Origin of the sequence: Flavobacterium sp. 11, assembly GCF_002754315.1 — a bacterium.
Lineage (GTDB): Bacteria > Bacteroidota > Bacteroidia > Flavobacteriales > Flavobacteriaceae > Flavobacterium > Flavobacterium algoritolerans.
In genome coordinates this window covers 749730-1211102 of record NZ_PEFE01000001.1, presented here as the reverse complement: position 1 = coordinate 1211102, position 461373 = coordinate 749730, and the positions used below count along the sequence as shown (strand labels likewise).

The 461373-nt window shown below is 34.7% G+C and carries 393 protein-coding genes, 3 tRNA genes and 2 pseudogenes (2 of these 398 running past the window's edge); 179 read left to right on the top strand and 219 right to left on the bottom strand.

What is annotated here, in order from left to right; translation table 11 throughout:
- Window positions 1–1715: the 5' portion of an exodeoxyribonuclease V subunit beta gene (locus CLV00_RS05270; protein WP_099714150.1), read on the bottom strand. Its footprint begins 1477 nt before the window's first position; only the first 1715 of its 3192 coding nucleotides appear in the window; its start codon is at window positions 1713–1715; its stop codon lies off the left edge, out of view.
- 241 nt (window positions 1716–1956) lie between these two features.
- On the opposite strand from CLV00_RS05270, the gene rbfA reads away from it, so the two are divergent.
- From rbfA to CLV00_RS05255, 3 genes are all read left to right on the top strand, one after another.
- Window positions 1957–2349, top strand: coding sequence for a 30S ribosome-binding factor RbfA (gene rbfA, locus CLV00_RS05265; protein ID WP_099714149.1), 393 nt, complete (start codon window positions 1957–1959; stop codon window positions 2347–2349).
- 3 nt (window positions 2350–2352) lie between these two features.
- Window positions 2353–3552 (top strand): ABC transporter permease, encoded by a 1200-nt coding sequence (locus tag CLV00_RS05260; RefSeq protein ID WP_099714148.1) that lies wholly within the window; start codon window positions 2353–2355, stop codon window positions 3550–3552.
- A gap of 165 nt (window positions 3553–3717) precedes the next feature.
- Window positions 3718–5145, top strand: a complete 1428-nt coding sequence (locus tag CLV00_RS05255) for an MATE family efflux transporter (RefSeq protein WP_099714147.1) — start codon at window positions 3718–3720, stop codon at window positions 5143–5145.
- A 38-nt stretch (window positions 5146–5183) separates the two neighbouring features.
- Here the strand turns inward: CLV00_RS05255 and dusB are convergent, their stop codons facing one another.
- Window positions 5184–6176 (bottom strand): tRNA dihydrouridine synthase DusB, encoded by a 993-nt coding sequence (gene dusB / locus CLV00_RS05250; protein WP_099714146.1) that lies wholly within the window; start codon window positions 6174–6176, stop codon window positions 5184–5186.
- Window positions 6177–6471: 295 nt separating this feature from the next.
- On the opposite strand from dusB, the gene lepA reads away from it, so the two are divergent.
- On the top strand, window positions 6472–8268 hold the full coding sequence (gene lepA, locus CLV00_RS05245) for a translation elongation factor 4 (protein ID WP_099714145.1): 1797 nt from the start codon (window positions 6472–6474) through the stop codon (window positions 8266–8268).
- A 71-nt stretch (window positions 8269–8339) separates the two neighbouring features.
- Here lepA and CLV00_RS05240 read toward each other — a convergent pair whose 3' ends face one another.
- Window positions 8340–9272, bottom strand: a complete 933-nt coding sequence (locus CLV00_RS05240) for a 1-phosphofructokinase family hexose kinase (RefSeq protein WP_099714144.1) — start codon at window positions 9270–9272, stop codon at window positions 8340–8342.
- 108 nt (window positions 9273–9380) lie between these two features.
- Between CLV00_RS05240 and thiL the strand changes: the two genes are divergently transcribed.
- Window positions 9381–10427: a thiamine-phosphate kinase gene (thiL, locus tag CLV00_RS05235; protein WP_099714143.1), complete on the top strand. Its 1047-nt coding sequence runs from the start codon at window positions 9381–9383 to the stop codon at window positions 10425–10427.
- Window positions 10428–10487: 60 nt separating this feature from the next.
- Here thiL and CLV00_RS05230 read toward each other — a convergent pair whose 3' ends face one another.
- From CLV00_RS05230 to CLV00_RS05210, 5 genes are all read right to left on the bottom strand, one after another.
- Entirely contained in the window at window positions 10488–11174 is a 687-nt protein-coding gene (locus tag CLV00_RS05230; protein WP_099714142.1) for a response regulator, read from the bottom strand.
- Window positions 11175–11195: 21 nt separating this feature from the next.
- Window positions 11196–13274, bottom strand: a complete 2079-nt coding sequence (locus CLV00_RS05225) for a tetratricopeptide repeat-containing sensor histidine kinase (protein WP_099714141.1) — start codon at window positions 13272–13274, stop codon at window positions 11196–11198.
- A 37-nt stretch (window positions 13275–13311) separates the two neighbouring features.
- Complete coding sequence (locus CLV00_RS05220) at window positions 13312–13596, bottom strand: 3-oxoacyl-ACP reductase (RefSeq protein ID WP_099714140.1); 285 nt, start codon at window positions 13594–13596, stop codon at window positions 13312–13314.
- A 177-nt stretch (window positions 13597–13773) separates the two neighbouring features.
- Window positions 13774–14586: a LytTR family DNA-binding domain-containing protein gene (locus tag CLV00_RS05215; RefSeq protein WP_099714139.1), complete on the bottom strand. Its 813-nt coding sequence runs from the start codon at window positions 14584–14586 to the stop codon at window positions 13774–13776.
- A gap of 361 nt (window positions 14587–14947) precedes the next feature.
- The gene (locus CLV00_RS05210; RefSeq protein ID WP_099714138.1) at window positions 14948–16489 is read right to left on the bottom strand and encodes a glycine--tRNA ligase; all 1542 of its coding nucleotides are present in this window, start codon (window positions 16487–16489) and stop codon (window positions 14948–14950) included.
- Window positions 16490–16586: 97 nt separating this feature from the next.
- Here CLV00_RS05210 and CLV00_RS05205 point away from each other — a divergent pair, with 97 nt between their 5' ends.
- Both CLV00_RS05205 and CLV00_RS05200 read left to right on the top strand, forming a co-directional pair.
- Complete coding sequence (locus tag CLV00_RS05205) at window positions 16587–17270, top strand: ComF family protein (protein ID WP_099714137.1); 684 nt, start codon at window positions 16587–16589, stop codon at window positions 17268–17270.
- 284 nt (window positions 17271–17554) lie between these two features.
- Window positions 17555–18163, top strand: coding sequence for a superoxide dismutase (locus tag CLV00_RS05200; protein ID WP_099714136.1), 609 nt, complete (start codon window positions 17555–17557; stop codon window positions 18161–18163).
- A 302-nt stretch (window positions 18164–18465) separates the two neighbouring features.
- Here CLV00_RS05200 and CLV00_RS05195 read toward each other — a convergent pair whose 3' ends face one another.
- The 4 genes from CLV00_RS05195 to CLV00_RS05180 form a co-directional block, all read right to left on the bottom strand.
- The gene (locus tag CLV00_RS05195) at window positions 18466–20364 is read right to left on the bottom strand and encodes an amidophosphoribosyltransferase (protein WP_099714135.1); all 1899 of its coding nucleotides are present in this window, start codon (window positions 20362–20364) and stop codon (window positions 18466–18468) included.
- A gap of 130 nt (window positions 20365–20494) precedes the next feature.
- Window positions 20495–21418 carry a PfkB family carbohydrate kinase gene (locus tag CLV00_RS05190; protein ID WP_099714134.1) on the bottom strand — a complete coding sequence of 308 codons (924 nt, stop codon included), beginning with the start codon at window positions 21416–21418 and terminating at the stop codon, window positions 20495–20497.
- Between the two features lie 105 nt (window positions 21419–21523).
- Window positions 21524–22003, bottom strand: a complete 480-nt coding sequence (rnhA, locus tag CLV00_RS05185) for a ribonuclease HI (RefSeq protein ID WP_099714133.1) — start codon at window positions 22001–22003, stop codon at window positions 21524–21526.
- A gap of 120 nt (window positions 22004–22123) precedes the next feature.
- Window positions 22124–22696 (bottom strand): phosphoribosylglycinamide formyltransferase, encoded by a 573-nt coding sequence (locus tag CLV00_RS05180; protein WP_099714132.1) that lies wholly within the window; start codon window positions 22694–22696, stop codon window positions 22124–22126.
- A gap of 176 nt (window positions 22697–22872) precedes the next feature.
- Here CLV00_RS05180 and CLV00_RS05175 point away from each other — a divergent pair, with 176 nt between their 5' ends.
- The 6 genes from CLV00_RS05175 to CLV00_RS05150 all read left to right on the top strand — a co-directional run bounded on the left by CLV00_RS05175 (window position 22873) and on the right by CLV00_RS05150 (window position 28282).
- On the top strand, window positions 22873–23109 hold the full coding sequence (locus CLV00_RS05175) for an acyl carrier protein (RefSeq protein ID WP_007137004.1): 237 nt from the start codon (window positions 22873–22875) through the stop codon (window positions 23107–23109).
- Between the two features lie 182 nt (window positions 23110–23291).
- The gene (gene fabF, locus CLV00_RS05170; protein ID WP_099714131.1) at window positions 23292–24545 is read left to right on the top strand and encodes a beta-ketoacyl-ACP synthase II; all 1254 of its coding nucleotides are present in this window, start codon (window positions 23292–23294) and stop codon (window positions 24543–24545) included.
- Window positions 24546–24554: 9 nt separating this feature from the next.
- Window positions 24555–25295 carry a ribonuclease III family protein gene (locus tag CLV00_RS05165; protein ID WP_099714130.1) on the top strand — a complete coding sequence of 247 codons (741 nt, stop codon included), beginning with the start codon at window positions 24555–24557 and terminating at the stop codon, window positions 25293–25295.
- Window positions 25296–25409: 114 nt separating this feature from the next.
- On the top strand, window positions 25410–25898 hold the full coding sequence (locus tag CLV00_RS05160; RefSeq protein WP_099714129.1) for an IPExxxVDY family protein: 489 nt from the start codon (window positions 25410–25412) through the stop codon (window positions 25896–25898).
- 5 nt (window positions 25899–25903) lie between these two features.
- Window positions 25904–27334, top strand: a complete 1431-nt coding sequence (pyk, locus tag CLV00_RS05155) for a pyruvate kinase (RefSeq protein WP_099714128.1) — start codon at window positions 25904–25906, stop codon at window positions 27332–27334.
- 177 nt (window positions 27335–27511) lie between these two features.
- Window positions 27512–28282 (top strand): Bax inhibitor-1/YccA family protein, encoded by a 771-nt coding sequence (locus CLV00_RS05150; protein ID WP_099714127.1) that lies wholly within the window; start codon window positions 27512–27514, stop codon window positions 28280–28282.
- A 56-nt stretch (window positions 28283–28338) separates the two neighbouring features.
- Here the strand turns inward: CLV00_RS05150 and CLV00_RS05145 are convergent, their stop codons facing one another.
- From CLV00_RS05145 to CLV00_RS05135, 3 genes are all read right to left on the bottom strand, one after another.
- Window positions 28339–28854, bottom strand: coding sequence for a PAS domain-containing protein (locus CLV00_RS05145; protein WP_099714126.1), 516 nt, complete (start codon window positions 28852–28854; stop codon window positions 28339–28341).
- A gap of 95 nt (window positions 28855–28949) precedes the next feature.
- Window positions 28950–30032 carry a DNA polymerase IV gene (dinB, locus tag CLV00_RS05140; RefSeq protein ID WP_099714125.1) on the bottom strand — a complete coding sequence of 361 codons (1083 nt, stop codon included), beginning with the start codon at window positions 30030–30032 and terminating at the stop codon, window positions 28950–28952.
- A 54-nt stretch (window positions 30033–30086) separates the two neighbouring features.
- The gene (locus CLV00_RS05135) at window positions 30087–32177 is read right to left on the bottom strand and encodes a site-specific recombinase (protein WP_233206858.1); all 2091 of its coding nucleotides are present in this window, start codon (window positions 32175–32177) and stop codon (window positions 30087–30089) included.
- Window positions 32178–32567: 390 nt separating this feature from the next.
- Here CLV00_RS05135 and CLV00_RS05130 point away from each other — a divergent pair, with 390 nt between their 5' ends.
- Complete coding sequence (locus CLV00_RS05130) at window positions 32568–33035, top strand: CYTH domain-containing protein (RefSeq protein WP_099714123.1); 468 nt, start codon at window positions 32568–32570, stop codon at window positions 33033–33035.
- 1 nt (window position 33036) lies between these two features.
- Here the strand turns inward: CLV00_RS05130 and CLV00_RS05125 are convergent, their stop codons facing one another.
- From CLV00_RS05125 to uvrC, 11 genes are all read right to left on the bottom strand, one after another.
- The gene (locus CLV00_RS05125; protein ID WP_099714122.1) at window positions 33037–33519 is read right to left on the bottom strand and encodes a septal ring lytic transglycosylase RlpA family protein; all 483 of its coding nucleotides are present in this window, start codon (window positions 33517–33519) and stop codon (window positions 33037–33039) included.
- 81 nt (window positions 33520–33600) lie between these two features.
- On the bottom strand, window positions 33601–34035 hold the full coding sequence (locus tag CLV00_RS05120; RefSeq protein WP_099714121.1) for a hypothetical protein: 435 nt from the start codon (window positions 34033–34035) through the stop codon (window positions 33601–33603).
- A gap of 94 nt (window positions 34036–34129) precedes the next feature.
- The gene (locus CLV00_RS05115; RefSeq protein ID WP_099714120.1) at window positions 34130–37426 is read right to left on the bottom strand and encodes a TonB-dependent receptor; all 3297 of its coding nucleotides are present in this window, start codon (window positions 37424–37426) and stop codon (window positions 34130–34132) included.
- Window positions 37427–37809: 383 nt separating this feature from the next.
- Window positions 37810–39453, bottom strand: a complete 1644-nt coding sequence (pgi, locus tag CLV00_RS05110; RefSeq protein ID WP_099714119.1) for a glucose-6-phosphate isomerase — start codon at window positions 39451–39453, stop codon at window positions 37810–37812.
- Between the two features lie 187 nt (window positions 39454–39640).
- Window positions 39641–40861: a peptidoglycan DD-metalloendopeptidase family protein gene (locus tag CLV00_RS05105; RefSeq protein WP_099714118.1), complete on the bottom strand. Its 1221-nt coding sequence runs from the start codon at window positions 40859–40861 to the stop codon at window positions 39641–39643.
- Window positions 40862–40881: 20 nt separating this feature from the next.
- The gene (locus CLV00_RS05100) at window positions 40882–41817 is read right to left on the bottom strand and encodes a tryptophan 2,3-dioxygenase family protein (protein WP_099714117.1); all 936 of its coding nucleotides are present in this window, start codon (window positions 41815–41817) and stop codon (window positions 40882–40884) included.
- Entirely contained in the window at window positions 41817–42587 is a 771-nt protein-coding gene (locus CLV00_RS05095) for a DUF3108 domain-containing protein (protein ID WP_099716243.1), read from the bottom strand. The genes CLV00_RS05100 and CLV00_RS05095 overlap by 1 nt, the downstream gene beginning before the upstream one ends.
- A 295-nt stretch (window positions 42588–42882) precedes the next feature.
- Window positions 42883–44043 (bottom strand): 4-hydroxyphenylpyruvate dioxygenase, encoded by a 1161-nt coding sequence (gene hppD / locus CLV00_RS05090; RefSeq protein ID WP_099714116.1) that lies wholly within the window; start codon window positions 44041–44043, stop codon window positions 42883–42885.
- A 203-nt stretch (window positions 44044–44246) separates the two neighbouring features.
- Window positions 44247–45404, bottom strand: a complete 1158-nt coding sequence (locus CLV00_RS05085; RefSeq protein WP_099714115.1) for a homogentisate 1,2-dioxygenase — start codon at window positions 45402–45404, stop codon at window positions 44247–44249.
- A gap of 188 nt (window positions 45405–45592) precedes the next feature.
- Window positions 45593–47791 carry a patatin-like phospholipase family protein gene (locus CLV00_RS05080; RefSeq protein WP_099714114.1) on the bottom strand — a complete coding sequence of 733 codons (2199 nt, stop codon included), beginning with the start codon at window positions 47789–47791 and terminating at the stop codon, window positions 45593–45595.
- Window positions 47792–47865: 74 nt separating this feature from the next.
- The gene (gene uvrC / locus CLV00_RS05075; protein WP_099714113.1) at window positions 47866–49665 is read right to left on the bottom strand and encodes an excinuclease ABC subunit UvrC; all 1800 of its coding nucleotides are present in this window, start codon (window positions 49663–49665) and stop codon (window positions 47866–47868) included.
- Between the two features lie 127 nt (window positions 49666–49792).
- Here uvrC and CLV00_RS05070 point away from each other — a divergent pair, with 127 nt between their 5' ends.
- Genes CLV00_RS05070 through CLV00_RS05060 form a run of 3 tightly spaced genes read left to right on the top strand, consistent with a single transcriptional unit; the run spans window position 49793 to window position 51570 of the window.
- Window positions 49793–50776, top strand: a complete 984-nt coding sequence (locus CLV00_RS05070) for a succinylglutamate desuccinylase/aspartoacylase family protein (RefSeq protein WP_099714112.1) — start codon at window positions 49793–49795, stop codon at window positions 50774–50776.
- Window positions 50766–51332: a 5-formyltetrahydrofolate cyclo-ligase gene (locus CLV00_RS05065; protein WP_099714111.1), complete on the top strand. Its 567-nt coding sequence runs from the start codon at window positions 50766–50768 to the stop codon at window positions 51330–51332. The genes CLV00_RS05070 and CLV00_RS05065 overlap by 11 nt, the downstream gene beginning before the upstream one ends.
- Before the next feature lie 43 nt (window positions 51333–51375).
- Window positions 51376–51570: a hypothetical protein gene (locus tag CLV00_RS05060; protein WP_099714110.1), complete on the top strand. Its 195-nt coding sequence runs from the start codon at window positions 51376–51378 to the stop codon at window positions 51568–51570.
- A gap of 71 nt (window positions 51571–51641) precedes the next feature.
- Here the strand turns inward: CLV00_RS05060 and CLV00_RS05055 are convergent, their stop codons facing one another.
- The 6 genes from CLV00_RS05055 to gdhA all read right to left on the bottom strand — a co-directional run bounded on the left by CLV00_RS05055 (window position 51642) and on the right by gdhA (window position 60998).
- Window positions 51642–52238: a lipoprotein signal peptidase gene (locus tag CLV00_RS05055; protein ID WP_099714109.1), complete on the bottom strand. Its 597-nt coding sequence runs from the start codon at window positions 52236–52238 to the stop codon at window positions 51642–51644.
- An 85-nt stretch (window positions 52239–52323) separates the two neighbouring features.
- A complete protein-coding gene (locus tag CLV00_RS05050) occupies window positions 52324–52704 on the bottom strand; it encodes a TraR/DksA C4-type zinc finger protein (protein WP_099714108.1) in 381 nt (126 codons plus the stop codon).
- Between the two features lie 7 nt (window positions 52705–52711).
- Window positions 52712–56170 carry an isoleucine--tRNA ligase gene (gene ileS, locus CLV00_RS05045; RefSeq protein WP_099714107.1) on the bottom strand — a complete coding sequence of 1153 codons (3459 nt, stop codon included), beginning with the start codon at window positions 56168–56170 and terminating at the stop codon, window positions 52712–52714.
- A 129-nt stretch (window positions 56171–56299) separates the two neighbouring features.
- Window positions 56300–57013, bottom strand: a complete 714-nt coding sequence (recO, locus tag CLV00_RS05040; RefSeq protein WP_099714106.1) for a DNA repair protein RecO — start codon at window positions 57011–57013, stop codon at window positions 56300–56302.
- Window positions 57014–57070: 57 nt separating this feature from the next.
- Window positions 57071–59359 carry a T9SS type A sorting domain-containing protein gene (locus CLV00_RS05035; RefSeq protein ID WP_099714105.1) on the bottom strand — a complete coding sequence of 763 codons (2289 nt, stop codon included), beginning with the start codon at window positions 59357–59359 and terminating at the stop codon, window positions 57071–57073.
- A 295-nt stretch (window positions 59360–59654) separates the two neighbouring features.
- The gene (gene gdhA / locus CLV00_RS05030; protein WP_099714104.1) at window positions 59655–60998 is read right to left on the bottom strand and encodes an NADP-specific glutamate dehydrogenase; all 1344 of its coding nucleotides are present in this window, start codon (window positions 60996–60998) and stop codon (window positions 59655–59657) included.
- A gap of 276 nt (window positions 60999–61274) precedes the next feature.
- Here gdhA and CLV00_RS05025 point away from each other — a divergent pair, with 276 nt between their 5' ends.
- Window positions 61275–62078 (top strand): glutamate dehydrogenase, encoded by an 804-nt coding sequence (locus CLV00_RS05025; RefSeq protein WP_099714103.1) that lies wholly within the window; start codon window positions 61275–61277, stop codon window positions 62076–62078.
- An 89-nt stretch (window positions 62079–62167) separates the two neighbouring features.
- Here CLV00_RS05025 and CLV00_RS05020 read toward each other — a convergent pair whose 3' ends face one another.
- Window positions 62168–63313, bottom strand: coding sequence for a cystathionine gamma-synthase (locus tag CLV00_RS05020; RefSeq protein ID WP_099714102.1), 1146 nt, complete (start codon window positions 63311–63313; stop codon window positions 62168–62170).
- 103 nt (window positions 63314–63416) lie between these two features.
- Here CLV00_RS05020 and CLV00_RS05015 point away from each other — a divergent pair, with 103 nt between their 5' ends.
- Window positions 63417–64160 (top strand): DUF3298 and DUF4163 domain-containing protein, encoded by a 744-nt coding sequence (locus tag CLV00_RS05015; RefSeq protein ID WP_099714101.1) that lies wholly within the window; start codon window positions 63417–63419, stop codon window positions 64158–64160.
- Window positions 64161–64210: 50 nt separating this feature from the next.
- Here CLV00_RS05015 and CLV00_RS05010 read toward each other — a convergent pair whose 3' ends face one another.
- Window positions 64211–64753 (bottom strand): hypothetical protein, encoded by a 543-nt coding sequence (locus tag CLV00_RS05010; RefSeq protein ID WP_099714100.1) that lies wholly within the window; start codon window positions 64751–64753, stop codon window positions 64211–64213.
- Between the two features lie 112 nt (window positions 64754–64865).
- Entirely contained in the window at window positions 64866–65321 is a 456-nt protein-coding gene (locus CLV00_RS05005) for a DinB family protein (protein WP_233206857.1), read from the bottom strand.
- Between the two features lie 77 nt (window positions 65322–65398).
- Here CLV00_RS05005 and CLV00_RS05000 point away from each other — a divergent pair, with 77 nt between their 5' ends.
- The 6 genes from CLV00_RS05000 to nadD all read left to right on the top strand — a co-directional run bounded on the left by CLV00_RS05000 (window position 65399) and on the right by nadD (window position 69406).
- Window positions 65399–65755 carry an arsenate reductase family protein gene (locus CLV00_RS05000; protein ID WP_099714098.1) on the top strand — a complete coding sequence of 119 codons (357 nt, stop codon included), beginning with the start codon at window positions 65399–65401 and terminating at the stop codon, window positions 65753–65755.
- Entirely contained in the window at window positions 65748–66635 is an 888-nt protein-coding gene (locus CLV00_RS04995; protein ID WP_099714097.1) for a DMT family transporter, read from the top strand. The genes CLV00_RS05000 and CLV00_RS04995 overlap by 8 nt, the downstream gene beginning before the upstream one ends.
- Before the next feature lie 175 nt (window positions 66636–66810).
- Window positions 66811–67671 (top strand): YicC/YloC family endoribonuclease, encoded by an 861-nt coding sequence (locus tag CLV00_RS04990; RefSeq protein ID WP_099714096.1) that lies wholly within the window; start codon window positions 66811–66813, stop codon window positions 67669–67671.
- Between the two features lie 114 nt (window positions 67672–67785).
- A complete protein-coding gene (gmk, locus tag CLV00_RS04985; RefSeq protein WP_099714095.1) occupies window positions 67786–68361 on the top strand; it encodes a guanylate kinase in 576 nt (191 codons plus the stop codon).
- A 35-nt stretch (window positions 68362–68396) separates the two neighbouring features.
- The gene (locus tag CLV00_RS04980) at window positions 68397–68762 is read left to right on the top strand and encodes a four helix bundle protein (RefSeq protein WP_099714094.1); all 366 of its coding nucleotides are present in this window, start codon (window positions 68397–68399) and stop codon (window positions 68760–68762) included.
- Between the two features lie 32 nt (window positions 68763–68794).
- A complete protein-coding gene (nadD, locus tag CLV00_RS04975) occupies window positions 68795–69406 on the top strand; it encodes a nicotinate (nicotinamide) nucleotide adenylyltransferase (RefSeq protein ID WP_099714093.1) in 612 nt (203 codons plus the stop codon).
- Here nadD and CLV00_RS04970 read toward each other — a convergent pair whose 3' ends face one another.
- On the bottom strand, window positions 69407–70303 hold the full coding sequence (locus tag CLV00_RS04970; protein ID WP_099714092.1) for a LysR family transcriptional regulator: 897 nt from the start codon (window positions 70301–70303) through the stop codon (window positions 69407–69409). It abuts the gene before it with no gap.
- 86 nt (window positions 70304–70389) lie between these two features.
- Between CLV00_RS04970 and CLV00_RS04965 the strand changes: the two genes are divergently transcribed.
- From CLV00_RS04965 to CLV00_RS16380, 5 genes are all read left to right on the top strand, one after another.
- Complete coding sequence (locus CLV00_RS04965; protein ID WP_199074760.1) at window positions 70390–71154, top strand: type 1 glutamine amidotransferase domain-containing protein; 765 nt, start codon at window positions 70390–70392, stop codon at window positions 71152–71154.
- Between the two features lie 4 nt (window positions 71155–71158).
- A complete protein-coding gene (locus CLV00_RS04960) occupies window positions 71159–72322 on the top strand; it encodes an iron-containing alcohol dehydrogenase (protein ID WP_099714091.1) in 1164 nt (387 codons plus the stop codon).
- Window positions 72323–72635: 313 nt separating this feature from the next.
- Complete coding sequence (locus tag CLV00_RS04955) at window positions 72636–73631, top strand: NAD(P)H-dependent glycerol-3-phosphate dehydrogenase (protein ID WP_099716241.1); 996 nt, start codon at window positions 72636–72638, stop codon at window positions 73629–73631.
- 36 nt (window positions 73632–73667) lie between these two features.
- On the top strand, window positions 73668–73886 hold the full coding sequence (locus tag CLV00_RS04950; protein WP_099714090.1) for a hypothetical protein: 219 nt from the start codon (window positions 73668–73670) through the stop codon (window positions 73884–73886).
- Between the two features lie 4 nt (window positions 73887–73890).
- Window positions 73891–74139: a hypothetical protein gene (locus CLV00_RS16380; protein WP_099714089.1), complete on the top strand. Its 249-nt coding sequence runs from the start codon at window positions 73891–73893 to the stop codon at window positions 74137–74139.
- Here CLV00_RS16380 and CLV00_RS04940 read toward each other — a convergent pair.
- From CLV00_RS04940 to CLV00_RS04930, 3 genes are all read right to left on the bottom strand, one after another.
- Complete coding sequence (locus tag CLV00_RS04940) at window positions 74110–74517, bottom strand: hypothetical protein (RefSeq protein WP_099714088.1); 408 nt, start codon at window positions 74515–74517, stop codon at window positions 74110–74112. The genes CLV00_RS16380 and CLV00_RS04940 overlap by 30 nt on opposite strands.
- Before the next feature lie 109 nt (window positions 74518–74626).
- Window positions 74627–75646 (bottom strand): phenylalanine--tRNA ligase subunit alpha, encoded by a 1020-nt coding sequence (gene pheS, locus CLV00_RS04935; RefSeq protein WP_099716240.1) that lies wholly within the window; start codon window positions 75644–75646, stop codon window positions 74627–74629.
- 160 nt (window positions 75647–75806) lie between these two features.
- On the bottom strand, window positions 75807–76163 hold the full coding sequence (locus CLV00_RS04930; protein WP_099714087.1) for a hypothetical protein: 357 nt from the start codon (window positions 76161–76163) through the stop codon (window positions 75807–75809).
- A gap of 143 nt (window positions 76164–76306) precedes the next feature.
- On the opposite strand from CLV00_RS04930, the gene CLV00_RS04925 reads away from it, so the two are divergent.
- Window positions 76307–76810 (top strand): CvpA family protein, encoded by a 504-nt coding sequence (locus tag CLV00_RS04925; RefSeq protein WP_099714086.1) that lies wholly within the window; start codon window positions 76307–76309, stop codon window positions 76808–76810.
- 21 nt (window positions 76811–76831) lie between these two features.
- On the opposite strand, the gene CLV00_RS04920 is transcribed toward CLV00_RS04925, so the two are convergent.
- The 9 genes from CLV00_RS04920 to CLV00_RS04880 form a co-directional block, all read right to left on the bottom strand.
- Window positions 76832–77575: a tetratricopeptide repeat protein gene (locus tag CLV00_RS04920; protein WP_099714085.1), complete on the bottom strand. Its 744-nt coding sequence runs from the start codon at window positions 77573–77575 to the stop codon at window positions 76832–76834.
- 79 nt (window positions 77576–77654) lie between these two features.
- Window positions 77655–79412: a BatD family protein gene (locus tag CLV00_RS04915; protein ID WP_099714084.1), complete on the bottom strand. Its 1758-nt coding sequence runs from the start codon at window positions 79410–79412 to the stop codon at window positions 77655–77657.
- Between the two features lie 20 nt (window positions 79413–79432).
- Window positions 79433–80173: a tetratricopeptide repeat protein gene (locus CLV00_RS04910; protein WP_099714083.1), complete on the bottom strand. Its 741-nt coding sequence runs from the start codon at window positions 80171–80173 to the stop codon at window positions 79433–79435.
- Between the two features lie 71 nt (window positions 80174–80244).
- Window positions 80245–81282 carry a VWA domain-containing protein gene (locus CLV00_RS04905; protein ID WP_099714082.1) on the bottom strand — a complete coding sequence of 346 codons (1038 nt, stop codon included), beginning with the start codon at window positions 81280–81282 and terminating at the stop codon, window positions 80245–80247.
- 99 nt (window positions 81283–81381) lie between these two features.
- Window positions 81382–82383 (bottom strand): VWA domain-containing protein, encoded by a 1002-nt coding sequence (locus CLV00_RS04900; protein WP_099714081.1) that lies wholly within the window; start codon window positions 82381–82383, stop codon window positions 81382–81384.
- The gene (locus CLV00_RS04895) at window positions 82383–84014 is read right to left on the bottom strand and encodes a hypothetical protein (RefSeq protein ID WP_099714080.1); all 1632 of its coding nucleotides are present in this window, start codon (window positions 84012–84014) and stop codon (window positions 82383–82385) included. The genes CLV00_RS04900 and CLV00_RS04895 overlap by 1 nt, the downstream gene beginning before the upstream one ends.
- Before the next feature lie 103 nt (window positions 84015–84117).
- The gene (locus CLV00_RS04890; protein WP_099714079.1) at window positions 84118–84477 is read right to left on the bottom strand and encodes a four helix bundle protein; all 360 of its coding nucleotides are present in this window, start codon (window positions 84475–84477) and stop codon (window positions 84118–84120) included.
- A 96-nt stretch (window positions 84478–84573) separates the two neighbouring features.
- Window positions 84574–85437 carry a DUF58 domain-containing protein gene (locus CLV00_RS04885; RefSeq protein WP_099714078.1) on the bottom strand — a complete coding sequence of 288 codons (864 nt, stop codon included), beginning with the start codon at window positions 85435–85437 and terminating at the stop codon, window positions 84574–84576.
- A gap of 80 nt (window positions 85438–85517) precedes the next feature.
- Window positions 85518–86522 carry a MoxR family ATPase gene (locus tag CLV00_RS04880; protein ID WP_099714077.1) on the bottom strand — a complete coding sequence of 335 codons (1005 nt, stop codon included), beginning with the start codon at window positions 86520–86522 and terminating at the stop codon, window positions 85518–85520.
- 212 nt (window positions 86523–86734) lie between these two features.
- On the opposite strand from CLV00_RS04880, the gene CLV00_RS04875 reads away from it, so the two are divergent.
- The 3 genes from CLV00_RS04875 (at window position 86735) to CLV00_RS04865 (ending at window position 89636) form a co-directional block, all read left to right on the top strand.
- Window positions 86735–87607 carry an aldo/keto reductase family oxidoreductase gene (locus CLV00_RS04875; protein ID WP_099714076.1) on the top strand — a complete coding sequence of 291 codons (873 nt, stop codon included), beginning with the start codon at window positions 86735–86737 and terminating at the stop codon, window positions 87605–87607.
- A 49-nt stretch (window positions 87608–87656) separates the two neighbouring features.
- Entirely contained in the window at window positions 87657–88412 is a 756-nt protein-coding gene (locus tag CLV00_RS04870; protein WP_099714075.1) for an SDR family NAD(P)-dependent oxidoreductase, read from the top strand.
- 84 nt (window positions 88413–88496) lie between these two features.
- Window positions 88497–89636: an ATP-binding protein gene (locus tag CLV00_RS04865; protein ID WP_099714074.1), complete on the top strand. Its 1140-nt coding sequence runs from the start codon at window positions 88497–88499 to the stop codon at window positions 89634–89636.
- A 20-nt stretch (window positions 89637–89656) separates the two neighbouring features.
- Here the strand turns inward: CLV00_RS04865 and CLV00_RS04860 are convergent, their stop codons facing one another.
- A complete protein-coding gene (locus CLV00_RS04860) occupies window positions 89657–90433 on the bottom strand; it encodes an alpha/beta hydrolase (RefSeq protein WP_099714073.1) in 777 nt (258 codons plus the stop codon).
- A gap of 418 nt (window positions 90434–90851) precedes the next feature.
- Between CLV00_RS04860 and CLV00_RS04855 the strand changes: the two genes are divergently transcribed.
- Complete coding sequence (locus CLV00_RS04855; protein WP_099716239.1) at window positions 90852–91577, top strand: metallophosphoesterase family protein; 726 nt, start codon at window positions 90852–90854, stop codon at window positions 91575–91577.
- 43 nt (window positions 91578–91620) lie between these two features.
- Window positions 91621–92118, top strand: coding sequence for a DUF6646 family protein (locus CLV00_RS04850; protein WP_099714072.1), 498 nt, complete (start codon window positions 91621–91623; stop codon window positions 92116–92118).
- A 93-nt stretch (window positions 92119–92211) separates the two neighbouring features.
- Here CLV00_RS04850 and CLV00_RS04845 read toward each other — a convergent pair whose 3' ends face one another.
- From CLV00_RS04845 to CLV00_RS04835, 3 genes are all read right to left on the bottom strand, one after another.
- Window positions 92212–93759 carry an aldehyde dehydrogenase family protein gene (locus CLV00_RS04845; RefSeq protein WP_099714071.1) on the bottom strand — a complete coding sequence of 516 codons (1548 nt, stop codon included), beginning with the start codon at window positions 93757–93759 and terminating at the stop codon, window positions 92212–92214.
- A gap of 231 nt (window positions 93760–93990) precedes the next feature.
- Complete coding sequence (locus tag CLV00_RS04840; protein ID WP_099714070.1) at window positions 93991–94530, bottom strand: 3-hydroxyanthranilate 3,4-dioxygenase; 540 nt, start codon at window positions 94528–94530, stop codon at window positions 93991–93993.
- 40 nt (window positions 94531–94570) lie between these two features.
- A complete protein-coding gene (locus CLV00_RS04835; protein ID WP_099716238.1) occupies window positions 94571–95677 on the bottom strand; it encodes an endonuclease in 1107 nt (368 codons plus the stop codon).
- Between the two features lie 267 nt (window positions 95678–95944).
- On the opposite strand from CLV00_RS04835, the gene CLV00_RS04830 reads away from it, so the two are divergent.
- From CLV00_RS04830 to CLV00_RS04820, 3 genes are all read left to right on the top strand, one after another.
- The gene (locus tag CLV00_RS04830; protein WP_199074826.1) at window positions 95945–96841 is read left to right on the top strand and encodes an LD-carboxypeptidase; all 897 of its coding nucleotides are present in this window, start codon (window positions 95945–95947) and stop codon (window positions 96839–96841) included.
- Window positions 96842–96910: 69 nt separating this feature from the next.
- Window positions 96911–97270, top strand: coding sequence for a YraN family protein (locus tag CLV00_RS04825; RefSeq protein ID WP_099714068.1), 360 nt, complete (start codon window positions 96911–96913; stop codon window positions 97268–97270).
- 116 nt (window positions 97271–97386) lie between these two features.
- Window positions 97387–98043 carry an aspartate kinase gene (locus tag CLV00_RS04820; RefSeq protein WP_099714067.1) on the top strand — a complete coding sequence of 219 codons (657 nt, stop codon included), beginning with the start codon at window positions 97387–97389 and terminating at the stop codon, window positions 98041–98043.
- 102 nt (window positions 98044–98145) lie between these two features.
- Here the strand turns inward: CLV00_RS04820 and CLV00_RS04815 are convergent, their stop codons facing one another.
- The 5 genes from CLV00_RS04815 to CLV00_RS04795 all read right to left on the bottom strand — a co-directional run bounded on the left by CLV00_RS04815 (window position 98146) and on the right by CLV00_RS04795 (window position 104444).
- On the bottom strand, window positions 98146–98913 hold the full coding sequence (locus CLV00_RS04815; protein ID WP_099714066.1) for an SDR family NAD(P)-dependent oxidoreductase: 768 nt from the start codon (window positions 98911–98913) through the stop codon (window positions 98146–98148).
- Window positions 98914–99014: 101 nt separating this feature from the next.
- On the bottom strand, window positions 99015–99944 hold the full coding sequence (locus tag CLV00_RS04810) for an AraC family transcriptional regulator (RefSeq protein ID WP_099714065.1): 930 nt from the start codon (window positions 99942–99944) through the stop codon (window positions 99015–99017).
- Window positions 99945–100030: 86 nt separating this feature from the next.
- Complete coding sequence (locus CLV00_RS04805) at window positions 100031–100390, bottom strand: VOC family protein (protein ID WP_099716237.1); 360 nt, start codon at window positions 100388–100390, stop codon at window positions 100031–100033.
- Between the two features lie 90 nt (window positions 100391–100480).
- Window positions 100481–103846, bottom strand: coding sequence for a transcription-repair coupling factor (gene mfd / locus CLV00_RS04800; protein WP_099714064.1), 3366 nt, complete (start codon window positions 103844–103846; stop codon window positions 100481–100483).
- On the bottom strand, window positions 103839–104444 hold the full coding sequence (locus CLV00_RS04795; RefSeq protein WP_099714063.1) for a hypothetical protein: 606 nt from the start codon (window positions 104442–104444) through the stop codon (window positions 103839–103841). The genes mfd and CLV00_RS04795 overlap by 8 nt, the downstream gene beginning before the upstream one ends.
- A 313-nt stretch (window positions 104445–104757) precedes the next feature.
- On the opposite strand from CLV00_RS04795, the gene CLV00_RS04790 reads away from it, so the two are divergent.
- Window positions 104758–105696, top strand: a complete 939-nt coding sequence (locus CLV00_RS04790; protein ID WP_099714062.1) for an L-threonine 3-dehydrogenase — start codon at window positions 104758–104760, stop codon at window positions 105694–105696.
- A 72-nt stretch (window positions 105697–105768) separates the two neighbouring features.
- Here CLV00_RS04790 and CLV00_RS04785 read toward each other — a convergent pair whose 3' ends face one another.
- The 3 genes from CLV00_RS04785 to CLV00_RS04775 form a co-directional block, all read right to left on the bottom strand.
- Window positions 105769–107643: a M1 family metallopeptidase gene (locus tag CLV00_RS04785; protein WP_099714061.1), complete on the bottom strand. Its 1875-nt coding sequence runs from the start codon at window positions 107641–107643 to the stop codon at window positions 105769–105771.
- A gap of 62 nt (window positions 107644–107705) precedes the next feature.
- Window positions 107706–109334, bottom strand: a complete 1629-nt coding sequence (locus CLV00_RS04780; protein ID WP_099714060.1) for a S8 family peptidase — start codon at window positions 109332–109334, stop codon at window positions 107706–107708.
- A 75-nt stretch (window positions 109335–109409) separates the two neighbouring features.
- A complete protein-coding gene (locus CLV00_RS04775) occupies window positions 109410–110270 on the bottom strand; it encodes an MBL fold metallo-hydrolase (protein ID WP_099714059.1) in 861 nt (286 codons plus the stop codon).
- A 168-nt stretch (window positions 110271–110438) separates the two neighbouring features.
- Here CLV00_RS04775 and CLV00_RS04770 point away from each other — a divergent pair, with 168 nt between their 5' ends.
- From CLV00_RS04770 to sufD, 5 genes are all read left to right on the top strand, one after another.
- Entirely contained in the window at window positions 110439–110768 is a 330-nt protein-coding gene (locus CLV00_RS04770; protein ID WP_099714058.1) for an iron-sulfur cluster assembly accessory protein, read from the top strand.
- 89 nt (window positions 110769–110857) lie between these two features.
- Window positions 110858–112306: a Fe-S cluster assembly protein SufB gene (gene sufB / locus CLV00_RS04765; protein WP_099716236.1), complete on the top strand. Its 1449-nt coding sequence runs from the start codon at window positions 110858–110860 to the stop codon at window positions 112304–112306.
- Window positions 112307–112376: 70 nt separating this feature from the next.
- A complete protein-coding gene (locus CLV00_RS04760; protein WP_099714057.1) occupies window positions 112377–112766 on the top strand; it encodes a four helix bundle protein in 390 nt (129 codons plus the stop codon).
- A gap of 40 nt (window positions 112767–112806) precedes the next feature.
- Window positions 112807–113559, top strand: coding sequence for a Fe-S cluster assembly ATPase SufC (sufC, locus tag CLV00_RS04755; protein WP_099714056.1), 753 nt, complete (start codon window positions 112807–112809; stop codon window positions 113557–113559).
- An 81-nt stretch (window positions 113560–113640) separates the two neighbouring features.
- Window positions 113641–114957 (top strand): Fe-S cluster assembly protein SufD, encoded by a 1317-nt coding sequence (gene sufD / locus CLV00_RS04750; RefSeq protein ID WP_099714055.1) that lies wholly within the window; start codon window positions 113641–113643, stop codon window positions 114955–114957.
- 92 nt (window positions 114958–115049) lie between these two features.
- Here the strand turns inward: sufD and CLV00_RS04745 are convergent, their stop codons facing one another.
- Window positions 115050–116396 carry a serine hydrolase gene (locus CLV00_RS04745; RefSeq protein ID WP_099714054.1) on the bottom strand — a complete coding sequence of 449 codons (1347 nt, stop codon included), beginning with the start codon at window positions 116394–116396 and terminating at the stop codon, window positions 115050–115052.
- A gap of 232 nt (window positions 116397–116628) precedes the next feature.
- Here CLV00_RS04745 and CLV00_RS04740 point away from each other — a divergent pair, with 232 nt between their 5' ends.
- The 8 genes from CLV00_RS04740 (at window position 116629) to CLV00_RS04705 (ending at window position 121863) form a co-directional block, all read left to right on the top strand.
- Window positions 116629–117843 carry an aminotransferase class V-fold PLP-dependent enzyme gene (locus tag CLV00_RS04740; RefSeq protein WP_099714053.1) on the top strand — a complete coding sequence of 405 codons (1215 nt, stop codon included), beginning with the start codon at window positions 116629–116631 and terminating at the stop codon, window positions 117841–117843.
- A gap of 96 nt (window positions 117844–117939) precedes the next feature.
- Window positions 117940–118374 carry a hypothetical protein gene (locus CLV00_RS04735; protein WP_099714052.1) on the top strand — a complete coding sequence of 145 codons (435 nt, stop codon included), beginning with the start codon at window positions 117940–117942 and terminating at the stop codon, window positions 118372–118374.
- On the top strand, window positions 118375–118794 hold the full coding sequence (locus CLV00_RS04730; protein ID WP_099714051.1) for a SufE family protein: 420 nt from the start codon (window positions 118375–118377) through the stop codon (window positions 118792–118794).
- 70 nt (window positions 118795–118864) lie between these two features.
- Window positions 118865–119272: a GxxExxY protein gene (locus CLV00_RS04725; RefSeq protein ID WP_099714050.1), complete on the top strand. Its 408-nt coding sequence runs from the start codon at window positions 118865–118867 to the stop codon at window positions 119270–119272.
- Between the two features lie 70 nt (window positions 119273–119342).
- The gene (locus CLV00_RS04720; RefSeq protein WP_099714049.1) at window positions 119343–119666 is read left to right on the top strand and encodes an SUF system Fe-S cluster assembly protein; all 324 of its coding nucleotides are present in this window, start codon (window positions 119343–119345) and stop codon (window positions 119664–119666) included.
- 67 nt (window positions 119667–119733) lie between these two features.
- On the top strand, window positions 119734–120246 hold the full coding sequence (locus CLV00_RS04715) for a DUF2480 family protein (RefSeq protein WP_099714048.1): 513 nt from the start codon (window positions 119734–119736) through the stop codon (window positions 120244–120246).
- 50 nt (window positions 120247–120296) lie between these two features.
- The gene (locus CLV00_RS04710; protein ID WP_099714047.1) at window positions 120297–121145 is read left to right on the top strand and encodes a DUF3078 domain-containing protein; all 849 of its coding nucleotides are present in this window, start codon (window positions 120297–120299) and stop codon (window positions 121143–121145) included.
- A gap of 172 nt (window positions 121146–121317) precedes the next feature.
- Window positions 121318–121863 carry a nuclear transport factor 2 family protein gene (locus CLV00_RS04705; protein ID WP_099714046.1) on the top strand — a complete coding sequence of 182 codons (546 nt, stop codon included), beginning with the start codon at window positions 121318–121320 and terminating at the stop codon, window positions 121861–121863.
- A gap of 150 nt (window positions 121864–122013) precedes the next feature.
- On the opposite strand, the gene CLV00_RS04700 is transcribed toward CLV00_RS04705, so the two are convergent.
- The 3 genes from CLV00_RS04700 to CLV00_RS04690 all read right to left on the bottom strand — a co-directional run bounded on the left by CLV00_RS04700 (window position 122014) and on the right by CLV00_RS04690 (window position 124967).
- On the bottom strand, window positions 122014–123033 hold the full coding sequence (locus tag CLV00_RS04700; RefSeq protein WP_099714045.1) for a hypothetical protein: 1020 nt from the start codon (window positions 123031–123033) through the stop codon (window positions 122014–122016).
- An 88-nt stretch (window positions 123034–123121) separates the two neighbouring features.
- Entirely contained in the window at window positions 123122–123745 is a 624-nt protein-coding gene (locus tag CLV00_RS04695) for a hypothetical protein (protein WP_099714044.1), read from the bottom strand.
- A 322-nt stretch (window positions 123746–124067) separates the two neighbouring features.
- On the bottom strand, window positions 124068–124967 hold the full coding sequence (locus CLV00_RS04690) for a S9 family peptidase (protein ID WP_099716235.1): 900 nt from the start codon (window positions 124965–124967) through the stop codon (window positions 124068–124070).
- Window positions 124968–125298: 331 nt separating this feature from the next.
- On the opposite strand from CLV00_RS04690, the gene CLV00_RS04685 reads away from it, so the two are divergent.
- Complete coding sequence (locus CLV00_RS04685) at window positions 125299–126300, top strand: transposase (protein ID WP_099714043.1); 1002 nt, start codon at window positions 125299–125301, stop codon at window positions 126298–126300.
- Between the two features lie 136 nt (window positions 126301–126436).
- On the opposite strand, the gene CLV00_RS04680 is transcribed toward CLV00_RS04685, so the two are convergent.
- The 3 genes from CLV00_RS04680 to hflX form a co-directional block, all read right to left on the bottom strand.
- The gene (locus tag CLV00_RS04680) at window positions 126437–127279 is read right to left on the bottom strand and encodes a macro domain-containing protein (protein WP_099714042.1); all 843 of its coding nucleotides are present in this window, start codon (window positions 127277–127279) and stop codon (window positions 126437–126439) included.
- A gap of 6 nt (window positions 127280–127285) precedes the next feature.
- Window positions 127286–127849 (bottom strand): TIR domain-containing protein, encoded by a 564-nt coding sequence (locus CLV00_RS04675; protein ID WP_099714041.1) that lies wholly within the window; start codon window positions 127847–127849, stop codon window positions 127286–127288.
- A 365-nt stretch (window positions 127850–128214) separates the two neighbouring features.
- Complete coding sequence (gene hflX / locus CLV00_RS04670; RefSeq protein WP_099714040.1) at window positions 128215–129465, bottom strand: GTPase HflX; 1251 nt, start codon at window positions 129463–129465, stop codon at window positions 128215–128217.
- 326 nt (window positions 129466–129791) lie between these two features.
- On the opposite strand from hflX, the gene CLV00_RS04665 reads away from it, so the two are divergent.
- Both CLV00_RS04665 and CLV00_RS04660 read left to right on the top strand, forming a co-directional pair.
- Window positions 129792–131426, top strand: coding sequence for a DUF6377 domain-containing protein (locus tag CLV00_RS04665; RefSeq protein ID WP_143394879.1), 1635 nt, complete (start codon window positions 129792–129794; stop codon window positions 131424–131426).
- Window positions 131427–131740: 314 nt separating this feature from the next.
- Window positions 131741–133858, top strand: a complete 2118-nt coding sequence (locus tag CLV00_RS04660) for a glycoside hydrolase family 97 protein (RefSeq protein ID WP_099714038.1) — start codon at window positions 131741–131743, stop codon at window positions 133856–133858.
- 59 nt (window positions 133859–133917) lie between these two features.
- Here the strand turns inward: CLV00_RS04660 and CLV00_RS04655 are convergent, their stop codons facing one another.
- The 6 genes from CLV00_RS04655 to CLV00_RS04630 form a co-directional block, all read right to left on the bottom strand.
- On the bottom strand, window positions 133918–134379 hold the full coding sequence (locus CLV00_RS04655) for an FKBP-type peptidyl-prolyl cis-trans isomerase (RefSeq protein ID WP_099714037.1): 462 nt from the start codon (window positions 134377–134379) through the stop codon (window positions 133918–133920).
- A 60-nt stretch (window positions 134380–134439) separates the two neighbouring features.
- Entirely contained in the window at window positions 134440–135789 is a 1350-nt protein-coding gene (locus tag CLV00_RS04650) for a DUF5689 domain-containing protein (RefSeq protein ID WP_099714036.1), read from the bottom strand.
- Between the two features lie 10 nt (window positions 135790–135799).
- On the bottom strand, window positions 135800–138637 hold the full coding sequence (locus CLV00_RS04645; RefSeq protein ID WP_099714035.1) for a carboxypeptidase-like regulatory domain-containing protein: 2838 nt from the start codon (window positions 138635–138637) through the stop codon (window positions 135800–135802).
- 484 nt (window positions 138638–139121) lie between these two features.
- On the bottom strand, window positions 139122–140333 hold the full coding sequence (locus CLV00_RS04640; RefSeq protein WP_099714034.1) for an MFS transporter: 1212 nt from the start codon (window positions 140331–140333) through the stop codon (window positions 139122–139124).
- Between the two features lie 181 nt (window positions 140334–140514).
- Entirely contained in the window at window positions 140515–141555 is a 1041-nt protein-coding gene (locus CLV00_RS04635; protein WP_099714033.1) for a Gfo/Idh/MocA family oxidoreductase, read from the bottom strand.
- A gap of 103 nt (window positions 141556–141658) precedes the next feature.
- Entirely contained in the window at window positions 141659–142729 is a 1071-nt protein-coding gene (locus CLV00_RS04630; protein ID WP_099714032.1) for an NADH:flavin oxidoreductase/NADH oxidase, read from the bottom strand.
- Between the two features lie 198 nt (window positions 142730–142927).
- On the opposite strand from CLV00_RS04630, the gene rseP reads away from it, so the two are divergent.
- From rseP to CLV00_RS04615, 3 genes are all read left to right on the top strand, one after another.
- Entirely contained in the window at window positions 142928–144271 is a 1344-nt protein-coding gene (rseP, locus tag CLV00_RS04625) for an RIP metalloprotease RseP (RefSeq protein WP_099714031.1), read from the top strand.
- A 139-nt stretch (window positions 144272–144410) separates the two neighbouring features.
- A tRNA-Asn gene (locus CLV00_RS04620) sits at window positions 144411–144484 on the top strand.
- Window positions 144485–144708: 224 nt separating this feature from the next.
- Window positions 144709–145914 (top strand): site-specific integrase, encoded by a 1206-nt coding sequence (locus CLV00_RS04615; RefSeq protein WP_099714030.1) that lies wholly within the window; start codon window positions 144709–144711, stop codon window positions 145912–145914.
- Between the two features lie 62 nt (window positions 145915–145976).
- Here CLV00_RS04615 and CLV00_RS04610 read toward each other — a convergent pair whose 3' ends face one another.
- Entirely contained in the window at window positions 145977–146186 is a 210-nt protein-coding gene (locus tag CLV00_RS04610; protein WP_099714029.1) for a helix-turn-helix domain-containing protein, read from the bottom strand.
- Window positions 146187–146516: 330 nt separating this feature from the next.
- Between CLV00_RS04610 and CLV00_RS04605 the strand changes: the two genes are divergently transcribed.
- The 7 genes from CLV00_RS04605 (at window position 146517) to CLV00_RS04575 (ending at window position 150905) form a co-directional block, all read left to right on the top strand.
- Window positions 146517–146972, top strand: coding sequence for a hypothetical protein (locus tag CLV00_RS04605; RefSeq protein WP_099714028.1), 456 nt, complete (start codon window positions 146517–146519; stop codon window positions 146970–146972).
- A 4-nt stretch (window positions 146973–146976) separates the two neighbouring features.
- Entirely contained in the window at window positions 146977–147606 is a 630-nt protein-coding gene (locus CLV00_RS04600; protein WP_099714027.1) for a hypothetical protein, read from the top strand.
- Window positions 147607–147663: 57 nt separating this feature from the next.
- Window positions 147664–147981, top strand: a complete 318-nt coding sequence (locus CLV00_RS04595) for a hypothetical protein (protein WP_099714026.1) — start codon at window positions 147664–147666, stop codon at window positions 147979–147981.
- Between the two features lie 268 nt (window positions 147982–148249).
- Complete coding sequence (locus tag CLV00_RS04590) at window positions 148250–148594, top strand: hypothetical protein (RefSeq protein WP_099714025.1); 345 nt, start codon at window positions 148250–148252, stop codon at window positions 148592–148594.
- A 106-nt stretch (window positions 148595–148700) separates the two neighbouring features.
- Window positions 148701–149594, top strand: a complete 894-nt coding sequence (locus CLV00_RS04585; RefSeq protein ID WP_099714024.1) for an AAA family ATPase — start codon at window positions 148701–148703, stop codon at window positions 149592–149594.
- Entirely contained in the window at window positions 149575–150552 is a 978-nt protein-coding gene (locus CLV00_RS04580; RefSeq protein ID WP_099714023.1) for a DUF3871 family protein, read from the top strand. Before CLV00_RS04585 ends, CLV00_RS04580 begins: the two co-directional genes overlap by 20 nt.
- A gap of 71 nt (window positions 150553–150623) precedes the next feature.
- On the top strand, window positions 150624–150905 hold the full coding sequence (locus CLV00_RS04575; protein ID WP_099714022.1) for a hypothetical protein: 282 nt from the start codon (window positions 150624–150626) through the stop codon (window positions 150903–150905).
- 122 nt (window positions 150906–151027) lie between these two features.
- Here CLV00_RS04575 and istB read toward each other — a convergent pair whose 3' ends face one another.
- From istB to CLV00_RS04555, 4 genes are all read right to left on the bottom strand, one after another.
- Entirely contained in the window at window positions 151028–151765 is a 738-nt protein-coding gene (istB, locus tag CLV00_RS04570) for an IS21-like element helper ATPase IstB (RefSeq protein WP_099713507.1), read from the bottom strand.
- 17 nt (window positions 151766–151782) lie between these two features.
- A complete protein-coding gene (gene istA / locus CLV00_RS04565; protein WP_099713508.1) occupies window positions 151783–153330 on the bottom strand; it encodes an IS21 family transposase in 1548 nt (515 codons plus the stop codon).
- A gap of 160 nt (window positions 153331–153490) precedes the next feature.
- Window positions 153491–155596, bottom strand: a complete 2106-nt coding sequence (locus CLV00_RS04560) for a DEAD/DEAH box helicase family protein (RefSeq protein ID WP_099714021.1) — start codon at window positions 155594–155596, stop codon at window positions 153491–153493.
- Window positions 155597–155775: 179 nt separating this feature from the next.
- On the bottom strand, window positions 155776–156879 hold the full coding sequence (locus CLV00_RS04555) for an AAA family ATPase (protein WP_099714020.1): 1104 nt from the start codon (window positions 156877–156879) through the stop codon (window positions 155776–155778).
- Between the two features lie 452 nt (window positions 156880–157331).
- Between CLV00_RS04555 and CLV00_RS04550 the strand changes: the two genes are divergently transcribed.
- The gene (locus tag CLV00_RS04550; protein ID WP_099714019.1) at window positions 157332–158285 is read left to right on the top strand and encodes a sugar phosphate isomerase/epimerase; all 954 of its coding nucleotides are present in this window, start codon (window positions 157332–157334) and stop codon (window positions 158283–158285) included.
- A gap of 147 nt (window positions 158286–158432) precedes the next feature.
- Here CLV00_RS04550 and CLV00_RS04545 read toward each other — a convergent pair whose 3' ends face one another.
- On the bottom strand, window positions 158433–158777 hold the full coding sequence (locus CLV00_RS04545; RefSeq protein WP_099714018.1) for a helix-turn-helix domain-containing protein: 345 nt from the start codon (window positions 158775–158777) through the stop codon (window positions 158433–158435).
- A 99-nt stretch (window positions 158778–158876) separates the two neighbouring features.
- Here CLV00_RS04545 and CLV00_RS04540 point away from each other — a divergent pair, with 99 nt between their 5' ends.
- The 7 genes from CLV00_RS04540 (at window position 158877) to CLV00_RS04510 (ending at window position 166226) form a co-directional block, all read left to right on the top strand.
- Complete coding sequence (locus tag CLV00_RS04540; RefSeq protein ID WP_099714017.1) at window positions 158877–159398, top strand: DinB family protein; 522 nt, start codon at window positions 158877–158879, stop codon at window positions 159396–159398.
- A 12-nt stretch (window positions 159399–159410) separates the two neighbouring features.
- Window positions 159411–160274 carry an alpha/beta fold hydrolase gene (locus CLV00_RS04535; RefSeq protein ID WP_099714016.1) on the top strand — a complete coding sequence of 288 codons (864 nt, stop codon included), beginning with the start codon at window positions 159411–159413 and terminating at the stop codon, window positions 160272–160274.
- Window positions 160275–160285: 11 nt separating this feature from the next.
- Window positions 160286–160981, top strand: coding sequence for a hypothetical protein (locus tag CLV00_RS04530; RefSeq protein WP_099714015.1), 696 nt, complete (start codon window positions 160286–160288; stop codon window positions 160979–160981).
- Between the two features lie 261 nt (window positions 160982–161242).
- Window positions 161243–162301, top strand: a complete 1059-nt coding sequence (locus tag CLV00_RS04525) for a sensor histidine kinase (protein WP_099714014.1) — start codon at window positions 161243–161245, stop codon at window positions 162299–162301.
- Entirely contained in the window at window positions 162298–163050 is a 753-nt protein-coding gene (locus CLV00_RS04520; protein WP_099714013.1) for a LytTR family DNA-binding domain-containing protein, read from the top strand. Before CLV00_RS04525 ends, CLV00_RS04520 begins: the two co-directional genes overlap by 4 nt.
- A 149-nt stretch (window positions 163051–163199) precedes the next feature.
- Entirely contained in the window at window positions 163200–165686 is a 2487-nt protein-coding gene (locus CLV00_RS04515; protein ID WP_099714012.1) for a TonB-dependent receptor domain-containing protein, read from the top strand.
- Window positions 165687–165833: 147 nt separating this feature from the next.
- Window positions 165834–166226, top strand: a complete 393-nt coding sequence (locus tag CLV00_RS04510) for a Dabb family protein (RefSeq protein WP_199074759.1) — start codon at window positions 165834–165836, stop codon at window positions 166224–166226.
- Between the two features lie 108 nt (window positions 166227–166334).
- On the opposite strand, the gene CLV00_RS04505 is transcribed toward CLV00_RS04510, so the two are convergent.
- Together CLV00_RS04505 and CLV00_RS04500 are read right to left on the bottom strand one after the other, a co-directional pair.
- Entirely contained in the window at window positions 166335–167402 is a 1068-nt protein-coding gene (locus tag CLV00_RS04505; protein ID WP_099714011.1) for an SDR family oxidoreductase, read from the bottom strand.
- 95 nt (window positions 167403–167497) lie between these two features.
- A complete protein-coding gene (locus tag CLV00_RS04500; protein WP_099714010.1) occupies window positions 167498–168061 on the bottom strand; it encodes a Crp/Fnr family transcriptional regulator in 564 nt (187 codons plus the stop codon).
- Between the two features lie 293 nt (window positions 168062–168354).
- Between CLV00_RS04500 and CLV00_RS04495 the strand changes: the two genes are divergently transcribed.
- The 4 genes from CLV00_RS04495 (at window position 168355) to CLV00_RS04480 (ending at window position 173529) form a co-directional block, all read left to right on the top strand.
- Entirely contained in the window at window positions 168355–169095 is a 741-nt protein-coding gene (locus tag CLV00_RS04495) for a DUF1080 domain-containing protein (RefSeq protein WP_099714009.1), read from the top strand.
- Window positions 169096–169419: 324 nt separating this feature from the next.
- Complete coding sequence (locus CLV00_RS04490) at window positions 169420–171750, top strand: glycoside hydrolase family 3 N-terminal domain-containing protein (RefSeq protein WP_099714008.1); 2331 nt, start codon at window positions 169420–169422, stop codon at window positions 171748–171750.
- Window positions 171751–171957: 207 nt separating this feature from the next.
- A complete protein-coding gene (locus CLV00_RS04485; RefSeq protein WP_099714007.1) occupies window positions 171958–173082 on the top strand; it encodes a PQQ-dependent sugar dehydrogenase in 1125 nt (374 codons plus the stop codon).
- Between the two features lie 3 nt (window positions 173083–173085).
- Window positions 173086–173529, top strand: coding sequence for a cytochrome c (locus CLV00_RS04480; RefSeq protein WP_099714006.1), 444 nt, complete (start codon window positions 173086–173088; stop codon window positions 173527–173529).
- Between the two features lie 22 nt (window positions 173530–173551).
- Here the strand turns inward: CLV00_RS04480 and CLV00_RS04475 are convergent, their stop codons facing one another.
- Window positions 173552–175630: a TonB-dependent receptor domain-containing protein gene (locus tag CLV00_RS04475; RefSeq protein WP_099716233.1), complete on the bottom strand. Its 2079-nt coding sequence runs from the start codon at window positions 175628–175630 to the stop codon at window positions 173552–173554.
- A 307-nt stretch (window positions 175631–175937) separates the two neighbouring features.
- Between CLV00_RS04475 and CLV00_RS04470 the strand changes: the two genes are divergently transcribed.
- The 5 genes from CLV00_RS04470 (at window position 175938) to CLV00_RS04450 (ending at window position 181640) form a co-directional block, all read left to right on the top strand.
- The gene (locus CLV00_RS04470) at window positions 175938–176963 is read left to right on the top strand and encodes a hypothetical protein (RefSeq protein WP_099714005.1); all 1026 of its coding nucleotides are present in this window, start codon (window positions 175938–175940) and stop codon (window positions 176961–176963) included.
- A 14-nt stretch (window positions 176964–176977) separates the two neighbouring features.
- Window positions 176978–177826: a polysaccharide deacetylase family protein gene (locus CLV00_RS04465; RefSeq protein ID WP_099714004.1), complete on the top strand. Its 849-nt coding sequence runs from the start codon at window positions 176978–176980 to the stop codon at window positions 177824–177826.
- 404 nt (window positions 177827–178230) lie between these two features.
- The gene (locus CLV00_RS04460; RefSeq protein ID WP_099714003.1) at window positions 178231–179667 is read left to right on the top strand and encodes a circularly permuted type 2 ATP-grasp protein; all 1437 of its coding nucleotides are present in this window, start codon (window positions 178231–178233) and stop codon (window positions 179665–179667) included.
- Window positions 179668–179709: 42 nt separating this feature from the next.
- Window positions 179710–180663, top strand: coding sequence for an alpha-E domain-containing protein (locus CLV00_RS04455; protein WP_099714002.1), 954 nt, complete (start codon window positions 179710–179712; stop codon window positions 180661–180663).
- Window positions 180664–180668: 5 nt separating this feature from the next.
- The gene (locus CLV00_RS04450; protein WP_099714001.1) at window positions 180669–181640 is read left to right on the top strand and encodes a transglutaminase family protein; all 972 of its coding nucleotides are present in this window, start codon (window positions 180669–180671) and stop codon (window positions 181638–181640) included.
- A gap of 98 nt (window positions 181641–181738) precedes the next feature.
- Here CLV00_RS04450 and CLV00_RS04445 read toward each other — a convergent pair whose 3' ends face one another.
- From CLV00_RS04445 to CLV00_RS04350, 20 genes are all read right to left on the bottom strand, one after another.
- Window positions 181739–182956, bottom strand: a complete 1218-nt coding sequence (locus CLV00_RS04445; protein ID WP_233206856.1) for a murein hydrolase activator EnvC — start codon at window positions 182954–182956, stop codon at window positions 181739–181741.
- 59 nt (window positions 182957–183015) lie between these two features.
- Window positions 183016–183804 (bottom strand): DUF4292 domain-containing protein, encoded by a 789-nt coding sequence (locus CLV00_RS04440; protein ID WP_099713999.1) that lies wholly within the window; start codon window positions 183802–183804, stop codon window positions 183016–183018.
- The gene (locus tag CLV00_RS04435; RefSeq protein ID WP_099716232.1) at window positions 183804–185153 is read right to left on the bottom strand and encodes a tetratricopeptide repeat protein; all 1350 of its coding nucleotides are present in this window, start codon (window positions 185151–185153) and stop codon (window positions 183804–183806) included. Before CLV00_RS04435 ends, CLV00_RS04440 begins: the two co-directional genes overlap by 1 nt.
- A gap of 52 nt (window positions 185154–185205) precedes the next feature.
- Window positions 185206–186216: a sugar phosphate nucleotidyltransferase gene (locus tag CLV00_RS04430; RefSeq protein ID WP_099713998.1), complete on the bottom strand. Its 1011-nt coding sequence runs from the start codon at window positions 186214–186216 to the stop codon at window positions 185206–185208.
- A 182-nt stretch (window positions 186217–186398) separates the two neighbouring features.
- Window positions 186399–186833, bottom strand: coding sequence for a dUTP diphosphatase (dut, locus tag CLV00_RS04425; protein WP_099713997.1), 435 nt, complete (start codon window positions 186831–186833; stop codon window positions 186399–186401).
- 182 nt (window positions 186834–187015) lie between these two features.
- Window positions 187016–188482: a lipopolysaccharide biosynthesis protein gene (locus CLV00_RS04420; RefSeq protein WP_099713996.1), complete on the bottom strand. Its 1467-nt coding sequence runs from the start codon at window positions 188480–188482 to the stop codon at window positions 187016–187018.
- Window positions 188483–188605: 123 nt separating this feature from the next.
- Window positions 188606–189067 (bottom strand): hypothetical protein, encoded by a 462-nt coding sequence (locus CLV00_RS04415; RefSeq protein WP_099713995.1) that lies wholly within the window; start codon window positions 189065–189067, stop codon window positions 188606–188608.
- 10 nt (window positions 189068–189077) lie between these two features.
- Window positions 189078–189521 carry a GNAT family N-acetyltransferase gene (locus CLV00_RS04410; protein WP_099713994.1) on the bottom strand — a complete coding sequence of 148 codons (444 nt, stop codon included), beginning with the start codon at window positions 189519–189521 and terminating at the stop codon, window positions 189078–189080.
- An 89-nt stretch (window positions 189522–189610) separates the two neighbouring features.
- Complete coding sequence (atpG, locus tag CLV00_RS04405; RefSeq protein WP_099713993.1) at window positions 189611–190471, bottom strand: ATP synthase F1 subunit gamma; 861 nt, start codon at window positions 190469–190471, stop codon at window positions 189611–189613.
- A gap of 72 nt (window positions 190472–190543) precedes the next feature.
- Window positions 190544–192121 carry a F0F1 ATP synthase subunit alpha gene (gene atpA, locus CLV00_RS04400; protein ID WP_099713992.1) on the bottom strand — a complete coding sequence of 526 codons (1578 nt, stop codon included), beginning with the start codon at window positions 192119–192121 and terminating at the stop codon, window positions 190544–190546.
- Window positions 192122–192159: 38 nt separating this feature from the next.
- Window positions 192160–192693 carry an ATP synthase F1 subunit delta gene (atpH, locus tag CLV00_RS04395; protein ID WP_099713991.1) on the bottom strand — a complete coding sequence of 178 codons (534 nt, stop codon included), beginning with the start codon at window positions 192691–192693 and terminating at the stop codon, window positions 192160–192162.
- Window positions 192694–192698: 5 nt separating this feature from the next.
- Window positions 192699–193199 (bottom strand): F0F1 ATP synthase subunit B, encoded by a 501-nt coding sequence (locus CLV00_RS04390; protein ID WP_099713990.1) that lies wholly within the window; start codon window positions 193197–193199, stop codon window positions 192699–192701.
- 117 nt (window positions 193200–193316) lie between these two features.
- On the bottom strand, window positions 193317–193508 hold the full coding sequence (atpE, locus tag CLV00_RS04385; protein WP_073353856.1) for an ATP synthase F0 subunit C: 192 nt from the start codon (window positions 193506–193508) through the stop codon (window positions 193317–193319).
- A gap of 102 nt (window positions 193509–193610) precedes the next feature.
- On the bottom strand, window positions 193611–194744 hold the full coding sequence (gene atpB, locus CLV00_RS04380) for a F0F1 ATP synthase subunit A (RefSeq protein WP_099713989.1): 1134 nt from the start codon (window positions 194742–194744) through the stop codon (window positions 193611–193613).
- 120 nt (window positions 194745–194864) lie between these two features.
- Complete coding sequence (locus CLV00_RS04375) at window positions 194865–195257, bottom strand: hypothetical protein (protein WP_099713988.1); 393 nt, start codon at window positions 195255–195257, stop codon at window positions 194865–194867.
- A gap of 106 nt (window positions 195258–195363) precedes the next feature.
- Entirely contained in the window at window positions 195364–195588 is a 225-nt protein-coding gene (locus CLV00_RS04370) for an AtpZ/AtpI family protein (protein WP_099713987.1), read from the bottom strand.
- Window positions 195557–195964, bottom strand: a complete 408-nt coding sequence (locus tag CLV00_RS04365) for a polymer-forming cytoskeletal protein (protein WP_099713986.1) — start codon at window positions 195962–195964, stop codon at window positions 195557–195559. Before CLV00_RS04365 ends, CLV00_RS04370 begins: the two co-directional genes overlap by 32 nt.
- Window positions 195965–195966: 2 nt before the next feature.
- Window positions 195967–198594 (bottom strand): tetratricopeptide repeat protein, encoded by a 2628-nt coding sequence (locus tag CLV00_RS04360; protein WP_369800906.1) that lies wholly within the window; start codon window positions 198592–198594, stop codon window positions 195967–195969.
- Between the two features lie 286 nt (window positions 198595–198880).
- Entirely contained in the window at window positions 198881–199576 is a 696-nt protein-coding gene (locus tag CLV00_RS04355) for an ABC transporter ATP-binding protein (protein WP_099713984.1), read from the bottom strand.
- 48 nt (window positions 199577–199624) lie between these two features.
- Complete coding sequence (locus tag CLV00_RS04350; protein ID WP_099713983.1) at window positions 199625–201094, bottom strand: DUF5687 family protein; 1470 nt, start codon at window positions 201092–201094, stop codon at window positions 199625–199627.
- Between the two features lie 134 nt (window positions 201095–201228).
- Here CLV00_RS04350 and CLV00_RS04345 point away from each other — a divergent pair, with 134 nt between their 5' ends.
- On the top strand, window positions 201229–202281 hold the full coding sequence (locus CLV00_RS04345) for a ferredoxin--NADP reductase (protein ID WP_099713982.1): 1053 nt from the start codon (window positions 201229–201231) through the stop codon (window positions 202279–202281).
- A 246-nt stretch (window positions 202282–202527) separates the two neighbouring features.
- Here the strand turns inward: CLV00_RS04345 and CLV00_RS04340 are convergent, their stop codons facing one another.
- From CLV00_RS04340 to CLV00_RS04320, 5 genes are all read right to left on the bottom strand, one after another.
- A complete protein-coding gene (locus CLV00_RS04340) occupies window positions 202528–203289 on the bottom strand; it encodes a GLPGLI family protein (protein ID WP_099713981.1) in 762 nt (253 codons plus the stop codon).
- Between the two features lie 79 nt (window positions 203290–203368).
- Window positions 203369–203854 (bottom strand): hypothetical protein, encoded by a 486-nt coding sequence (locus tag CLV00_RS16630; protein WP_304529105.1) that lies wholly within the window; start codon window positions 203852–203854, stop codon window positions 203369–203371.
- Window positions 203855–204027: 173 nt separating this feature from the next.
- Window positions 204028–206148 carry an outer membrane beta-barrel protein gene (locus CLV00_RS16625; RefSeq protein ID WP_099713979.1) on the bottom strand — a complete coding sequence of 707 codons (2121 nt, stop codon included), beginning with the start codon at window positions 206146–206148 and terminating at the stop codon, window positions 204028–204030.
- A 247-nt stretch (window positions 206149–206395) separates the two neighbouring features.
- Window positions 206396–207406: a glycosyltransferase family 9 protein gene (locus CLV00_RS04325; RefSeq protein ID WP_099716231.1), complete on the bottom strand. Its 1011-nt coding sequence runs from the start codon at window positions 207404–207406 to the stop codon at window positions 206396–206398.
- Between the two features lie 48 nt (window positions 207407–207454).
- Window positions 207455–208060 carry a DUF4254 domain-containing protein gene (locus tag CLV00_RS04320; protein WP_099713978.1) on the bottom strand — a complete coding sequence of 202 codons (606 nt, stop codon included), beginning with the start codon at window positions 208058–208060 and terminating at the stop codon, window positions 207455–207457.
- 87 nt (window positions 208061–208147) lie between these two features.
- Here CLV00_RS04320 and upp point away from each other — a divergent pair, with 87 nt between their 5' ends.
- Window positions 208148–208801: a uracil phosphoribosyltransferase gene (upp, locus tag CLV00_RS04315; protein WP_099713977.1), complete on the top strand. Its 654-nt coding sequence runs from the start codon at window positions 208148–208150 to the stop codon at window positions 208799–208801.
- On the opposite strand, the gene CLV00_RS04310 is transcribed toward upp, so the two are convergent.
- Window positions 208796–209725, bottom strand: a complete 930-nt coding sequence (locus CLV00_RS04310; RefSeq protein ID WP_099713976.1) for a DUF6427 family protein — start codon at window positions 209723–209725, stop codon at window positions 208796–208798. The genes upp and CLV00_RS04310 overlap by 6 nt on opposite strands.
- A 142-nt stretch (window positions 209726–209867) precedes the next feature.
- On the opposite strand from CLV00_RS04310, the gene CLV00_RS04305 reads away from it, so the two are divergent.
- On the top strand, window positions 209868–210098 hold the full coding sequence (locus tag CLV00_RS04305; RefSeq protein ID WP_099713975.1) for a uracil phosphoribosyltransferase: 231 nt from the start codon (window positions 209868–209870) through the stop codon (window positions 210096–210098).
- Between the two features lie 31 nt (window positions 210099–210129).
- Here the strand turns inward: CLV00_RS04305 and purD are convergent, their stop codons facing one another.
- On the bottom strand, window positions 210130–211404 hold the full coding sequence (gene purD / locus CLV00_RS04300) for a phosphoribosylamine--glycine ligase (RefSeq protein ID WP_099713974.1): 1275 nt from the start codon (window positions 211402–211404) through the stop codon (window positions 210130–210132).
- A gap of 132 nt (window positions 211405–211536) precedes the next feature.
- On the opposite strand from purD, the gene CLV00_RS04295 reads away from it, so the two are divergent.
- The 3 genes from CLV00_RS04295 to CLV00_RS04285 are packed head-to-tail and all read left to right on the top strand — an operon-like array spanning window position 211537 to window position 215127.
- Window positions 211537–212850, top strand: coding sequence for a phenylacetate--CoA ligase family protein (locus CLV00_RS04295; RefSeq protein WP_099713973.1), 1314 nt, complete (start codon window positions 211537–211539; stop codon window positions 212848–212850).
- A gap of 4 nt (window positions 212851–212854) precedes the next feature.
- Window positions 212855–213946 (top strand): non-hydrolyzing UDP-N-acetylglucosamine 2-epimerase, encoded by a 1092-nt coding sequence (wecB, locus tag CLV00_RS04290; RefSeq protein WP_099713972.1) that lies wholly within the window; start codon window positions 212855–212857, stop codon window positions 213944–213946.
- Complete coding sequence (locus CLV00_RS04285) at window positions 213943–215127, top strand: glycosyltransferase family 4 protein (RefSeq protein WP_099713971.1); 1185 nt, start codon at window positions 213943–213945, stop codon at window positions 215125–215127. Before wecB ends, CLV00_RS04285 begins: the two co-directional genes overlap by 4 nt.
- Here CLV00_RS04285 and CLV00_RS04280 read toward each other — a convergent pair.
- From CLV00_RS04280 to CLV00_RS04265, 4 genes are all read right to left on the bottom strand, one after another.
- Window positions 215124–216491 (bottom strand): undecaprenyl-phosphate glucose phosphotransferase, encoded by a 1368-nt coding sequence (locus CLV00_RS04280; protein WP_099713970.1) that lies wholly within the window; start codon window positions 216489–216491, stop codon window positions 215124–215126. The genes CLV00_RS04285 and CLV00_RS04280 overlap by 4 nt on opposite strands.
- 51 nt (window positions 216492–216542) lie before the next feature.
- Window positions 216543–217526 (bottom strand): UDP-glucuronic acid decarboxylase family protein, encoded by a 984-nt coding sequence (locus CLV00_RS04275; RefSeq protein WP_099713969.1) that lies wholly within the window; start codon window positions 217524–217526, stop codon window positions 216543–216545.
- A 148-nt stretch (window positions 217527–217674) separates the two neighbouring features.
- Entirely contained in the window at window positions 217675–218403 is a 729-nt protein-coding gene (locus tag CLV00_RS04270; protein WP_099716230.1) for a class I SAM-dependent methyltransferase, read from the bottom strand.
- A 35-nt stretch (window positions 218404–218438) separates the two neighbouring features.
- Window positions 218439–219554, bottom strand: coding sequence for a glycosyltransferase (locus tag CLV00_RS04265; RefSeq protein ID WP_099713968.1), 1116 nt, complete (start codon window positions 219552–219554; stop codon window positions 218439–218441).
- 229 nt (window positions 219555–219783) lie between these two features.
- On the opposite strand from CLV00_RS04265, the gene CLV00_RS04260 reads away from it, so the two are divergent.
- A complete protein-coding gene (locus CLV00_RS04260) occupies window positions 219784–220170 on the top strand; it encodes a hypothetical protein (protein ID WP_099713967.1) in 387 nt (128 codons plus the stop codon).
- Between the two features lie 29 nt (window positions 220171–220199).
- Here the strand turns inward: CLV00_RS04260 and CLV00_RS04255 are convergent, their stop codons facing one another.
- From CLV00_RS04255 to CLV00_RS04220, 8 genes are all read right to left on the bottom strand, one after another.
- Window positions 220200–221324 (bottom strand): O-antigen ligase, encoded by a 1125-nt coding sequence (locus CLV00_RS04255; protein WP_233206855.1) that lies wholly within the window; start codon window positions 221322–221324, stop codon window positions 220200–220202.
- Between the two features lie 130 nt (window positions 221325–221454).
- Entirely contained in the window at window positions 221455–222525 is a 1071-nt protein-coding gene (locus CLV00_RS04250; protein ID WP_099713965.1) for a hypothetical protein, read from the bottom strand.
- A gap of 28 nt (window positions 222526–222553) precedes the next feature.
- Complete coding sequence (locus tag CLV00_RS04245) at window positions 222554–223567, bottom strand: glycosyltransferase family 2 protein (protein ID WP_099713964.1); 1014 nt, start codon at window positions 223565–223567, stop codon at window positions 222554–222556.
- Entirely contained in the window at window positions 223568–224818 is a 1251-nt protein-coding gene (locus CLV00_RS04240; protein WP_233206854.1) for an MATE family efflux transporter, read from the bottom strand.
- 147 nt (window positions 224819–224965) lie between these two features.
- The gene (locus CLV00_RS04235) at window positions 224966–225952 is read right to left on the bottom strand and encodes a hypothetical protein (RefSeq protein WP_099713962.1); all 987 of its coding nucleotides are present in this window, start codon (window positions 225950–225952) and stop codon (window positions 224966–224968) included.
- A gap of 9 nt (window positions 225953–225961) precedes the next feature.
- Window positions 225962–227641 carry a hypothetical protein gene (locus CLV00_RS04230; RefSeq protein WP_099713961.1) on the bottom strand — a complete coding sequence of 560 codons (1680 nt, stop codon included), beginning with the start codon at window positions 227639–227641 and terminating at the stop codon, window positions 225962–225964.
- A gap of 36 nt (window positions 227642–227677) precedes the next feature.
- Window positions 227678–229165 carry a GH3 auxin-responsive promoter family protein gene (locus tag CLV00_RS04225; protein WP_099713960.1) on the bottom strand — a complete coding sequence of 496 codons (1488 nt, stop codon included), beginning with the start codon at window positions 229163–229165 and terminating at the stop codon, window positions 227678–227680.
- A 38-nt stretch (window positions 229166–229203) separates the two neighbouring features.
- Window positions 229204–229701 carry a peptidase gene (locus tag CLV00_RS04220; protein WP_099713959.1) on the bottom strand — a complete coding sequence of 166 codons (498 nt, stop codon included), beginning with the start codon at window positions 229699–229701 and terminating at the stop codon, window positions 229204–229206.
- A 212-nt stretch (window positions 229702–229913) separates the two neighbouring features.
- On the opposite strand from CLV00_RS04220, the gene tatA reads away from it, so the two are divergent.
- The gene (gene tatA / locus CLV00_RS04215) at window positions 229914–230090 is read left to right on the top strand and encodes a twin-arginine translocase TatA/TatE family subunit (protein WP_099713958.1); all 177 of its coding nucleotides are present in this window, start codon (window positions 229914–229916) and stop codon (window positions 230088–230090) included.
- A gap of 37 nt (window positions 230091–230127) precedes the next feature.
- Here the strand turns inward: tatA and CLV00_RS04210 are convergent, their stop codons facing one another.
- Window positions 230128–232251 (bottom strand): Tex family protein, encoded by a 2124-nt coding sequence (locus CLV00_RS04210; protein ID WP_099713957.1) that lies wholly within the window; start codon window positions 232249–232251, stop codon window positions 230128–230130.
- A gap of 64 nt (window positions 232252–232315) precedes the next feature.
- Between CLV00_RS04210 and CLV00_RS04205 the strand changes: the two genes are divergently transcribed.
- Window positions 232316–232585, top strand: a complete 270-nt coding sequence (locus CLV00_RS04205; protein WP_099713956.1) for a DUF1294 domain-containing protein — start codon at window positions 232316–232318, stop codon at window positions 232583–232585.
- Here CLV00_RS04205 and CLV00_RS04200 read toward each other — a convergent pair.
- The 3 genes from CLV00_RS04200 to CLV00_RS04190 all read right to left on the bottom strand — a co-directional run bounded on the left by CLV00_RS04200 (window position 232564) and on the right by CLV00_RS04190 (window position 235254).
- Window positions 232564–233706 (bottom strand): ATP-binding protein, encoded by a 1143-nt coding sequence (locus CLV00_RS04200; RefSeq protein WP_099713955.1) that lies wholly within the window; start codon window positions 233704–233706, stop codon window positions 232564–232566. The two genes, CLV00_RS04205 and CLV00_RS04200, sit on opposite strands and share 22 nt — an antisense overlap.
- A 129-nt stretch (window positions 233707–233835) precedes the next feature.
- The gene (gene rpiB / locus CLV00_RS04195; RefSeq protein WP_099713954.1) at window positions 233836–234264 is read right to left on the bottom strand and encodes a ribose 5-phosphate isomerase B; all 429 of its coding nucleotides are present in this window, start codon (window positions 234262–234264) and stop codon (window positions 233836–233838) included.
- A 756-nt stretch (window positions 234265–235020) separates the two neighbouring features.
- Complete coding sequence (locus CLV00_RS04190) at window positions 235021–235254, bottom strand: hypothetical protein (RefSeq protein ID WP_099713953.1); 234 nt, start codon at window positions 235252–235254, stop codon at window positions 235021–235023.
- Between the two features lie 118 nt (window positions 235255–235372).
- On the opposite strand from CLV00_RS04190, the gene rnr reads away from it, so the two are divergent.
- From rnr to CLV00_RS04175, 3 genes are read left to right on the top strand one after another with little or no spacing between them, the layout of a single operon-like run.
- A complete protein-coding gene (gene rnr, locus CLV00_RS04185; protein WP_099713952.1) occupies window positions 235373–237565 on the top strand; it encodes a ribonuclease R in 2193 nt (730 codons plus the stop codon).
- 5 nt (window positions 237566–237570) lie between these two features.
- Complete coding sequence (locus CLV00_RS04180; protein WP_233206853.1) at window positions 237571–238287, top strand: head GIN domain-containing protein; 717 nt, start codon at window positions 237571–237573, stop codon at window positions 238285–238287.
- A gap of 41 nt (window positions 238288–238328) precedes the next feature.
- Window positions 238329–239006, top strand: coding sequence for a LysE family translocator (locus CLV00_RS04175; RefSeq protein WP_099713951.1), 678 nt, complete (start codon window positions 238329–238331; stop codon window positions 239004–239006).
- A 576-nt stretch (window positions 239007–239582) separates the two neighbouring features.
- Here the strand turns inward: CLV00_RS04175 and CLV00_RS16375 are convergent.
- Window positions 239583–239653: transfer RNA gene (locus CLV00_RS16375), tRNA-Cys, on the bottom strand.
- A 104-nt stretch (window positions 239654–239757) separates the two neighbouring features.
- On the bottom strand, window positions 239758–240117 hold the full coding sequence (gene folB, locus CLV00_RS04170; RefSeq protein ID WP_099713950.1) for a dihydroneopterin aldolase: 360 nt from the start codon (window positions 240115–240117) through the stop codon (window positions 239758–239760).
- Window positions 240118–240241: 124 nt separating this feature from the next.
- Here folB and CLV00_RS04165 point away from each other — a divergent pair, with 124 nt between their 5' ends.
- From CLV00_RS04165 to CLV00_RS04150, 4 genes are all read left to right on the top strand, one after another.
- Entirely contained in the window at window positions 240242–242344 is a 2103-nt protein-coding gene (locus CLV00_RS04165; protein ID WP_099713949.1) for a glutamine--tRNA ligase/YqeY domain fusion protein, read from the top strand.
- Between the two features lie 302 nt (window positions 242345–242646).
- Complete coding sequence (locus CLV00_RS04160; RefSeq protein WP_099713948.1) at window positions 242647–242976, top strand: YtxH domain-containing protein; 330 nt, start codon at window positions 242647–242649, stop codon at window positions 242974–242976.
- Between the two features lie 40 nt (window positions 242977–243016).
- Window positions 243017–243367 carry a phage holin family protein gene (locus CLV00_RS04155; RefSeq protein WP_099713947.1) on the top strand — a complete coding sequence of 117 codons (351 nt, stop codon included), beginning with the start codon at window positions 243017–243019 and terminating at the stop codon, window positions 243365–243367.
- 3 nt (window positions 243368–243370) lie between these two features.
- On the top strand, window positions 243371–243625 hold the full coding sequence (locus CLV00_RS04150) for a DUF6327 family protein (protein ID WP_099713946.1): 255 nt from the start codon (window positions 243371–243373) through the stop codon (window positions 243623–243625).
- Window positions 243626–243652: 27 nt separating this feature from the next.
- Here CLV00_RS04150 and CLV00_RS04145 read toward each other — a convergent pair whose 3' ends face one another.
- The gene (locus tag CLV00_RS04145) at window positions 243653–244642 is read right to left on the bottom strand and encodes an SPFH domain-containing protein (RefSeq protein ID WP_099713945.1); all 990 of its coding nucleotides are present in this window, start codon (window positions 244640–244642) and stop codon (window positions 243653–243655) included.
- Between the two features lie 79 nt (window positions 244643–244721).
- Between CLV00_RS04145 and CLV00_RS04140 the strand changes: the two genes are divergently transcribed.
- Window positions 244722–245363, top strand: coding sequence for an outer membrane beta-barrel protein (locus tag CLV00_RS04140; RefSeq protein WP_099713944.1), 642 nt, complete (start codon window positions 244722–244724; stop codon window positions 245361–245363).
- 94 nt (window positions 245364–245457) lie between these two features.
- Here CLV00_RS04140 and gltX read toward each other — a convergent pair whose 3' ends face one another.
- Complete coding sequence (gene gltX / locus CLV00_RS04135) at window positions 245458–246963, bottom strand: glutamate--tRNA ligase (protein ID WP_099713943.1); 1506 nt, start codon at window positions 246961–246963, stop codon at window positions 245458–245460.
- Window positions 246964–247117: 154 nt separating this feature from the next.
- On the opposite strand from gltX, the gene CLV00_RS04130 reads away from it, so the two are divergent.
- The 6 genes from CLV00_RS04130 (at window position 247118) to CLV00_RS04105 (ending at window position 257207) form a co-directional block, all read left to right on the top strand.
- Window positions 247118–250420 (top strand): hypothetical protein, encoded by a 3303-nt coding sequence (locus tag CLV00_RS04130; protein ID WP_099713942.1) that lies wholly within the window; start codon window positions 247118–247120, stop codon window positions 250418–250420.
- Window positions 250417–250836 carry an rRNA maturation RNase YbeY gene (ybeY, locus tag CLV00_RS04125; protein ID WP_099713941.1) on the top strand — a complete coding sequence of 140 codons (420 nt, stop codon included), beginning with the start codon at window positions 250417–250419 and terminating at the stop codon, window positions 250834–250836. Before CLV00_RS04130 ends, ybeY begins: the two co-directional genes overlap by 4 nt.
- A 140-nt stretch (window positions 250837–250976) precedes the next feature.
- Window positions 250977–252848 (top strand): tRNA uridine-5-carboxymethylaminomethyl(34) synthesis enzyme MnmG, encoded by a 1872-nt coding sequence (mnmG, locus tag CLV00_RS04120; RefSeq protein WP_099713940.1) that lies wholly within the window; start codon window positions 250977–250979, stop codon window positions 252846–252848.
- 218 nt (window positions 252849–253066) lie between these two features.
- Window positions 253067–253915, top strand: a complete 849-nt coding sequence (locus CLV00_RS04115) for a class I SAM-dependent methyltransferase (protein ID WP_099713939.1) — start codon at window positions 253067–253069, stop codon at window positions 253913–253915.
- A 244-nt stretch (window positions 253916–254159) separates the two neighbouring features.
- Window positions 254160–254771, top strand: a complete 612-nt coding sequence (locus tag CLV00_RS04110; protein ID WP_233206852.1) for an OmpH family outer membrane protein — start codon at window positions 254160–254162, stop codon at window positions 254769–254771.
- A 168-nt stretch (window positions 254772–254939) separates the two neighbouring features.
- Window positions 254940–257207, top strand: a complete 2268-nt coding sequence (locus CLV00_RS04105; RefSeq protein ID WP_099713938.1) for a helix-turn-helix domain-containing protein — start codon at window positions 254940–254942, stop codon at window positions 257205–257207.
- A 56-nt stretch (window positions 257208–257263) separates the two neighbouring features.
- Here CLV00_RS04105 and CLV00_RS04100 read toward each other — a convergent pair whose 3' ends face one another.
- Window positions 257264–258211, bottom strand: a complete 948-nt coding sequence (locus CLV00_RS04100) for an SPOR domain-containing protein (protein ID WP_099713937.1) — start codon at window positions 258209–258211, stop codon at window positions 257264–257266.
- 200 nt (window positions 258212–258411) lie between these two features.
- Here CLV00_RS04100 and dprA point away from each other — a divergent pair, with 200 nt between their 5' ends.
- On the top strand, window positions 258412–259512 hold the full coding sequence (dprA, locus tag CLV00_RS04095) for a DNA-processing protein DprA (protein ID WP_099713936.1): 1101 nt from the start codon (window positions 258412–258414) through the stop codon (window positions 259510–259512).
- A gap of 42 nt (window positions 259513–259554) precedes the next feature.
- On the opposite strand, the gene CLV00_RS04090 is transcribed toward dprA, so the two are convergent.
- Both CLV00_RS04090 and trpS read right to left on the bottom strand, forming a co-directional pair.
- On the bottom strand, window positions 259555–259977 hold the full coding sequence (locus tag CLV00_RS04090) for a hypothetical protein (RefSeq protein ID WP_099713935.1): 423 nt from the start codon (window positions 259975–259977) through the stop codon (window positions 259555–259557).
- A 15-nt stretch (window positions 259978–259992) separates the two neighbouring features.
- Entirely contained in the window at window positions 259993–260964 is a 972-nt protein-coding gene (trpS, locus tag CLV00_RS04085) for a tryptophan--tRNA ligase (RefSeq protein WP_099713934.1), read from the bottom strand.
- Window positions 260965–261101: 137 nt separating this feature from the next.
- On the opposite strand from trpS, the gene CLV00_RS04080 reads away from it, so the two are divergent.
- Window positions 261102–261863 carry a 1-acyl-sn-glycerol-3-phosphate acyltransferase gene (locus CLV00_RS04080; RefSeq protein WP_099713933.1) on the top strand — a complete coding sequence of 254 codons (762 nt, stop codon included), beginning with the start codon at window positions 261102–261104 and terminating at the stop codon, window positions 261861–261863.
- Here CLV00_RS04080 and CLV00_RS04075 read toward each other — a convergent pair.
- The 7 genes from CLV00_RS04075 to CLV00_RS04045 all read right to left on the bottom strand — a co-directional run bounded on the left by CLV00_RS04075 (window position 261847) and on the right by CLV00_RS04045 (window position 267696).
- Window positions 261847–263292 carry a hypothetical protein gene (locus CLV00_RS04075; RefSeq protein ID WP_099713932.1) on the bottom strand — a complete coding sequence of 482 codons (1446 nt, stop codon included), beginning with the start codon at window positions 263290–263292 and terminating at the stop codon, window positions 261847–261849. The two genes, CLV00_RS04080 and CLV00_RS04075, sit on opposite strands and share 17 nt — an antisense overlap.
- Window positions 263289–263831, bottom strand: coding sequence for an RNA polymerase sigma factor (locus CLV00_RS04070; RefSeq protein ID WP_099716227.1), 543 nt, complete (start codon window positions 263829–263831; stop codon window positions 263289–263291). The genes CLV00_RS04075 and CLV00_RS04070 overlap by 4 nt, the downstream gene beginning before the upstream one ends.
- Window positions 263832–263849: 18 nt before the next feature.
- Window positions 263850–264260, bottom strand: a complete 411-nt coding sequence (locus CLV00_RS04065; protein ID WP_099713931.1) for a lipoprotein — start codon at window positions 264258–264260, stop codon at window positions 263850–263852.
- Between the two features lie 134 nt (window positions 264261–264394).
- Window positions 264395–265402, bottom strand: coding sequence for a recombinase RecA (gene recA, locus CLV00_RS04060; protein ID WP_099716226.1), 1008 nt, complete (start codon window positions 265400–265402; stop codon window positions 264395–264397).
- Between the two features lie 199 nt (window positions 265403–265601).
- On the bottom strand, window positions 265602–266111 hold the full coding sequence (locus tag CLV00_RS04055; RefSeq protein ID WP_099713930.1) for an acyl-CoA thioesterase: 510 nt from the start codon (window positions 266109–266111) through the stop codon (window positions 265602–265604).
- Between the two features lie 48 nt (window positions 266112–266159).
- Window positions 266160–266543: a DoxX family membrane protein gene (locus tag CLV00_RS04050; protein WP_099713929.1), complete on the bottom strand. Its 384-nt coding sequence runs from the start codon at window positions 266541–266543 to the stop codon at window positions 266160–266162.
- A gap of 4 nt (window positions 266544–266547) precedes the next feature.
- The gene (locus tag CLV00_RS04045; RefSeq protein WP_099713928.1) at window positions 266548–267696 is read right to left on the bottom strand and encodes a DNA polymerase III subunit delta'; all 1149 of its coding nucleotides are present in this window, start codon (window positions 267694–267696) and stop codon (window positions 266548–266550) included.
- Window positions 267697–268163: 467 nt separating this feature from the next.
- Here CLV00_RS04045 and CLV00_RS04040 point away from each other — a divergent pair, with 467 nt between their 5' ends.
- The 10 genes from CLV00_RS04040 (at window position 268164) to CLV00_RS03995 (ending at window position 295089) form a co-directional block, all read left to right on the top strand.
- The gene (locus CLV00_RS04040; RefSeq protein ID WP_099713927.1) at window positions 268164–268607 is read left to right on the top strand and encodes a hypothetical protein; all 444 of its coding nucleotides are present in this window, start codon (window positions 268164–268166) and stop codon (window positions 268605–268607) included.
- A gap of 198 nt (window positions 268608–268805) precedes the next feature.
- Window positions 268806–270095 (top strand): hypothetical protein, encoded by a 1290-nt coding sequence (locus CLV00_RS04035; RefSeq protein ID WP_099713926.1) that lies wholly within the window; start codon window positions 268806–268808, stop codon window positions 270093–270095.
- Window positions 270096–270199: 104 nt separating this feature from the next.
- The gene (locus CLV00_RS04030) at window positions 270200–271651 is read left to right on the top strand and encodes a gliding motility-associated C-terminal domain-containing protein (protein WP_099713925.1); all 1452 of its coding nucleotides are present in this window, start codon (window positions 270200–270202) and stop codon (window positions 271649–271651) included.
- Between the two features lies 1 nt (window position 271652).
- Entirely contained in the window at window positions 271653–274670 is a 3018-nt protein-coding gene (locus tag CLV00_RS04025) for a PorP/SprF family type IX secretion system membrane protein (protein ID WP_099713924.1), read from the top strand.
- A 155-nt stretch (window positions 274671–274825) separates the two neighbouring features.
- Window positions 274826–288844: a T9SS type B sorting domain-containing protein gene (locus tag CLV00_RS04020; protein ID WP_099713923.1), complete on the top strand. Its 14019-nt coding sequence runs from the start codon at window positions 274826–274828 to the stop codon at window positions 288842–288844.
- A 46-nt stretch (window positions 288845–288890) separates the two neighbouring features.
- On the top strand, window positions 288891–289862 hold the full coding sequence (locus CLV00_RS04015) for a type IX secretion system membrane protein PorP/SprF (protein ID WP_099716225.1): 972 nt from the start codon (window positions 288891–288893) through the stop codon (window positions 289860–289862).
- 170 nt (window positions 289863–290032) lie between these two features.
- Window positions 290033–291220: a phosphoglycerate kinase gene (gene pgk, locus CLV00_RS04010; protein ID WP_099713922.1), complete on the top strand. Its 1188-nt coding sequence runs from the start codon at window positions 290033–290035 to the stop codon at window positions 291218–291220.
- A 289-nt stretch (window positions 291221–291509) separates the two neighbouring features.
- The gene (locus tag CLV00_RS04005) at window positions 291510–293570 is read left to right on the top strand and encodes a LysM peptidoglycan-binding domain-containing protein (RefSeq protein ID WP_099713921.1); all 2061 of its coding nucleotides are present in this window, start codon (window positions 291510–291512) and stop codon (window positions 293568–293570) included.
- Window positions 293571–293618: 48 nt separating this feature from the next.
- On the top strand, window positions 293619–294596 hold the full coding sequence (locus CLV00_RS04000) for a DUF4837 family protein (protein WP_099713920.1): 978 nt from the start codon (window positions 293619–293621) through the stop codon (window positions 294594–294596).
- Between the two features lie 49 nt (window positions 294597–294645).
- Window positions 294646–295089 (top strand): GNAT family N-acetyltransferase, encoded by a 444-nt coding sequence (locus tag CLV00_RS03995; RefSeq protein ID WP_099713919.1) that lies wholly within the window; start codon window positions 294646–294648, stop codon window positions 295087–295089.
- On the opposite strand, the gene CLV00_RS03990 is transcribed toward CLV00_RS03995, so the two are convergent.
- The 3 genes from CLV00_RS03990 to CLV00_RS03980 form a co-directional block, all read right to left on the bottom strand.
- Window positions 295090–295896: an OmpA family protein gene (locus tag CLV00_RS03990; protein ID WP_099713918.1), complete on the bottom strand. Its 807-nt coding sequence runs from the start codon at window positions 295894–295896 to the stop codon at window positions 295090–295092. It abuts the gene before it with no gap.
- A complete protein-coding gene (locus tag CLV00_RS03985; RefSeq protein WP_099713917.1) occupies window positions 295896–297530 on the bottom strand; it encodes a S41 family peptidase in 1635 nt (544 codons plus the stop codon). The genes CLV00_RS03990 and CLV00_RS03985 overlap by 1 nt, the downstream gene beginning before the upstream one ends.
- Window positions 297531–297638: 108 nt before the next feature.
- Window positions 297639–298061, bottom strand: coding sequence for a ribonuclease P protein component (locus tag CLV00_RS03980; RefSeq protein ID WP_099713916.1), 423 nt, complete (start codon window positions 298059–298061; stop codon window positions 297639–297641).
- A gap of 125 nt (window positions 298062–298186) precedes the next feature.
- Between CLV00_RS03980 and CLV00_RS03975 the strand changes: the two genes are divergently transcribed.
- The 3 genes from CLV00_RS03975 to CLV00_RS03965 all read left to right on the top strand — a co-directional run bounded on the left by CLV00_RS03975 (window position 298187) and on the right by CLV00_RS03965 (window position 300665).
- Window positions 298187–298921 (top strand): 1-acyl-sn-glycerol-3-phosphate acyltransferase, encoded by a 735-nt coding sequence (locus CLV00_RS03975; RefSeq protein ID WP_099713915.1) that lies wholly within the window; start codon window positions 298187–298189, stop codon window positions 298919–298921.
- Between the two features lie 10 nt (window positions 298922–298931).
- On the top strand, window positions 298932–299921 hold the full coding sequence (locus CLV00_RS03970; protein ID WP_099713914.1) for an acyl-ACP desaturase: 990 nt from the start codon (window positions 298932–298934) through the stop codon (window positions 299919–299921).
- 90 nt (window positions 299922–300011) lie between these two features.
- A complete protein-coding gene (locus CLV00_RS03965) occupies window positions 300012–300665 on the top strand; it encodes an HD domain-containing protein (RefSeq protein WP_099713913.1) in 654 nt (217 codons plus the stop codon).
- Window positions 300666–300792: 127 nt separating this feature from the next.
- Here the strand turns inward: CLV00_RS03965 and CLV00_RS03960 are convergent, their stop codons facing one another.
- The 7 genes from CLV00_RS03960 to CLV00_RS03930 form a co-directional block, all read right to left on the bottom strand.
- Entirely contained in the window at window positions 300793–301191 is a 399-nt protein-coding gene (locus CLV00_RS03960) for a hypothetical protein (RefSeq protein ID WP_099713912.1), read from the bottom strand.
- A gap of 147 nt (window positions 301192–301338) precedes the next feature.
- Window positions 301339–302121 carry an enoyl-CoA hydratase/isomerase family protein gene (locus tag CLV00_RS03955; protein ID WP_099713911.1) on the bottom strand — a complete coding sequence of 261 codons (783 nt, stop codon included), beginning with the start codon at window positions 302119–302121 and terminating at the stop codon, window positions 301339–301341.
- 10 nt (window positions 302122–302131) lie between these two features.
- Window positions 302132–303604 (bottom strand): PAS domain-containing sensor histidine kinase, encoded by a 1473-nt coding sequence (locus CLV00_RS03950; protein WP_369800903.1) that lies wholly within the window; start codon window positions 303602–303604, stop codon window positions 302132–302134.
- 1 nt (window position 303605) lies between these two features.
- Window positions 303606–304160: a CopD family protein gene (locus CLV00_RS03945; RefSeq protein WP_099713909.1), complete on the bottom strand. Its 555-nt coding sequence runs from the start codon at window positions 304158–304160 to the stop codon at window positions 303606–303608.
- Complete coding sequence (locus CLV00_RS03940) at window positions 304147–305502, bottom strand: MATE family efflux transporter (RefSeq protein WP_099713908.1); 1356 nt, start codon at window positions 305500–305502, stop codon at window positions 304147–304149. Before CLV00_RS03940 ends, CLV00_RS03945 begins: the two co-directional genes overlap by 14 nt.
- The gene (gene hemH / locus CLV00_RS03935; RefSeq protein ID WP_099713907.1) at window positions 305503–306558 is read right to left on the bottom strand and encodes a ferrochelatase; all 1056 of its coding nucleotides are present in this window, start codon (window positions 306556–306558) and stop codon (window positions 305503–305505) included.
- Window positions 306559–306657: 99 nt separating this feature from the next.
- Window positions 306658–307533 (bottom strand): AraC family transcriptional regulator, encoded by an 876-nt coding sequence (locus CLV00_RS03930; protein WP_099713906.1) that lies wholly within the window; start codon window positions 307531–307533, stop codon window positions 306658–306660.
- A 228-nt stretch (window positions 307534–307761) separates the two neighbouring features.
- Between CLV00_RS03930 and hemA the strand changes: the two genes are divergently transcribed.
- The 11 genes from hemA to CLV00_RS03875 all read left to right on the top strand — a co-directional run bounded on the left by hemA (window position 307762) and on the right by CLV00_RS03875 (window position 317752).
- Window positions 307762–309018, top strand: coding sequence for a glutamyl-tRNA reductase (hemA, locus tag CLV00_RS03925; RefSeq protein WP_099713905.1), 1257 nt, complete (start codon window positions 307762–307764; stop codon window positions 309016–309018).
- On the top strand, window positions 309018–309935 hold the full coding sequence (hemC, locus tag CLV00_RS03920; protein WP_369800902.1) for a hydroxymethylbilane synthase: 918 nt from the start codon (window positions 309018–309020) through the stop codon (window positions 309933–309935). Before hemA ends, hemC begins: the two co-directional genes overlap by 1 nt.
- On the top strand, window positions 309935–310618 hold the full coding sequence (locus CLV00_RS03915; protein WP_099713903.1) for a uroporphyrinogen-III synthase: 684 nt from the start codon (window positions 309935–309937) through the stop codon (window positions 310616–310618). The genes hemC and CLV00_RS03915 overlap by 1 nt, the downstream gene beginning before the upstream one ends.
- 22 nt (window positions 310619–310640) lie before the next feature.
- Window positions 310641–311666, top strand: coding sequence for a uroporphyrinogen decarboxylase (hemE, locus tag CLV00_RS03910; protein ID WP_099713902.1), 1026 nt, complete (start codon window positions 310641–310643; stop codon window positions 311664–311666).
- 68 nt (window positions 311667–311734) lie between these two features.
- Entirely contained in the window at window positions 311735–312649 is a 915-nt protein-coding gene (gene hemF, locus CLV00_RS03905) for an oxygen-dependent coproporphyrinogen oxidase (protein ID WP_099713901.1), read from the top strand.
- 80 nt (window positions 312650–312729) lie between these two features.
- Window positions 312730–313722 (top strand): porphobilinogen synthase, encoded by a 993-nt coding sequence (gene hemB / locus CLV00_RS03900; RefSeq protein WP_099713900.1) that lies wholly within the window; start codon window positions 312730–312732, stop codon window positions 313720–313722.
- A gap of 2 nt (window positions 313723–313724) precedes the next feature.
- Window positions 313725–314234, top strand: a complete 510-nt coding sequence (locus CLV00_RS03895) for a DinB family protein (RefSeq protein ID WP_099713899.1) — start codon at window positions 313725–313727, stop codon at window positions 314232–314234.
- A gap of 37 nt (window positions 314235–314271) precedes the next feature.
- A complete protein-coding gene (locus tag CLV00_RS03890) occupies window positions 314272–314658 on the top strand; it encodes a c-type cytochrome (RefSeq protein ID WP_099713898.1) in 387 nt (128 codons plus the stop codon).
- A gap of 250 nt (window positions 314659–314908) precedes the next feature.
- The gene (locus CLV00_RS03885) at window positions 314909–315379 is read left to right on the top strand and encodes a methylated-DNA--[protein]-cysteine S-methyltransferase (protein WP_099713897.1); all 471 of its coding nucleotides are present in this window, start codon (window positions 314909–314911) and stop codon (window positions 315377–315379) included.
- Between the two features lie 164 nt (window positions 315380–315543).
- A complete protein-coding gene (locus tag CLV00_RS03880) occupies window positions 315544–316257 on the top strand; it encodes a 3'-5' exonuclease (RefSeq protein WP_099713896.1) in 714 nt (237 codons plus the stop codon).
- Between the two features lie 55 nt (window positions 316258–316312).
- Window positions 316313–317752, top strand: a complete 1440-nt coding sequence (locus tag CLV00_RS03875; protein WP_099713895.1) for a nucleoside recognition domain-containing protein — start codon at window positions 316313–316315, stop codon at window positions 317750–317752.
- A gap of 76 nt (window positions 317753–317828) precedes the next feature.
- Here the strand turns inward: CLV00_RS03875 and CLV00_RS03870 are convergent, their stop codons facing one another.
- The 11 genes from CLV00_RS03870 to CLV00_RS03820 form a co-directional block, all read right to left on the bottom strand.
- Window positions 317829–319871 carry a M4 family metallopeptidase gene (locus CLV00_RS03870; RefSeq protein ID WP_158234585.1) on the bottom strand — a complete coding sequence of 681 codons (2043 nt, stop codon included), beginning with the start codon at window positions 319869–319871 and terminating at the stop codon, window positions 317829–317831.
- Window positions 319872–320094: 223 nt separating this feature from the next.
- Entirely contained in the window at window positions 320095–320754 is a 660-nt protein-coding gene (locus CLV00_RS03865; RefSeq protein WP_099713894.1) for a CoA transferase subunit B, read from the bottom strand.
- A gap of 2 nt (window positions 320755–320756) precedes the next feature.
- Entirely contained in the window at window positions 320757–321458 is a 702-nt protein-coding gene (locus CLV00_RS03860) for a CoA transferase subunit A (RefSeq protein WP_099713893.1), read from the bottom strand.
- Window positions 321459–321649: 191 nt separating this feature from the next.
- Window positions 321650–323959, bottom strand: coding sequence for a penicillin-binding protein 1A (locus CLV00_RS03855; RefSeq protein ID WP_099713892.1), 2310 nt, complete (start codon window positions 323957–323959; stop codon window positions 321650–321652).
- Between the two features lie 9 nt (window positions 323960–323968).
- Entirely contained in the window at window positions 323969–324448 is a 480-nt protein-coding gene (locus tag CLV00_RS03850; protein WP_099713891.1) for a gliding motility lipoprotein GldH, read from the bottom strand.
- On the bottom strand, window positions 324432–325697 hold the full coding sequence (locus CLV00_RS03845) for a regulatory iron-sulfur-containing complex subunit RicT (protein WP_099713890.1): 1266 nt from the start codon (window positions 325695–325697) through the stop codon (window positions 324432–324434). Before CLV00_RS03845 ends, CLV00_RS03850 begins: the two co-directional genes overlap by 17 nt.
- A gap of 186 nt (window positions 325698–325883) precedes the next feature.
- Entirely contained in the window at window positions 325884–327251 is a 1368-nt protein-coding gene (locus CLV00_RS03840) for a rhodanese-related sulfurtransferase (RefSeq protein ID WP_099713889.1), read from the bottom strand.
- A 141-nt stretch (window positions 327252–327392) separates the two neighbouring features.
- Complete coding sequence (locus CLV00_RS03835) at window positions 327393–327803, bottom strand: BrxA/BrxB family bacilliredoxin (RefSeq protein WP_091172289.1); 411 nt, start codon at window positions 327801–327803, stop codon at window positions 327393–327395.
- 102 nt (window positions 327804–327905) lie between these two features.
- Window positions 327906–329072, bottom strand: a complete 1167-nt coding sequence (locus tag CLV00_RS03830) for a lycopene cyclase family protein (RefSeq protein ID WP_233206851.1) — start codon at window positions 329070–329072, stop codon at window positions 327906–327908.
- 21 nt (window positions 329073–329093) lie between these two features.
- Window positions 329094–329561 carry a thioredoxin family protein gene (locus CLV00_RS03825; protein ID WP_099713888.1) on the bottom strand — a complete coding sequence of 156 codons (468 nt, stop codon included), beginning with the start codon at window positions 329559–329561 and terminating at the stop codon, window positions 329094–329096.
- Window positions 329561–331804: a TonB-dependent receptor gene (locus tag CLV00_RS03820; protein WP_099713887.1), complete on the bottom strand. Its 2244-nt coding sequence runs from the start codon at window positions 331802–331804 to the stop codon at window positions 329561–329563. The genes CLV00_RS03825 and CLV00_RS03820 overlap by 1 nt, the downstream gene beginning before the upstream one ends.
- 120 nt (window positions 331805–331924) lie before the next feature.
- Here CLV00_RS03820 and CLV00_RS03815 point away from each other — a divergent pair, with 120 nt between their 5' ends.
- The 3 genes from CLV00_RS03815 (at window position 331925) to CLV00_RS03805 (ending at window position 335065) form a co-directional block, all read left to right on the top strand.
- Window positions 331925–333796, top strand: a complete 1872-nt coding sequence (locus CLV00_RS03815; protein ID WP_099713886.1) for an Nramp family divalent metal transporter — start codon at window positions 331925–331927, stop codon at window positions 333794–333796.
- Window positions 333797–333951: 155 nt separating this feature from the next.
- The gene (locus CLV00_RS03810; protein ID WP_099713885.1) at window positions 333952–334605 is read left to right on the top strand and encodes a metal-dependent transcriptional regulator; all 654 of its coding nucleotides are present in this window, start codon (window positions 333952–333954) and stop codon (window positions 334603–334605) included.
- 43 nt (window positions 334606–334648) lie between these two features.
- Entirely contained in the window at window positions 334649–335065 is a 417-nt protein-coding gene (locus CLV00_RS03805) for a hypothetical protein (RefSeq protein ID WP_099713884.1), read from the top strand.
- Window positions 335066–335091: 26 nt separating this feature from the next.
- On the opposite strand, the gene CLV00_RS03800 is transcribed toward CLV00_RS03805, so the two are convergent.
- The 7 genes and pseudogenes from CLV00_RS03800 to CLV00_RS03770 form a co-directional block, all read right to left on the bottom strand.
- The gene (locus CLV00_RS03800) at window positions 335092–337551 is read right to left on the bottom strand and encodes a PAS domain S-box protein (RefSeq protein WP_099713883.1); all 2460 of its coding nucleotides are present in this window, start codon (window positions 337549–337551) and stop codon (window positions 335092–335094) included.
- 99 nt (window positions 337552–337650) lie between these two features.
- The gene (locus CLV00_RS03795; protein ID WP_158234584.1) at window positions 337651–338124 is read right to left on the bottom strand and encodes a YfiR family protein; all 474 of its coding nucleotides are present in this window, start codon (window positions 338122–338124) and stop codon (window positions 337651–337653) included.
- Between the two features lie 93 nt (window positions 338125–338217).
- Window positions 338218–340902 (bottom strand): TonB-dependent receptor domain-containing protein, encoded by a 2685-nt coding sequence (locus CLV00_RS03790; RefSeq protein ID WP_099716223.1) that lies wholly within the window; start codon window positions 340900–340902, stop codon window positions 338218–338220.
- 573 nt (window positions 340903–341475) lie between these two features.
- Window positions 341476–341606: pseudogene (locus CLV00_RS16535) on the bottom strand (FeoB-associated Cys-rich membrane protein).
- Window positions 341607–341612: 6 nt separating this feature from the next.
- Window positions 341613–343712, bottom strand: coding sequence for a ferrous iron transport protein B (gene feoB, locus CLV00_RS03780; protein ID WP_099713881.1), 2100 nt, complete (start codon window positions 343710–343712; stop codon window positions 341613–341615).
- A complete protein-coding gene (locus CLV00_RS03775) occupies window positions 343712–343951 on the bottom strand; it encodes a FeoA family protein (protein WP_099713880.1) in 240 nt (79 codons plus the stop codon). Before CLV00_RS03775 ends, feoB begins: the two co-directional genes overlap by 1 nt.
- Window positions 343952–344119: 168 nt before the next feature.
- Entirely contained in the window at window positions 344120–344785 is a 666-nt protein-coding gene (locus CLV00_RS03770) for an SCO family protein (protein WP_099713879.1), read from the bottom strand.
- A gap of 224 nt (window positions 344786–345009) precedes the next feature.
- On the opposite strand from CLV00_RS03770, the gene CLV00_RS03765 reads away from it, so the two are divergent.
- Window positions 345010–347073: a M13 family metallopeptidase gene (locus CLV00_RS03765; RefSeq protein ID WP_099713878.1), complete on the top strand. Its 2064-nt coding sequence runs from the start codon at window positions 345010–345012 to the stop codon at window positions 347071–347073.
- 69 nt (window positions 347074–347142) lie between these two features.
- Here CLV00_RS03765 and CLV00_RS03760 read toward each other — a convergent pair whose 3' ends face one another.
- From CLV00_RS03760 to CLV00_RS03740, 5 genes are all read right to left on the bottom strand, one after another.
- Complete coding sequence (locus CLV00_RS03760; protein ID WP_099713877.1) at window positions 347143–348066, bottom strand: DMT family transporter; 924 nt, start codon at window positions 348064–348066, stop codon at window positions 347143–347145.
- A gap of 1 nt (window position 348067) precedes the next feature.
- A complete protein-coding gene (locus tag CLV00_RS03755) occupies window positions 348068–348871 on the bottom strand; it encodes an NAD(P)-dependent oxidoreductase (RefSeq protein ID WP_099713876.1) in 804 nt (267 codons plus the stop codon).
- A gap of 12 nt (window positions 348872–348883) precedes the next feature.
- Window positions 348884–351202, bottom strand: coding sequence for a M28 family peptidase (locus tag CLV00_RS03750; RefSeq protein ID WP_099716222.1), 2319 nt, complete (start codon window positions 351200–351202; stop codon window positions 348884–348886).
- Window positions 351203–351305: 103 nt separating this feature from the next.
- A complete protein-coding gene (locus CLV00_RS03745) occupies window positions 351306–351653 on the bottom strand; it encodes a hypothetical protein (RefSeq protein WP_099713875.1) in 348 nt (115 codons plus the stop codon).
- The gene (locus tag CLV00_RS03740; RefSeq protein ID WP_099713874.1) at window positions 351650–353179 is read right to left on the bottom strand and encodes a bifunctional GNAT family N-acetyltransferase/carbon-nitrogen hydrolase family protein; all 1530 of its coding nucleotides are present in this window, start codon (window positions 353177–353179) and stop codon (window positions 351650–351652) included. Before CLV00_RS03740 ends, CLV00_RS03745 begins: the two co-directional genes overlap by 4 nt.
- 180 nt (window positions 353180–353359) lie before the next feature.
- Between CLV00_RS03740 and CLV00_RS03735 the strand changes: the two genes are divergently transcribed.
- Window positions 353360–353692, top strand: coding sequence for a single-stranded DNA-binding protein (locus CLV00_RS03735; protein WP_099713873.1), 333 nt, complete (start codon window positions 353360–353362; stop codon window positions 353690–353692).
- Between the two features lie 335 nt (window positions 353693–354027).
- Here CLV00_RS03735 and CLV00_RS03730 read toward each other — a convergent pair whose 3' ends face one another.
- From CLV00_RS03730 to metG, 6 genes are all read right to left on the bottom strand, one after another.
- On the bottom strand, window positions 354028–354534 hold the full coding sequence (locus tag CLV00_RS03730; protein ID WP_099713872.1) for a ferritin: 507 nt from the start codon (window positions 354532–354534) through the stop codon (window positions 354028–354030).
- Between the two features lie 38 nt (window positions 354535–354572).
- Window positions 354573–355202 carry a chloramphenicol acetyltransferase gene (locus CLV00_RS03725; RefSeq protein ID WP_099713871.1) on the bottom strand — a complete coding sequence of 210 codons (630 nt, stop codon included), beginning with the start codon at window positions 355200–355202 and terminating at the stop codon, window positions 354573–354575.
- 212 nt (window positions 355203–355414) lie between these two features.
- A complete protein-coding gene (locus CLV00_RS03720) occupies window positions 355415–356677 on the bottom strand; it encodes an OmpA family protein (protein WP_099713870.1) in 1263 nt (420 codons plus the stop codon).
- Between the two features lie 235 nt (window positions 356678–356912).
- Complete coding sequence (locus CLV00_RS03715; RefSeq protein ID WP_099713869.1) at window positions 356913–357599, bottom strand: HAD family hydrolase; 687 nt, start codon at window positions 357597–357599, stop codon at window positions 356913–356915.
- 52 nt (window positions 357600–357651) lie between these two features.
- On the bottom strand, window positions 357652–359085 hold the full coding sequence (locus CLV00_RS03710) for a hypothetical protein (protein ID WP_099713868.1): 1434 nt from the start codon (window positions 359083–359085) through the stop codon (window positions 357652–357654).
- Window positions 359086–359227: 142 nt separating this feature from the next.
- Window positions 359228–361288: a methionine--tRNA ligase gene (metG, locus tag CLV00_RS03705; RefSeq protein ID WP_099713867.1), complete on the bottom strand. Its 2061-nt coding sequence runs from the start codon at window positions 361286–361288 to the stop codon at window positions 359228–359230.
- A gap of 236 nt (window positions 361289–361524) precedes the next feature.
- Between metG and CLV00_RS16450 the strand changes: the two genes are divergently transcribed.
- From CLV00_RS16450 to CLV00_RS03660, 10 genes are all read left to right on the top strand, one after another.
- Window positions 361525–361695 (top strand): hypothetical protein, encoded by a 171-nt coding sequence (locus CLV00_RS16450; RefSeq protein WP_199074758.1) that lies wholly within the window; start codon window positions 361525–361527, stop codon window positions 361693–361695.
- 111 nt (window positions 361696–361806) lie between these two features.
- Entirely contained in the window at window positions 361807–362346 is a 540-nt protein-coding gene (locus CLV00_RS03700) for a DUF4375 domain-containing protein (RefSeq protein ID WP_099713866.1), read from the top strand.
- Between the two features lie 225 nt (window positions 362347–362571).
- On the top strand, window positions 362572–363843 hold the full coding sequence (serS, locus tag CLV00_RS03695) for a serine--tRNA ligase (protein WP_099713865.1): 1272 nt from the start codon (window positions 362572–362574) through the stop codon (window positions 363841–363843).
- Window positions 363844–363936: 93 nt separating this feature from the next.
- A complete protein-coding gene (locus CLV00_RS03690; protein WP_099713864.1) occupies window positions 363937–365712 on the top strand; it encodes a tetratricopeptide repeat protein in 1776 nt (591 codons plus the stop codon).
- 67 nt (window positions 365713–365779) lie between these two features.
- Window positions 365780–366091 (top strand): DUF4286 family protein, encoded by a 312-nt coding sequence (locus CLV00_RS03685; RefSeq protein WP_099713863.1) that lies wholly within the window; start codon window positions 365780–365782, stop codon window positions 366089–366091.
- A gap of 164 nt (window positions 366092–366255) precedes the next feature.
- The gene (gene rsmA, locus CLV00_RS03680) at window positions 366256–367035 is read left to right on the top strand and encodes a 16S rRNA (adenine(1518)-N(6)/adenine(1519)-N(6))-dimethyltransferase RsmA (RefSeq protein WP_099713862.1); all 780 of its coding nucleotides are present in this window, start codon (window positions 366256–366258) and stop codon (window positions 367033–367035) included.
- Complete coding sequence (gene mgtE / locus CLV00_RS03675; RefSeq protein WP_099713861.1) at window positions 367025–368377, top strand: magnesium transporter; 1353 nt, start codon at window positions 367025–367027, stop codon at window positions 368375–368377. The genes rsmA and mgtE overlap by 11 nt, the downstream gene beginning before the upstream one ends.
- A gap of 145 nt (window positions 368378–368522) precedes the next feature.
- Window positions 368523–369299 (top strand): pyrroline-5-carboxylate reductase, encoded by a 777-nt coding sequence (gene proC / locus CLV00_RS03670; protein ID WP_099713860.1) that lies wholly within the window; start codon window positions 368523–368525, stop codon window positions 369297–369299.
- A gap of 349 nt (window positions 369300–369648) precedes the next feature.
- A complete protein-coding gene (locus CLV00_RS03665; protein ID WP_099713859.1) occupies window positions 369649–370506 on the top strand; it encodes an amidohydrolase family protein in 858 nt (285 codons plus the stop codon).
- 139 nt (window positions 370507–370645) lie between these two features.
- On the top strand, window positions 370646–371026 hold the full coding sequence (locus CLV00_RS03660) for a Dabb family protein (RefSeq protein ID WP_099713858.1): 381 nt from the start codon (window positions 370646–370648) through the stop codon (window positions 371024–371026).
- Window positions 371027–371162: 136 nt separating this feature from the next.
- Here the strand turns inward: CLV00_RS03660 and nhaA are convergent, their stop codons facing one another.
- Window positions 371163–372326, bottom strand: coding sequence for a Na+/H+ antiporter NhaA (gene nhaA / locus CLV00_RS03655; protein WP_099716221.1), 1164 nt, complete (start codon window positions 372324–372326; stop codon window positions 371163–371165).
- Window positions 372327–372470: 144 nt separating this feature from the next.
- On the opposite strand from nhaA, the pseudogene CLV00_RS03650 reads away from it, so the two are divergent.
- From CLV00_RS03650 to CLV00_RS03640, 4 genes and pseudogenes are all read left to right on the top strand, one after another.
- Window positions 372471–373409: pseudogene (locus CLV00_RS03650) on the top strand (2-hydroxyacid dehydrogenase); the annotation flags it as partial.
- Window positions 373383–373820, top strand: coding sequence for a VOC family protein (locus CLV00_RS16655; protein ID WP_369800964.1), 438 nt, complete (start codon window positions 373383–373385; stop codon window positions 373818–373820). The pseudogene CLV00_RS03650 and the gene CLV00_RS16655, both read left to right, overlap by 27 nt.
- Before the next feature lie 51 nt (window positions 373821–373871).
- The gene (locus CLV00_RS03645) at window positions 373872–374255 is read left to right on the top strand and encodes a DUF4234 domain-containing protein (protein ID WP_099713857.1); all 384 of its coding nucleotides are present in this window, start codon (window positions 373872–373874) and stop codon (window positions 374253–374255) included.
- A complete protein-coding gene (locus CLV00_RS03640; protein WP_099713856.1) occupies window positions 374230–374694 on the top strand; it encodes a DUF2752 domain-containing protein in 465 nt (154 codons plus the stop codon). Before CLV00_RS03645 ends, CLV00_RS03640 begins: the two co-directional genes overlap by 26 nt.
- 67 nt (window positions 374695–374761) lie before the next feature.
- Here the strand turns inward: CLV00_RS03640 and CLV00_RS03635 are convergent, their stop codons facing one another.
- Window positions 374762–376564 (bottom strand): lysophospholipid acyltransferase family protein, encoded by a 1803-nt coding sequence (locus CLV00_RS03635; protein WP_099713855.1) that lies wholly within the window; start codon window positions 376562–376564, stop codon window positions 374762–374764.
- 204 nt (window positions 376565–376768) lie between these two features.
- Between CLV00_RS03635 and CLV00_RS03625 the strand changes: the two genes are divergently transcribed.
- From CLV00_RS03625 to CLV00_RS03615, 3 genes are all read left to right on the top strand, one after another.
- The gene (locus CLV00_RS03625; protein ID WP_099713853.1) at window positions 376769–377530 is read left to right on the top strand and encodes an exodeoxyribonuclease III; all 762 of its coding nucleotides are present in this window, start codon (window positions 376769–376771) and stop codon (window positions 377528–377530) included.
- 203 nt (window positions 377531–377733) lie between these two features.
- Complete coding sequence (locus tag CLV00_RS03620) at window positions 377734–378675, top strand: OmpA family protein (RefSeq protein ID WP_099713852.1); 942 nt, start codon at window positions 377734–377736, stop codon at window positions 378673–378675.
- 365 nt (window positions 378676–379040) lie between these two features.
- Window positions 379041–380078 (top strand): aldo/keto reductase, encoded by a 1038-nt coding sequence (locus CLV00_RS03615; RefSeq protein WP_099713851.1) that lies wholly within the window; start codon window positions 379041–379043, stop codon window positions 380076–380078.
- Between the two features lie 48 nt (window positions 380079–380126).
- Here CLV00_RS03615 and CLV00_RS03610 read toward each other — a convergent pair whose 3' ends face one another.
- The 8 genes from CLV00_RS03610 to panC form a co-directional block, all read right to left on the bottom strand.
- The gene (locus CLV00_RS03610) at window positions 380127–382094 is read right to left on the bottom strand and encodes a transglycosylase domain-containing protein (RefSeq protein ID WP_099713850.1); all 1968 of its coding nucleotides are present in this window, start codon (window positions 382092–382094) and stop codon (window positions 380127–380129) included.
- A 199-nt stretch (window positions 382095–382293) separates the two neighbouring features.
- Window positions 382294–382728 carry a hypothetical protein gene (locus tag CLV00_RS03605; RefSeq protein ID WP_091172364.1) on the bottom strand — a complete coding sequence of 145 codons (435 nt, stop codon included), beginning with the start codon at window positions 382726–382728 and terminating at the stop codon, window positions 382294–382296.
- Window positions 382729–382771: 43 nt separating this feature from the next.
- Window positions 382772–383176, bottom strand: a complete 405-nt coding sequence (locus CLV00_RS03600; protein ID WP_233206849.1) for a hypothetical protein — start codon at window positions 383174–383176, stop codon at window positions 382772–382774.
- Between the two features lie 185 nt (window positions 383177–383361).
- On the bottom strand, window positions 383362–385005 hold the full coding sequence (locus tag CLV00_RS03595) for a carboxylesterase/lipase family protein (RefSeq protein WP_099713849.1): 1644 nt from the start codon (window positions 385003–385005) through the stop codon (window positions 383362–383364).
- 35 nt (window positions 385006–385040) lie between these two features.
- Window positions 385041–386402, bottom strand: coding sequence for a DNA repair protein RadA (gene radA / locus CLV00_RS03590; protein ID WP_099713848.1), 1362 nt, complete (start codon window positions 386400–386402; stop codon window positions 385041–385043).
- Window positions 386402–387550: an alpha/beta hydrolase gene (locus CLV00_RS03585; RefSeq protein WP_233206848.1), complete on the bottom strand. Its 1149-nt coding sequence runs from the start codon at window positions 387548–387550 to the stop codon at window positions 386402–386404. Before CLV00_RS03585 ends, radA begins: the two co-directional genes overlap by 1 nt.
- A gap of 302 nt (window positions 387551–387852) precedes the next feature.
- Complete coding sequence (gene panD, locus CLV00_RS03580) at window positions 387853–388203, bottom strand: aspartate 1-decarboxylase (protein WP_099713846.1); 351 nt, start codon at window positions 388201–388203, stop codon at window positions 387853–387855.
- A gap of 14 nt (window positions 388204–388217) precedes the next feature.
- Complete coding sequence (gene panC / locus CLV00_RS03575; protein WP_099713845.1) at window positions 388218–389066, bottom strand: pantoate--beta-alanine ligase; 849 nt, start codon at window positions 389064–389066, stop codon at window positions 388218–388220.
- A 108-nt stretch (window positions 389067–389174) separates the two neighbouring features.
- On the opposite strand from panC, the gene CLV00_RS03570 reads away from it, so the two are divergent.
- From CLV00_RS03570 to CLV00_RS03540, 7 genes are all read left to right on the top strand, one after another.
- Window positions 389175–389981: a glycogen/starch synthase gene (locus CLV00_RS03570; protein ID WP_099713844.1), complete on the top strand. Its 807-nt coding sequence runs from the start codon at window positions 389175–389177 to the stop codon at window positions 389979–389981.
- A gap of 20 nt (window positions 389982–390001) precedes the next feature.
- Window positions 390002–391603: a DUF4270 domain-containing protein gene (locus CLV00_RS03565; protein ID WP_099713843.1), complete on the top strand. Its 1602-nt coding sequence runs from the start codon at window positions 390002–390004 to the stop codon at window positions 391601–391603.
- Window positions 391604–391612: 9 nt separating this feature from the next.
- A complete protein-coding gene (gene glmS, locus CLV00_RS03560) occupies window positions 391613–393460 on the top strand; it encodes a glutamine--fructose-6-phosphate transaminase (isomerizing) (RefSeq protein WP_099713842.1) in 1848 nt (615 codons plus the stop codon).
- A gap of 389 nt (window positions 393461–393849) precedes the next feature.
- Window positions 393850–396675, top strand: a complete 2826-nt coding sequence (locus CLV00_RS03555) for a carboxypeptidase-like regulatory domain-containing protein (RefSeq protein WP_099713841.1) — start codon at window positions 393850–393852, stop codon at window positions 396673–396675.
- Between the two features lie 33 nt (window positions 396676–396708).
- Window positions 396709–398202 (top strand): G-D-S-L family lipolytic protein, encoded by a 1494-nt coding sequence (locus tag CLV00_RS03550; protein WP_099713840.1) that lies wholly within the window; start codon window positions 396709–396711, stop codon window positions 398200–398202.
- A 255-nt stretch (window positions 398203–398457) separates the two neighbouring features.
- Complete coding sequence (gene atpD, locus CLV00_RS03545) at window positions 398458–399969, top strand: F0F1 ATP synthase subunit beta (protein WP_035668832.1); 1512 nt, start codon at window positions 398458–398460, stop codon at window positions 399967–399969.
- 79 nt (window positions 399970–400048) lie between these two features.
- Complete coding sequence (locus CLV00_RS03540; protein WP_099713839.1) at window positions 400049–400330, top strand: F0F1 ATP synthase subunit epsilon; 282 nt, start codon at window positions 400049–400051, stop codon at window positions 400328–400330.
- A 52-nt stretch (window positions 400331–400382) separates the two neighbouring features.
- Here the strand turns inward: CLV00_RS03540 and CLV00_RS03535 are convergent, their stop codons facing one another.
- The 6 genes from CLV00_RS03535 to CLV00_RS03510 all read right to left on the bottom strand — a co-directional run bounded on the left by CLV00_RS03535 (window position 400383) and on the right by CLV00_RS03510 (window position 406423).
- Window positions 400383–400925, bottom strand: coding sequence for a GNAT family N-acetyltransferase (locus CLV00_RS03535; protein WP_099713838.1), 543 nt, complete (start codon window positions 400923–400925; stop codon window positions 400383–400385).
- A gap of 92 nt (window positions 400926–401017) precedes the next feature.
- Entirely contained in the window at window positions 401018–401485 is a 468-nt protein-coding gene (locus tag CLV00_RS03530; RefSeq protein WP_099713837.1) for a hypothetical protein, read from the bottom strand.
- A 180-nt stretch (window positions 401486–401665) separates the two neighbouring features.
- Window positions 401666–403222 carry a vanadium-dependent haloperoxidase gene (locus tag CLV00_RS03525; protein WP_099713836.1) on the bottom strand — a complete coding sequence of 519 codons (1557 nt, stop codon included), beginning with the start codon at window positions 403220–403222 and terminating at the stop codon, window positions 401666–401668.
- Entirely contained in the window at window positions 403212–404135 is a 924-nt protein-coding gene (locus tag CLV00_RS03520; RefSeq protein ID WP_099713835.1) for a hypothetical protein, read from the bottom strand. Before CLV00_RS03520 ends, CLV00_RS03525 begins: the two co-directional genes overlap by 11 nt.
- A 131-nt stretch (window positions 404136–404266) precedes the next feature.
- Complete coding sequence (locus CLV00_RS03515; RefSeq protein ID WP_099713834.1) at window positions 404267–405394, bottom strand: hypothetical protein; 1128 nt, start codon at window positions 405392–405394, stop codon at window positions 404267–404269.
- 489 nt (window positions 405395–405883) lie between these two features.
- The gene (locus CLV00_RS03510; protein WP_143394877.1) at window positions 405884–406423 is read right to left on the bottom strand and encodes a hypothetical protein; all 540 of its coding nucleotides are present in this window, start codon (window positions 406421–406423) and stop codon (window positions 405884–405886) included.
- Between the two features lie 295 nt (window positions 406424–406718).
- Between CLV00_RS03510 and CLV00_RS03505 the strand changes: the two genes are divergently transcribed.
- The 5 genes from CLV00_RS03505 (at window position 406719) to CLV00_RS03485 (ending at window position 411588) form a co-directional block, all read left to right on the top strand.
- Window positions 406719–407858 (top strand): pyridoxal phosphate-dependent aminotransferase family protein, encoded by a 1140-nt coding sequence (locus CLV00_RS03505; RefSeq protein ID WP_099713832.1) that lies wholly within the window; start codon window positions 406719–406721, stop codon window positions 407856–407858.
- Window positions 407859–407865: 7 nt separating this feature from the next.
- Window positions 407866–408276 (top strand): putative signal transducing protein, encoded by a 411-nt coding sequence (locus CLV00_RS03500; protein WP_099713831.1) that lies wholly within the window; start codon window positions 407866–407868, stop codon window positions 408274–408276.
- A 55-nt stretch (window positions 408277–408331) separates the two neighbouring features.
- On the top strand, window positions 408332–408949 hold the full coding sequence (gene bioD, locus CLV00_RS03495) for a dethiobiotin synthase (protein ID WP_099716219.1): 618 nt from the start codon (window positions 408332–408334) through the stop codon (window positions 408947–408949).
- A gap of 84 nt (window positions 408950–409033) precedes the next feature.
- Window positions 409034–410305: an adenosylmethionine--8-amino-7-oxononanoate transaminase gene (gene bioA / locus CLV00_RS03490; protein WP_099713830.1), complete on the top strand. Its 1272-nt coding sequence runs from the start codon at window positions 409034–409036 to the stop codon at window positions 410303–410305.
- A gap of 125 nt (window positions 410306–410430) precedes the next feature.
- Window positions 410431–411588 (top strand): beta-ketoacyl synthase N-terminal-like domain-containing protein, encoded by a 1158-nt coding sequence (locus CLV00_RS03485; protein WP_099713829.1) that lies wholly within the window; start codon window positions 410431–410433, stop codon window positions 411586–411588.
- A gap of 55 nt (window positions 411589–411643) precedes the next feature.
- Here CLV00_RS03485 and CLV00_RS03480 read toward each other — a convergent pair whose 3' ends face one another.
- The gene (locus CLV00_RS03480; protein ID WP_099713828.1) at window positions 411644–414931 is read right to left on the bottom strand and encodes a T9SS sorting signal type C domain-containing protein; all 3288 of its coding nucleotides are present in this window, start codon (window positions 414929–414931) and stop codon (window positions 411644–411646) included.
- A 210-nt stretch (window positions 414932–415141) separates the two neighbouring features.
- Window positions 415142–415612 carry a regulatory protein RecX gene (locus tag CLV00_RS03475; RefSeq protein ID WP_099713827.1) on the bottom strand — a complete coding sequence of 157 codons (471 nt, stop codon included), beginning with the start codon at window positions 415610–415612 and terminating at the stop codon, window positions 415142–415144.
- 344 nt (window positions 415613–415956) lie between these two features.
- Here CLV00_RS03475 and CLV00_RS03470 point away from each other — a divergent pair, with 344 nt between their 5' ends.
- The 3 genes from CLV00_RS03470 (at window position 415957) to CLV00_RS03460 (ending at window position 426656) form a co-directional block, all read left to right on the top strand.
- Window positions 415957–419841, top strand: coding sequence for a T9SS sorting signal type C domain-containing protein (locus CLV00_RS03470; protein ID WP_099713826.1), 3885 nt, complete (start codon window positions 415957–415959; stop codon window positions 419839–419841).
- Window positions 419842–420048: 207 nt separating this feature from the next.
- Entirely contained in the window at window positions 420049–422568 is a 2520-nt protein-coding gene (locus tag CLV00_RS03465; protein ID WP_143394876.1) for a T9SS sorting signal type C domain-containing protein, read from the top strand.
- A gap of 230 nt (window positions 422569–422798) precedes the next feature.
- Entirely contained in the window at window positions 422799–426656 is a 3858-nt protein-coding gene (locus CLV00_RS03460) for a T9SS sorting signal type C domain-containing protein (protein WP_233206847.1), read from the top strand.
- Window positions 426657–426719: 63 nt separating this feature from the next.
- Here CLV00_RS03460 and bioB read toward each other — a convergent pair whose 3' ends face one another.
- From bioB to CLV00_RS03420, 8 genes are all read right to left on the bottom strand, one after another.
- The gene (bioB, locus tag CLV00_RS03455; protein ID WP_099713823.1) at window positions 426720–427805 is read right to left on the bottom strand and encodes a biotin synthase BioB; all 1086 of its coding nucleotides are present in this window, start codon (window positions 427803–427805) and stop codon (window positions 426720–426722) included.
- A gap of 65 nt (window positions 427806–427870) precedes the next feature.
- On the bottom strand, window positions 427871–428308 hold the full coding sequence (locus CLV00_RS03450) for a hypothetical protein (RefSeq protein ID WP_099713822.1): 438 nt from the start codon (window positions 428306–428308) through the stop codon (window positions 427871–427873).
- 227 nt (window positions 428309–428535) lie between these two features.
- On the bottom strand, window positions 428536–428985 hold the full coding sequence (locus CLV00_RS03445; RefSeq protein ID WP_099713821.1) for a hypothetical protein: 450 nt from the start codon (window positions 428983–428985) through the stop codon (window positions 428536–428538).
- A gap of 114 nt (window positions 428986–429099) precedes the next feature.
- The gene (locus CLV00_RS03440; protein ID WP_099716218.1) at window positions 429100–430029 is read right to left on the bottom strand and encodes a bifunctional riboflavin kinase/FAD synthetase; all 930 of its coding nucleotides are present in this window, start codon (window positions 430027–430029) and stop codon (window positions 429100–429102) included.
- A gap of 98 nt (window positions 430030–430127) precedes the next feature.
- Window positions 430128–432170, bottom strand: coding sequence for a M43 family zinc metalloprotease (locus tag CLV00_RS16370; protein ID WP_158234583.1), 2043 nt, complete (start codon window positions 432168–432170; stop codon window positions 430128–430130).
- A gap of 153 nt (window positions 432171–432323) precedes the next feature.
- Complete coding sequence (gene pth, locus CLV00_RS03430; RefSeq protein ID WP_099713820.1) at window positions 432324–432998, bottom strand: aminoacyl-tRNA hydrolase; 675 nt, start codon at window positions 432996–432998, stop codon at window positions 432324–432326.
- Window positions 432999–433293: 295 nt separating this feature from the next.
- Window positions 433294–433905, bottom strand: a complete 612-nt coding sequence (locus CLV00_RS03425; RefSeq protein WP_099713819.1) for a 50S ribosomal protein L25/general stress protein Ctc — start codon at window positions 433903–433905, stop codon at window positions 433294–433296.
- Between the two features lie 90 nt (window positions 433906–433995).
- A complete protein-coding gene (locus CLV00_RS03420) occupies window positions 433996–434937 on the bottom strand; it encodes a ribose-phosphate pyrophosphokinase (protein ID WP_099713818.1) in 942 nt (313 codons plus the stop codon).
- Between the two features lie 219 nt (window positions 434938–435156).
- On the opposite strand from CLV00_RS03420, the gene CLV00_RS03415 reads away from it, so the two are divergent.
- The 6 genes from CLV00_RS03415 to CLV00_RS03390 all read left to right on the top strand — a co-directional run bounded on the left by CLV00_RS03415 (window position 435157) and on the right by CLV00_RS03390 (window position 438440).
- Window positions 435157–435236: transfer RNA gene (locus CLV00_RS03415), tRNA-Leu, on the top strand.
- 293 nt (window positions 435237–435529) lie between these two features.
- Window positions 435530–436135 carry a DUF3800 domain-containing protein gene (locus CLV00_RS03410; RefSeq protein WP_199074756.1) on the top strand — a complete coding sequence of 202 codons (606 nt, stop codon included), beginning with the start codon at window positions 435530–435532 and terminating at the stop codon, window positions 436133–436135.
- Window positions 436135–436569, top strand: coding sequence for a hypothetical protein (locus CLV00_RS03405; RefSeq protein WP_143394875.1), 435 nt, complete (start codon window positions 436135–436137; stop codon window positions 436567–436569). Before CLV00_RS03410 ends, CLV00_RS03405 begins: the two co-directional genes overlap by 1 nt.
- Before the next feature lie 521 nt (window positions 436570–437090).
- Window positions 437091–437333 (top strand): hypothetical protein, encoded by a 243-nt coding sequence (locus CLV00_RS03400; RefSeq protein WP_143394874.1) that lies wholly within the window; start codon window positions 437091–437093, stop codon window positions 437331–437333.
- Window positions 437334–437397: 64 nt separating this feature from the next.
- Complete coding sequence (locus tag CLV00_RS03395) at window positions 437398–438117, top strand: CPBP family intramembrane glutamic endopeptidase (RefSeq protein WP_099713815.1); 720 nt, start codon at window positions 437398–437400, stop codon at window positions 438115–438117.
- An 8-nt stretch (window positions 438118–438125) separates the two neighbouring features.
- Entirely contained in the window at window positions 438126–438440 is a 315-nt protein-coding gene (locus CLV00_RS03390) for a hypothetical protein (protein WP_099713814.1), read from the top strand.
- A gap of 29 nt (window positions 438441–438469) precedes the next feature.
- Here CLV00_RS03390 and CLV00_RS03385 read toward each other — a convergent pair whose 3' ends face one another.
- The 6 genes from CLV00_RS03385 to CLV00_RS03360 form a co-directional block, all read right to left on the bottom strand.
- A complete protein-coding gene (locus CLV00_RS03385; protein WP_099713813.1) occupies window positions 438470–439825 on the bottom strand; it encodes a hypothetical protein in 1356 nt (451 codons plus the stop codon).
- A 96-nt stretch (window positions 439826–439921) separates the two neighbouring features.
- Entirely contained in the window at window positions 439922–440326 is a 405-nt protein-coding gene (locus CLV00_RS03380; RefSeq protein ID WP_099713812.1) for a hypothetical protein, read from the bottom strand.
- A gap of 4 nt (window positions 440327–440330) precedes the next feature.
- Complete coding sequence (locus tag CLV00_RS03375) at window positions 440331–440606, bottom strand: helix-turn-helix domain-containing protein (RefSeq protein ID WP_099713811.1); 276 nt, start codon at window positions 440604–440606, stop codon at window positions 440331–440333.
- An 86-nt stretch (window positions 440607–440692) separates the two neighbouring features.
- Window positions 440693–441388, bottom strand: coding sequence for an RteC domain-containing protein (locus tag CLV00_RS03370; protein WP_099713810.1), 696 nt, complete (start codon window positions 441386–441388; stop codon window positions 440693–440695).
- Between the two features lie 94 nt (window positions 441389–441482).
- The gene (locus tag CLV00_RS03365; RefSeq protein ID WP_099713809.1) at window positions 441483–441716 is read right to left on the bottom strand and encodes a hypothetical protein; all 234 of its coding nucleotides are present in this window, start codon (window positions 441714–441716) and stop codon (window positions 441483–441485) included.
- 410 nt (window positions 441717–442126) lie between these two features.
- The gene (locus CLV00_RS03360; RefSeq protein WP_099716217.1) at window positions 442127–443506 is read right to left on the bottom strand and encodes a site-specific integrase; all 1380 of its coding nucleotides are present in this window, start codon (window positions 443504–443506) and stop codon (window positions 442127–442129) included.
- A gap of 479 nt (window positions 443507–443985) precedes the next feature.
- On the opposite strand from CLV00_RS03360, the gene CLV00_RS03355 reads away from it, so the two are divergent.
- The 4 genes from CLV00_RS03355 (at window position 443986) to CLV00_RS03345 (ending at window position 447819) form a co-directional block, all read left to right on the top strand.
- Window positions 443986–445905 carry a glycoside hydrolase family 97 protein gene (locus CLV00_RS03355; RefSeq protein WP_099713808.1) on the top strand — a complete coding sequence of 640 codons (1920 nt, stop codon included), beginning with the start codon at window positions 443986–443988 and terminating at the stop codon, window positions 445903–445905.
- 349 nt (window positions 445906–446254) lie between these two features.
- A complete protein-coding gene (locus tag CLV00_RS03350; protein ID WP_143394872.1) occupies window positions 446255–446740 on the top strand; it encodes a hypothetical protein in 486 nt (161 codons plus the stop codon).
- Between the two features lie 155 nt (window positions 446741–446895).
- Window positions 446896–447042, top strand: a complete 147-nt coding sequence (locus CLV00_RS16365) for a hypothetical protein (protein WP_158234582.1) — start codon at window positions 446896–446898, stop codon at window positions 447040–447042.
- 153 nt (window positions 447043–447195) lie between these two features.
- Window positions 447196–447819 (top strand): hypothetical protein, encoded by a 624-nt coding sequence (locus CLV00_RS03345; protein WP_099713806.1) that lies wholly within the window; start codon window positions 447196–447198, stop codon window positions 447817–447819.
- A 343-nt stretch (window positions 447820–448162) separates the two neighbouring features.
- Here the strand turns inward: CLV00_RS03345 and CLV00_RS03340 are convergent, their stop codons facing one another.
- From CLV00_RS03340 to CLV00_RS03300, 9 genes are all read right to left on the bottom strand, one after another.
- Window positions 448163–449344 (bottom strand): aldose epimerase family protein, encoded by a 1182-nt coding sequence (locus tag CLV00_RS03340; RefSeq protein ID WP_099713805.1) that lies wholly within the window; start codon window positions 449342–449344, stop codon window positions 448163–448165.
- Window positions 449345–449453: 109 nt separating this feature from the next.
- Window positions 449454–450962: an L-arabinose isomerase gene (gene araA, locus CLV00_RS03335; protein ID WP_099713804.1), complete on the bottom strand. Its 1509-nt coding sequence runs from the start codon at window positions 450960–450962 to the stop codon at window positions 449454–449456.
- Between the two features lie 176 nt (window positions 450963–451138).
- The gene (locus tag CLV00_RS03330; protein ID WP_099713803.1) at window positions 451139–451840 is read right to left on the bottom strand and encodes an L-ribulose-5-phosphate 4-epimerase; all 702 of its coding nucleotides are present in this window, start codon (window positions 451838–451840) and stop codon (window positions 451139–451141) included.
- Window positions 451824–453515, bottom strand: a complete 1692-nt coding sequence (locus CLV00_RS03325) for a ribulokinase (protein WP_099713802.1) — start codon at window positions 453513–453515, stop codon at window positions 451824–451826. Before CLV00_RS03325 ends, CLV00_RS03330 begins: the two co-directional genes overlap by 17 nt.
- A 165-nt stretch (window positions 453516–453680) precedes the next feature.
- Complete coding sequence (locus tag CLV00_RS03320; protein ID WP_099713801.1) at window positions 453681–455666, bottom strand: alpha-L-arabinofuranosidase C-terminal domain-containing protein; 1986 nt, start codon at window positions 455664–455666, stop codon at window positions 453681–453683.
- Between the two features lie 85 nt (window positions 455667–455751).
- On the bottom strand, window positions 455752–457719 hold the full coding sequence (locus CLV00_RS03315) for a glycoside hydrolase family 127 protein (protein WP_099713800.1): 1968 nt from the start codon (window positions 457717–457719) through the stop codon (window positions 455752–455754).
- A 21-nt stretch (window positions 457720–457740) separates the two neighbouring features.
- The gene (locus tag CLV00_RS03310; RefSeq protein WP_099713799.1) at window positions 457741–458727 is read right to left on the bottom strand and encodes an arabinan endo-1,5-alpha-L-arabinosidase; all 987 of its coding nucleotides are present in this window, start codon (window positions 458725–458727) and stop codon (window positions 457741–457743) included.
- Window positions 458728–458913: 186 nt separating this feature from the next.
- A complete protein-coding gene (locus tag CLV00_RS03305; protein ID WP_099713798.1) occupies window positions 458914–459909 on the bottom strand; it encodes a glycoside hydrolase family 43 protein in 996 nt (331 codons plus the stop codon).
- A gap of 91 nt (window positions 459910–460000) precedes the next feature.
- On the bottom strand, window positions 460001–461373 hold the 3' portion of the coding sequence (locus tag CLV00_RS03300) for an arabinan endo-1,5-alpha-L-arabinosidase (RefSeq protein WP_099713797.1). Its footprint extends 247 nt past the window's final position; only the last 1373 of its 1620 coding nucleotides appear in the window; its start codon lies beyond the right edge, outside the window; the stop codon is at window positions 460001–460003.

Sequence of the window (461373 nt, the reverse complement as noted above, 5' to 3'; positions counted from 1 at the left end):
TTCCGAGTAAGAATCACAATATCTTTGTATTGAAAGCCTTGTTGCAGTACTTTTTGAATCGTATTTAATGTCGCTAAAACATACAAATCGGTTTTGTCCAACGTTTCTTCATCTTCCGAAGTTTCTACTTTTGGAATGAAAGAAATATTTACGTATCCACCGGTTTTGTCATTCGTTTTTTGATGACTGTGATTTTCATACAAATCTTTATAATCCAAATGTTCGAATTCGTTCGAAATCAATTTGAAAAAATCATTGTTAAATTCGATTATTTGTGAATAAGAGCGGTAATTTTTATCTAAATGTTCGAGTCTTTTGTCTGGGTTATTGAACGGATTTTGGTCTTTACTCAACTCGATAAATTGTTCTGCTTTCCCGCCACGCCATCTGTAAATAGATTGTTTTGGATCGCCAACAATCATCAAAGTTCCTTTTACTCCAAAATCATCCTGACCCGAAAGCGCATTATCAATCAGCGGAATCAGGTTTTGCCATTGCATTTCGGAAGTATCCTGAAATTCATCAATAAAAAAATGACGGTAGCGCTCGCCCAATCGTTCATATATAAAAGGTGCCGGCTGATTTTGAATTTCGCGATGGATAATCGCATTAAATTCTGAAATAGAAAGTACATTTTGCTCTTCCTGAATTTTGGTTAATTCATTACTTACGGTATTTAGTAATGATAATGGCGTAATGTTTTTCAGGAACGCTTTATAGAAATTTATCTTTTCGAAAGCTGTGTAAACTTTAGTAAGAATTAACAAAAATTCAGGAATAAGATTTTCAATAATCGCTCGATCTTTTGCCGTTTTATTGATTGCAATATCATCAAACTCATGAAAAGTTTTATTCTTGGGATTGAATTTCCCTTGTTGAATACTAGTAATATGATTTGGAAAAGTCCCTCTGGAAAAAGATTTTACATCAATTCCGTTTTTATCAATTACCGTTAGCGCTTCTTCTGCAAAAATAATAGTTTGCTTTTCTAAGTGTTTGCAGGCTTCGGAAAGTTTGTTTTTTATTTCGACAAATTCAGTGATGGATTTATCTTGAAAATGGGTGATTTCGTTTCTGTTATTTTCGTTTAAAACCAATCGACCCGTTTCGAGAATTTCCCGAGAAATATCCCAAGATTTATCATCATCGGTTTTTTCCATCGTGAAATCAATTAACAATTTTGTTAATGTTTCATCTTCTCCAGCTTGAGCAATAATAGCATCGACGGCTTCTATCAATAAATTTTCGGTATCCAAAGTGACTTCAAAAGTCATGGGCAAATTCAAATCATGCGCAAAAGCCCGAATCACTTTATGCGTAAATTTATCAATGGTCGAAATATCAAAAGCGGCATAATTATGAATAATGTGCTTAATGATTTGTTGGGATTTCGTTTTGATTTCAATAATCGAAAGTCCTATTGGTTCTTCGCTCCATTCTTCAGGATTATTTTCTTTTCGTTTTCCATTCACCAAATCCTGCATTAAATTCTGCGCTTTCTCGCTGGGTTCGTCTTTAGCAAATTCGGATAAACTGCCTACGATTCGGCTTTTCATTTCGTGAACCGCTTTGTTGGTAAACGTAATGGCGAGAATGTTTCGGTAGGCATCATTTTTTGGCGCGACAAGGATAATTTTTAGGTATTCTTTGACAAGCGCATAGGTTTTTCCGGAGCCTGCCGATGCGTCGTATATGGAGAATGAAGGTCTTTGCATTAAGATTTTAGATTTCTGATTAACGATTTTAGATTTCTGATTTAGAATTAGCGTCCTAATTTCTCATATCTCCTAGCCCTGATGGAAACGGCATCCTTTTTATAAGGTGATTTTTCTTCACTTTATAAAAAGATATAGTGAACAGCAGGAAATAGCTTCTAAAAATACACGTATTAATAGGTTACTTTTAAAATTTGCCCCGAAACTTCGGGATAAAACTTAAAAGTAGTATTTTTGCAGCATGGAAACAAATAGACAGAAAAAAATAGGTGGGGTTATCCAAAAAGATTTGGTTGATATTCTGCAAGGTGAAGTGAGAAAAAACGGATTGGCTAATTTAATCATTTCGGTATCCAAGGTTACTGTGACTACAGATTTATCAGTAGCGACAGTGCATTTAAGCGTTTTCCCTCAGGACAAAGCAAAAGAGATTTTAGAGGCGGTGAAGTCCAATGCTAAAAACATTAAGCATGATTTATCACAACGTGTTCGCTTACAATTAAGAAAAGTTCCAAATTTGGTTTTCTTTATTGACGACTCTTTGGATTACATTGAAAAAATTGACAACGCCTTAGCCAACAGAGATAATCCTATCGAAAACAGAGATCTTTTGGACAAACGCAGATTTCAATAAAATTTGAATTTCCCCCTTTACATAGCCAAACGCTACATTCGTAGCAATAGTAAAAATAATGCTATCAATATTATCAATCGCATTGCCAGCATGGGAATTATTGTTGGCGCAATGGCTTTGTTTGTGGTTTTATCTGTTTTTAGCGGGTTGAAAGTTTTTAGTCTTTCGTTTACGAATGAGATTGACCCCGACCTAAAAATAAGCAGTACTCTGGGAAAATCCTTTTTGATTTCTCCAAATCAAGAAAGCCAAATCAAGAAAATTGACGGTTTGGTTTCGTATACTAAAATTATTGAAGAGCGTGTTTTATTCACTTTTGACGGAAAACAGGAAGTTACCTACTTGAAAGGTGTTGATTCTAATTTCAGTAAAGTAAATGCCATAGAAACAAAACTTTTCAATGGACAATGGTTGAAACCAAATACGTATCAAGTGGTTGTGGGCTACGGAATTTCCCAAAAATTCTCCATGGGATTACTGGATTTTAATCGTCAATTAGAAGTTTTAGTTCCAAAGCCAGGAAAAGGCGCTATCGAAAATCCAGAAGAAGCTTTTAACAAAACGGATCTAATTCCTGTTGGGATTTATGCCATTAGCGAAGATTTAGATTCGAAATATGTTTTTGCTGATTTAGGTTTAGCGCAGGAATTATTGGAATACAAAACCAATCAGGTTTCCGGGATTGAAATCAAGACAAAAACCGATGCTGACGAAAGTGTAATTACAGAACAACTTCAAACTATTTTCAACAATAAAATCACCGTAAAAAACAGGGCGCAACTCAACGAATCGCTCTATAAAATGTTGAATACCGAAAATATTGCCGTGTATTTAATCTTTACTTTGGTGATAGTTGTGGCACTTTTTAACTTGATTGGCGCGTTAATTATGATGATTTTAGACAAAAAAGGAAACCTAAAAACCCTTTTTAATCTTGGAACCGAAATCAAGGATTTACGAAAAATATTCCTGCTTCAAGGCACTTTATTGAGTGTTTTCGGCGGAATTATTGGCTTGGTTTTAGGAATTATTATTGTGTTATTACAAGAATATTTTCAGTTGGTCATGATTACTCCTACACTGGCGTATCCAGTAATTTTTTCTCTCGAAAACGTACTAATCGTCATGGGAACTATCGTTGCACTAGGCTTTATTGCTTCCTTAATTGCAAGTAGTCGCGTGAGCAAGAAGTTGTTGGATTAATTTTTTTAATTAAAAAGAATATTTACATTTACCTTTCTTAAAATCTAAACGCTATGATAGTTTCTGTCTAGTCCTTCTTTATTTCTAAATAATTAGGGCCACTTTATTTACTTTTAGGTCCAGCTAATACGTCTGGACTTTTCATCTTATTAATCCTAATTTATCATGACAGAAACAACAATAGAAAAAAACTTATTTTCTCGAATTTTTGCAACATTAAAACAAGCTATCAAAGGAGATGAATCTTTTGATTACACGTCTGGAAGCATCAAAAAAGGAGTAATTCTTCTAGCCATTCCGATGGTATTGGAAATGCTTATGGAATCCGTTTTTGCTTTAGTCGATTTATATTTTGTTGGTCATTTAGAGCAAAGCAGTTATGCTATTCAAGCGGTTGGTTTAACCGAATCGGTAATCACGATTGTTTATTCTATTGCTATCGGAATTAGTATGGCTGCTACTGCGGTTGTTGCTCGTAGAATTGGCGAAAAAGATCCTGTTGCTGCTGCAAAATCCGGAATGCAAGCCATTATTATTGCATTTGTTATCAACACAATAATCAGCATTTTTGGTTTTATTTATGCCAAAGATATTTTGTTATTTATGGGAGCCTCTATTGAAGCTGCTGAATATGGGCTAAACTTCACTCGAATTATGATGGGCGGAAGTTTATGCATCATGCTTTTATTTCTTATTAACGGAATATTCCGTGGTGCAGGAAATGCTGCCATTGCCATGAAAAGTCTTTGGTTGGCTAATATTTGCAACATTATTTTATGTCCCATATTAATTAATGGATTTGGACCTATTCCTGCTTTTGGATTAATGGGTGCAGCAATGGCAACAACTATAGGCAGAAGTATTGGTGTTTTGTACCAATTGTATCATTTATTTAATGGCAGGGGAATATTGAAAATTATACCTTCTTATTTCATTCCAGATTTGGAACAAATAAAAGCATTGGTAAAAATCGCTGCTCCTGGAGTATTACAATTTGTAATTGCTTCCTGCAGTTGGATATTTTTGGCTCAATTAGTCGCCACAACGGGTGGAGATCATGGTTCGGCGGGATATCAAACGGCATTGCGCATCATGATGTTTTTTATTCTTCCTGCTTGGGGATTAAGTAATGCTGCTGCAACTTTGGTGGGTCAAAATTTAGGTGCCAAAAAAATTGAACGTGCCGAAAAATCCGTTTTTACGACCGCAAAATACAATGTAATTTTTATGGCAATTATTACAGTTATCACATTGTTTTTTGCCAGTTCCCTGATTTCATTTTTTACAAATGATCTTATTATTCAAAAGATTGCCGTTGAAGCATTACAAACCATGTGTTTGGGATATGTTTTTTATGGAATAGGAATGGTGTTAATTAATACATTCAATGGAGCCGGTGATACCTGGACTCCAACAATGATTAATTTTTTCGGATTCTGGTTGTTCCAAATTCCATTGGCTTATTTATTATCCAAATATTATAAAATGGGACCAACAGGTGTTTTTATAGCGATTCCTATAGCCGAAACCGCAATTACTTTAGCAAGTATCGTTCTTTACAAAAGGGGGAAGTGGAAACGTATAGAAGTATAACAAAAAGGGCTTAACAAATTGTTAAGCCCTTTTTTATTTTAAACAACCTCGTATCCTGCATATGCCTCTTCAATCTCATTCAAAGCAGCAAATAATTCTTCAGGACGATCCAGCGTTACTAATTTTTGTTTGTAGGGTTTAAAAGAATGAATTCCTTTAAAATAATTGGTGTAATGAGGACGCGTTTCAACAATTCCTAGTCTTTCTCCTTTCCATTCCATTGCCCAAGTGAGGTGGTTGCGCACCGCTTCAACTCTATCGACAACGGTGGGTTTTGGCAAATGTTCTCCAGTTTTGAAGTAATGTTTGATTTCATTAAAAATCCAAGGGTAACCAATAGCTGCACGACCAATCATGATTCCGTCAATGCCATATTCATTTTTGTATTGTAATGCTTTTTCCGGAGAATCGATATCGCCGTTTCCAAAAATTGGCATTGTGATTCTAGGATTGTTTTTTACTCGGGCAATGTGCGACCAGTCGGAATGACCTTTATACATTTGGGCACGGGTTCTGGCGTGGATGCTTAAAGCGGCTACGCCAATGTCTTGCAAACGCTCAGCAACCTCATCAATATTAATGGAATTATCGTCCCAACCTAAACGCGTTTTTACCGTAACCGGCAAATGGGTACTATCTATAACAGCCTGAGTCAAACGAATCATTAAATCTACATCTTTCAAAACACCGGCACCAGCGCCTTTGCAAACGACTTTCTTAACGGGACAACCAAAATTAATATCTATTAAATCTGGGTTTACTGCGGAAACAATTTTGGAGGACATGGCCATTGCTTCTTCGTCACCACCAAAAATTTGGATTCCTACAGGGCGTTCGTAATCGAAGATGTCTAATTTCATTCGGCTTTTGATGGCGTCACGAATTAATCCTTCGGAAGAAATAAATTCCGAATACATCAAATCGGCACCATGAGCTTTACACAATCTGCGGAAAGGCGGATCGCTCACATCTTCCATAGGCGCGAGAAGTAAAGGGAATTCGGGTAATATTATGTTGCCAATCTTGACCATCTTCATTTATTTTGGTGCAAAATTACGTTTTTTAGATGAAAGGATAAAAGAAGAAAGAAGAAAGACTTAGTATTAAACCGATTAGTTTGCGAATTCGGGACTTTGAAACTGTTGAATTTAGCTTATATTTGCAGATTAATTGTCGCTGTTTGGCGATTGCGTGAGGGATAGCAGTGAAAATCCTTTTCCTTTTTTCTTTAAAAAGGAAAAGATTGTAGCGAAAAGCCCGACCCTTGTGGTCACGCCCTGAAATAAATTCAGGGTAAACCCAAATAAATTTGATATTATTTAGAACATGAAACATATTAGGAATTTTTGCATTATTGCACATATTGATCACGGAAAAAGTACGCTTGCTGACCGATTACTTGGCGCAACACAAACTGTTACCGCTCGTGAAGAAAAGGCGCAATTGCTTGACAACATGGACTTGGAACGTGAACGTGGGATTACGATTAAGAGTCACGCGATTCAGATGGAATACACATATAAAGGACAAGAATACATCCTGAATTTGATTGATACTCCGGGACACGTGGATTTTTCGTATGAAGTTTCTCGTTCGATTGCAGCTTGTGAAGGCGCGCTTTTGATTGTAGATGCAGCGCAAAGTATCCAGGCACAAACGATTTCGAATTTATATTTGGCTCTTGAAAATGACTTGGAAATTATTCCTGTTTTGAATAAAGTAGATTTACCAAGTGCCAATCCTGAAGAAGTAAGCGATGATATAGTGGACTTATTGGGATGCAAATTAGAGGAAATTATTCATGCATCAGGTAAAACTGGTTTGGGTGTAGAAAATATTTTGGCAGCCATTATTGAAAGAATTCCTCCTCCATCAGGAAATGTTGACGAGCCTTTACAAGCGTTGATTTTTGACTCGCACTACAATCCGTTTCGAGGAATCGAAGTTATTTTTCGTGTGAAAAATGGACAGATTAAAAAAGGTCAGAAGATAAAATTCATGGCTACCGGAAACGAATATTTTGCAGACGAAATTGGTACCTTGAAACTAAATCAAGTTCCGAAACAAGTAATTTCAGCTGGTGATGTTGGGTATTTAATTTCTGGAATTAAAGAAGCGAAAGAAGTAAAAGTAGGTGATACGCTAACAGATGCGAAAAACCCGACTACAAATATAATTACTGGTTTTGAAGATGTGAAACCAATGGTTTTTGCGGGAATTTATCCTGTGGATACTGAAGATTACGAAGAGTTGAGAAACTCTATGGAAAAACTGCAGTTGAATGATGCATCATTAGTGTTTTTACCGGAAAGTTCAGCAGCTTTGGGATTTGGTTTCCGTTGCGGATTTTTAGGAATGTTACACATGGAAATCATTCAAGAACGTTTGGAGAGAGAATTCAACATGACTGTAATCACTACAGTTCCAAACGTTTCGTATTTGGCTTACACCAAAAAAGATCCTACAACACCGCTTATCGTAAACAATCCTTCGGACTTGCCGGAGCCTTCTCGTTTAGACCATGTTGAAGAACCTTTTATCAAAGCAACAATCATTACTAAATCTGATTATGTTGGAAATGTAATGAGTTTGTGTATCGAAAAACGTGGATTGATTACCAATCAAACATATTTGACTACAGAACGTGTAGAGTTGACTTTTGACATGCCGTTGGCCGAGATTGTATTTGATTTTTACGACCGTTTGAAAACAGTTTCTAAAGGATATGCTTCCTTTGATTATACGCCTATTGGAATGCGAACTTCTAATTTGGTTAAAGTGGATATCTTATTGAACGCGACGATTGTTGATGCTTTGTCATCCTTAATGCATGCCGACAATGCGTATTCTATTGGAAAAAAAATGTGTGAGAAGTTGAAAGAATTAATACCACGTCAGCAATTTGATATTCCTGTACAAGCAGCAATTGGGGTAAAAGTAATCTCTCGTGAAACGATAAAAGCTTTGCGTAAAGACGTTACCGCAAAATGTTACGGTGGAGATATTTCGCGTAAACGTAAATTATTGGAAAAACAGAAAAAGGGTAAAAAACGTATGAGACTAGTTGGAAATGTTGAGATTCCACAAGAAGCGTTTATGGCTGTTTTGAAGTTGAATGATTAATTTTTTTAGAGAATAGAAGAAAGAATAAAGAGAAAACCTGACGATGTAAAAATTGTCAGGTTTTTTTGTTTTTATTTATTCTTCAACCATTCGAACAATCGTTCTGCATCTTCGGACTTAAACAATTGGGTTCCTTCATTCATTGTTGCTGCCGATCCACAGGCAACGCCCCAACGAATAACTTCTTTCAGGCTTTTATTTTGCGAAAGCGCCCAAACCATTCCGCCTACCATACTGTCACCGGCACCTACTGTGCTTTTTTTGGCAACGTTGGGAGCTGGTACAAAATCATAGGAGTCTTTGGTAACCAAAACTGCGCCTTGCGGACCAAGTGAAACAACTACGATTTCGGCTCCGCCTTTTGCAATGATTTGTTTTGCGGCTTCGTTTACCTCCTCCAGTTCCAATCGTTCCACACCTATTAATTTTGCCAATTCTCCAACATTGGGTTTGATCATATAAACACCAATTTCTAATGCTTTTTTTAATGATTCACCAGAGGTATCCACAATTAACTTAGCATTTGATTTTTTGGCTATTTCAGCAATTTTTTGATAAAAATCTATTGACAAACCGTCATTCAAACTTCCACTGGCTACTAGAAATTTTAGATCAAAATTAGCTATGGTTTCTAATATTCTTTTGCTTTCTTCTTCTGAAATTTTTCCGCCTGTAAATCCAAATCGGTATTGTGAATTGGTATTATCATCCACAGCGACAAAACTTTCTCTTGTCCAAGTTTTGACTTCGATTGCTTTAAATTCAACAGATTCTTTACTAACCAATTCCTCAAGCATTTTACCCATTGGTCCACCTGAAGTAAATACCGCTAAAGATGACCCTCCTAGACGGGAGATTGCCTTAGAAACATTGATTCCTCCTCCTCCCGCATCATAACGTGGTTCATCACATCGTATTTTTTGTTCCGGGACTAAGCCTTTAAAATGCGTGCTTTTATCTAAAGCAGGATTAACTGTAAGCGTAACTATATCAAATGATTTCATCTTTCACAAATTTTACTACTCTAAAGGTCGGATAAAATTCATAAAAATTGGTACAAATCAAGGCGAATATTTCTTCGTATATTTGCAACCTCAAAAACAATTAAAATAATGATTGAAGATAAAAACCCACAACGAACAAGTATTGCTCAATTAGGAGAATTTGGATTGATAGACCATTTGACAAAAAACTTTGAAATCAACCAACCTTCGACTTTAAAAGGAATTGGGGACGATGCTGCCGTTTTGGATTTCAAAGATAAAAAAGTAGTTGTTTCTACAGATTTGTTGATTGAAGGCGTACATTTTGATTTGGCTTACATGCCCTTAAAACATTTAGGCTATAAAGCAGTCGTAGTCAATGTTTCTGACATTTGTGCCATGAATGCCAAACCAACGCAAATCACGGTTTCTGTTGCTGTATCAAATCGTTTTCCTTTGGAAGCATTAGATGAATTATTTGCAGGAATTACGCATGCAGCGCGTGAATATAATGTAGATGTTATAGGTGGCGACACTACCTCATCACAAAAAGGATTAATCATCAGTATAACTGCTATTGGAGAAGCTGATGAAGAGGAAATCGTGTATAGAAATGGCGCTAAACAAACTGATTTATTAGTGGTTACTGGCGATATTGGAGCTGCTTATATGGGATTGCAAGTTTTAGAAAGAGAAAAGCAAGTTTTTCAGGTGAACCCAAATTCACAACCAGATTTAGACGCGTATACCTATTTAATTGAACGTCAATTGAAGCCGGAAGCACGCAAAGATGTCCGCACTTTATTACACGCTTTAGAAATAAAACCAACTTCAATGATTGATATTTCAGATGGATTGTCATCGGAAATTATGCATTTATGCAAGCAGTCTAAAGTGGGTTGTAATTTATATGAGGACAAATTACCAATCGATCCAACATTTATTAATGTTTGTGAAGAATTTAATATTGACAGTACAACGGTTGCCATAAATGGCGGAGAAGATTACGAGTTACTCTTCACTATTGCCATGGAAGATTTTGAAAAAATCAAAGCAAATCCAAATTTCACTATTATTGGTCACATGACACAAGAAAGTGAAGGCATTCATTTAGTAACTCGAGCTAACACAAAAATTGCTTTAAAAGCCCGTGGCTGGGATGCTTTGACACAATAAAATTTCTTTAAATAAAACAAAAAACGACACCAATTAAGTGTCGTTTTTTTGTTTAAGAAATTAAAAAAGTAATCCTTTGCTTTTAGCTTCTCGGACTAAGTCGATATCACTACCTTCTTCTATTTTTAATAATTCTTTTAATTTTATTTTTCGCCTCTCAATTGCTCCTAATGAAATTGGAATATATTGCGGGATATCACTCAGTTTCGTTCCCTTTGAAATATGAAATAAAATTTCTTTGTCAAATTGATCAATTTCTATACTATCTTCTTCCGATTGAGATAACATTTTTAGAACAGACTGACTATAATATTTTTCATTTTTTATAACTTTATCAAAAGCGAAAAGTAATTCATCAAATGTTAAATCATTTTTTATGACCAATCCATTAGGATTTATAGTTTTGATGATGGTTTTTATTTTTAATAATTCTGTATACATTGTAAGCAAAATTATTTTACAGTTTGGCATAAATTCCGATATTAATCTTGCCAAATCCTCCCCTGAATAAATATTTTTTTCTTCATAAGGAGGCATACTAATATCTAAAAAGGCAATGTCAAACAACAAAGCATCAGGATTTGTAATAATACCATAAGCCGATTCACAGTCTTTAGCTTGTGTTATGAAAAACTCAAACTCATCAGGATTATATCTAGTAATTGCATTTTTGTATCCTTCTATAATAAAAGGGTGGTCATCAACGATTAATATATTATTTTTTTTTGTTGATTGGTCAATTATCATTTCTGTATAAGTTTTTTATATTTATTCTATTGGGACTGTAATTGTTATAATTGTGCCTTCTCCTTTTTTTGATTTTATATCAACAACTCCGTCACATTCATTAGTTCGAAAAAGTATATTTTGCAAGCCAATTCCTTTTTTAGCTGTCTTAACATTGAAACCGACTCCATCATCACTCATCATTAAAATCAGATGATCTTCTTCTTTTTTAAGTTCAATTTTAATATTATCTGCTATAGCATATTTATTGACATTTTGAAGTACTTCCTGAAGAATTCGATATAAATTAATTTTGACTGAATTACTTACTAATTCCCATTTAATACCTGAATCAATAATTGAAACTAATTTTGATTTAAATGTCTTTTTTTGATCCTCAAACAAATTGTCAACAATAGCAACGAAGTTATTAATTAATTCTGATTTTTCTCTATTTAAATCATGAGAAATTTCACGAATATCCTGCTCAATACTTTTCAACTCTGTTAAGTAGTTATTTCTTTTTTCAACAGCAGTTCCATCATCAATTTTATTTAAGCTGTCTAAGTTAATTCGAACACCAAACATCCTTCCTAAAACTCCATCGTGTAATTCACGAGCGACTCTTTTTTTCTCCTTAATTCTAATCCCTTCAATAGTATTCTGTTGTGAAATCATTAAATTATAGATTTCCTCATTTGCTTTTTGCTGCTGTTGTTTGAATAACAACTCTCTATTTTTTGCTTTTTGAGTTTTGATTACAAAAGTAAACAACCCTAACATTGCTAATCCACTGAAGATAAAAACTAAATTCCTATTTTGGGTTGTTAAACTTGTATTCTCACTCTTTATTTCATCTGTTTCATATTCAATGCGGGTGAATTTATCCCTAATTTTTCGCTCTACCTTTTGGAGACTATCATTTATATGAATATACTCCTTCGTATAAGATGATGCTTTTTTGGGTTCTATAGCTGCTAATTGCTTTAGAGCTCCTAAAACATTTCTATAATTTTTAGTTTTACGAGATAGCATTAATGCTTCATCTGAATAACGGATTGCCTGTACGGTATCTTTTTTGGAAGCAAAATATTCCGATAAATGAATTTTATTCAAAATTACACCTGCGGTCAACTGTAAACTATCTCTTATTTTAAGTGATTTATAAAACAACTCAGGAAGTCCCTCAGATTCTTTCAATTTAAATTTTGAATATGCCAAATTATCTAACAATATAGCATATAAAGAAGGTTTGTCGGTAATTAAGTCCTTTTGTTCTAAGCCTTGAATAAAATATGCTTTTGCTTCTTTATGTTTATTCAAATTCTGATAAACAAACCCTATATTATTTAATGACGTAGCTTTTGACTGAAACACTAATGGGATAACTTTATTATCTATACTAGCCAATGCCTTATTTTGATAACCAATTGCTTTATCATAATCACCCTGCTCATTATATATTAATCCTAAAAGATTATAAGATTCATATATTAAATCATTAGCTTTTTCACCCTTTATAGCGCTTAAAGCTTTAAAAACTTCTATTTCTGTCCCTAAAAAATCACTTTCATTATACTTCAGTAATGCCTTATTCAAGCGAGTTCTAGCTAGATTATAATTATCTTGTCGATTTAAATAAATCTTTTCAGCTTTAAAATAATACATAAAAGCGGTATCTGATTCTCCTTGCGCCCCATAATAATCACCTAAATAGATGAAAGATTTTAAAATATTTACTGTGTCGTTTATAGTTTTTGATCTTTCTAAAACTACTTTCACTGTTTTTTTGTAATCTTCCCAATTATCCATATTATAATAGCGATTAGCTATTTTGAAAAGATTAGCTCTATTTATTGAATCGTTGGGTTTATCACTAATAATTAAAAATGCCTTTTGGTTATACTTTTGCCTTTCCATTTTAGGCAAATTAAAATCATTAGCTAAAGTTAGATAAATAGAAAGACTATCTTCAGATGAATTATCAGCTGGATTTAAACCATCTCTGTTAGTACAACTAAAAAAGGGAAACAGTATTAATAAAAATATGTTACGAAAAAATTTCAATAGTTCATTTTTACCAAAAATACTAAAACTATTGACATAAAAAAAGGCTGTCATAAAATGACAACCTTTTTTTTTATTTTAAAATATTTTATTAGTCAACTTTCTTGTTACCCCCTGCTGATCCTCCACCAACTAGGTCTACTTTTTTATTTCCTCCTGCTGATCCTCCACCAACTAAATCAACTTTTTTATTTCCTCCTGCTGATCCTCCACCAACTAGGTCTACTTTTTTATTTCCTCCTGCTGATCCTCCACCAACTAAATCAACTGTTGCGTTATTCTCTGCTTTGGACACATTAGTAGTCTCTGGTGTTGTAAAAGATGTTAATATCATTACTAAAGAGAATAATCCGATTGTTAAGATTGCTTTTTTCATAATTTGGGGTTTTTATGTTGTTGTTTTGTTTTGTCTTATCTTGGAACCACATTTACATTGGATTCTTTTGTAAAACTACAGAGACAACTTCAAAAATTCCTACAAAAAAAGGCGTTTATGGTAGAATGTAGCCGTTTGATAGTGAATGACTGTCAAATTAAAGTGAATGACTATTTTTTAAATTTCCAGATAATTTCCATTGGAAAAATCAGAAATAATTAGGTCGATATTTACTTTATATGATTTGGAGAAAGGAAGTTTCACAGCACTGTTCTTAATATAACACACTGAATTCCCACTATGAATCCTAGAAATATAATTACGATTGACTATATAACTGTTATGAATTCTAATAAAAGGAAACGATAAGACGCCTTCAAAATGCTTCAATGTTTTGAAAGCAGTTATCATCTCACCATTATTTAGATATATATCCGTAGAATTATTATCGGCTTGGAAATAACAAATATCTTTAGCATCAATATATCTGTAATCACCATAGGATTTGACACACAGGATTAGAGATTGATCTTGATTTGGTGTTTCTTGTCTGGGAAAAACTTCCGGTTCTCTATCAGCAACTGATGACTGCTCTAAAAAAATTTCTTTCGGAACAATTGATTTATTTAATTTTAAAACTGATTTTACAACATCGATTCGTGTCAGTGGTTTTATTAAATAATCGAAAACCTCATATTTTATAGCATCAAAAGCTAAATCTTTCCTAGCCGTTGTGATGATAATTTTAGGAATCACGTTCAAATACCTGTATAACTCATTAATTAGAGTCAACGACAAATTACTAGCCGGATTAACTGGGTCAATTTCCAGAAAAACTATTTGTGGAGTATGTTCTAATATTAGATTCAAACCCTCTTCATAATTATTAGCCGATGCTACAAAATCAAGTTCTGAAAAACTATCAGCTATGGCTTTAGTTTTCAAAACACTTTCTTGATCGTCGTCAATAATAATGTACGAATAATTCATCAATGGTTTTTTGTGGAATTGTTAGGCATTACATTATACGTCCAAAGTAAAACATACTTCAAATTATTAAGTAACAATGGTAGTTTTGGGAAACTAATTAAACAAAAAATGCTTATTTAACATTCTAAAAATAAGCATTTAACCTTTTTTCCATATATGTTGTTAATATGTTCTTAACAAATGTTGACATGTTAAGATGAAGTGCAAATAAATCCGATAAAGAGCGCAAATCTATAGCGCAAAAGAAACTAATAACTCCGTTTATTCTAATTAATTGCGTATCAAAAAAATCATTTGATACTATCCTAAAAACAAAAAGCCTTCCTATTCGGAAAGCTTTTCTTATATAAAAAATTTTTAATTACATTTTCATCAACCAATTTTTCATCGAAACTTCATTCTCTATTATTGATTTCAAATCACTAATATTTACACGATCTTGTTTCATCGTATCTCTATGACGAATTGTTACCGTTTGATCTTCTATTGTTTGATGATCGACTGTAATACAAAACGGAGTTCCTAGTGCATCTTGCCTTCTATAACGTCTTCCTACCGCATCTTTTTCATCATACGAAACATTGAAATCCCAACGCAAATCATCAATGATTTTATGTGCTATTTCTGGCAATCCATCTTTTTTTACCAATGGTAAAATTGCTGCTTTTGTTGGCGCTAAAACTGCTGGTAATTTCAGTACTGTTCTTGTAGATCCATCTTCTAAAGTTTCTTCTTTTAATGAAGTAGCAAAAACAGCCAAAAACATTCTATCCAATCCTACTGAAGTTTCCACTACATAAGGAACGTAATTCTGATTCAATTCGGCATCAAAATATTGTAATTTTCTACCTGAAAATTGTTCATGTGCTTTCAAATCAAAATCAGTTCTTGAGTGAATTCCTTCCAATTCTTTGAACCCAAAAGGGAAATTAAACTCAATATCAGCAGCTGCATTCGCATAATGTGCTAATTTTTCGTGATCGTGAAAACGGTAATTTTCTTTTCCTAAACCAAGTGACAAGTGCCAATTAAGTCTAGCTGTTTTCCAATGTTCGTACCATCTCATTTCATCGCCTGGACGTACAAAAAATTGCATTTCCATTTGTTCAAACTCACGCATTCGGAAAATAAATTGTCTCGCAACAATCTCATTTCTGAAGGCTTTTCCAGTTTGTGCAATTCCAAAAGGAACTTTCATTCTTCCTGATTTTTGAACATTCAAGAAGTTAACAAAAATACCTTGAGCTGTTTCCGGACGCAAATATAAATCCATTGCAGAATCCGCTGAAGCTCCAAGTTTTGTTCCAAACATCAAGTTGAATTGACGTACTTCGGTCCAGTTTCTTGAACCTGATTCCGGGCAAGCAATTTCTAATTCTTCGATTAATGCTTTTACATCTTCTAAATCTTCGTTACCAAGGGAGCGAGCCATTCTTTCGAGAATTTCTCTTTCTTTGGCTTTGTACTCCATCACACGGGCATTTGTTGTTACAAATTCCTGTTCGTTGAATGCATCTCCAAAACGAGCTTTGGCTTTTTCGATTTCTTTGATTGCTTTCTGATTTAGCTTTTCGGCATAATCTTCAATCAAAACATCGGCTCTATATCTTCTTTTTGAATCTTTGTTATCAATCAATGGATCATTGAAGGCATCTACGTGACCCGATGCTTTCCAAGTCGTTGGATGCATCAATATTGCCGCGTCAAGACCAACAATGTTATCGTTCATTTGAACCATTGCTTTCCACCAATATTCGCGTATGTTCTTTTTTAATTCTACTCCGTTTTGTGCATAATCATAGACTGCACTTAAACCATCGTATATTTCGCTTGACGGAAAAATAAATCCGTATTCTTTTGCGTGCGAAACTACATTCTTAAATAAATCTTCTTGTTTTGCCATAATGATGCAAAAATATAAAAAGTGAACTTAAAAAAAAGAAAATTGTTAAAGATTGAAGCATTGATTTGTCTATTTTTATAAATAAATCCCTGATTACATGTTTGAAAGCATTATTAATCTATTTTTTCCAAAAGTCTGTTCCGGTTGCAGCTCGTTTTTATTGTCTAATGAAAATGTGATTTGTACGGTTTGCAGACACGAAATTCCATTGACGAACCACCACTTGAATCCAGAAAATGATGCTTTCAAAAAGTTTTATGGACGAATTCCTGTAATCCATACTTCAGCATTATTTTATTTTCATAAAAAGGGAATTGTTCAAGAACTCATCCATAATTTAAAATACAAAGGGCATGAAGAAATAGGTGCAATTCTTGGTGAATGGTACGCAGAAGATTTAAAAACCATCGAATTATTACAATCTGCAGATGAAATTATTCCGGTTCCATTGCATCGAAGAAAACTAAAAGAAAGAGGATACAATCAAGTTACTGCTTTTGGAACAGCACTTTCATCGAGTTTAAATATCGATTATAATGATTCGCTTTTGATTCGGAATGTGTATTCAAAAACGCAATCCAAGAAAAACTTATTAGGAAGAACAGAAGGAATTGAAAGCACTTTTGATGTTTCCTTTACTGAAAAAGACCACAATAAACATTTCCTTTTAATTGACGACGTTATTACAACAGGATCAACATTGGAAGCTTGTTCCAGAGCTTTACTAAAAATTCCCGGTTCAAAAATTAGTATTGTTTGTATGGCAATGGCGCAATCATAATTTGGATATTTCGGCTACAAAACTGGTAATTAAAACAGAATGGTAATTTAAAGCACAGCCGTTTTTAGCCCTGATTAAAGTGGAAATCCTTTTTATGCGCCTTTTCGGCGGATAAAAAGATTATAACGGAAAGCAGGAAACAGCTCCTGAAAATAAGTCTGTTACAATCCCAAAGAGCGCACTATCAATTAATTTAATGAAATTATAACGAAATAGAATTTCCGTTTCCAAAGTTTAATGTTTAAATTTGAATAAATATTTATAAATCATTAAACAATCATATTATGGCTTTTGAATTACCACAATTACCTTATGCGTACGACGCATTAGAACCTTATATTGATGCGCGCACGATGGAAATTCATCACACGAAACATCACAACGCTTACATTACCAACGTTAATGCTGCTATTGCAGGGACGGATATGGAAGGTAAGACGATTGAAAATATTTTGATTAATCTTGATATGAAAAACATGCCAGTTCGTAACAACGGTGGTGGTTTTTACAATCACAACTTGTACTGGACTGTAATGACACCAAACGGTGGCGGACTTCCAACTGGAGATTTATTGGCTGCGATTGAAGCTGCTTTTGGAACTTTTGAAGAGTTTAAAGCTAGTTTCAGCAAAGCTGGAGCAACACAATTTGGTTCTGGATGGGCTTGGCTTTGTGTTCATAAAGGTGGAAAAGTAGATGTTTGCGGTACTCCAAACCAAGACAATCCATTAATGCCAGGTGTAGGTTGTGGCGGAACTCCAATTTTAGGAATGGATGTTTGGGAACATGCTTATTATTTAAATTATCAAAACAGAAGACCAGATTATATTGAAGCTTTTTTCAATGTAATTAACTGGACTGAAGTGGCAAGAAGATACGCTTTAGAGAAATAAAAAGAGAGTCAGATGAAAGAATAAAGACTTCAAGAATTACTGTTGTCTTTATTCTTATTTCTTTTATCTTAAAACAAAAAGCGTCGATTTCTACATTTAGAAATCGACGCTTTTTTTATGTCATTTTTTCACTTTATTCCAATAAAAAAGGTGGAATCTCTTCCACCCTTTTTGCCCCAAATCTACCATAAACTTAACCTACTAATGTTATGGTGATTCAAATTTATGTTAGTTCTTCGTTGCCACCAAATAAATTAGATGAACAACTTAGAAAACCGATTAAAAACCCATAGGCTCAATTATTAGTATGCCCTAGCATCTTTTCCTTCATAGAAATTCATAAATGCTCGGTTGACTACTCGGTTACCTCCAGGTGTTGGATAGTCTCCGGTAAAATACCAATCTCCTAGATTTTTAGGACAAGCAATATGCAAATCTTCTACCGTTTGAAAAATAATTTTCACTTCGGCTTTTATCTCCGGAGAACTCAACATTTGTGCTATTTTATCTGAAATCTCTTGTGGTTGAAAAGGTGCATATATTGCCGTTACGTAATTTACAACTTCGATGTCCTTGAAGTTTTCCTGTGCTTTACATTTAAGATATACTTCGTCAACAATATGATATAAATTTCTTTCTTTGAGCAATTCTAATGCCGCTTTAAAAGCCACTAAACCTTCCAGTTTAGCCATGTCAATTCCGTAACAATCCGGGTAGCGTATTTGTGGTGCCGATGAAACAATAACTATTCGCTTTGGATTCAAACGATCCATCATTTTGATAATACTCATTTTCAAGGTAGTACCTCGAACAATACTATCATCTATAATTACCAAATTATCCGTTGGCTTTATAACACCATACGTCACATCGTATACGTGAGCCACTAAATCATCACGGCTACTATCTTCTGTAATAAAGGTTCTTAATTTAGCATCTTTGATAGCTACTTTTTCGGTACGTATTTTCACCGAAAGCAATTCTTGCAATGATTCCTTTGTTAAGGTATTTCTATTCTGAAGAATGTAATTATTCTTTCTTTGATTCAAGAAATCTTGTGCCGCTTCTACCAATCCGTAAAATGAAGTTTCAGCTGTATTTGGAATATAAGAGAAAACCGTATTGTCAGTATCTTCGTCTATTGACTCTAAAACGGCAGGCAAAATAAGTTTTCCTAAATTTTTTCTTTCTTGATATATTTCGGCATCACTTCCTCTGGAGAAATAAATTCGTTCAAAAGAACATGCTTTTTTAACCGTTGGCGGAAGAATTTCCTGCATAGAAACCGTTCCGTTTTTCTTGATGATTAATGCATTTCCAGGTTCAATTTCTTGAACTTTTTCGAAAGGAACATTAAAAACAGTTTGGATTACCGGTCTTTCTGAAGCCACTACCACTATTTCATCATCTTGATAAAAATAAGCGGGACGAATTCCTGCCGGATCTCTAAATACAAATGAATCACCATGACCTAGAAGTCCTGCCATAGCATAACCTCCATCTAAATTTTTAGACGCACGAGTCAAAATCTTAGCAACATCTAGCTTTTCAGCAATTACTGGCGAAGCTTCTCTTTTTGTCAACCCATTAATTTTACATTCTTGGTACAAATCAGTTACTGCACCATCCAGAAAATGACCAATTTTTTCCATTACGGTAACTGTATCCGCCATTTCTTTTGGATGCTGACCTAGTTCCACTAAACTTTGAAAAAGTTCTTTAACATTCGTCATGTTAAAGTTTCCTGCCAAAATCAAGTTTCTGTGCATCCAGTTATTTTGACGTAAAAAAGGATGAACACTTTCAATGCTGTTTTTACCAAAAGTTCCATAACGAACGTGTCCCAAAAACAATTCTCCTAAATAAGGAATCTTCTGTTTTTGTAAAGCAACATTGTCAGCATATTCTGGATGAGAAGCCATTTCCTCATTTATTCTGTCGTTTATTTGGGCAAAAACATCTTGAATAGGTTGTGCATGATTCGAACGTACTCTACTGATGTAACGTTCTCCTGGCTCTACATCTAATTTTATGCTTGCAAAACCTGCTCCGTCCTGCCCGCGATTGTGCTGCTTTTCCATAAGAAGATACATTTTTTGTATTCCGTAGAAAGCAGTTCCGTATTTCTCTTTATAAAATTCAAGCGGTTTGAGTAGTCTAATTAAGGCTATACCACACTCGTGTTTTAAAGCATCGCTCATTGTAAGGTTGTTTGTGTTGTTGTGTTATTCTAAAAATAAATTGAACTGATTTAAAAAAATCGATAAATCAGATGTAATTCCCTGCTAATTTTATTTAACAAAAAAACCTCGTTTCCGAGGTTTCAGTGCATTATAATTCTATGTCGAATTGTGTCAGTGATTTGAATTGTTGTAATCTGGACACAACTTCCTCTTTATCTAAATTAACCATCCTTTCTGTTCCAAATTTTTCCACACTAAATGAAGCTAAATTAGAACCGTATATAACGGCATTTTTCATATTCTCAAAAGAGATGTTTTCACTCTGCGTTATAAATCCGGCAAATCCGCCTGCAAAAGTATCTCCAGCTCCTGTTGGATCAAAAACTTCTTCTAATGGTAATGCTGGCGCAAAAAACACTTCTTTTTTATGAAACAAAAGTGCACCGTGCTCTCCTTTTTTTATCACTACATATTCTGGTCCCATTTCATGAATTTTAGCAGCTGCTTTTACTAAAGAATACTCTCCAGAAAGCTGTCTTGCTTCTTCATCATTAATCGTGATTACATCAATACGTTTCATTACATCAAGTAATTCCGGTAAAGCGCAATCCATCCAAAAATTCATAGTGTCTAAAACTACTAATTTTGGTTTGCTTTCCATTTGATCCAAAACACTGCTTTGTACCAATGGATGCAAGTTTCCTAACATCACTACATCAGCATTTTTAAAATTTTGAGGAACTTTTGGTTGAAAATCACCCAAAACATTAAGTTCTGTAGCCAATGTATCTCTTGAATTCAAATCATTATGGTAAAGACCGCTCCAGAAAAACGTTTTCCCACCTTTAACAACTTCAAGTCCTGAAATGTCTATATTTCTTGCTGTTAATAAATCTAAATATTCTTGTGGAAAATCATCGCCAACTACAGAAACTATGGCAGATTGTAAATTAAAAAAAGAAGCCGAAAGTCCTATATAAGGTGCAGCTCCACCTAAAATTTTATCAGTTTTGCCAAAAGGCGTTTCTATGGCATCAAAAGCAACGCTTCCAACAATCAATAATTTATTCATTTTCTGAGTTTCGAATTAAGGCGCAAAGATAGTTTATAACTTGTAAAGTTGCAAAGGGTCTTTATTGTAAAGTTTTGCCAATTTATTTCACTGAATTACATCGTTTTACAACAATTTTTCTTCTTCCTTTTCGTAAAAAGCATCAACTGAAAGTTGCTTTTGCATCGAAGCCATAACGGCTAATTCATCACATCTTTCATTTTGGACATGATTGTTATGTCCTTTTATCCATTTAAAATTAACTTTATGTTTTCTATACACCACTAAAAAACGTTTCCACAAGTCGGAATTTTTCCTATCAACAAATCCTTTTTTCTCCCAACCTAAAACCCATTTTTTCTCTACTGAATCTACCACATATTTAGAATCAGAAACAACCAGAACTCTAGTGTTTGGATTTTTTAATTTTTCGAGACCTACAATAACCGCCAACAGTTCCATTCTATTATTAGTCGTACGACGAAACCCCTCATAGAATTCTTTCTTATACGGTTTTCCTACCCATTCCATAACAACGCCATAACCACCGTTCCCAGGATTCCCCTTAGCAGCACCATCAGTATATATATGTACGTCGTGTTCCATTTTAGATATCTTAGATTTTTGGATATTTTAGACTGGTTAGAGAGATAAACTATAATTGATTTAGGCTTTTCTAAAATTTTAAGTATTGAACATATTTTATTTTATGTACAACAGAAAAATCTAACTCATCTTACCTTCTAATAATCTCTCAATTACTTCCGGGAAATATTTTTGTTCTAATTCATGTATTTTACCGGCCACTTCTTCTGGAGTTTCATCACCCGATAAGGCTACCTTTTTTTGAAAAATAATATTCCCTTCATCATAATTTTCATTAACGAAATGAATGGTAATTCCAGTTTCTACTTCTTTATTCCCAACAATTGCTCTATGAATATACATACCATACATTCCTTTTCCACCGTATTTTGGCAATAATGCCGGATGAATATTTATGATCTTATGAGGGTAGACTGCAATGATATTTTCAGGAAATTTTAATAAAAATCCTGCCAAAACAATCATATCAGGTTGGATTTCATTTATTTTTTGTAATACAATTCCCTCAATTAATTCTTCTTTTGAGAAAATAACCGATGGAACTCCATAGTTTTTTGCTCTTTCAATCACTTGAGCACTTTGGTTATTTGTAAACACCGCTTCGACAGTTCCGATTTCTGTTTTTGCAAAATACTTTATGATATTTTCAGCATTAGTCCCCGATCCAGAAGCAAAAACCACAATTTTTTTCATAACCTATCCTATTTTAATTGCACAAAAAAAGGCATAAAAATTGAAAATAAATAACATTGCGACAGCTTTGTTAAAATAAATTTCATAAATTAGATGTCACATTTATTAACTTATTCGTTGTTTTAAAATAAAGTTTTTTATTTTTGCCAACAAATTAAATTCTAAAATTAAAGATTATGTCAGACATTGCATCAAGAGTAAAAGCGATTATCGTAGACAAATTAGGTGTTGACGAAAACGAAGTTGTAACAGAAGCAAGCTTCACTAATGATTTAGGAGCTGACTCATTAGACACTGTTGAGCTTATTATGGAATTCGAAAAAGAATTTGACATTCAAATTCCAGACGATCAAGCAGAAAACATCGCTACTGTAGGTCAAGCAATCTCTTACATCGAGGAAGCTAAAAAATAATAAATTACACACCCGTTTGCAATCTTGCTCACGGGTGTTATTATTTTTTTTTAAAATTAAATTCGAGATTGAATTTCAATCAAAACTATATTTATTGTAATACCCATGGCTCTTTCGTAATAGTAATACAGTAAAGAAAGCATGGGTTTTATTTGTTTAAAGATAACAAAAATAAAGAATTTATGGTATTAAGACGAGTTGTTGTAACAGGTTTAGGCGCTCTTACACCCATTGGAAATAACATTGAAGAGTATTGGAACGGACTTATTAACGGCGTTAGTGGAGCTGCTCCAATCACTTATTTTGACGCTTCAAAATTTAAAACTCAATTTGCATGCGAATTGAAAAATTTTAATGCTGAAGATTTCTTAGACAGAAAAGAGGCTAGAAAAATGGACCGCTATGCACAATACGCAATGGTATCATCAGACGAAGCTGTAAATGATGCCGGTTTCAATTTTGAAAAACTAGATAAAGACAGAGTTGGTGTAATATGGGGATCTGGAATTGGAGGATTAGAAACTTTTCAAATAGAGGTTCTTAATTTTGCTGCTGGTGACGGTACCCCAAAATTTAATCCTTTCTTCATTCCTAAAATGATTGCCGATATAGCTGGTGGTCATATTTCAATAAAATATGGCTTTAGAGGTCCAAATTTTACAACTGTTTCAGCTTGTGCTTCTTCTACAAATGCTATTATTGATGCTTTCAATTACATTCGATTAGGTCATGCAGATGCTATGGTAACCGGAGGTTCTGAAGCCGCTGTAACTATAGCAGGTATGGGTGGATTTAATGCCATGCATGCTTTATCAACAAGAAATGACGACCCAAAAACAGCTTCCAGACCTATGGACAAAGACCGTGATGGATTTGTTTTAGGAGAAGGTGCTGGTGCTCTTGTTCTTGAAGAATACGAACATGCAATTGCTCGTGGCGCAAAAATATATTGCGAAATTGGCGGTGGTGGTATGTCAGCAGATGCTCATCATATAACCGCTCCACATCCTGATGGATTGGGTGCTAAAAACGTAATGTTGAACTGTTTAAGAGACGCTGGTTTAAAACCTACTGATGTAGACGGAGTAAATATGCACGGAACGTCAACACCACTTGGTGATATGGCAGAATCTAAAGCTATACTTCATGTTTTTGGCGAACATGCTTATACAATGAATCTAAATTCAACTAAATCAATGACGGGTCATTTACTTGGCGCAGCAGGTGCTGTTGAAACAATTTCTTCTATTCTTTCCATGAAACATGGAATTGTACCTCCTACAATAAATCATTTTACAAATGATGAAAGCATTGATGCAAAATTAAATTTTACTTTCAACAAAGCTCAAAAAAGAGAAATGAATGTTGTTATGAGTAATACTTTTGGTTTTGGCGGTCACAATGCTTGTGTATTGGTAAAAAAATTAGAAATCTAATACTTATATATGCGTATAATCAGAAAAATATTTTCAAAATCCCGTTCTCCAGAAGACGGGATTTTTTTTGATTCTATTCAGAAAATATTGGGTTTCAACCCAATAAACTTAGATTATTACAAGAAAGCCTTTACGCATCGCTCCTCAAATCGCTTGGATGTTTTAGGAAATCCAATTAATTACGAACGATTAGAGTTTTTAGGTGACGCCATGTTAAGCTCCGTAATTGCAGCACATTTATTTAGCAAAGCACCTGCTGGAGATGAAGGTTACCTAACCAAAATGCGTTCAAAAATTGTAAGTAGAGAACATTTGAACGAATTAGGGAAAGACCTAAATTTAGTACAATATATTGAAAGCAAAGTGCCCATACAGCATTTTGGAGAAAACATACATGGCAATATCTTTGAATCACTCGTAGGAGCAATTTACCTGGATAGAGGCTATATCTATTGTGAAAAATTCATTCAAAAAAGAGTTATTGTTCCTTACGTAGATATCGCAAGACTCGAAGGAAAGGTAATAAGTTATAAAAGTTTGGTAATAGAATGGTGCCAAAAAGAAAAGAAAATATTTCATTATGATATTTTCGAAGACAACGCAATTGACGGGCAACGTTTGTTTGGCGTAAAACTAAGTATTGATGACAAAGTGATTGCAAGAGCAAGAGCAACCTCAAAGAAGAAGGCGGAAGAAAAAGCGTCCCAACGCGCTTATTTTGCATTTCAAGAAAAAATGGACCGAAAATAATATCAATTTTCATAAAACTATAACGTTTTCGTTCATAAATTAACAAAAACATCTTATTTTGAGAGGTCTACGCTTCAATAGAAATACTATATTTACATCTTATTTTTTCATGAAATGGCAATTCATAAATTGGATCTTGGCGAATTTGACGAAATAGATTACTATCTCATCGCAATTCATACTTCATTAGAAGACTATAGATTGGCTTATTTTATTAATCAAAGGCTGCCTATAAATTTGAGTAAAAGCAAAAATGAAATTCAAATTAATATAAAAGAAGGAGAAACAAATTTTTCGAGATTCTATTATAATGACGCCGAAAAAGAGGTCTCTTGGAATTTGATTCAAAATAAAAATGAAGTAATTCAATATAAAAAAGGAAGTACTCAAAATTTATTTTCAAATGTAACAATGGAAGTTTCAACAAAAGTTTTTTTGCTTCCAGAATTTAAAAAAGTAGATTACTTTTTAAAAATAGAAAATAATGAGGATACTATGAATGTATCAAAAATACAGATACTATTAAATACCATAGATAACGTATCAACAGTTTATACCGTAGATACAAATCAAATAAAATCAAAAAACAATTTAATTTTTTAATACAAATGCTTACAAACAAAAAAACAAAAATTGTAGCCACACTTGGGCCCGCATGTAGTACAAGAGAAATCATAAAAGACATGATTGATGCTGGTGTAAATGTATTTAGAGTGAATTTTTCACATGCTGACTACAATGATGTAAAAGAAAAAATTAATATCATACGAGGTCTTAATGAAGAATTTGGCTATACAACTGCAATCCTAGGTGATTTACAAGGACCTAAACTTCGCGTAGGAGTTATGGAAGAAGGTGTAGTAGTACATGATGGTGATTTAATTACATTTACGACTGCCGAAGACATTCTTGGGACAGCAAAGAAAGTATTCATGAAATACCAAAACTTTCCAAATGATGTAAATCCTGGAGAAAGAATTTTGCTTGATGATGGAAAACTTATCTTTGAAATCGTTGAAACTGATAAAAAATCAGAAGTTATAGCAAGAGTAATTCAAGGTGGTGAATTGAAATCTAAAAAAGGAGTAAATCTGCCTAACACAAAAATTTCTCTTCCTGCAATGACTGAGAAAGATATAGCAGATGCAATTTTTGCCATTGGACAAAACGTTGATTGGATTGCGTTATCTTTTGTAAAAACACCAAGAGACTTACAAGATTTACAGGAATTAATTGCACAACATTCTGAATATAAAATTCCAATTGTTGCCAAAATAGAAATGCCGGAAGCATTAGAAAATATTGACAAAATTGTTGCGTATTGTGATGCGTTAATGGTTGCCCGTGGAGATTTAGGAGTTGAACTTCCTGCACACGAAGTACCTTTAGTTCAAAAAGAATTGATTCGTAGAGCTAAAACAGCTCGTATTCCTGTTATCGTTGCTACGCAAATGATGGAAACAATGATCACAAGCTTGACGCCAACTCGTGCAGAAGTAAATGATGTTGCGAACTCAGTTATGGATGGTGCAGATGCTGTAATGCTTTCTGGAGAAACTGCTACTGGAAATTATCCTGTTCAAGTTATCCAAAAAATGACTCAAATCATTGAAGCAGTAGAAGATTCTCCGCTAATTCAAGTACCACAAAACACACCACAAATTAAAACAAAACGTTTTATCACTAAAACAATTTGTCACCATGCTGCAACTATGGCTAACGTTATCAAAGCAAAAGCTATCTGTACATTGACAAATAGTGGTTATACTGCTTTCCAAATTTCGGCTTGGAGACCTAATGCACATATTTTAGTTTTTACCTCTAATAAAAGAATCCTTACACAGCTTAATTTATTATGGGGTGTAAAATCTTTCATGTACACTAAAGATGTAAGCACAGATGATACTGTAACTGACATAAACGAAATTGTAAAACAAAAAGGTTTTGTACAAAAAGGAGATTTCCTTATCAATTTAGCAGCAATGCCAATTAAAGATAAAGGAATGGTTAACACCTTGAGAGTATCCGAAATAGAATAGTTTAAAACTACCTAAAATACTTATCCGTCTTGTCTCGTTTTTAAAACGAAATAAGACGGATTTTTTTATGCATCAATCAATGGTAATAGGATTTTCCTTTGAAAAAATTTTAAGACTATTTAAACAATCTTCTGCAAAATAAAATTTATATTTGAACAACAAATAACCCTACAAATTATGAGTTTCAATTCTAAAAATCCATTTTTAAACAACAAAACTTTTTCAACTGCAGTTTCAAAAAATGACGAAGTACATCAAGCTACTATCATTGACTATAACGATGAGATGACTTTGTCTGGCACCATCAATAAAAGTTTAATCTTGTTTTTACTCCTTACCGCTTCTGCAACAGTAATCTGGTGGTTGGCTTTCAACGGAATGAATCCGATGGTTCCTGCAATTGGCGGTGCTATTGTTGGATTAGTTTTAGTGCTTATTTCTGCTTTCAAACCACAATACTCTCCATATTTAGCTCCTGGATATGCTTTGTTCGAAGGACTATTTATCGGTGGAATTTCAGCAATATTTGAAGCAATGTATCCTGGAATCGTGATTCAGGCAGTAGGTGCAACTTTTGTTACTTTTATGGTTTGCTTGGGATTGTATAAATATAAAATTGTAAAAGTAACAGAGCAATTCAAATCGGTTATTGTGGCAGCGACACTTGCTATAGCAACGTATTATCTTATATCTTGGGTGTTTTCTATGTTTACAAGCTTTGTTCCCGTGCATTATGGAAACTCAATGATGAGCATTGGAATCAGTATTTTTGTTATTGTAGTTGCCGCTTTAAATTTATTTTTAGATTTTGACCGAATAGAAAAAGGAGCCGAACAGAAAATGCCAAAATACATGGAATGGTATGGCGCAATGGGATTAATGATTACACTGGTTTGGTTGTATATCGAGTTTTTAAGATTGCTGTCTAAATTAAACAGTAAAAATTAAAACCATCTAAGTTTTATAAAAGAGAAAACCTTTCCAAATTGGAAAGGTTTTCTCTTTTATGCAGCTTTCTCAAAAGCTATGTAGTGGCTTAATTGCCCTTTTGTATTGAAGACTGGAAATCCTTTTATCAAACAGGCATAAACATCTCCATTTTTTTTATAATTCATTACCGTTTTTTCAAAAGGTTGTTGAAGCGATATAGCAGTACGTATTTCGCTCGAAACTGTTAAATCGGTTGCATCACCTTGAAAAATTTTTGGGTTTCTACCTAAAACTTCTGCTTCGACATAACCATTCATCTTTATCATATTATGCGATGCAAAAACAATATTCAATTTAGTGTCTGTCAAAATTATTACCTCTTCCCTCAATCGAGTTTTTAAATCCCAATTATTTTGAATCCATTTATTTTGAGAAGATAACGCATGCAACTTGCTTAAATCCACAAAGATATTCTTCATCAATCCTAAAAAATCATTATGGAAATTCCAAGATGAAACGGGAACTGTCTTTACGCTTAAACCGTTGTGATACTTGGTAATAGCCTCTTCATATTGTCTAAAATTATTCATGCCCTTTTGTATTTAAAACCAAATATAATTTTATTTCTAAAAAGAAAACAACATATTCTAGACTTTAACCATTGTTGAACGAGTGAATTAGCCCATCAAAAATCAAATTTTAACTGCACAACAACAAACTTTTTCTCTTCAGTGTTTAAATTACTGAGTGAAATTCCAAGCAATCGCACAGAATCCTTCATGCGTTCTTGATACAACAACTCCTTTACAATTTCTACAATCAAACCTTTATCTGAAATAAAATAAGGTAACGTCTTACTTCGAGTTTGTTGTGTAAAATCACTGTATTTTATTTTTAAAGTAATTGTTTTACCGGCTACATTGTATCTTTTTAATCTTTTTTCCAATGCAGCGGCAATAACCTCTAATTTCTCAATCATGAAAATTTCTGAAGACAGATTGACGTCAAAAGTATGTTCGGCAGCAACTGATTTTGTAATTCGGTTTGATTTCACTTCGCTGTTATGAATTCCTCTTACAACATTGTAATAAAAGTTTCCCGATTTCCCGAAATGTTTCTCCAGGAATTCCAATGTTTTGCTTTTCAATTCCACTCCCGTAAAAATCCCCAGTTGGTACATTTTTTCGGTGGTTACTTTTCCAACACCATGAAATTTCCGAATAGGCAATTCTTCCAAGAACGAAATAACTTCATCCGGATTCACGGTTTTCTGACCATTGGGTTTGTTGTAATCACTGGCAATTTTAGCGACAAACTTATTCACTGATATTCCTGCTGAGGCCGTCAAGCCCACTTCGTCAAAAATACGCTGTCTTATTTCCTGTGCCAATAACGTAGCACTGGGATTCCCTTTTTTATTATTGGTTACGTCTAAATACGCTTCATCAAGGGACAATGGCTCAACTAAATCCGTATATTCATAAAAAATCTTTTGAATTTTACTCGAAATTTCCTTGTATCTGTCAAAACGTGGTCGTACAAAAATAAGTTCCGGACAATTTTTTTTGGCCATAACGCCACTAATAGCGCTTCGAACTCCAAATTTTCTGGCTTCATAACTTGCCGCAGCAACAACACCTCGGTTTTCTGAGCCACCTACAGCAATAGGCTTCCCACGCAATAATGGATTATCCATTTGCTCTACTGAAGCATAGAAAGCGTCCATGTCTACATGTATGATTTTTCTATTTGGAATTAATTCCTGCATCTAAACTGGTTGAATATGCACTGTTTTTTTCGAATGATTTAGTAACGCTAAAAATTATTTTTGATCTTCCACATGTAAATAGTTTTCTACAACTTCCGATTTATTTTTCTTTTCTGTTGGAAAAAAGAAACTAATGGGCCTCGACTTGAAATGATTCCAAATGGAAACTGTGACAAATCGCAATTCGAATAATGAGATAGCTCTAGAACGGAATGCAAGCCCTAGTGAAAGACTAAAACTTACTATAAAGTTAACCAATCCTATAATACCAATCCCAAAAACACCCCAGAATAACATCGAGTCACTTACCGCATAATTAGCACCGTATAAAGCCAAAGCCAAGTTTCCGCTACCAAAAGTGATGTGTCGAATATCAAGATTCAATCCTAGGAACAAACCAATAGATGCTGTACTTCCCATGAATATTCCAAACCAGAAATTTGAAATAATTCCAGCCCATCTTTTTCTATATAATTTGGCTAATTTAACCGTTCTTTCTTTTCCAAAACTCCTTTTCAGCAAAGGATGTTCTGTAATTCGGAAATACACTTGATTGTGTTTGTCCCTGTTTGCAATACTTCCGGAGATGATTCCTGATAAAAATAAAAACACTCCGGCAATAGCTGCATGAAGTATGGCTAACGAATGAATAGGACTCAAATCAATAAGCAACCCTTCCCATTTAGTTGCAGCAATATTGTATTGTAATGTGTAATCAATAGCCCAGATTCCAAGTAGCGAAACCGGAAAAGCCATGATTACATTCCCCACAAAAGCGATAAACTGAGAACGAAATACACGTGCAAAAAGAATAGCAAAAGCTTTATACTTTTCAGCATCTTTCCCTTTTTTTATAACACCTTCCTCCAGTGCTTTTATTAAAGCCGAGGCTGTCATGGCCGGTTGTTTTGTCGCCAGCGTAAAACCTAAAAGATAAATAGCAATGAATCCAAAAGCATAATTCATACTGTAAAGAAAAGCATGCCCAAAAAAACTGGTGTCAGCTTTAGAAAGCAAAACTTTAATAATGCATAAAATCCCCACTATAAATCCTCCTCCTAAAGCAGTTCTAAACATTTTGAAATACTCCTTACGGCTTTCAGTAATATAATGTTCACCGGTTTTAGCGGTATGTTGCGTTATTTCATAGGAAATAAGCTGAGTGCTTTCGCCAATGAATTTCCTGACATTATTTTTATAGCAATTGTACTTAATTAAGTGGAGAGCCAATGCAATTCCATTGTTTTTTTTATCAGTCCCTTTTTCTATAATCAATAATGAAATTAAAAACTTAAGCCGAACTAATTGCTGTCTAATTTTTAATAAATTCTGATTTACACGAAGCGAAATGCCATATTTTGAACTGTTATGAAATGCTTTCTCCACAAAGTCTTCACATTGCTTATGCAAAACCAATACCTGAGCATAGGACAAATCATCAGACTTAATAAAATGGTTTTCGGAATTTCTGATTCTGTCTTCAATTAGGAATAATTCCTTTTCAAAAGCCGTAAAAGGACTTTCATAATCATCAAATTCTGGCACCATTTTGATAACATCCGTTTCCAAGGCCCGACCACTAATGCGTTGCGTGATTAAATCCATTGCAACTAATACTTCCGACAAAACAGAATTAGGTTCAACACTTTCATAAATTGATTTAAATTTTAAAAGTCCATATAATTCTTCCAATTGACTTGATGGAATTTTGTTAATCCAAATGGTATCATTGGCTAAATGGAAAACCTGATTCAGTATGTATTCTAAAGTATCTTTTTGGGGCTGGTAGGGTAAAAATTTAGCGAATATTCTTTTTTTTACTTCAAAAATAAAGTCCACATCCTGCAGAATAGCTGCGTCAGAAAGTATTTTATTGAATTTTTTGTCTTTTACTATTTCTTTCAGATAGATTGAAAATTGTTCTCTGCAAGAATCATTTTCATTAAAAAAGGAAATGATTTCCTGTAAATCAACCGTTTCCAGATTTTTAATTTTCAAAGGTCTAATCAGCCTGATTAATTCGATTAAAGGTTCTAAGTTATCCTCTGTTTCACGCCAGGATTGGCTTTCTCCGAAAAACTTAATCAGTAGTGTTGCAGGTGTTGGCTTAGATTTTACTTTGAAAATTGGCATATTAAAATTCATTCGGTTTTTGTAAAAATACAAATCGACGCAATAACATCCATTAACTTATTCATAAAATAACTGTTAAACTAAATGCAAACTATCCTTTACACTCAATTAATGTTCTAAAATGTATTCGCTCAAGAACTAATTCATGGTATAATTAAGACTATTGTTTTTGATTATACAATCTTAACGGAAGATATTAAAGCATGAGAAATAGAAATATTTGATACCTTTGAGTTTCTGGATTAGCCCAGATAGAAGTGAAAATCTTCGATTGAAAAAAACTATTTTTTCTTTTTAAAAAAGAGCGACCCAAGAAGCTCCTTTTTTAAAAATAGAAAAAAAGTTTTATGATTGAGAAATTGAAACGAATAGCTGGATAAAGCTCCAAAATATTTATAAAAAATGATTGAAATAGAAAGAAAATTTTTGGTTTTAAACGATTCATTCAAAGCTGAAGCTTTCGCACAAAATCATATTGCGCAAGGGTATTTGAGTTCTGCACCAGAACGCACGGTGCGTATACGCATAAAAGGCGACAAGGGGTATTTGACCATAAAAGGAATTTCGAATGATTCCGGCATGTCCCGTTTTGAGTGGGAAAAAGAAATTCCTGTTGCTGAAGCAAAGGAATTACTATTGTTATGCGAGAAAGGTGTTATTGATAAAACCCGTTTTGAGATAAAACGAGGCGAACATATTTTTGAGGTTGATGAATTTTATGGCGAAAATGATGGCTTGATTGTCGCTGAAATTGAGCTTGATTCTGAAACAGAAACTTTTGAGAAACCAAGTTGGCTAGGTGAAGAAGTGACAAATATCAATCGCTATTATAATGCTTATTTAAGCACCAATCCATACAAAAATTGGTGATTTAATTACTTAATACCGCTATTGTCACTTGCATTCCTCCACTACTTTTATTAGAGGCTATATCCATAAATGCTCGTTTTGAAAGATCAATTTCTCTAGATTTTACAAATGGTCCTCTATCAGTAATTTCCACAATTACGGATTTTCCATTCTTTTCATTGGTCACTTTTACTTTTGTGCCAAAAGGAAGTTTTTTGTGTGCTGCAGTATATTTGTTATTATCAAATTTCCTCCCGCTAGTAGTCCGCCTTCCATTAAATTTATCTGCATAATAGGATGCATGTGCTTCTTTTTTATAGATTTTAAATTTTCCTAATGAAGTTATTAAAGAATCTATTTTGTTTTCTTCCAATTCAATAGTTGCTTTACCTTTCTTGAGCGTATCTTTTTGGGTTGCTGCTTTTTGTTTTTCTAAGATTGAACTTTGGCTGCTGACTAAGCTAATAATTGCAAGTAAAAAAAATAATGTTATTGATTTTTTCATATATATCGTATTAGTTAAATCTATTTTACAAAAACCATACCTAGATAAAAAAAGCCCTATTTCTAGAGCTTTAATTGGTTTTTAAAACCAAATTTTCCATGGAATCCTACTTAAAATAAGTACTAATCCTAAACCATAAAAAATAGAGAAAGTTTTGAATTTTGATTCACTAGCTATTAATTTTTTATGTTTTGACCAACCTATAGTGATTAAAAAAATTGCAATAATATTTATTAAAGGGTGCTCTAAAGCCAGTAACCTGCTCTCAGTTGTCAATCCACCCATGCCTACTGCTTTTATCATATCTAATCCGTTAGGAGAGACGAAATATAAAATAAAACCAACTAGTAATTGAGTGTGTATGGCTATTAAAGCAAACAATGCAATTTTCCTGTCTTTTGAAGTAAAATCTTTTTTAGAAGACATTCCAATAAAGGAATTAACCACTGCAATCACTAATACTAAAAGTGCTAAATAAGCCCAACCTGAATGGAATTTTTGAATAAAATTGTACATAAATAATGTTTTTGTTTTAACAAATATAAGAAAAAAAAGGCATAAAAAAACCACGCTTAAAAGCGTGGTTTTTCATTTTTTTTATTTTTTTAGACTATTTACCAAAAATATATCTAAGTGTAAATTGTGCTTGCCAAACATCAAAAGTTGACGCATTTTTCTGGAAAGTATCTTTAATTAAAACTCTGCTTCCATTAGGCTCTACTTGAGTTGCCAATTGATAAAAAGGAACATTTGCAGTAGTAGTTCTATAATTTAAAACGTTTGCATTAGTAACTCTTTGAGAAATACCCCAATCTTTATTAATAAAATTAGTAAAGTTTAAGATGTCAGCTCTGAACTGGAAATTGTTCTTTTTACCAGCAATAGTAATATAAAAATCTTGAGTTGCTGATAAATCTAGTCTATGCAACATAGGTAATACTCCTCCGTTTCTCTGAGCATATTGTCCTCTTCTTGTAGAAAGGTACTTGTCTTGATTAATGTAAGCATCGAAAGCAGCTTGTTGTTGAGCTTCAGTGTATGTAGTCACAACAGTTCCATTAGTAACAGAAAGTGACTGAAAACGAATTTCACTTGCTCTATTAGGAACATATATCAAATCATTATTATTTACTCTGTCTCCATTCATATCACCTCCATAAGAGTAAGAAAATGGTCCAGCTTGCTCACCAATATATCCTAAGTTGATTGAAGTTGCAGCTCCTACATTTTTACCGTATTCGATTTTGTAGCCTAAAATACCAACTAATCTGTGTGGCGTATTATTGTTAGACAATGCTAGCGGTAAGTCATTATTTCCATTTATAGATCTAGCACCGGTCCAAGAACCAGATGCAATAGAGCCTGGAGATAATAAATCATTAGCGCTAGAGTGTGTGTATGCAAAAGATCCCCAAAGACCTTTTTTGTAAGGATACTCTAATTTAAAAGTTGTAGAATAAAAAGTTCCTTTATCAGTATTAGTTAAAACAACTGCACTAGAAACATTATCATTTACACGAACACCTGCATCTGTACGAGCATATCTTGGTCTGTTATCTGGACCACTGAAAGTCCCTACTGGAGCATCAAAATTAGCATTATAATAATCGATAGCGTTTATGTTTCTTTGAAAAATACCTTCAACAGTTGCTACAAAACCAAAAGGAAGTTTTTGATCAACTGCAATGTTAGTTTTCCACACTTGCGGGAACTTAAATTTTTTGTCTGAGAAAGCCAATTCAAAAGTAGTAGGAAGAGTTGGAGTATCAGGAATAAAATAATCATTAGGATTAGGAGTAAATCCATATCCTCCATTAGCTAAAGCCGTACCACTAACATCAACAAAGCCAGTAAGAACTCCATTGTTTCCAATAGCATTAGACAAGTAAACAGATGGTGCTCTTCCTGTAAATACACCACTACCTCCACGAAGAAGCGTAGATGAATCTCCATTTAAGTCTAAGTTAAAACCAACTCTAGGCTCAAATAAATATTGTGTATCAGGCATATCCCCTGTATTGAATTTTTCTCCTTGAGCAAACGTTAATGCAGTAACTGCCGGGTTTTCAAGAGCGGTATCAGCAAACCATACTGATGTTGCTCGAAGACCTACAGTCAATTTAAATCTATCACTCAATTTCATTTCATCTTGCACATATAAATCAAGTTTATTAGACTTGAATATTTGCAAAGGTTCTTGAGCACCCGGTAAAGCTGAATATCTAAATTGTAATCTTGCCGGGAGTGCCGTTGTAGAAGGAATTCCTCCTGTGTTAGCTGATTGATTAGCAGCAGCGTAAAAATCATTCAATGAATTAAAAGTATAAACGCCATTAGATCCAGAGAAAAACAAATTACTTGATTTAAAATACTCAAAATTAGCTCCAAACAATAAAGAGTGTTTTCCTATTGTTTTTGTTAAATTATTTGTAAAGTGCAATGTAGAATAAGAAAGTTTATTCCCTTGTGTAAATGGATCTAAACCAGCTGATATAGCTGTTGTAGCCCCATCTAATATATCAATAGTTGGGAACAACCCACCACCTTGTAAAGCTCTGTCCTCTATTTGTTTATCATAACCTGCGATGAAGTTATTATACCAAGAATTACTTAATTTACTATTTAATTCTAAAACAGCGGATCTAGTGTTGTCTAGTATCACATAACCACTATTCTTGAAAGACATTGCTAATGGACTAGTTCTTCTGTTACCAAAACCTAAAGAATTAGAATTAGAAGTCAATTCATCAGAATTAGAATCATGATGTACATAACGAACTGTTAATTGATGATTATCATTAATATTCCAGTCAACTCTTCCTAAGAATTTTTTAGAAATCCTTTCAGCATCAAAATTCTCCCAAGGTCCAGTTGTATAATTAAACTTGTCTTGTAAAAAATTAGAAAGGGTTTGCATCTGTTCAAAAGTAGGTCTAGAAACCTGAGCACTAGGCTGTGGCGACCCTGTAGAAGTCCAAGTGGTTGCTGGGCTTATGTTCTCTAAAGTTTCAAAATTTCCAAAGAAAAACAATTTGTCTTTAATGATTGGCGCTCCTATTCTAGCTCCCCAAATTTTTTCTTCAAATTTCCCAGGAACGATTACATTATCTCCAGCTTTAGTTCCAATAAAATCTTTTTTATTACTACGGAATGAATTATAAACCGATCCCTCAACTTCATTTGTTCCACTTTTAGTAACTGCATTTATTCCAGATCCTAAAAACCCTGACTGACGTACATCATAAGGAGCAATACTTACTTGCAATTGTTCGATAGCATCTAAAGAAATAGCTGTTGAGCCTGTTCTACCTCCTGCTTGTGAATCACTTCCTAAACCAAAACCATTATTGAAAACAGATCCATCAATAGTAAAATTGTTTAATCTTGAATCCTGACCTCCAAAAGTACCATTACTACCCGCATTGGCATTGTACTTTGTAATAGCATTTATTGAACGTGCTCCAGTTACAGGAACAGCTGTGATTTCTCTGTTAGAAAACTGTTGAGAAGCTCCAGTTCTTCCTTTATTGAATGCTCCATTAGATTTTGTTGAAACTACAACAACTTCTTTAAGTAGATTAGATTCTTCTTCAACAACAACATTTACTGTTAAGCTGTTTCCAAGAGGCGCATTTATTTCTGTAATTTCTGTAGTTTTATAGCCAACATAAGTTACTTTAACTGTATAAGGACCACCTGGTCTAATTCCTTGAACTGCATATCCTCCATTACCATCTGTAGTAGAAAAATATTTAGTCCCAGTTGGATTGTGTCTAACCTCCACTGAAGCACCTGGAAGGGTCTCTCCAGAATTTGATTTAACAGTACCAGACATAGCAGAACTAGTAACCTGCGAATGTCCTAGAGCTGATAAAAAAATAATCAAAATAAAAATAATTCTTTTCATTTTTGTTTTTTGTTTAGTTTAAAAATATTTGGCAAAAATATAACATTTTTACTTTAAAAAGTTAACACAACGTTAAGAAAAGTAACTTTTCAAGTAGGATTTTTATCTTAAATTTTTTTTGGGTATTTTTTTAATAAAAAATGTAATTATCATTTATTTTATTAGTTTTTTGTCAATATTTTAACAAAAAAAGCAGGAATAAATTTGAGCAAAAAATAAGGCTATTTTTTAAAAAATTACTAAAACAGAGTAACTTATAAACAAAAAGCCCTGATTTAGATAAAATCAGGGCTTTTGACTTCTTTTAAATATTAAAAAAAGCAATAAAATTTCAAATTATAAAAAATATTATAAAATCGTAAAAACAAACAACATAAATCACCTTATTTATTCATCAGAAAATGATTCAATAAAAAGGTTGTAGAACTGTCATGATTTTCGACTGTTTTGGTATTAATTTCATCCAAAATAGAATTAGCCAATTGTTTTCCTAATTCTACTCCCCATTGATCAAAACTAAAAATATTCCAGATAATTCCTTGTACAAAAATCTTATGTTCATACAAAGCAATCAAAGAACCCAACGTTTTTGGAGATAGCTTCTGGATTAAAATGGTATTTGTAGGCTTATTGCCTGTAAAAACTTTAAACGGCAAAAGAAATTTAGCTTTCTCCTCTGAAATTCCTTGTTTATCAAACTCAGCCTGAACTTGTTCTCCAGATTTTCCATGCATTAACGCTTCCGTTTGTGCAAAAAAGTTAGACATTAGCTTATCATGATGATCATTATCTCCATATAAAGGAGTTATAAATCCAATAAAATCTGCAGGAATTAATTTTGTTCCTTGGTGAATTAACTGAAAAAAGGCGTGTTGCGCATTAGTTCCTGGCTCACCCCAAATAATAGTTCCCGTTTGATAATTTACAGGTTTTCCATCACGACCTACACTTTTACCATTGCTTTCCATAGTCCCTTGCTGTAAATAAGGAGCTAATTTTTGTAAATATTGTGTGTAAGGAATTAAAGCTTCACTTTCGGCACCAAAAAAGTTATTATACCAAACACTCAATAAAGCCAATGTTACCGGCATATTTTTGTCGAAATCAGCTGTTTTGAAATGTTCGTCCATTTCATTTGCCCCTTGCAACAATTCATCAAAATTATCGTATCCAACAGCTAAACTTATTGTAAGTCCAACAGCACTCCACAAAGAGAATCTTCCGCCAACCCAATCCCACATAGGAAATACATTGTTGGGGTTTATCCCAAACTCTGTTACTTTTTGGATATTGGTAGAAACCGCAACAAAATGTTTAGCAATATCTTCTTGGGTAGCTGATTCTAAAAACCATTTTCTGATAGTTTCAGAATTAGTCAATGTTTCTTGTGTGGTAAACGTTTTAGAAACAATTACAAAGAGAGTCGTTTCTGGATTTAGTTTTTTTATAATCTCATTTACATGATCGCCATCCACATTCGAAACAAAATGAACGTTTAGATGGTTTTTATAAAATTGTAATGCTTCAACTGCCATCGCAGGACCTAAATCAGAACCTCCAATACCTATATTAACAACATCTGTGAACGGTTTTCCCGTGTAACCAGTTCTTTCACCCGAAGTAACTTCATTAGTAAATGCTTTTATTTTACTTTTTACTTCATAAACTTCAGAAACCACATTATCTCCATCAACATTAATAACTGCTGATTCTTTGGCTCGCAATGCGGTATGAAGCACCGCTCTATTTTCGGTTTGATTGATTATTGCACCATCAAAATAATCAGCAATAGCACTTTTTAGTCCCACCTCATCCGCTAATTCTAATAATAACTGAAGCGTTTCTTGAGTGATAATATTTTTTGAATAGTCAATTAAAAAATCATTCCATTTCAAATTGAATTTTTCAGTTCTGGTTGCGTCCAATTGAAATAATTCTTGCATTGAAGCTTTTTGCATTTCGTTGTAATGCATTTCAAGTTTCTTCCAAGCGCTCGTTTCTGTTGGGTTTATTGTATTTAAAGCCATTTATTAGGTAGTTTGTAGTATTATTTGAATTTGGCAAAAATACTGAAATTAGTTTTAATGCTAAATGAGTTTACGATTATATAACAATTTAGCAGGAAAAACACTAAATAGTGACCATCCCACAATCACCTAAGTGTTACTATTTTGCTGTCAAATAAGTCTTTTCAACTTATTTATAGTTGCAGAATTATAAATTAGCAACACTATCCAATTGAAATTTTAACGGAGTTATCGTTTTAATGTATCGCTCTTTATTTCTTCCGCTCATGGGTTCGCCGGTAGGCAATTTTAATCGCAAAGCATCAACCTGAACACCATTTTTCCAAAATCGATAACATACATGCGGGCCAGATGCCAAACCTGTGCTTCCCACTAAACCGATAACCTGTCCTTGACTTACACGTTGCCCGCGCCTCACTAATATTTTAGACATGTGCAAGTATTGTGTCGAATAGGTTCCGTTGTGTTTCACTTTTACAAAATTCCCGTTTCCGGCAGTAAAACCACTTTGCTCTACAACTCCGCCAGCCGTTGCAGAAATTGGCGTACCGCGTGGCGCTGCATAATCCGTTCCTTTATGCGCTTTCCATCTGTGTTGAACAGGATGAAATCTACTGGTTGAAAATCGAGAGGATATTCTGCTGAATTTTATTGGAGACTTAAGAAAGAAATTTTTCAACGTTTTCCCATCTTCATCGTAATACTCTATTTTATCTGAGTCTGGATTTTGGGCAAAAGGAAATGCATAAATAATTTTCCCCTTGTATTCAAAAAAGGAAGCTTCCAGTTCTTCCACACCGTCATAAACAGTGTCATTTATGAATCGCTCTGTAAAAGTTATCGCAAAACGATCTCCTTTTTTGAGTTTCATAAAATCGATGGAATAGGCGTAAATTTTAGAAATTTTACTTGCCAAAGCTCCTTCAATCTTAGCATTACCTAAGGTTTCTGACAATGATTCTTTCAAAACTCCACCAATGGTGCGTCGTTTAATCGTAATGGGTTTTGTTTTTTTATAAGCAACAACAGCCGTGTCGCGTAAATCAACTACATAATAGTTTAACGCATCCGGCTGATAGATAAACACCTGTAAATCATTCTTCTTATTTTTTGACCGAAGCATTGTAAAAGGCTTATCTATTCTGATGGTTCTCACATCAAAAGTATCTTTTACTTTAGCGATAATATCATATACTTCTCGCTCTCCAATATTTTGTCCTTCTAGTAAAGTCCCAAAAGTGTCTCCCTTTTTTATAGTATCCTGAACAACATTAAAATCAGAATATTTAAACCCAAACTCTATCTTTTTAACTGCTGGTTTAATAATTTCTTTTTCTAGAATCTCATCAGATTTATTACAAGAAATCAAAGAAAATAATACTATAATTGCTAATAATACTTGTTTCAAACTATGTTTTTTTATTCAAATTATTTTTCTTCTCCCCAATGCGCCAGTTCTTCTGCCGACCATAATTCCGGAAAAAATATCCTGCGTTGGTATTTTGGATGCATGTACTTTTTCCAGTCACTTCCTCCTGTCGCTTCTCCATCACCTTTACCGCTCTGATCTATATATTTCTTTGCAGTATTCAAATGTTGCATTACCCAAGTAATATTTACCGTATGGTCATAATGACGCATCGCTAAAATTAACTCTGGATTTTTTTGATCTAAATCTGGAAGTTGTTTGAATTTTTGCCAAATGTTTATGGTATTATATTCTTCCATATGATTCAGGAACATCTTCTTATATTTTCTTTCGAATTCCTCCAGTAGAAAAGACTTTTTACCCGTATGATAATCTTTTCCGGCTGCTTGCCAATACAAATGCTCTAAGGCAAATTCATAAGGCGTATTCCTGTCTATTGACTCTCTATAACGGTGATCGATAAGATTTATTAGGTCTGTAGAAGAAAATTCTATTAAACGGTATTGCGCACTTTGAAAACCACTGGCAGGAGTTAGCGTATTTCTAAATTTCATATATTGATCTACTTCCATTCCGTCTCCCATAATGCTGAAAGAAGTCGTTAGCATATCAAAATATCGGCTAATTCTCATTAATCTTTCAGTGAAAAAATCAGTTTGAATATTTTCACAGTAGGAAATTTGGCGCATTTCCCAAAGTATCATCTTAAATATCAATTCATTCACCTGATGGTACATAATAAAAACCATTTCATCAGGAAGCGTTGTTCTTTGAACTTGAAGATTTAACAATGCATCTGTTTGTATATAATCCCAATACGTAATTGGTTTTGACCATAATAATCCTTCCAGTTGCGTCTCTGTTTTTTGATTTATTGCTTGGTATTTTATTTCAATTTCCTTTAAAATCGCTTCTGAACTATCAATATTATTCATTATTTATTTGTTTTAAAAGGATACTTCAATCCTCTATATGCATCTATATCTGCTTTTATAGAACCTACTGCCAAGCTGGCTTTTATTCTGATTGGTAATTTATTATCGTCATCTGAAATCCAGACCGTAAGACTTTCTTGTTCTTTAAAAACGCGTCCCGATTGTACCAAAGGTCTAAAAACCATCGTTGACACTACCCCAAATTTAGTGGTAATATTTTCACGGCCCATAAACTTTAGCTTGAATTTAGTAGTTTCATCATCAAAAAACATATCAATCGCAACTGACTCTCCTATTTTTAACTTATCAATTCCAGGATAATTCCTTAGATAATAGAAAGTAGACAAAATGTCTTGTGTGTTTTTAGGAACGTAAAGTGTTTTCTCTGTTTTATGCTTGTAATCTTTGACAAGGACTTTATTTGTAGACTGATTAAAAAAGCCTTCTTGGTTTTTAGTATACCCGCCTTCATTAATTTTTCGGACAAACTGGTATGGATTTCTGGTATCCTTATCAATATAGCTTTCGTATAAGTCATCTACTTTAAAGAAAAATCGAGACATTCCGGTAGTATATCCTCTACCTACGACATGAAAAGTCTTTCTGTTATTTACTGTAGCGTCTTTTACTTCCAATGTGGCGTAGCCGGCATTTACTATTCCATAATGAATTCGAAATTTAAACCACTCCCCCACATCATAAGCATCCTCTTTTGGAGAATCAAAACTTACGGTCAATATCACTACAAAGAATAGTATTATTTTTTTCATCATTACTTTATTCGTCAATTTATTGACTCTAATAGCAAATTTTGTTCCAAATATATTAAAACAAAAAAACTCAGTCAAATAATGACTGAGTTTTTATGCTATTAACTAACCAAAAAACTATAAACTATGAAATTTATATGAAATCAGGAAGGAAACCACCCCTTCCCTTTTTGCGAGTGCAAAGGTAGCTAACAAATTCAGTTATTTTAGTGAAAAATAAAGTTTAACACAACATTTACAAAAAAACACGCTGTTCATCGGTTATTTTTTCACAATATGTAAAAATAATGCTTTTTTACAACGTTCCTCGTAATTGCTGTTCTCTCTCGATTGATTCAAATAGCGCTTTAAAGTTACCTGCACCAAATCCTTTGGCTCCCATTCTTTGTATAATTTCAAAAAACAAGGTTGGTCTGTCTTGTACCGGTTTTGTAAATATTTGCAGTAAATATCCTTCTTCATCGGCATCAACCATAATGGCCAGTTTTTCGATTTCGTTCAAATCCTCTTTCATCATTTTCATGTGGTCTCCCAATCGTTCCGGAATTGCTTCGTAATAGGTATGCGGAGGAGCAGATAAAAATTCGATTCCTCTTGCTTTCAATTGCGATACGGTTTTGATAATATCATCCGTTGCAATAGCGATATGCTGAATTCCAGGTCCGCCATAAAAGTCCAAATATTCCTCTATTTGTGATTTTTTCTTTCCTTCGGCAGGTTCATTGATTGGAAATTTGATTCTTCCGTTTCCATTAGACATCACTTTACTCATCAACGCTGAATATTCGGTATTGATTTGTTTGTCATCAAAAGAAAGGAAATTCACAAATCCCATGACGTCTTCATAGAACTTAACCCAAGTATTCATTTCGTTCCAACCCACATTTCCTACCATGTGGTCTATGTATTTTAAGCCAGTTGGTTCTGGATTGTAATCAGATTTCCACTCCTTATAACCAGGCAAGAAAACACCAGTATAGTTTTTGCGCTCTACAAAAATGTGAACTGTTTCGCCGTAAGTATAAATCCCCGAACGTATCACTTCTCCAAATTCATCTTTCTCCACTGTAGGTTCCATGAAAGAACGGGCGCCACGTTTCATTGTTTCTTCGTACGCACTTGTGGCATCTTCTACCCAAAGTGCCGCTACTTTTACTCCATCACCATGTTTTCTCAAATGATCGTGTATAGGAGAATCTTGTGTTAATGGCGTGGTTAATACAATGCGGATCTTATCTTGTTTTAGCACATAAGATGTTCTGTCTTTTACTCCTGTTTCTAATCCGGCATACGCCAATGACTGGTAACCAAAAGCAGTTTTATAATAATGTGCCGATTGTTTTGCGTTTCCTACGTAGAATTCTACATAATCGGTTCCTAATAACGGAAGGAAATCTTGTGCTCCTTCAAATATTTTTTCTAGTCCGTATTCTACTGATTTTACTTCTTTTGACATGGTATTTATTTTTTGATTCGGTAACTCTAATTCTGTAACGCCGTTGATGGTACTACATTAGATTTACGCGGATTTATTAATTTTAAAAAATGTTGTTATTTACTCTAAAGTCCTAGCCCTGATGGAAGCGGCATCCTTTTTCTGGTCTCGTTTTTTAACGAGACCAGAAAAAGATAAAGCGTACAGCAGGAAATAGCTCCTAATTACTCTACCCAAGATTTGTAATACTGACCATCGTCTAATCCCATAGCTTCTTCGGTTACCATTAATGGGCGAAATGTATCCACCATTACGGCTAATTCATGTGTTATGGTTTGACCAATACTACGCTCCATTGCTCCTGGCGCGGGTCCGTGCGGAATCCCTTTTGGATGCAATGTAATGTGTCCTTGCTCGATATTGTTGCGGCTCATAAAATCGCCATCTACGTAATACAAAACCTCATCACTATCAATATTACTGTGATTGTAAGGCGCCGGAATTGCTTTTGGGTGGTAATCGTATAATCGTGGACAGAACGAACAAACTACAAATGTTGACGTTTCAAATGTTTGATGAACCGGCGGCGGCTGGTGCACGCGGCCTGTTATAGGCTCAAAATTGTGAATGCTGAATCCATAAGGAAAATTATATCCGTCCCAACCTACTACATCAAAGGGATGCGTGGCGTAAACAAATTCATGAATCATTCCTTCTTTTTTGATTTTGATTAGAAAATCTCCTTTTTCATCGTGGGTTTCTAATTCTGTTGGCAAAATAAAGTCGCGCTCGCAAAATGGTGAATGCTCTAAATGCTGACCTGATTCATTCTTATAACGTTTTGGCGTATAAAATGGCGCAAATGATTCTACATAGAAAAGTCTATTTTCGGCTGTTTCAAAATCAATTTGATAAATCATTCCGCGAGGAATAATCAAGTAATCACCATATTCGAAAGGAATATTTCCCATCATGGTGCGCAATTTTCCTTTTCCTTTGTGAATGAAAATCATTTCATCGGCATCGGCATTTTTATAGAAATAGTTGCGCAACGATTGTCTTGGCGCAGCCAATCCTATCGTACAATCTTTATTGACTAACATCGGTTTGCGACTGTCCAGAAAATCATCTTCAGGTTTTAACTCAAATCCTTTTAATAACAATGATTTTATGTTTTTTCCAATAGCAATTTTCGGCTCAACCGAATAGGATTTTAGAATTTCCTTTACCTGTGTTGGTCTGTGAACATGATATAATAATGAGGAATGGCCGTGAAAACCTTCTGTTCCAAAAAGCTGTTCGTAGTATAAACCGCCATTTGGTTTTTCAAATTGTGTGTGTCTTTTTTGGGGGAAATTCCCCAATTTATGGTATAAAGGCATGATTTTTTTGCTTAAAAGTTAAAGTTTAAAAGTTTAAAGTTGTATTGAACTAAACTTATTTAATTAAATCAAAAAAATGCAATTTATTCAGGATTCCTCTTGATGAGAAATTGCAGATATCCTAATAAACCGCTCCAAGTTGTTTTCATGATAACAAATATCGGAATTATTATTGAATTAAATTACAATTAAAACATAAACCCGATACTAAACCAAGTATATCCTTTTGCATTTTCCGGAGACCAGGAATGTTTTACTTCTATAGGTCCAATTACCGTTTCCAGACCATAACCTACTGCATAACCTGAATATTTTGGGATTGAAATCCAATCTACCGTTTCGAAAATCCTGTCTCCAACATTAGCAAAGTTTGCCGAAAAATTGAAATGATTGTTCTTATAAAATTCATAATCAATAGTTCCTGTTGATTTTATGTAGCTGTTCGCCGCAATGCTCAAATAATCATACCCATAAAAATATTTGAAATTATTTATAGGATTGTATCCGTAACCTCCCAAAATAAAATTGAAAAAAGAAACGCTTTCATTCCCAAAGGAGAAACCAGCATCTGTATTCAATTTTACCGTAGCATTTTTAAAAAGTGTCGCAGCTACTCCAAAATCAGCTTTTGCAATAGAAAAAGGTTGAAAATCTCCTGTGTAATTTGAAGACACCAAATACGATTGTATATCTCCTGAGAAATACCATCCTTTTTTGGGAAAATATTTATTATCAAAAGAGTCAAATTTCATATAACCAAAAAGACTTAAGTAATTACTGTTGTCAATTACCGGATCCGTATTGGCCAATGTCTCGGACTTTATTTTCAGATATTTCAATTCAATTCCTCCACCAATTAAAAATTTCTGAACAAACAGCGATTGAAAATAAGCCTGATTTGTCAAGTCGTGAAAATCTACATTAATCGCATTTATACCCAAAGCGCCTAAATCTAAACTGCTAATTTCTTTGGCAACATTTCTATTAAATTGATTGAACTGTGATTTGAAACCAAAACTCAAATTAAATCCATTCTCTATATAATAATCTAAATTATACCTGATATTATCTCCCAAAACGATATCCAGCGAAGTTCTGTCATTCTTAAAAAACGTTTTTTTATGGGTTAGATTAATCAAAACGGCACTCTTGAATAAATTGTCATAATGCAATCCAAATTTCAAATATGTCTTTGAAGGGTTTTCTTTTAACGTTAAATTTAAATCATCCCCATTTTTATTTTCATCTAATGAATAAGATATAGCACTGAAGTTTTGAGTTGCGTTTATATTATTTATTCCCTTCAGCAAATCATCGTAACAGGTTTTTACTCCTGGCTTAAACCTTAATTTACCAATCACATATTCTTTGGTATAATTATCTAATTCATTGCTATTGATATCCACAATTTGCAAGCTGTCTGATGCTAATTTTAGATTCGGTTTCCTGTACGGATTGGAATCATCAACCAATAATTTAATTTTTTCATAAACAGAGAACGTAGCTTCTTCTCCTTTCCTGATGATTTCCTTTCCTTTATCAAAAGATACTACGCCATAATTTTTAATATCCGGTTTTATATAGACATCGGTTTGTTTTACATTTTTCTTCATCCTTTCAATGGATTGAAGATTTGTAATTTGAACCAAAATTCTCGTTGCATCTTTAAGCTGGTTTCTGTCTAATAAATCATCCTGAACATCAACTCCTATGATAATTTCTGCGCCTAATTTACGAACCTCCTCAATTGGATAATTATTAATGACACCTCCATCTACAAGCAATTTCCCGTCAATTTCTACAGGAGAAAACAAAGATGGAAATGCAGAACTCGCAATCATAGCCTGCGCCAGATTTCCTTTATTCAGTAAAACCTGTTCTCCAGTTTCTATATTAGTTCCAATGCATAAAAACGGAATTGGAAGTTTATTAAAATCCCTTATGTGCCTGACATTTCTGGTAATTCTACTCAATAAATTATAATTATACATCCCTTTTGACAATGCTTCCGGAATACCTATTTTGAGTTTGTTAAACGGCAAAACGAGCGCGTATAATTCGTCATTTCTTTTTTCGTAAAAATTTTTAGAAGATCTAGGAATGAAATCGTTTAGTAATTCATTAAAATTTGTGGCTTGAAAAATAGAATCAATTTGGCTGGCATTATAACCTGATGCGTAAAGACCGCCAATAACTGCTCCCATACTTGTTCCACCAATGTAATCGATCTTGACACCCGCTTCTTCCAATACTTTCAAAACGCCAATATGAGCAAATCCTTTTGCTCCGCCGCCACTTAAAACTAAACCAATTTTTGGTTTCTTTTGCTCTTGCGAAAACACAGTCAAACTAGCAAAAACAATCAGTAACAGCATGATTTTCTTCATAAATAGCAATTTGGTGGTAATAGAATTTAGCAAGATCAAATATCATTTGCCCAAATATCAATAATCTAAATTAATCATTCATTTGTAGCCTTGTAAAATTCGGTAATTTTTTTGGCTTTAGACATACCTATAACGTCCGAAATTTCTTTTTCTGACGCTAATTTCAATCTTTTAACACTTTTAAAATGCTGAATTAAAGTCAGCATCGTTTTTTCTCCAATGCCAGGAATGCTTTCTATCGAAGAATTCAGTGCTGCTTTACTCCTTTTATCTCTGTGATGTGTAATCCCAAAACGGTGTGCTTCGTTTCGCAATTGCTGGATTACTTTCAAGGTTTCTGATTTTTTGTCTAAATACAACGGAATAGAATCCCCTGGATAAAACAGCTCCTCCAGTCTTTTGGCAATTCCAATTATAGCAATCTTTCCTCGTAATCCCAATTCATCAATACTTTTCAACGCCGATGACAATTGCCCTTTCCCACCGTCAATAATTATCAAATTGGGCAAAGGTTCGTTTTCATCCAGCAATCGTTTGTATCTTCTGTAAACTACTTCGGTCATCGAAGCGAAATCATCCGGTCCTTCGACCGTTTTTATATTAAAATGGCGGTAATCTTTTTTGCTTGGTTTTCCATCTTTAAAAACTACGCAGGCCGCAACAGGATTTGTTCCTTGAATATTTGAGTTATCAAAACATTCTATGTGTCTAGGCTCCACCGGCAATCGCAAATCTTTTTGCATTTGCGCCATAATCCTTTTCGTATGTCGATCCGGATCTACAATTTGCAGTTGTTTCAACTGTTCGATTCGGTAAAATTTAGCATTTCGAATGGACAAATCCAAAATTTGCTTTTTATCTCCCAATTGTGGAACGGTAATTTTTATGTTTTCACCCAAGTCAACGTGAAACGGAACAATCACTTCTCGTGACAACAATTGAAAACGTTCTCTCAATTCGACAATAGCCAATTCTAATAATTCTTCGTCGGTTTCGTCGAGTTTCTTTTTGATTTCCATCGTGTGCGAACGAATAATCGAACCGTGAGAAATTTGCAGGAAATTCACATACGCCGCACTTTCATCCGAAACTATCGAAAAGACATCAATATTGGTGATTTTTGGATTTACTATTGTAGAACGCGATTGGTAGTTTTCAAGAACTTCTATTTTCTCTTTTATTTTTTGGGCTTCCTCAAAATGCATATCGGCGGCCAGATTGGTCATGACGCGCTTGAAATCCTTCATGCTTTCTTTGAAATTTCCTTTCAAAATTTCGCGAATCGCATCAACTTGCTTTTGGTAATTTTCTAAGGTTTCGTGACCTTCACAAGGCCCCATGCAATTCCCAATATGGTATTCGAGACAAACCTTGAATTTTCCGCTTTCGATATTGCTTTTACTCAAATCATAGTTACAAGTTCGCAGCGGATACAATTCTTTTATCAGCTCCAAAATAGTGCTTACCGTTTTGAAACTGGTATACGGTCCAAAATATTCCGACCCGTCTTTGACCATTCTTCGGGTTGCGAAAATGCGCGAAAAAGGTTCTTTCTTGATACACAACCACGGGTAGCTTTTATCATCTCGCAACAAAACGTTATAACGCGGCTGCAAGGTTTTTATCAAGTTGTTTTCCAATAAAAGGGCATCGGTCTCCGTAGGAACCACAATGTGTTTTATGGTGACAATTTTCTTTACGAGCACATTGGTTTTGGCCGTATCATGAATTTTATTAAAATACGAAGCAACTCTTTTTTTTATGTTTTTGGCTTTGCCCACATACAAAATCTTCCCTTCCTTATCGTAATATTGATATACGCCGGGACCGTCCGGCAAGGTTTGGATTTGTAAGGCTAAAGTTGTTGGATTCATGTAACAAAGTTAATCTCTAAAATCCCGAAATACAAATCAATATTCTTGAAATCTTTCTTGCTAAATTTTTATCAGAATTTTAGTTTCTAATTCGTTATTATCGTTATTTTTATCTTTTCAAGAATCTATGATAAAAACCAATACCACACCAATCGTAATTTTCGGCGAAAGCATTATTCCCGGAGAGAGCAAAACTATCAATGTCGAAATTGCCAGACTACACACCACAACAAAACTGAACATCCCCGTTATTGTTAGACGGTCTAAAATTGATGGTCCCGTGGTACTTTTCTCAGCAGGAATTCATGGAGATGAAATTAACGGCGTCGAGATCGTAAGACAACTCATTCACAAAAAAATAAACCGACCAAAAAAAGGTACAATCATTTGTATTCCAATAATCAACGTGTACGGATTTGTCAACAAATCGAGAGAATTTCCAGACGGAAGGGATTTAAACCGAGTTTTTCCAGGAAGTAAAACCGGTTCATTGGCCAGTCGATTTGCGTTCCATATTTTAGCCGAAATCATGCCAATTGTGGAATATGCCGTTGACTTTCACGCCGGTGGCGCAAGCCGTTTCAACGCACCACAAATTAGAATAGCTCATAGCAATGCCGAATTAAAAATACTGGCAGATGTATTTAATGCTCCATTTACCTTATATTCCAGAAATATAATCGGGTCATTTAGAAGTTCAAGCGAAAGAATGGATGTCAAAATGTTACTTTTTGAAGGCGGAAAATCACTTGACATTAATAATTCCGTTGCCGATGAAGGAGTTAATGGCGCAAAACGCCTATTGTCACACCTTGGTATGTTAGATCCAAAACATACTGTAATCAAACCAAAATCGCCTTCCATCTATATTGAAAAATCAGGCTGGATCAGAGCCAAATGTTCCGGATTGTTGCACGATTATAACACTATTGGTAATTTTGTAAAAAAGGGAACAATTCTAGCCACCATAACTGATCCGTACGGAAAGTTTGAGCGAAAAGTTAAAGCACCAAATGATGGTTACGTAATCAACGCCAATCATTCCCCTATTGTTTACGAAGGCGATGCTATTTACCACATGTCAAACACTAATGAAGAGGATGAAGAATAAAAAAGAATTGCGACTCAAATCCAAAACCTTACGAAATGCACTTTCCGAAAATGAAATTGAGGAAATGAGTTTGGCTGTAGCCAATAAAATACTGACACTACCTATTTGGGAGAAAACTTATTTTCATATTTTCTTACCTATTACAGAACAAAAAGAAGTCAATACCGAATTCATTCTTCACTTATTATCCGGAAAAGACAAAGAGATTATTGTTTCCAAAGCTGATTTTGAAACCCGAAACATGACTCATTTTCTATTGACTGACAACACCCGAATCAAGAAAAATGCATACAATATCCCAGAACCCGTAGATGGCATTGAAGTTCCTTCTCATAAAATTGATGTGGTTTTTGTACCGCTTTTGGCTTTCGACAAAAAAGGACATCGCGTGGGGTACGGCAAAGGATTTTACGATAAATTTTTATCAGAATGCAAACCGGATGTAATCAAAATTGGCCTTTCCTTTTTTGACCCCGAAGAACTGATTACCGATGTTTTTGAAGGTGATGTAAAACTGGATTATTGTGTGACCCCGAATGAAGTTCACTCATTTTAATTTTTAATCCGTACTTTAGCAACAGATAAAATCTAATCAAGTTATGAGAACATTTAAAAATTCAAGATTTGCCGTAAGCGTTATGGTTATTCTATTTGCAGTTTCATTTTCAAACTGTAGCATTCACACCGGAACCAGCAGATCTACTTATAAAGCTAAAAAACTTCCTCCGGGTCAAGCTAAAAAAATATACGGCGGAAAAAGCGCTAAACGTTATGCTCCTGGGCAAAACAAATAAATCCAATAAAAGAAAAAGACCTGTTCAAATTATGAACAGGTCTTTTTTTTATATTGTGAATAATTTTGAATCTAATTGTGATGAAATGCTTTTTTGTTGAAAAAAATTAAGATTCCAACTCCTGTAGAAATTGCCATATCGGCAACATTGAAGATAGCGTTGAAGAAAGTAAATTCTTTTCCGCCCCAAATAGGCAACCAACTTGGTAAAGTTCCATGCCAAAAAGGGAAATAAAGCATATCAACTACTTTTCCGTGAAACCAAGTCCCATAAGGTTGATCCGAAAACAAAGTAGCTAATTGTTGTTGACTGTCATCAAAAATAACTCCGTAAAAAACAGAATCGATGATGTTCCCGAAAGCTCCTACGAGAATTAAAGAAATAGCAACAATTAAATAATCTGAACTCTTCTTTTTCACTGAATCCCACAACCAATATCCAATTCCACCAACAGCGGCGATTCTAAATAGAGTTAAAAACAACTTTCCATAAGCTCCCGGGATTTGAACCCCCCAAGCCATTCCCTCATTTTCAATGAACAGAATTTTGAACCATTTGAATACTTCAACTTCTTCTCCTAAAATAAAGTTAGTTTTAATGTAAATTTTAGAAACTTGATCAACAAGCAATAAGATAAAAATAAGGAGATAGGCTTTTCGTAATGACATTTTATAAATTTTAATGGCGCAAAAATAACAATTTAATCAAAAAAAACGCTCCCAATGGAGCGTTAAATCTTGTTTAACAAGAGGTTTATCGTTGCAAGTTCTTTGCTTCGATACTCATTGTTGCATGAGGAACGATTTTTAATCTTTCTTTCCCAATTAATTTGCCTGTAACTTTACAAACTCCGTAAGTTTTATTTTCTACACGGAAGAGTGCATTTTTCAAATCACGGATAAACTTCTCCTGACGAATCGCCAGTTGTGAGTTTGCTTCTTTAGACATTGTTTCGCTTCCTTCTTCAAAAGCTTTGAATGTTGGCGAAGTATCGTCAGTTCCGTTATTTAAATCATTCATATACGCACTTTTTATCAAATCTAAATCTAATTGTGCTTTTTGAATTTTGTTAAGGATTATCTCTTTGAACTCTGCTAAATCAGCTTCAGAGTATTTTGTAGCTTCATCTACCATCTTTGTATTATTTTGAAATTAATATCATTGTTTTTATATCGTCAAACTCAATTTCTGTACCGTTTTCTATTTCATCTACAAAAACCAAATCGCTGGTTAATGTTTCTGATTTTATATACGCTTCATTTTTAAGAATCGCCTCTTCTAGAATTCCATTTCTTTTCAATTGAACTTTAATTTTATCAGTAACTTCAAATCCGGAATCTTTACGGATATTCTGAATTCTGTTTACTAATTCTCTGGAAATTCCTTCTTGTTTTAATTCTTCAGAAATTGTAATGTCAAGCGCAACCGTTATTCCGTTTGAATTGGCTACTAACCAACCTTCAATATCCTGTGATGTTATTTCTACATCTTCTAAAGTTAAAATTACGTTATTTCCTGCAATAACAATATTCAGACTTCCTTCCTTATCCAACTGACTGATTTGCTCTTTCGAAAACCCTTGTATTTCCTTAGAAATCAAGCCCATATCCTTTCCAAAACGGGGTCCTAGTGTCTTAAAATTAGGCTTAATCTGTTTCACCAAAACACCCGAAGCATCGTCCAAAAGTACGATTTCTTTCACGTTTACCTCTGCTTTTATAAGTTCAGAAATAGCCTCAATTTCAGCTCTTTGATTGTCGTCAAGTACTGGAATCATTACCTTTTGCAACGGTTGGCGTACCTTTATCATTTCCTTTTTTCGGAGTGATAAAACCAATGATGAAATGGTTTGTGCTTTCTGCATTTTGCTCTCTAACATTTTATTAACATAGTTTTCAACCGAAATTGGAAACTCCGCCAAATGTACACTGTCGTATTTTTCCGACTGTGTTGCTAAAGTTAAGTCTCTGTAAAGTTTGTCCATAAAGAACGGAGCGATTGGCGCACCTAGTTTACTTATGGTTAACAAACAGGTATATAAAGTTTGATATGCCGCGATTTTGTCTTGTGCATATTCCCCTTTCCAGAAGCGTCTTCGGCACAAACGAACGTACCAGTTACTCAAGTTTTCCTGTACAAATTCAGAGATTGCACGAGCCGCTTTTGTTGGTTCGTAATCCGCGTAATAACTGTCAACGTCTTTTATCAAAGTGTTCAGTTCTGACATGATCCATTGATCAATTTCTGGTCTTTCATTTAAAGGAATCTCCGCTTCTTCAAATTTGAAACCATCAATATTAGCATACAAACTAAAGAACGAATACGTGTTGTATAAGGTTCCAAAGAATTTCCTGCGTACCTCAGCGATACCTTCTAAGTCAAATTTCAAGTTGTCCCAAGGATTCGCATTGGAAATCATATACCAGCGCGTCGCATCTGGACCGTATTCTTTTAATGTTTCGAATGGATCTGCGGCATTCCCTAAACGTTTGGACATTTTTTGTCCGTTTTTGTCCAAAACCAGTCCATTAGAAACTACATTTTTATAGGCTACTTTATCAAAAACTAATGTTCCAATAGCGTGCAAGGTATAAAACCAACCACGTGTTTGATCTACTCCTTCTGCGATGAAATCAGCAGGGAAATCTTTATTTTGGTCAATTTTATCTTTGTTTTCAAAAGGATAATGCCATTGTGCATACGGCATGGAACCTGAATCAAACCAAACGTCAATCAAGTCCGCTTCACGTGTCATTGGCTTTCCAGAAGCCGAAACCAAGGTGATTTCATCAACTACATTTTTATGTAAATCAACTAAATCATAATTGGATTCTGCCATATTTCCAATTTCAAAACCTTTAAAAGGATTTTCTTTTTGGAAACCTGCAGCGATTGATTTTTCAATTTCGTTGTATAATTCTTCTACTGAACCAATCAGAATCTCTTCAGTTCCTTCTTCGGTTCTCCAAATTGGCAATGGAATTCCCCAATATCTTGAACGCGATAAATTCCAGTCATTGGCATTTTTCAACCAATTCCCAAAACGTCCTTCTCCAGTCGCTTTTGGCTTCCAGTTGATGGTTTCGTTCAAGTCGAACATTCTATCTTTAACTTCTGAGATTTTTATAAACCACGAATCTAAAGGATAGTATAAAATAGGTTTGTCTGTTCTCCAGCAATGCGGATAACTGTGGACATATTTCTCTACTTTAAATGCTCTATTTTCTTCTTTTAATCGAATGGCGATTTCAACATCTACAGAACGCTCGGGTGCTTCACCTTCGTTATAATATTCGTTTTTTACATATTTACCGGCATATTCCCCTACATGCGAAGTGAATTTTCCTTGCAAATCTACTAACGGAACCGGAGTTCCATTTTCATCAAGAACTAACATTGGCGGGACTTCTGGTGTAGCTTCTTTAGCTACTTTTGCATCATCAGCACCAAAAGTAGGTGAAGTATGCACGATTCCAGTTCCATCTTCCGTAGTTACAAAATCTCCTGAAATTACTCTAAAAGCATTTTCAGCATTTTGATAGGGAAGCACTAAAGGCATTAATTGTTCGTAACGAATGTCAACCAAATCAGCTCCTTTACATTCAGCCAAAACCTGAAACGGTATTTTTTTATCGCCTTCTTTGAAATTTTCAAAATCAGCAGGTTCTGTACTTTCAAAGAATCCTTTCCCGAATTGTTTTCCAACTAAATTCTTAGCTAAAATCAATGTTGCCGGACGAAATGTATATTGATTGAATGTTCTTACTAAAGCATATTCGATTTTTGGACCTACTGTCAAAGCCGTATTACTTGGCAATGTCCAAGGTGTTGTTGTCCAAGCCAAGATAAAAACTTCGTCTAAATCTAAAGCTTCTAACTTATAATGCAGTAAATTATTAGAACTGATGTAATCATAAAACTTTGAGAACAACAATTCTTTGTGCGCATCAATCACTTTAAATTGTGCCACAACCGTCGTGTCCGTTACATCTCTATAACTTCCCGGTTGGTTTACTTCATGGGACGATAATCCTGTTCCTGCTTTTGGAGAATACGGCTGAATCGTGTAGCCTTTGTACATCAAATCCTTGTTGTAGATTTGTTTCAAAATCCACCAAACCGTTTCCATATATTTGGATTTGTAAGTCACATACGGATCTTCCATATCTACCCAATACCCCATTTTTTCGGTCAAATCATTCCATACGTCAGTATAACGCATTACGGTTTTTTTACACGCTTCGTTATATTCTTCGATAGAAATTGATTTTCCAATATCTTCTTTGGTAATTCCTAATTCTTTCTCGGTACCTAATTCCACAGGCAAACCATGAGTGTCCCAGCCCGCTTTACGCTTTACTTGAAACCCTTTTTGAGTTTTATATCTGCAAAAAATATCTTTAATCGCACGCGCCATTACGTGGTGAATTCCAGGCAATCCATTTGCCGAAGGCGGACCTTCAAAAAACACGAATGGTTGGTTTCCTTCGCGAGTGGTTACGCTTTTCTCAAATATATTTTCTTTCTTCCAAAAATCAAGTACTTCTGACGCTACAGTTGGTAAGTCAAGTCCTTTGTATTCAGTAAATTTTGTGCTCATTTTATCCTTTTCTAAATCGAGGTGCGAAAGTAAGGAATTTTGAATAAAAGAAAGAAAAGAAGAGAAAAAATAGACGAAATTGGGCAGATAATTCGATAAAACGGAATCAAAATATCCTTTTATTGCTTTCTAAGAGAAAACTTCTTTCAAAACGTCTAATGATTTTGGTTTTTTAAAGCCGTCCAAGTGAAAACTATAGTAATCAATCAGTATTCTTAAAACAATTTGTCTTTCAATGACATAGAATATTTTTTGATTGTTATCGAATTTCAAATCGATCAGTTTTTTGAATAAATTACTTTCATGTTCCGTTAGTGAACTGATGGCATGAAAGGGTGTAAAAATACCTTCAGTCATTTCAAAAAAAGGCATATCCATATCAGAAATATCAGGATAAAAACCCAAATATTTTGTGGTTTCCAATAATAAAATCAAATGAAAATTAGCAATTTCATCGTGATTGTCCAACCAATGCAAAGCGGTTTCCAGAAAGGTAAAAAGCGGTTCGTTTTCTTCCTCTTCATGGATGGAATGGTGCAACATTTCTGAAATGAACATCACAATTGTACTTTTATAAATATCCGAATGTATCGAATGAAAAGCCGAGGCAATTTTTATTTCCTTGAAATTTTCTAAAGTACCTTTGTTTTTGTGAACCGCTTCAATTTCGAGAATGGTCAACGGCTGAAAATAGGCGATTTTTTGATTGGCTTTTCGGCTCGAAAAAGCATCGCGAACAAAATACGATTTCAAACCATGAGAAAGCGTAAAGCATTTCACAATCAAGCTTTTTTCCTGAAATTTTAAGGATGAAAGGACAATGGCTTTTGTTTTTACTAACAAGTTTAGATTTTTAGATTTTTAGACTTCTTAGATAATTAGACTTCAGAGAACTGACCACTATCTGATTATCATTACTTTTTTAACTTTGGTTTCCACTCCGTCTTGTGCCGAAATAAAAATCATATACACGCCCGAAGCGACTTTATATTTCCCAAAAGCGGTGGTATCCCATTCTATTGTTCCTCCTTCGGAAATGGTTTCATATACCAGATTTCCTTCGATATCGGTAATTTTAATATTGGCTTTATCCAGTAATCCGGCAATTTTAACCGTTCCTTGGTATTCCGGCCGCACTGGATTTGGATATACATACGCGTTACTTAAATCATCATTTGGCGCAGTCGCAGTTCCTTTGAAAGAAACCAAACCTTTGGCCGTAGCTATAAAAACTTCGCCCGTAGCGCTATTAATACCAATATCATTTATAACATTGCTGGGCAACGGCGAATTATTTATCGTAAAATGATATTTGGTTTCCTGACCGTTTGGCGAGACCAAAAACAAACCTGAATCGGCAGTACCAATCCATTTATTGTTTGCTCCATCAACAGCAATATCAGTAATAAATTGTTCGTACAAGAGCTCTTGCGCCAGATTATCCTCTAAAATAATGATGGGATTCGTTGTCATTTGGTCTTCTGTTTGAAAACTGCCTACATTCGGCAAAACACGCAATCCTTTTGTGGTTCCTATCCAAAGCTGGTTTCTATTATCCACCGCAACTACTTTTACATTTGAAACAGGCAAATTCCCGGCATCAGAACCAGTTGTTATTTTCTTGAATACATTGGTACTTTCATTAAAACCAACAACCCCATCTTCACTTGTAGAAAGCCATTTCGTTCCATTTTTATCAATGGCAATTGTTCCAAAATTATTATCAATAGCCGAATCCAGTATATTTTCCATAGCATAACTTTGCCATTGACCATTGGATTTAAACACTTTCAGTCCATTTTTTATTCGGCTGGTGGTAACCCAAAGATTTCCTGATTTATCAAATGCCGTTCCGTTAACCCTTATGTCTATATAAGTAGGACCCACAAAGGTCAAAGACTCTAAGCCACTATTGGTCTGATTGTATAAAATTGTAGGGATGTCATTTTCAATTTTTAGTAAACCCGAAAAAAAAGAACTCGCATATACTTCGTTTTCATTGCTTGGATTTACCGTAATTCTGGTCATCGATTGTGCTCCTAAAACTTCTTCATACGGAATATTCAGCCATCCTGTTTCACTAAATTTACTGATACCATAATTGTCTAACGGATATGGATTATAATCTGCTGTATAATCCCCATAAACTGTCCAAAGTACACTTGTCGTGGCTTGAAGCGCAAATATATTGTTGCGCGAAGGACCAATAGGCGTTATGTTTTCGAAAGTTACTGTCGAAGAAAGCGAAGCAGTAATCAATCCATTTTCTTTTGTTCCAATAAAAATTGCATCCCCTATTATTGTGGCACACGTAAAACTTGGGTTACTGTCCGGGATTTGATTTGTATTTATTTGGCGCACCAATGCCATTTGATTGTTGTAAATATAAATGCTGCTTGAAGTCGTTACAATTACATAATCCGCTGTTGCCCTCATATCCAATGAAGGCTGAGAAAGCTGGATAAATCCTGTAAAGGAATTAGACCCAGAATTAAATTTATGAATGTATCCCGCAGCATTAATGGCATACAAATCTGTACCAAAAGTCACTACACTTGACCAGTTTCCCGTAGCAATTGTTCCCCATTGATTGTAATCGATTAGGTTTTTATTAGAAATATCGGCTCTTCTTATCCCGTTATTTGTAGCGGCATAAATAAATCCGTTAAAAAGTGCTGTTTGGTTCACTCTGATTTCGGCTCCATTGTCCCCAATAAAATAAGTGTCCCCAAATTGCATGGTAGCCAGATTAAATTGAACAATCCCAAAATCACAGGAGACATAGGCAATACCTTCAAACTCCATGAAGTCATTGACTTTTTTTATATTAGGAGGAAGTTGTTTATTAATAATATCGACTACATTCAAGATGCTTCCATCGGCTTCGTTAATCACGATTATCAGTCCGTTTTCGTATCCTACAATTGTTTTATTGAATGTTGTACTATAGTATAGCGCCGAAATTGTTTGTCCGGAAAGCCCGTCAATAGTATTCGTTGTTTTAATTACGTTTGTCGCTAAATTTTTTGAAAACAATGCATTTTCGGAAGCGGCAAAAACAGCCGTTCCAGATTCTGATACATCTTTAATTTCATTGTAAGAGAAATAACCTTGCCACGACAAGTTGCTTTGGGCAAAACCCATTTGGATAAAAAGTAAAAGCAAAAAATATAAAACGCTCTTTTTCATTATTTGCATTAATATTGGTTTACAAATATAGAACAAACGAAAGTCTTAGCATTTTGTTACGCAAAAAAAAGCCTTTCATCCAATCCCGAACTTCGGAATGGTGAAAGGCTTTTAAGTAAGAGATTTTTGAGTGATGATTAACGATTTTTGATTTCAGATTTATTTTAAAATTAACGACCCATTTTATTATAAAAATTAAATTTTTAAATAATTTCATCTTTTTGCAAATCTGAAATCAAAAATCGTTAATCAAAAATCTTAAATAAAGTATCAAAATTCCTTAATCAAAACAATATTATACCACTCCTTGAGCAAGCATAGCATCAGCTACTTTTACAAATCCGGCAATGTTTGCACCTTTTACATAGTTCACATAACCTTCTTCGTCAGTACCGTATCTTTTACATTGATTGTGTATTCCAACCATGATTTCTTTTAATCTGGAATCCACTTCTTCACTGGTCCAGTTTAAACGAATAGAGTTTTGTGTCATTTCTAATCCTGAAGCTGCAACACCACCTGCATTTGCTGCTTTACCAGGAGCAAAAAGTACTTTCGCTTTCAAGAATAATTTGATTGCTTCTAAAGTACATGGCATATTTGCCGCCTCAGTTACACAAATAACACCATTAGCAATTAAATGTTTAGCATCTTCCTCGTTTAACTCATTTTGAGTAGCACAAGGTATTGCAACATCAACTTTTACTTCCCATACGCTTTTCCCTTTGTGGAAAACTGCGTTTGGATATTTTTCTAAATAAGCTTCGGCTCTATTATCTCCTCTTGCTCTTAATTCAAGCATAAAGTCAATTTTATCTCCTGAGATTCCTTCTTCATCATAAATATAACCATCAGGACCAGAAATAGTAACTACTTTCCCTCCAAGATCATTTACTTTCAAGGCTACACCCCAAGCAACGTTTCCAAAACCAGAAATAGATACTCTTTTTCCTTTGATGTTTTGACCAATAGTATTCAGCATTTGTTCTGCAAAATAAACTACTCCGTAACCTGTTGCTTCCGGTCTGATTAAAGAACCACCATAAGCCAATCCTTTTCCAGTTAAAACTCCGGTAAATTCATTTCTTATTCTCTTGTATTGACCAAATAAATATCCAATTTCTCTGGCTCCAACTCCAATATCTCCAGCAGGAACGTCTAATTGTGGACCGATGTGTCTGCACAATTCAGTCATGAAAGACTGGCAAAAACGCATCACTTCCCCATCAGATTTTCCTTGTGGATCAAAATCAGATCCTCCTTTTCCTCCACCCATTGGCAAAGTAGTCAAACTGTTTTTGAATACTTGTTCAAAGGCTAAAAATTTAAGTACTGATAAGTTTACAGTATGATGAAAACGAATTCCACCTTTGTAAGGTCCAATTGCTGAATTCATCTGAATTCTGAAACCTCTATTTACCTGAATTTCCCCTTTATCATCTACCCAAGGAACACGAAAAATAATAGAACGCTCCGGCTCGGCTATTCTAAGAAGCAAATTTTTTCCGTCGTATTTTTTTTGCTCTGCAATAAATGGAATTACAGTCTCTGCAAATTCCCTAACAGCTTGAATAAATTCAGGTTCATTTGGATTCTTGGCCTCAACTTGAGCCATAAAATCATTTATTTTTAGTAACATAGATTATAAATAATTAATTAAGAAAACGATTTCGTTATAATTTACAAAGATACATTTTATAAAAATATTCGGACTCTGTTTTTTCTAATTTCTAAATAGAATTATCTTTTTATTAAGCATTTTTAGACAATAGTGTTTATGATATCCTCATTTAAACCAAATGGCTACCACTTTCGTAAGTAAATAAGAATTTGTCTGATTATTTTTAATTTTCATTTTATTTTTATATGTGTATGATGTTTTTATATATTTGTCAAGATTAGAAAAACAACCCTAATGGTCAAACAAACAATCCTCTTTTTATTAATCTGTTTTGGATTTTCACCTGATTCTAATGCGCAATTCGGTGGGTTTTCGCATGAAATAGGGGTAATAGCGGGACCTGTTGCTTTTCAATCTGATTATGGGGAACGTCATGATCTTTCTACAAACTCAGGGAATACGGGAATTGGAATTGGAATTATTCATTATCTCAACTTTTCTTACAAAGCAGAATGTAACTGTTACACCCCTGAAACTTATTTTAACGACCATTTTAAATTAAGATCGGAACTCTCTTATAATAAAACCGAATTAGAACATTTTGGACAATGGACTGAAGGCAAACCTTCGCTAGGAAAAGAGCAATTGAAAGCAATGACGGGGAGTACAGCCGTAACTAATATCGGGATGCAACTTGAATTTTTCCCTTGGAGTATTCGTGATTTCACTGCAAGAACAGGAAGTCTTGGGCCCTTTGTCAGTCTAGGCGGACAGTTCAGTTATTACAATGCCGAAGCTTCATCAACACTAGGTCCATTAGGAACTCCTTTGACTACCTTCCCGAAATATTTAACTCCTACGGACGGGCGTCCTTATGGTTTTTCTACCGAAAGCGGAACCGTTTGGTCTGTAATAACCAGTGTGGGAACTCGCTATAAATTAAGTCCATTACGCGATTTAATGGTTGATTTAAGATTTCAATACTTTTTCTCCAATTGGGTAGATGGTTTAAATCCTAATCCGGAACTTTACAAAGAAAACAAAGCAAACGATTGGTTGGTTTGGTTCAATGTGGGTTATATTTATTACTTGCAATAGCATTTAAACAACCGTTATGAAAATAAAAAAACCCCAATTCTAATCCCGACACTTCGGGATAGAATTGGGGATTTTATTTTTATATTAATTTATGCTAATGCTTGTTTCAAATCTTCAATCAAATCATCAGCATCTTCTATACCTACGCTTAATCGAACCAAATCATCAGTGATTCCAACTTCTTTTCGTTTGTCTTCCGGAATAGATGCATGTGTCATCAAAGCCGGATGATTCGCTAATGACTCCACTCCGCCTAAAGATTCAGCCAAAGTGAAAACTTTTAGTTTTTCCAGAAAATCAATTGCATCTTCTTTTTTGCCCGAAACAAAAGTAAAGGAAACCATTCCTCCAAAACCGCTCATTTGCTTTTTGGCAATTTCATGATACGGATGGCTTGGTAATCCCGGATAATATACTGTTTTAACTTTTGGGTGGTTATTCAAAAACTCCACCACTTTTCCTCCATTCTCACAATGTCTTTCCACGCGAAGATGCAAGGTTTTAATCCCTCTTAACACCAAGAAACTGTCCATTGGTCCCAATGTTGCTCCTGTCGCAAATTGTTGAAAATGCAATTGCTCTCCCAGCGCTTCATCTTTTACAATCAAAGCACCGGCAATAACATCAGAATGACCTCCCAAATATTTCGTCGCCGAATGCATCACAATATCAGCTCCTAAGTCTAATGGTTTTTGTAAATAAGGCGTTGCAAAAGTATTATCAACTGCAAAAAGGATTTTATTTTCCTTTGTAATTTTGGCAATTTCTTGAATATCTGCCAATTTCATCAAAGGATTCGTTGGTGTTTCTACCCAAACCAGTTTCGTGTTTTCATTAATTAATGACCTGAATTTCTCGATGTCATTCATATCCACAAAATGGAATTTTATTCCTGAATTTTTATAAATACGGGTAAACATTCGATACGTTCCACCATACAAATCATCCATAGCAATGATCTCGTCACCCGCTTTAAAAGAACGCAAAACACAATCTGTAGCTGCTAATCCTGATGAAAAAGCCAATCCTCGCGTTCCATTTTCAATACTTGCTAATGCATTTTCAAGCGCGCTTCTGGTAGGATTTGCAGCTCTACTGTACTCATAATCTGGATTTATAGGTTGTCCCGGGCTGGTTTGTACAAATGTTGACGTTTGATATACTGGTGGCATAACTGCTCCCGTACTTGGGTCATGATGCTGACCTCCGTGAATAACCTTCGTATTGAATTTCATATCTTTTTAATTTTAAATGCTAAATAACTTCACAAATTTACCCTTTAATTTATTTTAACCAAGCCACAAGTTGATACCTTTGTATATAATTAACAATTTTGAGATGAAACACTTTATAATTTTTGCAGCATTCCTTTTTTTAATAACGGGTTGTTCAAACGAATTGGCTTTTAAAGACCAATCTTTTCAGAAAAAAACAACGTTACCCTGCAAAGAAAATTGTCCTGAAATAACCGTAAAAATTCCTGTTGCAAAAAACGATCCTATTGTAGCGGACAGCATCAATAAAAAAGTGTTTTCAGTATTGAAAGAGATTATTTATTTTGGCGAAAAACCATATACATCAACAGATTATAATGGATTATTAACCTCTTTTATTGATTCCTACGAGAAACTCCAAAAAGAATTTCCGAATGACACCTTTGGCTGGGAAGCGAAAATCAAAGGAAGCATAAAATACCAGTCCGAAAGTGTTTTGAATATAGAAATCAACCATTACACCTATACCGGTGGCGCTCACGGATACCAAGGATTGCGTTCACTACTTTTTGACCCAACTACCGGAAAATCTATTCCGAATACCGAATTATTCAATGATAAAGAAGCTTTCAAGGCTTTCGCCGAAAAAAAATTCAGAGCCAAATATAAAATCCCTGCAAACAAATCGATCAATGCAACCGGATTAATGTTTGAAGATGAGAAATTCAATCTGCCTCAAAATATTTTCTATACCGATAAAGGATTACTGCTTTATTACAATTCCTATGAAGCCGCATCGTATGCTGACGGACCTAAAGAATTGTTATTGCCTTATACTGAAGTGAACGAATATTTGGCGGTTAAATAAATTAATTTAGATGAATAAAGATTGTAAAAACCTCTTTTGTTAGAACATGATTAGTTGTGAGGCATTTTTAATATTTCTGCTTTTGACTTCCTATAAATTGTATCTAAAGAACTGCTTTTTAAATTAATTTTATAAATTTTAGTGAAAATTGTGTCAGTTTTAGCATCTGGTTCCATTGCATATTCACTAAATTTTTTTTCTGTAATTGTCAAAATATCAAATTTTTTACTCAGATTACTTGAAATTTCATAGTTAAATCCATCATAATCTTGATAATAAATCATTTTAGTATCAATTATTTTACAATTATCTACAACATGTAGTAAAAGATAATTTATTGGATGGTCACATTCAAACGAAGTATTGTAGCTTATAATACCAACTCGATTATTTGATATTTTAAATTGCCCAACTAAATAACAAGTATCTATTTCTGACATTTCTCGTTCAAAAAATAACTTAAATGCATTTTTATCTAAAGCTATTGATTGACTTGTTTCGAAACCAAATTTAACCTCTGAATTGTAATTATGTCCAACTGATTTGTTTACATACTTTAAAATCTCACAAACATCTAAATTTTGAGTTTTCATTGAACATAAAATTATCAATGTCGTTAGTGCTATTATATTCAAAGTCATGTTTTTCATATAATTCCCTAACTTTATAATTTGAGATTTACTTAAGATTGAATGTAATGAGATTCTAAATAAATTTTCGGATACTCATCATCATTCCGGCGTGAAGCGCTTCGTGATAGACATTAAAAGCCATCGCATCTTCTGCAGTTTTTATTGTAAAACCAGTCATGGTGGTAAATTCCTGGAAATCTTTGAATACTTTTTTCTCTAAATCCGCTTTGGTTTGATTGATGGTTTCAAAAAGAAAGGATTGAATTTCATCTACATCAGCTTGCGTTGCGTCTTGTTCCGGCTTGGTCCCTCTTTTATATTTTTCGACCATCTCATCTGAAATCATCATAGGCAAACCTGACAATTTGTAAACCAACATTTGCTGAACAACAACAATATGTCCAATATTCCAAATCAAATTATTGCTAAATCCTTCCGGAATCGTGTTGAGTTGGTCAAGATTGTATCCCGATAGAAATTTTGAAACCATATTTCTGCTTGTAGTGCTAACGTCGAATAATTGATTCATTTTTTTATTTTTTTTGATAAAAATAATCATTTTCCGTATCAAATGGATTTTCTTTGCACAAAGAAATTGCTATTTACATGGACAAAATATACTATCTCGCTTCTTGCGATACCTGCAGAAAAATCATAAAATCATTACCAAAAGATCATAACTTGAAGTTTCACGACATCAAACAAGATCCAATTACAGTAGAAGAACTGGAACAAATGCGTGAACTTTCCGGAAGTTACGAAGCGCTTTTCAGCAAAAAAGCACAGTTGTATAAATCGATGGATTTAAAGAATAAATCGTTAACCGAAGACGATTACAAAAAATACATTTTGGAACATTACACGTTCTTAAGTCGTCCCGTTTTTATTATTAAAGGCAAAATTTACATTGGCAACACACAACAAAACATGCATCAGGTAATGCTTGCTTTTGCAAATGTCTAGAAGGAATCTCGCACTTATTGCCGCCACAATTGTCTCCATAATTTACGGAGTTACGTTTACCATTGCCAAAGATGTCATGCCATTGTACATTGACGCCTATGGCTTTATCTTGTTGCGCGCCGGCGGTTCGATGATTTTGTTTTGGTTGGTTTGGTTGTTTACACCGAAAGAAAAAATTGCGCTGAATGATTTCCCCCGAATTGTTGCCGCAGCTTTCTTTGGTGTGGCGTTTAATATGCTTACGTTTTTCAAAGGATTAAGCCTTACTTCTCCCATTAGCGCTGCGGTAATCATGGTTTCAACACCAATGATTGTTTTGACACTTTCGGCATTAATCATGAAGGAACGCATGCAAAAACGAATGGTTTTTGGGATTATCCTTGGATTAATCGGGACTGCTTTTCTCATTCTGTATGGAAAATCCATTGGCAGCGCCACAAACGCCGGATTAGGAAATTTTCTGGTTTTGGTCAACGCCATTTCCTATGGATTTTACCTGATTATCGTCAAGAAATTAATGGACAAATACAATGCGTTTACGTTTGTAAAATGGATTTATTTGTTCGGTTTTATTATGGTTTTACCTTTTGGCTGGAGCCAATTTCAAGCTGTTGAATGGGCTTTGGTTCCCATCGATATTTGCTGGAAAATAGGATTTGTGGTCGTTTTTTCGACCTTTCTGACGTATTTGCTGAATTTGCTTTCGATGAAAGAATTAAAACCAACCACGGTTGCCGTTTTTATTTATTTACAACCGCTATTCGCCACTATTTTTGCGATAAGCTTAGGAAAAGACGAATTGAGTTTGGTGAAAATTGGTTCGGCAGTTTTGATATTTGTCGGCGTTTATTTGGTGACACAGAAGAAGAGTGTTCGGTAATCAACTAGTAGTGTTCAGCGCACAAATCGTAGCTTATAGTATTCATTAAACTTATTATTAGGAATGCAAAAATTAAAATCTGATTACTAAACATTTACTTATACCGAGTCACTGAATACTAAAAACGGACCACTGACCACTTTTTTATTATCTTTGACCTCTTTTAGAAAATTATATGATACAATCAATGACAGGTTTTGGTAAAGCGACTTTGCAATTACCAACCAAAAAAATCACGGTAGAAGTAAAATCTTTAAACAGTAAAGGTTTAGATTTAAATGTGAGAATGCCTTCGCTGTACCGCGAAATGGAATTGGGTTTACGCAACCAAATTGCACTGAAACTGGAAAGAGGAAAAGTAGATTTTTCTATTTTTATCGAAAGTACTGCCGAACAAACTTCTACGAAAGTGAATGTGCCGATTGTGAAAGCGTATATGAATCAACTTAAAGAAATTTGTAACGAAGGATACGAAACCGAATTAATGAAAATGGCAATTAGAATGCCAGACGCATTAAAAATAGAACGAGAAGAAATCGATGAAAACGACTGGGTACAAATCCAAACTATTATCGAGGAAGCGTTGCAAAACATCCTGAACTTCAGAAAAGATGAAGGAATGTCTCTTGAAAAAGAATTTCAATTGCGAATTGGTAATATTCGTCAATACATGACCGAAGCTTTGGCACTTGATCCAGAACGCGTTCAAGCGATAAAAGACCGTTTGCAAACTGCAATTTCAGAATTGAAAGTGAATGTAGATGAAAATCGTTTTGAGCAGGAATTGATTTATTATTTAGAAAAATTAGACATCACCGAAGAAAAAGTACGTTTAACCAATCACTTGGATTATTTCTTGGAAACCATCAACGGAACCGAAGCTAACGGTAGAAAATTAGGTTTTATTACCCAAGAAATGGGACGTGAAATCAACACGATGGGTTCTAAATCCAATCACGCACAAATGCAAAAATTAGTCGTTCAAATGAAAGACGAATTGGAAAAAATCAAGGAACAAGTATTAAACGTATTGTAATTATCAACCTGCACTGTTTTTAACTTTGCAGGTTTATTAATTTTACAATATACCTAAAGGTTTATGAACCTTGCAGGAAAACATAAACAGATACTGAAATAAATTCAGCATAAAATGAGCACAGGAGGAAAATTAATCGTTTTTTCGGCACCATCAGGATCAGGGAAAACTACTATCGTTAGACATTTATTAAGCAAAGAAGATTTGAATCTTGAATTCTCAATTTCAGCAGCTTCCCGCGCACCAAGAGGCGAGGAAGTAAACGGAAAAGACTATTATTTCATGTCTACCGAAGAATTCAAAAAACACATTAAGAACGAAGACTTTTTGGAATGGGAAGAAGTATACCGCGACAATTTTTACGGAACTCTGAAAAGTGAAGTGGAACGTATTTGGGCCAAAGGCAAAAATGTGATTTTTGATATTGATGTATCTGGCGGATTGCGTATCAAACATAAATTTCCTGAAGAAACTTTAGCCGTTTTCGTGAAACCACCAAGCGTGGATGAACTAAAAAGAAGATTAAAGGAACGCTCTACCGAAAGTGATGACAAAATCAATATGCGTATTGCAAAAGCTTCTGTAGAACTGGCAACAGCACCACAATTTGATGTGATTATAAAAAACTACGATTTAGATATTGCCTTGGAAGAAGCGTATCAATTGGTAAAGAATTATGTGAAAAAATAGTAATTAGTAAAAAGTTACTAGTAATTAGCTTAAAAATGGGTGAGATAAAATCATACAAAGATTTATTGATTTGGCAAAAAGGGATTAAAATAGTCTGTTTAGTTTATCAATTAGTAAAATCATTTCCTCAAGAAGAATTATATGCTCTATCAAGTCAGTTAAAAAGAGCTTCAGTATCTATTCCTTCGAATATTGCTGAAGGCTATGGAAGAAATACGGATAAATCATTCAGTCATTTTTTAGATATTTCAAGAGGCTCATTATTCGAAATTGAAACTCAGTTATTAATTGCTAATGAACTTGGCTTTATAACAAGCAAGACTTTGTATACAGAAATTTTAAGTCAAATTGAGGAAGAATCCAAAATGATTAATGCTTTCTCTAAAACCCTCAAAAACTAATTACTTTTTACTAATCACTAGTCACTAAGTCAATGAAAATAGGTCTGTATTTCGGAACGTTTAATCCCATACATGTTGGGCATCTCATCATTGCCAATCATATGGCGGAGCATGCCGATTTAGACCAAGTTTGGATGGTGGTCACGCCTCACAATCCTTTAAAGAAAAAAAGCACGTTGCTCGATGATTACCATCGCTTGCAAATGGTACATCTTGCCTCAGAAGATTTTCCAAAAATCAAACCTTCGGATATTGAGTTTAAATTGTCGCAGCCCAATTACACCGTGAATACTTTAGTTCACTTACAGGAAAAATATCCAAATTACGAATTCTCCTTAATCATGGGCGAAGACAATCTCAGGTCGTTGCACAAATGGAAAAACTACGAAGCTATTCTGGCGCATCATGAAATTTATGTCTATCCACGACTCGAGACCAAAGGCCGAACAGGTGAAGCAACTGCTTTGGAAACAGAAAATACAACTTTCAATAATCACCCAAAAATCCATATGATTGACGCTCCAGTTGTAGAAATATCGTCGACATTTATTCGGGACAATATAAAAAAAGGAAAAAATGTGCAACCGTTATTGCCTGCAAAAGTTTGGGAATACATTGATCACAATAACTTTTATAAGAAGTAATTACGCCAAAATTCTTTTCAATTCTACTTCAATATTCTCAAAAATAGTATTCAAATTATCGTTTTTACCAGATAATAAAAACACTTCGGTACTTGGCATTTGCTTGCTATTCCACAACAACTGAATTTTATTTTCTGCTATTAAACTTTTCGCATTGCAATCCCAAACGACAGCGATTCCGGTGTTTTTCGAAATTATTTCGAGCATTTCATATTCAGATGGAATGATATAATTCGGAATCATCGAAGGTCGTTTTTTATTAAAAACATGCAGCCAGAACAATTTAATATGCGGAATTTGCGCATTGTGGCTGAACCATTTTTGGTCGTTCAACCAATGCTCAATTGCTGGGAAATCTTTTATTTTGATATTGGATTTTAATTCAGAAGCATCAATAGTGTTTGAACCAACAATCACTTGTTTAATTTCTCCTACCTTTTTCTGAATGGTGTCAAACGTATCATATTGCTTGGTGACAACTGCAAAATCTAATTTTTTAGAATCCACCAATTCAAAAAGTGTGTCATTTTCATGAAAACTAAAATCGATAAATTCAAATTTTGAAACTAGGGCACTTCCCAAACTGCTCATCAAATGTTTGGAGATTCCAATTGAAATTAATCGATTGGCATTGAACGCCTTGGCACGAAAACCATTCTCCACATTTTCCAATCGGTCTAAAGCCTCAATGATTAAATTATTGAGTAACTTAGCGTATTCCGTTGGCTCCACGCCTTTTGACTTTCGATTGAAAAGCTTATACCCTACATGCGCTTCCAACATGGATATTTGCTGACTAACAGCAGGTTGACTGATAAATAATTCTTTGGCAGCCAAAGAAAAATTACCATTTTTATAAACGGATTTAAACGTTCGGTACCATTCGAGATTGACCATGATATAAATATATTTATCACAAACATAATTTAAATTATTTTTACTAATAGCATATTCGCCCTAAATTTGTACAAACAAAATTAGAAATGAAAAAAACAGCACTATTTGCCATTATAGCATTAACCGCAAGTTGCATTACTGCAACTGCACAAAATAAAAAAAACATGAAAAAGGTATTATTTGTTGTTACCAGTCACGATAAATTAGGTAACACGGGAGAAAAAACAGGATTTTGGACAGAAGAATTTGCTGCACCTTATTACGAATTATTAGATAAAGGAGTAACTATTGACGTTGCTACTCCGCTAGGTGGACAACCGCCTATTGACCCAAAAAGTGAAGATCCATCAGCTGCAACGGAGGATACTAAAAGATTTGATGCCGATACTGAGTTATTGGCAAAACTGAAAAACACAAAAAAATTAGTGGATGTAAAAGAGTCTGATTATGACGCGGTTTTTTATCCTGGAGGTCACGGTCCGTTATGGGATTTGACCACTGATGCAACTTCAATTGCTTTAATCGAAGCATTTTATACAAACAAAAAACCCGTTGCTTTTGTTTGTCATGCGCCTGCCGTTCTTAAAAGTGTGAAAGCAAATGGAGAATTTCTAGTGAAAGGTAAAAAAGTAACTGGTTTTTCTAATACCGAAGAAGCCGCTGTAGGTTTAACTGATGTCGTTCCATTTTTATTGGAAGATGCTTTACAGGCAAATGGCGCAACCTATTCAAAAGGTGCAGACTGGCAGCCGTACGCAGTGGAGGATGGTTTATTGATTACAGGGCAAAACCCGGCTTCGTCCAAATTAGTTGCCGAAAAATTATTAAACCAATTGAATTCAAAAAAATAAAAACATGTTAAATTTCGAATTATACAATCCTACCAATTTAGTTTTTGGAAAAGGACAAATTGAAAAACTTTCCACACTGGTTCCACAAGGAGCAAAAATTCTTCTCGCGTATGGTGGTGGAAGTATTTTTAAAAATGGAATTCACGAACAAGTAATCAATAATTTAAAAGGTTTTGAAATCGTGGAATTTAGTGGAATTGAACCAAATCCACATTTTGAAACATTGATGAAAGCAGTTGCGGTTATCAAAGAACAAAAAATAGATTTTATCCTTGCCGTAGGTGGTGGTTCCGTAATTGATGGGGTAAAATTCATTTCGGCTGCCGTACATTTTGACGGAAACCCAATTGACATTCTTCAAAAAAGAGTATTGACCAAAGATGTCTCTAAAATTATTCCTTTTGGAACTGTTCTGACATTACCGGCAACTGGGAGTGAAATGAATTCCGGTGGAGTTGTTACTATTGAATCTACGCAAGAAAAATTATCATTTGGCGGTAGCGCTTTGTTTCCAAAATTTTCTATTTGTGATCCAACCGTAATTGAATCTTTGCCAAAAAGACAATTGCAAAACGGAGTTGTAGATGCCTACACCCACGTTTTAGAACAATATTTAACGTATCCGCACGAAGGATATCTTCAAGATAGAATTGCCGAAAGTATTCTACAAACCTTGATTCAAGTAGGTCCTGATGTTGTTGAAAAACCTACTGATTATGCTTTGGCGTCTAACTTTATGTGGAGTTGTACCATGGCTTTGAATGGATTAATCCAAAAAGGAGTTCCTTCGGATTGGGCAACGCACATGATTGGTCACGAATTAACGGCTTTGTACGGAATTGATCATGCCAGAACTTTAGCAGTTGTGGGTCCAAATTTATACCGAGTGATGTTTGAAACTAAAAAGGGAAAATTGGCACAATACGGAAAACGTATTTTCAATTTAACTGGAACTGAGGACGAAATTGCAAATGAAGCTATCAACAAAACGGTAGAATTTTTCCATACGATGGGGATGGAAACCAAATTATCCGATTACACTAAAGAGTTTGACAAAACGGCTGATTTCATTGTAAATCGTTTTGAAGAAAGAGGTTGGTTAGGATTGGGAGAAAAACAAAATATTACTTTAGAAAAGGTGAAATCTATTGTTGAAATGAGTTATTAATTCAAATCACCCGATAACTGATAGAGTCAGTATAAAATAAAAGGCGTTCTCATTTTATTGGGAACGCCTTTTAAAATTCTAAATTATAACTAACTAACTCAATTCGCATTATTTTGTTAAATTATTAAACAATAAGTAACAAGAACGAAATAGCGATACTTATATTGTGTTAAAAAACAAAAATAATTAAAATTATTTTTTACTTGTTAGAATTGTAATATTTCCAACACGTTTAAAAATCGACCTTCTTGTTCTAATTTTATTTGTATAATCAGTACTTTTTTAAGTACTTTTGATTAAATTCAATAAAAAAATGGCTGAAAATATAAAATTCGCAGTAATAGGTGGTGGAAGTTGGGCGACAGCGATAGCAAAAATGTTATGCGTAAATCTTACCGAAATTTCATGGTATATGCGCAATGAAGCTGCTATAGAACACATTAAAGCATACAAACACAATCCAAACTATTTGAGTTCTGTAGAATTCGACATCAATAAACTGAAACTGACCAGCGATATCAATGAAGCTGTAGCATATGCAGATTACATCATTTTTGCAATTCCATCTGCTTTTTTGGATGGTGAGTTAGAAAAATTAACGGTTTCATTAAAAGATAAAATCATTTTTTCAGCGATTAAAGGAATTGTTCCGGAAACGAGTTTAATTGTAGGAGAACATTTTCATGTAAAATATGATATTCCTTATTACAACATCGGTGTAATCACTGGTCCTTGTCACGCAGAAGAAGTAGCTATGGAGCGTCTTTCTTACCTTACCATTGCGTGTGGCGATCCCGATAAAGCAAAAACTGTAGCTAAAAATTTATCCGGAAATTATATCAAGACTAAAATTACAGATGATATTATAGGAACGGAATATGCAGCCATGCTTAAAAACATTTACGCTATTGCAGCGGGAATTGCCCATGGTTTAGGCTATGGTGATAATTTCCAGTCGGTATTGATGAGTAATGGGATTCGAGAAATGAAAAAATTCATCAAGAAAGTTCATAGAATGAAACGCAACATCAATGATTCTGCTTATTTAGGCGATTTATTGGTTACGGGTTATTCTATATTCTCCAGAAATAGAATGTTTGGAAATATGATTGGTAAAGGCTACACCGTTAAATCAGCAATGATGGAAATGAGTATGGTTGCCGAAGGATATTATGCTGCAAAAAGCGCATATAAACTCAACCAGGCTTATGGTGCCAAAACACCAATTATAGATGCCGTTTACAGTATTTTATACGAAGGACAGGATGCCAAGTCCGTGTTTAAGAAACTTACTGATAAACTGGATTAATTATCTACAGATTTAATAACCAAACACAATCACTTCATGAGCGAAAGATGGAAATACCAGATTAAAACTGGTGGGATTTGGGGTCTATTTATGACGGTCTTCAATGTATTATTCGACATTAAAGAAATTCCTTTTTCAGAACAGGTTGCTACACCTAATTTTTATATTCGCGCAGCTGCTTATATCCTTGTAGGGATATTTGTTTTAGGGTATTTTACCTGGAAATCCAGAGTTAAACAACAAGCCGCTAAATAATTTTATGAGTGAAAGATGGAAATTCCAACTTAAAAATGGGCTGATTTGGGGATTTATCGTTTCTTTTATCATGGCCGCATTTGACCTATCTGAACTGTCTTTCAAAGATGCTTTTTTGTCCAAAGAAAATCTATTCCGAACACTTTATTTTGTTTTGGCGGGAATATTTATTGTTGGATATTCGAATTGGAAGAAAAAAATAAAAAGAGAAAATAGTGTTGAATTATCTCACGATAACCCCGTCAACAAATAGGATAGGCACTTCTTCAACAAAATCCTCATGGATGGAATGTGCTTTAAAAATGAACTTTTTATCGTATAATTTGTCTCCAATAAAAAACGTTAGCATGAACTCATTGTTAAGTGCCAAAACACTTTTTTCAATCATTTCAATTTTCACCACTGAAACCGCTGGCACTTCTACAAAAGCGTGACGCAAAAGCGATGTTTTCTTCATTTCGCCGTCAATAGTTCCAAAAGCTTTGGAAACCACCATAACACTTTCGATTAAGTAATCGCTATCATTTACTAAATAAGCATACCACACTTTTTCCATGAAATCGTCACTCCATTCTTGAACTACAGCAAGAAATACGTTTTCTACTTCGGGGATGATGATGTCGGCTTTCATTTATTTGATTATTGATTGATGATTAACGATTTTTGATTGCAGATTTAAACTTCTAAAATGCTTCGCCAGTTCGCTTTCGCTTGGGTCAAAAATCGCTAATCTTAATTTTTTATATGCTTGATTTGAATTGCTCTAAGAAACGAACGTCATTTTCGTAGAACATACGGATATCGCCGATTTGATACAACAACATGGCAATTCTTTCGATTCCCATCCCGAATGCAAAACCGTTGTATTCGTCAGGATTAATGCCACAGTTTTTCAAAACATTAGGATCTACCATTCCGCAACCCATAATTTCTAACCAACCAGTTCCTTTGGTAATTCTATAATCGGTTTCTGTTTTCAGACCCCAATAAATATCAACCTCAGCACTTGGCTCAGTAAATGGGAAATAGGACGGACGCAAACGGATTTTTGATTTTCCGAACATCTCTTTGGTGAAATATAAAAGCGTTTGTTTTAAGTCGGCAAAAGAAACGTCTTTGTCAATATACAAACCTTCCACTTGGTGAAAAATACAGTGTGAACGTGACGAAACAGCCTCGTTACGGAATACTCTTCCCGGAGAAATGGTACGAATAGGCGGTTTGTTGTTTTCCATGTAACGTACTTGCACTGATGATGTGTGCGTACGCAACAAAATATCAGGATTTGTTTGAATGAAAAACGTGTCTTGCATGTCACGTGCCGGATGGTATTCCGGTAAGTTTAATGCGGTGAAATTATGCCAGTCATCTTCGATTTCCGGACCTTCAGAAACGTTGAAACCAATGTTTGAAAAGATGTCAATAATTTGGTTTTTTACCAATGAAATAGGGTGACGAGAGCCAATAGTTATTGGTTCAGCCGAACGCGTCAAATCACCATAAAAACCTTTAATTTCTTCTTTACTTTCTAAAGCTTCCTGTATGGTTTTTACTTTGTCTTCGGCAGAAGTTTTAAGCAAATTGATTACTTGTCCAAATTCCTTTTTTTGGTCGTTAGGAACGTTTTTAAATTCAGCGAAAAGGTCTTTTAAAAGTCCTTTGCTTCCCAGAAATTTAATTCGGAATGTTTCTAATTCTGCTGCATTTTGCGTTGAGAAAGCTTGTGCTTCACCAATATATTCTTTTATCTTATCTATCATTTTCATCCAATAATTGAGAGTGCAAATTTAGGAAATTTGTTCCAAGTATACTCTTTAAAGTTTAAAGTTTCCATTCTAAATTGTTAGATTCCTTTTTACTGCTGTTATGCTTCTTTTTAAATCCTAAAAGTTCGTTTAAGCCGAGTATTTTTACTGAACACTATTCAATAAGTTCTCTTTCGAGGAAATAATTCACAATGGCTTCTTTCATTAAAACCGACTGTTCTCCAGCTTTTAAAGGTGGTAATTCCTCTTTTACTTTGTAATGTGGCCAGCCTTCTTCGTCAAAAAACTCAAATTCATAGAAACCATAAGGTTCTAATAACCTGCAAATCGCAATGTGCATCAGGTTTAATTTTTCGTCTTTTTTGTATTCACTGTGTACTTTTCCAAGTTCTTGTACGCCAATTAGATAAATAATAGCGTCAAGATCTAAATCCTCACCTTGAGAAAATTGATTGGAAAGTATATTTACAAGCTGTTCCCAGCGTTCTTTAAGTTGTGTGTCTCTTGACATTTCTTTAATTATGAGTGACAAATTATGAACTATGAGTCCATAATCTATGAAATTATTTTGAGCAAAGATAAGAACTTGAAAATTGGCAATGGTAAAGAACAATTCTTTTATATTTGCACTTTTATTTTTCTTAATTAAGTATCATGGGATTTTTGGATATTGTTTTGGGCGTATTACTTGCTTTTGCTTTATATAAAGGCATTAGAAATGGTCTTTTTGTGGAATTAGCTTCTTTGGTTTCGCTATTGGCAGGAATTTATTTTGCCATAAAATTTTCGTCATTTATCAAAGAAATCTTAGCCGGATTTGTCAAATGGAATCCCAATACAATCCAAGTAATTGCTTTTATACTCACGTTTATACTGGTAGTAATTGGAATATCCCTTTTGGGTAAATTCCTCACCGGAATTGCTGATTTTGCCTTTTTAGGATGGTTGAATAAGATTGGTGGCGGATTCTTCCGGGTGCTAAAAACAATTTTGATAATAGGAATTGTTTTCAAGGTTTTCGAAAAAATAAACTACCATAATTTTTTAGCCAAAAAAGAAACCTTAGACAAGTCTCTTTTTTATAATCCAATCCAAAAAACAGCAGGATTCATGTATCCTTCGATAGAAAATTGGTATGATGATTTGAAGAAGAAGTAATCAGTGGTCAATTGAACACTATTATTTCACTTCTTTAATTGCACTGCTTTCAATCCAGCCTTCGGTTCCATCCGTTAGTTGTACTTTTTTCCATTTTCCAATGGTTTCCCCCACATAGACTTTTGTTCCTTCGTGCAACACAAATATTGGCTGACCGCCATTTCGGGGTTCGCTCTTTACATTGGCCATTTCGGCAAAAACAATAGCTGGTTTTTCAGTATCAAAGTGACTTTTCTCAAAAATGGTAGACGAAACACTGATTAGAATTAGAAAAAAAAGCACAAACATTCCAAAAAAGAAAATCCTTTTAGAAAGTGTAATTTGTGAAAAATAATACCCAATAAAAAACAACAGGAACGCCGTTGCCAGTCCAACAGAAATCCATGCCCACGTATTGTAATGATAGATTCCCGTAAAATCACGAATCAGCTTTGCAAAACCTACTTTTGGGATTACTTTAATTTCATCGATAGTTCGTTTTTGAGCGAATTTCAAGTTGTTAATCGCATCGGTATTATTTGGATTTAAAACCAATGCTTTTTCATAATTATAAATAGAAGGTGCTACTTTATTCAATTTATAATACGCATTCCCTAAATTAAAATACAATTCAGAAGAGTGTTTGCTCTCTGTCAAAACACTTTCATAAGCCGCAACCGCTTCATTATATTTCCCTTTTTGATAATACTCGTTTCCTTTTTCAAAGCCACTTTGGGCAAAGAAAACTTGGGTTGTCAATAATAATATATAAAGTATGTTTTTCATTTTAATGTTATAAGTTGTCGATTAACCATTCTTGCAAATCTACATGAGATTGCTTCGTTCCTCGCAATGACATCGTTGGTTAAGCAATTTGTTTTTCTAAATCTGAAATAATCACTACCGCTTTATCAAAATCCTTTTGTATCGTAACACTTGATGATGGTGCATATCGAGCGATTTCACAGTTTTCCGTAAGTGCAATAAAATCAGTCACCGCTTCAGGATTAGCATTTCTTGACAATAACAATTCTTGAATATTATCTTTACTCATTTCTGAAGTTTCAATATGCAACTTGGCTTTCAAGAAATTATGCATCGCTTTCTCCAACGCAATGTAAAACAGTTCTTTGTTATTGATTTGTTTCTTGGCTTCCGATAAATATTTCTTTGCCAATCTATTATTCATTCGGATTCTGTTTCCTGTAATATCACCATCAATAGCTTCTTTTTTCTTTTTGAATAATACAATTAAAGGCAACATTAAAAATGGAAAAAAGAACAATCCGTAAAATAAATTAGACCCAAAGAAGTCTTTCTTATTCATTGTCAAAAGATTGCTTTTTAACTTTATGAATTTGAATTGCTCTACTTTGTCTATTTTATTCTTATTTGTATCCGTGCCAGAAGCTACTGTTGCATCAGTAGGCGAAGGACCGTCAAGAACATTAATCATGATCTCTTGAGAACTTAGCGTTTTATAGGTTTTGGAACCCAAATCAAAATACGTAAATTTTAATGGTTTTATCGGATAATTCCCTTTGTATTGCGGAACGATGGTGTAGCTGTCCGAAATTTTTCCGGTCATTCCTGAAAGTGGCGTGTTTACTTGTTCGCTATGAACAGCTTCATACATTTCCAGCGCATTGGGAGCTATCGGTTTTGGTAAACTGAATAATTTCAGATTTCCTTTTCCGGTTACACTTACTACTAAGTCCAGGCTTTCTCCGTTTTTTAAATTGGTTTTGGTTGGTGTTACTTTGAAATCAAAATTCCCAACAGCACCCGAGAAATCTTCCGGTTTCCCAGCTTCGGGAAGAGCTTTTACATTTATGGTTTTAGCTCCTGCAGAAACTCTCTTGCTGCCCTCGGTGACAACCATTCGACCAAACATATCCCTGCGATTCGACGGCAATTGAACATCAATATCTAATGACAATGGTTCAATGACCAACTTTCCTGATTTTTGAGGGTACAAAACTATTTTTTTAAGCACAATAAAACGGTATTTCTCCCCTTTAAACATACCTTCTTCAACAACAAATCGTTTTATATCAATGTTCTGACTCCAGAAATCATTGTATTTTGGCTTACTAACTTCGTTAGAATTTGTGACTCCAATATTATAACTGAAATACATTTTATAAACTACCGTAATGGGTTCGTTTACATATGGATTTGTTTTAGAAATATCAGCAACAAGATAAATATTATCATCTGCCGAAACACTGGTATCATTTGGATCTCTGGGCTGTTCCGTTGCAGCGGTAACATTTATTTTTATAGGAGCTGTTTTATAGATTTGCCCGTTGTATTCTATAGCGGCTTGCTTGATAACCAACGTCCCTTTTTGATTTGGCAAAAGAAAATAAGAATATATTTTCTCAAAAGAACTTCTTCCGTTCACCCAAGATTGACTCACTTGCTGGCTTGGTCCGGCAATAATTCTAAATCCTTCAAAAGACGGTTGGACAAAATTATCTCCGTCTACATTCATCATAAAATCGATACGAAGTCTCTCGTTTATACCTAGCGTAGCTTTACTCACTCTAGCCTCAAATTGTACTTGAGCACTAAGTAAATTGCACACCATTAAAACTAGTACTGCTATAAATTTTTTCATTTTCAAATTATCTAATTCAACTACCAATCTTTCTCCGTCTTAACTGGTTTTCCTTGTACTTTTTTGGCGTTTACTTTATCCTGTACCTTCTTTTCTTCTTTATTCACTGCATTCAACAGGTTTTCCAGACGTTCTTTAGAAATTCCTCCGGGAGCTGGTTTTGGCTCTCCATTTTCATTTGGCTTAGGATCTTTATTTTGCTTGTCTTTATCTCCCTTATCGTCTTTCTTTTCTTTATCCTTATTGTCTTTTTTATCTTTTTCTCCGTCTTTCTTATCGTCCTTCTTGTCTTTATCGCTCTTTTTGTCGTCTTTTTTATTGTCATCCTTTGGAGGATTTTCTTTCAGCATTTTTTTTGCCAAAGCATAATTATAACGCGTTTCCTCATCTGTTGGATCGTTCCTTAAGGCATTTTTATAGGCTTCAACTGCTTGCGTATAATCCTTTTCATTCATGAAAACATTTCCTAGATTATGAAAGGCTCTATGTTTTTGTGGTCTTGTTTTTGAATTTTTTAAAGATTTAGCGTATGCAAATTTTGCTTCCGAAGATTGTTTTTGTTTATAAATAGTATTTCCAAGATTGAAAGGTGCAGTTGCTTTATTAGGAAATTTTGAATCCGAAATTCTATAATTAGCTTCGGCATCTACAAATTTATTTTCGGCATATTCCTCGTTTGCTTTAGGCAATATTCTATCTTTCTGTTGTGCGTTTGCAACAAAAGAAAAAAGCAATAACAGATATAAAATTATGTTTTTCATTGTGTTTTTAAATGTAATTGTCAAAGTATACTTAGTGTTTTTGTTCCAATAATGGAGCGCAACTTTATACTTTAAACTTTTTTATTCTCGTTAAATAAATTCAATTTGTTTACCCAACTTGTTTTTCGTTCCAAAAGGAAAATATCCAGAAATAAGAAAACAAAAGCAAAACCTAAAAACCATTGAAATTGCGATTGAAAATCAGCCATTTCTGTCGCTTCAAATTCTGTTTTTTGAATATTATTCAATGCATTCTTAATATATTCAAGGACTTCTTTAGTGTTGTTTCCGTTTACATAACCGCCTTTTGTCGCTTTAGCAATCGCCGTCAGGCTTTCTGGAACTCGTTTCGTTATAACAACCTCATTGTTATTATCTCTTTTGAAACCTTCGACAATTCCATTTCTTTTCAATGGAATCGTGCCTCCTTTTTCAGTTCCTACACCAATTGTAATGATTTTAATTCCTAGTTTATTGGCCTCTTCCGCTGCTTCTTCTGCACCTTCATTATGGTCTTCACCATCAGAAATCATAATCAAGAGCTTGCTCGTTTTTTTATCATCAAAATACGTTGATGATAATTTGATGGCCTCGTTGAATGACGTTCCTACCGAAGAAACCATATCCGTATTCATGCTTTGCAAAAACATTTTTGCAACACTATAATCCGTAGTAATTGGCAATACCGGGAAAGCGCTTCCGGCATACGCCACAATTCCTATTCTGTCGCTTCCCAATTGATTGATAATTTGCGAAACAATTTGCTTGCTTTTATCCAAACGGTTTGGCGCTACATCTTCGGCCAGCATACTTTTGGACACATCCACTGCAAAAACAATGTCGATTCCTTCCCTTTTTACGGTTTCCATTTTGGTACCAATTTTTGGATTTACCAATCCAAAAATTAATCCGGTCAATGCCAAAAGCAATACTCCTAATTTCAAAACCGGTTTAAAAACAGAACTTTCCGGGCTCAGTCTTTTCACCATTTCTAAATCCCCAAATTCGCGCTGTTTTTTTCTTTTCCAATATAAATTGGCCAAAAAAACCAACACCAAAAGTGGCAGTATAAAAAGGAGGTATAAATATTTTTTTTCGTCTAATTCCATAATTTTTTTTAACCGCTAAGTTCACAAAGAAGGCGCAAAGTTTACTAACTATCTAAACTCATTCCCTTAAAGACTTCTAGTCTTTTGTGTTTTTAAATATTATATAAAGCTTTTAAAAACTGTATTTCGCAATCCTAATTCAAACAATAATAAAAAACCGGCTAACCATACAAATGGCCTGAATTTTTCATCATAATCATAAAATTTCAATTCTTCGATTTCAGTGGTTTCTAACTTGTTTATTGTTGCATAAATTTCGGCTAATTTGCTGTTGCTCGTTGCTCTAAAATATTTTCCACCAGTATTATTAGCAATTTTTCTCATCATTTGCTCATCAATCTCCACTTTCATCATTTGGAAAAGAAATTTTCCATTTGGCGCAATAGCATAAGGAAACATCGCCATTCCGTTTGTCCCAATTCCTATTGTATATACTTTTATTCCGTATTGTTTTGCAATGTCAGAAGCTGTATCCGGTTCAATAAATCCGGCATTATTTACCCCGTCAGTCATCAAAATAACCACTTTACTCTTTGCTTTACTGTCTTTTAATCGGTTTACGGCAGTGGCCAATCCCATTCCTATTCCCGTTCCGTCCACTAAAACATTATCGTATTTTATACTTCTGATAGCATCCAGAATAACCGCTTTATCGCTGGTTACCGGTGTTTTTGTATACGCTTCCGAAGCATACACCACAAGCCCAATTCTATCGTTTGGTCTTTCTTCAACAAAGTCTGACGCCAGTTTTTTAAGTGCTTGCATTCGATCCGGTTTCAAATCTTTGGCAAGCATACTTCCAGAAACGTCAATTGCCATAACAATATCAATTCCTTTGGTCGTTTTTGTTTTATTACTTACATCAACTGTTCTTGGTCTCGCCATAGCAATAATTAAAGAGCACAAAGCCAGAATTCTAAGTACATTCAACATCGGCTTTAGCTTTGTTAAATACGACTTGGAACCTTTAAATCCTTGTAACGAACTTATCTTTAATGTGGCTGATTGATGGTTCTTTTTCCGTAACAACCATACAATTGCTACTGGAATCAGAAGAAACAACCAAAAAAACTCTGGGTTTAAAAAAGTTACTTTAGTCATTATTTACTTGCTTGTTTTAATTCGACAGAGTTCAAAACTCGTTCTGATATTTCATTTGCATAGGTATCTCCTTCTTCATGAAAAAGTAAAATCTGTTGTAATCCACCTTCCTGACTAAACAGTAATGCTTCATAATACATTTTTGCACTTGACTTATCATCTCCATTAATTTGCGAAAAAGTACCATAGGCTTTAATTCCTTTAACCCCTTCTTTGGTTTCAAATTCCTCTTGCTTCACAATCATATTTTGTGCGCCTTGAGCTTCCATTGATTGCAATATTCCATCCATAGATTTAGCCAAATCTATTTGTGTCTCCTGTTTAAATTTTAAAGTAGAAACCATCAGATAAAAAGGATCCAAAGCACTTCCATACGCAAAAGACTGCATTTCTTTGATCAAAGCCATTCCATCTTTAGGAAGTGTTTTTGTCAAATCTACTCTCTTAAGCACTTTTGGTGTTTCTATAATAACTCCTGGATTTCCATAATCACTTTTTACCCACTCTCCTTCCAATAATTCTTTGGTAGGATGACCAATGATATTGTCTTTTACATAACTAAATCCTTTGGTTACAATGAAAAAAGTTGTGGTCGCTGCCAATAAAAATACAACAGATGCTACGGCAGTAACAATACGTTTATTTCTTTGTTTACGCAATTGAATTTGTATCTGCTTTTGTCTTTGCGCTTCATTCAACAACACATCTTCTTCAACTGGTACTTCCACAGGAATTGAATTGTCTAATGTCAGAATTGCTTTTTGAATCTTATTTCGATCCTCGGTAATTTCAAAATCCAGTGGTTTTGACTTGGCAAATTTTACTAAATCGGCTTGTTTCAAAACACGCTCCAGATTTTCGATGATTTCCTGTGAAAGCGTCATTTTCTTTTTGACAGAAGCCGCTCTAAGTCCTTGAATCAATTCTGAAGTCGTACTTTCCATTGCTGGAATTTCTATCGCTTCTTCGATATAATTTCTGGCTATATCCGTCAATTCACTATAATATGCTTTGACTTCCCCTTTTTGCCAAAGTTCTTTTTTCTCTAAAGTATCCAGCAAACTAGTCGCTTTCTCGATTGGCGTTTTATAGATTTCTTCCTGTAGTTTCTTTTCTTGGCGTTTTTTAATGAACCAATAAATAAACGCTCCAATACCAATAATCAAAGCAAAAATTAACAGGTATTTCCACCAGTCGCCTATTGGATTATCTGCTGGTGCAATGTCCTTAATGTCGAACATTTTTTGTTTCAAAGTATCCACTTGAACATTTGCCACTTCAACCAAAAGCGAATCCGTCATAAACGGTTTGCTGTCGATAAAAATCTTTATACTTGGAACAACATATCTACCGGAATCAAATTGGGTTAAACCGTATTTTTTGATTAATTCATAACGGCCATCCATTTTCACAGTATCAATAGGATATGACTGAATCACCTCTAAAGCACCAAAGTTTTTTAGTTTTGGAAAAATCACTTTTGAAGCGGTATCTACCGTTGTTTTTATAGACAGTTTAAACTCGGCACCAATTTTATTTTTAGTTGTATCAATGCTCGTAACTACTTGTTTTTGTTGTGCAAAAACAGCTGTAGAAAGCAGTAATAGTAGTAGGTATAATTGTTTTTTCATCTTTTATTATTGAACCTCTTTCGATTTTTGACTGAGGATTAACGATTTTTGATTTCAGATTTGATCCCGAAACTTCGATTCGCTTTTCATCAAAAATCTAAATTTATTTCAGATTTGTTTTAGCTGTTTTAATACTTGATACGAAAATAGAAATTAGCTCATTAGCCTCAGTTTTTGCAATAGTTAGATTTGTTAAATCGGACGTTAAATTTGATTTTTCAATAATTTTTAAACAAACAAAGCTTTCTTTTAATTCTTTTAAACAAATGCCCATTTTATGAATAAAATCTTTACTGCTTTCTGCACTTTGTGCCTCTCCATAATTTAAAGCAGGAGAAGTTCCAGATCTAATTATTTGCCCAGCAAGATGATTCCCAGCATAGTTTTTTTCAAATTTGCTTGCAACGATTATTATTGTTGCTGCAAAATCTATCAATCTATTTTCTAATTCTTGCTTATTCACTTATTAAGTTTATATTTTTATTTTACCCGTTTAAAATCTATTTCCCACTTCTACAAAATCTGAAATCAAAAATCGTTAATCAAAAATCTGAAATCATCATCTCGATTTAAAGTAACTCAGCAATTTCGTCACATAACTTTCGTCAACTCTAGTATTTACAACACCTGAACCTGATTTGCTGAATGTTTCTTTAAAATAGTTAACTTTATCGTGGTACTGTTTTTCATAATTCATTCGCACTGCTTTCGAACCGGTATTTATCAATTCGATTGCTCCGGTTTCGGCGTCAAGCATAGAAACCATTCCTAAATCCGGCATTTTTTCTTCTCGAATGTCGTATACGCGAATCCCTGTTATATCATGTTTTTTAGAGGCTATTTTTAATGTTTGCTCGTAATCTTCCGACATGAAATCAGAAATTACAAACACAATCGCTTTCTTTTTTTGAGTTCCCGATAAAAATTTCAAGGCTTGGGCAATATCTGTCTTACGACTTTTAGGCTGAAATTCTATCAATTCTCGAATGATTCGAAGTACGTGTGATCTTCCTTTTTTTGGCGGAATGTATAATTCGATTTCATCCGAAAACAAAATCAAACCTATTTTATCATTGTTTTGAGTTGCCGAAAAAGCCATCGTTGCAGCAATCTCCGTAACAATATCTTTCTTGAATTGATTTTTTGAACCAAAACTTTCTGAACCTGAAATATCAACCATTAACATCATGGTCAATTCACGTTCTTCCTCAAAAACTTTTACGTGCGCTTCGTTGTAACGTGCGGTTACATTCCAATCAATCGCACGAATATCATCTCCGTACTGGTATTGACGCACTTCACTGAACGTCATTCCACGTCCTTTGAAAGACGTATGATACTCTCCCGAAAAGATGTGATCGCTCAATCTTCGGGTTTTGATTTCTATTTTCCGTACTTTTTTTAAGAGGTCTTTTGTATCCATTTCTTTAGTAATTAGTAATTAGTGAATAGTGAATAGTAACCAACCAAGGCTAATTACTATTCACTTATTACTATTCACTTTTAGGGTACTTCTACTTCGTTTACGATTTTGTTTATGATGTCTACTGAAGTAATATTTTCGGCTTCGGCTTCGTAGGTAACTCCAATTCTGTGACGCAACACATCATGAACTACAGCACGAACATCTTCTGGAATTACATAGCCACGACGTTTGATAAAAGCGTAGCATTTTGCGGCATTCGCCAAATTGATACTTCCACGTGGCGACGCTCCAAAACTGATTAATGGTTTCAAATCAGCCAATTTATATTTCTCTGGGTAACGTGTGGCGAAAATGATATCAAGTATGTATTTTTCTATTTTTTCATCCATATAAACCTCACGAACCGCTTCTTGAGCACGTAAAATTTGTTCTACTGAAACCACAGGATTTACTTTTTCGTAACTCCCTTTTAGGTTTTGACGAATCACTAAACGCTCGTCTTCCATTTTTGGATAATCAATAACTGTTTTCAACATGAAACGATCGACTTGAGCTTCAGGCAGTTGGTATGTTCCTTCTTGTTCAATTGGATTTTGAGTCGCCAAAACCAAGAATGGTCGGTCTAATTTGAAAGTAGTATCACCAATAGTCACTTGCTTTTCCTGCATGGCTTCCAGTAATGCCGATTGTACTTTGGCAGGCGCACGGTTAATCTCATCGGCAAGGACGAAATTAGCGAAAATTGGTCCTTTTTTTATCGAAAATTCATTGGCTTTAATATTATAAATCATAGTCCCCACAACATCGGCTGGCAATAAATCCGGGGTAAACTGTATTCTGCTGAAAGATCCTTGTACCGCTTGTGAAAGAGTGTTTATCGCTAATGTTTTTGCTAATCCGGGAACTCCTTCCAGCAAAATGTGCCCCTGACCCAAAAGTCCAATTAACAAACGCTCCACCATATGCTTTTGACCCACGATAACCTTGTTCATTTCCATTGTGAGAAGGTCTATAAAAGCACTCTCTCTTTCTATTTTTTCATTGATTGCTCTGATGTCTAAAGTCGCTGTATTTTCTTCCATTTTATTATTTTTAAAACCTTGAATTTAATGCCCTCGTTTTGATGGTGCAAATTGAATTTTTTTTTAGAAGTAAGATGTTAAAAAATGGTTAAAACTTCGACAAAAGCCCTAATTTTAAGGACGAATTATGATACAATTTTTATATTTTTAAGAACTTTGAAAAATATACCTTGAAATAGCAGATTAATGAATTTCAATAAAAAATAAAAACCATGAATAAAACAAAATTATCACCTATTGTAGCGGGTGTCATGAATTGGGGAATATGGGATAAAAATCTCAATACCAAAGAAATGGAAAACATGATTAATGTATGTTTGGAAAACAAAATTACTACTTTCGATCATGCCGATATATATGGTGATTATACCACCGAATCTGATTTTGGAAAAGCCTTTGCATCTAGTAAAATTGCCAGAGAAAAAATACAATTAATCTCCAAATGTGGTATTCAAATGGTGACGGAAAACCGCATCAACACTATAAAACATTATGAATATTCCAAAGATTATATTATCTGGTCCGTTGAAAATTCATTAAAAAATCTACACACTGATTATCTGGATGTTCTTTTACTCCATAGACCCAGCCCGTTAATGCAAGCGGATGAAATTGCCGAAGCAGTTTTGAAACTAAAATCAGATGGTAAAATCATTGATTTTGGTCTTTCTAATTTCACGGCTTCACAAACCGAATTGATCCGTCAAAAAACAGAAATTTTGTACAATCAAGTGCAGTTTTCGGCCACTAATTTTGAGCCTATGGTGGATGGAAGTTTTGATTATATGCAAGCAAACAACATTCGCCCGATGTCTTGGAATCCGCTTGGATCCGTTTTTAGAGAAGACATTCCACAAACCAGACGTTTGAAAAAATTACTGGCGACCTTAGTTTCAAAATACCATTTTGGCTCCGATACTATTTTGCTTTCCTGGATTTTAAAACACCCTGCTAATGTGATTCCTATTGCCGGAACAGTAAATGTGGCCCGAATTCAATCGCTGATGAAAGCGGTCGAATTAGAACTAGACAAAGAAGATTGGTTTGCTATTTGGGCAGCAAGCATGGGAAATGATGTAGCCTAGAATTAGTGTTCATTTCAGCAACTTTAGAATCTAAAATAGAAAAAAACTCATGACTAAAACAGCCTTAGTGACTGGAGCAACCAGCGGAATTGGTAAAGCAACAGCACAAATATTAGCTAAAAATAATTATAAAATTATTCTTTGCGGACGCCGTGAAGATCGTTTAATTACTCTTGAAAAAGAACTTTCAGCATTTACTGAAGTACATACTTTGACCTTTGATGTTCGGGATAAAAAAGCGGTTTTTGAGAGTATCAATTCCATTCCGGAAGCTTTTTCTAAAATTGATGTTTTAATTAATAATGCCGGAAATGCCCATGGTTTAGATCCTATTCAAAACGGAGATTTAGACGATTGGGACGCCATGATTGACATCAATGTAAAAGGGCTTTTATATGTTTCAAAAGCTATAATTCCACAAATGATTGAACGAAAATCAGGTCATATTATCAACATTGGTTCCATCGCCGGAAAAGAAGTATACCCAAACGGAAACGTTTATTGCGCCTCCAAACATGCTGTTGATGCCTTGAACCAAGCCATGCGCATGGACTTAAATCCTTATGGAATTCGGGTGGGAGCAATTCATCCTGGCGCAGTAGAAACCGAATTTAGCGAAGTGCGTTTCAAAGGCGATACAGACAGAGCGGCCAATGTTTATAAAGGTTTTGAGCCATTACATCCAGAAGATATCGCTGATATTATTCATTTTGTAGTTTCCAGACCGTATCATGTAAATATTGCCGATTTGATGGTCTTGCCAACAGCACAAGCCGCTGCTACAATTTTAAAAAGAGATATTTAAAATTGATTTTTAGATTGTTGGATTTTTAGATTATTTAGAGAGTCTAAGAATCCAACGGTCTAAGAAATCTAAAAATCTAATTGTATGATCAACAAACGCATTCTTATTAAAAACCTGCTCGCTCACAATGATGAGAGTAGTTTTTATGATAAAAAGCGCCAGTTGAATTTGCATACACGGGAAGGAAAAGCAAAGTTTTTAAAACACATTTGCGCGCTGTCCAATTCAAATCCCACGAACAATTCCTATATCGTTGTGGGTGTTGAAGATCAAGACAACACTATCGTGGGCGATGACTTTTTTGACGATAGTAGGATTCAGAATTTAGTGAATGCCTACCTGGAAAATCCTCCGAAAATTCAGTACGAAAACGTGCCTTTCCCAAACTTGCCGAAAGATAAAGTTATTGGGTTGGTAACGGTCAAGCCAAAAAGCAAAACTTCCCATTTCAAAAAAGGAATTCACACGATTCCTGCCAACAGTATTTTCATACGGCGAGGCAGTAACACGATGCCTATTGAAGGCGAAATTGAAAAGAATTACCAGAATACGGAAACCGTAATTGGCATCGAAAACAACTCTCGAAACAGCATCGAATACACACTAGATGGCGTGATTGATTTTATGAATTTTCGCCACAAGGATATGGCGCCAAAGTATAAAGTATTCAAAGAATTATTTGTGATTTGCTGGGCAGGAATTGCAAAAAAATCGCGGGAAAAAACCTATTTATCACGTGTGGATATCGAACTGATCAATGAACAAATCAAGCTGTTTTATTCGGCTCAGGATGTGGTCGAAATTGTTTATAATGAAGATACTTTCACTATTATTGAATATGTTCCTTTGGGTTTGAATGACAAAACAAGCTATTATCCTTTAGAAAAACAAACGATTCATTTTCATGATAATGGCTATTATAAAATAGAAAGAGAGATGCTTTTTCAGCCGCCGGAATTCAACAAAAAAATGTTATTTCATATTTACAATGCCAATATTACTTTGCTGAACAAACTCCAAAAAGGACTTTCATTATCTGAGCGGGAACACAAAGATTTAGAAAACTTGCCCTCAACATTTATGATTTGTTACCTCAACGGTTTTGAAGAAGCCAAACAAAAACTGATAGATGCAAAAACACTGATAAAACCTTTCAACCAAGTGTATTTATCGTTTAAAGAAGCATTACGGATTTTGAGAAAGATGAAATATGATGTACAGTAACTACACTTATTTTATAGGTTCTACACGGCAAGAAAATCCAATATATAAGCATTAATTTCTTTTTTCTGCCTTTTATTTCCTCTGTCATTCATGTCATTATGAATGGTATTGGAGAGTTTAATAATTTTAATTCCGAACTTTTTCTGCTCTTCAACAGTAGGTAAAACTCCCTCGTCAGCAGGCTGGTCGCTGGAACGAAGCGAGTAGATTTTAGGCTGAAAAGTTCTGGGTAATTCCATTCTGCGGTTATCTAATGAAATTATTTTATTGGCCAAATTCGGGTATTTATGAGCAAATAAAACCGTCATATCACCTCCATTGGAATGTCCAACTAGGTTTACATGATTGAAATCTAATTCTGGTTTTATTCTTTTCAGTTCATTAAGAACAAACAGGATATTCTCTGCTCCTCTTTCCCAATTTGATCGTCGTACCACTTGAGGAATTCCTGTCAAAGGCAACAAATCATCGGTTGGTAATTCATGCTGGATACTCACTACAAAATAGCCTTTGGACGCTAACTTCTTCGTCAGATAGGAATACGATTTATTTGCGCCCGGTTTATTTTCTCCATAACCGTGACTCACAATTACCAATTGTTGATTTGAAATTTTATCCTCTACAATTGGGGAATAAAACGCAACCGGAATCAACCTGTTTCTGGAACTGTCCAACCAACTGGCACTATCTGATTTGACCTCAAATGCTTGGTTATTGACTTTAGCATTGGTTGTGTTTTTATGGGATGTACAACTTAACAAAAAGAAACAAAACAGTATTTGCAGGTATATTTTCATATGAATTTGGAGCATTTATCTGATTGAAAATGGTTTTTAAAATGACAGTATTGATTTATTATTCTAAATCAAAGCCAATAATTCTTTTAAAACCTGACAGATCATTTTAGCCAAAAGTAACGATAACGCAAGAAGTGCACTCATTTTATAGTGGTTTATTTTTTGTAAAGTTAATCTTAAAAAATAAAAAAAACATCACCTAAAACAGTGATATTTTGTTCCCTGATTAAAACAGCATTCTGAAGAAATTCCTATTCTGTTTTTCATAAAAATTACAATCTTTAAAATACCGTTCCTTTTAATTTATTTAAAAAAATAAGTTAAAGTAGCATACTTCATCACTCTTTTACTTAATTTTATGACTTGGAAACAGCGTTATTTTTTGGCTGTTTTTACACTAATAAAGAACATTCAGTACATGAGAACACTTGTTATAGGCGATATCCACGGTGGTTTACGAGCATTGCACCAAATTATGGAAAGAGCCAACGTTACTAAAAATGACACTCTGATTTTTCTGGGAGATTATGTTGATGGCTGGAGCCAATCCCCTCAGGTACTCGATTTTATAATTGATTTAAAAACCAAACAAAACTGCGTTTGCATTAGAGGGAATCATGATGATTTATTGCTGGAATGGCTTGACGAAAGTAAAGACAATCTGTTGTGGTACAAACATGGTGGTGAAGCGACTGTTTTGGCCTACGAATCCGTTAGCGCAGAAACAAAGCAAAAACATATTGAATTCTTGAAATCATTAGAAAATTTTTATCTGGACGAGCAACGCCGTTTGTTTGTTCATGCTGGTTTTACCAATATGAACGGTGTCGATTTTGAATATTTTCCCGGGCTTTTTTATTGGGACAGAACCTTATGGGAAACAGCTTTGGCATTAGACAAAACCCTGAAAACGAATGACATTTTCTACCCAAAACGTCTTACGCTATACAACGAAATTTATATTGGTCACACGCCCGTTACGCGAATAGGCGAAACAACCCCAATTCAAAAGGCAAATATTTGGAATGTGGATACTGGCGCTGCCTTCAAAGGTCCATTAACCATTATGGATGTTGACACTAAGGAATTTTGGCAAAGCGAACCCTTGAATCAATTGTATTTTGACGAAAAAGGAAGAAATTAGGTTTTATTGCGCTACTTTTGCACCCACTTAAAAAATTAAAAGTATGAAAAAGATTACCACATTAGTATTGCTATTGACAGTTGGTTTGATCAATGCACAGGCTTTCAAAGGAAAAGGAGATGTTAAATTTGATGTTGGAGGTAACTTTCAAAACGGAGGATCTGGAATTCGTGTTTCTTCTGATTTTGGAGTTGGAGAAAACATGTCATTCGGATTCGTTACTTCTTATTTGTTATCCGTTTCTAATGATGATTTAGGAAACAAACCTGATTTTGGAGACAGAGTAGATATTAAAGGACGATTCAATGCAAACTTGGGGAATGTTTTTCAATTTGATCCAAAGATGGATATTTACCCGGGATTGGATTTAGGGCTACGAAATTTTGGTGCGCATTTAGGATTCCGTTATTTCTTTACCGAAGGTTTTGGTATTTTCTCCGAAGCTGGAATTCCAATCGCAACTTATAAAACGGATGCCGTAGGTTTTGATAAATTAAACAACCAGTTTACGTTTAATATTGGCGCTTCTTTCAATCTGTAAAAAGATTATTTGCAACGTTTACGAAGCAATTTGAATAAAAAAAGGCAATTTGAACTATTCAAATTGCCTTTTTTAGTTTGTTTTATTTTGTTTCTACAAATCAAATTTGATTCCTTGTGCCAATGGCAATTGGGTTCCGTAATTGATCGTATTAGTTTGTCTTCTCATGTAGGCTTTCCAAGCATCAGAACCAGATTCGCGTCCGCCACCGGTTTCTTTTTCACCACCAAAAGCACCACCAATTTCTGCTCCTGAAGTACCAATATTTACATTGGCAATTCCACAATCAGAACCCGATTGAGAAAGGAATAATTCCATTTCTCTCATGCTGTTTGTAAAAATAGAAGAAGAAAGTCCTTGTGGAACTCCGTTTTGCAATGCAATCGCTTCTTCAATTGTGCTGTATTTCATTACATATAAAATAGGGGCAAAAGTTTCTGTTTGAACGATGTCAAAGTGATTCTCAGCTTCAATGATACATGGTCTTACATAACAACCACTTTCATATCCTTCGCCTTCAACCAATCCGCCTTCAACGATGATTTTTCCGCCTTCTTTTTTGGCACTTTCAATCGCATCCAAATAATCCTTAACAGCTCCTTTATCGATAAGTGGCCCAACGTGATTATTCTCATCTAATGGATTTCCTATTTGCAATTGACCGTACGCGTTTTTCAATACGCTGATGGTTTTGTCATACACACTTTCGTGAATGATTAAACGTCTGGTCGATGTACAACGTTGTCCTGCTGTTCCTACCGCTCCAAAAACGGCTCCAACCAATACCATACTGATATCCGCATGTTCCGAAACAATAATCGCATTGTTTCCTCCTAATTCAAGGATGGTATTTCCAAAACGTTCTGCAACGGTTTTTGATACGTGACGTCCTATTCTGGTTGATCCTGTAAAAGAAACCAACGAAATTCTTTTGTCATTATTGATTAAATCTCCTGATTCGTTACCTGTTACTAAACAACTAACACCTTCGGGAACGTTATTTCTTTTTAAAACTGTTTTGATAATATTTTGACAAGCCACTCCACATAAAGGTACTTTTGAACTTGGTTTCCAAATCGCAACATCACCACAAACCCAAGCAATCATTGCGTTCCAACTCCAAACTGCTACCGGAAAGTTAAACGCCGAAATAATTCCAACCGTTCCTATTGGATGGTATTGCTCATACATTCTGTGCAAAGGTCTTTCAGAATGCATGGTTAATCCGTACAATTGACGGGATAATCCCACCGCAAAATCACAGATATCAATCATTTCTTGTACTTCACCATATCCTTCCTGAAGACTTTTTCCCATTTCATAAGAAACCAGTTTCCCAAGAGGCTCTTTGAATTTTCTTAATTCATCTCCCATCTGACGAACGATATCACCTCTTTTAGGAGCTGGAACCATACGCCATTCTAAAAACGCTTCCGAAGCTTTTTGCATTGCTTTTTCATAATCTTCTTTAGAAGACGTTTTTACTTTTCCAATTAAAGTCCCATCTGCTGGCGAATAACTTTCGATGATTTTTCCGTTGGCAAAATTAGCTGCTCCAGTTGATGTTCCTTCATTTATCTCCTCAATCCCTAATTGCTTAAGGGCTTCTTTGATTCCGAATTGATCTGCTATTGTTATCATTGTAACTTTTTTATTAAAAATTGTTATATTTTTTACAAATATATTGATTTAAGGTGAAAAACTAAACATTGCTACTTTTATTTTACGCTTTTTAGTCCCGATAAAAGTTGCGTCCTTTTGTAGTCTCATTTTTTTTACAAGACCACAAAAGATAGAACGAATAGCGGGGCACGAGCGAAGCGAACTAACGAAGTAAATAGCTCCTAAAACTGAAATAAATTCAGCATTAAATTATTTCTTGGCAACAAATCTTGGATCTGTTTCCATTACACTGCCACATTTTTCGCAGGTTCTCAACTTTTCTGAATTGTAAAAATGTTCAAAATGAGGCAAGAAATCATTCTCGATATTATGCAATTCAAAATAAACCTCATGTAGCTTGTGATTGCAGGTATCACAAAACCACAATAAACCATCCGTATATCCTTTTCCAGCTCTTTTTCGTTCGATGACAAGTCCTATAGAACCTTCGGAACGTACCGGAGAATGCGGAATTTTAGCAGGATTAAGGTACATATCACCGGCACGCAATTCCATTTCTTTGCGCACACCATCTTCTTGAATAATCACTTTGATGGTGCCTTCAAGTTGGTAAAATAGTTCTTCGGTTTCGTTGTAATGGTAGTCTTTTCGGGCGTTTGGACCCGCAACAATCATAACGATATAATCACCGGATTCCCTGTACAAGTTTCTATTACCAACGGGTGGTTTTAGGAGATGACGGTTTTCGTTAATCCATTTATTGAGGTTGAAAGGTTTTGCAATTGCCATGATTTTTATTTTAAATGTAAAGTTATGAAATAATAAATCGTTATTTTTTTTCCTTAATCAAATAAATATACACCGGAAAATGGTCGCTAAACCCTATTTCGGTGTTAGAATGTCGCAACGGATACCCTTTATATTGTCCGCTGGTTTGTATCAAAAATGACTTATTATAAATTCCGGCTTTCCAATATCGAAAGCTCGAATAATCTGATTGCAGTAAGGTTTCGGAAACCATTATTTGGTCAAAAACATCCCATGCATCCCGAAATGCGATAGTTCCAAATCCTTTTTTGGCCATTTCTTCGAATGGATTATAAATCCCAAAAGGAAGTACTTCTGCCTTTTTTGCTTTGGCGCCAAGCCCAATTTTGACACTTTTATTATACGGACCGTCATTTAAATCGCCCAAAGTAATCACTTTTGCATTTGGATTTATCCGTTGCAACGAATCGATTATTTTTCGGTTTAATGCTCCGGCGGCTTCCCGAAACGGACTTGATTTTTTCTCTCCGCCAGAACGGGACGGCCAGTGATTGACAATAATATTGATTTCCTCGCCGTCCAGGAATCCGGTTACCAACAATTGATCTCGTGTATAAACCCGATAATTTTTGGTGCTTATTTGCAATTCATCATCTGTTTTTTCTTCAAAACTGGCTTTACTTTCACTTGTATTTCCGCTTTCTTTATAAATATACAACGGAATATTGCTGTAGCTCGTGGGCTGAAATTTCTTTTTTTGAAACAACAGCGCCACATCAATTCCTCTTTTGTCGGGCGAATCAAAATGGATGATGCCGTAGTCTTTCTCTATTAATTTGGGTTGCTTGACTAAATCTTCCAAAACGCTTCTGTTTTCTATTTCGCACCCGCCAATAAAAGTGGGCGAATCAGTATTTTCAGCAGAACCTATTTCAGATAAAACGCGGGCTAAATTCCCCAGTTTCTTTTCGTATTTATCAAATGTCCAACGTTGCAAACCGGTTGGCGTCCATTCTTCATCAAAAGTGGCAGGGTCATTTATAGTGTCAAAAAGGTTCTCGAAATTATAAAATGCAACGGTATGAATGACGTATTTTTTCTGTTGTGCAGTAGATTTTACTATTGGAAAAAATAAAAAAAGAACAGGAATCCAGTACGTAATTCTCATAGGCATCATTTATTTCCAGTCGTTGATTAGATTCCTTTTTGAATCTGTTTATTGTAAAAATAGTCATTTGGTCGTGAACTTAAAATTATTTTCTAATTGTCTATCTTTGTTTTTGTCTTTTAAGACTCCATGATTCCAAATATTTTAGAAAAACAATAAAACATGAATGCAAACCGATTTACTTTTACACTACACCATTCTGTTTTATATAAATTTCTATTCCTTATTTTTGTTTTACAATCTTTCAACAGTCAAGCCCAATACAAAATGATTACACCACCAAGTTTACAAAAAGGAGATACCGTAGCAATTTTGGCAACAGCCAGAAAAAATATAGATGACAACCTGAAACCCGCTATCGATTTGTTGCACAGTTGGGGACTGGAAGTTGTTATTGGCAGCACCATAGGTTTAGACAACGATCAATTAGCCGGAACTGACGAACAACGCGCTGCCGATTTTCAGCAACAACTGGACAACCCAAATATCAAAGCCATTTGGTGTGTAAAAGGCGGATATGGAACTGTACGAATGATTGATTTATTGGATTTTACTGCGTTCAAAAAAAATCCAAAATGGATTGTTGGATTTAGCGATGTCACTGTTTTACACAATCATTTGAATACTATGGGTTACAAATCCATTCACGGAATCATGCCAATAACCGCTCCTAGAGCCACTCCTCAAGCCATAGAAACCTTACGAATTGCGTTATTTGGTGAAAAATTGTCGTATGAAATAGATCCTTTCCTGATGAACAGACCCGGAAAAGCTACCGGAGAATTAGTAGGCGGAAACTTATCGATTCTATACAGTTTGTTTGGCTCACCATCAGCGATTGACTGCGCTGATAAAATCTTGTTTATAGAAGATTTAGACGAATATTTGTATCACATTGACCGCATGATGATGAATTTAAAACGAAACGGTTGTCTCGAAAGCATCAAAGGAATTGTTGTGGGTTCCATGACAAAAATGAAGGATAATGATATTCCATGGGGGAAAAATGCCATTGAAATTATCGAGGATGTTACCAAAAAATACAATATTCCTATCTTGTATAATTTTCCAGCCGGTCATATTCAAGACAATAGAGCTTTAATTTTAGGGAATAATGTCACTATTAATGTCAATGAAAAATGCAGTACGCTGGTTTTTGAATAATGGCAATTTGATTTTTGATTGCAGAAGTTTATAAACTGAATACTGCAACTGAACACTGAAAACTTTTTTATGGCGGAACACAACGAGCTCGGAAAACTTGGAGAAGAAATGGCAGTTGAATTTCTTAGGAAAGACGGCTATACTATTTTAGAAACCAATTGGACCTTTCAAAAAGCCGAAATAGACATTCTCGCCCAAAAAGAAAATACACTCGCCGTTGTCGAAGTCAAAACGCGTTCCTCTTTGGAATTTGGTTTGCCTCAGGATTTTGTAAAACCAAAAAAAATTCAGCTACTTGTAAAGGCCGTAGACGCTTTTGTAAACGAAAGAAATTTAGATGTTGAAGTCCGTTTTGACATAATTGCCATCCATAAAGAAGGTAAATCTTTTGTAATTGAGCACCTTATAGATGCTTTTTTTCATTTTTAAGTAATTTTTTGAATGTTATATTTGTAACAAATTGTTTTTTTATTTACATTTGCCATGTTTTTAACACACAACTAACTAAACTTACAAATCTAACTAACTAAAAAAACTTAGAAATTATGAAAACTGTTTCTTCTATTGTAGAAAATTACATCAAAACAAAGCCTTTCTTGTTGAATGCGTTATCACTTGGAATTATCAATTTAACGTCATTATCCCGAAATATAATGACCGAATTAGAAAGTGAATTTGGCAAAGAAGTAAAACAAGGCGCTGTTGTAATGGCTTTAAAAAGATTAACGGAAGAATTAGACTTCAGGTTAAACCATAAAATTAACAAAGTCATCAAGAATATTGGGGAAATCACCGTTCGTTCTGCTTTGACTGATTATACTTATGCTGCATCAGAAACCGTTTTGAACAAGCAAGCCGACTTAATTACTGACATCAATGCTTTTCCGGATATTTTTTACACTTCCTCCAGAGGTGTGAATGAAACTAATATCGTGGTAAGCAATAGCATCAATCACTTAGTTGACAAGCATTTTGCCAATGAAAAATTGATTCAAAAACTAGACAATCTGGCTTCGATTACGGTAAAATTACCTAAAGAAAATATTGTCGTTCCAGGGATTTACTATTTTATTTTTCAACGTTTGGCTTGGGAAGGAATCATCATCAATGAAGTAATTTCGACTTCTAATGAGTTCACCATTTTAGTGAGCGAAGAACAAGTGGATGTAGCTTTCAAAGTTATTAAGGATTTGAAGAATTAGAAATCTCATATTCTATAATTTTAAAGCTTCCATCCTACTAGGACTGGAAGCTTTTTTATAAAATAATATTCTGTTATTGTATTTCTAAACAGCAGTTTAAAATTACAAATTCGTTCCTCCCGAAACTTCTAAGCGTTGTCCATTCACCCATTTAGCATCGTCTGTACACAAAAATGCTACAACGCTTCCAATGTCATCCGGCAAACCTACACGTCCTAAAGCTGTTAATGAAGCTATCAATTGGTTTAATTGTTCGTTATCACGAACGGCTCCTCCACCAAAATCAGTTTCTATTGCACCCGGAGCCACAATATTGACTCTGATTTTTCTTTCGCCCAATTCCTTCGCTTGGTATTTGGTCAATGTTTCCATTGCTCCTTTCATACTCGCATAAGTTGAATATCCCGGAAATGAAAAACGGGTCAATCCTGACGAAATATTTACAATTCCACCACCATCATTCAGTACTTCCAAAGCTTTTTGAGTCAGAAAAAAGGGTCCTTTGAATTGAATATTAACCATATCATCAAATTGAGCTGTACTTGTTGTCGCAAAACTTTCGTGAAGTCCAACACCTGCATTGTTGATTAAAAAATCAATTTTTTCGGCACCAAAAGTGCTTTTCAAAGCGCTCGCTACATTTTGAAAAAACAAATCAAAACTACTCACATCAGCAACATTCAATTGAATGGCTGCTGCTTTTTGCCCCAGTTTTTCGATTTCAGCAACAACATCATCCGCTTCGGTTTTTTTGCTGTTGTACGTTAGGATTACATCAAGCCCTTTTTTGGCAAGATTCAAAGCCATATCTTTTCCTAATCCACGGCTTCCTCCGGTAACTAATGCTATTTTATTGTTCTTGATTTCCATGTTTATTATTGTTTTAAATTAATACCACAAAATTAATTCAGATGTAAAGCTTACCAATTGTAAATATCAATCCAGAGTTTGCGAAATTCAAATCAATCTCTTTATACTCGAAAAGCGATAGGTGTCAACGTTGTTTGTTTTTTGAAAAAATTAGAAAAATGTGCCAACTCTTCAAAACCGAGTGAATACGCAATTTCCGAAATATTCCAATCGGTTTCTTTTAAAAGAATCTTGGCTTCATGTATTAATCGGTCACTGATTAATTCAGTAGTCGTTTTACCTGTGTTCTCTTTTAAAACTTTATTCAAATGGTTGACATGAATGGACAATCGAGTGGCAAAATCTTTGGCAGATTTCAATTCAAACCGTTGTCGAGGCGACTCTATCGGGAATTGTCTTTCGAGTAGTTCCACAAATAAGGAAGAGACTCTGGCTGCCGAATTGTGTTTTGAATATAAAGCAGTTACCGGTTGTAGTTTCTGTCCAAAGTGTATTAACTCCGCTACATAATTCCGAATCAAATCGTATTTATAAACATAATCAGAATTGATTTCTTTATGTATCTTTTTGAATATCAAATCAATTTCTATTGCCTCTTCATCAGAAAGCTCAAAAACAGGATAGCCGTCTGATTTAAAAATAGGAAGTTCGTCAAGTACAATTCCGCTTTTATCTTTTGTTAAAAACTCGCTCGTAAAAACACAAAAATTTCCCGATTGCTGCGTGTCTTGCGGTACATAATGATACGGAATTTTTGGCGTAGCAAATAAAAGAGCATTCTTTTCAATGTCAATTACTTTATCTGCGTATTCCGCTCTGTTTTTCCCTCGTATCAAGCTTATTTTATAATACGCTCTCCGGTCATAAGGCATAAAAGACTTGTCCTTTAGCCTTTCATAAAGTTCTTTGATATTAAAAACATTGAAATGACCAATCTCTTTTTGGATGCCTTTAGGTAATAATGTATTTGGTTCTGTACCCGAGTCTCCAGAGATTTCCTGGTAAAACTCGTCTATTGATTTTAATTTCATTGAGAATGAATTTGTAAAAATCAAATATACAAATTAAAACCAAAGCCTTCATCCTTTAAAAGGTTAAACGCTTTCGCCAAAATAATTTAGTATATACTCTGCCCAAAAGTCAGCAGATTATTGTCTGGATCAAGTAATGAAAATTCTTTTTGTCCCCAAGGTTTAATCTCTAAAGGTCCATTTGGGTGGATGCTTGTTTTTTTGTCCAATAATGATTGGTACAATTTGTCAATATCGTCCGTTCTGATATAAACTTGTCCGTAATTTTCTTTTGGATCAAGTTCTTTAAATTCAAAAAAATGAATTTGAATACTGTCTTTTTGCACCATAAGGTAGCCGTCAAAATCAGCACTCCCATATTCCTCAAAACCCAATTCGTTCAAATAGTAGTCTCGCGTAATCGCTTTATTACGCATCGGCAGTTTGGGATTAATATCTGTAAGCATATCATTTGGATTTAATTTGTTCAATGCAAGTCAAATTTAAAAATAACTCTTCTTTTAATTTCAGTCACTGTCAAATTGAATATTTATCCTCTATTTTCCCAATAACTCCATCAATTCCAAAGCAGTTCTGGTATTCTTTACATTGTCAAAAGTCAATAGCAATCGTAACCCTGCTGGCGTTTGTTTTTCTTTCATTTTACAAATAGAACTGTGTTTTTGCACAAATTGTAGCACCTGATAAAAACGATTGGACTGGTAATAATCTGATTGTTGATCAGATACAAAATAACCAATCATCTTGCCTTGTTTCATCACTAATTTCTCGATTCCAATGCGAGTCGCAATCCATTTGATACGAATGCTATTCATCAAAGCATTGGCTCGTGGTGGCATTGGACCAAAGCGGTCAATCAATTTATTTTGGAAAATGATGAGTTCTTCTTCATTTTTTACAGCACCTAATTCATTGTACAAACTCAATCGTTCCGAAACGTTATTGATGTATTCATCCGAAAACAACAACTCAAAATCGGTATCAATTTGCAGGTCTTTTACGTATTCTTTGGTTTCCAAATTATTTTCTTCCGGATATAAATCCTTGAATTCATTTTCTTTCAATTCGTCGATGGCTTCGTTCATGATTTTTTGGTACGTATCAAAACCAATTTCGTTGATGAAACCACTTTGTTCGCCTCCCAATAAATCTCCGGCACCACGAATCTCCAAATCTTTCATCGCAATATTGAATCCACTTCCCAGTTCACTAAACTGTTCCAAAGCCTGAATTCTTTTTCTGGCATCATCGGTCATGGCAGAATACGGCGGACAAATAAAATAGCAAAACGCTTTCTTGTTGCTACGCCCTACTCGACCCCGCATTTGATGTAAATCAGACAATCCAAAATTATTCGCATTGTTGATAAAAATCGTATTTGCATTAGGAACGTCTAAACCGCTTTCGATAATTGTGGTTGCCACCAAAACATCAAATTCTCCGTTCATGAAAGCCAACATTAATTCTTCGAGCTTTTTTCCGTCCATTTGACCGTGACCAATTCCAACTCTGGCATTTGGGACCAAACGCTGAATCATTCCAGCAACTTCCTTGATATTTTCAATTCGATTATTAATAAAGAAAACCTGTCCGTTACGCTGAATTTCATACGAAATCGCATCCCGAATCAACTCTTCACTAAAACCTACTACATTCGTTTCAATAGGATATCTGTTAGGCGGAGGCGTTGTAATTACTGATAAATCGCGCGCTGCCATCAACGAAAACTGCAACGTTCTCGGAATTGGAGTTGCTGTCAATGTCAAAGTATCGACATTCGCCGCAATGGTTTTGAGTTTGTCTTTTACGTTGACACCAAATTTTTGTTCCTCATCCACAATCAGCAATCCAAGGTCTTTGAAAACTACATTTTTGTTGACTAATTGATGTGTTCCAATCACAATATCTAGTTTTCCTTCGGCTAATTGTTTTAGCGTTTCTGCTTTTTGTTTGGCCGTTCTGAAACGGTTTAAATACCCAATAGAAACTGGCATATCTTTCAATCGTTCCGTGAAAGTGCGGTAATGTTGGTACGCCAAAATCGTCGTAGGAACCAAAATTGCCACTTGCTTACTGTTGTCTACCGCCTTGAAAGCGGCGCGAATGGCAACTTCCGTTTTACCGAAACCTACATCACCACAAACCAAACGATCCATCGGGCGGTCGCTTTCCATATCGGCTTTTACTTCTGCAGTTGATTTGGTTTGGTCCGGCGTATCTTCATAAATAAACGAGCTTTCTAGTTCGTTTTGCAAATAACTATCAGGTGCAAACTGAAATCCTTTCTCCAGTCTTCTTTTGGCATACAGTTGAATCAAATTGAATGCAATATGTTTGACACGCGCCTTGGTTTTTTGTTTTAAAATCTTCCAAGCATTCGAACCCAATTTGTAAATTTTGGGCGGCGTTCCGTCTTTTCCGTTGTATTTTGAAATTTTGTGCAGCGAATGAATACTCACATACACAATATCATTATCGGCATAGACCAACTTAATTGCTTCCTGTGTTTTGCCTTCGACTTGTATTTTTTGTAATCCTCCAAAACGTCCAATTCCGTGATCGATGTGTGTCACATAATCACCAACAGACAAAGTTGTGAGTTCTTTTAAAGTGATATTCTGTTTTTTCGAATAGCCATTTTTGATGCTGAATTTATGGTAGCGTTCAAAAATTTGATGGTCGGTGTAACAGGTTATTTGGTTTTCCTCGTCGATAAATCCTTGGTACAAAGGCAAAACAACGGTATGATATTGTTTTCTGATATTCTCCGAATTGGCCTCATCCAAGGTTTCGAAAATATCATGAAATCGTTTGGCTTGTGCATCATTGGAACAAAACAAATAATTTTTGTAGCCGTTGAAATGATTTTCATTCAGATTATTCAACAACAAATCAAATTGTTTGTTGAACGACGGTTGCGGCTGAATGTGAAATTCGAATTTTTTGTTAGTTCTAAAAATAGGTTTCGAACTCAATTCCACAATGGAAAAATCCAACGCTCTTTTTATAAATTCGGTTTGATTCAAGAACAATTTTTCTGGAGATGACCGTTTTATTTCCTGCGACAATTTTGCGAAAGCTTCTTCGGCTTTGCCAAATTGTTTGTCTAATTGTGCTAAAAAATCTTCGGTGTTCTGAATAAAAATTACCGTTTTCTCCGAAATATAATCTAAGAAACTTTCGCGGTTTTCCTGAAAAACTTTATTCTCCACATTGGGAATTATAGTAATCTTTTTTTGCGTTTCAATGGACAATTGTGTGGCTACATCGAAGGTACGAATGCTCTCCACCTCGTCTCCAAAAAACTCAATTCGGTACGGATTATCATTCGAAAAAGAAAACACATCGACAATTCCTCCACGAACCGAAAATTCTCCGGGTTCTGTAATGAAATCAACTCTTTTAAATTCATATTCGAACAAAACTTCGTTGATAAAATCGATGGAAATCTTGTCACCAACAGCAACTTTCAACGTGTTTTTATCCAATTCTTTTCGGGTAACCACTTTCTCGAATAAGGCTTCGGGATAGGTGACAATAACGGCTGGTTTTTTACGGGAATTGATTCGGTTTAACACTTCGGCGCGAAGCAAAACATTAGCATTATCAGTTTCTTCAATTTCGTAAGGGCGACGAAATGAACCGGGATAAAAAAGTACATCTTGCTCCCCAATCATTTGTTCCAAATCATTCAAATAATACGCCGCTTCTTCTTTATTGTTTAAAACAATCAAAAAAGGAAGTTCGGCTTTCTTGAAAACAGATCGAATTACAAACGAAAGTGCAGAACCCAAAAGTCCCGACAGTTGCATTTTGACTTGGTTGTTTTCCAATAAACGAGCAACAATTTGCTGGGTTTTTGGCGAATTATCGTAGGTATTGTATAAGGCTGTTTTACTCAACGCGTGGCAGATTTGGGTCGATAACTGGTGTATTAGGAATGGCTCTTGTGGTGTCCATCATTTTCAATAAATCAGATTCCCCTTCTTCAAGCGGAATTCTACTTTTCTCCACAATTTTGTCCATTTGTCTTTGTAACGAAACCAATTCCAAGTTGATTTCTGATACTAATAATGTCACTTTTTTATCCGGAATATTATCCAAATGAATGAATAAATCCAACAAACGTACTTTAGTAATTAAAGTCGAAATCCTACTTTTTATTTGAGGTTTATTGTATTCATACGGAATATTAGTGTTCAAAGCCATTACTTTTTTAGAAAGTGCTTTCGATTTTTGCTGAAAAGCGCCAATGGTTTTTTTAGGTTTCAAGGCTAGTTCAGCCAAAAAAATGCGCCATTCATTCCAAGATGCGATGCTTTTTTCAGAAGCTTCCGTTACAGGTGTGTCATAAAAAACCCAACCTTTCTCTATGTTTTTGAAAATGACTTCTCTTTTTTGCATCTCTTTTTTATTTTCGGCAATGCGTTTTTGATTGTCATTTTTACAGGACAACAAAAGAAAAACCAGAGAAAAGAAAACTGCTATTTTATATTTCATGTGTGGCTATTTATCGTTTTTTTAATGGCTGAATGTAATTCACATACGCTCTTAATTTTATAAATTAGAACGAGTTATGCTCCTTTAAAAATTTCCATTAATTAAGCTACAAAGTTACAAAGTAAATTTACAATTACGAATTACCGCATAGGAATAACAATCTAATATTCTTGAAGCAGTTTTTGTGTTTAAAAAGTCATAAATTAAGAAATAAAACTCCTTTTTAAATACTATTTTAAGAAATTCACATTGTTTTTAATCAAAATTATGTTATTTGCGAAAACGTTATCTTTGTTTTTCAAAACAGACAAAAATGAGTACTAAAATATTGATTATTGGAGCTTGCGGACAAATTGGAACGGAGCTTACCCAAAAGCTGCGGCAACTACACGGAACAGAAAACGTAATTGCTTCGGATATCCGAAAGTTAAATATTGATGTTGTCAATTCTGGTCCATTTGAAGTGGTGAATGCTTTAGATTTCAATCAAATTGAACATTTGGTAGAATTGCACCAAATTGATGAAGTGTATTTGATGGCGGCATTATTATCGGCTACAGCCGAGAAAAACCCGGCATTTGCTTGGGACTTAAATATGAATTCGTTGTTTCATGTTTTGAATTTGGCGAAAGCCGGAAAAATAAAAAAAATATTCTGGCCTTCGAGTATTGCGGTTTTTGGACCAACAACTCCTAAAGAAAATACGCCACAATATACCATTATGGAACCTTCAACGGTGTACGGAATCAGCAAACAAGCAGGCGAAAGATGGTGCGAATACTACCATAATATCTTTGGTGTAGATGTAAGAAGCATCCGTTATCCGGGTTTAATCAGCTGGTCATCGCCTCCTGGTGGCGGAACTACGGATTATGCGGTAGATATTTTTCACAAAGCACTTTCGGATAAAACATACGAATGCTTTTTATCTTCAGAAACTAAAATGCCGATGATGTATATGGACGATGCCATTGCTGCGACCATTCAAATTATGCAAGCGCCGGTCGACCAAATAAAAATTCATTCTTCGTATAATCTAGCTGCAATGAGCTTTACGCCAACGGAGATTGCTGCCGAAATCAAGAAACACATTCCTGAATTTACCGTTACTTACAAACCGGATTTCCGTCAAAAAATAGCCGACAGCTGGCCAGCGAGTATTGATGACGCTGAAGCCAGAAAAGACTGGGGATGGAAACATGAATTTGATTTGGAAAGCATGACGATTGATATGCTGGAGCATTTGAAATAGTTTCCTTAAAAATAAAACCAAAAAAAAGTCTAGTTAAAGAACTAGACTTTTTTTATGGAGTTTAGATAAATTTTACTTTATCTCATAAGTGTTATTTTCCATTTTTAAATCGGCCATTAACCCACTTGGATCAATCGTTATTTTCTTGATGGAAGCTTTTGATTTCGTAATGTTGAATTCAAAAGTTGGATACGCCCAAGCCCAATCATTCAAAACCGTTCTTTTTACTGCAGGATTTGGGTTTTCTTTTTCAAAACTCATCATGCGCAACGGGATGTAGAAACTTTCTGTTGTTCCGTCTGTATATTCCACTGTCAAATCTATCGGCATTGGCATTCTTCCAATTCTTTCTAGAGTAACGGTTGTTTTATCCGCATTTTCCTTTACTTCTTTGATACCATAATCAATAGTATTGGTGGTTTCAGTCCAATCCACTAAATACCAATCCAGATTTGCTCCAGAAACTCTTTCGGCAGATCTTTTAATATCATTTGGCGTAGGATGTTTGAATTTGAAATCGCTGTAATATTTTTTCAACGTTTTAAATAGATTTTCTTTACCTATTAAATATATCAATTGTGCTAAGAAAATTTCACCTTTACTGTAGGAAGTAACGCTGTAGACTCTGTTTTCATCAAAACGATCCGCATGAGTTCCCTGTGGCAATTCTTTTCCTGAATTTACCATTGCAAAATACCCTTTATAAGCTGCTGCAAATGGGTTTTCTACTTTTTTATCGGCAATTTCATTAAGTCCAAAATCTTCCAGGAATGAGGTAAATCCTTCATCCATCCATCCGTGTTTTGATTCATTGGAAGCCAAAATATGCTGGAACCAAGAATGTGCCATTTCATGTGCGGTTACTCCTAGCAACCCATCAAACGTACCTTGACCTAAAATCAACGTACACATGGCATATTCCATTCCACCATCGCCACCTTGAATCACAGAATATTGTTTGTACGGATAATCTCCAACCGTTTTGTTGTAAATTTCCATTAACTGAACCGTTTTTGGTTGCAGGTTTTTCCAGTTTTGAATGTATTTTGGATTGTTTTTATACAAGAAATGCAAGTCAACACCATTAGGTGCTTTTACTACATCATGAATGTAATTCTTATCAGCAGCCCAAGTAAAATCATGAACCATTGGCGCATTAAAATGCCAAGTCAATGTTTTTGTTTTCTTTGGAACAGACACAACAACACCTTGGTCTTGATAACCGTGACCAATTTCGTTTTTATTTTGCAAATAACCGGTACCTCCTAAAACATAATCTTTATCAATAGTAATGTTTACGTCAAAATTTCCCCAAACGCCATGAAACTCTCTGGCGATATAAGGATCAGCATGCCAACCTTCAAAATCAAATTCAGCCAGTTTTGGATACCACTGAGCCATTGATAATTCTACGCCTTCGGCATTATTTCTTCCGGAACGACGAATCTGAATGGGAACCTGACCATCAAAATCTAATGTAAACGTAGTTTTTGAATTTGGTAGAATTGGCTTAGCCAAAGTCACTTCAAGGATAGTTCCAATCTCTTTTGCACTAGCAACTGCTCCGTCTTGCTTGAAATTAGAAATTCGCAAGTAACCAATTTCATTTGGTTTCAAATTTTTAATGCGGCTTTCTTTGACTTCTTTATCACCAACTTTTACTTTGGTGACCATTCTGCCGTCTGGATCTTTGATGCTTTGGATTCTGGCATCCATTTCGCTTCCAGGCTGAAAGGCATTATTAAATAGGTGATAATATACTTTTCTCAAAGTATCAGGAGAATTGTTGGTGTAAACCAATTCCTGTTTTCCTTTGTATTGGTATGTTTTTACATCCATGGACACATCCATTTTGTAATCGACATGCTGCTGCCAATACGTACCGTTTTGAGCCAAAAGACTTCCAAAACTTAAGGATAAAATAGAAACTAAAAGTAATTTTTTCATGTAGGTTAAAATAAAAATGGAAGGGCAAATTGCCCTTCCAAAAGTAATGAATTCTTAAAATATTATTTAGACATTTTTTCTGCCATCAGTAAAGCGTTGTATGCATTTACTATTTTTCCTGATTTAGACAGAGCACTAAAAGAACGTGTGTCATTTGCTTTTCCTCCTACAATAACATCCGTTGTAATCGCAACTCCTGAATCCATCAAAATATGCTTCACTTGTTGAGCAGATAATTTTGGATAATACGAACGAATTAAAGCGGCAACTCCGGCAGCATTTGGCGCAGCCATTGATGTTCCTTGTAAATATTTATAAGTATTATTTGGAGTTGTAGCGTAGATTTTTACTCCAGGAGCAAAAACGTCAACATTAATTTTTCCAATGTTAGAAAAACGAGCCACCACTTTATTTCCGTATTCAAAATTCAACGCACCAATTGTGATTAAATTATCCGCAAACTCTGTTACTTTATCTTCAGAATCGTTAGGGAAATTTTCTGCATAATCAATGTCTTTTGCATCATTCCCTGCTGCATGAACAATCAATACATCTTTTTTCTCAGCATATTTTATCGCATCATAAACCCATTGCCTGTGTGGAGAAAAGCTTTTTCCAAAACTTCCGTTGATTACTTTGGCACCATTATCTACTGCATAACGAATTCCAAGTGCAATATCTTTATCATACTCGTCACCGTCTGGCACTGCACGAACGGTAAGAATCTGAACATTATTAGCAACACCATCACCACCTAATACGTTGTTTCTAGTTTGAGCAACAATTCCGGCAACGTGCGTTCCATGAAGAATTTCGTTCTTGTCTGGTCCCATCACATTATTGTTTCCGTATTTTGTATCAGTGATATCATTTGGATTATCTCCTACTACTTTACGGTAATCTGTTTTCAGATTGTCTCCGTTTATAAGTGCAACCTGATCCTCTAGTTGTTTTTGAACAGCAACTTTTAGTTCCGCTATTGGCAATCCATAAGAAAGCATTTGCTGCATAGCTGCTTTGCTCTTTTGTGTTGCCGGTTCTTGCGAAACAATCGCATTTACCTCCTCAATTGTGTAAACTGGTTTACCAAAATGTTTTGCCAAAACAGCATCACTTGCAGCAATAGTCTCTAACATTTGCTCTGAGCGTGTTTTTCCTGTAACTGCATCAGCAATTTTTTTATCATTCAATGCTTTAGCCTCTTGAAACGTAGCACCATCAACTAAGGTTTTATCTTTAATGATTCTTTCATATTCCAGATTCTCTTTGGTACTATCTCCAAGAAAATTCCATCCATGAATATCATCGATATATCCGTTTTTGTCATCGTCAATTCCGTTTCCGGCGATTTCTTTTGTATTGGTCCAAAGTACCGATTTCAAATCTTCGTGTTCGATATCTACACCAGAATCTACAATTCCAACAATAACTGGAACGCCTTTTTTGCCTTTCAATAATTCAGCATAAGCCTTGTCAACACTCATTCCAGGAATAGTATCAGTTACGATATCCAGATGACTCCAACGTTTCAAGTCATTTTCAGCAATTGGTGCCTTTTTTTTAATGTTTAAAGGTGCGCTTATGGCAACTAGTCCAGAATTAGTGGTATTTGAAACTTGTTTTGAAGCGCCACATCCTACTAATGCTAAAAGAGCAAAAGCAGAAATGTAAATAGGTTTAATGGTATTCATCGAAAATGTTTTTGTTAATTTTGAAATATTTGTCTAAAATAATTTTTTTTGTTACAAAAGGAGTTATGATTAACACTATGTTAAGATTTGTTCGCAAGTAAAAACTTCTGCCAACCGAACGCCTTTTTCTGTTTTTTGTACGGTTATTATTTCATTATGCGCGTCGTGCTCCAAGAACAAATAATAATTATTATCAGCCGCCGTATTCATGAATTTTTCTTTTTCTGGCATGGTCAATAAAGGTCGTGTGTCATATCCCATCACATACGGAATTGGAATATGTCCGGCTGTTGCCAATAAATCAGCGCAAAAAACGATGGTCTTATCCTTATATTGAATGTGCGGAATCATTTGCTTCTCGGTATGTCCATCTGCAAAGAAGATGCCAAAACCAAGTTCTGATGTTGCCAAAAAATCTCCTTCCGGTTTTTGGATAAAATGCAGCTGCCCACTTTCCTGCATCGGCAAAATATTTTCGGATAGAAAAGATGCTTTTTCTCTGACATTGGGTTTTGTTGCCCATTCCCAGTGATTTTCATTAGACCAGAATTTAGCATTTTTAAACGCCGGTTCATAACCGGTTTTATCAGCGTTCCATTGAACACTTCCGCCGCAATGGTCAAAATGCAAATGCGTCATAAAAACATCGGTGATATCATCACGGTGAAAACCATATTTAGCCAACGATTTATCCATCGAATGTGTTCCCCAAAGCGAATAATAACCAAAAAACTTCTCTGATTGTTTGTTTCCCATTCCGGTATCAATCAAAATCAATCGGTTGCCATCTTCAATCAATAAACAGCGTGCCGCAATATCAATCAGGTTATTTTCATCGGCTGGATTGGTTTTATTCCAAATAGTCTTTGGCACTACGCCAAACATTGCGCCACCATCAAGTTTAAAATTTCCGGTTTCTATAGGGTATAGTTTCATTTTTTTTATTTTTTTCGAGAGGAACCAAAGTTAAGAAATTCAAACGCTTTTACTGGTCGCAAATAGCTTTTTTCTATTTTTGCATTAGTTATAATAATGTTATCAATTATGGAAAAAGCTTTTTATACACTATCTTTGTGCTTAATTTAGACAAAATCAATATAAGCTATGATAAAAGTTTCTGACACAGCAAGAAAAAAAATCATCGATTTAATGAAAGATGATGGTTTTGACGCTGCAATTGACTACGTAAGAGTGGGTGTAAAAAGCGGCGGATGTTCTGGATTGTCTTATGATTTAAAATTTGATAAAACAAAAAGCGACGACGATAAAATTTTTGTAGACAACGATATCACTATCGCTGTTGAGAAAAAATCATTCCTTTATTTAGCCGGGACAATTTTAGAATTTTCAGGAGGAATAAACGGAAAAGGATTTGTTTTCAATAACCCAAACGCAAACAGAACTTGTGGTTGCGGAGAGAGTTTCTCTTTATAACCAAATAAAAAAGATTTAAACCATTAAGAAATTAAGGTAATTAAGCCTTAATAAACCTTAATTTCTTAATGGTTTTAAAAAATAAAATTATGTCAAAATACACAGAAGACGACTTAAAAATCGAACTCGAAAATAAAGAATACGAATACGGATTTTACACCGAATTAGAATCAGAAACGTTTCCTATTGGTTTAAATGAAGATATCGTTCGCGCTATTTCGCACAAAAAAGGAGAACCTCAATGGATGACTGATTGGCGTCTGGAGGCTTTTCGTGCTTGGGAGCAAATGACAGAGCCAGAATGGGCAAATGTGCATTACACCAAACCTGATTTTCAGGCTATTTCCTATTATTCTGCTCCAAAAGCGGTAGATCCTAATAAAACATTGGACGATGTAGATCCTGAACTTTTAGAAATGTATAAAAAGTTAGGTATCTCTGTCGATGAGCAAAAGATGATGAATAATGTGGCTATGGACATCGTTGTTGATTCGGTTTCAGTAGCGACTACTTTCAAGAAAACATTAGGAGAAAAAGGAATTATCTTCATGAGTATTTCTGAAGCCATCAAAGAGCATCCAGAATTAGTTCGTAAATATTTAGGAACGGTTGTACCACAAAAAGATAATTTTTATGCTGCTCTGAATTCGGCAGTTTTCTCTGATGGTTCTTTCTGTTATATTCCAAAAGGTGTTCGTTGCCCAATGGAACTTTCGACATATTTTAGAATCAATCAGGCAGGAACAGGGCAATTCGAAAGAACATTATTAGTTGCTGACGAAGGTAGTTATGTTTCTTACCTTGAAGGTTGTACTGCTCCAAGTCGTGATGAAAATCAATTGCACGCTGCTGTAGTGGAACTAATCGCTTTGGACGATGCCGAAATCAAATATTCAACCGTACAAAACTGGTATCCTGGAAACAAAGAAGGAAAAGGTGGGGTTTATAATTTTGTGACCAAAAGAGGAATCTGCGAGAAAAACGCAAAAATTTCTTGGACACAAGTTGAAACCGGTTCAGCGATAACTTGGAAATATCCTTCTGTTATTTTAAAAGGAGATAATTCAACAGGAGAATTTTATTCAATTGCTGTTACCAATAATTTCCAACAAGCCGATACAGGAACCAAAATGATCCATTTAGGTAAAAACACTAAATCGACTATTATTTCTAAAGGAATTTCGGCCGGAAGATCACAAAACAGTTATAGAGGTTTGGTACGAATTTCACCAAATGCAGATAACGCCAGAAACTTTTCACAATGTGACTCGTTGTTAATGGGGAACAATTGTGGAGCACATACTTTCCCTTATATCGAAAGTAAAAATCCATCGGCAAAAATAGAACATGAGGCTACGACAAGTAAAATTGGCGAAGACCAAGTTTTCTATTGCAATCAACGTGGAATTCCAACCGAAAAAGCTATTGCTTTAATCGTAAACGGTTTCAGTAAAGATGTATTGAATAAGTTACCAATGGAATTCGCCGTAGAAGCACAAAAATTATTAGAAATTTCGTTAGAAGGTTCAGTAGGATAAAAATTTGTTTAAAGTTTAAGGTTTAAAGTTGAGCAACTTATGATTAACTTTAAACCTTAAACAAAAATGAATGGCGACAATAACTAGGTTTGAAGATTTAGAAATTTGGAAAGAGGCTAGACGACTGGCTAAAGAAATTCATATTATTTCTGTAGAATCAGATTTAAAAAATGATTTCAGATTTAAAGATCAAATAAAAGCATCATCAGGCTCAGTAATGGATAATATTGCTGAAGGTTTTGAGAGAAACGGAAATTTAGAGTTTAGACAGTTTTTGTCTATCGCAAAAGGATCCGCTGGAGAAACCAGGTCGCAATTATACCGAGTTTTGGATTATAAATACATCAATGAAGAAAAGTTTGAAATTTTAAAAACTGACTTCGAAAATTTAAGTGGAAAAATAAACAATTTTATATCATATTTAAACAAGAAAGATTTTAAAGGCACCAAGTTTCAGTAACTACGAGAACTTTAAACTTTAAACTTTAAACAAAGAAAACATGTTAAGTATAAAAAATTTACACGCCTCAATTGGGGATAAAGAAATATTAAAAGGGATTAACCTTGAAGTAAAAGCGGGAGAAATTCACGCAATAATGGGACCAAACGGTGCCGGAAAAAGTACCCTTGCGTCAATCATTGCAGGAAACGAAAACTACGAAGTAACCGAAGGTGAAATCTCTTTAGACGGAGAAGACCTTTCTGAATTGGCACCAGAAGAAAGAGCACATAAAGGTGTTTTTCTTTCGTTCCAATATCCCGTGGAGATTCCGGGAGTTTCAGTTACTAACTTCATGAGAACCGCTATCAACGAAACACGTAAAGCAAACGGTCAGGAAGAAATGCCTGCAAACGAAATGCTAAAAGTGATTCGTGAGAAATCAGAATTATTAGAAATTGACCGTAAATTTCTTTCTCGTTCTCTAAACGAAGGTTTTTCTGGTGGAGAGAAAAAACGTAACGAAATTTTCCAAATGGCAATGCTAGAACCAAAATTGGCTATTCTTGACGAAACCGATTCTGGATTGGATATTGATGCGTTACGAATTGTTGCAAATGGTGTTAACAAACTAAAAAGCGACAAAAATGCCATCGTAGTTATCACGCACTACCAAAGATTATTAGATTATATCGTTCCTGATTTTGTTCACGTACTCTACAACGGAAAAATTGTAAAATCCGGTGGAAAAGAACTAGCGCACGAACTGGAAGAAAAAGGATACGACTGGATTAAACAAGAACAAGAAGCTTAAAAATTTGTTTGAAGTTTAAAGTTTAAAGTTGCCTCGAGATAACTTTAAACATTTAAACCTTAAACTTTAAACAATCAAAAAATGGAATTGAAAGAAAAATTACTATCGTCTTTTATGGCTTTCGAAGAGCGTATTGATGTTCACTCCGAACTTCATGATGTGAGAACTGCCGCCATAAAAAACTTTGAAGATAAAGGTTTCCCAACCAAAAAAGACGAAGCTTGGAAATACACTTCGCTAAACGCCATCTTAAAAAATGACTTTACCGTTTTTCCAAAGCAAGAAAATGCAGTTGAATTCAACCACGTAAAAAAATACTTTTTACACGAAATAGATACCTATAAAGTGGTGTTTATTGATGGTGTTTTCAGTTCGCATTTGTCGTCAACAACACATGAGGGTATTGATGTTTGCTTGATGTCATCGGCATTGACCAAACCAAAATACAAAATGATCATTGATACGTATTTTAATCAAATTGCCAGCAAAGACGAAAGTTTAACTTCATTGAATACGGCTTTCGCCAATGAAGGAGCCTATATCAACATTCCAAAAAGTAAAGTGGCTGACAAGCCTATTGAGATTATGTATTTCTCAACAGGAAATGAAGCGGCGCTTTTGGTTCAACCAAGAAACTTGGTGATTGTGGGTGAAAATTCACATGTTCAAATTATTGAGCGTCATCAAAGTTTAAACGAAAATCCAGTGCTAACGAATTCCGTTACAGAGATTTTTGCTCAAAAACGTGCTATCGTTGATTATTACAAAATTCAAAACGATACCCTTGAAGCGAATTTAATTGACAATACGTACGTTTCGCAACAAAAAGAAAGTCACGTTTCCGTTCATACCTTCTCTTTTGGAGGAAACTTAACGAGAAACAACTTGAATTTTTATCACTTTGGGGAACGATTGACAAGTACCTTAAACGGAATCACGATTATTGGCGAAAAGCAACACGTAGATCATTATACTTTGGTGAAACATTCGACTCCAAATTGCGAAAGTTTCCAAGATTATAAAGGAATCTATGCTGATCGTTCTACAGGCGTTTTCAACGGAAAAGTATATGTGGAAAAAGATGCTCAAAAAACGAATGCATTCCAAAAAAGCAATAACATTTTATTGAGCGACAAAGCGACTATAAATGCTAAACCGCAATTGGAAATTTTTGCCGATGACGTAAAATGTTCTCACGGTTGTACTGTTGGACAATTAGACGAAACGGCAATGTTCTACATGCAACAACGCGGAATCCCTAAAAAAGAAGCCAAAGCATTATTGATGTATGCATTCTCGAATGCCGTTATCGAAAACATCAAAATACCGGAACTTAAAAAACGAATTACCACCATCATCGCCACAAAATTAGGTGTGAAATTGGGATTTGATTTATAATTTTTAAACACAAGGTTCACTAAGATTTACACAAAGGGCGCAAGGTTTTTACTAAACTTTCCGCCCTTGGTTTTTTTTATTTGAGCTTAAATTTATTTTTTTATTGATGATATTATCCCTTTCAACATTCCGTTAAAATCAAAATTAGATTCTTCCTTTAAACCCATTCTTACAATCACTAAATCAAGAGACGGAATAATCGCTACCATTTGCCCCTGAAAACCGCTGCAGTAGTACATATCTCTTGGAACATCTGGGAAATGTCCGCCAGCATTGAGCCAAAAGTGTCCGCCATATCTTCCATTGGAAGTATTTGTTGGAGTTGCAGTGTATTTCGCCCAGCTTTCGTTGAAAATTTGCTCCCCGTTCCAATTGCCTTTGTGCAAATACAACAAACCAAATTTTGACCAATCGCGTGTTGTAGCCCAACCGTACGATGACCCAACGTAATTCCCCGCCATATCCGTTTCGATCACCATAGAATTCATTCCTATTTTATCAATCAAAGCCGAATACCAAAAATCTAAATATTCCTGATGCGTTTTGAACTGCTTCCGCAAAATTCCGGAAAGTAAATTTGTCGTTCCAGATGAATAATTCCATCGCGTGTTCGGTCTATGCTCTGCAGGTTTTTCTAATTGCGCGCTGGTCATATCTTCGGCCTGAAAAAGCATTTTGGTAGCATCAGAAATAGTCGCGTAATCCTCTACCCATTGTAAACCGGAATTCATGTGCAGCAAATCGCTTGTGGTAATCAACTTTCGGTTGTCATTCGCCCATTCTGGAATTGGCGCAGGATCATCAATGTCAAATTTTCTTTGTTTCTCCAAAATTCCAAACATAGCACTAGTGATGCTTTTGGTCATAGACCAACCCAGAATTTTGCTGTTTTTATCGAAACCAGTATCATATTTTTCAGCAATGATTTTGTCTTTATAAATTACCAAAAGGGAGCGCGTTCTTTTATCAATAATGCCTTTTTTATCAAAAGCATTGGCAACAGCCGCATTCAATTTAGTATAATCAACATTTGTAAAAACCGTGTCTTTTGGTTCATTAATTCCATAAGGAAAAGGTAAATCATTCTTTAACTTTGTTCTTTTTGGAACCAAATACGGTTTAGTCACATCAAAATCATCGTTGATTAAAGTCGCTCCCAAACCTTCGCGGTAAATTGCTTTTCGTTCTTTCAAACCATAAACTGACGCAACAGCAAACTTTCCGGCATCTTCAATTTTGTTTTTGGCCAAATCAATCATGTCGATGTCATTGTCACCTTTCTCAATCATTTCCTGCGAACGATTATCAATAAAATGTCCCGAAGCAATACTTTTGGCTGAAAAGCCAGAAATTAAATCCAGTTTTGGATAAGTGGTGAAACCAAAATAAGAAACACCAATGAAAGAAACGAAACCAAATAATCTGAAAACTTTTTTCATAGAGAATTAATTTGAAGCAATTTAATAAAAAAGAAGCATACATTTTTTGAACTGTTACCACATTGATTATTATTAACAAGTGTTTGCCGAAAATTAATTTCAATTTCATTACTTTTGTATTTAGAAAAATTCTAAATAATGAAGCCCAAACAACAAATTGGGTTATCTAAAAAATGTTACTTATTGGCGTTCTATCTAACCAATAAAAAAACAATAAAAACAGGCAGATTACATGTTAGATATCAATAAAATTAGAGCCGACTTCCCTATTCTTTCCCAGAAAGTAAACGGAAAACCATTGGTTTATTTCGACAACGGAGCTACTTCGCAAAAACCACAAGTGGTGATTGATGCGATTTCAAAATATTATCAGGAAATCAACGCTAATATTCATCGTGGCGTTCACACGTTGAGTCAACTGGCAACTGATGCGTATGAAATTTCACGCGGTAAACTTCAAAATCACATCAATGCAAAATTTGCCCACGAAGTACTTTTCACTTCGGGAACAACGCATGGAATTAATTTAGTTGCCAATGGATTTGCTTCGATTTTGAAACCAGGCGATGAAGTTTTAGTTTCGGCATTGGAACACCACAGCAATATTGTGCCTTGGCAAATGTTATGCGAGAAAACGGGAGCGACTTTGCGCGTAATTCCTATGAATGAAGATGGTGAATTGATCATGTCAGAATATGACAAATTGCTTTCGGATAAAACGAAGATTGTAACCGTAAATCATATTTCGAATGCTCTTGGAACTGTCAATCCAATTAAATACATGATTGACAAAGCGCATGAAGTTGGCGCGGCGATTTTGATTGACGGAGCGCAAGCCGTACCGCATTTGAAACCAGATGTTCAAGAGCTAGATTGTGATTTTTATGTTTTTTCAGGACATAAAATGTGTGGTCCTACAGGAACTGGGATTTTATACGGAAAAGAAGTGTGGTTGAATAAATTACCGCCGTATCAAGGTGGAGGCGAAATGATTAAGGAAGTGACTTTCGAGAAAACTACTTATGCGGAATTGCCTCATAAATTTGAAGCTGGAACACCAAATATTGCCGGAGGAATTGTTCTGGGAACTGCGGTTGATTATATGAATGAAGTTGGGTTTGAAAACATTCAACAACAGGAAAAAGAATTATTAGAGCACGCAACTTCACGTTTATTAGAAATTGAGGGTTTGAAAATTTTTGGTACAGCCAAGGAAAAAACTTCTGTAGTTTCGTTTAATATTGAAGGCATTCATCCGTACGATATTGGTACGATAATTGACAAATTAGGAATAGCCGTAAGAACCGGTCACCATTGCACCCAGCCTATCATGACTTTCTTTTGTATTCCGGGAACAATACGAGCATCGTTTGCTTTTTATAATACCAAAGAAGAAATTGATATTATGGTTGAAGCCATTAAAAAAGCGCAACTCATGTTGTCGTAAAAATTTAAAATTATGACATCGCCATGATTCAAAATCGTAAATGGTACTATCGAATGGCGATACCATGTTCCTATAAAAAACAAATATTATCTACACATGAAAATACTATCTTTATTGTTTCTGACCATTTTTCTTGGAAAAGGGTGTAACAGTGCTCAAGCGCAAGAAATCAGCAATGCTGTAATTGAATATGAAGCCAACACCAGAGGTTTTTATCAAAAAATAACGGTGAAGAATCAGATGGTTACTATTTCTAAGGATAGGGATGGAAATGACAAACCGACACCAACAAAAATATCGGATGCCGACTGGAAAGAACTCGTAGACTGTTTTGAAACGATGGAATTGGATAGTTTGCCCAAATTAAAAGCACCTACCGAAAAACGTTTTCATGACGGTGCGGCTATTGCCAATTTGAAAATCACCTTCAAAGACAAAACCTATGAAACGACTAGTTTTGATCATGGTTTTCCACCAAAAGAGATTAAGAAATTCGTAAATAAAATAAATTCATTTGCTAAAAAAGAATAAATGAAAATTAAGGATATACAAGAAGAAATTGTTGATGAGTTTTCTATGTTTGACGACTGGATGGAACGTTATGAATACATCATCGAATTAGGAAAAAAGCTTCCTATGATTAAAGAAGAATTCAAAACAGAAAACAATCTGATCAAAGGCTGCCAATCAAAAGTGTGGTTGCAGGGAGAAAAAAAAGACGATACAATTGTTTTCACTGCCGATAGTGATGCCATTTTAACCAAAGGAATTATTGCGATATTAATTCGTACTTTTTCCAATCAAAGTGCCAAAGATATTTTGGATGCCGATATGGATTTTATTGATAAAATTGGTCTGAAAGAACATTTATCACCAACGCGTGCCAACGGATTAGTATCGATGATAAAAAATATAAAAATGTATGCTTTGGCATTCAACACACAGAATTAATTTATAAACCGAGTTTTTTTAACCATATAAGGCATTTAAGGTCATATAAGCCAGAATAAAACGAAAATTTATGACAAAAACATATCTAAAAGATTTAATTTATCAAGTTAATGGTTGTGCAATAGAAGTACATAAGCATCTTGGTCCTGGTCTTTTAGAAAGTGTTTATCATACTTGTTTGAAAAAAGAATTAACAATTAGAGGTTTTGAATTCCAGACTGAACTTAAAATACCTGTTAATTATAAAGGTTTAGAACTTGAAACAGGATTAAGATGTGACTTATTGGTCGAAGAAAGTTTAGTTGTTGAACTGAAAGCAATAGAAAAAGTTCTCCCCATTCACGAAGCTCAAATTTTAACCTATATGAAACTATTGGAAGTTCCGATAGGGTTAATGCTAAATTTTAATGTAACTCATATTTTTAAAGAGGGACAAAAAACCTATGTCAATGAAAGATATAGATATCTAGAAGATTAAACGAATAACTTAAATGACCTTATATTCCTTATATGGTTCAAAAAAATAATAAAAAATAAATTGTTAAAAAATGACACAAGAAATAGACACCACTGAATTAGGAGAATCAATCGTAAAAATATTAAAGACTATTTACGATCCGGAGATTCCTGTAGATATTTACGAATTAGGATTGATTTATGACGTAATGGTCAATACCGATTATGAAGTAAAAATCCTGATGACACTTACTTCTCCAAACTGTCCCGTTGCAGAAAGCCTGCCAAGAGAAGTGGAAGAAAAAGTAAAATCGATTACTAATGTAAAAGATGCTGAAGTAGAAATTACTTTTGATCCACCTTGGAGCAAAGATTTAATGAGCGAAGAAGCAAAATTAGAATTGGGAATGTTATAAAATTTGTTTCAGATTTAAAGTTTAAGGTTAAGCAACTTTAAACTTTAAATCTTTTAAACTTGTTCAAATGGAAGAAATAATAAATAAAGTTGCGAATAGTGTTTTGGAAGTTTTCGATCTCGAAGATTATTATCCAAAAGGAATTCGTACGCAAATCGATATTTCGCAATGGCTTTTGGAAGGTTTTTTATTGAAAGAAAAAGACTTTAGAGAAGAGCTGAAAAATCAGGATTGGTCACAATACCAAGATCAGTATGTTGCTATTCATTGCAGTACAGATGCTATTGTTCCGGCTTGGGCTTCTATTCTGGTTGCGATTCAATTAGCGCCATTTGCAAAGAAAATCATCAATGGAACATTAGAAGATTTAGACGCTTCGCTTTACGAAGAATTATTGCCTAAAATTGATTATTCCGTTTATAAAAATAAGCCCATTATCATAAAAGGGTGCTCCAGAAAACCGGTTCCGATGCGGGCCTATGTATTAGCTGCGCATTACTTGCAACCTTTTGCACGAAGTATTATGTATGGCGAAGCATGCTCTGCCGTTCCATTGTACAAAGCGCCTAAAAAGGAGTAATATATTGCATTTATTTTATACTTTAATGGTGGAATTTAAAATATAAAGTCATGAAAAAAATAGCTTTTTCTATCGTATTACTTTTTGCGATAATCTCTATACATGCGCAAGAAACTTCAAAAGACACTACAAAACTTTGGACCAAAAAAGGAAATATCTCCTTGCTTTTTAGTCAATCTGCTTACAATAAACAATGGCTGGGCGGAGGGACTTCAAACGTTGCCGGGAATTTTAGCCTTAATTATGATTTCAATTATAAAAAAGGAGATGTGGTCTGGGATAACAAATTCATTCTAGGCTACGGTTTAAGCAAAATAAAAGGAGACGAAAAAACGGCAAAGACGGATGACCGTTTAGAATTGAATTCCCTTTGGGGTAAAAAAGCCAAAGGCGATTGGTACTATTCTGTTTTTTTTAATTTAAAAACACAAATGGATTCTGGTTTTGACAAAAATGGAGTCAGAATTTCTCATTTCTTTTCACCTTCCTATTTTCAATTTGGACCCGGAATGTTATGGAAAAAAAGCAACAACCTAAGTGTTAACTTTTCTCCAGCTACAGCAAAATTAATTTTGGTTGACGATCATTTTACTGAATTTGGCCCTTCTTTTGGAGTCTTGCAAGGCGATACTTCCAGATTTGAATTTGGTGCCAGTATTCAGGGATATTACAAATTAAATATCATGACAAATGTATCTGTAGAAAACCGATTGAATTTATATTCTAATTATTTAGATAATCCGCAAAATATAGATGTCGATTATCAAATGAATGTCATCATGAAAATCAATAAATACTTGTCGGCAAATGTAGCGGTACAAGCCATTTATGATGACAATTCCGTAAAAGCCGTTCAGGTGAGAGAAGTATTTGGTTTAGGCGTTACTTACGGTTTCTAGAAAATACATTTTTAATCATTTTGTATTGACAATCAGATACTTGTAAAAAATATTTATCAGCAAAAATCATAAACGCACTATCTTTTTTAGTACATTTATTCTCCTATTTAACCTACTAAGACATAATGGTAAGCATTTTAAACTAACACTAATTGTTTTAAAACTTCACCTTATGAAAAAATTACTTTTATTCGTCCTGTGTGCGACCCTTTTTGTAGCATGCAAAAAAGAAGCTACACCAAAAGCAGTATCAACTTCTGAAACACCTGATACACCAACATCTCCAACAGAATTTGCCGATAGCAAATATTCCGATATCGGGAAAAAAATGTTAGCAGATTTATCGAAAAACGACATGGATTCCTGGACAGACAGCTTTGCCGAGGATGCCAAGTATTACTGGAATAGCGGAGACAGTCTGGTAGGAAAACCAGCCATAGAAAAATACTGGAGAGACCGAAGAGGTAACGTTATTGAAACCATCACTTTTGAAAAAGAAATTTGGTTGCCAGTCAAAGTAAACGAGAAAGGCAACATTCCGATGGATGGCATCTGGCTTCTTAGTTGGTACAAAACCACCGCAAAATACAAAGGAGGCAAGAGCATGACACAATGGATTCATTCCACGTATCATTTTAATTCGGAGGATAAAATTGATATGGTCAACCAATATCTGGATCGAGTGCCTATCATGGAAGCAATGCCACCGAAGAAATAAATTTTTAAGTCCCAGTTTGCAGAACTCCGAATGTATCTCATAAAAAAACGGCACTCATTTAGGGGTGCCGTTTTTTATGGTTTTTATTTAAGTAGATATTTGTCGCAGACTAACGCCCGAAAACGTGGACAAATGAGAGCTAGTTTCAATTTATTTTAATGTCCATTTAATAAATTCGTTCATTACTTCTTTCCAATGTTCTTTTTCATAGTTTGCCCTTCCATTTTCTTTTACTTCAAAAAAATTATGTTCTAAATTTAAATATCTTTTATAAGTCAAATTTGTTTTTGAATTTTGAATATAAAATAATGGAACTAAATCACATAAATCTGAAGCAATATCATTTGTTCCGTAAGCTAAGTAAGTTGGAATTTTGATTTTCAGCCAATCATTTATTAATGGTCTTGAAAATGATTTCCATGCTAATAAATTTGGATTCTCAATTAATACTCTTTCATCGTAAGAATCTTTAAACATTTTATATGTTTGCTCTATACGTTCATCAGCTTCTTCCCAAGTTATTTGTTTACTTTCTGCACTTTTTCTATAATCACGAATATTTTGGTCAATTCTACCGAACGGATTTGCACCAAATAATCCCAAATTTGTGACTTGTTTATTATTTAAAGCTATTAAAGTTGCAACTTTTGAACCTTGTGAATGTCCTGCAACTATTAATTTGGAATTATCTACCCAATTTTGTTTTCGCAAGAATTTTAAAACTATTTCCGCCCTATTTTCATAATTTTCTAAATAATCCGACTTCACATAATCCTTATCAAATTCATTCGGTTCTTTTGGATTTGGAATATAGCAATAGGATTTATTTAAGTTTTTTTCATTTACAATAACAGGTGTTTTTGGCATTGAAATTACAATTAAATGATAATTTTTTTTAATCTCTTTAAGATCAAAATTTGTAATTCCACCGCCAATCATCCACATTTTTTCTTTTTCTGGTTTTACAAATAGTGGCAATGGTAAAGAACCTTGACAAAATAAAAAAATCGGTTTTATTTCATCTAATTTTGTGTCAATTAATATAAAATCAATTGTATCTTTTTTTTGCTTTAGACTAAATTGAATTGCTTGATTATTTATTATGTTTAGACTCTGTCCAAAACTTATTTGAACTAAAAATAATAAAACTATAGTACTCGTATTTTTCATATAATGCTTTAAGTTGTATCCACATAGCAAACGCTATAATTTGTATCTTAATTTAAGTAGGAATTCGTCGCAGACGGGCACCTGTGTGTTAATCTCCTATTATCATTAAATATATAATTGGAATATAAATCAAAATACAAATAACAGAAGGAATTAGTATAGACTTTTTTTGGTAACTAATTTCTCTTCCAATATAGCTCTCCCAAAACAGATAGTGAAGAATTGCTGCTCCAATACCAGAAAAGATCAATGTTAGATTTTTAATTTCAAAATTTATTTCATCAAGATAATTTATTGCAAAAACTTGAAAAATTGTATAAAAAACACCAAAGACAATAACTATTATTGAGAGTTTGTTTTTATTTAATTTTTTGAAATTCAATGCTAATAATACACTCCCGAAAATTACTCCGAAAACAATGCTAAAACACCAAATATTTAATTGTGAAAATAATTCGAGTGCATTGCTGTCTTCTACTGAGTTTTTATCCCAAATGTTTTCTTGAATTATTTCTTGGCTCTCTTTTAATTTTTTATCCTCAATCAACTTTAATACACGATTGGTTTCTTCATCAGAAAAAATTTCTCCTCTTTCTTTTAAAATATCAAATGAATATTTTACAGCCTGAGCTACAAATCTACTCTCTGGTTGAATATAAAAATATAATTCATTATTATTTTTTTCTTCTAAAATACTTTTCTTTACAGACATTTTATACGATAAGTTTTTAAAAAATAGCAGTTAACTTGTTTATAGATTTGACAGAATCTTACAATATTTATTTTCAAATATATTCAATTTTTCTTACAAAATTACAATGAATAACATAAAAGGAAATAGTACCACCAGAGCCAGAGAGTTCAATAGAATTCCTGATTTTGAACCTAGCACTAATGTTTGATAAAAGTACCAAACCCGCCATATTACCAGCCGAGCGATAGCGAATAGGCTAAGCAAATCATCCCAAATACAAAACCACCTTTCCATTAAGCCAATTGCCCAAATCCGTTGTGGTGCTATTCTAGGCAGTGCTTTATTTTGATGCTTTAGACTTCTTAATGTTCAAAGCTTTCTGTTTTATCCATTGAATTGAAATATCAACAGGTGCTGTAATATTGTCAGAAACAGTATTGTGTCCTAATGTTGAAAACATGGCATATTCGAAAGGTTTGCCTTGAGCTTTCAATGTATTTAATTGCTCCATGCACAACTTTACTGGAATCTGTATATCTTTCTCACCAAAAAGCCAAATTCCTGGAATTGAAAGAGTACTCAAGAAAATTTTTGGGTCAGTAGCTGTAAATTGATACCTGTCAGAATCATTTTTGATATGTTCACGAGCTTCTGATTCTGTATGATTTTCCCAAAAATTATTGTTTCCATTAGTATAAAACTGAAATCGAAGTTGTTCTAGGGTTGTAATTGTAGGGCAACTAAATAAAACCATAAATTCAATTTGTGGATTTTTACTTGCAGCAATTGGGATTATCCATCCTGCTTGACTGAAGCCAACTAATCCTACAGGTGTTTTTTTATCTTTCAAATAGGTTCGAAATGTATTTACTGCTGCACTTGCATCATGAGATAATAAATTAAGATTAGTAGTGTCAATATTATTGGTGCCAACAGATGGCCCTACATATACACCACCAGATTCTCCAACTCCACGTTTATCATATGTCAATACAGCAATACCTTCTTTGGCAAGACGTTTAGCGAAATCCATTTCTCTTTTTACAGGATCAGACCCATGAACAATTACAACTGCTGCCAATGTTTTTTTAGGTGTTAAAATTGAGCCTGCAAGAGTGATGCCCTGACTTTCAAACTTTACCTCTTGAATGGTAAAGTCGGTTGATTGAGAAAATACTATTTCTGGTAAAATTATTAATAATAACCAAAGAAGTGAATTAGAAAAAAAGTTAATATTCATATTAGTATAATATAAAAATTTGTTTTGAATGGTCATCGTTAGCATTGTCTACAACGTCCTGGTACTACAGCGGGTTTGGGGCTAAATTAATCCTTATTTTCGGATTTGCCACCCGAGCCTTTACTTTGTGTTAGAGTAAAAAACATTAAATTTATTCAAAGGAAAGCAGAGGTGAACTTTCACCCGAGCTAAGCTTAAGACTTAACTATCGCATTAGTCCTCTGCCTTCTCCTTGAACCCGTTGAATTGCTTCAAATAGAATGATAGACATCAAGGTCTAATAAAGGCTCTAAAGAAGTTCAACATTTTTGTTTATCCTAAATCCAAAGTTATGAAAAACTATTTATTTTATGTGGGTATTGATATTTCAAAACTAAAATTAGATATCACTATTCTTGATGTTTCTTCTTTGAAATCGGAACATTTTGTTGTTGAAAACAACATAAAAAGCATTAGTCTGTTTGTCAAAAATCTAAGCAAGAAGATTGACATAAATCAAACTCTTTTTTGTTGTGAAAACACAGGGGTTTATACCAATCATCTTTCGTCTGCTTCAATGGATTTAAAGTTAGATTTATGGATTGTCCCAGCCGTTGAAATAAAAAGATCAAAGGGGATTTCAAGAGGAAAAACCGATAAATCAGACGCTAAAGATATTGCCTATTACAGCTATAGAAATATTGACAAACTCAAACTTTTTACTTTGACAGCTATAGACATTCAAAAACTAAAAATTCTGTATACCGAAAGAGAAAAAATGCTTAAATCATTATTGCTTTTAGAAACAACTAAGGAAAATAAGGGTTTTGCAAGTAAAGAAGTTTTCAAGGAAGTATCATCAATCAATCAAAGTTTAACCAAAACCATTAGAAATGCTATCCGCAAAATAGAAACCAAGATGAAAGAAATCATCAAAGCAAATGCTCAGTTGAACAAACAGACTCAACTCATCAGAACCATTCCTGGAATAGGGGAACAAACCAGCATATATTTAATCATTGCCACAAAAGGATTTACGGCTTTTAAAAATTGGAGACAATTTGCCTGTTATTCTGGAGTTGCCCCATTTGAATGCAGCTCCGGCTCTAGTATAAAAGGCAGGACTAAAGTAAATCATATGGCTGATAAAAAAATAAAATCCTTGCTGCAAATGTGCGCTATGACCACATTGAAGTATGATCCTCAATTAAAAGAATATTACAATAAGAAAAAGGCTGAAGGAAAAAATTCTATGCTTGTTTTAAACAATATTAGATGCAAACTTATAAGCAGGGTTTTTGCTGTCATTAACAGAGAAACTTCATATATAAACACGTATAAATTTGCATCGTAGTTTTAACAATTTTTACTTGTTTTTCATCATAGAATGCGATAGCGAACAGGCGAAGCAAATTATCCCAAATACAAAACCAATTTCAAATTAAGCCTAATACCCAAATTGCTTGTAGCGTGTGTTATAGGCAGTGGTTTTACATTCCTAATTCTATTGATTTAATATCGAATAAGTTAATTTGACCAATTTTATCTTTATGAATAACAATTGTTAATTTAGCAGGATGTTTAAATTTCATTTCACTTAATTTAAATGTCCATAACATTATCTTTAGTAAATCTTCATCGCTTATATTTTTGTGTTCTTTTATTCGTGTGATACCAGAACCGAAAACAGGAACGGAAACAGTTTTTTGAGCGTAAACACGGTTGACTCTGTCCCAAAAATTAATCAAAAATTCTATGTATTCAGGCATTGTCAGAGTTGCTTTATTATGCTCATCAAATTTAGAAAATGCAGTTAGTATAAATTCGTCATAAACAAAAATTGTACTTAATTTAAATTGTACTGTTTTACCCCCCAATCTTCTATTAACTTGATTATTAATCACGTCTAATTCATCTGATTTTTCTACTATAAAATTATCAAGTTCCTGTATCTTCCCGCTAAAATATTTATTAATAAAAATACCATTAAGTGATTTATTAGATATTATTTTATCATCAACTATAGTGTCAAAATACTCATTAAATGCAATTGTTTTAAGACCGTCTTCGGAAAATAAATCACCACATTTTATATTTACATTACTACCATCAATATCAATATCTATATTAGTAAGCTTATTAGCTCTACGCCAAATAATTAAATATATAATTATCAAAATAAAAAAAGATGCATAACCAAAATATTTTAAAAATTCTTTATACTCTTCGGGTACAATATTAAAAAGTAGTATGAATGATAAAACACCAGATATTGCTGAAAAATAAACCCAGAATTTGTTTCTAACACCTTTGTCAAAAAAGTTAACTTTCATAATTAGTTATTTATAAAAATAATCACTCGGATTTTTTCCGGAATCTATTCTAAAATCTGAATTATTTAAAGCCATTTTTATAGTGTCTTTACTCATAGGAACGTGTAATACAGGTACTTTTGATTTGGAATCTTTGAACGCTGGTAATTTATTCCATAAATTTTTTACAACATTGTTTAAGTTATTTTTATCAGAAGTAAGTAAATCATCCTTTGTTTTTAAATCAGGATATATTACAATAACAGGTAGGCCAAGACTATTTACTCCATACTCAATTTCTTCTCTTACTGCTCTTGAATTTAAAGTGTCGTTGCTTAGAAATAAGACAATGTTTTTAGAATTTCTAAGTCTCTCTCTAAGTCGGGGTTTAAGTGTCGTTTCCCAATCACTATTATCTCGAACATTATAAGTAGTATCGTGTGCATTGTTAAATGGAAAAGAACTATCTGATCCTTTCCACGCTTTGAGCATATTATAATAACAAAAATCTTTAGTTGCATGAGCGCCAAGAGATGACTCATTGAATGGTTCACTTACATAAAATGCACAATAATTATAAATTTTACTCATAATTTATCTTGGTTAATTGGTTATTAAATTTAGGTTTTGTTCTGCTGTAAGCTTGCCACTAACTTATATATATGTATGACATAATCATACAAAGCCACCCAATTTTAGGTAGATAGGTATGACAAAAAGCATACTTTATTTATTCTCAAATATATTTAATTTTTCTTACAAAGCGACAATGAATAACAGAAAAGGAATTAATACCACCAGAGCTCACATGATGGATAGCAGTGAAAATCCTTTTATGTAGTCCCGAAGCCTCGGGATCCTGACGCAGCTGTAACGCATAGGAAGCTGGGACATGCCCAAAAAAAATCCCTCTTGAGGATATCAAAAGGGATTGTCTATTTTATGTTTTAGAGAAATTATTCGTTTTCTTCGTCGTCTTTGTCTTCTTTTTCCACTGCGTCTTTATAATCCGGATATAAAAACTTATTGTACGGAAAACGGGTGATGTGAATGTGTCGTACGGCTTCGTAAACGCGTTCTCTGAATTCCTCGAAATTTTCTTTGTTGGTAGCCGAAATAAACAACGCATTTTGCTCTCCTACTCGACTCATCCAAGTCGATTTCCATTCTTCCAACGTGTAATGTCTTGGCGTTTTTTCGGTCATTAAATCATCTTCATCAATAGTCAAATGCTTATACGCATCGATTTTATTGAAAACCATAATAACGGGTTTGTCATTAGCCTTAATGTCCAATAACGTTTGGTTTACGGATGCAATATGATCTTCAAATTCAGGATGCGAAATATCGACTACGTGCAATAACAAATCAGCTTCGCGAACCTCATCCAGCGTACTTTTGAAAGAATCAACCAGTTGCGTTGGCAATTTCCTGATAAATCCTACGGTATCTGAAAGCAAGAAAGGCAGGTTTTTAATCACTACTTTTCGAACGGTCGTATCCAAAGTTGCAAAAAGTTTGTTCTCTACAAAAACATCACTTTTCCCTACGGCATTCATCAAAGTCGATTTCCCCACATTTGTATATCCCACCAAAGCCACACGTACCATAGCGCCACGATTCCCGCGTTGCACGCCCATTTGCTTGTCGATGGTTTTTATTTTTTCTTTCAATAAGGCAATTCGGTCACGAACAATACGTCTGTCGGTTTCAATCTCCGTTTCCCCTGGTCCACGCATTCCAATTCCCCCTTTTTGACGTTCCAAGTGTGTCCACATTCCAGAAAGTCTTGGTAGTAAATATTGGCATTGTGCTAATTCTACTTGCGTTCTTGCATACGAAGTTTCGGCACGTTGTGCAAAAATATCCAGAATAAGGTGCGTTCTGTCCAGAATTTTACATTCCGTAATGATTTTAGATATATTTTTTTGCTGTGAAGGCGATAATTCATCATCAAATACCAAAGTTGAGATATCATTCTCTTTTACAAAAAGATGAATCTCTTCAATTTTTCCCGTTCCAACAAAAGTCTTGGGATTAGGGCGTTCCATTTTTTGCGAAAAACGTTTCACCACTTCTCCACCTGCGGTAAAAGTCAAAAACTCCAATTCGTCAAGATATTCGTTAAGTTTCTCTTCACTTTGGTTTTGAGTTACAATACCAACAATAGCCGTTTTTTCGAAATTTATTACTTCTTTTTCTAACATGTCTTTGAATAAGCTACAAATTTAATGATTTGTCAGGGACTTATTGAGTTCTGGGTTTATAAAAAATTAGAAGCCGTGAATAATGATAGTTTTGGGGTCGAGACGGAAATAAGACCAAAGAAAACTTTTGCCACGGTTTAATCTTTACTTTTTTAAAAAAATTAGTCAAAATTTGGGTAATTCATGGCTAGAAAATTTATACAACAGAAATCAGCGAATTTGCGGTTATTTTGAAAACTGTTGCTTTTGCACGAACGACTTTAGGAGTTCCAGTGGATTTTTAATTATTTTTACACCAATATAATCCCATTTGAATGAATCGCTTTTTGACATTTCTCATTGCATTCTTGCTTCCCGTTTTTCTTTTTGCCCAAAATAATTCTGAGGAATTATTGGAGGAATTGGATCAAACGGTAGCTGATTATGCTGTTTATTCCAATAAAAAAGAAGGCGAGATAAACAAACTCAAGGAACTGCTTTCCTACACTTCTGCCGATATTCAAAAATACGACATCTATGGAAAGTTGTATGCGGAATATAAATCGTACCAGTCGGATTCTGCGTTGATTTACGCCCGAAAAAGTTTTCAAATCGCCGAAAAACTAAATGATGTCCGAAAGCTAAATCACGCCCGATTAAATCTAGCTTCCATCATGGGAACATTAGGGATGTACAAGGAAGCAACCGATATTCTTAATCAAATCAACATCACTACTTCGCCCGAACTAAAAGGTTATTATTTTACGGTAAACAGTGTCGTTTATGGGTATATGTCAGATTATGCGGCTTCGCTTCAGGAAAAAGAAAAGTATATTGTACTGACCAAAAAGTACCGTGATTCCTCCTTAAATTGCTACAAACCGCAATCCAGTGCTTATATTATGGCGAAGTCCAGCACGCTTCTTGATGCCGGAAAACACGATGAAACACTGGCTTTGTTGCTGAACTATTTTCCGAATATTGCTCAGAACAGTGATGATCGAGCGGTGATTGCCTATATTATTTCGCAGGCATATCGCCAAAAAAAAGACCTTGAACAGGAGAAAAAATGGCTGACTATTTCTGCTATTTCTGATTTGCAATTGGCCAAAAAAGAATATATTTCGTTGCGTTCGTTGGCTTTTCTAATGTATGAAAGCGGAGATATCGACCGCGCTTATACCTACATAAAACGCTCGCTGGAAGACGCCCTTTTTTGTAATGCGCGCTTACGAACCTATGAAATATCCAAGATGCTGCCCATTATCAACGAAGCGTATCAAAAACAAAATGAAACCAATCGATTTCAGTTAATTCTGTTTTTGATAAGTGCCAGTATATTATCCGTGTTCTTATTGACGGTGCTTTTTTTACTTTTTAAGCAAATGAAAAAATTGTCTAAAGCAAAGCAGGATTTAAGTTTGGCTAACGGCAAGCTTTCGGAACTGAATACCGAATTAAATACTTTCAATGAAAAATTGAATGAGACCAATTATACGCTGACCGAAGCCAATCTTCTGAAAGAAATATACATTGGTCGTTACATGGATCAGTGTTCCGATTATTTAGGCAAGTTAGACGAATACCGCCGAAAACTGAATGTCATGGCAACGACAGGAAAAATGAACGACCTCATCAGTGCCGTAAAATCGAAACAATTTGTCGAAAATGAGCTTAAGGAATTCTATACTAATTTCGACAAAACATTCTTGCAACTCTTCCCTAACTTCATACCGGAATTCAGGGCTTTGTTGCTTGATGACGAAGCAACACAATTGAAGGAAGGCGAACTGCTGAATACGGAACTAAGAATCTTTGCACTCATCCGTTTGGGCATCAAGGACAGCGCAAAAATTTCGACTTTTCTTCGGTACTCGGTATCTACAATTTACAATTACCGCTCACAACTCAAAAATAAAGCAGCAGGTCCACGAGAAGATTTTGAAGCTAAAGTAATGCGGATTGGAACCAATTTAAAATAGAAAAATTCTGTTTTTAAAGGAGGTGTTCGGGATTAAAACAATCTCGAACACCTCTTTTTTATTATAAATTCACCACTTTTTTTAAACGATAAATTTACACAATACACAGTTATTCAGTATCTTGCATATAAAAAAGAGAAACACAATCTACTTTTTTAGAATGATAAAAATATGTAGCGTGTAAAGCGTTTACTTTTACTTCCTCGAAATCTGGAAAACTTTGGGTTTTTCAATAAATCGATTTCGTGAAAATCATGTTTATCACACTCTATTACCAAACCTGAAAAATTAATTTATCAAATTCTATTTAAAAAATGAAGCAATTTCTTTTCACAGCCCTAATGTGGCTCGCGTTTTTTAGCCCTGCAAAATCGCAGCAGTTAAAATCACCAAATGGAAAATTTGTAATGGAGTTTACATTACAAAATGATGGAACTCCAAGTTACAGTTTAAATTACAAAAATAAAGCAGTTGTAAAACCAAGTAAATTGGGTCTTGAGTTAAAAAATGATAAAAAATCGTTGTTAAATGACTTTACGGTTGTTGACTCGAAAGCGACAACTTTTGATGAAAACTGGCAACCCGTTTGGGGAGAAGTAGCCTCAATCCGCAATCATTATAACGAACTCGCAGTAACCTTAAATCAAAAAGAAACTGATAGAAAAATTCTTATACGCTTTCGTTTATTTGACGATGGTTTAGGATTTCGCTATGAATTCCCTTCGCAAAAAAACCTTACTTATTTTGTAATCAAAGAAGAAAGAACCCAGTTTGCAATGACTGGCGATCATACTGCGTTTTGGATTCCGGGTGATTATGATACCCAAGAATACGATTATACTACCTCAAAATTATCAGAAATTAGAGGGTTATCAGAAAAAGCAACTACTGCAAATGTTTCTCAAAAGTCATTCTCTACAACAGGAGTTCAGACTTCGCTAATGCTAAAAACAGTGGATGGATTGTATATCAATTTGCATGAAGCGGCATTAATTAATTATTCCTGCATGCATTTGAATCTGGATGATACAACCATGGTATTCGAATCTTGGTTGACACCAGATGCAAAAGGAGACAAAGGATATATGCAGGCTCCAAATCATTCGCCTTGGCGTACCATAATTGTCAGTGATGATGCAAGAGAAATTTTGGCTTCAAAAATGACCTTAAACTTGAATGACCCGTGTAAAATTGAAGATACTTCATGGATAAAACCGGTTAAATATGTAGGTGTTTGGTGGGAAATGATTACTGGAAAAAGCTCATGGGCGTACACGGATGAATTTCCTACAGTTCAACTTGGCGTTACTGATTTTTCAAAAGCGAAGCCTAATGGAAAACATGGTGCAAATAACACTAATGTGAAAAAATACATTGATTTTGCAGCTAAACACGGTTTTGATGCCGTTTTGGTCGAAGGCTGGAATGAAGGCTGGGAAGACTGGTTTGGTCACTCCAAAGATTATGTTTTTGATTTTCTGACTCCTTATCCTGATTTTGATGTCAAAGGATTGCATGAATATGCTAAATCAAAAGGCGTAAAAATGATTATGCACCATGAAACTTCGGGTTCTGTGCGTAACTACGAACGTCACATGGACAAAGCGTATCAGTTTATGAAAGACAATGGTTATGATGCCGTGAAAAGTGGTTATGTAGGAGATATTATGCCAAGAGGTGAAAACCACTACAGCCAATGGATTGTCAATCATTATCAATATGCTTTAGAAAAAGCTGCTGATTATAAAATTATGCTGAATGCGCACGAGGCGGTTCGTCCAACAGGAATTTCCAGAACGTATCCGAATTTAATTGGTAACGAAGCAGCAAGAGGAACAGAATATCAAGCTTTTGGAGGTTCTAAACCAAATCACGTAACGGTATTGCCTTTTACACGTTTAGTAGGTGGACCGATGGATTACACGCCGGGTATTTTTGAAATGGATTTAAGCAAATTGAATCCTGATAATAATTCTCATGTGAACAGCACAATTGCGAATCAACTGGCATTGTATGTAACGATGTACAGCCCGTTACAAATGGCTGCTGATTTAACGGAGAACTATGATCGCTTTCCGGATGCTTTTCAGTTCATCAAAGATGTAGCAGTAGATTGGTCTGACAGCAAATACCTTGAAGCAGAACCTGGTCAATATGTTACCGTTGCGCGTAAAGCAAAAGTGACGAATAACTGGTTTATTGGTAATGTAAACGGAGACAATTCTCGTACCTCAACAATCAAATTTGATTTCTTGGAAAAAGGAAAAAAATATGTAGCCACGATTTATGCTGATGCCAAGGATGCACATTATAAAACCAATCCGCAAGCCTATACGATTCGCAAAATGACAGTGACTAACAAATCCAAACTGGCACAGCTGAGTGTTCCGGGAGGAGGTTATGCCATTAGCATAGTTGAAATCAAAAAGTAAATAACTAAGAAAAGGCTGTCCAAATAGACAGCCTTTCTTGATTTTATCATAGCCTTAAACTAATTCACTGAAATAAGTTTTACCTCAAAAATAAGTACAGAACCTCCGGGAATACTACTGTAATCATTACTCCCATAACCAAGATGAGAAGGTACCAAAAGGATTCCGCTTCCGCCTTCTTTAAAATAAGGGATTCCTTCCGTCCATCCTTTTATCACTTGGTTCAAACCAAATGAAATTCCTGAAGCATTACTTTGATCAAAAACATTTCCATTAGTAAAATACCCTTTGTACGCAACTGTTACATTAGAGGTTGCGGTAGGTTGTTCTCCATCACCAGCTTCATTAATCACATAATACAATCCTGAATCGGTTTTTGTGGCAGTCAATTTATTTTTGGCAACGTAATCCACGATTTCTTTTTCGTTTTGAACGGTGTAATCAACAGGTTTAGATGCTTCATTATCTGATAAACAAGAAACAAATAATAAAGAAATTAGGGCTAATAAAGTAGATTTCATAATTTAATTTAAATGTTAAGGCTGCAAATATAGTAATTCAAGTAAAGCCTTTAATAAAAATTATTTGTCTCCAAAAACCTGAACATCATCTACTTGAAAAGCACCATCCAAAGCCAGATTTTTACCGGAACCCGTATATTTAAAAGCAATGTTGATTTTACCTTTATACGAAGACAAATCTACTGCGCCGCTTCCTACAAATTGATACCAAGGCGTAGCTTGTTTCGGTAAATTAACAACTAACGGAGTCCAAGTTGCGGTAGTAATATTCAACCCGTCAAAATTACTGGAAACATAAACTTCCAAAGAATTTAACTGGGAATCAACATCTAAGTGATGCTGAGCAGTTCTAAAAGTCAAGACTTCTTTCGTATGAACCTCCATATCTATTTTTGGCGAAATCAACCAAGCCACATTCGAAACGACTTTGGTTCCTGTGATATTAAATTCGGCATAACCGTTTCCGGAATAAACAGTGCCTTTCCAGAAAAGCGTTCCCTTTTGGACAATATTCGCCCAGCCGGGAAGATTTAGTTTAACATTGTTTTCAACCGTTTCAAAATCTTGGGAGAAAAAAGGAGTCGCTCTGCTTCCGGACATCACCACATCCTTTTCGGAACGCGGTAATAATTGGTAATCACTTCCATATTTCGTCAAAATTCCTCTTACTTTTCCACTTCCATTAGGGACTAATTTAGTCGCAAAATCAGAAAAACTGCTTGTTCTAAAATACACTTGATTCCCTAGTTTATCCACCAAACTCCAATTTGTAGCACCGCCAACATTATTCGTTTCTTCAAAATAATGGCGCCCTATTGCGGCAGCTGAAAACTGAACATCAGACAACTCAACCAACGTATTCAAGTTAGAATCATTCAGTAATTCTGACATGGTCAGAGACCGAACCAAAAGCTCTTCCTTTACATTCGTGCAAGACGCATTCAGCACTTTTTTATACTCATTTTGAGAAAGTCGCCCTACTCCGCCTTCATTATAGGAATTCACAAAAATGCTTCCTATGCGCATCCCTCCAAACGAAATATCCGTGTATTGGTCTTTCAACTTTATGTATACTTTATTGCCCAGTCGGTAATCAATGTACAAATTTGTAGCATCCACGGGAACACTAAATCCTATGGCAGGTGTTGTGGCTGTTGCCAAAGTCTGAAAGGAAATCGACTTGAAAAAATTCCCCGATTCATCACTGGAAACCACATACGCCTCGATAATGTCATCGTATTTATACTGGGTTACAATCGCATTTGCAACCGCATGAACTTCGCTTACCGTTGTATTAGTAATTAAATCCGGTTGCGTACAAATGAGTTTTGGAGCGGCAACCTCATCCGTTACGCAACTGCTGAAAGTAATTGTCAACAGTAAAAATAATTTACAAAATGTTGATTTCATATGCTTTAATTTAAAGATTGATATAAAGATTGACGAAATACGTTCTTCCGTATCCGTAGAAATATTTTGGTCCAAAAGAAGGCGTACCACTGGAAACATCCTGATTGATTTGTCTGAAATTAGCATTTCGAGCTTGTTCATAACCACCCGTTTTATAGGTAACATCCAGCACATTATTGATGCTGGCAAAAATTCCAGCATTCTTTCCATAAATGCGCCATGATTTTCCACCAACAAGATTGAGCAACATCGTTGGGTCAAATTCTTCTTGTTTTAATAGTGTTGCTGCACGTTCCTCGGTTGCCTCCGGGAAATTAAAACCGCTTGCAGGATTTTTATAAAATATTTCAGTTCTGGAAATAGGCGAAATATCAATGTAACTATTGGTGAGGTAATTCATATTGGCGCTAATCCACCAATATTTTGGATCTCGATATTCAATTCCCATTGAATACGCTCGCTGTGGCATTCCTGCTTGTTTGTAATTTTTGAGTGAGGCTGTTCCAAAATCAAAAACCGGACTGGTATTTTCCAATGACGCTTCGGCATCGTTTGTCAACGTCACATGTGGATTACTGTCATACGTATATTCCCCAAAAGCCGCTGAAAAAGTAGTTTTAAACGTTTGGCTTACTTGGTATTCCAAACTGAATTCTGCACCCATATTCTTCTTGTTCAATTGCGTTAACGTCTGACTCACAAAAGCATCGGTATTTAAATAACCCGCGCCATCATCAAAAATCCCTTCGGCATAAAAGAAGGAAATTTGAGTCGCATTTTTAATTAGGGAATAATAGGCTGTCAGTCGGGCTTTTAGTTTTGGAGAGCGATAGACATAACTGGCATCCAAACTGCTGATGTTCTCACTTTCGAGTCCGTCAACAATTGAATTATTCAATCGGGAATTTGCAAAAGTATTTCTCAGAGAAGGTGCTTTGGTCAAATGCGCCGCATTGAAAGTCACCAACTGTTTGCCGGAAATTTTCAAATTGAATCCGGCTTTAAAGCCAAAGTTTTCAGACGCAACTTTCTCACTTTTCCCGAAGGAATTCGTTTCGTAGATTCCGTTTTTATACAAACCTTCCCTCTGATAATTGGCAGTGGAGAAATTTTGAGCCAGATAAAAATCTACTTTATTGTACGTGAATTTAAATTGCGTGAAAGCCTCTAAAGTATTGGCTAAATAATTATAATTGTACCCGTACGTATCCCCAACTACTACTTGTCGGTCTGGATGATTCAAATCAGACTGGGATTGATTTCCGCTGTAAAAAGCGTCGATATCTTCAAAATAGGAACCGCCAAGCAAGTCCAAAAGCTTTTGAGAATTATGTGATTTCAATTTTTTGAATGATGCTCCGGCATTCAAAAAAATATTTTCTGACAGTTGCGCACTCAAATTTGTTGTGGCTACCGCCATTTGGTCTTCTACTTGATCTTCATACAAAACGTACTTGCTTTTTGTGGGTTCATAACCTGAAATTGTACCGTTGGAATCCAAAACTGGATTTTGATTGGCTTGGTACAAAGCCGTCCAATCGATTTGCGAATGGGCTAAAAATTCTGCTTTGCTTTTCTCCGCATTTTCATAATCTGGAGTAAATGCTCCCGAAAATTCTCCGTTATCCGGCGCATAAAGTGAGCTGTAATAACTGGGCATTTTTCTGTAATACGTGGGGTCTGGACTATTGGTATTTTGATAATCGATGTTGCTGTTGGCAATTTTTCCAAATTGATACATCACACTCGAATTCAGATTGGTTTTATCGTTGATTTTAAAATAATGATTCAGCATAATTGTCGGCTCTTCAATGGTTTTTATGCGCGCATTCCTTTTTTCACCGTCCTGATAACCCCAATAGGAATTGTATTTTACGTTCGTCAATTGCGTAACTTCGGCAGTATTTGGAGAGTTTTTTGCTCTGGAATTGGGAGTATACATTGCCGTCAGATTCAACGAATGATTCTCGTTTAATTTTTTTTCGAGACTTATAAAAAAGGAATTCGCATCATAATTTGTCCCTTCAAAATAGCCTTCTTGCGCCCAGCGCTTTCCTGCCGAAACTACAAAAGCCCAACCGCGGGAATTCATTCCGGAAGCATGCGTTGCCATGGTACGCCAACTGTAATTCGTATTGGTTGATGAAAATGAAATTCGGGAACCCGGTCTGTAAATAGAGGCTCGTGTGTTAATTTCCTGTGTTCCTAAAATACCGCCAAAAGTATAATCCGAAGGTGCTGTTCCCAGTGTGAATTCCTGATTGCGGAGCGCATCATTCAATCCGCCCCATTCTCCCCATTGCGGTCTTCCATCATAGATTTTATTCATGGAAACACCATTAATCATCATCGTGGAATGCTCGCTGTCTAATCCACGAACTCTAAAACGGGCTTGTCCCCAATTGAAAGCGGCGGCTTGCAGAAAAGCGTCTCGGGAGGATTGTAGTAATCCGGAAGTGCTCTCGGAACTGCTGTTGTCATCGCTAAAATCGCTTTCGATAAGTGTTATGATACTATTTTGTTGTTCTGTGGATTGATCCTCTTCTAAAGTTATGGTTCCTAAATCCAACATTTTCCCTTCGATAATTTCTATAGGATACAAGCCATCTTTGAAACCTTGACTGTGAATAAGAAGCAATATATTTCCTGTGGGAACCGTATTAAAACTGAAATTACCATCGGCTTTGGTGAGTTGCATTAAAGTAGTGTTTTGAACACTAACGACTACAAACCCTAACGGATTTTGCGTTTTGGACTCGATAACTTTACCGAAAAATCCCGTATTATGTTGTGCCATAACGCATCCTACTTGAACGATAAAGAAAAAACCCATGTAAAATTTATTCATATATTCAAATGTATGGTGATGGTATATAGTCACTAAAATTGCGGTCGAGAGGATTTTCTTTTTATTATTCCTAGCAAGAAGTTCAACCGTTAAAAACAAATTTCAACGGTTGAACAAAAAGCATAGAAAGCGTCATCCAAAATGGGACAACAGCTTAAAATAATTAAAAATGGATTTTGGAAATATGGGACGTAAATCCCAATGGGTATACTTATAAAGAGTGGTATTTGAAATTTCTTATTGAAAGAATTATAATGTTAAATATACAAAAAAATAATATACAATTGAATTTTAAATAAAATTTTTCTTATAAAAACAAAAAAGCAGTAATTAGCCCCGATGGAAGCAAGTATCCTTTTTTATAAACGCTTGGAATTTATTCATCGTTTGGAATGCGAATGGGTTGCGTTTAAAAAAAGATGCTGCGCACAGCGGGAGGATGTGTTGTTATGGAAACAAAATGTAGTGCTCCTAATACTTCTATTTACTCAATTGCTTTGATTCTCGATACCATAATTGCGATGAGAATCCCAAAAATACCGATAAAAGCAAATGAAAATCGTAGGCTTGATAACTCAGCGATGTAACCGATAATAGGCGGTCCCATAAGAAAACCCAAGAAACTGACACTGGAAACTGTCGTTAACGCTACGCTGGGAGAAACGTTCGGGTTTTTTCCGGCAACGCTGTAAACGGTAGGCACAATCGTGGAAACTCCCAAACCAACAAACATAAATGCAATGGTTGCGGGGATGACAAACGGGAAAAATACTGCTGTAAAAAGTCCTGCGGAAATCATGATTCCGCTGATTTGCAAGACAGTTTTTCGGCCAAATTTATGAATAAGACCATCTCCCAGGAATCGTCCGCCCGCCATCATAATCATAAAGGAAGTGTATCCCAAAATCACCAATGGTCCAGGTGCTTTGATGACATCTTTGAAATATACACCGCTCCAGTCAAACATAACTCCTTCACTTGCCATGCAACAAAAACCAATGATACCAAGCCAAATTAAGGCACTATCCGGTTTTGAAAAGAGTTTTTTCTTTTCGGTTTTGACGGTTTCTTTCGCTTTTATTAAAAATTTATAATTGAAAGCAATCATCAAAAGCACGATTCCCGCAACGATTAAAAAATGTTGGTATGGATTAAGTTCCAAAGCCAGCATTCCTAAACCTACTAAAGCTCCCGTGAATCCGGCAAAACTCCACATTCCATGAAAAGAGGACATTATGGTTTTTTTGAAAAGGACTTCGGTGTAAACACCTTGTGTATTGACAGCGATATTCGATAAATTACCAAAAATACCAAATAAAAACAAGCCCAATGACAGTTGCCAAGCCTGAGCAGCCAAGCCTAAATTAGTCAAACATAAAACATAAAAAAGCAGGGATGCTATAAGAATACGGTGGCTCCCAAAACGAGTGACCAATTTACCGGAAAAAGGCATAGCAACCAGTTGTCCTAATGGTAATGCAAATAAAATACTTCCTAAATCTCCTTCGCTTAACTGTAATGCTGTTTTAATATCCGGAATGCGGCTTGCCCAAGTGGCAAAACACAAACCCATTGCAAAATAAAACATGGAAACTGCCCAACGCGTTCTTTTCAAATAGGAAATCTTAGCGTCTTTATATGTTTTTTTAAATTTTGCTTTGGTTCTAAATCGGGATATAAAATTTAAGTCTATCAAGATAATTGGATTTTGAAATTTGATTTATCAAAATTACAAAATCCAATCATTGGTTGTGTCAAAACAACACATAAGAAAAAAAATACATCGTTATTGTTTATAAAAATACAGATTACTGCTATAAAAAGTGATGGCCACGAATTCGCGAATTCCTTTTATACTTGGTAATTGATAGTTGATTTTACAAATCAATCCCTTTTTTCTGGGCACTGCTTTGAATGGCTGCTTCAATAATTTGCATTACATGAACGCCATCTTGTGCCGTTACCGGTTCTATAGCATCTTGTGTAATTGAATTGTAAACGCCGTCAAAAAAGGCATAATAATTCCCCTGAAGAGTTGGGATATATTCTTTTACAATTGCACCATTTATTTCTGTGTGTAAAAGTCCTTTTTTATCTGAAGATTCCGTTCCCCAAGTATCCAAGTTCGGTTTCATTCCTAATTTTAATTCGTCTTCTTGTACATCGCCACGCGCTTTTAGGAAAGAACCTTTCTTGCCATGAACCACAAAAGACGGAATGGCTTCACGAACAAAAAAACCAGCTTTTAATCGGACACGGAAATGGGAATAATACAATAAAATATCAATATAATCATCTACCAAAGAATGTTCCCGTGTGATGCGAATATCCGCAAAAACCGATTGAGGCAAACCAAACAAACACAACGCCTGATCAATTAAATGTGGTCCTAAATCCTTCAGAATTCCAGCACCGGAATTCGCCGTTTCTTTGTGTTGTTTTGGACTTAAAATCGGATTGTAGCGATCAAAATGGAATTCGGCTTCCACAATTTCGCCAAGGACATTATCTGAAATAACTTTTTGTACGGTTTTGAAATCACTGTCCCATCTCCTATTTTGAAAAACAGCCAGTTTCAATCCTTTTTCTTTGGCCAAAGCCGCTAATTCCTGCGCTTGAGCAACAGTTGTGGTAAATGCTTTTTCGACTAAAGCATGTTTTCCTGCCAGTAAAACTTTTTTGGCATATTCATAATGTGTATCTACAGGCGTATTGACTACCACTAAATCAACATCATCTTGCAATAACTCTTCAATCGTGGCGTAACTTTTAACCGAAGGATAATCCTGATGAATTAATTTTTTACTTCGTTCCCAAGAACCTAGTAGTTCAAATCCGGGATGAAAATTTAAAAAAGGAGCATGAAATACTTTTCCAGACATTCCGTAGGAAAGCAAAGCAGTTTTTATTTTTTGCATGGTATTATTTTATAAAATACGAATTTATACTTTTTAATCTTAAGACTTATACTCAAATTTTAACCACATAAGGAATATAAGTTCATCGAAAAGATGGGTTTTGTTATTTAATTTTAGCTCTTTCGTATTGTTTAGGCCATTGAATATCCGCCTGAAGTTCCTCGGCAAATTTCAATCCTAAATTTGGGTTTCTAAGGGATTCTCTGGCGAACAAGACCAAATCTGCTTTTCCAGAAGCAATAATTTCCTCGGCTTGAGTGGCTTCGGTGATTAAACCAACTGCACCAGTCCCGATTCCAGTTTCTCTTTTTATGCTTTCGGCAAAAGGAACTTGGTAGTTTGGGCCCAACGGAATTTGTTGGTGTGAGACTAATCCTCCCGAAGAAACATCGATTAAATCCACTCCTTTTTCTTTTAATATTTTCGAAAGTTGCACTGATTCTTCAGCATTCCATCCGCCTTCTGCCCAGTCTGTTGCCGAAATTCTAACAAATAAAGGTAAGTTCTCCGGCCATTCCGATTGAACTGCATCCACAACTTCGAGTGTCAAACGGATTCGGTTTTCAAAACTTCCACCGTAAGTATCCGTTCTAAAATTGGACAAAGGCGAAAGAAACTGATGCAACAAATAGCCGTGAGCTGCATGAATTTCCAGCACTTGAAAACCGGCTTGAACCGCTCTTTTAGTAGATGATTTAAAGTCGGAAATTACTTTTTCAATTCCCGTTTTATCTAATGCTATAGGTGTTTTTTCGTTATCATGATAAGCAACAGCACTTGGCGCAACAGTATTCCAACCACCTTGTGAATCATCTAGTTTTCTTCCGCCTTCCCAAGGAGCTGCCGCACTTGCTTTTCTTCCGGCATGCGCCAATTGGATTCCGGGAACGGATTTCTGACTGATAATAAATTGATTAATCTGCTGCATTTTTTCGATTTGTTCGTCTTTCCAAAGTCCTAAATCACCCGGAGAAATTCGACCTTCGGGAGAAACTGCAGTCGCTTCCTGAATAATTAATCCTGCTCCACCGGTAGCACGACTTCCCAGATGTACAAGATGCCAATCATTGGCAAAGCCATCTTGAGCAGAATATTGACACATGGGAGAAATTGTAATTCTATTTTTGAGCGTAATGCTCTTTATTTGGAGTGGTGAAAACAATTGAGATGACATACCTTTTATTTTAATATAATTTAAGTGAAGATAAAGGAAATTTCCTTTTTGGAAAAGTAAAGTTAAGGGACAACGACGAAACTAGGAATTGAATTTCTATTAATTAACAAACATTTAAAATGGTATGGAACAATTATTGTAAAATAAACAAATAGAAAACCTTACTTTTGTGAGTTGTAAAAGAACTAAAATTAAAAAATGGACATAGTTATCAAGCTTTCTCAATTTTTATTGAGCTTATCATTACTTATTATACTTCACGAATTAGGACATTTTATTCCTGCTAAACTGTTTAAAACCAGAGTCGAAAAATTCTACTTGTTTTTTGACGTTAAATATTCCCTTATAAAAAAGAAAATTGGCGAAACTGAATACGGTATCGGTTGGTTGCCTTTGGGCGGTTATGTGAAAATTTCCGGAATGATTGACGAGAGTATGGACAAGGAGCAAATGGCTTTACCTCCGCAACCATGGGAATTTCGTTCTAAACCGGCTTGGCAACGTTTGATTATTATGTTGGGTGGTGTTACCGTCAATTTTATTTTGGCTTTCATTATATATATCGGAATGGCATTTGCTTATGGCGATACTTATATTGCTAATGAAGATTTGAAAGACGGACTTTTGATTGAGAATCCAGCAATGAATAAAGTAGGTTTCCAAACTGGAGATAGAATTATTGCTATTGATGGTGAAAAAATAATCAAGTATGACAATGAGATGAATATCAAAATCATCATGGCTAAACAAGTCTTGATTGAAAGAAACGGAATAGAACAAACTATAAAAATACCGGTTGATTTTGTGGATCAATTGTCTAAGTTAGAAAAAGGTACTTTGGTTTCGATTAGAAAACCATTTGCCATAACTTCAATTTCTGAAGGATCATTGAATACTAATTTACAACCAAAAGATATTATTTTGTCTTTAAATGGACAATCGACCAAATATTATGATCAGGTAACTTCGGTTTTGGAAAAGAATAAAAACAAAACTATTTCGGCTGTTGTTTTAAGAGATGAAAAACAAGTTCCGTTGCAAGTTATTGTTTCTAAAGATGCAACATTAGGCATTGGCATCGGAAGCTTAGGAATGGAATCATTAAAGAAACTGGGATACTATAAAATCAGCAAACAGGAATTTAGTTTCATGGAATCTATTCCGGTTGGTATTACTAAAGGAAAAGATCAATTAGTAGGATATGGAAAACAATTGAAAATGATTTTCAGTCCAAGTACGGGTGCTTACAAACAAGTAGGTGGTTTTAAAGCGATATTTGATATTTTTCCTAATACTTGGAGCTGGGAAGTTTTCTGGAACATCACCGCTTTATTATCCATTATGCTTGGTGTAATGAACTTATTACCTATTCCGGCACTTGATGGTGGGCATGTAATGTTTTTATTATATGAAATCATCAGCGGTAAAAAACCAAGTGATAAATTCTTAGAGAATGCGCAAATGGTTGGTTTCGTATTACTTATAACACTGTTGTTATTCGCTAACGGAAACGACATTTACAAGTCAATTGTAGGGAAGTAAAAAAAATTAATTTTTTTTTAATTTTTGCTTGCGAAAATCAAATTAAGCCCTATCTTTGCACCGCTTTACAAGTGAAACACACTTCACCAATAAGCAACAAAAAAACGTTCATTCATTATCAGAATAAAAATATACAGTTTCCTTCTTAGCTCAGTTGGTTAGAGCATCTGACTGTTAATCAGAGGGTCCTTGGTTCGAGCCCAAGAGAGGGAGCTTTTTAAAAAGACTTTACAGTGATGTAAGGTCTTTTTTGTTTTAAGGCGGTAGTGAAATCAGTACTTTACGGCGATTCAGTAGTGAATAGAGATTTTTGGAATTTTGCCAACTTGCCAACTTATCTTGTAAAAAAAGGCAACATATTAGGCATCATCTCTTTTTCTAAAAGGCATCACTTTTTTTATCGTAACCAATTGCATGTCTGACTAAAACAAAAAGTTATGACAACAGACAATTTCAAAATTCTATTTATTGAAGGAAAGAATAGAAAAAACAAGAAGAATCAATCTCCATTATTTTGCCGACTAACCCTAAATGGCAAGAGAAAACAAATTAGCACAGGTATTAACATTGAGTCCGAGCATTGGGACACCAAGAACCAAGTAATTCTAAAATCCCATAAATCTGCAATTCTATACAACTCTCAACTTGAAAAAATAAAATCTAAGATCAATAGCATCTACATGATTTTACAATTACAGGAAAGTATCTTTTCTATTGAAGACATTCATGGCAAATACTTAGGGAAAGAACTAAAGAAAAGTGAATTCATTCTCTCCTACTACAAACAGTATCTCTCCAAAATCGAAAAACTAGTAGGACGAGAAATCAAAGACAAAACCTATAGCAAGTTCGTTTATGTAGGCAACCATTTAGAAGCTTTCCTAAAATGGAAATATAAGAAAACAGATTACCCACTAAAAGAACTAAGTCTACAGTTTCTAAGTGATTTTGACTACTATTTAAAGACCGAGAAGAAGCAAGAACAAATTACTATCAACAAAACCATTCAAAGGCTAAGAACGCCAATAAAACAGGCTATTTCAGAAGGCTATTTGGATAGAGATCCATTTATACTTCACAAGTCCAAAACAGTCCGTAAAACGGTTATATTCCTTACTACTGAAGAACTCAAAACCCTTGAAGAAGCAGTATTGCAACAAAAAAGATTAAGCACGATTCAAGACTTATTCATTTTCTGTTGTTATACAGGACTAGCCTATAATGAAATGGCAAATCTTGAAAAGCAGAACATCCAAATAGGTTTTGACAACATTAACTGGATTCAGATGAAACGTGAAAAAACACAACGTCAAATCTCCATTCCAATACTTCCTAAAGCTCAAGAAATCATTGAGAAATACTCAACCGATAGTAACCGCATATTCCCTCCAATAAGTAATCAAAGATTCAATTCTTATCTCAAGGAAATTTCAGCTATAACAGGAATTGAAAAAAGATTGACGCACCACATTGCCAGGAAAACATTTGCTTCTACAGTTTTACTGTACAATGATGTTCCAATGGAAATTGTATCAGAACTACTTGGTCATTCTAACATGGTTATTACACAGGAAAGTTACGGGAAGGTAGTGCAGAAGAAAGTAAGTGAAGCGATGTCTAATCTAAAGGACAAATTGAAATAGTATCTCATCCTGATTTACAAGAGTTTTTGTTAGTCAGGATATTTCTATTAGAAATTTATCGACTATTTGAAAAGTTCTATTACATCAACTTCTAATGCTTTGGAAACTGTTTCTAAGGTTGAAAGAGTTGCATTAGCTCTTCCAGCTTCTAATCTAGACATATTACTCTTCTCAAAGTTACACTTTGCAGCCAAATCTTGTTGAGATATATTTTTCTCAATTCTGATTTCCTGAATACGTTTACCAACCTTTATTTGTAAAGAATTTCCCAAATCTCAATTATCTTTTATGATAAGTCAAAATTTGTTCTATATTTGATTAAAGTGGTTATCACAAAAGATAACTGTGCTTTTTTACAAAATGTGGAAACCCGTAATGAAATTACTTTGAAAAGAAATTACTTTATGAAATCACCATTTCTTTTCTAATTTAAATGGCATATTCGAAGTAATTGATAAAAAATATGATTGATATGAAGATTTTATAAAAACTGATACTATGAGCCAAACGGTTAACTTTAAGATTTACATAATTGCAAATCTGCAAACAACGAAATTGAATAAATTTTTTTAAAATAATATAAAAACTTAAAACAAAATAATATGATAAAACTTGAAAATAGATATCCAAATTTCATGGAGGCAATGCAAACCATGAAGCAAGGCACTGACATGAGGCTACATTCAAGCAGTGTTTCCAAAATTGAATATAGAATGACATTTCAAATCTTAAATAATAAACTGGGAGATATTTCACTTGAATTAAATGAAGTTTTTAGCAATGAAGTTTCGATAACTTTTACCACAATAAAGAATTTTATGAAACAAGCACAAACTACAAGTAGATTAGTTAAAAATGATTTGTCGGTTGAAGAATGGATAGAACTTATTTCTACAACAATGATTGAGCACAATTCTAATACCGATCATCAAAAGCTTTTGTTAGATTTCAGTAGTAAAAGACTTGGTATTAATAGTCACAGAGAATCCGGTTGTTTATCTACAGTTCTATCTTTAGTTTTTTTAATTTCTCTATTTTTTTCACTATTAATAAAATAAATTTATGGTATACTTTATTCTTTCAATCGTTATAATTGTATTTGGTAAATTCATTTACGATTCTTTTTTAACTAATAATACTGAAAAAAACTGGGAAAAGTACAAATATGCGAATCCACACGAAGCTGTAGCAGTAGAAAATAGCAAAGGTTTAAACATGAACCCACATGCAGCAATTAGAACCGATGGCTATTATTTGGGAAGACACACTGGAAATGATTTTAACAATAATCCCTTTACACTTTATTTTTTACTTATTTTCACTAAAAAAGGTTTTGTAGGTTTTGATAATATTGAGGACATAGTTGAATGGAGGAGAGACAACACGAATGAAATAATGAAAGAAACAATTTTTGAAATTAATGATATTGAAAAAATTGAAATTTCCTCTAGTTTAACTAATTATAACATCTTAAATGGAGGCATCTCTATGAAGTTTTTTGACTCTGAAGCTTATGAAAATAAAAGTGATATACAAAACCCAAGTTCATATGATGAATGGCACGGAAGTATAATTCATAATGGATTAATACTATCCTTTGAAAGAGTATATTTCAATCTTGAATTGATGAAATATACTAAAGACAATATAATTAAGAATCTAAAATTTGAATTCGTTCAAATTAAATTCTAAAATAATGTATGGCAATGAATTTTTCAAAAAGGACATTAAAATGTAACGGGAAAAAATATGGGACAGATATTAAATGCAAATTGTAGAATTTGCAATTTTGAAAAAGATTTTAGATATGGTGGAGGACGATTTAATTATCATGAAAACTGCCCTGTTCCGGCTATAAACAAAGAAACTGGACACTTTGAAAGCGTGAACTACATTACAGAAAAAAACAATCCACTCTATAAATTCTATACTGATAAGCAATTAAAGAGTAATAATGACAACAATAATGTCTACCAAAATTTTAATTTAGAACTAAATCAAACCAATAATTTATGCCCAAATTGCAATCAGTATTCTTTAGACTTTGCAATTAGAATGTTCTATTAATCAGTGAATACTAAATTAGCATTAAATTAATCCAAGAGCAACTATAACGGTTGCTCTTTTGCTTTAATAAACTCGAAATCTTCACAAAATTTTTTTTTCAAATTTTTTTTTCAAAGCATGTGTAACTTAAGTAAGAGTCATACCCCGACTTCCATTATGTTTTGGGGATATACCCGCACTAAAACACGTTGGAATTAGATTCATCACTCCACCTTGTTCAAGTTTTGCGGGTTTCCCGTTTTGTCTAATCTTATAAATTATAAAAACTATGGTTACAATTTCAGATTACAAGTCTATTGAAAAAGAAGACGGAGAAAGCTTCTTAGTATTGGTATTACAAGGAGGAGTTGAGCCTGTTAAAAGCAAAGCAACTGGAAAGATTTATTTTACAGCTAGAACTGCAAATGTTCCAGCAACATTTGATGAAATAACTTGTAGAAGTCTAGTTGGTTCTCAATTTGAAGGAATTATTAGAAAAGTTAAAAGCGAACCTTATCAATACACGATTAAGGAAACTGGCGAGATTGTTAAACTAGATTATCGTTATGAGTATGTAATAGATACTGACGAAATAATCAAAGATCAAGTCATTGAAGAAGAGTTTGTCGCTTAAACATTATTGAAAAACACAGATAAAGGTCTCCTAACAAGGGGATTTTTTTGTTTAACACAATCTGGATTCACCAGATTACCTATTAACAACATTTAAATTTAAAATTATGAAATTATCTAAGGCGGAACGCCATCAAGTAAAATTACGCATCGGACTTTCAGGACCTAGTGGATTTGGCAAAACCTATTCCGCATTATTATTAGCATTTGGAATAACAAACGATTGGAGCAAAATCGCTTTGATTGATACTGAAAACAAATCAGCAAGTTTGTACTCACATTTAGGAGATTTTAATGTGCTATCACTAGAAGAACCATTCAGTCCAGAACGCTATATTAAAGCGATTAAGGTATGTGAGGAATCAGATATAGAAGTTATCATCATTGACAGTATCAGCCACGAATGGCAAGGAAAATCTGGTTGTTTGGAGATTCACGAACAGCTTGGAGGAAGATTTCAGGATTGGGCAAAAGTGACTCCTCGTCATAATTCTTTTATAGATGCAATCATTCAATCAAAGTGTCACGTTATCACAACTACAAGAAGCAAGGTTGATTACAGTCTCGATAAAGATAGTAATGGTAAAACGAAAGTGATGAAATTGGGTGTAAAGGAAATTACTCGCGAAGGTTATCTGTATGAATTGACAACTCACTTTGAGCTTTTAAATGATAATCATCTCGTGTCAGCATCTAAAGATAGAACTGGCTTGTTTATGGGAAAACCTGAATTTATAATTAACTCATCGACAGGTAAAAAACTGATCGACTGGTGCAATCAAGGAGTATCGATTGATAGAATAAAGGAAGAAATCAACGCCTGTGAAACACCTGATGCTTTAAAACAAGTTTACGGAAAATATCCAAATTTAAGCACGGAACTGTATCCCATTGTAGTAGCAAGAAAAGAAGTGCTTGATAATCTTTCAGCACAATTAATCCACGACGAAGAAATTATTCAAAACTTAAATCCACAAGAAAATGAACTTAGTATTAAATAATCAGGAACATCAAATTATTGAAGAAACAGAAGTTATTGTATTTCCTAAACGTAATTTCATTGAGGCTAATACGTCTGAAGTGTCATTACACCATTTAAAAAATGAATGTACAATTCCTGTTTTTGCAAAAGATAATGAGTGCACGATTAGCCACTATGAATTTATCAACAGCACTAAAGAGGTGGTTGAAGATGTCTTGAATTACAAAGGGATTTTAAAGCCCGACATACGTGTTTCTCATGTAATCAAGGGCAGAATTCCAACTGCTATTGGGAAGCCCGCAAAAGAGCTACTAGAGCATGAAAAGACCATTTATTACGAGCGAATGGCATTCGTTATTGAAGTGCCTGAAATTAGTGAAGTTATCAATGGAAACAAACTCAATTTGACTATTGGCGGAGTGAGAAGTTACAATCAAGAGAACCTCTTCAGTAAAAAGTCTATGGAGAAATTCAAGGTTTTTGTAGGGTTTCAGAATTCTGTGTGTACTAACCTTTGTATAAGCACTGATGGACTACAAGACGATTTGAGAATCAGCTCAGTTTTAGAATTAAAAGCTAAAGTGTATGAGTTAATCAACAACTACAAAAAGAAAGAGCATTTGATCAATATGGAGCGTATGTTCAGGCACTCCTTAACTGAAGTACAATTTGCTCACCTGATTGGCAAGATGAAACTATTCCCCTATTTGAGCAAAGAAGAGAAACAAATACTTTTCCCTCTGGCTATGAATGACACGCAATTAAATATTGTCGTCAGGGATTATCACACAGATGCTCACTTTTCGAAATCAGAGAATAATACGATTAGCTTTTGGAACCTTTACAACCTGTTCACCGAAGCCAATAAGAGCACTTACATTGATAGCAACTTAGAAAGGAATGTTAATGCGTATGCTTATGTGAATTACCTATTAAATGCCATTGAAAATGAGGAATCCAACTATTTCATCCATTAATATAATATAGCATTTTTTGTGATAATTGGTAACAAGCTTACCCGCTAAAAACAATAATATATTCCATAAAAATGACAAAAAAAGAGTTGGCAGAGCTATTAAAATACAGCAATTCACAAGAACTGTACGTTATAACGCACTACGGAGTCCTAATACGGTTGTTTTGTCCATTTAAAGTCAGAGTCCTACAAGATATTGGCATCCTAAAAAGAGGGCAAATTGTTTTAGTACAAGAAATAAAAGTTACGTATGAGTTAAAAACCGTTTATATAATTAATAATGCCGCTTATTTTTACTTCCACTTTAGTATTGATGCAAATTCCAGTGATATTGACCACCCAATTCCAATTTAAAGTGAGCACCTGATTCCAATTCAAAATGACCACCTAATTCCGGAGCAAAATGACCACCTACATTTTACATCAAAAACTACTTTTTTTCATCTGTTAATTAGTGTTCAAATATACTTAAAATATTACCCTTTGTTTATTCCTCTTTTCTTTCTCATAGATTCTCCATGTAATTCGAGTCGGTGAGATTGATGTATGAGTCTATCCAGAATTGCATCAGCTATGGTTTTTTCTCCAATGATGTCATACCAGCCTTGTACCGGGATTTGTGATGTTACAATTATAGAACCATTATTATGCCTGTCTTCAATGATCTCTAAAAGGGTAATTCTGTTATGACTGTCTAGTGCTTGGAGTCCAAAATCGTCTAATATAATGACATCTTGCCGTTCTATTTTGGCCAATTCTCGTAGGTAAGAACCATCTGCTTTGGCCATTTTTAATTTAGCAAACAACTTCGAGGTATTAAAATAACTTACTTTAAAACCTTGTATGCAGGCTTGGTAACCCAATGCGGTACCTAAATAACTTTTACCTACACCGGTACTTCCCGTGATTAAAATGTTTTCGTTTTTCTCTACAAATTCACATTCTGCCAGACGCAGTACTACGTTTCGGTCAAGATTACGGGTTTGGTCAAAATTGATACTTTCAATATTTGATTTGTAATGGAATCGGGCATTGGTGATACTGCGCTGAATACGACGATTGTGCCTTTCGTCCCATTCGGCATCAATAATCATCGATACAAACTGATCGAGCGTGTAATGGTCTGTTTTTCCGCTTTCAATGGCTGTTTTAAAAGCATTGAACATGCCATAAAGCTTCATTTGTTTCATTTTTGTTACTGTGGATTCATTCATGATTACTTGGTTTTAATTTAATTATAATACTGTTTTCCTCTTATGTTACCGTGACTCGGGAGTTCCTGCTCGGGTTCCTGTTCAAAATCAATATGGTCTAGGTTGTTTTCTAAAATATTTTGAATGGTCTTAAAATTGTAAATTTTAAAATCAAGTGCCCGCCTGCAGGCATTTATTAATCGCTCTTTCCCTACCTTTTTCTCGAAGCTTAGTATTCCTAAACAACTTTTATAGGCCTGTTCAGGATGGTTTCTACTTTCGATTATCTGCATAATATATTCTCCTACTGACTCATCAATACTATTAGCCCAATCAATGAAGCGAGCAGCGCTCCACTGAGCTACAAATTGATGCGTACTGGCTAAATGTTCCGGGGTGGTGGTATAGACATAAGGTTTGTAATTTCGTGCATGGACAGCTACCCGATTGTATTTGTGATAGATCTCTACGGTTGATTTGGTATACAATAGTTTCGCTTTTTTCTTTACGTATTGATACGGAACGCTGTAGTAATTTTTGTCTTGACTTAATTGAACATGCCCGTTTTGCATTACTGTTGCAAAGGATTGGTATTTGATTTCAAAACGTTCTTGTGGTAGTGGACGTAGTTTTTGTTTCTCATCTTCTAAAAATAATTCCAGGCGAGAATAAGGACGTCCTGTGAGTTTTCTACCATTATGAGAGTCAAGTAAATCCCATACCTGCTGGTTTAGTTCTTCCAGAGAAAAGAATTTAGTTTCTTTTAGATTTACATAAATCCTTCGGTACAATATCTTGACAGCTCCTTCAACCAATGATTTATCTCTTGGTTTATAAGCCCTGGCAGGCAAGATAGTAGTTTCGTAATGTTCGGCTAAATCAGCCAAGGTTTCATTAATTGTTGGTTCAAAACGACTGCTTTTTATCACTGCAGATTTTAAATTATCGGGGACAATTGCCGCAGGAGTGCCTTCAAAAAAACGCATGGCATTTTCTACCGATGTAACAAAATCTTCCTTTTGTTGGCTCATAGAAGCTTCGGCATAGGTGTATTGACTGGCTCCCAATATGGCTACAAAAAATTGTACTTCTTTGATTTCTCCCGTGTCTTTATCAATAAGGGAGAGTGTTTTTCCTGCATAATCCACATACATTTTATCACCAGCTTTGTGATTCATGTGCATCACTGGATTGACTCGTTTACCCCATGTTTTGTAATGATGACCAAATTGTGAACTCCTGTAACCATCAGGGTTTACGGCAATATATTGCTCCCACATATGTTGTACGGTAACACCAACTTTTTTTAGTTCGCGTTCCATTTTAGGAAAAAAATCATGAAGTATCTGCAATTTGGGACTAATTGATTCCACGGTAGTGTGTGAAAACAAAAGTTCCAGTTCTGCATCTGTTTTTTCATTAATCACTTCAATACTTAATCCTAGGACTTCAAATAAAGAAATATACTTCTTTACCGTATTCCTAGAAAGGGATAAGTAGCTACTTATAAACAACTTACTCTTGCCGTTACAATAGAATTTAATTGCTTTTCTAATTTTACTCATGTCTGTTATTTTGTTTGCCATAATCCGTATTTTTTTAACGAATGTATGGTGCTAACAACATGAAAAAGTTAGTAGTTTTTAATGGTCAATTGTACCCCAAAATCAGGTGGTCAATTTGCACTGGAAAGTGGTGGTCAGTTTGCTCCGAAACTGGTGGTCAATTTACACTGGAATAGGGTGGTCAATTTGACCGGTTTTTCCAACTCACTCCTGTATTCTCGCTTAACTCTTCAATTAAATCCAAAGGGGTAAAAAAGGATTTTTGTTTTATATTTTCTGAGCCTTGAAAAGAATCTTCTTTTCCGTCTTCTGTTATCGCATTAATCAAGAAACTAGAAGCTTCAATTACAAAATCAGGGATTGTAATTTTTGAAATTAATTCAGATGCTTGAGTAATTAAATCATCTTCATTAAAAGAAATGGTGTATTCTGTTTTCCTTGCTAATGCCATCCAATATTTACGGAAAGCTTTGTCCATTTCAACTGAAGGGTTTCTTTTAAATTTAACTTCATCAGCCGGAACACCTTTATGAGTATGAGTCATTCCTGCACCTGCATTCTCAGTACCATAAACTGATTTTATTTCTTCCTGATATTGTGTCACAAATGTTTCATAAGTTTCATTGGGAATAACGGTTAACTGGTTAATACGTTCTTCATCTGAAACATCTAGAGCATCATAAACCCTCTTCCCTTCTTGATTGACGCATATACGCAAACCACGACCTATTTCCTGACGCTTCTTAATCTCTGAATAGGAATTGTTCAAAGTGGCGATATTAAACACATTTGGATTATCCCAACCTACACCTAGAGCGGAATGAGAGAATACAAATTGTACTGGATTTGATAACGTAAGCAGTTCTTCTTTTCCTTTTAATATCAATTCGTAAATTTTGCTCTGTTCCTTTACACCACCCTCATTGTCTGCAAATTCACCACTTGCTTTTTGTGCAAAATAATATCCTTGAATACTTTGAATATGTTCATTAGTGGGTAATCTGCCTTCATTGTAATCAGGATAAATGGCTTTGTATTTGTCAACGAATAGGTTTTTTATAATAGGAGTTTCACCCATATAATTAGACACTCGGTCAATAAAAACGAGAGACAAACATTTGATTCCTTTAGATTCTAATTTTTGAGATTTAGTAAAATGCCTGTGAATCAACCATTCTATTTGTAATGCCCAAATGTTTTCTAAACTTCCTGCAATTTGTTTTTCAAGTATTTCAGTTCCATTTGAAAATTTCACAGTCCACTTACCCGTTTTTAAACTCTTGTTAATGTTGGAAATAGTATAATTCAAATAACTGGGATTGTTTGTTTTTATCCCTAAATTATCATTCTGATTCAACCAACCGGTAACTTTAAATTCAATTTTGTTAGTAGAATTATTTAAATGCCACGCTTTCAATTTCACTTTAGGATCTCCCTTACCAAATTGAATGTCTGACAACTCAATTTTAAGGGTTGCTTCGTCATTCTTTTCAGTAACAGTCAATACTTCTATTTTCTTTACTAAACCATCTTTATAGCTGTCGTATGGTGTTAAGCGATACAGCAAGTTCTTTACTACTTTGTGAGTTGCAGAATACCTGATTTTAAACAAGGGATTAAGCTTAGCAATCTGTTTGATAGAATTTTCAGTATCCATTCCTTCCTGTGGCTCATCCATTATAATAATTGGATTGCATTTACCGATTGCCTCTATAAAAGGAATATTGTTGAATAAATCCTCTCTCTGTGCTTGATTAAGGATTTTATCTTCTGAATTGAATGAAGCCAAAGTCATTATCATCACTTGTGGATGCTGGTCTTCTATAAATTGCGTTACTTTCTGAAGTTTTTTACTATCATATTCAAAAGCATTTGGCTTAAAACCATAGATACTCTCTAATTGTTTATCAAATGATTTGAAGGTTCCAATAATGTTTTGACGAATGGCTACCGACGGCACTAAAATTATAAACTTGGTAAAGCCGTGATGTTTGAATAATTCATAAATGGTTTTAACGTAAACAAGCGTTTTACCTGTTCCAGTTTCCATTTCCACACAAATATCTTTATCATTTGAAAGTTTGGCTACAACTTCATTTATACCATTTTCAGTCAATATGTTTTTAATGTTCGTTTCAATTTCATCTCGAGTAAGTTTGCTAAAATTAGAACGAATACCTTCAAAACAAGCATTATCAAATGTGTTTTTTTCTGTTCCCTCAAAAAGTTTTACTACGGATTGAACGGCTAAGTCTTGGTATTTAAGGCTTTCTAATTGTAACTCCATTGACAGAAAAATATTATTTTATTATAATTAAATCAAATATACAGTTTATCCAAATATTAAATTGTAAAAAACTTAAATTCAATTATGATTCCTAAAAAGTAACAGCCCAAAAGGTTTGGGGATATATTAAAAATCACAACCCATAATAAATCTAAAGATATATTTTATCAGAGGCCCCTTTATTTAGTTTTTGAGGCTTTATTTATAATTTCTGCAATAGCTGACTTTCCAATTTTAAGATCTGTTTCTTTAAGAACATCTTCAATTTTTCTATAAGATAAGCCTTGACTTTTTAATTCTAATATTTTATCTTTTAATAGAGGGTTAGCTGATTTAGAAGTTTGAGTCTTTTCACTTCTTAGTCCAGTTGCTTCGAAAATAAGATTTTCATTCATTTCTATAACATGGCTTTTTGCTTTTTGAGTAGCATCTAGAAAGTTAGCTTTTAACACCCATAAATCTTTATGATTAATTTTGAATCGATTGGGTCTTAACTCAAGTACCACCCTCATCTTTGCTTCGAATGCTTGGCTTCCTATAATACTATCCTTACTAGGAGCTGACCGTAAAGTATTTTTACCTATGTGGTGAAGAAATAATATCAAACAATCGTGTTTCTTTGCTAATTTATCGTAATCATTCAAAAACTGTCTAACTTGTATGTTAGCATTTAATTCTTTGCTAAAAACGTCTGTAAATGCGTCTACAACTATCAAGTCAACAGATTCATTTTCTAATTCTTTACTTAACTTCTCTAAGAGGTTGTCAGTTTCAAAAATAAATTGAAGATTATTCAATAGATTCAAATCGATTGATTTGTTTTCTTTTAGTAAATAGTCCACCTGTTTTCTAATAGAAAAGCTTATTGCATTCGAATCATCTTCCGTACTCACATAAATAACTTTATTGCTTTTACTCTCTAGACTGAAGCCTAAAAAAGTTTTAAGATTTAAAGCAACAGACAGGCTTAATTGTCTTAGAAATGTTGATTTACCAGAATCTGAAGTTCCTACTAAAGATGCTAAGCCTACTTTTTGCAAAAATGGATGCAATAACTTTGGGATAACTTCAACTTTCTGCTCGTATAGTTCAAATGCGTTTGAAAAAGTTGTATCAATTTTTTTTAGTTCTATTTTAGGCTCAGGTGATATGCATTTAGTTGTTGTAATTGATGTATCATCATACTCAGTAAAGTCATGCACTTCATGCAAATTAAACAATTCAGTTAATTCATCTTGACTTAAACCACTACCAGTTCCTTCTAAATCTAAATCATCATCCATAATAAAAAAATATTGTCCATTTTATTAAATACATATACGGACAGGACAAAAATATTCATTCTTTCCAAATTGCAACTATAATAAATATATTATTAATGGGTAATCGACTACTCAATTATAATCTACATAAAAAATAATGAATGAATAATAAATTATCAAGGAAGAACATTATTACATTTGTATAAAAACATTAAAATTAATTATTAATAGGCATCAAATTGGCCATCATAATAAAAGTAAAACAACGTCAAGTCTTGATTTAACTGCTAATCTGTCCCGAGGGGCGAGCCCAAGAGAGGGAGCTTTAAAAGCCTGACAGCAATGTCGGGCTTTTTTTATGTACAGAAATTAGTGATTCCTGATTTTTAAATTTCTAAAAAAGACATCCATTTTATATAAAATAATTTTTATTACCAAATAATTGATAAATTAGAGGTTCTAAATTATTTACTATGAAACGTCGTCAATTTCTTCAAAGTACTGCCCTGTTTTCTGTGGCCTCTTTAGTAAACGCAAATGAACTGTTTGCCAAAACTCCATTAATCAATAAAGCAGGCTTAGGTTTATTCTCTATCCCAAAAATGTTAGAGAATGACTTTGATGGTGCTTTTGCTATGTTAGCTAAAATGGGATACAAAGAAGTGGAATGTTTCGGTCCTTATGAATTCAGTACTGAAAAAGCAAAAGCTTCATGGAATGCTGTTACACCTCAACTAGGGTTCAAAGGGAGCGGCTTCTTCAACAAAACTGCTGCTGATTTTTTTAAAGCAGCGAAATCAAATGGCATTAGTATTCCTGCCATGCATACTGATTTAGATACACTATCAAATAATATGGGCCCATTGGCGGAAGCCGCTAATTTAATCGGTGCAAAATATGTGGTACTACCTTCCATTCCAGATGCTGAAAGAAAAAACTTGGACGATTATAAACGAGTAGCAGAAAAATTCAACTCGATTGGTGCTGAAGCCAAGAAAGAAGGAATTCGTTTTGCCTATCACAATCATGGTTATGGTTTAAACAATGTGAATGGCGTAATACCGTTAAATATTATTTTTGACCAAACTGACCCTAGCTTGGTTTATTTTGAAATGGATCTTTATTGGACAATAGCCGGCGGAGCAGATCCTGTTGAATTATTCAAAAAGCACAAAGACAGGTATAAAATGGTCCATATAAAAGACATGAAAGAAGCTAAAAGATTTGCAGGAGATGGTGGCGATGCATCACAATGGATCAGTCTTTTTCCATATATGACTTCGTGTGGTGAAGGTGTGCTAGATTTGCCTACAATACTTACTGCTGCTAAACAAAATGGTGTGGAGCATTTCTTCGTGGAACAAGATATGGTACAATCACCTGAAATAGCATTGAAAAAAAGTATCGATTATTTAAAGTCGCTTTAAATTTATATAGGCTTTTTTCTTAGAAAGGGAGCTGTAAAGCCTGACAGCAATGTCGGGCTTTTTTATGCACAGAAATTAGGGATTCCTGATTTTTCAGGGATTGAAATTTTAAAGAATTTGTTTAACGTAATTTATAGATGAGATTTTCTACTTAACCATTTCCGTAACAATCTTTTTTGCTTCATTCGAATTACCCCAGCTTGCGATTTCATGCAAAACAGGCATCAAACTTTTCCCCGAATCGGACAATGTATATTCTACTCTTTGCGGGCTTTCTTTAAACTCTTTTCGTTCAATTAATCCTAAAGTCTCTAATTCTTTTAATTCATTAGAAAGCACTTTGTTAGAAATAGCAGGCATTAATTGGTTCAATTTCCCGAACCGCAATGAACTTTCACCAATACAATTCAATATTATAGGCTTCCATTTACCGCCAAAAATGGACATGGCTCTTGTTACAGGACAATCATAAGGGTTTTCTATATATCTCATATAATTTGTAGTAACCTACTGGTTACCGGTATTTAATTTGTTGGTTACAAATATACACTAATGATTGTAAATTTGTAAAAAACTATAAAAACAAGAAACATGAAAAAGATTGTATTACTTCTGACCGTATTTTTATCTATGAGCAATTTAAATGCACAAACAACAACAGCTGATATCGTTAAAGACTGGGAAAGAGCCAAAGCCTATACTAAAGAATATCTGGATGCAATGCCTGAAAGCGGCTATTCCTTTAAACCAACAAAAGAAATGCGTTCTTTCTCAGGTCAAGTTTTACACTTGAGCGATGCAATATATGGTTTTGTGGGTTCCGCAACCGATGAGAAACCCCCAGTAGGTTTTGGGGATTTAGAAAAATCCGGTGATGAGGACAAAGCAAGCGTTACCGCCAAAGTAATGGCTTCCTATGATTTTGCTATTAATGCTATCAAAAAATATCCTAATGCAAAACTTTCGGAGCCTATTAAATTGTTCGGACAATTTGATATGAACAGAGAGCAGGTTTTAAACAAGTGTTTTGAACATCAAACCCATCATAGAGCACAAACTACTGTTTATTTGAGATTAGTGGGCGCTACACCTCCCGCTGAAAAATTATTTTAATTTATTTATAAAATGAAAAAATTAATACTGGTATTTTTAGTAAATGTAGTTTTTTGTTGTGACGCGTTTGCACAAAAACCGTTACGACATTTTATGCAGCCACCAAATGTAATTAATACCATTCCCTATGGTAATAATCCACAGGCAGGGCATTATGTACAATCTAAAAATGCCAAAATTTACTATGAAGTATACGGCAAAGGGCAACCCATTGTAGTATTACATGGCGGATTGTTTGGTTCAAACGTAGAAATGGCAAAATTCATAGATAGTCTTTCAGTTGATTTTCAGATAATCGCTGTTTCTACCCGTGGGCATGGGAAATCGGAAATAGGAACCGAACCATTGACATTAGAACAAAGAGCGAATGATGTACTGGCAGTAATCCAAAAAGCAACTTCAGAAAAAGTAATGATTCTTGGATTTAGTGATGGCGGATTTACCGCTTATAAATTTGGCTCGATGTATCCTGATAAAGTTAAAAAAATGATTGTTATAGGTGCCGGTATTTTATATCCCGGATTAAGGGATTTTAGTTTTAACTTCAATCAAGCGATGGAAATGGATGCGGAATTTTGGGCACAACAACGCGACTTAATGCCCGAACCGAATCGACTGAAAGAGGTGTTTCAGCAAATTGCGACTTGTTATAGCCAACTTACCGTAGGCACCGAATTACTAAGCACCATTCAATGTCCCGTTTTAGTGATGGCGGGCGACCGAGATGAGGGCAACTCCGTACAAAATGTTTTAAATGCCGCATTGCTAATTCCCAATCATCAGTTAGCGATTATTCCAAATGCTGGTCATCCTGCTTTTATAGTAAATTTTAACGCCACTTGGGCAAGTATCGCTCCGTTTATAAAAGAAAACTAAATCCGTTCAAAATGAAAAAAGCACTTTTATTGAGTACCCTTATTTTACAAATCACGGGACTATTTGCTCAAAAATTCACCTGGGATAAACATGAATTTGAAGCTGTAAATACCAAAGCAGAAATCGTAAATATGGACGGTGTTAAAGTCTTAAAAGTGGAGCGTGATTTAATTGCCTTTCCTTTTGACGAAAAAAACATAGACACTTCAACGGATGGTCCTACATACGTTAAATTAACGAATGTTGCTATGGAGAACGGGACGATTGAAGTTAAAATGTTAAGCCGAATCATGGAAAATTCTCCTTTTCCTGCTGCGCGCGGATTTATTGGCGTAGCATACCGCGTAAATCAAGAGAATAAAAATTTTGATGCTATTTATCTTCGTCCAAGTAATGGGAGAGCCGATGATCAATTGAGGCGCAACCACACCATTCAGTATTTTTCCTATCCGGGAAATACCTTTGGCCGCTTGAGAAAAGAAGCGAACGGTTTATATGAAACCTATGCTGATATTGGTTTAAACGAATGGATTGATGTGCGTATTGAGTTTCAAGATGAAAAGGCAGTTTTATACATCAATAACCAAAAATCGCCTTCATTTATCGTTACTAAAATGCTGGGGACTTCTAAAACTGGCAGTATTGCACTTTGGGTTGAAATAGGAACAGTAGGATATTTTAAAGATTTGAAAGTAACGAAGAAATGATTGATTCATAAATTCGATGATTCTTGGATAAAAAACCCGACAGTAATGTCGGGTTTTTTTATGGCTGAAAATTTGCAATTGCTTTTTATGTTTTCCACAAATTCGTTGACCAGATTAAATTTGTACTTTTCAACTATTTATCTCAATACATTTATTTTTTCTCAGATGAACTAAGGCTATCTGTCGATATTCTATAGGAAACTGCCGATTCTCATTTTGGGACTTAATTTATTGCGTATATTTATTTTTAAATTGTACCGGATGAAACCATTTTCAGTCAAAGACATTTCGATTTTTTCAAAAGCTTTACTCTTTCTTGGGTTGCTTATAGTTCAAAGTATGCCGCTATACATGAATATTAGTTTTCCAATGGAATTTTGGATCAAACAAATCTTCATGTATATTTTATGGATTTCCGTATTTTATCTTACCTATAAAATAATCATCCCTACTCTTTTATTTCAAGGCAAGAACGGCTTTTTCTTTATTGCAATATGCATTCTTATAGTGTCGGTTCTGTATATTAGTGACACTTTCAACTCACTCATAAACCTTGATACTATTTTAAATCAGCATTTTAAAATTTCGAAAAAAGATAACTTGCAAGGTGCTTTGATATCAAATTTAAGCGAAATCATAATAACCTTATTAATTGTAGGAGCCAGCACAGTCATAAGTGTTGCCAAAAAACTGCAAGTGGAAACCCAAGTGCGACAAAATCTTGAAAAAGAAAAAGTCACTTCGGAATTATCATTCCTGAAATCCCAAATCAATCCTCACTTTTTTTTCAATATTCTAAACAGTATTTATGCTTTGGCGGGAACCGAAAACCAACCGGCACGGGAAGCAATATATACGTTGTCACACATGATGCGCTATGTGCTTTATGATACTAAAAACAACCTGACAACGCTAAGCAAAGAAATAGGTTTTGTAACCGATTATCTTAAATTGATGGAACTCAGAATAACAGATAAAGTGCAGGTAATATTTGAAAAACCTACCAATGTAAAGGATGTCGAAGTAGCGCCAATGCTATTTTTACCTTTTGTCGAAAATGCCTATAAACACGGAATAAGCGGTATTTATCCAAGCTATATTTACATCGGAATTGAACAGTCCGAAAAATTTCTCCAAATTGAAGTCCGCAATTCTATATTTGAAAATCAAACCCTAAGCAAAGAAGAAAGCAACGGAATTGGTTTAATCAATACCCGCCGAAGACTCGATTTGATTTATCCGGGCAAGTATGAATTGTCTACTAATGAAGATACCCTTCAAATGGAATACACGGTAATCTTAAAATTACAAATCTCATGATATTAAAATGTATCGCGGTTGATGACGAGCCGCTGGCGTTACAAATTCTAGTTTCTTATATAGAACAAACGCCATCCTTAGCATTAGTGGGACAGTTTTCGAATGCAATCGAAGCATTAAAAGCGATCCATGAACAGGATATTGACCTGATTTTTCTTGATATTCGAATGCCGGACATAAACGGAATTGAACTGGCAAAAATTGTCGAACAATACCGTGTAAAAGGTAATTTAAGAATCATATTTACAACGGCTTTTGACCAGTACGCGCTTGATGGTTACAAGGTTGATGCGCTTGATTACCTTCTTAAACCTTTTAGTTTTGTTGATTTCAGTAAATCCGTTGCAAAGGCGCTGGGTTATTTTGAGCTCATCCGAAACCCGGAACAGGAAGTACAAAAACTGAGTCCGCCAATTCCCGAAACTGAAGTTGCTTATATTTATCTAAAATTTGAATACCAGCTCGTTAGAATCGCAGTCGATGATATCATTTATGTAGAAAGCATGAAAGATTATGTAAAAGTATTCCGCCTCAGCGAAGACAAGCCTTTATTGTCACTGACAAGTATGAAATCATTAGAGGAAAAGCTTCCTGAAAATAAATTTATGCGCATTCACAGGTCTTATATTGTATCGCTTGATAAAATAAAATCTGCTACAAAAAACTCCGTCCAAATTGACAAAATCACCATTGCTGTCACTGACCAATACAAAGATAATTTCATGAAATTTTTCCAAGACTGGGCTTAAAAATTTGAATTGTTAAAATTCCGTCGACGTTCTCCGCCTCTCTGTCGAATGTGCTGGCATATGTTCCTCTTAAGATGTTGCTTTGTACCGTAATCCAAATGAATTTATTGAAATAATTCTAGTGGATTTGGAACTTAAAATATCTTGAAATGAAAAAAATCATCCTTATTACCGTAATGCTTTTTGCTATTTTATCTGTAAAATCCCAAAATTTTACTGGAACGAACAGCTTAAAAGGAAAAATTTCTGGTACCGTAATTGATTCGATAACTCAGGCACCGGTAGATTATGCTTCGGTAAGCCTTTTCAAAATTAACTCAACGAAACCAGTGACAGGCGTTTTGACCGATGCTACCGGAAATTTCAAATTGAGTGAAGTTGAAGCTGGAACCTATACTGTCACCATTTCGTTTATTGGCTACAATGACAAAACTATTACATCCATAATTACAACAGATGCAAAACTGGATCTTGAGATTGGGAAAGTAATTCTAAGTCCGGAAACAAACACGTTGAAAGAAGTTGTCGTGGTTGGAAAAACGCAACAAGTAACAAACAAGATTGATAAAATTGTTTATAACGTAGAAAAAGATTTGACGGCAGGTGGCGGTAATGCTACAGATGTTTTGCAAAAAGTTCCTATGGTAAATGTAGATATTGACGGCAATGTATCCATTCGTGGAGATGCAAATGTACGTGTGCTTATCAACGGAAAACCATCGGGAGCAACTTCTGCCAACCTTGCGGATGTTTTGAAAACAATACCGGCTGACCAAATCAAAAATATCGAAGTGGTTACTTCGCCATCTGCAAAATATGATGCCGAAGGATCTGCCGGAATCATAAACATTATCACCAAACAAAAAAGTGTTTCAGGAGTGAGTGGATCCGTAAGTGGTGGTATTGGGACGAGACAAAATAACCTTAATGCCAACATTAATTATAACAAAAATCGTTTTAGCCTTTCGGCAAATGTTGGATTCAACAACGGCTGGCCACAAGAATCCGATTCCGAATCGAATCAAATTTTGAACAATAGTACTGCCAACAGTTTACAAACGACCAAAGGTACCAATGAAGTGCAACGTAGTGGCGTAGTAGCATCTGTAACGGCAGGATATGACTTTAATGCTTTCAACAGTTTAAGCACAACCTTTAGATATAATGACGGAGGATTTGAACGAACAGGTACGAATGAAAATCAGTTTACTGATTATATGAATCCTTCAAACAGTACTGTTTATACGGGACAAAGCAGCGCAAAAAACTCTTTTGGAGGATTTGACTGGAACCTGAATTATGCACATAAATTTGCAAAGGAAGGACACGAACTTACCTTTTCATCACAATGGAGTCACAATATAGTGGAGACTAATTATCAAAATATCTACTCCGGTTTTTATACCAATCAAAAAGCAAATAATGACGGAAATAATGATGAATACACGCTTCAATTGGATTACACCTTGCCGGTAACTGAAAAATTTAAACTGGAAGCTGGCGGTAAAACCATCATCAGAAAGATTTCGAGTGATTTTCAAAATTATGTTCCTGATGCACAAAATGCATTTGTGTTTGACCCAATCAGTTCTAATTTATACAATTACGATCAGGATGTTGCGTCGCTTTATACAGTAGGAACGGTTAATTTGCCTAAAGGTTTTACTGTAATGGCAGGTGCGCGTTTTGAAAACACAGCTATCAAAGGTGATCCTACAAATGCATTGCAAACCGATTTAAGTCCATTCAAAATTGACTATGGGACATTTATCCCAAGTTTTACAGTACAGAAAGCATTATCAGAATCATCCTCTTTAAAATTAACGTACAGCAAACGTATTTCGAGACCAAGCTTTACGTACCTCAACCCATTTATTAATAAATCAAATATTCAAGCACAAACTCAAGGAAATCCAACCCTTGATCCTGAAGTTTCACAAACTGTAGAATTTGGATATTCCACATTTTCGCAAAAGCGCACGCTGAATATTTCGGCCTATTATAAATATACATCAGACTTAATTGAAGGTATTGCAACACCTTTGTCAGACGAGACAGGAACAATCACTAATTATCAAAATATTGGAAACAATAAATCGTTTGGAATGAGTCTTTTCGGTTCTGTAAATCCATTTAAAATATTGACTTTACGTGGAAATTTTAATGCCTTTACCTACAAACCAGATCCAACAGGATTATACAACCTGGAACAATCTTCGAATGGTACATCGATACAATATTCTGCGTTCGTGAGTGGGACACTTCAATTTAAAAATGACATTTCTGCGGAAGCTTTTGTAATCCAAAATTCTTCTAAGAAAACGCTGCAAGGCACCAGTCCAGCTTTTAATTTAATGGTTTTTGGAGTTAAAAAACAATTGTGGAAAAAAACAGCATCCTTTGGATTGAACATGGTATCGCCATTCAAAAAGGATTTAGAATTTAAACAAAATTCAAGTGGACAAGGCTTCAGCCAAAGCAGTACTTTTAAATTTCCAATTCGTTCTTTTGGAGTTACATTCAGTTATAATTTTGGTTCAATGAATTTCACTGGCGCTAAAAAGAAAGGGGTTAATAATGATGACCTTAAAGAAGGAGATCAAAACAATCAAGGTGGTATGCCTGCCATAAAATAAGACTGTAGAAATAGAATACTATTCCAAAAGGTTTCAAGAGAGTATCTTGAAACCTTTTTTTATGCAAGGCTATTCAAACAAATAAAAAGAGTTATTTTTCTTTTATATTTTTAAAATTTCGATATTTACCTTATTAAAAATAAATTAATGATGATACGAAGAAGATTTATAGGTTCCGCAGCTTTATTTGGAGTTGCAGGTATTATGGGCTTTGCAATGCGTCCAAAGAAAAAATTCTTGTTGCACCATGTATTTTTTTGGTTAAAGAACCCACAATCAGAAGCTGATAGACAACAATTGATTACTGGTTTGAAAACTTTGGCGGGAATTCCAACGATTCGTCAAATTCACGTGGGCGTTTTAGCTTCGACCGAGAAACGGGAAGTTGTAGACACTTCTTGGGATGTTTCAGAGCTGATGTTTTTTGATGATGAAGCCGGACAAAAAATATATCAGGACCATCCTATTCATCAGGATTTTATAAAGAACTGTTCTCATTTATGGGAAAAAGTAGTGGTTTATGATGCTATAGATGTATAAATATTGAAGGTGTTGGCTGTTGCCAACACAAGAAAAACAAAACTAAAAAGGGTTTCAAGAAATAAATATTGAAACCCTTTTTTATGCGCACTACTTTAGTTTCGACAACTACGGAATTAATCGGTCCATACGAAGCTGTTCAAACAAATCGTAAAAGGAATCTTCCGTTCTTTGAAAAACAGGAAATCCGAGTTTACGACTTTTAGACATATCCGTCATGACTTCAATTGGTCGCCCTAAGTCAAGATCAGTATGCCACGGAGAAGCCAACTTGTTTAAATCAGACTCTTCAAGCGCATATTGAACGGCAATGTTTTTCCAAACCGGAGCTTCATTTTTCATTTGTTCTTCTAGTGGATGAATCGTGCCATCGTACCCTATTGCTTCAATCCCGAATGATGCTGCTATTTTTTTCCAAAGCCATTTCCAACGAAAAAAATCTCCATTTACTACATTGAATGCTTCGTTACGAGCCGCTTCTGTAGTGGAAGCCCATATTAAATGTTCTGCCAATACTCTGGCATCCGTAACATCTGAAAGTCCATTCCACTGTGCTGCCGAACCCGGCCACTGAAATGGCTTTCCTGTTTCTTTACAAATGCTGGCATATACTGCAAGCGTAGTGCCCAGATTCATTAAGTTGCCTACCGCTTTTCCTATAACCGTATGCGGGCGGTGAATGCTCCATGTAAAACTATCTCGCGCTGCAGCGGCATACACTTCATCTTCTTGAGCATAATAAAAATTCTCTATTTCAAGACGCGGTTGCTCTTCCCTAAGTGGAGTTTCAGGCAAAAATCCTTCTTTGGCGTAAGCCTCAAACGGCCCAAGATAATGTTTCAGTCCTGTAACAAGCGCTACGTGTTGCACTGAATTTTTAGACGATAATGCTTCAAGAAGATTTCTGACCATTAAGCTGTTCACGCGTATGTTTTCGGCTTCAGAGTCCTGACGCATCCAACTTGTGATGTAAATGTGTGTGGGAGAAATATCTTTTAAAGCTATTTTTAAATTCTCCAAATCCAAAAGATCTGCAGCAACTGGCTGAAGGTTTTCTATGTCTTTTCTTGGGTTTCTGGCTAAACCGAAAGTCGTCCAGCCTTTGGCAATAAGTTTTTCTGCGAGATTGCTACCCGTTATTCCGGTCGCTCCAACGACTAACGCTATATTTTCCATAATTCTATTTTAAAATTTTATGAAGTACAAAATTCGAAAACATTCTATGGATTATAAAGGACATACCTCACAGAAAACTTGTGACCTATATCACATCAATGCGACAAGCGACTCAATGTTTCTCTTGAAATACCAAGATAAGATGCTATCAAAGTTTTAGGAATGCGGTGAATCAAATCTGGATATAACTGGATAAATTGCGTGTATCGTTCCTCTGAATTCTTACTCATCAGTGATAGAATTCGGTTTTGAAGCGCAATATTACCAGCTGTCATTTTTTGCAAAAAGAAGAATTCCATTTTCTGCAACTCGGCACACAGCTTTTCTCTATCATCAAGAGTAATGTAATAGGTTTGTGCATCTTCTAAGCAGTCAATATTGAGTGTGGCATTCTGGTTATTATAAAAACCCTGATTATCCGTTATCCACCAATCTTCCATGGCGAATTGCAAAATATGGCTTTTACCTGATTTGTCTATATAAAAAGATTTCAACAGCCCTTTTACAACAAAATGAACATACGGAACAGGATTTTCCTGTTGGACAATGTATTGATGTTTTTTATACTTACCAACAGAAAAGTGAGAGAGCACCAATTGAAATTCATCATCTGTTAATGGTACAATTTTCTCAATTTGTCTTCTTAAAATTTCTTCCATACCGCCTTTTATTATTACACGGATAAAAATACGATTAAAAAAGAATGATTTAAAGGCTTCCTTTTAATTCGGCATAATTCGAAAACCATCAGATTTCATTAAAAAGTAAAATCTACCTTTAAAAGGTTTGTTTTTAATGAGTTCTAAAAAAACTTATACTGTTTTAAATATTCTTTGTGTTTTAACGAAGCATTATTTTTTTATATTTGGAAATGGTTTTTTTAAGTTGTTTTTCCAAAAAGCAGTTTTGAAAAGAGAATATCAATTTTATAAATAAATTTTAAGGTAAAAGAATGAAACAAAACAATCTCTCCGTTTGGTCTGCTATTTTATTGTGTTCAATAAGTTTGCTGTCCCATTCCCAGAAAATAGAAAATCAAAATACGCTGACAGAAGAAGAAAGCAAAGAGGGTTGGGCACTGCTTTTTGACGGAAAAACAACCAAAGGATGGCACCTTTACAATGAAGGAAATATCCAATCGGCTTGGTCAGCTGCAGGAGGAGAATTGGTATGTGACCCAAATACAGAAAAAGTTGTTCGTGGAGATCTGGTTTCAGATAAAGCCTATGATAATTATGATTTGACTTTTGAGTGGAAGATTACCAAAGGGGGAAATAGCGGTGTATTTATCAATGTTCAGGAAGCAGCCGAGTTTCCAACAGCCTGGACAACTGGTCCTGAATACCAACTATTGGATAATGCAAATGCCTCAAGCCATAATTTGAAAGATGGAAAGCGCTTATCCGGTTGTATTTATAGTTTGTCTCCATTAAAAAATAAAGTACAGTCAAAAAAATTTGGTGAATGGAATACTTCTCGAATCCTTCAACAAAATGGCCAAATTACATTTTGGTTAAATGGTGTTTTAACGGGTCAGGAAGATATGAAGAGCAGTCGTTGGAAGGAGTTAGTTGCAGAAAGTAATTTGGGAAAATTTCCGTCTTTTGGAAAAGCAACTAGCGGTAAAATTGCATTTCAGGATTGGGCAAATGGAGTATCTTTAAGAAATATCAAAATAAAAGAGTTGGAGTAAGCATTCATAATTATAGAAAATAATACGTAAAAGACTATCGGTATTGATGGTCTTTTTTGTTTTTGTCTCATAATCAAAATGCCTTTTACTTATTATAACCATCGTAAAACCTATATTTTGAGTCAGTTATAGCTGTATTTTAACAATGTTTTTTTATATCATTGTGTTGATGTGACACATTATTTATTATATTTGAAATCGTTTTCGTAAATTTAACGGAAACAAAAAAGAGTGTCAATTACAATTTTGCCTTTTAAAAACAAGATTACAAAATATAAACCACTATAATTTAGCTATTTAATTACCAAAAACAAGAATCAAGATATGAAAAAAAGAATTGTATTACCTGCGTTACTTTTACTTGTTGGAACGCAAACGTATGCCCAAAAAAAATGGACAGAAACACCTAAAAACTCCCATAACATTGTTCAAAACCAAGGAGGACAAACATTAGGATATTCTCCAAAATCAGGAATTAAAATTATACAAGCAGACGGCTTGGCTTTTAAAGACCTCAACAAAAATGGGAAGTTAGATATTTATGAAGATTGGAGAAAACCGGTAGCAGAACGTGCCAAAGATCTTGCCTCTAAAATGACGGTAGAACAAATGGCCGGGTTAATGTTATACAGCAGGCATCAAGCTATTCCAGCTCAGGAAGCAGGAATGTTTACTGGAACCTATAATGAAAAACCATTTTCTAAAAGTGGTGCAAAATCATCTGATTTGTCTGATCAGCAAATTGCATTTTTAACAAAAGACAATTTACGCCATGTACTAATGACATCTGTTGAAAGTCCAGTAGTTGCTGCAACATGGAATAATAATATACAAGCATTAGTGGAAGGTATTGGAATGGGCATCCCTTCCAACAACAGTTCTGATCCAAGAAATGGAGCTAATAAAGATGCCGAATACAATGCAGGTTCCGGTGGAGCTATATCACAATGGCCGGAAGAACTAGGATTAGCTGCTACTTTTGATGCCGCTATCACGGAACAATTTGGTGCAATTGCTGCCAAAGAATACAGAGCCATGGGAATCACCACAGCGCTATCGCCACAGATTGATTTAGCAACAGAACCAAGGTGGAATCGTTTTGTGGGTACTTTTGGCGAAGACCCAAAACTTGCGACTGATATGGCAAGAGCGTATGTAGATGGGTTTCAAACATCACCAAAATCGATTAATGCGTATGAAGGATGGGGAAATCAAAGTGTCAATGCGATGATTAAGCACTGGCCAAGTGGTGGTCCGGAAGAAGGAGGTCGTGATGGACATTTTGCATATGGAAAATTTGCAGTATATCCGGGAAATAATTTCGAAACCCACTTAAAACCCTTTACCGATGGTGCTTTTCAGTTAAAAGGAGCTACTAAAAAAGCCTCAGCAGTCATGCCGTATTACACTATTTCGTATGGTCAGGATAAAAAATACGGTGAGAATGTGGGTAACGGATTCAGTAAATACATTATTACAGATTTGTTAAGAGACAAATACGGGTATGATGGAGTCGTTTGCACCGATTGGTTAATTACTGCAGATGAAGGCGCTAAGCCAGATATCTTTTCAGGAAAATCTTGGGGTGTTGAAAAATTAAGTGTTGCCGAAAGACATTATAAAGTCCTAATGGCGGGTGTGGATCAATTTGGCGGAAATAATGATATCAATCCAGTGCTGGAAGCATATCAAATGGGTATAAAAGAACACGGAGAATCATTTATGCGCAAGCGTTTTGAGCAATCAGCAGTTCGTTTGCTTTTGAATATTTTCAGAGTGGGATTGTTCGAAAACTCCTATTTAGATCCTAACGAGACCAAAGCTATTGTGGGAAAACCTGATTTTATGAAAGCAGGTTATGACGCGCAATTGAAGTCGGTTGTGATGATTAAAAACCAAAATAAAACGTTGCCAATTGCAAAAGGTAAGACGGTATACATCCCAAAAAGAGTTACTCCGGCAGGAATCAACTTTTTTGGACAACCATCACCAGAAAAAATTGAATATCCAGTTAATCTAGAATTGATTAAAAAATATTATACGGTAACCGATGACCCAAATAAAGCGGATTTTGCCATCGTATTTATCAAAAGTCCGATAAGTGGCGGATACAGCAGAGCCGATAGAGAAGCTGGTGGAAATGGATATGTGCCCATTAGTTTGCAATTAAAAGATTATACCGCAGTCGATGCCAGAGCACAAAGTATTGCTGCCGGAGATCCTGTAATTGACCCAACGATTACCAACCGTTCGTATTTGAATAAAACGTCAAAATCAAATTCGTACCCAGATTTAAACACCATTCTGGAAACGAAGAAAGCGATGAATGGAAAACCGGTATTGGTATCTGTGAATATTTCTAATCCGATGGTTTTTGGAGAATTTGAAAAAGAAGTCGATGCAATCGTGGGAGAATTTGGCGTACAAGTAGAAGCTTTATTGGATATTGTTTCGGGTAAAACAGAACCTTCCGGATTGTTGCCTTTACAAATGCCGTTGAATATGACTACCGTTGAAAAACAAATGGAAGACGTTCCTCACGACATGACACCCTATAAAGATGCTACTGGAAATGTGTATGATTTTGGTTTTGGATTAAACTGGAAAGGGGTAATCAAAGATGCCAGAACTGCAAAATACAGCGTCAAGAAATAAACAAATTATATTTAAACCACCTAGCTATTTAGGTGGTTTTTTTATGTCCAATTCCAAATTTGAATTTGAATTCTGACGATAAAAAAGAGATCCAATCGCTTTGTTTTGTTAATTCTACGCAAAATTAAAGACTTATTTGTCTTTTTAAATCCGCTTTTACTACCTTTAAAAAAGATTTCTTTCTTTAAAAGATTAAAAATTATACTCATGAAAAAAATAATAATAGTCTCCCTCTCGATTCTTTCATTTCTCTCTTTCAGTTGCGAAGCACAAGTAAAGCCAAATGATATTTCTATAAAAGACGAGGTGAAAAATTATACCATTGAAACCGTAGCTTCAGATATTGCAATTCCGTGGGGAATGACTTGGTTGCCAGACGGAACAATGTTAGTTACGGAAAAAAGTGGTATTCTGTATCATATCAAAAACGGTATAAAAACCGAAATCAAAAATGTTCCCAAAGTATATTCTCGTGGACAAGGCGGATTGTTAGATATCGTTTTACATCCTGATTATGCTAAAAATGGTTGGATTTATATGACGTATGCTTCCGATGAAGGTGAAGGTACCGGCGGTAACACTAAACTTATTCGAGCAAAATTATTGGACGGAAGTCTGACACAAATCGAATCGCTTTATAAAGCTACGCCCAACACTACAAAAGGACAGCATTTTGGTTCCCGAATTGTATTTGACAACGATGGTTATTTGTATTTCTCTGTTGGTGAGCGTGGCGAACATTTTGTAAATCCGCAAGACATTAAACGCGATGGTGGAAAAATATACCGTTTAAATGACGACGGAAGCATTCCTAAAGACAATCCGTTTGTCGGTCAGCCCGGAGCCAAAGAAGCTATTTACACTTATGGGAATCGCAACCCGCAAGGAATGGCAAAAAACCCCGTAACAGGAGCAATTTGGGCACATGAACACGGTCCTCAGGGTGGCGATGAAATCAACATCATAAAAAAAGGAGTCAATTACGGATGGCCTATTGTTACTTATGGAATCGATTATGACGGAACAACCATTAGTAAAGAAAACGAAAAACCAGGTATTGAAAAACCTATTTATTATTGGTTGCCTTCTATCGCTCCAAGTGGAATGACTTTTGTGACCGGTGATAAGTATCCAGACTGGAAAGGACATTTATTGGTTGGTTCTTTAAAATTCCAATATCTTGAATTGCTAAAATTGAAAGGCAATGAAGTTATAGGCAGACAAAAAATTGCAACCGATATTGGTCGTGTGCGTAATGTGGTGCAAGGTCCGGATGGCTATATTTATATGGGCGTTGAAGGAAAAGGAATACTCAAAATTATACCAAATTAAATTATGTTGACAACGAAATTATTTTTAGGATTTGGAGTGTTTATATTGGGAAGCTTCTCTTTTGAAAACCCATTTTCCCAAGACAACTATATTGAATTGAATAAAGAAACCGCTGTTGTTTCAAAATTTCAGTCACCCGGAAAGGAAATCTATGCTGATTTTTGCATGCAATGTCATGGCGCAAATGGCAAAGGAGATACTAAGAACTTCCCTCCTCTTGATGGTTCTGACTGGTTGAAAACCAAAAGAAATCAAAGTATTGCTGCTGTGAAATTTGGACAAAGTGGCGAAATTGTTGTCAATAAAATCAAGTACAATAGCAGCATGCCAGCCATGGGACTTACGGATCAGGAAGTTGCTGATGTCATGAATTACATCATGACTTCTTGGAGCAATAAACAAACCAAAATCGTTACTGAGAAAGAAGTCGCAGCCATTAAAAAATAAAATTCAGGCTTAGGATTTCTATCTAAAAAACATACGATACCGAAAAACCACCATAAAAATTTACGGGATTTCCGGGGTAAAAATAACGTGGAGCAGCATTTCCAAAACCAACTGCGTTAGGCAAAATATTAGCCGCATATTTGGTGTCCAATGCGTTATTGACTCCGGCATTCAGCTCTGTTTTTAGGATTTTAAGAATCGTAAAAACATACGTCGTTTTAATATCGAGCAACGAATACCGCTCACTGTATTTTGTATTGGAATCATTTAACGGAATTTTACCCATCGTTCGGAAAGACGTGTTTACACTAAATCCATTTTTGGTGTTCAAATCCACTCCAAAATTAAATTGCTTTTCGGGAACGCCCGTAAGTTGGTTTCCCGAATAATCAGCATCACCATCCAAGAATTCTTTAAATTTAAAATTATTCACCGCACCTGAAAAATAAGGCTTAATTTGAAGTTGGGTCAGTTCTAAAAGTGTATAATTAACCAAGAATTCTAAACCCGTATGCGAACTGCTACCCGCATTAATCCCTACAAATTGATCATTGTCAGTACGACGTGCCACCAATAAATTTTGAATTTGTGTGGTATAAAAAGTTACTTCGGTGTATACTTTATTTTTAAGCCAATTCCCTTTGAATCCCAATTCATAATTCCAACCTATTTCTGGTTTCAAATCGGTGTTTATTTGACCTTCGGGAGTTAATGTTTCTGCAACTGATGGAACCGAAAATCCTTTGCTGACGGATGTAAATATGTTTTTTCCATTGCTTATTTTATACGAGAAACCAACTCTTGGCGACCAAACATTTCCAAATGTAAACGGCATCTTTTTACCGCCAGAATTATTTTCGAAAACATCTTCTAACGAATATTTGGTTGTGTTTAATGCCACTCCGGTTTCCATATGTAGCTTTTCTGAAATCCAAAGTTCCATTTGTAAAAAGTAGTTGGTGTAATTCCGATTTTGTTTGATAGCGCTGAACTCGTCGCCTTTTATACTTCCTTGCCCCGGTTGCGATTGGTACAAATTTTCAAAAAGCGAATACGCATACTTTTCCGTTAATAATTCGGTTCCCAAACTCAGTTCAAACGGCAAAGAAAACAATCGGTCTTTATAATTCACATTGGAACGAAAACCTGCAGCACTTGTTTTTTCATCCAAAATATCAAAAGGTCTGGGCTCATAAGCGTCTTTAAAATTAGAAAAAACACTGGTTTGCATGGACCATTTTTCAGAAAATTGATGGTCGTACCCTAATCCGAGCATGAATTTATCATACGACTCAAAACCTTGTGCCGCAGCCCAAGTAGCAGCTGCTTTTTCAGGATTGTTTTTTAAATCCGTTTCATTGATAGAACTCGGAATAAAAGCTTTCAATCGAGTGAATGTTCCCAAAAATGACAAACTGCCCTTGGAACCCATTTTTTGTTTGCCGTGGAGATTAAATGATTTTCTGTTGTAGGAACTATTGGCTCTAAATCCGTCACTTTGTAAATTAGTATAACTTGTGAATACATTCGTTTTGGAATCACTGTATCCTGCAGAAAGACGTTGTTGCAACAACCCAAAACTCCCAAAAGTGACCGTAGATTTTCCAAACGACTCCAGCAAAGGCGTCTCTCTTGAAAACAGCTGAATCACTCCACCCAAACCGGAACCAAAACTGGTGGAATTTGGTCCTTTTATAATTTCTATTTTTTCGATTGAAGCCAAATCAATATCATCAATAGTAGTTTCGCCTTCACCGGAACTCAATGGAATCCCATCAAAATAGGCTTTTATTTTATTGGTTCCGTATTGAGATCGCGCGCCAATACCACGAATAGTAATCCTGTTGGTATTGAAAGCGCCTTGTTGCATCGTAACGCCAGGGATTTTGTTTAAAATTGGAGTCAATATAATTCCGTCACTTTTATTAATGTCAGCTGTAGTAATCACTGAAACGGAGGAAGCAACATTTTGAAGCACATTTTTGATAGGCGAACCTTTCAAAGTGATTTCTGAAAGTGCAATAGTATCTTTTTTTATTTGTCCAAAAATAGCAGTGGCACTGCATAAAAAAAGAAGAAAAGAAAGGAATTTTTTGAACAATTGTTTGGTATTTAGATGAGTAAAAACTTTTATAAAGTTAGCCTTTTCTTTGTATTTCCCAAAAGCTATTCTGAAATTATGATAAAAGTAAACTGCCTTTTTATAAAAATTAAAAGCCAAACAATTAACTGATGTACATTCCGTTTGAATATTAAATTGAAAGAAGCTTGAAGATCGAATTCGGGTAGTTTGAAAAAAATTAAAATCCGTGAATTATATAAAAAATAGCCCGTTGAAACACTATTATAATTGATATCACACTTCTAAAATACTTTATCTTTACATTGAAAATAAATAGAATTAATTTATGAAAAAATCAGCTATTGCATTTATTACACTTCCTTTACTGCTTTTAAATATTTCTTGTGAAAAAGGAAAAGCGGCTGATGCTGTAAATGGTACAGAGAAATCAGATACCGTAAAAACGGATACTACAGAAAAAACGACAACCCTTACCATTGATACTGTTGACTATAACAAAAGAATGGTGGCATTAAGCAATAATGACACTACCGGGAGATGGCCTGTAAAAGCGCCCTATCCTTTGCCCGGCGCATTATTACCGTACAATAGAATTATTGCGTATTACGGAAATCTATATTCTACCAGAATGGGAATATTGGGTGAACTTCCCCGAAAAGAAATGCTGGCAAAACTACAAGGCGAAGTCGCCAAATGGCAAGCAGCTGACTCTACTGTGAAAGCAATTCCTGCTTTGCATTACATTGCTGTAACCGCTCAAGGCGCTCCGGGAAAAAATAATATGCACCGCATGCGAATGCCGTTTAAACAAATAGACACTATTATAAGTTGGGCTAAACCAATCAATGCCTTGGTTTTTTTAGATGTACAAGTAGGACACAGTACCGTTAAGGACGAAGTGGAACAACTGGAACAATATCTTGCTTTGCCAAATGTTCATCTAGGAATTGACCCTGAATTTTCGATGAAAAATGGAGAGCGTCCAGGATCCAAAATTGGTAGTTTTAATGCTGAAGATATTAATGATGCAATTGATATTTTGGCAAACATTGTGCGCAAAAACAAATTGACTCCAAAAGTGCTCGTAATACACCGCTTTACTCAAGGAATGGTTAAAAATTACAAAGCGATTAAAACCGTTCCTGAAGTTCAAATTGTAATGGATATGGATGGTTTTGGTAGTAAAATTCTAAAAAAATCCACTTACCTGAGTTATATTTATAGAGAGCCCGTACAGTTTACCGGTTTTAAATTGTTCTATAAAAATGACAACAAAAAGGATTGGAAAATGTACAGCCCGGAAGAGTTAGTGAAATTCACTCCGAAACCAATTTACATTCAGTACCAATAATTACTATTTGATTTATGAAAAATATCTTATGTCTTATTTTTGGTGCATTTATAATATTAGTTGGCTGTCAATCAGAACCTCGTAAAATAGTCCCGGAAACACCACTTATTGCAGTACCCGTAAAAAAAGTTGTGACCAAAAAAGTCATGGCGGATGCAGCGACTATTCTTTCAAAAAAAGAAGTACCCATTTTATGTTATCATAACATCAGGGATTTTAGCGCCAGTGCGAGCGGAAACATAAAAGTGTACACCGTAAAACCTCCCGCTTTTGCAGAACAAATGAAAGCTTTGGCCGATGCAGGTTACGAAACTATTTTGCCGGAACAATTGTATGACTATTTAGTCTATGACGGTCCATTGCCTGCAAAACCTATTATGATAACCTTTGATGACACGAGAGAAGAACAATTCAGCATTGGTGCTGCCGAAATGAAAAAATACGGTTTCAAAGGCGTGTTTTTTATCATGACCGTTTCTATTAACCGTCCCGGATATATGAGCAAAGAGCAAATTAAAAGCTTATCTGACAACGGGCATGTTGTAGGCGCGCACACTTGGGATCATCATATGGTTACAAAATATGCAGGAGATGACTGGAATACGCAATTGGTAAAACCAAAAGCAAAATTGGAAGATATAATAGGAAAACCGGTTAAAGATTTTGCCTATCCGTTTGGTTTATGGAATACAGCGGCAATTCCTGAAATAAAAAAGAGCGATTATAAAATGGCCTATATCTTGTCTACCAAAAGGGATTCTGTAGATCCATTGTACACCATCAGACGCATCATCGTTTCTGGAACTTGGTCTACTGAAGGAATGATGAAGGCTGTTAATTCTTCCTTTAATAAAAATCCATAAAACACTATTTGTTTAAAAACACAAACAATCTCAATTATTAAATCATCTTAATAATTGAGATTTTTTTTGTTCAAAAAATAAATTGAATCTTTTTTATTTTTAATTCTACACCCCTGCTTTAATCTCTATTTTGATTTATTTTTTACAACAATTGACACCAATACTCCTTTATTAACAGGGTTTTTTATTTCAATAAATATTTTTCACTGCGAAATCACAAAAAACAACATTGCAAAAAATAAGAATTATCAAAAAAGAATTATCAAAAAAAGAATGCTGTAAAAATTATTAAATAGTCACATAATCATCATTTACATCGCTTTAAAATTGGTATTTTAGCTACTATAATGCGTTTTAAATAACAAAATGCTGTTAAGTTTAATTATTTAATAATGGTGTAAAATATGATGAAGTCGATACCTAATTTAAACCCGAACGGCTGGGACGAAATGTTTTCTAATGAAGGTGTTCGGGAATCTTACCGTCAGGTACTACAAACATTACAAAACCTAAACCACGATAATCTGAACGACAAACACCGACAGGCTTCTGATTTTTTTATGAATCAAGGAATCACTTTTACGGTTTACAGTGACGACAATCAAGGTATCGAAAGAATTTTTCCTTTTGATATAATCCCAAGAATTATTACCCAAAGTGACTGGAACGAAGTAGAATCTGGAATAAAACAAAGGCTGAAAGCACTCAATTTATTCTTGGAAGATATCTATAACGAGCAGCATATTATAAAAGACGGTATAATTCCCGGAGCATTAATCGCCTCTTGTCCTCATTACATTCAAGAAGTTCACGGGATTAAAGTTCCTCACAACATTCATGTACACATTGCAGGAATTGATTTAATTAGAGGTGCCAAAGGAGAATTTTATGTACTCGAAGATAATCTGAGGTGTCCAAGCGGTGTAAGTTACATGCTTGAAAACAGAGAAATAACCAAACGGATTTTTCCTGAAATGCTTACTTCAAACCATGTCAGTATGGTGAGCAATTATCCGATGATTTTTCATAATATTCTGGTTTCACTTTCTCCAAGAAGCATTTCCAACCCAAATGTAGTTTTACTAACACCGGGAGTGTACAACTCGGCGTATTACGAGCATACTTTTTTAGCAAGGCAAATGGGAATCCCTTTGGTCGAAGGAAGAGATTTAGTCGTGAATAACAATAAAGTTTATATGAAAACCACTTCGGGACTTCATCAGGTAGATGTTATTTACAGACGACTGGATGATGAATATCTTGATCCTTTGGTTTTTAAACCAGACAGTACTTTGGGTGTTCCCGGACTTATAAGTGCCTACCGACAAGGAAATGTAGCACTTGTGAATGCTGTGGGAAATGGCGTTGCCGATGACAAAGCTGTATATGCTTACGTGCCTGACATGATAAAATATTACATGAACGAAGAGCCGATTCTAAAAAATGTTCCTACGTACAGAATGGAAAATCTGGACGAAAGAGAAATGGTTTTTGCCAATATGGAAAACATGGTAATCAAGGAAACCAATCAAAGTGGTGGTTATGGAATGATAATGGGAAACAAAGCAACCCAACAAGAATTAGAAGACGCAAAAATTGCCATTGTCGACAATCCACGAAATTTCATTGCACAACCCATCATTCAACTCAGCACAGTTCCTTGCCTTATCGACGGCGAACTAAAACTGCGTCATGTGGATTTGAGACCTTATGCTTTGTGCGGTCCGAATGGTGTAAAGATAGTTCCGGGCGGACTAACCCGAGTGGCGCTTACCGAGGGTTCATTAGTCGTTAATTCTTCCCAAGGAGGAGGAAGTAAAGACACGTGGATTGTAAAATAAATCACAGAATTAACTCTACACTCTCTTAAAAAAAATAACAGAATGAAAGTAAATATGCTCAGCCGGGTTGCAGACGGAATGTTTTGGCTTAACCGATATATGGAAAGAACAGATGGAATGTTACTTACCCTAAATACTTTTTATATCTTATCTTTTGATAAGGAAATGAACGATTCTCAGGGTTACAAACCGTTATTGGAATACTATACTGATTTGCCTATGGAACAAATAAATCAAGTGCAATACGACACTAATTTTGTTCTAAAGTATATTATTTGCGACAGCCCAAATTATAATTCAGTGAAAAATCTAGTTATCAAAGCACGAGAAAATGCGAGAGGTTCACAGGATAAAATTACAAAAGAACTTTGGGAACATATCAATTCTTTATACCACTTCATGAATTCACCTGATTTGCCAAAAAAATTGGAAACTTCTGATGCGAGTAATATTATTTCTAAGCTCAATAAAGATTTTTTGCTGTATAATGGTATTTTGCAAGTTACAATGCCCAGAGGATTGGGTTGGTGTTTTTCCAGCATTGGCAAACACATTGAGAGATGTTTACAAACTATTTCTTTAACCCAAGCGTACTATGCTCCTATTGATTATAATCTGGACGGCGAAGAAGATTTATTGTATTGGAGACGATTATTACTATCACTTTCGGGCTATGAGCTATATTTAAAAAGCTACAGTAATATTCCGCACAATCGTAAAGTGGTGCAACAAGTCATCTTCAACAGAGATTTTGCACACTCAGTGATTTACACTTTAGAATTAATAGACACCTATTTAAACAGCTTATTTAAAGACAATAATCTGAGCGAAGCGAGAACATTGCACAATCAATTTGGAAGACTCAAAAGTTATGTTGAATTTACAGATTATCATCATCTTACCAACAAAGAACTGGAAGACATACTTAACAACACAAGAACGCAACTGATTCAATTTTCGACGGATTTTTCAAAATTATTTTTCTCTTACACCTAATAAAAATGGCGATTTTCAAAATAGTACACATCACAAAATACCAATACAACTGGCCTATAAAAGAAAGCATTAATGAAATTCGTTTATTTCCACATCATTTTGACAACCAAGATGTGCTTCAATACCAGCTATTGATAACAAACAATCCCGAAGTTGAGATTTCGCAGGATTACTACGGCAATCGCGTGGGGAATTTCAATACTTTGGAATCCCATACCGAAATGACTATAGAATCCAGAATGTTGGTACGTGTCAATCATTCGCTAAAAATTCCCGAAATAGATCACACAACGGTAAAAGATTTAGTCAAGGAAAAAGAAAAAAGTATTTCTTTACTCCGACTTTGTTATCCCGAAACGATTAGAAAACAAGACGAAATCAATGCGATTCTCAATGAAATAAATTGTTTCGATAAACCCATTATAGAAATTGCCCAACAATGCAATCAATATATTTTTACAAATTTTAAGTACACCAAAGGAATCACTAATATTGAAACCACAGTAGACGAGATTTTAGAAATTAGAAAAGGAGTTTGCCAAGACTTTGCACATGTGTTATTACAACTTTTACGCACGGCAGGAATTCCTTCCCGATATGTGAGCGGTTATATTTGCCCTAACGAAAGTGGTCTTCGAGGCGAAGGTGCCACACACGCTTGGGTTGAGATTTACACTCCAAAACAAGGTTGGCTTGGCTTAGATCCCACCAATAATATCTGGACGATGGACAATCATGTGAAACTTTCCGTTGGGCGTAATTTCTATGATTGCACTCCTGTAAAAGGAACTTTCAAAGGTCTTTCCAGGCAAACGCTTTCCGTTTGTGTTTCGATTGGCTATGAGGATGGACGACAATTTGAAGACATAAATGATGTACAACTCGAAGAAGTTTCAATAGAAATTCAACAACAATTGGATTATATTGAACAACTCCAACAACAGCAGAAGCAACAGCAACAACAGCAGCAGCAATAATTAATGCCACTTAGTTAGTTCTAAAATTTCATAACAAAAAAAAAGCACTATTTATTCGAATGAATTAATAGTGCTTTTTTTTATGTAAAATAACCGTTTTATCTTGGTGACAACCAACCTTCGGGATTATTGTAAGTTGTATTTTGAAGAATTAGGAATTTAATTACTGTTTTTCCGGTCTCGCCATTGGTTCTTACTTTTCCAATGCTTTGTTTAATGCTTACTTTATCACCTTTACTTACGCTTACGGAACTTAAATTTTGATATACGGTGAAGAAATCCCCGTGTTGTATCATTACGGCTTTGTTTACAGGTGACAAAACAATAACACTAGTTACTTCTCCTCCAAAAACAGCTCTTGCATTTGCACCACGGTCTGTTGTAATTTCAACACCACTATTGTGAACCGTTATAGTATTGAATAATGGATGCGTTTGATTTCCATAACCAAGTGATATAAATCCTTTTTCCACAGGATAAGGCAACCTTCCTCTATTGGCTCTGAAATTATCCGCAATTATTTTAGCCTCTGGTGTTAATTCTATTTTTGATGATGAAACCGCAGCTTTTGAAACTGGAGCACTTGGATTTGCTTTTGCTTTTTCTAAAGCTGCTTTTCTATTGGCAGCCGCAATAGCTTCACGTATTAATTTATTGATCTGCCTGTCGATTGTTCTGTATTCCTGTTGTCTTTGCTTAATTTCTCGGGCAATCTTATTTTTGTCTTTTTTTATGGAATTGACTAGCTTTTGTTGCTCTTGCTTCTCTTTTTCTAATGTTAATCGCTCTTTTTCGTTCTCAGCTATCAGTTTTTGTTTCGCTTTTTTCTGAACATTTAATTTCTCGTTATAATCCGTAAGCTGATTAGATTTCGATTTTATTTCTTCACCTTGCATTTTTCTGAAACCAGTATATTGTTTCATGTACTGCGCTCTTTTATACGCTTGTAAAAAATTCTCGGAAGACAATAAGAACATCGCACGACTTTCTTCGGAACGGCTTTTATATGATTTCACAATCATTTCAGCATAATCTTCCTTGAGTAAAGCCAATTCTTTTTTTAGCTTATTAATTTGCATTTGATTGATATACATATCATTTCCAAGCAATTTAGTTTGCTTTTCGGTAGTGTTTATCAATTTTTCTTTAAGCTTTATTTTAGTGCTTTGAATCACTATTACATTCACAGCAGATTTTTCTTTTTTCTTAACGGTTTGTAATAACCTTTCATTTTCTCTAATTTCTTTTTGAATTTGAGCTTTACGTTCTTCTAATTTTTCTTGTTGGGATTCCTGACTCCATAGTAATGAAGTCATACAGATAAAGATTAGGCTAAGGAGAAATTTTGGCATATTAAAAAAATATTTTTGCTAATTTACTTAATTATAATTCTTTTGTACCCATTTGGAACACTATATGGAAAAGAAAGTTCTTCATTGAAAGTTACCGTGTTGTAATCCAGATTAATTTCGGTATTGCCTTTCTTCTGAAAAGTATTGATCAGAACACTTGTAGGCAACGTTGCCTCATTGTACACTTTACTGTCAGCATAAGCCACTTTAATCATTCGTTCTTCGGCAGTTTGTGTGATTTCTTGTTTTTGAACCAAAAAATTATCGGCATCTAAAAAGAACGATTTTTTCGTATTTGAATTTGAAACATCATCTAATCGATACGTTTGTTCCAATAATGATTCAAGATATTTCCCTTTTGTCAAATCATCAATTGCTTGTCCCAATAACATATTTTGAATTTTATTGTAATCCAAATCAGTTCCCAGCCATTGACTTAAACTGCTAAAATCACCTTCAAAATAACTACCGTTTATCTTTTCATAATAGTTCACTGATTTTGGCGTAATCAATGCTTTCGCCATTGTAATTCCAAGAAAACGAATGCTTACCAAAATTTGTTCGTCCTTCTTAATCCTAATTTCGGCCGTAACATTTTGAGTTTGTTTGTTGTCAGCATAACGGGCGCTTGACTTAATATATAATGTAGAAAATTGATTTTTATTGTTGTAGTGATTTTCTATTATTTTTTTGGACGTCATATAACCCGCCGCCTCCGTTGTTGGCGCATTACTGGCCGCAACCGCAATGGCTTTGGATTTACAGGAAACCACAAAAAGAGCGAGTACTATTATTATTGCTATTTTTTTCATTATTTTTTTTCTTTTAATAATTGATTGGCTTTAGAAAAATACATTTCTTTTTTCTTGAAATCTCCTAAACCGTTGTATGCTTCTCCCAACTGAATGTTGAAATTTATTTCTAATGCTCTGTCCTCTACTAAATAATCCAAGCCCATTTCCAGCATATCCTTGGCTTTTTTAAATTGTTGCAATTGATTATTTGCCATCCCTGAATAGTAGTAAAACTGAGGCTGTGTTGGAAAAGTATCCACCATTGCGGAGGCTTTTTTGGCAACTAATTCAAATTGCTTTGTCTCTGTATAGGTTTGAAGCAAAAGCAAATTAGTTTCGATATCATCTCCTGAACCGTTTTTTAATGCTTGCTCATAATACTTTGTCGCTTTTGCCCATTGCTTTTTAGCGTGGTAAAACTTTCCTATTTCCTTAGCGACATTAACCGCTGCGTCATTATCAAAATACGAAATCGCTTTTTCTAAATCAGCTGTGTATTGCGGATTTTTATCTGCAAAAATCAAAAACTCATTCAGTATTCGGTGCTTTATTTTAGCATCTATTTTGGTACTGGCCAAAACCACATTCATGGCGTTTATTGCTTTTGGAGCGTCATTACTATCCAAATAATTTTTGAATAATGTTACTTGAGCCCATTCGGAATTTGGTAAAGCTTTTTCCAGTTTTTTGACAATTTCAAACGCTTTTTCTTCCTCATTATTTTTAGAATACAAAACAATCAAACTGATATAATTAGATTCTTCTTTGGGATTCTTTTCAATTTGCTCTAACAAATTTGAAGCTTCCATATTCTGAAATTTCCCTTCCGATAAAATCTGGCTTTTGTATAAATCCCTTCTGTCCGTTTTTCCAAATGTTTCGTTTAACTCGTTGATTAAATCCAACGCTTTGTCAAATTGTTTGGTTCCCATATAAAGCGATGTCAAATCCTCTTTATACTTCTCATCAAATTCTATCAATTTATTGATAACCATTATTGCCTGGTTATAATCGCTCGTTTCATAACTCACATCATACATTCCCACCCAAAACCATTTGTTTTTTGGATCAATTTGTGTGGCTTTTTCAAATGAAGAATAGGCATTTTTATATTCCTTTAATGCTAAATAATTTTTCCCTAATTCATAATACACAGCGGCATCATTCGGTTTAATCTTGATACATTTATCCAAAGCCACTACTGCTTTGTCATAATTTTCGATTCCTTTTTGAAGCAATGATTCATAAAAAAATTCCTGAAACTGATCTGCATCGAGCTTAATTTCTTCGGGTTCCGTTTGTGCCAATAGCAAAGCTGAATTGCATTGCAAAACCAGAAATAAAACTATTAAAGCGCTTTTTTTCATTCTATTTTTTAATCTTGAATCTTTCTTATACATACAAGAATTGAACCATTTTTTATTCTAAAACCGAATAGTCTCCAATACTGATGCTTGTAAAGTTACCATCAAAACTGGCATGATTCCCAATCATCGCATTATCTAAATTCGCGTTTTTTATGTTAGAGTGCGTTTGTACCAAACTGTTTTTAATACTGCTGTTTATTACATGACATCCTTTTCCTAAGGAAACATTAGGACCAACCGTTGCATTTATCAACACTACATCTTCCCCAATATAACATGGCGGAATAATTGTGGAGTTCTCTAATTTGACATCAAAATCTACCAAATGTGTCCCGTCATTATGCAAGAAACCTAACATCCTGGAATTTGTTTCTACCGTAACGTCTTTGTTTCCACAATCCATCCACTCATCGACTGTTCCTGGTACAAATTTCATGCCTTTTGCCATCATTTGCTTGATTCCGTCGTTAATTTGATATTCTCCACCGTGAATAATATTATTATCTAATACTAATTGAAGTTCGCTTTTTAAAACGGCAACATCCTTAAAATAGTAAATTCCAATAACGGCAAGGTCCGAAACAAACGCCGCAGGTTTTTCTACCAGTTCTACAATTTCATTCGCTTCGTTTAGGTTTATCACACCAAAAGCCTCTGGATGATCCACTTGTTTTACCCAAATAACACTATCGGCATTTTGATCTAAATCGAAATCGGCACGAATTAAAGTATCGGCATAAGCAATAACAGCGGGTCCGCTCAAAGAATCTTTGGCACACATAATCGCGTGACCGGTTCCTAAAGCTTCATTTTGATAATAAATAGTGCCTTTGGCGCCTAATTTTTGTGCGATCGCAAGTAATTCTTCTTCTACTTTTTTACCAAAACTTTCGTGAATAATAAAGGCTACTTCTTCAATATCTTGATTCAACACGCCAGCAATATCTTCGACCAGACGGTGAACGATTGGTTTTCCAGCGATAGGAATTAATGGTTTAGGAATGGTTAATGTATGCGGGCGAAGACGTGAACCACGACCTGCCATTGGGACAATTATTTTCATTTTTATTGGTTATTTAACCGCAAAGTCGCGAAGTTTTTCGCAAAGTTCACGAAGATATTACTGTTCTATTTTAGCCACAGATTAAACGGATTAAACCGATTCCCACAGACTTTTAATTAATTTATTACATGTTTCTTGACCGCTACACTAGGACTGAACACTAAAAACTGAGTACTGAATACTTACTTCACTCCTGTACTTCCAAAACCACCTTCACCTCTGGAAGTTTCTGTTAGTTCCTGTACTTCAATCCACTCAGCACGTTCGTGTTTTGCTATGATAAGTTGTGCGATACGTTCCCCGTTTTCAATGACAAAATCTTCATTGGATAAATTTACTAAAATCACACCAATTTCACCACGATAATCTGCATCTACTGTTCCTGGAGAATTCAGGACTGTAATTCCTTTTTTGGCAGCCAGACCGCTTCTTGGACGCACTTGTGCTTCGTAACCTATGGGTAATTCTATGAAAAGACCTGTTTTTACAATGGTTCTTTCCAATGGTTTTAGGGTTATCGATTCCGTTAAGTTTGCTCTTAAGTCCATTCCTGCCGATGCTATGGTTTCATAGTTTGGCAAGGCGTGTTGTGATTTGTTGATTATGTTTATTGTCATTGTTTTTTTATTTTAAATATGTAGGGACAAATCGCGACTTGTCCCTTCTTGTCTGTAACTATGTTTCGATTATTTTGAGTTATAGCCCTGATAATAGTGAAAATCCTTTTCCTTTTTTCTTTAAAAAGGAAAAGATTGCAACGAATAGCAGGAAATAGCTCCTAAAAATTTAAATTTAAGCTCTAATTCTTTTTTCGGTTCAAAATTTTGATTAATAATTCTTTTTCGTTGTGGTATATGAAATACATGAACGCGAGTAATAATGTGATTCCTACATAATAATTTTCCCTGAAGCCATAAAATGAAACTGCCGAAAATCCTATTGAAATAAATAGATACATGGCAATTTTGTTCGTATCATACGGAATGGGGTAATATTTATTTCCAAAATAGTAGGAGATAAACATCATGCTTCCATAAGCCGCAATCGTGGCAATTGCTGAGCCGTAATAGCTCATTGTTGGGATTAGCAGGTAATTTAACGCCAGTGTAATTATTGCGCCAATAATAGAAATATAAGCGCCAATATGGGTTTTGTCTATCAGTTTGTACCAAACGGAAAGATTGGTGTAAATGCCCAGGAAAAAGTTAGCCAAAATGATTAACGGCACCACTTTCATCGCTTCCCAATACGACTCATCTTGAATCATAATGTATTTTAAAACATCGGCAAAAACGATTACTGACAACAGAATAAAAGAACCAAAAATGACAAAATATTTGGTAATCGTAGCATAGGTTTGAGGCGCATCCTCCTTATCAGCGTGGCTAAAAAAGAAAGGTTCGATTCCTAATGTGTAGGCCGTACGGTACAAAACCATAAATAATCCCAGTTTATAACACGCCGAATATACTCCTACTTCGGCATCTGCAATATTTGCAGGCAGTAATTTACCCAATAAAATTTTGTCGAATTGTTCGTTGATCGCAAATGCGATTCCGGCCACCATAATAGGCAAACCATACCCCATCATTCGTTTCCAAAGCTTGTAATCAAAATGCCATTTCAGCAAAAGGTAATTAGGGGAAAGTATTAAGAATGTAACTAAGCTCGCAACGATATTAGACACAAAAATATAGCCTATTTGAAAATCTTCTAAGTAAAAAGAACTTAAAAAACTATCTGGGTTGGATTGTGCAATTACTGGCAAATAACTTAAAAAGAAAAGGTTTAAAACCAGATTGATTGCAACATTTCCAATTTTGATTATAGCATATTTTATGGGTTGCTGATTGACCCTTAATTTAGAAAAAGGAACAATCACCAAGGCATCCAGGACTAAAATCCAGATGGTGTACGTAATGTACTGCGCATCAATTCCAGACCAAATGGCTAATTTATTTCGGAATAATAAGGCTAGGAATAAAAACGAAAGTGAAGTCCAAAAAAGGGAAACAGATGTCGTTTCCACCACTGATTTCTTATCTGTTTCTTTATTGTAAAACCTAAAGAAAGCAGTCTCAAATCCGTAAGCTAGAATTACATTAAAAAAGATCATCCAGGCAAAAATGATGGAAACCTTACCATATTCGGCTTTTGGAAGCAAATCTGTGTATAATGGAACCAGTATAAAACTGAACATTCTTGGTATGACCGTAGCCAATCCATAAATGGCAGTCTGTTTAAAAAGATTTTTATATAATCCCAAAATGATGTGTCTATTACTATTTATAAAAACAAAAATAACGAATTCTTTGGTTTAATCATCTGAAGTGAATATTTGTTTTAGAACAGAAATACCACGACAAGAACTGATTCATTTTCACCAAAATTACCTTAATGGCTTTTCTATGGGATTAATTATTTTGAAAAAATAGGTTTTATCATCTTTCTTGTATTCTAACACCGCTTCATTAGGTTTCAAATCAAATTTAGTTTTTTGAATTACCGGCGCTTTATTCCCATATTCTTTTGAAGGGTCTTTGTGCAGAATGAAATCTTCCTTTTTATTTTCTTTGTAAAAATGGGCTGTAAAAGTATTTTTGACAATTCCTTTTATAACTAATTCCTGATTTTGAAAATAGATTTTCTCCAGCTTAATGTTTGCCGCAAGCGATTTTTTGAATTCAATATAAAAATCAATTCCGCTACTTTGCTTGCCGTCTACCCATTTCTGGTAAAAAGCAGATTGTATTTCTTGAGGAAATTCCGTTTGAAATTCTGGTTTCATGGCACAAAAAGTCAGGCTGATTGCAATAATAAATAAGGCAACGATTCTTTTATATCCTTTCATATTGTTCTATTTAACTTAATCCTTCTTCGTTTAAAATCTTAAGAAAGTGGAATCCTTTTGGGACATAACCTTGATTGTAATAGAAACGATGTGCCGTAAAATTCCCGGTAAAAGCGTCCAAAACAATCATTGTACAGCCGGTTTCTTTAGCCAAAACATCAACATAATCGGTCATCATTTTGCCCAAACCTTTGGAACGATGCTCTGGATGAACAATAAAATTATCAATCTCGATGTATTTTCCCGACCAAAGTTTTGTTCCTGACCAAAATCCGGAAACCGCCACACAAACCTCATTTTCAAAAACGGCTACCTGCTTGTAATTATACGGAATCATTTCTACTAAATACGATTCATACTTTTCTACCGTAAATGTGGGATATAAAAACCGCATTACTTCAATGTTACTAAGCATTTCTTCTACTGTAGTCAGTTCTCTAATTTCTAATTTCATTCTTCCTAGTATTGTTTTAAACTATAAAATTAAACAAAAAAAGAGCCAACATCTGTTGGCTCTTAGAATATATTTTGAATCAATAATTATTACCCATTCAATGCTTCCGCTCCACCAACAATCTCTAAGATTTCATTAGTAATGGCCGCTTGACGTGCTTTATTATAAGTCAGTTTCAATTGATTTCTCAACTCAGTTGCGTTATCAGTTGCTTTGTGCATGGCAGTCATACGCGCTCCGTGCTCTGAAGCAAATGAATCACGAATTCCTTTATACAATTGTGTTTTTAAAGATTTTGGAATCAAAGTCAACACGATTTCTTCTTTTGAAGGTTCAAAAATATAATCTCCAGTCGAAACTGTAAGATCAGATTTTATAGGTGCTAATGGCAAAAATTGTTCTGTTTGAACGATTTGTGTCGCAGCATTTTTAAATTGATTATAAATCAACTCAATTTTATCGTATTCACCAGAAACAAATTTCTCCGTTAACAGGTCAGCAATTTTAGCTACATTATCAAAAGTCAAATCGTCAAAAACAGTACTTTGATTATCTACTACTGACAATGTTTTGCTCAAAACATCATTTCCTTTTTTACCAATAGCAAAAATATCAACTTGTTTTCCGGCATAAACTTCCGAACGGCTTTTAGCTTCTTTGATAACATTTGTATTAAATGCACCACATAAACCTCTATTTGAAGTTATGGCTACCACTAAAACTTTTTTAATCTCACGTTGTGTTGTAAACTCTCCACCTGCATCACCTTCAAGTGTAGCAGAAAGATTTTGCAATAATTCCGTTAATTTTTCGGCATAAGGGCGCATTGCTGTGATTGCATCTTGTGCTTTCTTTAGCTTTGCTGCAGAAACCATTTTCATTGCCGATGTAATTTGCATCGTAGATGAAACGGAAGTAATTCTATTACGGATTTCCTTTAAATTTGCCATTGTTTTCTAGTAATTAGTAATAAGTAAATAGTAATTAGTTCTTCACTAATCACTATTCACTATTCACTTATATTAATTATATTTTGCTGATAATTCTTTTGCTACAGTTTCGATTACATCTGTAATTTCGTCTGTTAATTTTCCTGCTTTCAAAGCATCAAGAGTTGCTCTGTGTTTGTTGTTCAAGAATTCCAAGAAATCTTTCTCAAATTCTCTTACTTTATTCACAGGAACATTTCTCAATAAGTTTTTAGAACCAGCATAGATAATTGCAACTTGATCTTCAACAGTATAAGGATCGTTCAAACCTTGTTTCAAGATTTCAACGTTTCTTTTTCCTTTTTCAATTACGTTTAAAGTAACAGCATCTAAATCAGAACCAAATTTAGCAAACGCTTCCAATTCACGGAATTGTGCTTGATCCAGTTTCAAAGTACCCGCTACTTTTTTCATCGATTTAATTTGTGCATTTCCTCCAACACGAGATACCGAAATACCTACGTTAATTGCTGGACGAACCCCAGAGTTAAACAAATCTCCATCTAAGAAAATTTGACCATCAGTAATCGAAATTACGTTTGTTGGGATATATGCAGAAACGTCACCCGCTTGAGTTTCAATAATTGGCAAAGCAGTCAATGAACCACCACCTTTTACAATTGATTTGATAGAATCTGGTAAATCGTTCATGTTTTTAGCAATTCCATCATCTGCAATTACTTTACAAGCACGCTCTAATAATCTACTGTGTAAGTAGAAAACGTCTCCAGGATATGCTTCACGTCCCGGTGGTCTTCTTAATAAAAGAGAAACCTCACGATACGCAACAGCTTGTTTAGATAAATCATCATAAACAATTAAAGCCGGACGACCTGAATCTCTAAAATATTCTCCAATTGCAGCACCTGCGAAAGGAGCATAAACTTGCATCGGAGCTGGATCAGAAGCATTAGCTGCAACAATAATCGTATACGCCATTGCCCCTTTTTCTTCTAACATTTTAGCAATTCCTGCTACAGTTGACGCTTTTTGTCCAATTGCAACATATATACAGAATACTGGTTTCCCAGCATCATAAAATTCTTTTTGATTTAAGATAGTATCGATACAAACAGTTGATTTACCTGTTTGACGGTCACCAATAACTAGCTCACGTTGTCCACGACCAACTGGAATCATAGCATCTACTGCTTTAATACCTGTTTGTAATGGTTCAGTAACTGGTTGACGGAAGATAACTCCAGGAGCTTTTCTTTCCAAAGGCATCTCGTATAAATCTCCACCGATTGGTCCTTTTCCATCAATTGGAAAACCAAGAGTGTTTACTACACGACCTACCATTTGTTCTCCTACTTTAAGAGAAGCAATACGTTGTGTTCTTTTAGCAGTTGAACCTTCTTTGATTCCTGTTGATGGTCCTAAAAGTACCACACCAACATTGTCTTCTTCAAGATTCAAAACAATAGCTTCTAATCCATTGTCAAATTCAACTAACTCTCCATATTGAACATTAGAAAGCCCGTAAACACGAGCAATACCATCTCCAACTTGAAGTACTGTTCCTACTTCTTCTAGTGTAGCACCAGATTCAAAACCTTCTACTTGCTTTCTTAATATTGCTGAAATTTCAGCAGGTTTGATTTCCGCCATCTTAATTTATAATTTAGACACTTAAATGTGCAATAAAACTAATTACTTAACTCTCTTTTTAATACTTGTAATCTGTTGGCTACCGAAGCGTTGTATTGCTTGTCGCCTATTCTTAGAATAAATCCTCCAATGATTGAAGCATCTACTATATTTTCTATTGTGATTTTTTTATCCGAAAGGGTTGCAATTTTAGCCAAAACTTGTGCTTCTAATGCTGCATCCATAGGAATAGCTGTAGTAACCTGAGCTACTTCAACGCCATTCATAATATCAGATAATTTACTGTACTCTATTGCAATTGCTTCTAGAATTTCGAATCTTTTGTTTTCAAATAACAAATGAAACAACCCTTGAGTTACGCCATTGATACCTGCAAAAACTTCTAACAGTGCTTTCTCTTTTACTTCAACTTTAGTAGTTGGATTTTGAATAAAAGTACTCAATTCCAAATTACTGCTAATTGTTGAAGCAATCAATTTCATGTCGTTATTTACAACTTCGGCAACACCTTTTGAGTTTGCTAAGTCTAGAATTGCTTTTGCATAACGAATTGCTGCTCTTGTACTTGCCATAATTGTTAGTTTAACTTTACGTCACCTAACATTTTCTCAACTAATTTAGTTTGAGCTTCTTTGTTAGATAATTCGTCTTTCAATATTTTTTCTGCGATACTCAATGATAAAGTTGAAACTTGTAATTTCAATTCTGCCATAGCTGCATTTTTTTCGCTTTCAATTGCTGCTTTCGCTTGCTCAATCATCTTCAATCCTTGAGCTTGCGCTTCATTTTTAGCATCAGCAACCATTTTCTCTTTCATTTCACGAGCATCTTTAAGCATGTTGTCACGCTCTAATCTTGCTTCTTGTAAAATACGTTGGTTGTCAGCTTGAAGATTTTGCATTTCTTTTCTAGCATTTTCAGCAGAAAGTAATGCATTTTTAATTCCTTCTTCTCTATCATTAACTGCATCAAGAATTGGTTTCCAAGCGAATTTTTTTAACAAGAGTATTAATCCAACAAATATTGCTATTTGCCAAATAAACAAACCAAACGAAAAATCATTTATTAACTTATCCATTATATCTAATTATAAATTTTAAAGTATGAATTGCTTTTAATCGCAATTTGTAATGTTTTAATTTTAAAAACAATAGTTACAACCAACCGTTGTAACTATCGTTTTTTTAAGTTTTAATTACGATGCGAATAACGCAGCGAAACCAATACCTTCAATAAGTGCAGCTGCGATAAGCATAGCTGTTTGGATTTTTCCAGAAGCTTCTGGCTGACGAGCAATAGCGTCCATTGCTGAACCACCAATTCTACCAATACCTAAACCTGCTCCGATAACAATCAATCCTGCTCCTACAATAGTTGGAATTTCCATAATATATATATTAAAAATTAAACATTCTTTTTTATGGTTTAATCGATGATTTGTTTATTCGTTGAAACGGTTAAACAAATTAACGGCTAAACGGTTAACCTATTAATGATGAGCTTCGTCGTGATGATGCTCTTCGTTTCCTGCTCCAAAATAAAGTGCAGATAACATGGTGAAAATATACGCTTGTAAAAACGCAACTAATATTTCAAGGATAGAAAGTGCGAATGCCAATCCAAATGACAAAGTACTTCCAATCCAGCTTTTAAAGATAAACATTAAACCAATAATACTCATCAATACAACGTGTCCTGCTAAAATGTTAGCGTACAAACGTATCATTAATGAAAATGGTTTGATGATTGTTCCCAATAATTCAATTGGAGCCAAAATAAATTTCATTGGAGTTGGCACACCTGGCATCCAGAAAATGTGTCCCCAGTAATTTTTATTAGCTGTAAAAGTTGTGATTAAATACGTCAACAAAGCTAGTGATGCTGTAATAGCAATATTTCCAGTTACGTTAAATCCTAGCGGAGTTAATCCTAATATATTTAAAAAGAAAATAAAGAAAAATATAGTCAATAAATAACTCATGTATTTTTTATATCCTTTTTCTCCAATGTTTGGAATGGCAATTTCGTCTCTTACATAAAGAACAAGCGGCTCAAAGAAACGACCAGCTCCAGAAGCTATACCGCCATTTTTAGCATACGATTTTGCTAAACTTGTAAACAATACAAACATTAAGATTGCTATTCCTAAAATACCGATTACACTTTTTGTAATAGATAAATCTAGTGGAGTTGCATTTGTAGGGTGACCGTGCTCTTCTGTTAAAGTTCCAGAAGCATCCGTTTTGTATATTTTTTCGTGGTGTAATACGTAGAAGTTTCCATTGTGTTCAGCAACTTCTTCACCATGGTGAAATTTTGAAGAAGAAAATACTTGCAAACCATTGTCCCAAAGAATAATTGGCAATGAAAAACCATAATGCGCGCCTGTTTCTTCATTTGCTGAAAAGGTAAAATCATGCGCATCCAAAAGGTGATGATTAATAAATGCCTTAATTTTAGATTTTACATCTGTTGGTTCAGCATGAGCTCCTTCGGCTGCCTCATGGGCAACTTCTGTTTTTACTTTTACAGTATCCTGTTCAGGATTTGCAAAACTAATTAAAGGAAGACACGCTACTAAAGTCGCTAATATAAATCTAAGTGGTTTGTTTGAAATCACCATAACAGTTAATTATCTTAATTTATTACGTTTCTGAAATTTGGTGCAAATGTACATCTTTTATTAATATTCAAAAGAATATAAAAAATTATTTTTGATGGATTTGTTCCTTGAATAACATATTTATTGCTTTTCGTTTAATATACGTATTGTTAATATGGTTTCAATTGCTAAAAAGAGAATAAACATCATAAAAAAATTCTTTTTCTCTATTGCATTGTTTTGTGCTGTAACCTGCAATATAGGCTTTAAAATCAGATAACAAACAATCATTTTAATACTGGTACTCAAAAGAAATGACATACCCACATTATCAAAACTGCGTTCTTTGACTTTTAACAAAACTACAAATACCATAATAGACAAAACCAGAAATACCATATAAAGGGTTTCTATCGAATAATAAAAAGTCGCATCATTTATATCTAATAGATAAAAAGCAACTCGATGAACCACATAAGCCAATCCCGCAAGTGCCAATAAAGACAGAAGCGGTTTGTAATTTTTTAAATTCATTGTATTTATTTTTTGCCGCAACGGCACTAAGGCGCAAAGTTATTTTAATTTATTCGACCATCCGGACGTTTACAGCTCGTTTGTATTCCTTTTCCCTCTTGAAAAATTACTGCATTTTATTGATTTCGTTTACCTGTCGTATCACATTATACAAAGCCAGTGCAACGCCTACCATTACTAAAATTTTACTGTAATATACTTTTGGATGCGGATGATTTTCGTCTAACCAGTCTCCCAGATAGGAAAACAGAAAGATGATGGCCCCCATTTGAATCGGAATGTTAATCAGCGCAAGCCATTTATTCGCTCTTTTTTTGGGATTGTTGTCCATCGTTCTGGATTAGATTTTTTACATTAGTCTTCATTGTACAAGAAGCGCTAAAATCAGCTCCCGGCTCTACTGATAGTTTTCCAGTGGTAACTTCTCCATGGATACTGGCTTTTGATTTTACATTCAGCACTTCGGTTACTTGAATTTTTCCGTCAAATTTTCCTTCAATATCTGCATTTTTACATACAATATCTCCAGTAACGCTTCCGGCCGGACCAATAACAATTTTCCCGCCAGACTGGAAATTACCTATCAAGTTTCCATCTAATCTAAAATCAGCATGCGAAATAATATCGCCTTTTATAGTAGTACCTTCAACAATTCTATTGGTTTTACCCAAAAGATCAGTGTATGATTTTTGCTTTTTATCAAACATATTTATGGATTTTTTGGTGCTAAATAAGTGTCCATATTTTTCTTGATTTGAATCACTTTGTAGTTCTCACCCGAAACCACAATAGCAGGATCGACCAATTTATATTTTACATTATCCTTCAATACAAATACAATGTCTTTAGCATAAAGTTCTGATTTTATTCCGTGAATGGTGATGAAATTTTCTTTTTCAGTATAAATATCATAGGAATAATATAGTTTCTGAGGGCTTTCTGCAGCAACTAACATTTTGATTTTTTCCTCTATTGCTTTTGTATTTTTATCCTCTCGTGAACCTACTCGATATAAAATTTTCCAATTATTTGAATCCGTTGTACTCAACTCCATTTTCTCTAAAAACGGAATCTGACTCGTCAGGATTTCTTGTGAGTTTTTGCCTTCTTCGCTATTTGGATAATTATCCGCTACTCCTTGCAATGCATTTTTGTAAGCCGTTAGTCCTTTCAGTTTTCCAATAGCATTTGCTTTAAGCAGTTCGAATTTTGATACAATTTCATCTCCCGAAAACTGATTAATCAAAGCGTCTGAGTTCTCCAAAACCGAAACAAATTGTTCTTGTTGGTATAATTTATACCATTTAGTATAGGCACTTTCCGGTGTTTCATTTACTGAAGCCGCATTAGAGCTTGTGTTGTTCATAATTTGTGCATAACGAGAATCCGGATATTGAGCCGATATTCTTTTTCTCATCGCTTCCGCTTTGCTTACATCTGTAATTTGATATAGTTTATACAAATTATACATCGATGGCAGCACCAGTTTTTCCTCTGGATTATTGTTTAATAATTGTTCCAGTTTAGCGATGGCCAAATTATTTTCTTTGAATTTTTCTTTATAAATAATCCCTAATTGGTAATAGGCAAAATTACGTTCTTTACCTATGCTGTCTATCTCCGTTTGTACTATGGGAAGTTGTTTCAAATAAAAATCTGTGGTGTATTGCTCCACGATTTTCTCCGCTGTTGATGCCTCTTCAACAGTTTCTTTATCATCATTCAACGGATCTGCTGAAGTTGGATTTACAGCACTGGATGATATTCTCCAATTACCATTCAGGGTTCTGTCGCCCCACGTTTTTTTGAATTCTATTTTTCCAAAAGCTACGGTTGTAGGATTATAAAAATAGAAAATACTTCCTGCTTGTTGTGAGGAAACATTTGGAATAGCCGGCGGCATCAACGCCGATTTTTTGGCCGGTTTTCCCGGTTCCTGACTAGAAGCCGGATCAATAGAACTGGTTGTACTATTCCTTTCTATGTTTTCTTGTTTTTCTTTTCGTTTTTCTTCTAAAACTCTCTTGATTTCATCCTCTTCTTTTAATTTGACGATGTACTTTTCAAAATAAGCTATTTTATCGCTCTCATTTAATGAAACAACATTCAAAATACTGTCATTTCTTTTGGCAAGAGCCTCATACAAAATCACCTCATCCAGATTAGTTCTAATTTTTTTAATTTTATTATGCTCTCTCGTTTTGTCATTGAGTTTTACCAATGTACTGTCATAATATTTTGCAGCAGCAGGATATTCTGCATTTCTAAAATACATATTTCCTAAATTTCGGTAATTTGAAGCTACTAAATACGAGTCTTTAGAATCTGTTCTTAAGGATAAGTTGTAAAAATCTAACGCTTTCTTCTGATCGTTTTTCTGATCATAAAACACTGCCATGTGATGAAAAATTAAATCTTTATATGGTCTATTTTCTCTATCTTTTGCCAGCTTATCAAATGTTTTTGTAAAGGAATTGAAATCCCCGTTTTGATAATCAAACAATTCTGCTTTTTTAGCATGCGCCTGAATAACAAATTTCCTGTCCGCTTTTCGGTTCATGTCAATCACTGATTGATACGAAGCTACAGCACTGTCCTTGTATCCCAATTGCTGATACAATTGTCCCAAAACAAAACGATATCGTGCTCTTTCCTGATTTACTTTGGTAAACTCAATGGCTAATTTTAGTTTAGCAACTGCGCTGTCTTTTTCTTCTAAGTTCAAAAAAGACTCTGATAAAAGCGCATTTGCATCCGCAAAAACTTGTTTTTTTACTTCGTGGTCTTCTAATAATTTACTTATGTTTTTTATTACCAAAGCGTCATTTCCTAAACGCATATTTGTTTTTTCGCGCCAAATTTTAGCCTCATAAATCTTGCTGCTGTTGGGATATTTGTACAAAATATAATTGAATGCATCAAGTGCAGGAACAAATCGTTGGTCGTAATAACGGGATTTACCAAGCATCAGATACGCTTCGTCAATTTGAGTGTTTTTCTCTCTTCCGCCAATGTTCATGGAATGTTTCTGGATGGCTTTGGTCGCTTTAGCTTCAGCCAATTCAAAATTTGTGTTTTTAGGTTTTGTTGTGGAAGTCAAGTCTTCTACAATTTGCATTTTTTCTATTGGCAGACGTTTCCAGAAATCGTCATCGCTGTTGGATTTTATTTCCTTGACTCCTTTGTCCAAACCTACTTGACCGTTGTATAAAATATTATATTTTGTACTTAAGGCGTGGGAATTTCTGGCCATAAAAGTATCTCTCTTAGTAGAACAGGCTACTAAAAAACCGAAGAATAAGAAGAAAAATAACTGTTTAAATCTATTGACTTTCAATGGAAAACGTTTTTATCAATTAACTTTTAAATATGCTTTTTAGTATACTGACTGGTAAAAATACGTTTCTTTTTGATATCGTGAAAATTATCGGGGTTTATTTGAGTCTGTTGTGCGCGTGAGGGATGTAACGGAAATCCTTTTTTATTCTTTTTTTCAAGAATAAAAAAGATTGGGAGTGAAAGCCCGACCCGGATTTTTTTCCGGGTCACGCCCAAATTAAACTCTTATTGGCATTTGACAAACTAAAAATAAACTGCGAATTAGCGGTTGAGTTATATTCTGTTTAAACCGCAAAAAATGCTTCTAATTCCTTTAATGTTTCCTCAGAAGTTTGAATATCTTTGACCACTTCGCCTTTATGTAAAGCGACAATCCTGTCACTTACCTCAACGGTATGCAACAAATCGTGGCTGGAAACCAGTACGGTAACATCTGGATTATCAGCTAAATCCTTGATGATTTTCTTTAATCTAAATTGTGTCGTTGGATCTAAATTAGCAAACGGTTCGTCCAGAATAATAACTTCCGGATTCCCGATTAATGTGGCGATGATGCCCACTTTTTTCTGATTTCCTTTGGATAAATCGCGTAAATATTTTTTGTTTTTAAGGATTTCGCCGTTGAAAAATTCTTCGTGTGTGGCCAATAAAGCATCGACATCGGCTTTATTTTGTCCGCGTAAATCGCCTATGAAATAAAAATATTCTTCGGGCGTTAAGTAGCCAATCAAGAAGCTTTCGTCCAGAAAGGAAGCCGTGAATGGTTTCCAGTTTTCGCTGGTGTTTACTTGTACCTCGTTGTTGACAATATTCCCTGTTGAAGGCTGGATTAAATCCAATAAAAGGCTGAAAAAAGTGGTTTTTCCGGCTCCGTTATTCCCCACTAATCCAAAGCTTTCGCCTTTTTTTATTTCTAAAGTATCTATTTTTAATACGGTTGTTCCGTTGTATGTTTTCGAAAGGTTGTTTACTTGTATCATTTTTGAAAAAGTTTATTCGGTTATTTGTTGATTTCGTTAATCGCTTGATTATCCTTTTTGTTTGTATGCAGCAATGGTCGCGTATTTCTCTGATTTGTAAATTTTCTCAATCAAGGAGAAAACTTTGTTTTTTAATGCAAATCCGATCACTCCCATCGACGCCACTAACGCTAATCCTACATTGGGATTGCCTAATTTAGCACCTAACCAATACATTAAAACGGGCAATCCTAATTGCGGCAGTGAAATTAGCATGGTTTTTACGTTGAATGCTTTTTTATCTCCAAAAGCGCCTTTACCTGAACTCAAATCGATTGGCGTTTTGGTATACGCGCCACCCAATAAAACCAAATGGGAATTGACTCCAATATTATAAATCGCACCTACAACAATGGTTAAATACACCTGCCATCCAAAATAGAGGTAGAAAGAAGCAATTGTTGTGGTGACTATTGTAGCTATTACCATCAACCACCATTTAGAACTCAAATAGCCTTTGTAAGGAATATTTTGCGTCATCATTAAGGGATAATAGGCGCTGTCCCAGCTCGGTACAAATTGTCCGAAAGTGATTAAGAATCCTCCCGAAACGAAAATCCCGGCAAAAATGTGCATTACAGGATTGTTGTACACTTCAATTGCATTGGTAAAGAAAAGAAAACCATAAAAAAGGAACATTATGCTCAGTCCTACAGTGGTTTTTGAACGCTTGTTTCTTTTGATTAATTTAATGTCATTTTTCAAGAAAGTTCCAATGGTTCCAAATTGATTCAACCAAGTCAACTCCTCCGTTTTGGCAACATCGTGTTTGTTTGACAATCCCGCATCCAGGTATAAATTCTTTTTGAAATATTGGAACGTGACATAATATAAAGCGATTAAAGCCACTACCGGAATGGCAAAAGCCCAATACGTATTGAAAATAGCATCAAAAAATGGCGCTGTATACTCCGTGATATTGAACAATCCATAATACTGTAATCCTCCTAAAACGGCTGCTATTGCCAAGAAAATAGCAAATAAATTGTCTTTATTACTCAGTAGAATATTTAGAAAATTGTTGATGTATATCAAAGATGACAACGCAGTATACCAAAGTACCACAGAGACTGGATCATAACCTTCAATAATCAAAACAACACTAAACGGAATCAGGAAAAAACCATGCACCAAATTGAAGAAGGACAAAACCGTCTTTCCTAAAGAGAAATGAACAATTGTGGCTTTTTTTATGGGGAAAATCAACATGGGACGAATGTTCATCACGGGGATTTTTTGCAACAGCAATCGGATGATTAAATCCATCAATACATAATAAATCATGAATTTGTTTACCGTTACAATTGGGTCTAAATTCATTTTCTTCAGAATATAAAATGCCCCGACTCCTAATGCTAAGAAAATTAAAATGAAATAAGCGGCCACGAAACCCATCAGGATTTTTAAAGCCAAATTAGTTGCGAAGGAAGCCGATCTAAAAAATGCTTTCCATTCGAGATAAAGAAATTTTTGAATCATAGTTTGGTTATTTTGGTTATTTTGGTTTTATAGTATGTAGTCAAAATAAGAAAACGTTACATCAAATATAAAAAAACACTTATTTATAATCTTCATTTATTTGCCATTTCCTACTTTTGTAAAAAAATAATCACATGCCATCTTTTTTAAAACTAATAATAAAAGAAGTAAAACGCGAAACCAAAGACGCTGTTTCCATACTTTTTAACGTACCTGAGGAATTAAAAGCAAATTATACTTTTGTTGCAGGTCAATATATCAATTTAAGATTAACCTTGGACGGCGAGGAAATTCGTCGTGCGTATTCTATTTGTTCGGCTCCTGACAGCGGAGAATTGCGTATTGCAGTGAAAGCAGTGAAAAACGGTGCTTTCTCTCAGTTTGCTAACACAAAACTAAAAGCTGGAGATGTTCTTGAAGTAGGAAAACCGGAAGGAAAATTTACTTTCGAACCACAAGTTGGCCGACAAAAAAACTACGTCGCTTTTGTAGCCGGAAGCGGAATTACACCAGTACTTTCCATCTTAAAATCAATACTAAAAAATGAACCTAAAAGTTCTTTTGTATTGGTTTACGGAAACAAATCTCCCGAAGAAACCATCTTTCATCAAGAATTACACGATTTGCAATTGCAATATGTGGGTCGCCTTTTTGTACATTATGTTTTCAGTCAAGCCAAAGCAGAAAATGCTTTGTTTGGGCGAATTGAAAAATCGACTGTGAATTTTGTTTTGAATAACAAACACAAAGAATTAGAATTTGATAAGTTCTATTTATGTGGACCGGAAGAAATGATCAATACTGTTTCTGGCGTTTTGAAAGAGCATAATATTAAAGAATCAGCCATAAAATTTGAATTATTTTCTTCTTCTACCAAAGAAAACAAAATAGAAAAATCATTAGAAGGACATTCTAAAATCACTATAATGGTAGATGATGAGGAAACGACTTTCGAAATGTCACAAAAACAAACTGTTCTTGATGCTGCTTTAAAACAAGGCATTGATGCTCCGTATTCTTGCCAAGGCGGAATCTGTAGCAGCTGTCTGGCTCGCGTTACCTCCGGAACTGCCGAAATGACTAAAAACTCTATTCTTACCGATAAAGAAATAGCAGATGGTTTGATTCTTACCTGTCAAGCGCATCCAACATCAGAAACTATTTATGTAGATTATGATGACGTATAGAAAACTGTTTCATTTTTAGCGGTGTTCAATTAAAAAAAAGAGTTTGCAATGTGCAAACTCTTTTTTTTAACTAAATGTTGTAAAAACATCTTGTGATATATAATTTAAGACTTAATTTTTCTAAATTCCTTAATGGTTCAAAACACTTTAAATTTTTTAAACAATCACTTCAACAGCAATCCTTCGCATCACATCTTAATTACTGATGAGTTGTAGTACCAAATTTAAAATCAACTTATTAACCCATTATAGAAAAGCATTCCACAAGAAAAGATTTTTTTGTCTTTTGTTTTCTTCTTTATCCTCGCCATATTTGAACCAATCCTTTGTTTTTTCTTCTATCATCGATTTCAGACCCACTAAATCATAGGTTTTTTTGGCTGTGATTGGTTTTATGTCAGATGGGTTAATGATTTTTAAATCTATTTTGGTAGCTATAAACGAAGTATATAATCTTGGTATTGAAAGCCCCAAAATCATACCCGGTAAACCATTTATAGAACATGGACCGCCAGAAATGGTGATGTCATCCGTGTAAAAAGCAAACACATATACGTCATCCATTATTTTTCCAACGGCTTTTCGGCAATTATAACCTGCAATTTCTCTATGCTCATTGGTGATTTTCCATTGTATATTTGGTATGCTGTCATCTATTACAAAATTAGTTCCCACTATTTGCTTTTGCATATTCATTTTTCTTGTCGCAAAATCAGAATACCAGATGTTTTCTTCATCCGCATCTTTTTCGTGTTTTGGTATTCTTGTTTTTGGACTCCATCTGTCAAATTTGTAGATGCTTTTGTTATCCGCAAAAGTATAGGTGAAATAGGATATTTTTAGGTCGGACAGGTTCTCTTTCATCATCTCATCCCAACTGTCATTGCTCATCGTTTTTTTGAGATTAGTATTTACTTCATATTCAATTACAGCTTCATCTATAAATTGCTGTGCTTTTGATGTAGTTGTAAAAAGTAGTGCTGCTATAAAAAAAAGTATTGATTTCATATGTTGATAATTAGATTTTTTGAATGCTCATTATTGCAATTCCTTGAACTTCGTTCAGGACAGTTGCTAATTTATTTCTTTACTGTTTCTCCTTTTCTCCTTTGTTTTTAAAATTCCAGGTAAAGCCTATCATAGCATATCTTTTTAGCCTGTCGTTTCGTTCCTCACCTATTATGTTTTCATAAACATATCTATTGATGCCTACATTTTGATTCAAAATATCCCTTACGAGAATATAAGCCGTAAACTCATCGTTTTTGAAAGTGCGTTGCAACCTTGCATTCCACAATTGATTGGTAAGATTGGTTTGGAAGTCGGTCGTTTTTTGACGAGAATTTAAATTGTAGTCGGTGGACAATTTCCATTTTTCTCTAAAATAAACCCCTATATTCAGATCCAAATTATTAGTGTTAAATGATTTTACTTCATCGTTTTGAGAAGTACTGTTTCTGTTATTTGAAAATCTATTACTTAAACTAAATTCGTATTTCTTATCTTTTGATTTATTTAAATAAATTGAAAATCCTGAATTTAAAGTACTGGAATTATTGATTTTGCTATTAATACTAAGTACCGATTTGTTGTAGCTAACAGATGGATTAAGATTAACCTGTAAATCTATTTTTTTTACCTTAAACCCATATCCAAAATAAAAATTACCAGAAAAATTACCGTTTGTGTTTATAGGTGTGGTAATCGTTTTAGCACTTTCCGGATCTATATCTTTATTGTAAGAAATTAAATTGGAAGTCGTTCTAAAAAAATATTTTGGTAAAAATGCGATTCTGTCAAAATACTATAAGTATTGTGTGATATGCTTATACTATTGGTAAAGGATTGCTTTAAATCCGGATTCCCTAAAGTTTGATTAAAAAAATCTTGATTATTCCTCAAAGGCTGTAATTGATCTATAGTAGGCTGTTTGGTTGCCCCTTGATAATTGAAACGTAAATTACTGTTGCTTTTGTACTTATAGGAGAAATTTGCAGTTGGGAAAAAGTTGGTATAGCTGCGCTTGTATTCTTTGTTTAAGGTTTGATCTTGCAAATCAAACGAAGTAAAACCAAAGCCACTTCCTAAGCTATAATTTATTTTTTTGGCATTATAACTCAATTTTATATTGGGCTTGTTCGTTGTTATTGTCTGTTTGAACTGGTTTGATAGAGAATCTACAATCACATCATACTTGCCTGTAACATCTGAATAATCGTAGGTTAAATAATTGCTTTCGCCAGTGTTATGAGTAATTTGATAGGCAAATTGCAATGCAAATTTCTTACCAATAGGCTCTGTATAATTAACGTTTACAGCAAGATTTTGATTTGTTTTTTCTCCTATTTTGTTTTGGTCCACATCATCTCTGGAGGAAAAAACACCTCCTTCATAACTTTCGTTGGAAGACTTTAAAAAATTATTTGCATCTGTATTCAACGTGTTCCAACTACCGTTTGCGGAAAATGTACGACGGGCTTTGGTAAATTTATGTTTGAACAAAACACTGGCAAACAACGATTCCTTATCCGATTTTGTAATGAATGTTTTTTCCTGTTTGTTTTTTAACAATCCGTCACCTCCTGTGGTACTTCCGTTTGTAAATTCATCGCTTTCCGTATCATAAAAATTGGTTTTGGCGGTAAATTTTATCGAGTTAACAGAATCTAATTTTACGTCGTAAGTAGCATTTAATTTAAAATTACTTCTGTTTACATTGCTTACCGTGGATGTAGAATTGTTTAACTGGGTTTCTCCCACTTGTGTTTGAGTAATCCTGCTATTATTGTTGGTGTAAATTTGCTTATTATATTTTGGCGATAGATTCAATGTTTGCTTATCATTCCACTTGTTGCTGTATTGCAATCCTGCGTTGGTGTTTTTGATAAAACCATTTTGAGTGTCAACATACGGTTCTTCATCAGTATTGCCGCCCGTCCATTCATAACTTACATTTCCATCGTCATCCATGTTCATGCTTATATCATCCCGTGCTCCAAATTTTTCACTGTCTTGCCAATCAAGTCCATCCTGACCTGTATTCCCATTTAATAAAAAAGCGGATAGTTTTCTTTTGCCTTTAAAAGAGCTAAACATAAGATTGCTATTGTATCTGGAATCCATATTTGCTAATGGTCCGTTTGCAGCATCTACTTTACCAAAATAGCCTTTCTTTTTATCCTCCTTTAATTTTAGGTTAATTGTTTTTTTTGTGTCGCCATCATCAATTCCTGTAAACTCGGCTTGATCACTTTTCTTATTAAAAACTTGTACTTCTTTTACCGCATCTGCTCGTAAGTTTTTTACCGCCATGCCAGGGTCGTCACCAAAAAATTCTTCGCCATCTACCAATACTTTTTCTACCGTTTCGCCCATGGCTTTTATGGTCCCATTTTTATCTACTTGTATTCCTGGTAGTTTTTTTAGTAATTCTTCTACATTGGCATTGGCATCTACTTTAAAATCACTTGCCCTATAACTGGTCGTATCTCCTTTAATTTTAATAGAACCCGTCTTTATAATTACTTCTCTTAGCGCATTAATTTTGCTTATCAATGCAATTGTCCCCATTTTTTTTTCGCCTTCTTCAACAGTTATGGCATCTACATAATCAGCATATTGGCTATGAGCTGTCATCAGTATATAATTTCCTGCTTTTACATTTTTGAGATTAAAGTTTCCGTCTTTATCCGATCGGGTAAACTTATATAAAATAGAGTCTTTGGGGGTTAATAAAGCAACAACCGAATTGTAAATGGGGGTTTTTTCGCTTCCTTCCTTTAAAACACCCGAAAGGTTTGCTTTTTGAGAAAACGCCGATAAAGAGAATAAGAACAAAATTGCAGTTGTTACAGTAATTTTTAGCATAAATAGTTTCTATTTTTATTGTATTAGCATTTCAGGATTTCTAAAAGCAACTTGATTAAAAAAGCGCCTCTTTCTCCTAATTGAAACTTGATTTGTAAGGTCTAACTCACAGCAAGCCAAAGTAGTATTTTTAATACTAATAATTTAAAACCTATTTGTTAAATAATTTATAAAATTATTCCTTCAAATAAATAGCTAAAAAAACAATAAACCTAACTATGAATTTGATTAAACTCACTTGTTTACACTAATTTAAAACCTTTATAATAGAGTCGACAGTAATCGTTCGCATGACATCTTCATATCCTTCTACTTTTTTATTTCCATAAACTGAAGTGGGTAGTTTTGGAAACTGATTTCTATCCGAAACCAACGCATTTTCTAAAGGCTGATTAAACGGTGAAAATCCCGCATACGGATGCGTCGCGCCCCAAAGTGAAATGACTTTAACCCCAAGCATAGCTGCTATATGGGCATTTCCGGAATCCATGGAAAGCATTACATCCAGATTACTGATGAGTTGCAATTCCTGTTGGAATTTAATTTTGCCCGCCATATTGATGACGTTTTCTTTATTAGCAGAAAACGAATCCAGGATTTCGATTTCCTTTTTTCCACCACCAAAAAGTAAAATTTTATAGTCTAAATTTTTCGATAATTGATTGATGACTTCCTGCATCAAATCCAGCGGATATACTTTAGAATCGTATTGTGCAAAAGGAGCTATTCCTATTAGTTTTTTACTTTTTTCTCCAATTACCGCTAGAATTTCCGGACTCAAAACTGCTTTTTCAGGAAAAACTGTCCCGACACTTCGGGATGATAAATCAACCGTAAAACCGAGTTGTTCAAAAACTTTTACGTGTCTTTCAAACATTGTTGGCAGTTGCTGGAACACTTTATTTTCGGGTTGTGTTAATGCTTTTTTTTCTGCTCTTCCCTTATCAACCGAAGCTGTTTTTTTTTCGCTTAAAGCAAAAAGGTTTCGGATAATTTTAGAGCGCAACACGTTGTGTAAATCGGCAAAAGCATCAATATTTAAACCTTTTAAATCTTGGAACAAACGCAACAACCCCAAAAATCCTTTGTGTCGTTCTTTTTCATCGAAAGCAAAAAAAGTAATATTAGGAATCCCTTCAAAAAAAGGTTTGAAAAAAGGTCTGGAAATCATTGTGATTTTAATTTCCGGATGCTGGTTTACAAAAGTGCGTAAAACAGGAACCGTCATGGCGACATCTCCCATTGCGGAAAGTCTCATGACGGCTATATGCTTTATTTTATTTGACAATTTTGAGGTTGTCAAAAATTACTTCTTGTTTTGATACAAAACAGGATTCAAATCATCATCGTTGTACATTTTCATTTGCTTGTACACTTTCATGAATTTATCTCCATTTTCAATGTCTGTCAATAAATCATCGATAGCCAAAGACAAATCTGTTCTTTGTTCCAATAAAATATTCAACTTTGCTTGACATTTATCTCTATGATCTTGTGAAGCTTCGGCACGAGTAGCTTCTTCTTGCATGTGATAAATTTTCAATGCCAAAATAGACAATCTGTCAAAAGCCCAAGCCGGACTTTCTGAGTTGATTTTTGCATTCTCTTTTACTTTTACATGACTGTATTTTTGAAGAAAATAACTGTCAATATATTCCACCATATCAGTGCGTTCTTGATTAGAAGCATCGATTCTTCTTTTCAAAGTCAAAGCAGCAACAGGATCAATGTTTGGATCACGAATAATGTCCTCAAAATGCCATTGAACGGTATCAATCCAGTTTTTGTGATACAACAAATGCTCAAATTTATCTTTTGGGAAAGGGTTATTAATCGGTTGGTCTACATTATCAAACTGATGATAATCTTTAATACTTTGTTCGAATACTGAATAAGCTAATTTTGAAAACATATCTTTATATTTTAAAGGACAAAGATACTTTTTTATACTTTTATAGATTATAAAAATATTTATAAGTTTAATAGCAAAAATAAAAACATGCAAATCCATTATTTATCAGAAGACAATAGCATCCTAAATCATTTTTTAGGACAAATACGAAATGTAAATGTTCACAATGACAGCATGCGTTTCCGAAGAAATATTGAACGTATTGGTGAAATAATGGCGTATGAATTAAGTAAAAAATTACACTACAAAAGTGTCGAAATCCAAACTCCTTTAGGTATAAAAACAACAACTGAGATTAAGGATCAATTGGTTTTATGTTCCATTTTACGCGCTGGTTTACCCTTACATTTAGGGTTTCTGAATTATTTTGATAATGCCGAAAATGGTTTCATTTCCGCCTTTAGACACCATCCAAACAATGACGATTATTTTGATATTTTAGTGCAATACCAAGCCATTGCTGCTATAAATGAAAAAAACCTAGTATTAGTAGATCCCATGCTTGCAACCGGTCAATCTATTGTTGCCGTTTTCAATAAATTAATGGAGAGAGGGACGCCAAAAGAAATTCACATTGCTGTTGTGATTGCCGCTCCGGAAGGTATTGCTTATCTTGAAGAACATTTGCCGGAAAACTGTCATCTTTGGGTTGCTGCTTTGGATGAAAAACTAAACGAGCACAGTTATATTGTACCAGGATTGGGAGATGCTGGAGATTTAGCGTACGGTGAAAAATTATAATTGGGAGAAAAAAGCAAAAAAACTGCAGGCAGTCAGCACATACATCACTAATTCCTGATTTAATTTTTCTTGAGGAATTTCAATATGGCTGGTTGCCATCATGGCCAAAGGCGCAAATGTAAACAGCAACAAATCATTACTTTTATTTGCCGAAATCAGAAAAATCACAACTCCGATGAAGAAAGAGGCGATGATTTTTTTGAAAGAAGTATGTAACAATTGTGGTCTGTTTGATAATGTGGCAAACATGGAAACCAAGAAAAACAAAGCTACAGTCGCGTAAATTGATAAAGCCCCGTTTTGATAATTATTCGTGAAATAGTCGATTTCAAAATTGATTTGTACACTTTTAATGATGTATTCAAGAACATCCAAATCGAAAACTGTTGCATAAATCATGAACAGAATTCCAACAATAAAAAAAGCGATAAAAGGCAATATCCAGTTTCTATAATCTCTGGAAACATGGAAAATTATGGATATAAAAACCAGCACTATGAAAATTATACTCCAAAAATGAAATAGTGCCGCTAAAAAAACCCATAAAGAGGCATCAAATATTTTTTCTTTGGAAGCTTTCAGGGATTGCAATGAAATCAATCGGCGAAGCGCCAAAAGAATAAAGAAATTAGACAAAATCAGATTTAAATTATCTAATACTGAAGGAAAAAAAAGTAGAAACAAAAAGTAAAAAAAAACTGTGTAGCTGCTGTCTTTACTCAATCCGTTTTTCTTAACAACAAAATTCGTGATAAAAACAGATGCCAATAAAACACAAAACAACATTCCCTTTTTTGAAATTAATACAAAGGAATTCATCCAGGATAAATCTTGAAATTGGTATATAGAAAAGAAAACCAGCATTAAAATTACGACCAATGAAAAATTTAATGGTGTAGATTTTCTAAAAACACTTGTTATCATAAGGATATTTTATACTTTTGTGTTCGTAAATATAATACTTGTTTAAAAAGTAAGCCCTGCAAGTTCAAAAAGATTCTTCAAATAAGAACTTTTAACACCCAGAGTTCCTCAAAAACAATTAATAAAATTAATTTTATACATTATGAAAGCATTTTTCGAAGGAATACAATACTTATTTGTAAATATTTTATTTGCTCCTCTAGACTTTTTACGCTCATTAGAGTTGTCATCTTGGTTTGCGGCTAATACAATCAATTGGATTTTCATGATTATTTGTGCTTCGGCAATGGTATACTGGATCAAGCAATTGAAAATTTTTGAAGACGCCGGAACAGAGAAGCAAGATACTACCGCTCACTCTTTCTTAAAATAAGAATTAAAAAAAAGTGAACGATAATTGGAAACTATTTTAAGTCGTTTCCAATATCTTTTCTAAAATACATCTTATCAAAATTTAGTTTATCTATGTTTTGGTAAGATTTTTTTATGGCCTCTTCAAAATCATTTCCATAGGAAGTTACGGTTAAAACCCTTCCTCCGTTTGAGACTACGTTTCCGTTATCAAGTTTAGTTCCTGCGTGAAAAACAATTGAATCTTCAATATTTTCTAATCCTGAAATTACTTTTCCTTTTTCGAAATCTTCAGGGTATCCACCAGAAACTACCATAATTGTAGTGGCGCTTCTTTCGTCAATTTCCAGATTGATTTCGTCCAGTTTTTCATTGGCTACAGCCAAAAACAATTCGACTAAATCTGTTTTCAATCTTGGGATAACGACTTCGGTTTCCGGATCACCCATTCTCACATTGTATTCAATTACGATTGGCTCGTTTTTCACATTAATCAATCCTATGAAAACAAAACCTTTGTATGGAATTCCGTCTTTTTGAAAACCATCAATAGTAGGTTTTACAATGCGTGTTTCGATTTTTTCCATCAAAACAGCATCAACATAAGGAACTGGAGAAACCGCTCCCATTCCGCCTGTATTTAATCCTGTATCGCCTTCACCAATACGTTTGTAATCTTTGGCAGTTGGTAATATTTTGTAGTTTTTTCCATCTGTAAGAACGAAACAGCTTAATTCTATACCGTCCAAGAATTCTTCGATAACGACTTTAGAACTTGCATCTCCAAATTTTTGATGCACTAACATGTTTCTTAATTCTTCTTTGGCTTCTGCCAAATCCTGAATAATTAAAACTCCTTTTCCTGCGGCTAAACCATCTGCTTTCAAAACATATGGCGGTTGCAATGTTTCCAGAAATTCACATCCTTTTTCTACCGTTTCAGCAGTAAAACTATCGTACGCAGCAGTTGGGATTTTATGTTTGATTAGAAATTCTTTGGCAAATTCTTTACTTCCTTCCAGTTGCGCACCAATTTTTGATGGACCGATAACCGGAATATGACTTAATGCAGCATCGTTTAAAAAGAAATCATAAATTCCTTTTACCAAAGGATCTTCTGGTCCTACGACAACCATTGCTACTTTTTCCTGAATAACAAACGTTTTTATAGCTTCAAAATCGGTTGGGCTGATAGCAACATTCGTAGCTATTGAAGCTGTTCCAGCATTTCCCGGAGCTACAAAAAGTGTGTCACAAAGCGGACTTTGAATCATTTTCCATGCAAAAGCATGTTCTCTTCCGCCCGATCCCAGTAGTAAAATTGTCATGTGTAGTTGTGTTTAGTTGTGGTGCAAAAATAATTGCTTTTGAACTTAAAAAATAATTAATTTTCAAAAAGTTGTTGGTTCTCCGTCATTAGTTGTTGCTAAATATTATTTTTGGTGAAATATACCTTTAAAATGTTTCCACTATTCGACTTATCGTTGCAGATAAATGGCTTCCAAATGAAGGAGGCTAAAGCCGAATTGCGGAAAATCGTAGCGTTTTCTGAAAAAGAACATGGCGTTTTTGTTGAAAATAAAAAGTTAGAAATTGTCCATTTTCATTTACAAAATAATGCTTTTTATAAAGATTTAGCGGGAATGACATCTTTTACAAACTGGGAAGATTTACCCGTTTTGAATAAGAAAAACTTACAAAAACCATTATTGGATAGGCTTTCGAAAGGTTATTTTCCTAAAAATAGTTACGTAAACAAAACGTCCGGATCGAGCGGGACTCCTTTTATTTTTGCCAAAGATAAATACTGTCATGCGTTGACTTGGGCTTCAAACATATACCGTTTTGGTTGGTATGGAATTGATTTTAATACCTCCTATCAAGCACGTTTTTATGGTATTCCGATGGATTTTATCGGAAACAAAAAAGAACGTTTCAAGGATTTTTTGAGCCATCGGTTTCGGTTCTCCATTTTTGATTTATCGGATGAAATTTTAGAAGGTTTTTTGAATCATTTTCGAACCAAAAAATTTGATTACATCAATGGTTATACGAGTTCGATTGTTTTGTTTGCTAAATTTTTACAAAAGAAAAATATCATATTAAACGCAATTTGTCCCACTTTGAAAGTATGTATGGTAACTTCAGAAATGCTTTTTGAAGAAGACAAACTCCTTTTAGAAAAACAATTTGGCATTCCTATTGTCAATGAATATGGTGCTTCGGAACTGGATTTGATTGCTTTTGAAAATCCTCAAGACGAATGGCAAGTCAATTCGGAAACGTTGTTTGTAGAGATTTTGGATGATAATAATAAAGCCGTTCCAAATGGTACCGCAGGCCGGATTGTAATCACTTCCTTGTTCAATAAAGCACATCCGTTCATACGATATGATATTGGCGATATTGGAATTCTAGACGAAAAAAGTACGTTACAAAAACCGATTCTCAAAAAATTAATAGGCCGGACCAATGATGTTGCCACTTTACCCAGCGGGAAAAAATCACCTGGACTTACCTTTTATTATGTGACAAAAAGCATCATTGAAGATGACGGAAATGTAAAAGAATTTGTGATAAAACAAACTAAAATAGATACTTTTGAAATTGAATATGTGAGCGAAATCGAATTAAATTTGGCACAAATTGAAAAAATTGAAAAGGCGATAGCACTTTATTTAGAAAATGATTTGGTGTTCATCTTCCATAAAAAAGAAAAATTAGAACGAAACAACAGAGGAAAATTAAAACAATTTATTTCATTTGTAAAATAACACTATGAAAATTACAATAGTTGCTGGCGCAAGACCCAATTTTATAAAAATCGCCCCTATCATAAAAGCGATAGAGAAAAAACAAGCTGAAGGAGCGAAAATCTCGTATCGATTGGTTCACACTGGACAACATTATGACAAAAACCTCAGCAATACATTTTTTGAAGAATTAAATATTCCTGAGCCCAATGCAAACTTAGAAGTAAAAAGCGGCACACAATCGGTACAAACTGCCACAATAATGGTTGCTTTTGAACAAGAATTACTGCAAAATCCATGTGATTTAATTTTGGTGGTTGGCGATGTCAACTCGACTATGGCCTGTGCGATTGTTGCTAAAAAATTAAATATTAAAGTAACTCATGTAGAGGCTGGTATTCGTTCAGGTGATATGACAATGCCAGAGGAAATCAATCGAATTGTTACGGATAGTATAACCGATTATTTTTTCACAACCTCAACTTGGGCAGGAGAAAATTTGTTGAAATATGGAGCAGATTCTTCGAATATTCATTTTGTTGGAAACGTAATGATAGACACTTTGTATCAAAACATAAATCGAATTTCAGCACCGGTTTTTTGGAATGAATTCAATTTAGAAACCAAAAATTACATCATTTTGACTTTACACCGTCCCTCAAATGTTGATGAAGAGCAATCATTGATTCAACTTTTGCAAGGAATTGATAAAATGGTTGGTGATAAAAAAGTGATTTTTCCTATTCATCCGAGAACAAAAGCGATTTTAGGAGAAACAAATTTGAACTTAAAAAACATTCTATTTGTTGAACCACAAGGGTATTTAAATTTTATGTTTTTAATTAAAAACAGTTTTGCTGTAGTTACAGATTCTGGCGGAATTTCAGAAGAAACAACGGTTTTAGGGATTCCTTGTTTCACCATGCGAAACAATACCGAAAGACCCGAAACACAAACCATAGGCACTAATACTTTAGTTGGTACATCGATTGAGAATCTAAAGAAAATGTTTAGCGATTTTGTTCAAAATGGTAGTCGAAAAGCAGGAATTCCTGAACTTTGGGATGGAAAAGCTTCTGAACGAATAATTGATATTTTACTTTCAAAAAAACAATGAAAGAAATCCTCATCATATCTAATTATTATCCACCGGAGAAAGGTGCGGCAGCGAATCGAATCGAGCAGCTGGCTTTAAAATTACATCAAAATAATTATACAGTTTCTGTAATTTGTCCCTTGGCGAATTATCCAAAAGGCGAACTATTTCCGGAATACAAAGGCAAATTTTCTGTTACTGAAAATCTACAAAATATTATTGTAAAACGTCTTTGGATTTATCCGAGCAACAGTAAAAATATAATCAAGAGACTATTATCGGTTTTATCCTTTTCTTTTGGATTGTTTTTTTACTTATTATTTCAAAAAACACCTCAAAAAGTAGTGGTTCAATCACCTCCATTATTACTTTCTTTTATTTCAGTTTTAGTTCTTTCGCTGAAGCGGAAAAAAATTATTCTGAATGTTTCTGATTTATGGCCATTGGCTGCAGTTGAATTAAATGCTTTAAAAGCCAATTCATTTTCGCATCGTGTTTCTTTATTTTTAGAACGTTTTATCTACAAAAAAGCAAGTTTAATTTTAGGCCAATCCAACGAAATTATTACTCATGTCCACTCTATTTTTCCTGAAAAAAAGTGTTTTTTATATCGCAATTTTCCTGACCATAAAACCATTGAAATGGATTTAGAAACCCGAGAAAATGAGCCTGTTAAAATTTTCTATGCCGGTCTTTTTGGGGTGGCACAAGGTGTTTTAGAATTGTGCGAAAAAATCAACTTAGAAGGATTAAATATCGAGTTACACCTATTTGGTGATGGCGCTGAAAAAAAACAAATAGAAGCCCTAATTCAGTCCAGAACAGATAAGAAAATTATTTTTTACGGAATGATGGACCGCAACACTTTGCATAAAATGTTAAAAACGTTTGATATCACAATAGTACCATTAAAAACAAGAATTTATGGTTCAGTTCCTTCTAAAATTTTCGAGTATGGCGCATTAGGATTTCCTGTTTTATACTTTGGTGGTGGTGAAGGAGAAATCATAACAGAAAAGCATAATTTAGGCTGGGTAGCCAAAGTAGGAAACTATGATGATTTGAACGAAAAACTGCAAACTATTTCAAATATTCAAAAAGCAGAATTAGATTTAATGAAAAAACGAATTTTTAATGACGTTCAAACTTCGTTTAATCTTGATATACAAATAGAAGATTTGATTCAACAAAATGTTTTCTAATACGCTTTTTCTTCTCCTTTAAAAATATTGACAACTGTTTGAGAAATTATTTTTAAATCTAAAATTAAGGACCAATTTTCAATATAAAAAACATCAAATTTTATTCTATTAATCATATCGGCTTCTGTCTCGATTTCACCTCGAAAACCACTCACCTGTGCTAATCCGGTAATCCCTGGTTTAACATAATGGCGTACCATGTATTTTTTAACTTTATTTCCATAGGCTTTATTTTGAGCCCAAAGATGTGGCCGCGGACCTACAACTGACATGTCTCCGAGTAAAACATTTAAGAATTGAGGCATTTCGTCTAAACTTGTTTTCCTCATAAACTTCCCTATTTTGGTAACACGCGGATCGTTTTTTGAAGCTTCTTTTTCTGTTGTTTTATTGATTTTCATCGAGCGAAATTTATAACAGAAAAATTCATTTTCATCAATTCCTGGTCTTCCTTGTTTGAAAAAAACCGGACCTCTGGATTCTAACTTTATTAAAATTGCCAATAATGGAATTAACCACGATAAGAGAAATACAATAATTATACTAGAGAAAACAATGTCAAAAATCCTTTTAAAGATCATTGTAGCAGGCTCATGAAGCATGGTTTTTTTTAAAGAGAGTACCGGGAAAAATTCGTAGTAGTCAATTTTCAAATTTTTTGAAAAAATCTCTTTTGTATCCGGTATGAATTTTATCGCTTTATTGTTTTCATCTGCAAAATCAATTAAATCTTTCAAATGCTCATTGGAAATTTCGTTTAATGAGCAATAAATTTCATCTACACAATTTTCAATTACAAAGGGTTTCAAATCTGCTAATTTCCCTTTAATATTTTGATTTGATTTTTTATCTGAAAAATAGCCTAAAAAGCGATACCCATAATCATTTCTGGTTTCAAAAAGATTTTTTAATTCTATCGCCTCAGGAGTATATCCAATAATGACAGCACTTCTATAATTACTTCCGGTTATAATCCTATATTCTTTTAAATAGTAAAACAACAAAAATTTTGAAATAGTAATTAGTAACATCACAGAGGATATAAATAGGGCAATCACTACTCCGTTAAACACGACTTGTTTTGAAAACGGAAAAAAAGCAATGGTTATTAAAAGAAACAAAACGCCCTGTTTTACTAGTTTTGATATTATTTCAAGCGGAGTTGTAAAGCGATATATTCCGTAGAACCTTACAAAAAAAGCAACTGTACCCCATCCAAGTATCTGATAAATAAGAAAGTGCTCAATCTTAAAATTAAGGTCTTTGAAAAAGAAAAAACCAAGAGTCAAAATAACCATTAGATCTATTGAGATACTAATGGGTCTAATGTACTTTGAATATCTTCCTGTTCGAGATGCACTCATAATTAACGAATATAACCTGGTTGGTTTTTTATCGGTTTAAAAAAATTCCTGTTACTTTATATAACTGGAAAAATCTTTATGTTCCTCTTTAGAAAGTTCCTCTTTAGATAACGATTTGAAATAATCATAGGTGATTTTCATTCCTTCAGCACGACCTATTTTGGCTTCCCATCCAAGCAATTCTTTTGCCTTCGTGATATCTGGCTGACGCTGTAAAGGGTCATTTACCGGTAATGGATGATATACAACTTTTTGATTAGTTCCTGTCAATTTTATAATTTCTTCCGCAAAATCCTTGATGGTGATTTCATCTGGATTTCCAATATTTACCGGATAAACATAATCGGAATGCAGTAATCTGAAAATACCTTCGACTTGGTCATCCACATAACAAAACGAACGGGTTTGCATTCCGTCCCCAAAAATAGTTAAGTCTTCCCCACGAATTGCCTGACCAATAAAAGCAGGAATTACGCGGCCATCATTAAGACGCATTCTAGGTCCATAGGTATTAAAAATTCTAACAATTCGGGTTTCTACGCCATGAAATGTATGGTACGCCATCGTTATAGATTCCTGAAAACGTTTTGCTTCGTCATAAACACCTCTTGGTCCGATTGTGTTTACATTTCCATAATATTCTTCCGTTTGTGGATGAACCAATGGATCTCCGTACACTTCAGACGTAGATGCAATAAGAATTCTGGCATTTTTTACTCTTGCCAAACCTAAAAGATTGTGCGTCCCAAGAGAGCCTACTTTTAAGGTTTGTATCGGGATTTTTAAATAATCTATTGGACTTGCAGGCGAAGCAAAATGAAGAATATAATCTAGTTGACCCGGAACATGAACAAATTTTGTAATATCATGATGATAAAATTCAAAATTCTCCAGTTTGAACAAATGTTCTATATTTTTTAAATCTCCCGTAATGAGATTATCCATTCCAATAACAAAATAGCCTTCTTTAATAAAACGGTCACAAAGATGTGATCCTAAAAATCCAGCTGCTCCGGTGATAAGTATTCTTTTCATATAGATTTTATAGTTTAGAACTATTCTTGACCTCATAAAGAGGTTTCTGTCAAAAATAAACTTATCATTAGGATTGTGAAAGAAATAAGGCAAAATATTTTTTTAATAACCTTTTATTTATGTCCCGTTATTGGTGAAACATTTCAAATTATCCTATTTTTTCTAAAACAAACACGTTGTTGAAATAAGCTGTTTTATCAATTGGCAATACAAAACTGAAAAGCATTCCAAAAAAATTAAAAAAGACAATGAAAGGAATTAGGAAAACCTGTCTTACGTTTTTATTGTTTGGCAGTATATTCTTTATATAATTTAAATTGAATTGAAAAATAACTTCTATATAATTTCCTGTTTTAAAATTGTCAACCACCTTGAAACCATTTTTTTGATACAAATGTTGTAAAGCTGGTGTTGTATACCTTGCAAAATCATATGGCATTTCATGTTCTTCCCACATAAATGGAGTCGTTATTAAAGCCGTCCCATTTTTCTTTAATACTCTATTAAATTCCTTTAATAATTCATCAATATTAAAAACATGTTCTAAAACTTCGGTACACAAAAGAGAATCAAACCGTTCATTTTCAAATGGAATTTCTTTTCCATCATAAAATTTATCTACTTCATTATAGTTTTGTTCTCTCCCTTCAATCTTATAATCCACACCAATATATTCCTTTACATTTACAAATAGATTTTTATAAGGCTTTGTTCCACAACCAAAATCCAACAAAGAACCATTGAGTTTATGAGCATTATTTTTTATGGCGCTTCGAATTGATTTTCGGATAAGAAAATTATAATTAATGAAAAAACCTATAATCCCGGGATGAAATTTTTCTTTCTTAATCTTTTGTTTGATGAACTCTTTATGCATTAAAATTCTTTTTTTCAATATTAAATAAACAGCATTTATTCCAAATAAATAGATTCTAGTTCGAAAATATTTTTTTTAATATCATAGTTTTCGGAATAAGAAGTAAACGCATTTTTTGACAATTTATCCAATAATTCTTTATCACTCAATAGCTTCAAAATTTTATTTTTAAAACCTTTTAAATCCTCATTTTCAATAACAAATCCATTATAATTATCAATAATTAAATCTTTATTTCCATCGCAGTTAGTAACTACACAAGCTTTAGATAATGCCAAACTTTCAATAATAGAATATGGCATTCCCTCATATCTGGACGTTGAAATATAGAATTTAGATTGATTAATTATATTAAAAACATCGGTTCTTTCTGTCCACTTTATAAGAGTGACATCATTAGTCATGTCTAATTCCTGAATCAACTTTTTAACGGATTCTAACTGTCCAGATACTGGGCCAACTCCCATTACGATTAAATGAATTTTAGCTTCTTTATTAACTTCATACATTACCCGTATCATTTGTTCAATGTTTTTTTGATACGATGGACGCCCAACGGTACAAATATAATCTTCAGGCCAAGTTTTAGTAATAAGTAAGGGTTGAGTTTTAGTTATTGGCTCAATACAATTATTGAATACCATTACACTTTTAGGTTTATAACCAACGACTTCAATCGCTCGCTTTTTTTCGGATGCTGATGTGGCCAAAAGTAGACTATTCCCATTGGCAAGAACCTTTTCAATACTCAAAAAAAGGTTTTTTTTCACTCTATTTTGTGTGCTTAAATACGAAAAAGCATGTGGCGTATAAATGACTTTTATTCCTAATAATCTGCCAGTGATTCTACCTATAATACCACCTTTAGCACTGTGAGCATGTATTAAATTTGGTTTTTCTTTTTTTAGAATTTTATAGGTTTGAAATAATGATTTAATATCATTCAGTATTGAAATGTCCCTAAAAATAGAAACTTTATATTCTTTTACCTCATGGCCATTTTTATCAAAAAAAGGCTTGTTTGTGTCTTTGGTCCCATGAACAACAATGTTTTCAAACAAATCAGTATCCATATTTTCTAAAACAAGTCTCAAATATACATCCACTCCACCTATAGAATGTAATACATGAACTATCTTTTTTTTTGCCATTTTTATGATGTAAAAGAATAATAATCTTCACTTATTCCTTGTGAATTTAGTATCACAAATCAAATGTATCACAAATTTAATGATTACAAAGTATTGATTTAAATTATCTCATGAGCACCTATTTTAAAAAATAATCCTACCTATATATAACATCTATTAAGTTTCTCCGATTAAAAAAAATAACGATATTTACGGAAATTTTTATTTCTATCATTTAAAATAAATTCAAATGAAAAATACGTTTATGATTGCGACTCTAGTTGCTTTATTTTCATTGTCTTGTGGAAACAAGAAAGAAGAAACGACACAACAAGATGCCATTCAAGAGGTTGATTCTAAAGCGTCTAATGAAGTAAAAGTTGAAGTTACTGACTTTGATCGTTACGAAGGTAAAATTGTTTTGGGAACTAATGGTCAATGGTATTTAATAAAAGAAGGAGTTCGCTGGAGAACTAATTCTATAGCCGCAACAGATGATTATATTAAAACACTACCTCCCGGAAAAGATTATGTTGTAAAAAATGTACCTATTGAAACATTACAACAATTTTCAGAAGTTGGAGAAATTTATCCAAATTTAGAATTCAAAAAAGATGTAATTAAAACCGCTAAATAAGCGGTTTTTTTTATGTCATTTTAAAATAATTATGCAACAGGCCGCTTACTTTTTTGTTGAAGCCAATAACTGGCAAATATAGAAATCCATAATCCGCTGAAAACAATTCCATCAAAGCGAAGCAGGAAATCATCTGTAAAGTTTGAAGTGAAAAACAAAAAAAAGAAAGAAATTATAACTGCATTTTTTGTCTTAATTCCTAAATAAGCAATAAATCCAATATAGAATAAGGCTGTAATAGGTCCCAATATTCCAAATTTTAATAAATAATCTAAAAATTGATTGTGTGTTGGGAACTCATATTTTGCCAAAAATATTTGATTCGTTTCTTTAAAATACTTTACTAATTCTGTCTTTCCGTCCGATGCTCCCACTCCAAAAGGAAGATTTTTAAGGGACAATTCCCATGCTGATTTCCAGATGGATAATCGGGTTACAAAAGAACTGTAAACCGCTATTTCGGGATGATCTATCTCATCTAATTTCCCCACTTTATCCATATTCGAAAAAATTTGAGTCGAATACTTTTCCTTCATGAAAGGATTCTTTTGTATGAATAAAAATAAAACAGAACCAATTAAAAGCAACATAATAATTGCTCTTTTGAAGATAACCTTAGAACTATATCTTTTGGAAATTTGAAAATAACCCACCGTCATAAAACCAAACAAAGTGCCTAATAATGCCATCCTGGTATTCACGTATAAAACAAAAAAGAAAGAGCTGATAAAAAGCATTAAATCTCCTATTTTATACCATTTAGTATAATGTGCTTTAGAAGTTTCAAGCAAAAAATAAAGATTAGAAAACGCTACAAAAGCCAAGTGCATATTGAGTGCCGGTGCATGAATACCAATACTTTCAGAAAACACATAACCCATTTCCCAAAGATGAATCCCATTCAGATATTTAAAAAAATGTTCCGGATACAATAGTATAAAACGCCCAAAAAAGAATGCCATAATAAAGGTTGTTCCAATGCAATAGGCTTTTAAAATTTTAAGAAATTGAATTCGTTGATAATTTCCAATTATAAATATTGGAAAAAAAAGTAATGAAAGACTTTTCTCCAATGATTTTAAACCCAACACATAAGAGTCATTATTTACAAAAAACAACATTTCCATCAAAAATGGAGCTGCTATTACCAACATAATTGGCAATTGGCTTTTTGAAAATTTTATTTTTTTTAAAAACAACAAATTGAAAACAACAAAAACGATCAAAAAAACAGTGCATAGTTTTCTGAAAATTAAAGTGATAGCAATTAAAAATAAAAATAAATTAAATACTTTGTTGAATGTCTTTTCTGAAATGTTCATAATACAATGCAAAATATATTAAAGGGAAAAGGCCTATTTTATGTCTAATGGAAGTCCCTAAATCAGGCTCAAATATACCTTGAACTATGAAATAAGCAAATAAAATTAGTAATATCCACAACTCAAATTGATATTGTTTTCTGTTTTTTAAACATCTGGAAAACCGAACAAATAAAATATAAAAAATCAATAATTGCCATAGCACAAAGGCCAATACTTGAGGAGATAAAATATGCTTAATTGCTTCAACTATAGGCACATTTACTGCCATAAAACCATAGACAATACCAAATGCTTCACCATACCAGGTGTCTTGTGATATTGGTGATACTATGGCCGTATTTATATTGTTTTTATTGATATTATTAATCACATAATTCTCCCTTGTTAGTTTAGAAATATACTCTCCTCTTACAACTCCATGACTCAGTGATAAAAAAATGGCAATCAGTAATCCATAAAAAATAGTAGAAAATGTTTTGTTCTCAAATTTGATAAATGACAATACATACATCCCTATTGCAAATATTGGCAGCAATATATAATAGGGTCTGAAAAACGAAAAACAAGCAATTAAAATAAGTGAAAAAATGATTTTAAATCTTGGCTTTTTATTGGATTGGAATATAAAAGGAATTGTACAAAACATTAAAAAAGTTATAAATTCCTTAGTAGGCATAGACATGTATATTCCCGTGAGAAGTAAAGCAACATAGACCAAACCATTTTTTACATTTAACTTATGGAAGTTAGATGGCACACCAATTTTATAATATATATATGTTACTATAGGAAATTGAATTAAGGCAATAAGAAAAAAAGGAAGATGTCGCAGGCCTGTAAGCTTATAAAACATAATGGCAAACGGGTAACTGCCAAACCAGCCTATTTCATGGAACTTGTCAAATACTATGATTACAGTATCGTTAAAATATCTTTCCGGTAAAATATAAGGCGTCAGAAAGGCTACTATTAAATTACAAAAAAACAACCCTATAAATACCGCCTTATTTCTTTTAATTTTTATTTTCATGTAAATGATGGTTCGATTTAAATGTAAATCATAATTTCGTTTTTTTATAAAACAAATTCATCTTTGCATATATACTCATAAATTTTGGTAACACAGAAAACGGTAAAATTTTATAAAATGAATTTACTTTATCTACTGTGATGTTTCTTCCTGAAGAAATTAAATTTTTCCATGAAGATAATTCCTTAATAAGCACTTTTTTATTGTTTAAGGAAAGTTTATCAAAATGCATTAATATTACAACATAATAAAAAGACCAATAATTTTTCATGGCCAGCTGCAGTGTCTCTTTTTCGTTTTGAATTTCAATTAATCCCTTTTTTACCGACTTATGAATGTCTAAAACAGCTTGCTCATTCATAGAGTAAACCTCTGATCCCACTCTTAATTGCCTATACATATAAAATGATTTAGGATAAATACAATAGGTATTTATGTGGTTCATCAATTTGGCACACCATTCCATATCTTCATATTTTAGGTTCAGAGGAAAAAACAAATCATTGTCGATTAAAATAGATCGTTTAATTATTTTATCCCAAGGACTTGATGCATATAAATGATAATAAACCAAGTCTAGGGCATCGTCTTCAAAGTTTCCTGAATTATGCTTTAGTTTATTTTGATTGTATTTGCATTTTATGTTGTTAGTAGAAAAATATCGGCTTTCTTCATGAATAATTATATCAAAATCATTGTTCTTTATTAAAATAGCCATTTCATTTAATACAAAGTCTCCACTCCAAAAATCATCACCATCCACAAATATCACATATTGTCCACGAGCTTTTGACAGTCCATAATTTCTAGAATCCGCTGCCCCACCATTTTGTTTATCCAGTAATTGTATTCTTTCATCTCTACTTTTATATTCCGAACAAATGGCTAATGAAGTGTCCATCGAACCGTCATTAACTAAAATTAATTCAAAATTAGAAAATGATTGCTCTAAAATACTATCTATACATTGATTCAAATACTCTTCAACATTATAAACCGGTACAATTATACTAAAAAGAATATTTTTATTTACCTTATTCATTTAATGCATTATAATTAATAGTTTGTCTTTTTTATAAACAATAAATGCAGTAATAATATTCCAAAAAAGTAAGCTAGACACAAAAGCAATTGCCGCACCAGTAAGAGAATATATTGGAATTAATATAAAATTAAGAATAAAATTCAGGAATACTGCTGAAATTAATACCACTTGAAAAATACGCTGTCTTCCAGTCATGTTCAAATAAATAGTCGTTATCCCAAATAAAGAAGCTAATAATTGACCCGCCATCAATATTAAAAGTGCTTGTTTGGCTTGTACATAATTAGGTCCAAAGAAATGGAGGATACTTTCAGAATAAAAACAAACGACCACAACAATAGGCAGTGTAAGAAAAAAAATTATTCTGGAACTTTGTTTCATTGTGTTTAAAAGAGCAGTCTTATTATTATCTGTAAATTGTTTTGCAATCTTTAAAGAAACCGATATAAAAACAGAGTTATTAATCAAAAATAAAATAGAGACCAACTTCATCGCAATTGAATAATAAGCAACTATTTCGTCTCCTTTGAATTTTTTTAAAAAAACAACGTCTAAAGTCAGCATCAAAAAAATGGCTAAATTACTTACCGCCATTGGGTACGATTTTGACGCAATAAATGAATAGGAAAAACGACTGCTGTCACTTTTATTAGAGGAAACAAATCCTTCTTTTTTTAAAATCCAAATAACAATTCCTGTTGTTATAATTGCCAGCGCTATAAATCCTATTAAAAAAGTATCGATAAGATACATTTCCTGATGAAAATAAAGTAAAACTATAGCTCCAAATATGACTGACAAATATTTGAATAGGTTTCTAAACAGTTCTGCCATATATACCCTTCCTAATGCCCTTATTGTTTCTGTATTAAATAGAGTCAAGGAATAAAAGAACAATACTACCACCGCTTTTAAGACTAATCTATAAGTATTATTATCATTAAAAAAAAAGATTATGATGCTTTTTCCAAAAAAGAAAAAAAGGACTAATACTACAACGGACAATATTAAAATAAGCGAAATAATTCTCAGATATATTGTCTTTAATTTTTCTGTTTCATTTGTACTTTTTAAAATACCTGTAAAATATAAGATGGACTGATCCGAACCCAGAATACATATACTGCTTAAAACCAAAAGGATTTTTTGTATAAAGTCGAATTGACCAATGATTTTTGGGTCGTAATTATGCGTTAAAAACAATGAAAATCCAAAAAGGGTAACTACACCTATAATTCTTAAAAACATCGTTTTTAAACTCTGTAAAACAAATGGATTTTTTTTTATTTTATTGAAACCCATATTGATTTTTTCAAAATTTAAGGAAATGATAGTATCTGATTAATTAAAACCCTATTCGTCTGTATTTAGTTTTAAAAAGAAAGTGAAAAACAATTAAATCATTTTTGATTTTTCCAACTGACTTTTATAATACGCTAAAAATAAACGAATTAAAATAAATGATAGTAAAAATAAAACTGGCAAAACCAATTTTAACTTTCCATTGACTGAGTTTGTATTTTCAATATTTAAGGTTGAACTATTGTCTTTTATAATTTTATCCAATCCAACTAAATCTACTCTATGATTTCCTTGTTCATTAATTAAAGTCTCTTTCGTTTTAATAACATCGTTAAGCTGTGTATTCTCATTATAGTAAACAAGTTTATCGCTTTTTTGAGCCCCATTTACCATATTAGAAAACCCATTCAAAACACCATTTATTTGTGAAATAATAGTGTCATTTTGAATCATTTTTATTTGAATATTATTTACTGTCTCTTTTTGGACTTTTTTATAGTAATCCGTTTCGTTTAAATAGATTAAAATAGGTTGAACAGTTTCCGTATTATTTGTTTGGTTTTTAGTTTTGAAAGTAATCGTATGTAAGCTGTAATTCTTACTGGTCAAATTATCTTCAAGGATTTTTTTTATATCTCCACCCTCAGCCATCAACTTGATTAATTCAAAGTTCTCTGTCTTGTTTTCAATGAATTTATAAACGTCCGTTATGGGTTTGATTTCAATTTTAATTATTTCTTTAGGATTTTTAATCCCTACAATTTCTTTCAGAAAAACGGTATCCCGCTCTTTGATTTTAGATTCAATCAAGTCAATTTTTGAATATAAATAATCCGTGCTTTCAAAATTTGGGGTAACTATAATTTGATGATCATAGGTTTTTTTTGTCACATCCAAATAAAATCCTAATCCAACTCCAATTACCAACAAAATCAAAATTACAATAGCATTTTTTACAAAAAACTGAATACATCTAAACAAAAAGGTATTAATCCATTCAAATAATCTTCCTATTTTTTTAGAAATTTGTGTTAAATCAATCTCCTGATCTTCTTGGTTATTGGGTTGGTTTTTGTTCATCCTATATTTTTATTTTACGTTGAAAATTTGTTCCAATATCTTTATTGTAATCAAATAAGTAGGTTTTACTCCCGTAGTACCTAGTCCGCCTGAAGCCAATGTGCTTCCGGTTTCCAGAGGATTATCTGATGCATAATATGCGTATCTCACTTTGATATCATGAGGAACACTCTTTCTGATTTTTGAAGCAGATTGGATGGCTTTTTGGTAATATGAACCTTCCATTTCCAATCCTATAACTCCCCAAGTTGATTCATGGAAAAATTTCAATAAATCTCTGTTTTGTAATGAAGTCCCCAAAACGGTGACCATTGGTCCGGCAAAAACAGCAATATCATTTCCTTCAAACATATCAGCAGTCAATTCATTTTCGAAAAAATAATTATCCGCTGTTCCTTCATTGATGTGTGCATTCGGAATCATAATATCTCCTTTTCCACCTTCCAGAATTCCCGCTTTTCCCATGATAGAAACTGATTCCACATTAAGCAAAGTCGCTTTTTTATACGGCTTCAATAACTCATCAATGGTTTCATAAGCTTGCTCCCCAAAAGCATAATCCATAACAATAAGCACCGGTTTTTTATCTCCGGTATTTGCTTTTGGAAATGATGTTTTGGACCAATCAATTTTAGCGGTATCAAAAATCTGTACATCTATATTTGTTCCGGAAGTATCCAGTAACGAAATCATTCCGTGTTTCAAAGCTACTGCTGAAACCTGATTGCGAACTTCGTTCGCACCCGATTTGCTTAATTCTTCATAAATAAAGAAATCCGATTTGTCTTTAAACCTCGTTTTTAAAACCTCTGTGGCAAAAATAGAGTTCATCACACTGTGCATGTTCGCGCTAATCACGTGAATCGGTCGGTCCAAAAGTTGGTTTTCTTTCAAAACCTCCTTAATGTTTGTGGCCCAAATTTCGCCGTGAATATGATGTCCCAAACGTTCCCTTAAGATAGGGCTAAACGTTATGGTTCTCTTATTATCGTCAACTATTTCTTCAATCGCCAGTTTTCCTAACCAAAAAATAACGTGCAAAAATCGATCTGGCGCCGCTGTTGAACCGAATGCATCATAAATATCCAATACTTCCTCAAATGTTCTTCCCAGGATATTTGCAGCATGTGAAATGGCTTTTTCTTTTTCTATCTGTGTCAGCTTTTTCTTTTGAGAAACGGCTTGTTCCAGTTTGAACCAATCGCGGGAAACTTCGCCTGCGTCATCTAGTAAAACTCTATTTCTAATTTTGTGGGATTCGATGAAAATAAACGTCAAATGCGTCAAAATATCATAAATATCTGAACGTCCGCGGGTGATTTCCACGTTCATTTGTTCTTCGTCTATACGGTAACAATTGCGTCGTCTTTTTGGTGGAACAATCGCTTGAAAATGAGATTTTGAATACCCTTCTTCCGAAGTTAAATTGATGAATCTACATTCTTCAATTCCTACCGGAAGACGCTCTATAACATACAAAAGTCCATTTAATTCTACTTTTTCATCTGCAATATTTCCATATATTTCTGGGCTTAATGCCAATAATGCTTCTCTCAATGTATCTCCGGAAACTCCCATTGGCTTATAAAATCCTCTATTGAAAAGATGACGCATGGTGATGTACATTTTTTCAATTGCTGCCGATGATTCTTGCGCTCTGGAGCGTGATATATTTTTAGTCTCTTTCATTTTCTAATTATTTTCTAACCTTCAAAGGTAACTCTTTTATTTATTTTTTAATAAATCTACTATATTTCTGTCATTAGAGAGTCTCGGAATTTTATTTTGTCCTCCCAGTTTGCCTATCGATTTCATATAATCCTGAAACCCATTCTTAGCCACTTTGGTGACAACCACTTTACGCAACACTTTGCCCACAATCAAATCGTCATAATACACATTTTGTTTGCGCATGGCGGTATCTATCGCTTCCGCAAAAGATACGCTGTCTTCCGGTTCGTTCTCAAATTCGATGAACCATTCGTGGTACGGCAATCCTTCTACCGGCGTGATTTGTGGCGCAACGGTAAATTCATTGATGCGAATATCTGTTCCAATAATTGCTTCCTGCAACGCACTTTCCACTTCCTTGCCAATCACATGTTCTCCAAAAGCCGAAATATAATGTTTGATTCTTCCGGATACTATAACTCTGTAAGGTTTTAAACTGGTAAACTGAACGGTATCTCCAATATTGTAGCCCCAAAGTCCCGCATTGGTAGAAATAATCAGGACATAATTCACACCCAGTTCTACTTCGCCGATGGTGTATCGTTTTGGATTTTCAGTATAGAATTCGTCACTTTTTATAAATTCATAGAAAATTCCGGAGTCCAAAAGCAGTAACATTCCCTTTTCTTTTTGCGAATCCTGATAGGCAAAAAAGCCTTCCGAAGCCGGAAATAGCTCAATACTGTCTACTTTTCGTCCAATAAGATTCTCAAATTTGGCGCGATACGGTTCATAATTCACACCACCGTAAATAAACAAATTGAAGTTTTTGAAAATGTCTCCTACGGGCTTCCCTCCTTTTTGATTTAGTTTTTCAAAATACATTTGAACCCAAGACGGAATTCCAGAAATAACTCTCATGTCTTTATTAAAAGTTTCCTCTACAATCGCATTTACTTTGGTTTCCCAATCTTCAATACAATTGGTTTCCCAAGAAGGCATTCTGTTTTTTTGAAGGTATTTTGGAACAAAATGAGCGACAATTCCAGACAATCTGCCTAATTTAACTCCGTTTTTTTCTTCTAATATTGGGCTTCCTTGCAAGAAAATCATTTTCCCATCCACAAAATCAGCGTTTCCGGTTTCATGAATGTAATGTAGAATTGCATTTCGAGCCGCTTCAATATGAAACGGCATGGATTCCTTAGTCAACGGAATGTATTTTGCCCCAGAAGTAGTTCCGGAAGTCTTGGCAAAATAAAGCGGTTTTCCTTTCCAAAGTATATTCTCCTGGCCTTTTACCACCTTATCAACATAAGGTTTCAATCCTTCATAATCTCTTACTGGAACTTGTTTCGCAAAATCCTGTTGAGTTTTTATTTGGTCAAAATGATGGTCAATACCAAATTGTGTTTTCTTCGCTTCTTTGATTAATTTTTGCAAAACCTTCTTTTGAGTTTCAATAGGATTATTGGCCCAAAGTTGTGTTTTCTTGTATATTTTTTGTGCAAATAATTTTGCAGCCGTAGATTTTATTGACATTTTTATTTTTGTTCTTTAAAAGATAAAAGTTGGTTTTTTTACTCTTTTTTTGATTTTTTAGAAAGTGCTTTTTTTTCTTCTTTCGCCACTTGTTCTCTCAGTTCCAGTTCTTGTTTTGATGCAGCTAAATCAGCTTGAGAAGGCACTTCATCCGCAGCCGAAAGTATCGAATCTTTATTGAATTTTGCATATTCTAACTCTCCTGTCAACACTTTTTGAATCGACTGGATGTACGCTTCATTTTTCTTTAAAGCTCGTGTCAAAGAATCTGATTTCAAAGCCAGTTCCATTGCGTCCTTCTTTAATTTTGAGGAAGAATAACCGGGTATAAATTCTCGTAATGGGGTAAAAGCAATAATAAAAGTAGTAACAAATGTAATTATTATCGCTCCTAAAGTCGCTACCACAAAAACATTCATTAAAGTAAGTTTCAAAGAAAATGTCTCTTCAAAAGTATCTTCGTTAAGTATTATTAAACGTCGTTTATTGAATAAATTTTCCTTGAGTTTGCGCCGTTTTAGTCGTTTTTTTGACATACTTTTTTATTATTGAACAAATATAACAATTATTGTCGTTGATTGTATTCGCTTGTTTTTGTTCACTTTTTTTCATCTAAATTTATTTTTAATAAATTTTTAACGCTTTTGAAACCAAATAAATGTACCAAAATGAGTTTCCGTTAACTAATTCTATATACCTTTGCCATTAGAGTTATTACAAATTTGCTTAAGCAATAAATTATTCAATCATGGGAAGATTAGGTGTTACAGAAATCCTTGTTATATTGGCGATTGTTTTATTACTTTTTGGAGGTAAAAAAATTCCAGAATTAATGAAAGGTCTAGGAAGCGGAATTAAAGAATTCAAAAACGCAGCCAAAGACAATCAGCCAGCTGATAAAAAAGAAGAAGAAGAAACAAAATAAAAAAAAGGCTTTTCAATTGAAAAGCCTTTTTTTTATTTTAAAGTATCATACTCAACTGAATCCGTTTTCTATCCTCATCGACTTCAGTCACTTTTACCTGAACATGTTGGTGTAATTTTACCACTTCATTCACATCGCTTACGAAACCTGCTTTGAGTTGTGAAATGTGAACCAAACCACTTTCTTTCACTCCAATATCCACAAAACAACCAAAATTGGTAATATTATTTACAATTCCAGGTAAGACCATTCCCGTTTTTACATCTTTTATCGTTTTTACATTCGGGTCAAATTCAAATACTTTCGCAGATTTTCTTGGGTCTAATCCCGGTTTTTCGAGTTCTTTAATAATGTCTTTCAATCCCAATAAACCTATTTCTGGAGTAATATAATTTTCTGGTTTTATCAAAGCGGTTTTCTCTTTGTTAGCAATCAAATCATTTACTGTCAATTTCAAATCTTTTGCCATTTTCTCCACAATTCCATACGCTTCCGGATGCACAGCCGAATTATCCAACGGATTTTTCGCATTCGAAATTCGGATAAAAGCAACGCCTTGTTGGTACGCTTTCTCGCCCAAACGCGGCACTTTTTTGAGTTGTTTCCTGTCTTGAAAAGGACCGTTTTCGGAACGGTATTGCACGATGTTTTCGGCCAGCTTCTCTCCTATTCCACTCACATAACTCAACAAATGTTTACTTGCTGTGTTGATATTTACACCAACCGAATTCACGCAACGAATCACCGTACTGTCTAATTCTTCTTTCAACTTGTTTTGATCCACGTCATGTTGATATTGGCCTACGCCAATGGCTTTTGGATCAATTTTTACTAACTCCGCCAATGGATCACTCAATCGTCGTCCGATAGAAACCGAACCACGAACCGTCACATCAAAATTAGGAAATTCGTCTCGAGCGATTTTTGAAGCTGAATACACCGATGCTCCGGCTTCGGAAACAATAAAAACCTGAACCGGTTTATCGAAAGCTATTTTCTTGATAAAAAATTCGGTTTCACGTGAAGCCGTTCCATTTCCTATTGAAATAGCATCAATTTTATACGAATTCACCATTGAACGAATTTTTTTCATCGCCATCGCTTCCTCTTTTTGAGGCGCATGCGGATAAATTGTTTCGTTGTATAACAAATCCCCTTTTTCGTCCAGACAAACAATTTTACAACCACTTCTAAATCCTGGATCAATCGCCAGAATTCGTTTTTCACCCAAAGGCGGAGCTAATAATAACTGTCCAAGATTATTCGCAAAAACCTGAATCGAATTAGCATCAGCCTTCGCTTTTGCTTCTTGCAAGGCTTCATTTGAAATGGCTGGATTTAGCAATCGTTTGTAACTGTCTTCGATGGCTAATTGTACGTGTGGCGTGGTTTTATTTTGACCTTTTAAAACTAACGCATCAATAATATCATACGCTTCATCAATATCAACTTCTACTTTAAACTTGATAAAGCCTTCATTTTCGGCACGAAGCATCGCTAATAACCGATGCGATGGTGCTTTAGTCAACGGTTCTGACCAATCGAAATACTGATTGAATTTCTGCGCCGCTTCGTCGTCTTTCTTCGTTTTTACTACTTTGGTGGTAATGGTTGCTTTGCGTTCGTACAATCTTCGGAGTTGCTTTCGAACATAAATATTTTCATTAATCCATTCGGCAATAATGTCTCTTGCTCCTTGCAAAGCTGCTTCTTCATTGATTACATTTTCATTCAAATATTGTGTTGAAATGAAATCGACATCATCATTATTTTGCGCCATGATGATTTTTGCCAACGGTTCTAATCCGTTTTCACGGGCAACATCGGCTTTCGTTTTTTTCTTCTTTTTGAATGGCAGATAAAAATCTTCCAATTCTTGTAAATCGAAGCTCTGTTGGATTTTTTTTTCTAATTCTGGACTAAGTGAATTTTGTTCCTGAATCGATTTTAAAATCGCTTCTTTACGTTTTACAATAACCTCGTATTCTTTTTGGAGCTTTGCAATTTGTTCTATTTGTACTTCATCCAGATTTCCTGTTGTATCTTTTCTATACCTCGAAATAAACGGAATCGTACAATCTTCTTGTAATAATTGAACGGTTTTTTCAATGTTTATTGCTGCTGTAGCAACGATTTTTGATATGAATTGTATATTAGTCATTTTAAATTTAAGATTATAAAATCATGTTGCTAAAATAGTATCTTTGAGTCAAAACTCCTTATTTATGTCTTTTTTATTCTGGTATTTTCCACTTATTAATTTAGTTGCTTTTTCAATAATAGGAGTTGACAAACGGCTGGCCATACAGCAAAAAAGGCGCATTTCTGAACGTAATTTATTGCTTACGAGTCTAATCGGCGGAACAATTGGTTCCGGTTTAGCGATGCTTTTTTTTCGACACAAAACTTCTAAAATGTCTTTTTTATGGAAGTTTTTTTTAATTGGGATATTGCAACTTTTTATAGTGTATTTCTATGTTATAAAATCTAAATAATTACTCTTGTTGATTACTTCAAAAGTAGCTTCCGGATAGGCTTTTGCGAAAGCAGCAGGAATTTTGACTTTTTTGGTTTCACTCCACTTAAACTCAAATCCAGCCAGTTCTTCGCCTTTTTCCTCAAGCCAGTCTAGTTCTTGCTGATCATAAGTCCGCCAGAAATAATTATTCGTTTTTATTTTTAGGTAATTTTGCTTTTTAACGCGTTCTACCGCCAAGTAATTTTCCCATAAATCACCCACATCTGTTCTAGAATCCAATCGGTTGAAATTATTAATGATGCCGTTTCTAATGCCATTGTCATAAAAATACCAACGGCTGGATTTCACAATTTCTTTTCGAAGATTGCGACTAAACCCTTCTACTTTGAAAATAATAAACACTTTAGAAAGCAAATCTAAATAGTTAGCAACTGTGTTTTTAGACATTTGCAACTGATTTGCTAATTCCTGCAACGAAACTTCTTTTCCTAATTGATAGGCTATCAAACGCAGCAAATCATATATTTTATCGGCGTGTTTTATTCCTTCAAAAACTAAAATATCTTTCAGTAAATACGAATTGATGATTTCATATAAATACTCTTTTTTATCCTCCCAATCTGAATATTGAATCAGTTCCGGATAACTTCCAAAGAGTAATCTTTCCTCTAATTTTTCTGTAGTTTGTTTGTAATTTTCGTATTGGGAATATTCCATTTGTGCCAATGGAAAAAGATACAACGTGTTTTTTCGTCCTACTAATGGTTCACCAAGATTGTTGTTTAAATCAAATATTGAGGAACCTGTAGCAATGATTTTGATTCCATCAATAGCATCCACAATCAATTTTAGAATAAGTCCAATATCAGGAATCGTTTGGGCTTCGTCTATAACCAGTAAATCAATATTGAGTAATAATCGCTTGTAATTTGCTACAGAACGTTCTTTGAGCAGATTAGCGTCATTAATATCTTCCCCGTTCAGTTGCAAATAACTTCCATCAGGAATAGTTTGAAGGTAATTTTTTATTAGTTCGGTTTTTCCAACACGACGAGCACCTAGTAAAATCAATACTTTATTAGGAAGTACTTTGTTACCAAAATCTTGAAACACTGCTCTTTTTAAATAATTTTCCATTCTATTTGATTTAGAAATCTAAACCAAATATAATCAAAAAATAGTAATTCAGTCAGTACGTTGACTAAATTAATGTAAATTCAGTCAACGTACTGACTGAATTAATGTAAATTCAGTCAATAAAAATTTCTAACAAGAAATTTTATCTACTCTATTTTGGTGTCTTCCACCTTCAAATTCGGTGTTTAAGAACGCTTCTACCATTTCTACTGCTTGTGGAATTGAAGTAAAACGAGCGGGAATACTAATAATATTCGCATCATTGTGTTGACGCGCCAAAACTGCAATTTCTTTCATCCAACATAAAGCAGCGCGAACTTTAGACTGTTTATTCACTGTCATAGAAATTCCGTTTCCGCTTCCGCAAATAACAATTCCAAAATCAGCTTTTCCCTCAGCAACATCGGTCGCAACCGGATGACCAAAATCAGGATAGTCCACACTGTCTGCTGAATCTGTTCCGTAATTAGTTACCTCATGTCCTTTTGCTTTAAGCATTTCAACAATTGCTTTTTTGTAATCTGGTCCTGCGTGATCGTTTCCTATGGAGATTTTCATCTTATATGTATTAAGTTGTGTGGTGCAAATTTAAATAAAGAAATCTAGTTTTGCAGAATTTAAATTTCGCTTCTTTATTCGCTTCTTTAATTGATTATTACAATTGATATAAGTCAGGAAAAATATAAGTTAACAGGATATTTTATAACTATCAGATTTCTATTATATTAGCGGTTATCAACAATTCCAATAAATCTATAAATAGCTGTAAATCAATGTGGATTTTATATTTAAAATGTTAAAAATTTACATTGTTAATAGCAAAACGCAATTGCCTGATATTCAGTTAACTTTAAATTAACATACAATGTTCATAACTTTAGATAGAATATTAGAAGTTTTTTATGGTTGTATCCAAAAAATAAGTAATCCAAAACCCACATTAGAAATCCAAATTAAGTTCGTTGAATTTTTAGAATAGTTATCAATATTAAAAAGTAGTTTATCAACAAATTTTAGAAAAGTACTTATTTACAAAATCAATTCTTTTTAGATTATTAACCATTGTTAATTAAAATTAGAAAAGACTTTAAAACGAATACTTTAGTATAAAATAACTATGTTGATAAGTCCGTATAACATCTTTTAACTTGATTTCAATACATTTTAAAATAAATTTATTGCCACTATTAACACACTATAATAACAACCAAGAAAGAATTTAAATTTAATTTTTCTTTTTGTTTATTTAAATATATGTTGACAACTTTGAAAAAATTAAAATTTAAAAAATAGATTTTACTGTTCTAATTTCCTTTAAACGATTTTTAGATTGTTATTCAAGTCATCAAGAAATTCTTGCACTTTTTCAAAATCATTGATGTGAATTTTAAGCTTGATTCCACCGTAGGCAAAACTCCCAAATGGATCAACTGAAACTAAGGTTTCGTTTTCAAAAAAATAATTAATTTTTTCTTGTTCCAATAAATGCTTCAGCACTACAATTTCATGTGAATAATTAAAAATCGCAATTGTTTGAAAGTCTTCCATTTTAATTGTTTTTATAAAGATACAACTATTCTTTAAAGTTATATTTTCTTTAAAACTGTTAGCTCTTTACCGAAAACAGTTAAGTATTTTGTAATTTTAAACTTTTAAGAAAAGATATATGAGTAAAAGATTAAGAAAGCCGATAAAAAAAGAGAAAGACTACTCTGATAAAATATTAAAAATATTATCGCAAAGTGCTAATAAAGCATTCAATTATAAACAAATAGGAGCAAAGCTGGAACTCGATGATACCCAAAGCAGAAATCAAATTATAAAAGATTTGAAGATTCTGGCTTCTCAAAATAAAATTATAGAATCTGAACCTGGTAAATATTTAGTAAAAGCAATAAGCAAAGACTATTACGAAGGTAAAATTGACATGACGGGACGTAAAACAGCTTATTTTGTTTGCCCAGATTTAGAAGAAGATGTTTTTATTCCTACCAATAATTTGAACCATGCTTTAGACAAAGATATTGTCAAAGTGTATGTTTACAATCGAAGAAAAGGAAAAAGACCTGAAGGTGAAGTCATTGAAGTGATTGAAAGAAATAAAACTGACTTTGTTGGTGTAATTGACATTCAAGCTAATTTTGCTTTTGTTTCTACTGCAAATCCAAAAATGTATACTGATATTTTTATTCCAAAGGATAAAATAGGCGAGGCAGAGCAAGGTGATGTAGTTTTGGTTCATATCGAAGATTGGCCAGCCAGAGCTGATAGTCCTTTTGGTTCCGTAATAAAAGTTTTAGGGAAACCAGGAGAACACGATACAGAAATTCATGCTATTCTTGCTGAATACGGATTACCATCAGAGTTTCCTATTGAAGTAGAAACGTTTGCACAAAAAATTGATACTTCAATAGAAGAAAGTGAGATTGCCAAACGTCGCGATATGCGTGATACATTGACTTTTACCATTGATCCAAAAGATGCAAAGGATTTTGATGATGCTTTATCATTTAAAAAATTGGAGAATGGTAATTACGAAATTGGTATTCACATTGCCGATGTTTCCCATTATCTTCAAGAAGGAACAATCCTAGATGATGAAGCCTATCAAAGAGCAACATCAGTTTATTTAGTAGATAGAGTAGTACCAATGTTACCGGAAGTATTATCAAATTTTGCTTGTTCATTGCGTCCAAATGAAGAAAAATATACGTTTTCGGCTATATTCGAAATTACCGAAAAATCTCAAGTGGTCAATCAATGGTTTGGTAGAACAGTAATTTATTCAGATCAAAGATTCTCTTACGAGGAAGCGCAATACATCATAGAAACCAAGGATGATGTTATTCCGGAAGAAATTTCTATAACTGGAAGTTCGTATCAAGTTTCAGAAGCAATTGTTGCAGCGACGCTAAAAATGGATGAATTAGCTAAAATTTTCAGAAAAAGAAGAATGGCTGACGGAGCGATTTCTTTTGATAAAGTAGAAGTGAAATTCAATTTAGATGAAGCTGGAGAACCTCAAGGTGTTTATTTTAAAATATCAAAAGATGCGAATCATTTGATTGAAGAATTCATGCTTTTGGCCAATAAAAAAGTAGCAGAATATATTGGAAAACAAAAGAAAACCTTCATTTACAGGATTCATGATGAACCAAATGAAGATAAATTAATTGCCATGCAAACGGTAATTGCCAAGTTTGGTTACAAAATTGATTTCCGAAACAAAGGTGATATTTCTAAATCATTGAATGCGTTGATGGAAGAAGTGAATGGTAAAAAAGAGCAGAATTTAATTGATACGCTTGCGATTAGAAGTATGAGTAAAGCCAAATATTCTACGGATAACATAGGACATTATGGTTTGGCTTTTGAATATTATTCTCATTTTACCTCGCCAATTCGTCGTTATCCGGATGTAATGGTGCATCGATTATTACAACATTATCTTGATGGAGGAAAATCAGCTGATGAAGAAACGTATGAAACAAAATGTTTGCATTCATCTACAATGGAAGGTTTAGCAACCAATGCCGAGCGTGATTCTATCAAATACATGCAGGTAAAATACATGCAGGATCATCAGGATCAGGAATTTTTAGGTGTAATTTCTGGTGTGACAGAATGGGGAATTTATGTAGAAATCATCGAAAATAAATGTGAAGGAATGTGTAGAATACGTGATATAAAAGACGATTATTACACTTTTGATGAAAAACAATATGCACTAACTGGCGCAACTTCTGGCAGATTATTACAATTAGGAGATGAAATTTACGTTAAAGTAAAAAATGCCGATTTAGTTAAAAAACAACTGGATTTTAATTTTTTAAGAAGAATTGAAGAACCAATTAAATAAAAAAAATGAAATCAAAGATTCACGAATACCAAAAAAGCAATATTAGAAATATGAGTAAAAAATTAGTGATTATTGCCTTTGTATTGTTAACTCAAATTACAAATGCTCAGGTAAGCAGAAACTTAGGAGATTTTGATGAAGTAAAAGTATTTGATAAAATTAATGTAAAATTAATTCCAGCTTCAGAAAATAAAATAGTTATCACTGGAGATCGAGCAGATGAAGTTGAAACAGTAAATAAAAATGGCGAATTGAAAATCAGAATGCCATTTCCACAATTGTTATCTGGAGATGATATTACAATAAAATTATATTTCAAAAATATTGAAAGTATCAGCGCCAGTGAGGGAAGTTATGTATCAAGTGAAACTGATTTCAAACAAACTATGTTAGATTTAAATGCAAAATCAGGAGCAGAGATTAACATTGAAATTGATGTTGATAAAGTGAATATAAAAGCAAGTGCCGGCGGAATAATTGATGTTTCTGGTAAAGCAACAAATCAAGATGTTGTTATTACTTCAGGCGGAATTCTAAAAGCAATTGATTTATATACAAAACAAACAACAATAAGCGTTGCTGCCGGAGGAAAATCTGAAATTCATGCAACTACATTAGTTGATGCAAAAGTGAAAGCAGGAGGCTCTATTTTTATCTACGGTAAACCAAAACAGATTAATAAGGAAGTTTTCATTGGCGGTACTATTTTAGAAAAAAATTAGTACTTTGGTTTAGATTTTATGGTAATAAATTTAAATTTTTAATGATAAACGATATTTTATCTGGTATTCCTTGGGGAATTTTCTTGAGTTTTATGATTGGTCCTGTTTTTTTTATTTTACTGGAAACAAGTATTATAAAAGGGTTTAGAGCTGCTTTAGTATTTGATTTAGGAGTAGTTTCAGGAGATATTGTTTTTATTGGAATTGCTTATTTAGGAAGTTACAGGTTGATTCAAAGTTTAAAAGATCAACCGGCACTTTTTATTTTTGGAGGTGTATTGATGCTGGTTTATGGTATAATTTCCTTCATACAATTAAAAAAAGAAGAAAAAATAAATACTGATATTATTGACAGGGAAATAGTCAAAAAAAACTATTTAAGTCTTTTTATAAAAGGGTTTTTGTTAAACATTATTAATATTGGTGTTCTTGGTTTTTGGTTGGCTATTATTATTTCAGTAGGACCAAAACTAGAAATGCAAACCTCCAGAATGATAACTTTTTTTACATCAGTGGTGGTTTCATATTTACTTATTGATTGTATTAAAATATTATTAGCCAAGCAATTAAAAACAAAACTAACACCGGTAAACATTCTTAAAATCAAAAAAGGAATCAGTATTGTGATGATGGTTTTTGGGATGGTTTTAATAACTCAAGGTTGGTTCCCAGAAGAAAAAGCAATGGTTAAAAAAGCATTTGATAAAATAGATAATTAAAAGAATATAATTTCTATAATAATAAAAAAAGCCTTGATTCTAATTAATTTAGAGTCAGGGCTTTTTTTATTTAAAAAGTTAAGTCATTTTTTTTTAACCATTAAGAAATTAAGAAAAATTAAGTCTAAATCTTAATGAAACTTAATTTCTTAATGATTAATAATTTAGACATAAAAAACCTCCAAATTGCTTTGAAGGTTTTAGATTTTTCTGCGGATTCGAACTATATCTTTTATTTAATTTTTCTTAAAAATTAGACATAAAAAAACCTCCAAATTACTTTGAAGGTTTTAGATTTTTCTGCGGATTCGAACTATATCTTTATTTAATTTTTCTTAAAAATTAGACATAAAAAAACCTCCAAATTACTTTGAAAGTTTTAGATTTTTCTGCGGATTCGAACTATATTTTTTATTTAATTTTTCTTAAAAATTAGACATAAAAAAACCTCCAAGTTTCCTTGAAGGTTTTAGCGGCATCTCCCGAAGCTTCAGGACGGATTCGAACTATATCTTTTTTTAATTTTTCTTAAAAATTAGACATAAAAAAACCTCCAAATTACTTTGAAGGTTTTAGAGGCATCGTCCGGATTCGAACCGGAGTAGGAGCTTTTGCAGAGCCCAGCCTAGCCGCTCGGCCACGACGCCATGGTTAAACGGATGGCAAAAGTACTTAAAAAGTTTAAAGTTTAAAAGCTTAAAGTTTAAAAGTTTCAAAAAATATTTTTTTATCCTTTTCAAACATTTCTTATTTAACTTCTATATTCTTCCATTTCTATAGTAACTGCTTCAACATCACCACCAATAGGAGGATTGAGTTTAGAAACTGCAACAATAATTCTGGAAACCTCAGGAATTTCCTCAAAAATTCGAGTTATGATTCGGTGTGCCACATGTTCTAATAAGTCCGAACGAATAGCCATTTCTTCTACAACAATGCGATTTAAAAGCACGTAATCCACGGTATCCTTCAAATCATCCGTGATACTAGATTTTCTCAAATCAGTCTTAACTTCTAAATTTACGGTATAGTCAGACCCTATTTTTCCTTCCTCGATTAAACAACCGTGGTAGGAGTAGGTTCTTATATTTTTAAGTTTTATGATTCCCATTATTTTATTTTTTTGTTTAAAGCGTAAAGTTTAAAGCTGAATTGCTAACTTTTCATAGGTTTCTATGGAAACAGTAAACATTAAACCTTAAACTTTTTTACCTTTGCTAAAATAAAACAAAAAAATGTCAACTGAAGAAAAATCACTCCATTTTATAGAACAAATCATAGAAGACAGTTTATCAAACGGTTTTCCCCAAGATAAATTACGTTTCCGTTTTCCACCAGAACCTAATGGGTATTTACACATAGGTCATGCCAAATCGATTTGCTTGAATTTTGGATTGGGATTAAAGTACAATGCGCCAGTTAACTTACGTTTTGACGATACAAATCCTGCCAAAGAAGAGCAGGAATATGTAGATGCCATAAAAGAAGATTTGCAATGGTTGGGCTTCAATTGGGCCGAAGAACGATATGCTTCTGATTACTTCCAACAATTATATGATTGGGCTGTAAAAATGATTAAAAACGGTAAAGCTTATATTGACAGTCAATCTTCAGAGGATATGGCTGCGCAAAAAGGAACACCCACACAACCTGGAGTTGATGGACCTTACAGAAACCGTTCTATCGAAGAAAATCTTACTTTGTTCGAAGGAATGAAAAATGGAGATTTTGAGGAAGGAAGCCATGTTTTACGTGCTAAAATTGATATGACTTCGACTAATATGTTGATGCGTGATCCATTAATGTATCGTGTTTTACACCGTCATCACCACAGAACAGGAAACGATTGGAAAATCTATCCAATGTATGATTTCGCACACGGAGAAAGTGATTATATAGAACAAATTTCGCATTCTATCTGTACGTTAGAATTTGTTATGCACAGAGAATTATACAACTGGTTTTTGGACCAAATTTATGATGACTCAAAAGTAAAACCACATCAATATGAATTTGCGCGTTTGAACTTGAATTACACTGTAATGAGCAAGCGAAAACTGTTGCAATTGGTACAGGAAAATATAGTTAATGGTTGGGATGATCCAAGAATGCCAACGATTTCCGGATTAAGAAGAAGAGGCTATACAGCTAATTCTATTCGTAAGTTTTGTGATATTATTGGTGTTGCCAAAAGAGAAAATATAATCGATTTTTCACTTTTGGAATTTTGCTTGCGCGAAGATTTGAATAAAACTGCTCCAAGAGTTATGGCGGTTTTAGATCCGATAAAATTAGTAATTACTAATTATCCGGAAGATAAAGAAGAATGGCTGGAAGCCGAAAATAATCAGGAAGATGAAAGTGCAGGATTTAGAAAAGTTCCTTTTTCAAAAGAATTATTTATTGAAAGAGAAGACTTTTTAGAAGATGCTCCCGCGAAGTTTTTCCGATTGAGTTTAGGCCGAGAAGTACGTCTTAAAAATGCGTATATCATTAAAGGAGAAAGTGTTATAAAAGATGCAGCTGGAACTATTACGGAGATTCATGTAACGTATGATGAAGACAGCAGAAGCGGAAGTGGGAGTGAAGCCAGTCAAAGGAAAGTGGCTGGAACCTTGCACTGGGTTTCTATTCAACATGCTTTAGAAACAGAAGTTCGTCTCTATGATCGCTTGTTTATTGATGAAGCACCAGACAGTCATAAAGAGAAAAATTTCTTAGAATTTATGAATCCAAGTTCGTTACAAATTGTAAAAGGATTTGTAGAACCAAGTTTAGCAACGGTTCAATCTGGAGAGAAATTCCAGTTTCAACGTTTGGGTTATTTCAATGTGGATAAAGATACAACCGAAGGTAAAATTGTCTTTAATAAAACCGTTGGATTGAAAGATGCTTGGGAAGAAAAAGGCAAAAAAGAGGAAAATTTATTGATGAACACTCAAAAAGAAATCAATAAATATGTAAAAGAAAAGGATGAAAACAACGCGATTTTGATTTTAAACAGCATTGTTGAAAACATAAAAAGTATTGATAATTACAGTTTAATTATTCAGACTATTGTCAAAAATATCAAGAATGACAATAACTCCTTGTTGTTTTCTAATTTGATTTTACATCATTCAGATAAAGTTCAAGTAAAAGATATTGAAGAAGAAGCTTTGACAAAATTATACACAATGTCGTTAAAAAGTCAAATGGCAGCCGTTAGAATTTTAGCTGTTGAAAATTTGCAAAATGATTTGAATAATTTCAGCCTTTTCGAAACGCAACTTTCAGAATTAAAAACGAACGAGAAAAACGAAAAAGTGTTACAATTATTAAATGACCTTAAATTTTAAGATTTATTTTTAAATAGATTTTATCAATTAAAAGCTCTCTTCTTAGAGGGCTTTTATTATTATTGTAATTTCTTATAAAAAAAGTGTTTTTAATAATTATTTCCAATTAAAAACGAGGTTCATAAATTGATTTTAAGGCAGTTTTTTAAAACAAATAATAATCAATATAGAATTCAAATAAACATTAAACAGCTCGCTTTTATTTGCTTTTTGCCTTGTAAAATTACACTTTAACGAGTTGTTAACGGGTTGTTGTTAATAAATCCGTATCTTTATGAAACAAACTTTTAAAATTAAGAATCATGTCGAATAATACGGGAAATACATTATTGGCTCTTTTGACAGGAGCAGCTATCGGAGCTGGAATCGGAATTTTATTTGCTCCGGATAAAGGTTCTAAAACAAGAGGAAAAATTAAAGATGGTTTTGATGATGTTAAATGTGAATTAAAAAATAAATTGGACAATGCATCTTTAGAATTGAAAGATAAATTCACAAGTGCAAAATTTGATTTAGAAGAAACTTATGAAGAACTAGTTTCAAATATGAGTCACAAGACCGAAGATGTAATTTCATTCTTAGAAGAAAAATTAGCGGAGCTAAAGAGGCAGAACGCAAAACTTCAAAAATAATTTTGATTTACCTATTGTATCAAATCCTAAAAACAAATCCATGGCCTTTGAAGAACTAAAAGAAAATACAGAAAACATTCAAGAACAAGCCAAAGCTTATTTAGAAAGTACTGTGGCGTATTATAAATTGTGGGGTTTCAAGGTTGCAATGAAATCAACAACGATGATCATAAAATTTTCATTGATTTTATTGTGTTTCAGTATGGTTTTATTGTTTTGTTCTGTTGCCGCTGCGTTAGCTATAGGTATCGCTTTAGATAGTTACGCTTTGGGATTTTTAATCGTTGGAGGAGTTTATCTTGTGATTACAGGAATTTTATTTTCTATAAAAGATAAAATCGTTGAAGGACCAATTTTAGAGAAATTTTCAGAAATATTTTTTAACGACTAACTTATGGAAACCAAAAAATATTCTTCGTATGCTCAAATTGAAAGGGAACTTGAAATTTTAAAGATTGAACAAGAAATCAGTTATCAGAAATTGGCTTATGGTTTTCAAAAAACAAAAGAAAGCATAACACCAATGAATCTAGTAAGTGGAGTTGTTGGTTCTTCTTTATCGGCCTTTTCAGGGTCTTACGGAACAATCTTAAACATTGCATTACCGTACGTAATCAAATGGATTAAAAAAATAAAAAGAGGCAATTAAGCCTCTTTTTTTATGAATTCTAGTAAATTATTCTTCTGTTTCCGGGCTTTCTGGAGTTTCTGGTTTTTCAGGAATTTCTATATTTTTTTCTCTTCTTGAAGTTCCTTTTTCACCTCTTTTTTTCATCAATTCACCCACTTGATTGGAAGCACTGAACGAAGCAATCATATTGTTGAGCATGTCACTTCCAGCTTGTGGAGAATTAGGCAATAAAATCAGATTAGAATTTGCGTCAGCGCCAATAGCTTGCAGTGTATCATAATGTTGTGTCACTACAATCAATGCTGAAGCTTCCTGAGAATTTATCCCAACTCTGTTCAAAACATCTACACTTTCCACTAAACCTTTGGCAATTTCTCTTCTTTGGTTCGCAATACCTTGTCCTTGTAATCTTTTGCTTTCGGCTTCAGCTTCGGCTTTGGCTACAATTCTAATTCTTGATGCTTCAGCTTCAAATTCAGCTACCGTTTTTTCTCTATCAGCAGCATTAATTCTATTCATGGCATTTTTCACTTGAATATCCGGATCAATATCTGTTACCAAAGTATTGATAATCGTGTATCCGTAAGTAGTCATGGCTTCATTCAATTCTCTTTTTACAGCAATGGCAATATCATCTTTTCTTTCAAAAACATCGTCCAATTTTAATTTTGGAACTTCGGCACGAACGACATCAAATACATAAGAAGTAATTTGATCGTGTGGATATTCCAGTTTATAAAAAGCATCATAAACGGTCTCTTTAATAACCATAAATTGAACTGAAACTTTAAGCTTAACAAAAACGTTATCTTTAGTTTTTGTTTCAATGATAACGTCTAATTGTTGAATTTTTAGATTCACACGTCCTGCAATTCTATCTATCAAAGGAATCTTTAAATGCAAACCGGATTGTCTGATACTTAAAAATTTTCCAAATCGTTCTACAACAACAGCTGTTTGTTGTTTTACCGTAAAAAAAGAAGACAGTAAAATAAAGAACCCAAAGACTAGTAGGATAATTAACGCAATATTCATAATATTTTTTGTTTTTAGTTAAAAATTATCTCACAATTTACAAAAAAACTTTAGGTTTGTCTTTGTAAATTTCAATTATATGAGAAAGATATCGTTTACTTTATTTTTTGTTTTCATTTCCATAACAGCCTTTTCCCAATATAAATACAGGGATTCAAATAGGATAGGAATCAGTTTTGGAGTCAATCAATTTACCTTGAACACTGATAATTTCCAAACTAAACCTGAATTGGGTTGGAATGCCGGACTTTCTATGCGGGGAAATTTCTATAATAATTGGGACATGGTGTATAACATTCAATTTAGCGAGAATAATTTTTCTGTTGCAACAAACACTTTTACTTTGGCTAAGGAAGATGTTAACTATAAATTGGCGTCAGCTCAAGTGTCTTTACAAGTGAGTTATAAACTTGTTGAAAATCATTTGAGTATTGAGTTTGGACCCATTGTTCAAGTAAATGGAAAATTAAATATTGATAATACAGATGAAAATAATGTTATATCTGGTACAACGTTGTTAGCCAAAGATATTAGAGAGATTTCTAATTTTAATTTTTATCCAACAGTTGGAATCACGTTTGGTGTTCGTCATTTCAGAGCCAATGTTTCCTATCAATATGGTGTCAATAACATGCTTGAAAACTTGAACAACAAGAATTTAGGAGTAAATTTCAAAGGCAATCCAGGAATACTAAACGGGAATTTGATTATTTATTTGTAGCTAATCACATAAGAGTATTAAGTAGAAGGCTCAAAGTTCACTAGGTTTATTTAGTGAACTTTGAGCCTTTCTTGGATAACTTTGTGTTTAAAAACTACAAAGTCGCTATCGCTTTTTGAATTCTTTTTATCGTTTCGTCTTTTCCAATTACTTCAACGATATCAAATAGGTGAGGACCTTTCAGCGCTCCAACCAAACTCAAACGAAATGGTTGCATTACTTTTCCCATTCCAATTTCATTTTTAGTCATCCAGTCTTTCACAATCGTTTCGATATTCATAGAAGTGAAATCAGTGATTTCTTCCACAACAGAAATTAATTCCTGCATCAATACCGGAGTTGCTGAATTCCAGTTTTTGCTGGCTTTTTCATCATACGCTGTTGGAGCCACAAAAAAGAAATCACTCATTTCCCAAAATTCAGAAACAAAATGTGCACGTTCTTTGATTAAAGAAACCACTTTTGTTAGAACAGTATCAGCTACAGAAAACCCTTTTTCAGCCAAAATAGGAGCATAGGCTTTCGCCAAAGTTGCATCTTCTTGCTTGATTAAATATTGGTGATTGAACCATTTGTTTTTTTCCGGATCAAATTTAGCCCCAGCTTTATGAACTCTGTTCAAGTCAAATGCTGCAACTAATTCTTCCAGCGAGAATAATTCTTTATCGGTTCCGTCATTCCAACCCAATAACGCTAAAAAGTTGATTACTGCTTCCGGGAAAAATCCTTTTTCTCTGTAACCTGATGAAACGCCTTCTGCGGTTTTCCAATCCAATGGAAATACAGGAAATCCCATTTTGTCACCATCACGTTTGGATAATTTTCCGTTTCCAACAGGTTTCATAATCAAAGGTAAATGTGCAAATTCTGGTGCTTCCCAACCAAATGCTCTGTACAATAAAACGTGCAATGGCATTGATGGCAACCATTCTTCACCACGAATTACGTGAGACGTTTCCATTAAATGATCATCCACAATATTAGCCAAATGATAGGTTGGCATTCCGTCACTTTTGAACAATACTTTATCATCCAAAAGATTCGTTTCAAATTTCACATCACCACGAATAATGTCATGCAAATGCAACGTTTCGTTCACCGGAGTTTTAAAACGGATGACATAATGTTCTCCAGCAGCAATTCTTTTAGCAGTTTCGTCTGCAGAAATCACTAACGAAGTGTCCAGTTTTTCTCTGTTAGTATGATTGTATATAAAGGTTTTTCCTTGTTCTTCTTCTAGTTTTCTTGCTGCATCCAAAGCTTCTGCTGTATCAAAAGCATAATACGCATTCCCGGAATTGATTAATTCAGCAGCATATTGTTGGTACAAATCTTTTCTTTCGCTTTGACGGTATGGACCAAATTTTTCATTTTTACCAATGGTCTCATCTGGTGCAATTCCTAACCATTCCAGTGCTTCCATGATATATTCTTCGGCTCCTGGAACAAAACGATTTTGATCCGTATCTTCAATTCTCAGGAAGAAAACCCCATTGTTTTTTTTGGCAAACAAATAATTGAATAATGCGGTACGAACTCCGCCAATATGTAAAGGTCCAGTTGGACTTGGTGCAAAACGCACCCGAACTTGTTTAGACATTGCTGTAAATTTTTTGCGAAGATACAAATTCGATTACTCAATTGGATTATCTGAAAATGAGATAATGTAAGATTAATGAGTTTGATGATTTTTAACATTTCTTTGTTCATATAAATTGTTACTTTTATTGGTTATAAAAAACAAAGTATAAATTTTGGAAAATCAGCAATTTATTTATCAAAAACTAGAAGCTTTCATCAGGAAGTTTTATACCAACGAATTGATACGGGGAACAATTTTCTTTATCGGTTTAGGATTGTTGTATTTTCTATTTACGCTTTTTGTCGAATATTTTCTTTGGCTCAAGCCAATGGGAAGAACCATTTTGTTTTGGACTTTTGTTGGAGTAGAAGTGTATTTGTTGTTTCGTTTTATTTTGTTTCCAATTTTTAAATTATTCAAACTTCAAAAAGGAATCGATTACAATCTGGCTTCGGCAATTATTGGAAATCATTTTACAGAAGTGAGCGACAAGCTGACTAACTTTTTGCAATTATCAAATCCCAGCGAACATCAAATCAAATCGGAATTATTGGCCGCATCGATTGAACAAAAAGCGAATGCGTTGCAACCAATTCCTTTTGGGAATGCCATTAATTATAACCGAAACAGAAAGTATTTTCCTTTGGCTTTAATTCCAATATTATTGTTTGCTTTCTTTTATGTCTCGGGTAACAGCAACATGATTTCTCAAAGTTTGAATAGAGTAGTACATTTCAATTCGGCTTTTCTGCCGCCGGCTCCTTTTAAATTTGTAGTTCTTAATTCGAATTTACAAACGGAGCAAGGAAAGGATTTTATCCTTCGAATAAAAACCGAAGGAAAAATTGTTCCTGAGAATGCGATAATTTTTATTGACGACGAAAGTTATTTTATGGAATCTACTAAAGCTGGAGAATTCCAATTTAAGATGGCGAAGCCTTCAGAAAACATTTTGTTCCACGTGGAGGGAAATGCTATTTCTTCTCCAGATTATGAATTGAAAGTGATTACCGTTCCATCGATTGCTAATTTTGAAATGCAGTTGAACTTTCCTTCTTATTTGAATAAAAAATCAGAAACTATAAAAGGAACAGGAAATGCTCTTATTCCGGAAGGAACGCGTGTGACTTGGAAAATGAATACGCAAGCCACAGAAAATGTAGCGTGGATGGATGGAATTTCAAAAGCTACTTTTTCGAAAACTGAAAACACCTTTGTTTTATCTAAAAATATAATTCAAAACACAGATTATCAAATATTTACTTCAAATGATAAGGTAAAAAACTACGAAAAACTCAATTATCAGCTTACTATTGTAAAAGATCAGTTCCCAACGATTAATGTGAACAACGCACCGGACAGTTTGAAGGTGGCTAAGAACTATGTTTTAGGTCAAATCTCAGATGATTATGGTTTGTCTAGACTTCAGATTGTGTATTACGAAAGAGAGAAACCACAAACTGCCAAACGTGGAACAATTGCTATTAAGAAAAGTGCTTTTGACCAATTCGTATTTTCGTTTCCAAGTAATCTTCCGGTGGAGCAAGGTGTGTCTTATGATTATTATTTCGAAGTTTTTGATAACGATGCCATCCATAATTTTAAAAGTACAAAGTCTTCCGTTTTCTCTAATCGTGTTTCCACAAATGAAGAAAAGGAAGATCAAATTTTGCAGCAGCAAAATGATAACATTAACAGTTTAGAGAAGTCTTTAAAAAACCAGGATAAGCAAATTTCTGAAATGGAGAAGTTGCAAAAAACTGGAAAAGAAAAAGAAAATCTGGATTTCAAAGATCAGCAAAAAGTAAATGATTTCATCAAGCGTCAAATGAAACAGGATGAGATGATGAAAGAATTCACAAAAAAAATGAACGATAATTTGGAGCAATTCAAAACCGATAAAAAGGATGAGTTGAAAGAAGAGCTTCAAAAGCGAATGGACAAAGCCGAAAAAGAATTGGAAAAAAACCAGAAGCTTTTGGATGAATTGAAAGAACTAAACGATAAAATTCAGAATGAAGAGTTGTTGTCTAAGTTGGATAAATTCAAACAAAACAGTAAAAACCAAACTAAGAATTTAGAACAGTTGGTGGAGTTGACAAAGAGGTTTTATGTAGAAAAGAAAGCAGAACAATTAGGTGACAAATTGGACAAGCTTTCTGATAAGCAAGATAAATTATCTAATGATGAAAAGGAAAACAAACTGGATAAACAAGAAGACATCAATACTGAGTTTGACAAAATCCAAGAAGATTTAAACGATCTTGAAAAAGAAAATAAGGAATTGAAATCACCTTTGGACTTGCCTAAAGACGATGCTAAAGAAAAAAGTATAGACGAAGATTTAAAGAAAGCGTCTGAGGAATTGAAGAAAGACAAAAAGGACAAAGCAAAGCCTAATCAAAAAAGCGCTTCCAAAAAGATGAAAGAGATGGCGCAAAAAATGGCACAAACTTTGGAGCAAGGTGAGATGGAACAGTTGCAGGAAGATGTGGCAATGTTGCGACAAATCTTGGATAACTTATTAGCATTTTCTTTGTCACAAGAAGACTTGATGAATCAGTTCAAAAAGCACAAATCAGGGTCTCCGGCTTTTAATAAAAACATTAAAATCCAACAGGATTTAAAGCAACAGTTTAAGCATGTTGATGACAGTTTGTTTGCAATGTCGTTGCGTAATCCAAAAATTGCTGAAGACATAACCAAAGAAATTGGTAATGTAGTTTACAATGTAGATAAGTCTTTATCCAGTTTAACCGATGCTCAAGTTCCAAAAGGTTTGTCACACCAACAATATACTGTTTCTGCAGCTAATAAACTTGCAGATTTTTTAAGTGATATGCTTAACAATATGCAAATGCAGATGTCAGGAATGGGTTCTGGGAAACCGAAGCCAGGTCAAGGCCAAGGAATGCAATTACCAGATATTATTAAAAAGCAAGAAGGTCTTGGTGAGAAAATGAAAGACGGAATTAAAAAAGGGGATAAACCTGGCGAAGGTCAAAAAGGACAAAACGGCAAACAAGGTAAACCTGGAGAATCGGGTGAAGAAGGTGAGGGTGGCGAAGGCGATGCACAAGCTATAATGGAAATTTATAAAGAGCAAAAGCAATTGCGCGAAGCATTGCAAAACGAATTGAATAAACATGGATTGGGAGGTAATGGACAAAGCGCTTTGGAACAGATGAAGCAAATTGAAAAGCAATTATTGAACAAAGGTTTTAAGAACGAAACACTTCAAAAGATACTGAATGTAAAACAGGAATTATTGAAATTGAATTCTGCCATACAACAACAAGGAGAGGAAAATAAACGCCAATCTGAAACTAATAAAAAGGAGTTTAGTAATCAATCTAATGCGCTGCCAGCTGCTTTATTAGATTATTTGAATAGCATAGAAATATTAAATAGACAATCCTTACCTTTGCGATCGAATTTTAATCAAAAGGTTCAAGAATATTTTAATAAAAAATGATCAATTTTAATTACGAAACCGACTTTAATTTAGACAACGAAGAAGCCATTGAGGCTTGGTTGGGAAATGTTATTACTTCGGAAAACAAGAAAGAAGGAGAGATAAATTATATCTTTTGTGATGATGAATATCTACACAAAATCAATGTAGAATATCTGGATCACGATACGCTAACGGACATCATAAGCTTTGATTATTCTATGGGTAATGAATTGCACGGAGATATTTTTGTTTCTGTTGAAAGAGTAAAAGACAATGCGGCTGATTTCAATGTTTCTTTTGAGGAAGAATTAAAGCGCGTTTTAGTTCACGGTATTTTACATTACTGCGGTTATAAAGATAAAGGGGAAGCTGAAGAGCTTTTGATGAGGAGTAAAGAAGACGAAAAAATAGCTATGTTTCACGTGGAACAATAGTGCTGTTTTGTTTTTAAATCAAAAGTGTTTCACGTGGAACATTTAAAGTTGGTTTAAAAATAGGTTTGCAATGTTTCACGTGGAACAAAATATAGATTTCAAAATTACAATCCTGAACAAGGATTAAATTATAAAAGAAGATGTTTCTAAATGAATATGATGTAATCGTTGTGGGCGCAGGGCATGCAGGTTCAGAAGCTGCCGCCGCTGCCGCAAATTTGGGTTCAAAAACCTTATTGGTTACAATGAGTTTGCAGAATATTGCGCAGATGTCATGTAATCCAGCGATGGGTGGAATTGCCAAAGGACAAATTGTGCGTGAGATTGATGCGCTTGGAGGATACTCAGGAATTGTTTCGGACAGGACTGCAATCCAGTTCAAGATGCTGAACAAGTCCAAAGGTCCTGCAATGTGGTCGCCGCGCGTTCAAAGTGACCGTATGCGTTTTGCTGAGGAGTGGAGAATGATGTTGGAAGGAACTCCAAATCTTGATTTTTATCAAGAAATGGTGAAAGGTTTGATTATTGAAAACGGAAAAATAAAAGGAATCCGAACTTCGCTTGGAGTAGAGATTCGGTCTAAATCGGTTGTGTTGACCAATGGAACTTTCCTAAATGGTTTGATTCATATTGGTGAGAAACAATTTGGTGGTGGAAGAGCAGGCGAGAGTGCCGCGTATGGAATTACCGAAGATTTAGTTGCGGCTGGTTTTCAATCAGGACGAATGAAAACGGGAACGCCTCCAAGAGTTGATGGACGTTCTTTGGATTATTCAAAAATGAACGAAGAAAAGGGAGATGCTAAACCGGATAAGTTTTCCTATTCCGATGTGACTTCTCCGTTGATTCATCAAAAATCGTGTCATATGACGTATACGTCTCTTGATGTTCATGATATTTTGAGAGAAGGTTTTGATCGTTCACCAATGTTTAACGGAAGAATAAAAAGTCTTGGACCAAGATATTGTCCATCGATCGAAGATAAAATTAATCGCTTTGCTGATAAGGAAAGACATCAGTTGTTTGTGGAGCCGGAAGGATGGAATACGTGCGAGGTTTATGTAAATGGATTTTCCACATCGCTTCCTGAGGATATTCAATTCAAAGCATTGAGTTCTGTTGCGGGATTTGAGAAAGTAAAATTCTTTCGTCCGGGTTACGCAATCGAATATGATTATTTCCCGCCGACACAATTGAAACACACTTTGGAAACAAAACTTGTTGAAGGTTTATATTTTGCCGGACAAATAAACGGAACTACAGGATATGAAGAAGCGGCTTCTCAAGGATTAATGGCAGGAATTAATGCGCATTTAAAAGTGCATGAAAAAGCACCATTAATTTTAAAAAGAGACGAAGCCTACATTGGGGTTTTAATTGATGATTTAATTACAAAAGGAACTGAAGAGCCATACAGAATGTTTACGTCTCGTGCAGAATACAGAACGTTGTTGCGTCAGGATAATGCCGATTTCAGATTAACACCAATGTCACATGAAATAGGTTTGGCTTCTGAAGCGCGTTTGCGCAGAATGGAGCACAAATTAAAAGAATCTGAAAAAATGGTGGCTTTCTTCAAAGAAACGAGTGTTTCGATTGCGGAAGCAAATCCAATTTTAGAGTCAAAAGATACGGCGTTGATTACGCAAGGAGATAAAATGTTTAAAGTATTCTCTCGTCCGCAAATTGATTTGGAAGACATCATGAAATTTGAAAAGGTTGCAGCTTATGTTGCAGAAAACGATTTGGACCAAGAAATTTTGGAACAAGCCGAAATTCAAGTGAAGTATTCGGGTTATATCGAGAAAGAAAGAAACAACGCGGATAAATTGACAAGATTGGAAGATGTAAAGATTCCAGAGAACTTTGACTATGAAAAAATCAAATCGATGTCAATTGAAGCCAAGCAAAAATTAAGCAAGATTCGTCCGGTAACCATTTCTCAAGCATCAAGAATCAGTGGTGTGTCGCCAAGTGATGTTTCGGTGTTGTTGATTTATATGGGACGATAAGATTTAAGATTGTTGATATAGGATTAACGATTTTTGATTTAAATCTGCAATCACAAATCGTTAATCAAAAATCTTAAATCAACTGTTCCACGTGAAACTACGTTGTGAAGCCTTGTTATAATTGAAGAATCACAAAAATAAATAATTCAGCCCTGAAAGCATCCGTTGGTGTTTTCAGGGTTTAGTTTAAAATTAAAATATAAAAGCACTATTAATTAATGGACATTTCAAACCAACAGCCTTTTTTAACCGTTAAAGATTATTCTGTTTCTCAGGAAATTTTCGAATTGTATCATGATGATAAATTGGATATGCTGATTACGTCTCCGCAACCCAGCTTAGAAAATTTAGGAAAGTATTACGAAAGCGTGGATTATATTTCGCATACTGACAGCAAAAGGTCTCTGTTTGAAAAAGCATATCATTTTGTAAAAACTATTGCGCTGAAAAACAAATTGAATTTAATCAATTCACTGCAATCGAATAAAGGAAGCATTTTAGATATTGGTGCCGGAACAGGTGATTTTTTATCTGTGGCCAAAGAAAACGGATGGCATACGATAGGAGTAGAGCCAAGCGAAAAAGCAAAAGCGATTGCAAAAAAGAAAGGCGTTTCATTTGTTGAAAAAACCAGCGAATTAGACAATCATTCTTTTGATGTGATTTCGATGTGGCATGTTTTGGAACACGTTCCTAATTTAGAAAACCAAATCAAAGAACTGAAACGATTATTAAAACCAAATGGAACTTTAATTATTGCTGTTCCAAATTTCAAATCTTTCGATGCAAAACATTACGGAAAGTTTTGGGCTGCTTATGATGTGCCAATTCATTTTTGGCATTTTTCTAAAACTGCAATAAAAATGCTTTTCGAAAAAGAAGAAATGAAATTGGTAAAAGTGCTTCCAATGAAATTTGACTCTTTTTATGTGAGTTTACTTTCGGAAAAATACAAAACCGGTAAAATGAATTATATAAAAGCCTTTTTTGTAGGATTGCAATCAAATTGGGAAGCGAAAAAGAATTTTGAGTATTCTTCACACATTTACATCCTAAAAAACAACTAAAAATCATTTTAAGCGCATTTAAGCGCATTTTTTGATGAAATCGAGGGTGATTATCGGATTTTTAGACTGATTAGTTTATTTAAAAGATATGAACGTCACTTTTGATAGTCATAAATTATACGTTCATTAATCGCAATAATAAAATCTTATATCATAAATATGTAGCATTTTTTAAACTTTATGTCAATGCTGTCTATTTTTTTATATTTTTGTCACCAATACTTAAAATTAGAAATTAACCGAAATGAAATCGAATATTCAAGAATACCAAAAAAGTAATATTAAAAATATGAGTAAAAAAGCATTAGTAATTATCGCACTTTCAATTTCACTTGTTGCTTGTAATAAACCTGCAGAAGTTAAAGAAGTAAAAACAGCTTACGTAGACACTTCTGAATTAATGAAAGAATATACAGAGGCAAAAGACCTTGAAGCAAAATATAAATCAAAAGCAGAAGAAAAAGGAAGACAATTAGAAGCTGAAATTGCAAGATTTAAGCAAGAAGCAGCAAGTTTTCAATCTCAAGCACAAGCAAACGGTCAAGCTTGGGCACAACAAAAAGGTGCTGAATTGCAAAAAAGAGAGCAACAATTAGGTTATGCACAACAAGCATTGTCTCAAGAATTGCAACAAGAAAGCGGAAAAGAAATGGATTCTTTAGTAAGCGGAGTGAAAAAATTCATCAAAGCATACGGTAAAGAAAAAGGATACGCATACATCTATGGTACAGGTGACGCAGCTTCAATTTTATACGCTGAAGACAAATTTGATATCACAAAAGAAATTATCAAAGCCTTGAACGACAAGTATAAAGCTCCTGCTAAAACAGAAGAAAAAGCAGAAGCTAAAAAATAATTTTTTTATATTAATTCAAAAAATTGCCTTCGTCTACAATTAGATTGAAGGCATTTTTTTTGAAGCTATCTGGGCTAAAAAATAGTTGAATTACAATCCTAAAATATTTTCCAAAATTAAAATAGTATTCCTAATTTTCAATACTTTAGCTTTACACATACACGCCTAATGCAAACCATTTCAGAAGCCGCAGCTTACACTTTACGATTCATCAATCAAACCCATCGATCCGTTTTCCTGACAGGGAAAGCAGGAACGGGAAAAACTACCCTTTTACGGGAAATTATTCAAACTACGCACAAGAACACTGTAGTTGTGGCACCAACAGGAATTGCTGCGCTAAATGCTGGCGGTGTAACGATTCACTCTATGTTTCAGTTGCCGTTTGGAGGATTTATTCCGGATAATTCATCGCCTCAATTTTCTGAAAGCACTAAATTTGAAACCAAAGCAACGCTGCGCAGGCATTTCAAAATGAGCGGTTTGAAAAAATCAGTAATTCGCAATATGGAATTGCTGATTATTGATGAAGTGAGTATGCTTCGTGCTGATTTACTGGACGCTATGGATTATATGATGCAAACGGTACGTAAAAAAAACAGTGCTTTTGGTGGCGTTCAGGTCTTGTATATTGGCGATTTATTGCAATTGCCGCCAGTAATTCGGGACGAAGAATGGCGTACGCTGAAAACCTATTACAAAGGAAAATTCTTTTTCCATTCGCATGTCGTGCAGCAACATCCGCCTTTATACATTGAATTGTCCAAGATTTTTCGTCAAACTGATGATACGTTTATTTCGGTTTTGAATAATCTGCGCAACAACCAGATTTCCCAGCAAGACATTCAAACTTTAAATCAATATGTAAAACCAGATTTTGATTTAAAAGCAAACAAAGGATACATCACGTTAACCACGCACAACAACAAAGCCGATTCTATGAATGCGCAGGCTTTGGAAGATCTGGAAGGAAAGTTAGTGGTTTATAAACCTGAAATAACAGGAGATTTTCCAGATAAGATATTTCCCGTGGAACAACAACTGCAGTTGAAAGTAGGCGCGCAAATCATGTTTGTAAAAAACGATTTATCATTTGATAAGCATTATTTCAACGGAAAGATGGGCATTATCAAATCGCTTTCGAGTCAGGAAATCCTGGTTCATTTTCCGGAAGAAAACAAAACCATAGAAGTCGAAAAATACGAATGGCAAAATATTCGCTACAAAGTAGACGAAACCACCAAAGAAATTGAAGAAGAGGTTTTAGGGACTTTTGTGCATTATCCCATCAAATTGGCGTGGGCGATTACGGTTCATAAAAGCCAGGGATTGACATTTGATAAAGCTGCGCTTGATGTTTCGCAAGTTTTTCTTCCTGGACAGGCATATGTCGCGTTATCGCGTTTACGCTCCTTAGAAGGGCTTATTTTGCTTTCTCCGCTGCGCATGAACGGTATTTCAAACGATCAGGATGTGATGGATTATTCGTTAAACAAAGCTTCGGATTCGTTTTTAGAGAATGCCCTGCATTTTGAAACCAAAAATTTCATTCATAACTATCTGATAAACACGTTCGATTGGAGTGATTTGGCTCAGGAATGGCGCAATCATAAATTCAGTTACAACGAAAAATCAGAAATATCAGAGAAATCCAAGCATGCCGTTTGGGCCAAAAAGCAAACGGAAGTCATCGAACAGCTTTTGGATCCATCCAAAAAATTCATTTCGCAATTGAATAAACTTTTTGGTCAGGAAACAGTCGATATGAATCATGTTTCAGAACGCATTCAAGCCGCTTTCAGTTATTTCCTAAAACCAATGGACGATTTGGTTTTTGAAATCCTTTGGAAAATAGAAGAAGTAAAACGCATCAAAAAAGTAAAAGCTTTTTACGATGAATTAATCGTGCTGGAAGAATTGCAAACCAAGGCCGTTCTGCGCTTAATGAAGGCTAAATTATTGATTGAAACCGTTGTTGCAGGAGAAACCATTTCGAAAGAGAAATTGACTTCCTCAGAAATAAAAAAATACATCAGCCGAAAAACGGAAGCCATACAAAATCAATTCAAGGAAGTAAATATAACACTGATTGAAGACGAAAAAGACGTGGAACGTTATACTTCGAAAAAATCAAAAACAGTAGCGCCTAAAAAATCAACTGTTCAGGAAACCTATGAATTATGGGTAGAAAAGAAATCAATTGAAGATATTGCTACAATCAGGGTGTTGACGAAACAAACGATTTACTCGCATTTTGTGAAGTTGATACAAACCAAAGCGGTATCCATTTCAGAAGTTTTACCGGAGGATAAAATGCAGGATTTGGCAGCTGCTTTTGCCGGATATAAAGAAGAATCACTGAATACCATGATGGAAAAACACGGTCATAAATTCTCTTGGGAAGAAGCGAGGATGTATAAAGCGAGTTTGAATTAAAGCAATAAAGCGCTAAAAATAAAAAACCCTATTCGGTAAGAATAGGGTTTTTGTTTTTATAGTGATTGAATTAATATCCAAGCCTCTGGGTTGTGCTTTTCATTAATTTCTTTTTTTGCTTTTTCTGCTTCAGCAAATGTGGCGTAACTGCCATATAAAACTGGAAAATAACCATTTTTATTAGGAGCGATTCGTTTGGCATCATATCCTAAACGATTTAAAATTCGCAACGTTTTGTCTGCATTTTTTTCTTCTCTGTAGACTCCAGCCATAATGTGATACGGCATTTTTATTTCGGCAGTCGATTTTACGGAAAGTGTAACAGCAGGAACCGGACTTTCGATGAAGAAAGTGGCTTGCTGAATTTTATTTTGAACTTGTTTTTGAACGGCAGTTTCAACAAGAATCGTTTCTGAGGCGATTTGGTTTTGATACATTGGATAACCAACGCTTCCTGCAAGTCCTAATCCTAACACAAAAATAGCAGCGTATTTTAAATATGGATTTGCTGTTCTGGTATGTTCAGGAACCATTGTGATGGTTGCTTTTTCTTCGATTGCTTCTACTTCTTTTTCGAAGATTGCTCTTTTTACAAGTGGTGAAACAAAAGGAGCCAATCCAAAAGAACTGGTTAAATAATTCGTTTGATCATAAGGCGTGAAAACGATATTATGATCCGCGTTCAAACGAAGGTCACCTACATTTTTTATAGAAAAAAGTTCGTTTTCTTCTAATGCTTTTTTCCAATTAAAAACCTCATATTGAATTGCGCTTACCGCATACTCATAAGACGTTTTCTCTGCTAAAGCGATATGACTGGCCAATAAACCATCATTGTTTTTTAGATTAGCATTGAAAGCAATCATTTTTTTGGGTGGAGAAAATGAATTTGTACTTTCGTTTAGTTTAGCCGATTGAATTTCGGTCAAAAAAGCTCCGAAACCAGGAACGGTAACACATTGATAACGGTATAAAAGCTGCGCGATGTATAGTTCGATTTTCATACTTACAAAGTTATACAACCAAAATAGTTATCAAAATTTTATTCACAATTTTTATTAACAATCCGCATAAAAATTTATACATTTCACTCTCAAATAATTAGCATGAAATAGCTATGTTTAATCGTTATACAAACATAAATAAAGATTTCTTTTAAACTGGCGTATTCCATATTCTAATAAAAAACAAGTATTATCTACATATGAAAGAGCAGGATTTATTTTATTTATTGGCATTGCAAAGAATAGAGGGTGTGGGCGACATAATGGCCAAAAAACTGCTTACCCATTTTGGAACTGCAGAAGCGGTTTTTAATACAAAGGCTTCGCAACTTGCTGCTATTGATGGAGTAGGCTCTGTTTTGCTGAAAAATTTAAAAGATAAATCGGTTTTCGAAAAAGCAACTCAAGAACTGGAGTTTATAAAAGCGAATGAAATCAATGCTGTTTATTTTCAGGACGAGGATTATCCGGAACGCTTGAAACATTGTATTGACGGACCACTTTTATTATTCACCTCTGGAAACATCAATTTAAAAAACAGAAAAATAATCAGTATTGTAGGAACGCGCCAAATTACCTCGTACGGAACGGAATTTTGCAGAAAATTGATTGAAGATTTGGCTCCGCTAGATCCTATAATCGTCAGTGGTTTTGCGTATGGCGTTGATATTGTGGCGCATCAACTGGCAATGGAACATAATTTACAAACAATAGGAGTAGTAGCGCACGGTTTAAACCAAATTTACCCGAAAACCCATAAAAAATATGTGTCGAAAGTAGAACAGAACGGTGGTTTCATGACTGAGTTTTGGAGTTCCTCCAATCCCGATAAAGAAAATTTCGTTCGAAGAAACAGAATAGTCGCAGGAATGTCTGAAGCGACAATCGTAATTGAATCAGCTGATAGAGGTGGTTCATTGATTACGGCAAATATGGCGAATGATTACAACCGTGATGTTTTTGCGGTTCCGGGACGTGTTACGGATAAGTACAGCCAAGGTTGTAACAACCTGATAAAAACCCAAAAAGCAAATGTCTTGACGAGCGCTGCGGATTTGATTTATATCCTGAATTGGGATATCCAAAAAGAATCAAAACCCGTACAAAAACAATTGTTTGTAAGCTTAGATGATGACGAGCAAAAAGTATACGATTACCTCCTTAAGACAGGGAAAGAACTAATGGATATTATTGCTTTGCGCTGTGATTTTCCTATTCATAAAATCTCAGGAATGCTGTTGAATATGGAGCTGAAAGGCGTGATACGACCTTTGCCGGGGAAATTGTTTGAGGCGATATAAAAAAGTAGTTTCAAAATCTTGAAACTACTTTTTTATATTTTTTTATTCTTTAGGTTTATTAATTACTTTTATTCTGGTTATAATAAGTTTTCCATATTTTTTAGCATCTTCTCTAGTCCAAACAGTTTCTTTTCCTTTAGGTCTTTTTTCATATTGCCAATCTATTGGGTCTTTTACATATACATATAGTGCCACACGATCTTCCCAGACTCCCTCATTCTTTTTCCATTGTTCAGGCGTTCTAAATCTAAAAGCGAAATATTGTAATCCTTCTTCATTGGTTCCATAACCCGTTTTTATTTCGGGTTTGATTTCCTTCAGCAAATCATTTAACGGTTTATTAATAAATTGTTGCTCATTTGTTTTTAATAAATAAGCATCTTTAGTTGTTTGCACCATTTGTGGTTTGCAACTGCTGTTTATTAAAATGAATAATAATGCAAAAAATTTAAGTGTGTTTTTCATCTGATTTATATGATTTTACTCAAATCCCAATTTTTCTCTTACTCTGTTCAAAACACCATTGGCAACAACGGTCGCTTTTTCGGCTCCTTTCTTGAGTAAAGCATCTACTTCAGGAAGGTTATTGATGTAGTAATTGTATTTTTCTCTTTCGGTTTTGAAAGTTTCTGTAATCAATTCAAATAACGCTTGTTTGGCGTGACCATAACCGTAATTTCCGCCAAGGTAATTGGCTTTCATGGCTGCGATTTGTTCTTCATTTGCCAATAAAGAATAAATAGCAAAAGCATTGCACGTATCTGGATTTTTAGGATCTTCCAGCGGTGTGCTGTCGGTTTCAATGCTCATCACCTGTTTGCGTAATGCTTTGTCGTCTAAAAAGATATTGATAATATTATTGGCTGATTTACTCATCTTTCCGCCATTGGTTCCTGGAATAAGCATACTGTCTTCCTGAATTTTGGCTTCGGGAATTACGAACGTTTCTCCCATTTGATGGTTGAAACGAGATGCTACATCACGTGTGATTTCAAGGTGTTGCAATTGGTCTTTTCCTACGGGAACAAACTCTGCATCGTATAATAAAATATCGGCAGCCATCAGCATTGGATACGAAAATAAACCAGCGTTTACATCTTCGAGTCTGTCGGCTTTGTCTTTGAAAGAATGTGCTAATGTCAAGCGTTGAAAAGGGAAAAAACAACTCAAATACCAAGATAATTCCGCTGTTTGCGGCACATCCGATTGTCTGTAGAAAACTACTTTGTCCACATTCAAACCACACGCCAACCAAGCAGCAGCAGTACTGTAGGTATTAGTTCGTAGGGTTTCGCCGTTTTTTATTTGTGTTATCGAATGTAAATCGGCAATGAAAAGAAAGGATTCGTTTTCAGGTTTATTTGATAATGCTATTGCGGGAATGATTGCGCCAAGTAAGTTTCCTAAATGTGGTGTTCCTGTACTTTGAACGCCTGTAAGTATTTTTGCCATTATTTCTTTTTTCTTAACCGCAAAGTTCGCAAAGATTTTCGCAAAGTTTGCAACGATTGTAAAGTTTTTCTAATACTTAGCTTTCCAAAGCAAATTCTTTTATTATTATTCGCCTACGATTTCTTACTTTTGAACTTATGAGAGGATTAAAAATTGTTTTTTGGGTTTTGTGGCGCGTATGGTTTTATATTTTGATGGCCATTCCCATATTGGTGATGTTTCCTTTTCTGGTATTGTCAATCCTGACAGAAAGCGGTTATCCTTATTTTTTTAAGATGGCTCGTATTTGGGCAAAATTTATTCTTTTCGGTATGGGATTCTATTATAAAATAGATAAAAACCAAGAAATGGAATACCAAAAAAGTTATATGATTGTTGCCAATCATACTTCCATGGCCGATATTATGCTGATGCTTGCATTGACTAGAAATCCGTTTGTTTTTGTGGGTAAAAAAGAACTTTCAAAAATTCCTTTGTTTGGATTTTTCTATAAAAGAACCTGTATTTTGGTAGACAGAAGTTCTTCAAAAAGCAGAATGGAAGTCTTTAATCGCGCTCAAAAAAGAATCAATCAAGGATTGAGTATTTGTATTTTTCCTGAAGGCGGCGTTCCGGATGATGAATCTATTTTGTTAGATACTTTCAAAGACGGTGCTTTCCGATTGGCGATAGAACACGAAATTCCTATAGTTCCCATTACTTTTGCTGATAACAAGAAGAGATTTTCGTATACTTTTTTCAGCGGAAGCCCAGGAATTATGCGTGTAAAAATGCATTCACACATAGAAACTTTAGGAAAAACCGGCGTTGATCGAAAAGAAATTCGTGAAGAAGTACGCGAGATAATATACAATCAACTAGTAGCTTTCGATTCTGATCCAATTAAAAGCTATAGCTAATACCAGAATATAATCCGATAAATAGCGGTTTAAAGTCGCCCGAGTTGTTTGAAAATGTATTCAATTGATATTTTACCATTGGTTCCACATTAATTTGGAATGATTTTATAATCTGGTACTTAAATCCTAAACCCACATTAGTACTGAAATGGACTTGATTCAAATTTTTTGCTTCGCCTAATTTCACATTGGTTTCAGATGAAACTAACGATATTTTATTTTGGCTGAGAAACAAAGTACTTACACCTCCAATAACGTTAATTCCAAATTTTTTATCCAAAACAGCATAGGAAACCTCCAAAGGAACTTCATAATAACCCATTTTTTGATTGATGGCGCCTGTATTGGTTTTTTGTAGGTCTTTTTCAAAAGTGATTAAGCCGTTCAGAGCTGATTGGTTTTTAATCTCAATTAATGCATTTGAGGAATAATTAATATTTGCCAGATTATTATTTGCCAAACCTGTCGAGTAGACTACGTTATTCGTGTTGTATCCTAACGAGAGCTTGTTAATTCCGCTTCGTAAGGCTACTTTTTTAGAAACAGCATAATTTACCCCAACACCAAAACTTAAGCTGTTATCGCCTGTTTTTTGATTTTCTGAAAATTGAGGGTCAATGGCAGAACCGCCTGAATTCGAATTCAGATATACAGCCGCAATATTTGGCGTAATTTGCCACTTGTTTTTTTGATTGAGAACCACAGCCTCTTTTTCTTCTCCTTTTTTCTTTTTAAGGATTTCTTCTAATTCATTTGGAGTTTCAGCAGGACTTGAAGGCTCTTTTTTAGTGTCTATTGCTGCAATTTTAGCGTTTTCATTCTCTTTTAAATTGCTTTTTTCCAGTGTTTGATTTTGTTGAATGTTTTCAAACGGATTATGGGTTTTTGTATTGTTTTTTTCAGCAGTAACAACCGTAGCGTTTTGGTTGTCATTATTTGCTGTTGTTTGTTTTAGCGGTGAATTATTTTTTTGGAAATAAACAACAGAACCGTTCTGATTCTTCTCTTTGTTCGAATTGATTTTAAATCTATCAGAAGATATAATTTCTTTTTCATCTGTTTTTCCTGTTTTAATTTTGTTAACTACGACCTGAGGAATTGTTTTCACTTCTAAAGGATTACGCGCTCTTTTTGTTTTATCAAGAGTAGAATCCTTTCCTTCAAACGAATTTTTTAAAACTTTCGTGTCTATAACGACACCATTTTTTATTTCAAATTTATTGTTTACAATGGTGTTCAATGCAAAAAAACCTAAAAGGAAAGCGGCGGCTATCCCAGAAGATTTCATCCAAAAAGGAATTACTTTTCGGTCCTCCTCTTTTTCTTTTAAAGAGGCCTGGATATTTATCCAAACTTGTTTACTGGGCTCTGATTCAAAATCTTTGAATCGCTCTTGAAACAATCGGTCTATATTTTTTTTATCGTTCATTTTGCCAATGAATTTATTTTAGTTTTTGTATGATGATCAATTTTTTCTTTCAAAATCCCTCTTGCTCGCGCCAGATTTGATTTTGTGGTTCCGGTACTGATTTTAAGCATCTCAGAAACTTCTTTATGAGAATATCCATCAAGTACATAGAGACTAAAAACTAATCTATACTGGTCTGGTAACTCTTGAATGATTTGCATTAGATACTCGATAGAAATATTTTCGTCTTCAATTTCGACCTCTTCCTCAGGAATATTGTCGTTTATAACTTCCATATATCTTACGCCTCTGAATTTTTGAAGGGCATTGTTAATTAATATTCTCTTTGCCCATCCTTCAAAAGAACCTTTAAAATTATACTGCTCAATTTTATCAAAAATGATCAAAAACCCATCCTGTAGATTGTCTTCGGCATCTGCATAATCAGTGGAGTATTTTAAACACACCCCAAAGAATTTTTTAGAAAACAATTGGTACAATTGCTCTTGTGCCTTGGGGCAGTTTTTTTTACATTGATTAATTATTTGATCTAATACCACAGTTTTTAAGGACATTAATTAATTAGTCACTTGAATTTCAACCTCTTCAAATATATTTTGACCATTGGCGTCCTCACCTTTGTAAAACTTAAAAATATAGGAACCGGTATTGGTTACATAAAAATTGAAAGAAACCTCAATTGGCTCCGAAGTTAAAGGTGTGCAATTTGTAGTTTCAAGAACGGAGGTTTGTATACCAATTGTTCTTACGTTCAAATTTTTATCGTAATAGATTCCTTGAAAAGAATGGCAATCAGAAGGTTTTTTGTACTTCAATTTTATCTCATAGGTTTGCCCTAAGGTGAAAGATTGAGGCACTGTGTAACTGTCTACCGGAAGTACTTCATAGCTGTAATTGGGTTGATCATCGTCAATACTACAGCCCGTCAGGGTCAATAAAAACAGGGTGAGTAAAACAATTTTTTTCATCTTTACTAATTTAAAAGTTAATACTATTCCGTCAGTTTAAAAGTTTTTATTGACGGTTTTCTTAATAGATGAAATTTTTTAAAAAGGTTGCGTTGTAAATTAAAAAAACCCGATATTCTCGGGTTTTTAGTTTTTTATGCTTCAGCTAGTTCTTTTATTCTGGCTTTAATTTTTTCTTCAAGTTCATCCGCTAATTCCGGATTGTCTTTTATTAAAGACTTAACAGCATCACGACCTTGTCCTAATTTGGTTTCACCATAACTGAACCAAGATCCCGCTTTTTTGATGATTTCAAATTCTACAGCTAAATCTAAAATTTCTCCTGTTTTTGAAATTCCTTCACCATACATGATGTCAAATTCAGCAATTTTAAAAGGCGGAGCAACTTTGTTTTTCACCACTTTTACTTTGGTTCTGTTTCCAAGGACGTTATCACCATCTTTAATTTGTGTAGAACGACGAATGTCTAAACGAACCGAAGCGTAAAATTTCAAGGCATTTCCTCCAGTTGTTGTTTCTGGATTTCCAAACATTACACCAATTTTCTCTCTTAATTGGTTAATAAAGAAAACAGTACAATTTGTTTTGCTGATGGTTCCTGTTAATTTACGCAATGCTTGAGACATTAAACGAGCGTGAAGACCCATTTTAGAATCTCCCATTTCTCCTTCAATTTCACTTTTTGGAGTCAAAGCGGCAACCGAGTCAATTACTACTATGTCAATCGCTCCTGAACGAATTAAGTTTTCAGCAATTTCTAAAGCTTGTTCTCCGTTGTCTGGTTGCGAGATGATCAAGTTTTCGATATCTACACCTAATTTCTCTGCGTAATTTCTGTCGAAAGCGTGTTCAGCATCAATAAAAGCAGCAATTCCACCCGCTTTTTGAGCTTCGGCAATAGCATGAAGTGTTAAGGTTGTTTTTCCAGAAGATTCCGGACCGTATATTTCAATGATTCTACCTCTTGGATACCCGCCAACGCCTAACGCTAAATCAATTCCTAAAGATCCTGATGAGATAGTTTCCACTTCTTCAATGGCTTTATCCCCCATTTTCATCACTGTTCCTTTTCCGTACGTTTTGTCTAGTTTGTCAAGCGTAAGTTGTAGCGCTTTTAATTTGGATTCTTTCTCTGTACTCATCTTCTCTTTTACCTTTTCTTTCATCTATTTGTATTATTTTATAACTCTAAGAAACTGACAGAATGACTAATTATCCTGAAAATTTCATTTATATGCAAAGATTTATTTTCGTAAAAATACTTCTTTTTTTAATGTAAATTTTCTCTTTCAAGAATATTTTAAATCTAAATTTCAATAAAAAATAAGTTGCTTATACGTGTTACTGAAACAATGCCTTCAATTCAGTAGCTTCATGAGGATTTAATTTTCCTGCTAAAACTAAACTGAGTTGTTTGCGTCTCAATGCGGCATCAAAACGTTGTTTTTCCAGCTCTGTTTCTGGAATTAATTGAGGTACTTCTACCGGTCTTCCAGTATCATCAACCGCTACAAAAGTATAAATTGCCTCATTAGCTTTGGTACGGTTTCCGGATTGTCTGTCTTCAACCCAAACGTCAATATATATTTCCATTGAACTTCTAAACGATCGGGAAACTTTGGCCTCTATAATAACCACGCTTCCAAGAGGGATAGCTTTATTGAAAGCTACGTGATTTACTGATGCGGTCACACCAATTCTTCTAGAATGCCTTCCTGCGGAGATGCTGGCTGCGCGATCCATTCGTGCTAATAATTCACCACCAAAAAGATTGTTCAAAGGATTGGTCTCACTTGGTAAAACCAAATCAGTTAATATTGTCAGGGATTCTGAAGGATGTTTTGGAGTCATGTTTTTTTATGTAAAAAGGAATCGTTGTTTTTAAATAATAATTGGGTTTTAGTTTAACCAATAAACCGCCAATATAGCTGGGATAAAATAGATAACAATTGTTCTGGCACCATCGTAATCTTTCGCCAATCGCTGTCCGAAAAGCAACATTAACAAGGTGATACAAGAGAAAACCGCTCCATAAAAACCGAATATTCTACCATTATTTACGAATAATTCAATGCAGCCCACTACGCATAAAATACCAGAGATTAATTCTAATATTAAAATGTTAAGTAATGCTAATGGCACATGGTTTTTTAATGGTGTTTTAGAAAAATGACCTTTCAACCAGTCCACATTATCTTTCCAATAAAACAGTTTATCGTAACCGGATTGCAGGAAAGTAATGGCCAGAAAAATTAAAATTAAAATCGAAGTAATGTTGTTCATTTTTTTATTTTTTGTGAATTAAACGGGTGAGTTTTATAGATAAATCGGTTAAAATAATTTTAGCATTTCCGTTGCGCTCAATGTGATACATGGCATCCGAAAGTTCTTTGAAAATATCATTTATGTTGTTGCCATTTACGAAAGGGGCAAAATTCTCCAGTTTGAATTTTTCCACTTTTGGCTCCATATAAACCAAGCTTTCCGTTTGGTAATTGAGCAACAAAGCCTGACGGAACATATCGATACAAAAATGTAAAAACTTCTTTTGGGTTTCCCTTCCTAAACTGGCAATTTGCTCGCTCCATTGAATCAAATCCTGAATGGCAGCTGCATTTCCTTTGGCTCTAAAAGCAGCACGAACCCAATCAACAAACCACTTTTCAAAAAAAACCGATTCGCTGTCCGGCTGTAATAATTGCAATGCTTTGTTATAATTTCCCTGTGCTTGATGTGCTATTTTCAAAGCTTCTTTAGGCTCTGTGTTTTCTCTTGAAACCAAAGCTTCAGCAATTACGGTTTCGTTTAATCCGTTAAAATGTAGGACTTGACATCGGGAACGAATGGTTTGGATTATATCTTCTTCGTTTTCTGAAATCAGGATAAAAACGGTTCTATCCGTAGGTTCCTCGAGCAATTTCAATAGTTTATTGGAAGCGGCAATATTCAATTTATCAGCCATCCAAATAATCATGACTTTGTAACCGCCTTCATAAGATTTTAATGCGAGAGATTTTAAGATTTCCTGGGCATCATCAACCCTAATTTCTCCTTGTTTGTTTTTAACGCCAAGAGTTAAATACCAGTCAAACAAACTTCCGTACGGATTTTGAGTCAAAAAGGCTCTCCATTCCGTGATAAAATCAATACTTTTCGGTTTTGTTTTTACATCTTCGGTACTTACGGTTGGGTAAATAAAATGCAAATCGGGATGCGAAGTTTTCTGGAATTTGATATTGCAGGCTTCGTTTGAACCGGAGTTTTCGGCGTTTTGATTGCTGCAAATAATGTATTGTGCATAAGCAATTGCCATGGGTAAAGTACCACTTCCTTCAGGGCCAACAAACAGTTGCGCATGTGGAATTCTTCCCAAATCAGCACTTCTTGTCAAATGACTTTTAATGTGTTCTTGTCCTAAAATTTCTGAAAATTGCATAAAGCAAAGATAGAAGAAAATGGTTTAGTCTAAAATTTTCAGAAGCAAACTTTCAGGAAAAGTAACGGTATAAATGATATGGAGCGCGTGCCTTTTTTAAGATGAAAATTTAACTTTTTTTAGGGAAAAATAGGCTTTAAATAGATAAAAAACGTCATTATTTATGATAATTTAACATTTTGAGTTTACTGAACTGTAGGTTTAATATTAATAAACGAATTTTTTTTTGGTGAGAATTAAATTTTCTTTTCAGAAGCGATGTCCATTAGAATGAAACAGTGTTAAACCCAATAATATCACTTGTATAGTGAAAAATCAAAGCACTCGATAAAGTGCACATATGTTCGTTATAATACGTTTTTTTTTACAATTTGTAATCTTTTGTAGTCAAAAAAAATATTGACAAAGTTGCATTTTGAGTTTTATTGTATATTTTTGTTAGATAAACTAATTGGTAAATTCAAATTATGAAAGGGAAAATTATTTTTTTCAGTGTGTTTTTTTTGTTAGCGACAGGCGTGGTTTCAGCACAGGATAAAAATGCTCCTAAAAGTATTATTAGTACAAATGCGATAATAAAAAAATACCACGTTAAGGAAGAGTTGGAAGGAATGAAAAAAGGGGAATTATTAGAACTTTATATTGAACGTATAAAAGTTTTGGTAAAAACATTACCCTACATTGCCTTGGCTACAAAACCAGGAGTTACTATGAATGATCTAGGAATTCCTAATGATGCCGATAATAGAAAAATATTAGCGGGACAAGATGAAAGTACTACAAATTTCCTGGATGTAACTGTTGCGTTTCAAAGAAGAATGGTGCCTTATTCAGATACAGACAATTTAGTAAAAGCAATTTTATTTTATGAAAACACATTGAAATCATTACATGAGTTCAATGACATGTAATAATTTGTGAGGCTTAGTTTAATTTCTTTTCTAATTTTTATTAACAAGTAATTTTATAAGAGTATTGTAGCGATAATCGAATATTAATTTAGAAAAAACTCGTTATCGATACATTCTGAAATAATTCAGAAAAATCGTAATGAGTTTTTTTATTAGTACCAAAGCATTTTTAATATAAATTTTATATCTTTTTATCTCATGAAAACAATTACTCAAATTGTATGGATTCTCTTTTTTGGAGTTTTCAGTGTAAATGCACAGCAAGAAAAAGGAATAACAGGTTCAAACAACTGGCTAAACAACTGGACGGAATTTAAACCTAATAAAGTTGATTATGGTCAAGCCAATCAAATATTGGCGGGAAATATTACCGTAAACACAAAATTGTTCAAGAAAAATGTCTACATATTGCAAGGCAGTGTTTTTGTTACTAATAATGCAACGCTGACCATTGAACCCGGAACAGTAATAATAGGCGATTATGAATCCAGTGCTTCTCTTGTAATCACAAAAGGTGCTACGATAATAGCCGAAGGTTTAGAGACTGACCCTATCGTTTTTACTTCAAACAGAAGCTCCAGAAAAGCGGGAGATTGGGGAGGAATTGTAATACTGGGCGATGCACCTACGAATAAATTTGGGAATGCTTCCTCTGTAAATTTTGATTTGGATACTTCGTTAACATCGTATGGAGGTAATAATGTAAGCAGCAATTCAGGTATTTTAAAATTTGTAAGAATAGAATTTGCAGGAAAAAAAATTAAAGGTTTAGGGAATTTCAATGCATTGTTACTGGCAGGTGTTGGAAACAAAACAGTTTTAGAAAACATAATGATCAGTTATGCTGCAGGTGATTCTTTTGAAATATATGGCGGAGAACTTACTTTGAATAAACTGGTTTCTTTTAAGTCAAGCAGCGATGATTTTAAATTCAACTTTGGGACGCAATGTCGAATTGATAATTCTCTTGCCATTCGATCTTCTTATTTAACCAGCAATTTAGGTTCAAGATGTATAGATGTGGCTTCTTATGACAAAAAAGAAGAGGTTGATTTCACTAAAAAACAAACCTCAGTGATTGCAACAAATCTAACGTTGATTAATAATAGCGAAAACATAAATGTTGATATTCAATCAGGTTTAGTAAAAGAGGCAGTATATGTCTCTCAGAATACGTCTCTCGATCTTAAAAGAACGGTAATTTCTGGTTTTAATCCCGCAGTTTTATTGGATAATAAGATTGAAATTAATGGTGAAAATCTTAAGAAAATAAAATTCGAACAGATGTATTTCAATTTCTGTAAGGGAAATATTTTTACGGAACATAACTCAGACAATGAGGATTTAGAAAATTGGTATGGGAATAGTGCCTTTTCTAATGTGTATTCTCAAAGTGATAATAAGGAAACATTCATAGACCTTTTCAATGAAAAAAAACCTGATTTTAGATTGCGAATAGCTAAAATTACAGCATCAAATGATCACTAAAAGAATCATTTGTTGTAACTGATTTTGATTTCAGGTGTGAAAATGTAACGATATACAATTGTAAATTATTTTTATGAATTGGATAAATAAAGATTGAATGCGGAATGACTACTATTATAAATAAATATTTTTATTTTCTTTTATTACTGGTTTTTCCTTTAACTAATAGTGTTTATGCTCAAATAGTTATAGGAACACCTACATTATCTTTTAGTCAAATTTGCGCGAATCCATCTTTTAATACTTTTAATGTAACGTTTCCCTTTTCACCGGTTTCCGGCTTAAATGCCACCAATCAGTTCATTGTAGAATTATCAGATCCAAATGGAAGTTTTGCTACTCCAACCACAGTTTTTACTTCTACTGCAGGAGCTATAACAGTCTCACCGGCAACAGTAACTTTTTCAGTGCCTGTTACCACTGCGGGAGAACAATACAGGTTAAGGGTAAAAAGTACAAGTCCATCAGCGACAAGTCCTAATTCTATCGCTTTTGCTGCTTATTATAAAGTGCAAGACACTCCGTTTTCAATCAATAATTTTATCCCAACGGCTACCTATTGTACTGGCGGAAGTTATGTTTTAAACATAGATAATCCCGGAGCGGCAACTAATGATTCTCCTTTAAAATATCCTTCGTTAACCTACAAATGGTTTAAAGAACCAAGTTTAACTCCTATTGCTACCGGAAAAAGTTTAACGGTAAATCAACCTGGAAAATACTATGTAGAGACAAATTATGGTACTTGTACCTCAAATTCATACTCTAACCGAGTTACAGTAAGTGAGTCTAATTCTTCGGCTGCTACGACAATCACATCCAGCCTTGGAAATCCTTTTTGTTCGAGCGCCAGTGCAACAACTTTAAGTACAGTGGCGGGTAATAGTTATCAATGGTCTAAGGATAATGTTGCTATAGCCGGAGCTACGAGCCAAACTTACGTTACTAACCAACCCGGACAATATTCAGTAACTGTAAGCTTTGGAAGTTGTGTGGCCAATGCCTCTATCAACTTACAAGGATATCAATTTGCAAGCACTATCAATGTCCCGGATACTAACACCATTGCTCCAGATGAAACTCTGGAAGTAATTGTAACAACAGCGGCTTCGAGTCCGGAATACAAATGGTATTTAAACGGAACAATTATTTCGGGCGCTACAACAAGTACGTATGATATACAAACAAAAGGGAATTATAAAGTTGTAATCACTCAAACTACAGGTTGTGTCGCATCAAAAGAATATTCTTTTGTAGTTAATTCGTCAATTGATCCCAATCCATTTCCTAATGTTACAAACATACCTAATTTAGTAAGCCCTAACGGTGACGGTATCAATGATACTTGGATTATTCCGCAAGAATATGTAAGCGGAACAAATACAAAAGTACAATTGATAAGTTCCTTGGGGGAAATAGTGCTCGACACAAATGACTATCAAAATAACTGGCCCGAAAACGGAAACGATTTCAAGAATATAAACCCGGTTTATTATTATATTATCACTACTCAGGATCAAAAAGTGAATAAGGGATCGATAACTATAGTGAAATAACATGAAAAATATTTTTATAGTTATAGCTCTTTTTTTCGGTACACAACACCTGCTTTATGCTCAAGAAGATGGAGTGGTTTCATTTAATCTACCCGTCCGAAATTCCTTAAAGTTTAATAGATTCCTGATCAATCCTACCTTTAGTTTTGTTAGAGAACAAAGCACTATTGTCAGTTTTTATAACAAAAGGCAATGGGTTCAATTTGACAATGCGCCTCAGACCTACTTAGTGAGCTATTCTGGAAGATTCAGAGAAAATGAAGGGATTTCTGTTGGATTATTCCAGCAGAATTATGGTGTGCTTACCACCTTTGGGGCTGTGGCAAACTTTGCTCATAATGTCATGCTTCAAGAGGATAGTAATCTAACTTTTGGAATGAATGTAGGATTTTATAAAAGTGGCTTAGATAAAGGCAAGGTTATTACAAACTATCCTGATCCATCATTAGAAAGTATACCTTCAAATGCTTTAATAACGGTAAATCCGGGTATCAACTATGGAACTGCCTTTCTTGATTTTGGACTTTCTGTAAATAATCTGATTTTATACAATCTTAAAACTTCTAAAGTAGTCGAAGACGATCCTGAACAAAGCATTCAAGCTCACATTATGCACACGGGATATTTAGATACTTATGGTTTTTTTGACAAAAGTAAATTTTCGGCTTTGCTTAAAACAGAGGTTAAAAAAGATAAAACTATTGTTTCAGGATTAATGATGTTTGCTATTCCCAAAGGAATTTGGGCTCAAGCGGGTTATAATAGCGTATACGGGATGTCCGGCGGAATAGGGTTGAATATTACTCCAAAAATTTCTTTAGAGTACAATTATGAAAAAGGTATAGGGAATTTATCCAATTTTGGCTCTTCCCACGAAGTTGTTTTTGCTTATAAATTTAAGAGTAATTCATACTATTATGGCGACGATGAGGAAGAAGGAGCTATTATTCCTCCCGCAGAGGTAAGAAAATCAGTTCCGGCACAACCAAAAGAATCTAGCATTTTATCTCCTGAGGATGCTCAAAAGTTAAAGGAACTTAAACTTGCTTTGGCAGCTCAAAAAGAGGAAAGAAGATTGCAAAAATTAAAAGAAATTGCTGATGCTGCAGCTAAAGCCAAAGCGGATTCACTTAACCAAACCAAATTGGCAGCAGATGCCAAGGCTAAAGCGGATGCACTTGCTCAAGCAAAACTTGCTGCTGATGCCAAGGCTAAAGCAGATGCGCTTGCTAAAGCAAAAATAGCAACAGATACTAAACCTAAACCTGATGCAGTTGCTCAAGCGAAACTCGCCGCAGATGCAAAAGCCAAAGCAGATGCACTAACTCAGGCAAAAATCGCTGCTGATGCAAAAGCTAAAGCTGATGCTCTTGCTCTTGCTCAAGCAAAACTTGCTGCTGATGCAAAAGCCAAAGCCGATGCACTAGCTCAGGCAAAACTGGATACTGATAATAAAGCCAAAGCAGACGCACTTGCTCAAGCAAAACTTACTGCGGATGCTAAAGCTAAAGCTGATGCCCTTGCTCAAGCGAAACTTGCTGCGGATAATAAAGCTAAAGCTGATGCTCTTGCTCAAGCAAAACTTGCTGCCGATGCAAAAGTCAAAGCTGATGCACTTGCTCAGGCAAAACTTGATGCAGATAATAAAGCTAAAGCTGATGCACTCGCTCAGGCAAAACTTGCTGCCGATGCAAAAGTCAAAGCTGATGCCCTTGCTCAGGCAAAACTCGATGCAGATAATAAAGCTAAAGCTGATGCACTTGCTCAAGCAAAACTTGCTGTAGATAATAAAGCCAAAGCAGACGCAATTGCCCAAGCGAAACTAGATGCGGATAATAAAGCCAAAGCTGATGCCCTTGCTCAGGCAAAACTTGCTGCGGATACTAAAGCCAAAGACGATGCACTAGCGCAGGCAAAATTGGATACTGATAATAAAGCTAAAGCAGATGCACTTGCGCAGGCAAAACTGGATACTGATAATAAAGCTAAAGCCGATGCACTTGCACAGGCAAAACTTGCTGCTGATGCTAAAGCCAAAGCCGATGCACTAGCTCAAGCAAAACTCGATGCTGATAATAAAGCGAAAGCAGACGCTCTTGCTCAAGCGAAACTCGATGCGGAGAATAAAGCTAAATTAGCAGCAACACCAAAGGATGCCACTACAAAATCGATGGATGATTTAAGCAAATTAGTAGAAGAATCTAAAAACACACAGCAACAATTATTAATGCGATTAGGTGAAACGGTTGCCAATAAAGAAAAAGACCTTAAAGAATTAAAAGAAGAGAATGATTTAAGTGAGAAAGGTATTTTCAAAGAGCCGAAGCCTTTCAAAAGCGTGTCTGCGGAAAATAATGCATTAGAAGCTTTAAAATTAGAATTAGTTGAGGTGAATAAAACTCAAACCGTAAAAATTAGAGAGTTAGAGAATTTATACAAAGAAAGGCTGAAAAAAGTGCCGAATAAAGAGGATGAAACGAATCAATATTATTTGAAAGCCATAGAAACATTAAAACAAGAACAATTAAAAGTATTGCAGTCAAATACGAATCTGATTGCATCATTAGAAAAAATTAAAACAGATACTGAAATTGAGAAAAAAAGAAGAATTAAACGCGCTGGTTTTGAGAATGATCAAAGTAGGTATTTGAAAGATAAAGCGACATTAAGCTTAATAAAAGAGAAGACTGCTTTCAGTTCAGTTCCTTTAAAAGCAGAAGATTTTGACTCAGGTGATGAGCAGTCTAATATGCAAATTTTGAAAAATATTAAAAATGTGGAAAGTGGTTATTATTTAGTGGTTGCAGTACATGATAATGTTGCTAAAAGAGATGAATTTTTAACAAAAGCAGTTGCTGCAGGACAAACAAACATAGATTTCTTCTACGATATTAATACCAGTAAATATTTCATTTACTATAACAAATTTGATAACATAGAAGAAGCCAAAAAAGCATTAGAGTCAAAAGGCAGTAAACCTTATAACGGTAAAATGTCTCTTGCTAAAATTGAAAATTAATTAATAAAATCAGTTATGGAAAAACAGTAATAATTTGTTCTAAATATTAAATTCAGTTTTGCACATTTTTGGATTAATTCCCAAGGCCCCTAAGAGTTAATCCGGAAAAATAAAAACCATCAGGCAATGTTGCCTGGTACAATAATTTTACCCCAATGAAATTAAAAAACTACCTACTAATTGCTGCATTATTTGTGGCAAATAATTATATTGTATTAAGGCAATCTGCCCTTTCTTTTGCGTCTCTATTTTTCACTCATACGATTAAATCAGAAAGGATTTCATTATTGAATGTGTTCAAAAAGTCTGTTGTTTTAAAAACAGGTTTTGTACTGCTAATGTTTTTGCTGAGTGAGGCATCCTATGCTCAAACCTACAAGACATTTGCTATACGAAAAAAGATAGATATCAGAGGAAGTATGGTTGTGGCGGGAAATAATATTTTGGGCCAAGACAATCTTCCTTTTAACGATAATACAAAATCCAATCAGGATATATCGATGAAGTATATCGATATTGATTCTGATACCAGTACTTTCAGTTCCAGTAGTGCAGACCTTTCAGTTCCTACACAAATAAACGGGACGTTAAGCACCTGTTATAGGGTTTCCTATGCTGCTTTGTATTGGGGAGCAATGCTTCAAAGTGGTAGTAGGACAGACATCAATAAGGTAAAGCTAAAATTGCCGGGGGCTTCCACATATAGCGATATTAATGGGACACTCATTTATGATGCCAACAGTTCTCCCATAATTCCAGATGCGAATAAACCGTATGCCTGTTATGCTGATGTGACCAGTTTATTGAGTGGTTTGTCAAGTGCAGGGGGAACGTATACGGTGGCTAATGTAATTGCCGGTGAGGGTTCTAATGGCTCCACCGGATTATCAGCCGGATGGACTCTTTTTGTGGTTTATGAAGACCCAAGCCTTCACATGAAATCATTTAATGTTTTTGATGGATTTAGCCATATTTATGATTCACATTTTGAAAAAATTCCGGTTACAGGTTTTATAACTCCTCCATCAGGTCCTGTAGATTTACAGTTTGCCTATGCTGCTTTGGATGGAGATAAACCTAAAGGGGGAACAAAACTGGAGTTTGGCACTAAGGAAGTTACGACTCCCTTAAGATCTGCCAATAAGTTTTTTAGCTCTACGATTGAAAATACCAATGGAGTTCAAACGCCAAGAAATCCTTCCGGATCCAATACCTTGGGATATGATACCGGTGTATTGGAAGTGGTAGGAGCAAATCCGGAGTATATAAAAAATAACCAAACATCAACCGATTTTACATTGCAAGTGGCCAGAGGTCAAGCGGATCCGGTATTTCTATTTTTCTCTGCTTATGCTGTAGATATCATTGCGCCAAAAATAGACCTGACTAAACTGGTAAAGAATACTTCGGGAGTTGACATTGGTGGAACCAATGTTACTTTAGGACAGTCTTTAACGTATGAAATTAGTTATCAAAATGTTGGTAATGATAATGTGAATAATTTCACGATAAAAGATGTACTGCCAGAGAATATAGTCTTTAATCCTCTAACCAATATCGATTATACTAATTCAGGAGGAGCAACATTACAATCCTATGATCCAGCTACAAGGACCATTATTTTTACAATCCCAAACAGTTCCGTATTAGTCAATGGAGCCCTTTATACCATACGCTTAAACATACAGGTCGTACCCAATTGTAACATGTTGAGTGATGCTTGTTCGAATGTGATCATGAACCAGGCGTTTGCAACTTATAGCGGTATTATTAATACCAATACATTTGAAGAAGAGGGGAGTTTTGCTTCGACCGCTTGTAAATTAGGTTCGCCTGAATCAACTAATTTTTTAGTAGATATTTCCAATTGTACCTTTGAGAGAACCGAAGTCTTGTGTGGAGCCAGTGTAGTATTATCCGCCTCAGATGGATATGCCAGCTATTCTTGGTCAACAAGTCCAACAGGAATACCGGTTATTGGAACCGCTCAAACCTATACAGCCACTCAAACCGGGGTTTATTATGTAAAAAACACCCCTTCGGGTACCTGTTTGCCAATTAATGAAAAGATTACCGTTGTTCCTTATGGTAATACCATTACGAATCCAGTTATCCCTTTTGCAGATTTATTGCCTATTTGTCCGAACAACGGAAAAGTACTGCCTAATATTTTCCTGTGTGGTGCCAATGCTACCCGTGCAATTACTACTGGGATTAGTGATGCGGCATCGATTGTTTGGCAAAAATTAAACGAGGCAAGCTGTCCAGCCGTTACTGTTGATAATTGTGCGAATGAAAGTTCAGCATGTACCTGGAACCAAGTTGGTACGGGTCCGGATTATACGGCAAATACTGCCGGACAATATAGGGTTACCATAAATTATGTAGGAGGCTGTTACAGTGTTTTTTATTTTAATGTGTATCAAAACCTTTTAAGCCCAACAGTTACCACCAGAGATATTATCTGTAGCACCCTTGGAGAAATAACCGTTGGAGGTGTTCCTGCAGGATATGAATATAGTTTGAATGCTGCCGGTCCTTATCAAACCTCAAACGTGTTTTCTATTGCTACGCCCAATTCCTATACGGTATATATTAAACAAGTTGGGGTAGTTACCAATCCATGTATTTTTACTGTTCCTGATATTCTTATCCGAAATAGAGTTTTTACGGTTTCAAAATTTGTCAGTCAGCCACTTTGTAATGGAGATAAAGGAGCGATAAAATTGGCGGCTAATGACGCACGTCCACAATATTATTTTAGCATTCACCAAGGGGGAACATTGGTCAACAGTGTAGGTCCAATAATGGCTAGTGAATATGAATTTTCGGGTTTAAATCCGGGAATCTATACTGTGAGGGTTCGGACTGAAGATGGTTGTGATTATTCGGAAAATATTGAAATAATAGAACCACCTTTATTAACAGCAACTTCGGCACTGACTAAACCATTGACTTGTACAGATGGGCAAATTACAGTATATCCTGTTGGAGGAACGCCACCATATACGTATTATGTAAATAGCACAACCGATTTCCAAAACACGCCACAAATTACGGTTACAAATCCATTGCCTCCGGGAGGTATTTATACTATAGACATTTTTGACAGTAAAAACTGCAAGACCACAACTACAATTACGGTAGCTGCTATTCCGCCGCCAGTTTATACGGTTAGTCAAACTAATATTCTATGTTACAATGACACTACGGGAGAAATTAAATTTAATGTTACAAATGCCAATGGGTATACTTTAGCCTATAGTATTGATAATGGCGTTACCTATGTGGCAAATCCAACTTTTTCTAACCTTAGTGCAGGAACTTATACGGCGATTCTTAAATATTCATTGTTGGGTGCAGACTGTTTTTCTACAGCTGAAGTTATCACGATAACACAACCAACAACAGCTTTAACGGCTTCTGCGGGAGTTTCTGAATTAGCCGGTTGCGGACCTTTGGGGGAAGGGAAAATAAGAATCACCAACCCACAAGGCGGGACACCTTTTCCAGCACCAAATTATTATTTATATAGTTTTGACAATCAAGCTACTTGGATAACCACTAATGAAGCGTACTTGGCTCCGGGAACGTACACGGTGTATATAAAAGATGCTAATGGTTGTATTTATGCCATGCCAAATATCATCATTGACCCAAAACCGGTTGAACCAACTATTGAGGTTGAAGATGCTGTTTTCAATTGTGATGGTACTGCAACCAGTACCGTGACTGTAACAAATAATGGAGGAGCCAATTATAGTTATCAATATCTGTTGGATGGTACTCTGAATGCGAACATACCGTCAAATGTTTTTACAAATGTGCCTTCTGGAACGCATACAGTAAGTGTTTCCTATACATTATTAAGTGTTCCAACTTATAGTAATTTATTGAAAGAAGATTTTGGATCTGGAGCACCAACTACAACTTCGGGGATTGCTAGTGCTTATTGTTTTAATGATCAACATGTGTTAGCACCTTATGCTTGTGGTACTAGATCAGTCGAAGACAATCAGTATTCTGTAGCCAGCTTTTTTTGGAGATCTGATGACCCAACAAGTAATAATACAGGGGCTTGGTATCACTTTAAAGATCATACAAGTAATGGAACGAATGTAAATGGAAGGTATTTATTGGTTAATATCGGCTCTGCTGCAGGACCTTATGGGGTTCTATACAGTAAACCTATTGTTGATATTATTCCAAATCAAGACGTAAAAGTTGATTTGTATCTTGCTAACTTAATAAGGACTTCTAGAACTGGAGCTAAACCGGATTTCATTATAGAGTTAGTCGATGGTTCAGGAGCAGTAGTAGCTTCACAAGCAACTGGTGAAATTGCTAATAATGAGATTTGGAATCTAAAATCGTTGTCTCTAAATCCGGGTAATAATACTAATTTGACATTTAAAATACGTTCTGGAAGTATACTATATTCCGGGAATGATGCTTTAATTGATGATATCACGGTATATCAATTACCAAAATCATGTATTACTACCAAAGATTTTACTGTAATAATTCCTACTGATGAAGCTTTTACTGCTTCAATCACAGGATTTAAGAATGTAACTTGTGCCGGTGCTAATAATGGAGAAATCACAATCGCTGCCCAAAATTTTGATACTACAAAAGGGTTTCAATATTCTATTAATAATGGCGTGACTTGGTTTACCCAAATGACCTCTCCTTATACAATCACAGGATTAGCAGATGCCACATATAATTTACAAATTCGTTATGATGCTACCTCAACTGGAACGTGTGTAAAACCATTTACACAAATTATAACTGCGCCAACGGCATTAATCACTACAGCAACTGTAACTAAAGTTGCAACCTGTATTTCGGGTGCAACCATTACGGCCAGTTCGACAGGAGGAACTTTAGCATATAGATATGAATTATGGGATGCAACAGGAAGCAATAATGTTCAACCATCTCAGAATACCGGTATTTTTACAAATGTTGCACCGGGAACCTACATTGTTCGTGGGTATGATGCTAATAATTGTACCGATGATGCTGATGCACTTGTTGTTTTGGCTCCGCCAACTTTAACCGCATCACTGGACGCAAGCTCCGATTTATGTTTTGATAGTTTAAATCAGGCTTCATTAGTAGTAAATGCTTTAGGAGGAACTGCACCATATACCTATAGTTTAGATGGTGCTCCGGCTCAAAACAGCAATACATTCAATACTGTAAGTGCAGGGAATCATTCGGTATTGGTAACAGACAGTTTTGGTTGTACTGCGCCGGCTATTACTGTTAGTATTGCACCTCAACTGACTACTGTAGCTACCACTACTAAGACATTAGATTGTACAGGTAATCCAAATGCTGTAATATCAGGAACCATTTCTGGAGGGAATGCTCCATTTGTAATAACGGTACTTTCAGGAACTGGACCAGGAACAATAGCCCAACCAACAGCAACTACTTTTACATACACAACAGCAGTTGCAAGCACGTATCAATTTCAAATACAAGATGCTCAAGGATGTATTACTACTGCTACTGCAACGGTAAATTCTTTAACTCCGATAACAGCGACAACTACAAATAGTAACCCTTCTTGTAATGGTGCATTTGATGGTTCAGTACAAATAGTTCCATCAGGAGGAGTAGGTCCTTATACTTACAGCAGCGATGGAATTACGTATGTTTCGAGTTCATTATTCTCAGGTTTAGGCAACGGAACACATACTTTTTATATCAAAGACAGTAAAGAATGTTTTATTACAAAAACGGTTACTTTAACACAACCTACTGCTTTAGTAACGTCAGCAAGTGCAACCGCATTTAGTTGTAGTGCGACCAATACGAAACAATCAGCAACAATAACCATAGCGGTTCCTACTTCAGGAACAGCTCCATATCAATACAGTTTTAATGGTGGCGGTTATACCAATGTCAATACCTTAACGATAAATGATAACGGAACAGATCAAGTAATTTCGTATTCCGTAAAAGATGCAAAAGGGTGTGTGTACTCAAACACGATTACAGTTTTAAAGTTAAATCCACCAACTGATTTAAGTTTTGCGGCTGCACCAATAACATGTACGGCGCCAACAACGACAGTTAAAGTTACAGCCACAAATGGAGTAGGAATATTGACTTATGCCATTACTTCGCCGGCAGCTTCAGTAGCTTCAAATACTACTGGTGTTTTTGCTGGATTATTGCCGGGAACTTATATTTTTAAAGTTACCGATGCAAATGGATGTTATTTCTCAGAATCTTATGTTGTAAATTCAGTTACGCCAATCACTGTTATTGGAAGTAAATTGAGCGATGTATTGTGTAATGCTGGAAATACAGGATCAGTTCGATATACTGTCTCTGGATTTTCAGGAACGTATAGTTATAGTATTAATGGAGGTTCAACTATTACGGGACAAACGGCAACAACGATTAATTTGACCAATCAATTTGCAGGAACATACGCAATTTTGATAACCGATGAGGTTACGGGTTGTACGGCGAATGCTTCTGTTACAATACTAGAACCGACAGTTCTAACCATACCTTCAACAAGTGCCACTAATGTGCATTGTAACAATGACAATTCACAAATTACGGTAATGGTCTCAGGAGGTACCGCTAATTATTTATACGCAGCGGTAATTGCAGGCTCTACGGCTCCAATAGCTTCAGTGTACAACAGCAGTAATATCATAACTGTTGACACGAACTCAGCGACAAATTTAAGCTGGGATGTTTATGTAAAAGACGCTAAAGGCTGTATCGTAATCACTACAGTAGATGTGATTACAGATGATTTACCAATTGTTACGGCCAGTGTAAACAATCAGTGTACAAGTTCAGGAAGTAATTTTACAATTACTGCTTCGGGCACTGGATTAGCACCTTTAACATATAGTATCAATGGAACTACTTTCCAAACCGGTTCAACTTTTACAGTTACTCCAGGTTCATATACGGTTACTGTTAAAGATAAGAATGGTTGTACCGCTCAAGCAGCTGCACCTACTGTTGTTTATCCGGCTATGATTGTAACGGCTGTTTTAACCAAAGACAACACTTGTTTTCCTGCGCCTACGGATGCTAGTATGACTATTTCGGTAACTGGAGGAGAAGCTCCATTTGGATATCGTGTAAAAGTTGGAGCGGGTTCTTATATTGGTTCGCCAATTCCTTTTGGAGGAACCTCGTTTACATTTAGCACATCAACCGCAAATACATATCAATTTGAAATTACGGATGCTAATGGATGTACCAAAGAAAGTAATGTAATTTCAACAACAGCCATTGTACCTGTAACGGCCTCTTTTGTAAAAGTAGACCCAACATGTAATGGGTTTTCAGATGGTTCTATTCGATTAACAGCCCTAACCGGTGAAGCGCCTTTTACGTATAGTATTGACGGAGGAACTACTTTTGTTGCTACTAATGTATTTGGAGGACTAGCTTCGGGAAGTTATCCTTATGTTGTCAGAGATAAAAAAGGTTGCGATGCGACAGGAACAATTATACTTGATAATCCAGCACCAATTGATGTTTCGATTGCAATAACAGACATACTTTGTAACGCAAATACTCCGGGTAGCTTACTTGCAACAATTAATTCAGGTGGGATCGCTCCATTTACATATACTCTGTATAGTAATACTTTTACACAATTAGCAACATCTGGAACAACAGCAGCGACAAGTTATAATTTCGCCGGATTAACTTTTGGGGATTACTATATTACAATAGTCGATGCTAAAGGATGCGAATATGAAAGCTTAAAACAAAGAATTAAAACACCACCATTTCTTAGCTTGGCTGCGCCTGTAATTGTAGGTAGTGATTGTGTTAATGGTGCCACGGTTCAACTGGAAGTTATTTCTGGAGGAGTTGCTCCTTATAAATTTTCAATTTTTGGACAACCGACAACAACCTCACCAGCCATAAATACTCCTCCGTATCAATGGACGTTTACTAATTTATTACAAGGAACCACTTATTATTTTCAAGTTGAAGATGCTAATCTTTGTACATCAATATTAGAGGTTATTATACCGCCAATATCTACTATTGCAGTAAATATAGATAGCATAAAAAATGTTACTTGTAAAGGTTCCAATAATGGTATTTTAGATTTCACAGTTAGTAGTTTTGATACTTCAGTAACAACTATAAATTACGAAATATTAGACGCATTGACTAATGCTCCGGTTTCCCCAGTTATTAGTGGGGCTATAACAGGAACTGCGGGAGGACCAATATCAGGGACTATTACTTCGTTACCTCCAGGGGATTATTTGTTGAAAGTAACAGAATCCACCGGTACACTTTGTTCTGCAATTATACCATTTAGCATAACTCAGCCTCTTCAAGTACTTGCTTCAAGCATTACGGCTCAAGTAAATGCTAATTGTGATTTGGGTTCTCAAATAACGCTAACTACAACAGGAGGAACCGGGCCTTATGAATATGCTGCTGGTGCGCCTGGATTTACACCAATAGCAGGTGATTTTGGAACAAGTAATGTGTTGACTTTAAATTATGTTGCTCCCGGAAATTGGGATATAGTAGTAAGGGATGCCAATGATTGTAGGGTTACAATTCCTGTAACAATCTCTAAAGATGATGATCCAACCATAAATACACCAGCTGCTATTTGTTATGATGGGAATCCGTTTACAATTACTATTTCAGGAACTGTTGATCTGGATTTAGCCGGTACAGAAATGTATAGCGTAAACGGTAGCGCTTTCCAAGTAAGTCCTAGTTTTACTTTTAATGCATCTGGAACTTATAATTTAGTAATTAAAGATGGAAATGGTTGTACGGCTACAGTACCGTATGAAGTAAAAGACCAATTGGAGTTAAGTGCAACTCTTACCAAAGAATTGGATTGTACAGCAACACCAAATGCACAAATTACTTTGACTACAACAGGTGGATATACAACGCCGTCTGCAAATTATACTTATGAAGTTTCTACAAATGGCGGTGGAACATGGACAGCTATGGCTACCAATGTATATCCTGCAGTAATAGCGGGAACGTATGATTTCAGAGTTACGGATGCGAATAATTCAATAATTTGTCAAACAACTACAACTTTTATTTTAGATCCAATACCAACCACAGTATTTAACACTACAGTAACTAATGTAAGTTGTAACGGTGGGAATGACGGATCGATTACGGTGAATGTAACTTCTGGAGTTGGGCCTTTTGAATACCAATTGGGTGCAGGAATCTTTCAATCTTCGAATTCATTTACAGGTTTAACAGCTGGTACAGCTTATGTTATTACCGTCCGTAACGCTAAGAATTGTACGCTGGCTTCATTGCCAATCACCATTACAGAGCCAGACGATTTAACGGCAACTTCATCCATTACTACAGCATTAGTATGCGGTGCGGGGAATGCAGCACAACCAGCAACAGTGACTGTAAGTGGAATTGATGGTACTGCTCCGTATACTTATAGTTTTGATGGAGGTGCAAATTATACAGCAACACCTACCTATCAATCATATACAGGAATCACATTTGATGTTTATGTAAAAGATGCTAACGGTTGTATTTTTATTTTAGATAATGGTGTTGATATTCCGGCTTTGGATGCTCCAAGAGATTTAAATTTTGCAGCACCTGCTGTTACTTGTTCTGTACTAACAACTACGGTAACAGTAACAGTTCCTGCGGGACAAGGAGGGATAGCACCTTTTACATATAATAACCTAACATCAGGTACATCAAGTGGTACTGGAGTATTTGCGGGACTTTTACCGGGAACCTATTTATTCCAGATAACGGATGCTAATTTCTGTACCTACCAAGAGTCACACACTGTTAATCCGGTAACGAATATCACTGTTTCGGGTCAATTAATTAGTGATGTGACTTGTAATCCGGGAGCCAATGGAGAAGTATTGTTTACAGTAGGAAACTTTGCAGGAATGTACAGTTATTCATTAGACGGAGGAACGACAGTTATTACCGGACAAACAAATCCAACGATAACAGTATCAGGATTAAGTGCTGCAAGTACACAAACGATTATCGTAACTGATGAAACAACAGGATGTACGGCTACAACTTTTATTGATGTTTCGCAACCTGCTCCATTAGCTTTGACAGCAAACCCATTTATTAATGCCAATTGTAATTTTGGCGCTCAAGTAAGTGTGACTGCTTCAGGAGGTGTTGCTCCATACAGTTATTCGTATGTAATAAGCGGAGATCCGGCAGGAACTTATTCTGCTTCGGCTTCAGCTGTTTTAAACCCGGCTACAGCAACATCATGGGATGTGTATGTGAAAGATGCTAATAATTGTGTAATTACAACGCCATTAACAATCGCTATTGCAACTGATCCACTTCCAACAGGAATAACGGTTACTGGTTTAAGTCAATGTCCAAGCGTAACAGGCGATTATACTTTTACCGTAAATGTAGCAACAGGTGTAGGTCCGTATGAATTTAGTATAGGAAGCGGATTCCAAACGAGTCCAACCTTTATCGTAAATATACCAGGAACCTATGATGTAATTGTAAAAGATGCTAATGGCTGTTCGACAACAGCGACAGGTTTAGTTGTTATCTTGCCTGCTTTACAATTACAGGCTACTATTACGGCTTTACCAACTTGTATTGATGGCGATGGAACAGCAACGCTTTTAGCTACTGGAGGTTCGGGTAATTATGAATACAGTATAGACTCAGGAACATATCAAGCTTCCGCAAACTTTACTAACATTTTTGCAGGAACACATACAGTAACCGTTAGAGATATTACAACAAATTGTACCAAGTCTATTTCGGTAATTTTGGCAGCGGCAACTCCAATCACTGGTTTTGCGCTTTCAAAAGTTGATGTGACTTGTAACGGAGGAAACGATGGAAGTATAACTGCTTCTATGACTACTCCTGCGGTAGGAGTAAATGACAATCCAACATACACATATAGTATTGATGGAGGTGCTACCACTCAAACTTCAACTGTTTTTAGTGGTTTGATTGCCGGAACATATACAATTGATGTGACTTCAGGAAGAGGTTGTGAGGCCACTCAAACCATAACTGTTGACGAGCCGGCTATTATAACAGTTCCTGCTCCAACGGTTTCTCAATATGGTTGTAATACAGGCTCAGATGCAACTAATTATGCTACGATTACTGTAACTGGGGTAACTGGAGGTTCTGGGACTTACGCCAATTATGAATTTATAAAAGGCGGAATAGTAGTTCAGTTTGGTGCGAACAATACGTATACCGAATCTGATTTATTGGGCGGTAGTTACACCGTAAATGTTTACGATAATAAAGGTTGTATTGGCACTGCGCCATCTGTAATTACGATTGCGCCATTTATTGCTTTAGACAAAGCGAATGTAGCGGTTAACAATGCAATTACTTGTACCAATTTAGAAGACATTACGGTTACGGTAAGCAGCATCGGAGGAACACCAACGAATCTGCAATATACTGTAGCTGATTCTAATGCGACAACAGGAGTAATTGGAGCTAATTATAATTTCACCAATGCGACTGGAATTTTCACTGGACTAAATATTGGGAATTACCTGATTATAGTTGAAAATTTAGATACAGGATGTAGCATACAAAGTGTGCATTATGTAAATGATCCAAATACTTTCGAACTTACAATAGACACTATTGTTGATGTGACTTGTTTCAATGGAAATAACGGTAGTGTTAATGTCACTTTTGTGGACAGAGTAATTACAGCCACTAATCCGAATCAATCCGGGCCTTTCAATTATACGATAGTTGATGCCCTTGGTAATTCGGTTACTGCAGGGACAGCAGCAACTGCGGGACCAATAACCATTAATACTTTGGCAGCTGGCACATACACTATTACAGCTACATTGACGAATAGTCCGTTTTGTACAGTAAGTAAAAACTTTACCATTATGCAACCTACAGCAGCTTTGGCCATAGCCGAAACCCATACTGCAATAACATGTGTTACAGGTAATAATGATGGAAGTATTTCCGCATCAGCTGTTGGCGGATGGCCGGGAGGTTATCAGTTTGAATTAACAGGACCAATGACTGTAGCGTATTCTTCTCAAAGTAATTTTGCCAATTTAACAGCAGGAACGTATACAGTAAATGTCAGAGATAGTAAAGGATGTGTGGCTACAACAACTGTAACACTTGTGGTTCCAACACCAATTACCGTAACAGCAAGTTCAGATATTACTATACTAAACTGTAAAGGAGATAAAAATGCTACGATTACTGTTGATTTGCCTACAGGCGGTCAAGGATCTAATTATTTATACACCTTGAATACGACATCTGTTACTCCGCCAACGGCATCAGGACCACAAATTTCTCCTGTGTTTAGTGGCTTAGGAGCAGGAACGTACACGATTACGGTAACAGATGGATACAGTTGTTCAGCAACTTCAGCTGCTATTGTTATCACTGAGCCAACAGAGGTGAAATCTAATTTAGTAGTGGCAACAACACAAACGTGTTTAACACAAACAACACTTACCTTGAGTGCAACGGGTGGAACAGGACTTTATACCTATAGCGACTCTGCGGCGTTTACCACAATTTTAGGTTCGTTTGTGTCATCGGTAACCTTTCCGGTGCCAGTAGGAACGTATGTTTATTATGTTAGGGATGCCAATGGTTGTGTTGCTACTGTTTCTAATCAAATCAAGATTGATCCATTGCCAGCATTAATAATCAATTTAGATAAGACAAATGCGGTTATTAATTGTGCAGGAGACAATACGGGTGTTATTGTTGCAACTGCGCAAGGAGGACTTGGAAATTATATCTATACACTACAGGACGCATCTGGAAACACTCTTACTGCTGTTCAAGCCAGTCCAGGTGTTTTCACCCAGCTTTTTGCTGGAAATTATCAAGTAAAAGTAGATAGTGGTGATTGTACAACAACGTCATCTATTATTACGATTACCCAGCCGTTGGCACCATTAGCTGCACCTTTCACAGTTAGTGATGTAACCTGTAATGGAGCAAATAACGGATCAATTGAAATCAATGCTTCTGGAGGAACCGGTATTATCAAATATGCTATATCTCCAAATTTAAACCAGTTTGTTGACGATACTATTTTTGATAAACTGGCGCCAGGTACTTATGATGTAATTGTCCAAGATGTATTAGGATGTTATATAAAAATTAATTTCACTATAAATGAACCAGACCTAATAAGTGTGGTAACCGATCCATCGTCTATAATTCCTGAAGTTTGTGAAGAGGATAAAGACGGAGAATTCAGCATTACAATTTCAGGTGGAACGGCTCCGTATAGTGTAAGCTTAGACAATCCAAGCGGAACTTATACAACGGGTACAGCTACTCAGACCGACTTTGATTTTACAGGATTAACAGGAGGTGCTCATACCGTTTATATTCGTGACAACTTAGGTTGTAATACAGAATGGACTGAAGTGTTGCCGGAATCAATACGAATAAATCCAATTGCTGTCATTGATTACAGTTGTGTAAATAATGCGGCAAGCAATACGGTTACCGTAACGGTAGATGCTAGTATAACAGACCTAACGGATGTAGATTACTCACTGGATGGAGCATCTTATCAAACGAGCAATGTATTTACAAATGTGGCTCCAGGAACAGGTCATTATGTTGATGTAAGACATACAAATGGATGTATAAAAAGAACAGCCAGCTTTGATATTGTACAAGTTGATCCGTTGGCATTAGTTTTAAACGATGGAGGATTAAACGAAATTGTAGCTACGGCAACTGGCGGTGGTGGCGGATATCAGTATACGCTTAACGGGGAATCCTATGGAATCAAGAATACTTTTATCATCTATAAATCGGGAGATTATACCGTTGAGGTAACAGATTCAAATGGTTGTGTGGTTTCAGCTACCCGATATTTTGAGTACATCGATGTCTGTATCCCGAATTACTTTACGCCAAACGGTGACGGAGTAATGGATGGATGGGCTCCCGGATGTACAATCAATTATAAAGACTTGACATTCGATATTTTTGACAGATACGGTCGAAAAATAGCAACCTATCGCCTTGGCCAATATTGGGATGGTAAATACAATGGTAACGAACTTCCTTCCGGAGATTACTGGTATGTTTTAAAATTGAATGATTTGAAAGATGCTCGAGAGTTTGTAGGTCATTTTACCCTTTACAGATAATAAATAAACACTGATGATCAAGTTGTCCCAAATTAAAATGATCCAAATGAAAAAAATAATAGTACTCCTTCTCTTGACTGTAACTTCGGGCTACAGTCAGGAGTTAAATTTGCCTGTTTTTACACAATATTTAGCAGACAATCATTTTGTAATATCACCAACATTCGCAGGTATTGGTGATAACCTGAAAATTAGAGCCAATGGACTTACGCAATGGGTTGGCATAAAAGACGCTCCGGATAATCAGTCCGTTTATGCTGATTTTAGAATTGCGGATCAATCAGGAGTAGGGATATCGTTGTACAATGACAGCAATGGAAACACCAGACAAACTGGACTTAAACTATCCTTTGCACATCACTTAATACTAGATTATTATTCAAAACAATACTTGTCTTTTGGGATGTCATATAACATTAATAACTTTAAAATAGACATTAATAATTTCAATACAACATACGAAGCTCCTGTTCTGGATCCAAGCATCACGGACAACCGATTTGTATCCAATAACAACTTTGATATTGGTGCATTGTACAGAAATAAATCATTTTATTTGAGTCTTAATGCCAGTAATATTTTAAATAAAAATGCCGATAAGTTTTCAGGAGTTGAGCCGGTATTACTAAGAAATTATCAGGTTTACTCCGGATATGTTTTTAAAAGTCCCACGAATAACAGGATTGAATATGAGCCATCCGTTTTCTATCAATATTTTGCCAGTGACCAACGTTCCAGTACGGATGTGAATATAAAATACAGACAATTCAACAAGTATGAGGATTATTATTGGGCTGGAATTTCCTATCGTTTTTTGAATGATCAGTTTTTCAAACCGTTAAATTTAGGGCCAATGGTTGGTTTCAAGAAGTCTAATTTTTATTTTGGATATTCTTATCAACTTACCCTGAATCAGTTGATGGCATACAACTCAGGAACCCATGTTGTTACAATTGGACTTGATTTTCTGGCAGGAATCAGCAACTGTCCTTGTACGCAAAGTCCGGTTCACGATTGATTATTCTTATTTATTTTCTTAGTTTTTGATATAAAAAATTGCATTAACTATTAATTTACAACGATTTCGTTGGTAAAAGCTATATTTTTCTAAGTTTTTCAAATTTAATAATAATTTAAAAGTTCTATATTTGTTATTCTTTCAAAAAAAACAAACTAAAAATATACTTAATGAAAACTTTAAACGATTTTGATTTTGCAACTAAAAAAGCAATAATACGTGTTGATTTTAATGTGCCTTTGGACGAAAACTTCAATGTAACAGATGCAACCCGTATCGAAGCCGCAAAACCTACAATTGATGCTATTCTTGCTCAAGGCGGAAGCGTAATTTTGATGTCACATTTAGGCAGACCAAAAGGTGTTGAAGAAAAATATTCATTGAAACATATCCTGAAAACAACTTCAGAAGTACTTGGAGTACCTGTTCAGTTTGCTTCAAACTGTATTGGTGAGGAAGCTAAAACTGCTGCAGAAAAATTACAAGCTGGAGAAGTTTTATTATTAGAAAATCTACGTTTTCATGACGAGGAAGAAGCTGGTGATGTTGCTTTCGCAAAAGAATTAGCGTCACTTGGTGATATTTATGTAAACGACGCTTTTGGAACTGCACACAGAGCACACGCTTCGACTACAATTATAGCTCAGTTTTTCCCAACAGAGAAATGTTTCGGATTATTATTGGCTAAAGAAATTGAAAGCTTGAACAAAGTTTTGAAAAACAGCGAAAAACCGGTAACAGCAGTTCTTGGTGGATCTAAAGTTTCTTCTAAAATTACGGTTATCGAGAATATTTTGGACAAAGTGGACCACATGATTATTGGTGGTGGAATGACATTTACTTTTGTGAAAGCATTAGGAGGTAAAATTGGAGATTCTATTTGTGAAGATGACAAACAAGAATTGGCATTGGAAATATTAAGATTGGCTAAGGAAAAAGGAGTTCAAATTCACATTCCGGTTGATGTTGTAGCAGCAAATGATTTCTCTAATACTGCCGATACTCAAATAGTTGATGTAAAAGAAATTCCTGATGGATGGCAGGGACTTGATGCAGGACCAAAATCTTTGGAAAACTTCAAAAAAGTAATTATGGATTCTAAAACAATCCTTTGGAACGGACCATTAGGTGTTTTTGAAATGGAAAGTTTTGCTAACGGAACAATAGCTTTAGGGAACTTTATTGCTGAATCTACTGCAAACGGAGCGTTCTCACTTGTAGGTGGAGGAGATTCTGTAGCAGCTGTAAAACAATTTGGTCTGGAAGACAAAATGAGTTATGTGTCAACTGGTGGAGGTGCTATGCTTGAAATGCTTGAAGGTAGAACATTGCCAGGAATAGCAGCTATTCTTGACTAATACAAAGAAATAAAAACCGTTAGAATTGAATGATTTCAAATTGATAAACGGTATCAGAATTCAATGAAAACCTTAGCGGTAAATAATACCGCTAAGGTTTTTTTGCATTAAATTTCAAGAATTGATTTTTTAAAGGGTTTTTTGCCTCTAAAACCGGTCAAAATTCTTTACAAATGAACGAAAGATTGCATTTTTAACAATATTTATAGAATTTTTTAGTTTAAACCTGTTAAGTTTGTAAAAACAAGCTTTGTAATCATTTGAAATATAGGTCTTTGATCGTAAAAATATGAATATAAAAAATACCACCTTATCGTTTTTTCTATTAGCATCCGTGCATTTATTTTCGCAAGAAACAGTTGTAAATAAAGACGTTGTAAAAGTAGAAACAAAATTATCCTATTTAGATTCCATCAAGAAAACCTTCATAAAAGATGACTTAGCATCTTGTGTTGACAGTTTGTGGATGAAAGAATTAACAAACCTAGATTTATACAACAACTTATCCGAGGATATTAAGAACATTAATATTGACCAAATAGTGGATTATGAATTGCCTACAGCCCTTTTGAAAGAAAGATTGGCGGCAATGGATGCCAAATCACCTTTCAATATTGAGTACAATCAAGGTCTGGAAAATATCATTAAATCATTTTTAAAGAACAGAAAGAAATCTTTTGAGCGCTTGATGGGCACATCAGAATATTATTTTCCGCTTTTTGAAGAAGCTTTGGCGAAACAAAATGTTCCTTTGGAGATAAAATATTTGGCGATTGTAGAATCAGCTTTGAATCCAAAAGCAGTTTCTAAAATGGGTGCTACAGGACTTTGGCAGTTTATGTATCAAACCGGAAAACAATATGGGTTGAAAATTGATTCCTATGTTGATGAACGCAGCGATCCCTTGAAAGCCAGTGAAGCCGCGGCGCAATACATGACAAATATGTATAAAATATTTGGCGATTGGGATTTGGTTTTGGCCTCTTATAATTCTGGTCCGGGGAATGTTGCTAAAGCCATTAGACGTTCTGGAGGACAGCAAAACTATTGGAATATCAGAAAAAATCTTCCTAAAGAAACACAAGGATATGTACCTGCTTTTCTTGCTACAATGTACATTTATGAATACCATAAAGAACACGGAATTGTTCCTAACAGAGCCGCAGTAAAGCATTTTGCCACAGATACGATTATGATCAAGAAGCAAATGACGTTCAAGCAAATCTCAGATTTATTAGATGTTCCAGTGGCGCAATTGCAGGTTTTGAATCCGTCATACAAGCTAAATGTGATTCCGTTTTATCATGATCAAAATCATTATTTGAGATTACCACAAGAAAAAATAGCCGTTTTTGCGTCTAATGAAGCTCAGATTTATGCCTACACTCAATATGAATCAGACAAACGTGAAAAGCCATTTCAGATTGAAAAAGCCCTTGCTGTAAAGGATACTGCGAATTACACGATTCAGAAGATTGCACTGCCCAAAACAACCTATTATAAAGTAAGACGCGGAGATAATCTGAGTATGATTGCCAGTAAATATGACGTTGATGTTTCAGACATAAAAAAATGGAATAAACTTAAAAGTAATGCTTTGGCTTATGGAAAAAGTTTAAAAATAGTTATTGGTGCTGATTTGACAACTCTAAAGAAGGAACCTAAAACAGAATTGGTATCATCAGAGAAAATTTCGAGCAATGAAAGAATAGTTGCTTCTGAAATGAAAGCCAATAAGGAAGAAAAAACTAAAAAAACTACCCAACCAGAAACAGTAGTATCGAATGCATCTGCACTTTATGTGGTTCAAAAAGGAGATAATTTAGGAAGTATTGCCAAGAAATATGATGTTACTATTGCCGAAATCCAAGAATGGAATCACCTTTCCAATGATAATGTGCAATTAGGAGCTTCATTGCAGGTTGCAAAAAAAGTGTCAGACAGTAAAGAAGAATTAGTTTCAGGTCCCGAACGAAAAGACATTGAGTATGTTGTTTTGCAAGGAGATAATTTAGGGAATATCGCTAAAAAATTCGGTGCTTCATTAGCAGATTTAAAACAATGGAATAATTTGCAGGATAATACGATTGGCATAGGCGCCACTTTAATTGTAGCCAAAGATGAAATAGTTATCAATACCAATAAAGCAACGGTAAGTTCATTCAAGAAAAAAACGAATATCACTGATTCTTCTAAGAAAGAGGCGATTGATTATTATGTGAAAAAAGGAGATTCCTTGTATAGCATTTCTAAAAAATATCCAGGAGTAACCATTTCTGACTTAAAAAAATGGAACGGTATTCGCAGTGAAGAACTCAAGCCCGGAATGAAGTTAAAAATAAACGGATAATACGATAAACTTCTATAAATTTGGGTTTTATTTTATAATTGAATAGCAATGAATAAAGCCCATTTTTTACTTCTTCTGATTTCTTTGATGTTGTTTTCCTGTAAAAAGGAAAATGAATCTTTGCCACGAAAAACATCGGGTAAAATCAATACTATTTCAGTTATTATTGACGATCAGTTATGGAATGGTGATGTAGGGGACAGCATTCGAAACAAGTTTGCATCTCCGGTAATTGGATTGCCACAGGAAGAACCACTGTTCAACATCAATCAATATCCAGTTAAGCTTTTGGAAGGTTTCATGACGGATACCAGGGCGATTATAGTGGTAAAAAAAGGAGAAGTAAATAAATTTGAGATTGCTAAAGATCAATATGCATCTCCTCAGAATGTATTTCACATCTCCGGCAAAACAAGTGCAGATATTATAGCAGGCATTGAAAAAAATGCGCCCAAAATGATTCAGCTGATCAAGGAGGCAGAAATAGCCGAAAGCCAGAGAATCAATGGTCAATCCCATATTGACCCAAAAGTAATTTCGAATAAATTCCACATCACATTACAGGCTCCTTCCGGTTACGCATACGTGCTTCACAAAAGCAATTTTATGTGGTTAAAAAAGGAAATCATTGGAGGAAACACCAGTCTTTTAATTTATCAGGTTCCTTTAAGCACCATAAAAAAAGAGGCTGATTTAATCACCAGTATTATTAAAATGCGAGATTCAATCGGGAAATTATACATCAGTGGAACTGAGCCCAACACTATTATGATTACTGAAGAGGCTTACGCGCCGTATCTTTCCAAGATAACTCTTGATGATAAGGAAACTTATGAAACTAAGGGAACTTGGGAGTTAAATAATGATTTCATGTCGGGTCCATTTATCAATTATGCCATTGTCGATAAGGAATACAATCGGATTCTGGTTTTAGAAGGTTTTTGTTATGCACCGTCTAAAGAAAAACGCGATCTCATGCATGAATTGGAATCTATCATAAAATCAGTAGATGTATTGAAAAGATAATCTTATTTTCTTTTATTTGTACGATACAAAAAACATAAAAACAGGCACGATGTTACAATGGAAAATTAAGGCGTTTGACGCACTAACGGTTCACGAACTATATGATTTATTACAATTAAGAAGTGAGATCTTTGTAGTGGAGCAAAATTGCGTTTATCTTGATCTTGACGGGAAAGATAAAGTAGCATTACATCTTATTGGCGAATTTGAAGGTAAAATTGTGGCTCATTCCAGATTATTCAAACCCGGAATCAGTTTTGACAATGCTTCTATCGGAAGAGTAACTGTTGATGCTAATTATCGTGACAGAAAATGGGGGCATGACTTAATGCGAGAATCAATTGCAGGTATTGCGCATCATTTTGGCGAAAGCAAAATCACTATAGGAGCGCAGTTGTATCTAAAAAAATTCTACGAAAACCACGGATTTGTGCAAACCAGCGAAATGTATCTGGAAGATGATATTCCGCATATTGAGATGAAAAGAGAATAATTAAATTTTCACAATAAGGAATTCGACTCTTCGGTCTAACGCTTCTCCTAAACCCGTAGGGAATTTGTTTCCACATCCTATATATTTCATTCTAAGGCTGTTTATACCTTTAGACATGAGGTACTTGTATACGCTTTTGGCCCGATTCAAAGAAAGTTTTCTTTCGCGGCTGTCTTTGTCTATGGCGTCATCGTAATAGTTTGGAGTACAACATACGTGTCCTTTAATTTCGAATTGTAAGTTTTTCTGTTTTTGTAAAATTTTTGAAATTTTGTCTAATTCCAATTTAGATTGTGCGGTTAATTTGCTGCTTCCCAAAGGGAATAGAATATTGTCTAAGTAGACTCGGTCACCAACTTTGTGGTTGTCCTGAAAGGAGTTATAAATTCCTTTTCCAAAACTGTTTTTCTTTACAAGGAGTAAATCAACGCGTCTGTTTTTGGAACGGGTTTCATTTAAATTTTCAAAAGCATCAGTTGTTAAAATCACCCGACCTTTCCCTTCGATAATAACAATTTTGTTTTTATTAAAACCATTGGAAGTCAGGATATCTTGAACGGTTTTTACTCTGTTGTCTGATAATTTATAATTGTAATCATTATCGCCTCTATCGTCACAATAGCCATAAATCTGTATGGACTCGACTTTTGTAGTATCGACTCTTTTTATAAAATTGACTATAGTTTGTACTTGGTCGGTATAAAGATTGTATTTATCAAATTCAAAATATACGGTTTCTGAGGTTTTAATTTGAGCGGATAAATAACTATAAGTAAGCAAAAAGAGTAGACTAAATAAGTTCTTCATTATATTTTTAAAATAGTCTTATACTCAGAGTTGTTGTTTAAAATGCTCACTGCTTTCTTAATTTCTGAATTGTTTTTGATGTAATATTGATACAATCCTTCTTGGTATTGATAGCGTTTAATGATTTCATCCAAAATCAGATTTTTAATTTCTTTTTGGTTTTTATCCAATAATGCATTCTCGCTTTTTTGAAGTGCAGTAAGCAATTGTTGGTATTCTGTAAGGATGGATTCCTCTATTTTTTCTTTTTTGGCTACTGCCAAAGTGTTTTTCAAAGCGAGTTCTGTTTCAGTGTCAAAAGAGAATTTTTGCACTTTTAAAAACTGTTTGAAATCCAAGAAATCAGTATCGGTAATGGTAGGAATACGGTTTCCTAAATCGGGATTTTTATAATAATAATTAGTTACGTAATTAAAAATTCCGTCATTTTTTATCAAAGCATCCGTAATTGGACTTGATTTTGCTTCTTCCAGTTCTACATCGGGCTGAATACCGCCACCATCATAAACGGTTCTCCCTTTTCGGGTTTTAAAAGCATTGTAGTTTTTCTCTTCGGTCTTTATGGCTTTCCCATTTGTATCTTTTCGGGTATAATCCAAAGCTTGAATGCATCTTCCTGACGGCGTGTAATAGCGTGAAATGGTTACTTTTAGTTGTGTTCCGAAGGTCAAATCCACCGGTCTTTGAACTAATCCTTTCCCAAAACTACGGCTTCCTACCACCACAGCACGATCCAAATCCTGCAAAGCGCCAGCCACAATTTCTGATGCCGAAGCACTTCTGCCGTTCACAATAATAATCAAAGGAATTTCAGTGTCTACAGGATCTTTGGTTGTTTTATAGGTGCTGTTGTGTTTTTCTATTTTTGATTTTGTAGTAACAATAATCTCGTTTTTTGGAACAAATAAATTACAAATATTCACTGCTTCATTCAAAAGTCCTCCCGGATTATCTCTCAAATCCAATATAATTCGTTCCGCACCGTCTTTTTTTAATTGTTCCAATGCTTCTTTAGTTTCGAATGACGCTTTTTTATTAAAATGTGACAATACAATATATCCGGTTTTGTCGTCTATTTTTGCAAAAAAGGGAACCGATTTGATTTCGACTTCGTCAAGGACAATTTGAGTGGTGCTCATTTTTCCTTGTCGGATGTATTTGATGTCGATTTTTGTATTTTTCGCACCTTTAAAAAGCTGTGAAGCATCTTCTTTGAAATCAGATAATAATACATCACCTATTTGAGTAATTTCGTCACCCGCTTTAAGACCCGCTTTATCCGCAGGGAAGTTTTTATAGGCTTCCTTGACGATTAATTTATCTTCTTTCCGAGTCAATAAAGCACCTATTCCAGTATATTCTCCAGTGTTGTTTATCTTGAATCTCACCACATCTTGTTCGTTGAAATAAACGGTGTAAGGGTCTAAATTAGCTAACATGCCTTTGATGGCTTTATCCATTAAGTCACCAGGATTCGTTTCATCGACATAATTTCGGTTCAATTCCTTGAAAAGGGTCGTGAATATCTCGATTTGCTTGGCGATTTCAAAAAAATCGTCTTTGAAACTAGCACCAATAAACAGAAATGCCGAAGCGACAACGGGGATTATGAATTTTTTTTTGAAGAAGTTCATAGGTTTAATTAACTAAATTTGAGGCCACTAAAATAAGAATAAATCACCAAATAATTATGTAGGACTAAATCTAAACGCAACTTTGTTTAATTAGAACATGTCAAATGTTTAAATTTCAGAAATAGAATCGCTTTCTGACTCTGGTTTTTTAATATTTTGAGCAATAAACTTCTCAAACAATTGAATGGTTTTGGTATTAATTTCCTCGTACGTTAATCGGTCCTTCGTTTGATAAAAAAACATAAATGAATACGGTTGGTCCAGATTATCAATCAATAAGTGTTTGTTCAGGCGATAGGTTTCGCGCAACACACGCTTGAAATAATTGCGGTCTACGGCTTTCTTAAAATTCTTTTTTGAAACTGAAACGCCCATTTTTATTTTTTCTCCCAACACTTCGGGATTGCCAAAAGAACCGGCTTTATACACCAATCGCAACGGATATTTAGATACTGATTTCCCTTCGGTAAACAATAATCCAATGGTTATTTTACTTTTTAGCTTTTCGTTTTTTGGGTAAGTGAAGTTCATTTTAATAGAAAAAAGACATAGATTTTAACGTGCAAAGTTACGATTAAACGTTGAGCCTGTATATTGTTTCGGATTTAAATACCGCTAAAAATATATTTCTTACTTTTGTGGCAAATTTTTAAAGCATGCAAAAACTAATTTCGTATCCCATTTCCGTAATTTATTATTTATGTTTCGGTCTTACATTGGTTATTTTTCATCCAATTCAGTGGGTTTGCTTCAATGTTTTTGGTTATCAAGCCCATAAAAAAAGTGTCGACTATTTGAATTTTTTCTTATTGCGATGCACGAATCTTTTGGGAACAACGTACAAATTTGAAAACATAGAAAGCATTCCAAAAAATGTTCCTCTGATTTTTGTGTCTAATCATCAAAGTATGTACGATATTATTGCTATGATTTGGTTTTTCCGCCGATTTCATTGTAAATTTGTCAGTAAGAAAGAATTAGGAAAAGGCATCCCAAGTGTGTCGTTTAATTTACGTCATGGAGGCTCTGTTCTTATCGATCGTAAAGATCCCAAACAAGCCATTCCAGCAATTAAAGGATTGTCTGAATATATTGAAAAAAACAACCGTTCTGCAGTTATTTTTCCGGAAGGAACACGAAGCAAGACGGGTAAGCCAAAAGAGTTTGCACAAAGCGGGTTGAAAATTTTATGTAAGTATGCGCCTTCGGCATACGTAGTTCCGGTAAGCATAAACAATTCTTGGAAAATAGTTAAATACGGGTTTTTCCCTTTAGGTTTAGGAAATCGCCTTACCTTTGTAGTACATAAACCGTTAGCGGTTAAAGATTATGATTTTGCTGAGTTGATGGAGAAAACAGAAGCAGCAGTTGTTCAAGGAATAAAAATTTAATTTATATATAATGTCAATAAAAAACATTCGATTAGAAGTAATGCAGTTTTTGGAAAAAAACGTAGACAGCTTTGTCGATCAGTATCTAATTCCAGTGGAAAAAATATGGCAACCAACAGATTTTTTGCCTAATTCCCAAAGTGATACTTTTTTTGATGAGGTCAAAGAATTACGTGAAATTGCAAAAGAATTACCTTATGATTTCTGGGTGACTTTAGTAGGTGATACCATTACTGAGGAAGCTTTACCAACTTACGAATCCTGGTTAATGGACGTAGATGGAATTGATAATGTAGAGCGTAACGGTTGGTCTAAATGGATCAGACAATGGACTGGAGAGGAAAATCGTCATGGTGATTTACTGAACAAATATTTGTATTTATCAGGTCGTGTGAACATGCGTGAAGTAGAAATGACTACGCAACACTTGATTAACGACGGTTTTGATATTGGAACCGGAAGAGATCCATACAAAAACTTTGTGTACACCAGTTTTCAAGAATTAGCAACCTATGTTTCTCACAACAGAGTAGCTCAAATGGCTAAGAAATATGGGGACAACAAATTGTCTAAAATGTGTAAAATGATTGCTGGTGACGAGATGCGTCATCATCATGCGTACAGCGAATTTGTAAACCGTATTTTTCAAGTTGATCCAAGTGAAATGATGCTTGCGTTTCAATACATGATGAAAGCAAAAATCGTTATGCCAGCGCATTTCTTGAGAGAATCCGGTGAAAAAATCAGTACTGCATTCGAACAGTTTTCTGATTCGGCACAAAGAATTGGTGTTTACACTGCAGCAGATTATGTAGATATCATGCAAAAATTAATTGACAAATGGGAAATTGACAAAATTTCCGGTTTGACTGATGAAGCAGAAAAAGCCCGTGATTACTTGATGAAATTACCGGCAAGAATGGCAAAAATTTCAGAAAGATTAGTGATTCCACAAGAATCACATATTTTCAAATGGGTGGAGCCAGCTTTAGTAAGATAGATTTTTGAGTTCTAAATAAAGAATAAAAATGTTGGATTTTGAAGTTGGAGAACTTTGAAATTCAACATTTTTTTTAAAATAAAATAAACAATGACAAACCCTGATTTAATAAGCAAAACGATTCTTTTTGTAAAAGAAAAACTAGAAAATGCCGAAGGCGGACACGACTGGTTCCATATCGAAAGAGTGTTTAAAAATGCTGTTCTGATTTCAAAAAATGAAGTTTGTGATGCCACTGTTGTAAAACTTGGGGCTTTGCTTCATGATGTTGCCGATAGTAAGTTTCATGATGGTGATGAAACCGTTGGACCAAGAATAGCGCGTGAATTTTTAGAATCAGAAAATGTTGACGAAGAAATCATCGCTCATGTGGTAAATATCATTGAAAACATCTCATACAAAGGAGGTAATTTCGAAAAGAAATTCTTATCCATAGAATTAGATGTGGTTCAGGATGCAGATCGTTTAGACGCGATTGGCGCCATTGGAATCGCCAGAACGTTCAATTATGGCGGATTTAAAAATAGAGCGCTTTACGACCCTAAAATCGCTCCAAATTCCAGTATGACAAAGGAAGAATACAAGAAGAATGATTCTCCAACGCTCAATCATTTTTACGAGAAGTTATTGCTTTTGAAAGACAAGATGAATACCGAGGCCGGAAAACAAATTGCGCAAGAAAGACACCGTTATATGGAAGGATTTCTGGCGCAGTTTTATGCGGAATGGGAAGGGGAAAAGTAAGTAAGCAGTGTTCAGTTTTTAGTATTCAGTTTGTTGATGTTGAAATTGTACCGCTTTACTTCAAAAAAATCGATTTCAGTCTTGTTTTACACACAAACCACTAAATTCTGTTCACTGACCACTAATTTTAAATTCCTTTTTCTTTCATTTCCAGAATCACATCTGAAGCGTTTTTAAAAGTGGGTGCTTGCTCAATAATACTTCCCACTCTTTTTTTATTGAGTTTAAAGGTGATGTCATTTTCCGTTGTAAACAACAAAGCGGTCAAAAACGGGTTATTCATATACGGAGCCAATATAATAAAGGCTTCGTCAAGCGAATGGAAACTTTCTATTTCTTCGGTTTTGTAACGCGCCGTAACCGAAAGACTGAATACGTCATTCTCCAGTAAAACGGGACGCACATAAATATTTTTAAGTTCCGTATCACCAATGGTTTTAGCAAGCGTTAGTTTGGCATACGTATGGTTTTCGATACTTTCTTTTACCTTTTCCCAGAAAAGTACAAATACAGGTTGGAAGGACATAAGTTTGATTTTAGATGGTGTTATATTCCGAAACGGGTCTGTAAAATTAAGTGTTGTAAGCCAAACAATCTCTTTTTAAGGAAAGATTATTTTAAAGGATAATCACTTATAAACTAAAAAGAGAACCAATGTGGTTCTCTTTTGTAATTATTTCCCAGTAAATACTGCTTTTCTTTTCTCTAAAAAGGCGGTTGTTCCTTCTTTAAAATCTTCGGTTCCAAAACATTTTCCAAAGGCTTTTATTTCGGCTTCATAGCCATTTTTTCCTTCTTTGAAATTAGCATTGACTGCTTTTATGGCTTTGCCAATGGCGTAAGGAGAATTCTTGATTATTTTGTTTGCAAGGTTCACGCAGTAGTCTAAAAGTTCTGCTTCAGGAACAACGTGATTCACTAATCCGGTTCTGTACGCGTCTTGTGCCGTTACCATTCCTGCGGTCATAATCATTTCCATTGCGCGTCCTTTTCCTATCAATTGTGGCAAACGTTGTGTTCCTCCGTAACCCGGAATTACACCCAGTGAAACTTCAGGCAATCCCATTTTTGCATTTTCCGAAGCGATTCTAAAATGACACGCCATCGCCAGTTCTAATCCGCCACCCAATGCAAAACCATTGACCGCTGCAATTACCGGAGTTTTTAAATTCTCTATAAAATCAAATAATTTCTCTTGTCCTTCTGCCGCCAATTGCGTTCCTTCTTCAATCGAAAAATTAGCAAATTCAGAAATATCAGCTCCGGCCACAAACGCTTTTTCACCACTTCCAGTTAGAATAATAGCACGAATTTCATCATTTTTCCCTAATGTTTTGAAGGCTTTGTTCAAATCAGAAATGGTTGCAACATTCAAAGCGTTTAGTTTTGTAGGACGATTAATAGTAATCGTTGCGATGTTGTTTTCAGTTGCAATTAAAATGTTTTCGTAATTCATAATTGTAATTTTAAGAGTTAATTATTGGGAGTGAAACAATAAAAGTAGTTCCTTTTCCAAATTCAGTTTCAAAGGTAATCGTTCCTTTATAATTTTCGATAATGTTTTTTATAATACCGAGACCAAGACCCATTCCGCTGCTTTTGGTGGTGAATTTTGGTTCGAATATACGGTCGATGTCCTTGGGCTGAATGCCAATTCCGTTATCGGCAACGGTAATTAAAACGTTGTTTAGTTCTTTTTTTACCGATACGACAATAGACTTATTTTCCTGCTGTTCCGGAATGGACTGAATGGCATTCTTTGCTAAATTTGTGATGATTCGAATGAGTTGTGTTCGGTCAATTTTCGAAATAATTTCGGGAGAATCACTTTGGAATTGAATGTATTCTTCGTTGAAAATATCCATGGCAAGTTCTACTACTTCGACCACGTTTAAGGTTTCATTTTGCTGTGCCGGCATCGATGCAAAATTCGAAAAAGCCGAAGCCACCGCGCTCATTGTATCAATTTGCTGGATTAAAGTTTCGGAGTAGTCATTCATTTTCTGCTTTACATTAGGATCAGTCGGGTCAAATTTTCGCTGAAAACTCTGCACTGTTAGTCGCATTGGCGTAAGAGGATTCTTGATTTCATGCGCCACCTGTTTCGCCATTTCGCGCCAAGCTTCTTCACGTTCGCTTTGTGCTAGTTTGATGGCACTTTTCTCGAGTTCATCCACCATTCCGTTGTACGCTTTTATCAAAAGATTAATCTCTTTGCTGCTGGCTTCCAAAACAATTTTCTCGTTTTTTTGATTCAAACTCGTTTCGCTTAACTTATCTGAGATTGTTTTCAACGATTTAGTGATGTATGAAGAAAGGAAATAGGCCAATGCAAATGCGACGATAAGCATAAAGGAATACACTTGTCCCAGGCGGATTAGAAAGCTTTTTAATTCGTTTTCATAGTAACCGTCGTCTTCTACGTATGGAAGATTTAAGATTCCCAACGGTTTAAATTTATCGTCTTTGATTTGACTGAAAGCAGAGCGGTTCTTTTTGCCATCAATAGTTTTAATGTCTACGTATCTTTTTTCAATCGAAGAGCGAACCAGTTTTAAAATGTATTTGGGAATTGGCGGAGCGACTTTATCTACAGAAAATGATTCTTTGGAGGATTTTAGCAATTTTCCGTCTAAACTGTAAATGTTAATTTCAATACTGTGAATTTGTGCCAGTTCGTGAATTTTATCTTTAAAAATCAAACCTAAATTCTCCGTTGTCAAAGGATATGTAGTAGTCGAAAGCACATAATTTATATGTTCTTTTATTGCGTCTTCTTTTCGTTCTAAGCGCTCTTGGTGGTATTCTTTGGCTTCGTTTTTAAACTGAATGATTGAAATTGAAGCTAACAAAACGGACGCCATAATTATCAATACAATCATCGAAAGGAAAATCCTGATTCGTAACGAAAGCATTGATATTTTGAAGCTTTTAAACATATTAAGATTGATTTCTTTCTCTGATTTTTTTATAAAATTTAAATCCAAGCATAATTAAAATGGAAAAGAGAAAGATTCCAATTACACCATAAATCCAGTTGACTGCATTTTTTAAAATTACTAAAAAAACCACTGCAAAAAGGATAATCGTTGCGCCTTCGTTCCACAATCTCATGAAATTTGTGGAATATTTCACTTCGTCATTTTGCAATTGCTTGAATATTTGATGGCATTTTGCATGGTATAAATACAACACAAATACAAAGCCAAGTTTTACATGCATCCAAGGCATTTTTAACCAAGCTTGTCCTAAATCTGTAAAAAACAGCATCCAAAAAGCAAAAATACTGGCTAAAACTGCTGATGGCCAAGTGATAATGTACCACAAGCGATAGGTCATTATTTTGTATTGTTTTTGCAATATTTCTTTTTCTGGCGAAGGTTTTTGCACTGCTTCAATTTGGTAAACGAATAAGCGAACAATGTAAAATAATCCTGCAAACCATGTGATTACAAAGATGAGGTGCAGGGATTTAAGGTAATTATAGTATTCCATCGTTAGTTTGAATCAGTTTTGTGTTCATTTCTTTTTTTAGAAAATAGCCAGTTAGTAGCGTTGATAAAATATCAGCAATTGGGAATGCAATCCACACTCCAAAAATACCTAAAAAATTTGGTAGAATCAGCACTAACGGAATCAGGAAAAACCCTTGTTTGCTTAAGGTCAAAAGCAATGCTTTTTTTGCCTTTCCCGCCGCTTGAAAATAAGCCGCACCAATAAGTTGTACCGCTATGATTGGCGAAGCCGCAAAAACCCAGCGCAACGCTTCTGGAGTTTGGGCAATCACGAGTGGATCTGTAGTAAAAATAGCGACTATCGGTTTGGCAAAAATCAGAATTACCACAAAAATAACGGTGGCTAAAAAGGCGGCGTATTTTATTGAAAGCAGCACACTTTCTTTGACTCTTTCATAATTTCCCGCACCGTAATTAAAACCGGCGATAGGCAGAAATCCTTGTGTGATTCCCAGAATTGGAAACAAAGCAAACATCAACATTCGGCTGATAATTCCATAAATAGCAACGGAATGTTCGCCGCCATAAGTATATAAAGTATGATTCAGGATTATGGCTAAAATACTCACGACTCCTTGTCTCGAAAAAGTCACAAAACTCAATTCGGTTATTTCTTTTACAATAGGAATGTTGAATTTGAAATGTCTGGCTTTTAGTTGTAGTTCACTTTTAAAATAAAAAAACCAAAACACAAATAAGAAGCAGGTAAAATAGGATATGGCTGTAGCCAAAGCAGCACCAAACATTCCTAAATTCAGGTATTTTATAAAAATAATGTCTAGTAAAATGTTTATAAATGCAGGGATTATCATGGCGACCATTGCAAACTTTGCTTTGCCTTCGGCCCGAATCACGTTGTTCCCCATCATGCAAAGTGCCAAGAACGGAACGCTTATAATTATAGGTATAAAAAATTCTTTGGCGGGTTCCATTATGGCTCCTTTCGCGCCAAAAAGCATCAGCATTTCGTCGCTGAAAAAAAGACCAAATAGCACAAAAACAGATGCTAATAAAAAAGTCATCATAATTTGATTGCCAAAGGTATGCAAAGCTTTTTCCTTATGATTGGCTCCCAATGCTCTGGAAAGTACAGAGCCTCCGCCCACACCAATCGCCATTCCCAAAGAAGAAATCAAAAAGGTGATGGGCAAAACTACGGTTACCGCCGCAATGGCCAAAGAACCAATCCATTGCCCAACAAAAATGGTGTCAATTAAAATATTAACCGACATGAATAAAATTCCAATAGAAGAGGGAACGGCTTGTTTTATCAAGAGTTTTTTGATGTCCTGAGTTCCTAACTCATCGGCGGTAACAGCCATTTAAGCGTTAATTTTTTCAGAGTCAACTTTAACGGATGAAGAAGCGTTGGACCAATTTGAAATCCAATTGCTTACTGTTTTGCACCAATCGTCGCTGTCGTTCAAACACGGAATGGCTAAAAATTCTTCACCACCATGAGCTTTGAATTCATGATTGGCTTCCATGGCAATTTCTTCTAAAGTCTCCAAGCAATCGGATACGAACGCAGGTGTTACAACGGCAAGTTTTTTAATTCCTTTTTCGGGCATTTTGTTTACTTCAACATCCGTGTACGGTGTCAACCATTTGTCTCCCGCTAAGCGCGATTGAAAGGTCTGGCTGTATTTTCCTTCTGGGATTCCCAATAATTTTACCACTTGTTTTGTGGTTTCGTAACATTGGTGACGGTAGCAAAATTCATGTGCCGGCGAAGGCGTGTTGCAACAAGAACCGTCTATTTTACAATGTGATTTGGTAATATCTGTCTTGCGAATGTGACGCTCTGGAATTCCGTGGTAGGAGAATAATAAATGATCGTAATCAAAACCTTCTAAATGACCTTTGATAGAATCAGCCAGATTTTTTAAGTAATCAGGTTTGTTATAAAATGCAGGAACAATCGTAAATTTCATTTCCGGAAAGTGCTTTTTACGCAATTCTTCGGCTAGTTCTAATATTGTAGTTGTAGATGCCATCGCATGTTGTGGATACAATGGAAAAAGAAGTACTTCATTCACGCCTTTGTCATGCAATTCTTGTAAACCGGACAATAAAGATGGATTTCCATAACGCATCGCTAAGGAAACGGGAACATCAACTAATTGCTTTACTTTGGCGTGCATTCTTTTGGAAATAACGACAAGCGGAGAACCTTCGTCCCACCATATTTTTGCGTAAGCAGCAGCCGATTTTTTAGGTCTTGTTTGTAAAATTATCCCACGAACTAATAATGCTCGCAACAAAAACGGAACGTCAATTACGTATTTGTCCATTAAAAATTCATCTAAATATGGTTTTACATCTTTTGGAGTTGGACTTTCCGGAGAACCTAAATTAACTAATAATACACCTTTCATGTTATCTTTTTTTGTTGGCACAAAAGTAAATAAACTTACTTTTTTATAAATTGCGATTAACTATTTTTTATTTATTGTTTAATATAAGAAATCAATTGGTTACTGCATATTTGGGTTGATTGACATTAAATATTTCTTTGGCGTGGTGGCAAATTTCTTCTTGAACGCCGCTATGAAATGACTTCCGGTGCTGTATCCAATTTTCAATCCTACTTCGTTTACATTGTAAGAGCCGCTGTCGAGTAATTTTCGGGCAAAATCCATTTTGTAGTCAAATAGAAATCCATAAACTGTATCGCCATAAATTTGTTTGAAACCCATTTTTAGTTTCTTTAGATTCAAACCTATTTCATCGGCTAATTCCTGTAATCCAGGCGGTTCGGCCATGTTGGCAATGATAATTTCTTTAGCTTTTCTAATCTTCATTACATTGTCCTCATCGATTAAAAACGGACATTGTTCTGCGTTTGGATCTTCGGTTCGATTGAAATACAAACTCAATAATTCGTATCCTTTCCCTTTGTAATAGAGGTTTTTTATAGACGGGTGTAAGCTGTAATGGAATAGTTGCGACAAAACAATTGCCATCGATGGACTGATATTTCCTTCGTTATAATATTTTTTGTCCTTATTATCAGCACTCAAAAAAGTAATATAATCGGCTTCTGTAGAAAACAAAGCATGAAATTTTTTGATGGAAATAATCACGGAAATCACCCAAGAATTTGGTGCTAATTCCAAATTTAAGGGCAACTCTTTTTGTGGATTGTACAAAAGCAATGATTTTTCCTCTTTCAGTTCCAAAGCATAATTACCTTGGTTAAAAATAAATTTGGCTTTTCCTTTGATTCCAAAGTGAAACTGAATCAGTCCGCTATCTACTTCGCGTTGTGCATTAAAGGCATCAACACTGTCATTTTGAAAGCGAATGAGCGTAAAATCATCCTCAATTTTTATAATTTCCTGAGAACCCATAGCGATATTTTTTTAATATGAAAATGATATTTATCAGACTCTTTTATTTAGAATAGCTCTAAATAGGATGATTCAAACAACTTGATTTCACTACAAAAATAGAATTTTTTACAATAAAATAAGCAATTGGAACTAAAAAATCACTTAGCGATACAAAAAGAACTTCTAGCGTTACTTTTATAAATACTATAGTGATAATTTTGTTCCACTTTCTGGAAAAGTGCAAATATGGAAAACAATAACACATCAAAGCATCACTATTTTTACGCAGTTGGATTAAGCTATAAAAAAGCAGATGCTGAGATTAGAGGTAAGTTTAGTTTAGACGCTGCTGCAAAAACGCGTTTGCTGGAACAAGCTAAGAATGAAGGAATAGAGAGTTTAATAGTCACTTCTACCTGCAACCGTACTGAAATTTACGGTTATGCGGAACATCCGTTTCAATTAATCAAATTAATTTGTGAGAATAGTCAAGGCTCTGTTGAATCATTTCAAAAGGTAGGTTTTGTCTATAAAAATCAAGAAGCGATTAGTCACTTGTTTCGTGTAGGAACGGGTTTAGACAGTCAGATTCTGGGTGATTTCGAAATTATAGCACAAATAAGAAATTCTTTTTCCCAATCAAAATCATTGGGTTTAGCCAATGCTTTTATGGAACGATTGGTGAATGCCGTTATCCAAGCCAGTAAAAAAATAAAAACCGATACAGAGATTAGCTCAGGCGCTACTTCGGTTTCTTTTGCCGCGGTTCAATATATTTTCAAGAATGTAGAAGACATTGGAAACAAAAACATTCTCTTGTTTGGTACCGGAAAAATTGGTAGAAATACGTGTGAAAATTTAGTAAAACATACTAAAAACGAACATATTACGCTAATTAACAGAACCAAAGAGAAAGCAGAAAAATTAGCTGGGAAATTGAATTTAATCGTAAAAGATTATTCTGAACTGCATTTGGAACTACAAAAAGCAGATGTTGTTGTGGTAGCAACCGGCGCACAAAACCCTACTATTGACAAAGCGATTCTGAATTTGAAAAAACCAATGTTGATTTTGGATTTATCAATTCCGAAAAATGTCCATGAAAATGTGGAAGAAATAGAAGGTGTTACGCTGATTCACATGGATTATTTGTCACAACTAACAGATGAAACTTTAGAAAATAGAAAAAAACACATTCCTGCTGCTGAAGCAATCATCGAAGAAATAAAAGAGGAATTTATTACGTGGACCAAAGGCAGAAAATTTGCGCCGACAATCAATGCTTTAAAAGCAAAATTGAATGCGATAAAAACATCCGAATTGGATTTTCAAAGCAAGAAAATTTCAAATTTTAATGAAGAGCAAGCCGAAATAATCAGCAACAGAATTATCCAAAAAATAACAACTCATTTCGCTAATCATTTGAAAGATGATGATACTATGGTGGATGAAAGTATTGAATGGATTGAGAAAGTTTTCAAAATAGGAGCGACTACAAAATAATGAGCAAAATTATACGCATAGGAACCCGCGATAGTGAACTCGCGCTTTGGCAAGCCCATACTGTCGAAAAAAAACTAAATGATTTAGGCTATAAAACCGAAATTATAGCGGTAAAATCGCAAGGAGATATCATTCTTGATAAACCACTTTACGAATTAGGAATCACAGGAATTTTTACTAAAACACTGGATATCGCTATGATAAATGGCGATGTTGATATTGCGGTGCATTCCATGAAAGATGTCCCTACGGCTTTGCCAATAGGAATTGTACAAGCGGCTGTTCTGGAAAGAGCGAATACTTTGGATATTTTAGTACACAAAGGAAACCTTGATTTTCTTAATGGGGAAGGTACAATTGCCACAGGAAGTTTGCGTCGTCAAGCTCAATGGTTAAATAAATATCCCAATCACAAAGTAGTGGATTTGCGTGGAAACGTCAACACGAGAATGCAAAAATTGCAGGACAGCGATTGGAACGGAGCTGTTTTTGCAGCAGCAGGATTAGAAAGAATTAACTTGAAACCGTCTAATTATATCGATTTGGATTGGATGATTCCAGCGCCGGCTCAAGGTGCTATGGTTGTTGTTGCGATGGCAAATGATGAATTTTGCAGACAAGCGCTAAACGAACTTAACGATATTGATACTGAAGTTTGCACACATATCGAAAGACAGTTTTTAAAAACCCTCGAAGGCGGTTGTACGGCACCAATTGGCGCTTTAGCAGTTTTTGTAGAAGATGATATTTTGTTTAAAGGCGTTCTGTTTTCTATCGATGGGAAGCAAAAAATCGAAATCGAAAAAACCGTTCCTATGCAAGAATGGAAGAAATTAGGCTTTTATTGTGCCAAAGAAATTTTAGAAAATGGCGGAGCAGAATTGATGACAGCAATTAAAATTAATTTGAAAAAATAATGAGTCAAACAAGCATTTTATCCACCAAAACATTGTCAGCAGAACAAAGACAAGTATTTCTTGATGCTAATTTTGATCTTTTAGAACAAGATTTCATCGAAATCAAAAACAACCTTTTTGAACTGAAAACAATCAACAACAACTTGATTTTTAGTAGCCAAAATGCTGTTTTAAGTTTGATAGAACAAAACGGTTGGGAAGTTTTAAAGAGTAAACATGTTTTTTGTGTCGGTATTAAAACCAAGGAATTACTCGAATTGCATGGCTTTACAGTCGATGTTTATTTGGATTACGCCTCTGAATTAGCTGAAATAATCACTTTGATTTACAATAAGGAAAGCTATACTTTTTTGAGCGGAAATTTGCGTAAAGAAACGTTGCCAGAAGCATTAAAAAGCGCAGGAATAACTTTTAATGAAATTGAAGTGTATCAAACAGCGCTTGCGCCTTTTAAAATATCAGACCAAGAAAAATTTGACGGAATTCTATTTTTTAGTCCATCTGGCGTTGAAAGTTATTTGACAAATAATAAAATCAAGAATGAAGTTTGTTTTTGCATAGGCACTACTACAGCATCAGCATTAGAAATAAAGAAAATTAAAAACATCGTAATTGCCGAAACACCAACTATCGAAGAGGTGATTGAGGAAGTTATTGAATATTATAAAATGGAAAGCATCTAGCAATCTGCTAAAATTTAAATACATGATTAAGAACGACCTATTTTTAAGAGCACTAAAAGGAGAAACAGTACAACGTCCACCAGTTTGGATGATGCGTCAAGCCGGAAGATATTTGCCGGAATTCATCGCTTTGCGTGATAAATATGATTTCTTCACCCGTTGTCAAACTCCAGAATTAGCTGCTGAAATTACTGTACAACCAATAAGAAGAATTGCACCGGATGCTGCGATTTTGTTTTCGGATATTTTGGTAATTCCGCAAGCAATGGGAATTGAAGTGTTGATGAAAGAAAATTTTGGTCCGTTTTTACCAAATCCTATTCGTACGATTCAGGATGTGGAAAAGGTAATTGTTCCAGACGTTCACGAAACTTTGGGGTATGTTTTTGAAGCTATAAAATTGACTAAGGAAATGTTGAATGATGAGGTGCCGTTAATTGGTTTTGCAGGTTCTCCTTGGACAATTATGTGTTATGCAGTAGAAGGGAAAGGTTCTAAAAGTTTTGATATGGCCAAGGGATTTTGTTTCCAACATCCAGAAGCAGCGCATGTTTTATTGCAAAAAATCACCGATACCACTATTTTATATTTAAAAGAAAAAGTAAAAGCGGGAGTAAATGCCGTTCAAATTTTTGACTCTTGGGGCGGAATGTTGTCTCCAGTTGATTATCAGGAATTCTCTTGGAAATACATCAACCAAATCATTGAGGCTTTGGCTGATGATGCACCGGTTATCGTTTTCGGAAAAGGATGTTGGTTCGCATTAGGCGAAATGGGGAAAAGTAGAGCATCAGCGTTAGGTGTTGATTGGACTTGTTCTCCAAGAAATGCAAGATACTTGTCTGGTGGAAATATCACATTACAAGGAAATTTTGATCCTTCCAGATTGTTGTCTCCAATTCCGGTGATTAAGAAAATGGTACACGAAATGATTGACGAATTCGGAAAAGACAAATACATCGTGAATTTAGGTCACGGAATTTTACCAAATATTCCTGTGGATCACGCAAAAGCATTTATTGATGCCGTGAAGGAATACAATCAGTAGTCAGTCACAGTCAAAGTTTTCAGTTTCCATTTTTGTAGCTGAAAATCATTACTGAAAACTAATTTATAATGAAAGAACAATTTTATTCTTACATACAAAACCTTCAAGACCAAATCTGTAAAGGATTGGAAGCAGTTGAAGGTCAAGCCAAATTCCGTGAAGACCTTTGGGAACGTCCGGAAGGTGGAGGAGGAAGAACCCGCGTGATTGAAAACGGTCCCGAAGGGTCGGGAGTTTTCGAAAAAGGCGGCGTTAATATTTCGGCAGTACACGGGAAATTACCCGAAGCCATGCAAAAGATGTTCAATGTAGGTGAAGCTGATTTTTTTGCCTGCGGACTGAGTTTGGTATTGCATCCAAAAAACCCAATGACACCAACCGTTCATGCGAACTGGCGTTATTTCGAAATGTACGATGAGAACGGAAACGTAATTCAACAATGGTTTGGTGGTGGGCAGGATTTAACACCGTATTATCTGTTTGAAGAAGATGCGATTCATTTTCATCAAACCTGTAAAACCGCCTGCGACAAACATAATCCGGAGTTTTATCCAAAATACAAGAAACAATGCGATGCCTATTTCTGGAATGCGCACCGAAATGAAGCCCGCGGAATTGGCGGATTGTTTTTCGATTATTGCAAAGCAACCGATGACATGAGTATGCAAAACTGGTTTGATTTCGTTTCAGAAGTGGGGAATAGCTTCCTCCAAGCGTATGTTCCAATTGTAGAAAAGAGAAAAGATTTACTGTATACTCCAGAACAAAGAACGTGGCAGGAAATTCGTCGTGGTCGTTATGTGGAGTTTAATTTGGTGCATGACAAAGGCACTTTATTTGGTCTAAAAACCAACGGAAGAATCGAAAGTATTCTGATGAGTTTGCCGCCACATGTGCAATGGGTATACGACCATCATGCAGAAGCTGGAAGCGAAGAAGAAAAATTAATAAACGTATTAGAGAATCCAAGAGATTGGCTTTAGGTTTATTTTAAATTCTGAATTTTAAATTTTAAATGGGTTTAACTTTAAACTTTTAAACCTGAAACTTTAAACGAAAATATATGTTCCCATTACACAGAGGCAGAAGATTAAGAACAAACGAATCCATAAGAAGTTTGGTTCGTGAAACCAGTTTAAGTCCAGCGGATTTTATGTTTCCTATGTTTATTGCTGAGGGAGAAAATTATCAAGTAGAAATTGCGTCCATGCCAGGCATATTTCGTCGTTCGATTGATTTAACGGTAAAAGAAATCCATGAATTATTCGATTTAGGCATTCGTGCGGTGAATATTTATGTAAAAGTCAGTGAAAATTTAAAAGACAATACAGGGAAAGAAGCTTGGAATCCAAACGGATTAATGCAAAATGCCATTCGTGCCATCAAAGTCGCTTGTCCGGAAATGATTGTAATGCCTGATGTAGCTTTAGACCCCTATTCTATTTATGGACATGACGGAATCATTGCAAATGGAGATGTAGAAAATGATTCGACGAATGCAGCTTTGGTGAAAATGGCTGTTTCTCATGCGCAAGCGGGTGCCGATTTTGTAGCGCCATCGGACATGATGGACGGACGCGTGTTGCGTTTGCGTGAAGGTCTTGACGCTGCTGGTTTTCATAATGTGGGCATCATGAGTTATTCTGCTAAATACGCTTCTGCATTTTACGGACCATTTCGTGATGCGTTAGACAGCGCTCCTGTTGATGCCATTGAAATTCCAAAAGACAAGAAAACCTATCAAATGGATTATGCGAATCGTATCGAAGCCATCAAAGAAGCGTTGTGGGACGTGGAAGAAGGCGCTGATATGGTTATGGTAAAACCCGGAATTGCGTATTTAGACATCGTTCGCGAAGTCAAAAACGCCGTAAATGTTCCGGTAACGGTATACCATGTTTCGGGAGAATATGCGATGATCAAGGCCGCAGCCGAAAGAGGTTGGCTGGATCACGATAAAATTATGATGGAACAATTAATGTGTATCAAACGGGCTGGAGCCAGTTTAATTTCGACTTATTTTGCTAAAGAAGCTGCAATACTTTTAAATAAATAGAAATGAAAAAATATTTAATAATAGCGGTTTTATTGCTGTCCAATAACATTTTTGCACAAGTTGAGGTGGTTTCCACTTTCATCGAAAAATGGGATAATTCCAAAGATTATTTAGTAGCCGTTGCAGAAGCTATGCCGGAAGATAAATATGATTACAAGCCAGCTGAACGTGAAATGTCGTTTAGAGAACAATTATTTCACATACAAGACAACATGAATTGGTTGGGCACAACGCATTTTTCGGGCGAGAAATATGTGAAAAAAGAAGCGGTAAAAGGACTTTCAAAAGCGCAAATGATCCAAGAAATAAAAGCCTCTTTTGATAAAGCAAAGGCATTTGTACAAAAAACTAATGATATTGAACTGTCGCAAAAAGTAGATTTTTTTGCTGGCCCAAAATCAAAATTACAAATACTCAACTTGATGCAAGATCATGTTACCCATCACAGAGCGCAAATTTTAGTATATTTGAACCTGAATGGAATTCAACCACCCAAGTATGTTGGTTGGTAATTTTGCAATTTAGATACTTACAATTAAAGAAATTAACATGAGAAAGACGTTGTTTTTATTTGCCGTTTTAGCCCTTGCTTCTTGTAAAAAAGAAGAAGTCAAAAAAGAACCTTTATACCCAACCACTACCGAAGAAGTTGCGCAAACTCCAGAGGAATTAGGAGAAGAAATTTTCAAAGGTAAAGGAAATTGTGTTGCCTGTCATCAAGTAGACAAGAAAGTGATAGGACCAAGTCTGCAGGATATTGCTAAGATTTATAAAGATAAAAACGCAAGCATCGTAACGTTTTTAAAAGGTGAAGGTGAGCCTATTGTTGACCCAAGCCAGTATGAAGTTATGAAAACAAACTTCGCCGTTACAAAAGCTATGTCTGATGGCGAATTGAAAGCCTTAGAAGCTTACGTATATTCAAATTTGAAATAATTTATACTGAACTTGTTTCAGTATCTGGAGCTAATCCCGCTCTACGCTGTATTCCCGATAAATAAAAACTACGGCTAAAAAGTCTTGTTTTTCTAAATCGGGAGATGTCGCTGCTATCGGGGCTAAAATACAAGAACCATTCGTCTCTGCGAATGGTTTTTTTTTATGTCTAAAACTGTTTGAGCGTATTTATTTCTGAACTTTCTTGCTTCTTTAGAAACAATGTGGTTAATTTTTTTATCTTTAAAATATGGAAACAGCATACATCAAAACACCTTTAGGAATCGCTACAATCATTGGTGATGAAAATGGAATATCTGTAATTTCAGTTTCGGATGAAGGTGAAATTTCAACTACAATTCCTGCTGTTGTGCAAGAAGCCGTTACGCAACTCAACGATTATTTTGAAGGGAAACGAACCGATTTTGACTTTGCAATGAATCCAAAAGGTACTGAATTCCAACAAAAAGTCTGGAAAGGATTGCTCGAAATTCCATTTGGGAAAACCTGTAGCTATATGGATTTATCCAAAAAACTGGGCGATGTCAAAGCTATTCGAGCTGTGGCTTCTGCTAATGGGAAAAACCCGCTTTGGATTGTCGTTCCATGTCACAGGGTCATTGGTACAGATGGTTCCTTAACAGGATATGCGGGTGGTTTATGGCGCAAAAAATGGTTGTTGGAACATGAGAATCCAACCACACAACAAAGTCTTTTTTAAAAATAGACTTCTTAGATTTTTAGAAGGTTAGACACATTAGATTTCTTTGATTTTTAGAAATTTAGATTGTCTCAGATTCAAAAAAATCAATCAAGTTTACTAATTTAGGTTTTTGTATTTAATCTAAAAATCTAAGAAGTCAAAAAATCTAACCAATCTAGCTGATGATAGAAAAAATAAACCTCAATAACATTCTGTTCCTCGATATAGAAACCGTTCCGGAAGCCGAAGATTTTAATGCATTAGATGCTGAAATGAAAGACCTTTGGGAGCACAAAACCCAATACCAGCGCAAAGACGAATACACGCCTGAAGATTTCTATGACCGTGCGGGAATTTGGGCCGAGTTTGGTAAAATTGTTTGTATTTCAGTGGGTTATTTTACCATCAAAGGGGATATTCGGAATTTTAGGGTGACTTCTTTTTTTGGAGAAGAAAAGAAAATATTGCTCGATTTCAATAATTTGCTGAACAATCATTTCAATCAGCCACAACATGTTTTGTGTGGGCACAATGCCAAGGAATTCGATATTCCATTCCTTGCCCGACGCATGATTATCAATCAAATTGCCATTCCTAACAAGTTGAATTTATTTGGAAAAAAACCATGGGAAATTCCGCATTTGGACACTTTGGAATTATGGAAATTTGGAGATTACAAACATTTTACTTCTTTAAAATTGATGTGTAAAGTCCTTGGAATCCCTTCTCCAAAAGGCGACATCGACGGCAGTCAAGTAGGGCATGTGTTTTATGTAGACAAGGATATTGATAGAATCGTAACCTATTGCGAGAAAGATACCATTGCCGTGGCACAGATTTTCTTGAGATTACGCAGGGAAGAATTGTTAATTGAGGACGAGATTATTCATGTGTAAGCATTCTGTCATTGTCATTGCAATTGATTTATTACATTTACAAAAATTATAAATTATGGTATTGAGTAGATTTTGGTTGGTCATTTTTATTTCAGCAATTGTATTTGTAGTGTTTAGTTTGTTTTCTGGAGACAGTTATACCATTGACCACGTTTTGAACGGAAAGAAAGATGATCCAATTCTGGTTTCGGAGAAATTCGCAGAGCAACTTCCTGCCTTTATTAAAGACAGCATCAAGAAAGCACCTGAACAAACCATGATTATCAATCGTGATACGCTAAATGCTGACACAACTTATGTTTATAAGAACAAAACCGTAAAAATATATAGTGGTGTTCAAAAATCAGATGGTTTATTGCCAACGTGTAAAAGTACTTTACTGGAATTAATCCTTCCGCTGATGGCTTATTTGGCTTTTTTCTGTGGATTGATGGAGCTTTTAATCATTTCCGGAGCCTCTGGAAAATTAGCTAAAGCATTGAGTCCCGTTTTTGTAAAAGTGTTTCCGAGCATTCCGAAAAACCATCCTTCCATTTCGTATATGACCTTAAATTTTGCTGCTAATTTTCTGGGGTTAGATTCTGCTGCAACTCCTTTTGGTTTAAAAGCCATGGAGAGTTTACAAGAAATAAATCCAGAGAAAGACAAAGCAAGTGATGCACAAATTATGTTCATGTGTTTGCACGCATCAGGTCTTACTTTAATAGCTACTTCTATTATAGGATATCGTGCTGCTGCAAATGCGAGTAATCCCGCTGATGTGATGTTGCCATGTATTATCACTTCTTTTATTGGTACAATTGCTGCCTTTTTAATTGTTGGAATCAAACAAAAAATCAATTTCAAAAGTGCTTCTTTGGTAATTGTATTGATGACATTAATAGCTGCCATTGTAGGTTTGTTGATGTATGTAAATCATTTGGATTTAATTGGAAAAAACTATTTCACCTCTAATCTTTCTGCTTTAATATTAATCGGAATAATTGCCTTTACCTTGATCTTTTCGTTTATTCATGAGAAAAAATTTACTGAAGCATCTACTACAGTTTTTGAAAGTTTTGTAGTGGGAGCTAATAATGGTGTGAAAACCGGAGTGACTATTTTTCCTTATGTATTGGGAATGCTGGTAGCTATTTCTTTATTCAGAAATAGTGGTTTGTTTGAAATTATTAGCGATTGGATTGCTTTCATTTTTTCAAATATGGGAGTAAGTAAGGAAATTACAGATGCTTTACCGGTTGCGTTGCTTCGTCCTTTTAGTTCTGCCGGATCAAGAGGATTTTTGATTGATTCTATGAATACTTTTGGTGCCGATTCCTTAACGGCTAGATTGGCAAGTATTTTTCAATGCAGTGCCGAGAGTACTTTTTATGTGATAGCCGTTTATTTTGGCTCTGTAAACATTAAAAACACCCGCTATGCATTAGGAACGATGCTTATAGTAGATGTAATTTGTGTGATTACAGCAATTTTTGTGGCGACTTGGTTTTTTTAAAAAGAAAAATTTAAGATATAAAATAAAAAAGCCTCACAACATTGTGAGGCTTTTTTTTAGACTTAATCTGGAAGGATTACTTCTTGATGAATGTTTTTACGATGGTTTCTTGACCATTGTTCAATTCGAAGAAATAAATTCCTTTAGTCAGTGTGCTTACATTAATTTCTCCACCTGATGTTTTTCCGTTTTGAAGTTCAAATCCAAAAGAGTTATAGATTTTATAAGAACCACTTTTGTTTTCTTTGATTGAAATGCTTAAAACGTCAGTTGCCGGATTTGGATACAATACAAACGCTTCATTTGTAGTTTCGGTACTCGCAACTTTAGCAGCGCTGGTTTTAGCAGTTGATCCTGAATAAGCAGCTCCAACACCTACTGCATAAAATGCATTTGTAGTCGCTATCACCTCAGGAGAACCTGCTCCATAAAGGTCAGTTGCAGCTTGTATTCCGAATGTTCGTGCATTTGCATAGGTTGAGTTAGCAGACAAATAAACGCTTTCTAAACGATACGTAATTTTAGCCGCTTTATCAATTCCAATGCCCGTAATGCTATACGAGCTTCCTTTGTCGTTTGTTCCAGTTTTACCTTGAGTCAGGATATAAAACCAATGGTTTAAAACTCCGCTGTTTGTGTGAACGCCACAATAGTCATTTCTAGAACTTGGTCTACATTTTGTTTGGCTGATCCAATTTGTTCCGCCATAAGTATCCGGTTGTCCTTCACTTTTAGGATTGCTCATAGAACGTAAAGCTAAATGTCCTGATCTTCTTTCGATGTCTTCTCCAATTAACCAAAGTTGTTTGTTTGGTGCAGCATAATATTCGATACAAGCTCCCCAAATATCAGAGAATGCTTCATTCATTGCACCAGATTCTTGTTGGTATGCTAAGTTTGCAGTGTTCGTACAAACTGCATGTCCTATTTCGTGTCCGGCTACATCTATTGAGGTTAAGATGTCAAAACCACCTGTTCCAGAACCGTCACCATACGTCATTACACTTCCGTTCCAATAAGCATTGTTATAATTGCTACTGTAATGAACATAGCTTTTTATGGCTGCTCCAGCATTATTATAACTGTTTCTTCCGTGAACAGCCGAAAAATAGTCATACGTCTTTTCAGCTCCCCAATGTGCGTCTAACGCTCCATTATCTTTGTTTACATTATTGAATTCAGCTGCCGTCCAGTTATTGTCTACATCTGTAAAATTTACGGCTGCCGTATAGCTGGTTCCTTTTTTCATATTGTAGGTCATAACTCCATTACCACGTGTGGCATCTGCTAATATGTATGATGCTCCGCTCAATGTTGTTTGGATTGATTGGGAACCACTATAGCGAGTGTCAGCATTGGCAATTACAAATGACGTTGCGGCATTGTTTTCAGATTTTTTATTTACGGAATTATGCTTTCCACCATTGCTAAATTCATCCAGATGTTTGATGGTTGCATTGTAAAATAAAGTAGTACCAGTTATTGCATCAATATAGACGTCACCGCGGCTTATCGGATTTGTGGCATAAATGTCAAATTTGTAAGCTAAGCGAATTTGTTCTATTTTTTTACCTTTAGAATCTTCATCCAAAAGAGGAAGTAAGACTAATTCGCCAGTAGGTTTTTGATAGTCATTAATCTTTGCTTCTGCTGGAGATTCCCAAAGGTAGGTAGCTGCTCCAATTTGTTTTAAAGCACTGTTTAAAGCTTGTTGTTTTGATAAAACCGGACGCGTGTTTACGTTTTCTAATTGATAAAACTCTCCGCTCATGGATTCTAATTTTCCAGATTTTGAGTGCAAGGTGTACGTAGAGAATTCAACTTTTATTCCTTGGTGAAACAATTGAAATTTTTCATGAGAAAACCCTAGTTTGTCAGTTTCTGATTTAGTTTTTGCGAAACTGGAATTGTCTTTTAATTCTAATTGCTCTCTGAATGCCTTTTCAGAATCGGTGTTTTTGTACGTTGACTTTTCGTTAAAAACAATTAGTGAAGGTTTTCCTCTTTCGTCAGTAAATTTTTCTTTTACATTTTTAGTTGCGTCTTGAGCATTTGTTTCTAAAGCAAAAAAAGAAACGGAGGCAAAAAGCGCAATTTTTCCAAGTAATTTTGTTTTCATTTAATAGGGTGTTTTGGTTAGTTAAACAATGAATCAAATTTAACAAAAAAACAATATAATGTTAGTTTTATGTTAAATTAATTGATTTTTATTTGTTGTGAAATATAAAACCTGTCAAAATAGATGTTTTTATAAGAGGCAAGAAAATGTAAAATTAATGTCAAAAAAAAAATGCATCCCTTTATAGGATGCATTTTCTATAGTCGATTTTGAACCGAAAATGTTAGTCGATAATCATTTCCGGAATTTCACCTTCAATAATTAAATCAGCTTCAGTAGAAGCGACGATATGTTCTACGGTTACACCAGGTGCGCGCTCCAATAGTTTGAAACCTTGCGGTGTTATTTCCATTACGGCCAGTTCAGTAACCACTTTTTTAACGCAACCTACACCCGTTAATGGCAAGGTACATTTTTTAAGTATTTTAGATTCTCCAGCTTTGTTTACATGCATCATGGCTACAATAATATTCTCGGCAGAAGCCACTAAATCCATTGCGCCACCCATTCCTTTGACCATTTTACCTGGGATTTTCCAGTTGGCAATATCACCGTTTTCGGCAACTTCCATAGCGCCAAGGATTGTTAAGTCAACATGTTGTCCACGAATCATTCCAAAACTGAATGCGGAGTCAAAGAAACTTGCTCCGGGCAAAGTAGTGATGGTTTGTTTTCCTGCGTTGATTAAATCAGCATCTTCATCGCCTTCAAAAGGAAATGGACCCATACCTAGAATTCCGTTTTCACTTTGAAATTCAACGTCAATTCCTTCGGGGATATAATTAGCCACTAATGTTGGAATTCCGATTCCGAGATTCACGTAATAGTTGTGTTTTAACTCTTTTGCAATGCGTTTTGCGATTTGATTTTTATCTAAAGCCATAATTAGAAAATTTTTCTCACGGTTCTTTGTTCAATTCTTTTTTCATATTTCCCACCTTGAAAAATTCTATTTACAAGTATACCTGGAATATGAATTTCATTTGGATCTAAACTTCCTGCAGGCAATAATTCTTCTACTTCGGCGATGGTTATTTTTGCCGCTCCAGCCATACAAGGGTTGAAGTTTCTTGCGGTTCCTTTGAAAATTAAGTTTCCGGCTTCGTCACCTTTCCACGCTTTTACGATGGCAAAATCAGCTTTGAAAGCGTGTTCCATAACATGCATTTTTCCATTGAATTCGCGAACTTCCTTCCCTTCAGCTACTTCAGTTCCATAACCGGCTGGTGTGAAAAAAGCAGGAATTCCTGCTTGTGCCGCACGACAACGTTCTGCTAAAGTTCCTTGAGGAATAAGATCCACTTCAAGTTCTCCAGAAAGCATTTGGCGTTCAAATTCAACATTTTCACCTACGTAAGAAGAGATCATTTTTTTGATTTGACGCTTTTGCAAAAGCAATCCAAGACCAAAATCATCAACACCTGCATTGTTTGAAATACAAGTTAAATCCGTAGTTTCTTTTTTTACTAATTCGGCGATGGAATTTTCTGGGATACCACATAATCCGAAACCGCCAAGCATAATAGTCATCCCGTTTTCAATTCCTTGAAGGGCATCCTGAACGTTGTTTACTTTTTTGTTAATCATAAAAATGAGTTGCTATTTGTCGAATTTTATTTAAAGAAGAATCAAATCTGTTTACAATACTAAGAACAACAGAATTTAATTTTGAGAACCAAAGCCCTAGCCCAGATAAAAGCGACATCCTTTCTGGTCCTGATTTTTTTTCAGGACCAGAAAGATATAGCGGTTAGCTGGATTAGCTCCAGATGAAAATTTTACAATTCAAATTCTTCGGTATCTTGTTCTACGGCCGTCGTGTCTATTACCTTTTTAGGAACGTAACAGTCTACTTTTATAGAAAGATTTGCAGGTCTTTCAAAGCCTTCCTTAGAAACTTTAAGAGCAGGATCAGCATAACAAAGTTTCATGAAATAACCCCAAACCGGCAATGCGGCTGTGGCTCCCTGACCATAAGTGATGCTTTTGAAACGTGCCGAACGATCCTCACAACCTACCCAAACTCCAGTTACAAGATTAGGAACCATTCCCATGAACCAACCATCGGATTGGTTTTGAGTAGTACCTGTTTTTCCTGCAATAGGGTTTCTAAACGAATACGGATAACCCGTCCAGCGGTTGTCTCCATTACCACCGCCAGTGGTGCGCAAACGGTCTCCAGAACCACCTTCGGTTACACCTTCCAGTAATTTGATAACTGCATAAGCGATGTCTTTGTTTAAAACATCATGCGATTCAGGTATTGGTTCGTAGATGATAACGCCACTTTTATCTTCAATTTTAGATATAAATTGAGGTTTCATATAAACGCCTTGATTGGCAAAAGTGCTGTAAGCGGCAACCATGTCTTCAACTGTAATTTCAACTGCTCCTAAGGCAATGGAAGGTTGGTTTACAATTTCGGATTTCACCCCTAATTTATGGGTTAAATCGATTACTGCTTCCGGACCAACTTTGTCAATTAATTTTGCTGATACTGTATTTATGGAATTCGCTAAACCTCTTTTTAAGGTAACCATCCCGCGGTATTTATTGTCGGAGTTTTTAGGTTCCCAATCTTCGGTAACATGATGGCGTCCTTTTCTGATTACGAATGGTCCATCAACAATCGAGTCACAAGGAGACATGTTCAATTGCTCAATAGCAGTGGCATAAACAAATGGTTTGAAAGTAGAACCTACTTGTCTGGCGCCTTGCCCTACGTGATCGTATTGAAAATATTTGTAGTTGATACCACCAACCCAAGCTTTTATATTACCGGTTTGTGGTTCCATTGCCATCAATCCGGATTGTAAAAAGTGTTTGTAATAACGGATAGAATCCAATGGCGTCATGATCGTATCTTTTTCTCCTTTCCAAGAAAAGACAGTCATTTTTGCTTTTTCGCTGAACGATTTTATAATTTCTTCATCGCTTTTATCCATTGATTTCATCACAGCCCATCGGTTAGATGATTTCATTGCTTGATTCAAAATTCGTTGTGTTTCTACCGAAGAAATATTAACAAAAGGAGCGTTTTTATTATCCTTGGACTGATTGAAAAACTCTTCTTGAAGGTTTGCCATGTGAGCAGTAACCGCTTCTTCAGCATGCAATTGCATTCTGGAATCAATCGTGGTATAAATTTTCAGACCGTCTTTGTAGATGTCATAATCAGAACCATCCGGTTTTTTATTTTCCTCGGCCCATTTCTTCATGTAATCGCGAAGATATTCTCTAAAATAAGTTGCCGTTCCGTCTTTATGAGTTTCTAATTTGAAATTTAATTTGATCGGTAAACTTTGAAGTCTTTCCTTCTCTTCTTTTGAAATGATTTTTCCTTTTTCCATTTGCAAAAGCACCACATTTCTACGGTTTTTTACCCCTTGCGGGTTTCTGATAGGATTGTATAAACCGGAATTTTTAAACATCCCAACTAATATTGCCGATTCACTGATGGTTAAATCCTTTGGCTCTTTGGAGAAATAGGTTTTTGCCGCTGAACTTACTCCAACAGAATTATTTCCAAAATCATACACATTACAATACATGGCAATGATTTCATTTTTAGTGTATTGTCTTTCTAATCGAATAGCGATAATCCATTCTTTTATTTTTTGTACAATTCTAAAAGGCAGGAATTTAGATCCTTCTCCGTGAAATAATTGTTTGGCTAATTGCTGTGTCAATGTACTTGCACCACCGCTGGTTCCTAAACTGGAAATAGCTCTTAAAGTTCCTCTTCCATCAATACCTGAATGCTCATAAAAACGGGCGTCTTCAGTGGCGATTAATGCTTGTACGAGGTTTTTTGGTAAGTCTGAATAGCGTAATTGAGACCTGTTTTTTTCGAAATACTTACCCAAAACCACTCCGTCAGCCGATATGATTTCGGTAGCTAAGTTAGAATCTGGATTTTCTAAATCTTCAAAAGAAGGCATCGAGCCGAAAAGTCCCCATGAAGCAAATAAGAAAAACAAACCGACAGCACCCATTCCATAAAAGAAGATTTTCCAAAATTTCTTTTTGTAGTAAGTGACGTCCTTATCAATGTTTTTTGTCTGATTGTTATTTTTTTTGATAGCCATAATACTATTTTATTCTTTTTTTTCTATTCTAAAACCTACCTCTGTAATTCCGTCTAAAGCTGTTACGCCAGGAACTTTGCCGTTTTCTCTAACAGCTTGTTTGATGTAGACTTTGTATTTTGATTTGAACCGCACATTTTCCTTGTAAAAGAGTTTGCTTTCTTTTATATCCGAAAAACCATCACCTAATAATGTTCCGTCCGGATCTGCCATTTGGTATTCAAGTGTGTCTACTTTTGTAAAACCATTTGGCAATTCCAATGCCACAATTAAAAACAGATTATTGTATTGATAATTGTTATTGGCTCTCAAATTCACAAATAAATTGTATCGTTTTGTTGAGTCTAATTCCGGTAAATTGAACGTTACAATGCTGTCTTTGTGCCACGCACTGCCAACAGATTTATATTCATCAAAAACTCTTTTTTTATCACATGAAGAAAAGAGAATCACCACTAAAAGAAGTAAAGCGCTATTTTTTATCCACATTTTTAGTAATAATTATAGGTTTTCTTGGTTCCGCAGGCTTTTTGTCATTTGGATTCTGACGGTTATTATTGTTATTGTTTGCGGGCTTGTTGTTATTTGCTACAATTGCATTTTCACCGGCCGGTTTGCGTTTTTTATGCTGTTTTTTCTTTGGTTTTGGCTGATCAAAACGAGTCAAACTTTCTTGACCCATTGCATTATTGAAGTTTTTCTCCGGTTCAGCAACAATCTCGATAGCATAATCTTCTAACGAAGAAACTTTGTTTTTTAGTTTGTTTTCGGCAACAATTTCTTTGACTTGTTCAATTTTCAGCACATGCCAATTAGCAAAATTATTGGTGTACGCAAACCACATCAATCCTTTGAAAATATCTTGTTTCTGGCAAATGGCATCTCCTTTTTCAGTCACCAATTTTGTTTCGAAATCCGGAAAATCTTTCAACGCATCCATGTACGTATCTAACTCATAGTTCAAGCAGCATTTCAATTTTCCGCATTGTCCAGCCAGTTTTTGTGGATTCAAAGACAGTTGTTGGTAACGTGCCGCTGAGGTGTTTACACTTCTAAAATCTGTCAACCAAGTAGAACAACACAATTCTCTTCCGCAAGAACCAATTCCGCCTAAACGAGCTGCTTCCTGACGGAAACCTACTTGTTTCATCTCGATACGAGTACTGAATTCTTTAGCGAAATCTTTAATCAACGCACGAAAGTCGATACGGTCATTTGCCGTATAATAAAATGTAGCTTTTGATCCGTCCCCTTGAAATTCAATATCCGAAATTTTCATTTCCAGTTTTTGAGCAATCGCCAGTTCACGTGCGCGAACCTTCATTGGCTCTTCACGATCTCTTGCAGTAGACCAAATATCAATGTCTTTTTGGGAGGCTTTTCTATAAATTTTTGGAATTTCATTACCCAAGTAATTCGCTCCTTTTTTCTTCATTTGAATTTTAACCAATTCTCCAGTCAAAGTAACAATTCCTATATCATGACCCGGAGAAGCAACAGTAGCAACGATATCGCCAATGCTTAACGTTAATTTCTCGGTATTGCGGTAAAATTCTTTTCTTCCATTTTTGAAACGTACTTCAACACAGTCAAAAGGTGCGTCGCCATTAGGCAAACTCATATTAGAAAGCCAATCGAATACCGTTAATTTATTGCAGCTATCGGTGCCGCAAGTCCCATTATTTTTACAACCCTTAGGTGCGCCACCATCAGAAGTTGAACAACTTGTACATGCCATAATCTTATATGTAGTGTTGCGACGAGCACAACTTAAGTTCTTAAAACGTTTAATGTGTAAAGATAGTATTTTTTAATTTTATGGAACAATGCCTATTTGCGCCAATAAATCATAAATTTTTAATAAAAAAACCCATTACAAATCAAATTGTAATGGGTTAATTTCATAGGATTTTATCCTAAATATTTAATCTATAATTTTGTATAGTTTATCAGATAATCGGATTCGGAATGGCAATTTGAATGTACAAGTGTCTCCAGAAACTGCTTTTTCTTGTGCTAAATCGTTAACAAGCATTTCTTCGATTACTACTTTTTGTTCTCCAGTTGTGGAACCTTTTATTAAAATGGTATCGCCAATTTTGATTTCGTTTTCTTCAATTAAAAACTGACCAATACTTGGTTTTGGAAAAAAATGCGTTCCTTTTCCGATATAGACTTTCTTAACTTTAGGTTCTTTTTTGATGGCAGTCCCGGCGCTTCGGGATGGTTTTTCTGCAACAAAAACACCGTGCGTTTCTTCGTTGTTTTTGAAAGTCAAAACGTCTGATTTTCCTTTTTTGAAAATCTTATTTCCGTTTTTAATTCCTCTTCGAATGGCTTTTTGTTCTTCTTCCGGCATGTGAATGACAGTTACACATTCAGCAGAACAGCAACCTTCCATTTTTTCCTTGCAAGAGTCACATTGGATAAAAAGTAAATGACAGCCTTCGTTCACGCAATTCGTATGCACGTCACAAGGTTCGCCACATTGATGGCATTGGGAAACAATATCGTCCGTGATTCTTTCGCCCAAGCGGTGATCAAATACAAAGTTTTTTCCAATGAATTTACTTTCTAATCCTTCGGCTTTTACCTGACGCGTGTATTCAATAATTCCGCCTTCCAGTTGGTACACGTTTTCAAAACCTTTGTGTTTGAAATAAGCACTGGCTTTCTCGCAACGAATTCCTCCGGTGCAATACATCAATAGTTTTTTGTCTTGTTTGTGTTCAGAAAGTTGCTCTTCGATAATGGGTAATGATTCTCGAAAAGTATCAACATCTGGTTTTATGGCTTTGGTAAAATGTCCAATTTCACTTTCGTAATGATTTCGCATATCGACCACAATGGTGTTTGGATCTTCCAAAAGTTCATTGAATTCCTTGGCTTTTAGGTGAATTCCAATATTCGTCACATCAAAAGTCTCATCAACCAAACCATCAGCCACAATCTTGTCGCGCACTTTTACCGTCAGTTTCAGGAACGAGTGATCGTCTTGTTCTACGGCAATATTCAAACGGATTCCTTTCATGAAATCATAGACTTCAATCGAATCTTTGAACGCATAGAAATTATCGGCAGGCAATGATAATTGGGCGTTAATTCCCTCACTGGCGACATAAATTCTGCCCAGAACTTCAAGAGAGTTCCATGCCAGAAATAATTCGTTACGAAATTGTGTTGGATTTGAGATTTGCGCATAAGCATAGAAAGACAGCGTAAGACGTTGTTTTCCGGCATCATCAATCATGATGGCTCTTTCCTCTGCGCTTAATGTGTTATACAGTTGCATGCTATAAACAGTTTTAAGTTGAGAAATATATTTTTTGCAAAAGTAAATAATTTAACCACAATGTTCACAAAGTTTATACATAAAAAAACCCTTTCAGAATTCTAAACTCTGAAAGGGTTAATACATTCTAAAATGTAAATTTTAGCAATACTCGTTGAAAGCGTCTTTTAAGTTTTCAGCAATTAGTTCTGCTGGGCGACCTTCAATGTGGTGACGCTCTAGCATGTGCACTAATTCTCCGTTTTTGAACAAAGCCATACTTGGTGATGATGGAGGAAAAGGGAACATGTGTTGTCTTGCAGCATCAACTGCATCTTTGTCAACTCCTGCAAAAACAGTGATTAAATGGTCTGGTTTTTTAGCGCCATCTAAACTCATTTTTGCTCCCGGACGTGCATTTCTAGCAGCACAACCACAAACCGAATTTACAACTACAAGCGTTGTTCCTTCTAATTTCATTGCGTTTTCTACCGCTTCAGCACTATGTAAATCTTGAAAACCTGCAGCTGTTAATTCCGCTTGCATTGGTTTTACCATTTCTTCTGGATACATATCTTTTTTATTTTAAATCAATAATAAATTCTAGTTGCAAAGTTACAAAGTTTACAATCAAGAATTGGAGTTCAATTATAAAGTTTTGTTATAGTTTGATTGTTATTTCATTGTTTTGAAACCAACATGAAACAGGGCTTTAATAAATAGCATTTTTGGACATTTTAAAATCACCTGAATGTCTTCAATAAAAGAGGTTTCCTCGTCTAAGAATTTAAAAATCAAACTTGGATTTCCTTTTTTGAACATCGAAGAAAAAATGTGGGAACCCAATTCGTTTTTTCGATCCAAAATGTCTAACAAAAGCAAATCGTAAAACCAGAATTTGGTTCTTTTATGAAATTTGGTGAAGTCGGTTTCCCTTTGCAGAAACGCAACTAATTCACTTGATTTTTTATCAGAATTTTTGAAAGTATAACCCGTACTGGCTTTCGTCCAACCACCGGAAGTCCCTATGTTTAGTACGTTTTTAGTATTCGATTTCCAAAAAGGATAACACGTCATAGGAATACTGCCTTGCTCTTTTTCGACGATTTCATAGTTCGTAATTCCAAGTTTTTCGATGTATTGCTGGATTTCGTTTTCGTATTCCTCAGTTTTTAAATGCTGGTGCGAGAACAAAGTGTATTCCAGTAAAGCTTCAGTTTTTGATGTGGGTAACACATACATAAAACGGGTGTTTCCTTTTTGTTCCACCGAAAAATCCATGAAAGTTGCTTGCTCGGAATTGAAAACAGGCTGCTCGCTTCTGATAAACCAACCAATAAAATGCTGTTGTAAAACAGGATATTTCGCCTGACTTTCTGCTTTGTGATTGTTGTAAATACTGTTGAATAATTTCGAGCAGGAAAAGGATTCACTTTCGGTTTGTACCAAAATTATAGTTTCGGATTCTTCAATTTCCAATACTTTGTGGGGAAGGAAAGTGATATTTTCTTGTTTCGAAAGCAAATCAAATACTTGAGTGTAAAAATCCAGTCCTTTCACCATATTGTAGTCGTACGGTTGCAAGTCTAAATCCCTGCGAAAGTTTTCATTGGCAAACAAAGCCGAGTCCCATTTCTTGGAAATAGATTTTTCCCAAACCGAATCGTTGGTTTTCCAAAAACACCACGTTCTGTCGTTGGTTTTTTTAGTATTTTCATCCAATAACAAAATACTTGTATTCTTAAATTTTCCGGATTGCACCATTTTGTACACGGTCATCAAAGCCGATAATCCTGCGCCGGTAAAAATATAATCGTAGTGTTTCATTTGAGAATTTGACATTTCCCCCAAAAATAGACAATTTTATTCTTTTAGTTTGGCTAAAATCAGCTTTAATTCTTTTGGTTTTAAGTACCCGCTGTGCTGAAAAATAATCTCGTTTTCACTGTTCAAAATACATAAAACGGGAAAATTAAGTTGCTTATTTATTGTTCCTAAAGCAATCGCCAGTTCGTGCGTTCCAGAGTTGTTTCCTGTGGGTTTGAATTGAAAAGTGGTTTTATTGAAAACTACCGCTCGTTTTTCTTCGGCATTGAAATCAACAAAATAAAAAGTGTTGTTGAGTTCTTTGATGATTTCCTCGTTTTTGAAAGTGGTGTTTTTCATCGCATGGCAAAATTGGCACCAATCGGTTTGAATGAAAACTATCGTTTTTCTCTTTTCGATACGTTGTAAACTTTCGATTTCTTCGAATGCAACCGAATGCAGCTGCGCGAATCCAGCAGGAATCACACAGCATAAAAGCAACAGTAAATAAAGATTCTTTTTCATTATCTTAAGGTATAGCGAAGTCCGAAAAAGCTTCTGATTCCTTGGTTCGGTCCATAGACATAAGTCGTATCAAACGTTAATCCATAGGGATTTTCAGGTGTTGCCAATACTTGTCCGTTCGTATCGTATGTTACATTTTTATCAAAAGGATCATTGGTTCTTGCAATTAAAAATGGGTTATTTTGTTTAGGCAAAAAGTTCAATAGGTTTTTAATTCCAGCATAGAACTCAAAGTTTTTCAAGCCAGAATAGGTGAATTGAATGTTTTGCAAACTGTACCATGGCGATTCCGGAGCACGAGGATCCAAAGCGCTTAAAAGAGGCAATTGCATCGGGCTGTACACATTTCCGGTATAATCTACATTCAAATCAATAGCTTGAAATTTATACGAAATGCTCCAGGTTGCTGTGAATTTCTCGGTTAGAAAAGGGGTTTCTTTTCGGCCATTTTCAACATTTTTATTGTCTAGCAAGGAAGCGCCAGTGATGATTTTTAATCCATTCGGAAAATTGAAATCGATGTTCGTACTGATTCCTTGGCTTATCGCATAACCGTTGATGTTGTCATAAATGATTTGATTTGGATCAGTATCATAATCCGAAACAATTTTATTACTGAATCGGGTATGGAAAAAGGAAGTTTCAATGCCGATAAAAGTTCCGTTATCGAAATTTATTTTCTTGATATAATTCAAATTGGCATTTATGGATTGTTCCGGTTTCAGGTTATTTGCGATGACAATTTCACGAGCGCCGGTCAAAGCAGCGTGATCTTCGGTAAATAAATTCACCACTCTAAAACCTGTTCCGGCATTCAAACGAATGATGTTGTTATCGTCCAATTTCCATTTATAAGCAATTCTTGGCGTTAAGATGCTTCCGTGAAACGAGTTGTAATCGTAACGCATTCCCAGTAACAGCTTGTGTTTTTCAGTGAATGTAATTTCGTCTTGAACAAAAATTCCCGGTAGCCACGTTTTTTCTGGGTTGTTATTTCCCAGTTTTGAAGTTGCTGGCGTATTATCATCGTAATAATTGTATCGGGTGGCAATTCCGGTAAGCAAATCATTTTTTCCTATTTTTTTATCCCAAGTCAATTGTAGAAAACCAATTTTTTGATTGGCAATATAACTCGTTGTGCCGTAGCGACTGTCTTGAAAATGTACATTTCCTGAAAAGGAAAGCATCAGTTTTTCCTGAAACGGCAGTTGGTAACTTCCAATCAATTCTGCACGTTTGGTATAAATGCTTTCGCCGTAAATTTCGTCACCGCCTCGGTATTTTTTCTCCCAACGCACATCGCCACCAAAACGGTCCTCATAAACACCACGCGCCGCAATGGTGAACAATCGATTTTCTTTTCTGTCGAAAGTCCATTTTTGAAAAAGAGAAATTCGGTCAGAAAGAGTAACATCGGTAAAATTGTCGTTATCGTTATCTATTTTTTGATTGTATCTGAAATAATTTAATCCTAAAAGTGCGGTTGCTTTTTTACCAACATTGAGTTTTACTCCTAAATCAACATTAGTTTCCAACCAAGAAGTAGAAAATACATCGGCGGAAAATAGGGGAGCGTTTGTTGGATTTTTAGTAATGATATTGATTAAACCGCCCACGGCTTCACTGCCATATAAAGAAGAAGCGGGACCTTTTACGATTTCAATTCGTTCCACCAATGAGTTTGGAATTCCGGATAATCCATACACTGTGGATAAACTGCTCACGATGGGCATTCCGTCTATCAGAACCAAAGTATACGGACCTTCCAGTCCGTTGATGTGGATGTCGCCTGTATTACAAACCCCACAATTAAGTTGCGGACGTACGCCGTTTACATTCTGTAAGGCTTCATAAATACTGGCTGTTGGGTTTTTTTTGAAAAATATTGGAGAAAAAACCTCGACTGGAACAGCACTTTCTAATCTTTTTACTGCTTTTAAAGTTCCCGAAACAACGACTTCATTGAGTTGGTTTTCGGTACTTGAAAGTTCAAAATCCAAAATGTTGTTCTCATTAATTTTGACCGTTATGTTCTTTTTTAAAGTTTGAAAACCGCTTGCCGTAATCTGAATTCTATAATTTCCTTCAGCAATATTTTCGATGCTGTAGTTTCCTAAACTATCCGTTTGGGTGGCGTATTTTGTTCCAATTAAAAAAATACGGGCATCCGAAACCCCTTTTTTCTCTGATGAAGCAAATCCCGAAAGGCTTGTTTTTTCTTGGCTGTAGCCAAAGTTAAACATCAGAATAATGGACAATATATATAAATTTTTCACTGTACTTAAATTAAATTTAGGCAAAGCTAAAAATTATATTTTGCAAAACAAATTTTTTAATTACATTTGTATCAATAACTTAATATCATGGCTAAATCTTTAGAAGAAGTAAACCAATCGGTTTCCACACAAAACAAAAAATCAGTATTCCGAAAAATCCTTGCTTTTTTTGGTCCGGCTTATTTAATTAGTGTTGGTTATATGGATCCGGGAAACTGGGCGACAGACATTGCTGGAGGAAGCCAGTTTGGTTATGCCTTACTTTGGGTTTTATTGATGAGTAATATTATGGCTCTGTTGTTGCAAAGCTTGAGTGCCCGACTGGGGATTGTTACCCAACGTGATTTGGCGCAAGCCTCCAGAGAAACCTATTCGCCATTTATCAATTATATATTGTACTTCCTTGCTGAAATTGCTATCGCTGCCTGTGATCTCGCCGAGGTTTTGGGAATGGCAATTGGTATCAATTTATTGTTTGACATTCCGTTGATTGAAGGCGTGTTAATTACGGTTTTAGATACTTTTTTGTTGTTATTCTTAATCAATAAAGGTATCCGTAAAATGGAAGCTTTTATCATTGTATTGGTCGCTATCATTGGATTTTCCTTCATTTTTGAAATGATATTTGCCCAGCCGGAACTGGATAAAGTGTTGTTCGGGTTAATTCCTTCGATGCCTAATGAAGCGGCATTGTATATTGCTATCGGAATTATTGGAGCTACGGTTATGCCACACAACTTATACTTGCATTCCTCATTGGTGCAAACCAGAAAATTCGAAAGAACAACTGCAGGAATTAAGCAGGCTTTAAAATATAATTTTATTGATTCTACGATTGCATTAAACTTAGCTTTTTTAGTGAATGCCGCAATTTTGATATTGGCTGCAGCCACATTTTATAAAAACGGAATGTTTGAAGTGGCCGAGATTCAAGATGCCCATCGCTTTTTGGAGCCGCTTTTAGGAAGCAAATTTGCACCTATATTATTTGCGGTTGCGTTGATTGCTGCCGGACAAAGTTCTACAATTACAGGAACTCTTGCCGGACAAATTGTGATGGAAGGCTATCTTAATTTGCGCATTCAGCCTTGGGTTCGAAGAATCATCACGCGATTAATCGCTATAGTTCCTGCGGTTATTGTAATTACGATATACGGGGAAAGTGTCACAGGAAAATTACTGATTTTGAGTCAGGTTATTTTGAGTTTACAACTGGGTTTTGCCATTATTCCGTTGATTCATTTTGTGAGTGATAAATCAAAAATGAAAGGATTTCATATTGGGAAAGTGACCCAAATCGCTTCTTGGATTATTGCAACTATCATTGTTTCATTAAATGCTAAATTGGTTTTTGATGAAATAACAGGTTGGCTTGAAACTTCCGAAAATCCACTTTTGTTATGGTTAACGGTAGTTCCCCTAGCGATAGGTTTCTTGATTTTGTTGCTTTATATTGTGTTCAAGCCTTTTATTGCCAAAGCCAAAATAGATATTCAAAATCATTCACCACACAGTTTAAAACTGCGATTTTCTAAATCAGGAAGCTACACAAAAAAGAATATTGCAGTCTCCGTAGATTTCTCCAGTGCCGATGAAGTGGCTTTAAATAACGCTTTTGAATTAGGCGGAATAGAAGCAAAATACACTTTGATTCACGTGGTAGAAACCGTAGGAGCCATGATTTACGGCGAAAATATTGATGATCACGAAACCTTAATCGACGAAAAATTATTAGAGGAATACAAAGTTATGCTTGCCGAAAAAGGATTTAAAGTTGAAACTAAATTAGGATTTGGAGAGCCTAATAAAGTGATTCCGGAGATTGTAAATAAAGGACAATTTGACATTTTGGTTATGGGAACGCACGGTCATACGGGATTCAAGGATTTAGTCTTTGGAACTACGGTTGATAAATTGCGCCACAAAATTTCTATTCCGTTACTTATTGTAAAAAATTAAATTCTTGTGCTGAATTTGTTTCAGTATCAGAAGCTATTCCCGTTATCCGTTGTAAATGAAATTCACTGAACAACAATGCAAATAAAAGGATTCCCACTGTTATCGAGACTAGGGAATCTGAAATCAAAAATCGTTAATCTGCAATCAAAAATCAAATGACATTTTCAGAAGAGAATTATCTTAAAACCATATACCACCTTACCATTATTTCAGATTCAGAAATAAGCACCAATGCTATTGCCGAAAAAATGGAAACCAAAGCTTCATCAGTGACTGATATGCTCAAGAAATTAGCCGAAAAAGACTTGGTTAATTATAAAAAATACCAAGGCGTTTCGTTGACAGAACACGGAAAAATAGCCGCAAAAATGATCGTGAGAAAACACCGTCTTTGGGAGGTTTTTTTAGTAGACAAATTAGATTTTTCCTGGGATGAGGTTCATGATATTGCAGAACAATTGGAACACATCAAATCAGAAAAACTCATCAACAAACTGGATGATTTTTTAGGAAATCCTACCGAAGATCCTCATGGAGATCCTATTCCTGATGCAAATGGTCAAATTGTTAAAATCGAAAAACAATTGCTATCAGAATTGCACGAAAACCAAGCAGGAATTTGTGTTGGCGTTAAAGATACCTCATCAGAATTTTTAAAATATTTAGATAAACAAGGAATCGCATTGGGTTCTAAAATTGAAATCATAGGAAAGGAAACTTTCGATTTGTCTTTGAAAATAAAAGTGGATAACAAGGATTTAACCATTTCCAATAAAATTGCCAGTAATCTTTTTGTGAAATTAACGTAGCTATTTGGCGTTATCTTTGGATAAACTATTTAAAATAAAGAACATGAAAAAATACTTGCTGTTGTTTCTTTTGATGCTTGGCACGATAACTTTCGCACAAAACACCAAAACAGAAAATGTTCAATCCTTAAAGATAACCCAAAAAAAGTGTCTTAAGAAAAAGGGATTCAATTTGGTTTTGAAAGAACTCGTTTCTGATTCCCGCTGCCCGGAAGGCGTGACTTGTATCTGGGCGGGAGAAGCTTCGGTAGTAGTTTCGGTTTACAAAGATTCAAAATTAGTGGAGGATCACACGATGGTTTTTTCGATGAAAAACGAAGAAGAAAATAAACAGTGGTTTTCTAAATATTTGCCTGAAAAGCAAAAAAACATAAAAAATTTTAGTGTTTTTCCTTATCCAAAAGAAGGAGTTCAAGTCAATCCGAAAAACTATTATGTAAAAATTGGGTATGTAAAATAACCCTTCTGGAATCAGTACAGTAAATGTTATTTTTTATCGCTTTTGAATCCTATTAATTTTCGATATTTCTGTTCGCTTTCTTCTAAAGCTACCTCAAGTTCTTTGTAATAGGTTATGTCTTTTATATTTGCAACAGCAGCAATTACATAATTGTTTTCATCGATTATCGGTCTTCCGCTGATGATAACCCGTTTTTTAGTTTTCGTTTCTGAATCTTCAATTATTATCTCGACATCATCTGTTGATTCGCCTTTTAATGCTTTTTCCAATGGAAGGTTTTGAGCCGGAAAAACAGTTTGCTCGTCAGGATAATACAAGTCGTATTTAGTGGACCAATCCAGTGTAGTTGGCATTGTAGAGTCTTGTTTTATACCTATGATTTCTTCGGCCATATGATTCGATAAAACGATTCTTTTCTGGCTGTCAGTTACAATAATTCCTTCGCCAATATTTTCTAAAATCAATTTCAATTTTAATTCATTAAGACGTACTAATTTATCGGCTTCTATTTTCTCGTCTTCTAGTTTTTTGCTTATTGAGATGTCTTTAATAAAAGCAATGAAGATGTATTTGCCTAAAATAGTAGCTTGCGACACGGTTAACTCAATATCAAATTCAACATTTTGTTTGTTAAGTGCTGTGGTTTCAAATGTTTTATTAAGAATAGGTCCTTCGCCAGTATCTATAAAGTGATGAAGTCCTTTTAAATGATTCTCTCTATGTTGTTCTGGCATAATTAATTCATGCATTCGTTTGCCTAAGGCTTCTATAATGGTCCAACCAAAGATTTTTTCGGCTTGCGGATTCCATCTCATGATGATTCCCTCGTCATTTATTACAATTAAAGCGTCAGGCGCCTCATTGAAAATGGTTTGCAATTGACCTTCGCTTTCTTTTAATTTCTGCTCGGCTGCTTTTCGTTCCGTGATGTCTCGCATGATCGATTTGTGACCGGTAATTCTATTTCCTTCCCTTAGTTGCATTACCGTTTGTTCTACCCATTTTAGTTCTCTGTTTTTGGTAATAATGGGAAATGAGAATAATGTTTCGTCTATTTTATGTTTAAATTGATTTAAGTAAAAATCGGCCACACGGTCTTTCCATTCTGGAGCGACCAGTTCTGAAAAATGTTTTCCTATAAGCTCATCTTGGGTATAACCCGTTAGTTTTTTACAGGCAGGATTGATGTAGGTGAAATAACCTTTGTAGTCAGATGTGTGGACAAGATCACTTATGTTTTCCACAATTTCACGATATTTCTCCTCGCTTTTGCGAAGTGTTTCTATGGCTTCTGCCAATTGAGCTGTGCGTTCTGTTACTTTTTGTTCCAGTTCTTCATTTAGTTTTTTAATCTCGGTTTCTGCATTTTTTCGTTCCGTGATATCATGAAAAACTGCCACCGCTCCGGTTATTTTACCCGCCGAATCTTTTAATGGTCTGGCGGATATTACGACAAAATTGCCTTCGGTTTTTTTGTAATTTTGTACAAATATTTCCATATCATCTACTTCTTCGCCATGTAATGCCTTAACGATAGGCAGGTCATCAGTAGCCAAAACAGCTTTAGTATCCGGCCACAATATGCCATACGTGTCAGCCCATTTTTCTTCGGGTATATCAAGAAGGCCAATTCCAATTATTTTTTCAGAAGCGGGATTCCAAATGATAAATTTCCCATTTTCATCAGCAACGACTAATCCATCACCCATGTTTTGAATCACGGATTGTAAAAGTGTATTTTGCTCATTTAACTGCTCTTTGGATTGAGCGACTTCATTGTCTCTTTTTTCGATTGTTGAAAGCATGTCATTAAGACCTATGGAAAGAATGCTGATTTCGTCTTTTCCTTCAACGGTCATTCGGGTGGTATAATCACTGGTGTCCTTTATCTGCTGAATTACGGTAACCAAGTTCAATAAGGGTTTTGAGATGTATTTTTTAATAATCATTGCAATCAAGAATGCCAGCCCAATTCCTACGACCAATAGTACAACTCCTAGACGGAGCACATCCATTTTTATTTTATTCAATTCTGATAATTCAAATCGGATACAAACCAATCCAATTGTTTTATTGTCTTTCTTGATTTTGCTGTAAACAAAAAGATTTTCATTGGTAAAATGAGAACTTTTTTCATTCATGGCCGGAACAGAAAATCGATAGTTAGGATCAGAGCCCGGTTTTGTATAGGAGGCAAAAACGTTGCCTTTTTTGTCCAATATGTTTGCATTCAAAATGTCGTTTTGCACGTTTAATTCCGATAGAATTTTATTGGCGGCAGCATTATCCAAAAACTCAAGGGCAGAAACATTATTGAAACCGACCACTTGTGCAATGGCTATTGAACTAATCACTTTTCGGTCTTTAAATCCTTGAATGTCGATCAGTACAAAAGCAGTAATACAAAGTCCCAATACAAATGCTGAGGTGAAAACCTGCATGAGCACCAGCTTATTTTTAATTGATATGTTGCGTAGATTCATCATGTATGTTTTGTTTTTTCAATATTTATAGCACCACTTCACACACTAAACGTTTTGTATTTTAAAGATTTTTAAATCACTCAAAGCTGTATTTTGATATTATTATTGCACAATAATGGCATGTTGCAATAAGAACGAACTGATTCCTATTCCGGCTTTATTTATTGCTTTTAGATTTACTTCAAATTTTAATTTATTGTCGACTTTGACAAAATTTACATGTGTTCCTTTTTTTCCAAAACCGTTTTGTTCTGTGACAATCAGTACCGGTTTCCCTGCATATTTAGAAAGAATGGTTTCAATAGGAATGGAACAATTGTAAGGAACAAACAGAATGTTGCAAAAACTTATATCATTCAAATTTTTATATTCTTTTACTTCAATTTTTTTGTCTTTACTAATGTCAAGCAGTGAATTGGTAATTGGACTTCCTTCCAAAATAGCAATCTTGAAAGTTTGTTTTTTAGAGTAATTTTTCCAGTAAACATAGTCTACAAAACGGTACAAGAAATCTGCTTTTAAAGCATATTCCTTTCCTCCGGAATTCTCTTGGGCCGAAATCGTATTTCCCCCCATTAGCATAATAATTATGCTTAAAATAAATAGGTGATTTCTAGTTTTCATCATTCTGTTTTTAACGAAGTTCTACCCTGATTTGAAAAATCTGTTTTAAAATTTATAGATAAGCGACAAGCTAAATAAAGTTCCTAATTGGCTAAAGTGATATCCTTGATAGGTCATTTGCGAGTAACGACCATTGAATGTAATCAGGTTAAATTGTGATTTCACTTGATTCGGGTTGTTCAGAATGGCTGTTCCGGCGGCATTTTCGGCTTTAAATTTCCATTCGGGCACTACATTTAACACATTATTCGCATTGAGCGTTACGGTTAATTTATCTGTTGCAGCGTAGTTAATTCCTAAATCAGTGACTATTTTAGGGATAAATTGTGTTCTTAAATTGGAATCTAAACCTTCTTGTTTGAAAGTTGTTTTTCCAAAATACGTGTTGCTAAGTGAGAAGTCAAATTTTCTGATTCTGTAATTTGCTCCCAAAATCCATTTGGTTTCGGGTCTGGACGTAAACATTAAAGCATCAAGTGTTGCACCAAAATTATTACTTGCAACGGGTGAAATTCTTTTGTTTTCAAGCGTTATATTTCCGGACAAATTGAATCCAATAACCCCGGCCCCTAATGTTAAAGTGCCGTAATTCATAACCACATCTAAGCCTGAAGTTCTCGTATCGAATGAGTTTTCAAACCAGGCAACGCTGCCAAACTGTGTGTCCACTTTATCCCCTAAAATGATTCGGTCTTTTACTTTAATGTTGTAATAATCTACAGTGAAATTTAAATCTTTCAGAGGATTGGAGCCTATTCCTACAGTTATATTGGTTGATTTTTCGGCATCTAATTTTGGAATACCCAAAATACGTGCATGTGCAGAAATATTATTAATTAAACCGTTGATTTGAATTCCCTGACCCGCTACGAAAGAATATTGTGATTTTTGAGTGTAGATTTGGTGTAATGTCGGTGCTCTAAATCCAGAAGAAATAGAACCTCTTACCGTAATTTTGTCTTTATAAAATTTATATCTGGAACTTAATTTCCAAACCGTTGCTGCCCCAAAATCACTGTAATCTTCATAACGAACGGTACCATTCACTGAAAAATCTTTTGTAAAGTCATACGCCAGATCGAAGTATCCTCCTAAATTGTAACGATTCCATTTTCCGGAATTCTCGGGTCGATTCCCCGCAAATGAGTCGGCGCCAAATCCATCCCAAGAAGCTTTATCGCCTTCATTGATCAGGAACGTTTCGGTTCTCACTTCGGAGCCAAAACCAATGCTTATTTTATCTGACAGCACTTTAGAAATATCTAAATTACCCACAACATGATTGAATGAAGCGCCTCCTGGTTTGAAAAAAATGGGACTGTTCTCACGATATAAATTCACTCCATTTGCATCCTGAATATCAGATCTGTTATGAGAGTTTTCTATAGCGTAAGTTTGTTTGTTTCCGCCTACTGTTATGCTGGCATCAGTATTCCATCCGTTTTTTATGGATTTGTAGCCTAAAGTGGCGTTGTAATCGTTTAATTCGCCAATAAATGTTGGAATATGGCCTTTGTATGAAGCGATAGTTCCGTCTCCAAAGAAGTTTAATAAATAGGGAAGGTCGTTTAAAGTAATTCCTCCTCCGTAGCCCCAGTATGGCGTTCTGTAATTGGCATAAGAATTCACTTTTTTATAGACATAAGCGGCGTTGTAATACATTTGTGTTTCATCGGATAGATTAAATCCACCGTTTACCAAAAATTTTGCAGCAGCAGTTTCTGGAGCTCCATTTATATTTTTGGCATCCGGATATTTTGTTAGAAAAGCGTTAATATCTGCTGAGGTGTTAATGCCAGAAATAGAACCTCCAAAATCAGCAAACTCTCCATCAGCATCTATTTTTCCGGGTCTGTTTGCCAATTTTACTTTCGAAAAATCTAACGTATAATTTACAAAACCATTATTGCCCACAGCAGAGCCATTGTTCAAGCTCACGCCCAGCATTTCGCCGTCACCTTCACCCGTCACGCCTGTTTTAATAGTTACGGAACCCTCATCAGTTCTCTTTTTTAAAATAATATTGAGTACTCCGGCAATGGCATCAGAACCGTATTGTGCCGATGCACCATCCCGAAGAATTTCCACCCGTTCTATGGCATCAATTGGTATTCCGGAAATATCAGCTCCTGTTTCCCCTTGACCGGGTGATGTTTGAACATACAGTAAAGCGCTTAAATTTTTCCGTTTTCCGTTGATGAGTATTAAAGTTCTGCTGGGTCCCATATTTCTAATTTCGTATGGGTCAAGTAAGGAAGTAGCATCATTTACGGGAGTTTGAGCCGTATTAAAAGAGGGAATTTTGTACTGTAATGCTTTGTCAAAGGTTATTTGTCCTGTTGAGGTCAGTTCTTCATAGGACACAATATCAATGGGAAGTGTTGTTGTAGTATTGCTTCTGGGCGTAGCTCTGGTTCCGGTAACGACAACTGCGTTAAGATTTTGTCCGCTTCCTTCAGATAAAACAACATTCAAAATAGATTCGGTTGTGTCATATTCTTGTTTGGAGAAACCAAAGTAACTAAAGACTAAAATAGCTCCTTCTTTGACGGTAATCTTGTATGCTCCGTTGAGATCAGTGGAAACGCTGTTACTTGTTCCTTTTTCGGTGACATTTACGCCTGACATGGCAACACCAGCATTATCTATCACAAAACCGGAGATTTCTTTTTGTGCAAAAAGAAAGGTGATGTTCAGCATAAATAATACGATGGTGACAAACTTTTTCATGATTAGTTGATATTGGTCCATTTTGGTTTGAAATCAATGGCAACGTAATAATTGTAAGAAGTTTTCAGGGAACTACTTGTTGTGTTTTTGAGAAAAAGTAATCCGTGAAAAAGATGAGTATGAAATCAAAAAGTAGTTTTGTTCAAGTTGTTAAAAAGAAGTTTATCCAAAAACGAATACTACTTTAGGTCTATAACAGAATTGGAAATATTTTTTGGGATTAAAAATATTTATACTTACGAATGAGATTTTTACTAAAAATTATGATGGTTTAATCCTATGCGAATTCCCCATTCATAATAGTTCTATAATTTCAAATCTTTGTAGGGATAGAGTTGAAATTATGTCCAAAAGGCAACTTAGATTCAGGTTGAATTTAAAAGCCACTTTTTTTAATCTAAAAAATGGAAAGAACTGATTTTGAATCTAAAAGCTCGTTTTTTCTATAGTAAATTTAATCAAAAAAAGGCATTTTCTTAAATAATAGAAAGCTTTTTTTTGTTTTTTTAAGTAAAGTTTAACCCAGTTGAGTTTTAAAGTAGTTCAGATTAAAAAACAGAAATGAGGAAAATTTTAATTGCAACCACAATCATCACCGCTGCCACAATTTTTATCTGATTTTTTCTTTTTGAAAAAGAATTTTTTGATTAAAAAGCAAGGGCAATTCCCAAGGCAATAAAAGCAATTATTTCTTGAATATCCATAATCGGTTATTTTAGAATTTGATAGGCAAGTAAAGCCACCACATAAGCAAATCCAGACATGAAGATCAATTGTCCAGCCGGCCATTTCCATGAATTGGTTTCTTTTTTAGTAACTGCAAGCGTACTGGCACATTGCATCGCAAAAGCATAAAACAAGAGCAACGATATTCCGGAGGCAAAGTTGAAAATCTTTTCTCCGGTTACCGGATTGATTTCGGCAGCCATTTTATTTTTAATTGTAGTCTCATTATCACTGCCACCTACGCTGTAAATGGTTGCCAATGTTCCTACGAATACTTCTCTGGCTGCAAAGGAACTGATGATTGCAATTCCTATTTTCCAGTCGTAACCAAGGGGTGAAATCGCCGGTTCAATAGTTTTTCCCATTAATCCAATATAGGAATTTTCCAGTTTTTGTGAAGCGACAGCATTCTCAAAATCTGTTTCTGACAACGGATTTTGCTGGGTGTTTTCAGTAACAATTGTTTCTGCATTATTGAATTTTTCGCCTGGTCCGTAAGAGGCTAAAAACCACAATACAATAGAAATCGCTAAAATGATTTTTCCGGCGCCAAAAATAAAAGCTTTCGTTTTTTCGATTACATTGATTCCCACGTTCTTGAAAAGCGGTAATTTGTAATTTGGCATTTCTACCACAAAGTATGTTTTTCCTTTTATTTTAAGGATTTTATTCAAAATGTAAGCGGAGAAAATAGCCATTCCAAAACCCAAAAGGTACAACAACATTAAGGTCATTCCCTGCATGTTCAGAAAACCAAAAACACGATTGTCCGGAATTACTAGCGCAATAATGATAGCGTAAACCGGTAATCTGGCAGAACAGGTTGTAAAAGGAGTTACCAGAATGGTGATTAATCTTTCTTTCCAGTTCTCTATATTTCGGGTAGCCATAATTGCTGGAATAGCGCAGGCGGTTCCTGAAATAAGCGGCACCACACTTTTGCCCGATAAACCAAATTTCCGCATGATTTTATCCATCAGGAAAACTACTCGGCTCATATAACCACTTTCTTCAAGAATCGAAATAAACATGAACAGGAAGGCAATTTGTGGAATAAATATCAAAATTCCGCCTATTCCGGGAATGATTCCCTGCGAAATTAAATTGGTCAAAACTCCTGCCGGTAATTCTTCGGCGGCAAGTGTACTCAATGAAGCAAAAGAAGCATCGATAAAATCCATCGGGATTTTAGACCATTCGAAAATAGATTGGAAAATAACAAACAAAATCAGGAAGAAAATTACATATCCCCAGACTTTGTGTGTCAGAACGCGATCCAGTTTACTGCGGAAATCTTTAGCAATAGTGGTGTCAATCTTTAATCCTTCTTTCAAAACATCATTGATGAATTGATAGCGTTTTATGGTTTCTTTTTGTTGCAAACGCTTTAAATCTGAATGCGATTTAGTAAACGAACTTCTAATTTCATTTCGATCTAAATTCAGGAAGTTTACGTCTTGCGTGATGACCAACCATAATTTATACAACAGCTGGTTAGGAAATGTTTTGCGAAGCGTATTGAAATATTCAGGATCAATACTGGACGCATTCAAACACGGTTCGCTTGAAATGGTTTTGTAACTGACAATCAATTTTTTCAATTCATCAATTCCAAAGCCTTTTCTGGAACTAATCAGTGCAATTTTTGTTTTTAAATGTTCCTCAAGATACGGAATGTCTAGTGTGATTCCCTTAAATTTCATTCTATCGGCCATGTTGATGACTAATATTGTGGGAATTTCAAGGTCTTTTATTTGGGTAAAAAGCAGTAAATTTCGTTTCAGATTTTCAACATCAGTAACGACAAGCGCTACGTCCGGATATAACTTGTCGTTTTTATTTAGTAATAATTCAATGACTACATTTTCATCAATCGAACTTGCATTTAAGCTGTAGGTTCCGGGTAAATCCAGAATATTTGCTTTGGCATTATTGGGTAATTTACAAAAACCAATCTTTTTTTCAACCGTAATTCCAGGGTAGTTCCCCACTTGTTGATTAAGTCCTGTCAACTGATTAAAAACGGAAGTTTTCCCCGTATTAGGATTCCCGATTAAAGCAACATTGATATTTTGATTGGTCATTATAAGTTGTTTTTTAGTATTTCAACTTCAATCTCACGGGCTGTTTCCACGCGGATAGCAACGTGTGAACCATTAATGTTAAGGTATAAAGGATCGCCAAAAGGAGCAATTTGAAGTAGTTCAACCATATTCCCCGGCAGACAACCCATTTCTAGTAATTTCAATGGAACAATGTCAATATCAAAATCTTTGATAATGGCTTTTTCACCTTTTTTTAGAGAATGTATCGTTGTTCGCAAGTCTTATTTAGATTGAATTAAGATTGCAAAAGTACATATTATAAAACTAAAAAAAATGATAATTGTCAATTTTGTAGTTTTTTTGGATAAATTTTAAGAATAGGGAATAGTTTGTTTTACTGGGTTTTTCAATCAGATTATAAGTGACTTATCTTCTGTTTAAAGTCTTTATTCGTTACTCAAAAAAGTAATATCTTCGATTAATCGCTTGATGTCTTCTTTATTGGTGCCGTCATAAAAGCCACGAACTCTTTTTTTGGCATCCACCAAAACAAAATTTTCGGTGTGAACCATATCATATAATTCACTTGGTTTACCCAGTTTCACGGCCAAATAGGATTTTCTGGCCATGGTGTAAATTTCTTTTTTATCTCCGGTGACTAAATTCCATTTGGCATCATCAACATGATGTTTTTTGGCGTAAGCCTTTAAAACGGGAACGCTGTCAGTCTCCGGAAAAACGGTATACGATAATAATTTCACCTTTGGATTATTGGCGAAAGCTTTTTGAATATCGGATAAATTGGTAGTCATCTTTGGACAGATGGAGCCACAAGTGGTAAAGAAAAAATCAGCAACGTATATTTTGCCTTCGTAATCTTTTTGGGTGATGGTTTTTCCGTTTTGGTTAACAAATGAAAAATCAGCAATCGTATGGTACTTGCTTTTGTATTGAATGGTGCTGTCCACTAATTCAGGATTTACATCCGCGGGATTATAAATGGGAAGTGTTTTTTTTGGCTTTAAAGCCGAATAAAATAAAGATAAAATGATTGCCGAAAGAACAATGAAGACCCCGAAAAAGAGTCGGTATTTTTTGAAAAATTCTAACATAACGCTATTTTGATGCAAAAATACGAAAACGAGATTTGTTTTTAATTCAAATTAACACAATCTTATTTTAGGTACATTCCTTTGAAATAAAGGATGTGAAATTAATACCTTTTAGGATTAAACCTTTTAGAAATTTTAAAGTCAAATAAAGATGTATTTGATTTTAACTAAAAATCAAATTATTTATTAATAGCTTTGTTAAGATAACTAAAAACCAAAAAAAAATGAAAAAAACCAGCAATAAGCAATTGCTTTTTGTGATTCCCGCAATCATGGGTTTTGCGGTGAGTCAAGCACAGAATGCTCCGGCAGCTAAAGAACCGGGGATCAATGTTAATTACATGGATAAGGCTGTAAAGCCTAGCAACGATTTCTTTCGTTATGTAAACGGAACTTGGTTGGATAATACGGAGATTCCTGCAGATAGAACCCGTTGGGGTAGTTTTGATGAATTGCGTCAAAAAACAGATGCTGATGCATTGGCAATTCTAAAAGAAGCGACAACAAATCCAAGCTACAAATCGAATACAGATCAAGGGAAAGCGATTAACTTATACAAATCTATTCTTGATACCGTAGGAAGAAATAAGTTAGGTATAGCGCCTTTGAAACCGTACTTAAAAAAAATAGACGCGGTTAAAAATGCCAAAGATTTAGAGGCTTTATTGATTGAAATGGAACCTATTGGCGGGATTGGATTTATGGGTGCCGGCGTAGGAACTGATGCAAAAAACAGCAGTAGAAACGTGATTAATTTAGGTCCGGGCGGTGTAGGCTTGCCAGACAGAGATTATTATGTTTCTGAAGATGCTGATTCCAAAGAGAAACGTGCGAAATATCTTTTACACGTTGCCAAAATGTTGCAATACCTTGGTGATAAACCAGCAGTTGCAAAAATGAATGCTGAAAAAATCCTGGCTCTTGAAATTGCCATGTCTAAACCAAGATTGGACAGAGTAGAACGCAGAGATCGCCGTAAGTCATACAATCCAATGACATTGGCTGATTTGAGTAAATTAATTCCATCAATCAACTGGAATAATTATTTTACAAAAATTGGATTGGCAAAAGTAGATACTGTTATTGTATCGCAACCAAAATACATGACTGCGCTAGAAACTATTTTTAAAGAAAATAAAGTAGAAGACTGGAAAGCATACATGCGTTGGAGTTTGTTGAATAGAGCTTCAAGCCAATTATCAACTGAAATTGAAAATGCAAACTGGGAGTTTTACGGAAGAACGTTAACGGGAGCTGTAAGTCAAAGACCACGTGACGAAAGAGCACTTCAAACCATCAATGGAGCGGTTGGAGAAGCGTTAGGAAAATTATATGTTGAGAAAAAATTTCCGGCTGAAGCCAAAGCCAAAGCGGAGAAAATGATCAAAAATATATTTTCAGCTTTCGAAAACAGAATCAATAATTTGTCTTGGATGTCTGCAGAAACAAAGGTGAGCGCGCTTGCTAAATTGCATAAATCAAGAATTAAAATTGGTTATCCTGATAAATGGAAAGATTATTCAGCCTTGACGATTAAAAGTCCAGAAGAAGGAGGAACGTATTTTGAAAACGCTAAAAGCATGGCGCAATGGCGTTTCAATGAGAATATAGCTGAGTTGAATAAACCTGTTGATAAAGACAGATGGGGAATGTCTCCACAAACGGTAAATGCGTATTACAATCCTTCAAATAACGAGATTGTATTCCCTGCAGCAATTTTACAACCGCCTTTTTACAATTACCAAGCGGATGAAGCAGTAAATTATGGTGGAATCGGAGGGGTTATTGGACACGAAATTTCACATGGTTTTGATGATTCAGGTTCCCGTTACAATGCTGACGGAAACTTAGTAGACTGGTGGACTGCCGAAGACTTGAAACAATTTTCAGCCTTAACAGGAGCACTTGCCGCTCAATACAGCGCTTTGCAACCTATTCCGGGAACTTTTGTAGATGGTAAATTTACTTTAGGAGAAAATATTGGAGATTTAGGTGGAGTAAACGCTGCTTATGATGGTTTACAATTGTATTTGAAAGAAAACGGAAATCCGGGATTAATCGACGGATATACTCCAGAACAACGTTTCTTTATTTCTTGGTCAACTATCTGGCGTTCAAAAATGCGTGATGAAGCCTTGAAAAACCAAGTAAAAACAGATCCGCATTCTCCAGGAATGTACCGTGCTTATGTTCCTTTGCAAAACATTGATACGTTCTATAAAGCGTTCGATATCAAAGCAACTGACGGAATGTATATTGCACCTGAAAAGCGTGTAAGAATCTGGTAGAAATACATAAAAGCATAAAAAAAGTCCCATTTGACACTGTCAGATGGGACTTTTTGATTTATCAGGGATTTATTTCCGGCCTTTCCTCAACGAATAATTCACCAGATACAATCCAAACAATGTAACGCCACCACCTATTGCAATGGCAGCATTGAGGACTTCACCAAAAATCACAGCACCTAGAATCACGGCTATAATTGGGTTGATGTAGGCGTAAATACTGCTTATTTCAGCAGGAAGATTTTGAAGCGCATAGATAAAGGCAATGAAAGTAAGCACCGAGCCAAAAACAACTAAATAAGCAATAGACCACCACGAAATAGCTGGAATAGCACTCAAGCTAACGGAAGTTCCGGTTGCTCCATTGTACGCAAAAATTAAAATGCTGGATATAAACATTTGCAGTCCCAAACTAAAATAAGGATTAAAACTAGCTGCTTTTTTCTTTGTATACAACGAGCCGAATGCCCAAGTTAACGTGGCTATCAATGACAGTATAATCCCAAATCTAAAATCAGGAATCATAAAATCACTTAAATGATCGTAAAAGATAACGCAAACGCCACCAAAACTGATAATTAAACCAATAACAGTAAGTCTTGCCAATCGTTCTCCCTTAAAAAAAGTAATAATTACAATCCATAAAGGAACAATAGCTCCAATGATTGCTCCCAGTCCGCTACTGATGTATTTCACGCCCCAAGTGCTTAATCCGTTACTCAAAACAAAATTAAGGATGCTTAAAATGACAATGGTTTTCCATTGTTTTCCTTTTGGCCAAGGTGTTTTTTTGAGCAGGAAAAAAGAAATATACAGCAATCCGCCAATGAATTGTCTAATGGCAGCAAGTTGTAAAGCCGGCATGTGTTTTACGCCTTCTTTTGAAGCAATCCAAGTAGTTCCCCAAAAAAAACTGACCCAGCACAAAGCCAAAATAGGTAATCCAATGGCATTAACTTTAGACGAAACAGCATTTTTAATTTTAGTTCTCACGTTATAAATTTGGTTTTGTAAAAGTATAATTTAAAACGGTTTCTATTTTAGTACTCAAAATTGTTTTTCCAATAGATGGATTTTTATGATTAAACTTTGGCAAAGCCAAATCTAAATCCACTGCTTTTTGTGTGTAGTACCTTTCTCGTGAGGGATGAGATGGAGCGACCGCATTGAAGGTTTCATTCCACACATCATTTTCAATGATTTTTAGAATTATACCCACACAATCTTCCTGATGAATCAAATTAATCGGTGCATCAGGATTATCCAAATTTTCACGGCCAGCCAGGAATTTTATTGGATTACGGTCTTCGCCAATTAAGCCGCCAAAACGCAATACCGTTGTTTTGAAGTTTATATTGCTTTGCAAAAGCTTTTCTGTTTCCAGTAATTGTTTGCCGCCTTCAGTATCCGGTTTCGGGATTGTTTCTTCAGTAACAAAAGCATCATCATCATTATAAACTGATGTCGAACTGATGAAAAGCACGTTTTCAATAGATGATTTTTCTATAAACGGAATTACATTTCTAATCTTGGAAACAAAACTTTCGGCCTCTGAACCTCTAAGCTTTGGCGGGACATCGATGATTAAAATTTTAGAATCCTCCAAAAAACCAGTTACGTTTCCAGAAGTTTTGTTTTCTGAAAGCGCAATTAAAAAAGGTTCAATACCTGCATTTTCCAATACTGCTAATTTCTCTGTCGAAGTCGTCGAGCCGTTTACTAAATAGTCCCTTTTTAATAAGGCTTTCGCCAAAGGAAAACCCAGCCAACCACAACCCAGAATACTAATTTTTGTCATTTTGTGTTTAAATTATTTGACTTTCAAACTGTCTTTTACAACTGTTAAACTATCTTTAGCCATAGGATTGATAGCTGTATCCAAAGCATTTGCAGCCACAACCGGTGTCGGTTTTATTTTTTGTTTGATTACTACCGCATCATTCAAAACAAAAGGTGTTGGCATCATCCAGTTTTCTCTTTTGGCTATTCCAAATAAAGGATTAGTCATTAAATCAAAAGAACTTTCCATCAATTCCATATCGAAAACCGTTGAGGAATTTACACTGAACTGCATTTCTAAAGGTGTATTTCCAACGACATAATAACTCAATATTTTCTTTCCTTTTCGTTGGTAAAGTGAATTTTTCTGGCCTAATGTGGTCACGCCATTCGCTTTGAAATTATGAATCACCATTTTTTCATTGGCAAAAATATCATAGCGGTTGACGTTTCGATTCGGGGAAATTTTTATTTTCAAATACCTTTGATTGCCTACAATTCTGTCTTCTAGAAACGTAATACTTGGTTTTAGAATGTCTTTTCTAGGAGCTTTGGCAGCATACGTAAAACCGGAATTGTATTTGCTGAACAATGGTGTTTCGTTCAAAATGGATGCGTCTTTTGGGTTTTCACCCAAATAGCTTTTGGTCCAGGAATCAAGATTGGTGTCATACGTAACCCAATTGGCTTTGTCAGTATCGGCATCATAGACATACAATAAGCTGTTTGATTTGGCTTTCCCATATTCGTAACCTGATTCAGAATGCGCTTTCGCAAAAAAGCCAATGGCAAGCATAAAAAATACTAAAGACCAGATTCCTTTTTTGGCGAAAGTCCCAAAAACAGGCAACAATAATGTGAATGTCAAAACGGTAAGGATTGCACTTCCAAACAACACTTTTAATCCCAAACCAATAGGAAACATCTGGATGAAAGGCGCTATGATTATCAAGGCCGGAATGCTAAAAATAAGACTTAGTATTTTACGTGATTTTTGGGTAATGATAAATGCAACGAATAAAAATAATCCAAAATAGACCGGAATAATCAGGAATCCAGCTCCTTGTAAACTGAAAGCTAGCCCTCCATTAATCACAATCCAAATAAATAATGGTGCTACATAATGATTCATAGTCACTTTCTTGGCAGAAAAACGGTTGTAAAATACTAGGCTTATCGCCAAAGCCAGAAGTACAAATGCTGCAATGTAAGCGTGTCCGTTATAGGTAAATCCGTTGAGTAAATCATTGTATTGCGGGTAAACTACTAATAACCCTTTCCATCCAAAAAAAGTAATTAATCCAGTAACAATCAATGAACCTAAAAATGGAATAAATCCTCTTCCAATTTCGCGGAATGATAAAATACGCTTGGCTATTCCTAAAAATAATAGGAAAATAAACAGTACCAATGCGATTACCACCATTGGTAAAACCCAGCTAAACGGATAACTTATAAACGTATACGGAATGGTAAAATAGACGTAATCTTCGCTGGCTTGTGTCGTATTTAAATCGGCATTTGAGAAGTAATTCAGCAATGGCATTAAATACGTTCCTTGATGCGCTAATGTATTTTTGTTCAAATGATTGATGTCATCCTGAGCGGTATGATAGTTAAAATGGTCATCAATAAAAGCAAAATTATACCCTTGAATATTGCCTTGTTCTCTGAAAACAGTCAAGTCAGTATCATTGGGTAACATCTTATAAATGCTGTACATCAAGGAATTTGAAACGGGAAAAGTCGCTTTTGCGGCAGCAAACTCTTTTACTAACCCTGCATTTCCCTTGTTGGTTTCCATCAACATATAGCTGGGTCCGGATGAACCACGCGCTTCAAAGTTTAGCACCAAACCTATTTCTTTTGCCCAATGGTGTTTGGTTACAAATAATGCTGCGCCATTTAATCCTAATTCTTCCGCATCTGAAAACAGAATAATAATATCGTTTTTATGTGGGGTTTTGGAATATAAAAAAGCACGAACACTCTCTAGAATTGTCGCGACTCCGGAACCTGCGTCACTTGCACCTTTAGAGTAGGAATGTGGTGCGCTGTCATAATGGGAAAGCAATAACAACGCTTTAGAATTAGAAGTTCCTTTTATTCGAGCCAATATGTTTTTTGATTGTACTAAATTTCCCCAATCGCTCAAGGTGTATCCTTCTTGAACAGAAGTTTCCAGTCCTAACTTGTTCAGCTCTTTTACGAGATAATTAGCAACCACTTCATGTTCTTTGGAACCTACATAATGAGGTTGTTTTGAAATGGCTTCTACTTGGTTTAAAGCTCTTTTGGTCGAAAATTCAGAAAGAGAGCCTTCTTCATCTGAAGTCCAATGTGGCATCATGGTAAAGTAAATCAATCCTAGTATCCCTAGGAGAAATAAACTGGCAAAAATTGAGGAATAATCTTTTTTCATTTTTGGTTAGATAGGTTTGGGGTTGTGGTATTTAAATGTCTTTTTTGACTAGCATATAAAAATCATTATCCAAAAGCATATAGCCTTGGTCATATAGGAAATAGTAGGTATTTCCAGTTTTGGTTTGTAAAATATTAGTAAAAAACTCAAAATCGAAACCTTTGCTCAGGAGTTTTGCCCGAGTGGTTTTTGATTTCCCTTCAACATTAAGCTCTGACAAAATACGGTAATTCTTGCGTAACTTATTGTTGATGTTGCGCATAAAATTAGTACTGTCTTTGTTTATTTTATTATTGTAGGCATTACGACAGCCGTCACTACAGAATTTCTTATCCTCGCGACCTACAATTTTCTCTCCACATTCTAGGCAGGTTTTCATGGATTTATTTTTTTAATTTCGTACAAATCTGTTCTACGATCTTTAAGAATTCGAACACTTCCATGCTCGTGAAGTTCCTTTAATAAATTCAAATCAACATCTACAATCAGGGTCATTTCAGTATTCGGAGTAGCTTCGGCTTTTATTCCGTTACTTGGAAAGGCAAAATCTGATGGTGTAAACACCGCAGATTGCGCATATTGAATGTCCATGTTGTTCACCTTTGGAAGATTTCCAACACAGCCGGCTATAGCCACGTAACATTCGTTTTCAATTGCTCTGGCCTGTGCACAATGTTTGACTCTGGTGTAAGCATTTTGAGTATCAGTCAAGAATGGTACAAATAAAATATTCATCCCTTCATCCGCCATTAATCGGGAAAGTTCTGGAAACTCTACATCATAACAAATCACGATACCTATTTTTCCGCAATCGGTATCAAAAGTCTTAATTTGTGATCCTCCGGTCATTCCCCAATGTTGTACTTCGTTTGGCGTGACATGAATTTTAGCATACATTTCTGAAGTTCCGTCTCTTTTACAAAGAAAACCAACATTGTATAACGTGCCGTTTTCTAAATACGGCATACTTCCTGTAATGATGTTTATGTTATAAGAAATGGCTAATTCTTGAAAGCGTTTGTGAATAGGTTCAGTATGTTTTGCTAATTCCCGTATGGCTTCGGCTTCAGATAAATGATTGTAATCCGCCATCAACGGCGCTGTAAACAGTTCCGGAAATAAAGCAAAATCACTTCCATAGCCAGAAACAACATCAACAAAAAATTCGCATTGTTCGAACAAAGCTTCCAGATTATTCAATTGACGCATCTGCCATTGTACTAATCCTAGTCGGATGACGCTTTTTTCTAGGTTTATTAATTTTGGACTTTCGTCGTAATAAATATTATTCCATTCCAGTAAAACAGCAAATTCTTTGGAGTCAGAGTCCCCTTCCAAGTAGTTTTTCATTACTCGGATCACGTGAAAATCATTACTCAACTGAAAAGAAAGTACGGGATCATGAAGTTCTTTTCTTTTTACTTTTTCGATATAATTTTTTGGAGTAAGTTTTTTTGCATGTTGTCCATAATTAGGAATTCTTCCTGCAAAAACAATTGCTTTTAAATTCAATTGTTCACATAATTCTTTTCGGGCATCATATAAACGTCTGCCAAGGCGTAATCCTCTATAATTTGGATGAATAAAAACATCTATTCCGTATAAAACATCTCCTTTCGGGTTGTGGGTAGAGAAGGTATATTTTCCGGTTATATCAGAATAATTATGGTTTTTGTCGACAAGACTTTCATCAACAATGAGTGATAATGCAGAACCTACTACTTTTCCATCAACTAAAATTACCAATTGACCTTCAGGAAAAATGCTTAATAATTTTTCAATATGATGTTCTCTCCAGTAAGAGCCAACCATTTCCGGATAAGATTCTACCATGGAGTTTTTTAACTCTTTGTAGTCGTCAAATTTCAGATTTCGTAACTCTACTTTGTTTATTTTGGCTTGCATAAGAATTTGATTTTCATCAAATATAGCTAAATTTTCCCATTTACAAACGTTTACAAATAGTTACAACCGAAAGTAAATAGTTAGTAACCGAATACTTTTTGGAAGTCACCGCATCTTTGCAATGTTGATTTGAAAGACCAATTCAACAAAACATACACTAACATTTAAATAGTATACGCCATGAGCACATTAAGAAACAAAGTACAGTTAATTGGACACGTAGGAAATGATCCGGAAATCAAAACTTTTGACGGAGGAAAAAAATTAGCCAATTTCACATTAGCAACCAACGAGAGCTACAAAAACGACAAAGGAGAAAAAGTAGAAGAAACCCAATGGCACAAGCTTGTAGCTTGGGGAAAAACAGCTGAAATCATTGAAAAATATGTTACTAAAGGCAAAGAAATTGCCATTGAAGGAAAATTAACTCATAGAAGTTATGATGATAAAAACGGGGAGAAACGCTATGTTACCGAGGTAGTGGTGAATGACGTCCTTCTTTTAGGGAAGTAATATTCAGTCTATAAGTATTGTAATGTTGTAAATTACGACTGAAACCAAACAAAAAAACCATCGATAACTATCGGTGGTTTTTTTATGGATTATTGAACGGTAAACGATAACTGATATTGTTTATTTGTCTTTTTTGCGTAAATCAAATTTTGGACAGTTTTTGCAACGTTTATGTTCTCCTTTTTTATATTTTTCGCAACACTCAGACTTGAGGTTTTCTTTAGCAGATCCATTTTTAAGGAACTTTTTTTTATCCTTTTTCGTATCCTTATTTTTCTTCTTTTTACTCAATTTCTAAAAAATTAAAATCAAGTTATTTGCTAAACAATATTTGATTATTTAGGTGTGCTGTTTAAAGTTAGTTGTTGCATATCTCTGTCAAATAAATACAAGCCACCTTTATCGTCACCAATCAGGTTTATTTTATCCAAAATAAGTTTTGCCTGAGCTTCTTCTTCAATTTGTTCAGCTACATACCACTGTAAAAAGTTGTGTGTGGCATAATCCTTTTCAGAAAATGAAATATCAACCAGTTTATTAATCGAATCAGAAACAAAAACTTCATGTTTATACAATTCTTCAAACATTTCCTTAAATGTTCCGTAGCTGATTTTTGGTGCCTTTAATTCGCTAACCTTAGCATGACCACCTCGTTCATTTACGTAGCGGACTAGTTTAAGCATGTGTACCCTCTCTTCTTCAGATTGAGCATACATAAATTTTGAAATTCCTTCCAAACCATGAGTTTCAGCCCATGAAGCCATAGAAAGATAGGTTTGGGATGATTCAGCTTCAATTCGAATCTGATTGTTCAGCGCTTGTTCTATATTTTTTGATAACATGGCAGTAAGTTTTAAGTAAAGTTACAAAAAAACTTAATCTATTGATTCATAATATCTTGGAAAAAATCTACAAATTGACCTAAATGTAAGCCATCAACTAATCCATGATGTACATGAATAGACATTGGCATGGTTCTTTTTCCGTTTTCAGCAATTTTCATTTTTCCAAAGGAAATTTTCGGACAACTATCCGGAAAAGTATAGCTTCGTGCATGCGATAATGAAGTGAAATCCAGCCATGGAATCGCCGAAAAATGGATTACATTATCATCTGTAAATGTTCGGGTAAAAAGGCCTGTCGTGTTTTGTATTCTTTCAATTTCAGTCAATGCATTTGTAGTGAAAATTTCAAAATCTGCGTTGTATTCGATTAAAGAAAATCCGAAACTACCGTCTTCACGACCAATAGTTGCAGAAGCATTAATTTGGTCACAAACATATATTTGGTCATCCGTAATCCTGTAGCGAAATGATTCGGTAGTATTGACTGCAACCAATGTTTTGTGTAAATAATAGATAAAAAAAGAAGTGTTCAATGATTTTGCTGTTGCGTAGGCTTTGGTGCAGTCGATTTCTACGGTTGCGCCAAAGAAGGGTTCTTCAAATTGTCTGAAAAAATGGAAATGTTCTTTTCTGGACCAGTTCTCTATATCTAAAAGTGTTTTCAAGATTTTGTAATTTTATTTAGGATTCAAAAGTACAGCTATTCTTTGAAATTTGGAATTCATTTCATCCAACTTTTGTTATGAACAAATTATAAAATGGATGTTTCGGATGCTGTAATGTTGATTTTTTGTTGGTGATAAAAAACGAAAATAACAGCCATAAAAAAAGCCCTAAAAGAAATTTCCTTTAGGGCTTTTTGATATAAAAAAGTAGCTTATTTTACTCTGAAAGTAACTCTTCTTACTAATCTTCTTGCGTTTTCTGAATCGATATCTACTGAAGTATCTTCACCAGCAGCAATTACATTTAATCTTGATGCATCAACATTAGCTTTCACTAAAGTGTTTTTCACATTGTTTGCTCTTGCATTAGATAATTTATCATTGTATGCAGATCTTCCAACTTCGTCAGCGTGACCTACAATATCAATTGTAGCAGTAGGATTGTTTCTTAAGTAAGTTAAGATAAAATCAGTACCTTCTGTAGAAACATTAGTTGGAGTAGATTTATTGAAGTCAAAATAAACTGCAACATAACCACCGTTAATTAAACTAGTAATCAACTCATTGTTTGTTAAAAGAGGAGAGTTGTTAGTAGTACTACCATAATTTTTTATGATAAAAGCTTCTGTTTCATCAGGAACATTATTGTTGTTCTTGTCAATTGATCTTCCTTTAGTATCAACCATTGCTCCTGCAGGAGTACTTAACTCTTCGTCTAAATAATCAGCTACACCATCTTTATCAGAATCTAGCATTTTATTTTCAATAGCCATAAATCTTGCATCAATTGCGTCAAATCTACCTTCATGGTCGATAACCCAGTCAGCATGTTTTTCGTTTTTACCTAAGTAAACAGTTAAACCTACTGTACCATTGAAAAGTACACCGCCGAAACCAGGAGATCCTATTGTACTTGCACCATCAAAAGTACGGTTTTGTTTAGCATTAAGAATTGTTGTAAAATCTCCAGTCAATGCAATTCTATTAGATAATTTAATTTGACCAGTAACACCAGCAATAAAATTACCCATTCTGTCAGTTCCTGAAAAGTTATCAGATTCACCAAAACCTAATCCAAAACCAGCGTGACCTAATAAACCAAGAGTGTTTGTCCAAGTTTCAAAGCTCATGATTCTTCCTAAGTTAGCAACTGCCTGTAAGTCAGCTCTGTAGTATTTAGAGTCAAATCCTATTGAATTTTCACCTTCTTTAAAGCTGTTATATCCAAAATCAACTTTTAAACCAAATTTGTTATTGAACATATAACGCACACCTAAATCAGCTACATAAGCACTAGTAACAGCAGTTCTATATCCAGCAGTCATAGGTCTCATCGGTTTGTTTAAACCACCAGCTAATTCAACAGACCATTTGTTAAATTCAGTTCCAGTACTTGCGCTTTCTACATTTTCTGTTTGAGCACTCAAAGTTGTCATTGCAGAAGCAAAAACTAACGTAAGTATGATTTTTTTCATAATTTTATTTTTTAAAAATTCTATGCAAAAATACGATATAATGTTAAATATTAAATTTTAAACAGTTAATTATGTAAGAATTAGTTTTAATTCTATAAACTAAGTTCTGATCGGCGATTTTAGCAATATTTTGTATTTTTTTTATAGATTATTCAAAGATATTAACTTTAAAACAGAGTTTTTTTTACTTGAAAAGACTTTTATTATTGATCAAAGAAGTTAAAAACAAGTTTTCTCATTCCAGTTTTTTCAGAACTTCTGTTATTTTTTCGAAAGCACTGAAGTTTTCATGTTCTACTTTGTGATCAATTTTTTCGTGTGCCCAAGTTGTATGAAACGGAATATGAACGGCGTGTCCGCCAATGGCTAAAACTGGTAAAACATCTGATTTTAAGGAATTGCCAATCATGAAAAATTCATCAGGTTGTATTTCGAGACGTTTTATTAAATCAGAATAATCAATTTCTTGTTTGTCAGACATCACTTCAATATGGTGAAAATAATGCCCCAAACCAGAATTATGTAATTTTCTGCGTTGGTCTAATAAATCACCTTTGGTGGCAACTACTAATTTGTATTTTCCGTGTAAAGCATCTAAAGTCTCTTCTACACCATCCAATAAAACAATCGGTTTCTCCAACAATTCTTTTCCATATTGAATGATTTTTTCGATTATTTCTATAGGTAGCGTGTTATTCGAAATAGTCATCGCCGCTTCAATCATCGAAAGAATGTAGCCTTTGATTCCGTAGCCGTACAATTTCAGATTGTCAATTTCGACCTTAAAAAGTTCTTTGGAAATTCCTTGATGCGATAAATAATCTTCCATCAAACCACAGAATTTCTTTTCCGTTTCATCAAAATAGGTTTCGTTGATCCATAAGGTATCATCGGCGTCGAAAGCAATTACTTTTAGTTTCATTTTTTTTGTAATGGTTGATTAATAAAATCCAAAAATTAATTATGTTCTATTTTTAATCATTAAATTTTTTGATAATATATTCCTTTGTTTTATTATCATAATAACCTAAATAATAAGCATCCGTTTTAAATAATGTTTGTGATGAAACATCTTTATATGTATCGAAAAAAGTACGGATTTTATCAAACGCTAAAGGTTGTAAATCGCCTTTAATATGACTGCCTTCCTTGTCAAATAATCCGTCTGTTTTGACCACTTTTCTATTTGAGTAGGAATTAAAACTCTCTATGCCAGGGTTGTGCACGGCGATTGAAACGAGTGCTCCAATTAAGCCAAATTGGCCCATACCAAATTGGCTGGCTGACTGTTGAACTGGAGAAACACCCCCAAAAGTAATTAGTGTGTTTTGGCCAATTGTATAGCAGCTAACACCAGGATATAAATTGTTTACTTTTCGAATAAACTGTGAAGAATTTTCTAAGGTTCTCTTTCCTCCAAAATCTCCTCCTTCCAGTTGAACTTCCGAATTTTTAAAATCGATTGGTTCGGATGACTTAGCAGTATATTCCTTCAATACTTTTCCGTCTAAATCTTTTACAGTAAGATAAAATAGATTGGATGCGCTTTTTAATTGATATAATTTGTTGTCAAAGTAAAATGAATTCGAATTTAAATACGTTCGGTCTTCTTCTATATCGTGGGTTTTTATTTTTTTTTCAGTAGCTTTAAAATCTGTTAAATCAACAGTGATAACTTGGGTAAACTCGATATTCGTGTCAAGGGTAATGATAATTCGATTGTTTTTGAAATAACATTTTCTCTTTTTGGCACTATCAGTTAGAGATGTTGGGTTGTCGGTATTTATAAGCTGCAACGAGAAAGGCGCTTCAAAAGGAAGTAAATTTTCTCCTAATACTTCATATAAGTTTGATTGTGTATAGTCTGATTTATAAAAAGTAAATCCGTTCAAATTGATTTTTTTTTCGATATAATCACCTTTTTTATCAAAAACATAGAGTTTTAAATCATTACTTTTTTTGATAACTGTTAGGATATAAAAAAAATCTATATCACTAAATTTTTGTAAAACTTTTTCGTCTTTTAATAATAAAGAATGTTGTTTTGTTGTCGTTTTACGGTTATTGAAATCGTATAATTCAGTAAAAATATCCTTGGAATCATTTGATGACCAAAAAAGTCTAGTGTTGTCATTGTTGATGTTGTAGCCAATCATCTTCGTGTAAATTTTAGTATTTGGCCTTTCGGATGAAATACTATCAACGATTTTCATTTTTTCATCGAGTTGAATTGCTTTTACTTTTATTTTATCACCAATAAATAAAGTAATTTCTTTTTTATCGTTATTTATAGTCTGAAAAACATCTCGATTTTTTTTTAGCTCAAGAGGTATAGAAGATACCAGTTCTTGTGAAAAAGAAATTAAACTACTTAAAATTAAAGACGCAAGAAGTGTTTTTTTTATCATTTTTAGATAGGTTTATTTTTTAGCTAATATCTTATTTTTTTTTAAAATATTATTAGTTAAAAAATGTTTTTTAAATGCAAATTGCGTGACTTAATTAAAATTTTAATTAAGTCACGCAATTTTATACTTTTTTAAAAAAGTCTTAATTTATAGTCTCTCCATTGGCAACGCCATCGGTATCCGGGTTTACAAATACCAATTTTCCTTCAGCATTCGTAGTCATCAAAATCATTCCTTGGCTTTCTACGCCGCGAAGGTTTCTTGGTGCCAAATTCACTAAAACAGTAACTTTTTTACCAATAATATCTTCTGGTTTAAAACTCTCTGCAATTCCTGAAACGATGGTGCGAACATCAATTCCGGTATCAACTTTTAAAATCAAAAGCTTGTTCGCTTTTGGCATTTTTTCTGCTTCTAAGATAGTTCCTGTACGGATATCCATTTTGGCAAAATCCTCAAATTGAATCGCTTCTTTCTGCGGTTCTGCTTTTTTGTTTTCGGCAGTATTGGCAGTTTTAGTCGCTTCCAGTTTGTCTATTTGTTTTTGGATTTCCTCGTCTTCAATTTTGGCAAACAATAATTCGGCTTCGCCAATTTGGTGTCCAGAGGGAATCAAATCAGAATTTTGAGCAATAGAATTCCAGTTCAACGGACTTTCTATTTTTAGAATTCTTGATAATTTTTTTGCTGTAAATGGTAGGAATGGTTCGCAAAGTGAACTCAACGCAGCAGTAATTTGCAATGCCACATACATTTGTGTTTGCACGCGTTCCGGATTGTCTTTGATGACTTTCCAAGGCTCTTCGTCAGCCAAATATTTATTTCCTAAACGAGCCACATTCATCAATTCGCTCAATGCTTCACGAAATCTGTAACGCTCTACGGAACTTGAAATCACAGCTGGATAGGCTTTCAATTCAGTTAAAGTCGCTTCATCCACTTCTGAAAGTTCGTTCGGTTGCGGAACAATTCCGTTGTAATATTTATTGGTTAAAACCACGACACGATTAATGAAATTCCCGTAAATCGCTACCAATTCATTATTATTTCTCGCCTGAAAATCTTTCCAGGTAAAATCATTATCCTTTGTTTCCGGCGCATTCGATGTCAAGGCATAACGCAAAACATCTTGCTGATTTGGGAATTCTTCCAAGTATTCGTGCAACCAAACCGCCCAGTTTTTAGACGTAGACAATTTATTTCCTTCCAAGTTCAAGAATTCATTTGCAGGCACATTGTCCGGTAAAATATAACTTCCTTCGGCTTTCAACATCGCAGGGAAAATAATACAATGAAAAACAATATTGTCTTTCCCAATGAAGTGAACCAGTTTTGTATCTTGGTCTTTCCAGTACGGTTCCCAATCTTTCCCTTCGCGCAAAGCCCATTCTTTGGTAGAAGAAATGTACCCAATCGGCGCATCAAACCACACGTATAATTTTTTTCCTTCGGCACCTTCAACGGGAACATCAATTCCCCAATCCAAGTCACGGGTTACGGCGCGAGGCTCTAATCCACCGTCAATCCATGATTTTACTTGCCCGTAAACATTCGGTTTCCAGTCATTTTTATGTCCAACGAGAATCCATTCTTTCAAGAAATCTTCGTAACGGTCCAAAGGCAAAAACCAGTGTTTCGTTGATTTTAAAATCGGAGTTTCTCCGGTTATTGTCGATTTTGGATTAATCAAATCTGTAGCATTCAATGTCGAACCACATTTTTCGCATTGATCACCATACGCTTCTTCATTGCCGCATTTTGGGCAAGTTCCCACCACAAAACGGTCTGCCAAGAACTGATCTGCTTTTGCATCATACAATTGCTCGGTCACTTCTTCAATAAAATCACCTTGTTCATACAGTTTTCTAAAAAATTCCGAAGCCGTATCATGATGGATTTTAGCTGAAGTTCTGGAATAATTATCAAACGAAATTCCAAAATCAGAGAACGATTTACGGATTATTCCATCATATTTATCGATTACTTCCTGTGGCGTAGTGCCTTCTTTTTTGGCTTTCATCGAAATCGCCACGCCGTGTTCGTCACTTCCGCAAACAAACAAAACGTCTCTTCCCTGCAATCTTAAATATCTGGAATATATATCCGAAGGTACGTAAACACCCGCCAAATGGCCAATGTGAATCGGTCCGTTCGTATAAGGCAATGCCGCTGTAATGGTATATCTTTTTGGATTCTGTATCATGATTCTATTTTATAGAGCGCAAAAATAAGCAATAGAATTTTTATTTGAAGCTATTTCCCGCTATACGTTACAATCTTATTGTTTTTAAAGAAAAAACAATAAGGATTTTCACTGCTATCGGGGCTATGGAATCATGATAAAAAGAATGATCGTATATAAACACAATTTGTTACCGTTGTGTTTATAATGCGGCTTTTTTTTATCTTTGTAACCGTAATTTACAAAGCTTCTACATTATGGCAAAAGGACCCGAAAAAAACACCAAAAATAAAGCTTTACATACCAAATTGCTAAACCGAAAAAAGGCTAAACTTCAAGAAGAAAAAAAAGAAAAAGCGTTGCGTTTGAAAGCTTTGGTTACAAAAATGAATCAGAAAAAGAGTAGTGACGAATCTGATGTCAGTTAAATGGTATCGCTAATTAATCTGTGCTAATCGGTGTAATCCGTGGCTAAAAAAATATTTCGATTCTTCACTATTTTACCCGAAATTTGCAGCATATATTCAAACACAAAACCTATGGAATTCGGTAGAATAATTATTTCAGAAACAGCCTTTAATAGTGAAAATCTCCAAGATGTAATTCACTCTAATATTTCGGTAATCAACTTAATGCGTGAGGAAGGCCTGAACGATGATTTGATTCACGAAGATGCTATAATGAGTTATTATTTAGATTATTATGCATCACAATATACCGAAGGAAATTTTGCTCAGTTTGTATACAATTCCGGTTGGGATAAAGAACTGAATGAATTAATCGAAGAAGGTTTGGCATTAATTGGTGCCGAAAAGCATTTGGAATTGTTCCAACAGCAATCCAAAAAAGTAAAATTAATGAGTAGTGTCAAGCTGAATAAATTCCTGAAAGGGAAACTGGAAGGCGTAAATCCTATCCGTGATTTACTCAACAACGACACTTTTTTTGAAATAGAAGAAAATCTAATTACTTTGAATGCTACTTTCTTAAAAACCCACCCAGATTTTGAAGTCCTTTCTATAGACGACATGTTTGCAACCTTAGAAGAATTTGTGGGTCATGAGATTAAAAGAGACTAAAGTAAGTCAAAAGTCCAATGTCATAAAGTTTTTAAAGTCCTGTTTTTATTTGTTTTTTTGAAGTTCTGTTGTCAATGTAAATTAAACATTAGGGCATTTGAATCATACATTAGTATTGGACTTTATGACTTTCGACTTTTGACGAATTTTTTCCCCCATTTCTATCAAACATTTCCTTAAATTTGCTTCCATTATTATAAAAGTTAGCGTTAAAAAAATCAAGCTATGTTACAAATCGCATTTATTAGAGAGAATCAAGAAAAAGTAATCAAGGCTTTGGCAAAGAGAAACATCGATGCTACAAGTGTTGTTGAAGAAGTGGTACAACTGGATGAAAAACGTCGCGCTACGCAAGTGGAGCTAGACAATATTTTATCCGAATCTAATAAATTATCCAAAGATATTGGCGAATTGATGAAAGGCGGAGAGAAAGCGAAAGCCGCAATTCTAAAAGAAAAAACCGTTTTAAATAAAGAAAAAAGCAAAAAATTAGCCGAAACTGCTGATACACTTGCCGCAGAACTTTTAGAAAAATTATATACCTTACCCAATCTTCCTGCTGATATTGTTCCTGTTGGAAAAACGCCGGAGGAAAACTTAAATGTTTTTGAAGAAGGGGAGATTCCTGTTTTGCACGAAGGAGCGCAACCGCATTGGGAATTGGTAAAAAAATACGACATCATTGATTTTGAGCTTGGAGTAAAAATCACTGGTGCAGGATTTCCGGTGTATAAAGGAAAAGGAGCACGATTACAACGCGCTTTGATCAATTATTTCTTGGATAAAAATACTGCTGCAGGATATAATGAAGTTCAGGTTCCACACATGGTAAACGAAGCATCTGCTTACGGAACGGGACAATTGCCGGACAAAGAGGGGCAAATGTATCATGATAAAACCGATGATTTGTACTTGATTCCAACGGCTGAAGTTCCAGTAACGAATTTGTTTCGTGATGTAATCTTAAACGAAAATGAACTGCCCGTTTTAACTACGGCTTACACGCCATGTTTCCGTCGTGAAGCAGGTTCTTATGGAGCGCACGTACGTGGATTGAACCGTTTGCACCAATTTGACAAAGTGGAAATTGTTCGTGTAGAACATCCAGATAAATCATACGAAGCTTTAGACGGAATGGTAGAACACGTTAAAAATATATTACAGGAATTGAAGTTACCATATAGAATATTACGTCTTTGTGGTGGCGATATGGGTTTCACGTCGGCTCTGACGTATGATTTCGAAGTTTTTTCTACGGCGCAAGATCGTTGGTTAGAAATCAGTTCAGTTTCTAACTTTGAGACTTTCCAAGCGAATCGTTTGAAATTGCGTTTCAAAGACAAAGATGGAAAAAACCAATTGGCACACACCTTAAACGGAAGCGCATTGGCTTTGCCAAGAGTTTTGGCTGGAATTTTAGAAAATTACCAAACTCCGGAAGGGATTGTAATTCCTGAGGTTTTACGTCCGTATTGCGGGTTTGATATTATAGATTAATTAGTGTTCAGTCCTCAGTGATCGGTGTTCAGTTAGCTTTTTGGACAATGCACCGTTTGGCAAACTGAACACTGAATACTGAACACTTTTAAGATGAAAAATATTTTTCTACATATTACACTGTTTTTTTCATTGCTTTGTTTTTCTCAAAACGAACAATTAGCGCAGTATTATTATGACAAAGGCGATTTTGAAAAAGCAAAAATCAGCTATGAAGAATTGCTGCAAGAGATTCCATTAAATTCCCAGTATTTCTTAAGAATAATAGATTGTTCTCAGCAATTGCAACAGTTTGAAAGTGCCGAAAAAGCCATTCAAGAACGATTTAACAAGTACAATCAAGGGAATCTTCTGGTAGAGTTAGGGTATAATTTTCAGTTGCAAAAAAATGATGTCAAAGCTAAGATGTACTACGATCAAGCATTAGACCGAATCAGAAAAAATCCAAATGAAGTCTACGGAATATCAAACGCTTTTGAGAAAAAAGTGTTGCTCGAATACGCACTGAAATCCTACCAAACCGCCACAGAATTAGAGCCTAATTTTAATTTCAATTATCAAATAGGATTGCTTTACGGTCAATTGTCTAATATGGAAATGATGATTTCCACTTTTCTAGACGAGGCGTTTGCGAATCCTCAAAATTCCATTAGAATCCAAAATCAATTGGTTCGTTTTATGGCTGACGAAGGTGATGCAAATTTCAATGAAATATTGCGCAAAGCATTAATTATAAGGACTCAGAAAAATCAAGATCTCTTTTGGAACCATTATTTGAGTTGGTTTTATGTACAACAAAAAGAATTCGAAAAAGCATTTATTCAGGAAAAAGCCATTTACAAACGCAATCCGGAATCGCTTGCCAATATTGTAAATTTAGGGCAACTGGCCATTGAAGAAGACAATCAGGAAGCAGCTAAAGAAATTTTGGGATTTGTATTGGAAAACACACAAGATTTAGAATTGTTGATCCAGGCGAATTCGTATTTGGTAACCATGAAAATTGAAAAAGCATCCGAAAATGACTTTGCAGCCATCAGCACAGAATTAGACGGTTTGTTGAAACAATTTGAAATAAGTCCTTTTACCTTATCTTTGCAGCTGATTCAGGCACATTTCACGGCATTTAATTTGAAAAAACCAGAGGAAGGAAAGGCAATTGTCAAGAGAGCGTTGGAATTAAAATTGAATGATTATGAAGTGGCTAATGCCAAAATGGAACTGGCAGATATTTTACTTTACGAAGAAAAATTCAATCAGGCTTTGATTTATTATTCGCAGATTGAATTGGATTTGAAGAATGATGTAATGGCACATGAAGCCAGTTTGAAAGCCGCTAAAACCAGTTATTTCAAAACCGATTTTGCTTGGGCATTGAAACAATTTAAGGAATTGAAATCAGCGAATACGCAGTTGATTGCCAATGATGCTTTGGAATATTTTCTGTTAATCAACGACAATACTGTTGCCGATTCGACACAAACGGCTTTGAAGCAATTTGCAAAAGGAGATTATCTGTTGTATCAAAACAGGAATCAGGAAGCGGTAACGCAGTTTCAGACGATTTTGAAAAACTATAAAGGACAGGAAATTGAGGCTGTGACCTTGTTGCGATTGGGGAAAATATATGAAAAGAAAGGTGATTTTGCTTTGGCTTTAAGCCAATACCAAACGATTATTGACCAACATAGCGACGGAATTTACATAGATGAAGCGTTGTATTTTTCGGCAGAAATTTATAACAAGCAATTGTTACCTGAAAAAGCGAAACCACTATATGAAAAGGTATTGTTCAATCATCAGGACAGTATTTATTTTGTGGAAGCCAGAAAGAAATTCAGACAATTGCGAGGAGATACTAATTTGTAAAAAAGTTTAACTGTCTAATTGTTGAGTCGATTAACCAGTTAAACAATTAACCAGTTAAACAAAAAAAATGATACTATACAACGTTACCACAAACATACATGAAAGCGTTCACGATCAATGGATGATTTGGATGCAATACAAACACATTCCTGAAATTTTGGCTACTGGAAAATTCTCTTCGGCTAGAATGGTTCGAGTTTTAATTGAAGAAGAAATGGGAGGAGTAACGTATTCTGTTCAATACGCAACAGACAGCAAAGAAACTTTGGAGAAATATTATCAGGAGGATGCGCCGGCTTTTCGCGAAGAAGGAGCAAAGTTGTTTGGAGACAAAATGCTTGCTTTTAGAACAGAATTAGAATTGATTGCAGATTTTTAGAGTCATTGCAAGGAACGAAGCGATCACATTCAGATTGTCGTTTTGAACCACAATCTTGAAGTCGCAATCTGCGATCTCCAATTTGAAATAAAATACACTTTGTGCCTTAGTGCCAAAATAAACTTAAAATAAAGCGAGATTGCTTCGTGCCTCGCAATGACAACATGGAAAAAGTAACAGCCAAAAAACACCTCGGACAACACTTCTTGAAAGACGAAAGCATTGCAAAAGACATTGTTGACACGTTGAACTTAGAAGGATATGATGATGTATTAGAGATAGGTCCGGGAATGGGAGTTTTGACAAAATATTTGTTGGATAAACCGGTGAATACGTACGTTATTGAAATCGATACGGAATCAGTGACGTATTTGGACCAAAATTATCCAAAATTAAAAGACAGAATCATTTCTAAAGATTTCTTGAAATACAATATCAACGATATTTTTGAAGGAAAACAATTCGCTATTATTGGGAATTTCCCGTATAATATTTCGACACAAATTGTTTTCAGAACTTTGGAATACCGCGATCAGATTCCGGAATTTGCAGGGATGTTCCAGAAAGAAGTGGCGCAGCGTATTTGTGAAAAAAAGGGAACAAAAGCGTATGGAATTCTGTCGGTTCTGGTTCAGGCTTTTTATGATGCCGAGTATTTATTTACGGTAGACGAAAATGTTTTTATTCCGCCACCAAAGGTAAAATCGGGAGTTTTACGTTTGCGTAGAAAGAAAGATTACAGCTTGCCTTGTGGCGAGAAATTGTTTTTTACGGTAGTGAAAACGGCTTTTCAACAACGACGTAAAACGTTACGAAATAGTTTAAAAACCTTAAATTTGTCGGATAGTTTGAGAGAAGATAAAATTTTTGACCTTCGACCAGAACAATTAAATGTAGAACAGTTCATAGAACTCACCCAAAAAATAGAAGCCGATGGAGTTTAAAATCAGCAAAGAATTAATTCAGGAATTAGAGCAACTCATTCAAAATAAAAACGACCAGCAACTGGAAGTCTTATTGAATGATATGCACCATGCTGATATTGCTGAAATTCTCGATGAGCTTGATTTTAATGAAGCGACCTATATTTTTAAAGTTTTAGACAGTGAAAAAACCGCCGAAATTCTTCTGGAACTGGAAGATGATTTGCGGGAAAATATATTAAGCAGGCTTTCACCAAAAGAGATTGCGGAAGAATTAGATGAGCTGGAAACAAATGATGCAGCCGATATTATTGCGGAGCTTTCGAAAGATTTGAAAGCCGAAGTAATATCAGAACTTCAGGATGTTGAGCACGCCAAAGATATTGTTGACTTATTGCGTTATGATGAGGATACCGCAGGTGGAATCATGCACAAGGAATTGGTTAAAGTCAATGAAAATTGGAATGTGCTGACGTGTGTAAAAGAAATGCGCATTCAGGCCGAAAATATCTCTAGAGTTCATTCGATTTATGTCGTGGATGATGAAGATAGATTGAAAGGGCGTTTGTCACTCAAGGATTTATTGACCACTTCTTCCAGAACACCGGTAAGTGATGTTTACATCCGAAAATTAAACTCTGTAAAAGTAGATACCGAAGATGTTGAGGTGGCCCGAATCATGCAAAAATACGATTTGGAAGCCATTCCTGTCGTAGATGAAATGGGACGATTAGTGGGAAGAATCACCATTGATGACATTGTAGACGTAATCAAGGATGAAGCTGATGAGGATTACCAGTTGGCAGCAGGTATCTCGCAAGACGTTGAAGCAGATGACAGCATATTTGAACATACAAAAGCACGATTGCCTTGGTTGGTTTTGGCTCTTTTGGGTGGTTTTATCTCCGTAAAAGTGCTCGGCTTGTTTGAAGGAGCGATGTTTGAGCATGGGAATTTGTTCTTTTTCACACCACTTATTGCCGCAATGGCAGGAAATGTAGGCGTACAGTCATCAGCAATTATAGTACAGGGTTTGGCAAACAATACGTTGAGCGGATCCTTGTTTAATAGATTGGTCAAAGAAGTGTCACTAAGTTTATTAAACGGACTGATTTTGGCTACGATATTGTTTTTAGGAAGTCATTTTCTGTTGAATGTAGAATTGATCATTGGCGTTATTGTTACTATAGCATTGATGTCGGTAATTATTATTGCATCGTTAATAGGGACTTTTGTTCCGTTGTTACTCGATAAATTTGGCATTGACCCCGCATTAGCAACCGGACCTTTTATCACAACGAGTAATGATATTTGCGGAATTCTGATTTATTTTTCGATAGCAAAAATGATTCTGGGATTTTAAGAAAGAATTGAACTAAGAGAATAGAGAGAAATTGAAAAATAACTAATACAACTATAACTACACAACCAACACTTTTCCCTAACGGCTTACTTTTCTTTGGAGAGTCCCGAAGCTTCGGGAGGGGAGAGGAAAAACCACAACCAGCATGAAAGTACACATTATTGGCGGCGGAAACTTAGGTGTTTCTATCGCATTAGGACTATCAAAATTTTCACCAGAAAACCAAGTTACCGTAACCAGAAGAAACACATCAAGCATTCTGTATCTTGAAAAATTGGGCGCTACGGTTTCTACGAATAATATCCATCAGATTCAGGAGGCCGATGTCATTATCTTGACCATAAAACCATATCAAGTAGATACCGTTTTAGCTGAAATCCTTCCAGTAATTTCGAATAAAATTATTGCGTCGGCAGTGAGTGGATTATCCATAGAAAATTTACAGAACAAAATCGGTGCTGCTAATAGTGCCATCCGAATCATGCCTAATATTGCGGCACAGTTTGGTGCATCAGCCACTTGTATTGCGTTTCACGAAAAAGACAAAGAGAAAGCACAAGATGTAGTTTCTCTTTTTCAGAGTTTGGGAACCGCTCCTATTATTGACGAAAAATTAATGGATGCAGCAACTGTTCTTGCGGCCAGCGGAACTGCTTTTGCGTTGCGATACATTCGCGCATCAATGCAAGCCGGAATCGAAATAGGATTTGACTGGCAAACCGCATTAGCCATCTCAGCACAAACCGTAAAAGGCGCTGCCGAAATGCTGCTGGAAGAAAAAGTACACCCGGAACAATTAATTGACCGCGTAACTACACCACAAGGTTGTACCATAGCCGGATTGAACGAAATGGAAATGCACGGATTCAGTTCGTCCTTGATACGCGGAATCAAAACTTCGTTGAAACAAATCAAGGGATAAGCGTTATTTGGGCGTGCCCTCAATAAAAAAAGGGTCTTCTCAGCGTAACCGTTGAGAAGACCCTTTTTTTATTGGCGTCGGGCTATCCGCGCTACTTCGGTAGCTTGCTTTTATCCCTCACGCGAAAAGAATTGATTTGTTTACATATTTCCACATCTGAAATCAAAAATCGTTAATCAAAAATCTGCAATCATTCGCCATAACTTTGTTTGTAAATATTTTTTAAGTAATTTAAAATCATAATCTTAGCATTGCTTCATTTTTAAAACATGCGTATATTTACAGTTACCTGCAATGTGCATACGAACCAAAACACAATATTGTGAAACCGAAAGTAAAATGAAATAGCATGAAAAAATCAATACTAATTCTCATCACATTTCTTTTGGGATTTTATAATGGTTACTCTCAAAAAGTGTTTGACACACATATCCACGGAGAGACAAATCCTGATATTCAAATGCAACAATTAGAAACTTCAGGTGTTTACAAAGCTGCAATCAGTTCTTCATGGGATTTGCAAAATACGTATCGAAATAAATTCAAAATGGAATTATTACATGGATTAATGTTACCATGTCCAAATGGAAAAGTACCATATAGTAATCAGCTTTGCTTTTCAAACGGAAAGGATTTACCTGACATTAAATGGGTAGAACAGCAAATTAATGATGGTAAAATTGATTTCATTGGAGAGATATTAAGCCAATATTATGGAATTTCACCATCGGATGAATTATTACATCCTTATTATGCATTGGCAGAAAAATACAATCTACCAGTTGGCATTCATACAGGATTAGCAGGCCCGAATCATGGATGTCCAAATTTTCGAGTTGGTTTAGGTAGTCCAATCTTAATGGAAGATCTAATACTAAAATTTCCGAAATTAAGAATTTGGATTATGCATTCTGGCTATCCTTTTATCGAGGAAACGGTTGGTATTATGAGTGTTTATTGGAATGTGTACACAGATATTTCAGTTATTGCAAATCCAGACAATATTCCTTACAAAGATTTTCACACCACAATGAAAAGATTGATAGATGCCGGTTTAGAGAACAGAGTAATGTTTGGATCCGATAATGGAAATATCAAACAAGTGATAGAGTCAGTAAATAAACTTGATTTTTTATCTTCGGAACAAAAGGAAAAAATATTTCATAAAAATGCAGAGCAATTTTTTGAAAAATCCAAAAAAAATTAAAAAATACAGTTCTGTAAAATCTTCGTAATATAAGCTGTGCAAATTTCTCAGACTTTGCGCAATTTTTTTACTTAAGCTTCGCAATTATTGGTATTTGTATACACACTCAAATAAATACTATATTTGAAAAAAAACTACCATGAAAAAACTACTTCTTTTAACTCTTATTTTAATTTCAAGTTATACTGTAAATGCTCAACAAAATAAACAAAAGCAAGTGCTTAGGCATGTGGTGATGTTTGGTTGGAAACCCGGAACCGATACGGCAGCAATTGACAAAGTGGTAACTGCTTTTGGAAATTTGGAACATAAAATCAAATTGATAAAAGCGTATGAATGGGGAATCAATAACAGTCCTGAAAACTTGAATAATGGTTTGACGCATTGTTTTACCTTAACATTCAACAGTGAAGCCGATAGAGATGCGTATTTGATTCATCCGGATCATAAAGCTTTTGTAGCTGTTTTGAGTCCGGCTCCTGAGAAAGTTACCGTAGTTGATTATTGGACTAATAAGTAAAGGATAGGGATAATAAATAAAACGGACTTAGCTTATAAATAGCCTAATCATAATCATAAGTTTCAATAAAAAGTGGTGTTTAGTTTTAAAACTAAACACCACTTTTTTTATTAGAGACATTAACTAATTCTATTGGTTAAATCTTCATTTTTTTTGCTCTAGCAGGGTTCAAACTAAATTTCAACCATAAAAAACCAATGGTTCCCGCAATAAAGGAAGCAATCAAAATCGCAATTTTTGAATAAGTAATGACTTCTTCTCCGTCGTTTTTGAAAGCAAGTAAGGTTATAAAAATAGACATCGTGAAACCTATTCCGCCCAGCATTCCTGCACCTAGAATACTGCTCCACTTTAGGTCTTTAGGCAAACTGCAAATTCCTAAACTAACAGCCAGGAATGAAAATAACCAGATCCCCAATGGTTTTCCTACCACAAGACCAAGTATAATTCCAATTGTGTTGGGATGATTCAATCCCTCATGCCAATCTGAATTTATGGCAATACAAGTGTTGGCTACGGCAAACAAAGGAAGAATAAAAAACGCCACCGGTTTGTGTAAAAAATGCTGTAATCGATACGAAGAAGTTTTCTTGCCTCCATCACCAAACGGAATTACAAAGGCCAATAATACTCCGGTTATCGTTGCGTGTACACCAGAATTTAACATAAAATACCACATGGCGGCACCACCAATCAAATAAGGAATGAGGCTGTGAACTTTTCTTCGGTTAAGGATAAATAGACCGCCCATAATGGCAAAAGCGATAAACAAATTCATAAAAGCAATAGTGTCCGTGTAAAATATTGCAATTACCATAATAGCACCTAAATCATCAATTACAGCAAGCGCAGTCAAGAATACTTTGAGTGATGTAGGAACACGATTTCCTAGAAGTGACAGGATTCCAATAGCAAAAGCAATATCAGTCGCCATAGGAATTCCGGCTCCGTTTTGTGTGATGGTTCCAAAATTTAACAGTAAAAAGATTCCGGCCGGGACAACCATTCCGCCTAATGCGCCAAAAATAGGTAAAGCGGCATTTTTAATACTGGATAATTCTCCTTGGTACATTTCGCGTTCTAATTCTAAACCAATCAAAAGAAAAAAGATAGCCATTAAGCCGTCATTAATCCAATGTGTTATGGAATGACTTCCAATATTGGTTTCCCATAAAGCTATATATTCAGTTTGAATGGATGAATTGGCTAATAAAAGAGAGAGTATTGTTGCAAAAAGTAATAAGAGTCCACCGGCTTTTTCGCTTTCAAAAAAAGCGTTGAATGTTTTCGTTAATTTCATTTTTGTTTTTTCATTTATTATAAGCATGAGATTTATAATAAAAATTTAGAAAGCTAATTTACGATTTTATGAGCTAATTTCCTTCGATAAAACAATAAACCGTAAATTTTTTGTTAATTTGAAGTATCAAAAAATACTACTTTTATGGATATCAAAGTCCTTCATATCGATAGCAATAATTCTTTGCTTTGGGATCAATTGCAACAGTCCGGATTTATAAATCACAGCGATTTTACGTCGTCAAAAGAAGAAATTGAATCTAAAATTCAAGAATATCAGGGAATTGTCATTCGAAGCAGATTCAAAATTGACAAGACTTTCTTGGACAAAGCCACTAATTTGCAATTCATTGCACGCGTTGGAGCCGGACTAGAAAGCATCGATTGCGATTATGCAGCATCCAAAAACATTACGCTTATCGCTGCTCCCGAAGGAAATCGAAATGCTGTTGCCGAACATACATTAGGGATGATATTGTCGCTTTTTAATAAACTAAATGAAGCGGACAGAGAGATACGATCCGGACATTGGAACCGTGAAAGCAATCGTGGCCATGAACTTGACGGAAAAACAGTGGGGATTATTGGTTACGGAAACATGGGAAAATCATTCGCCAAGAAACTCCGTGGTTTTGATGTCGAAGTGTTGTGTTATGATATTCAAGAAAATGTAGGCGATGTAAATGCAAAGCAGGTTTCATTGGAAGAATTCCAGCAAAAAGTAGATGTAGTGAGTTTGCATATTCCGTGGACTCCAGAAACAGATAAAATGGTTGACAGTGATTTTATTAATGGATTCGCCAAACCTTTTTGGATTATAAATACGTCTCGTGGCAAGAATATTGCCACTGCCGATTTGGTTGCGGCCATGCAATCCGGAAAAATTCTAGGAGCTGGTTTGGATGTTTTGGAATATGAGAAGTTGTCATTCGAAACGCTGTTTCAAGATAAAAATACTCCCGAAGCTTTCCAGTATTTGTTGAACGCCAAGAATGTGATTTTGAGTCCGCATATTGCCGGTTGGACATTCGAAAGCCATGAACGATTGGCGCAAGTCATAGTTGATAAAATAAAAGCAAAGTATTTTGGTCAAGCCAAAGATGCGGAGCCGGAGAAACGCGTCACGGGAATTGGAGGTTTCTTTTTTAAATCAGAAAATCCTAAAGAACTGGTAGCTTGGTACGGAAAACACCTGGGTTTAAAAACGGATCAATATGGTTCCACTTTTTGGTGGAAAGATAAAGATGGGAATGATTGTTCTACCCAATGGTCGCCATTTGCAGATGATACCAATTATTTTGCGCCAAGCGAGAAACAGTTCATGCAAAACTTTAGAGTGGATGATTTAGAAAAATTATTACAAAAATTGTCAGAAGAAGGTGTAACAATTGTAGGTGATATGGAGTCTTATGAGTATGGAAAATTTGGATGGATTCTGGATGTCGAAGGGAATAAGATAGAACTTTGGGAACCAATCGATACAGCATTTCAATAAAATTTTTAATTTCAATATTTACTAACTTAAATTTAACCAAACCAAACCAAAATGGAAGAAATCGCACAAGAAACTTGGAACACTCCAAGGAAACCCATTCCAGTATTTAAAGTAGATCCAGTATTAGTATTAATTTTTGGGTTTTTAACCTGTGGATTGTATTTAATCTATTGGAATATTAAAGTTGCAGAAGTTTTTAATGCTGTTTCTGAGAGAGAAGTTATTTCACAACCCATTGCCATATTTGCGGGCTGTTGTTATCCTGTAAATATTTATTTCTTTTATTTAGCTGGCAGAGACGGACTTCCTGATGTATATCATAGATCTGGTTCAGCTCAAAAAGACGATACGGTTTTGCTGCTTATTTTAGGGCTTTTCTTTCCAATGATTGCCGCAATGATAGTTCAAAATGACATCAATAAATTATACAATTAATAGTAAAGATAAACGTAAAATTTACGGAATTATAGGCGCTGTTCTCACACTTATGGTTCCGTTTTTTTTAATGTTTTTTAATGATGATAATCATCTTGAGACCGATCAGTCTTTGTGTCCTTTCAAAATGATTACAGGCTTTCCATGCCCGGGTTGTGGAATTACAAAATCATTGGTTTATTTTTATCAGGGAGATTTTTACAAGAGCATAAGCTATCATATATTAGGTCCTTTTGTGATTGCATTTAGTATTGTCAGCATTGTTATACTGTCTATGGAATTAATTACTAAAAAAGAGTATTTTAATACTGTTATGTACAATAAAAGACTAGCCTGTAGTTTGGGTATTTTTCTTGTTGGATATCATATCATAAGATTGATTTTCTTTATAAAAAACAATTCTTTAGATTCTATTTTGAAAGAATCCATCTGGAGATAAACTAGAAATAAAAAATCCCGTCTTGTCTTTTTAGAACGAGACGGGATTTTTTTATATCTAATTGATATTAATCTTCTTTGTCATTTAATTTTCGTTCCAATTCTGCCTGAAACTCTTCCATTACGGGCTTCATGGTGCTTTCCGGAATATCTGCAATTCTGATGTACATTAATCCGTCAACAGCATTGTTAAACAGCGGGTCCACATTGAAAGCAACAACTTTTGCATTCTGTTTGATGTATTTTTTAATCAAAACCGGCAAACGCAAACTTCCTGGCTCCAGTTCATCTATAATTTTATCAAACTTGTTCAAATCAGATTCGGCTTCGTCAAATATGAAATCCTTATCGGCATCTTTCAGTTTTACTTTGTAAGCTTTCTTAGGGTGAACGTATTGTGCAATATAAGGATCGTAATAATTGGACTTCATGAATTCAATCATCAATGATTTTGAGAAATCAGAAAATTGATTGCTGATACTCACCCCACCAAGCAAATATTTATGTTCTGGAAAACGCAAAGTAGTATGCATAATTCCTTTCCAAAGCAAGAAAAGAGGCATTGGTTTTTGTTGGTATTCTTTGATGATGAAAGCTCTGCCCATTTCGATAGACTTGTGCATCATATCATTTAATTCCGGTTCAAATCGGAATAAGTCGTTGAGGTAGAAACCATTTATTCCGTATTTCGGATAAATTTCAGAACCTAAACCCATTCGATATGCGCCGGCAATTTTATGAGCTTCATTATCCCATAAAAAAAGATGATGGTAATATTGATCGTGCTTGTCTAAATCAATGGATTCGTTTGTTCCTTCTCCAACTTCGCGGAAAGTGATTTCTCGAAGACGGCCAATTTCGTGCAGAATATTTGGAATTTTAGCAGCTTCAGTAAAGAAAACTTCGTAGTTTTTACTTTGTAAAAGACGACAATCCGTGCTTCTTAAAGCATCTACTTCGGCAATCATTTTCTCACTATTGGCAGGAGTAACAATTTTCTTCGGACTTTTAGGAAGTTTCAAATTTGGAGGCGTCAGCAATTTACTTTCTTTCTCGAAAGGATTGGCGAGCATATAGGTTTTCTTTCTCAAAAACTCGGAATATTCCTCAATCGTTGCGTGTTCGTTTTGTTCACTTACCGAAATAGGTTTGCCAATACGTACTTTTATCACACGATGTTTTTGGCTGAACACTTCCGAAGGCAGTTTTGCCGTTCTAAAAGTGCCGCTTATTTTAGAAAGTAAATAAAATAATCGACTGTTTTTAGCATGAAAATAAATGGGAACAACAGGAACTTGGGCTTTTCTAATTACTTTAATAGCACCTTCTTCCCAAGGTTTATCCACCATTAATTTTCCGTCTTTATACGTAGAAACTTCTCCCGCAGGAAACATTCCTAACGGTTTTCCATCGCTTAAATGACGCAAGGTTTCTTTGATTCCCACTACGCTTGACTTAGCATCCCTGTGATTTTCAAAGGGATTCACAGGCATGATGTATTTTTTGAGAGGGGCAATGCGATGCAAAAGAAAATTGGCGATAATTTTGAAATTAGGTTCTCTTTCAAGCATTAATTTCAATAATAAAACACCGTCAATTCCTCCTAGAGGATGATTTGAAATGGTGATATAAGCACCGTCTTTTGGTAAACGTTTTAAATCCTCTTCCGGAATTTCGAATTTTATTTGTAGATCATCTAATACCCCATTTAAAAACGCAACGTCTTTTAAATGTTTATTTCTGTCGTATACTTTGTTTAAGGTAGAGATTTTTAGCACCTTCATTAGCATCCAGCCAGAAAAAGTCCCCAGAACTCCGTACTTGTCTGCATTTATTGCTTTTGCAACTTCTTTCGCGGTTACTAAACCCATGTATTTTTTTGTTTTTTTAGAGCAAGAAACAAAGATAGCAAAAAACTCCATTTTCTCTATTTTTCTGAATCAAACTTCTAGTTTTTTGTTACATTTGAAACCCACATCTAAACAATATAATTTTTTCCGAGAAAATAAAAAGTGGGTTCCTGACAACCGCAGGCAAAAAATAGTTTTTCGGAAGAAATTCAAAATTTTTTTTTAATGAGAATTATTTCATACAACGTAAACGGAATCAGAGCCGCCATTTCAAAAGGATTTATCGACTGGTTGCAACACGCAAATCCGGACATTATTTGTCTTCAGGAAATTAAGGCAACCGAAGACCAAATCCCAGTCGAAGATATTGCAAAAGCGGGTTATCCGTACCAATATTACTATTCGGCAACCAAAAAAGGATATAGTGGTGTAGCCATTCTATCGAAAATCAAACCCAATAATGTCGTTCACGGAACCGGAATTCACCACATGGATTTCGAAGGAAGAAACCTTCGCGCTGATTTTGATGGATTTTCAGTGATGAGTTTGTACTTGCCATCAGGGACAAATATCGATCGATTGGACCATAAATTCATGTTCATGGATGATTTTCAAACCTATATCAACGAACTTAAAAAAGAAACGCCAAACCTAATTATCTGCGGGGATTACAACATTTGCCACGAGGCAATTGACATTCACGATCCAATCCGAAACAAAAATGTTTCCGGGTTTTTACCGCAAGAAAGAGCTTGGCTCGATGGATTTATGAAGTCTGGATTTGTGGATAGTTTTCGTCATTTCAACAGTGAACCGCATCAATATTCGTGGTGGAGTTACCGCGCCGGAGCCAGAGGAAACAACAAAGGTTGGCGTATCGATTACAATTTAGTCAGCGATTCTTTAAAACATAAATTAAAAAGAGCCGTTATTTTATCAGATGCCGTGCATTCGGATCATTGCCCAATTTTGGTAGAGATTGAGTAAAAGTCTTTGCTAGGAATGAAGCAATCTGGAGCTATTTCCCGTCTCGTCTTAAAGACGAGAGAAAAGGATTTTCGTTTCAAACGAAGTTCACTGAACTCCTATGAAGGCAAAAGTATAGTGAAGTAATCAAGGCTAGGTCATTCGAATACAATTTGAATTTTTGCTTTCAAAACAACATTAGAAACAACATAAATACAAACAAAATGATTAAAAGAGTTTCCATCGGATTATTAGTATTGGCGCTTTCAACTTCTTGTGTATCTAAAAAAATATACAACGACTTAGAAAGTAAGTTCACCGATTTAAAAAAAGAAAATAGAAGTTTAGCAGATGAAAATGCCGATTTGCTAAAAGCTAAAAATCAATTAGAATTAGACCGTGACGGCTTAAAAACTGACTTGAGTAAATCCAAAGCCGAACTGGATAAATTGAAAGCAGATTACGCGGTGGCTCAAAATAAATTCAAAGTCCTGCAGGATTCTTATGCCGCTTTAGAAAAAAATAGCGGTGATGCTTTGCAAAGCAACATGAAGAAAAACCGTGATTTACTGGATCAATTAGACGAGAAAGGAAAAGCATTGGCATTAGAACAAGAGCGATTGAGCAAAAGCGCACAACGTTTGCAAGAATTAGAAGATTTGATTGCTGCCAAAGAAGCCAGCATGAAAAAACTAAAAGAAACCTTGTCTAAAGCCTTGAACAGTTTTGAAGGAAAAGGGTTGACAGTGGAACAAAAAAACGGAAAAGTGTACGTTTCTATGGAGAACAAACTACTTTTCAATTCGGGAAGTTGGGCTGTAGGTTCCGAAGGGAAAAAAGCAGTAATTGAAGTTGGAAAAGTTTTGGGTGACAACCCAGATATCTCAGTACTCATCGAAGGTCATACGGATGATGATGCTTTTACGGCTTCGGGACCAATTGCGGATAACTGGGATTTATCAACCAAAAGAGCGACAGCAATAGTTGCTATTTTGAGCGAAAACAAGAAAATCAACAAACAAAATCTGACGGCTGCCGGAAGAGGAGAATTCTCCCCATTAGCAAGCAATTCAACTGTTGACGGAAAAGCTAAAAACCGTAGAATCGAAATAATTTTAACGCCAAGATTAGACGAAATCGCAGAAATGTTGAATGAGATAAATTAAGGTTCAAAGTGTTAAAGACAGAAAGGTTCAGAGTTTTTTACTTTGAGCCTTTTTTGTTTTCTACGAGACGTATTGTAAAGCGTCTAGTGTTTTTAAGTTTCACCATTAAGAAATTAAGAAAATTAAGTTTTGATCCTTAATGAAACTTAATTTCTTAATGGTTAAAAAAAGAACCTTTCTTATTCGCAAATCTGCTAATTTCATCTTTCGATGGAAGGTTTCGATTGGCGAATTAGCGGTTATATTTTTTTAAATATCCCGTTTAGTTATAAATAAACGTTTCTCAATTTTCTGTTAACTGTAAATTTAAACCACAAACTAATTTTATCTTTGTTTTCGAAAAATAAAATACAATTTCCTTAAAAATGAAATACACTACTTTACCCAATACTGATATAAAAGTCAGCAAAATTTGCCTTGGAACCATGACTTTTGGGCAACAAAATACGGAAGCTGATGGTCATGCCCAAATGGATTATGTTTTAGAAAACGGAGTCAATTTCTTTGACACTGCCGAAATGTATTCGGTTCCAGCGCGTCAGGAAACTTATGGAAGTACAGAAAAAATCCTTGGAACCTGGTTTAAAAAAACAGGAAAAAGAGAAGAAATAGTTTTGGCTTCTAAAATTGCCGGACCCAGTCCTAATTTTGGCTACATGAGAGAGAAATTAGATTTCTCACCAGCCAGTATCAAGTTTGCATTGGATAATAGTTTAAAACGCTTGCAAACGGATTATATAGATGTATATCAATTGCATTGGCCGGAACGCAAAACCAATTGTTTTGGACAACGCGGTTTCAAAGTGCAGGATGATGCTTGGGAAGATAACATTCACAATGTATTGGAAACATTGGACGGTTTTATCAAAGAAGGAAAAATTAAACACATCGGACTTTCAAATGAAAATCCTTGGGGAATCATGCGTTTTCTGGAGGAAAGTAAATACAACAATCTGCCAAGAGTAAAAACGATTCAAAATCCATATTCGTTATTGAACAGACTTTTTGAAAACGGTTCGGCCGAAGTTTGCCTGAGAGAAAATGTGGGTTTATTGGCGTATTCGCCGATGGCTTTTGGGGTTTTGTCCGGTAAATTCCTTACTGGTGAAGCGCATCCAAATGCCAGAATTAAGTTGTTTCCGCAGTATTCCAGATACAACAGCGCACAATGTACTGAGGCTACAAGATTGTATCAGGAAATCGCCAAGAAAAACGGACTGACTTTAACGGAATTGTCTTTGGCATTTATAGAACAACAGCCGTTTGTAACCAGCACGATTATTGGTGCGACAACATTGGAACAATTAAAAGAAAATATTGATACGATTCAAGTGTCGCTTTCGGATGAAATTCTAAAAGCAATTGATGAAGTGCAAGCCGTGATTCCTGATCCGGCACCGTAAAGTAATAAACCCTATCAGAGTTCAAAACTCTGATAGGGTTGTTTTTAATTAAAGATCAAATTCCTCATCAAAGGATAAAGAATCCACTTTTATTTGCGTTGAATCTTGTACTTTGAATTTGATAAAAGATCGTGCAGGTCCTGAAATTAGTATGGGTAAGGATTTGTAAATAGTGTCTTCTGGCGTCAAAAGTCCTCTTCGAAACATAATATTTGTTAGAAAAGATTCTTGTTTTACAGCAAAATCTTTCAACATCCCTTGATCGTTGAACTGGTACATGAATTTCTTGGGACTTGGAATAATTCGGGCGAGATATAAGCATTCGTTAAGCGATAATTCCGAAGGTATTTTTTGGAAATAAAACTGACTTGCTTCACCAATTCCATATACATTTGGACCCCATTCGATAATATTAAAATACACTTCGAGCATGCGTTCCTTGCTCACAATTCGGTTATTTTCCAGAATGTAAACCAATAAAATTTCCTCCAGTTTGCGGGATACGGTTTTCTCTCGACTCAGAAAAGCATTCTTTACTAATTGCATGCTGATCGTGCTGGCGCCACGGGAGAATTTTTTGGTTCTTATGTTTTTGACGATGGATTGTTTGAAAGCTTCGCTGATAAAACCACGATGCGAAAAGAAAGAAGGATCTTCTGTAGTTAAAACGGATTTTCTTAAATACGGTGAAATTTGATCTAATGGCGTATAATTTGGATTGGCAGAACCAACCAAAATCGGACGTTGCAACACATTTTTTATAAGTGCGCGATACACAAATTCTCCATTGAGTTTGTTGAGATTGGCTTCTCCGTATTTTGTGATTTTCAGATTTTCTTTCTTCAATTTACTGTCAAAAACCAGTTGATTCGGTTTGTTTTGGTTGAAGGCAAAATCCAATTTGTAATCAAAAGTACCGCTCGCTTCCATTCCTTGAAAGTGGGTGAATAAACCGTCAGGTAGCGAGGTGATAAAGTCCTGCGCTTTCATTTTTGGAATGATTACCTTGAGTTTGTAAATCGTATCTTTCTCCGTTTCGTAAGCTACGTAAGGATTAAATTTTATCTTGTTCAACTGAACTGTTGAGCTGCTGTCAATCGAAATAAAATCAGAACCCAATAAGAATCGATAGTCAAATTTGGCATTCTTAAGAATAACATCTTTGCTGGCAATTTTCGGGTGGTTGAGTTTTAAATTGGCAATAGCCATAAAGCCATCAATATGCAATTCGTCGCCATCTCTATCTATGTTTTGAATATTTAATCGAATAGAGTCAAAGCTTGATTTCAGGTTGAAACGTTCGTCTAAATAGGGCATTTTGATGGCACCAGTATCAATATTGACGAAACGGATATCGGCTTTTTTATTTCTTGGATCGGCAAATCCTTTGATTCTCCATCGTTGTGAAATGGTATTGGTTTGAACTTTTATTGAAGTTTCGAGTTGTTTATTGACCAATCGCAGTTTTTGGAAATTAATGGTTGCTTTTTTTCCGTTATCATTGAGTCGAAAAGAAAGATTGTCCAAGATCATATCCGTAGGGACTAAATTCAGTGCTTTTGAGATTATTCTGTAGGCAAACTGTGCGTAATCTCTTTTCTCGTCGCTTATTTCCGTTTGGTTGTCTTTTTTTAGAAAAGCATCAAAATTCCTCAATTTTCCTTTTTTTACTAACTGGACAAAACCGTTCTGGACTTCTAAAGTTCCAAGTTGAACATCTCCCGTTATGAGATGCCATAAATTGACGCTGGTTTTTAGTTTTTGGATTTTAAAAAGCGTGTCTCTGTTTTTTGGAACCAGTATTATTTCGGTAAGATTCAAACCAGATAATCCGTCAAAGGAAGCTTTTTTTACCGTAAAAGAGCTGTTGTAATCCACTTCCATTTCATTGGAAACTTTTGCTATTGTTTGTTGTAAAACGGCATCTCGAAAGATATAAAAAGCAATAATTAAAGTGACAAATAACACAAAAAGTATTTTTGCTGCTAGAATTAATTTTTGTTTTCCGGTTTTCATAAACAGTTTAATAAGTAATACAATCTAAAATACAATGCGTTTGGAATCTCGGCCATAAAGAAAAGGAAAATAATACTAAGGGAAAGATTTTTATGGTTTTCTTTAGAATATTGATTGGGGAAAATGATTTTTTAAATAAAAAAACTACAACCATAAAGCGTTGTAGTTTTTAAATTATTGTGTAGCAGCTAAATTTGCTTTAGGGTTTTGGTTCTTTATATTCAAAAGGGTTGTAAAAGCGTCTTACTTTTTCCACAATCTGGTTTAAGGTCATTTTATCAGCTGTTTCTACGGCTTTTAGTTTTCCGGGTTCAATTAAATGATCCGTCATTAATTTTTGTTCCAGTTTAGTTTTGGTTTGCGCCGGACCAAAAACAATAAGTTCATCCGATTTTTTGACATAAGACAGCACTGATTTTATAAAATAATCCAGCTCTTGTTTTTTTCGGTCGTCAAATTTTTTGTCGCTATTGCCATGATGAACTCCTGAGAAAGTTCCTTTATTACCTTCGTCATTATGATGTACGCTGTTTTCAACCTCAGAATCTATTTCGGTAATTTTTTCTGTATCACCATCAAGAGCAACAATTATTGCTTTTGAGGAGTCTATCCAAATGCCAGTTTGTCTTTTCATGTCTTTGATATTTTAAATTAAAATAGATTGTTTTTTGCTGTTTTTATTGCAACAGAATCGCGCTTAGTTGACTTATTAGAACGTGTTCTGATTTATTTTTTCCTGAAAATGAAGAAGCTATAGCGTTGGCAGTTTTTAGAATTAAGGCATTAATTTCCTGAGTGAATAAGTGTGGGTGTTCTGCTCTGAAAATTTTAAAGTCGGGAAACACTTGTTCTAATTCCCATTCATTGGCGACAAGCCAGTCAAAAACAATCTCAATTTCATAAGCGGTATCGTCGCCAAATTCATTAAAACTGTTTTCCAGCGGAAGCCATTCGGTCTTTATTATTTGTTTCAGTTTGTTGATTTCTTCTGTACGAATGGTTTTGTCTATGGCCGCAATAGAATAGAACACTTTGCCTAAGTGTTCATATAAATGAGTCATAGTTTGGTGAGAAGGTTTCATTTTTATTTTCGTAAAGTATTGTTAAACATAAAGTTACGAAAAATAATGAATTCCTTTGCTGCTTTTTCTTTTTAATTGAAATAAACGTGAAATAAACAAAAATATAATTATTTGATTTCCAGTTTTTAACAAAAAAAGAGGAAGCCTTTTTTAGTGACTTCCTCTTTTTTGCAGCGGTAGAAAAATTATTTTTTCGAATATTCTTTGTCTAAAAATAAGTAACGGGCGTCGTTCTCTGCTCGTACTGATTTTGAGGCTAAATCGATAATCATGATTTCGGGTTTTTCTTCATTTTTTGCCATTGGCCAAACCGGAAGCTTATCACCATTTGGATTTCCAGTTTTAATAAAGTTGGCAAAATAATTCAGCATCGTTTCTGAAACTGCATAATCAGATTCTGTCCAGGCATAGTCTTTATTTCCGGCTAAATTACCCATTGCATATTCGATTTCGGCAGAGTGTACTGCTCCTTTTGGTATTGGTGCTTTTGGAGTGTTTGAATTCTTTTTGATGACACCGCCAGCAAGGCCAGCTTCAAGACTATTGTCTCGCATTTCTGGTCTGGGATGTGTGTAATAATAGCGGTATACTGGTTGTGTGCTGTTTTTTCGATGCAAATCAAACCATTTCCAGGTGCTGTAGGCGATAAAACGGTCACCCGATAAATCGGTGGCAGATTGCTCTGTTACTTCCAGAGTTCCTGTTGGATATAATTTCAATACTTCATCGGCTTTTTTGCCATACAATTCTTTTACTTTTTGAATATAGGTTTCATTACTGATGTCTTTTCCGGCTGTCAATGCTCTGTAAGTCATTTCTTCGGAGTTCCATCCTAATAATAAAGGAATCATAGCTTGTTGTTTGGCTTCAAAAGTTTCAGGTAGTGTTTTGGTTGAAAAATAACCGTCAATGGTAGTTTTAAAAACGCCTAAACTGCTTCCTAACGATTTTTGGTAAAGTTCTAACGTAGACATTTCACGAAGATTTTTTAAGGAAGTTGCTCCGATTTTTTGGGCATATTCAAGGCCTGTTTTTTCGGCTTCGGCCAAAGGAACGGGTGCTAATGTTGGGAATATAGAACCACCGCTTTCGCCAATAGCTCCTGCAATAAGTCCTTTTGATAAAGGAGAAGCCATTTGTGCACTTACGGCAATAGAACCCGCTGATTCTCCTGCAATAGTTACGCGTTTTGGGTCACCTCCGAATTTTGAAATATTAGCTTGAACCCATTTTAATGCGGCATTTTGATCTAATAATCCGTAGTTTCCAGATGCACGATTCGGTGATTCTTTGGTTAATTCCGGATGGGAGAAAAATCCCCAAATCCCTAATCTATAATTTACTGTTAGGGTTACTATTCCTTTTTTTGCCATATTCTCACCATCATAACGACTTTCTGAGCCATCGCCTGCAGCAAAACCACCACCGTAGAAATACACTAAAACCGGTAATTTTTCATTGGCAGATTTAGCAGGAGACCAAACGTTCAGGTACAAACAATCTTCGCTCATGCCATCACTTCTAAAACCCATATCGCCAAAAACATTAGATTGAATGGCTCGTGGTCCAAATTTTTTGGTTTGTTTTACTCCAGTCCAATTGGTTAAAGGTTGAGGCGCTTTCCATCGTAAATCACCTACTGGTGGTTGTGCAAACGGAATTCCTTTAAAACTTTGAATGTTTGTCTTTATGTCAAATTCTCCTTCAATAGTTCCGTTAGCAATAGTGAGTTGAACGGGGAAAGCATTTTGATTTTCGGCTTGTTGCGCTTCCGAAAAGAAAGGAATGAGCAACAGCAGTATTCCGATACAGTTTGTTTTTAGATTCATAGTGTATTATTTTATTTGTTTTTTTGATACTATATTTATCCAAATAGTTCACTCGCCACATCTTCAATTTTGGCTACCAATCGAATTTTGATTCCGGTATTTTTCAATGCAATTTTATTGTATTTGGATACAAAAATGGTCGAAAAACCTAGTTTCTCCGCTTCCTGAATGCGTTGGTCCACGCGGTTTACTGGACGTATTTCGCCTGAAAGTCCCACTTCGCCTGCAAAGCAAAAATCTTTATTGACTGCAATATCTTCATTCGAGGATAAAATGGCGGCTACAACAGCCAAATCTATCGCCGGATCATCTACTGAAATTCCTCCCGTCACGTTCAGGAAAACATCTTTGGCACCAAGCCTGAAACCGGCTCTTTTCTCTAAAACGGCCAGAATCATATTGAGCCTTTTCGCATTATAACCCGTTGTGCTGCGTTGCGGTGTTCCGTAAACGGCGGTGCTTACCAAGGCTTGGATTTCAATCATCAACGGGCGCATGCCTTCTAATGTTGACGCAATTGCAGTTCCGGATAATTCTTCATCTTTGTGTGAAATCAATATTTCGGATGGATTCGAAACTTCTCGCAAACCATTGCCTAGCATTTCATAAATACCAATTTCGGCAGTGGAACCAAAACGGTTTTTTAACGAACGTAAAATGCGGTATACGTGGTTTCTGTCGCCTTCAAACTGTAAAACCGTGTCCACCATGTGTTCCAGGATTTTTGGTCCTGCAATGTTTCCGTCTTTTGTAATATGACCAATCAGAATCACGGGAATATTGGTTTCTTTGGCAAACTTGATCAGTTCAGCGGTGGTTTCTCTAATTTGAGAAATACTGCCGGGAGTGGATTCAATATAATCCGTATGCAAGGTTTGAATGGAATCGATAATCACGATTTCCGGTTCAATGGCTTCAATTTGCTTGAAGATATTTTGGGTTTTGGTTTCGGTAAGAATATAGCAATTGTCACCGCTTGGCGTGATTCTTTCGGCACGCATTTTTATTTGTTTCTGACTTTCTTCGCCCGAAACATATAAAGTTTTGTAGGGTAACTTTAAGGATATTTGAAGTAAAAGCGTGCTTTTTCCAATGCCGGGCTCGCCACCCAAAAGAATCAAGGAACCAGGAACGATTCCGCCACCCAATACGCGATTAAGTTCCGCATCAGTGGTGTCCATTCGAATTTCCTGAGCCGAATCAATTTCGTCTATTCGTAACGGTTTCGGTGCTTTACTGTTGGTAGTAGTTTCGCTTTTCCAAGCTGTTTTTTCCTGTTTTTGGATAATTTCTTCCGCAATGGTATTCCATTCTTTACAAGAATTGCATTGTCCTTGCCATTTTGCATATTGTGCGCCACAGTTTTGGCAAAAAAAAGTTGTTTTTACTTTCGACATTATTTTTTTGGTGTTTGGCTTGTCATGTCATCGTATTTTTCCATCATCATGTTTTTTGTAAGGTCGCCAATTTCCTCTAATTGGGAAGCACTTTGATAGCGTTTTGCCGCTTTTTTCGGGTCGCCCATTTTTTCATACATTAAACCCAATTCATAATCGGCAAGCATTGACTTTGGATAATTTTTATTGGCAATTTCAGCTAATTTATCCAATTCAGGATAGGCTTTGTTTTTTAGAATTGCCGCTTCAATGGCTTTGAAATCGTTTACACGAATTGAGATTTTTAAACCTAAACTTTTGGACAAAGCAGCATATTTATTGGTCAAATAATCCACATAACCGGATTGCAACACAGCAATTTTTTCGCTGTATTCAGTAGATGAAATAGGCTTGTAAGCGTCAAAAAATTGGTATAAGGCATTTGGAATCGAGTATAGTACAAGCGAATAGTGTGATGCGCCTTTAAAATTATCGAACTTGTAATTTAATTCAGGATTAGTAACCTGTTTTATGTTTTCGTCCAGTTTTTTTATAGACTCTTGAATTTTTTTTATATCGCCATCTCCATTGGATTGATAATAAAAAATAGGTTGTTTTATATTCGAAAGTTTTTCTGGAATGATATTTTCCATTTCAGGAGCCAGTTCCGGGCTTAATGAAATATATCCATTGAATATAGGATTGTCTTTGTACAAGAAAAAGTTTAAAAATCCCGCCGTAGTGTCGTGTCCTGCAATGATTCGGAATGGCGCAACTGGGTATTTTTTTTCGATATAAGGAAGTAACTCGGCGCCAATAAACTCAAAGAATTTTGCTCCTTTTCCGGAAGGAACTCCATCTGCTTCATCATAAGTGCTGTCGTCAAAGCGTTCGTTATTTTTGTTTTGGCTTATGCCAACGACAATCATTTCGGGTAAATCATCCCAATAAGCACCGTAATTCAAAGCGCCATAAAATGGGTCAAATAAGTAATCGCCATCGAGTAAAATAAGTATAGGATACTTTTTATTTGGGTTTTTTTCGAAAGAAGGCGGAAGTCCAATTGTGATTTCACGGCTTTCGCCCAAAGCGTTTGAATCGAATGGTATGGTGGTTTTTTGTGAAAATGCTGTAATAGAGAAGAATAAGAATAGTAGTAGTTGTTTCATAATGTGGAGCGTTTAGAAATTAAAGTACACCTAAATAAGACAGCAATATAATACTTTATTTACTTTTATTTTAAAAACAAGAAAAGTTAAGGCGCCAGAATTGCACTTGCTTTTTAGAACAATAAATAGGATTTAGGGAGTTGAAAAATGCGCTAAACAAAAAACAACTGAATATCTGATTTTGAGTTAAGTAAATCAGATATTCAGTGTCTTGTGGAATTAAATACTTTTACTTTGAGTGATAAAATAAAGAATTTATCTTTTTCAAAAAGTATATCAGTACGTATTTGTTCTTTGAAGAATTAGGTCAAAGAATTGTCATTTTCGTTAGGGAAAATAATCCACGGTTTGAAGTCTTTTGCTTCTTCAAATTCTAGGATTGCATACGAAATAATGATAATAATATCATCTCTTTGTACTTTTCTGGCTGCTGGACCATTTAAGGTTATGATGCCTGAGTTTTTTTCGCCTTTGATAGCGTAGGTGTCAAAGCGTTCGCCATTGTTGATGTTTACGATGAATACTCTTTCTCCTTCAATGATATTGGAGGCTTCCAGTAAAGCTTCATCTATGGTAATGCTACCGATATAATTTAAATCAGCGCCAGTTACTTTTACTCGGTGTATTTTTGATTTTACGACTTGAATTTGCATGCTACAAAAGTAAATTAATTTAATGAAATGGTGTCAATCAATCGAATATTATTGACAAGTACCGCAATGAACGCACGGTATTTTTTATTTTTATTTTTTCGGGTACAAGGTAAAAGTGTTGCTTCATCGGCAATTACGAAATATTCCAATGTGAAGCGCGTGTTCTTGTTGAATGATTTTTGAACCCATTCTGAAATAGCGGTGGTGCTATTAGTCGCAAATTTTTCTTTTACAGCGGTTAGTGTTTTATGAATAATTGCCGCTTCGTTTCTTTCCTCTGTTGACAAGCGTTCGTTTCTGGAACTCATCGCAAGATTGTTGGATTCTCTGTATATAGGACAGCCAATTACGTTTACTTGTAAGTGGTTTTTGGCGACCATTTTTTTGACAATTTGTAATTGTTGAAAATCTTTTTCACCAAAATACGCGTTTGTTGGTTCTATTATTTCAAAAAGACGTTTTACAATGGTACCTACTCCATTAAAATGACCAGGTCTGAATTTGCCTTCCATTTGATTTTCAAGACCGTCAAAATCGAAAGATTGAGAAAGAGGTTTTCCATCATAAATGTCTTCAACAGATGGTGCGTATAGAATTATATTTGGATTTAAAGCCGTAAGTTTTTTTACGTCTTCTTCCAATGTTCTTGGGTATTTTGCTAAATCTTCGGGATTGTTAAATTGTGTTGGATTTACAAAAATACTTACGACAGTATTTTCATTCTCCAGCAATGATTTTTGCATTAATGCCAAATGACCTTGATGTAAAGCGCCCATGGTAGGAACAAATCCAATAGTGGATTGGACGGTTTTTATTGATTTCAAATAGTCGATTAAAGATGCTTTTCCGTAGAAAATATGCATGGCAGTATTATTAAAATTAAATGCAAACTTACTATTTTAGTTAATAACTGCATAAAATTTTGTAATTTTGCGTGGTTTTTATTGCCAATAAATTAAGTAAATTACAATATGAAAGATAAGAGGATATTATATGTATCATCTGAAGTGGTGCCTTATCTCGCTGAAAATGAGGTCTCTTTAATGTCTTACGACGTGCCGAAAATGATTAATGATCAAGGTGGACAGATAAGAATTTTTATGCCAAGGTATGGAAATATTAACGAGAGAAGACATCAATTGCACGAAGTAATTAGACTTTCGGGGATGAATTTGGTAGTGAACGACTTGGATATGCCCTTGATTATAAAAGTGGCTTCCATACCAAAAGAAAGAATACAAGTTTACTTTATTGATAATGATGAGTATTTCAAAAGGAAAGCCACATTTGCTGATGAAGAAGGGGTGATGTATCCTGATAATGATGAACGTGCCATTTTCTTTGCAAAAGGTGTAGTTGAAACGGTAAAAAAATTGAATTGGGTTCCTGATATTATTCACGTTCATGGATGGATGGCTGCTATGTTGCCCATTTATATGAAGCATTTTTACAAAAATGAAGCCTTGTTTTCTGAGACAAAGATTGTTACTTCGGTTTACAGTCAGTCTTTTGACGGTACTTTAGATGTTGAAATGATTAATAAAGTGAAATTTGACGGTATTCCTGATGATGCGATTTCGGATTTGGAAGTTCCAGACTACGAAAATATTATTAAGGCTACTATTAAGCATTCCGATGCTGTGATTATTGCATCAGAAAACCTGTCTCCAAGTTTAACAAAATATATAGAATCTTCAGGAAAACCTTTTTTACCTTTCGCACCGAAAGATGCATTCGCGGAAGCGTATACTAATTTCTATAGAAACGAGGTTCTTTAAATTAAACTTTTTTATTAAATATGTACAATAATTCTTTTTTTAAGAAAATTCTGGTAGTTGCGAGTGTTGTTTTTTTATATTCCTGTGATAAAGATTATAATGAAATTGGAGGTGATTTAATTGGTGAAAACAATTTTGATCTCAAAAAAGAAACGTACAATGTTTTAGCTTACAATCAAAAAACGGGTCCTATACAGTCGAATGATCTTGTGGTAAATCCTTTGGGAATTTATAACAATCCAAATTTTGGTGAAACAACGGCCAATTTTGGTACGCAATTGACTTTGCCAGCAACCATAACAACGATTAGTACAAGACCGTATATTGAAAGTGTAGTTTTGACAATCCCATATTATTATGATGCAACCAAAACAGTTACAAAAACTGATGGTAGTCATGAATATGTACTAGATTCTATATATGGACCTGATAAGGCTGAGATGAAACTAAGTGTTTACGAGTCTGGTTATTATATGAGAGATGCAGATCCTATTGGTGGATTTTTACAGCCTCAAAAATATTTTACAAATCAAAATGCAGAATTTGATAATGTTAAAATACCGAATCGTTTAAATGATGATTCCAGTTTGGCTCAAAACGATAAGTTTTTCTTTGACCCAGCGGAACATGTTGTGACTACGACAGATTCAATTACAAAAGTAGTTACAACTACAAGAACTCCTCCGGGAATGCAATTGAATTTGAATAAAGCTTTTTTCAAAGCAAAAATAATTGATGCTGTTGCAGCTGGAAAATTGGCAACAAATGATGTTTTCAAAGAGTACTTCAGAGGACTTTATTTTAAAATGGAAAAATCAGGAAGTAGTGCCGGAAATTTAGCAATGTTGAACTTTAAGGCGGGAAAAATTACTTTAAAATACAATGAAGATTTGTCAACAACAACTGCTGGTGTGACTACAATTACACGAGTTAAAAAAACCATAGTTCTTGATATGACCGGTAATTCAGTGAGTTTGTTGAATACAGATTTTGCAGGTAGCGGACTTTCTTATAATGCTTTGCCAAATACTGGAAATACAACTGAAGGGGATGATAAATTGTATCTAAAAGGTGGTGAAGGATCTGTAGCGGTGATAAGTCTTTTTAATACTCCGGGTGAGTTAGATGCTATTAGAAATAGTGGATGGCTGATTAATGAAGCTAATTTGGTTTTTCATATTGACGCTGCAACTATGGCTAATAATTATGAGCCACAAAGAATCTATCTATATGATTTTAATAATAACCGACCTATTGTTGATTATTATGCAGATGCAACAACAAATAGTGTTGATGTTAAAAAATCAAAAGCCATTTTTGATGGTAATATAAATAGAAATGCTACTAGTAAAAGAGGTGTTACTTATAAAATTAGGGTTACAAATCAAATAAGGAATCTTGTTAAATATAAAGATTCGACTAATGTTAAATTAGGATTGGTAGTTACAGAAGATATTGGTACAATAGCTTCTCATAAGTTAAGAACTCCAAATGCTTTTATTTCTGGAGCACCAAAAGCATCTGTAATGAATCCTTTAGGAACTATTTTATTTGGAGGTAAATCCACGGTTCCTGATGATAAGAGATTGAAGCTTGAAATTTATTATACAAAACCTAATTAAAGAAAAACTATGTGTGGAATCGTTGGTTATATCGGTTATAGAGAAGCTTATCCTATTGTAATAAAAGGATTAAGGAGACTTGAATATAGAGGTTATGATAGTGCCGGTGTGATGTTGTATGATGGTGAAGAGCTAAAACTTTGTAAAACAAAAGGGAAGGTTTCGGATCTTGAAGAGAAAGCTTCTACAGCAATTACAACAAATGGAACTATAGGAATAGGACATACGCGTTGGGCTACTCACGGTGTTCCAAATGACGTAAATTCTCATCCTCATCTTTCTAATTCAGGTGATTTGGCAATAATTCACAATGGAATTATTGAAAATTATGCGCCTTTAAAAGAAGAATTAATAAAACGTGGGTATGTTTTTCATTCGGATACTGATACTGAGGTGTTAGTAAATCTTATTGAAGAGGTACAAAAAAAAGAGAATTTAAAACTGGGGAAAGCAGTCCAGGTGGCATTGAATCAAGTAGTGGGAGCGTATGCAATTGCTGTTTTTGACAAAAAGACTCCGGACGAAATTGTTGCTGCCAGATTAGGAAGTCCATTGGCAATTGGAGTAGGAGAAGGAGAATATTTTATTGCTTCGGATGCTTCACCTTTTATAGAATATACTTCTAACGCAATCTATCTTGAAGATGGCGAAATGGCAAATATTAGATTGCATAAAGCCATGAAAATTAGAAAAATTAAAGATGATTCTTTAGTTGATCCTTATATTCAGGAGCTTCAAATGAACTTAGAGCAAATTGAAAAAGGTGGTTACGATCATTTTATGCTTAAGGAAATTTATGAGCAACCAAGTGTTATAAAAGATACCTATCGCGGAAGACTTCATGCTAATGAAGGTATTATTCAAATGGCTGGAGTTGAGGATAATTTAGAAAAATTCCTTAATGCTGATAGAATTATTATTGTGGCATGTGGAACTTCATGGCATGCAGGTTTAGTTGCTGAGTATGTTTTTGAAGAGTTTGCGCGTATTCCGGTAGAAGTAGAATATGCTTCGGAGTTTAGATATAGAAACCCAATAATAAATAGTAAAGATGTAGTTATTGCTATCTCACAATCAGGTGAAACAGCAGATACTATGGCTGCCATAAAACTGGCCAAAGAACATGGAGCATTTGTGTTTGGTGTTTGTAATGTAGTGGGTTCTTCTATTTCTAGGGAAACACATGCAGGAGCTTATACACATGCCGGACCTGAAATAGGTGTTGCATCGACTAAAGCTTTTACGACTCAAATTACAGTATTGACAATGATTGCTTTGCGTTTGGCAAAAGCTAAAGGGACTTTGTCGAATAGTGATTTTCATACCTATTTGCAAGAATTACAAATTATTCCTGAAAAAGTGAAAGAGGCTTTAGAGACAAATGAAAAGGCAAAAGAAATTGCTTCTGCTTTTAAAGATGCTCCTAACTGTCTTTATTTAGGAAGAGGATATAACTTTCCTGTAGCTCTTGAAGGTGCCTTGAAACTTAAAGAGATATCTTATATTCATGCTGAAGGATATCCTGCAGCTGAAATGAAACACGGACCTATTGCATTAATTGATGAACATATGCCAGTGGTTGTTATTGCACCTAAGCAAGGACACTATGACAAAATTGTAAGTAACATTCAGGAGATTAAATCAAGAAGTGGAAAAATTATTGCTGTTGTAACTAAGGGCGATACGCAAGTACGTGAATTAGCTGATTATGTTATTGAAATCCCTGAAACATCAGATGCTTTGTCACCATTGATTACGACAATCCCATTACAGCTTTTGTCTTATCATATTGCGGTTATGCGCGGTTGTAATGTTGATCAGCCTCGTAATTTAGCAAAATCAGTAACTGTAGAATAAGGTTTTATACAAAATAGATTTACATTATAATATTTAAAAAGCCTCGAAAGATTTTCTTTCGAGGCTTTTTTTTGAATAAGTGTTTTTAGGTTGGGACTTTTTTAAATGCCTGAAAAGCGTAAAGGAAACGTTAAATTTCCGCTGCTTTATCACTTTTATCAAATATCTAAAAATTAATAATTTTTTTGTGATAAATGTATTTTTTATATGCATGCATAATGATATTCTGTTATTATTACATAATTTTTAACATATAATAATAAAAAATAAATGTAGAATAAGTGCGAATGAGGTAAAATAACTGATAAATATGAAATTTTTTAGGCGCTTTTTTATTAATATCAAAAATATTTGTACTTTGGCGTCATAAACCAACAAATTTTAACCCAATGAGAGTGTATTTACTTTTTTTGTCATTGTTTTTTTGTAGCCTAACTTTTGCTCAAAATTCAATTTCAGGTATTGTTACAGACAGTAACAACCAACCTATTCCTGGAGCCAACATTAAAATTGTTGGAGACACTTCAGGTGCGATTACCGATTTCGATGGTTCTTTTATTTTAAAATCGTCCAGAAAGGCACCTTTTACAATTGAGGTGACGAGTGTAGGATATGTATCTAAAAAAATTAATGTTTCGTCTGATAATCAGAAGTTAGTTGTAAAGCTTGAAGATGAAGAGACTAAACTAAACGAAATAGTGGTATCTGCTTCAAGAACTCCAGAGAGAGTGATTGAGTCGCCGGTTACTATTGAGCGAATGGGTATTCAACAAATAAAAAGTACTACTGCGCCAACATTTTATGATGGTTTAGAAAATCTTAAAGAGGTGCATTTTAATACAAGTAGTATCTCATTTAAGTCTATCAATACAAGAGGTTTCTCAACGGTAGCAAATACTCGTTTCATGCAATTAGTGGATGGAATGGATAATTCTTCTCCTGCATTAAACTTTGTATTAGGAAACTTAATAGGTCTTTCGGATATTGATGTGGCTAATGTTGAGTTGCTTCCTGGAGCTTCTTCGGCTCTTTATGGAGCAAATGCTTTCAATGGTATTTTGTTCATGAATAGTAAAAATCCTTTTACAAATCAAGGGATTAGCACCTACGTGAAATATGGTCAAACAAGTCAAGATGTTGCGGGTACAAATGACTATTTTGATTTTGGATTAAGAGCAGCTACTGCTTTTAGCAAGCATTTTGCAGCCAAAGCAAATTTTAATTTCTTGAGAGCAACAGAATGGATTGCTGCTGATCAAAGAAGTATGACAGGTGGTTCAATTGGACATGCAAACAACCAAAACTATGATGGTTTGAATTTATATGGTGATGAGGTTACAACTTTTATTACTAATGTAGGTCAAGTTAGCAGAACGGGATATCGTGAGCAAGATTTAAATGACAATAAAGTAAAAAGTGTAAAAGCTGATTTCTCTTTGCATTTTAAACCATGGGAAGGTGAGACAGAAATTATATTGCAACATAAAATAGGTTTGGGAAGTACTATTTATCAAGGTGCAAATAGATATGCATTGGGAGATTTCTTCATGCAACAATCTAAATTGGAAATAAAAGGAAAAAATTTCTTTGTAAGAGGATATATTACAGATGAAGACGCTGGAAATTCATACGACATGCGTTTTGCTGCTTGGAATGTTAACAGAGCGGCAAAGTCTGATACAGAATGGTTTACAAACTACGCAACTGCTTATCAGCTTTCGGGAGCTGTTTTGGGTACTAACGCTCAACAATCAGCTACAAATGCAAGAAATTATGCTGATTATAATATCAAGCCAACAGGTTTAGCTTTTTTACCTACTCCAACAGGAAGTGCTAGATTTGAGCCGGGTTCTGCTCAATTCAAAAATGCTTTAGCTGTGGCGATATCTGAGCCAGATCTTACTAAAGGAGCTAAGTTTATTGATCAATCAAAGATTTACCATTCAGATGTGAATTATAATTTTAAAGATTTAGTGAAATTTGCTGAGATTCAATTAGGAGGTTCATTCAGACAGTATGAAATGAACTCTCAAGGAACAATCTTCACTGATTTTGACGGTCCATTAAGATATAATGAATATGGTGCTTACGGGCAATTGACAAAAAAATTCATGAATGACCGATTGAAATTTACAGGATCTGCGCGTTACGATAAAAGTCAAAATTTTGACGGAAACATTTCGCCTCGTGTATCTTTTGTTTATTCTGCCGGAGCAACTAAAAAACATAATTTCAGAGTTTCTTATCAAACAGGTTTCAGAAACCCAACTACACAAGATCAGTATATCGGTCTGGACTTAGGTCCGTTCGCTTTGATTGGTTCTGCTGCGGAGAATTTAGATCGTTTTACTGAAGTTAGAACTGTTAGTGCTGCAAGTCAGGCATTGGGAATTCCTGCAACTTTAACATTGACTGGTCAGAACGCATATAACAATTCATATACATTGACTTCTGTTCAGGCTTTTAGTGCTGCTATTGCGGCTAACCCAACCAATGTTCCAGCGGCGGCAGCTTTGTTGCAAGCGGCTAAGATTGGATTGGTAAAACCAGAAGAGGTTCAAGCTATCGAAGTTGGATACCGTTCGGTTGTTAATAATGATTTGTCGATTGATATAAATGGGTATTATAATTTATACAATGATTTCATGAATACTTCAAGAGTTATCAGTCCTTATTATGGGGATGTTAATACAACTTTTGATTTTGGTAATCCAGCAACTTTGGCTACACTTTCAGCTTTAAGCAATGGAGATAGAAGAGTATATCAAGTATATACAAATACTACAGCAAAAATTACATCTTTAGGTTTTGGTGTTGGTTTGTCTAAAAAAGTGTACAAGGATTTTGAATTGGGTGTAAATTATAATTATGCTGAATTTAATTTCAATCAAGAAGAAGATCCAAGTTTTGTTGCTGGTTTTAATACTCCAAAACATAGAGTTAAAGCATCTATTGGTAATACTAAATTGTTTAAAAACTTTGGTTTCAATGTTAATGCAAGATACAATACAGAGTATTTATGGCAGTCTTCTTTTGCTGACGGAATGGTACCTGAGAACACAGTTTTGGATGCTCAAATCAATTATGGTTTCCCTAAATTGAAATCAGTGCTTAAAGTTGGTGCTACTAATATTGGTGGGAAAGATTACATTCAAGTAATAGGAGCTGGTGCAATAGGACAACAATGGTTTGCTTCTTGGACAATCAACCCATAATTTAATAAGGTCAATAATTTTAAAAAATATATTATGATAAAAAATTTCAAATGGCTGTTGTTGATTTCGCTAACCTTCGCAGCATGTAATAATGATGATGAGGTAATCGTTGAAGAGCCACTAACGGCAGGTACGGCAGATTTCTCTAAATATGTGGCTTTAGGGGATTCATTTGCAGCAGGATATAGCGATGGTGCTCTTTTTAAAGCCGGTCAAAAAAATTCATATCCAAATATTCTGGCTGAGCAATTTGCTTTAGTTGGTGGAGGTGTTTTTACAAATCCATTTATGGCAGACGATAATAGAGGAGGTTTTTCAATTGGAGGGAATCAAGTTCCTCAATTTCCGACACGTTTGTATTTTAATGGAGCTGGACCTGTAAATGTTTCAGGGGTTTCAGGAACGGTTCTTGGTGCCAGTATTTCTGGTGCTTATAGCAATATGGGAGTTCCGGGAGCAAAAGCGATACATTTAGGAATTGCAGGTTACGGACAGGCTAATCCTTATTTTGGACGATTTGCAAAAACAGCAATGTCTAGTGTGGTTAAAGATGCTACGGATCAAAATCCAACTTTTTTCTCTTTGTTTATTGGTGGAAATGATGTTTTAGGATATGCTACTAATGGTGGTATACCTACTTCGCAAGATCCTGTTTCAGGAAATGATATTACACCGGCGGGTACTTTTAATGCTGCTTATAATGCTTTGGCAACTGCTCTTGCAACTGGAGGAAGAAAAGGTGTTGTTGCAAATTTACCATACATCAACAATCTTCCGTTTTTCACGACGGTTCCTTATAACCCAGTTCCTTTAGATGCTGCTACTGCAACGCAGTTAAATACACAGTTGTTGGGACCTGTAAAACAAATTCTTACTGCTTTGGGAGCTGGAAGTAGAATCAAAACGTTAGCTGCTTCTGCTACTAATCCTTTGTTGATAAGAGATGAGACTTTAGTAAACTATAGTGCTCAGATTACTGGTGCATTGACAGCGGCAGGTGTTCCTGCAGCTCAAGCGGGTTTAATGGGTAGTCTTTACGGACAGGCACGCCATGCTAATGGAGGTGCGAATGTTGCTGATAAAGATTTTATATTACTTACTACAAGAACTGTGATTGGAACACCACAAGCTGGAATTCCAGCTCCTTTTAATACTGTTGGGGTGACTTATCCTTTACAGGACAATAGAGTTTTGACAGCTTCAGAGGTTTCTGAGATAAAATTAGCTACTGATGCATACAATGTAACTATAAAAGCTGCTGCTGATTCAAACAGTTTGGCTTTTGTTGACACGGCATCAATATTGAATCAGTTGAATAACGGAGGAATTCGTTTTGGTAACTTTCATATGACGGCTGCTTATGTAACTGGTGGTACTTTTTCTTTAGACGGAGTTCATCCAAGTCCTAGAGGATATGCTTTGATTGCCAATAAATTCATTGAGGCGATAAATGCTAAATACGGCTCTAATTTGAAAGGTGTTGATTTAGGTTTATATGGGATTCAATATCCAGCAACGATACAATAATCAGAATTTACTTTTTTATAAAAAACCATCCGTTTTTTAACGTGATGGTTTTTTATTTTTGAGGATATTGCTATCTTTTGTCTGTTTCTAAGTCATTTCTCCATTATCTATTAAAAATATCCTTTTTTTATAAAAAAATAATTGATTTTATATTTTAAAAAATTATCTTTGCGCTCTGAAAAAAGCATTTAATCGATACGTTTCGGTTGGTACTAATTCATAAACCTAAATAGCTATTTAATAAATACATAAGTAATGTCAAAAGTAATAGGAAAAGTTGCCCAGATCATTGGACCAGTAGTTGATGTAGTTTTCAACGGTAAGGATGTTGAACTTCCAAAAATTTATGATTCGTTAGAAATCACAAAAAAAGATGGTACTTTATTAGTACTTGAAGTACAATCTCACATTGGTGAAAACACAGTACGTACCATTTCGATGGACTCAACAGATGGTTTGAGTAGAGGTTATGAAGTAGTTGGAACAGGGAATCCTATCCAAATGCCAATCGGTGCCGATGTTTACGGTCGTTTATTCAACGTAATTGGAGATGCAATTGACGGTTTAGGTAATTTACCAAAAACAGGAGAAAACGGTATGTCTATTCACAGACAAGCACCAAAATTCGAAGATTTATCTACTTCTTCTGAAGTTTTATTCACAGGTATTAAAGTAATCGATTTAATTGAGCCTTACTCAAAAGGGGGTAAAATTGGATTGTTCGGTGGTGCTGGTGTTGGTAAAACAGTATTGATTCAGGAGTTGATTAACAATATTGCAAAAGGTCACGGTGGACTTTCAGTATTCGCAGGAGTAGGAGAAAGAACACGTGAAGGAAATGACTTACTTCGTGAGATGTTAGAGTCAGGAATTATAAAATACGGTGATGAATTCATGCACTCTATGGAAAATGGAGGATGGGATTTATCTAAAGTTGATATGCCAGGAATGAGAGAGTCTAAAGCTACTTTCGTTTTCGGACAAATGAATGAGCCTCCAGGAGCTCGTGCTCGTGTAGCACTTTCTGGATTATCTATTGCAGAATATTTCCGTGATGGAGCAGGAACTGATCAAGGTAAAGATGTATTGTTCTTCGTGGATAATATCTTCCGTTTTACACAAGCAGGTTCTGAGGTTTCAGCACTTTTAGGTCGTATGCCATCTGCGGTAGGGTACCAACCAACATTGGCTACTGAAATGGGTGCGATGCAAGAGCGTATTACATCAACAAACAAAGGTTCTATTACATCTGTACAAGCGGTTTACGTTCCTGCGGATGATTTAACTGACCCGGCTCCGGCTACAACTTTTGCTCACCTTGATGCTACTACTGTATTATCTCGTAAAATTGCTGAGTTAGGTATTTATCCTGCGGTTGATCCATTGGATTCAACTTCAAGAATTCTTACTCCTCAAATTTTAGGTGATGAGCATTATGACTGTGCACAAAGAGTAAAAGAAATTTTACAAAAATACAAACAATTACAAGATATCATTGCGATCCTTGGTATGGAAGAATTATCAGAAGATGATAAATTAGCCGTTTCAAGAGCACGTCGTGTACAACGTTTCTTATCTCAACCTTTCCACGTTGCTGAGCAATTTACAGGATTAAAAGGAGTTTTAGTTGATATCAAAGATACTATCAAAGGATTTAATATGATTATTGACGGTGAATTAGATCACTTGCCAGAATCAGCTTTCAACCTTAAAGGTACTATTGAAGAAGCTATCGAAGCTGGAGAAAAAATGTTAGCGGAAGCTTAAAATTAGTTTAAAAGTTTAAAGTTTAAAGTTCACTTGTAACCTTAAACTTTAAACTTTTAAATTTTCAAACTACAAAAATATGTTATTAGAAATAGTATCACCAGAAGCAAAATTATTTTCAGCAGAAGTAACTTCGGTTACATTGCCAGGAGTTGATGGAAGCTTTCAGATTTTGAATAACCACGCGCCAATCGTTTCTATTTTAGGAAAAGGTGTTGTGAAAATTACAGCTTCTGATTTTGCTTTTGCAAAAGAAGTAGCAGGTAAATTCACGAAGTTAGATGCTCAAAATTATACACTGGCTATCAATTCAGGTACAATTGAAATGAAAGACAATAAAGTTATTATTTTAGCCGACTAAAGTAATCTTGATCATAAAAAATGAAAGCCTCACAAATATGTGAGGCTTTTTTTTATGTCCAATCCCAAAGTACAATATTCCAAACAATCCCATCTTCGTCATAAGTATCAATTATTTTGAATCCAATGGCCTCGTGTGCTTGCATAGAGCGAAGGTTTATAGCGGCAACTTCAGTGATTAAGTAATCAAATTGATGTTGCAGTTCCTCTCTGTAAAAATGATAAAGTCCTCTGAATATTCCTTGTTTGCGATAGTTTTTATCTACACAAATTTGCCCCATTACAACGTAGGTTTTATCCTTGGGTACTAATTCATCAATTCTTTCAAACATTGGAATAAGAGCCTTGATTTCATTCCTAAAGCCAGAAAGCATTACAAGTGCAAAACCTACTACTGCGTCATTGTCTTTAGCAATAATGTGTGCGCAAGCAGAATTCATTTGTTCTAGCAAAGCGACGGAATGTTGCACAGTAACAAATCCTTCTTGAAGTTTTTCTTCAGAACTTATATTCTGAGAGCTATTTTGTAATTGGAGCGCTCTAATTTGTTCCAATTCGTTTAAAGTTGACGCTCTTTTATAAAGTATAGGTTTCATTTGATTTTATCGATACGGATTGATGATTGGTATTTACTATCTGTAATTATAAAATTAGAAAATCTTCGATTACACGAAATGGATTTAGATTTTTATTTTTCGCTTAATTTCAAATTCATTTCGGCATAATATTTTTCATTGTATTTTCCTGCAACCACAAGGGCTCCAGAAATTAAAATAAGATTTTTGATTATGTATTGTCCCGCCAAAGTAGGGCAATAAGGAAACGCATCAAAACAAATAGTTTTTAGAATAAAAACAGGAAAAAATGTAGCCGCCATATGCATTAATAATAGCGGAATAGTATAAGGAATAAGCCGTTTTATGAGTAAACCAAGACCTATAAGAACTTCGCAAATACCAAGAATTGGAATAAATATTTCGGGTTTAAACCAATAAACGGTTTGTTCTACTAATTCGCCGGCAGGACTCATTCCGAAAATTTTTAAAGCACCAAACCATATGTAAACTATTGCCAAAGAAATTCGCATCATATTGACGCTGTGTTTTTCCATTTTTTTGCTTAAAATAAAATAAAAAGTATTGAATATTTTTTTCATTAGTAAGTGTATTTAATGGGTTGTCCCAGCTTTTTTTATAATCGAAGCATTATTCTGTTTCAAATTAGGTTGTGAAAAATAAAAAAAACCTAACAGGTTTCCAACGTCTGTTAGGTTTTAGTTGATAAATGAGATAGCAAACAAACCATTAAAACAAAGTATCAACTTAATTATCTTAAGTTATTCGGCGCCATCAGTAAGGGCTCTTGCTACAGCAAAACCGCCTACTTTTTCGCCTAATTCAAGTCCTTTTTCACAATCGCTTCTGTAGTGTATGCATCCAAACATTCTAGAATCCGAAGCTTCTTTTGCCATAGCCACAAAACTTTGTTTTTTTGCAGGAATTATGTGTGATAAAACTACGCAGGCTGCACCGCTAAACGTGGAGTGACCTGATACATAGGAAGGGAAATTAGGAGTGCCTGTCAATGTCTTTATAGAGGGGTCAACTTGAGAAGGTCTCGGGTTGAAGAAAGTATATTTTGCATCCCAACAGCTGATTGCTGCATCCATCATTGCAATATTTAATAATGCAAGATTTCTTGCCCATCGTACTTCACTATAATTTAGCTCTACAAATGACTCTGATGCAATTGCATTCCAGTGTCCTGGAGGCGTATAAGTTCCTACACCATCAGCCCAAAAAGTCACGATTTGCATGTTCTTTCTGGTGGCATTTTTTCCGTAGTTTTTTACTTCAGCTAATTCCTTTGCAAATTGTTCTGATTTTGTAGAAGGCGGAGGAACCGGACGGCTGGCAATAACCATTTCTGGAGTCATTAAGAATGATTTTACTTTTCCAAACAATGGTAACATTGGAGGTCTTGCAGGTACATCTAATGATTTCCAAGGAGTTTCTCCAGTGGCAGCAGTTTGAGTTTCCAGTTGTGTCCAAAGCGCTTGATTACCAATAGCTGCTCCAGTTCCATCAGAAGCTGCTCTGGCGATAAATTTGCCTGCAATTTTTCTGCCTAAAATAATTCCTGCATCAACATCACTTCGAACATTGGCACCACTAATAATGCGATATAATTTTTGTTCCTCTGCTTTTTCTTGTATGTAAGCGATTTCTGTTGGGAACAATAATTTTAATAATTCAACCGTAACTCCAGCTAAAACAGCATCTTCAGATGGATATGAAGGTAAGGCGCTTTTTGGGATTAAAACCGGTAAAGTTGCATCAACCGTAAAAGGTGCAGCTCTATTATACAGTTTTTTATAATGCCAAGTAGCAATCATCGCATCGTATTGCGCGGCACTCACATAAGCATAAGCTCTGGCTGCGTATGGAGGATTTGAAAATGGAAATTCAGGATTTGCAAATGGATTTGCTCCAGATGGTGCAGGATACGTTCCGTCTTCATTTTGATACGGCGGACGATTGTGTCTTGCAACTAAAGTTCGCATGATTTCATTCCAACGTAAAACACCTCCGGCACTCCAGTATTTTATTATTTTTTTCTGTTCCGGCGTTATGCTTGCTTGATAACTTTTTATTTCATTGATTTCTCTTGTAAATGCGGCTGCAGTACTAGCTATTGGTGCATCCAAAGAGAATTCATCCGGTGTAGTCAATAGGAATGTTTTCCAAGTTCCTGCTAATTCGTCTGTATTAGCCGGATTTAATTGAGGAAATTGTTCGTTGCGTTCTGTTAACTCATCACTACAAGAATAGTTCAACGTAAGAAACAAAACCAAAAGACTGTTATAGGCTATTTTTTGTATTTTATTTTTCATTTTCTTGAGTTGTTTTTTTTAAATTAAGGATATAAAATAAACCGCCATAAAAGGTATTCGATTGTCCAACATTTCTGCCTTCTGTAACAAAATTGCATCCTCCAATAAGAGATAATGCCGGTATTTTCTTGAGTGTATATTTAGTATTCACGCCAACTTTTAATGCATTCATAGTATTGCTCGGAAAAGGCATATTGTTTGTTGTAATGTCAAATCCTCCAGATTGTGTAACCCAGTTGTCTACCACTGCCTCGGCTATTAATCTGTTTGAGCGATACCCTATTCTGAAGTTTACAGAAATTGCGTCAGGCATATCAACTTCATTGGTGTAATGTATTTCGTTTGTGTAATAGGAATTTCTGTCAATGGTTATGTTCGCTCTTTTTACATACGCTCCGGAAATAGTGCTGAAAAAACGACCTCTTTGATAATCACCCATCAATCGTAAAGAAGCAGTTTTGCTTTTTAGACCAAGACTTAAAGGCAAATAATCAGCTGAATAATTAGAAACTGGAGCCGAAAGTCCTCCTAAAGCATATAAAGAGTAGGTTGCTTTTCCAATTGTTTTTTCAAAAGGCATGTATTTTATGGTTAACGATAGGTCCTGCAATCCTTTTTGACCTTCCATTGTTCCTGCAGAAGCCTTTGTCTCTACGTACGGAAGGCTGAAAATAATATTCAATTTATCAGAAACACCATAGTTTCCCATTAAGGCAACTGATTTTGTAGAAACGGTACCAAGATTAAGATTTTCTCTTTTAAAGGTTCCTTCCCAATACTCGTCCCAGCTGCTATATTGGTATACAGCTCCAAAACAAAAATTGTTTTTGCTCATCATAATACCGTCAATCTCTGTTTGAGCATTCATAAATAAAGGTGCCAACAGCAGGCAACTCAGATAAAATTTTTTCATTAAAAAATGGTTTTGGTTAGTAGTTTGGTATTTTACGATTTAAAATAATTGGTTTTTTTTGATATTATTTAAAAGCGTATTGTGTTATTGATATTCTTGTAAAATGCAACTAATTCTTAAATGGTATGTCTCTAAAATCTGGTTGATATACCGATGTTAATTGTGTAATCAGCAAATGCCGCATCACCCTGAACATGTGTACCTGTTGTTACAGAATTTTCTTTGTCAGTAACACTTTGTGTACGGTTACGAACTACTGCAAATGGCACTGATACAAACAAGACTACTTTTTTGTATTCATAGTTTACAGAAGGCTCTACTGACCAGATATAACCCGGACGACGGAAATCGCCACTGCCACCCACAAGATCATAAACAGGAATCCCTTCTAATCGTGCACCTGCCGCCACAGATAATCCTTTTACTTGATTCACGGAATAGTTAAAACCTGCTCTAAACATATATTGATCTGGTACGCTCATAATAGCTTCGTTAGCTAATCTTGATACAATTGTTTCTCTATAGGTTCTCGTGCCATTTTGCTCACGAGGATTAATTAAGTAATAGAAATTACCGTAAACTCCAAAGTTCTCAATGAAGTTGTAAAAGGTGTTTAATTCAAAAGTAAATCCAGTACCACCGTCTCCTAACTGGATGGATTGATCTACAGTGCGCAATTCTTTTGTCCCGTTTGGACCTACATTGTAAAAATAATCTTTGTAGTTGTAATCACCGGTTGGTAATTTTATCCCTAATCCTAATTGTATATTTCCTTTTGTGCTTTTTGCCGGATCTAACATCCATCTGTAAGCGGCAAATCTAATATCTCCTATTCCAAAAGAACTGGTTGAATGTCTTTCTCTTTTTACGTAAGTCCCATTTACCAATCCATGTTCGTACAATGAAGAACGAACGTTGTTTGAAATGGGTAGGTCGACCATAACGGACCAACGGTTGTTTAATATTCTGGTGAGTGAAAGATTGAAAACGGAAGTGTAATTGATAACTTCTGTTTTTTGAACTAATCTATCTTTGTTTTCTTCTGTTCCTGAAAAGTGTCTGAATGATCTAAAATAGCGACCACTGCTGGCAAATTGCCATCCGGAAACATTAGTACTGTCTGCGTGAATCGACATACAGCTTGTGGCATTACCCTTGATAGCGACGCAACCCTGAGCAGACATATTTTGGGTGTTAAAAGTAATTGTAAGGAATAGGATAAAAATACAAGCGGATTGTAAAGCGGATAAATTTTTCAAGTTTTTGGTTTTTTAAAATGGTTAATGGTATAAAACAGGCCAACAACTGCTTCTTTCTAAAAAGAAGTTTGGCATTAAAAACAGATAAGTTAGTGGATAGGTAGTATCACTGTAAAGCAAGATCTACTTTGGCTTTCGCCAAAAAGTCTCGTTGATTTTACAAGGCAAAAGGATAGATTGAAGGTTGCATTTGAAATAAAGAACTCTTTTAAAAATCCATTTTTTGAATTTGCAAATCCATTTAAATCATGATTCTTAAAGCTAGTAGTACAAAATATACCAGAATAGAAATACAAAATAGACCTTTGAATTCATTCGCAAAAAGCGAATTCGGATAAATACAAAAGACTATTTTGTATTTATAACGGGCATAATTTCTAATAAATGGATGTAATAAATGTACAGATTTAGCTAAAAAGCAATCGTGAATTATCTTGACTTTACAAATGCCAGATAAAAGCGAATGATTCCACTAAAATGAAAGGAGATTTAAACGAAATCGGGTGGTGAATACGATACGGAAATGTATCCGGAATCTAGCGCCTGGTTTGGCATAATGATAGGTTCACTTGAAAGTACAGCTGTTTTTGGAGAAAAATTTACGCAAACAGCAGTATTTGCTACATAATCTTTTAGGAAAGATTTTAGTAGTTTTTTTACTGGAGACTCTTTTGATGAGGATCCGTTGAATAATTGATTGTCAACAATGTCTTTTAAATCCTGACTTATTGCATCTTGATGTGAATTGCGCAGGTAATAAAGACTTAGTATGTTGTTTTGAATTCTTTTCTTGAAAATATGATAACTTTTATTGTTGATAACCACATCTTCATTTACATACTCAAAATCAGTGTCTTCGATAAAGGAGTATAAAGTGGCGTTCAATTTGATTACTTGAAACTCTGAATCATGTTTTTTCTCCATAGAAGACACCCACGCTTGCTCCTCTTGATAAGCAAACATCAGATAGTATCCCATCACGTTGTAGAACAACGTTACTATTAGAAAAAGTGATGCAATTCGTTTCATATTTGCCGAAAGTAGAAAACTATTTCATAGGTTAACATCTTCGATATTAATTTTAAGTTTTTTTTAACATAATTTTATGAAAGTTATAAATCGAAACCGTTTTCGGAAAAATTTATAGATTTTTTTTTCATTGCTATTTTTCAATTGTTAAATTTTAATGAATTATATTTTTATGATTTATGAAATGGGATTCTAAATTAGAATTTATATTTCAAATTTCATTAATTTGAAGAAATCAGCAAACAAAAATGGCGCAAAATCCATAAACCAAAAAAGATGCTTATTTTTGCTGACTATGAAACATTTTCCAGAAAATTTATCCGCTAAACTTGAAATTAGAAAGCAGAATAATGCTTTGCGAAAATTACCTTTGTCAAGTAAAAAGATTGATTTTTCTTCCAATGATTACTTGGGTTTTTCTCAGTCAGAAATTATTTTTAAGGAGACGCATCAGCATTTAATTACTAATAACATCATTCAAAACGGAGCAACCGGTTCTCGTTTATTATCTGGAAACCATAAACTGTATCAAGAAACAGAAGACTTTATTGCCAATTTCCACAAATCTGAATCGGCTTTGATTTTTAATTCGGGCTATGATGCCAATGTTGGTTTTTTTAGTGCTGTTCCGCAAAAAAACGACTTGATTTTATACGATGAATTGTGTCATGCTTCTATTCGGGACGGAATTCAACTGTCTAATGCCAAAGCCTATAAATTCAATCACAATGATTTTGAAGATTTAGAAAAATTGATTTTACGGAATCCAAATACCAATATTTATATCGTCACCGAATCTGTTTTTTCTATGGATGGAGATTGTCCAAATCTAGAAGAATTAGTTCAGCTTTCAGATAAATATAATTGTTATCTTGTTGTTGATGAAGCGCATGCTTTGGGCGTTTTTGGTACAGAAGGAGAAGGATTCGTACAAATGTTAGGTTTGCAAAATCATGTTTTTGCCCGCATTATGACTTTCGGAAAAGGGTTGGGTTGTCATGGAGCCGCGATTTTAAGTTCGATTGAATTAAGGGATTATTTAGTAAATTTTGCCCGAAGTTTTATTTATACCACAGGGCTTTCGCCACATTCCGTTGCCACGATTTTGGTTGCATACCAACATTTAAAAAAAGATTCGGCTTCAATTTTAAAATTAAGAGAAAACATTGTTTTTTTTAATCAGGAAAAAAATATATTGGGATTAAAGCCGCTTTTTGTTCGAAGCAAATCTGCGATACAATCCGCTATCATTCCAGGAAATGAAAAAGTAAAAGCAATCGCCAACTTACTGCAGGAAAAAGGATTTGATGTGAAAGCAATACTTTCGCCAACTGTTCCCGAAGGACAGGAACGCTTGCGTTTTTGTTTGCACAGTTATAATTCGCAACAGGAAATCTCGGAAGTGTTGCGTTTGTTGAGTACTTTTGTTTTTTAAATAAATTATGGAAGAAAGCACTTTTCAAAAAATAGCGACTTTTCAATATTCCTCTGAAGCAATAATCTTCAAAGGAAAATTAGAATCCGAGGGTATTGAAGTATTTATGCGCGATAATAATACAGTAGATTCAAATCCATTATACAGTAATGCTGTTGGAGGTGTCAAGCTTTTTGTTCAAAATAATGATTTTGAAAAAGCTACCGATATTTTTTCAAATATTAGTCAGTATTCATTAGATGATAATGAAAAATTGAGAAAATGTCCAAAATGTGGAGCGGAACAAATAGATATGGTTACTTCTATCCAAGATTTAAAATCTTTTTTAGTATTTCTTTTTTCCGTTTTTTTAGTTGCAATACCATTTTATTCTAAGCATAAATACAAATGTGATAATTGCAAATTTGAATTTAAATAAATTTTTAAAAATCAGTGACAATCAGTTAAATCTGTGTCATCCGTGTGCTATTTATATGAAACTATTTATAACAGGAATTGGAACCGATGTTGGTAAAACCATCGCGTCAGCTATTATTACAGAAGCTTTGCAGGCAGATTATTGGAAACCCATCCAAGCTGGCGATTTAGAAAATTCTGACAGTCATAAAATCAAATGTTTTTTATCTAATGAAAAGACGGTAATTCATCCGAACAGTTATGCTTTAAATACACCGGCTAGTCCACATCTCGCTGCTGAATTGGACGGAATTGTTATTGATTTAAAGAAAATCATTGAGCCCAAAACAGAGAATCATTTGGTTGTTGAAGGTGCTGGAGGTGTTTTTGTTCCGTTGAATTCAAATGATTGTGTGATTGATTTGATTCAACCGGATTATAAAGTGATTGTGGTTTCCCGACATTACTTGGGAAGTATCAATCATACGTTATTGACGATTGAAGCCTTGCAAAACAGAAAAATCGCAGTCGTGGGAATAGTTTTTTCTGGTAACGAAAATAAAGCAACCGAATCGATTATTTTATCTAAAACGAGAGTAAAATGCATTGGACGAATAGAACAAGAGCCGTATTTTGATAAAAATGTAATCAAAGAATACGCAGACCGATTTAGAGAAAATCTATTGAGTTTATAAAATTAAGAATCAAGAAGAAAGAATCAAGACTTGTTTTTTAGGTTTTTCTCGCTTCTTGTAGCTTGCTTATTTTATCTTTGCAAAATGAATTTAACAGAAAGAGACCGCCAATATCTTTGGCATCCGTATACCCAACATAAAACCGCAGCGTTACCAATTGCCATTAAAAAAGGAAAAGGCGCCTTGCTTTGGGATGAAAATGAGAAGGAATATATTGATGCAATCGCTTCGTGGTGGGTCAATCCTTATGGACATTCGAACACCTTTATTGCCGATGCGATTTACAAACAACTCACTACATTAGAGCATGTTTTGTTTGGTGGATTTACACACGAACCCGCTATTTTGGTAGCCGAGAAGTTGATGGAAATCTTACCAAAAAACCAACAGAAAATATTCTTTTCGGATAATGGATCTACAGCAGTTGAAGTGGCAATTAAAGTGGCGCTACAATTTTTTTTCAATAAAGGAGAAAAGAGAACTACGATAATCGCTTTCGAAAATGCTTTTCACGGCGATACTTTTGCAGCCATGGCAGCGAGCGGAATTTCATTTTATACACAAGCTTTTCAAGGAATGTTTATTGATGTGGTTCGGATACCGGTTCCAGTTAAAGGACAGGAGCAGGAAAGTTACAATGCTTTACAATCCGTTATAAAAAACAATACTTGTGCAGGTTTTATTTTTGAGCCATTGGTTCAAGGAGCTGCAGGAATGGTAATGTACGAACCGGAATCGTTAGATATGTTGATGCGAATTTGTCAGGAGAATAATGTGCTAACCATTGCTGACGAAGTGATGACGGGCTTTGGAAAAACTGGAAAAATTTTTGCAACAGATTATTTGGTGGAAAAACCAGCTATGATGTGTCTGTCCAAAGCGTTGACCGGAGGAACTATTCCCATGGCGATTACCACTTTTACTCAGGATTTATTCGATGCTTTTTATGATGACGATATCAATAAAGCGCTGTTTCATGGACACACATTTACAGCAAATCCTACAGGCTGTGCGGCGGCTTTGGCCAGTTTAGAATTGTTACAAACCAATGAAATGCAAGCGAATATAATTCGTGTTAATCAAAATCATTTGGATTTTCAGGAGCGAATTAAAAATCACCCAAAAGTTGTTACAACACGAGTGCTGGGAGTCATTTTTGCATTAGAAATAAAAACCGAAAGTTCAGCCAGTTATTATGGAACATTGCGTAATAAACTCTATGATTTTTTTATCGAAAACGGAATAATTCTGCGTCCTGTTGGTAATATTGTGTACATTTTGCCTCCTTACATTATTACCGATGAACAATTAGAAAAAGTATATCAAGTAGTCGAAAATGCTTTAGAAATTGTTTAATTTTTAAGTCACAGATTAAAAAAATCAGTTTTTATCTGTGAGAATTCGTGCCATCCGTGTGCTATTTTTTCACTGATAGAATGTAGAATGTAAATAACTTTGCGACCTTTGCCAAAAAAAATATCTTGTCAACAATAATCTCCATAACAGCCATAGCTTCCATTTCGCCTTTAGGAAATACTCCTGAGGCTATTTGGGAAAATTATCTTAATGAAAATCATTGTTTTACGGAACATATTTTAGACCATAAAAAAACCTTTGTAGCGACTTTAAACGCTAATTCAGAGCAAGTTGTTGGCGGTTTGCGAGAATCAGATAACAAATATAAATCCTTAGATAAATCGGTTTTGTATGCCATGGCGGCTTCGCGACAAGCGATGCAAAATGCGGGTTGGACACAAAAAGATATTTTTGGGATTAATATTGGTTCGTCACGTGGAGCAACAGATTTATTCGAAAAACACTATCAAGATTATTTACAAACCGGAAAAGCACAAACTCTAGCTTCTCCAACGACCACTTTGGGAAATATTTCCTCTTGGGTTGCCCATGATTTACAAAGCTCTGGTCCTGAAATATCTCATTCCATTACGTGTTCCACTGCTTTGCACGCAGTGTTAAATGGAGTGGCTTGGCTTCGAGCAGGAATGGCTGATAAATTTCTGGTTGGTGGCAGTGAAGCGCCATTGACTGATTTTACGATTGCCCAAATGCGGGCGTTAAAAATTTATTCGAATAGTACAGAAACATACCCGAATCGTGCGCTTGATTTAGAAAAGAAACAAAGCACCATGATTCTTGGCGAAGGTGCCGGTGTGTGTTGTCTCGAAATAGGGAAAAAAGAAAATGCCTTGGCTTATATAGAAGGAATCGGTTATGCTACGGAAATTCTAGAACATAATATTTCTATTTCGGCGGAAGCAACTTGTTTCCAAAAATCAATGAAAATGGCATTGGAAAACACTGATTTATCCGAAGTTGATGTTATTGTGATGCATGCTCCGGGAACTATAAAAGGCGATTTGACGGAGTATAAAGCGATAGAGAAAATCTTTGGCGAAAGCCTTCCTTTATTGACTACCAATAAATGGAAAATTGGTCACACTTTTGGTGCATCGGGGATTTTGAGTATGGAACTCGCTATTTTGATGATGCAACACAACAGATTTATCGGAGTTCCTTTTGCGGAAGCGCAATTACAAACCAAACCAATTAAAAAAGTACTGATTAATGCCGTTGGTTTTGGTGGAAATGCGGTGAGTGTTTTGATTCAAAAGGCATAAAAAAACCCAGCAGATTATTGACTGCCATGTTTTGTACTAGTTGAAATTAGCGGTGTTACAGCATCATTTTTTTTGTGATTTCTAAACCGTCTTCTGTTTTTATTTTAACGATAACAAGCTGTTTTTGAGTTTGGATTCCATTAGTTGTATGCTCCAAAGTGTTAATGTTTTTTTTCTGATAAATAGATTTACCCAATATGTTATAAATTGTAATGTCTTGAATGTTTTTCTCTTCCGAAACAAGTTGAATTTGACTTCCATTTTTAAACACAACTATTCCGTTTTGGACTAATTCAGGATTTTCTACTCCTAAGGTTTTGTCTTTAAATTTCAATTCAAAACGGTCGTTAAAAGTTCCTTTTTCGGTTGTAAAAGTGTAGCGACCTTGTTTTAAATTGACTGTAGCGTCATTTTTTTTGTCATGCAAAAACACTTCCTGATTGGTAAAGAATCCGTCAAAACTGTCAATTCCTACTGAGAATGTGCCGCCAATAGTGTTTTCAAAACCAAGAGGAATGCTGTCTTCTTCATCAAATGGTAAGCTTCTGCCTTGAATAGACAAATTTTCTTCACCTAAAATGGAATACATTGAAACAAAACTATCCGAAGAAAATGTTTTTCCGTCGTAGCCATTGTCGTAACCATTAGTGGCGCCAGTGATGTAGCCCAAAAGCATTTCGGAGTATGCTCCTTGCTCGTTTGTAATATTGACCCATACTCTGTTTTTTTCAAGAGTAGTGTTAGACGTACCTTTCGCAGCTTTTGTTTTAAAAAATTGCGTGTTGCCATTCTCTCCTTTGACTCTCATACTGTTATTGAAAACAAGTTTTTTTGTAGCTGGAGCAGTTTCTTTAATTTCTGCGAAAAAACCTTGCCCAGAAGCTATATTTCCTTGAGGCCTATTGTTGTTGTTATTAGTTTTTCCAGATAGTGCCGGACTTGTTGTTACAGTACTTCCCGTTAAATTGTATGATGCATAATCATCACCGGAATATGCAAAAACACCAGAACCTGGATTGGGAGTGTTTGCTGCTATAGCGGTGTTGTGTGTCCAGAAATACAGCGTCCCTTCCAAAATATCTTTGTTGTTTGCGTTTGTAAGAAATGCATCCGCATTTAAAGCACTAGGATATGGGTTTCCAATAAGCCCAAGAGAACCTGTTTCTGCTGTAGCAATTGGAAGTTCGATTAGACCTGTAAAAGGAACACCGGTAAAAGTTGTTGATACAATTTGTGTTGCCAAATCGTTTTCAGGCGCACGGGCAATATATCCTTTTCCGGGAGCCATTATGGTATTCTCTGATTCGAACTGCCAGTTGTCAACTGCATCATTAAAAGAATAATATAGATAGGATTCTTTGAAATTAGACAGTTTAATACCGGCAACTGGTGAAGACCAATACGTATAATCGTATTGCTTCATGAATGAGGAATTTCTAATTACATTTATAATTCCGGTACTTTTTGCATCATCATCATTTTGAATTAAACTACCGTTATTTTCAATGATTAAATTTCCTATCACAGTAACATCATTCTGTACTTCTACAAATTTTCCGGATGTTATAGTTAGTGTTTTTTCAGTGTTTATTGTCAGTTCACAAGTAGTAATGTTTCCGTGAATTTGTGTATTGTAGGTTCCGTTTATTATTGCTTTTATGGAAAGTGTAGGTGTTCCGTTTGACCAATTAGTGCCATTCCATGTGGATGAAATTTTACATCTGTTGTATTCATCGGCACCCATATCTGGAGCGACTGTACTTCTGGATTCTTCGTCAATATCAGTAGGAATAATAGCTAGCGGAGTTCCTTTGTCATCAAATGCTGCATTGGTTCCGCTTAAATGTAAATCGGCAATCGATACAAACGTTGGAATCACATTAATTGAATTTCGGTCTTTTGTAGTTGCCGTTTGCCAATTTGCTAATGTTGTTCTGTTGCCGCCCAAAAAACCGATATGTCTCGCAGAATAATAATCGTTATAATCGATGTTCAAGAATGATGAAGCAGCAACAGTTGAATAAACAGAATAAGCAGTTCCAGTAGTACTTGTATTTCCGAAAATGTTATTTATGATGTCTAATTCTGTTCCTGCATTTATATTCAATGCTGCAGAGATATTGTTTTGGTTTCCATTCAAGACAACTGAATTATGGTATAATTTGATATTTCTACCAGATTGTATCTGTATTCCTGAAGCACCATTTGTAGTTGTTCCGGTAGTTGTAATGTCACTAATAAAGTTGTTTGCAACAAGCATGTTTGCAGAAGTAGTGGCATTCATTTGTAAACTTAGCGTTCTAATAATACCATTTCCTGTGTTCTTTATGTTTGTTATTTTATTTTCAGAAATAACTCCATTTGTTTGTGTTCCACTTATGAAGATTGCATATTGAATAATGTGATTTGTGGTCAATATTACATCGGATATTGTATTTCTTTTGATATTATAATTACTCCCGTTTTCAATTGTAATTCCGCTTATGGATGGATTTCCAGTGTTGTCATTCAAAACCCCATTGATTACGTTATTTGTTATGGTGAAATCATTAGTATTAATCATGTAAATAGGCAAGGAAGGTTTTTCGGTGTTTATAGTACTTCCAAATATATTTGACTCCAAAGCCGTTTTACTCGTTTTTAATGTTGCGCTACTGTTGATGTAAACACCCTGTCTGACATTGATGAATTCATTATTTGTGATTTTGGTAGTAGCATTGTTTGCGGTTGCAGCATTGTTTATGTTTATGTTGTTGTTAAGGCCAAGTTCATTGCTACCGGAATAAATTCCTGAAAGTTGCCTTGCTTGCTGATTTCTGATGTTTGATTTTAATATTGTATTTCTTATATCAATATTTGTTGCTCCATTAGCACCATTACTGGCAACCCAAAGTACAGTTCTGTCTATGAAATTAACAGCGTCATTATTGATTAAAGTAAGATTTCGGGTTGTTCCCGTTGCATTGTTCCCGTCAATTATAATATTATCAGCTCCGTTAAACTCAATAACTGCAGGAACACCTGTAAAACCGTTTCTGTTTGTAGCGGTAATTGTTACTGTTTTTCCAATGTTGGGTTTAATGGTCAGCGTGTTTGTTGCGCTAGTACCCGTGAATTGAGTAATGATAATAGGAAACGTTTCCCCGGTTGTATTGCTGTAACTAGTATCGTCAAGTAAAAAAACAACTGGACCAGCTGCTCCGACACTATTTATTCTGGTAACTGCATTTGTCAATGTGTTAAAAGGCGCAGCATTTGTTGATTTAATGATGTAGTTTCCGGATAAGGCTTGTGAGATTCCAATAAAAGGTAATAGTAAAAATAAAAGTAAAATTTTCTTCATGAACTATTTTTTAAATTAATTCACATGCTTTTCTATTTTGAATAAAATTACAAGTGCAATTAGACTTACGAAAAACAGTTGCATTTGGATTTTAAATAATAAATATTTTGTGAAGAAATTTAAAAACGATAAAATTTTGCCTTTTGAGTATTTTGCTTTCTGATAAAAAAGTTTTAATATGAACTTCTAAAACAATCAGTACTGTTTGATTTATAGATTTTCTAATTCTTTTGCTTTTTCGAAAATCAAATTGCTTTCGAATCCTCTGCGCAGTAAATAGTCACAGAATTTTTTTCGTTTTTTTAATAGATTCGTTTCTTTTATAGATTCCCAATTTCTGTCGGCAAGGGTATGAAAAGTGGATAAATATTCCTCAGTAGAGATCTCTTTGAGGGCAATATTTATGAGAGTTTGTGTTATTTTTTTTGCTTTTAATTCATTGACAATCCTAATTTTCCCCCAATGTTTGATACGGTGTTTTCCTCTTGCAAAACTCTGGGCAAAACGTTCTTCATTAAGAAAATTATCACTTATAAGATGCACCATAATCGTGTCAATTTCATCAGTATCCATTTTCATACTTTTCAGTTTTTGTACTACTTCTTCGTGACAGCGTTCTTGATAGGCGCAATAATGCTCTATTTTATGGATGGCTTCTTTTATGGAAAAAACTGGGTTCATTCGTGGTGGTTTCTTGATTTTAGTAATTAAGCGAAATTAATTATAATGGTCGTTAATTGCGCATTAAAAATATAATTTTTTTGAGCAAGAGTATTACAATTAAAATGACAAAAGTTTGTCTTTGTGGCTATTGAAATTGAAAATGCTTTGTTTTTGATATTTTTCTTTCTTTATAAATGCAAACATGTATTACGTCGATTATTTTAACTGATGGTCGGTGAAATTTCATTTGATTTGAAAAAGTAATTGATATTGTACAAACTGATTTTTTCGATAAACACACACACTGAAATATGGTTCTTTAATGCCGTATTTAAAACAAATGAATTTACAAATAATACCATATGAATAAAAATTACTCAGACTCTAAAATAAGTTTATTATCGCTAATAAAATCCGTTGTCCCATTTCGTTTGCTATTGATAGTTCTAATTGTTTTCTTGTTCGGGAATAACATGATTGCTCAAGTTGCATCAAGTACTTGGGCTCTAACTGCTAATGGAAATTCTACAAATTCTGGAAATGTAACTGGAACCTCAGTAGCTATAGGTGCTGGGCTTAACAGTATTAATTATAATAACGGGATAGGTGTTAGTACTGTTAGTTGGTCAAATGATGCCAATAGTTTAAGAACAGATGAATACTACGAATTTGAAGTAACTCCTAATAGTAACACTATTTTTAATGTTACAGCAATTAATTTTGAACATAGTATATCAAATGGGAATTGGCAAGTGCAAGCCTATTATTCTACGGATGATTTTTTAACTTCAACTGCAATTGCAGTGCCTTTCAGCTCAAGTAGCACACTCCCAAACACAAATAACAATACAGTTAATATAAATGTTGATAATACAACTCTGTCAGTTAGAATTTACGGATGGGAATCCGATGCTGCTAATCGTGAATTAAGGATTAGAAATGTTGTTATTAGTGGAACTACTTGTATCAAACCAGTTGCAGCGAGTGCAATTAGTGGAGTGTCAGTTGTATGTCAAGGGCAAAATAATGTCGCTTATTCAGTTCCTGCTATAACAAATGCAACTGGATATGTTTGGACTTTGCCATTAGGTGCTTCGATAGTTTCTGGAATGAATACTAGGTCAATAATGGTTAATTTCTCTTCAATTTCAAGTTCTGGCGCTATTAACGTTCAGGGCACGAATACTTGTGGTAATGGAATGGTTTCTGTAAACTATCCTGTTATGGTCAATTTATCTCCTACTGTTACTGCTGCTGCTAGTTCTTCTTCAATTAATAGTGGCGATAATGTAAATTTAACGGCATCTTCATCTCCCACGGCTCAAAATGCCATTTTATTAAGTGAAGGCTTTAATGATACAACAAATTTTTGGACTAAAATTAATAATTCAACAGGAGGAACGGTTGCAGATGCCGCTTGGAAATTAAGACAGGATGGGTATGTTTACAATTACGGTGGGGGATATCCAGTAAGAACATTTCATTCAAACGATAACAGTCAGTTTTATTTATCTAATAGTGCTGATCAGAGTGGGGGAGTAACTGCTACTATATTGCAATCGCCTGCCATGAATTCATCAGGATATACTAGTCTTTCGTTAGAATTCTACCAATATAATCTTGATTTCGACAATACAGATTATGCTAGAGTAGAAGTTTCAACTAACGGTAGTTCTTGGGTAACTTTATCTAATACAACAACTACTCAAGGTGCTGAAAATAATTTTTTAAAGACAACAATTAATCTTGATGCCTATATCAATCAATCGAGTTTATATGTACGTTTTAAATATGATGCGCAATTTGATTGGTTTTGGGCAATTGATAATGTTACCATTTCGGGTAATAAAACAATTGCTTACACTTACAGTTGGACAGCTCTTCCATCTGGAACTGCAGGAATGCCATCTGGAGCAGGAACTTCTTCTGCGTCTAATGCTAGTATTATAGCCAATCCTACACAAACAACTAGTTACACAGCTACTGCTATAAATTCTATTACGGGTTGTTCAGGGACTTCTTCAGTAGTGACAGTAACAGTATTGCCAACTATAACCAATTTTACTCCTACCAGTTCTTGCGTTTCTTCTGGGGCTTCCATAGTGATAACTGGGACAAATTTTACCGGTGCTACTGCGGTGAGTTTTAATGGGGTTTTAGCAACTTATTCTATAAATAGCAATACACAAATCACTGCTATGTTGCCTTCAACTGCAACTACTGGTACAATTACTGTAGCTACACCTGTAGGGACTGCAACTAGCCCAACTTCTTTTACTGTAATTGAATTACCAACTGCGCCAACATTTTTGTCAGCGGATATTATTCCTCCTGATTGTGTTTCCGCTACGGGAAGCGTTACTTTGAATAGTTTGCCGTCAACTGGAATATGGACTTTAACAAGAAGCGGAACATCATCGGCAATAACTACAGGGACAGGGAGTTCAACTACAATTTCAGGATTGGCTCCTGGAACGTATACTTTTACGGTTTCAAATGCTACTTGCACATCTTTAGCTTCAGATAATGTGGTGATAAATCCCGTTTTAACTGATATATGGAATGGAACTACATGGTCAACTGGATTAGTTCCAACAAGCACACAAAAAATTGTTTTTGCAGGAAATTTTAATCAAGATGTAGATTTAGTAGGCTGTTCTTGTAAAGTTACCGGAAGCGCAACTGTTATCATCAGATCAAATCGTACACTCGCCATTACAAACGAAGTGGAAGTAGTAGGAGGAGGAACTTTGACTTTTGAGAATAAGGCTAGCTTGGTTCAAATTAATGATGCCGCTGTCAATGCGGGAAATATAATATACAAAAGACTCACAAATACGGGAGTACGCAATACCGATTACACGTATTGGTCTTCACCTGTATCGCCTTTAAATTTAGGAGGTACTGGAGGAATTTCGTATAATCCTTCTAGTCTTGTGGGTAGTATATTTTATTCTTACGAAGTTACTGCAGGCTCTGAAGATTGGAAAAGTGAGTCGGTGGCAAGTCCGATGATTGTGGGGAAAGGGTATAGTATTAGAGGTCCTGGGCCAATATCAGTAAGTCCTTTGACTCTGTTGGAAGTGACATTTGCTGGTAAGCCTAATAATGGACGCTATCCTATCACAGGAATATATCCTTTTAAATCATATCTTATCGGAAATCCATATCCCTCGGCATTAGATGCAGATAAATTTTTGACTGATAACGCAGGTGTCATAGATGGAACACTTTATTTCTGGACGCACAGCACAAAAATTGGAATTGGGGTTGTTAATCCCGGAACTGGTGTTTATGCTTATTCTGGAGATGATTATGCTTCCTATAACTTAACTGGAGGTGTTGGAACAGTTGCTGATAGCGACCCTGATAAGACACTAAGTAATCCTAACAAACCAACTGGTAAGATAGGGGCAGGACAAGGTTTTTTTGCTACAAGTAATACAACGATTTTAGGTACAAATGAAATTGTATTTAATAATAGTATGAGAGTTGGTGTTGGAGGAATTACAGGGAATAACTCTCAGATTTTCAAGACAAATAGCACCAAATCAAAAACGACAAGTGCCATTGAGAAAAACAGAGTATGGCTAAATCTAACTAATACAGAAGGTGCTTTCAAACAATTGTTAGTGGGATATATTACCGGAACTACTAATGACTACGATAATGGCTACGATGGTGAAACTTTTGATGGAAATGAATTTATGGATTTTTACAGCGTAAATCAAAATAAAAAATTTGTGATTCAAGGGAGGGCTTTACCATTTGATGAAAATGATGAAGTTTCTCTAGGATATAGATCTGTCGCGATAGGGAATTTTAGTATTGGCATTGATGAAGTAGATGGAATGATGCAATCTCAAAAGGTCTATATTGAAGACAAGCTGTTGAATGTGGTACATGATTTAAAAGCCTCATCGTATGATTTTACAACACAAGCGGGAACGTTTAATGATCGTTTTGTTTTGCGTTATATAGATAAAACTTTAGGGACAGGAGATTTTGAAGCAGCTGATGATAAAGTTGTAATTTCTGTCAAAAATAAACAGATAAAAATAGACTCTTCAGATGAAACAATTGATAAGGTTTTAATTTTTGACCTAATTGGAAAACAACTATATAAAAAGATAAACGTTGGGAATAGTGAACATGTAATACCCAATTTGTCTTCAAGTGAGCAAGCTTTAATTGTAAAAATTGTATTGCAAAATGGTCAAATGGTTTCTAAAAAAGTTATATTTTAAAATAGCTTAAAGTATAATTTTAAATAATTTGTTACAGTTGGTGGTTTTTAAGATTTTGTAAAACAGCTTTTTAACGAATATAAATGCATGTCGACGATTTTATTATGTGAAGTGGATTTGTTTTTTTTAATTTGAATTTAACGTAGGTTTTTTCTTTTGAAAAGAAGCAGATTTAAAATCGAATTTATAAAAAAAATATACAAAAGCATGATCAAAAAATTACTCTTGACTCTTTTTTTAGTTTTAGTTCAGACTGTTGTTTTTTCTCAAAATGTAGGTGATTATCGTTCGAATGTAACTAGCGGAAACTGGATTGTACTTGCAAGTTGGCAATATTACAATGGTGTTTCATGGGTCATTCCTTCAGGAACATCACCACAAGGATATCCTGGACAGTTTACGGGTACTGGTGCGGTTATTATTCAAGCTGGACATACCATAACTATGGGGACGAGTGATTTAGCAACAGCAACAATGGGCACATTAACGATTAGTGGTACATTAGTTTTGGATGGAGGAAGTGGGGGAAATGCAGGAGGTACTTTTACAATAAACACTCAAAACCTTATAATTACCCCAGGTCTTATCCCTTATGCTAATATTAATTTTGCAAATAAAGTCACTTTGAATTTACCTACAAATGTATCTATTCAAGTAGGGGAAGGTGGGCTACCAACACCCGGGAATGGAATATGTAATAATAATATTGAAATTTCAATTGGAGGTAATGTTTTAGCATATTGTTCTGGAACAGGAAGTCCGGCAGCAGCATATACTTTCACCGATGTTATAAACAATGGGGGTTATAATGCTGTAAAAGCATCAATGTCAAAAACATCTCTGTGTGGTTCAAGTAGTTTTTCTATAAGTGCTATTGCAACACCATCTATCGGAGCAACTATCAAATGGTATACAGTTCCAAGCGGTGGTTCTCCGATTTATACAGGTAGTGCTTACTCATCTACTATATCTTCAACAGCAACATATTACCTTGAAGCTTCTTATGGTACAGGAGCTGGTACATATACAACTTCTAGGACTGCAATAGAGGTAACTGTAAATAGTGTAGCTACTAAAACCTGGAATGGAAGTTCATGGTTACCGAATAATCCAACGAGTGCAGATAAAATTGTGTTTAATGGTAATTTTTCATCTACTGCCGATTTGGAGATTTGTTCTTGCGAAGTCACTACGGGGAATGTTATCATTAATAAAGGGCATACATTAAAAGTAAATAATGAAGTGAAAGTTTCTGGTGGGTCATTAAAATTTGAAAATAATGCTAGTTTGGTTCAAATTAATGATAATACTACTAATATAGGGAATATAACTTATATGAGAAGCAATTCTACAACTAGAGAGACAGATTATACTTATTGGTCTTCACCAGTTACAGGACAAATATTGAAAAATGTTTCTATTAAAACCCCTTCTGATTTTTTTTATTCATTTAACGCAGTTGTAGATGATTGGAATCAAGAGGATTCTGATAATACAATGACAATAGGTCTTGGGTACATCATTAGAGGTCCTCATTATGAGACAATACCACCTCCAGGGTTTTATGAAGCTCCTTTTCAAGGGGTGCCAAATAATGGCTCCGTTTATGTTACTATTCCATCTTTAGGAAGAGAAACATCGAATCTTATAGGTAATCCTTATCCGTCCGCTTTAAATGCAGATTTGTTTTTAACAACAAATAGCTCCGTTTTAGATGGAACCCTTTATTTCTGGACGCATAATACAGCAATGGGTATTGGGGTTAGCAACCCAGGGACTGGTGTTTATGCCTATTCATCAGATGATTATGCTACTTATAATCTAACTGGAGGGACTGCAACAAGAATTGGTAATTTTGTAGGAGGAGTAGAGCAAGAATCAAATAAACCTAATGGTAAGATTGCTGCTGGTCAAGGATTTTTTGCAACTGGTAAAGTAGCTGGTGGAGATATCATATTTAATAATAGTATGCGTATCTCTGGAGGTGCTTTAGGTGTAAATAATTCCCAATTTTTCAGGACTGCCAAAAGCTCAAAAACGAAGGATGCAATTGAGAAACACCGTGTTTGGCTTAATTTAACTAATTCAGAAGGTGCTTTCAAACAAATGTTAGTTGGGTATGTTACTGATGCTACTAACGATTATGATGATGCTTTTGATGGAGAAAGTTTTGATGGAAATCAGTTTGTTGATTTTTATAGTATCAATGATGATAAAAACTTAACCATACAGGGTAGAGCTTTGCCATTTGATAAAAATGATGAGGTAACATTAGGGTATAGTTCTACAATTGCAGGGACTTTCTCAATAAGTATTGATCAAGTGGATGGAATACTAACCTCTGAAGATGTTTTTATCGAAGATAAAATGACTAATAGTGTTAAAAATCTAAAAGAAGGAGCTTATAGTTTTTCAACTGGAGCAGGAGCTTTTAATGATCGTTTTGTATTACTTTTTACACAAAAAACGTTAGGAATAGAAAATGTTGGTGAATTTGATAATTCGGTTTTAATTTCTAAAGATAAAAATGAATTAAAAATAAAATCTGAACTTGAAAGTATAAAACGAATCACAGTCTTTGATTTACTTGGAAGAAAAATATTTGATAAAGAAGCTGTAAATAGTAATGAATTCCGCACGTCAAATATTACTTTGAATAAACAATTAGTAATAGTCAAAGTGATATTAGCCAATGGAAAAGAAATCTCTAAAAAAGTTATTTATTAGAACAATAGAATAATTTCATAGTCGTATATAAAAATCCCATTCTGTTTGTTCAGGATGGGATTTTTTTGCAGCAATAAAAGCAAAAATATTTCTTGATTTAGGCTAAATATCACTAAATGTGGGTATTGTGTAAGGGAGTCATAGTGTTTACATTTATAGATGTTATTAACCAAAGTTGAAATTATGAGTCGTATCAAGATTCATAATAGCGGCCTAAATCCAATCTAAATTTGAAAACAATATTAGTTTACTTTGCTATAGTATTTGGTCTTTTGTTTCAAAATAAGGCATATTCTCAACAAGGAAAATCAGATGCAACATTTAATGTTTATGATGATGGTTTGCAAGGGGACGGTTTTGATAATACTGTTAGAACAGTCTCTTTGCAACCAGATAGTAAACTGATTGTAGGAGGTGATTATTTGAATTTTAACGGTGCAATAACTCCGTATTTATGTAGGTTGTTTCAAGACGGGTCTAAAGATACATCCTTTAATCTAGGTTCAAGTTTTAATGGTAAAGTGTATTGTTCTTTAATACAGCCTGATGGCAAGATAATTTTAGGAGGTTCCTTCACAACCTTTAATGGAATAAGTGCAAACCGATTAATACGATTGAATAGTGATGGCTCCATTGATGCTACATTCAATACTCTGGTAGCTGCAAGTAGTGGAATAGTGTATGGACTAGCTTTGCAAACTAATGGTAGCGTGGTTATTGTAGGTAGCTTTACTAAATACAATGGAATCACAGCTAATCGAGTAGCCAGAATTTTACCTAATGGGAATTTAGACGCTAGCTTTATCACTGGATCCGCGGCTAATGGAGTAGTGGAAGAAGTTCAAATTCAGCCTGATGGAAAGATAGTTTTAGCAGGTTCATTTGATTCTTTCAACGGAATTAGTAAAAATAAAATAATCAGATTAAATTCGGATGGGAGTCCTGATACTTCTTTTGTGATAGGCTCGGGTTTTAATGCTGGCGTGTCAGCTCTTGTCTTACAACCTGATGGGAAAATTATTGCTGGCGGGGATTTTGTAACCTATAACGGAATTATAGCAAATAAAATAGTTCGCTTGAATATAGATGGTTCTATTGATGTCAGCTTTGTTTCAGGCATAGGATTTAATGGTGGTGTTGTTGAGGTTATTAAACTAAATTCAGCTGGAGCCGTTATGGTTGGAGGTTCTTTCACGGGTACTTATAACGGAATAGATGTAAATCGATTGACGTTTTTAAGTTCTAATGGAATTTTAGATCCAATATTTGATATTGGAGCAGGTCCATTCTCGGCATCAGTTCTGGATGTCGCTAATGCTTCTGACGGTTCTTGGTATGTAGCAGGTTCTTTCTCCATTTTTGATTCACAAAATCAAGGGCGATTGGCTAAAGTTGATCCTGTCGGAGCTTTGGATATTGGGTATCTTACCGCTGGTGTAGGTTTTGATAATTCAGTTTTGAAAGTGCTTTCCTTATCAGATAACAAAACAATGGCATTTGGTAGTTTTACGAAATTCAACGGAACTATTTGTAACAGAGTTTCACGTTTGTCTGAAGACGGTGCAGTTGATTCTTCATTTAATACATCTGGTGCTGGTGCAAATAATACTATTAGAAGTGCAATCATACAAACGGATAATAAAATTGTTTTAGCAGGAGTTTTTACAACTTACAATGGTGTACTGGCAAACAGAATAACCAGAATTCTTCCTGACGGGCTTTTAGATCCCACTTTTATCACGGGATTAGGCTCAAATAATCAAATCTATGCGCTCGCATTGCAGGCAGACGGGAAAATAATTATTGCTGGGAATTTCACAAGTTATAATGGGGTTTTGGTGAATAGAATTGCCCGGTTATTGCCCAATGGAATTCTTGATCTCACTTTCAATACAGGTTTAGGTGCTGATGCTATAGTAGAAGCGGTCTTGTTGCAACCGGATGGAAAAATAGTTTTAGGGGGACGTTTTGCTACTTTTAATGGAGGTTCTTATAATCGAATGATTCGTTTGAATACTGACGGAAGTATTGATTCCGGTTTTTCTGTTGGCATTGGCTTTGATAAAAATGTATATGCAATTGCCTTACAGTCTGATGATAAATTGATTGTTGGTGGAACATTTTTAAGTTATGGAGGTGCTTCCGCAAAAAGAATTCTGAGGCTGAATAGCAACGGGAGTCTGGATACCACTTTTGCATCAGGAGCAGGTTTTAGTAATGGAGAGATTAGAACTATTTTGGTTCAGCCGGATGACCGGGTTTTACTTGGCGGAACTTTCTCGGGAACTTATAATGGAATAGCTGTAAAACGAATGCTGAGATTGCTTTCTTCGGGAGTTTATGACACTACTTTTTCCGTAAACTTAAACGGTACGCTGTTTAGCACTTGTTTTACGCCAAATAATAAAGTAATTATTGGAGGAAGTTTCAATTCTGTTTCTGGAATAACAAAGCATCGTGTAGCCCGAATTAAACTGTGTACAAATAGTTCTGTATGGAACGGGATTGCATGGAGTAATGGGCTGCCATCAGTTGAAAGAACATTAATTTTCAATGCTAATTACAGCTCACTTGCTTCCGTAAATTCCTGTTCTTGTTCAATTAGTTTGGGAAATACGGTTACTGTTCCAGACGGAAATACTCTGGGATTAGTTTTTGATTATTCGGGTTTAGGCACGTTGATTTTAGAAAACAATGCGGCACTTTATCAATCCGAGGATCAGGTCAGCAATACTGGAATTATTCAGTTAAAAAGAAAAACGACACCAATCCTGAAAACAGATTATACGTATTGGTCTTCTCCGGTTTTAAATCAAAAATTGATTGATGTGTCTCCAAATACACCTCCGGATAAGTTTTATTCTTTTGATGCTTCTTTAGATTCATGGTTTAATGAGCTTTCAACATCTGCAATGACGGTTGGTAAAGGATATATTATCCGTGGACCAGAATCTTTTTCGGGTGCAGTTAAAGGGTATCATGAAGCAGTGTTTGTTGGTGTTCCTAACAATGGATTGGTGTCAATTCCAATTGGTGCTACAGATACGTCGAATCTTATTGGAAACCCATATCCTTCAGCGATTGATGCCAATTTATTTATCAATGCAAATAATGGAATTTTAGAGGGAACCATTTACTTCTGGACGCATAATACTGCGATTAATAATAATATATATACTTCGGATGATTATGCAGTTTATAATTCATTGGGAGGTGTTGGTACGAGTGCGTCTTTGAGTTCAGGCGTTAATAATACAAAGCCAGATGGTAAAATTGCTTCTGCTCAAGCTTTTTTTGTCACTGCTATCAATGGTGGCGGAATTGTAAAATTCAATAATAGTATGCGAATAATTGGGCAGAATTCAAGTTTTTTTAAATTAAATACGACCAAGAAAGCAAAAACAAATGATATTGAAAGACATCGCATTTGGTTGGATTTATATAATAGTGAAGGCGCTTTCAAACAAATATTACTGGGTTATGCAACTGGGGCGACTGATGATTTTGATAATTCTTTTGATGGTGAAAGTTTTAATGGCAATGAATATTTAGACTTTTACAGTATTATTCAAGATAAGAATTTGGCAATTCAAGGTAGGGCTTTGCCATTTGAAGAAACTGACGAAGTTAAATTAGGGTTTACTACTACGATAGCGGGTGCTTTTACGATTAGAATCGATCAAGCGGATGAATTACTAGCGTGCCAAAATGTTTTTGTTGAGGATAAATTCAACAACAATATTATTAATTTAAAGAATGAGATTCTAACTTTTAATACTGCTGTGGGGATTTTTAATGATCGTTTTGTATTGCGTTTTACCGATAAGACTTTGGCTTTGAATGAACTTGAAAAAGATAAAGAATCAGTTTTAGTGTTCAATGATAATAAACAATTACAGGTGAATTCTACTAAAGAGTTCATCGATGAAATTTCAATATATGATTTGGCTGGAAGAAAAATATATCAAAGGAATAATATAAATGATATTGATTTCTCGTTACTTAATTTGGCGTCGAATCATCAGGCATTAGTGATAAATATAGTTTTACAAAATGGTCATTCAGTTGTAAGAAAGGTAGTTTATTAAAATATTGGCATAAAAAAACCATCTGTTCAAAACAGATGGTTTTTGTGTTATTTGAATCGATATTTATTTTTCTTTACCGGATGCTTCAAGATTTCTCTCAATAGTATGTCCTGGTCTTGACCATTTTGGTTTTTCTCCCAATGGTGCAAATTGAGAATCTTCAGCTTCAACGGTTTGTGGCTGAGAAACTTTTGTAAATGGTTTTTGTGGATTTAAACCTAACATCTCAAACATTTTCATGTCTTCATTTACATCAGGATTTGGTGTAGTAAGTAATTTATCTCCTGCAAAAATAGAATTGGCACCAGCAAAGAAACACATGGCTTGACCTTCGCGGCTCATATTCATTCTTCCGGCTGATAAACGTACTTGAGTTTCAGGCATGATAATTCTGGTAGTGGCTACCATTCGAATCATTTCCCATATTTCTACCGGTTTTTCTTCTTCCATCGGAGTTCCTTCAACAGCTACCAATGCATTGATTGGCACAGATTCAGGTTGTGGGTTCAATGTAGAAAGTGCTACAAGCATTCCTGCTCTGTCTTCGATGCTTTCCCCCATGCCAATTATTCCTCCGCTACAAACAGTAACATTCGTTTTACGAACATTCTCTATGGTTTGCAAACGGTCTTCAAATCCTCGTGTTGAAATTACTTCTTTATAATATTCTTCTGAAGTGTCTAAATTGTGGTTGTAGGCATATAAACCTGCTTCCGCCAGTCGGTGTGCTTGGTTTTCAGTAATCATTCCAAGGGTACAGCACACTTCCATATCCAGTTTGTTTATGGTACGGACCATTTCAAGTACTTGGTCAAATTCAGGGCCGTCTTTTACGTTTCTCCAAGCTGCTCCCATGCATACACGTGAAGATCCGCTTGATTTTGCGCGTAAAGCTTGCGCTTTCACTTGGCTAACTGACATTAAATCATTGCCTTCAATTTCAGTATGGTATCTTGCGGCTTGTGGACAATAGCCACAATCCTCAGGACATCCACCAGTTTTTATGGATAATAATGTTGAAACCTGAACCACATTAGGGTCGTGGTGTTCTCTATGTATAGAAGCTGCTTCAAAAAGCAAATCCATCATAGGTTTATTATATATTGCGATAATTTCGTCTTTCGTCCAATTGTGTTTTGTAATACTCATCGATGCGATTTTTTGATGGACCAAAAGTAGTTAAATTGTTCTAAAGAAGCAATGCAATAGCTAAGTTAATCAGTTATATGACGGTTGTTCCAATATAACATTAGCAACATAGTAACAATTACCGAAGAGGCTATTCCTTCAAAAAGTAAGCAAATCGAATAAGTATTTACCGAAGGGTTGCCGCCAAATAAAAAAGTCATTGGTAAGGATTTTACATAGGCGTCTCCTCCATTCATGTAACTGTAAGTCACTAATCCTATGATACTTAAAAAGACACCTATTAGTGAAGTAATCATTGCCGAAACTGCATTGTCAACAAAGTTTTTTTTACCTTCATTGATGTTCATTTCAATTGTTCTGTTGACACCGTAAAATACAAAAAACACATTCAAAAGACGCAAATAAAATAAATCAGCATAGCCGAGTGCATTCATGAGTAAAAAATATGCTCCAATTCCAATGAAAATAATTCCCCCGTTTAATAACTCTTTTGGTAGTTTCATACGATTCGTTTTTAAAAATTAAAAAACAAACTTCATTATGCAATAGAATAGCGATGTGAACTAAAAAGTAGTATTCTTTTTTGAAATCTATTGCTATATAATGGTGTTATTTATCGTTTTTCGATAAATACTTTTGGTGTGTTTTCAGTGGAATATTTGTTCTGTATTCTTTTATTACAGCTATGAATTATTTCTTCTTTAAAAGTCTAAAAGTAAAATAGATTCAATCAATTTTGGTGTTTGTCTGAAGCGTAACGGGTGTCCCAATACAGCATTAGCATGAATGTAACAATTACGGCCGATACGATTCCTTCAAATAACAGGGAAATAGAATAGGTCATCACGGATGGATCTCCTCCAAATAAAAAGGTTTTTGACAATGAGCTTACATAGGTATCACCTCCCTTTGAAAAGCTGTAAATTATCAGTCCAATGATACTTAAAAATATTCCTGTAAGTGAAGTGATTAATGCTGAAACAGCATTGGAAACCAATATAGTTTTACCTTCAGCAAAATTTGATTTTAAGGTTCTTTGAGTTCCGTAAAATACAAACAGCACGTTAATCAGACGTAAATAATATAAATCAGCAAGACCTAAAGCCTCCATTAATAAGAAATAAAGTCCAATTCCAATGAAAATAATAAATCCGTTCAATAATTCTTTCGGTAGTTTCATATGGCCAGTTTTAAAATTTAAAAATTACACCTTTATGATAAACAGTATATTACAATCAAATTTACAGAAAAAATAGCAATGTTTTATGAAAATATAAAAGATTTTTATTCAGAATTAAAATTTATTTAAGAACGCGAGTGCCGTTTTTTTGTCTTTCTCAAGTTGTTCTTTTAGGAGGTCAACAGATTCAAATTTTTGTTCTGAACGAATCCTTTGCAGTATCGAAACGCTGATTTTTTGATTGTATAAATCAGCATCAAAGTCAAAATAATGAATTTCAATAGATTGTTTTTGTCCGTCAACAGTAGGATTGAATCCAATGTTCATCATTCCAAAAACGTTTTGTCCATCAATTATGCTTTTTACAATATAAACTCCGTTTTGCGGAATCAGTTTGTAATTTTCTTCGATTTTTAAGTTGGCAGTAGGAAAACCGATTGTTCTTCCTAATTGTTTTCCTTGGATAATACTTCCGGTTAGAAAGTAATTGTATCCTAAATAATCATTGGCCAAAGCCATATCTCCTTCTAATAGCGCATTTCTGATTTTTGTAGAGCTTACCGAAATGTCATTGATTTCCTGAACTGATATTTGTTCTACTTCAAAACCATATTCTTTTCCATAAGCGATAAGATCATCAATGTTTGCCGTTCGATTTCTTCCAAATCGATGGTCATGACCTATAACTATTTTTTGAATATGAAATCGATCAACAAGAATGTTACTCACAAATTCTTCGGCGGTTAGTCTCGAAAAAGCTTCGTCAAAAGGATGGATAACAAGGTTTTCAATACCAATCTTTTCTAGCAAATCTATTTTTTCGTCTATGGTATTGAGTAGTTTTATGTCAGAATGCTCTTGTAAGACCATTCTGGGATGAGGAAAAAAAGTAAGAACTAAGCTTTCGTATTTTTGATTTTCAGTGTTTTGGGTTAATTTTTTCAGGATTTTTTTATGCCCAATGTGTACTCCGTCAAAAGTGCCTAAGGTTAGAATCGTTTTTTTTGTGGAGCTGAAATCGTTTATAGAATGGAAAATCTTCAAAGCAAGTGTTTTATAATAGTGCAAATTTAAGGTATCCAATTGATATAACTAAAAAAGGATTGAAAACTTCAATCCTTTTTTAGCTCATTTTATGTTTTTTATTTTTTAATAAACCGAATTGTATTGGTTTCGGATTGATTTTTCGATAATTTTAAAAAATAAATGCCTTGCGATAAGTTAGAAACATTTACACTAAGGTCTTCTGCTGATTCGATTTTTTTCGATTTTATTATTTGACCTAAGCTGTTAATAATAGTGTAAGCTTCGGGAGCGTCTAATTTATTTTCAACAACGATATTCAATAAGTTAGAGGTTGGATTTGGATAGAGATAAACTGAATTTAAGTTTTTAACGTCATTAGTTGCTAGTGAATTGATGCTGAACTTAGTTGTATCACCAGCTCCAAACTCATCTCCTGATGCAATAACCTCACCAGTCGGGGTATTTAAAACATAAGATCCCGCTCCGTATTCACAACAAATACCATCGTCTTGACTGTCAAAAATTGAAAAAGTATAACAGTCATTACTAGCAAGGTTAAAACTGGTGGTTATTAGTGCTGGCAATGGTCCAGTTTCATTATCGGTATCCGCGTACGGTCCGCCTTCATACAATATTACTCCTGCGGTGTTTGTTAGTTTCCATGTAGTTTCTGAGCCGTAATGGTCAAGTTGCAGGGAGAAGTTTATGGTGTTAGACGAGTAGTTTACATTGTCTGCAATTTCAAAATTAATTGTACTACTATTATTAGAAGCGTTTTGATCAGTCGTTCCATTTACACTAGTTATGGTGGAGCTAAAATTATGGTTCCCTACCGTTGTAGTTAAGCTGCTTAAAGTAATGTCTTGTGATTGATTATTGGCAAGATTGCCAGTCCAGTTATAAGTTTGTAAGTTTTGATTATCAATGCCATATTGTATGGACGCTTGGGTTAAAGGAGAGGTTCCTTTATTTGTGATTTTTACGACTGGCGAGAAATTTTTACTGCAGTTAATATTTAGAGTTACAATCATAGTTGAGGCATCATTGCTAAAAGTGACTCCTGGGACAAGTGCATCAGAAGTTTTTAACGAAACTCTTCTTGTGGAATTGTTCATAACGGTTATCATACGAGTTTTTTGGTCTGCTGTGAATATGTTCATGCAGGCATCATTCGTATAGTCCATATAATTTTCAATCATGTCAAACCCTGGCGATGTTGGGCAGGAATCAACTCCTACCGGACACCCTTGATTTTCTTGACCTGCATTTGGAGTGTCCGCGCAAAAATCATCTACGTCACAACCTCCATCTCCCCAAATATGTCTTAGTCCAAGCCAATGTCCTACTTCATGTGAGGTTGTTCTTCCTTTGTCATAATCAGTTACGTATGTTCCTCCTGGAAAGTAGCTTGATGAACCAAAAAAAGCATAACCTATTACAACTCCATCAGTGTTAGCTGGACCTTCATCTGGATTTATTCCCGGTAAGCCGGATGCGTTTGGAAATTGTGCATATCCTAAAAGATTATTCCCCGTGAATTTAACGACCCAAATATTAAGATATTTTTCAGGATTCCATTGTGTCTGAGGTTTTACAATAGCATCAATTTCATCAGTTGACCAGCTTTCTTTTCCTAAGTCTACACGGTTTATTCCATTTGATAAAATTCCCGAAGGATCTCGTTTTGCCAGAGCGAATTCAATTTCAACATCGGCTCCAACAGGATTGGTGTTAAAACCTGGAGTTCCTGATTTTTTTCTAAAATCTTCGTTTAGTACTTGAATTTGCGAGATTACTTGTTGGTCAAATATGTTTTCCTCGGAACCTATCAGGTTTCCATTATGAATAACGTGAACTACAACCGGAATTGTTATGACAGCGTTTTGTCTTAATCCTTTAGAGGTGTTTTTTATTTTTTCTTTTTCAATTGTAATTTTTGGAGTAATCCATTGTTCAAATTCAGAAGTAGATAATCTATTTGGATTTTTGGACTTCAAATACTCTTCGTATTCTGTAGTTGCACAACGAATGAAAGAACCTTGTTTGATAATTTTCTTTTTACCAAAAAGGATGACTTCAGTTGGATTATTTACTTGAGCAAACGAATAATTGGCTGAAAAAAAAAGGGAGAGTAGGAGTATAAAAGTAATTTTTTTCATGTTATAAGCTCGTTGATTTTTATCTAAAAAATTTTGATATAAGAGGTCAATTTTTCTGATAATTAATAAAGATGCATTAAAATTAATTATTATTATCGTGTAATACAAATTAATTCAAAATCCATTTGATTAATGGTCAGGAATGTACCGATTTTATTTCCCGTTAAATGTGGTCATGGTATTTTCCAGCCCTGCGGCTCCAAATGATTTAATAATCTCCGAGGCCAGTTCTAATCGTTCAGGAAGTGCCAGTTTTTCTGTGTCATCCCATTCGCCAAGAACATAGTCAACTTGTTTTCCTTTTTTGAATTCGTCGCTGATTCCAAAACGGAATCTAGTGTAGTTTTGCGTGTTCAGTACCAAATTGATGTTCTTTAACCCGTTGTGTCCGCCATCACTTCCTTTCGGTTTAATGCGGATGGTTCCAAAGGAAAGATTCAAATCATCGGTAATCACAAAAATATTTTCCAAAGGGATATTTTCTTTATCCATCCAATATTTCACTGCTTTTCCGCTCAAATTCATGTACGTGTTTGGTTTTAAAAGAAAAAAAGTTTTTCCTTTAAATTTGTATTGAGCAAGGGAACCCAGTTTTACAGTTTCGAAAGAAATTCCTTCTTTACGAGCCAAAAAATCCACTACTTTAAATCCTATGTTGTGACGTGTGTTTACATATTCGGCACCAATGTTACCGAGTCCAACTATTAAAAATTTATTACTCACGCTTTCTATATTGTTTTTTTGGTGTTTGTGAACCTCTGGTTTTATATAATCCGTATTGTCATCTGTGTTTGTTGATGAGAATAAATTTGAAATCCATTTTATCATGTTGCAAAAATAAACTTAATTAGAGTATTGGACTATTAGATTTTAGAAAATCGTTAAGGAGAGCATAATATTTCTGGATAGCCCTGATGGGAGTGGAAATCCTTTTTATCCTGAACTTGTTTCTGGATAAAAAGATTGTAACATACAGCAGGAGATGAGTTGTTGTGAAAATGGATAGCTGTGCTCCTGAATAGAATCTGAAACAGGTTTAGGAATAGAATCTGAAACGAGTTCAGATTAAATAAAAAAAGCACCAGTTTTACAACTGATGCTTTCTTGAATGATTGAAAAAATATTATTTTTTCTTTCCTTTTGCAGGAGCTTTTGCTGCTTTTGCTGCTTCTTGAGCTGCTTTCATAGCCGCACGAGAAATCTTCACTTGACAAATAACGGTATTGTCTGGGTGCATGATTTTGAAGTTTGGAGTAGGTACTTTAGTAACGTATAATTTGTTACCCATGTCAAGCGGTGTAATATCAGCTTCAACGAAATCTGGAAGATTTTTCGGTAATGCTTTTACTCTTAATTTACGGTTGTTCAAACGTAAATCTCCACCTGCCATAACTCCTTTAGAGTTACCAACGATTTTTACTGGAACTTCCATAGTGATTTCTTTGTCATCAAAAATTTGAAAGAAGTCAATATGTAAAATCTTGTCAGACACCGGGTGAACCTGAATGTCTTGTAAAATAGCGTTAAATGATTTTCCTTTTCCAAGATCGATCTCAACTGTGTGAGCGTTTGGAGTGTAAACCAAGTTTTTGAAAGCCATAACTTCTGCTGAGAAATGAACTGCCTGATTTCCTCCGTATAATACGCAAGGAACCAATCCAGCATTACGTAGGGCTTTAGTTGCTACTTTACCCACGCTTTCTCTTTCTGATCCTTTAATTGTAATCGATTTCATTGTAAAAAAAATATAGTTATTAATAATATTACTTGTTTGGCCTTTAGTTTTTGGCTATCGGCATGAATTTATAACTTTAAGACTTGTGTCTTACATTATAAACTTTCCACTAATGGAATTGTTGTGGTGCACCATGTGCATAACTTCAGCAAAAAGAGGCGCACAACTCAACACTCTTATTTTGTTTGATTCTTTCTTCAACGGAATAGAATCGGTAACTATTAATTCGCTCAATTTTGAGTTTTCAATTTTTTCGTAAGCCTCGCCAGATAAAATAGCGTGGGTACAAATTGCTCTTACGCTCAAAGCTCCTTTTTCTATCATTAAATCGGCGGCTTTCGCCAAAGTGCCTCCGGTATCAATCATGTCATCTACTAAGATTACATTTCTACCTTTAACCTCACCAATTAATTCCATCGTGTCAATCACATTGGCAGCTTTTCTCTGTTTGTAACAGATAACCACATCTGAATTTAAAAATTTAGAATAGGCGTAAGCTCTTTTAGAACCTCCCATATCAGGTGATGCAATAGTCAAATTGTCTAAACCTAAACTTTCTACATAAGGTAAAAAGATAGTTGAAGCAAAAAGATGATCCACCGGCTTTTCAAAGAATCCTTGAATTTGATCGGCATGCAAATCCATTGTCATTACTCGTGTTGCCCCAGCGCTTTCTAATAATTTCGCTGTCAATTTTGCCCCTATCGGAACTCTAGGCTTGTCTTTTCTGTCTTGTCTTGCCCATCCAAAATAAGGAATTACTGCAGTTATATGTCTTGCCGAAGCACGTTTTGCAGCGTCAATCATTAATAACAATTCCATCAAATTATCTGCATTTGGAAAAGTCGAACAAACAATAAAAACGCGTAATCCTCTGATAGACTCTTCGTATGAAGGCTGAAATTCACCGTCGCTGTATTTTGACATGGTGACTTTCCCTAATGGGATTCCGTATTGCTCTGCTATTTTTTCTGCAAGATAGACACTTTGTGAACAAGCAAAAATTTTAGCTTCTGGTTCTAGGTGTGACATTAATTTGTTGTTTTGTAGTTAGTTAGTGTGTTTCGTTTTACCGAGGTGCAAATTTATAAAATTTATTCAACTCTGAAAGGAAAAAATTAAGTATTTTTAGTAGAACATTTAATATTATTTTTTACATTTGCACCGTGTTAAAGGAATTGATGGTTGATTTAAACACAATCACATCTTTTATTGCGTTGAAATAACTGTTGTTATTTCATGTCTAGCTAAGCCCGGATGGCGGAATTGGTAGACGCGCTGGTCTCAAACACCTGTGGGAAACCGTGCCGGTTCGACTCCGGCTCCGGGTACTTAAAAAGTCTGTAATTGTATTGTAAATCAATACATTACAGGCTTTTTTTAATTAAAAAACCCGACCATTGCCCGACATTTTTATTTTATATGATTTATTTGTCAATTTAATATTTTAAATTTTTATGGATTTTTCTCTCTCAAATATTTTAAAAGGTAAGTTTAAGTGTTTTCACTATATTTGGAATTAATAAATAATATAAATGGATTTTGAAATATATTGTGACGAAAGTGGATTGGAAGCGCTAACTGAAAAGACAGCACATAAATATATGGCTATAGGGGGATTTGGATGCCCGCAAGTTATAGAGATGAATTTAAGGCATCTATAAATGAAATAAAACAAAAGCATAAAGTTTATGGAGAATTAAAGTGGAGTAAGGTTTCTCCATTTTATTTTGATTTATACATAGACCTGATTGATTATTTTTTTAGTACAGATTTATTGAGGTCTAGAGTATTGTTAGTTGAGTCTATAAAAGTTGATAATGTCAAATTTAACAATGCGGACGCCGAATTGGGTTTTTATAAATTTTATTATCAACTCTTGCATCATTGGATTTTTGATTTTAATAATTATGAAATCTTTGTTGATTTTAAAGTAAATAGGGATAAGGGAAGGATTCTGACTTTAGAAAGTAAACTGGATAATGCCAATTTGACTTCAGATATTACTCAGATTCAGGCGTTACCCTCTAATCAATCTTCAGGAATACAGTTGGCAGATTTTATTACTGGTTTAGTCGCAGCAAAATTTAATGGCGAGATTGTAAGTATTGCAAAATTAAATTTAATAAAACATATTGAAAATAAGTACATTAAGAAACAAATAACTCAAACTGGAAAATGGGAAGAAAAATTTAATGTTTTCAAAATTAATTTACAAGGGGGATGGTAATGGCGTATATAATCACAACACTACCGGACGAACAAGCATATAGACAATTATTTTTAAATACATATTGCAATATTGCAAGTCCTGTTTTTACAAATGATGGACTAAGAGTTAGTTTTAGCCCTAATAATTTTAACCATTCTTTTTTTGAAAGTTCAAACAGGAGAAATCCGACAAAAGATGTTTTTTCAATAGTAAGGGCTGAACGAATATTATGGATTAAAGAAACATTGGAAGATCCTACTTCAGATTTAAGAATTGGTTGGGATAATAAGACGAAATCATATGATAATTCACGCAGAGTTGCAATTGTAAAAAATGATTATGTAGTAATTATTTCAATAATAAATCCAACTAAAGCAATTTTTATTAGTGCTTATGTTGCCGACAATTCTATTGGAAAAATATTAATGAGTCCTGTTTGGACAGGTATATAAAATAGAAAAACGCTGATTATTGGTTCAGCGTTTGAGACCTCTGTAGATTCCAAGCCAAAGGCAAAGAACGATACAAATGTATATTACTTTAAATGATTTTACAAACATTTCTCTTGTTTTATAAACAATTTAACTTAAACAACTATCAAAGTTAATATCAGTAAACCTATCTAAACATCAATCTTTGTCAATAAATATAAGACTTTGCAAATTATTAGCAATCTATTTAACGCACCTGTTAAGTATTACAAATAACTAGCATTATTCTTACTTGTTATCCTAATTTTTTTTAAATTTACCGTTAAAGTTCTATAAAATAGAATTTAATTATTTGAGAAAAAAGAAACTTCTTTTTTAGATTATGGAAATACTTGATATATTAATCTCGATTGTGGTATTCGCTTTAGTAATAAAATTGGTTTGGGATAAATTCCAAAGTCATCCAAGTGACAAGTATCATAATGATAGTTGGAAAGAGGCTCGTAAAAGAAAAAACAAATAACACATACAAATCTATAATAATGAAACTTTACGAGTTTTGTCGTCTTACCGAAGTAGAACAATACAATGCGGTTTGGAATATTGGGAGGCTTATCGACCAGTGTTTTGAAGAGAGTGTTGTTATTAATCTTTATGCAATAAATGAATTCTTTGTAGAGGTTTATTATGATGTAAGTTCAAATAAAATCCTTTATAAAAAACACTTTAAACAAGGCGAGTTATTAGATAAATATTTGAATAAGAATAAAATTAATTTTGAATAGGTCAAAACTTAAGTGCGTTTAAGGCTGTAAATTGCGGATAATTATTATTATAAATGTATTTAAGATGAATTCTTCAAATTGGGTTTTTTTAATAATGGCTAATAGTTTATTGTTTTTTATTTTAAAATTTAATGATGACTTAAATAAGCATAGAATTATCAATTTTGTTTCCATTCAACAAATAAAATTATACCTAATTATTGCTTTAATTTTCTTAGTTGAGTATTGCTTTATTGATAGCGGATATTATAATATTTATGGTGGATCTATTAGGACATTTATAATTAGTTTGTATATTTTTATTATATGTAAAAACTATTTTAATAATTTATTTTTACTTAAAATTGATTTAAAAAAAGCATTTGTAATAGCACTTGTCTCATTAATTTTTGCGTTATTAATATCAAATTTTCAAGAGTATATTTTTAATTTGGTTAATCGTAAATTACCCAATGATTATGGGATTTATTTATCAGATTACAAAATCCTTTTTGGATTAATCTTTTACGCAACTCTGCCCGCCGTCTTCGAAGAAATATTTTTTAGAGGATTAATTTTTGATAAATTAAAACTTATTTATTCAGTTAAAAATACAATAATTATAAGTAGTATTTTATTTTATTTAATGCATCTAATTTATGGAACTTTCATTTCTATACTATATGTATTGCCTCTCGGGTTTTTCCTCGGTTATTTAAGAAATAGATACAATAATTTAATATATCCAATTGCCTCACATTTTTTCTATAATTTCATAGTATTTTTATATCCCATAATTAAATAATTTAAAAGATGACTACACCTGACTTAACTCAAAGATTTTTGCCCTATTTTATTTGGTTTTTAATTGTTGTTTTGACAAACTATTTTTTTTCAATTTTTTCAAAGAAAACTAAAAGTACTGGTAAAATATTAATTGCAGTATTTTTACCTGTTTGGTTAATAATTACTGTTGTTAAAATTGTGTGTGATATTATTTATTTAAATGAATTTAATATCTACCCCGTTGCATTTATCGGGCAACTTATTGAAAATATTCCTCAAGTAGTTATTTTTGGAGGAATTGCATTTTTTCTTAAATATAGAAAATTTAAAAAACCCATTTAGGAAAATTAAATTTTCAGATTTAAAAAACGTCATAAGTCGAAATAAGGAAACATATTAATCTGTTGGGGTTTGTAAATCCTCTCCTGTCTTATACTTCGATTGCTCTTTGCGTTCCTAATATTGTGCGCAATCTCCTTTATTTGTGTTTCAAAATCCGACGACGACCAACGATTTGACAAATAACGCCTTTTGATTTGCTCAAAAACTTTTTTGTCGTGTTTGTAGTAGTATTTTAAACCTGTATGACTTAATAAAATACTGTCGTTTTTCTGCATCGAAATATTAAAACCAGTCACATTGCAAATGGTGTTTTTGATATCTTGTTTTTTAGGGTAAAATACACCTCTTTTTTTGGGCTCTTTTTGTGTAGTACTTAACAGTATAGTCAAGGAGTTATTTATTACACATTTACTACTTTCAAAAAGGCGGTTATTTATTACACACTTTTCAATAATATTATTCCTTATTTGTTGGTGCAAATTTTCTGAATTATTTATAATTATTGATTTTAAATTTTTCTTGGGTCTATCCCTGTGATTTGATTTTAAATCATTAATCCAATAACCTTGATTTGAATAATTTTTAATGTTTTTTAAATCAGTTTTTGAGAGGCTTTTTTTATTGATAGTATAATCATAATACACAACTTCGTCAAACCTCTTTAAAAGTAGTTCTTTGGCTTTTTTAAGAGTGTTCTCGTTAACATCTGCAAATGTTTCTATACCTACATAATATTTATTTAGTAAACCTTTGTCGTCAAGATTACAATTAATGTCTTCCATTTTAACTATTTTGATTTCTACTCTTAAAACGTGGTGATTCATCTTGTAATGAAATGATTTGCTATATATTTTAAAGTTCCAACGTTGGTGTTCTGCTAGTGCGGTATTTCGGTCATACGTAAATTCAAACTCGCTATTTCTGTGATAAAGTAAACCTTTTACAAACAATTTAGGATTGAATGCCGGTGTTGTATTAACTCCAAACTCTACACCGTGAAATACCATTTGATTTGAACTACAATTAAACAAGTGTTCTAAATGTCTTCTAATTTCATAAATATTATCAATACTAAATTGATTACCGTTAAATCCCTTATATGGTTTATCAATTATGTAATTGGGTGCTTTTATTCCCTGTAATTCATTCCACATTTTGTGAATACTTCCTTGAAATGTAACATATTGTTTTATAGGGTCGTTGGGGTGTTTTTCATCTGGCTTTATCGTTTTAATTTCGATAGTGCAAAACATATATTTTGCAGTCGAAATACTTTCGTCTACCTCGCCAGTACTTGTTGAAGTTCTACAATTAAAATTTAATATTTTAGATTGTTTTAACTTTTCTATGTCTATGTTTTTTAATTCAATATTTACGTAATCCATTTTTCACTATCTTTGTAGAGGTTTTTTACATTGCCTGTTGGAAGCCGAACTTTTGAACAAAGTAAAAAAGCCCTTGAACAAGGCTTTTTTTTGTTTTTAAAGTGTTTGGTTTATTAATCTTAATACTTCGCTTAAATTGGCTGTATAGTAGCCCTTGAAGTAGTAAACCATCAAATCTCTTTCGTAATTAGAAAGCTTGACAATTAATAAATCTTCCTTTCGGTTGTTGATGCCTTTGTCAGCGAAGTAAAGACCAGGAATAGGAGTTTTAAAAAGTCCTGTAAAGTTTACCCATCGTTTGCCGTTTCTGATTTTTAGCCAAAAACTTGGTGCTGATTTTGCAAAACCTCTATCGACGACGATATTAATTAAGTCAGTAAGTTTTTGAGTTCCGTTTTCTACCTCAACAAGTTGGTAATGTTTTGTAGTTTTAAATTTGCCCTCATTAATTTCTTTGTAAATGTGGGTTGTTGGTTTTGGAATAAAGCCTGTTGAACTCATAATCTTAAACGTTTAGAGGTTTAAGACTTGCCTCAACTTCTGAACGGAGGAAATAAACACGTGCGCCAATCGCCAAAGGATTTAGACGTTTTGACTTGCACCAATTATGTATAGTACTGATGTCAACACTAAACATTTTCGCCACTTCTGAGCGGGTCAAATATTCTTTTGGTTGGATTGGTGCGAAATGTTTTAGAAAATCGTCTAAATGGCTTTTAACCTCGTTTGCGATTTCTTTTTTAAATTCATTTGGAGTGGTAATGATTTGAATTGATTCCATTTTACAAAGTGTTTTTATTGTTTGACTTTGTAAAATTCTATCAAATTGCACCCGTTAAAAGGTTAGTAACGGGTTAGTAACGTGTGTTATTTTTTCTTTTCACGTGTAATGTAGTTGAATAAGGATTTTTTTAATTGATCTAAAAATAATGTTTCGCTTTCAACATTTCGGATTTTAAGGTCTGCAATTAATTTGTTTGGATTCTTAATTGGGAAATTGAAAAAATTAGAAAATATCTCAATTGTTTTGCCTTGTTCCCCCTTTTTTATTTCTATGTTGCCGTTTTCTATTAATGCTTTAATTAGTTCCATTAAATCCGTTTGGTTTCCTATCCAGTTTAAGGTTTTATCTGTGTGCATTTCCTTTTGTCCATTTGATTCTAGTTCCAATAGTTTAGATTCTAAAAATGATTTTATTTTTAGAAAACTAGTGGTTAGTTGATTGCAAATTTCTAAATCGTATCCATCAGTTAGAAATTTACTTTCGTTTTTAATCAAATCTTTTACCGTATAATTTTCTCTCCCTGTTGATTCTTCATTGTTCATTTCGTCAAACTCAAAATCGTTTAGATAACAATTCCTATATCCGTCGTAATCCTCGTTATATTCCAATATTCTTCTTTCAATAACGTTTGCTGTAGAAAAACAGTTTTGATAAAGATATAGTTCATTATTTATGAAATGTACTTCATCATAGTCTTCATATTTTGAAATATGGTTTTCTAAACGCAATGAATATGTTTCTTTGTATTCTTTTAAAGTCGTGATTAATTTTTCTCTCATTTGCCTGTTAATTCGTATTTTGAACTTATTTAAAACCGTTAGGAATATTCAAATATTTTGATTTTTAAATATACCTAACGGGTTTAGTAAAATGTTAATTGATTGACGGATCAATATTAATCATTAAATTTTCCATTCTAAATATTTTTATTAATTTCTTTCTTGCACTATCTGTATAAACAGTATTGTCAAGGCAATAAATTTGGTCGTCAGTTAAACCGGCAATTTCGCTATTCACTTTTTCAAATGCTTTTTTAAGTGTTTGCCATTGCTTACCGTCTGTAACTGTTTCTAAAAACTCTTTTTGTGTTTGATTTAAATTGCTCATTTTCTATTGTTTATTAGGGTTAATTATTTGTACTTACAACTAGAGACCCAATGTTATATCCTGTTTTACGGGTGTTACTTTTTAAATGGAAAGTCTTTTTATAAAGGGTGGGGGGTCTTTTTTTTGGTTTTGTTTTTCAAATTCATTTTAAATTCTCTTCTGTTTTATCCGGATAACCTAATACTGCCCTTATTTCTGTAAATATAGAAAACTATCTTTTACCGTTGGTTGTATTTCGCCTAACTACTATTGTTTAATTCATTATTAATCAAGTAAGTTAAGCCGTTTTATTCCTCTATGCCGTATACAATACTTTTCTTCCTGCTGGTATTTTGTCTAGGTGCTTATTGTTCGTATCCGCCACCGTCGAATAATTGTTAATCTTTCGTTTTAGTCAGGGTGTTTAATATTTAATCGTTGGTTCCGTTTGGTAATAATACCATTTTGGGTTTTTTGTTGAGGTCTTCGTATAACTTCCTAAATAAGTCTGCGTTATCGTCTTTGTCTTCGGGTTCGTTTATGTATTTTAAAAAAACTGATTCTTTTTGATGTCCGCTGATAGCCATTAATATTGGGGTTGCTATCTTTTTATAATAGTTAGAGCAAAAACTTCTGCGAAAAGAGTGTGTTGTCATCAATTTATGTTTCTCATAAAACTTTAGTTCTTTACGTTTAGTTTTTGAGTCGTATATTTTGCCCTCTGTCATTACTTCAATTTTAGCAATCTCACAAACCTTTTTAATATACAAGTTTAGTTTTTGAGTACTGATTTTATAAGGGAAACTATTCTCTATTATATCCACAACGTGGGGCGCAATTATGGGTATTGTAACCGGTTTTTTTGTTTTCTGTTGTATGATGTCTAAATATAGAAAACCGCCTTTATATCGAACGTTTTCTTTTGTGATATTCATTAAATCCTGTCCTCTTTGTCCGAACTCACAGCCTAATAGTATCCATTTTCGGGCGTTGTTGTATGCCTCACTTGTTAACTCTGTGGTTCTAATAGTTTCTAATTCGTCAAAGGATAATGTTTGTATAAATCTGTCCTCGTCACTTTCGGTAAATATTACGATATGTTTTGCGTATGGATTAACTTGAATTTTGCCTTTTCTTTCGGCTTCGATACTAACTGTTTTTATATTGGCTATGTGTTTTGATGCGGTGTTTGTTGCATACTTTTTTGTTTTTAATAACCAATTAGTAAATTTGTCAATAAAGGTTTCGTCAATATCAATAAAGTGAATTTGTTTCTTTATTTTTTTGGTTTGATATTCTTTGAGAATGTTTTTTGTAGATTCAAAACTATTCTCTCGGCTTTTTGAAATACCTATTTTATAACCACCTTTTATTTTTACTTTGCGAGTACTTGCATTGTCTATAATGTCCTGTATGTAGTTTGTGAGTATTCCGGTGTCTGTTTTTTCAACACGATTAAAACATTCGATTATTTTTGATTTTAACCAAAACGAGTCAATCAAAACACTTTGCCCTAAATCTTTGTTTTGTTCTTTGAAAAGATAAGATTCTAATTTATCTAAATCCTCAAAAAGGTCTTGTTTGAATTTTTGATGTTCGTCAAATTTTTCTCCGGCTTCCTTAGTTTCTGTTGGGCGGTTTTTAGTACTGCTTAGTATTGGTCTTTGTTTATTGTCGTTCCAGTCATTTGGATTGATTGAAAACCCTGTATTTAATTCAAGGTCTGCTTTATCTCGACCTAATGTAATACGAACTTTTATAGATACGTGTTTGTTTGCATTACTTCTTAATCTAAAATTTACTGTTGCCATTTTTTGAACTTTTAAACGTTTTGAACAATTCAAAGATAACCTTTAAAATAATACGATTTACAAAGTTGCCCGACATTTGCCCGACATTTTTTCTATTCTATTGCATTTTATTAGATTTAATTCAATCGAGTCACTTTGTTCTTAAACCTTTGTATCAATTGATTTTGTTAGTGTTTATGTAGTTTTTAGTAGTGTTTTATGGGTTTCTTAAAATTGCCTTATTGAGGGGTTTCAATTCCGGCTCCGGGTACAAAAACCGCTTCGAAAGAAGCGGTTTTTTTGGTTTTAGATGGTTTTTTTCTCCTGAAATATCCATTAATATGGCGTTAATCACTTGATTATCGGTTCACTTGTAGCAGTTTTATACCCCAAAACGTTTTTTTTGTGATATTCTAAATAGAGTTTGAAAATTTTAACGATATCGTTATTTATACAATTTTATTTTTGTATTCTTGTAAGTGTAAATAAAACACTTAATTATGAAAAAAATAGTTTTGCTAGCTTTTTTGGCGCTGTCATTGTCTTCATTTGTGGGGAAACCAACCCGTTATTTTTTTGTCAACTCGGATAAAACAATAAAAATTGAATTTAGTCTAAACCTAAAGAAAACGCCTTCTTACAAGGTTTTCTTCAAAGATAAATTGGTTGTTAATACTTCTGATTTGGGGATTGTCAGAGAAGACGCTAATTTTTATACGGATTTAAAGATAGTGGCCGTTTCTAAATCGAAACCAATTCAATCCAACTATTCGATGCTGCAAGGGAAACGAAAAAAAATCGCTTATGCCGCAAATCAATACACGGTTAGCTTGCAAAACAATAAAGGGGAAAGAATGAATGTTATTTTTCAACTATCCCACGATGGAATTGCGTTGCGATACCATTTTCCAGAAACTTCGACAGCTATTAAAAAAATAGTTGAAGAGAAAACTACTTATAATTTTGACACCACCACAAAAGCGTGGTTGCAACCCATGTCCAAAGCCAAAACCGGATGGAAAGAAACCAATCCTTCCTATGAAGAGCATTATGCGATGGGCGTTCCCGTAAATACAAAACCTGCAATAGGAGAAGGTTGGGTGTATCCGGCTTTGTTTCATGCCAATGATACTTGGGTTTTGATTTCCGAAACAGGATTGCAAGCCAATTATTGCGGGAGCCGATTGGTATATAATGATACAGCCAAAGCAATGCAGGTAACTTTTCCGCAAAAAGAAGAAATTTTCCCTAACGGAGCATTGAATCCGGAATCTGTTTTGCCTTGGTACACGCCTTGGCGCATCATTACTATCGGGTCACTCAAAACCATTACCGAAAGTACGATGGGAACAGATTTAGCCGATCCGTCAACGGTTGCAGACACTTCGTTTATAAAAAGCGGAATTGCGTCTTGGAGCTGGGTTTTGCTGAAAGATGAATCGGTTAATTATGAAACTACCCATAAATTTATTGATTATGCCGCTGCTATGAATTGGCCGTATTGCTTGATAGATGCCGATTGGGATACCCGAATTGGCGATAAAAAAATGAAAGAATTGTCGGCTTACGCCAAAGGTAAAAACGTGAAATTACTCGTTTGGTACAATTCATCAGGATCCTGGAACAGTACGGAATACCATCCAAAAAGTAAATTGATTACCCATGCCGACAGAGTTCGGGAGTTTACCAGATTGAATGAAATGGGAATTGCGGGAATCAAAGTTGATTTTTTTGGTGGCGACGGACAATCGATGATTGCGTATTACCATGATATGCTGACCGATGCTGCGGCGCATAAATTAGTGATTAATTTACATGGAGCTACTTTACCCAGAGGTTGGCAACGCACGTATCCAAATTTGCTTACGACTGAAGCGGTAAAAGGATATGAATACATTACTTTTTTTCAAGATATTGCTGATTTAGCCCCAACACATTGTGCCATGCTCCCTTTTGCCCGAAATGTTTTTGACCCCATGGATTTTACACCAATGGTTTTGGATTCTATTCCAAATATTACCCGAAAAACAACTCCAGCATTTGAATTAGCCTTGCCCGTTTTATTCTTATCCGGAATTCAACACATGGCCGAAACGCCTGACGGAATGGCTAAAATGCCTGCTTATGTAGTCGATTATTTAAAAGACATTCCAACGAATTGGGATGATTCTAAATTTATTGATGGGTATCCGGGAAAGTACATTATCATGGCCAGAAAGAAAGACAATATATGGCATATCGTTGGGATTAACGGGGAAACCACTGCCAAAGAAATAGAAATTGATTTGTCTTTTGTAACTAATTCCAAAGGTTTTAGTATCGCCGAAGACGAGAACGGATTTCAGCAAAAAACAGTATCAAAAAGTACCAAATTAAAAGTAACTATGAAACCTCATGGAGGGTTTGTCGTGAAGATTTAGTTTTTTCAGGAGCTATTTCCCGCTTTACACTGCAATCTTTTCTTAATCCTGTCTGGGTAAACCCAGACAGGATTAAGAAAAGGATTTCCGTTGCAATCAGGGCTAGGGAATTCTGCATGTCCAATACCTTATTTCTAATCTAGATTTCAAGTAGTGTTAGCGTCAAATGACTCCAACACATGAAAAGGCTTTTTTATAATTTGTAAGAAAATTTTAATATATTTGAAAAGAGATAAAGCGAAACAAACCTTCGTGAATCTACCCATTTTTGGGTGTATATGCGAAGATTTGTTTCGTGTATATATTAGTTAGCAGCAAGCTAAATGCTAAAAGAAAAAATAATATTGAAATGAAACTAAAAATTATCCTGATACTATTACCAATATTTTTATTTGGTCAAAAAAAAATTGATAATCTAATTGAAATCAATTTTATTAAATCTCATGTAAAATATGTTGATAGTATTTCTAGTTTTACTCCTGAAGAAATTCAAAGTATTTATGAAATTCCTGGACACGCAAAAATTAATGGTGAACCTACAACATCAAGTAAAATTAATACTAGAATTTTAAAATACTCGAACGAAATTTTGAGAATTAATTATAACCAAACTGACTCAAAAGAATTTTGGATATATTATTACTATAATACAAAACCCATATACGTTGAGCTGTTTATATTGCGTGGAAAAAAAAACTTATTAAATAAAAAGAGATTTTATTTTCAAAATCAAAATATAACTCCTCTAACAAATTTAAAAAGTTATGACGATATAAGAGAAGAGGTGAAAGTCTTTATAAAAGCCAACGAATTACTAAAGTCCATAAATGAATAAGCCAACTGCTAACACACGCTACAAGCAAGCTGGGCATTTGGCTTAATTTGAAAATGGTTTTGTATTTGAAAAATTAGTTTTTAACAGAAAGTTTAGGCTTTCTTAATCCCAGCCTGTGTGTAGCGCGGGAACGTTATATGCAAGTTTAAAAAAAAATGAAAAAAGACAAAAACAACAGTAAAATTATACCTTTTAGCCAACTAATTATTGGAGTTATTATTATTTGGATTATCTCTGCAATTGTAAGTTGGTTTACTTTTTCAGATTGGTTAAAAAGTGGATCTTTTGGAGATACTTTTTGAGCGATTAATTCTCTATTTTCAGGATTAGCTTTATCGGGAATTATTTATACAATTTTTTTACAAAAAATTGAATTAAACCTTCAAAGGAAAGAACTTAAATATACAAGAAAAGAACTCAGAAGAACAGCAAATGCTCAAGAAGAGTCAGTGAAAATGTTTAATGAACAACTTAGATTATCGAATTTACCGTTTTTACAATATAACTCTAAAGTAATAAATGCTAAAAATTGTCTAATAATATCGAATGAAAGTGACCACCCTGCATTTGATATTGATATTTGGCTTTTTGTTACTGAAAGTGATGAAAATTATTCGTATGAAACATTTATTAAAGATTGGGTTAAAGATGATTATAAAAGTTTAGCTAAGTTAAAAAAATTAATTGATGATGAAATTTGGGGCATTTCAGAACGTGGAATTTATCACTCATTCCCAAAAAGTAAGAAAATAATAATTCCAATTGATTACGTAATTGGAGATAACTCTTTTGAAATATATATTCAATATCGAGATAATTTAAATAATAATTATTCCCAAAGTATATGGTTTCATAACCAAGGAAATAGTTTAAAGCCATTTCAAGAGGCTATTTACAAGCCAAATATACCAACAGTTACAAATAGAATTGATTTAATAGATGAAAATCTTACTGAAGAGGATTTACCTGAAATAGCAAAAGGATTAGTTGATATGTATAATTCCTCCATTTTTGGTTCACGTTTGAAAAATAGAAATTTTAGAGGTGTTGAATATCATTGGGAAATGAAGGACGCATAAAACCTGTATATAACAGCCACTAACAGCGGTTTTGCGCAATTGGCTTAATGGAAAGTTGGTTTTGTATTTGTGATGATTTGTCAAATCCTCTAACTACCGATAGCGTATCGCTCGCGAACACTCTCAAAAGTAAATAACTGTAAATTGTAATTGAATGAGCATCCCGCTCGCAATCAAGAAAGTTATCTAAAACTACACTAAAACAGCACTATTAAATTACCTGATACCATAAAAAAAACCCGAAAGTTTTACTTTCGGGGTTACTAACTAGTTCCATATTTAAACCAAACCATTCAACTTATTTATGGGAATAGAAACTAATCTATAATTAGTTAGTGTATTGTTATTTAACAGAGAATTTAAAGCTTGTTTTTGTTTTATAATTCTCACCTGGATTCAAGACCGTAGTTGGAAAATCTTTTTGATTTGGAGAATCTGGATAGTGTTGTGTTTCTAGACAAAAACCAGTTCTGCGAGCATACGTTCCGCCATTTCTCATGGGTAAAGTACCGTCTAAGAAGTTACCGGAATAGAACTGTATTCCCGGTTGGTCGGTGTACACTTCCAATAATCTTCCGCTTCCCGCATCATAAGCCGATGCTGCAAAACGCTCTCCTTTATCTTGATTGTTCAGTACCCAGCAATGGTCGTAACCCAATCCGTTTTTCAATTGTTCGTCTTTCCCTTCGATTTGTGCACCCACTTTTTTCGCTTTTCTGAAATCAAACGGCGTATTGGTTACATCGGTCAATTTTCCTGTTGGAATAAGTGTTGCTGCAACCGGAACTAATTTATCTGCATCGATAGTGATTTCATGATCTAAAATTGGTTTAGAAAAATCAGAAGACAAGTTGAAATACGAGTGTTGTGTTAAGTTTACCACCGTTTTCTTATCGGTAGTCGCTTCATAAACCACGTCCAATGAGTTGTCATTGTTCAAGGTGTAGGTTACAAAAACAGTTAGATTTCCAGGATATCCTTCTTCCATGTCTTTACTCACATACTTCAATTTTAGCGAAGCATTGTCCCCGGATTTTGCTTCTTCGGCAGTCCAAACCACTCTGTGAAAACCTTCAGGTCCTCCGTGCAAAGCATTAGGATCGTTGTTGATGGCCAAAGCATATTCTTTTCCGTCCAAGGTAAATTTTCCCTTTGCAATTCGGTTTCCGTATCTTCCGATAAGGGCTCCAAAATACGGATTTGGTTTCATGTATTGTTCCAATGAATTAAAACCAAGCACTACTTCTTCTGATTTCCCGGCTTTGTTAGGCACTTTCAAAGAAGAGATAATTCCACCATAAGTGATAATATCCACTTCCATTCCTTTTTGGTTTTTCAGTTTGTAACTGTCAATTTTTTCGCCTTTTGGAGTCGTTCCATAAGCTGATTTTTCGATAGTCACCACATCAGTAGCTTTTGCTTCTGTAACAGTTTCTTCCACTTTTTTATCGCTTTTGCATTGAATATTCATACTTGCCAAACTTACTATGGAAATTCCGTAAATGCAACGTTTTAATACATTCATAATGATTCGTTTTTTAGTTTTTAAAAGTCTTAAAGTCTAAAGTTTAAAAATTAACTAAAACTTTAATCCTCTGCATTGGACATTAAGACTTTATGACATTAGACTTAAATTATAGACCGTGCTGAAACAAATGATAATAGGCTTCGTTAGCATTAATTTTATCCTTAAAGTCCCTAACGGTTGTTTTCTCATCGATAACAAGCAATTCTATACCTGCAATATCGGCAAAATCTTCCATATATTCAGTTGTCAAAACTTGACTGTATACCGTATGATGTGCTCCACCTGCTAAAATCCATGTAGTTGCAGCAATATCAAGGTCTGGTTTACAATCCCACAAGACGCGAGCAACAGGAAGTTTAGGCAAATCAGCCATTGGCGCTACCGCTTCTACTTCGTTTACAATCAATCGGAAACGGTTCCCCATATCAATCAGGGAAGCGTTGATAGCATTTCCAGCAGCAACATTAAATACCAAACGAACCGGATCTTCTTTTCCTCCAATTCCTAATGGGTGAACTTCACAAGAAGGTTTTGCATCAGCAATAGAAGAGCAAATTTCCAACATGTGAGACCCTAAAACATACGATTTTTGAGGCGTGAAATGATACGTATAATCTTCCATGAAAGAAGTTCCTCCTTCAAGACCTACATTCATTACTTTCATCGCACGGAGTAAAGCGGCAGTTTTCCAGTCGCCTTCTCCACCAAAACCGTATCCATCTGCCATAAGACGTTGCACAGCAATTCCCGGAAGTTGTTTTAATGAACCCAGATTTTCGAAAGTATCAGTGAAAGCACCAAAACCTCCTTCTACAAGAAATGCTCTTAATCCTATTTCTATTCGGGCAGCTTCTAGCAATGAATCTCTTTTTTCTCCTCCTTTTTGAAGGGCTGGAGCCAAAGTATAAGACGCTTCATATACTGCAACTAATGCATTGGTGTCAGCATCAGAAACGTTGTCAATGTGTTTGGTAATATCTGAAGAGTCGAAACCATTTACCGAAAAACCAAAACGGATTTGGGCTTCGACTTTATCTCCTTCAGTTACTGCAACTTCGCGCATATTGTCTCCAAATCTTGCCACTTTTAAGTTTTGGAACTCATCCCAACCTAAAACGACTCTGGACCAAATGCCTAATTTCTTTTGAACGCGTTCGTCTTCCCAATGTCCAACAACCACTTTACGTTTTTTACGCATTCTGGACATGATAAAACCAAACTCTCTGTCTCCATGAGCCGATTGGTTTAAATTCATAAAATCCATATCCATAGAAGCCCATGGAATTTCAGCGTTGAATTGTGAATGCAAATGGCACAATGGTTTTTTAAGAATATTTAAACCGCCAATCCACATTTTAGCAGGCGAGAAGGTATGCATCCAAGCAATAATACCAATACAGTTTTTGTTCGAATTGGCCTCTAAGCATACATTTGTAATTTGTGCTGGAGATTTCACCACATCTTTATATACAATTTTCACTGGTATATGAGACGAAGCGTGTAACCCTTTTGCAATATGTTGGGAATGCTCTGCTACTTTTCTTAGCGTTTCTTCGCCATATAATTCTTGGCTGCCTACTACAAACCAAACTTCTTTTTGAGATATATCTATCATTATTTTATTATTTTATATAGTATTGAATAACATTGTTTTACCTATTCTGGAAAATAACATTGAGTTATAAAATGATTTAAGATTTTTGATTTCAGAAGTTTAGACTCGTGTAAAACGAGAAATCTAGTGCTATGAAATCTGAAATCAAAAATCGTTAATCATCATTCAAAAATCTATTATTGTCCGTAATACGAATCTTTTCCGTGTTTGCGTTCGTAATGTTTCTTTATTAAGGAATCTTTTAATCTTGGAGCATTTGGGTTTATTTGCAAAGTCAAGTGTGCCATTTCCGCAATTACCTCTAAAACTTTACTATTGTAAACTGCTTTTGCTGCGTTCTTTCCCCAAGCAAAAGGACCGTGATTTCCAATGAGAATCATTTCCACTTCTTCGTACGAAAGGTTTTTTTCTTTGAAACAATCCAAAATCTGAATTCCGGTATTGTGTTCATAATTGCCTTCGATAAGTGCGTCGGCCATTGGCGCAGCACAAGGAATATCAGTGGTTAAATGATCGGCGTGAGTCGTTCCAAAAATTGGAATGTCTCTTTGCGACTGTGCCCAAGCTACAGAATACGTGGCGTGAGTGTGTGCTACACCACCGATGTTTGGCCAGTTTTTATATAAATAAGCGTGCGTTTTTGTATCCGATGACGGACGCATGCTGCCTTCGATAATGTTATTGTCAAAATCTACAATAACAATGTCTTCGGGTTTCAAATCTTCGTAAGGAACACCGCTGGGTTTTATCGCAAAAACGCCATTTTTTCTATCTACGGCACTCACGTTTCCAAAAGTATAGACTACTAAATTCAATGCATTCAATTGCATGTTTGCGTCGTAGCATTCTTGTTTTAAAGCATTATACATACTGCTCATGGTGTAGTTTTTTAATAGATGGATCGGCAAAAGAACTTAGTTGTTCATACGCCAAAAGCAATTTATTATAAGCAGCAACTTTGTCTAATTGTGGAAAATATTCACCGTCAAAATCACTTCCCATTTTTTGGCTGGCTTCTATTACATTCGGATAAATTCCTGCTGCAACTGCTGCATAAATAGCTGCGCCCAACGCTGGTGTTTGGTCTGAAGCCGCAATCTTGATTGGTTTATTCAACACATTTGCCAAGGTTTGCATGATGTAAGGCGATTTTCTCGCTACACCACCTATCCCGATGACGCTGTTTATTTTCACCCCTTCTTCCTCAAAGCGATCTACTATTTTTTTAGAACCAAAACAGATGGCGTTTACTAAAGATTTGAATAAATGTGGTGCTTTGGTTCCTAAATTCAAATTAGAAATAGCGCTTTTAATTTCCTGGTTAGCGTCTGGAGTTCTTCTTCCGTTAATCCAGTCTAAAGCGATTGGTACACTTTCGGATAAAGGAATTTTTTCTGCTTCGGCGGTCAATTGAACGATTAAATTATCACTCATTTCCGCTTTTAACTGCTTTTTTTGTTCTTCAGTCAAAAGGGTAGAAGTAGCCAATAAATGTTCTGTTGGCCAAAGTAGTAATTCTTTGTACCAAGCCAATAAATCTCCAAAAGCAGATTGTCCCGCTTCCAGACCTATGAATCCTGGAATTACCGAGCCATCAACTTGTCCGCAGATACCACGAACGGTTTTTGTTCCGATTGACTCTTTTGAATCAATAATAATATCACAGGTTGAGGTTCCCATCACGCGAACCAAAGTGTTCTCTTCAATTTTTGCTCCTACCGCTCCAGAATGTGCGTCGAATGTTCCCACAGCAATTACAGTATCGGTTGTAAGTCCTAATCGTGTTGCCCATTCTTGACTTAAATTTCCGGCTACAAGGTCTGATGTATAGGTTTCATCGTATAATCTTCCGCGAAGTGCGGCAAGATATGGATGCAATTGACCTAAGAATTCTTCAGGTGGTAATCCATTCCAGTCTTCGTGCCACATGGCTTTATGACCGGCTGCACAACGACTTCTTTTGAATGTTTTTAAATCTTTATTGTCAATCAATAAATACGTCATCAAATCACAATGTTCCATCCAAGTATAAGCGGCATCTTTTACAGCTGTATCTACTTTTGCGATGTGTAAAATTTTTGCCCAAAACCATTCTGATGAATAAATCCCACCTACATATTTGGTGAAATTTTCTCCACCCCAATTTTCGGCAAGTTCATTGATTTCGTTTGCTTCGTTGATAGACGTATGATCTTTCCACAACACCATCATCGCATTCGGATTGTGTTCAAAACCTTCAGTCAAAGCCAAAGGAATTCCATCTTTAGTAACTGGTACTGGTGATGAACCGGTGGTGTCAATGCAAATGCTTCGTATTAGTGAAGGATCTATGTTGCTGTTTTGAACAACATATTTTATGGTCGTTTCTAATCCTTCGATATGATCTAAAGGATGCTGGCGAAACTGATTTGTGGATGCATTGCAATATTCTTTGGTTGCCCATCGCTTGTATTGACAAACATTTGATGCTAACTCTTGCCCATTTTCAGTGTCTATTAACATCGCTCGAACAGAATCTGTTCCGTAATCTAATCCTATAACATAATTTTTCATCCCAAAATCTTTTAAAGAATTACAAATATAATATATTTATTTTATAAGTGTATAAAAAACACTTAATTTAATTTGGTATTATAATTTTTATCAAAAACGCATTAAAACAGCGTTTTACGAGTAAAATAAAAAACAAACGTATGATATAAATTTATTCTGTTGCGATTATTTCATTTTTAACTTCAAAACAGTAACAGAATAGGGTGGAAGGCTCGTTTGTGCATTGTCCCCTTTTAAATTAAATCCCTTTTCTGTAGGGCTTATTTTCTTAGGATTTGCAAATGAATTCTCGTCTTGTAAGTTTGGACTTGTAAGGGTAATTATAGTTCCTTTAGCTTGTAATTTGGTTCCTTTTAAGTCTACATTTACTTCTTGTGCAGTCGCCGATGTGTTTACTAATTTTACAATTACTTCTTTAGAGTTGCTATCTTTCACTGCCGATGCAAACAGATTGTTTTGCCCAGTTACCGGTTTTCCGTCTTTGGTAATTGCTATTAAATCGGTTCCTCTATTGGTGGCAAATAATTTTTGCACATAATAGTTAGCAGACCCATACGCTTCCAGATTGTTGAACCAAAGTAAATCTGGTGTCCATTGCCACGCTTCTTCATGCGCCATCAATGGTGCGTAAGAAGTTAAATTAACGACCTCAGCATTTCTTTCTAAACCGGTCATAAAAGCAGCTTCAGAGAAGGCACATTCCCAATTGTTTCTATTATCAGGACTTGCAATAGCCACACTTTGAGCAGCATATTCTCCTGCGAAAATTTTAGGGCCTTTTCGATCATAACTGTCGTAACGAGTGGCATTTTCTCTAAACCATTGTGGGCTTTTATAATAATGCTCATCAACGATTTCAGCATTCAATTTTTTAAGTTCTTGCATGCCGTATTCAAAATAATCTCCTTCTGGAAATGGTCCGCTTCCGGAAACAATAATCATTTTTGGATATTTTGCTTTAATCGCTTTTTCAAATACTTTGTATCTTTCGATGTAATCTGGTCCCCATTGCTCATTTCCAACACCAATGTATTTTAGGTTAAACGGTTTTGGATGTCCCATTTCAGAACGAATTCTTCCCCAAGGGGTTTCTGTGCCGCCGTTTGCAAATTCAATTAAATCCAAAGCATCTTGAACGTAAGGATCTAATTCTTCCATTGGAACTAATTCTCCGGTATTGAACTGACACGCCATTCCACAGCTCAAAATAGGCAAAGGTTGCGCGCCTAAATCTTCGGAAAGTTGGAAATATTCAAAAAATCCCAATCCAAAAGTCTGGAAATAATCTGGTGCCGGTTTGTGAGTGAATTCAGTGTTCCAGCGGTTGATTAAAGTTTCTCTTTTTTCCACATCACCCACTGTTTTTTTCCATTGGTAGCGTTGTGCCAAAGTTCTTCCTTCAACAATACAACCTCCAGGGAATCTCAAAAATCCCGGTTTCATATCATGCAAAAGTTGCACAATGTCTTTACGCATTCCGTTTTTTCTGTTCATCCAAGTGTCTTCTGGAAACAAAGAAATCATGTCTAAATCGATGGTTCCATTTCCTTCAAAGGTGATTTTCAATTGTGCTTTTGCCTCGGTTTGAGTAGCAGTAAATTGTGCAGTATAGCTTTTCCAATCGTTTGATGTTGGGACAATACTGGTTTCGCCTAATACTTTTTTGTTTTTATCAATAAATTGAATGATGATTTTTTTGATAGCGCCGTTGTGATTTGCCGCTTTTAGCGAAAGATTGTATTTGGCATCTTTCTTAATTCCCATGCCACGGAATCCTTCATTAATGATCGAAAATCCTTTGGCATCATTGATTAATACTCTGCAAAAACTTGGATTGGTTTTGTTTTCCAATGCTTTGACAGTTGTAGCAATTCCGGATGTTGTATTGAAAGAATGTTTATCGCTATTCGGTTGTTCCCAACCCATAAGCGGCGCTTCAAATTCAAAAGAACGATTTTTAATCATTTCGGCATACAAACCACCATCGGCAGCAAAGTTGATGTCTTCAAAAAACACACCGTACATTGTTGGCTGAATTTTAGTAACCGTAGTAGTGGTATTAACTTCCAGATTCGTTTTTTGTGCATTGGCATAAAAGCCATTTAGTAAAAGCCCACAAAGGGTGATTTTGGTAATTAAATTTGGTTTCATTTTTTATTGGTTTAAGGTTTAAAGTTTAAAGTTGTGGGTGTACGCATTTAAACTTTAATGATTCGTCTATTATCTCTTTGTTTTTTTACTCTTTGTAATCAATCCAAACTTTCATTTTTCCAACGCCTCTGTTTGACCAGGAATAATACGGAATGGCTTTTAATTTTTGGGTTTGGATGGTATTTACACCTTCTAAAAGGTTTTCTTCTTTTTTAACTTTGAAAGTATCGTTTGCACCAATGGTTATCGCGTCGAAATTAGTAGCATTATCAGCTTCTTCAATTGCATACACAATAGGTCCGTATTCCAAAGCGACTTTCCCTTTGTTGCCTTCCACCTTCGCATTGGTTACCACTTGTTTTACTTCCATTGGGAAATCAAGGACAATTTTTTCACCTTTTTTCCATTTTCGGGTAATGGTGATGTATCCTTTGTCTTCTTGGTATGCAAATGCTTTTCCGTTTATAGTAACGGTTGTTTTTGCAGTTGAGGTAGTCGAATAACGGTATAAATCTCCCGGTAAAACCTGATTTCTCGCCCAACTTGGAATGCGTAATTTTATGGTAAATTCACTTTCTTTTTTTGGAGAAACAGTAAGAGCAACTTTTCCGTCCCAAGGATAATTGGTTTGCTGTGCAATTTCTAAATCAGTTTTGTCCAATGTTATTTTCGCTGTATTCGAAGCATATAAATTCACATAAAGTACATCTTTACTTTTAGAATAAATCAATCCCGGAATCGAAGGAATAAACCGAATCAAATTCGTTGGACAACAAGAACAGTCAAACCAAGATTGACGCGTACATTCGCCACGATTGAATTTATAAACACCATCCGATTCTAAAGCATTTGGATAAAAGAATTTTTTTCCGTCCAATGACAATCCAGAAATCAATCCGTTGTATAAAGAGCGTTCAATCACATCAAAATAATCTGAATTTCCAGAAATATTATGCAATCTATGGTTCCAATACACATTGCCAATTGCAGCACACGTTTCGTTGTAAGCGGTAAGATTAGGCAATTCGTAATTTTCGCCAAAGGCTTCTCCATCGTGTTTCGCACCAATACCTCCGGTGATGTATGTTTTTTTATTGACCATATTATTCCACAAATGATTCACCGCATTCCCGTAAGCAGCATCATTTTCTAAAGCAGCAATATCCGTCATTCCGGCATACATATACACGGCTCTTACAGCATGACCCACCGCTTCTTTTTGTTGAACAACAGGAATATCATCTTGGGAGTACGCACCGTATAAGGTGTGGTTTTTTGGATTTCCGCGGTTGTCCAAAAAGTATTTTGCCAAGTTCAAATAGGCTTTGTTATTGGTAACTTGGTATAATTTTACCAAGCCTGTTTCTACAATTTGATGTCCTGGAACACCATGAACTTGGTCTGCTCTGTCGCCAAAAGTGCTCACTAGCATATCCGCATTTTTGATGGCAATGTCTAAGAAGTTTTTCTTTCCGGTAGCTTCGTAATGTACTACAGCCGCTTCGATCAGATGACCGGAATTGTACAATTCATGACTGATTTGAAGTGATTCCCAACGCTTTCCTTCAATCACGGGAACCCAAGGAGCTGGCGGTTTCGCAGGATTTATGGTTCTCCAGGTTGTTAAATAACCGTCTTTTTCCTGACCAATTTTCACAATGCTAATTAGTGAATCTAATAGTATTTCGAGTTTTGGATTGGGTTCACTAATTAAAGTATTTGAAGCGCCTTCGATAATTTTATAGACATCGGTATCGTCAAAAGGCATTTGACCTTTTACGGTTCCTTCCATTTTACCACCTGCAATTAAAAAGTTGTCCATGCGTCCTTCTTCTTGACATTTTTGGATAGCGTATTCGATGGTTTTTTCCTGTACTTTCTTGATGATAGGCAACCAAAAAGCATCTGTAACCTTGACATTTTGAATGTTTACAGGAGTTATGCTGTAACCTGATTTTTTGGGTGAATTCGATTTTTTTAAACGTTGTTGTGCTTGTCCGCAAACGGTCATTAAAATCGAAACTGCTAGTATTGTTTTTTTTATAAAGGTCATTTCCCTACTATTAATCTGTTTTTAATTCAGTGGTGCTACAACAGGCCATAAATCAGCATCCCATTGCATTTGTTTTATTTTTAAAACAGGTCTCCCTTTTTGCTTGGAATCGTACGCATGAAAAATGATGTAATCTTTCCCGTCAAAAGTATAAGCGCTGTTGTGTCCTGCTCCGAACCAGTTTTCGTTTCCTTGAATAAGAAGTGTTCCGCCGCCTTCGTTTAATGATTTTCCGTCTTTATCCACATAAGGACCGGTAATAGTTTTAGATCTTCCTACGACTACTTTGTAGGTACTTTTTTCACCTCGGCAACACAAATCCCAAGAAAGAAATTGATAATAATATCCGTTCTTTTTGAAAATAAACGGAGCTTCAAGTGCGCCATCTCCCGGATCAGTATCTGCTAATTCGAAAGTTCTTTTGCGTTTTGAAATGGTGGACCATTCTTCTGGTTGTGCCACTGATTTTAAATCGGGATTTAATTTTACCATTTTCAAACCATTCCAAAACGAACCAAATGCCAACCAAGGCGTGTTGTTGTCATCAAAAGTTAAATTGGGATCTATGGCATTCCATAAATCACGATTTGGAACTGATTGAATAACAATTCCGTGATCGACCCATTTATATGCGGGGTCTTTTGGGTCCAAAGTTGTATTGGTTGCTAATGCGATTGCCGAAGTATTTTTTGCGAAAGCAGAAACCGAATAATACAAATAATAGGTATTGTTGTGAAAAGAAACATCCGGCGCCCAAATATGGTTGTCGAAATTAGGCACTACTTTATCTATCCAAACCGGTTTTTCTTTGAAAATAGCGGGTTCCGGCTGCCAGTTTTTTAAATCTTTGGAACTAAAAACGCTGATTCCTTTTCCGGTGCAGTATAAATAGTAGGTGTCTTTTTGCTTAATCATTACAGGGTCGTGAACGGTAATGTCTTGCGCCCAAGCGGAAGCCGTCATGATTAGTAAGAGAAGTAATGGTTGTATTTTTTGATATAATTTCATGCTTAATTTTTTTATTTTTTAAACCATATAAGTCATTTAAGAAAATATAAGTTTTCGATATTGTGTATTTTTTGAACTGTTTTTAATTTCATCTTATACGGTTCAAATTTTTAAACCACTTAAGAAAATATAAGTTTAAATGGTTTTATTAATCGTTTGTGTTTAAAGCTATTTCCTGTAATGTGCTTATTTTTGAATACCTTCCGTAGTCATAATTACACGTTTCAGCGTTCCATCTTCATTGTAATATAGACGGTCTATGCACACTGATCTTCTGAAACTACCACCGTTGGGTTGAGTTGCGCCATTGTGATAAATGAAATAATCTTTTCCCTTGAACTCAATAATCGATTGATGGTTGGTATTCGAGTTTCCAGCTATTTCATTCAGAATTCCTTTGTATTCCCATGGCCCGTTGATAGATTTACTCATAGCATAAGCGATTTTTTCAGGAAACTGATACGCATACGATAGATAATACCAATCCTTTTTTTTGTGAATCCAAGGCGCTTCGGTGAAATTTGGTAAGGAAATGGTTTGTATTGGTCCATCAAGTTCTACCATGTTTGCTTTTAATTTGGCGTAATGACAAACAGTATTTCCCCAGAATAAATAGGCCTGGCCGTCATTGTCTATCATAACAGTTGGGTCAATATCGTCCCAACTAATATTGGTTTTGGTTGTCATGTCATTAGTAATAATGGCTTTTCCTAACGCATCTTTGAAAGGACCTGTTGGACTGTCAGCGACAGCCACTCCAATTGATTTTCCTGGAATCGTTCCATGTTCAACAGTAACATACCAATAGAATTTTCCGTTGCGTTCAATGACTTGAGCAGCCCAAGCATCGGATTTAGCCCAAGTAAAATCGGTTACTTTTAGCGGAACCGGATGTTCTTGCCAGTTCACCATATCTGATGAGGAATATACCAGCCATTCATTCATTTTATAAAAATTGAAATCATTTGGCGCTTCATCATGACCGGCATAGAGATAGACTTTGTCTTTATACACCAAAGCTGCTGGATCTCCTGTGTATTTGTCTTTGATGATTGGGTTATTGATTTGAATGGATTGACTCGGATTTCCATCATTGGCGGAAGCCGTAACACTTTCTGTTTTTATAGTTTTACAAGAGGAAAGAAATGCCAGAAGCAATAGGGTTGTAATTGTATTTTTCATTTTGATTTTTCTGTAAAAGAATGAAAAGGGCGCTTTATTTGTAATAGCTGCCTTTTTGTATCATTAAAAAGACAGCTGTTTTTAGTGAAAATTAATTTATTTTTTTAGCCCAAACGGGTTGTCCACCGGTAGTAAATCCAGAATAGGTCAGGGTCACTTTTCTAGGAATGGCTTCCCAATCCCAAGCATCGCTGACTTTGCATTGATTGCCATTTACGGTAAGCACTTCTTTGGCGCTGTCATACGACCAAGTTCCTGTCACGCCGCCGCTTACTTTTTTATCTGCGGTTAAGAATATAGTAACCGATTTTTGAATCGTTTTGTATTGATAATTCATTGTGATTTGTTCCCAAGATCCTATAAATGAAGTTTCAGTAATAGCCGTTTTAGGTACTCCTGCATAACGCTCCGGAGCGATTACCGGCCAGCCGTCTTCCGTCCATTGAATGGCGCGAACATGTCCCATCATTAAAGCATTGGACGCATTAATCCCGGGTACATTTTCCGGTAAACGGGCTTGTGAGGAGTAAAACCATTCTTTGGTATCTGGATTTTGAAAAACAGAACAGTGAGAAAAACCAACCCATCCGGTATGGTTGTTAAAGGAATAAGGATGTGTCAGCATAGGCCAACAATCTGCTCCATTAGTGACATCCCCTCCGTTGATCCCTATGTAAGGACCCATTATGTTTTTGGAACGGGCAACGCGCGTGTTATATGCAACGGATAATTCGTCATAAGCTAGAAATAAATAATAATAGCCAGTCGTTTCATTATAAATGATTTCTGGACCTTCGGAAGCTTGCCAACGGCTATTTCCTCGTTTTGCAATGCGGGTTCCGTAATCACTTAATGTTTTTAATTGATCGGGTTTTCCGGTTGTTGGATTTAACTTTAATGCTGCAATACCAGAATGCCAAGAACCGTAGATTAAATAATGTTCTCCTTGTGGAGTAATGGTAAAAGTAGGATCGATAGCATTGAATTGAAAATATGCATTTTCCCAATTTCTAGTGCCTGTAAAGGAATACGGTTTTAAACCATCTGGCTCAGAGCAAACGACCATTCCTTTATCTACCCAAACATTAGTTGCTAAATCATCAGATTCTGCTAGTCCAATAAAGGCTCTTTCTGACCATGAATAGGTGAAATCGGCACCAATAATTGGTTCGTCTACTACAATACTGTAATACATTCTGTATTTAGACCCTACTTTTTTGATGTAAGGCGCCCAATAACCATAACGAGGATTTGTAATAGGCGGTAAAGCCGGAACCATTCGGGCTCTTTTGTTGTTCAAGGAATCTTTTACCCAAGCTGGCGCTTGTGTCATTGCTGATCCCATGTGTTCCCAAGTGATAAGATCTTTGGATCGTCTGTATGGGAAATGACCGTGTCCTTCATGCGCATTTCCATAGGAAGCATCGGTTTGATACATATAATAATATTCGCCACACTTTTCAA

Excerpts from the sequence above, each read along its gene's own strand:
- CLV00_RS03405 (WP_143394875.1), top strand. The coding sequence starts at position 436,135 with ATGGCGTATATAATCACAACACTACCGGACGAACAAGCATATAGACAA.
- CLV00_RS04005 (WP_099713921.1), top strand. The coding sequence starts at position 291,510 with ATGAATATAAAAAATACCACCTTATCGTTTTTTCTATTAGCATCCGTG.
- CLV00_RS03345 (WP_099713806.1), top strand. The coding sequence starts at position 447,196 with ATGTTTAATGAACAACTTAGATTATCGAATTTACCGTTTTTACAATAT.
- CLV00_RS04905 (WP_099714082.1), bottom strand. The coding sequence starts at position 81,282 with ATGGAATTAGACGAAAAAAAATATTTATACCTCCTTTTTATACTGCCA.
- CLV00_RS04845 (WP_099714071.1), bottom strand. The coding sequence starts at position 93,759 with ATGATAACAATAGCAGATCAATTCGGAATCAAAGAAGCCCTTAAGCAA.
- CLV00_RS03740 (WP_099713874.1), bottom strand. The coding sequence starts at position 353,179 with ATGCAAGCCAAAATAAACAAAGTAGAGTTACGAAATCTGAAATTTGAC.
- CLV00_RS04355 (WP_099713984.1), bottom strand. The coding sequence starts at position 199,576 with ATGATACAAGTAAACAACCTTTCGAAAACATACAACGGAACAACCGTA.
- CLV00_RS04520 (WP_099714013.1), top strand. The coding sequence starts at position 162,298 with ATGATATTAAAATGTATCGCGGTTGATGACGAGCCGCTGGCGTTACAA.
- CLV00_RS04685 (WP_099714043.1), top strand. The coding sequence starts at position 125,299 with ATGAAAAACTATTTATTTTATGTGGGTATTGATATTTCAAAACTAAAA.
- CLV00_RS03550 (WP_099713840.1), top strand. The coding sequence starts at position 396,709 with ATGATAAAAAATTTCAAATGGCTGTTGTTGATTTCGCTAACCTTCGCA.
- atpH (WP_099713991.1), bottom strand. The coding sequence starts at position 192,693 with ATGGCAAGTACAAGAGCAGCAATTCGTTATGCAAAAGCAATTCTAGAC.
- CLV00_RS04045 (WP_099713928.1), bottom strand. The coding sequence starts at position 267,696 with ATGCAATTTTCAGAAATTTTAGGACAAGAACACATTAAAAGTCATTTG.
- CLV00_RS04940 (WP_099714088.1), bottom strand. The coding sequence starts at position 74,517 with ATGAAAGCCGACATCATCATCCCCGAAGTAGAAAACGTATTTCTTGCT.
- CLV00_RS04770 (WP_099714058.1), top strand. The coding sequence starts at position 110,439 with ATGATAAAAGTTTCTGACACAGCAAGAAAAAAAATCATCGATTTAATG.
- CLV00_RS04205 (WP_099713956.1), top strand. The coding sequence starts at position 232,316 with ATGTCTTTTTTATTCTGGTATTTTCCACTTATTAATTTAGTTGCTTTT.
- CLV00_RS03745 (WP_099713875.1), bottom strand. The coding sequence starts at position 351,653 with ATGAAAACCTGCCTAGAATGTGGAGAGAAAATTGTAGGTCGCGAGGAT.
- CLV00_RS04155 (WP_099713947.1), top strand. The coding sequence starts at position 243,017 with ATGGCCTTTGAAGAACTAAAAGAAAATACAGAAAACATTCAAGAACAA.
- CLV00_RS04200 (WP_099713955.1), bottom strand. The coding sequence starts at position 233,706 with ATGGAAAATTATTTAAAAAGAGCAGTGTTTCAAGATTTTGGTAACAAA.
- CLV00_RS04250 (WP_099713965.1), bottom strand. The coding sequence starts at position 222,525 with ATGAAAATAAAAATTAAAAGAAATAAGGCGGTATTTATAGGGTTGTTT.
- CLV00_RS04615 (WP_099714030.1), top strand. The coding sequence starts at position 144,709 with ATGACAACAGACAATTTCAAAATTCTATTTATTGAAGGAAAGAATAGA.
- CLV00_RS04690 (WP_099716235.1), bottom strand. The coding sequence starts at position 124,967 with ATGAATATTAACTTTTTTTCTAATTCACTTCTTTGGTTATTATTAATA.
- CLV00_RS04030 (WP_099713925.1), top strand. The coding sequence starts at position 270,200 with ATGACTACTATTATAAATAAATATTTTTATTTTCTTTTATTACTGGTT.
- CLV00_RS04110 (WP_233206852.1), top strand. The coding sequence starts at position 254,160 with ATGAAATCGAATATTCAAGAATACCAAAAAAGTAATATTAAAAATATG.
- CLV00_RS04795 (WP_099714063.1), bottom strand. The coding sequence starts at position 104,444 with ATGAAATATAAAATAGCAGTTTTCTTTTCTCTGGTTTTTCTTTTGTTG.
- CLV00_RS04050 (WP_099713929.1), bottom strand. The coding sequence starts at position 266,543 with ATGAACAACATTACTTCGATTTTAATTTTAATTTTTCTGGCCATTACT.
- CLV00_RS04955 (WP_099716241.1), top strand. The coding sequence starts at position 72,636 with ATGGCTGAAAATATAAAATTCGCAGTAATAGGTGGTGGAAGTTGGGCG.
- CLV00_RS05010 (WP_099714100.1), bottom strand. The coding sequence starts at position 64,753 with ATGAAAACTCAAAATTTAGATGTTTGTGAGATTTTAAAGTATGTAAAC.
- CLV00_RS04930 (WP_099714087.1), bottom strand. The coding sequence starts at position 76,163 with ATGTCAAGAGACACACAACTTAAAGAACGCTGGGAACAGCTTGTAAAT.
- dprA (WP_099713936.1), top strand. The coding sequence starts at position 258,412 with ATGAAAGAGCAGGATTTATTTTATTTATTGGCATTGCAAAGAATAGAG.
- CLV00_RS03555 (WP_099713841.1), top strand. The coding sequence starts at position 393,850 with ATGAGAGTGTATTTACTTTTTTTGTCATTGTTTTTTTGTAGCCTAACT.
- CLV00_RS04650 (WP_099714036.1), bottom strand. The coding sequence starts at position 135,789 with ATGAAATCAACATTTTGTAAATTATTTTTACTGTTGACAATTACTTTC.
- CLV00_RS03825 (WP_099713888.1), bottom strand. The coding sequence starts at position 329,561 with ATGAAAAAGAATCTTTATTTACTGTTGCTTTTATGCTGTGTGATTCCT.
- CLV00_RS04635 (WP_099714033.1), bottom strand. The coding sequence starts at position 141,555 with ATGCAAAAAATAAAAACTGCTTTGCTTTCCTACGGAATGTCTGGAAAA.
- metG (WP_099713867.1), bottom strand. The coding sequence starts at position 361,288 with ATGATACAGAATCCAAAAAGATATACCATTACAGCGGCATTGCCTTAT.
- atpE (WP_073353856.1), bottom strand. The coding sequence starts at position 193,508 with ATGGAAATTCCAACTATTGTAGGAGCAGGATTGATTGTTATCGGAGCA.
- CLV00_RS03385 (WP_099713813.1), bottom strand. The coding sequence starts at position 439,825 with ATGGATTACGTAAATATTGAATTAAAAAACATAGACATAGAAAAGTTA.
- dut (WP_099713997.1), bottom strand. The coding sequence starts at position 186,833 with ATGACAATAAACATAATCAACAAATCACAACACGCCTTGCCAAACTAT.
- CLV00_RS05205 (WP_099714137.1), top strand. The coding sequence starts at position 16,587 with ATGTTTGAAAGCATTATTAATCTATTTTTTCCAAAAGTCTGTTCCGGT.
- CLV00_RS04540 (WP_099714017.1), top strand. The coding sequence starts at position 158,877 with ATGAAAAAGATTGTATTACTTCTGACCGTATTTTTATCTATGAGCAAT.
- CLV00_RS04065 (WP_099713931.1), bottom strand. The coding sequence starts at position 264,260 with ATGAAAAAAATTGTTTTACTCACCCTGTTTTTATTGACCCTGACGGGC.
- CLV00_RS05035 (WP_099714105.1), bottom strand. The coding sequence starts at position 59,359 with ATGAAAAAGAGCGTTTTATATTTTTTGCTTTTACTTTTTATCCAAATG.
- hemH (WP_099713907.1), bottom strand. The coding sequence starts at position 306,558 with ATGAAAGGTGTATTATTAGTTAATTTAGGTTCTCCGGAAAGTCCAACT.
- CLV00_RS05025 (WP_099714103.1), top strand. The coding sequence starts at position 61,275 with ATGGTCAAACAAACAATCCTCTTTTTATTAATCTGTTTTGGATTTTCA.
- CLV00_RS04790 (WP_099714062.1), top strand. The coding sequence starts at position 104,758 with ATGAGTACTAAAATATTGATTATTGGAGCTTGCGGACAAATTGGAACG.
- CLV00_RS04445 (WP_233206856.1), bottom strand. The coding sequence starts at position 182,956 with ATGACTTCATTACTATGGAGTCAGGAATCCCAACAAGAAAAATTAGAA.
- CLV00_RS04025 (WP_099713924.1), top strand. The coding sequence starts at position 271,653 with ATGAAAAATATTTTTATAGTTATAGCTCTTTTTTTCGGTACACAACAC.
- CLV00_RS04735 (WP_099714052.1), top strand. The coding sequence starts at position 117,940 with ATGAAAATACTATCTTTATTGTTTCTGACCATTTTTCTTGGAAAAGGG.
- CLV00_RS04950 (WP_099714090.1), top strand. The coding sequence starts at position 73,668 with ATGAGCGAAAGATGGAAATACCAGATTAAAACTGGTGGGATTTGGGGT.
- CLV00_RS04970 (WP_099714092.1), bottom strand. The coding sequence starts at position 70,303 with ATGGTCAATCTCGAATGGTACCGAACGTTTAAATCCGTTTATAAAAAT.
- CLV00_RS04440 (WP_099713999.1), bottom strand. The coding sequence starts at position 183,804 with ATGAAAAAAATAGCAATAATAATAGTACTCGCTCTTTTTGTGGTTTCC.
- CLV00_RS03710 (WP_099713868.1), bottom strand. The coding sequence starts at position 359,085 with ATGATAAAAAAAACACTTCTTGCGTCTTTAATTTTAAGTAGTTTAATT.
- rnr (WP_099713952.1), top strand. The coding sequence starts at position 235,373 with ATGAGTAAAAGATTAAGAAAGCCGATAAAAAAAGAGAAAGACTACTCT.
- CLV00_RS03755 (WP_099713876.1), bottom strand. The coding sequence starts at position 348,871 with ATGACAAAAATTAGTATTCTGGGTTGTGGTTGGCTGGGTTTTCCTTTG.
- CLV00_RS05190 (WP_099714134.1), bottom strand. The coding sequence starts at position 21,418 with ATGAATAAATTATTGATTGTTGGAAGCGTTGCTTTTGATGCCATAGAA.
- CLV00_RS03470 (WP_099713826.1), top strand. The coding sequence starts at position 415,957 with ATGAATAAAAATTACTCAGACTCTAAAATAAGTTTATTATCGCTAATA.
- serS (WP_099713865.1), top strand. The coding sequence starts at position 362,572 with ATGTTACAAATCGCATTTATTAGAGAGAATCAAGAAAAAGTAATCAAG.
- CLV00_RS03820 (WP_099713887.1), bottom strand. The coding sequence starts at position 331,804 with ATGTTTAACTTTGGCTACAGCCAAGAAAAAACAAGCCTTTCGGGATTT.
- CLV00_RS03860 (WP_099713893.1), bottom strand. The coding sequence starts at position 321,458 with ATGATTAACAAAAAAGTAAACAACGTTCAGGATGCCCTTCAAGGAATT.
- dinB (WP_099714125.1), bottom strand. The coding sequence starts at position 30,032 with ATGCAGGAATTAATTCCAAATAGAAAAATCATACATGTAGACATGGAC.
- CLV00_RS04700 (WP_099714045.1), bottom strand. The coding sequence starts at position 123,033 with ATGAAAAATACGAGTACTATAGTTTTATTATTTTTAGTTCAAATAAGT.
- CLV00_RS03535 (WP_099713838.1), bottom strand. The coding sequence starts at position 400,925 with ATGAAACCTATACTTTATAAAAGAGCGTCAACTTTAAACGAATTGGAA.
- CLV00_RS05255 (WP_099714147.1), top strand. The coding sequence starts at position 3,718 with ATGACAGAAACAACAATAGAAAAAAACTTATTTTCTCGAATTTTTGCA.
- CLV00_RS04000 (WP_099713920.1), top strand. The coding sequence starts at position 293,619 with ATGAATAAAGCCCATTTTTTACTTCTTCTGATTTCTTTGATGTTGTTT.
- CLV00_RS04855 (WP_099716239.1), top strand. The coding sequence starts at position 90,852 with ATGAGAACACTTGTTATAGGCGATATCCACGGTGGTTTACGAGCATTG.
- CLV00_RS04830 (WP_199074826.1), top strand. The coding sequence starts at position 95,945 with ATGATTACACCACCAAGTTTACAAAAAGGAGATACCGTAGCAATTTTG.
- CLV00_RS05065 (WP_099714111.1), top strand. The coding sequence starts at position 50,766 with ATGAAGAATAAAAAAGAATTGCGACTCAAATCCAAAACCTTACGAAAT.
- CLV00_RS04365 (WP_099713986.1), bottom strand. The coding sequence starts at position 195,964 with ATGTTTGATAAAAAGCAAAAATCATACACTGATCTTTTGGGTAAAACC.
- nadD (WP_099714093.1), top strand. The coding sequence starts at position 68,795 with ATGAAAATAGGTCTGTATTTCGGAACGTTTAATCCCATACATGTTGGG.
- CLV00_RS05240 (WP_099714144.1), bottom strand. The coding sequence starts at position 9,272 with ATGAAATCATTTGATATAGTTACGCTTACAGTTAATCCTGCTTTAGAT.
- CLV00_RS04705 (WP_099714046.1), top strand. The coding sequence starts at position 121,318 with ATGAAAAAATTACTTTTATTCGTCCTGTGTGCGACCCTTTTTGTAGCA.
- gltX (WP_099713943.1), bottom strand. The coding sequence starts at position 246,963 with ATGTCTAAACAAGTTCGGGTGCGTTTTGCACCAAGTCCAACTGGACCT.
- CLV00_RS03500 (WP_099713831.1), top strand. The coding sequence starts at position 407,866 with ATGGAAGAAAGCACTTTTCAAAAAATAGCGACTTTTCAATATTCCTCT.
- CLV00_RS04860 (WP_099714073.1), bottom strand. The coding sequence starts at position 90,433 with ATGAAAATATACCTGCAAATACTGTTTTGTTTCTTTTTGTTAAGTTGT.
- CLV00_RS04925 (WP_099714086.1), top strand. The coding sequence starts at position 76,307 with ATGGGATTTTTGGATATTGTTTTGGGCGTATTACTTGCTTTTGCTTTA.
- CLV00_RS03975 (WP_099713915.1), top strand. The coding sequence starts at position 298,187 with ATGCAAAAACTAATTTCGTATCCCATTTCCGTAATTTATTATTTATGT.
- CLV00_RS03985 (WP_099713917.1), bottom strand. The coding sequence starts at position 297,530 with ATGAACTTCTTCAAAAAAAAATTCATAATCCCCGTTGTCGCTTCGGCA.
- CLV00_RS03840 (WP_099713889.1), bottom strand. The coding sequence starts at position 327,251 with ATGCAACTGTATAACACATTAAGCGCAGAGGAAAGAGCCATCATGATT.
- CLV00_RS03360 (WP_099716217.1), bottom strand. The coding sequence starts at position 443,506 with ATGGCAACAGTAAATTTTAGATTAAGAAGTAATGCAAACAAACACGTA.
- hflX (WP_099714040.1), bottom strand. The coding sequence starts at position 129,465 with ATGTTAGAAAAAGAAGTAATAAATTTCGAAAAAACGGCTATTGTTGGT.
- CLV00_RS04655 (WP_099714037.1), bottom strand. The coding sequence starts at position 134,379 with ATGAAATCTACTTTATTAGCCCTAATTTCTTTATTATTTGTTTCTTGT.
- atpA (WP_099713992.1), bottom strand. The coding sequence starts at position 192,121 with ATGGCGGAAATCAAACCTGCTGAAATTTCAGCAATATTAAGAAAGCAA.
- CLV00_RS04995 (WP_099714097.1), top strand. The coding sequence starts at position 65,748 with ATGTCTAGAAGGAATCTCGCACTTATTGCCGCCACAATTGTCTCCATA.
- CLV00_RS03875 (WP_099713895.1), top strand. The coding sequence starts at position 316,313 with ATGGTATTGAGTAGATTTTGGTTGGTCATTTTTATTTCAGCAATTGTA.
- CLV00_RS03310 (WP_099713799.1), bottom strand. The coding sequence starts at position 458,727 with ATGAAATTATATCAAAAAATACAACCATTACTTCTCTTACTAATCATG.
- CLV00_RS04260 (WP_099713967.1), top strand. The coding sequence starts at position 219,784 with ATGAAAAATACGTTTATGATTGCGACTCTAGTTGCTTTATTTTCATTG.
- CLV00_RS04915 (WP_099714084.1), bottom strand. The coding sequence starts at position 79,412 with ATGAAAAAATTTATAGCAGTACTAGTTTTAATGGTGTGCAATTTACTT.
- istB (WP_099713507.1), bottom strand. The coding sequence starts at position 151,765 with ATGAATGAATCCACAGTAACAAAAATGAAACAAATGAAGCTTTATGGC.
- mnmG (WP_099713940.1), top strand. The coding sequence starts at position 250,977 with ATGTTTCTAAATGAATATGATGTAATCGTTGTGGGCGCAGGGCATGCA.
- CLV00_RS04165 (WP_099713949.1), top strand. The coding sequence starts at position 240,242 with ATGTCAACTGAAGAAAAATCACTCCATTTTATAGAACAAATCATAGAA.
- CLV00_RS16625 (WP_099713979.1), bottom strand. The coding sequence starts at position 206,148 with ATGCTAAAAATTACTGTAACAACTGCAATTTTGTTCTTATTCTCTTTA.
- CLV00_RS03835 (WP_091172289.1), bottom strand. The coding sequence starts at position 327,803 with ATGTATCCAGAAGAAATGGTAAAACCAATGCAAGCGGAATTAACAGCT.
- CLV00_RS03525 (WP_099713836.1), bottom strand. The coding sequence starts at position 403,222 with ATGAAAAATAAAATACAAAAAATAGCCTATAACAGTCTTTTGGTTTTG.
- CLV00_RS04105 (WP_099713938.1), top strand. The coding sequence starts at position 254,940 with ATGCAAACCATTTCAGAAGCCGCAGCTTACACTTTACGATTCATCAAT.
- CLV00_RS04885 (WP_099714078.1), bottom strand. The coding sequence starts at position 85,437 with ATGGATACAAAAGACCTCTTAAAAAAAGTACGGAAAATAGAAATCAAA.
- CLV00_RS04310 (WP_099713976.1), bottom strand. The coding sequence starts at position 209,725 with ATGATAACAAGTGTTTTTAGAAAATCTACACCATTAAATTTTTCATTG.
- CLV00_RS04680 (WP_099714042.1), bottom strand. The coding sequence starts at position 127,279 with ATGAAAGTTAACTTTTTTGACAAAGGTGTTAGAAACAAATTCTGGGTT.
- CLV00_RS03640 (WP_099713856.1), top strand. The coding sequence starts at position 374,230 with ATGACATCAATAAATTATACAATTAATAGTAAAGATAAACGTAAAATT.
- CLV00_RS04240 (WP_233206854.1), bottom strand. The coding sequence starts at position 224,818 with ATGTTTTTAAGAATTATAGGTGTAGTTACCCTTTTTGGATTTTCATTG.
- CLV00_RS03380 (WP_099713812.1), bottom strand. The coding sequence starts at position 440,326 with ATGAGTTCAACAGGCTTTATTCCAAAACCAACAACCCACATTTACAAA.
- CLV00_RS04415 (WP_099713995.1), bottom strand. The coding sequence starts at position 189,067 with ATGAAAGGATATAAAAGAATCGTTGCCTTATTTATTATTGCAATCAGC.
- CLV00_RS03770 (WP_099713879.1), bottom strand. The coding sequence starts at position 344,785 with ATGTTAGAATTTTTCAAAAAATACCGACTCTTTTTCGGGGTCTTCATT.
- CLV00_RS03895 (WP_099713899.1), top strand. The coding sequence starts at position 313,725 with ATGAAAAAATATTTAATAATAGCGGTTTTATTGCTGTCCAATAACATT.
- CLV00_RS03520 (WP_099713835.1), bottom strand. The coding sequence starts at position 404,135 with ATGAAAAAATTTTATCTGAGTTGCCTGCTGTTGGCACCTTTATTTATG.
- hemA (WP_099713905.1), top strand. The coding sequence starts at position 307,762 with ATGGAAAACAATAACACATCAAAGCATCACTATTTTTACGCAGTTGGA.
- CLV00_RS05150 (WP_099714127.1), top strand. The coding sequence starts at position 27,512 with ATGAGTTTCAATTCTAAAAATCCATTTTTAAACAACAAAACTTTTTCA.
- CLV00_RS03790 (WP_099716223.1), bottom strand. The coding sequence starts at position 340,902 with ATGAAAAAGTTTGTCACCATCGTATTATTTATGCTGAACATCACCTTT.
- CLV00_RS04220 (WP_099713959.1), bottom strand. The coding sequence starts at position 229,701 with ATGTCAAAAAAACGACTAAAACGGCGCAAACTCAAGGAAAATTTATTC.
- CLV00_RS03730 (WP_099713872.1), bottom strand. The coding sequence starts at position 354,534 with ATGTTATCAAAAAATATAGAACAAGCGCTGAACAATCAGATTCGAATT.
- CLV00_RS04780 (WP_099714060.1), bottom strand. The coding sequence starts at position 109,334 with ATGAATACCATTAAACCTATTTACATTTCTGCTTTTGCTCTTTTAGCA.
- CLV00_RS03845 (WP_099713890.1), bottom strand. The coding sequence starts at position 325,697 with ATGGCATGTACAAGTTGTTCAACTTCTGATGGTGGCGCACCTAAGGGT.
- CLV00_RS04575 (WP_099714022.1), top strand. The coding sequence starts at position 150,624 with ATGACAAAAAAAGAGTTGGCAGAGCTATTAAAATACAGCAATTCACAA.
- CLV00_RS04485 (WP_099714007.1), top strand. The coding sequence starts at position 171,958 with ATGAAAAAAATAATAATAGTCTCCCTCTCGATTCTTTCATTTCTCTCT.
- CLV00_RS03565 (WP_099713843.1), top strand. The coding sequence starts at position 390,002 with ATGTACAATAATTCTTTTTTTAAGAAAATTCTGGTAGTTGCGAGTGTT.
- CLV00_RS04280 (WP_099713970.1), bottom strand. The coding sequence starts at position 216,491 with ATGAGTGCATCTCGAACAGGAAGATATTCAAAGTACATTAGACCCATT.
- sufC (WP_099714056.1), top strand. The coding sequence starts at position 112,807 with ATGTTAAGTATAAAAAATTTACACGCCTCAATTGGGGATAAAGAAATA.
- pheS (WP_099716240.1), bottom strand. The coding sequence starts at position 75,646 with ATGATAGATAAGATAAAAGAATATATTGGTGAAGCACAAGCTTTCTCA.
- CLV00_RS03765 (WP_099713878.1), top strand. The coding sequence starts at position 345,010 with ATGAAAAAAACCAGCAATAAGCAATTGCTTTTTGTGATTCCCGCAATC.
- CLV00_RS05000 (WP_099714098.1), top strand. The coding sequence starts at position 65,399 with ATGGACAAAATATACTATCTCGCTTCTTGCGATACCTGCAGAAAAATC.
- CLV00_RS03715 (WP_099713869.1), bottom strand. The coding sequence starts at position 357,599 with ATGAAACTAAAAGTAATTGCTTTCGACGCCGATGATACCTTATGGATC.
- lepA (WP_099714145.1), top strand. The coding sequence starts at position 6,472 with ATGAAACATATTAGGAATTTTTGCATTATTGCACATATTGATCACGGA.
- rseP (WP_099714031.1), top strand. The coding sequence starts at position 142,928 with ATGGACATAGTTATCAAGCTTTCTCAATTTTTATTGAGCTTATCATTA.
- CLV00_RS04265 (WP_099713968.1), bottom strand. The coding sequence starts at position 219,554 with ATGGCAAAAAAAAAGATAGTTCATGTATTACATTCTATAGGTGGAGTG.
- CLV00_RS04965 (WP_199074760.1), top strand. The coding sequence starts at position 70,390 with ATGAAAAAAACAGCACTATTTGCCATTATAGCATTAACCGCAAGTTGC.
- CLV00_RS04375 (WP_099713988.1), bottom strand. The coding sequence starts at position 195,257 with ATGAATTTAAAAAATTACAAACCGCTTCTGTCTTTATTGGCACTTGCG.
- CLV00_RS03315 (WP_099713800.1), bottom strand. The coding sequence starts at position 457,719 with ATGACCTTTATAAAAAAAACAATACTAGCAGTTTCGATTTTAATGACC.
- CLV00_RS04075 (WP_099713932.1), bottom strand. The coding sequence starts at position 263,292 with ATGAACGATAAAAAAAATATAGACCGATTGTTTCAAGAGCGATTCAAA.
- CLV00_RS05225 (WP_099714141.1), bottom strand. The coding sequence starts at position 13,274 with ATGACAGCCTTTTTTTATGTCAATAGTTTTAGTATTTTTGGTAAAAAT.
- CLV00_RS03420 (WP_099713818.1), bottom strand. The coding sequence starts at position 434,937 with ATGTCACACCTAGAACCAGAAGCTAAAATTTTTGCTTGTTCACAAAGT.
- rpiB (WP_099713954.1), bottom strand. The coding sequence starts at position 234,264 with ATGAAAATCTCCATAGGAAACGATCACGCAGGACCAGATTACAAAAAA.
- CLV00_RS03365 (WP_099713809.1), bottom strand. The coding sequence starts at position 441,716 with ATGAGCAATTTAAATCAAACACAAAAAGAGTTTTTAGAAACAGTTACA.
- trpS (WP_099713934.1), bottom strand. The coding sequence starts at position 260,964 with ATGGCAAAAATACTTACAGGCGTTCAAAGTACAGGAACACCACATTTA.
- CLV00_RS05060 (WP_099714110.1), top strand. The coding sequence starts at position 51,376 with ATGAGAACATTTAAAAATTCAAGATTTGCCGTAAGCGTTATGGTTATT.
- upp (WP_099713977.1), top strand. The coding sequence starts at position 208,148 with ATGCAAATCCATTATTTATCAGAAGACAATAGCATCCTAAATCATTTT.
- CLV00_RS04895 (WP_099714080.1), bottom strand. The coding sequence starts at position 84,014 with ATGAAAAAACAATTATACCTACTACTATTACTGCTTTCTACAGCTGTT.
- CLV00_RS05230 (WP_099714142.1), bottom strand. The coding sequence starts at position 11,174 with ATGATAATTGACCAATCAACAAAAAAAAATAATATATTAATCGTTGAT.
- CLV00_RS04760 (WP_099714057.1), top strand. The coding sequence starts at position 112,377 with ATGGCGACAATAACTAGGTTTGAAGATTTAGAAATTTGGAAAGAGGCT.
- folB (WP_099713950.1), bottom strand. The coding sequence starts at position 240,117 with ATGGGAATCATAAAACTTAAAAATATAAGAACCTACTCCTACCACGGT.
- CLV00_RS03960 (WP_099713912.1), bottom strand. The coding sequence starts at position 301,191 with ATGTCCTTCCAACCTGTATTTGTACTTTTCTGGGAAAAGGTAAAAGAA.
- CLV00_RS03870 (WP_158234585.1), bottom strand. The coding sequence starts at position 319,871 with ATGAAAACAAAATTACTTGGAAAAATTGCGCTTTTTGCCTCCGTTTCT.
- CLV00_RS03665 (WP_099713859.1), top strand. The coding sequence starts at position 369,649 with ATGAAAAAATCAATACTAATTCTCATCACATTTCTTTTGGGATTTTAT.
- CLV00_RS04630 (WP_099714032.1), bottom strand. The coding sequence starts at position 142,729 with ATGTCATCTCAATTGTTTTCACCACTCCAAATAAAGAGCATTACGCTC.
- CLV00_RS03810 (WP_099713885.1), top strand. The coding sequence starts at position 333,952 with ATGACATTTTCAGAAGAGAATTATCTTAAAACCATATACCACCTTACC.
- CLV00_RS03605 (WP_091172364.1), bottom strand. The coding sequence starts at position 382,728 with ATGAAAAGACAAACTGGCATTTGGATAGACTCCTCAAAAGCAATAATT.
- CLV00_RS03660 (WP_099713858.1), top strand. The coding sequence starts at position 370,646 with ATGAAAAAACTACTTCTTTTAACTCTTATTTTAATTTCAAGTTATACT.
- CLV00_RS04015 (WP_099716225.1), top strand. The coding sequence starts at position 288,891 with ATGAAAAAAATAATAGTACTCCTTCTCTTGACTGTAACTTCGGGCTAC.
- CLV00_RS03700 (WP_099713866.1), top strand. The coding sequence starts at position 361,807 with ATGGAATTCGGTAGAATAATTATTTCAGAAACAGCCTTTAATAGTGAA.
- CLV00_RS03815 (WP_099713886.1), top strand. The coding sequence starts at position 331,925 with ATGGCTAAATCTTTAGAAGAAGTAAACCAATCGGTTTCCACACAAAAC.
- CLV00_RS04390 (WP_099713990.1), bottom strand. The coding sequence starts at position 193,199 with ATGGATAAGTTAATAAATGATTTTTCGTTTGGTTTGTTTATTTGGCAA.
- CLV00_RS03340 (WP_099713805.1), bottom strand. The coding sequence starts at position 449,344 with ATGAATGTATTAAAACGTTGCATTTACGGAATTTCCATAGTAAGTTTG.
- CLV00_RS05055 (WP_099714109.1), bottom strand. The coding sequence starts at position 52,238 with ATGTCATTACGAAAAGCCTATCTCCTTATTTTTATCTTATTGCTTGTT.
- CLV00_RS04980 (WP_099714094.1), top strand. The coding sequence starts at position 68,397 with ATGGGTGAGATAAAATCATACAAAGATTTATTGATTTGGCAAAAAGGG.
- CLV00_RS04600 (WP_099714027.1), top strand. The coding sequence starts at position 146,977 with ATGGTATACTTTATTCTTTCAATCGTTATAATTGTATTTGGTAAATTC.
- CLV00_RS04865 (WP_099714074.1), top strand. The coding sequence starts at position 88,497 with ATGATCAACAAACGCATTCTTATTAAAAACCTGCTCGCTCACAATGAT.
- CLV00_RS03530 (WP_099713837.1), bottom strand. The coding sequence starts at position 401,485 with ATGAAAAAAATATTCAATACTTTTTATTTTATTTTAAGCAAAAAAATG.
- CLV00_RS04180 (WP_233206853.1), top strand. The coding sequence starts at position 237,571 with ATGAAATCAAAGATTCACGAATACCAAAAAAGCAATATTAGAAATATG.
- CLV00_RS05020 (WP_099714102.1), bottom strand. The coding sequence starts at position 63,313 with ATGAAATTCAATACGAAGGTTATTCACGGAGGTCAGCATCATGACCCA.
- CLV00_RS03965 (WP_099713913.1), top strand. The coding sequence starts at position 300,012 with ATGACAAACCCTGATTTAATAAGCAAAACGATTCTTTTTGTAAAAGAA.
- CLV00_RS03425 (WP_099713819.1), bottom strand. The coding sequence starts at position 433,905 with ATGAAATCGATTACAATTAAAGGATCAGAAAGAGAAAGCGTGGGTAAA.
- CLV00_RS03805 (WP_099713884.1), top strand. The coding sequence starts at position 334,649 with ATGAAAAAATACTTGCTGTTGTTTCTTTTGATGCTTGGCACGATAACT.
- CLV00_RS05220 (WP_099714140.1), bottom strand. The coding sequence starts at position 13,596 with ATGAAAAAAGCAATCTTAACAATCGGATTATTCTCTTTAGTAATGATA.
- CLV00_RS04960 (WP_099714091.1), top strand. The coding sequence starts at position 71,159 with ATGTTAAATTTCGAATTATACAATCCTACCAATTTAGTTTTTGGAAAA.
- recA (WP_099716226.1), bottom strand. The coding sequence starts at position 265,402 with ATGAGTACAGAGAAAGAATCCAAATTAAAAGCGCTACAACTTACGCTT.
- CLV00_RS05180 (WP_099714132.1), bottom strand. The coding sequence starts at position 22,696 with ATGAAAAAAATTGTGGTTTTTGCTTCTGGATCGGGGACTAATGCTGAA.
- CLV00_RS03995 (WP_099713919.1), top strand. The coding sequence starts at position 294,646 with ATGTTACAATGGAAAATTAAGGCGTTTGACGCACTAACGGTTCACGAA.
- CLV00_RS05125 (WP_099714122.1), bottom strand. The coding sequence starts at position 33,519 with ATGAAAAAATCAATAACATTATTTTTTTTACTTGCAATTATTAGCTTA.
- CLV00_RS03355 (WP_099713808.1), top strand. The coding sequence starts at position 443,986 with ATGAAAAAAATAGTTTTGCTAGCTTTTTTGGCGCTGTCATTGTCTTCA.
- CLV00_RS03320 (WP_099713801.1), bottom strand. The coding sequence starts at position 455,666 with ATGAAACCAAATTTAATTACCAAAATCACCCTTTGTGGGCTTTTACTA.
- CLV00_RS05145 (WP_099714126.1), bottom strand. The coding sequence starts at position 28,854 with ATGAATAATTTTAGACAATATGAAGAGGCTATTACCAAGTATCACAAC.
- CLV00_RS04345 (WP_099713982.1), top strand. The coding sequence starts at position 201,229 with ATGCCATCTTTTTTAAAACTAATAATAAAAGAAGTAAAACGCGAAACC.
- CLV00_RS03610 (WP_099713850.1), bottom strand. The coding sequence starts at position 382,094 with ATGAAAACCGGAAAACAAAAATTAATTCTAGCAGCAAAAATACTTTTT.
- CLV00_RS03395 (WP_099713815.1), top strand. The coding sequence starts at position 437,398 with ATGAATTCTTCAAATTGGGTTTTTTTAATAATGGCTAATAGTTTATTG.
- CLV00_RS05135 (WP_233206858.1), bottom strand. The coding sequence starts at position 32,177 with ATGAATTTTAATATGCCAATTTTCAAAGTAAAATCTAAGCCAACACCT.
- CLV00_RS03305 (WP_099713798.1), bottom strand. The coding sequence starts at position 459,909 with ATGAAAAATACAATTACAACCCTATTGCTTCTGGCATTTCTTTCCTCT.
- CLV00_RS04880 (WP_099714077.1), bottom strand. The coding sequence starts at position 86,522 with ATGGAAGAAAATACAGCGACTTTAGACATCAGAGCAATCAATGAAAAA.
- CLV00_RS04225 (WP_099713960.1), bottom strand. The coding sequence starts at position 229,165 with ATGTCAATAAAATCTACGGCTGCAAAATTATTTGCACAAAAAATATAC.
- CLV00_RS04740 (WP_099714053.1), top strand. The coding sequence starts at position 116,629 with ATGTTAGATATCAATAAAATTAGAGCCGACTTCCCTATTCTTTCCCAG.
- bioB (WP_099713823.1), bottom strand. The coding sequence starts at position 427,805 with ATGAGTATTACAAAACACAATTGGACGAAAGACGAAATTATCGCAATA.
- CLV00_RS16370 (WP_158234583.1), bottom strand. The coding sequence starts at position 432,170 with ATGAAAAAAATTACTTTTATACTCCTACTCTCCCTTTTTTTTTCAGCC.
- CLV00_RS03390 (WP_099713814.1), top strand. The coding sequence starts at position 438,126 with ATGACTACACCTGACTTAACTCAAAGATTTTTGCCCTATTTTATTTGG.
- CLV00_RS03325 (WP_099713802.1), bottom strand. The coding sequence starts at position 453,515 with ATGAAAAATTATGTTATAGGATTAGATTACGGAACAGATTCTGTTCGA.
- CLV00_RS05015 (WP_099714101.1), top strand. The coding sequence starts at position 63,417 with ATGAAACACTTTATAATTTTTGCAGCATTCCTTTTTTTAATAACGGGT.
- rnhA (WP_099714133.1), bottom strand. The coding sequence starts at position 22,003 with ATGGAACACGACGTACATATATATACTGATGGTGCTGCTAAGGGGAAT.
- CLV00_RS04460 (WP_099714003.1), top strand. The coding sequence starts at position 178,231 with ATGATGAAGTCGATACCTAATTTAAACCCGAACGGCTGGGACGAAATG.
- CLV00_RS03970 (WP_099713914.1), top strand. The coding sequence starts at position 298,932 with ATGTCAATAAAAAACATTCGATTAGAAGTAATGCAGTTTTTGGAAAAA.
- atpD (WP_035668832.1), top strand. The coding sequence starts at position 398,458 with ATGTCAAAAGTAATAGGAAAAGTTGCCCAGATCATTGGACCAGTAGTT.
- glmS (WP_099713842.1), top strand. The coding sequence starts at position 391,613 with ATGTGTGGAATCGTTGGTTATATCGGTTATAGAGAAGCTTATCCTATT.
- CLV00_RS03990 (WP_099713918.1), bottom strand. The coding sequence starts at position 295,896 with ATGAAGAACTTATTTAGTCTACTCTTTTTGCTTACTTATAGTTATTTA.
- hemF (WP_099713901.1), top strand. The coding sequence starts at position 311,735 with ATGAAAGAACAATTTTATTCTTACATACAAAACCTTCAAGACCAAATC.
- CLV00_RS04480 (WP_099714006.1), top strand. The coding sequence starts at position 173,086 with ATGTTGACAACGAAATTATTTTTAGGATTTGGAGTGTTTATATTGGGA.
- CLV00_RS03620 (WP_099713852.1), top strand. The coding sequence starts at position 377,734 with ATGATTAAAAGAGTTTCCATCGGATTATTAGTATTGGCGCTTTCAACT.
- hppD (WP_099714116.1), bottom strand. The coding sequence starts at position 44,043 with ATGTCAAAAGAAGTAAAATCAGTAGAATACGGACTAGAAAAAATATTT.
- CLV00_RS04850 (WP_099714072.1), top strand. The coding sequence starts at position 91,621 with ATGAAAAAGATTACCACATTAGTATTGCTATTGACAGTTGGTTTGATC.
- CLV00_RS03800 (WP_099713883.1), bottom strand. The coding sequence starts at position 337,551 with ATGATGAATCTACGCAACATATCAATTAAAAATAAGCTGGTGCTCATG.
- pgi (WP_099714119.1), bottom strand. The coding sequence starts at position 39,453 with ATGGCTTTAAATACAATAAACCCAACAGAAACGAGCGCTTGGAAGAAA.
- CLV00_RS04535 (WP_099714016.1), top strand. The coding sequence starts at position 159,411 with ATGAAAAAATTAATACTGGTATTTTTAGTAAATGTAGTTTTTTGTTGT.
- rsmA (WP_099713862.1), top strand. The coding sequence starts at position 366,256 with ATGGAAAAAGTAACAGCCAAAAAACACCTCGGACAACACTTCTTGAAA.
- CLV00_RS05085 (WP_099714115.1), bottom strand. The coding sequence starts at position 45,404 with ATGCCTTTATACCATAAATTGGGGAATTTCCCCCAAAAAAGACACACA.
- CLV00_RS04035 (WP_099713926.1), top strand. The coding sequence starts at position 268,806 with ATGAAAACAATTACTCAAATTGTATGGATTCTCTTTTTTGGAGTTTTC.
- rbfA (WP_099714149.1), top strand. The coding sequence starts at position 1,957 with ATGGAAACAAATAGACAGAAAAAAATAGGTGGGGTTATCCAAAAAGAT.
- CLV00_RS04745 (WP_099714054.1), bottom strand. The coding sequence starts at position 116,396 with ATGAAAAAAGTTTTCAGATTATTTGGTTTCGTTTCTTTCATTGGTGTT.
- CLV00_RS04815 (WP_099714066.1), bottom strand. The coding sequence starts at position 98,913 with ATGGAAATCAAGAACAATAAAATAGCATTAGTTACCGGAGGAAGCCGT.
- CLV00_RS04305 (WP_099713975.1), top strand. The coding sequence starts at position 209,868 with ATGAAAGCATTTTTCGAAGGAATACAATACTTATTTGTAAATATTTTA.
- CLV00_RS03635 (WP_099713855.1), bottom strand. The coding sequence starts at position 376,564 with ATGGGTTTAGTAACCGCGAAAGAAGTTGCAAAAGCAATAAATGCAGAC.
- CLV00_RS04820 (WP_099714067.1), top strand. The coding sequence starts at position 97,387 with ATGAAAACTGTTTCTTCTATTGTAGAAAATTACATCAAAACAAAGCCT.
- CLV00_RS03885 (WP_099713897.1), top strand. The coding sequence starts at position 314,909 with ATGGAAACAGCATACATCAAAACACCTTTAGGAATCGCTACAATCATT.
- atpB (WP_099713989.1), bottom strand. The coding sequence starts at position 194,744 with ATGGTGATTTCAAACAAACCACTTAGATTTATATTAGCGACTTTAGTA.
- CLV00_RS03600 (WP_233206849.1), bottom strand. The coding sequence starts at position 383,176 with ATGAAACCTTCTCACCAAACTATGACTCATTTATATGAACACTTAGGC.
- bioD (WP_099716219.1), top strand. The coding sequence starts at position 408,332 with ATGAAACTATTTATAACAGGAATTGGAACCGATGTTGGTAAAACCATC.
- CLV00_RS05200 (WP_099714136.1), top strand. The coding sequence starts at position 17,555 with ATGGCTTTTGAATTACCACAATTACCTTATGCGTACGACGCATTAGAA.
- CLV00_RS04695 (WP_099714044.1), bottom strand. The coding sequence starts at position 123,745 with ATGTCTGTAAAGAAAAGTATTTTAGAAGAAAAAAATAATAATGAATTA.
- uvrC (WP_099714113.1), bottom strand. The coding sequence starts at position 49,665 with ATGAATCCAACAACTTTAGCCTTACAAATCCAAACCTTGCCGGACGGT.
- CLV00_RS05115 (WP_099714120.1), bottom strand. The coding sequence starts at position 37,426 with ATGAAAAGAATTATTTTTATTTTGATTATTTTTTTATCAGCTCTAGGA.
- CLV00_RS04270 (WP_099716230.1), bottom strand. The coding sequence starts at position 218,403 with ATGCATAAAGAGTTCATCAAACAAAAGATTAAGAAAGAAAAATTTCAT.
- CLV00_RS05195 (WP_099714135.1), bottom strand. The coding sequence starts at position 20,364 with ATGAGCGATGCTTTAAAACACGAGTGTGGTATAGCCTTAATTAGACTA.
- mgtE (WP_099713861.1), top strand. The coding sequence starts at position 367,025 with ATGGAGTTTAAAATCAGCAAAGAATTAATTCAGGAATTAGAGCAACTC.
- CLV00_RS04825 (WP_099714068.1), top strand. The coding sequence starts at position 96,911 with ATGGCGGAACACAACGAGCTCGGAAAACTTGGAGAAGAAATGGCAGTT.
- CLV00_RS04295 (WP_099713973.1), top strand. The coding sequence starts at position 211,537 with ATGTTTCCACTATTCGACTTATCGTTGCAGATAAATGGCTTCCAAATG.
- CLV00_RS03540 (WP_099713839.1), top strand. The coding sequence starts at position 400,049 with ATGTTATTAGAAATAGTATCACCAGAAGCAAAATTATTTTCAGCAGAA.
- hemB (WP_099713900.1), top strand. The coding sequence starts at position 312,730 with ATGTTCCCATTACACAGAGGCAGAAGATTAAGAACAAACGAATCCATA.
- fabF (WP_099714131.1), top strand. The coding sequence starts at position 23,292 with ATGGTATTAAGACGAGTTGTTGTAACAGGTTTAGGCGCTCTTACACCC.
- CLV00_RS03750 (WP_099716222.1), bottom strand. The coding sequence starts at position 351,202 with ATGATGCCACATTGGACTTCAGATGAAGAAGGCTCTCTTTCTGAATTT.
- CLV00_RS04175 (WP_099713951.1), top strand. The coding sequence starts at position 238,329 with ATGATAAACGATATTTTATCTGGTATTCCTTGGGGAATTTTCTTGAGT.
- CLV00_RS04805 (WP_099716237.1), bottom strand. The coding sequence starts at position 100,390 with ATGCTTACAGATATTAATCCCAAACTGCCGATGCGTAATAAAGCGATT.
- CLV00_RS04550 (WP_099714019.1), top strand. The coding sequence starts at position 157,332 with ATGAAACGTCGTCAATTTCTTCAAAGTACTGCCCTGTTTTCTGTGGCC.
- atpG (WP_099713993.1), bottom strand. The coding sequence starts at position 190,471 with ATGGCAAATTTAAAGGAAATCCGTAATAGAATTACTTCCGTTTCATCT.
- CLV00_RS04505 (WP_099714011.1), bottom strand. The coding sequence starts at position 167,402 with ATGGAAAATATAGCGTTAGTCGTTGGAGCGACCGGAATAACGGGTAGC.
- CLV00_RS04140 (WP_099713944.1), top strand. The coding sequence starts at position 244,722 with ATGAGAAAGATATCGTTTACTTTATTTTTTGTTTTCATTTCCATAACA.
- CLV00_RS03945 (WP_099713909.1), bottom strand. The coding sequence starts at position 304,160 with ATGGAATACTATAATTACCTTAAATCCCTGCACCTCATCTTTGTAATC.
- panD (WP_099713846.1), bottom strand. The coding sequence starts at position 388,203 with ATGCAAATTCAAGTCGTAAAATCAAAAATACACCGAGTAAAAGTAACT.
- CLV00_RS04840 (WP_099714070.1), bottom strand. The coding sequence starts at position 94,530 with ATGGCAATTGCAAAACCTTTCAACCTCAATAAATGGATTAACGAAAAC.
- CLV00_RS04435 (WP_099716232.1), bottom strand. The coding sequence starts at position 185,153 with ATGAAAAAAAGCGCTTTAATAGTTTTATTTCTGGTTTTGCAATGCAAT.
- CLV00_RS03510 (WP_143394877.1), bottom strand. The coding sequence starts at position 406,423 with ATGAAACGAATTGCATCACTTTTTCTAATAGTAACGTTGTTCTACAAC.
- CLV00_RS04160 (WP_099713948.1), top strand. The coding sequence starts at position 242,647 with ATGTCGAATAATACGGGAAATACATTATTGGCTCTTTTGACAGGAGCA.
- CLV00_RS04320 (WP_099713978.1), bottom strand. The coding sequence starts at position 208,060 with ATGTTTTCAAAATTAGCTTATTCAGTATTCGAACAAAGTATTAAAGAT.
- CLV00_RS04585 (WP_099714024.1), top strand. The coding sequence starts at position 148,701 with ATGAAATTATCTAAGGCGGAACGCCATCAAGTAAAATTACGCATCGGA.
- CLV00_RS04470 (WP_099714005.1), top strand. The coding sequence starts at position 175,938 with ATGAAAAAATCAGCTATTGCATTTATTACACTTCCTTTACTGCTTTTA.
- wecB (WP_099713972.1), top strand. The coding sequence starts at position 212,855 with ATGAAAATTACAATAGTTGCTGGCGCAAGACCCAATTTTATAAAAATC.
- CLV00_RS03720 (WP_099713870.1), bottom strand. The coding sequence starts at position 356,677 with ATGAAAAAAATCATACTTACGTTAGTTTTTGCTTCTGCAATGACAACT.
- CLV00_RS05165 (WP_099714130.1), top strand. The coding sequence starts at position 24,555 with ATGCGTATAATCAGAAAAATATTTTCAAAATCCCGTTCTCCAGAAGAC.
- CLV00_RS04245 (WP_099713964.1), bottom strand. The coding sequence starts at position 223,567 with ATGAATAAGGTAAATAAAAATATTCTTTTTAGTATAATTGTACCGGTT.
- gdhA (WP_099714104.1), bottom strand. The coding sequence starts at position 60,998 with ATGTTACTAAAAATAAATGATTTTATGGCTCAAGTTGAGGCCAAGAAT.
- CLV00_RS03980 (WP_099713916.1), bottom strand. The coding sequence starts at position 298,061 with ATGAACTTCACTTACCCAAAAAACGAAAAGCTAAAAAGTAAAATAACC.
- ybeY (WP_099713941.1), top strand. The coding sequence starts at position 250,417 with ATGATCAATTTTAATTACGAAACCGACTTTAATTTAGACAACGAAGAA.
- hemC (WP_369800902.1), top strand. The coding sequence starts at position 309,018 with ATGAGCAAAATTATACGCATAGGAACCCGCGATAGTGAACTCGCGCTT.
- CLV00_RS05215 (WP_099714139.1), bottom strand. The coding sequence starts at position 14,586 with ATGAATTATTCGTACATTATTATTGACGACGATCAAGAAAGTGTTTTG.
- CLV00_RS04020 (WP_099713923.1), top strand. The coding sequence starts at position 274,826 with ATGAAATTAAAAAACTACCTACTAATTGCTGCATTATTTGTGGCAAAT.
- CLV00_RS04410 (WP_099713994.1), bottom strand. The coding sequence starts at position 189,521 with ATGAAATTAGAAATTAGAGAACTGACTACAGTAGAAGAAATGCTTAGT.
- CLV00_RS04730 (WP_099714051.1), top strand. The coding sequence starts at position 118,375 with ATGAAAATTAAGGATATACAAGAAGAAATTGTTGATGAGTTTTCTATG.
- CLV00_RS03625 (WP_099713853.1), top strand. The coding sequence starts at position 376,769 with ATGAGAATTATTTCATACAACGTAAACGGAATCAGAGCCGCCATTTCA.
- CLV00_RS04645 (WP_099714035.1), bottom strand. The coding sequence starts at position 138,637 with ATGAATAAATTTTACATGGGTTTTTTCTTTATCGTTCAAGTAGGATGC.
- CLV00_RS04900 (WP_099714081.1), bottom strand. The coding sequence starts at position 82,383 with ATGACTAAAGTAACTTTTTTAAACCCAGAGTTTTTTTGGTTGTTTCTT.
- CLV00_RS05095 (WP_099716243.1), bottom strand. The coding sequence starts at position 42,587 with ATGAAAAAAATAATACTATTCTTTGTAGTGATATTGACCGTAAGTTTT.
- CLV00_RS04340 (WP_099713981.1), bottom strand. The coding sequence starts at position 203,289 with ATGAAATCAATACTTTTTTTTATAGCAGCACTACTTTTTACAACTACA.
- CLV00_RS04100 (WP_099713937.1), bottom strand. The coding sequence starts at position 258,211 with ATGAAAATCGAACTATACATCGCGCAGCTTTTATACCGTTATCAATGT.
- CLV00_RS03865 (WP_099713894.1), bottom strand. The coding sequence starts at position 320,754 with ATGGCTTTAGATAAAAATCAAATCGCAAAACGCATTGCAAAAGAGTTA.
- CLV00_RS03595 (WP_099713849.1), bottom strand. The coding sequence starts at position 385,005 with ATGAATCTAAAAACAAACTGTATCGGAATACTGCTGTTGCTCATTCCT.
- CLV00_RS05120 (WP_099714121.1), bottom strand. The coding sequence starts at position 34,035 with ATGTACAATTTTATTCAAAAATTCCATTCAGGTTGGGCTTATTTAGCA.
- CLV00_RS04555 (WP_099714020.1), bottom strand. The coding sequence starts at position 156,879 with ATGGATGATGATTTAGATTTAGAAGGAACTGGTAGTGGTTTAAGTCAA.
- ileS (WP_099714107.1), bottom strand. The coding sequence starts at position 56,170 with ATGAGCACAAAATTTACTGAATACAAAGGACTTGACTTACCAACTGTA.
- feoB (WP_099713881.1), bottom strand. The coding sequence starts at position 343,712 with ATGACCAATCAAAATATCAATGTTGCTTTAATCGGGAATCCTAATACG.
- CLV00_RS03795 (WP_158234584.1), bottom strand. The coding sequence starts at position 338,124 with ATGGGGGGAAATACGATTTCGGCCCAAGAGAATTCCGGAGGAAAGGAA.
- CLV00_RS05130 (WP_099714123.1), top strand. The coding sequence starts at position 32,568 with ATGATTGAAATAGAAAGAAAATTTTTGGTTTTAAACGATTCATTCAAA.
- CLV00_RS05050 (WP_099714108.1), bottom strand. The coding sequence starts at position 52,704 with ATGGTAGATGAAGCTACAAAATACTCTGAAGCTGATTTAGCAGAGTTC.
- CLV00_RS03645 (WP_099713857.1), top strand. The coding sequence starts at position 373,872 with ATGGAAGAAATCGCACAAGAAACTTGGAACACTCCAAGGAAACCCATT.
- CLV00_RS03890 (WP_099713898.1), top strand. The coding sequence starts at position 314,272 with ATGAGAAAGACGTTGTTTTTATTTGCCGTTTTAGCCCTTGCTTCTTGT.
- CLV00_RS03400 (WP_143394874.1), top strand. The coding sequence starts at position 437,091 with ATGAAACTTTACGAGTTTTGTCGTCTTACCGAAGTAGAACAATACAAT.
- CLV00_RS04725 (WP_099714050.1), top strand. The coding sequence starts at position 118,865 with ATGACAAAAACATATCTAAAAGATTTAATTTATCAAGTTAATGGTTGT.
- CLV00_RS04990 (WP_099714096.1), top strand. The coding sequence starts at position 66,811 with ATGATACAATCAATGACAGGTTTTGGTAAAGCGACTTTGCAATTACCA.
- CLV00_RS04235 (WP_099713962.1), bottom strand. The coding sequence starts at position 225,952 with ATGAACAAAAACCAACCCAATAACCAAGAAGATCAGGAGATTGATTTA.
- CLV00_RS04605 (WP_099714028.1), top strand. The coding sequence starts at position 146,517 with ATGATAAAACTTGAAAATAGATATCCAAATTTCATGGAGGCAATGCAA.
- CLV00_RS03410 (WP_199074756.1), top strand. The coding sequence starts at position 435,530 with ATGCCCGCAAGTTATAGAGATGAATTTAAGGCATCTATAAATGAAATA.
- CLV00_RS03850 (WP_099713891.1), bottom strand. The coding sequence starts at position 324,448 with ATGTGGATAAAAAATAGCGCTTTACTTCTTTTAGTGGTGATTCTCTTT.
- CLV00_RS03570 (WP_099713844.1), top strand. The coding sequence starts at position 389,175 with ATGAAAGATAAGAGGATATTATATGTATCATCTGAAGTGGTGCCTTAT.
- CLV00_RS03585 (WP_233206848.1), bottom strand. The coding sequence starts at position 387,550 with ATGAAACAACTACTACTATTCTTATTCTTCTCTATTACAGCATTTTCA.
- CLV00_RS04675 (WP_099714041.1), bottom strand. The coding sequence starts at position 127,849 with ATGAGTAAAATTTATAATTATTGTGCATTTTATGTAAGTGAACCATTC.
- CLV00_RS03445 (WP_099713821.1), bottom strand. The coding sequence starts at position 428,985 with ATGAAACTACCGAAAGAATTATTGAACGGATTTATTATTTTCATTGGA.
- CLV00_RS04080 (WP_099713933.1), top strand. The coding sequence starts at position 261,102 with ATGAGAGGATTAAAAATTGTTTTTTGGGTTTTGTGGCGCGTATGGTTT.
- CLV00_RS04455 (WP_099714002.1), top strand. The coding sequence starts at position 179,710 with ATGAAAGTAAATATGCTCAGCCGGGTTGCAGACGGAATGTTTTGGCTT.
- CLV00_RS03930 (WP_099713906.1), bottom strand. The coding sequence starts at position 307,533 with ATGGGTTCTCAGGAAATTATAAAAATTGAGGATGATTTTACGCTCATT.
- dusB (WP_099714146.1), bottom strand. The coding sequence starts at position 6,176 with ATGGTCAAGATTGGCAACATAATATTACCCGAATTCCCTTTACTTCTC.
- CLV00_RS03375 (WP_099713811.1), bottom strand. The coding sequence starts at position 440,606 with ATGGAATCAATTCAAATCATTACCACTCCAAATGAATTTAAAAAAGAA.
- radA (WP_099713848.1), bottom strand. The coding sequence starts at position 386,402 with ATGTCGAAAGTAAAAACAACTTTTTTTTGCCAAAACTGTGGCGCACAA.
- CLV00_RS05100 (WP_099714117.1), bottom strand. The coding sequence starts at position 41,817 with ATGAATAATATTGATAGTTCAGAAGCGATTTTAAAGGAAATTGAAATA.
- CLV00_RS16450 (WP_199074758.1), top strand. The coding sequence starts at position 361,525 with ATGGCAAAAGGACCCGAAAAAAACACCAAAAATAAAGCTTTACATACC.
- CLV00_RS04785 (WP_099714061.1), bottom strand. The coding sequence starts at position 107,643 with ATGAAAAAATTACTTTTAGTTTCTATTTTATCCTTAAGTTTTGGAAGT.
- CLV00_RS03955 (WP_099713911.1), bottom strand. The coding sequence starts at position 302,121 with ATGAATTACGAAAACATTTTAATTGCAACTGAAAACAACATCGCAACG.
- CLV00_RS04150 (WP_099713946.1), top strand. The coding sequence starts at position 243,371 with ATGGAAACCAAAAAATATTCTTCGTATGCTCAAATTGAAAGGGAACTT.
- CLV00_RS03505 (WP_099713832.1), top strand. The coding sequence starts at position 406,719 with ATGAAACATTTTCCAGAAAATTTATCCGCTAAACTTGAAATTAGAAAG.
- CLV00_RS04090 (WP_099713935.1), bottom strand. The coding sequence starts at position 259,977 with ATGAAAAACACACTTAAATTTTTTGCATTATTATTCATTTTAATAAAC.
- CLV00_RS04870 (WP_099714075.1), top strand. The coding sequence starts at position 87,657 with ATGACTAAAACAGCCTTAGTGACTGGAGCAACCAGCGGAATTGGTAAA.
- CLV00_RS04055 (WP_099713930.1), bottom strand. The coding sequence starts at position 266,111 with ATGACTCCAAAACATCCTTCAGAATCCCTGACAATATTAACTGATTTG.
- CLV00_RS04115 (WP_099713939.1), top strand. The coding sequence starts at position 253,067 with ATGGACATTTCAAACCAACAGCCTTTTTTAACCGTTAAAGATTATTCT.
- CLV00_RS03915 (WP_099713903.1), top strand. The coding sequence starts at position 309,935 with ATGAGTCAAACAAGCATTTTATCCACCAAAACATTGTCAGCAGAACAA.
- CLV00_RS16365 (WP_158234582.1), top strand. The coding sequence starts at position 446,896 with ATGAAAAAAGACAAAAACAACAGTAAAATTATACCTTTTAGCCAACTA.
- CLV00_RS04580 (WP_099714023.1), top strand. The coding sequence starts at position 149,575 with ATGAACTTAGTATTAAATAATCAGGAACATCAAATTATTGAAGAAACA.
- CLV00_RS03690 (WP_099713864.1), top strand. The coding sequence starts at position 363,937 with ATGAAAAATATTTTTCTACATATTACACTGTTTTTTTCATTGCTTTGT.
- CLV00_RS04510 (WP_199074759.1), top strand. The coding sequence starts at position 165,834 with ATGATGATACGAAGAAGATTTATAGGTTCCGCAGCTTTATTTGGAGTT.
- CLV00_RS04325 (WP_099716231.1), bottom strand. The coding sequence starts at position 207,406 with ATGAGACTTTCCGCAATGGGAGATGTCGCCATGACGGTTCCTGTTTTA.
- CLV00_RS04370 (WP_099713987.1), bottom strand. The coding sequence starts at position 195,588 with ATGGACAACAATCCCAAAAAAAGAGCGAATAAATGGCTTGCGCTGATT.
- pyk (WP_099714128.1), top strand. The coding sequence starts at position 25,904 with ATGCTTACAAACAAAAAAACAAAAATTGTAGCCACACTTGGGCCCGCA.
- CLV00_RS04660 (WP_099714038.1), top strand. The coding sequence starts at position 131,741 with ATGAAGCAATTTCTTTTCACAGCCCTAATGTGGCTCGCGTTTTTTAGC.
- CLV00_RS03465 (WP_143394876.1), top strand. The coding sequence starts at position 420,049 with ATGATCAAAAAATTACTCTTGACTCTTTTTTTAGTTTTAGTTCAGACT.
- CLV00_RS05005 (WP_233206857.1), bottom strand. The coding sequence starts at position 65,321 with ATGAATCAATTATTCGACGTTAGCACTACAAGCAGAAATATGGTTTCA.
- CLV00_RS03950 (WP_369800903.1), bottom strand. The coding sequence starts at position 303,604 with ATGTTTAAAAGCTTCAAAATATCAATGCTTTCGTTACGAATCAGGATT.
- CLV00_RS04715 (WP_099714048.1), top strand. The coding sequence starts at position 119,734 with ATGGAAGAAATAATAAATAAAGTTGCGAATAGTGTTTTGGAAGTTTTC.
- pth (WP_099713820.1), bottom strand. The coding sequence starts at position 432,998 with ATGATAAAATGGATTTCAAATTTATTCTCATCAACAAACACAGATGAC.
- CLV00_RS03480 (WP_099713828.1), bottom strand. The coding sequence starts at position 414,931 with ATGAAGAAAATTTTACTTTTATTTTTACTATTACCTTTTATTGGAATC.
- CLV00_RS04350 (WP_099713983.1), bottom strand. The coding sequence starts at position 201,094 with ATGATTCAAAAATTTCTTTATCTCGAATGGAAAGCATTTTTTAGATCG.
- araA (WP_099713804.1), bottom strand. The coding sequence starts at position 450,962 with ATGATAGATATATCTCAAAAAGAAGTTTGGTTTGTAGTAGGCAGCCAA.
- pgk (WP_099713922.1), top strand. The coding sequence starts at position 290,033 with ATGAAAACTTTAAACGATTTTGATTTTGCAACTAAAAAAGCAATAATA.
- CLV00_RS03450 (WP_099713822.1), bottom strand. The coding sequence starts at position 428,308 with ATGAAACTACCAAAAGAGTTATTAAACGGGGGAATTATTTTCATTGGA.
- CLV00_RS04495 (WP_099714009.1), top strand. The coding sequence starts at position 168,355 with ATGAAACAAAACAATCTCTCCGTTTGGTCTGCTATTTTATTGTGTTCA.
- gmk (WP_099714095.1), top strand. The coding sequence starts at position 67,786 with ATGAGCACAGGAGGAAAATTAATCGTTTTTTCGGCACCATCAGGATCA.
- CLV00_RS04910 (WP_099714083.1), bottom strand. The coding sequence starts at position 80,173 with ATGAAAAACATAATTTTATATCTGTTATTGCTTTTTTCTTTTGTTGCA.
- CLV00_RS04285 (WP_099713971.1), top strand. The coding sequence starts at position 213,943 with ATGAAAGAAATCCTCATCATATCTAATTATTATCCACCGGAGAAAGGT.
- nhaA (WP_099716221.1), bottom strand. The coding sequence starts at position 372,326 with ATGAAATTAACGAAAACATTCAACGCTTTTTTTGAAAGCGAAAAAGCC.
- CLV00_RS04710 (WP_099714047.1), top strand. The coding sequence starts at position 120,297 with ATGAAAAAAATAGCTTTTTCTATCGTATTACTTTTTGCGATAATCTCT.
- CLV00_RS03330 (WP_099713803.1), bottom strand. The coding sequence starts at position 451,840 with ATGAGCAGTATGTATAATGCTTTAAAACAAGAATGCTACGACGCAAAC.
- bioA (WP_099713830.1), top strand. The coding sequence starts at position 409,034 with ATGAATTTAACAGAAAGAGACCGCCAATATCTTTGGCATCCGTATACC.
- CLV00_RS05175 (WP_007137004.1), top strand. The coding sequence starts at position 22,873 with ATGTCAGACATTGCATCAAGAGTAAAAGCGATTATCGTAGACAAATTA.
- CLV00_RS04810 (WP_099714065.1), bottom strand. The coding sequence starts at position 99,944 with ATGAAATTAAAATCAATAGACGAGTTTTACCAGGAAATCTCTGGAGAC.
- CLV00_RS03880 (WP_099713896.1), top strand. The coding sequence starts at position 315,544 with ATGATAGAAAAAATAAACCTCAATAACATTCTGTTCCTCGATATAGAA.
- CLV00_RS03475 (WP_099713827.1), bottom strand. The coding sequence starts at position 415,612 with ATGAACCCAGTTTTTTCCATAAAAGAAGCCATCCATAAAATAGAGCAT.
- CLV00_RS04590 (WP_099714025.1), top strand. The coding sequence starts at position 148,250 with ATGGTTACAATTTCAGATTACAAGTCTATTGAAAAAGAAGACGGAGAA.
- CLV00_RS04530 (WP_099714015.1), top strand. The coding sequence starts at position 160,286 with ATGAAAAAAGCACTTTTATTGAGTACCCTTATTTTACAAATCACGGGA.
- CLV00_RS04255 (WP_233206855.1), bottom strand. The coding sequence starts at position 221,324 with ATGTTGGTAATAGCAGCTCCATTTTTGATGGAAATGTTGTTTTTTGTA.
- CLV00_RS05210 (WP_099714138.1), bottom strand. The coding sequence starts at position 16,489 with ATGGCAAAACAAGAAGATTTATTTAAGAATGTAGTTTCGCACGCAAAA.
- CLV00_RS04875 (WP_099714076.1), top strand. The coding sequence starts at position 86,735 with ATGAATAAAACAAAATTATCACCTATTGTAGCGGGTGTCATGAATTGG.
- proC (WP_099713860.1), top strand. The coding sequence starts at position 368,523 with ATGAAAGTACACATTATTGGCGGCGGAAACTTAGGTGTTTCTATCGCA.
- CLV00_RS05070 (WP_099714112.1), top strand. The coding sequence starts at position 49,793 with ATGATAAAAACCAATACCACACCAATCGTAATTTTCGGCGAAAGCATT.
- CLV00_RS04720 (WP_099714049.1), top strand. The coding sequence starts at position 119,343 with ATGACACAAGAAATAGACACCACTGAATTAGGAGAATCAATCGTAAAA.
- CLV00_RS03830 (WP_233206851.1), bottom strand. The coding sequence starts at position 329,072 with ATGTCAAATTCTCAAATGAAACACTACGATTATATTTTTACCGGCGCA.
- tatA (WP_099713958.1), top strand. The coding sequence starts at position 229,914 with ATGGGAAGATTAGGTGTTACAGAAATCCTTGTTATATTGGCGATTGTT.
- panC (WP_099713845.1), bottom strand. The coding sequence starts at position 389,066 with ATGCATATTTTCTACGGAAAAGCATCTTTAATCGACTATTTGAAATCA.
- purD (WP_099713974.1), bottom strand. The coding sequence starts at position 211,404 with ATGACAATTTTACTACTGGGATCGGGCGGAAGAGAACATGCTTTTGCA.
- CLV00_RS04430 (WP_099713998.1), bottom strand. The coding sequence starts at position 186,216 with ATGAAAATAATTGTCCCAATGGCAGGTCGTGGTTCACGTCTTCGCCCG.
- CLV00_RS04145 (WP_099713945.1), bottom strand. The coding sequence starts at position 244,642 with ATGAATATTGCGTTAATTATCCTACTAGTCTTTGGGTTCTTTATTTTA.
- CLV00_RS04775 (WP_099714059.1), bottom strand. The coding sequence starts at position 110,270 with ATGAAACTATACCCTATAGAAACCGGAAATTTTAAACTTGATGGTGGC.
- CLV00_RS04450 (WP_099714001.1), top strand. The coding sequence starts at position 180,669 with ATGGCGATTTTCAAAATAGTACACATCACAAAATACCAATACAACTGG.
- CLV00_RS04190 (WP_099713953.1), bottom strand. The coding sequence starts at position 235,254 with ATGGAAGACTTTCAAACAATTGCGATTTTTAATTATTCACATGAAATT.
- CLV00_RS04275 (WP_099713969.1), bottom strand. The coding sequence starts at position 217,526 with ATGAAAAGAATACTTATCACCGGAGCAGCTGGATTTTTAGGATCACAT.
- CLV00_RS03735 (WP_099713873.1), top strand. The coding sequence starts at position 353,360 with ATGAGCACATTAAGAAACAAAGTACAGTTAATTGGACACGTAGGAAAT.
- CLV00_RS05160 (WP_099714129.1), top strand. The coding sequence starts at position 25,410 with ATGGCAATTCATAAATTGGATCTTGGCGAATTTGACGAAATAGATTAC.
- CLV00_RS04545 (WP_099714018.1), bottom strand. The coding sequence starts at position 158,777 with ATGAGATATATAGAAAACCCTTATGATTGTCCTGTAACAAGAGCCATG.
- CLV00_RS04500 (WP_099714010.1), bottom strand. The coding sequence starts at position 168,061 with ATGGAAGAAATTTTAAGAAGACAAATTGAGAAAATTGTACCATTAACA.
- CLV00_RS04515 (WP_099714012.1), top strand. The coding sequence starts at position 163,200 with ATGAAAAAAATCATCCTTATTACCGTAATGCTTTTTGCTATTTTATCT.
- CLV00_RS04560 (WP_099714021.1), bottom strand. The coding sequence starts at position 155,596 with ATGGAGTTACAATTAGAAAGCCTTAAATACCAAGACTTAGCCGTTCAA.
- CLV00_RS03685 (WP_099713863.1), top strand. The coding sequence starts at position 365,780 with ATGATACTATACAACGTTACCACAAACATACATGAAAGCGTTCACGAT.
- hemE (WP_099713902.1), top strand. The coding sequence starts at position 310,641 with ATGATTAAGAACGACCTATTTTTAAGAGCACTAAAAGGAGAAACAGTA.
- CLV00_RS03615 (WP_099713851.1), top strand. The coding sequence starts at position 379,041 with ATGAAATACACTACTTTACCCAATACTGATATAAAAGTCAGCAAAATT.
- sufD (WP_099714055.1), top strand. The coding sequence starts at position 113,641 with ATGGAATTGAAAGAAAAATTACTATCGTCTTTTATGGCTTTCGAAGAG.
- istA (WP_099713508.1), bottom strand. The coding sequence starts at position 153,330 with ATGGCAAACAAAATAACAGACATGAGTAAAATTAGAAAAGCAATTAAA.
- CLV00_RS04525 (WP_099714014.1), top strand. The coding sequence starts at position 161,243 with ATGAAACCATTTTCAGTCAAAGACATTTCGATTTTTTCAAAAGCTTTA.
- CLV00_RS04040 (WP_099713927.1), top strand. The coding sequence starts at position 268,164 with ATGAAAGGGAAAATTATTTTTTTCAGTGTGTTTTTTTTGTTAGCGACA.
- CLV00_RS03350 (WP_143394872.1), top strand. The coding sequence starts at position 446,255 with ATGAAACTAAAAATTATCCTGATACTATTACCAATATTTTTATTTGGT.
- CLV00_RS04465 (WP_099714004.1), top strand. The coding sequence starts at position 176,978 with ATGAAAAATATCTTATGTCTTATTTTTGGTGCATTTATAATATTAGTT.
- CLV00_RS04490 (WP_099714008.1), top strand. The coding sequence starts at position 169,420 with ATGAAAAAAAGAATTGTATTACCTGCGTTACTTTTACTTGTTGGAACG.
- CLV00_RS04920 (WP_099714085.1), bottom strand. The coding sequence starts at position 77,575 with ATGAAAAACATACTTTATATATTATTATTGACAACCCAAGTTTTCTTT.
- CLV00_RS04835 (WP_099716238.1), bottom strand. The coding sequence starts at position 95,677 with ATGAGAATTACGTACTGGATTCCTGTTCTTTTTTTATTTTTTCCAATA.
- thiL (WP_099714143.1), top strand. The coding sequence starts at position 9,381 with ATGATTGAAGATAAAAACCCACAACGAACAAGTATTGCTCAATTAGGA.
- CLV00_RS03940 (WP_099713908.1), bottom strand. The coding sequence starts at position 305,502 with ATGGCTGTTACCGCCGATGAGTTAGGAACTCAGGACATCAAAAAACTC.
- CLV00_RS05080 (WP_099714114.1), bottom strand. The coding sequence starts at position 47,791 with ATGAAGAAAATCATGCTGTTACTGATTGTTTTTGCTAGTTTGACTGTG.
- sufB (WP_099716236.1), top strand. The coding sequence starts at position 110,858 with ATGTCAAAATACACAGAAGACGACTTAAAAATCGAACTCGAAAATAAA.
- CLV00_RS03855 (WP_099713892.1), bottom strand. The coding sequence starts at position 323,959 with ATGGCTATCAAAAAAAATAACAATCAGACAAAAAACATTGATAAGGAC.
- CLV00_RS04230 (WP_099713961.1), bottom strand. The coding sequence starts at position 227,641 with ATGAAAGAGACTAAAAATATATCACGCTCCAGAGCGCAAGAATCATCG.
- CLV00_RS03370 (WP_099713810.1), bottom strand. The coding sequence starts at position 441,388 with ATGAGAGAAAAATTAATCACGACTTTAAAAGAATACAAAGAAACATAT.
- CLV00_RS04210 (WP_099713957.1), bottom strand. The coding sequence starts at position 232,251 with ATGACTAATATACAATTCATATCAAAAATCGTTGCTACAGCAGCAATA.
- CLV00_RS04595 (WP_099714026.1), top strand. The coding sequence starts at position 147,664 with ATGGGACAGATATTAAATGCAAATTGTAGAATTTGCAATTTTGAAAAA.
- CLV00_RS16380 (WP_099714089.1), top strand. The coding sequence starts at position 73,891 with ATGAGTGAAAGATGGAAATTCCAACTTAAAAATGGGCTGATTTGGGGA.